At 63.0% G+C, this 449,577-nt stretch carries 420 protein-coding genes, 7 tRNA genes and 1 riboswitch (1 of these 428 only partly in view); of the genes, 198 read left to right on the forward strand and 229 right to left on the reverse strand.

Annotated elements, in window-relative coordinates; translation table 11 throughout:
• The coding region (locus tag AC1DEK_RS08035; protein WP_478124710.1) for an autotransporter family protein at window positions 1–3,130 on the forward strand (3,130 nt) is incomplete at its 5' end.
• A gap of 276 nt (window positions 3,131–3,406) precedes the next feature.
• On the opposite strand, the gene AC1DEK_RS08040 is transcribed toward AC1DEK_RS08035, so the two are convergent.
• Window positions 3,407–4,408, reverse strand: a complete 1,002-nt coding sequence (locus AC1DEK_RS08040; RefSeq protein ID WP_478124711.1) for a helix-hairpin-helix domain-containing protein — start codon at window positions 4,406–4,408, stop codon at window positions 3,407–3,409.
• A gap of 366 nt (window positions 4,409–4,774) precedes the next feature.
• On the opposite strand from AC1DEK_RS08040, the gene AC1DEK_RS08045 reads away from it, so the two are divergent.
• The gene (locus AC1DEK_RS08045) at window positions 4,775–5,782 is read left to right on the forward strand and encodes an AraC family transcriptional regulator (RefSeq protein ID WP_478124712.1); all 1,008 of its coding nucleotides are present in this window, start codon (window positions 4,775–4,777) and stop codon (window positions 5,780–5,782) included.
• Between the two features lie 9 nt (window positions 5,783–5,791).
• Here AC1DEK_RS08045 and AC1DEK_RS08050 read toward each other — a convergent pair whose 3' ends face one another.
• The 9 genes from AC1DEK_RS08050 to AC1DEK_RS08090 all read right to left on the reverse strand — a co-directional run bounded on the left by AC1DEK_RS08050 (window position 5,792) and on the right by AC1DEK_RS08090 (window position 12,953).
• Window positions 5,792–6,067, reverse strand: coding sequence for a hypothetical protein (locus AC1DEK_RS08050; RefSeq protein ID WP_478124713.1), 276 nt, complete (start codon window positions 6,065–6,067; stop codon window positions 5,792–5,794).
• A 19-nt stretch (window positions 6,068–6,086) separates the two neighbouring features.
• Window positions 6,087–6,308: a hypothetical protein gene (locus AC1DEK_RS08055; RefSeq protein ID WP_478124714.1), complete on the reverse strand. Its 222-nt coding sequence runs from the start codon at window positions 6,306–6,308 to the stop codon at window positions 6,087–6,089.
• A 1,299-nt stretch (window positions 6,309–7,607) separates the two neighbouring features.
• A tRNA-Ser gene (locus tag AC1DEK_RS08060) sits at window positions 7,608–7,695 on the reverse strand.
• Window positions 7,696–7,732: 37 nt separating this feature from the next.
• Window positions 7,733–8,404 (reverse strand): TetR/AcrR family transcriptional regulator, encoded by a 672-nt coding sequence (locus AC1DEK_RS08065; RefSeq protein WP_478124715.1) that lies wholly within the window; start codon window positions 8,402–8,404, stop codon window positions 7,733–7,735.
• 14 nt (window positions 8,405–8,418) lie between these two features.
• Window positions 8,419–9,672 (reverse strand): radical SAM family heme chaperone HemW, encoded by a 1,254-nt coding sequence (gene hemW / locus AC1DEK_RS08070; RefSeq protein ID WP_478124716.1) that lies wholly within the window; start codon window positions 9,670–9,672, stop codon window positions 8,419–8,421.
• The gene (gene rdgB / locus AC1DEK_RS08075; RefSeq protein ID WP_478124717.1) at window positions 9,669–10,268 is read right to left on the reverse strand and encodes an RdgB/HAM1 family non-canonical purine NTP pyrophosphatase; all 600 of its coding nucleotides are present in this window, start codon (window positions 10,266–10,268) and stop codon (window positions 9,669–9,671) included. The genes hemW and rdgB overlap by 4 nt, the downstream gene beginning before the upstream one ends.
• A 10-nt stretch (window positions 10,269–10,278) precedes the next feature.
• Window positions 10,279–11,007, reverse strand: coding sequence for a ribonuclease PH (rph, locus tag AC1DEK_RS08080; RefSeq protein WP_478124718.1), 729 nt, complete (start codon window positions 11,005–11,007; stop codon window positions 10,279–10,281).
• A 36-nt stretch (window positions 11,008–11,043) separates the two neighbouring features.
• Entirely contained in the window at window positions 11,044–11,949 is a 906-nt protein-coding gene (locus AC1DEK_RS08085; protein ID WP_478124719.1) for a PP2C family protein-serine/threonine phosphatase, read from the reverse strand.
• On the reverse strand, window positions 11,946–12,953 hold the full coding sequence (locus AC1DEK_RS08090; protein ID WP_028249365.1) for a serine/threonine protein kinase: 1,008 nt from the start codon (window positions 12,951–12,953) through the stop codon (window positions 11,946–11,948). Before AC1DEK_RS08090 ends, AC1DEK_RS08085 begins: the two co-directional genes overlap by 4 nt.
• Window positions 12,954–13,043: 90 nt before the next feature.
• On the opposite strand from AC1DEK_RS08090, the gene AC1DEK_RS08095 reads away from it, so the two are divergent.
• The 4 genes from AC1DEK_RS08095 to AC1DEK_RS08110 all read left to right on the forward strand — a co-directional run bounded on the left by AC1DEK_RS08095 (window position 13,044) and on the right by AC1DEK_RS08110 (window position 17,177).
• Window positions 13,044–13,961, forward strand: coding sequence for a YicC/YloC family endoribonuclease (locus tag AC1DEK_RS08095; protein WP_478124720.1), 918 nt, complete (start codon window positions 13,044–13,046; stop codon window positions 13,959–13,961).
• Window positions 13,962–13,972: 11 nt separating this feature from the next.
• A complete protein-coding gene (gene gmk, locus AC1DEK_RS08100; RefSeq protein ID WP_478124721.1) occupies window positions 13,973–14,593 on the forward strand; it encodes a guanylate kinase in 621 nt (206 codons plus the stop codon).
• A gap of 35 nt (window positions 14,594–14,628) precedes the next feature.
• Entirely contained in the window at window positions 14,629–14,832 is a 204-nt protein-coding gene (gene rpoZ, locus AC1DEK_RS08105; RefSeq protein ID WP_093162973.1) for a DNA-directed RNA polymerase subunit omega, read from the forward strand.
• A gap of 92 nt (window positions 14,833–14,924) precedes the next feature.
• Window positions 14,925–17,177, forward strand: a complete 2,253-nt coding sequence (locus AC1DEK_RS08110; protein WP_478124722.1) for a RelA/SpoT family protein — start codon at window positions 14,925–14,927, stop codon at window positions 17,175–17,177.
• 11 nt (window positions 17,178–17,188) lie between these two features.
• On the opposite strand, the gene greB is transcribed toward AC1DEK_RS08110, so the two are convergent.
• From greB to hrcA, 4 genes are all read right to left on the reverse strand, one after another.
• Complete coding sequence (gene greB / locus AC1DEK_RS08115; protein ID WP_478124723.1) at window positions 17,189–17,764, reverse strand: transcription elongation factor GreB; 576 nt, start codon at window positions 17,762–17,764, stop codon at window positions 17,189–17,191.
• A gap of 689 nt (window positions 17,765–18,453) precedes the next feature.
• A tRNA-Arg gene (locus tag AC1DEK_RS08120) sits at window positions 18,454–18,530 on the reverse strand.
• A gap of 80 nt (window positions 18,531–18,610) precedes the next feature.
• Window positions 18,611–18,687: transfer RNA gene (locus AC1DEK_RS08125), tRNA-Ile, on the reverse strand.
• Window positions 18,688–18,742: 55 nt separating this feature from the next.
• Window positions 18,743–19,747 (reverse strand): heat-inducible transcriptional repressor HrcA, encoded by a 1,005-nt coding sequence (hrcA, locus tag AC1DEK_RS08130; protein WP_478124724.1) that lies wholly within the window; start codon window positions 19,745–19,747, stop codon window positions 18,743–18,745.
• 28 nt (window positions 19,748–19,775) lie between these two features.
• Between hrcA and AC1DEK_RS08135 the strand changes: the two genes are divergently transcribed.
• The 3 genes from AC1DEK_RS08135 to rapZ are packed head-to-tail and all read left to right on the forward strand — an operon-like array spanning window position 19,776 to window position 23,228.
• Window positions 19,776–20,672: an NAD kinase gene (locus tag AC1DEK_RS08135; RefSeq protein WP_478124725.1), complete on the forward strand. Its 897-nt coding sequence runs from the start codon at window positions 19,776–19,778 to the stop codon at window positions 20,670–20,672.
• A gap of 1 nt (window position 20,673) precedes the next feature.
• Window positions 20,674–22,356 carry a DNA repair protein RecN gene (recN, locus tag AC1DEK_RS08140; RefSeq protein ID WP_478124726.1) on the forward strand — a complete coding sequence of 561 codons (1,683 nt, stop codon included), beginning with the start codon at window positions 20,674–20,676 and terminating at the stop codon, window positions 22,354–22,356.
• The gene (gene rapZ / locus AC1DEK_RS08145; RefSeq protein ID WP_478124727.1) at window positions 22,353–23,228 is read left to right on the forward strand and encodes an RNase adapter RapZ; all 876 of its coding nucleotides are present in this window, start codon (window positions 22,353–22,355) and stop codon (window positions 23,226–23,228) included. The genes recN and rapZ overlap by 4 nt, the downstream gene beginning before the upstream one ends.
• A 33-nt stretch (window positions 23,229–23,261) precedes the next feature.
• Here the strand turns inward: rapZ and mutY are convergent, their stop codons facing one another.
• From mutY to mutM, 3 genes are all read right to left on the reverse strand, one after another.
• The gene (gene mutY, locus AC1DEK_RS08150) at window positions 23,262–24,299 is read right to left on the reverse strand and encodes an A/G-specific adenine glycosylase (protein WP_478125267.1); all 1,038 of its coding nucleotides are present in this window, start codon (window positions 24,297–24,299) and stop codon (window positions 23,262–23,264) included.
• A 25-nt stretch (window positions 24,300–24,324) separates the two neighbouring features.
• Window positions 24,325–26,286 carry a dynamin family protein gene (locus AC1DEK_RS08155; RefSeq protein ID WP_478124728.1) on the reverse strand — a complete coding sequence of 654 codons (1,962 nt, stop codon included), beginning with the start codon at window positions 26,284–26,286 and terminating at the stop codon, window positions 24,325–24,327.
• 73 nt (window positions 26,287–26,359) lie between these two features.
• Entirely contained in the window at window positions 26,360–27,175 is an 816-nt protein-coding gene (gene mutM / locus AC1DEK_RS08160) for a bifunctional DNA-formamidopyrimidine glycosylase/DNA-(apurinic or apyrimidinic site) lyase (RefSeq protein WP_478124729.1), read from the reverse strand.
• 90 nt (window positions 27,176–27,265) lie between these two features.
• On the opposite strand from mutM, the gene AC1DEK_RS08165 reads away from it, so the two are divergent.
• The 8 genes from AC1DEK_RS08165 to AC1DEK_RS08200 all read left to right on the forward strand — a co-directional run bounded on the left by AC1DEK_RS08165 (window position 27,266) and on the right by AC1DEK_RS08200 (window position 33,644).
• Complete coding sequence (locus AC1DEK_RS08165; RefSeq protein ID WP_478124730.1) at window positions 27,266–29,089, forward strand: tetratricopeptide repeat protein; 1,824 nt, start codon at window positions 27,266–27,268, stop codon at window positions 29,087–29,089.
• 14 nt (window positions 29,090–29,103) lie between these two features.
• Window positions 29,104–29,580, forward strand: a complete 477-nt coding sequence (locus tag AC1DEK_RS08170) for a lipoprotein insertase outer membrane protein LolB (RefSeq protein WP_478124731.1) — start codon at window positions 29,104–29,106, stop codon at window positions 29,578–29,580.
• Window positions 29,577–30,437, forward strand: coding sequence for a 4-(cytidine 5'-diphospho)-2-C-methyl-D-erythritol kinase (gene ispE, locus AC1DEK_RS08175; protein ID WP_478124732.1), 861 nt, complete (start codon window positions 29,577–29,579; stop codon window positions 30,435–30,437). The genes AC1DEK_RS08170 and ispE overlap by 4 nt, the downstream gene beginning before the upstream one ends.
• Window positions 30,438–30,541: 104 nt before the next feature.
• Window positions 30,542–30,618: transfer RNA gene (locus AC1DEK_RS08180), tRNA-Gln, on the forward strand.
• A gap of 75 nt (window positions 30,619–30,693) precedes the next feature.
• Window positions 30,694–31,668 carry a ribose-phosphate pyrophosphokinase gene (locus AC1DEK_RS08185; RefSeq protein WP_478124733.1) on the forward strand — a complete coding sequence of 325 codons (975 nt, stop codon included), beginning with the start codon at window positions 30,694–30,696 and terminating at the stop codon, window positions 31,666–31,668.
• Between the two features lie 81 nt (window positions 31,669–31,749).
• A complete protein-coding gene (locus AC1DEK_RS08190) occupies window positions 31,750–32,409 on the forward strand; it encodes a 50S ribosomal protein L25/general stress protein Ctc (RefSeq protein WP_478124734.1) in 660 nt (219 codons plus the stop codon).
• Window positions 32,410–32,499: 90 nt separating this feature from the next.
• The gene (gene pth / locus AC1DEK_RS08195) at window positions 32,500–33,138 is read left to right on the forward strand and encodes an aminoacyl-tRNA hydrolase (RefSeq protein WP_478124735.1); all 639 of its coding nucleotides are present in this window, start codon (window positions 32,500–32,502) and stop codon (window positions 33,136–33,138) included.
• Window positions 33,139–33,167: 29 nt separating this feature from the next.
• Complete coding sequence (locus AC1DEK_RS08200; protein WP_478124736.1) at window positions 33,168–33,644, forward strand: hypothetical protein; 477 nt, start codon at window positions 33,168–33,170, stop codon at window positions 33,642–33,644.
• Here the strand turns inward: AC1DEK_RS08200 and AC1DEK_RS08205 are convergent, their stop codons facing one another.
• Entirely contained in the window at window positions 33,645–33,947 is a 303-nt protein-coding gene (locus tag AC1DEK_RS08205; RefSeq protein ID WP_478124737.1) for a YfhL family 4Fe-4S dicluster ferredoxin, read from the reverse strand.
• 135 nt (window positions 33,948–34,082) lie between these two features.
• Between AC1DEK_RS08205 and AC1DEK_RS08210 the strand changes: the two genes are divergently transcribed.
• The 7 genes from AC1DEK_RS08210 (at window position 34,083) to AC1DEK_RS08240 (ending at window position 42,086) form a co-directional block, all read left to right on the forward strand.
• The gene (locus AC1DEK_RS08210; protein WP_478124738.1) at window positions 34,083–35,033 is read left to right on the forward strand and encodes an ABC transporter permease; all 951 of its coding nucleotides are present in this window, start codon (window positions 34,083–34,085) and stop codon (window positions 35,031–35,033) included.
• A complete protein-coding gene (locus AC1DEK_RS08215) occupies window positions 35,030–35,911 on the forward strand; it encodes an ABC transporter permease (RefSeq protein WP_478124739.1) in 882 nt (293 codons plus the stop codon). The genes AC1DEK_RS08210 and AC1DEK_RS08215 overlap by 4 nt, the downstream gene beginning before the upstream one ends.
• 6 nt (window positions 35,912–35,917) lie before the next feature.
• Complete coding sequence (locus AC1DEK_RS08220; protein WP_478124740.1) at window positions 35,918–36,907, forward strand: ABC transporter ATP-binding protein; 990 nt, start codon at window positions 35,918–35,920, stop codon at window positions 36,905–36,907.
• Complete coding sequence (locus AC1DEK_RS08225; RefSeq protein ID WP_478124741.1) at window positions 36,904–37,725, forward strand: ATP-binding cassette domain-containing protein; 822 nt, start codon at window positions 36,904–36,906, stop codon at window positions 37,723–37,725. Before AC1DEK_RS08220 ends, AC1DEK_RS08225 begins: the two co-directional genes overlap by 4 nt.
• A gap of 85 nt (window positions 37,726–37,810) precedes the next feature.
• On the forward strand, window positions 37,811–39,301 hold the full coding sequence (locus AC1DEK_RS08230) for an ABC transporter substrate-binding protein (RefSeq protein WP_478124742.1): 1,491 nt from the start codon (window positions 37,811–37,813) through the stop codon (window positions 39,299–39,301).
• Window positions 39,298–40,701, forward strand: coding sequence for an amidase (locus tag AC1DEK_RS08235; RefSeq protein WP_478124743.1), 1,404 nt, complete (start codon window positions 39,298–39,300; stop codon window positions 40,699–40,701). Before AC1DEK_RS08230 ends, AC1DEK_RS08235 begins: the two co-directional genes overlap by 4 nt.
• Window positions 40,702–40,739: 38 nt before the next feature.
• Complete coding sequence (locus AC1DEK_RS08240) at window positions 40,740–42,086, forward strand: tetratricopeptide repeat protein (protein WP_478125268.1); 1,347 nt, start codon at window positions 40,740–40,742, stop codon at window positions 42,084–42,086.
• A gap of 1 nt (window position 42,087) precedes the next feature.
• Here the strand turns inward: AC1DEK_RS08240 and glxR are convergent, their stop codons facing one another.
• The 7 genes from glxR to AC1DEK_RS08275 all read right to left on the reverse strand — a co-directional run bounded on the left by glxR (window position 42,088) and on the right by AC1DEK_RS08275 (window position 48,882).
• Window positions 42,088–42,969, reverse strand: coding sequence for a 2-hydroxy-3-oxopropionate reductase (glxR, locus tag AC1DEK_RS08245; protein WP_478125269.1), 882 nt, complete (start codon window positions 42,967–42,969; stop codon window positions 42,088–42,090).
• Window positions 42,970–42,983: 14 nt separating this feature from the next.
• Complete coding sequence (locus tag AC1DEK_RS08250) at window positions 42,984–43,781, reverse strand: HpcH/HpaI aldolase family protein (RefSeq protein WP_478124744.1); 798 nt, start codon at window positions 43,779–43,781, stop codon at window positions 42,984–42,986.
• Window positions 43,782–43,795: 14 nt separating this feature from the next.
• The gene (gudD, locus tag AC1DEK_RS08255) at window positions 43,796–45,157 is read right to left on the reverse strand and encodes a glucarate dehydratase (protein WP_478124745.1); all 1,362 of its coding nucleotides are present in this window, start codon (window positions 45,155–45,157) and stop codon (window positions 43,796–43,798) included.
• A 28-nt stretch (window positions 45,158–45,185) separates the two neighbouring features.
• On the reverse strand, window positions 45,186–46,148 hold the full coding sequence (locus AC1DEK_RS08260; protein ID WP_478124746.1) for a Bug family tripartite tricarboxylate transporter substrate binding protein: 963 nt from the start codon (window positions 46,146–46,148) through the stop codon (window positions 45,186–45,188).
• 103 nt (window positions 46,149–46,251) lie between these two features.
• Window positions 46,252–47,283: a LacI family DNA-binding transcriptional regulator gene (locus AC1DEK_RS08265; RefSeq protein ID WP_478124747.1), complete on the reverse strand. Its 1,032-nt coding sequence runs from the start codon at window positions 47,281–47,283 to the stop codon at window positions 46,252–46,254.
• A 27-nt stretch (window positions 47,284–47,310) separates the two neighbouring features.
• Window positions 47,311–48,117, reverse strand: coding sequence for a phytanoyl-CoA dioxygenase family protein (locus AC1DEK_RS08270; protein ID WP_478124748.1), 807 nt, complete (start codon window positions 48,115–48,117; stop codon window positions 47,311–47,313).
• A gap of 72 nt (window positions 48,118–48,189) precedes the next feature.
• A complete protein-coding gene (locus tag AC1DEK_RS08275) occupies window positions 48,190–48,882 on the reverse strand; it encodes a histidine phosphatase family protein (protein ID WP_478124749.1) in 693 nt (230 codons plus the stop codon).
• Window positions 48,883–48,939: 57 nt separating this feature from the next.
• Between AC1DEK_RS08275 and AC1DEK_RS08280 the strand changes: the two genes are divergently transcribed.
• Window positions 48,940–49,650, forward strand: coding sequence for an alpha/beta fold hydrolase (locus AC1DEK_RS08280; RefSeq protein WP_478124750.1), 711 nt, complete (start codon window positions 48,940–48,942; stop codon window positions 49,648–49,650).
• A 25-nt stretch (window positions 49,651–49,675) separates the two neighbouring features.
• Here the strand turns inward: AC1DEK_RS08280 and AC1DEK_RS08285 are convergent, their stop codons facing one another.
• The 6 genes from AC1DEK_RS08285 to AC1DEK_RS08310 form a co-directional block, all read right to left on the reverse strand.
• Window positions 49,676–50,680, reverse strand: coding sequence for a 5-oxoprolinase subunit C family protein (locus tag AC1DEK_RS08285; RefSeq protein WP_478124751.1), 1,005 nt, complete (start codon window positions 50,678–50,680; stop codon window positions 49,676–49,678).
• On the reverse strand, window positions 50,680–51,342 hold the full coding sequence (gene pxpB, locus AC1DEK_RS08290; protein ID WP_478124752.1) for a 5-oxoprolinase subunit PxpB: 663 nt from the start codon (window positions 51,340–51,342) through the stop codon (window positions 50,680–50,682). Before pxpB ends, AC1DEK_RS08285 begins: the two co-directional genes overlap by 1 nt.
• Window positions 51,339–51,842 (reverse strand): pantetheine-phosphate adenylyltransferase, encoded by a 504-nt coding sequence (gene coaD / locus AC1DEK_RS08295; RefSeq protein ID WP_478124753.1) that lies wholly within the window; start codon window positions 51,840–51,842, stop codon window positions 51,339–51,341. Before coaD ends, pxpB begins: the two co-directional genes overlap by 4 nt.
• 45 nt (window positions 51,843–51,887) lie before the next feature.
• Window positions 51,888–52,553: an RsmD family RNA methyltransferase gene (locus tag AC1DEK_RS08300; RefSeq protein WP_478124754.1), complete on the reverse strand. Its 666-nt coding sequence runs from the start codon at window positions 52,551–52,553 to the stop codon at window positions 51,888–51,890.
• Between the two features lie 34 nt (window positions 52,554–52,587).
• Window positions 52,588–53,898: a M16 family metallopeptidase gene (locus AC1DEK_RS08305; protein ID WP_478125270.1), complete on the reverse strand. Its 1,311-nt coding sequence runs from the start codon at window positions 53,896–53,898 to the stop codon at window positions 52,588–52,590.
• Between the two features lie 95 nt (window positions 53,899–53,993).
• Window positions 53,994–55,457 carry a M16 family metallopeptidase gene (locus AC1DEK_RS08310; RefSeq protein WP_478124755.1) on the reverse strand — a complete coding sequence of 488 codons (1,464 nt, stop codon included), beginning with the start codon at window positions 55,455–55,457 and terminating at the stop codon, window positions 53,994–53,996.
• A 29-nt stretch (window positions 55,458–55,486) separates the two neighbouring features.
• On the opposite strand from AC1DEK_RS08310, the gene ftsY reads away from it, so the two are divergent.
• Together ftsY and rpoH are read left to right on the forward strand one after the other, a co-directional pair.
• Window positions 55,487–56,740, forward strand: a complete 1,254-nt coding sequence (ftsY, locus tag AC1DEK_RS08315) for a signal recognition particle-docking protein FtsY (protein WP_478124756.1) — start codon at window positions 55,487–55,489, stop codon at window positions 56,738–56,740.
• Window positions 56,741–57,003: 263 nt separating this feature from the next.
• Complete coding sequence (gene rpoH, locus AC1DEK_RS08320) at window positions 57,004–57,945, forward strand: RNA polymerase sigma factor RpoH (protein ID WP_478124757.1); 942 nt, start codon at window positions 57,004–57,006, stop codon at window positions 57,943–57,945.
• Between the two features lie 110 nt (window positions 57,946–58,055).
• On the opposite strand, the gene AC1DEK_RS08325 is transcribed toward rpoH, so the two are convergent.
• Genes AC1DEK_RS08325 through AC1DEK_RS08345 form a run of 5 tightly spaced genes read right to left on the reverse strand, consistent with a single transcriptional unit; the run spans window position 58,056 to window position 62,240 of the window.
• Entirely contained in the window at window positions 58,056–58,685 is a 630-nt protein-coding gene (locus tag AC1DEK_RS08325) for an SCO family protein (RefSeq protein ID WP_478124758.1), read from the reverse strand.
• Window positions 58,682–59,587: a heme o synthase gene (cyoE, locus tag AC1DEK_RS08330; protein ID WP_478124759.1), complete on the reverse strand. Its 906-nt coding sequence runs from the start codon at window positions 59,585–59,587 to the stop codon at window positions 58,682–58,684. The genes AC1DEK_RS08325 and cyoE overlap by 4 nt, the downstream gene beginning before the upstream one ends.
• Window positions 59,584–60,768: a COX15/CtaA family protein gene (locus AC1DEK_RS08335; protein ID WP_478124760.1), complete on the reverse strand. Its 1,185-nt coding sequence runs from the start codon at window positions 60,766–60,768 to the stop codon at window positions 59,584–59,586. The genes cyoE and AC1DEK_RS08335 overlap by 4 nt, the downstream gene beginning before the upstream one ends.
• Window positions 60,769–60,775: 7 nt before the next feature.
• A complete protein-coding gene (locus AC1DEK_RS08340) occupies window positions 60,776–61,504 on the reverse strand; it encodes an SCO family protein (protein WP_478124761.1) in 729 nt (242 codons plus the stop codon).
• Entirely contained in the window at window positions 61,443–62,240 is a 798-nt protein-coding gene (locus AC1DEK_RS08345; RefSeq protein WP_478124762.1) for an SURF1 family protein, read from the reverse strand. The genes AC1DEK_RS08340 and AC1DEK_RS08345 overlap by 62 nt, the downstream gene beginning before the upstream one ends.
• A 36-nt stretch (window positions 62,241–62,276) precedes the next feature.
• Between AC1DEK_RS08345 and AC1DEK_RS08350 the strand changes: the two genes are divergently transcribed.
• The gene (locus AC1DEK_RS08350; RefSeq protein WP_478124763.1) at window positions 62,277–62,498 is read left to right on the forward strand and encodes a twin transmembrane helix small protein; all 222 of its coding nucleotides are present in this window, start codon (window positions 62,277–62,279) and stop codon (window positions 62,496–62,498) included.
• Window positions 62,499–62,570: 72 nt separating this feature from the next.
• On the opposite strand, the gene AC1DEK_RS08355 is transcribed toward AC1DEK_RS08350, so the two are convergent.
• The 8 genes from AC1DEK_RS08355 to AC1DEK_RS08390 form a co-directional block, all read right to left on the reverse strand.
• The gene (locus AC1DEK_RS08355) at window positions 62,571–63,452 is read right to left on the reverse strand and encodes a cytochrome c oxidase subunit 3 (RefSeq protein WP_478124764.1); all 882 of its coding nucleotides are present in this window, start codon (window positions 63,450–63,452) and stop codon (window positions 62,571–62,573) included.
• A gap of 51 nt (window positions 63,453–63,503) precedes the next feature.
• On the reverse strand, window positions 63,504–63,719 hold the full coding sequence (locus AC1DEK_RS08360; RefSeq protein ID WP_478124765.1) for a DUF2970 domain-containing protein: 216 nt from the start codon (window positions 63,717–63,719) through the stop codon (window positions 63,504–63,506).
• Complete coding sequence (locus AC1DEK_RS08365; RefSeq protein ID WP_478124766.1) at window positions 63,716–64,333, reverse strand: cytochrome c oxidase assembly protein; 618 nt, start codon at window positions 64,331–64,333, stop codon at window positions 63,716–63,718. The genes AC1DEK_RS08360 and AC1DEK_RS08365 overlap by 4 nt, the downstream gene beginning before the upstream one ends.
• Before the next feature lie 8 nt (window positions 64,334–64,341).
• Entirely contained in the window at window positions 64,342–64,452 is a 111-nt protein-coding gene (locus tag AC1DEK_RS08370; RefSeq protein ID WP_478124767.1) for a cytochrome oxidase small assembly protein, read from the reverse strand.
• A gap of 13 nt (window positions 64,453–64,465) precedes the next feature.
• Complete coding sequence (ctaD, locus tag AC1DEK_RS08375; protein WP_478124768.1) at window positions 64,466–66,097, reverse strand: cytochrome c oxidase subunit I; 1,632 nt, start codon at window positions 66,095–66,097, stop codon at window positions 64,466–64,468.
• A gap of 41 nt (window positions 66,098–66,138) precedes the next feature.
• On the reverse strand, window positions 66,139–67,317 hold the full coding sequence (gene coxB, locus AC1DEK_RS08380; protein ID WP_478124769.1) for a cytochrome c oxidase subunit II: 1,179 nt from the start codon (window positions 67,315–67,317) through the stop codon (window positions 66,139–66,141).
• A 67-nt stretch (window positions 67,318–67,384) separates the two neighbouring features.
• Window positions 67,385–67,861 (reverse strand): DUF2244 domain-containing protein, encoded by a 477-nt coding sequence (locus tag AC1DEK_RS08385; RefSeq protein ID WP_286567805.1) that lies wholly within the window; start codon window positions 67,859–67,861, stop codon window positions 67,385–67,387.
• A 121-nt stretch (window positions 67,862–67,982) separates the two neighbouring features.
• Window positions 67,983–68,897 (reverse strand): biotin synthase, encoded by a 915-nt coding sequence (locus AC1DEK_RS08390; RefSeq protein ID WP_478124770.1) that lies wholly within the window; start codon window positions 68,895–68,897, stop codon window positions 67,983–67,985.
• A 22-nt stretch (window positions 68,898–68,919) separates the two neighbouring features.
• Between AC1DEK_RS08390 and AC1DEK_RS08395 the strand changes: the two genes are divergently transcribed.
• Window positions 68,920–69,636: a ComF family protein gene (locus AC1DEK_RS08395; RefSeq protein ID WP_478124771.1), complete on the forward strand. Its 717-nt coding sequence runs from the start codon at window positions 68,920–68,922 to the stop codon at window positions 69,634–69,636.
• Between the two features lie 25 nt (window positions 69,637–69,661).
• Window positions 69,662–70,123, forward strand: coding sequence for a tRNA (uridine(34)/cytosine(34)/5-carboxymethylaminomethyluridine(34)-2'-O)-methyltransferase TrmL (gene trmL, locus AC1DEK_RS08400; RefSeq protein ID WP_478124772.1), 462 nt, complete (start codon window positions 69,662–69,664; stop codon window positions 70,121–70,123).
• A 123-nt stretch (window positions 70,124–70,246) separates the two neighbouring features.
• Here trmL and AC1DEK_RS08405 read toward each other — a convergent pair whose 3' ends face one another.
• Both AC1DEK_RS08405 and AC1DEK_RS08410 read right to left on the reverse strand, forming a co-directional pair.
• Entirely contained in the window at window positions 70,247–70,705 is a 459-nt protein-coding gene (locus AC1DEK_RS08405) for a MaoC family dehydratase (RefSeq protein ID WP_478124773.1), read from the reverse strand.
• Between the two features lie 81 nt (window positions 70,706–70,786).
• Entirely contained in the window at window positions 70,787–71,407 is a 621-nt protein-coding gene (locus AC1DEK_RS08410) for a nucleotide-binding protein (protein ID WP_478125271.1), read from the reverse strand.
• 67 nt (window positions 71,408–71,474) lie between these two features.
• On the opposite strand from AC1DEK_RS08410, the gene kefF reads away from it, so the two are divergent.
• Window positions 71,475–72,113: a glutathione-regulated potassium-efflux system oxidoreductase KefF gene (gene kefF / locus AC1DEK_RS08415; protein WP_478125272.1), complete on the forward strand. Its 639-nt coding sequence runs from the start codon at window positions 71,475–71,477 to the stop codon at window positions 72,111–72,113.
• Between the two features lie 2 nt (window positions 72,114–72,115).
• The gene (gene kefC / locus AC1DEK_RS08420; protein WP_478124774.1) at window positions 72,116–73,963 is read left to right on the forward strand and encodes a glutathione-regulated potassium-efflux system protein KefC; all 1,848 of its coding nucleotides are present in this window, start codon (window positions 72,116–72,118) and stop codon (window positions 73,961–73,963) included.
• 6 nt (window positions 73,964–73,969) lie between these two features.
• On the opposite strand, the gene AC1DEK_RS08425 is transcribed toward kefC, so the two are convergent.
• Window positions 73,970–74,836, reverse strand: a complete 867-nt coding sequence (locus AC1DEK_RS08425; RefSeq protein WP_478097890.1) for an amidohydrolase family protein — start codon at window positions 74,834–74,836, stop codon at window positions 73,970–73,972.
• Between the two features lie 114 nt (window positions 74,837–74,950).
• On the opposite strand from AC1DEK_RS08425, the gene AC1DEK_RS08430 reads away from it, so the two are divergent.
• The 10 genes from AC1DEK_RS08430 (at window position 74,951) to AC1DEK_RS08475 (ending at window position 87,427) form a co-directional block, all read left to right on the forward strand.
• Window positions 74,951–75,724, forward strand: a complete 774-nt coding sequence (locus AC1DEK_RS08430; protein WP_478124775.1) for a crotonase/enoyl-CoA hydratase family protein — start codon at window positions 74,951–74,953, stop codon at window positions 75,722–75,724.
• An 8-nt stretch (window positions 75,725–75,732) separates the two neighbouring features.
• Complete coding sequence (locus tag AC1DEK_RS08435; protein WP_478124776.1) at window positions 75,733–77,643, forward strand: feruloyl-CoA synthase; 1,911 nt, start codon at window positions 75,733–75,735, stop codon at window positions 77,641–77,643.
• Window positions 77,644–77,676: 33 nt separating this feature from the next.
• Entirely contained in the window at window positions 77,677–78,441 is a 765-nt protein-coding gene (locus AC1DEK_RS08440; protein ID WP_478124777.1) for an SDR family NAD(P)-dependent oxidoreductase, read from the forward strand.
• A 43-nt stretch (window positions 78,442–78,484) separates the two neighbouring features.
• Complete coding sequence (locus tag AC1DEK_RS08445) at window positions 78,485–79,627, forward strand: ABC transporter substrate-binding protein (protein WP_478124778.1); 1,143 nt, start codon at window positions 78,485–78,487, stop codon at window positions 79,625–79,627.
• Window positions 79,628–79,657: 30 nt separating this feature from the next.
• The gene (locus tag AC1DEK_RS08450; protein ID WP_478124779.1) at window positions 79,658–80,698 is read left to right on the forward strand and encodes a branched-chain amino acid ABC transporter permease; all 1,041 of its coding nucleotides are present in this window, start codon (window positions 79,658–79,660) and stop codon (window positions 80,696–80,698) included.
• A 155-nt stretch (window positions 80,699–80,853) separates the two neighbouring features.
• On the forward strand, window positions 80,854–82,665 hold the full coding sequence (locus AC1DEK_RS08455; RefSeq protein WP_478124780.1) for a branched-chain amino acid ABC transporter ATP-binding protein/permease: 1,812 nt from the start codon (window positions 80,854–80,856) through the stop codon (window positions 82,663–82,665).
• Between the two features lies 1 nt (window position 82,666).
• A complete protein-coding gene (locus AC1DEK_RS08460) occupies window positions 82,667–83,395 on the forward strand; it encodes an ABC transporter ATP-binding protein (protein WP_478124781.1) in 729 nt (242 codons plus the stop codon).
• Between the two features lie 40 nt (window positions 83,396–83,435).
• On the forward strand, window positions 83,436–85,163 hold the full coding sequence (locus AC1DEK_RS08465; RefSeq protein ID WP_478124782.1) for a tannase/feruloyl esterase family alpha/beta hydrolase: 1,728 nt from the start codon (window positions 83,436–83,438) through the stop codon (window positions 85,161–85,163).
• Window positions 85,164–85,173: 10 nt separating this feature from the next.
• Entirely contained in the window at window positions 85,174–86,898 is a 1,725-nt protein-coding gene (locus AC1DEK_RS08470; protein WP_478124783.1) for an acyl-CoA dehydrogenase family protein, read from the forward strand.
• A 121-nt stretch (window positions 86,899–87,019) separates the two neighbouring features.
• Complete coding sequence (locus AC1DEK_RS08475) at window positions 87,020–87,427, forward strand: MarR family winged helix-turn-helix transcriptional regulator (protein ID WP_478124784.1); 408 nt, start codon at window positions 87,020–87,022, stop codon at window positions 87,425–87,427.
• Between the two features lie 32 nt (window positions 87,428–87,459).
• Here the strand turns inward: AC1DEK_RS08475 and AC1DEK_RS08480 are convergent, their stop codons facing one another.
• The 5 genes from AC1DEK_RS08480 to AC1DEK_RS08500 form a co-directional block, all read right to left on the reverse strand.
• Entirely contained in the window at window positions 87,460–87,837 is a 378-nt protein-coding gene (locus tag AC1DEK_RS08480) for a hypothetical protein (protein ID WP_478124785.1), read from the reverse strand.
• A 33-nt stretch (window positions 87,838–87,870) separates the two neighbouring features.
• Window positions 87,871–88,092, reverse strand: a complete 222-nt coding sequence (locus tag AC1DEK_RS08485; protein WP_478124786.1) for a hypothetical protein — start codon at window positions 88,090–88,092, stop codon at window positions 87,871–87,873.
• Between the two features lie 131 nt (window positions 88,093–88,223).
• Entirely contained in the window at window positions 88,224–89,429 is a 1,206-nt protein-coding gene (gene pcaF / locus AC1DEK_RS08490; protein WP_478124787.1) for a 3-oxoadipyl-CoA thiolase, read from the reverse strand.
• A gap of 22 nt (window positions 89,430–89,451) precedes the next feature.
• Window positions 89,452–90,096: a 3-oxoacid CoA-transferase subunit B gene (locus AC1DEK_RS08495; RefSeq protein WP_478125273.1), complete on the reverse strand. Its 645-nt coding sequence runs from the start codon at window positions 90,094–90,096 to the stop codon at window positions 89,452–89,454.
• Window positions 90,097–90,098: 2 nt separating this feature from the next.
• On the reverse strand, window positions 90,099–90,800 hold the full coding sequence (locus AC1DEK_RS08500) for a 3-oxoacid CoA-transferase subunit A (protein WP_478124788.1): 702 nt from the start codon (window positions 90,798–90,800) through the stop codon (window positions 90,099–90,101).
• Window positions 90,801–90,928: 128 nt separating this feature from the next.
• Between AC1DEK_RS08500 and AC1DEK_RS08505 the strand changes: the two genes are divergently transcribed.
• A complete protein-coding gene (locus AC1DEK_RS08505; RefSeq protein WP_478124789.1) occupies window positions 90,929–91,714 on the forward strand; it encodes an IclR family transcriptional regulator domain-containing protein in 786 nt (261 codons plus the stop codon).
• 18 nt (window positions 91,715–91,732) lie between these two features.
• On the opposite strand, the gene AC1DEK_RS08510 is transcribed toward AC1DEK_RS08505, so the two are convergent.
• Window positions 91,733–92,746, reverse strand: coding sequence for a Bug family tripartite tricarboxylate transporter substrate binding protein (locus AC1DEK_RS08510; RefSeq protein ID WP_478124790.1), 1,014 nt, complete (start codon window positions 92,744–92,746; stop codon window positions 91,733–91,735).
• Between the two features lie 126 nt (window positions 92,747–92,872).
• Here AC1DEK_RS08510 and rbsK point away from each other — a divergent pair, with 126 nt between their 5' ends.
• The gene (rbsK, locus tag AC1DEK_RS08515) at window positions 92,873–93,811 is read left to right on the forward strand and encodes a ribokinase (RefSeq protein ID WP_478124791.1); all 939 of its coding nucleotides are present in this window, start codon (window positions 92,873–92,875) and stop codon (window positions 93,809–93,811) included.
• Here the strand turns inward: rbsK and AC1DEK_RS08520 are convergent.
• The 16 genes from AC1DEK_RS08520 to AC1DEK_RS08595 all read right to left on the reverse strand — a co-directional run bounded on the left by AC1DEK_RS08520 (window position 93,808) and on the right by AC1DEK_RS08595 (window position 109,171).
• Window positions 93,808–94,623, reverse strand: a complete 816-nt coding sequence (locus AC1DEK_RS08520) for a class I SAM-dependent methyltransferase (protein ID WP_478124792.1) — start codon at window positions 94,621–94,623, stop codon at window positions 93,808–93,810. The genes rbsK and AC1DEK_RS08520 overlap by 4 nt on opposite strands.
• A gap of 78 nt (window positions 94,624–94,701) precedes the next feature.
• Window positions 94,702–96,063, reverse strand: a complete 1,362-nt coding sequence (locus tag AC1DEK_RS08525; RefSeq protein ID WP_478124793.1) for a TRAP transporter large permease — start codon at window positions 96,061–96,063, stop codon at window positions 94,702–94,704.
• Window positions 96,063–96,647, reverse strand: a complete 585-nt coding sequence (locus AC1DEK_RS08530) for a TRAP transporter small permease (protein WP_478124794.1) — start codon at window positions 96,645–96,647, stop codon at window positions 96,063–96,065. The genes AC1DEK_RS08525 and AC1DEK_RS08530 overlap by 1 nt, the downstream gene beginning before the upstream one ends.
• Window positions 96,644–97,663, reverse strand: coding sequence for a TRAP transporter substrate-binding protein DctP (gene dctP / locus AC1DEK_RS08535; RefSeq protein WP_478124795.1), 1,020 nt, complete (start codon window positions 97,661–97,663; stop codon window positions 96,644–96,646). Before dctP ends, AC1DEK_RS08530 begins: the two co-directional genes overlap by 4 nt.
• Window positions 97,664–97,793: 130 nt before the next feature.
• Complete coding sequence (locus AC1DEK_RS08540) at window positions 97,794–98,663, reverse strand: intradiol ring-cleavage dioxygenase (RefSeq protein WP_478124796.1); 870 nt, start codon at window positions 98,661–98,663, stop codon at window positions 97,794–97,796.
• Window positions 98,647–99,717, reverse strand: a complete 1,071-nt coding sequence (locus AC1DEK_RS08545) for a branched-chain amino acid ABC transporter permease (protein WP_478124797.1) — start codon at window positions 99,715–99,717, stop codon at window positions 98,647–98,649. The genes AC1DEK_RS08540 and AC1DEK_RS08545 overlap by 17 nt, the downstream gene beginning before the upstream one ends.
• 23 nt (window positions 99,718–99,740) lie before the next feature.
• Window positions 99,741–100,601 carry a branched-chain amino acid ABC transporter permease gene (locus tag AC1DEK_RS08550; RefSeq protein ID WP_478124798.1) on the reverse strand — a complete coding sequence of 287 codons (861 nt, stop codon included), beginning with the start codon at window positions 100,599–100,601 and terminating at the stop codon, window positions 99,741–99,743.
• Between the two features lie 15 nt (window positions 100,602–100,616).
• Complete coding sequence (locus tag AC1DEK_RS08555) at window positions 100,617–101,318, reverse strand: ABC transporter ATP-binding protein (protein WP_478124799.1); 702 nt, start codon at window positions 101,316–101,318, stop codon at window positions 100,617–100,619.
• Between the two features lie 4 nt (window positions 101,319–101,322).
• Entirely contained in the window at window positions 101,323–102,042 is a 720-nt protein-coding gene (locus AC1DEK_RS08560) for an ABC transporter ATP-binding protein (protein WP_478124800.1), read from the reverse strand.
• Between the two features lie 7 nt (window positions 102,043–102,049).
• Window positions 102,050–103,309, reverse strand: a complete 1,260-nt coding sequence (locus tag AC1DEK_RS08565) for an ABC transporter substrate-binding protein (RefSeq protein WP_478124801.1) — start codon at window positions 103,307–103,309, stop codon at window positions 102,050–102,052.
• A gap of 66 nt (window positions 103,310–103,375) precedes the next feature.
• A complete protein-coding gene (locus AC1DEK_RS08570; protein WP_478124802.1) occupies window positions 103,376–104,443 on the reverse strand; it encodes a maleylacetate reductase in 1,068 nt (355 codons plus the stop codon).
• Window positions 104,444–104,448: 5 nt separating this feature from the next.
• Window positions 104,449–105,912 carry an aldehyde dehydrogenase family protein gene (locus AC1DEK_RS08575; RefSeq protein ID WP_478125274.1) on the reverse strand — a complete coding sequence of 488 codons (1,464 nt, stop codon included), beginning with the start codon at window positions 105,910–105,912 and terminating at the stop codon, window positions 104,449–104,451.
• A gap of 68 nt (window positions 105,913–105,980) precedes the next feature.
• The gene (locus AC1DEK_RS08580; protein ID WP_478124803.1) at window positions 105,981–106,451 is read right to left on the reverse strand and encodes a nuclear transport factor 2 family protein; all 471 of its coding nucleotides are present in this window, start codon (window positions 106,449–106,451) and stop codon (window positions 105,981–105,983) included.
• Window positions 106,452–106,489: 38 nt separating this feature from the next.
• Entirely contained in the window at window positions 106,490–107,497 is a 1,008-nt protein-coding gene (locus tag AC1DEK_RS08585) for a hydroxyquinol 1,2-dioxygenase (protein WP_478124804.1), read from the reverse strand.
• A gap of 38 nt (window positions 107,498–107,535) precedes the next feature.
• Window positions 107,536–108,045 (reverse strand): cupin domain-containing protein, encoded by a 510-nt coding sequence (locus AC1DEK_RS08590; RefSeq protein ID WP_478124805.1) that lies wholly within the window; start codon window positions 108,043–108,045, stop codon window positions 107,536–107,538.
• A 175-nt stretch (window positions 108,046–108,220) separates the two neighbouring features.
• On the reverse strand, window positions 108,221–109,171 hold the full coding sequence (locus AC1DEK_RS08595) for a LysR family transcriptional regulator (protein ID WP_478124806.1): 951 nt from the start codon (window positions 109,169–109,171) through the stop codon (window positions 108,221–108,223).
• Between the two features lie 63 nt (window positions 109,172–109,234).
• Here AC1DEK_RS08595 and AC1DEK_RS08600 point away from each other — a divergent pair, with 63 nt between their 5' ends.
• Entirely contained in the window at window positions 109,235–109,669 is a 435-nt protein-coding gene (locus AC1DEK_RS08600; RefSeq protein WP_478124807.1) for a DUF1841 family protein, read from the forward strand.
• On the opposite strand, the gene AC1DEK_RS08605 is transcribed toward AC1DEK_RS08600, so the two are convergent.
• The gene (locus tag AC1DEK_RS08605) at window positions 109,645–110,604 is read right to left on the reverse strand and encodes a LysR substrate-binding domain-containing protein (RefSeq protein ID WP_478124808.1); all 960 of its coding nucleotides are present in this window, start codon (window positions 110,602–110,604) and stop codon (window positions 109,645–109,647) included. The genes AC1DEK_RS08600 and AC1DEK_RS08605 overlap by 25 nt on opposite strands.
• Before the next feature lie 104 nt (window positions 110,605–110,708).
• Between AC1DEK_RS08605 and pcaH the strand changes: the two genes are divergently transcribed.
• Together pcaH and pcaG are read left to right on the forward strand one after the other, a co-directional pair.
• On the forward strand, window positions 110,709–111,446 hold the full coding sequence (gene pcaH / locus AC1DEK_RS08610; RefSeq protein WP_478124809.1) for a protocatechuate 3,4-dioxygenase subunit beta: 738 nt from the start codon (window positions 110,709–110,711) through the stop codon (window positions 111,444–111,446).
• A 13-nt stretch (window positions 111,447–111,459) separates the two neighbouring features.
• Window positions 111,460–112,065, forward strand: coding sequence for a protocatechuate 3,4-dioxygenase subunit alpha (pcaG, locus tag AC1DEK_RS08615; protein WP_478124810.1), 606 nt, complete (start codon window positions 111,460–111,462; stop codon window positions 112,063–112,065).
• A 97-nt stretch (window positions 112,066–112,162) separates the two neighbouring features.
• Here pcaG and AC1DEK_RS08620 read toward each other — a convergent pair whose 3' ends face one another.
• Window positions 112,163–112,843, reverse strand: coding sequence for a c-type cytochrome (locus AC1DEK_RS08620; protein WP_478124811.1), 681 nt, complete (start codon window positions 112,841–112,843; stop codon window positions 112,163–112,165).
• A 150-nt stretch (window positions 112,844–112,993) separates the two neighbouring features.
• Here AC1DEK_RS08620 and AC1DEK_RS08625 point away from each other — a divergent pair, with 150 nt between their 5' ends.
• The 7 genes from AC1DEK_RS08625 (at window position 112,994) to AC1DEK_RS08655 (ending at window position 122,908) form a co-directional block, all read left to right on the forward strand.
• Window positions 112,994–113,848, forward strand: coding sequence for an AAA family ATPase (locus AC1DEK_RS08625; protein ID WP_478124812.1), 855 nt, complete (start codon window positions 112,994–112,996; stop codon window positions 113,846–113,848).
• Between the two features lie 44 nt (window positions 113,849–113,892).
• Complete coding sequence (locus tag AC1DEK_RS08630) at window positions 113,893–114,507, forward strand: GNAT family N-acetyltransferase (protein ID WP_478124813.1); 615 nt, start codon at window positions 113,893–113,895, stop codon at window positions 114,505–114,507.
• Window positions 114,508–114,513: 6 nt separating this feature from the next.
• A complete protein-coding gene (locus AC1DEK_RS08635; protein WP_478124814.1) occupies window positions 114,514–115,701 on the forward strand; it encodes a vWA domain-containing protein in 1,188 nt (395 codons plus the stop codon).
• A 179-nt stretch (window positions 115,702–115,880) separates the two neighbouring features.
• Window positions 115,881–116,798 (forward strand): 2OG-Fe(II) oxygenase, encoded by a 918-nt coding sequence (locus AC1DEK_RS08640; protein ID WP_478124815.1) that lies wholly within the window; start codon window positions 115,881–115,883, stop codon window positions 116,796–116,798.
• A 51-nt stretch (window positions 116,799–116,849) separates the two neighbouring features.
• A complete protein-coding gene (locus AC1DEK_RS08645) occupies window positions 116,850–118,742 on the forward strand; it encodes an autotransporter assembly complex protein TamA (RefSeq protein WP_478124816.1) in 1,893 nt (630 codons plus the stop codon).
• A gap of 35 nt (window positions 118,743–118,777) precedes the next feature.
• Window positions 118,778–122,809, forward strand: a complete 4,032-nt coding sequence (locus AC1DEK_RS08650; protein WP_478124817.1) for a translocation/assembly module TamB domain-containing protein — start codon at window positions 118,778–118,780, stop codon at window positions 122,807–122,809.
• Window positions 122,810–122,833: 24 nt separating this feature from the next.
• A tRNA-Arg gene (locus AC1DEK_RS08655) sits at window positions 122,834–122,908 on the forward strand.
• Between the two features lie 43 nt (window positions 122,909–122,951).
• On the opposite strand, the gene AC1DEK_RS08660 is transcribed toward AC1DEK_RS08655, so the two are convergent.
• Entirely contained in the window at window positions 122,952–123,281 is a 330-nt protein-coding gene (locus tag AC1DEK_RS08660; RefSeq protein WP_478124818.1) for a hypothetical protein, read from the reverse strand.
• A 31-nt stretch (window positions 123,282–123,312) separates the two neighbouring features.
• Between AC1DEK_RS08660 and AC1DEK_RS08665 the strand changes: the two genes are divergently transcribed.
• The 4 genes from AC1DEK_RS08665 to AC1DEK_RS08680 all read left to right on the forward strand — a co-directional run bounded on the left by AC1DEK_RS08665 (window position 123,313) and on the right by AC1DEK_RS08680 (window position 125,831).
• Window positions 123,313–123,624 (forward strand): hypothetical protein, encoded by a 312-nt coding sequence (locus AC1DEK_RS08665; protein ID WP_478124819.1) that lies wholly within the window; start codon window positions 123,313–123,315, stop codon window positions 123,622–123,624.
• A 35-nt stretch (window positions 123,625–123,659) separates the two neighbouring features.
• Window positions 123,660–124,010, forward strand: a complete 351-nt coding sequence (locus tag AC1DEK_RS08670) for a hypothetical protein (RefSeq protein WP_478124820.1) — start codon at window positions 123,660–123,662, stop codon at window positions 124,008–124,010.
• Window positions 124,011–124,134: 124 nt separating this feature from the next.
• Entirely contained in the window at window positions 124,135–124,668 is a 534-nt protein-coding gene (locus tag AC1DEK_RS08675) for an Rrf2 family transcriptional regulator (protein ID WP_478124821.1), read from the forward strand.
• An 83-nt stretch (window positions 124,669–124,751) separates the two neighbouring features.
• Window positions 124,752–125,831 carry an NUDIX domain-containing protein gene (locus AC1DEK_RS08680; protein WP_478124822.1) on the forward strand — a complete coding sequence of 360 codons (1,080 nt, stop codon included), beginning with the start codon at window positions 124,752–124,754 and terminating at the stop codon, window positions 125,829–125,831.
• A 236-nt stretch (window positions 125,832–126,067) separates the two neighbouring features.
• Here AC1DEK_RS08680 and AC1DEK_RS08685 read toward each other — a convergent pair whose 3' ends face one another.
• Genes AC1DEK_RS08685 through AC1DEK_RS08710 form a run of 6 tightly spaced genes read right to left on the reverse strand, consistent with a single transcriptional unit; the run spans window position 126,068 to window position 130,571 of the window.
• Window positions 126,068–126,811 (reverse strand): lysophospholipid acyltransferase family protein, encoded by a 744-nt coding sequence (locus tag AC1DEK_RS08685; protein WP_478124823.1) that lies wholly within the window; start codon window positions 126,809–126,811, stop codon window positions 126,068–126,070.
• An 8-nt stretch (window positions 126,812–126,819) separates the two neighbouring features.
• Window positions 126,820–128,094 carry a dihydroorotase gene (locus AC1DEK_RS08690; RefSeq protein WP_478124824.1) on the reverse strand — a complete coding sequence of 425 codons (1,275 nt, stop codon included), beginning with the start codon at window positions 128,092–128,094 and terminating at the stop codon, window positions 126,820–126,822.
• Window positions 128,091–129,053 (reverse strand): aspartate carbamoyltransferase catalytic subunit, encoded by a 963-nt coding sequence (locus AC1DEK_RS08695; RefSeq protein WP_478124825.1) that lies wholly within the window; start codon window positions 129,051–129,053, stop codon window positions 128,091–128,093. Before AC1DEK_RS08695 ends, AC1DEK_RS08690 begins: the two co-directional genes overlap by 4 nt.
• On the reverse strand, window positions 129,053–129,550 hold the full coding sequence (gene pyrR / locus AC1DEK_RS08700) for a bifunctional pyr operon transcriptional regulator/uracil phosphoribosyltransferase PyrR (RefSeq protein ID WP_478124826.1): 498 nt from the start codon (window positions 129,548–129,550) through the stop codon (window positions 129,053–129,055). The genes AC1DEK_RS08695 and pyrR overlap by 1 nt, the downstream gene beginning before the upstream one ends.
• A complete protein-coding gene (ruvX, locus tag AC1DEK_RS08705; RefSeq protein WP_478124827.1) occupies window positions 129,547–129,960 on the reverse strand; it encodes a Holliday junction resolvase RuvX in 414 nt (137 codons plus the stop codon). The genes pyrR and ruvX overlap by 4 nt, the downstream gene beginning before the upstream one ends.
• Window positions 129,961–129,971: 11 nt before the next feature.
• The gene (locus tag AC1DEK_RS08710; RefSeq protein WP_478124828.1) at window positions 129,972–130,571 is read right to left on the reverse strand and encodes a YqgE/AlgH family protein; all 600 of its coding nucleotides are present in this window, start codon (window positions 130,569–130,571) and stop codon (window positions 129,972–129,974) included.
• Between AC1DEK_RS08710 and AC1DEK_RS08715 the strand changes: the two genes are divergently transcribed.
• Window positions 130,570–132,072: a cryptochrome/photolyase family protein gene (locus AC1DEK_RS08715; protein WP_478124829.1), complete on the forward strand. Its 1,503-nt coding sequence runs from the start codon at window positions 130,570–130,572 to the stop codon at window positions 132,070–132,072. The two genes, AC1DEK_RS08710 and AC1DEK_RS08715, sit on opposite strands and share 2 nt — an antisense overlap.
• Window positions 132,073–132,076: 4 nt before the next feature.
• On the opposite strand, the gene AC1DEK_RS08720 is transcribed toward AC1DEK_RS08715, so the two are convergent.
• The 6 genes from AC1DEK_RS08720 to AC1DEK_RS08745 all read right to left on the reverse strand — a co-directional run bounded on the left by AC1DEK_RS08720 (window position 132,077) and on the right by AC1DEK_RS08745 (window position 142,116).
• On the reverse strand, window positions 132,077–138,136 hold the full coding sequence (locus AC1DEK_RS08720; protein WP_478124830.1) for an Hpt domain-containing protein: 6,060 nt from the start codon (window positions 138,134–138,136) through the stop codon (window positions 132,077–132,079).
• 18 nt (window positions 138,137–138,154) lie between these two features.
• Window positions 138,155–140,323, reverse strand: a complete 2,169-nt coding sequence (locus tag AC1DEK_RS08725; RefSeq protein WP_478125275.1) for a methyl-accepting chemotaxis protein — start codon at window positions 140,321–140,323, stop codon at window positions 138,155–138,157.
• Window positions 140,324–140,528: 205 nt separating this feature from the next.
• Window positions 140,529–141,074 (reverse strand): chemotaxis protein CheW, encoded by a 546-nt coding sequence (locus AC1DEK_RS08730; RefSeq protein ID WP_478124831.1) that lies wholly within the window; start codon window positions 141,072–141,074, stop codon window positions 140,529–140,531.
• 25 nt (window positions 141,075–141,099) lie between these two features.
• On the reverse strand, window positions 141,100–141,465 hold the full coding sequence (locus tag AC1DEK_RS08735) for a response regulator (RefSeq protein WP_478124832.1): 366 nt from the start codon (window positions 141,463–141,465) through the stop codon (window positions 141,100–141,102).
• Window positions 141,466–141,861 carry a response regulator gene (locus tag AC1DEK_RS08740; protein ID WP_478124833.1) on the reverse strand — a complete coding sequence of 132 codons (396 nt, stop codon included), beginning with the start codon at window positions 141,859–141,861 and terminating at the stop codon, window positions 141,466–141,468.
• A gap of 84 nt (window positions 141,862–141,945) precedes the next feature.
• Window positions 141,946–142,116: a rubredoxin gene (locus AC1DEK_RS08745; protein ID WP_007838397.1), complete on the reverse strand. Its 171-nt coding sequence runs from the start codon at window positions 142,114–142,116 to the stop codon at window positions 141,946–141,948.
• A gap of 147 nt (window positions 142,117–142,263) precedes the next feature.
• On the opposite strand from AC1DEK_RS08745, the gene thiD reads away from it, so the two are divergent.
• The 3 genes from thiD (at window position 142,264) to AC1DEK_RS08760 (ending at window position 145,086) form a co-directional block, all read left to right on the forward strand.
• Window positions 142,264–143,184, forward strand: a complete 921-nt coding sequence (gene thiD, locus AC1DEK_RS08750) for a bifunctional hydroxymethylpyrimidine kinase/phosphomethylpyrimidine kinase (RefSeq protein WP_478124834.1) — start codon at window positions 142,264–142,266, stop codon at window positions 143,182–143,184.
• Between the two features lie 137 nt (window positions 143,185–143,321).
• The gene (gene hemL / locus AC1DEK_RS08755) at window positions 143,322–144,608 is read left to right on the forward strand and encodes a glutamate-1-semialdehyde 2,1-aminomutase (RefSeq protein ID WP_478124835.1); all 1,287 of its coding nucleotides are present in this window, start codon (window positions 143,322–143,324) and stop codon (window positions 144,606–144,608) included.
• A gap of 4 nt (window positions 144,609–144,612) precedes the next feature.
• Window positions 144,613–145,086 (forward strand): hypothetical protein, encoded by a 474-nt coding sequence (locus AC1DEK_RS08760; protein WP_478124836.1) that lies wholly within the window; start codon window positions 144,613–144,615, stop codon window positions 145,084–145,086.
• Window position 145,087: 1 nt separating this feature from the next.
• Here AC1DEK_RS08760 and purH read toward each other — a convergent pair whose 3' ends face one another.
• Genes purH through dusB form a run of 3 tightly spaced genes read right to left on the reverse strand, consistent with a single transcriptional unit; the run spans window position 145,088 to window position 147,987 of the window.
• Window positions 145,088–146,659, reverse strand: coding sequence for a bifunctional phosphoribosylaminoimidazolecarboxamide formyltransferase/IMP cyclohydrolase (gene purH, locus AC1DEK_RS08765; protein ID WP_478124837.1), 1,572 nt, complete (start codon window positions 146,657–146,659; stop codon window positions 145,088–145,090).
• A gap of 6 nt (window positions 146,660–146,665) precedes the next feature.
• Window positions 146,666–146,902 (reverse strand): Fis family transcriptional regulator, encoded by a 237-nt coding sequence (locus AC1DEK_RS08770; RefSeq protein WP_093205644.1) that lies wholly within the window; start codon window positions 146,900–146,902, stop codon window positions 146,666–146,668.
• A gap of 35 nt (window positions 146,903–146,937) precedes the next feature.
• On the reverse strand, window positions 146,938–147,987 hold the full coding sequence (gene dusB / locus AC1DEK_RS08775) for a tRNA dihydrouridine synthase DusB (protein ID WP_478124838.1): 1,050 nt from the start codon (window positions 147,985–147,987) through the stop codon (window positions 146,938–146,940).
• A gap of 179 nt (window positions 147,988–148,166) precedes the next feature.
• Here dusB and AC1DEK_RS08780 point away from each other — a divergent pair, with 179 nt between their 5' ends.
• Complete coding sequence (locus AC1DEK_RS08780) at window positions 148,167–148,637, forward strand: YqaA family protein (protein ID WP_478124839.1); 471 nt, start codon at window positions 148,167–148,169, stop codon at window positions 148,635–148,637.
• Between the two features lie 8 nt (window positions 148,638–148,645).
• On the opposite strand, the gene AC1DEK_RS08785 is transcribed toward AC1DEK_RS08780, so the two are convergent.
• From AC1DEK_RS08785 to AC1DEK_RS08795, 3 genes are all read right to left on the reverse strand, one after another.
• Window positions 148,646–149,320, reverse strand: coding sequence for a glutathione S-transferase (locus AC1DEK_RS08785; protein WP_478124840.1), 675 nt, complete (start codon window positions 149,318–149,320; stop codon window positions 148,646–148,648).
• Window positions 149,321–149,344: 24 nt separating this feature from the next.
• A complete protein-coding gene (gene ychF / locus AC1DEK_RS08790; protein ID WP_478124841.1) occupies window positions 149,345–150,436 on the reverse strand; it encodes a redox-regulated ATPase YchF in 1,092 nt (363 codons plus the stop codon).
• A gap of 82 nt (window positions 150,437–150,518) precedes the next feature.
• Window positions 150,519–151,400: an MOSC domain-containing protein gene (locus tag AC1DEK_RS08795; RefSeq protein WP_478124842.1), complete on the reverse strand. Its 882-nt coding sequence runs from the start codon at window positions 151,398–151,400 to the stop codon at window positions 150,519–150,521.
• An 82-nt stretch (window positions 151,401–151,482) separates the two neighbouring features.
• Here AC1DEK_RS08795 and AC1DEK_RS08800 point away from each other — a divergent pair, with 82 nt between their 5' ends.
• The 4 genes from AC1DEK_RS08800 to AC1DEK_RS08815 are packed head-to-tail and all read left to right on the forward strand — an operon-like array spanning window position 151,483 to window position 155,998.
• The gene (locus AC1DEK_RS08800; RefSeq protein WP_478124843.1) at window positions 151,483–152,625 is read left to right on the forward strand and encodes an FAD-dependent monooxygenase; all 1,143 of its coding nucleotides are present in this window, start codon (window positions 151,483–151,485) and stop codon (window positions 152,623–152,625) included.
• Between the two features lie 16 nt (window positions 152,626–152,641).
• Window positions 152,642–153,376, forward strand: coding sequence for a DsbC family protein (locus AC1DEK_RS08805; RefSeq protein WP_478124844.1), 735 nt, complete (start codon window positions 152,642–152,644; stop codon window positions 153,374–153,376).
• On the forward strand, window positions 153,376–155,169 hold the full coding sequence (locus AC1DEK_RS08810; RefSeq protein WP_478124845.1) for a M61 family metallopeptidase: 1,794 nt from the start codon (window positions 153,376–153,378) through the stop codon (window positions 155,167–155,169). The genes AC1DEK_RS08805 and AC1DEK_RS08810 overlap by 1 nt, the downstream gene beginning before the upstream one ends.
• Window positions 155,170–155,218: 49 nt before the next feature.
• Entirely contained in the window at window positions 155,219–155,998 is a 780-nt protein-coding gene (locus tag AC1DEK_RS08815; RefSeq protein ID WP_478124846.1) for an enoyl-CoA hydratase, read from the forward strand.
• A 22-nt stretch (window positions 155,999–156,020) separates the two neighbouring features.
• Here AC1DEK_RS08815 and AC1DEK_RS08820 read toward each other — a convergent pair whose 3' ends face one another.
• Window positions 156,021–157,790 carry a sigma-70 family RNA polymerase sigma factor gene (locus AC1DEK_RS08820; protein WP_478124847.1) on the reverse strand — a complete coding sequence of 590 codons (1,770 nt, stop codon included), beginning with the start codon at window positions 157,788–157,790 and terminating at the stop codon, window positions 156,021–156,023.
• Window positions 157,791–157,904: 114 nt separating this feature from the next.
• Here AC1DEK_RS08820 and AC1DEK_RS08825 point away from each other — a divergent pair.
• Together AC1DEK_RS08825 and AC1DEK_RS08830 are read left to right on the forward strand one after the other, a co-directional pair.
• Window positions 157,905–157,981, forward strand: a tRNA-Met gene (locus AC1DEK_RS08825).
• Between the two features lie 581 nt (window positions 157,982–158,562).
• Window positions 158,563–158,715: a hypothetical protein gene (locus tag AC1DEK_RS08830; protein ID WP_478124848.1), complete on the forward strand. Its 153-nt coding sequence runs from the start codon at window positions 158,563–158,565 to the stop codon at window positions 158,713–158,715.
• Window positions 158,716–159,194: 479 nt separating this feature from the next.
• On the opposite strand, the gene AC1DEK_RS08835 is transcribed toward AC1DEK_RS08830, so the two are convergent.
• The 4 genes from AC1DEK_RS08835 to AC1DEK_RS08850 are packed head-to-tail and all read right to left on the reverse strand — an operon-like array spanning window position 159,195 to window position 164,524.
• Entirely contained in the window at window positions 159,195–160,142 is a 948-nt protein-coding gene (locus tag AC1DEK_RS08835) for a hypothetical protein (RefSeq protein WP_478124849.1), read from the reverse strand.
• Between the two features lie 2 nt (window positions 160,143–160,144).
• The gene (locus AC1DEK_RS08840; RefSeq protein WP_478124850.1) at window positions 160,145–162,163 is read right to left on the reverse strand and encodes an ORC-CDC6 family AAA ATPase; all 2,019 of its coding nucleotides are present in this window, start codon (window positions 162,161–162,163) and stop codon (window positions 160,145–160,147) included.
• On the reverse strand, window positions 162,163–163,122 hold the full coding sequence (locus AC1DEK_RS08845; RefSeq protein ID WP_478124851.1) for a phosphoribosyltransferase-like protein: 960 nt from the start codon (window positions 163,120–163,122) through the stop codon (window positions 162,163–162,165). The genes AC1DEK_RS08840 and AC1DEK_RS08845 overlap by 1 nt, the downstream gene beginning before the upstream one ends.
• Entirely contained in the window at window positions 163,109–164,524 is a 1,416-nt protein-coding gene (locus AC1DEK_RS08850) for a hypothetical protein (protein WP_478124852.1), read from the reverse strand. The genes AC1DEK_RS08845 and AC1DEK_RS08850 overlap by 14 nt, the downstream gene beginning before the upstream one ends.
• A 413-nt stretch (window positions 164,525–164,937) precedes the next feature.
• Here AC1DEK_RS08850 and AC1DEK_RS08855 point away from each other — a divergent pair, with 413 nt between their 5' ends.
• From AC1DEK_RS08855 to AC1DEK_RS08865, 3 genes are all read left to right on the forward strand, one after another.
• Window positions 164,938–165,219, forward strand: a complete 282-nt coding sequence (locus tag AC1DEK_RS08855; RefSeq protein ID WP_478124853.1) for a hypothetical protein — start codon at window positions 164,938–164,940, stop codon at window positions 165,217–165,219.
• A gap of 200 nt (window positions 165,220–165,419) precedes the next feature.
• Entirely contained in the window at window positions 165,420–165,641 is a 222-nt protein-coding gene (locus AC1DEK_RS08860) for a ribbon-helix-helix domain-containing protein (RefSeq protein ID WP_478124854.1), read from the forward strand.
• Complete coding sequence (locus tag AC1DEK_RS08865) at window positions 165,638–166,504, forward strand: hypothetical protein (protein ID WP_478124855.1); 867 nt, start codon at window positions 165,638–165,640, stop codon at window positions 166,502–166,504. Before AC1DEK_RS08860 ends, AC1DEK_RS08865 begins: the two co-directional genes overlap by 4 nt.
• 22 nt (window positions 166,505–166,526) lie before the next feature.
• Here the strand turns inward: AC1DEK_RS08865 and AC1DEK_RS08870 are convergent, their stop codons facing one another.
• The 4 genes from AC1DEK_RS08870 to AC1DEK_RS08885 all read right to left on the reverse strand — a co-directional run bounded on the left by AC1DEK_RS08870 (window position 166,527) and on the right by AC1DEK_RS08885 (window position 170,198).
• On the reverse strand, window positions 166,527–166,817 hold the full coding sequence (locus AC1DEK_RS08870; protein ID WP_478124856.1) for a hypothetical protein: 291 nt from the start codon (window positions 166,815–166,817) through the stop codon (window positions 166,527–166,529).
• Complete coding sequence (locus AC1DEK_RS08875; RefSeq protein WP_478124857.1) at window positions 166,804–167,079, reverse strand: hypothetical protein; 276 nt, start codon at window positions 167,077–167,079, stop codon at window positions 166,804–166,806. The genes AC1DEK_RS08870 and AC1DEK_RS08875 overlap by 14 nt, the downstream gene beginning before the upstream one ends.
• Window positions 167,076–167,906 carry a hypothetical protein gene (locus AC1DEK_RS08880; protein ID WP_478124858.1) on the reverse strand — a complete coding sequence of 277 codons (831 nt, stop codon included), beginning with the start codon at window positions 167,904–167,906 and terminating at the stop codon, window positions 167,076–167,078. Before AC1DEK_RS08880 ends, AC1DEK_RS08875 begins: the two co-directional genes overlap by 4 nt.
• A gap of 393 nt (window positions 167,907–168,299) precedes the next feature.
• Window positions 168,300–170,198: a DUF262 domain-containing protein gene (locus AC1DEK_RS08885; protein WP_478124859.1), complete on the reverse strand. Its 1,899-nt coding sequence runs from the start codon at window positions 170,196–170,198 to the stop codon at window positions 168,300–168,302.
• A gap of 287 nt (window positions 170,199–170,485) precedes the next feature.
• Between AC1DEK_RS08885 and AC1DEK_RS08890 the strand changes: the two genes are divergently transcribed.
• The 9 genes from AC1DEK_RS08890 (at window position 170,486) to AC1DEK_RS08930 (ending at window position 186,533) form a co-directional block, all read left to right on the forward strand.
• Entirely contained in the window at window positions 170,486–170,866 is a 381-nt protein-coding gene (locus AC1DEK_RS08890) for a hypothetical protein (RefSeq protein WP_478124860.1), read from the forward strand.
• 315 nt (window positions 170,867–171,181) lie between these two features.
• A complete protein-coding gene (locus tag AC1DEK_RS08895; RefSeq protein WP_478124861.1) occupies window positions 171,182–171,772 on the forward strand; it encodes a DUF1819 family protein in 591 nt (196 codons plus the stop codon).
• Window positions 171,769–172,347 carry a DUF1788 domain-containing protein gene (locus AC1DEK_RS08900; protein WP_478124862.1) on the forward strand — a complete coding sequence of 193 codons (579 nt, stop codon included), beginning with the start codon at window positions 171,769–171,771 and terminating at the stop codon, window positions 172,345–172,347. The genes AC1DEK_RS08895 and AC1DEK_RS08900 overlap by 4 nt, the downstream gene beginning before the upstream one ends.
• A 13-nt stretch (window positions 172,348–172,360) precedes the next feature.
• Window positions 172,361–175,984 carry a BREX system P-loop protein BrxC gene (gene brxC / locus AC1DEK_RS08905; RefSeq protein ID WP_478124863.1) on the forward strand — a complete coding sequence of 1,208 codons (3,624 nt, stop codon included), beginning with the start codon at window positions 172,361–172,363 and terminating at the stop codon, window positions 175,982–175,984.
• Window positions 175,985–176,014: 30 nt separating this feature from the next.
• Window positions 176,015–179,566 carry a BREX-1 system adenine-specific DNA-methyltransferase PglX gene (pglX, locus tag AC1DEK_RS08910; protein WP_478124864.1) on the forward strand — a complete coding sequence of 1,184 codons (3,552 nt, stop codon included), beginning with the start codon at window positions 176,015–176,017 and terminating at the stop codon, window positions 179,564–179,566.
• On the forward strand, window positions 179,559–182,177 hold the full coding sequence (gene pglZ / locus AC1DEK_RS08915) for a BREX-1 system phosphatase PglZ type A (protein WP_478124865.1): 2,619 nt from the start codon (window positions 179,559–179,561) through the stop codon (window positions 182,175–182,177). Before pglX ends, pglZ begins: the two co-directional genes overlap by 8 nt.
• An 8-nt stretch (window positions 182,178–182,185) precedes the next feature.
• Complete coding sequence (gene brxL / locus AC1DEK_RS08920) at window positions 182,186–184,252, forward strand: protease Lon-related BREX system protein BrxL (protein WP_478124866.1); 2,067 nt, start codon at window positions 182,186–182,188, stop codon at window positions 184,250–184,252.
• Between the two features lie 8 nt (window positions 184,253–184,260).
• Window positions 184,261–185,274 carry a hypothetical protein gene (locus AC1DEK_RS08925; RefSeq protein WP_478124867.1) on the forward strand — a complete coding sequence of 338 codons (1,014 nt, stop codon included), beginning with the start codon at window positions 184,261–184,263 and terminating at the stop codon, window positions 185,272–185,274.
• Window positions 185,275–185,978: 704 nt separating this feature from the next.
• Complete coding sequence (locus AC1DEK_RS08930) at window positions 185,979–186,533, forward strand: hypothetical protein (RefSeq protein ID WP_478124868.1); 555 nt, start codon at window positions 185,979–185,981, stop codon at window positions 186,531–186,533.
• Between the two features lie 59 nt (window positions 186,534–186,592).
• On the opposite strand, the gene AC1DEK_RS08935 is transcribed toward AC1DEK_RS08930, so the two are convergent.
• Window positions 186,593–187,177: a recombinase family protein gene (locus tag AC1DEK_RS08935; RefSeq protein WP_478124869.1), complete on the reverse strand. Its 585-nt coding sequence runs from the start codon at window positions 187,175–187,177 to the stop codon at window positions 186,593–186,595.
• Window positions 187,178–187,346: 169 nt separating this feature from the next.
• Between AC1DEK_RS08935 and AC1DEK_RS08940 the strand changes: the two genes are divergently transcribed.
• Complete coding sequence (locus tag AC1DEK_RS08940; protein WP_478124870.1) at window positions 187,347–187,787, forward strand: hypothetical protein; 441 nt, start codon at window positions 187,347–187,349, stop codon at window positions 187,785–187,787.
• A gap of 86 nt (window positions 187,788–187,873) precedes the next feature.
• Here AC1DEK_RS08940 and AC1DEK_RS08945 read toward each other — a convergent pair whose 3' ends face one another.
• The 8 genes from AC1DEK_RS08945 to AC1DEK_RS08980 form a co-directional block, all read right to left on the reverse strand.
• Window positions 187,874–188,506, reverse strand: coding sequence for an NUDIX domain-containing protein (locus AC1DEK_RS08945; protein ID WP_478124871.1), 633 nt, complete (start codon window positions 188,504–188,506; stop codon window positions 187,874–187,876).
• Entirely contained in the window at window positions 188,503–188,841 is a 339-nt protein-coding gene (locus AC1DEK_RS08950; RefSeq protein ID WP_478124872.1) for a hypothetical protein, read from the reverse strand. The genes AC1DEK_RS08945 and AC1DEK_RS08950 overlap by 4 nt, the downstream gene beginning before the upstream one ends.
• Window positions 188,842–189,221: 380 nt before the next feature.
• A complete protein-coding gene (locus AC1DEK_RS08955; RefSeq protein ID WP_478124873.1) occupies window positions 189,222–191,033 on the reverse strand; it encodes a virulence-associated E family protein in 1,812 nt (603 codons plus the stop codon).
• The gene (locus tag AC1DEK_RS08960) at window positions 191,033–192,520 is read right to left on the reverse strand and encodes a primase/helicase family protein (protein WP_478124874.1); all 1,488 of its coding nucleotides are present in this window, start codon (window positions 192,518–192,520) and stop codon (window positions 191,033–191,035) included. Before AC1DEK_RS08960 ends, AC1DEK_RS08955 begins: the two co-directional genes overlap by 1 nt.
• Window positions 192,520–193,218 carry a hypothetical protein gene (locus AC1DEK_RS08965; protein ID WP_478124875.1) on the reverse strand — a complete coding sequence of 233 codons (699 nt, stop codon included), beginning with the start codon at window positions 193,216–193,218 and terminating at the stop codon, window positions 192,520–192,522. Before AC1DEK_RS08965 ends, AC1DEK_RS08960 begins: the two co-directional genes overlap by 1 nt.
• On the reverse strand, window positions 193,215–193,463 hold the full coding sequence (locus AC1DEK_RS08970; RefSeq protein WP_478124876.1) for a hypothetical protein: 249 nt from the start codon (window positions 193,461–193,463) through the stop codon (window positions 193,215–193,217). Before AC1DEK_RS08970 ends, AC1DEK_RS08965 begins: the two co-directional genes overlap by 4 nt.
• A gap of 161 nt (window positions 193,464–193,624) precedes the next feature.
• Entirely contained in the window at window positions 193,625–194,314 is a 690-nt protein-coding gene (locus AC1DEK_RS08975) for a hypothetical protein (RefSeq protein WP_478124877.1), read from the reverse strand.
• A gap of 96 nt (window positions 194,315–194,410) precedes the next feature.
• A complete protein-coding gene (locus AC1DEK_RS08980) occupies window positions 194,411–195,745 on the reverse strand; it encodes a tyrosine-type recombinase/integrase (RefSeq protein ID WP_478124878.1) in 1,335 nt (444 codons plus the stop codon).
• Between the two features lie 375 nt (window positions 195,746–196,120).
• On the opposite strand from AC1DEK_RS08980, the gene AC1DEK_RS08985 reads away from it, so the two are divergent.
• Window positions 196,121–196,504, forward strand: a complete 384-nt coding sequence (locus AC1DEK_RS08985; protein ID WP_478124879.1) for an FHA domain-containing protein — start codon at window positions 196,121–196,123, stop codon at window positions 196,502–196,504.
• Between the two features lie 114 nt (window positions 196,505–196,618).
• A complete protein-coding gene (locus AC1DEK_RS08990) occupies window positions 196,619–198,355 on the forward strand; it encodes a lysoplasmalogenase family protein (protein WP_478125276.1) in 1,737 nt (578 codons plus the stop codon).
• A 13-nt stretch (window positions 198,356–198,368) separates the two neighbouring features.
• Here the strand turns inward: AC1DEK_RS08990 and ruvB are convergent, their stop codons facing one another.
• On the reverse strand, window positions 198,369–199,424 hold the full coding sequence (gene ruvB, locus AC1DEK_RS08995) for a Holliday junction branch migration DNA helicase RuvB (RefSeq protein ID WP_478124880.1): 1,056 nt from the start codon (window positions 199,422–199,424) through the stop codon (window positions 198,369–198,371).
• Between the two features lie 88 nt (window positions 199,425–199,512).
• On the opposite strand from ruvB, the gene AC1DEK_RS09000 reads away from it, so the two are divergent.
• Window positions 199,513–199,947 carry a hypothetical protein gene (locus tag AC1DEK_RS09000; protein WP_478124881.1) on the forward strand — a complete coding sequence of 145 codons (435 nt, stop codon included), beginning with the start codon at window positions 199,513–199,515 and terminating at the stop codon, window positions 199,945–199,947.
• A 12-nt stretch (window positions 199,948–199,959) separates the two neighbouring features.
• Here AC1DEK_RS09000 and ruvA read toward each other — a convergent pair whose 3' ends face one another.
• The gene (gene ruvA / locus AC1DEK_RS09005; RefSeq protein WP_478124882.1) at window positions 199,960–200,532 is read right to left on the reverse strand and encodes a Holliday junction branch migration protein RuvA; all 573 of its coding nucleotides are present in this window, start codon (window positions 200,530–200,532) and stop codon (window positions 199,960–199,962) included.
• Window positions 200,533–200,565: 33 nt separating this feature from the next.
• Here ruvA and AC1DEK_RS09010 point away from each other — a divergent pair, with 33 nt between their 5' ends.
• Together AC1DEK_RS09010 and ybeY are read left to right on the forward strand one after the other, a co-directional pair.
• Complete coding sequence (locus AC1DEK_RS09010; protein WP_478124883.1) at window positions 200,566–201,513, forward strand: PhoH family protein; 948 nt, start codon at window positions 200,566–200,568, stop codon at window positions 201,511–201,513.
• 1 nt (window position 201,514) lies between these two features.
• Complete coding sequence (ybeY, locus tag AC1DEK_RS09015; RefSeq protein WP_478124884.1) at window positions 201,515–201,967, forward strand: rRNA maturation RNase YbeY; 453 nt, start codon at window positions 201,515–201,517, stop codon at window positions 201,965–201,967.
• Window positions 201,968–201,991: 24 nt separating this feature from the next.
• On the opposite strand, the gene dtd is transcribed toward ybeY, so the two are convergent.
• On the reverse strand, window positions 201,992–202,435 hold the full coding sequence (dtd, locus tag AC1DEK_RS09020) for a D-aminoacyl-tRNA deacylase (RefSeq protein ID WP_478124885.1): 444 nt from the start codon (window positions 202,433–202,435) through the stop codon (window positions 201,992–201,994).
• The gene (locus AC1DEK_RS09025) at window positions 202,432–203,337 is read right to left on the reverse strand and encodes a cation diffusion facilitator family transporter (protein WP_478124886.1); all 906 of its coding nucleotides are present in this window, start codon (window positions 203,335–203,337) and stop codon (window positions 202,432–202,434) included. The genes dtd and AC1DEK_RS09025 overlap by 4 nt, the downstream gene beginning before the upstream one ends.
• Window positions 203,338–203,597: 260 nt before the next feature.
• On the opposite strand from AC1DEK_RS09025, the gene AC1DEK_RS09030 reads away from it, so the two are divergent.
• A complete protein-coding gene (locus AC1DEK_RS09030; RefSeq protein ID WP_478124887.1) occupies window positions 203,598–204,011 on the forward strand; it encodes a FecR family protein in 414 nt (137 codons plus the stop codon).
• Window positions 204,011–204,616 carry an OmpA family protein gene (locus AC1DEK_RS09035; protein WP_478125277.1) on the forward strand — a complete coding sequence of 202 codons (606 nt, stop codon included), beginning with the start codon at window positions 204,011–204,013 and terminating at the stop codon, window positions 204,614–204,616. Before AC1DEK_RS09030 ends, AC1DEK_RS09035 begins: the two co-directional genes overlap by 1 nt.
• On the opposite strand, the gene tyrS is transcribed toward AC1DEK_RS09035, so the two are convergent.
• Window positions 204,617–205,849, reverse strand: a complete 1,233-nt coding sequence (tyrS, locus tag AC1DEK_RS09040; protein WP_478124888.1) for a tyrosine--tRNA ligase — start codon at window positions 205,847–205,849, stop codon at window positions 204,617–204,619. It lies immediately after the preceding gene.
• A gap of 161 nt (window positions 205,850–206,010) precedes the next feature.
• On the opposite strand from tyrS, the gene AC1DEK_RS09045 reads away from it, so the two are divergent.
• Window positions 206,011–207,360, forward strand: coding sequence for a peptidoglycan DD-metalloendopeptidase family protein (locus tag AC1DEK_RS09045; protein ID WP_478124889.1), 1,350 nt, complete (start codon window positions 206,011–206,013; stop codon window positions 207,358–207,360).
• A 31-nt stretch (window positions 207,361–207,391) separates the two neighbouring features.
• Entirely contained in the window at window positions 207,392–208,504 is a 1,113-nt protein-coding gene (locus AC1DEK_RS09050; protein WP_478124890.1) for an anhydro-N-acetylmuramic acid kinase, read from the forward strand.
• Window positions 208,505–208,522: 18 nt separating this feature from the next.
• Here the strand turns inward: AC1DEK_RS09050 and mdtD are convergent, their stop codons facing one another.
• The 4 genes from mdtD to rplM form a co-directional block, all read right to left on the reverse strand.
• Window positions 208,523–209,941: a multidrug transporter subunit MdtD gene (gene mdtD / locus AC1DEK_RS09055; protein WP_478124891.1), complete on the reverse strand. Its 1,419-nt coding sequence runs from the start codon at window positions 209,939–209,941 to the stop codon at window positions 208,523–208,525.
• 89 nt (window positions 209,942–210,030) lie between these two features.
• A complete protein-coding gene (gene erpA / locus AC1DEK_RS09060; protein WP_307699061.1) occupies window positions 210,031–210,396 on the reverse strand; it encodes an iron-sulfur cluster insertion protein ErpA in 366 nt (121 codons plus the stop codon).
• A gap of 122 nt (window positions 210,397–210,518) precedes the next feature.
• Complete coding sequence (gene rpsI / locus AC1DEK_RS09065; RefSeq protein ID WP_478124892.1) at window positions 210,519–210,911, reverse strand: 30S ribosomal protein S9; 393 nt, start codon at window positions 210,909–210,911, stop codon at window positions 210,519–210,521.
• 12 nt (window positions 210,912–210,923) lie between these two features.
• Window positions 210,924–211,355: a 50S ribosomal protein L13 gene (gene rplM / locus AC1DEK_RS09070; protein ID WP_028249522.1), complete on the reverse strand. Its 432-nt coding sequence runs from the start codon at window positions 211,353–211,355 to the stop codon at window positions 210,924–210,926.
• A gap of 191 nt (window positions 211,356–211,546) precedes the next feature.
• Between rplM and AC1DEK_RS09075 the strand changes: the two genes are divergently transcribed.
• Entirely contained in the window at window positions 211,547–212,455 is a 909-nt protein-coding gene (locus AC1DEK_RS09075) for a 23S rRNA (adenine(2030)-N(6))-methyltransferase RlmJ (RefSeq protein ID WP_478124893.1), read from the forward strand.
• 39 nt (window positions 212,456–212,494) lie between these two features.
• On the opposite strand, the gene AC1DEK_RS09080 is transcribed toward AC1DEK_RS09075, so the two are convergent.
• The 4 genes from AC1DEK_RS09080 to ahcY are packed head-to-tail and all read right to left on the reverse strand — an operon-like array spanning window position 212,495 to window position 216,222.
• Entirely contained in the window at window positions 212,495–213,151 is a 657-nt protein-coding gene (locus AC1DEK_RS09080; RefSeq protein ID WP_478124894.1) for a septal ring lytic transglycosylase RlpA family protein, read from the reverse strand.
• Entirely contained in the window at window positions 213,148–213,981 is an 834-nt protein-coding gene (metF, locus tag AC1DEK_RS09085) for a methylenetetrahydrofolate reductase [NAD(P)H] (protein WP_478124895.1), read from the reverse strand. The genes AC1DEK_RS09080 and metF overlap by 4 nt, the downstream gene beginning before the upstream one ends.
• Window positions 213,959–214,768, reverse strand: a complete 810-nt coding sequence (locus tag AC1DEK_RS09090; protein WP_478124896.1) for a TlyA family RNA methyltransferase — start codon at window positions 214,766–214,768, stop codon at window positions 213,959–213,961. Before AC1DEK_RS09090 ends, metF begins: the two co-directional genes overlap by 23 nt.
• A gap of 20 nt (window positions 214,769–214,788) precedes the next feature.
• Window positions 214,789–216,222, reverse strand: a complete 1,434-nt coding sequence (gene ahcY / locus AC1DEK_RS09095; protein ID WP_478124897.1) for an adenosylhomocysteinase — start codon at window positions 216,220–216,222, stop codon at window positions 214,789–214,791.
• Between the two features lie 63 nt (window positions 216,223–216,285).
• A riboswitch (S-adenosyl-L-homocysteine riboswitch) is annotated at window positions 216,286–216,355 on the reverse strand.
• Window positions 216,356–216,472: 117 nt separating this feature from the next.
• Here ahcY and AC1DEK_RS09100 point away from each other — a divergent pair.
• From AC1DEK_RS09100 to AC1DEK_RS09110, 3 genes are all read left to right on the forward strand, one after another.
• Window positions 216,473–217,132 carry a hypothetical protein gene (locus tag AC1DEK_RS09100; protein WP_478124898.1) on the forward strand — a complete coding sequence of 220 codons (660 nt, stop codon included), beginning with the start codon at window positions 216,473–216,475 and terminating at the stop codon, window positions 217,130–217,132.
• A 96-nt stretch (window positions 217,133–217,228) separates the two neighbouring features.
• On the forward strand, window positions 217,229–218,857 hold the full coding sequence (locus tag AC1DEK_RS09105) for a peptide chain release factor 3 (protein ID WP_478124899.1): 1,629 nt from the start codon (window positions 217,229–217,231) through the stop codon (window positions 218,855–218,857).
• Window positions 218,857–219,696, forward strand: a complete 840-nt coding sequence (locus AC1DEK_RS09110; protein ID WP_478124900.1) for an HAD-IIB family hydrolase — start codon at window positions 218,857–218,859, stop codon at window positions 219,694–219,696. The genes AC1DEK_RS09105 and AC1DEK_RS09110 overlap by 1 nt, the downstream gene beginning before the upstream one ends.
• Here AC1DEK_RS09110 and AC1DEK_RS09115 read toward each other — a convergent pair.
• From AC1DEK_RS09115 to AC1DEK_RS09140, 6 genes are all read right to left on the reverse strand, one after another.
• Window positions 219,690–219,911 carry a SlyX family protein gene (locus AC1DEK_RS09115; RefSeq protein WP_478124901.1) on the reverse strand — a complete coding sequence of 74 codons (222 nt, stop codon included), beginning with the start codon at window positions 219,909–219,911 and terminating at the stop codon, window positions 219,690–219,692. The genes AC1DEK_RS09110 and AC1DEK_RS09115 overlap by 7 nt on opposite strands.
• 156 nt (window positions 219,912–220,067) lie before the next feature.
• A complete protein-coding gene (locus AC1DEK_RS09120; RefSeq protein WP_478125278.1) occupies window positions 220,068–220,805 on the reverse strand; it encodes an amino acid ABC transporter ATP-binding protein in 738 nt (245 codons plus the stop codon).
• 24 nt (window positions 220,806–220,829) lie between these two features.
• Entirely contained in the window at window positions 220,830–221,495 is a 666-nt protein-coding gene (locus tag AC1DEK_RS09125) for an amino acid ABC transporter permease (RefSeq protein WP_478124902.1), read from the reverse strand.
• A gap of 1 nt (window position 221,496) precedes the next feature.
• A complete protein-coding gene (locus AC1DEK_RS09130; RefSeq protein WP_478124903.1) occupies window positions 221,497–222,222 on the reverse strand; it encodes an amino acid ABC transporter permease in 726 nt (241 codons plus the stop codon).
• Window positions 222,223–222,311: 89 nt separating this feature from the next.
• Window positions 222,312–223,214, reverse strand: coding sequence for an amino acid ABC transporter substrate-binding protein (locus AC1DEK_RS09135; protein ID WP_478124904.1), 903 nt, complete (start codon window positions 223,212–223,214; stop codon window positions 222,312–222,314).
• A 322-nt stretch (window positions 223,215–223,536) separates the two neighbouring features.
• Window positions 223,537–224,508 carry a LysR substrate-binding domain-containing protein gene (locus tag AC1DEK_RS09140; RefSeq protein ID WP_478124905.1) on the reverse strand — a complete coding sequence of 324 codons (972 nt, stop codon included), beginning with the start codon at window positions 224,506–224,508 and terminating at the stop codon, window positions 223,537–223,539.
• Between the two features lie 58 nt (window positions 224,509–224,566).
• Here AC1DEK_RS09140 and AC1DEK_RS09145 point away from each other — a divergent pair, with 58 nt between their 5' ends.
• Window positions 224,567–226,021, forward strand: coding sequence for an amidase (locus AC1DEK_RS09145; RefSeq protein ID WP_478124906.1), 1,455 nt, complete (start codon window positions 224,567–224,569; stop codon window positions 226,019–226,021).
• Here AC1DEK_RS09145 and AC1DEK_RS09150 read toward each other — a convergent pair.
• Both AC1DEK_RS09150 and AC1DEK_RS09155 read right to left on the reverse strand, forming a co-directional pair.
• A complete protein-coding gene (locus AC1DEK_RS09150) occupies window positions 226,018–226,956 on the reverse strand; it encodes a 2-hydroxyacid dehydrogenase (protein ID WP_478124907.1) in 939 nt (312 codons plus the stop codon). The genes AC1DEK_RS09145 and AC1DEK_RS09150 overlap by 4 nt on opposite strands.
• Window positions 226,957–226,978: 22 nt before the next feature.
• Complete coding sequence (locus AC1DEK_RS09155) at window positions 226,979–228,814, reverse strand: ABCB family ABC transporter ATP-binding protein/permease (protein ID WP_478124908.1); 1,836 nt, start codon at window positions 228,812–228,814, stop codon at window positions 226,979–226,981.
• A 40-nt stretch (window positions 228,815–228,854) separates the two neighbouring features.
• On the opposite strand from AC1DEK_RS09155, the gene AC1DEK_RS09160 reads away from it, so the two are divergent.
• On the forward strand, window positions 228,855–229,277 hold the full coding sequence (locus AC1DEK_RS09160; RefSeq protein ID WP_478124909.1) for an acyl-CoA thioesterase: 423 nt from the start codon (window positions 228,855–228,857) through the stop codon (window positions 229,275–229,277).
• Here AC1DEK_RS09160 and AC1DEK_RS09165 read toward each other — a convergent pair whose 3' ends face one another.
• The 13 genes from AC1DEK_RS09165 to AC1DEK_RS09225 form a co-directional block, all read right to left on the reverse strand.
• On the reverse strand, window positions 229,278–230,042 hold the full coding sequence (locus AC1DEK_RS09165; RefSeq protein WP_478124910.1) for an enoyl-CoA hydratase: 765 nt from the start codon (window positions 230,040–230,042) through the stop codon (window positions 229,278–229,280).
• 24 nt (window positions 230,043–230,066) lie between these two features.
• Window positions 230,067–230,663 carry a DsbA family protein gene (locus tag AC1DEK_RS09170; protein WP_478124911.1) on the reverse strand — a complete coding sequence of 199 codons (597 nt, stop codon included), beginning with the start codon at window positions 230,661–230,663 and terminating at the stop codon, window positions 230,067–230,069.
• Window positions 230,664–230,669: 6 nt separating this feature from the next.
• On the reverse strand, window positions 230,670–231,500 hold the full coding sequence (locus AC1DEK_RS09175; protein WP_478124912.1) for an acyl-CoA thioesterase: 831 nt from the start codon (window positions 231,498–231,500) through the stop codon (window positions 230,670–230,672).
• Window positions 231,501–231,578: 78 nt separating this feature from the next.
• On the reverse strand, window positions 231,579–232,778 hold the full coding sequence (locus tag AC1DEK_RS09180) for an acetyl-CoA C-acyltransferase (protein WP_478124913.1): 1,200 nt from the start codon (window positions 232,776–232,778) through the stop codon (window positions 231,579–231,581).
• 11 nt (window positions 232,779–232,789) lie between these two features.
• Window positions 232,790–235,189 (reverse strand): 3-hydroxyacyl-CoA dehydrogenase/enoyl-CoA hydratase family protein, encoded by a 2,400-nt coding sequence (locus tag AC1DEK_RS09185; protein ID WP_478124914.1) that lies wholly within the window; start codon window positions 235,187–235,189, stop codon window positions 232,790–232,792.
• 129 nt (window positions 235,190–235,318) lie between these two features.
• Window positions 235,319–235,750, reverse strand: coding sequence for a DUF2147 domain-containing protein (locus tag AC1DEK_RS09190; RefSeq protein WP_478124915.1), 432 nt, complete (start codon window positions 235,748–235,750; stop codon window positions 235,319–235,321).
• A 5-nt stretch (window positions 235,751–235,755) separates the two neighbouring features.
• The gene (locus AC1DEK_RS09195) at window positions 235,756–237,552 is read right to left on the reverse strand and encodes an acyl-CoA dehydrogenase C-terminal domain-containing protein (RefSeq protein WP_478124916.1); all 1,797 of its coding nucleotides are present in this window, start codon (window positions 237,550–237,552) and stop codon (window positions 235,756–235,758) included.
• Window positions 237,553–237,636: 84 nt separating this feature from the next.
• On the reverse strand, window positions 237,637–238,326 hold the full coding sequence (locus AC1DEK_RS09200) for a TetR/AcrR family transcriptional regulator (RefSeq protein ID WP_478124917.1): 690 nt from the start codon (window positions 238,324–238,326) through the stop codon (window positions 237,637–237,639).
• 130 nt (window positions 238,327–238,456) lie between these two features.
• Window positions 238,457–238,978 carry a hypothetical protein gene (locus AC1DEK_RS09205; RefSeq protein WP_478124918.1) on the reverse strand — a complete coding sequence of 174 codons (522 nt, stop codon included), beginning with the start codon at window positions 238,976–238,978 and terminating at the stop codon, window positions 238,457–238,459.
• Complete coding sequence (locus AC1DEK_RS09210) at window positions 238,975–239,505, reverse strand: hypothetical protein (protein WP_478124919.1); 531 nt, start codon at window positions 239,503–239,505, stop codon at window positions 238,975–238,977. The genes AC1DEK_RS09205 and AC1DEK_RS09210 overlap by 4 nt, the downstream gene beginning before the upstream one ends.
• 167 nt (window positions 239,506–239,672) lie before the next feature.
• A complete protein-coding gene (locus tag AC1DEK_RS09215; protein WP_478124920.1) occupies window positions 239,673–240,521 on the reverse strand; it encodes a fumarylacetoacetate hydrolase family protein in 849 nt (282 codons plus the stop codon).
• 25 nt (window positions 240,522–240,546) lie between these two features.
• The gene (locus AC1DEK_RS09220) at window positions 240,547–241,293 is read right to left on the reverse strand and encodes an SDR family NAD(P)-dependent oxidoreductase (protein WP_478124921.1); all 747 of its coding nucleotides are present in this window, start codon (window positions 241,291–241,293) and stop codon (window positions 240,547–240,549) included.
• Window positions 241,290–242,024, reverse strand: coding sequence for an SDR family oxidoreductase (locus AC1DEK_RS09225; protein WP_478124922.1), 735 nt, complete (start codon window positions 242,022–242,024; stop codon window positions 241,290–241,292). Before AC1DEK_RS09225 ends, AC1DEK_RS09220 begins: the two co-directional genes overlap by 4 nt.
• A gap of 172 nt (window positions 242,025–242,196) precedes the next feature.
• Between AC1DEK_RS09225 and AC1DEK_RS09230 the strand changes: the two genes are divergently transcribed.
• The 4 genes from AC1DEK_RS09230 to AC1DEK_RS09245 all read left to right on the forward strand — a co-directional run bounded on the left by AC1DEK_RS09230 (window position 242,197) and on the right by AC1DEK_RS09245 (window position 246,080).
• On the forward strand, window positions 242,197–242,904 hold the full coding sequence (locus AC1DEK_RS09230) for a FadR/GntR family transcriptional regulator (RefSeq protein WP_478124923.1): 708 nt from the start codon (window positions 242,197–242,199) through the stop codon (window positions 242,902–242,904).
• Window positions 242,905–242,913: 9 nt separating this feature from the next.
• Window positions 242,914–244,440 (forward strand): UxaA family hydrolase, encoded by a 1,527-nt coding sequence (locus tag AC1DEK_RS09235; protein ID WP_478124924.1) that lies wholly within the window; start codon window positions 242,914–242,916, stop codon window positions 244,438–244,440.
• A gap of 12 nt (window positions 244,441–244,452) precedes the next feature.
• Window positions 244,453–245,511: a malate/lactate/ureidoglycolate dehydrogenase gene (locus AC1DEK_RS09240; protein WP_478124925.1), complete on the forward strand. Its 1,059-nt coding sequence runs from the start codon at window positions 244,453–244,455 to the stop codon at window positions 245,509–245,511.
• A 218-nt stretch (window positions 245,512–245,729) separates the two neighbouring features.
• On the forward strand, window positions 245,730–246,080 hold the full coding sequence (locus AC1DEK_RS09245; RefSeq protein WP_478124926.1) for an alpha/beta hydrolase: 351 nt from the start codon (window positions 245,730–245,732) through the stop codon (window positions 246,078–246,080).
• Between the two features lie 84 nt (window positions 246,081–246,164).
• Here AC1DEK_RS09245 and AC1DEK_RS09250 read toward each other — a convergent pair whose 3' ends face one another.
• Window positions 246,165–247,544 (reverse strand): TAXI family TRAP transporter solute-binding subunit, encoded by a 1,380-nt coding sequence (locus AC1DEK_RS09250; protein WP_478124927.1) that lies wholly within the window; start codon window positions 247,542–247,544, stop codon window positions 246,165–246,167.
• 121 nt (window positions 247,545–247,665) lie between these two features.
• On the opposite strand from AC1DEK_RS09250, the gene AC1DEK_RS09255 reads away from it, so the two are divergent.
• A complete protein-coding gene (locus AC1DEK_RS09255; protein WP_478124928.1) occupies window positions 247,666–248,064 on the forward strand; it encodes a YjjA family protein in 399 nt (132 codons plus the stop codon).
• A gap of 21 nt (window positions 248,065–248,085) precedes the next feature.
• On the opposite strand, the gene slmA is transcribed toward AC1DEK_RS09255, so the two are convergent.
• Complete coding sequence (gene slmA / locus AC1DEK_RS09260) at window positions 248,086–248,730, reverse strand: nucleoid occlusion factor SlmA (RefSeq protein ID WP_478124929.1); 645 nt, start codon at window positions 248,728–248,730, stop codon at window positions 248,086–248,088.
• A 118-nt stretch (window positions 248,731–248,848) separates the two neighbouring features.
• On the opposite strand from slmA, the gene galE reads away from it, so the two are divergent.
• Window positions 248,849–249,868, forward strand: a complete 1,020-nt coding sequence (galE, locus tag AC1DEK_RS09265; RefSeq protein ID WP_478124930.1) for a UDP-glucose 4-epimerase GalE — start codon at window positions 248,849–248,851, stop codon at window positions 249,866–249,868.
• Window positions 249,869–249,995: 127 nt separating this feature from the next.
• On the opposite strand, the gene argB is transcribed toward galE, so the two are convergent.
• Window positions 249,996–250,889, reverse strand: a complete 894-nt coding sequence (gene argB / locus AC1DEK_RS09270) for an acetylglutamate kinase (protein ID WP_478124931.1) — start codon at window positions 250,887–250,889, stop codon at window positions 249,996–249,998.
• A gap of 39 nt (window positions 250,890–250,928) precedes the next feature.
• On the reverse strand, window positions 250,929–252,023 hold the full coding sequence (locus AC1DEK_RS09275) for an MraY family glycosyltransferase (RefSeq protein ID WP_478124932.1): 1,095 nt from the start codon (window positions 252,021–252,023) through the stop codon (window positions 250,929–250,931).
• Between the two features lie 44 nt (window positions 252,024–252,067).
• On the opposite strand from AC1DEK_RS09275, the gene AC1DEK_RS09280 reads away from it, so the two are divergent.
• Complete coding sequence (locus tag AC1DEK_RS09280) at window positions 252,068–252,838, forward strand: glycosyltransferase family 2 protein (RefSeq protein ID WP_478124933.1); 771 nt, start codon at window positions 252,068–252,070, stop codon at window positions 252,836–252,838.
• Here AC1DEK_RS09280 and AC1DEK_RS09285 read toward each other — a convergent pair.
• Genes AC1DEK_RS09285 through AC1DEK_RS09295 form a run of 3 tightly spaced genes read right to left on the reverse strand, consistent with a single transcriptional unit; the run spans window position 252,820 to window position 257,061 of the window.
• Window positions 252,820–253,872 carry a glycosyltransferase family 2 protein gene (locus AC1DEK_RS09285; RefSeq protein WP_478124934.1) on the reverse strand — a complete coding sequence of 351 codons (1,053 nt, stop codon included), beginning with the start codon at window positions 253,870–253,872 and terminating at the stop codon, window positions 252,820–252,822. The two genes, AC1DEK_RS09280 and AC1DEK_RS09285, sit on opposite strands and share 19 nt — an antisense overlap.
• A gap of 19 nt (window positions 253,873–253,891) precedes the next feature.
• Window positions 253,892–254,884, reverse strand: coding sequence for a glycosyltransferase family 2 protein (locus AC1DEK_RS09290; RefSeq protein ID WP_478124935.1), 993 nt, complete (start codon window positions 254,882–254,884; stop codon window positions 253,892–253,894).
• Complete coding sequence (locus tag AC1DEK_RS09295; protein WP_478125279.1) at window positions 254,881–257,061, reverse strand: glycosyltransferase family 2 protein; 2,181 nt, start codon at window positions 257,059–257,061, stop codon at window positions 254,881–254,883. Before AC1DEK_RS09295 ends, AC1DEK_RS09290 begins: the two co-directional genes overlap by 4 nt.
• Between AC1DEK_RS09295 and AC1DEK_RS09300 the strand changes: the two genes are divergently transcribed.
• From AC1DEK_RS09300 to AC1DEK_RS09310, 3 genes are read left to right on the forward strand one after another with little or no spacing between them, the layout of a single operon-like run.
• Complete coding sequence (locus tag AC1DEK_RS09300) at window positions 256,976–258,394, forward strand: mannose-1-phosphate guanylyltransferase/mannose-6-phosphate isomerase (protein WP_478124936.1); 1,419 nt, start codon at window positions 256,976–256,978, stop codon at window positions 258,392–258,394. The genes AC1DEK_RS09295 and AC1DEK_RS09300 overlap by 86 nt on opposite strands.
• Window positions 258,395–258,411: 17 nt before the next feature.
• Complete coding sequence (locus AC1DEK_RS09305; protein ID WP_478124937.1) at window positions 258,412–259,194, forward strand: ABC transporter permease; 783 nt, start codon at window positions 258,412–258,414, stop codon at window positions 259,192–259,194.
• Between the two features lie 10 nt (window positions 259,195–259,204).
• Complete coding sequence (locus tag AC1DEK_RS09310) at window positions 259,205–259,912, forward strand: ABC transporter ATP-binding protein (RefSeq protein WP_478124938.1); 708 nt, start codon at window positions 259,205–259,207, stop codon at window positions 259,910–259,912.
• A 10-nt stretch (window positions 259,913–259,922) separates the two neighbouring features.
• Here AC1DEK_RS09310 and AC1DEK_RS09315 read toward each other — a convergent pair whose 3' ends face one another.
• From AC1DEK_RS09315 to AC1DEK_RS09335, 5 genes are all read right to left on the reverse strand, one after another.
• Window positions 259,923–262,073, reverse strand: a complete 2,151-nt coding sequence (locus AC1DEK_RS09315) for a glycosyltransferase (RefSeq protein ID WP_478124939.1) — start codon at window positions 262,071–262,073, stop codon at window positions 259,923–259,925.
• On the reverse strand, window positions 262,066–263,022 hold the full coding sequence (locus AC1DEK_RS09320; protein WP_478124940.1) for a GDP-L-fucose synthase family protein: 957 nt from the start codon (window positions 263,020–263,022) through the stop codon (window positions 262,066–262,068). The genes AC1DEK_RS09315 and AC1DEK_RS09320 overlap by 8 nt, the downstream gene beginning before the upstream one ends.
• 45 nt (window positions 263,023–263,067) lie before the next feature.
• Window positions 263,068–263,853 (reverse strand): glycosyltransferase, encoded by a 786-nt coding sequence (locus AC1DEK_RS09325; protein WP_478124941.1) that lies wholly within the window; start codon window positions 263,851–263,853, stop codon window positions 263,068–263,070.
• A 359-nt stretch (window positions 263,854–264,212) separates the two neighbouring features.
• Window positions 264,213–266,579: a glycosyltransferase gene (locus AC1DEK_RS09330; RefSeq protein ID WP_478124942.1), complete on the reverse strand. Its 2,367-nt coding sequence runs from the start codon at window positions 266,577–266,579 to the stop codon at window positions 264,213–264,215.
• A gap of 93 nt (window positions 266,580–266,672) precedes the next feature.
• Window positions 266,673–269,717, reverse strand: coding sequence for an FkbM family methyltransferase (locus tag AC1DEK_RS09335; RefSeq protein WP_478124943.1), 3,045 nt, complete (start codon window positions 269,715–269,717; stop codon window positions 266,673–266,675).
• A gap of 230 nt (window positions 269,718–269,947) precedes the next feature.
• Here AC1DEK_RS09335 and gmd point away from each other — a divergent pair, with 230 nt between their 5' ends.
• The 12 genes from gmd (at window position 269,948) to AC1DEK_RS09395 (ending at window position 283,185) form a co-directional block, all read left to right on the forward strand.
• Window positions 269,948–270,985 (forward strand): GDP-mannose 4,6-dehydratase, encoded by a 1,038-nt coding sequence (gene gmd / locus AC1DEK_RS09340; RefSeq protein ID WP_478124944.1) that lies wholly within the window; start codon window positions 269,948–269,950, stop codon window positions 270,983–270,985.
• 420 nt (window positions 270,986–271,405) lie between these two features.
• Window positions 271,406–272,446 carry an FkbM family methyltransferase gene (locus tag AC1DEK_RS09345; protein ID WP_478124945.1) on the forward strand — a complete coding sequence of 347 codons (1,041 nt, stop codon included), beginning with the start codon at window positions 271,406–271,408 and terminating at the stop codon, window positions 272,444–272,446.
• Window positions 272,443–273,084 (forward strand): acetyltransferase, encoded by a 642-nt coding sequence (locus tag AC1DEK_RS09350; protein ID WP_478124946.1) that lies wholly within the window; start codon window positions 272,443–272,445, stop codon window positions 273,082–273,084. The genes AC1DEK_RS09345 and AC1DEK_RS09350 overlap by 4 nt, the downstream gene beginning before the upstream one ends.
• Window positions 273,081–274,184 carry a DegT/DnrJ/EryC1/StrS family aminotransferase gene (locus tag AC1DEK_RS09355; protein ID WP_478124947.1) on the forward strand — a complete coding sequence of 368 codons (1,104 nt, stop codon included), beginning with the start codon at window positions 273,081–273,083 and terminating at the stop codon, window positions 274,182–274,184. The genes AC1DEK_RS09350 and AC1DEK_RS09355 overlap by 4 nt, the downstream gene beginning before the upstream one ends.
• Window positions 274,181–275,215, forward strand: coding sequence for a glycosyltransferase family 4 protein (locus AC1DEK_RS09360; protein WP_478124948.1), 1,035 nt, complete (start codon window positions 274,181–274,183; stop codon window positions 275,213–275,215). Before AC1DEK_RS09355 ends, AC1DEK_RS09360 begins: the two co-directional genes overlap by 4 nt.
• Window positions 275,216–275,217: 2 nt before the next feature.
• The gene (locus AC1DEK_RS09365) at window positions 275,218–276,249 is read left to right on the forward strand and encodes a glycosyltransferase family 4 protein (RefSeq protein WP_478124949.1); all 1,032 of its coding nucleotides are present in this window, start codon (window positions 275,218–275,220) and stop codon (window positions 276,247–276,249) included.
• Window positions 276,246–277,613: a glycosyltransferase gene (locus AC1DEK_RS09370; protein WP_478124950.1), complete on the forward strand. Its 1,368-nt coding sequence runs from the start codon at window positions 276,246–276,248 to the stop codon at window positions 277,611–277,613. The genes AC1DEK_RS09365 and AC1DEK_RS09370 overlap by 4 nt, the downstream gene beginning before the upstream one ends.
• Complete coding sequence (locus AC1DEK_RS09375; RefSeq protein WP_478124951.1) at window positions 277,610–278,701, forward strand: DegT/DnrJ/EryC1/StrS family aminotransferase; 1,092 nt, start codon at window positions 277,610–277,612, stop codon at window positions 278,699–278,701. The genes AC1DEK_RS09370 and AC1DEK_RS09375 overlap by 4 nt, the downstream gene beginning before the upstream one ends.
• 10 nt (window positions 278,702–278,711) lie before the next feature.
• Entirely contained in the window at window positions 278,712–279,647 is a 936-nt protein-coding gene (locus AC1DEK_RS09380) for a glycosyltransferase family 2 protein (RefSeq protein ID WP_478124952.1), read from the forward strand.
• A gap of 4 nt (window positions 279,648–279,651) precedes the next feature.
• Entirely contained in the window at window positions 279,652–280,599 is a 948-nt protein-coding gene (locus AC1DEK_RS09385) for a WxcM-like domain-containing protein (RefSeq protein WP_478124953.1), read from the forward strand.
• 8 nt (window positions 280,600–280,607) lie between these two features.
• A complete protein-coding gene (locus tag AC1DEK_RS09390; RefSeq protein ID WP_478124954.1) occupies window positions 280,608–280,979 on the forward strand; it encodes a GtrA family protein in 372 nt (123 codons plus the stop codon).
• Between the two features lie 580 nt (window positions 280,980–281,559).
• A complete protein-coding gene (locus tag AC1DEK_RS09395) occupies window positions 281,560–283,185 on the forward strand; it encodes a hypothetical protein (protein ID WP_478124955.1) in 1,626 nt (541 codons plus the stop codon).
• A 28-nt stretch (window positions 283,186–283,213) separates the two neighbouring features.
• On the opposite strand, the gene AC1DEK_RS09400 is transcribed toward AC1DEK_RS09395, so the two are convergent.
• The 5 genes from AC1DEK_RS09400 to AC1DEK_RS09420 form a co-directional block, all read right to left on the reverse strand.
• Window positions 283,214–284,407, reverse strand: a complete 1,194-nt coding sequence (locus AC1DEK_RS09400; protein ID WP_478124956.1) for a hypothetical protein — start codon at window positions 284,405–284,407, stop codon at window positions 283,214–283,216.
• Window positions 284,408–284,877: 470 nt separating this feature from the next.
• Complete coding sequence (locus AC1DEK_RS09405; RefSeq protein ID WP_478124957.1) at window positions 284,878–288,501, reverse strand: tetratricopeptide repeat protein; 3,624 nt, start codon at window positions 288,499–288,501, stop codon at window positions 284,878–284,880.
• Window positions 288,502–288,752: 251 nt separating this feature from the next.
• Entirely contained in the window at window positions 288,753–289,889 is a 1,137-nt protein-coding gene (wecB, locus tag AC1DEK_RS09410; protein ID WP_478124958.1) for a non-hydrolyzing UDP-N-acetylglucosamine 2-epimerase, read from the reverse strand.
• A 4-nt stretch (window positions 289,890–289,893) separates the two neighbouring features.
• The gene (gene wbjC, locus AC1DEK_RS09415; RefSeq protein WP_478124959.1) at window positions 289,894–291,021 is read right to left on the reverse strand and encodes a UDP-2-acetamido-2,6-beta-L-arabino-hexul-4-ose reductase; all 1,128 of its coding nucleotides are present in this window, start codon (window positions 291,019–291,021) and stop codon (window positions 289,894–289,896) included.
• 4 nt (window positions 291,022–291,025) lie between these two features.
• A complete protein-coding gene (locus AC1DEK_RS09420; protein ID WP_478124960.1) occupies window positions 291,026–292,078 on the reverse strand; it encodes a polysaccharide biosynthesis protein in 1,053 nt (350 codons plus the stop codon).
• A gap of 318 nt (window positions 292,079–292,396) precedes the next feature.
• Between AC1DEK_RS09420 and AC1DEK_RS09425 the strand changes: the two genes are divergently transcribed.
• Window positions 292,397–294,319, forward strand: a complete 1,923-nt coding sequence (locus AC1DEK_RS09425) for an acyltransferase family protein (RefSeq protein ID WP_478125280.1) — start codon at window positions 292,397–292,399, stop codon at window positions 294,317–294,319.
• Between the two features lie 28 nt (window positions 294,320–294,347).
• On the opposite strand, the gene rffA is transcribed toward AC1DEK_RS09425, so the two are convergent.
• The 12 genes from rffA to rfbB all read right to left on the reverse strand — a co-directional run bounded on the left by rffA (window position 294,348) and on the right by rfbB (window position 304,142).
• Window positions 294,348–295,496 carry a dTDP-4-amino-4,6-dideoxygalactose transaminase gene (gene rffA / locus AC1DEK_RS09430; RefSeq protein WP_478124961.1) on the reverse strand — a complete coding sequence of 383 codons (1,149 nt, stop codon included), beginning with the start codon at window positions 295,494–295,496 and terminating at the stop codon, window positions 294,348–294,350.
• Complete coding sequence (locus AC1DEK_RS09435) at window positions 295,486–296,370, reverse strand: class I SAM-dependent methyltransferase (protein ID WP_478124962.1); 885 nt, start codon at window positions 296,368–296,370, stop codon at window positions 295,486–295,488. Before AC1DEK_RS09435 ends, rffA begins: the two co-directional genes overlap by 11 nt.
• A complete protein-coding gene (locus AC1DEK_RS09440; protein WP_478124963.1) occupies window positions 296,367–296,795 on the reverse strand; it encodes a GtrA family protein in 429 nt (142 codons plus the stop codon). The genes AC1DEK_RS09435 and AC1DEK_RS09440 overlap by 4 nt, the downstream gene beginning before the upstream one ends.
• Window positions 296,788–297,621, reverse strand: coding sequence for a glycoside hydrolase family protein (locus AC1DEK_RS09445; protein WP_478124964.1), 834 nt, complete (start codon window positions 297,619–297,621; stop codon window positions 296,788–296,790). The genes AC1DEK_RS09440 and AC1DEK_RS09445 overlap by 8 nt, the downstream gene beginning before the upstream one ends.
• An 86-nt stretch (window positions 297,622–297,707) precedes the next feature.
• Complete coding sequence (locus AC1DEK_RS09450) at window positions 297,708–298,373, reverse strand: acetyltransferase (protein WP_478124965.1); 666 nt, start codon at window positions 298,371–298,373, stop codon at window positions 297,708–297,710.
• Complete coding sequence (locus tag AC1DEK_RS09455; protein WP_478124966.1) at window positions 298,370–299,008, reverse strand: methyltransferase; 639 nt, start codon at window positions 299,006–299,008, stop codon at window positions 298,370–298,372. Before AC1DEK_RS09455 ends, AC1DEK_RS09450 begins: the two co-directional genes overlap by 4 nt.
• Window positions 299,009–299,071: 63 nt before the next feature.
• On the reverse strand, window positions 299,072–300,016 hold the full coding sequence (locus AC1DEK_RS09460) for a glycosyltransferase family 2 protein (RefSeq protein ID WP_478124967.1): 945 nt from the start codon (window positions 300,014–300,016) through the stop codon (window positions 299,072–299,074).
• Entirely contained in the window at window positions 300,013–300,720 is a 708-nt protein-coding gene (locus tag AC1DEK_RS09465; RefSeq protein WP_478124968.1) for a WbqC family protein, read from the reverse strand. The genes AC1DEK_RS09460 and AC1DEK_RS09465 overlap by 4 nt, the downstream gene beginning before the upstream one ends.
• Window positions 300,717–301,265, reverse strand: a complete 549-nt coding sequence (gene rfbC / locus AC1DEK_RS09470; protein ID WP_478124969.1) for a dTDP-4-dehydrorhamnose 3,5-epimerase — start codon at window positions 301,263–301,265, stop codon at window positions 300,717–300,719. Before rfbC ends, AC1DEK_RS09465 begins: the two co-directional genes overlap by 4 nt.
• Window positions 301,262–302,149, reverse strand: a complete 888-nt coding sequence (rfbA, locus tag AC1DEK_RS09475; protein WP_478124970.1) for a glucose-1-phosphate thymidylyltransferase RfbA — start codon at window positions 302,147–302,149, stop codon at window positions 301,262–301,264. Before rfbA ends, rfbC begins: the two co-directional genes overlap by 4 nt.
• Window positions 302,150–302,175: 26 nt before the next feature.
• Complete coding sequence (rfbD, locus tag AC1DEK_RS09480; protein WP_478124971.1) at window positions 302,176–303,066, reverse strand: dTDP-4-dehydrorhamnose reductase; 891 nt, start codon at window positions 303,064–303,066, stop codon at window positions 302,176–302,178.
• Window positions 303,063–304,142 (reverse strand): dTDP-glucose 4,6-dehydratase, encoded by a 1,080-nt coding sequence (rfbB, locus tag AC1DEK_RS09485; protein WP_478124972.1) that lies wholly within the window; start codon window positions 304,140–304,142, stop codon window positions 303,063–303,065. Before rfbB ends, rfbD begins: the two co-directional genes overlap by 4 nt.
• Before the next feature lie 254 nt (window positions 304,143–304,396).
• On the opposite strand from rfbB, the gene AC1DEK_RS09490 reads away from it, so the two are divergent.
• The 14 genes from AC1DEK_RS09490 (at window position 304,397) to AC1DEK_RS09555 (ending at window position 317,984) form a co-directional block, all read left to right on the forward strand.
• On the forward strand, window positions 304,397–305,350 hold the full coding sequence (locus AC1DEK_RS09490) for a glycosyltransferase (protein ID WP_478124973.1): 954 nt from the start codon (window positions 304,397–304,399) through the stop codon (window positions 305,348–305,350).
• Entirely contained in the window at window positions 305,347–305,757 is a 411-nt protein-coding gene (locus AC1DEK_RS09495) for a GtrA family protein (protein ID WP_478124974.1), read from the forward strand. Before AC1DEK_RS09490 ends, AC1DEK_RS09495 begins: the two co-directional genes overlap by 4 nt.
• A complete protein-coding gene (locus AC1DEK_RS09500; protein ID WP_478124975.1) occupies window positions 305,754–306,350 on the forward strand; it encodes a hypothetical protein in 597 nt (198 codons plus the stop codon). Before AC1DEK_RS09495 ends, AC1DEK_RS09500 begins: the two co-directional genes overlap by 4 nt.
• A 149-nt stretch (window positions 306,351–306,499) precedes the next feature.
• Window positions 306,500–308,425 carry a hypothetical protein gene (locus tag AC1DEK_RS09505; RefSeq protein WP_478124976.1) on the forward strand — a complete coding sequence of 642 codons (1,926 nt, stop codon included), beginning with the start codon at window positions 306,500–306,502 and terminating at the stop codon, window positions 308,423–308,425.
• A gap of 83 nt (window positions 308,426–308,508) precedes the next feature.
• Complete coding sequence (locus tag AC1DEK_RS09510) at window positions 308,509–309,009, forward strand: phasin family protein (RefSeq protein WP_478124977.1); 501 nt, start codon at window positions 308,509–308,511, stop codon at window positions 309,007–309,009.
• 98 nt (window positions 309,010–309,107) lie between these two features.
• A complete protein-coding gene (locus tag AC1DEK_RS09515) occupies window positions 309,108–309,782 on the forward strand; it encodes a TetR/AcrR family transcriptional regulator (RefSeq protein WP_478124978.1) in 675 nt (224 codons plus the stop codon).
• A gap of 32 nt (window positions 309,783–309,814) precedes the next feature.
• Window positions 309,815–310,642: a hypothetical protein gene (locus tag AC1DEK_RS09520; protein WP_478124979.1), complete on the forward strand. Its 828-nt coding sequence runs from the start codon at window positions 309,815–309,817 to the stop codon at window positions 310,640–310,642.
• A gap of 141 nt (window positions 310,643–310,783) precedes the next feature.
• Window positions 310,784–312,511: a glycosyltransferase family 39 protein gene (locus AC1DEK_RS09525; RefSeq protein ID WP_478124980.1), complete on the forward strand. Its 1,728-nt coding sequence runs from the start codon at window positions 310,784–310,786 to the stop codon at window positions 312,509–312,511.
• On the forward strand, window positions 312,512–312,901 hold the full coding sequence (locus AC1DEK_RS09530) for an SMR family transporter (protein WP_478124981.1): 390 nt from the start codon (window positions 312,512–312,514) through the stop codon (window positions 312,899–312,901).
• Entirely contained in the window at window positions 312,898–314,028 is a 1,131-nt protein-coding gene (locus AC1DEK_RS09535; protein WP_478124982.1) for a DegT/DnrJ/EryC1/StrS family aminotransferase, read from the forward strand. Before AC1DEK_RS09530 ends, AC1DEK_RS09535 begins: the two co-directional genes overlap by 4 nt.
• 16 nt (window positions 314,029–314,044) lie before the next feature.
• Window positions 314,045–315,028, forward strand: a complete 984-nt coding sequence (locus AC1DEK_RS09540) for a glycosyltransferase (RefSeq protein ID WP_478125281.1) — start codon at window positions 314,045–314,047, stop codon at window positions 315,026–315,028.
• The gene (locus AC1DEK_RS09545) at window positions 315,025–315,987 is read left to right on the forward strand and encodes a formyltransferase (protein ID WP_478124983.1); all 963 of its coding nucleotides are present in this window, start codon (window positions 315,025–315,027) and stop codon (window positions 315,985–315,987) included. The genes AC1DEK_RS09540 and AC1DEK_RS09545 overlap by 4 nt, the downstream gene beginning before the upstream one ends.
• Window positions 315,988–316,020: 33 nt before the next feature.
• Window positions 316,021–317,067, forward strand: coding sequence for a bifunctional UDP-4-keto-pentose/UDP-xylose synthase (locus AC1DEK_RS09550; protein ID WP_478124984.1), 1,047 nt, complete (start codon window positions 316,021–316,023; stop codon window positions 317,065–317,067).
• Window positions 317,068–317,072: 5 nt separating this feature from the next.
• Window positions 317,073–317,984, forward strand: a complete 912-nt coding sequence (locus tag AC1DEK_RS09555) for a polysaccharide deacetylase family protein (protein WP_478124985.1) — start codon at window positions 317,073–317,075, stop codon at window positions 317,982–317,984.
• 4 nt (window positions 317,985–317,988) lie between these two features.
• Here AC1DEK_RS09555 and AC1DEK_RS09560 read toward each other — a convergent pair whose 3' ends face one another.
• Window positions 317,989–319,284 (reverse strand): O-antigen ligase family protein, encoded by a 1,296-nt coding sequence (locus AC1DEK_RS09560; protein WP_478124986.1) that lies wholly within the window; start codon window positions 319,282–319,284, stop codon window positions 317,989–317,991.
• A gap of 72 nt (window positions 319,285–319,356) precedes the next feature.
• Between AC1DEK_RS09560 and AC1DEK_RS09565 the strand changes: the two genes are divergently transcribed.
• On the forward strand, window positions 319,357–319,611 hold the full coding sequence (locus tag AC1DEK_RS09565; protein ID WP_478124987.1) for an acyl-CoA-binding protein: 255 nt from the start codon (window positions 319,357–319,359) through the stop codon (window positions 319,609–319,611).
• A gap of 10 nt (window positions 319,612–319,621) precedes the next feature.
• On the opposite strand, the gene AC1DEK_RS09570 is transcribed toward AC1DEK_RS09565, so the two are convergent.
• The 3 genes from AC1DEK_RS09570 to AC1DEK_RS09580 are packed head-to-tail and all read right to left on the reverse strand — an operon-like array spanning window position 319,622 to window position 323,170.
• Window positions 319,622–319,954 carry a polyhydroxyalkanoic acid system family protein gene (locus AC1DEK_RS09570; protein ID WP_478124988.1) on the reverse strand — a complete coding sequence of 111 codons (333 nt, stop codon included), beginning with the start codon at window positions 319,952–319,954 and terminating at the stop codon, window positions 319,622–319,624.
• Window positions 319,947–321,101, reverse strand: a complete 1,155-nt coding sequence (locus AC1DEK_RS09575) for an aminopeptidase (protein ID WP_478124989.1) — start codon at window positions 321,099–321,101, stop codon at window positions 319,947–319,949. The genes AC1DEK_RS09570 and AC1DEK_RS09575 overlap by 8 nt, the downstream gene beginning before the upstream one ends.
• A complete protein-coding gene (locus AC1DEK_RS09580) occupies window positions 321,098–323,170 on the reverse strand; it encodes a molybdopterin-containing oxidoreductase family protein (RefSeq protein ID WP_478124990.1) in 2,073 nt (690 codons plus the stop codon). The genes AC1DEK_RS09575 and AC1DEK_RS09580 overlap by 4 nt, the downstream gene beginning before the upstream one ends.
• 71 nt (window positions 323,171–323,241) lie before the next feature.
• Here AC1DEK_RS09580 and AC1DEK_RS09585 point away from each other — a divergent pair, with 71 nt between their 5' ends.
• The gene (locus AC1DEK_RS09585; protein WP_478124991.1) at window positions 323,242–324,363 is read left to right on the forward strand and encodes an ABC transporter substrate-binding protein; all 1,122 of its coding nucleotides are present in this window, start codon (window positions 323,242–323,244) and stop codon (window positions 324,361–324,363) included.
• Between the two features lie 22 nt (window positions 324,364–324,385).
• Here the strand turns inward: AC1DEK_RS09585 and AC1DEK_RS09590 are convergent, their stop codons facing one another.
• On the reverse strand, window positions 324,386–325,609 hold the full coding sequence (locus AC1DEK_RS09590; protein ID WP_478124992.1) for a DUF445 domain-containing protein: 1,224 nt from the start codon (window positions 325,607–325,609) through the stop codon (window positions 324,386–324,388).
• A 79-nt stretch (window positions 325,610–325,688) separates the two neighbouring features.
• Window positions 325,689–326,897 carry an acetylornithine deacetylase gene (gene argE / locus AC1DEK_RS09595; RefSeq protein WP_478125282.1) on the reverse strand — a complete coding sequence of 403 codons (1,209 nt, stop codon included), beginning with the start codon at window positions 326,895–326,897 and terminating at the stop codon, window positions 325,689–325,691.
• 92 nt (window positions 326,898–326,989) lie between these two features.
• On the opposite strand from argE, the gene AC1DEK_RS09600 reads away from it, so the two are divergent.
• Complete coding sequence (locus AC1DEK_RS09600) at window positions 326,990–328,201, forward strand: M20 aminoacylase family protein (protein WP_478124993.1); 1,212 nt, start codon at window positions 326,990–326,992, stop codon at window positions 328,199–328,201.
• Complete coding sequence (locus AC1DEK_RS09605; RefSeq protein WP_478124994.1) at window positions 328,198–329,292, forward strand: M14 family metallopeptidase; 1,095 nt, start codon at window positions 328,198–328,200, stop codon at window positions 329,290–329,292. The genes AC1DEK_RS09600 and AC1DEK_RS09605 overlap by 4 nt, the downstream gene beginning before the upstream one ends.
• Before the next feature lie 32 nt (window positions 329,293–329,324).
• Here the strand turns inward: AC1DEK_RS09605 and AC1DEK_RS09610 are convergent, their stop codons facing one another.
• Window positions 329,325–330,098, reverse strand: coding sequence for a type III pantothenate kinase (locus AC1DEK_RS09610; RefSeq protein WP_478124995.1), 774 nt, complete (start codon window positions 330,096–330,098; stop codon window positions 329,325–329,327).
• Window positions 330,099–330,219: 121 nt separating this feature from the next.
• Between AC1DEK_RS09610 and lysM the strand changes: the two genes are divergently transcribed.
• The gene (gene lysM, locus AC1DEK_RS09615; protein WP_478124996.1) at window positions 330,220–330,708 is read left to right on the forward strand and encodes a peptidoglycan-binding protein LysM; all 489 of its coding nucleotides are present in this window, start codon (window positions 330,220–330,222) and stop codon (window positions 330,706–330,708) included.
• A gap of 363 nt (window positions 330,709–331,071) precedes the next feature.
• Here lysM and AC1DEK_RS09620 read toward each other — a convergent pair whose 3' ends face one another.
• The 4 genes from AC1DEK_RS09620 to AC1DEK_RS09635 all read right to left on the reverse strand — a co-directional run bounded on the left by AC1DEK_RS09620 (window position 331,072) and on the right by AC1DEK_RS09635 (window position 336,178).
• Window positions 331,072–332,142 carry an alpha/beta hydrolase family protein gene (locus tag AC1DEK_RS09620; protein ID WP_478124997.1) on the reverse strand — a complete coding sequence of 357 codons (1,071 nt, stop codon included), beginning with the start codon at window positions 332,140–332,142 and terminating at the stop codon, window positions 331,072–331,074.
• Between the two features lie 88 nt (window positions 332,143–332,230).
• Window positions 332,231–333,871, reverse strand: a complete 1,641-nt coding sequence (locus AC1DEK_RS09625; RefSeq protein WP_478124998.1) for a Mur ligase — start codon at window positions 333,869–333,871, stop codon at window positions 332,231–332,233.
• Between the two features lie 163 nt (window positions 333,872–334,034).
• Complete coding sequence (locus tag AC1DEK_RS09630; RefSeq protein ID WP_478124999.1) at window positions 334,035–335,489, reverse strand: UDP-N-acetylmuramoyl-tripeptide--D-alanyl-D-alanine ligase; 1,455 nt, start codon at window positions 335,487–335,489, stop codon at window positions 334,035–334,037.
• 2 nt (window positions 335,490–335,491) lie between these two features.
• Entirely contained in the window at window positions 335,492–336,178 is a 687-nt protein-coding gene (locus tag AC1DEK_RS09635) for an aspartyl/asparaginyl beta-hydroxylase domain-containing protein (RefSeq protein ID WP_478125000.1), read from the reverse strand.
• 393 nt (window positions 336,179–336,571) lie between these two features.
• On the opposite strand from AC1DEK_RS09635, the gene AC1DEK_RS09640 reads away from it, so the two are divergent.
• Window positions 336,572–337,597, forward strand: a complete 1,026-nt coding sequence (locus AC1DEK_RS09640) for a hypothetical protein (RefSeq protein ID WP_478125001.1) — start codon at window positions 336,572–336,574, stop codon at window positions 337,595–337,597.
• A gap of 382 nt (window positions 337,598–337,979) precedes the next feature.
• Here the strand turns inward: AC1DEK_RS09640 and AC1DEK_RS09645 are convergent, their stop codons facing one another.
• Window positions 337,980–338,441 carry a rhodanese-like domain-containing protein gene (locus AC1DEK_RS09645; protein ID WP_478125002.1) on the reverse strand — a complete coding sequence of 154 codons (462 nt, stop codon included), beginning with the start codon at window positions 338,439–338,441 and terminating at the stop codon, window positions 337,980–337,982.
• A gap of 222 nt (window positions 338,442–338,663) precedes the next feature.
• On the opposite strand from AC1DEK_RS09645, the gene AC1DEK_RS09650 reads away from it, so the two are divergent.
• Window positions 338,664–339,089, forward strand: coding sequence for a CopG family transcriptional regulator (locus AC1DEK_RS09650; protein WP_478125003.1), 426 nt, complete (start codon window positions 338,664–338,666; stop codon window positions 339,087–339,089).
• 8 nt (window positions 339,090–339,097) lie between these two features.
• Window positions 339,098–340,228, forward strand: a complete 1,131-nt coding sequence (locus AC1DEK_RS09655; RefSeq protein ID WP_478125004.1) for an extracellular catalytic domain type 1 short-chain-length polyhydroxyalkanoate depolymerase — start codon at window positions 339,098–339,100, stop codon at window positions 340,226–340,228.
• Window positions 340,229–340,306: 78 nt separating this feature from the next.
• Here the strand turns inward: AC1DEK_RS09655 and AC1DEK_RS09660 are convergent, their stop codons facing one another.
• Window positions 340,307–341,641: a Fic family protein gene (locus tag AC1DEK_RS09660; RefSeq protein ID WP_478125005.1), complete on the reverse strand. Its 1,335-nt coding sequence runs from the start codon at window positions 341,639–341,641 to the stop codon at window positions 340,307–340,309.
• A gap of 139 nt (window positions 341,642–341,780) precedes the next feature.
• On the opposite strand from AC1DEK_RS09660, the gene AC1DEK_RS09665 reads away from it, so the two are divergent.
• The 3 genes from AC1DEK_RS09665 (at window position 341,781) to AC1DEK_RS09675 (ending at window position 346,947) form a co-directional block, all read left to right on the forward strand.
• Window positions 341,781–343,844, forward strand: coding sequence for a DUF6600 domain-containing protein (locus tag AC1DEK_RS09665; protein ID WP_478125006.1), 2,064 nt, complete (start codon window positions 341,781–341,783; stop codon window positions 343,842–343,844).
• Between the two features lie 61 nt (window positions 343,845–343,905).
• A complete protein-coding gene (gene gorA, locus AC1DEK_RS09670) occupies window positions 343,906–345,258 on the forward strand; it encodes a glutathione-disulfide reductase (RefSeq protein WP_478125007.1) in 1,353 nt (450 codons plus the stop codon).
• Between the two features lie 171 nt (window positions 345,259–345,429).
• Window positions 345,430–346,947 carry an AMP nucleosidase gene (locus AC1DEK_RS09675; RefSeq protein ID WP_478125008.1) on the forward strand — a complete coding sequence of 506 codons (1,518 nt, stop codon included), beginning with the start codon at window positions 345,430–345,432 and terminating at the stop codon, window positions 346,945–346,947.
• On the opposite strand, the gene AC1DEK_RS09680 is transcribed toward AC1DEK_RS09675, so the two are convergent.
• On the reverse strand, window positions 346,941–347,657 hold the full coding sequence (locus tag AC1DEK_RS09680; RefSeq protein WP_478125009.1) for an ArsR/SmtB family transcription factor: 717 nt from the start codon (window positions 347,655–347,657) through the stop codon (window positions 346,941–346,943). The genes AC1DEK_RS09675 and AC1DEK_RS09680 overlap by 7 nt on opposite strands.
• Window positions 347,658–347,708: 51 nt before the next feature.
• On the opposite strand from AC1DEK_RS09680, the gene AC1DEK_RS09685 reads away from it, so the two are divergent.
• On the forward strand, window positions 347,709–348,860 hold the full coding sequence (locus AC1DEK_RS09685) for a cytochrome P450 (RefSeq protein ID WP_478125010.1): 1,152 nt from the start codon (window positions 347,709–347,711) through the stop codon (window positions 348,858–348,860).
• A 9-nt stretch (window positions 348,861–348,869) separates the two neighbouring features.
• Here AC1DEK_RS09685 and AC1DEK_RS09690 read toward each other — a convergent pair whose 3' ends face one another.
• Window positions 348,870–349,838, reverse strand: a complete 969-nt coding sequence (locus AC1DEK_RS09690) for a pyridoxamine 5'-phosphate oxidase family protein (RefSeq protein ID WP_478125011.1) — start codon at window positions 349,836–349,838, stop codon at window positions 348,870–348,872.
• Window positions 349,839–350,041: 203 nt separating this feature from the next.
• Between AC1DEK_RS09690 and AC1DEK_RS09695 the strand changes: the two genes are divergently transcribed.
• The 5 genes from AC1DEK_RS09695 to AC1DEK_RS09715 all read left to right on the forward strand — a co-directional run bounded on the left by AC1DEK_RS09695 (window position 350,042) and on the right by AC1DEK_RS09715 (window position 355,697).
• The gene (locus AC1DEK_RS09695) at window positions 350,042–350,932 is read left to right on the forward strand and encodes a LysR family transcriptional regulator (protein ID WP_478125012.1); all 891 of its coding nucleotides are present in this window, start codon (window positions 350,042–350,044) and stop codon (window positions 350,930–350,932) included.
• A 24-nt stretch (window positions 350,933–350,956) separates the two neighbouring features.
• Complete coding sequence (locus AC1DEK_RS09700; protein ID WP_478125013.1) at window positions 350,957–351,910, forward strand: ATP-binding cassette domain-containing protein; 954 nt, start codon at window positions 350,957–350,959, stop codon at window positions 351,908–351,910.
• A 29-nt stretch (window positions 351,911–351,939) separates the two neighbouring features.
• Window positions 351,940–352,773, forward strand: coding sequence for an ABC transporter permease (locus tag AC1DEK_RS09705; protein WP_478125283.1), 834 nt, complete (start codon window positions 351,940–351,942; stop codon window positions 352,771–352,773).
• Between the two features lie 9 nt (window positions 352,774–352,782).
• On the forward strand, window positions 352,783–354,459 hold the full coding sequence (locus AC1DEK_RS09710) for a Vgb family protein (RefSeq protein ID WP_478125014.1): 1,677 nt from the start codon (window positions 352,783–352,785) through the stop codon (window positions 354,457–354,459).
• A gap of 77 nt (window positions 354,460–354,536) precedes the next feature.
• Window positions 354,537–355,697, forward strand: a complete 1,161-nt coding sequence (locus tag AC1DEK_RS09715; protein WP_478125015.1) for an acyl-CoA dehydrogenase family protein — start codon at window positions 354,537–354,539, stop codon at window positions 355,695–355,697.
• A 26-nt stretch (window positions 355,698–355,723) separates the two neighbouring features.
• Here AC1DEK_RS09715 and AC1DEK_RS09720 read toward each other — a convergent pair whose 3' ends face one another.
• Complete coding sequence (locus AC1DEK_RS09720; RefSeq protein WP_478125016.1) at window positions 355,724–356,956, reverse strand: DEAD/DEAH box helicase; 1,233 nt, start codon at window positions 356,954–356,956, stop codon at window positions 355,724–355,726.
• A gap of 35 nt (window positions 356,957–356,991) precedes the next feature.
• On the opposite strand from AC1DEK_RS09720, the gene AC1DEK_RS09725 reads away from it, so the two are divergent.
• From AC1DEK_RS09725 to AC1DEK_RS09735, 3 genes are all read left to right on the forward strand, one after another.
• Entirely contained in the window at window positions 356,992–357,207 is a 216-nt protein-coding gene (locus tag AC1DEK_RS09725) for a DUF3820 family protein (protein WP_478125017.1), read from the forward strand.
• Window positions 357,208–357,310: 103 nt separating this feature from the next.
• A complete protein-coding gene (locus AC1DEK_RS09730) occupies window positions 357,311–357,799 on the forward strand; it encodes a tripartite tricarboxylate transporter TctB family protein (protein WP_478125018.1) in 489 nt (162 codons plus the stop codon).
• Between the two features lie 10 nt (window positions 357,800–357,809).
• Window positions 357,810–359,321 carry a tripartite tricarboxylate transporter permease gene (locus tag AC1DEK_RS09735; RefSeq protein WP_478125019.1) on the forward strand — a complete coding sequence of 504 codons (1,512 nt, stop codon included), beginning with the start codon at window positions 357,810–357,812 and terminating at the stop codon, window positions 359,319–359,321.
• Window positions 359,322–359,355: 34 nt separating this feature from the next.
• Here the strand turns inward: AC1DEK_RS09735 and AC1DEK_RS09740 are convergent, their stop codons facing one another.
• Window positions 359,356–360,477 (reverse strand): adenylate/guanylate cyclase domain-containing protein, encoded by a 1,122-nt coding sequence (locus tag AC1DEK_RS09740; RefSeq protein WP_478125020.1) that lies wholly within the window; start codon window positions 360,475–360,477, stop codon window positions 359,356–359,358.
• Window positions 360,474–362,942 (reverse strand): sensor histidine kinase, encoded by a 2,469-nt coding sequence (locus tag AC1DEK_RS09745; RefSeq protein WP_478125021.1) that lies wholly within the window; start codon window positions 362,940–362,942, stop codon window positions 360,474–360,476. The genes AC1DEK_RS09740 and AC1DEK_RS09745 overlap by 4 nt, the downstream gene beginning before the upstream one ends.
• A 146-nt stretch (window positions 362,943–363,088) precedes the next feature.
• Here AC1DEK_RS09745 and AC1DEK_RS09750 point away from each other — a divergent pair, with 146 nt between their 5' ends.
• Window positions 363,089–364,072 (forward strand): ABC transporter substrate-binding protein, encoded by a 984-nt coding sequence (locus AC1DEK_RS09750; RefSeq protein ID WP_478125022.1) that lies wholly within the window; start codon window positions 363,089–363,091, stop codon window positions 364,070–364,072.
• Here AC1DEK_RS09750 and AC1DEK_RS09755 read toward each other — a convergent pair.
• The 6 genes from AC1DEK_RS09755 to purT form a co-directional block, all read right to left on the reverse strand.
• Window positions 364,066–364,548, reverse strand: a complete 483-nt coding sequence (locus tag AC1DEK_RS09755; RefSeq protein WP_478125023.1) for a VOC family protein — start codon at window positions 364,546–364,548, stop codon at window positions 364,066–364,068. The two genes, AC1DEK_RS09750 and AC1DEK_RS09755, sit on opposite strands and share 7 nt — an antisense overlap.
• A 60-nt stretch (window positions 364,549–364,608) precedes the next feature.
• Window positions 364,609–365,109 carry a hypothetical protein gene (locus AC1DEK_RS09760; RefSeq protein WP_478125024.1) on the reverse strand — a complete coding sequence of 167 codons (501 nt, stop codon included), beginning with the start codon at window positions 365,107–365,109 and terminating at the stop codon, window positions 364,609–364,611.
• A gap of 91 nt (window positions 365,110–365,200) precedes the next feature.
• The gene (locus AC1DEK_RS09765; protein ID WP_478125025.1) at window positions 365,201–366,013 is read right to left on the reverse strand and encodes a class I SAM-dependent methyltransferase; all 813 of its coding nucleotides are present in this window, start codon (window positions 366,011–366,013) and stop codon (window positions 365,201–365,203) included.
• Window positions 366,014–366,055: 42 nt separating this feature from the next.
• Window positions 366,056–366,799 (reverse strand): helix-turn-helix domain-containing protein, encoded by a 744-nt coding sequence (locus AC1DEK_RS09770; RefSeq protein WP_478125284.1) that lies wholly within the window; start codon window positions 366,797–366,799, stop codon window positions 366,056–366,058.
• Between the two features lie 141 nt (window positions 366,800–366,940).
• A complete protein-coding gene (locus AC1DEK_RS09775) occupies window positions 366,941–367,882 on the reverse strand; it encodes an alpha/beta hydrolase (RefSeq protein WP_478125026.1) in 942 nt (313 codons plus the stop codon).
• A 26-nt stretch (window positions 367,883–367,908) separates the two neighbouring features.
• A complete protein-coding gene (purT, locus tag AC1DEK_RS09780) occupies window positions 367,909–369,111 on the reverse strand; it encodes a formate-dependent phosphoribosylglycinamide formyltransferase (RefSeq protein ID WP_478125027.1) in 1,203 nt (400 codons plus the stop codon).
• 187 nt (window positions 369,112–369,298) lie between these two features.
• Between purT and AC1DEK_RS09785 the strand changes: the two genes are divergently transcribed.
• The 6 genes from AC1DEK_RS09785 (at window position 369,299) to AC1DEK_RS09810 (ending at window position 374,414) form a co-directional block, all read left to right on the forward strand.
• Window positions 369,299–370,147, forward strand: a complete 849-nt coding sequence (locus AC1DEK_RS09785; protein WP_478125285.1) for a 3-hydroxybutyryl-CoA dehydrogenase — start codon at window positions 369,299–369,301, stop codon at window positions 370,145–370,147.
• Between the two features lie 136 nt (window positions 370,148–370,283).
• Window positions 370,284–371,099, forward strand: coding sequence for a crotonase/enoyl-CoA hydratase family protein (locus AC1DEK_RS09790; RefSeq protein WP_478125028.1), 816 nt, complete (start codon window positions 370,284–370,286; stop codon window positions 371,097–371,099).
• A 78-nt stretch (window positions 371,100–371,177) separates the two neighbouring features.
• On the forward strand, window positions 371,178–371,639 hold the full coding sequence (locus tag AC1DEK_RS09795; protein ID WP_478125029.1) for a MarR family winged helix-turn-helix transcriptional regulator: 462 nt from the start codon (window positions 371,178–371,180) through the stop codon (window positions 371,637–371,639).
• 42 nt (window positions 371,640–371,681) lie between these two features.
• Window positions 371,682–372,107 carry an organic hydroperoxide resistance protein gene (locus AC1DEK_RS09800; RefSeq protein WP_478125030.1) on the forward strand — a complete coding sequence of 142 codons (426 nt, stop codon included), beginning with the start codon at window positions 371,682–371,684 and terminating at the stop codon, window positions 372,105–372,107.
• A gap of 125 nt (window positions 372,108–372,232) precedes the next feature.
• On the forward strand, window positions 372,233–373,354 hold the full coding sequence (locus tag AC1DEK_RS09805) for a DUF2855 family protein (RefSeq protein WP_478125031.1): 1,122 nt from the start codon (window positions 372,233–372,235) through the stop codon (window positions 373,352–373,354).
• A gap of 13 nt (window positions 373,355–373,367) precedes the next feature.
• A complete protein-coding gene (locus AC1DEK_RS09810; RefSeq protein WP_478125032.1) occupies window positions 373,368–374,414 on the forward strand; it encodes a serine/threonine protein kinase in 1,047 nt (348 codons plus the stop codon).
• 4 nt (window positions 374,415–374,418) lie between these two features.
• Here AC1DEK_RS09810 and AC1DEK_RS09815 read toward each other — a convergent pair whose 3' ends face one another.
• Entirely contained in the window at window positions 374,419–375,309 is an 891-nt protein-coding gene (locus tag AC1DEK_RS09815) for a LysR family transcriptional regulator (protein ID WP_478125033.1), read from the reverse strand.
• A gap of 102 nt (window positions 375,310–375,411) precedes the next feature.
• Here AC1DEK_RS09815 and AC1DEK_RS09820 point away from each other — a divergent pair, with 102 nt between their 5' ends.
• The 3 genes from AC1DEK_RS09820 to AC1DEK_RS09830 are packed head-to-tail and all read left to right on the forward strand — an operon-like array spanning window position 375,412 to window position 379,312.
• Complete coding sequence (locus tag AC1DEK_RS09820) at window positions 375,412–377,142, forward strand: acyl-CoA dehydrogenase family protein (protein WP_478125034.1); 1,731 nt, start codon at window positions 375,412–375,414, stop codon at window positions 377,140–377,142.
• A 57-nt stretch (window positions 377,143–377,199) separates the two neighbouring features.
• Complete coding sequence (locus AC1DEK_RS09825) at window positions 377,200–378,174, forward strand: Bug family tripartite tricarboxylate transporter substrate binding protein (RefSeq protein ID WP_478125035.1); 975 nt, start codon at window positions 377,200–377,202, stop codon at window positions 378,172–378,174.
• A 7-nt stretch (window positions 378,175–378,181) separates the two neighbouring features.
• Window positions 378,182–379,312, forward strand: a complete 1,131-nt coding sequence (locus tag AC1DEK_RS09830) for a CaiB/BaiF CoA transferase family protein (protein ID WP_478125036.1) — start codon at window positions 378,182–378,184, stop codon at window positions 379,310–379,312.
• Here the strand turns inward: AC1DEK_RS09830 and AC1DEK_RS09835 are convergent.
• Together AC1DEK_RS09835 and AC1DEK_RS09840 are read right to left on the reverse strand one after the other, a co-directional pair.
• Window positions 379,309–380,733 carry an XVIPCD domain-containing protein gene (locus AC1DEK_RS09835; protein WP_478125037.1) on the reverse strand — a complete coding sequence of 475 codons (1,425 nt, stop codon included), beginning with the start codon at window positions 380,731–380,733 and terminating at the stop codon, window positions 379,309–379,311. The two genes, AC1DEK_RS09830 and AC1DEK_RS09835, sit on opposite strands and share 4 nt — an antisense overlap.
• Window positions 380,733–381,464 carry a hypothetical protein gene (locus AC1DEK_RS09840; protein WP_478125038.1) on the reverse strand — a complete coding sequence of 244 codons (732 nt, stop codon included), beginning with the start codon at window positions 381,462–381,464 and terminating at the stop codon, window positions 380,733–380,735. The genes AC1DEK_RS09835 and AC1DEK_RS09840 overlap by 1 nt, the downstream gene beginning before the upstream one ends.
• Before the next feature lie 589 nt (window positions 381,465–382,053).
• On the opposite strand from AC1DEK_RS09840, the gene AC1DEK_RS09845 reads away from it, so the two are divergent.
• Window positions 382,054–382,218 (forward strand): hypothetical protein, encoded by a 165-nt coding sequence (locus AC1DEK_RS09845; RefSeq protein ID WP_478125039.1) that lies wholly within the window; start codon window positions 382,054–382,056, stop codon window positions 382,216–382,218.
• 49 nt (window positions 382,219–382,267) lie between these two features.
• Here AC1DEK_RS09845 and htpG read toward each other — a convergent pair whose 3' ends face one another.
• Window positions 382,268–384,301, reverse strand: a complete 2,034-nt coding sequence (htpG, locus tag AC1DEK_RS09850; RefSeq protein WP_478125040.1) for a molecular chaperone HtpG — start codon at window positions 384,299–384,301, stop codon at window positions 382,268–382,270.
• A 274-nt stretch (window positions 384,302–384,575) separates the two neighbouring features.
• Between htpG and AC1DEK_RS09855 the strand changes: the two genes are divergently transcribed.
• Genes AC1DEK_RS09855 through AC1DEK_RS09870 form a run of 4 tightly spaced genes read left to right on the forward strand, consistent with a single transcriptional unit; the run spans window position 384,576 to window position 389,224 of the window.
• Window positions 384,576–385,115: a Csu type fimbrial protein gene (locus AC1DEK_RS09855; protein WP_478125041.1), complete on the forward strand. Its 540-nt coding sequence runs from the start codon at window positions 384,576–384,578 to the stop codon at window positions 385,113–385,115.
• 17 nt (window positions 385,116–385,132) lie between these two features.
• Entirely contained in the window at window positions 385,133–385,867 is a 735-nt protein-coding gene (locus AC1DEK_RS09860; RefSeq protein WP_478125042.1) for a fimbrial biogenesis chaperone, read from the forward strand.
• Between the two features lie 7 nt (window positions 385,868–385,874).
• On the forward strand, window positions 385,875–388,223 hold the full coding sequence (locus tag AC1DEK_RS09865; protein WP_478125043.1) for a fimbria/pilus outer membrane usher protein: 2,349 nt from the start codon (window positions 385,875–385,877) through the stop codon (window positions 388,221–388,223).
• Window positions 388,220–389,224: a Csu type fimbrial protein gene (locus AC1DEK_RS09870; protein ID WP_478125044.1), complete on the forward strand. Its 1,005-nt coding sequence runs from the start codon at window positions 388,220–388,222 to the stop codon at window positions 389,222–389,224. The genes AC1DEK_RS09865 and AC1DEK_RS09870 overlap by 4 nt, the downstream gene beginning before the upstream one ends.
• Before the next feature lie 4 nt (window positions 389,225–389,228).
• Here the strand turns inward: AC1DEK_RS09870 and AC1DEK_RS09875 are convergent, their stop codons facing one another.
• The 5 genes from AC1DEK_RS09875 to AC1DEK_RS09895 all read right to left on the reverse strand — a co-directional run bounded on the left by AC1DEK_RS09875 (window position 389,229) and on the right by AC1DEK_RS09895 (window position 393,596).
• Window positions 389,229–389,636 carry a hypothetical protein gene (locus AC1DEK_RS09875; RefSeq protein ID WP_478125045.1) on the reverse strand — a complete coding sequence of 136 codons (408 nt, stop codon included), beginning with the start codon at window positions 389,634–389,636 and terminating at the stop codon, window positions 389,229–389,231.
• Between the two features lie 144 nt (window positions 389,637–389,780).
• Complete coding sequence (locus tag AC1DEK_RS09880) at window positions 389,781–390,134, reverse strand: hypothetical protein (protein ID WP_478125046.1); 354 nt, start codon at window positions 390,132–390,134, stop codon at window positions 389,781–389,783.
• A gap of 106 nt (window positions 390,135–390,240) precedes the next feature.
• Window positions 390,241–391,620: an ATP-binding protein gene (locus AC1DEK_RS09885; protein WP_478125047.1), complete on the reverse strand. Its 1,380-nt coding sequence runs from the start codon at window positions 391,618–391,620 to the stop codon at window positions 390,241–390,243.
• Window positions 391,617–392,276, reverse strand: coding sequence for a response regulator (locus tag AC1DEK_RS09890; RefSeq protein ID WP_478125048.1), 660 nt, complete (start codon window positions 392,274–392,276; stop codon window positions 391,617–391,619). Before AC1DEK_RS09890 ends, AC1DEK_RS09885 begins: the two co-directional genes overlap by 4 nt.
• Window positions 392,277–392,378: 102 nt before the next feature.
• Window positions 392,379–393,596 (reverse strand): pyridoxal-phosphate-dependent aminotransferase family protein, encoded by a 1,218-nt coding sequence (locus tag AC1DEK_RS09895; RefSeq protein WP_478125049.1) that lies wholly within the window; start codon window positions 393,594–393,596, stop codon window positions 392,379–392,381.
• 217 nt (window positions 393,597–393,813) lie between these two features.
• Between AC1DEK_RS09895 and AC1DEK_RS09900 the strand changes: the two genes are divergently transcribed.
• Window positions 393,814–394,299 (forward strand): DUF3761 domain-containing protein, encoded by a 486-nt coding sequence (locus AC1DEK_RS09900; RefSeq protein ID WP_478125050.1) that lies wholly within the window; start codon window positions 393,814–393,816, stop codon window positions 394,297–394,299.
• Window positions 394,300–394,329: 30 nt separating this feature from the next.
• On the opposite strand, the gene AC1DEK_RS09905 is transcribed toward AC1DEK_RS09900, so the two are convergent.
• The 7 genes from AC1DEK_RS09905 to kdpF form a co-directional block, all read right to left on the reverse strand.
• Window positions 394,330–395,097 carry a pseudouridine synthase gene (locus AC1DEK_RS09905; protein ID WP_478125051.1) on the reverse strand — a complete coding sequence of 256 codons (768 nt, stop codon included), beginning with the start codon at window positions 395,095–395,097 and terminating at the stop codon, window positions 394,330–394,332.
• Between the two features lie 55 nt (window positions 395,098–395,152).
• Window positions 395,153–395,845 carry a two-component system response regulator KdpE gene (gene kdpE, locus AC1DEK_RS09910; protein WP_478125052.1) on the reverse strand — a complete coding sequence of 231 codons (693 nt, stop codon included), beginning with the start codon at window positions 395,843–395,845 and terminating at the stop codon, window positions 395,153–395,155.
• Between the two features lie 7 nt (window positions 395,846–395,852).
• The gene (locus AC1DEK_RS09915; RefSeq protein WP_478125053.1) at window positions 395,853–398,618 is read right to left on the reverse strand and encodes a DUF4118 domain-containing protein; all 2,766 of its coding nucleotides are present in this window, start codon (window positions 398,616–398,618) and stop codon (window positions 395,853–395,855) included.
• Window positions 398,619–398,682: 64 nt separating this feature from the next.
• Entirely contained in the window at window positions 398,683–399,261 is a 579-nt protein-coding gene (kdpC, locus tag AC1DEK_RS09920) for a potassium-transporting ATPase subunit KdpC (RefSeq protein ID WP_478125054.1), read from the reverse strand.
• A gap of 27 nt (window positions 399,262–399,288) precedes the next feature.
• Window positions 399,289–401,382: a potassium-transporting ATPase subunit KdpB gene (gene kdpB, locus AC1DEK_RS09925; protein WP_478125055.1), complete on the reverse strand. Its 2,094-nt coding sequence runs from the start codon at window positions 401,380–401,382 to the stop codon at window positions 399,289–399,291.
• A gap of 5 nt (window positions 401,383–401,387) precedes the next feature.
• Window positions 401,388–403,190: a potassium-transporting ATPase subunit KdpA gene (gene kdpA / locus AC1DEK_RS09930; protein ID WP_478125056.1), complete on the reverse strand. Its 1,803-nt coding sequence runs from the start codon at window positions 403,188–403,190 to the stop codon at window positions 401,388–401,390.
• Window positions 403,190–403,288, reverse strand: a complete 99-nt coding sequence (gene kdpF / locus AC1DEK_RS09935) for a K(+)-transporting ATPase subunit F (RefSeq protein ID WP_478125057.1) — start codon at window positions 403,286–403,288, stop codon at window positions 403,190–403,192. Before kdpF ends, kdpA begins: the two co-directional genes overlap by 1 nt.
• A 344-nt stretch (window positions 403,289–403,632) precedes the next feature.
• On the opposite strand from kdpF, the gene AC1DEK_RS09940 reads away from it, so the two are divergent.
• Both AC1DEK_RS09940 and AC1DEK_RS09945 read left to right on the forward strand, forming a co-directional pair.
• The gene (locus tag AC1DEK_RS09940) at window positions 403,633–403,893 is read left to right on the forward strand and encodes a hypothetical protein (RefSeq protein ID WP_478125058.1); all 261 of its coding nucleotides are present in this window, start codon (window positions 403,633–403,635) and stop codon (window positions 403,891–403,893) included.
• A gap of 141 nt (window positions 403,894–404,034) precedes the next feature.
• A complete protein-coding gene (locus AC1DEK_RS09945; protein WP_478125059.1) occupies window positions 404,035–405,009 on the forward strand; it encodes a Bug family tripartite tricarboxylate transporter substrate binding protein in 975 nt (324 codons plus the stop codon).
• Window positions 405,010–405,316: 307 nt separating this feature from the next.
• Here the strand turns inward: AC1DEK_RS09945 and AC1DEK_RS09950 are convergent, their stop codons facing one another.
• On the reverse strand, window positions 405,317–406,072 hold the full coding sequence (locus AC1DEK_RS09950) for an SDR family NAD(P)-dependent oxidoreductase (protein ID WP_478125060.1): 756 nt from the start codon (window positions 406,070–406,072) through the stop codon (window positions 405,317–405,319).
• Window positions 406,073–406,178: 106 nt separating this feature from the next.
• Here AC1DEK_RS09950 and AC1DEK_RS09955 point away from each other — a divergent pair, with 106 nt between their 5' ends.
• Window positions 406,179–406,808: an SOS response-associated peptidase gene (locus AC1DEK_RS09955; protein ID WP_478125061.1), complete on the forward strand. Its 630-nt coding sequence runs from the start codon at window positions 406,179–406,181 to the stop codon at window positions 406,806–406,808.
• On the opposite strand, the gene AC1DEK_RS09960 is transcribed toward AC1DEK_RS09955, so the two are convergent.
• Window positions 406,805–407,542, reverse strand: coding sequence for a Crp/Fnr family transcriptional regulator (locus tag AC1DEK_RS09960; RefSeq protein WP_478125062.1), 738 nt, complete (start codon window positions 407,540–407,542; stop codon window positions 406,805–406,807). The genes AC1DEK_RS09955 and AC1DEK_RS09960 overlap by 4 nt on opposite strands.
• An 85-nt stretch (window positions 407,543–407,627) precedes the next feature.
• Here AC1DEK_RS09960 and AC1DEK_RS09965 point away from each other — a divergent pair, with 85 nt between their 5' ends.
• The 7 genes from AC1DEK_RS09965 to AC1DEK_RS09995 all read left to right on the forward strand — a co-directional run bounded on the left by AC1DEK_RS09965 (window position 407,628) and on the right by AC1DEK_RS09995 (window position 416,016).
• On the forward strand, window positions 407,628–409,613 hold the full coding sequence (locus AC1DEK_RS09965; RefSeq protein ID WP_478125063.1) for an AMP-dependent synthetase/ligase: 1,986 nt from the start codon (window positions 407,628–407,630) through the stop codon (window positions 409,611–409,613).
• Between the two features lie 22 nt (window positions 409,614–409,635).
• Window positions 409,636–410,418, forward strand: a complete 783-nt coding sequence (locus AC1DEK_RS09970) for an ABC transporter ATP-binding protein (RefSeq protein WP_478125064.1) — start codon at window positions 409,636–409,638, stop codon at window positions 410,416–410,418.
• A 2-nt stretch (window positions 410,419–410,420) separates the two neighbouring features.
• The gene (locus AC1DEK_RS09975; RefSeq protein WP_478125065.1) at window positions 410,421–411,350 is read left to right on the forward strand and encodes a branched-chain amino acid ABC transporter permease; all 930 of its coding nucleotides are present in this window, start codon (window positions 410,421–410,423) and stop codon (window positions 411,348–411,350) included.
• 2 nt (window positions 411,351–411,352) lie between these two features.
• On the forward strand, window positions 411,353–412,417 hold the full coding sequence (locus AC1DEK_RS09980) for a branched-chain amino acid ABC transporter permease (protein WP_478125066.1): 1,065 nt from the start codon (window positions 411,353–411,355) through the stop codon (window positions 412,415–412,417).
• A 44-nt stretch (window positions 412,418–412,461) separates the two neighbouring features.
• Window positions 412,462–413,793 (forward strand): ABC transporter substrate-binding protein, encoded by a 1,332-nt coding sequence (locus tag AC1DEK_RS09985; protein ID WP_478125067.1) that lies wholly within the window; start codon window positions 412,462–412,464, stop codon window positions 413,791–413,793.
• 31 nt (window positions 413,794–413,824) lie between these two features.
• On the forward strand, window positions 413,825–414,637 hold the full coding sequence (locus AC1DEK_RS09990; RefSeq protein WP_478125068.1) for an ABC transporter ATP-binding protein: 813 nt from the start codon (window positions 413,825–413,827) through the stop codon (window positions 414,635–414,637).
• A 131-nt stretch (window positions 414,638–414,768) separates the two neighbouring features.
• Window positions 414,769–416,016: a phenylacetate--CoA ligase family protein gene (locus AC1DEK_RS09995; protein ID WP_478125069.1), complete on the forward strand. Its 1,248-nt coding sequence runs from the start codon at window positions 414,769–414,771 to the stop codon at window positions 416,014–416,016.
• Window positions 416,017–416,040: 24 nt separating this feature from the next.
• Here AC1DEK_RS09995 and AC1DEK_RS10000 read toward each other — a convergent pair whose 3' ends face one another.
• Complete coding sequence (locus AC1DEK_RS10000) at window positions 416,041–417,120, reverse strand: DnaJ C-terminal domain-containing protein (RefSeq protein ID WP_478125070.1); 1,080 nt, start codon at window positions 417,118–417,120, stop codon at window positions 416,041–416,043.
• A gap of 163 nt (window positions 417,121–417,283) precedes the next feature.
• On the opposite strand from AC1DEK_RS10000, the gene AC1DEK_RS10005 reads away from it, so the two are divergent.
• Window positions 417,284–418,627, forward strand: a complete 1,344-nt coding sequence (locus AC1DEK_RS10005) for a cytosine deaminase (protein ID WP_478125071.1) — start codon at window positions 417,284–417,286, stop codon at window positions 418,625–418,627.
• Window positions 418,628–418,779: 152 nt separating this feature from the next.
• A complete protein-coding gene (locus AC1DEK_RS10010; RefSeq protein ID WP_478125072.1) occupies window positions 418,780–419,388 on the forward strand; it encodes a hypothetical protein in 609 nt (202 codons plus the stop codon).
• 21 nt (window positions 419,389–419,409) lie between these two features.
• On the opposite strand, the gene AC1DEK_RS10015 is transcribed toward AC1DEK_RS10010, so the two are convergent.
• Entirely contained in the window at window positions 419,410–420,042 is a 633-nt protein-coding gene (locus AC1DEK_RS10015) for a class I SAM-dependent methyltransferase (RefSeq protein WP_478125073.1), read from the reverse strand.
• Window positions 420,043–420,052: 10 nt separating this feature from the next.
• Window positions 420,053–420,493, reverse strand: a complete 441-nt coding sequence (locus AC1DEK_RS10020) for a CBS domain-containing protein (protein ID WP_478125074.1) — start codon at window positions 420,491–420,493, stop codon at window positions 420,053–420,055.
• A 157-nt stretch (window positions 420,494–420,650) separates the two neighbouring features.
• Here AC1DEK_RS10020 and AC1DEK_RS10025 point away from each other — a divergent pair, with 157 nt between their 5' ends.
• Complete coding sequence (locus AC1DEK_RS10025) at window positions 420,651–421,406, forward strand: SDR family NAD(P)-dependent oxidoreductase (RefSeq protein ID WP_478125075.1); 756 nt, start codon at window positions 420,651–420,653, stop codon at window positions 421,404–421,406.
• An 11-nt stretch (window positions 421,407–421,417) separates the two neighbouring features.
• On the forward strand, window positions 421,418–422,362 hold the full coding sequence (locus AC1DEK_RS10030) for an acetamidase/formamidase family protein (RefSeq protein WP_478125076.1): 945 nt from the start codon (window positions 421,418–421,420) through the stop codon (window positions 422,360–422,362).
• Here AC1DEK_RS10030 and AC1DEK_RS10035 read toward each other — a convergent pair.
• Window positions 422,335–423,132 carry an SIR2 family NAD-dependent protein deacylase gene (locus AC1DEK_RS10035; RefSeq protein ID WP_478125077.1) on the reverse strand — a complete coding sequence of 266 codons (798 nt, stop codon included), beginning with the start codon at window positions 423,130–423,132 and terminating at the stop codon, window positions 422,335–422,337. The two genes, AC1DEK_RS10030 and AC1DEK_RS10035, sit on opposite strands and share 28 nt — an antisense overlap.
• A 77-nt stretch (window positions 423,133–423,209) precedes the next feature.
• On the opposite strand from AC1DEK_RS10035, the gene AC1DEK_RS10040 reads away from it, so the two are divergent.
• Window positions 423,210–424,187 carry a tripartite tricarboxylate transporter substrate-binding protein gene (locus tag AC1DEK_RS10040; RefSeq protein ID WP_478125078.1) on the forward strand — a complete coding sequence of 326 codons (978 nt, stop codon included), beginning with the start codon at window positions 423,210–423,212 and terminating at the stop codon, window positions 424,185–424,187.
• A gap of 133 nt (window positions 424,188–424,320) precedes the next feature.
• On the opposite strand, the gene AC1DEK_RS10045 is transcribed toward AC1DEK_RS10040, so the two are convergent.
• Window positions 424,321–425,037, reverse strand: coding sequence for a response regulator (locus AC1DEK_RS10045; protein WP_478125079.1), 717 nt, complete (start codon window positions 425,035–425,037; stop codon window positions 424,321–424,323).
• 237 nt (window positions 425,038–425,274) lie between these two features.
• Here AC1DEK_RS10045 and AC1DEK_RS10050 point away from each other — a divergent pair, with 237 nt between their 5' ends.
• The 3 genes from AC1DEK_RS10050 (at window position 425,275) to AC1DEK_RS10060 (ending at window position 428,347) form a co-directional block, all read left to right on the forward strand.
• The gene (locus AC1DEK_RS10050; protein WP_478125080.1) at window positions 425,275–425,763 is read left to right on the forward strand and encodes a hypothetical protein; all 489 of its coding nucleotides are present in this window, start codon (window positions 425,275–425,277) and stop codon (window positions 425,761–425,763) included.
• A complete protein-coding gene (locus tag AC1DEK_RS10055) occupies window positions 425,753–425,962 on the forward strand; it encodes a hypothetical protein (protein ID WP_478125081.1) in 210 nt (69 codons plus the stop codon). Before AC1DEK_RS10050 ends, AC1DEK_RS10055 begins: the two co-directional genes overlap by 11 nt.
• Before the next feature lie 84 nt (window positions 425,963–426,046).
• Window positions 426,047–428,347 (forward strand): hybrid sensor histidine kinase/response regulator, encoded by a 2,301-nt coding sequence (locus tag AC1DEK_RS10060; RefSeq protein ID WP_478125082.1) that lies wholly within the window; start codon window positions 426,047–426,049, stop codon window positions 428,345–428,347.
• On the opposite strand, the gene AC1DEK_RS10065 is transcribed toward AC1DEK_RS10060, so the two are convergent.
• From AC1DEK_RS10065 to xylF, 6 genes are all read right to left on the reverse strand, one after another.
• Window positions 428,298–429,275 carry an ABC transporter substrate-binding protein gene (locus AC1DEK_RS10065; protein ID WP_478125083.1) on the reverse strand — a complete coding sequence of 326 codons (978 nt, stop codon included), beginning with the start codon at window positions 429,273–429,275 and terminating at the stop codon, window positions 428,298–428,300. The two genes, AC1DEK_RS10060 and AC1DEK_RS10065, sit on opposite strands and share 50 nt — an antisense overlap.
• A gap of 20 nt (window positions 429,276–429,295) precedes the next feature.
• A complete protein-coding gene (locus AC1DEK_RS10070; RefSeq protein WP_478125084.1) occupies window positions 429,296–431,404 on the reverse strand; it encodes a PQQ-dependent dehydrogenase, methanol/ethanol family in 2,109 nt (702 codons plus the stop codon).
• 116 nt (window positions 431,405–431,520) lie between these two features.
• Complete coding sequence (locus tag AC1DEK_RS10075) at window positions 431,521–432,660, reverse strand: ROK family transcriptional regulator (protein WP_478125085.1); 1,140 nt, start codon at window positions 432,658–432,660, stop codon at window positions 431,521–431,523.
• Between the two features lie 37 nt (window positions 432,661–432,697).
• The gene (locus AC1DEK_RS10080; protein WP_478125086.1) at window positions 432,698–433,465 is read right to left on the reverse strand and encodes an ATP-binding cassette domain-containing protein; all 768 of its coding nucleotides are present in this window, start codon (window positions 433,463–433,465) and stop codon (window positions 432,698–432,700) included.
• Window positions 433,465–434,649 (reverse strand): sugar ABC transporter permease, encoded by a 1,185-nt coding sequence (locus AC1DEK_RS10085; protein ID WP_478125087.1) that lies wholly within the window; start codon window positions 434,647–434,649, stop codon window positions 433,465–433,467. The genes AC1DEK_RS10080 and AC1DEK_RS10085 overlap by 1 nt, the downstream gene beginning before the upstream one ends.
• Window positions 434,650–434,653: 4 nt before the next feature.
• The gene (xylF, locus tag AC1DEK_RS10090) at window positions 434,654–435,676 is read right to left on the reverse strand and encodes a D-xylose ABC transporter substrate-binding protein (RefSeq protein ID WP_478125088.1); all 1,023 of its coding nucleotides are present in this window, start codon (window positions 435,674–435,676) and stop codon (window positions 434,654–434,656) included.
• Between the two features lie 185 nt (window positions 435,677–435,861).
• Here xylF and AC1DEK_RS10095 point away from each other — a divergent pair, with 185 nt between their 5' ends.
• Genes AC1DEK_RS10095 through AC1DEK_RS10110 form a run of 4 tightly spaced genes read left to right on the forward strand, consistent with a single transcriptional unit; the run spans window position 435,862 to window position 439,443 of the window.
• Window positions 435,862–436,881, forward strand: a complete 1,020-nt coding sequence (locus AC1DEK_RS10095; protein ID WP_478125089.1) for a thiamine pyrophosphate-dependent dehydrogenase E1 component subunit alpha — start codon at window positions 435,862–435,864, stop codon at window positions 436,879–436,881.
• Complete coding sequence (locus tag AC1DEK_RS10100; RefSeq protein ID WP_478125286.1) at window positions 436,878–437,879, forward strand: alpha-ketoacid dehydrogenase subunit beta; 1,002 nt, start codon at window positions 436,878–436,880, stop codon at window positions 437,877–437,879. Before AC1DEK_RS10095 ends, AC1DEK_RS10100 begins: the two co-directional genes overlap by 4 nt.
• Entirely contained in the window at window positions 437,876–438,400 is a 525-nt protein-coding gene (locus AC1DEK_RS10105; RefSeq protein ID WP_478125090.1) for a MarR family winged helix-turn-helix transcriptional regulator, read from the forward strand. The genes AC1DEK_RS10100 and AC1DEK_RS10105 overlap by 4 nt, the downstream gene beginning before the upstream one ends.
• Before the next feature lie 29 nt (window positions 438,401–438,429).
• Window positions 438,430–439,443, forward strand: coding sequence for a Bug family tripartite tricarboxylate transporter substrate binding protein (locus tag AC1DEK_RS10110; RefSeq protein ID WP_478125091.1), 1,014 nt, complete (start codon window positions 438,430–438,432; stop codon window positions 439,441–439,443).
• Window positions 439,444–439,564: 121 nt separating this feature from the next.
• On the opposite strand, the gene AC1DEK_RS10115 is transcribed toward AC1DEK_RS10110, so the two are convergent.
• Window positions 439,565–439,888, reverse strand: a complete 324-nt coding sequence (locus tag AC1DEK_RS10115; protein ID WP_478125092.1) for a DUF1840 domain-containing protein — start codon at window positions 439,886–439,888, stop codon at window positions 439,565–439,567.
• Between the two features lie 6 nt (window positions 439,889–439,894).
• Window positions 439,895–441,163, reverse strand: coding sequence for a class I SAM-dependent methyltransferase (locus AC1DEK_RS10120; protein ID WP_478125093.1), 1,269 nt, complete (start codon window positions 441,161–441,163; stop codon window positions 439,895–439,897).
• 107 nt (window positions 441,164–441,270) lie between these two features.
• Here AC1DEK_RS10120 and AC1DEK_RS10125 point away from each other — a divergent pair, with 107 nt between their 5' ends.
• From AC1DEK_RS10125 to AC1DEK_RS10150, 6 genes are read left to right on the forward strand one after another with little or no spacing between them, the layout of a single operon-like run.
• Window positions 441,271–443,628, forward strand: a complete 2,358-nt coding sequence (locus AC1DEK_RS10125) for a bifunctional salicylyl-CoA 5-hydroxylase/oxidoreductase (RefSeq protein WP_478125094.1) — start codon at window positions 441,271–441,273, stop codon at window positions 443,626–443,628.
• On the forward strand, window positions 443,629–444,105 hold the full coding sequence (locus AC1DEK_RS10130; RefSeq protein ID WP_478125095.1) for a MarR family winged helix-turn-helix transcriptional regulator: 477 nt from the start codon (window positions 443,629–443,631) through the stop codon (window positions 444,103–444,105).
• Window positions 444,102–444,956 carry an enoyl-CoA hydratase family protein gene (locus AC1DEK_RS10135; protein ID WP_478125096.1) on the forward strand — a complete coding sequence of 285 codons (855 nt, stop codon included), beginning with the start codon at window positions 444,102–444,104 and terminating at the stop codon, window positions 444,954–444,956. Before AC1DEK_RS10130 ends, AC1DEK_RS10135 begins: the two co-directional genes overlap by 4 nt.
• A gap of 3 nt (window positions 444,957–444,959) precedes the next feature.
• The gene (locus AC1DEK_RS10140) at window positions 444,960–446,153 is read left to right on the forward strand and encodes an acyl-CoA dehydrogenase family protein (protein WP_478125097.1); all 1,194 of its coding nucleotides are present in this window, start codon (window positions 444,960–444,962) and stop codon (window positions 446,151–446,153) included.
• On the forward strand, window positions 446,150–447,769 hold the full coding sequence (locus AC1DEK_RS10145; protein WP_478125098.1) for an AMP-binding protein: 1,620 nt from the start codon (window positions 446,150–446,152) through the stop codon (window positions 447,767–447,769). Before AC1DEK_RS10140 ends, AC1DEK_RS10145 begins: the two co-directional genes overlap by 4 nt.
• Complete coding sequence (locus tag AC1DEK_RS10150; protein ID WP_478125099.1) at window positions 447,766–448,161, forward strand: RidA family protein; 396 nt, start codon at window positions 447,766–447,768, stop codon at window positions 448,159–448,161. The genes AC1DEK_RS10145 and AC1DEK_RS10150 overlap by 4 nt, the downstream gene beginning before the upstream one ends.
• A 189-nt stretch (window positions 448,162–448,350) precedes the next feature.
• On the opposite strand, the gene AC1DEK_RS10155 is transcribed toward AC1DEK_RS10150, so the two are convergent.
• From AC1DEK_RS10155 to AC1DEK_RS10165, 3 genes are all read right to left on the reverse strand, one after another.
• Window positions 448,351–448,427, reverse strand: a tRNA-Met gene (locus tag AC1DEK_RS10155).
• 18 nt (window positions 448,428–448,445) lie between these two features.
• Window positions 448,446–448,847, reverse strand: a complete 402-nt coding sequence (rplQ, locus tag AC1DEK_RS10160; protein WP_478125100.1) for a 50S ribosomal protein L17 — start codon at window positions 448,845–448,847, stop codon at window positions 448,446–448,448.
• An 82-nt stretch (window positions 448,848–448,929) separates the two neighbouring features.
• Window positions 448,930–449,577, reverse strand: the 3' portion of a protein-coding gene (locus AC1DEK_RS10165; RefSeq protein ID WP_158721727.1) for a DNA-directed RNA polymerase subunit alpha. The gene runs 342 nt beyond the window's last position; the window shows 648 of its 990 coding nt (coding positions 343–990); its start codon lies beyond the right edge, outside the window; it ends in the stop codon at window positions 448,930–448,932.

Here is a 449,577-nt window from a genome sequence, read left to right on the forward strand (position 1 = left end):
CTACACCGGCGGCACGACGATCTCGGCGGGCGCACTGCAGCTGGGCAATGGCGGCACCAGCGGTTCAATCGTTGGCGATGTGGTGGACAACGGCACGCTGGCATTTAACCGCAGCGATGCGCTGACCTTTGCGGGCACGATCACCGGCACCGGCTCGCTCAGGCAGGCCGGCACCGGTACGACCACGCTCACCGCGGACAACACCTATGCGGGCGGCACGACCATCTCGGCGGGCACGCTGCAACTGGGTGCCGGCGGCACCACCGGAAGCATCGTCGGCAACGTCACCAACAACGGCACGTTGGCGTTCAACCGCTCGAATGCGATGACCTACGCGGGCACCATCAGCGGCGGAGCCGTGGTGCAAGCGGGTGCCGGAACGACAACGCTCACGGGTACGGGCTCCTCGGTGTCCAGCGTCGATGTCAACGCCGGCACGCTCGACCTCGCTCAGGCGGGCGCCTTCAACGCGAACGCCTTTACGACCGCATCCGGCGCCACCACGCACATCGCCGCAGAATCGACATTGACTGTCGCAGGCGCATTCACGCAGGCTTCCGGAAGCACGCTCGCCGTCGATCTCGGCAGCACCCAACCCATCGTCTCGGCGGCCACGGCCAACCTCGGCGGCACGCTCGACATCACCGGCTTCGGCGCCGCTGTGCCGAACACCGCGAGCGCCCTGACGAGCACGCATTTCAACGTGATCCACACGTCGGGCGGCATCACCAATGACTTCTCGACGGTTGAACTGGGCGGGGCCGGCGGCGATCTCGACTTTCTCACATTGGCCGGCAGCAAGTCGGTCGATTCGCTGGACTACAACGTAGGCTTCGGCCTGGCTTGGATGGCGGGTGCGACGCAAAGCCATGGCGTGTTCACGCTCGTGAGCGCGACGGAAACCTTCGACGTCGATGTGCCATTGGGCAACCAGACGCCTTCCAGTTCCGGGTGGGATGGCACGAGCCTCACCAAGAACGGCGCGGGCACGCTGGTGCTGTCGGCGGCCAATACCTACACAGGGGCGACGACGATCAACGGGGGCACTCTGCGAACCGGCATAGCGGATGCCTTTGCAACCAGCAGCGCCGTGAACGTCGCGGCCGGCGCTACGCTGGCGCTGAATGGGTTCAACCAGCTCGCGCACAACCTCGGTGGTGCTGGCAGCGTCACGCTCGGGAGCGCTGCGCTGACCGTGCAAAGCGACAGCAACACGACGTTCGGAGGCGTGATCAGCGGTGCAGGCAGCGTGACCAAGGAGGGTGCCGCCGCACTGGTGCTCGCCGGCGACAGCACCTACACCGGCGGCACCACGATCAATGCCGGCACATTGCAGATCGGCGATGGTGGCACCGCCGGCGGCATCGTTGGCAACATCACCAACAATGCGGCGCTTGTCATCAACCGTTCGGACAGCGTCCAACTGCCCGGACCCATCAGCGGCAGCGGTTCGTTGACCAAGCTTGGCGCTGGCGTCGCCTCATTGGCTGGCGCGAACACCTACAGCGGTGCGACCAACGTCAACGTGGGCACGCTCAAGGCCGGTGTTGCCAATGCCTTCAGCGCTGCATCGGCTCATACCGTGTCGAGCGGCGCGACACTCGATACCGGCGGCTTCAACCAGACTGTTGCGGCGCTGGACAACGCGGGTACTGTGAGTTTGCTGAGCACCACGCCAGGCAGCACGCTCGCGGTCGCCGGCGCCTATGTCGGCCGGGGCGGCACGCTGCGCCTGGGCACCCGGCTGGGTGACAGCGCAAGTCTCAGCGATCGGTTCGTGCTCGACGGCCCCGGCGCGAGCGCCAGCGGCACCACCCATCTGGAGATCACCAATGTGGCCGGCCTGGGTGCGCTCACCAGCGGCAGCGGCATCGAGGTCGTCAGCGCGCGCAATGGCGCCACTACCACGGCGCAGACCACCAAGGATGCCTTTGTGCTGGCCGGCGGCGCGACTATCGCCGGAGTCGCCAAAGGCAACACCACGCTGCAAGCGCCTCACATCGATGCGGGGGCCTACGAGTACCGCCTTTACGCCGCGGATGCCGGCGGCTCTGGCGAGAACTGGTATCTGCGGTCGACTTCCACGATCGTCCCGACGCCACCCCCGGGGCCTAATCCGGTCATCATTCCTCCGCCGGTCGAGGTACCCACCTACCGAGCCGAGGTGCCCATGGTTGCCGGTCTCCCCGCACAGTTCCGCCAGGGCGATCTGGCCATGCTCGGCAATCTGCACAGGCGGATCGGCGACGAGAACATTACACAGCCGCAGACTGCGTCGGATGCTTCGTCGGCAACGCCGCGCGATCGGCGCGCATGGGGGCGCGCCATCTATACCGATCTCGACATCCAGCAGGAAGGCACCGTCAACCCTCAAAGCAGCGGGTATCTTGGCGGCCTGCAGGCCGGCACCGACCTGTGGTCGGACAGCGCCTGGCGCGCGGGCGTGTATGTGGGCTATCTCGAAGGCGGCTCCGACACCAGCGGCAATGCACGCGCAACGTTTGGCCACGTTGGCCGCAACGACCTGCAGTCTCGCTACCTCGGCGGCTATGCGACGTGGACGCGCGAGGACGGGCTCTATGCCGATACGGTGCTGCAGGGCGGAAGCCACCGGTACACCCTGCGTCCCGACTTCAACCCGAGCGTCTCGGGCAAGGCCAGCAGCCTGACGGCCTCGGTTGAAGCTGGCAAGCCCTTCAAGCTTTCCGACAGCTGGAGCATCGAACCGCAAGCGCAGTTGGTTTATCAGAGGAGCAGCTTCGACGATGTGCAGCTTAGCGACGCAACCGTGCGGCAGGACACCGATGCTGGATGGATCGGCCGGCTCGGCGTTCGCATCAAGGGCGACGTGGCGACATCCGCAGGACGGCTTCAGCCCTACGGCCGCGCCAACTTGTACTACGGCGGATCGGGCACGGATATCGCACGCTTCATCTCGCCCGGCGCGGTGACCGACATTTCGAGCCGGACCGGCTATACGTCTGCCGAGCTGGCTGCCGGCATGACGTTGGCACTGAACGACAAGACCAGTCTTTACGGGGAACTGGGGCGCGTGTTCAGTGTCTCCGGAGATGCGCGAGTGCGTTCCTCCATTCAAGGCAGCGTGGGGCTTCGACTCTCCTGGAAATAAGGCCGCTGGCGATCGCCGATTGGAGCCCAGGGCATTGTCATGTTAGGGATGGACGTAAGCGCCGTCGATCAGCATGGTGGCGAACTCGACATCCATCTTCAGAAGCGCCGCGACAAGGGGCATCGGTCCATACGATGGGGCCTTGGCGTTCCAGCTGTCCGAGCCAGTCGAAGGTTTCCGACTCCAGGATGAGGTCGGCTCCTCGCCGAAACTGACTGTCGTGGTCGATGGGGAGTTTTGCGTAGGCGGTGCTATTGATCGAGATATTCCGATCGATCAAGCCACCGATACGTTCGCCGTCGACATGCCGAGACGATGGGGTTGAGGCGTGATATGGGCGCCGAGAAGGCCGAGAACACGATCAGCGGTGGCGCGCCCTATCCCGCGGAACGAGGCAACATCTCCTCGAGATGCGACTCCACGCAGCGCGTCCAGTGTATGAATGCCGCAAGCGCTCATCGAGTCCACCGACGCACCCAGCCAGGGCCGCAATTCGACGATCGGCGTCTCGGGCGCCGTGGGAATGTGAAGTTCCTTCGTCGAGACCAGACCGTAGCGCCAGAGCTCGAACGGAGGCGCCGAACTGGCGAATGGACGATCGGTCGCCATCAACAAGTCGTAGACCTCGCGTGCCTCGCGTTTTCCGAAACGCTCGCACAACAGAGGCAGGGTGAGCCGTCGCAATTGACCGACCGTCTCCTGATCATTGGCCAACGCCCTAGTCAACGTGCAAGGTCGCAGGCCCAGCGCGGACACAGGGGCGGAATCCGCAAGGCCACGCAGCGCGAGCGTGCGCGCCTCGGACGGCAGCGCAAGCACCGCTTTGCTTTGTTCATGCGCGCGTTCTTCAATGTTCGGATTCGGTAGAAAGTCGAGTCCCACGCGCGCAAGTATTGCGCGCAATCGACCGACCGTCTTTGCACCGATCCCCTCTTCTCTCAGAAGCTCCTGCTCGCTGATCTCCGACAGATCCTCGATGCAGAAGATGCTGAGCTCCCTCAGCGCTTCGCGGGCGCTCGCACGCACGGGAATCTCGTCGATCGGCGTATCCGGTTCGAGCCGGATGGGCGTGTTCAGCAGTTGGGAACCTTTGGGTCGCCAATTGAAGGAGGGATACGCGAACGGCAAGCCCGCAGGAACGACACGCTCTCGAAGTGCGATCGCGTGTTGCCGCTTCGCTTCAACGATGGCAAGCCGAAGGGCGCCGAGACATGCCAGCAATTCTTCGTCAGGAAGTTGCGCCAGGTCGTCAATGGATTGGATGGTTCGAGCGGACATAGCCTGGAATTGGGCCGTTAATCGCCTGCCGCTGCTATCCGAATAGTTCGCCACCTCTATCCGAAAAGTGGGCATCCGGGACAGAGTGACGGTGCGACCGCATGCGGGCGCCAGGTCGCGGTGCATCGAGGTCGATATTCCCTCTGCCATCTCAACAGCCCGCGTCCGCTGCCTGCGCGCACTACCGTGGATCCGCGTGCGCATGTCCTACCTTTTTGGGGGAAGGGCACCTTATCGCAAATAAACGACGACCTCTCGTTTCAATGCTGAGAAACCCTATAGTGCTGACGAGGCTCTCGCCGATACTCGCATTTGTTAGGCGATGGTTCTCGCTCTGACTATTTGCTCGAGGGGGCACGGCTGGTCATGTTGTTCAAGGAAGCATTGCGGCCGGACGGTTCGATCTTGGCCAGGGGCCTGGACTGGAATGCCGCATGTGAATTACACGAGGACCTCTACGGGCCGCACTCAATGCATGTCTCGGCGCCCAGTCGTTTTCGGATGATGTACAGCGGCCACGTCTTGAGTGGTATGTCCACGACCGTCGGTTACTCCGATATGAGCGGCGTCGAGCTGCGGATCGATACGGACCGGAAGCAGCAATCCGCTAGCTACAGCTTCAGTCTGCCGCTTTCAGGCGAGCAGGAATTGCGATCTTTACAGGGCCGTGTGCGCTCCGACTCGAATCGTGGCATTGCCGTGTCGCCCGAGCAGCCATCCGAGTTCAGCCTTGCGGGAAATTGCCGCAACATTGTGGTCGGCATCCCGCGCTCAGCCTTAGAGCAGACTTTGAGCGATGTCCTCGGCAGGCCCGTCGATGGCCTGCTGGTGTTTTCCGAAAGCATGGATGCCGTGGAGGGGGCGACAGCTGCTTGGTGGCGCATGGTCAAGCACTACCTCACCGAGATCGATCGCGCGCGGGAACTCTACGGGTGCGGCTATTTCCGACGATCGATCGAGGAGACCCTGATCAAAGGCCTTCTGATCTCACAGCCGAGCAACTATTCGGGGCAGATCCAACAAGCGCTCGGCGCCAAGATCCCCGCATTTATCGCGCGTGCCAGAAGTTTCATCGAAGCAAACTACCGTGAGGCGATCCACCTCGAAGACATCGAGGCGGCTTCGGGCGTTTCGCGGCTCAAGCTCTTTGAGAGCTTTCGCAAGCACACGGGCTTCACGCCGGCTGCCTACCTCAAGGATTACAGGCTGCGCCAAGCACGTGCTCAGTTGCAGCAGGACCGATCAGACCAAAACGTGTCGTCCATTGCGCTGGGTGTGGGCTTCAATCATCTCGGTCGCTTTGCCATTGACTACAAGCTCGCCTTCTCGGAAACGCCGTCCGAAACCATCCAACGGAATGCTCGGTCCTCGTGAACTGCCCGGCTATCCCCACCACGCGCGAGGCCTGATCCGTTCGCTGGGCCACAAGACACGCAACAGGCTGATGAGCGCGAAGATGGCCAGCGTAACGCCGGTTACCCAAAGCCATTGCTCGTGGTCGGCAATGAATTCAGAGAATTTGGCGCTGCAGCTCGCCAGTCCCGCGACAAGCATCGCGAACAGCACCACGAGCATGCAGTCCAGCGTGAAGATGTCCCAGGCCAAGTCCTCGGGGAACTTCAGCCACAGGTGTTTTGCAGTCTGCACTGGGTTGCGCATGACAGCGGCCTTTGTGGGGTCACGCCACACCAGCAAGCTGGACGGCGGGCACCGAGAACTCGCGTCCGACACCGATACGCGCATAGAGGTAGTTGTTGCGAGCCCTGTCGCTGAGCGAGTCCATGGTCACCTGCCCGTCGGCATCGCACGGGAACGCATATCCGCGCCCCTCGTTGAAGAGCGAGCGAATGCGCAGTTCGTAGAGAGTGCTCGGGCGCAGAGTCACCTGAGACGAGTTCATGATGTGCTCCTTTCCTCTCATGTGGACTCATGCGTCCGAGCGAAGCAAGGTTGGATTTGCGGTGGGCGCGCAGGCGTTCGGATAGCTCCTGTCGCCACGGAAACCCGAGCGCATGGGATGCGACGATGCGCGTGCCACCTATTGAACGAAGGATGGTGTTCATGCTGCTCTCTTCCAAAAGGCAGGTTGCCGAAATCTGCGATTCATGACGAGGGTTGACGAGGGATCGAATAGCGTCGGTCGAGACGTTTGTCGCGATCCGGTTCTTGTTGCTCGCGGTCATTGGACCGTCAATCGCCTGCCGCTGCTATCCGATTAGTTCGCCACCCTTGTCCAAAAAATAGCGTCCCAGGGCGGTGGTGTCAGGCGACACGACAAACTGACCCCCCAGATGGTCAGTTTTCGGTTTACCCAATCCGGCCAGCGGTGCTGCATTCAAGTTACGCCCCTCCTATCACGCATCACGGGGCGGGCGGCGGCTTCAGGTACGGCATCGAATCAACAGCCACGCCGCCGCGGCGCACTTCGAAATGGAGCTTGGTCACGTTCGTGCGCTGCGACACCGCTGTCGCTGACGCAGGCGCAGTTCGATGCGCTGGTGGTGGGACTGCCTTGGAAGCGCCTGCCAGAGATGAGTGTGATCGCACGGCTATAGGCTCGCAGCGGCGAGCGCGCGTTGACAGCGCAACTCCCAATGACGCGAAGCAGGCGAGGGTTGCATGATGGGTGTCCATGCAGGACCTGCGCGACCGAGGCGGTCACGGCGCTCGCCCAACAGATGCTGCGGCACATCCAGCGCCAGGCGCAGGACTTCCGCCTGAAGGACGCAAGCTCGAGAAGCTCACGTTCGAACTGGCACGTCACAAGGCCTGGAAGTTAGGTGCGAAGTCCGAGGCGATGAGCACTGAGCAGCGCCGGCTGTTCGAGGAGACACTGGCCGAGGACGAAGCCGCCCTGCAAGCATTGCTGGATCAGGCGAAGGGCACGTCGGCGGAAGACGACGCCGCTGACACTGACACTGAACGACAAGACCAGTTTTTACGGGGAACTGGGGCGCGTGTTCAGCGTCTCCGGAGATGCGCGAGTGCGTTCCTCCATTCAAGGCAGCGTGGGCCTTCGACTCTCCTGGAAGTAAGACCAGGAGCGTCCTGTCGCAGAAATGGGTTTGGCAGCGTGCAGCGCCAACTTTCGCGAGGCAATCGGCGTCTCATCGGTTACGCTGATAGTCGCACTGCCGACGGATGGGTGAGATGGACAAGGCCTTGAACTGTCCGAGCGCCGATGAGAGACATCAACCTGTGGCGGAGAGTGTGAGATTCGAACTCACGGACGCTTTCACGTCGGCAGTTTTCAAGACTGCTGGTTTAAACCACTCACCCAACTCTCCTGGGATGCCTTCTGTGCAAAGAAGACAGCCGGCGATTTTAGCGGTTGTCTTCCCGCGTTTCGGCCGTCGGCGCCCAACCTCGCATGACCAAATCAACAATCCCTTCAGCCCAGGCGCGGCGCTCCTCAGGCCCGGCCAGAGGCTTCGAGATGAAGAAGCGCACGCCGCCAAACGCCAAGGTCGACAACTGCACCGCGGCCAATTCAGGTGACGGCACATGCAGCGTTCCGGCCCGATGTGCTTCGGCAAGGTATTCGACGACAGGCGCGAGCACGTAGCTGTTCTCCGCATAGAGCGACTTCGCCAGTTCCGGAAAGCGCACGGCCTCGGCAATCACCAGGCGCAACAGCGCCAGGGTCTTCGGCTCGGTCGCGCTCAGGTACATGCGCTCGATCAGGTCGAGCAGGACTTGCCTCTCGTCGGCGCCCCGGCGCACCAAGGTGGCCTGCATGTTTTCGCGGGCACTGCTCACGGCGCGGTGAACCACTTCCCTGAACAAGGCTTCCTTGTTGTCGAACTGGCGGTAGATCGTGATCTTGGCGACGCCCGCCTCGCGAGCAATGGCCTCGATGCTGGTGGCCGCATAGCCCTTTTCGAGGAAGGATTCCAACGCGGCGGCAAGGAAGGATTCGCGCAGCGCGACGGCCTGTTCGGGGCTGGGCCGTCCGCGGGATCGGCGCTTGACTTCGGGAGATTCGAGGTTTTCCATGGCGGTATCTCTCCTCAGGAATCTGGCAGGAAGATCGTCTGAAGATCGCTCAGGAAGTCGAAGCCGCGCGTTGTCGGCCACACGCGCGCCAAGTCGCGCTCGATCAATCCCTTGCGCTCGGCTTCTTCCAGTCCGCGCTGGATGGCCGTCACAGCCAAGCCGGTCCGTTCCGCGAACTGCGCGAGCGTAAAGCCGTCCTTCAAGCGCAAGGCATTGAGCATGAATTCAAAAGGAAGGGCACCGATGCCAACATCCTCACTCTGCGCAACGGCATGGGCGGCGAGTGCGTTGTCCATGTACAGACGCGGCTCCCGGAACCGCACTTGCCGCACGACACGATGCGCAAAGCTCAGCTTGCTGTGGGCACCAGCGCCGATACCCAGATAGTCGCCGAACTGCCAATAGTTCAGATTGTGCGCGCACTGGTGGCCGTTGCGTGCATAGGCCGAGATTTCGTAGCGTTCGAGCCCCACCTCGGCCGTGCGCTCGCAAATGCGGTCGAGCATGGCGTAGGCGGCGTCGTCTTCCGGTACCACCGGAGGAAACTTGGCGAAATAGGTGTTCGGCTCAATGGTCAGGTGATAGACCGACAGGTGCGGCGGCGCCAGCGAAAGCGCCTGATCGAGGTCCGCGTCGAGGTCCTCGGGCGTCTGGCCCGGCAGCGCATACATCAGGTCGAGGTTGAAGGTCTCGAAACTGGCGGCGGCCTCCTCCACTGCCGCAATGGCCTGTGCGCGATCGTGCACACGGCCGAGCGCCTTCAGATGCTCGTCGTTGAAGGACTGCACGCCAACCGACAGGCGCGTGACACCGGCTGCCCGGTAGGCACGGAACCGGTCGCGCTCGAAGGTGCCCGGGTTGGCCTCCAGCGTGATCTCGCAATCGGGTGTCAGCTTGAGTCGAGCGCGCAAGTCCCCAATCAGCCGGTCGATGGATGCCGGAGAAAACAGGCTCGGCGTGCCGCCCCCGATGAAGATCGTGTGAACCGTCCGGCCCCAGATCAGCGGCAGCGCCGCGTCCAAATCGGCAACCAGGGCGTCCAGATAGCGTTGCTCGGGCAATTCGCCGGACGCATTCCGCCACTCATGGGAATTGAAGTCGCAGTAAGGGCACTTGCGCAAGCACCACGGAAGATGAACGTACAGCGACAACGGCGGCAGAGCCGACAACTGCAGCGGCCCCGGCCGCATCAGGTGCAGGGCGTCGTTGGCGTCCGCCGCGCCCGCGGCACTCTCGTCGCCGCTGGAGATCGGAATGATGGCGCTCACGACCAGCGCTCGCGCATCAGGGCCAGCATGGCGCGCGCAGCTTGTCCACGATGGCTGTTGGCGTTCTTCACTTCGGGCGACAGTTGCGCAAAGGTCTTGCCGAACTGAGGCAGGAACATCACCGGGTCGAATCCGAAGCCGTTGTCGCCGACGGGTTCGCTGGCGATCAAGCCGGCGACGCGCCCGACCGCAATCAGCGGTTCAGGGTCGTCGGCGTTGCGCAGCGCCACGAGGGTGCTGACCAGGGCGGCGCGGCGATCGGTCTTGGACGCCAATTGCTCCAGCAGCGCACGCACATTGTTCGCATCGCCTTTTTCGTAGCCGAACTGCGTCGCGTAGTAAGCAGTGTCGACGCCAGGGAGGCCGCCGAAAGCCTGAACGCACAGGCCCGCGTCGTCGGCGATGGCAGGCAGCCCCGTGTGCGCCGACGCATGGCGCGCCTTGGCAAGCGCGTTTTCGACAAAGGTGCGGAATGGCTCCTCGGCCTCGCCGACGCCAAGTTCCGACTGTCGCACCAAGGTGACGTCGAGTGGCGCAAGAAGAGCCTGCAACTCGGCGAGCTTGCCGGCATTGTTGGACGCGAGAACCAGCTTCATCGTCGGTGCTTCAGCTCGAGAGCGCCTTCGTCTGCAGCGCGGTCAGTTCGGAGATGCCTTTTTCGGCCAGCGCCAGGAGCGCGTTCATTTCGCCGCGCGAGAAGGCGGCGCCTTCGGCGGTGCCCTGCACTTCGACGAAATGGCCGGCGCCGGTCATCACGACGTTCATGTCCGTGTCGCAGGCCGAATCCTCGATGTATTCGAGGTCGAGCAGCGGTGTGTTTTGCACGATACCCACCGAGATGGCGGCGACTTGCCCGCGAATCGGCGATGCGGGGATCTTGCCGTCCGCCAGCAGCTTGTTGACGGCGTCCTGGGCAGCAACGAAGGCGCCGGTGATCGCGGCCGTCCGCGTGCCGCCGTCCGCCTGCAGCACGTCGCAGTCGAGGTGGATGGTGCGTTCGCCGAGCGCAGCCAGATCGAAGACGGCGCGCATCGAGCGGCCGATGAGACGCTGGATCTCCTGCGTCCGCCCGCTCTGCTTGCCACGAGCGGCTTCGCGGTCGCTGCGCGTGTGCGTCGCGCGCGGGAGCATGCCGTACTCGGCCGTGACCCAGCCTTCGCCGCTGCCGCGCTTGTGCGGGGGCACCTTTTCCTCAACGGAGGCCGTGCAGAGGACGCGCGTCTGGCCGAATTCGATCAGGACCGATCCCTCGGCATGGATGGTGAAGCCACGGGTGATGCGCACGGGGCGCAACTGATCAGCGGCACGGCCGCCGCTTCGTACGAAAACAGTCATTTTTGATGAACGGAAAAGAAAAAAGAGGGAACAGACTCAGCCCTTGCGCGCGGCGGAGCGGCGGATCGCCTCGTTGATTTCAGCAATCGATCGTTCGATCGCGTCTTCGTCGAGATCGTCGAGTTCGCTGTCCGACGGCATACCCGCCTGGATGGTCGACGCGAACACGCCATCGCTGATGCTGTCGGTGGAAACACCCCGTTTCTGACCCGGCGCGTCGGGGGTTTCCCATTCGAGCGCGATCAGGGTCACGTTGTCGCTGTGGCTGCCGCCGTTGCGCAGTGCCATTTCGGCGAGGTCGGGGGCGGCGTCGGAAACCGGTCTGCCCGAAGACAGCGTGTGAACGATCAGGCTGTCGTCCAAAACGCCCCAGACGCCATCGGAACACAGCATGATCCGGTCACCGCGCAACAGTTGAAGCGGCTCCGAAATGTCGAACAAGGGCGGCGTCGGCGAACCCAGGCAGGTCAGGAGCAGATTGCGATTGACCGGCTCGGGGCCGGCATTGGCACGCGGACGTTCGGCGTGCGAGTGGTCGCGGGTGCGCATGAGGAGTTCGCCGTCGCGCACAACATACAGACGCGAATCGCCGCAGTGAATCCAGGTGGCGGTCGTGCCCTGGATCACCGCCGCCACGACGGTTGTACGAGGTGTGTCGAGCATGCCCTTGTTGCCGGCATACCGCATGATCTGCTGGTGAGCCGCCATCACGGACGACGTCAGGAATGCCTTCACGTCCTTCACGATCGGCCGCGCTTCACGTTGATACAGCGCCGCTATGGTCTGCAGGGCCAATTGCGCCGCGACTTCGCCTTCCGGATGTCCGCCCATGCCGTCTGCCAAAACGAACAATCCTGATTCACGGGTGTAGCAGTAGCCCATGCGGTCTTCATTCTTGAGACGACCGCCCTTGCGGCTGACCTGAAAGACAGAAAATTTCATGCGGGGCGGGTGGTCGGTGCTGCCGCTTTGGGCAACCCCTTCTTTTCAAATGAACGCATGTTGTCTATGGAAAGTCTTACTTTTTCACCGACCGTGAGCTTGGTATAGCGGCGCTCCCCCTCCCGGCTCAACTCCTTCTGCAGGGCGAAAACGGACTGCGGACGCGAAAGCGGATCGAGCGACATGCACCACTCGACCACCTCGATAAGGTTGTCCGAGTAGATGCCGCGCAGCCGGGACAGCGAAAGGCCGAGGCGATCTTTTTCGATGCGCTGCGGCGCGTCGTTCGGCGGATACCCCTGCATGCACGCGTAGATGCACGCGCCGATGGCGTAGATGTCCGTCCAGGGCCCCATGGATGAGTCGCGGCGGTACATCTCAGGCGCCGCGAATCCGGGCGTGTACATCGGCCGGATGAAATTGCCTTCCTTGGACAGCACTTCGCGCGCCGCGCCGAAATCGATCATCACCGCCCGGTCGTCGTCGGTCACGAAGATGTTGGCCGGCTTGATGTCCAGATGCAGCATCTTGTGCTGATGAACGATGCGCAAGCCACGGAGGATTTCGTCGAACAACGAACGAATCGTGGATTCGCGGAAGACCTTTTGCTTTTTGAGGTCGCGCGCGGTGACGATGAAGTCCTGCAGGGTCGCACCCTCCAGATAATTCATGACCATGTAGACCGTCTCGTTCTCGCGGAAGAAATTGAGAACGCTCACGACCGAGGCATGCGAGATCTGCGCGAGCGAACGACCTTCTTCGAAGAAGCTCTTCAGTCCAAGGCGGTAAAGTGAAAGCTTTTCGGGCGGGACTTGCGGCGCCAGCTCGCCAGTGCCTCGAGTCGCTAGGGACGACGGAAGATATTCCTTGATGGCAACCTGCTGGCCACTATGGTCGACGGCGAGGTAGACAACACCAAAACCACCCGCCGAAAGCCGGCGCACGACGCGATAACCGCCAATGACCGTGTCTGGCAGCAAGGGCGAAGGTTTGACCTTTGACATAATCCGGGAGTTTCGCCCGAAGGCGATGGTGCGGCAAGCGAACGCCGTGCCGACGTCACGGTGCAAACAACAGATTCACAGCGAGGCGCAATGCCAGTTTACAGCATGACCGGCTATGCCAGCGGGCAAAACAGCCCTGCAGGCGGCCACCCAGAAGCCGAGGCGCGCCCTCCCGCCGGAGCTCGTCTCGGGGTCGAGATCCGCTCCGTCAACAGCCGTTTTCTCGACCTGACTTTCAAGTTGCCCGAGGAACTGCGCCAGCACGAACCGGCGCTGCGCGAGGTCATTACCAAGCAGCTCAAGCGCGGCAAGGTCGAAGTCCGTGCTGCAATTGAATCGACGGCAGCCGCAGGGGTGGGCGAGCCCTCGGCAAAGTTGCTGCAACGCCTCAATGGCGTGCAGGACCAGATCAAGTCGTGGCTGCCCAGCGCTCGGGATCTCAGCGTCGCGGATGTACTGCGGCTCGCCTCGGGCGACAGCGCGATAAGGGGCGACTGGGGTCCGGAGATCACCGCATTGACAGAGAAGACGTTGAAGGCCCTGATGTCTGCCAGGGAGCGCGAAGGCTCCCGTCTCGCCCGCATGCTGCAAGATCATCTTGAGCAATTGCGCGGGCTCGCGATGCAGGCGTTGCCGTTGGTGCCCATGCTCGTGGAGCAGCAGCGCACACGCTTCCTCGAGCGCTGGCAGGAAGCCATGGGTCTGAGCGGCGGCGCCACGCCCCCAGATGCGGCACAGGATCGTGCATTGACCGAGGCCACTGCTTTCGCGATCCGCATCGACGTCGCGGAAGAACTGACCCGGTTGAACTCCCATCTCGACGAGATCGAGCGCCTTGTCAAGAAAGGCGGAGAAATCGGCAAGCGGCTCGACTTTCTGATTCAGGAATTGCATCGCGAAGCCAATACGCTGGGCTCGAAATCCGCGACCCTCGAACTCACGCGCATCGGCGTGGACATGAAAGTCCTCATCGAGCAAATGCGCGAGCAGGTCCAGAACATCGAATAGAGAACCAGCGAATGGACTACCCCGGCAACATCTTCGTGGTCGCTGCGCCGAGCGGCGCGGGCAAATCGAGTCTGGTCAAGGCGTTGATGGAACTCGATTCGGCTGTGCAACCTTCGGTCTCACACACGACCCGTCCCCCGAGGGGTCAGGAAAAGCACGGCCGGGAATACTTTTTCGCGTCCCACTCAGAGTTTGACGCCATGGTGGCCGCTGAAGCTTTCGTCGAATGGGCGCACGTTCATGGCCAGCGCTACGGCACGTCTAAAAAAGCCATCGAAGAGCGTATTGCGCAAGGCGCAGACGTCATTCTCGAGATCGATTTCCAGGGAGCGCTGCAGATCCGGAAGACATTCTCGAACGCCGTGATGATCTTCATTCTTCCCCCTAGCTGGGAGGAGCTGCGCTCCCGGCTCGAGCGGCGCGGGGAGGACAGCGCCTCGGTCATCGAGCTGCGATTGAAAAACGCAGCAGAAGAAATGGCCAGGGCCAGCGAATTTGATTTCGTTATAATTAACGAGGTTTTTGAGCGCGCACTTTTCGATCTGAAAGCGATCGTCCACGCTCAGCGGCTTCGCTATTCTGCACAGCGCCGCATACGTGCAAGCACCTTTGCCGCACTGAACATTCCCTGATCCGCCAACCGTCAGCCCACCGCCGAAAGACCCTCATGGCCCGCATCACCGTCGAAGATTGCCTGCAACAAATCCCGAATCGTTTTCAACTCGTGCTGGCCGCGACCTACCGCGCCCGCATGCTGAGCCAGGGACACGCCCCGAAGATTGAAAGCAAGAACAAACCAGGCGTGACCGCGCTTCGTGAAATCGCCGAAGGCAAGATCGGTCTGGAAATGCTCAAAAAGGTCCCCGGCTGACCTGATGCAGACAAGCAACAAGGAAGCACCGCATGCGGTGCTTTTTTTATGCCTGAATGCGTCGACCCGGCTGCCACGCTAAAGTGGCAGTTATGAGTGCGGTCGTCAAGCCCCAATCCGAGGCTCCTCGAAGCCCCCAGCCGAGTCCGGCGGCGCTGAATGCGGCCGCCGCGAGCTTCGCCGCGCTGACCGACCGGCTTGACTATCTTGGCGCCGAGGACATCGACCAAGTTCGCCGCGCCTATCGCTTCGCCGACGAAGCGCATCTGGGCCAGCTGCGCAACAGCGGCGAGCCCTACATTACGCATCCGATTGCAGTCGCTGCCCAATGCGCAGAATGGAAGCTCGACGCGCAGGCCTTGATGGCGGCTCTGCTGCATGACGCGATCGAAGACTGCGGGGTGACCAAGTCAGAACTGATTGAACGCTTCGGAGCCCCTGTTGCGGAGCTGGTCGACGGTCTCACCAAGCTCGACAAACTCCGCTTCAATACGCGCGAAGAAAACCAGGCGGAGTCATTCCGCAAGATGCTTCTTGCCATGGCGCGGGATGTGCGGGTCATCCTGGTCAAGCTCGCTGACCGGACGCACAACATGCGTACGCTGGACGACGCGCCGCGCGAAAAATGGGCGCGCATCTCGCGCGAAACGCTCGAAATCTACGCACCTATCGCGCATCGGTTGGGCCTCAACCAAACCTACAGGGAGCTGCAGGACTTGTCCTTTCGGCACCTGCGTCCATGGCGCTACGCCATTCTTGCCAAAGCGGTCGCGAAGGCCCGAGGACGACGTCGAGACCTTATCCAGAAGGTTCAGCAGGAAGTAGAGACAGCCTTTGCCAACGCGTCGATGAGCGTACGCATCGCAGGGCGCGAAAAAACCCTTTATTCGATTTACCGGAAGATGGACGAAAAGCACCTGAGCTTCGCCCAGGTCACCGATATTTATGGTTTCCGGCTGATCGTGCCCAGCGTGATTTCCTGCTACACGGGGCTTGGCATCCTGCACCAGATGTACAAGCCGCTGCCCGGCAAATTCAAGGACCACATCGCGATCGCCAAGCTCAACGGCTATCAGTCGCTCCACACCACCCTGGTGGGGCCAGCCGGCGTGAACGTCGAATTCCAATTGCGGACCGAAGCCATGCACGTGGTCGCCGAATCGGGCGTCGCGGCGCATTGGCTCTACAAGGCCGCGGAGCCAACGGCGCCGACCAGCGAGCGGCTGGGTGCCAAGTGGCTCCAGTCGCTGCTCGACATCCAGGATGAGACGCGCGACGCGGCCGAATTCTGGGATCACGTCAAGGTCGATCTCTTTCCTGATGCGGTCTATGTCTTCACGCCGAAGAGTCAGATCATGGCGCTCCCGCGTGGCGCGACCGTGGTGGACTTTGCCTATGCGATTCACAGCAACATCGGCGACCACACCTCGGCCGCGCGCATCAACGGCGATCAGGTTCCGCTTCGCACCGAACTCAAGAACGGAGACGTCGTGGAGATCATCACGGCGCCCGTTTCGACGCCCAATCCTGCGTGGCTGGGTTTCGTGCGGACCGGGCGGGCCCGCTCCAAGATTCGTCACTATCTCAAGACGCTCGCGCATGCAGAGTCCGAAGGGTTGGGCGAAAAGCTGCTGGCGCAGGCTCTGCGCGCCGAAGGTCTCGGGAATCTGCCGGTCGACGACGCCGAGCATCAACAACTGTGGGAAAAGCTCCTGCGGTTCACCGGCAACCGAACGCGGGCCGAATTGCTGACCGACATCGGACTGGGCAAGCGCATCGCAAGCATTGTGGCAAAGCGGTTGATGGCGCTGATGGCCGAACGTGGCGAAAAGCCCGATGCGCTGATGCTGAGTCGTGAGCGATTCGCGGCGCATGATGCCGTTTCGCAAGGCGCTGTCACGCTGGACGGCAGCGAAAACTCATCCGTGCGCTTCGCACTTTGCTGTCGCCCTATTCCGGGCGACCCGATCGTGGGCTATCTCGGGCACGGCGAAGGCCTGGTCGTGCACACGGAGGAATGCGGTGTCGGCCAGCGTCTGCGCTACAAGGACAGCGAACGATTCTTCGCGGTCGAATGGGCAGATGATCCGGTCCGGGCTTTTGAAACGGGAGTGGTCATTACCGTTCGCAACGACAAGGGCGTATTGGCGCGGGTCGCCGCTACGCTCGCGGATACCGAGGCCGACATCACGCACGTGGAGATGGCGGATGAGACTCCGCAGGACTCCACCGATTTGCGCTTCGTGATCGCGGTGCGCGACCGCACGCACCTCGACGTCGTATTGCGCGCTGTTCGGCGGACCTCCTCAGTCCTTGCCGCTACCCGGACGGTGCCGGTCCCCTGAATCTCAGCGGCTCAATGGGGTCCGTCCGAAGGCGGCGGATAGCTCACCGACAGCACTTCGATCTCATGCACGCCGCCCGGCGTGGCGAGTTTGACGACATCTCCCTCTCTGGTTTTGAGGAGCGCGCGCGCGATCGGCGAAATCCAGCTGACTTGTGACTGAGCGCTATCGGCTTCATCGATGCCAAGAATCGTGACCGAACGTTCGTCGCCGTTCTCGTCCGCATACAGCACGGTCGAACCGAAGAACACCTGGTCGCTGCCGTGATGCACTGACGGATCGGTGACTTCGGCGACCTCGAGCCGTTTGGTGAGAAAACGAATCCTGCGGTCGATCTCGCGCAGGCGCTTCTTGCCGTAAAGGTAGTCGCCGTTCTCCGAGCGATCTCCATTCTTCGCGGCCCAATGGACCGCTTCGACCACCTTCGGACGCTCCGTGTCCATCAAATCGAGCAATTCGGATCGCAGCCGCGCGTAACCAGCCGGCGTGATGTAGTTCTTGCCGCCGGCCGGAAGCGGAGGCAGAGCGCTGCCTTCTCCGCTTTCATCGTCGTCGGCGTCGTTTTCTTTCGTGAATGCCTTGCTCATTGCTCCAGCCTTCGACCCACAGGAAAATCGGGCGCCGGTTGTATCACACCGGGCGATCGTCGGTCGCTGGAAATTGCCCTTGCCAGAGGGCCGCAGGGTCAGCCAGACTGCTGCTCGGGCGCGGACGCGTCTGAGGTGTCCGAGACTGGCAGGGACTGCTCGACTTGCCGAGAGATGTCCGGAACAACCAATCTCTTCCCTTGCTCTCCAAGAGCAATGCCCTTGACGAGATGGCGCGGCAAATGATGTGTTCGCTTCAGGCGAGAAAGTGCCTCGCTGCGAGCAGGCTCGGAGACTGGCAGGAACATTTGCAATGAGCTCATCTTGTTGTCCCCAAAGAAGGCCAGGAAGGAAACGTGGGACCCTCCATCTGATGGATAGAGGGTAGTCACTCCAAGCAGCGCTGGCTTCGCCGTCAACGATTATGGCCGCGGGTAAAAGGCTTGGCGCTTTCGGCCCTGAGCGCGGTAGTGTCAACGGCATAGTCGGCCGGGAGCGCCACTTACATCAGGTGACGTAGTTCTGGACACAAGCGGCCGGAGACGCTCACAATGAACGCTCTCCTCTGGACTCCAAGGTCCTTTCGCCCGCTTCGGCGGGCTTTTTCATGCGCCGGGAAGAACCTGCGAATACGGCCGCACCAAAGAAAAAGGGTTAGCTCGCGTCAACGAGCTAACCCTTTATTGAGATGGTGCGGCTGGCAGGAATTGAACCCACGACCCCTTGGTTCGTAGCCAAGTACTCTATCCAACTGAGCTACAGCCGCACAGCTTGCAAGTATAGCATTCAAAACTGGACACTTTTTCTCGATCCAGAGCTTCACGCAAGGCAAAGAAAAAAACGGGGTGGTAGGCCGTGCTGGGCTTGAACCAGCGACCAACGGATTATGAGTCCGCTGCTCTAACCAACTGAGCTAACGGCCCACGCGATCCGGATTCTAGTGGGACACAGGCGCGCACTCCTGCTTCCTTTACTTCGCTACTTCCGATGGCTCAAAGCGTTCGTGACGAGCTTCGACGTGATGTCGACGATCTGGATCATCCGGTCGTACGGCATTCGAGTCGGGCCGATGACGCCCAAGGTCCCCACTACTTGACCATCGACCTCGTAGTTCGCGCTCACGATCGAGAGGTCGTCGAACGGCACGACCTGGCTTTCGCCGCCGATGAAGATGCGCACACCTTCGGCCTGGCTGGAAACGTCCAGCAGACGCATCAACTGGGCCTTTTGCTCGAACAGTTCGAAAGCACGACGCAAATGGCCCATGTCGCTGGAGAAATCGGTGACCGCAAGTAAATTGCGCTCTCCGGAGATCACTACTTCGTCCTGCGCCTCGGTCAGGACTTCCGAGCTCACTTTGACGGCCGCCTGCATCAGTTCCGCGATTTCGCCGCGCAGTTGCTCGACTTCCGACTGCAGTCGGTCGCGCACCTGCTCGATCGACAGCCCCGCATAGTGGGCGTTGATGTAGTTCGATGCCTCCACTAGCTGCGATTGCGAATAGTCGGCCTCGGGAAAGATGACCCTGTTCTGCACGTCGCCATCCGGCGAGACGATGATCACAAGCAATCGGCGATCGGAAAGCCGGAGAAATTCGATCTGCCTGAAGATGGAGGCGCGCCGCGGGGCCATGACAACCCCGACGAATTGCGAAAGGCTCGACAGCAAGTTCGCGGCATTGGCGATGACCTTCTGCGGCTGGTCCGGGGCAAGGCTTGGCGCGGCGAGGTGTTCACGTTGCGCCGTCAGCATGGTGTCGACAAAAAGCCGATAGCCGCGTGCCGTGGGGATGCGGCCTGCCGACGTATGTGGGCTTGCGATCAACCCGAGGGTCTCGAGGTCGGACATCACGTTGCGGATCGTCGCGGGCGAAAGATCCAGTCCAGAGGCGCGAGACAGAGTGCGGGAGCCGACGGGCTGGCCCTCGGCGATATAGCGCTCGACGAGTGTCTTCAGCAGCAACTTGGCGCGATCGTCCAGCATCGGGCAATTTTAATGTTGTAATTTGTAGATGGGCCCTCGCTTTCGTCACGTCGCACTCATTGGCAAGTACCAGGCTTCTGGTGCTCGGGCGCAATGCGGCGCTCTCGACGAAGTCATGGAGGGCATCGGCGCGTTCCTCGAATCACAAGGCTGCACTGTCTTTGTCGAGCAGTCCCAGGCGGAAATCGTCGAAGTGAGCCGCTACAAGGCGCTCACCGTCGAAGAAATCGGGGAAGAGTGCGACCTCGGCCTGGTGGTCGGAGGCGACGGAACCATGCTCGGCATCGGACGGCAGCTCGCGCCATACGGTGTTCCACTGATCGGCATCAACCGGGGGCGCCTCGGGTTCATCACCGACATCGCACTGGACAACTACCAGGCGACGCTGATTCCAATGCTTGCCGGCGAATACGAAGAGGACCACCGCAGCCTCATGCACGCGCAGGTAATGCGCGAGGGCGTGTCGGTCTTCGACGCCCAAGCCATGAACGACGTGGTCGTGAATCGCGGCGCCACATCCGGAATGGTGGAATTGCGAGTAACGGTCGGCCGTCATTTCGTGGCGAACCAGCGGGCAGACGGAATGATCATTGCGTCGCCGACGGGGTCGACTGCCTATGCGCTGTCGGCGGGCGGGCCTTTGTTGCATCCGGCTGTCCCAGGCTGGATCCTTGTGCCAATCGCACCGCACACCCTTTCCAACCGCCCGATCCTGCTCCCGGATGCAGAAGAAATCTCCATCGAGCTCGTTGGCGGACGGGACGCGAGTGCCAATTTCGATATGCAATCCCTCGCATCGCTGGTCATCGGAGATCGGGTCCTTGTGCGCCGCTCGGACTACCGCGTGCGGTTCCTGCACCCCCGAGGCTGGAGCTACTTCGACACGCTGCGCAAGAAACTGCATTGGAACGAAGGAGGTTCCTGACATGGCATTGCGCCGTATCGCATTGCGCGACTTCGTGATCGTGCGCGCCCTCGAAATCGATCTCTCCAGGGGCTTTACCGTCCTCACCGGTGAAACCGGCGCAGGCAAATCGATCCTGGTCGACGCGCTTCAACTCGCGCTTGGCAATCGCGCAGACGCCGGTGCCGTGCGCGAAGGTGCCGACCGCCTGGACGTCAGCGCAGAATTCGACGCCGACCCGGCGCTGAGTCCCTGGATGGACGAAGGCGGATTCGAGGCTGGCGATTCCCTGCTCCTTCGAAGGACAGTCGATCTACAGGGGCGCAGCCGCGGTTGGATCAACGGCAGTCCCGCCACCGCCACGCAGTTGCGTGAACTCGGCGACCACCTGCTCGACATCCATGGTCAGCATGCGTGGCAAAGCCTGACTCGTCCTGATGCGGTTCGAGGTCTGCTCGATGCCTATGCGGGCGTCACGACCACCACACTGGAAGCTGCATGGCACGCCTGGCGGCAAGCCATTTCCGCACTGGAAACCGCGCGATCGGCGCAGGATTCCCTGCAGCGCGAGCGTGAGCGGCTCCAGTGGCAAGTCGCCGAGGTCATGAAACTCGACCCTGGCACGGACGAGTGGGAAGAGCTTTCGGCGAGCCATGCGCGCATCTCCAATGCCCAGGCCCTCATTGAAGCCGCCGAGGGCGCATGCTCCGCCCTCGAAGACGACGACGGCGGAGCGCTGTCCGCGCTGAGCCGTGCGGTGACGCTGCTGCAGAACTGCGATCACATCGAACCCGAGTTCAAGGTTCTAGGCGAGGTTCTGGCCTCGAGCGTCGCGCAAGCCGCGGATGCCGCTCACTCGCTGCACGGCTATCTCCGGCAGGCTGACACGGACCCCGAGAAGCTCGCCGAACTGGACGAGCGGATGGGTCTCTGGATGTCGCTTGCCAGGCGCTACCGGCGGCAACCTGCCGAGCTTCCGGTCTTGCTGTCCGGGTGGCAGTCCGAGTTGGAAGCGCTCGATGCCCAAAGTGACATCGGTGCGCTCGAACGTGCCGAACTGGCTTCGCAACAAGCGTACATGAAAGAAGCGAAGGCCTTGGGCAAGGCGCGCAAGCAGGCCGCACCGCGGCTCGCGCAGGCGGTCACGCAGGCCATGCAAGAGCTTGGAATGAAAGGCGGCCGGTTCGAAGTGGCACTTCAACCGCTGGCGCAACCCGGCAGGTCGGGCCTCGAAGACATCGCATTCCTGGTCAGCGGGCATGCGGGCAGCACGCCGCGCTCTATCGGCAAAGTGGCCTCCGGCGGCGAGTTGTCGCGCATTGCGTTGGCCATCGCCGTGACCACCAGTGAACTCGGCGAGGCGCAAACCCTCATCTTCGACGAGGTGGATGCCGGCGTCGGCGGCGCGGTCGCTGAAACCGTCGGGCGACTCATGAGGCAGTTGGGTCGTGACCGGCAAGTTCTTGCAGTCACTCACCTGCCGCAAGTCGCTGCCTGTGCCGATCACCATCTGGTGGTTGCGAAGCGACAGACGGCCGCCAAGGGCCAGGACGGTCTTCGCACGGAAAGCGGAGTCTCCGTCCTGGACAACGAAGGCAGGGCGCAGGAAATCGCGCGCATGCTGGGCGGGGAACGCGTGTCGCAGACCTCGCTGGCGCACGCTCGCGAGATGCTGGGCAACAAGACACCGGAGACTTCCGCATGAGTCTCGAACTCGTGCTGATCACAGGAATGTCCGGCTCGGGCAAGTCTGTGGCCCTGCACGCGCTCGAAGATGCCGGCTACTACTGCGTCGACAACCTGCCGCCGGAACTGCTCGCGCCTTTCGTCGCATTGCAGCAGCAACAACAGACAGCGCGGGTGGCGATCGCCATGGACGTGCGCAGCGGCGTTTCGCTGCCGCTCGTCCCGCAGCAACTCGAAGGCTTGCGGCGAGAAGGCGTTTCGCTGCGCTCGCTGTTCCTCGACTCGACGACGGACGCGCTGGTGCGGCGCTACTCGGAAACCCGTCGCCGCCATCCGCTGTCCCGGCAGGAAGGCCACACCTACGCACCCGAGCAACAGCGCGTGCTGACGCAAGCGATCGACCTGGAGCGCGAACTGCTCGCCGACCTGCGCGATGGTGCCGATGTGATCGACACCAGCATCATTCGGCCAGCTCAACTGCAGAGCTACATCAAGTCGCTGATCGCGGCGCCCGAGAGCGCCCTCACTCTGGTGTTCGAGTCATTCGCCTTCAAGCGCGGCGTGCCGCTCGATGCCGACTACGTCTTCGATGTCCGCATGCTTCCCAATCCGCACTATGTGCCCGCGCTGCGTCCGTTGACGGGTCGCGATGCGCCAGTCATCGAGTGGCTGCGCGAGCACGACGACGTCGCGCGCATGTACGACGACATCGCGCAATTTCTCGGAAGATGGCTGGACGCGCTTGCGCGGGACCACCGCAGTTATGTGACAGTAGCCATCGGCTGTACGGGCGGACAGCATCGGTCTGTTTTCCTGGTCGAGCAACTGGCGCGCGGCTTCGGCTCAAAATGGGCCGCACTCAAGCGGCACCGGGAACTCGACGGATCCTGAGCGCGGTTGCGCGATGGCGCGATTGCGGTCGGCTCAACCAGCGTTCAAGAGCAATTTGCGCACCGGCGCGGGCATGCCGAGCGCCGGCCACTGGCGATCGTCGAACCATGCTCCGTCTTCGCTCAGCGTCGAGGGTGCGCGGCAAACGACCGCAACCGGATGCAAATGAAGGTCCTTGTGCGTCAATACATGAACAAACCCGGCTTCGTCACGTGCCTGCTTGCGATCGGCGGCGGAGAGTTTGTCAATCAACGCTTCGCGGGAATCAAAGACGGGCAGGCAATAGAGCCCTGCCCATATCCCTCTGGCGGGACGCTTCTGGAGCCATACGCGCCCCTGATCGTCACGGGCACTCAGCATCCATAGCGACTCGGCACTGCGCCGCAGCTTGCGCGTTTTGACCGGATACCTCTCCGGTGCACCTTCCCGTCTGGCAACGCACGCATCTCCCACCGGGCAGATGATGCAACTCGGGTTGCGCGGAAGACAAACCGTGGCGCCCAGGTCCATCAATCCCTGCGTATAGCGGGCGATGGCTTGCTTCTGCGTGGCCGGCGGCAACAGCTCGGTCGCTTCGTTCCAGAGCGTGCGCTCCTGGGCCGAGGAAGACAGGTCGCCCTCAAACCCCAGCACTCGCGTGAGCACCCTCTTGACGTTCCCGTCGAGGATGGCGACGCGCTCCCCGAAACAGAAAGCCGAGATTGCAGATGCCGTGGAGCGGCCGATGCCAGGAAGTGTCTGCAATTGTGCTGCCGTACTCGGAAACTCCCCGCCAAAGCGCGCGATGACTTCCTTTGCACACAGATGCATGTTGCGGGCGCGGCTGTAGTAACCGAGTCCGCTCCACAGCCCCATCACTTCATCTTCAGGCGCTGCAGCGAGCGCCCCGACAGTCGGAAAGCGCTCGAGGAAACGCGCAAAGTAGCCGAGCACGGTTGAAACCTGTGTCTGCTGCAGCATCACCTCGGAGAGCCAGACGCGATAGGGGTCTTGCGTGTTCTGCCATGGAAGCTCACTGCGCCCATGCGTGTGCTGCCAGGCGACGACAGTTTCTGCGAAGGCGGGCGCGATGAGTTGCGCCGGCGACCGAGAGCCTTCAGACCGCACTGAGCTCACTGCGCGCCGGCACGGCGCTGGGCGTCTCATGGCTCACGAGCAACGTTGTGAGCTCGCCCAAGCGGCGATGCAATTCAGCCAGATTGCTCTCTTGGGCGGCCAGCTCCGCCAAGCGCTCGTCGAGGCTGCCGGCAGCTCCCTGAATGCGTTCGACGGCCTCGATCCGCTTTGTGAAGGTGCGGCGCCGCTCCTTCAGCTGAGCATCCAGTTGTGCGCCAGCGCCTTTGCTCCAGCGCTCGACCTCGGTCATGGCCGCTTCGTTGACGACGCGAAGACGGCTTGCCAGCGCGCGCACCAGCTTGTCGCAGAAATCGGGCTGCGACAACTTGAGCAGATTGCCGACGCCGAGATAGTGCGTGTGGCTGCGCTCGATCTGAGTCAGCTGCTGCTCGAAACCCGTGAGATCCGGCTCGGGCGGAGCCTGGAGCGTGAAGCCGTGCTCTGCATTGAGCTGCCGGAAGGTGGCATGCAGCATCGCCTGGATCTCGGCGGTGGTCGCCTGGACCTCGCGCAAATTATTCCGCAGCGCGTCGAAGGTTTCGCCGTACACCTTGCGCACGTTGAACTTGATGCCGCGCCGCTTCAGGGCCGCAGACAAGCGGCCCATGTCCGCTTTGAGCGCGGTGCTCCCGAGGACTGCATACACCTCCCGCAGCAACTTTCCCTGCACGGATCGCAAGGCAAGGATGCGCGTATTGCTGCCTTCGAACTCGGTTTGCTCCTGTTCGATGCGCACCCGCATGTGACGGATCACCGAGCCATTCTTGCCGCGTAGGCCCTGCAATTCGAGCGCCTGTTCCGACAGGTCTCGCTGGCGCACGTGCAGGATGCGGGCTGCCTCTGTGCGGAGGGCTGCGATGCCGGCATCGACCGCCAGCCGCAGCATTGTTTCTCGCTTGCCGAGCAATCCTTCACCCAGCACGGCTTCCAGCGCGGGAAGGCGGCTCGCCTGAAGCAGGGGCACGTCCCGGCGGATCTTTGCTTGCAAGCCCTTCTGGGCCGAAACCGGGAGTACCTGCGAAAGCGGCACGCCGAGCAGTTCAGCCGCGCCCTTGCGCTGTCTCTGGATCTGGGCGTCGACCTGGGCGGGCGTGCTGAGAATGTCCCACATCGTGTCGATCTTGTTGAGCACTACGATGCGGGTTTCGCTCACATCGCCCTCGGTGACCAGGTGCTCGCGCCAGATCGAAAGATCCGAGCGCGTCACGCCGGTATCGGCGCCGAGGATGAACACAACCGCGTGAGCCTGCGGGATCAGGCTCACCGTCAATTCTGGTTCGGCGCCGATGGCATTGAGCCCCGGGGTATCGAGGATGACCAGCCCTTGCTCCAGCAACGGATGCGGCATGTTCAACAAGGCATGCCGCCAGCGTGGAATCTCCACACGGCCATCAGAATCGGGGACCGGGTTGTCGTCGGGCGCGTCGTCGCTCCAGAAGCCAAGTGCCTGAGCCTCTTGCACTGGAACCCAGCGCACCTCGGCGACCTTGCTCATTGCCTGCGACAGTTGCTCTGCGTTGTCGACATCGATAGCGATTTCGGTCCAGCGCCCCGGTTCGTCCCGCCAATGCGAGAGAGAGTACGCCTCTAGTCGGGTTTCGATCGGTAGCAACCGCAGGCTGGCCGGATGCGTGGCGTCGTAGCCCAGCTCCGTGGGGCACATTGTGGTGCGCCCGGCGCTCGCGGGCATGATGCGGCGCCCGTAGCCTGCAAAGAAGATCGCGTTGATCAACTCGGATTTGCCACGCGAGAACTCTGCGACAAACGCGACCATGACCTTGCTGGTTCGCAGTTGCGACTCGACGTCCCGCAAGCGCTCCGCAACGCTCTGGTTCAGCAGTTCGTTTTCGTTCAGCCAACTGGCAAGCCACTTCAAGCGGTGCGCGAAATTGCGCCGCCACGCACCATGCTGGTCGAATTGCTGATTAAAGGAAGCAGTCAAGGGGACAAATGTAAGGAGGATTTACAAAATATAGCATCGGCAGGGCTTTTGAAGGCCAATCGCCTGTGCTGCTTCAGTACTTTTGGCAGTTCGGGCAGAAATACGTGGACCGCTGCCCCTGCCGCACCTGACGGATTGGTGACGCACAGACTCGGCAAGGTTCACCCGCGCGCCCGTAAACGTTGGCTTCCAACTGAAAGTAGCCACTCTGCCCGTCCGTGTTCGAAAAGTCACGCAGGGTGCTTCCCCCGCGCTCGACGGCTCGCGCCAGAATCTCGCGGATCGCTGCATGCAGGCGCAATGCGCGGGGCCGACTGATCCGCGACGCAGCAAGCGTCGGGCGTATTCCGGCGGCAAACAGCGCTTCGGAGGCATAGATGTTTCCGACGCCGACCACCACTTCGCCCGCCAACAGCACCTGCTTTACTGGCGCCTTTCGACGGCGCATTCCGGCCAGAAATGCATCGAAGTCGAAGGCTTCACCGAGCGGCTCCATCCCCAGTCCGCCCAGCAATTTGCGCGCGAGCGGCGAAGCCTCGTGGTCAACGTACACCACCGCACCGAAGCGGCGCGGGTCGTTGAGGCGCAGGACCCCTTGATTCGTCGCGAGGTCGAAGTGGTCATGTGCGCCCGAAGGCGGCAGAGAGGCATCGAAACGCAGGCTGCCGGACATTCCGAGGTGCATGAGAAGAAGGCCTGAGTCAAGATCGACAAGCAGGTATTTCCCGCGTCTGCGCACGGCCTTTACCGTTCGCCCGACCAGAAAGGCGGGATCGATGCCGAGCTCCCAGCGCAACGGCTTGCCTACGCGCACAGCGTCGATGCGGGCTCCAATAATGCGATCCGCAAAACCGCGGCGAGTGACTTCAACTTCAGGTAGTTCGGGCATGGGAGCAAGCGTGGGACGATCCGCGAGGACATCGGCAGATATCGAAACCCCCGCCCGCCATCGCTCAGGAGCCTGGATTATTATGGTCCGATGACCTTTCCGCTTCGTCGATCCCGCCTTGCGGCGGCTGCGCTCTTTGCTCTGACCACGCTTGCGGCCCAGGCCCAGACAGAACCGCAAAAGCCTCCACTCCCAAGCGACCTCACACCCTTGATCGAGCCTGCGAAGACGCCGCAAACAGCCGCCGCCGCGGCCAGTGCCGACAAGTCGGCGCCGCTGTCCTCTGCCATGACGGCCGAGCTTTTCTACGAGGTACTGGTCGGCGAACTTGACTTGCGGTCCGGAGATCCCGGCGGTGGCTATGCCCAGATACTCAATGCTGCCAAGCAGGCTCGCGACGGCAAGCTCTTCCAACGTGCCGTCGAAATCGCCGCTCAGGCGCGCTCTTGGGACGCGGCGCTTGCAGCGACGCGCGCCTGGAAAGAAGCAATCCCCGAGTCGCGCGATCCGAGGCGCCTTGAATTACAAATCCTGATCGCGCTCAACCGGATCAGCGAGACGGTCGAGCCGCTGCGAGCCGAAGTGGCCGCAACCCCGCAGATCGAGCGCCCTTTGCTGATGGCCGTGATCGCGCGCAACTACGCGAGAGCCACGGACAAGAAACTCGCCGCATCGGTCGTCGAGCAAGCCCTCGCAGACGACCTCAAGAGCCCCGCCACGGGTGGGGCCGCATGGGCGGCTGTCGGGCGCCTGCGCCTTGCCGCGGGCGACACCGCAGGAGCGCTCGATGCGGCCATCAAGGGCCAGGAAATGGATCCGGCTTCGGAAGGTCCGGCACTGCTTGCGCTGGACTTGATCGATCCCTCCCAACCGCTTGCGGAGCCGATCGTTCAGCGCTACCTCGCAAATCCCAAGGCGCAGCCAGAAATGCGCATCGCCTATGCCCGTGTACTGGTCGAAGGACGGCGCTATTCCGACGCAACTGCGGAACTCGCCGCCCTCACCGTGGCACGCCCCGAATTGCCCGAGCCTTGGCTTCTCCTCGGCAGCCTTCAGGCGCAGGCGCGCCAGGACGCGGCGGCCGAGGCGTCGCTGAAGCGCTACATCTCGCTCGTTGGTACACAGGGAGACGACGAGGCACGCGATCGCGGACTGACGCAAGCCTATCTCCTCATGTCGCAACTCGCCGAGCGCCGCAAGGACTTTGCGGGCGCTGACAGTTGGCTTGCGCGCATCGACAACTCCGAAGACCTGGCGGCAGCACAAGTGCGCCGCGCGTCATTGCTGGCCCGGCAAGGCAAGTTGCCCCAGGCCCGCGAACTGATCCGCAGCCTGCCCGAGCGCACGCCCGAGGAGAAGAAGCAAAAGTTCCTGGCCGAAGTCCAGCTGCTGCGCGATGCCAAGCAATACCAAGCTGCACTGGACATGCTCGCGCAGGCCAGCGCAGCGGCGCCCTCGGACACCGACCTCATCTACGACCAGGCGATGGTTGCAGAAAAGCTGAATCGTATGGACGAGATGGAGCGCCTCCTGCGTCGCTTGATCGAACTGAAGCCCGACAACCAGAACGCCTACAACGCGCTGGGCTACTCGTTCGCGGATCGGAAGGTCCGCCTTGAAGAAGCTCGGACACTCATCCAGAAAGCCGTCCAGCTTGCGCCTGACGATCCTTTCATTGCAGACAGCCTCGGTTGGGTCGAATTCCGGCTTGGCAACACGGGCGAAGCCACACGAATCCTGGAAGACGCCTACAAGCGCCGGCCCGACCCCGAAATCGGGGCGCATCTGGGCGAGGTGCTGTGGGCGGCGGGGCAGCGAGACCGTGCGCTTTCCATCTGGAAAGAGGCCTCGCTGGCCGATGCTGACAACGAGACGCTGCAGGAAACGCTCAAACGCCTGCGCGTAAGACTTTGAATCGGCGCTCACTCTTGTCGACCGCCTGCGCTGGCGCGTTGATCATCTCGGGCTGCGCAAGCCCCCGCCGCAACGACGCGCTCGACGCCAGTGCCGAAGCGTGGAGCGGAAGGTTGTCGCTGCGCGTCGACAGCCAGCCTGTGCAGACCTTCTCCGCGCTCTTCGAATTGCGGGGCATGCCCCAGGCCGGCGAACTAACGCTGACCAGCCCCATCGGCAGCACTCTGGCGCAGCTTCACTGGTCGCCCAGAGAGGCCTTGCTCAAAAACGGCGCCAAGACACAGCGTTTCGATTCCGTGGACGCGTTGATCGAGGCAGCGACGGGCGCGGCCATCCCCGTGGGCGCCCTGTTCGCCTGGCTCGCGGGCCGGAACGAACGCGTTCCCGGCTGGCGTCCGGATCTTTCACGCGTCGGCATAGGCCGCTTGCAGGCCACCCGCGAATCGCCAGAGCCGCGAGCCGACCTGCGCATCGTCTTCGAACGCGCATGAAGGCAATCTACGATCTGCCCGCGCCCGCGAAGCTCAACCTCTTCCTGCACATCACGGGGCGAAGGGCAGACGGATACCACCTATTGCAGTCGGTTTTTATGCTCATCGACTGGTCAGATTCGCTGCATGTCGAGCGCCGAAGCGACGGTGCGATCAGCCGGGAAGACCTGACGACGAAGCTTCCTGCCGAGGACCTCGTCGTTCGCGCCGCACGAGCCTTGCAGGACTTCTCGCAGACGAACTACGGCGCTCACATCGCAATCGCCAAGTACGTGCCCGCGCAGGCGGGAATGGGGGGCGGGTCTTCGGACGCGGCCACGTGCCTCATGGCATTGAATCGTCTTTGGGGCTTGAATCTGCCGCTGGCTCGACTGGAGCAGATCGGCCTTACGCTTGGTGCCGACGTGCCCTTTTTTCTTCGCGGGCGAAACGCTTGGGTCGAGGGGGTCGGCGAATCAATCACGCCGATCAACTTGCCTTCCGGTCGCTTCGCGGTCGTCAAGCCAACTGATGGCTTGGACACACCGTTAATTTTTGCAGCACCTGATCTCCAACGCGCAACTCCGGCTGCTATACTCTCGGGCTTTGCTGCACATAGCGAAGCGAGAGCAGATAGTTTCCGCTTTGACTTTGGTCATAACGACCTGCAGCCGGTCGCACAACGGCTTTGCCCCGCGGTCACTGACGCCATCGAATGGCTCGGTCACCAAGGTTTGGAAGCCCGTATGACCGGTTCGGGAAGCTCGGTATTTGCAGCAATGTTGCATGAAGCCGAACTCGCAACGGCCCCGGAGGGCTGGCAGGTTCGAAAGTGCAACAACTTGGCTGTTCACCCACTGATGGGGTGGGCGGTCTAAATGGTTTAAACATCAGGGCGCTATATGCGGTCTGATGTTGGTAGTCAGGCCGCGCGCGGCCTGGTGCGACATATCGGTTGATGGCATTTGCCATTGACCCGTGTAGGGGAGTCGCCAAGCTGGTTAAGGCACTGGATTTTGATTCCAGCATGCAAAGGTTCGAATCCTTTCTCCCCTGCCAAATCCTTTCACGAGATTTTTGGCGGCTCCTTAAAGAGCCATTTCGCATTGCCGGATGCACTTAGCCGGGACGCTCATGCAGGCTCACAACCCTGATTTCATGGTTTTCACCGGCAACGCCAATCCAGGGCTTGCCGCGGAAATTTCGCACCACCTAGGCACCTCGCTGGGCGCAGCTCGCGTCGGTCGTTTCTCTGACGGCGAAGTCACTGTCGAGATCAACCAGAACGTGCGAGCGCGCGATGTTTTTGTGGTCCAGTCGACTTGTGCTCCGACCAACGAAAACCTGATGGAGCTTCTCATCATGGTCGACGCACTCAAGCGCGCGTCGGCCGAGCGCATCAGTGCGGTGATCCCCTACTTTGGATACGCGCGGCAAGACCGTCGCCCGCGCTCCAGCCGCGTGCCCATCTCGGCCAAGGTCGTTGCCAATCTTCTGGAAACCGTTGGCGTTGCCCGCGTGCTCACCATGGACCTGCATGCCGATCAGATCCAGGGTTTCTTCGATATTCCCGTGGACAACATTTACGCATCGCCAGTGCTGCTTGGCGATCTGCGTCAAAAGAACTACGAAGACCTGATCGTGGTTTCGCCGGACGTTGGCGGCGTGGTGCGCGCCCGCGCGCTGGCCAAGCAACTGAATTGCGATCTCGCCATCATCGACAAACGCCGTCCGCGCGCCAACGTGAGCGAAGTGATGCACGTGATCGGCGAAATCGACGGCCGCAACTGCGTCATCATGGACGACATGATCGACACCGCTGGCACATTGGTCAAAGCGGCGGAGGTGCTGAAAGAGCGTGGCGCGAAGAAGGTCTATGCCTATTGCACCCACCCGATCTTTTCGGGTCCCGCGATCGAGCGAATTACCCAAGGATCCGCCCTCGACGAGGTGGTTGTGACCAACACGATTCCCCTCTCCGATGTTGCAATGGGTTGCGGAAAGATTCGCCAGCTCTCGGTCGCGCCGCTCATTGCGGAAACGATCCAGCGCATCGCCAAGGGCGAGTCGGTCATGAGTTTGTTCTCGGATCAGGAAAACCTGTTCTGAGCAAAAAGCCGGGCTTCCTTTCGGAAGCCCTTTTTAAACCGGAGTCGCACTGGTCGCGGTCGACTTCCACAGGAGTGAGTTATGAAATTCGTCGCTTATGAGCGCGCAAAGCAGGGCACGGGTGCGAGCCGCCGTCTCCGCATTTCGGGCAAGACGCCCGGTATCGTCTATGGTGGTGAAGGCCAGCCCCAGCTGATCGAACTCGATCACAACGCGCTGTGGCACGCCCTCAAGAAGGAAGCCTTCCACTCGTCCATCCTCGAAATGGACCTCGGTGGCAACACCAGCAAAGTGCTGCTGCGTGACGTGCAGTACCACCCGTTCCGTCCGCTCGTGCAACACGTCGACTTCCAACGTGTCGACGCGCGTACCCGGATGACCGTCAAGGTGCCGCTGCACTTCAAGGGTGAAGAAGAGTCCACCGCCGTCAAGCTCGACCACAATCTCGTGAATCACGTGATGACCGAACTCGAAGTCAGCTGCTTGCCCGCAGATCTGCCCGAGTTCATCGAAGTCGACCTTTCGAGTCTGACCAAGAATGCCACGATCCATGTCAACGACCTCAAGCTGCCGAAGGGCCTGAAGTACGTGAGCCATGGCAAGGGCAATCCGGTGGTGGTGTCCGCCGTGTCGCCGCTGGTCGCCGAAGAGCCGGCCGCTGGCGCAGAAGGCGCTGCTGGCGCCGAAGGTGCTCCGGCAGCTGCCAAGGCCGACGCCAAGGCACCCGCGAAGAAGAAGTAATTCGCCCCTTCGCTGTTGCGTCCGATGGCCCGCCCTGTGCGGGCCATCTCTTTTTGAGGCCGCACCAAACCCGAACAAGATAATCCACGCATGATCAAGCTATTCGTTGGCCTCGGCAATCCGGGCCCTGAGTACGAAGCCACTCGGCACAACGCCGGGTTCTGGTGGATCGATGCGCTTGCGCGCGATCTGAAAGTCACGCTGTCGCCGGAACGGTCCTATCACGGGCTGGTTGCTCGGACGCAAGTGAGTGGGAGGCCGATCTGGCTGCTCGAGCCCCAAACTTTCATGAACCTCTCCGGCAAGTCAGTCGCGGCATTGGCTCGCTTCTTCAAAATCGAACCAAGCGAGATCCTGGTGGCGCACGACGAACTCGACGTGGTGCCAGGCCAGGCCAAGCTCAAGCTTGGAGGCAGCCATGCCGGGCACAACGGCCTGAGAGATATTCACGCGCAACTCGGCACCGCCGACTATTGGCGCCTGCGCTTGGGCATTGGTCATCCGGGAGTCAAATCGGAAGTCGTCAATTGGGTTCTGAAAAAGCCGCTGAAGGAACAGCGCGAAGCCATCGAAGACGCCATCGTCCGCACGCTGCATGCCTTCCCGGCGCTGGCTGCGGGCGAGATGGACAAGGCGACATTGCTCATTCACACGAGCAAGCCGCCGCGCCCTAAACCGCCGAGGCGCGAGCCGGGGGACGGGGGCGGAGGCGAACCCGCCGCGGGTTAGCGGAGAGAAAGCGAAAGGGAGAAATAAAAATGAAACTGTCACGTCCAAAGATCGCCGCTCGCAGCGCATTGCTGCTGGCGGGAGCGTGCTTCCACTGGGGCGCTCTGGCCGCGGAAAGCATTGGTGCCGGCGGTGCCTGGCGCTGCGGCAACACCTATACCGACCAACCTTGCGCCGGCGGCAAGGAGCTCGACCTGGACGACACGAGAAATTCAGAGCAAAAGCGCGTCGCTGATCAATCGACACGCGATGCGCAGATTGCCGCCGACCGGATGAAGAGCGACCGCCTTCGCCTTGAGGCCAAGCACGCGCAACAGCGGCCCATCCTGATCGGAGACAAGCCCAAGGAGGCGCGGAAGACACAGACCCGGCCGGACAAGGATGCATCCAAGAAGCCGAAGAAAGGAAAGGACACCGTCTACGTGAGCGCACAGGCTGCCAGAGCCGCAGAAGCAGCGCCGCCAAAGAAGTCGAAGAAGTCCGGCGCCAGGAAGCCCAGCGAATAGCTAGGAAGCAGCCACGGGTGGGCCGCTCTCGGTCCCGCCGCCCTGAGCGGCCGCCTTGTCGGCCGTGAGGCGCTCAAACTTCTGCCAGAGAGTCTCGCGTGACTCGGCATGCTCGGGGTTGGTCGGAATGCAGGCGACCGGGCATATCTGCACGCATTGAGGCTCATCGAAGTGCCCCACGCATTCGGTGCACTTGTGCGGATCAATCTCGTAGATCTCGGTGCCCATGTAGATCGCGTCGTTCGGGCACTCAGGCTCGCACACATCGCAGTTGATGCATTCGTCGGTGATCATGAGGGCCATGTGCGGATTATCGATCGCCGCGAATCGGGCCGCCAAAATGGCGCCGATGCCCCCACCAGGGGCGCGCCGATGGGCCGAAAGCCAGCAGCCCCGGCACGCTCGTTGCAAGACTCGGGTTATGCTGCGGCCCGCCCTATGAGTCTGTTTCTTTTCAAGCGCTTCATCACGCTGATTGCCACCCTGATCGGCGCTTCCATCATCGTCTTTCTCGTGCTGGAGATCCTGCCGGGCAATGCCGCGCAGATGCTCATGGGACCGGACGCCGCACCCGACGCCGTGGCGGCGCTCGCCACCAAGCTTGGGCTCGACCAGCCGGCGTGGAGCCGCTACTGGCACTGGATCGGCGGGCTCCTGACCGGCCAACTTGGCGACAGCTACACCTACAGCTCGCCCGTTCTGGACCTGATCCTCGAACGTCTTGCACTCACTGTACCGCTGGCCCTGCTTGCAATGGCTTTCACGACGGCGCTGGCATTGGTCGTCGGCGTGACCGCCGCGGCGCGCCACAACAAGCTGGGCGATGTCGGGTTGATGGGGCTCACGCAGGTCGGCGTCGCCATACCCAACTTCTGGTTCGCGATCCTGCTGATCCTCGTCTTTTCGGTTCAACTCCAGTGGTTCTCGGCGGGTGGCTTCGAAGGCTGGGGCGAAGGCATCTTCGCGGGCCTGAAGGCGCTGCTGCTCCCGGCGTTGTCGCTCGCCGTCGTGCAAGCCGCGATCCTCGCCCGCATCACGCGTTCGGCGGTTCTCGAAGTCATGCGTGAAGATTTCGTGCGCACCGCGCGAGCCAAGGGCGTTTCGCAGCGGGCGGTGCTCTGGCGGCACGTACTGCGCAATGCGCTGATCCCGGTCGTCACAGTGATGGGCATGCAGTTTTCCGAGCTGCTCGCGGGCACGATCGTGGTCGAAAACGTCTTCTACCTGCCGGGGCTCGGCCGCCTTATCTTCCAGGCAATCAGCAATCGCGACCTGATCGTGGTGCGTAACTGCGTGATGTTGCTGGCTGCGATGGTCGTCATCGTCAATTTCGTCGTCGACGTTCTGTATGCCGTCATCGACCCCCGCATCAAGGCGAGCGACATATGAGCGCCATTCCCGCAACGACACCCAGCGCGGCTGCTTTCAAGGTGCCGGGCTTTTGGCGCCGTGCGCTGCACCACCCGAGCTTTGCCGTCGGGGCTGTCCTCACGCTGCTTCTGCTGGTGGCCGCTGCCGTCTCCCTGGTCTGGACCCCTTGGTCGCCGTATGAGATGGACCTTGCCAGCAAGCTCCAGCGGCCAAGCGCAGCGCATTGGCTGGGCACCGATACCTTCGGGCGTGACGTGGCGTCGCTGTTGCTGGTCGGCGCCCGTGCATCGATTCTGGTTGGCGTGATCGCGGTAGGCATCGGCCTCACCGTGGGAACCGCGCTGGGCCTGCTTGCGGCGGCACGGCGCGGGTGGGTCGAGGAAGCGATCATGCGGTTCAGCGACTTCACGATGGCTTTTCCGGCGATCCTGTCGGCCATCATGATGACGGCGGTCTTCGGCGCCGGCATCGTGAACGCCATCATTGCGATCGGCATCTACAACATTCCTACTTTTGCCCGCATCACGCGCGCGTCGGCCAATGCGATCTGGTCGCGCGAATACGTCGCCGCAGCGCGCGCCTGCGGCAAGGGCCCGTTCGCGATCACGATGCAGCATGTACTGCCCAATATCTCGGCGGTGCTGATCGTGCAGATCACGATCCGCTTCGCGATTGCCATCCTGGCCGAGGCCGCGCTGTCGTACCTCGGACTCGGCACGCAGCCGCCGCAGCCTTCGTGGGGGCGCATGTTGAGCGAAGCGCAGACGATGATGTTCCAGGCGCCACTGCTCGCTGTTTTTCCGGGCGTGGCGATTGCGCTGGCCGTGCTCGGCTTGAACCTTCTCGGCGATGGATTGCGCGACCTGCTCGACCCCCGCCTCGCCCGCGCGCGCTGACCGCCTATGCCTCTCCTCGAAGTCGACAATCTTCACGTTGAACTGCAGACCCAGCGCGGCCCGGCCGAAGCGGTGCGCGGCGTGAGCTTCACGCTGGAGCGCGGCGAAACCCTCGGCATCGTCGGCGAATCAGGCTGCGGCAAATCCATCACCGTGCAATCGCTGATGGGGCTGCTCCCGTCGACCGCCAAAGTCTCGGGCAGCATCCGATTCGAGGGCACCGAACTCGTCGGGCTGCCGGAGCGCGAGATGTGCAAGCTTCGTGGCGACCGCATCGGCATGATTTTTCAGGAACCGATGACCGCGCTGAATCCGGTCCACACCATTGCGCGCCAGGTCGGCGAACCCTTGCGCCTGCACCGCGGCCTCTCCGCTGCCGATGCCCGCAAGGAAGCCCTTGCGCTGCTCGAGCGCGTCGGCATTCCTGATGCCTCATCGCGGCTGGATGCCTATCCGCATCAGTTTTCAGGAGGCCAGCGGCAGCGCATCGGCATCGCCATGGCATTGGCGTGCGGACCCGACCTGCTGATCGCCGACGAGCCGACAACCGCGCTCGACGTCACCATCCAGAAGCAGATTCTCGATTTGATCCGAGGTCTCGTCGCCGAGCGCGGCATGGCGCTCATCCTGATCTCGCATGATCTGGGCGTCATTGCTCAAAGCGTGTCGAAGATGCTGGTGATGTATGGCGGCAGCGTGGTCGAAAGCGGCCCCACGGCAGCGGTCTTCGCAGAAAGAGCGCACCCCTACACCAAGGGTCTCTTCGCGGCCCGGCCCGCACTTGGAGCGCCGCGCGGGGTCAAGCTCGCGACCATCAAAGGAAGCGTGCCTGAGCTCGTCGACTTGCCGGCAGGATGCCCGTTCGCCGGCCGCTGCAGCTACACGGTCGATGCCTGTCAGGCAACGCGCCCGGAGCCGGTGCGGCTTCCCCATGACCATCTGGCGCGATGCATCCGGCTCGACGCAGTCGCGGCCACGGAGGGACTGATCGCATGACGGACCCCATTGAACCAGGCGTTCTCCTCGAAGTGACTGACCTGGTCCGGCACTACACGCTGCCGCGTGAACGCCTTTTCGGGCCTCCGCCGATGGTCAAGGCGCTCAACGGCGTCAGCTTCAGCATTTCTGAGGGCCACAGCCTCGGCATCGTCGGCGAATCCGGCTCCGGCAAATCGACCATCGCCCGGCTGGTGATGGCGCTCGATCGGCCGAGCTCAGGAACCGTCAAATTGCTCAACCGCGATCTGCACGCGCTGCCGAGCGATCAACTGCGAAGAGCCCGGCGAGACGTGCAGATGGTGTTCCAGGACCCCTATGGCTCGCTCGACCCCCGCCAGACTGTCGCGCGCATCGTGGCCGAGCCGCTCGAAGCCCTCGGCGAAACAAGCCGCGCCGAACAGCAGGAGCGCGCAGGCGAATCGCTGGCCGCGGTCGGCCTGCGAGCCAATGACCTGCACAAGTACCCCCACGAATTCTCCGGCGGCCAACGGCAGCGGATCGCGATTGCGCGCGCGCTGATCACGCGCCCCAAACTGATCGTCGCGGACGAACCCGTGAGCGCGCTCGACGTGTCGGTGCAGGCGCAGGTGCTCAATCTCATGCAAGACTTGCAGCAACAGTATGGAATCAGCTATCTGCTCATCAGCCACGACCTGGCGGTGGTGAACCACCTGTGCGACCAGGTCTGCGTGCTTCATCGGGGCCTCATCGTCGAGCGCGGTTCGCCGCAGCATCTCTTTGCGCACGCGGAGCATCCCTACACGCGGAGCTTGCTGGCGGCCGTGCCGCGCGCAGAGCCGGTAGCAGCGGCATGAGCAAATACTTGCCCCGCAGGCTGCGTCTCGCGATGATGTAACGTTCTATTTCCTTTCCACAAAGCCTTTCCCTGGAGCCCTGACCATGTTGAATCGCCGCACCCTCATGACCACCGCCGCGCTCGCCACCGTGCCGCTCGCGCTGCCGCAGTTGGCATTGGCCCAGGGCCGCAAGGATGCGATGGTGCTTGGCATTGCGCTCGAGCCGCCGGGCCTGGACCCGACCGCCGGCGCGGCTTCGGCAATTGGCGAAATCGTCCAATACAACATCCTCGAGACGCTGACCAAGATCAATTCCGACGGCAGCGTCACACCGCTCCTGGCCGAGAGCTGGGAGGTCTCGCCGGACCTGCGCACCTACACCTTCAAGCTGCGCCGGGGTGTCAAGTTTCAGAACGGCGAACCGTTCAATGCGCAGGCCGTCAAATTTTCCTTCGACCGCGCCGGAAGCGAAAAAAGCACCAACAAGGACAAGCGCACCTTCGCGAGCCTGAAGACACAGGTGGTCGAGGACTACACGGTCGTCGTCATCAACAGCGAGATCGACCCCGACCTGCCCTTCCTCCTGGGCCAGGCCACAGCCGTCATCGTCGAGCCCAAGAGTGCCGACACGAACGCCACCAAGCCGATCGGCACCGGACCCTACAAGCTCGATAGCTGGAACAAAGGGAGTTCGCTGACGCTGAGCAAGTGGGACGGCTTCCGCAACCCCGGCGCGGCGAAGATCAACAAGGTGACGTTCCGCTTCATCTCGGATCCCGCAGCGCAAGCGGCCGCGGTGCTGGCAGGCGACGTCGATGCCTTCCCGCGCATCGCGACGCGCGTGGTGCCGCAGTTCAAGGCCAACCCGCAGTACCAGGTGATCTTGAGCGGCTCGCGGGCCAAGACGATCGTTTCGATCAACAACAAGCGCAAGCCGCTTGACGATGTCCGCGTCCGCCGCGCCATATCGATGGCCATCGACCGCAAGGCAGTGATCGAGGGCGCCGTCGACGGCTTTGGCGTACCTATCGGCAGCCACTATGTGCCGGGCGCCGCGGGCTATGTCGACACGACTGGCGTCAATCCTTTCAACATCGAGAAGGCGAAGCAACTCCTGGCCGAGGCGGGCGTGAAGACTCCGCTCGATCTCACCATGACGGTGCCCCCACCGCCCTATGCGCGCCAAGGTTCCGAAGTGGTCGCGGCGCAATTGGCCAAGATCGGCATCAACGTGAAGATCCAGAACGTCGAGTGGGCGCAATGGCTGAGCGGCACCTACGGCAACAAGGACTACGACCTCAGCATCGTTTCCCACGTCGAGCCGTTCGACCTCGGCAACTATGCCAAGGCCGACTATTACTGGGGCTACCAATCGAAGGACTTCAACGCGCTGTACGACAAGATCAAGACCACGGGCAACACCGCCGAGCGCAACAAGCTTCTGGGCGACGCCCAGCGCATGCTTGCCAATGATGCGGCCAACGCCTTCCTCTTCCAGCCGCAGTGGCCCACTGTCGCCAAGAAGGGGGTCAAGGGCCTCTGGAAGGACATGCCCATCTTTGTCAACGATCTGTCGGCGTTGTCCTGGTCGTGAACACTCCCTTGAACGAACTGAGCGCGCGCGAACTCATCGTCGCCTATCGCGAAAAAAAGCTCTCGCCGGTCGAGGTCACGCAAGCCGTTCTCGATCATGCGGCGCGCTGGGAGCCGCATTTGCAAGCCACGTGGCTGCTTCGTCCCGATGCCGCCCTCGAACAGGCGCGCTCGTCCGAAGCTCGCTGGCGGCGCGGTGAGCCACAGGGTCCGCTCGACGGCGTGCCAACGACCATCAAGGAAAACATCGCGACGCGCGGCGATCCCCTCCCTGCCGGCACCGCGGCTGTCGAGCTGAAACCTGCCCAGTCGGATGCTCCGCCCGCTGCCCGGCTCAGGGAAGCCGGCGCGGTGATCTTCAGCAAAACCACGATGCCGGACTACGGCATGTTGTCTTCGGGACTGTCGAGCTTCCATACCTTGGCGCGCAATCCCTGGGACCTTTCGAAAACGCCGGGCGGCTCCAGCGCCGGCGCTGGCGCGGCAGCGGCTGCGGGCTATGGTCCGCTGCATATCGGCACCGACATTGGCGGCTCGCTGCGCCTGCCTGCCGGCTGGTGCGGGATCTTCACGCTCAAGCCCAGCCTCGGCCGCGTCCCCATCGACCCGCCCTACATGGGCCGGGCCGCCGGGCCGATGACGCGCACGGTGGGCGACACCGCCCTGATGATGCAGACGCTCGCGCAGCCGGACGCCCGCGACAGCATGAGCCTGCCCGCGCAGGAGATAGATTGGGCATCGTTCGAGGTGGACATCGACCACCTTCGGGGTCTTCGAATCGGTCTCCTGCTGGATGCCGGCTGCGGACTCGCCGTTGAGCCGGAAATCCGGCAGGCCGTCGAACACGCCGCCCGACTCTTCGAGCGCGCGGGCGCGATCGTGGAGACCATGCAACCCTTCATGTCGCAGGCCATGCTCGACGGCATGGACCATTTCTGGCGCATGCGCTCGCTGGTAGACATGAACGCGCTGAAGCCGGAACAACGCGCCAAGGTGCTGCCTTACATCCGCGCATGGGCCGAGAGCGCAGCCGGTTTCAGCGGCGAGCACGTGTTTCGTGGATTCAGCCAGTTTCATGCAACGCGGCTTGCCGCTGTGGCGGCCTGCGCGAAATACGACTATGTGATCTCGCCGACTGCGCCGAACATGCCCGCTCCGGCCGAAGCGCCGTCGCCCACCAACGACCCGCTCCGACCGTTGGAGCACATTGGCTTCACGGTCCCGTACAACATGTCCGAACAGCCGGCCGCGTCGATCAACTGCGGCTACAGCCCGAGCGGCTTGCCGATCGGCCTGCAGATTGCCGGACATCGTTTTGACGACCTGGGTGTTCTGAAGGTCTCGCGCGCTTTCGAACTGATCCGCGAACCTCAAAGGCCCTGGCCCCAGCCGCAGGTCTGAAGCGGCAGTATCGTTCTCTCGATCGATATTCTCCAGGAATAGCCTTGAGTTCAGCGCCCCGATCTTGCGACAGCCTCGGCAATCCGGTCAGCGTTGCCGATCCGGCCGCTTTGCGCGCGATCAACGATTTTGTCGAAGGCTTCATCTCCTGCGAGACGCGCGCAGCCGACGTGCTCGCCGCCGCAGAGGATCCGAGTGCCATCGTGCAGGCGTACTGCGCGACGCTGCACCTGTTCGCGGAGTCGGGCGACGCCGCGGCAAACGCACGTCCCTTCATCGAGCGCGCACAAGCCGCCGCGGCGCAGGCGACATTGCGCGAGCAGCGCTACATTGCGGCCATCGCAGCCTGGGCAGATGGCGCCATCGACCAAGCCATTGCCCTGCATCAGGAGCAGGCCCTGGAGCACCCGCGCGATCTGGCGTCCATCAAGCTGGGGCAGTACCACTGCTTCAACATCGGCGATTGCCCTGGCATGCTGCGGCTAGCGCTTGCTGCGCTGCCTTCGGCTGCCGATGTGCCCTATGTCCATGGCATGGCCGCATTCGCGTACGAGCAATGCCACCTGATGCGGCAGGCCGAATCAAGCGCGCGCCGCGCAATCGGCATGGAACGCAAGGAACCGTGGGCTCACCACGCGCTGGCCCATGTCATGCTGACCGAAGGCCGCCTCGACGAGGGCCTGAAATTCATGCAGGGCGTGAGCGACACATGGGTGGGCCTCAATTCGTTCATGGTCACGCACAACTGGTGGCATGTGGCGCTCTTCCAGATCGACCTCGGGCGGAACGCGGAGGCACTGGACACCTATGACCGCCACGTCTGGGGCGTCGTCAAAGACTACTCGCAGGACCAGATCGGCGCGGTTTCCCTGCTCGCGCGACTCGAGTTGTCGGGTATCGACGTGGGGGATCGTTGGCAGGATGTCGCCACCCATCTTGTCGGGCGGCTCGATGATCACGTGCTGCCCTTTCTCGATCTGCAATATCTCTACGGCCTCGCGCGCGCCGGTCGGCCCGAAGCCGACGCGCTGTTGAGCCGCATCGAGTCTTTCACGCCGACTGCACCGCCTTCGATGCGCGACGCGTGGCAGCGCGTCTGCCTACCGGCCGCACGCGGCTTGCTCTCACATGCGCGCGGCGATGCGGCGTCCGCCATCGAATGGCTGGGGCTGGCACTGCCGAGGCTGGTCGAGATTGGCGGCAGCCATGCGCAGCGCGATCTTTTCGAGCAGGTCTATCTCGATGCCTTGATCCGGCACGGAACCAAGACCACCCTGGCCGGTGCGCAGGGCCTCCTGCAGCAACAGGTCAATGCGCAGCCCGAGTCTGTGCGGCTTCGCAGACAAGCCGGCGCGATCTATGGGCGGCTCGGCCTGACCGCGTAGATCAGCCCTTGGCGACTTCGTGCGCCGCCATCTGCTCCAGCGCCTTCACCAGCGCGGAGTGATCGAGTTGGTCCCAACCATGGGCGGCGCAGGACTGCATCAGTTGTGCGGCCGACGCAGTTTGCGGCAGCGCCACGTCCATCGCTTTCGCGCCGGACAGCGCCAGATTCAAATCCTTCTGGTGCAGCGCGATGCGAAAGCCTGGATCGAAGGTGCGTTTGATCATCCGCTCGCCATGCACTTCGAGAATGCGGCTGGCTGCGAAGCCGCCCATCAGCGCCTGACGAACCTTTGCAGGATCGGCTCCGGCCTTGCTGGCGAACAGCAGCGCCTCGCCGACGGCGGCAATATTGAGCGCGACGATGATCTGGTTCGCCACCTTGGTGGTCTGCCCGTCGCCGTTGCCGCCGACGAGGGTGATGTTCTTGCCCATTGCTTCGAAGAGCGGCTTGGCACGCTCAAACACGGCCTCCTCGCCGCCAACCATGATGGTGAGGCTCGCCGCCTTCGCGCCGACTTCGCCACCAGAGACCGGCGCGTCGAGGTAGTCGCACCCCAGCTCGTTGATCTTCTTGGCGAAACGCTTGGTCTCCATGGGCGCGATCGAGCTCATGTCGATGACAAGCTTGCCTTTGGTGAGGCCGGAGGCAACGCCGTCTTCGCCAAACAGAACCAGCTCGACGTCCGGCGTGTCGGGCAGCATCAGGATCACGACGTCCGCCGCGCGGGCGACGTCGGCATTCGTGCCGCAGGCCGTGGCCGTCTTCAACGCCTCCGGGACCTGGCGACGCGTGCGCACGAACATTTCGTGCCCGGCCTTCAAGAGGTTCTGCGCCATCGGCGCGCCCATGATGCCCAGTCCGATGAATCCGATTTTCATGATGGATGTCCTTTCGTTCAGTAAGAGCTTGAGGCGGACGACGTGCCGGCCGGCTGCGTCGCGCGCATCTTTGCGAGCACCTGTTGCGAGCCTGCGGCAATAAGCCGCGCATCCGAGCTCACGGTGACGAACTGGAACCCCTTGGCGATCCGCGCCAGCGCGCCCTCGGGCGTGCCGTTGTGAATGCCTGCGACCAGCCCGTGCGCCTTGGCGCGAGCGAGGATGTGATCAATGGCCTGTTCAACCGGAGGGTCCACGTCGTCGAAAACCGGCCTGCACCCCAGGGCAAGCGAAAGGTCCGATGGACCGATGTACACCGCGTCCAGTCCTTCCACGGACATGATCGCGTCGAGATTTTCGAGCGCCTGCGCGGTCTCGATCATCGCGAAGGTCACGATGGTGTCGTTCGCATGCTGGGCATAGTCGGCGCCGCCGTACAGCAGGGCCCGAACAGGCCCGAAGCTGCGGGTGCCGCGCGGCGCGTAATGCGTGTAGGCGACCAGCCGCGCCGCTTCATCGGGCGTATTGATCATTGGGCAGATGACGCCGTAGGCACCCGCATCGAGTGATTTCATCAACGCGCCAGGATCGAGCCAGGGCACGCGAACAACGGGCACCGTATCGGTGGTCGAGATGGCCTGCAGCATCGGGATCATCGACTGATAGTCGATGACGCCATGTTGCAGGTCGACGGTGAGCGAATCCCAACCTTGGTGGGCCATGGTTTCGGCCGAGAAGCCGTTGGGAATCGCGAGCCAGCCGTTGACCGCGGCACCTCCCGTCTTCCAAAGCGCCCGCAGGCGGTTTTCTCTCATGGGAACTCCTTGTTCTAGCGGTCGAAAGCAGGTCGCTTCGGGTCGAAAGTCCAGCCCGGAATCAGGCATTGCATCGCGACCGCATCATCGCGCGATCCCAGGCCGTGCTGTTTGTAAAGCTGGTGCGCCTTCTCGACTTCGGCCATGTCGAGTTCGACGCCCAGTCCGGGTTTCGTCGGCACCCGCACCAAGCCGCCTTCGATGCGCAGCGGTTCCTTGGTCAGCCGCTGGCCGTCCTGCCAGATCCAGTGGGTGTCGATGGCGGTCACGCGGCCCGGCGCGGCGGCGCCAACGTGCGTGAACATCGCCAGCGAAACGTCGAAGTGGTTGTTCGAGTGCGAACCCCAGGTCAACCCCCAGTCGCGGCAGGTCTGCGCAACGCGCACGGAACCGGCCATGGTCCAGAAATGCGGGTCCGCCAAGGGTATGTCGACGGACTGGAGCGCGAGCGCGTGGCTCATCTGACGCCAGTCAGTAGCGATCATGTTGGTCGCGGTCGGCAGGCCTGTGGCCCGGCGAAACTCGGCCATCACTTCGCGGCCCGAGAAACCCTCCTCGGCCCCGCAAGGATCCTCCGCGTACGCGACCACGCCGCGCATGTCGCGCATCAGGCGGATCGCGTCTTTCAGCAGCCAGCCACCGTTGGGGTCCAGCGTGACGCGCGCCTGCGGGAAGCGCTCGTGCAACGCAACCACCGCTTCGATTTCCTCGTCTCCGCGCAGCACGCCGCCCTTGAGCTTGAAGTCATTGAAGCCGTACCGCTCTCGGGCAGCCTCCGCCAGCCGCACGATCGCCTCTGGACTCATGGCTTTTTCGTGCCGGAGCCGGAACCAGTCGTTGTCAGCCTGCGGCTCCCGCGCGTACGGAAGGTCGGACTTGTCGCGGTCGCCGACGAAGAAAAGGTAGCCCAGCATTTCGACCGCGTCACGCTGCTGGCCTTCGCCGAGCAGCGCTGCGACAGGCACGTCCAGAAACTGGCCGAGCAAGTCGAGCATTGCAGACTCCACGGCCGTCACCGCATGGATGGTGGTGCGCAGGTCGAAGGTCTGCAAGCCGCGGCCGCCGGCATCACGGTCGGCGAACTTCTGCTGCAGTTGCTGCAACACACGCTGGTGGCCGCCGATGGACTGCCCGACGATGAGATCGCGCGCGTCTTCGAGCGTCTGGCGGATCTTTTCGCCGCCAGGTACTTCGCCGACCCCCGTCCGGCCCGCGCTGTCGGTGAGGATCAGGAGATTGCGCGTAAAGAAAGGGCCGTGGGCGCCGCTCAGGTTCAACAGCATGCTGTCGCGGCCGGCGACGGGGATCACGCGCAAGCCGGAGATGGTGGGCGTTGAATTGCGATCGGGATTGGGATCGCGATGGGGATTGGACATCGAATGGACTCGAGTTGAATCTGGGGCATCAATCGGCGGTGATCTTGCCGGTCTCGATCACTTTCTTCCAGCGCGCCGATTCCTGCTGCTGAAAGGCTGCGAATTCGGCAGGCGTGTTGCCGACGACCTCCAAGCCGATCGCCGTGAACTGCTTCCTGACGGCCGGGTCGTTGAGGGCGGCCACCATTGCATCGTGCGCCTTGTCTCGCACGGCGGGCGGCAAGCCCTTGGGCGCGACGATGGCTTGCCATGAATAGACCTCGACGTTCTTCACCCCGGCCTCTGCCGTGGTCGGAACATCGGGGAGCACGGGCGAGCGCTTGTCGCCCGTGACGGCAAGTGCCTTGAGTTTGCCGGCCTTGATGTTCTGGAACACCGCATTGACATTCTGGAACGAGGCGTCGACCTGGCCGCCGAGCAGGTCGGTGATGGCTGGCGCGCCGCCCTTATAGGGAACGTGGAGTCCGCTCGTGCCGGTCTGCTGCCAGAAAAGCACTGCCGTCAGGTGGTCGCTCGATCCGTTGCCCGAAGAAGCGAAAGTCATCTTGCCGGGATTCGCCTTCAGGTAGCCAATGACATCGGCGACGGACTTGTGCGGCGAATTCGCGGGCACGACGAGGACATTCGGCGCCTGCACAGCGACCGTGATCAGGTCGAAGTCCTTGGAGGCGTCGTACTGCATCCCCTTGATGAGGTGGGGCGCGATGACCAAGGGACCGAGCGAGGTGACCAGGAAAGTGGAACCGTCCGGCGCCGAACGCTTGACCTGGGTCGCCCCGATGGTGCCCGTGGCCCCGGCCTTGTTGTCGACCAGGAAGGTCTGCCCCAATTTGTCGGCGAGCTTCGGCGTGATGGCTCGAGCGACCATGTCAGTCGATCCGCCGGGAGGAAACGGAACGACGAAAGTGACCGGCTTTTGCGGCCACTCTTGTGCATGCGCGATGCTGACGGCGGCCAACGCGACGCCGAGGGAAACCAGTAGTTTTTTCATGATGTTCGTCTGTTCGAAACGATTCCAAATGGTAGCGCTATCGTGCCGCAATGATAGCGCTACCGTCGTAAACAAAACAGACGCTCTCTCTCAGGGTTTGCCCTCAGGCGCTTTCCCGGTCGACGATCGAAAAGCCGACGTCGACGACCCGCTGTTCGACCTCCCGCCCTTCGGCGCGGTCGATGATGAACTGCGCCGCCTGACGACCAATGGCCGCGCCATCGATCCGCACCGTGGTCAGTGCCGGTTCAAAGTCAGCGGCGAACTCCAGGTCTCCGAAGCCCACGACCGCAAGTTGCGCCGGTACGGAGATCCCTTGTGCCCGCGCCTCGACCAAGACACCCAACGCGAGAAGATCTGAGCTGCAGAACACCGCGTCAGTGTCGGGAAACTCGCGGAGCAATTCCGCGAGCGCCGCCCGGCCGCTCTTCAGTGTGGTGGGCGCCGGCACCGGAAAAACCGGCACATCACGCAAGCCCAGTGAGCGTGCCGCTGTGCAAAAAGCCTCGTGGCGCCGCCGGGAGCGCTCATCGTCGCCCGCTACCACCGCCAAGTTACGGCGCCCCCTGCCTCGCAGGAAGTCGACCACAGTCCGGCCAACTTCCACGTGCGAAAAACCCACCAGCATGTCAAGCGGCGTCGGCGTGAGGTCCCATGTTTCGACCACCGGAATTCCGGCGGCCAGCAGGCGCCTGCGGCCTTCGGGCGAATGCATGATGCCGGTGAGCACGATGCCGTCGGGCCGCCGGCCGATGATGGCTTCGAGCAACGCATCCTCACGGGAATCCACATACCCGGTTTGCCCGAGCATCAGCTGGTAGCCGCGCTCCGCCAGCGCCTCGGTCAGCGATTGCACCGTCTGCAGGAAAACAGGCCCGGACATGGTCGGCACCACGGCAGCAACAAGCCGGCTGCGCGTCGAGGCGAGCCCACCAGCGAGCACATTGCGCACGTAACCGGTCCGTCGCACGGCGTCGGTGACTTTTTGCAGAGCCTCCGCCGACACCTGCGACGGGGAACTCAAGGCGCGCGATGCGGTTATGGGTGCGACGCCGGCGAGCTTTGCCACGTCGTGCAACGTTACAGCGCCGCTGCCTCGGCGGGCGCGTCTGGTGGGAACGTCGTCTTTGCTCATCGGCGCATTCTAGGCGCCACGATAGCGCTACCAGCGCTTGTGTCCCACCTGAAAATCGTTGCGGCCGCTGCGGTCGGCACCCTTGAGGAGCCAGAGCGGCCGCTCGGCAAAGTTGACGGCCAAGCCGGTCTTCCCGTCCGACGGCCGCAAGTCACGTTCGAACACCGATGTCGAAGGCATGTACCGCAGCGCCACGCCCGTCCGTCTCTTGGCGGACGTATTCGCCTGGGCGCCATGGATCATGAAAACATCGTGCATGGACATCTGGCCCGGCTGCAGTTCCAGGTCGACCGCCGCCGCTTCGTCGAAGCTGCCGGCCGCCATGCGCTGGTTGAGGGTCAGGTCCGACCGGTCTTCGTGCAGATGATCGTGAAGAACCTGCCCTCGATGTGAGCGCGGGATGACCCGCAGGCACCCGTTTTCGGTCGTCGATTCCTCGAGCGCGACCCAGACCGTGCAAGTGGCCAGCGGCCGTATCGGCCAATAGTGGCCGTCCTGATGCCACGGCGTTTCATAGCCTTCGGCCGGTGGCTTGCAGAAGACGTGGCAGCCCCAGAGGATCACGTCGTCGCCGATGGCACCGGACACGAGTTCGACGATCTCCGGGTCCATGGCCAAATCGAGGAAGTGACGGCTGCCGCGCACGCCTTCGCCGTTGTCGCCCTCGATGTGCGCCGAGACGAGCTTCTCCGGGCGCACGCCCGGGTTGTCGCGGATCAACGCATCGAGCGCCTCACGCATGACCGCGGTGCGCTCCGGAGAAAGCCGAAACTGCGGTATGACCCAGCCCTCAGCCTTGTAGTGGTCGATTTCTTGCGCGGACATTCGGGCCATCGATGCATCTCCTGAGAGACGCACATTATGGGGAAACAGCGCAAACCGAGAGCGATTCGCGCTCGCAGCGGCTTATTTCTCGACGCTCTTCAGATGGCGGCGCTGGTCATAGGTGGGTTGCGCCGGCAGATCGGCCAGATGGCGGGTGTCGGCCCAATCGACGATCTCGAGGTCTTCCGGCGCAGAGGCATCGGCGATGCGGATCCGGTTGAAGCCGGCGTTAGGGATCTCGCTTTGGCGCGGTCCGTTCAGCCCAAGCGCGCGGGCGGTGCGCCAGACCATGTCGAGCACGCCCCCGTGCGTCACCACGAGCACGCGCTGACCCGAATGGACCTCGGCGATGTTTCCGAGCGCCTGCATGATCCGGCTGTGGAACTGCCGCGGCGACTCGCCTTCGGGCATTGCGTGATCTTCGCGAAACTTCAGCCAGTCCTCCCAGGCGCGAGGGTGCAGGCTCTGGATTTCGTCAGCCCGCATGCCTTCGACCACGCCGAAGTTCTGCTCGCGCAATGCAACGGTGGTCACGATCTCCAGCCCGAGTAATTGCGCGGCCGGCGCAGCGGTCTGTTGCGCACGCATCAGGTCGCTGCTGACCAGGTGATCGATCGGCTCGTCAGCCAACCGCAGGCCGAGCCGGCGGGCCTGCTCATGGCCCATGTCATTGAGGGGAACGTCGATGTGGCCCTGAAAGCGGAGTTCGCGGTTCCAGTCGGTTTCACCGTGGCGGATCAGAATGAGTTCGGTAGTGGGCATAGGCAGGGGCATATTGTCCCTGCAGAGAGCGACGGCGATGTGTCCGTGTTCATCGCGGAGAATTCGCCGATGCCAACTCTTATCCTGCTGCCCGGTCTCGCCTGCGACGCACGCCTCTGGGAAGCCCAGATCCCTTCCCTGCCCCGATCGCTCGGCGTCGAGGTGACGGACGTGCACATGCGGCACGATCGCATCGAAACCATGGCTGCGGCGCTGCTCTCGGAACATTCAGGCTCGCTGATCCTCTGCGGCGCATCGATGGGCGGGATGATTGCCATGGAAGCCGCCCGGCAGGCTCCCGAACGCATCGCCGGCCTGGCGCTGCTTGGCACCAATGCGCGTCCGGAGACGCCGGACATGTATGAACTTCGCAAATCGGCGATCGAGTTGTTCGAACGCGGCGAGGCGCGCGACGTGATCGAGCTCAACGCAGGCTTTGCCTTTCACCCGATCCAGGCACGCGATGCGGCACTCGTGCAGCGCTATATCGACCTGATCCTTGACGCAGGTACAGCGCAGTTGATTCGGCAGAACCGCGCGCTGATGGAGCGTCCCGACCAGCGCCCACATCTGGCGCGGCTGCAATGTCCGACGCTGGTGATGTGTGGCGACGGCGACCGTCTCACGCCACCCGAATGTTCACGGGAAATCGCGGCGCTGATGCCCCACGCTGAAGTCGCGTGGATTCCGCAGTGCGGCCACATGCTGACGATGGAAAAGCCGGAGTTCGTCAACGGCACGCTGGGCCGATGGCTGGTACCGCTGAGCGCGGGCAATTGAAGCCCACGCCCCAGGGAGACGCCTTCTAGGAGGGCGCGATCCAGCCCATCGAGACAAGGCCTTGCGCAAGATGCGCAAGATAGCGCCGCTGCCCCGCCCAGGCCGCCAGCGCTTCCGCGGCATCGACCTGCAGGAACCGAAGACGGCCGTCGAGCGGTGCCTGCGCCAGCTTCCACAGATCGGCCCGGATGATCACACCGATCCGCGGATAGCCGCCCGTCGTTTGCGCATCGCCCATCAGCAGGATGGGCTGACCCGAAGGAGGCACCTGAATCGTTCCGGGAATCACGCCTGAAGAAAGAATGTCAATTGGGCGCTTGCGCTTGAGTTCCGCTCCCTCCAGCCGGTTGCCCATGCGGTTGCTTCGGGGCGTGATGCGCCATGGCTCGCGCCACAGCAGCTCGCGCGACGCGACCGTGAATTGCTCATGCTCAGGACCCGGCATGGTGCGCAAGACGATGGCGCCGTCTTCCGCGTTCAAATCCCAAGCAGGCATGCGCACGCCGAAAGCCCGCCTCGACAACTGTTCGGCAGTCAAGGTCGACTTGCCTGAAAACAAGCTGTCGCCGGCTTTCAGGGGCCGTCCTTCATGGCCGCCGAATCCGGCCTTCAAGTCCGTACTGCGTGACCCGAGGATGACCGGCACGTCAAAAGCGCCTGCGACGGCCAACCAGGTGCGCAATCCCTTTTTGCGGCTCGATCGATTGGCGCGCCCGAGCTTGAGCGTCTGCCCTGCACTCACAGGCATGCTCCACCCGGGCCAGATAGGAGTGCCGTCCAAGCGGGCGTCGAAGTCGTCACCGGTGATCGCAATGCGCGTCGGCGCATCGAAGCGGAACTCGCAGCCCCCCATGGTGAGTTCCACCCCGGCAGCACCGTCGGGATTGCCCACGAGACGGTTGGCGAGCATCAACGCGAGGGCGTCCAGCGCGCCGCCGGGGCAGATGCCCAACTGGCGATGGCCGTGCCGGCCCAGATCCTGAACCGAAGCCAGCATTCCCGGCCGCAGCACTGTGATGCCGACGGCCATCAGGTCTCCAGGCTTTCAACGACGAAGCGCACGTGATCACCGGGCCGAAGCAGGGTGGGCTCGGCCGCAGTCGGATCAAATAACTTGAGCGGTGTCCTGCCGATTAACTGCCATCCACCGGGCGAGACCATCGGATAAATGCCTGTTTGCTCGCCGCCAATGCCGATCGCTCCGGCAGGGACTTCCAACCGGGGCGCCGTACGCCGAGGCGTGGCGAGCTCCGGCGCGAGTCCGCCCATGAAGGCAAATCCCGGCAGGAAGCCGAGCAGGTACACCACGTAGTCGCCCTCGCTGTGCCGCCGGACGACCTCCGACGGCGTCAAGCCCGTGTGCGAAGCCACGTCCGCCAGGTCGGGACCGAACTCACCGCCGTAATTGACTGGAATCTCGATGGATCGCCCTTCGATCGATGCGGCGTTCAACTGTGGCCAGGCCGAAAGCACCTGCATCTCGAGTTCCGCGCCATCGATCTGGTCGGGATCGAAGAGCAGGCTCAAATTGTTCATTCCCGGCAGCGCTTCGCGAACGCCGCGCCACCGCATGGCTTCAGCGGCAAGCGCCCAGATCCGCTGCTGTTGTTCGAGCGTCGCCGGCGCAGGCAACTCGCACACCAGCGCGGCCTCGCCCATCGAGTGCAAGCGAAGCGGCACCGACTGCGTCATTCGCGGCCGAGGCTGCGCACCTTGGCCATGAGACTTTCTTGCACCTTGGGCGAAACGAATTTGTCGACCTCGCCGCCGAGCATGGCGATTTCGCGCACGAAGGTACTGGAGATGAACTGATATTTGTCGCTGGGTGTGAGAAACACGGTCTCGACTTCCGGCATCAGCGAGCGATTCATGCCGGCGAGCTGGAACTCATAGTCGAAATCGGTCACGGCACGCAGGCCGCGGACCATGGCCTTGCCACCGCGCGCGACCACAAAGTCGCGCAAGAGCCCCGAGAAACTTTCGACAGTGACCTGATCGCTGTAGGGCGTAACTGCGTCTCGCGCCATGTCGATGCGCTCCTGCAAAGTGAAAAGCGCCTTCTTGTGATGCCCCGCGGCGACTGCCACGATGACCCGCGAAAACAACTGCGTCGCGCGCCGCACGACGTCTTCGTGGCCCAGCGTCATGGGGTCGAAAGTGCCGGGATATACCGCGATCACGTTGCTGGTCATGGTGGCTTCCTCCTGATGCAGCCGATCGCGGCCTGGTTCCGCGGATTATGCAGCCGCGTCCGCCGAGCGTTGAAGAAGGTGCGCGTGCACTGCGCCGGCCTTCAGATGCCTATACAGCGTCAAGCCGAGCGCGGCGATCTCGTCATCCGGCCATCGGCGCGCTGCTTCGAGATAAATCACGCCGCCCGGCCGCAGCGCGCGCTCTGCGGCTCGCAAGGCGGGCACGTACAACGCGGGGTTTTCAAACGGCGGGTCGAGGAACACGGCATGCAGGCTGCCGGCAGCAGTGCGCTCCAGGACAGTGACGCCGTTGCCACGCTCGACGCGAACAGCATCGGCGGAGAGCTTGGTCTTCAGCGCCTGCAACTGGGTGACGAGTGCCGGGTCCTGCTCGCAAAGCAACACGGCGCCCGCGCCGCGCGAAGCGGCTTCCAGCCCCAGAGCACCGGTGCCGGCAAAGGCATCGACGCACTTCCAGCCGGGCAGTTCGCCGCCGCCTGCTCCCGCAAGGCTCGCGAGCCAGTTGAAGAGGGTCTCGCGAACCCTGTCGGGTGTGGGACGCAAACCGGGCTTGTCGGCGACAGCGAGGCGCGTGCGCTTCCATTCGCCGCCGATGATCCGGACGAAATGCGGCGCCTTCGCCAGCTTGGCGGAAGCAGTGGTCTTGGCTGCGGCGGGGAGAGGGGTTCGGGAGGTTGACTTCACGGGCAAAGCTTAACGGCACCACGTCGAACCATGGCGTTCATCAGGGCTTGGCACCGACGATCACCGTCACCATGCGGTCCGGGTGGAGCTTGCGCGCGAAGGCTGCCTTGACGTCGGCCGCAGTGACGGCGTTCATCCGAGCGGTCCATGTGTCGAGATAGTCGAGCGGCAGGTCGTTCCACGCGATGTTCGCGACATTGCCCAGCAGCTTGCGATTGCTGTCCAGCAGAAGGGGAAAGCCGCCGATGACGTTGTCCTTGGCGGCTTTCAGTTCTGCCTCTGTCGGCCCGTCGGCAACGAACTTTGCAAGCACTTCGCGCGAGACCTTCACCGCCTCGTCAGCCTGGTCGGGCCGCGTCTGGAAGGCGATGCGGAAAGCGCCTGCGTGCAAGCCCGGAGAGAAGCTGCTGTAGATGCTGTAGGTGAGGCCCCGCTTTTCGCGCACTTGCTCCGTCAGGCGCGAGACGAATCCGCCTCCACCCAGGACATAGTTGCCGAGGTTGAGCGCGAAGTGATCAGGGTCGGCGCGCCGATATCCAGGCTGCCCGATGATCACGTGTGCCTGCGCCGAATCGAAAGGGATCCGCTCCTCCTTGGCGGCGGTGAGCGGCGCCACTTCCGGAACGGGCGAGAGCGCGCCGCACGACGATGCGGCCGGCAAGCGGGACAGCAAGGTCGTCGCGATGCTCTCCGCTTGCGGACGCGTCACGGCGCCGACGATGCTGATCTTTGCCCGGCACGGAACGATGAGTTGCTCGTAGCGGCGCCGCATCGTGGCGACGTCAATCCGCGCCAGCGTCTCCTCAGTCACATCGAGCCCGTACGGATGAGCGCCGTAGACGGCTTGCGAAAACGCGCGTTCAGTCACTGTTGCCGGCTTTGTGTTTGCCTCCTTGATGGAAGCGTCGAGCCGCTCGCGCTCGCGCTTCCATACATCCTCCGGAAACGCGGGTTCGCCGATCTGGCGGGCCGCCAGCCGCACCGCCTTGTCGAGCAGCGCCGGTTCGGACAATGTGCGCAGAGTGAAGCTGGTGCGCTCACCGCCGCCACTGACGTCGAAATTGGCGCCCAGGTCGGCCCAAGCTTCGCCGAGGGCGTTCTGATCCATCGCCGGGTCGCTTCCGCCCGCGCGAACGCCCTTCTCGACCATCATTGCGGTCACGCCGGCAAGACCCGCCTGAGCGGGCGGATCCCGGCGGGAACCGGCATCGAAGTCCGCCTGGACATCCACGATCGGCAATGCGTTCGTTGCGGCGAGATAGATGTTGGCGCCGTTCGGCAGCGTCCAGTGCTGGATCGGTATGGCCGCAAAAGCATTCGAGGCGACGAGCAAGGCCGCGCCGGCGAGCATGGGGAGAACGGCGCGAACCGGACGGGCGGAAGCGGAGGAACAAGCGGAAAGCAGGGTCATCTTTGGAATCTTGAACATGGGGATGAAACCTTCCTTCAACGCAGATCGCCGGCCGGCGCAGCAACGCTGCGAGGCTTGGCATTTTTCTCGGGCGGTAGGGGCCGCAGAACTGCTGCGGTCATCTGGTCGGCACCAAAATATTTCGCAGCCACAGCCTGCACCTGCGCTGCCGTGACTCCCTGCAGCCGTTCGATGATCTGCGTGCTTGCCTCCAGCGGAAGCCCCTGCACCCAATTGCTGCCGAGTTCACGCGCCTGCGCCATGACGGAATCGAGCTTGTAGGTCTCGCTCGCAACCCACTGCGTCTTCACGCGGGCCAGTTCGGCCTCCCCGATGCCGTCGCGGGCGATCCGCGCGACTTCTGCGCGCAAGGCGGTTTCGACTGCCTCGGCGGTCTTGCCTGCGGCCGGTACACCTTCGAGCACGAACAATTGCGGCCCACGTCCGACGAAGCCGGAATAAGCCCCCGCCTGGTCCGCCACACGATCAGGCCCTTGCGTCAATGCACGGTCGAGCCGCGAACCCTGATAGCCGTCGAGGACGGCGGCCAGCACGACGAGCGCATAAGGATCGATGTCGCCCGCAAACTTGTCTGCAGGATCGATCTGCGGCACGCGAAACGCGAGCGACACGTAGGCCTGCTCCGCAGGCGCCTTGTATTCGATGCGTCTGACCCCACGCTGCGCGGGTTCCACGCGCGGCTTGCGAGCCGGAAGGGCGCGGGACGGGATCGAACCGTAGTACTTCTCGGCCATGGCGCGTACTTGCTCCACGTCAACGTCGCCGGCGACCACGATTGCCGCGTTTTCGGGGGTGTACCACTGCTTGAAAAACGCACGAGCGTCCGCGGGCGTCATGGCGTCCAGATCGCTCATCCACCCGACGACGGGGCGGTGATACGGAGATGCAGTGAAGATCGCCGCGTTCTGCTGCTCGCTGAGCAATGCGCGGGGCTGGTCATCCGTGCGCATGCGTCGCTCTTCCTTGACGACTTCGATCTCACGCTTGAACTCATCGTCGGGCCATTGCATGTTGGCGAAGCGATCCGACTCCAGCTTCATGACCTGTTCGAGCTTTTCGACCGGAATCTGCTGGTAGAAGCCGGTGTAGTCGCGGGTCGTGAAGGCGTTCTCGCGTCCGCCGAGCGCCGCGACGCGCCGGGAGAATTCACCCGGCTTCAGGTCCTTGGTCCCCTTGAACATCATGTGCTCCAGGACGTGAGCGACACCCGATGTGCCGTCGACCTCATCCACGGACCCGACGCGGACCCATACCATCTGGACGGCGGTGGGCGCGCGCCGGTCGGGCTTCACGATCAGCGTCATGCCGTTGGACAGCGTGAACTGCTGTGCCGCGGCCGACGCGGCGACCGGACCTGGAGAGTCGGATTGGGATTGGGGAGGGGAAGTCTGCGCAAACGCGGGCAGGACCCAAGGCGCAATGAGCACCGAGGCCAGCACCGCACCAAACGCTGCGGAGCGTGGCGAGGGGTGTTTCATAGAATGGCTCGGATTGTAAAAACCCGCCAATGTTCAGTTTCTTCAAGAAAAAACCGCCCTCCGAGGCGCCAGCCCCGGCGACCGAGCCCGAGGTTTTGCCAGTCAAGCCGGCCGCCGAGCCTGCGGCCACCAAATCGGTCTTTTCGCCCTCGACTTGGTTTGGGGGTCGGACGGCCCCTCCTGCAACGATCCCAAAGCCGGAAGCGGAGCCGTTGCCCGCGCCTGCGAAGTTGGAGGAACTGCAGGAGAAATCGGAGGCGTCCATCGTCGCCCCTGCTCCTTCTCCCGCTCCTGCGCCGACATTTGCGCTACCTCCCTCCCCTCCGCCCGTGCCGACGCCAGCGTCAATCGTGCTTGCACCGCCAGTCGAGCCCCCTGCACCTGAACGGACTGGATGGCTCGGCAAGCTCAAGAGCGGCCTGCGCAAGACGGGCAACACCATCACGGCGGCCTTCGTCAACGCCCAAATCGACGACGCCCTCTATGAGGAACTCGAAGAAGCGCTGCTCATGGCCGACACAGGCGTCAAAGCGACCGAGCATTTGCTGGACGATCTGCGACGCCGCGTCAAAAGCAATATGGCGACTGATGCCGGCCAGGTAAAGATCCTCTTGGCCGACGCGATCACGGATCTTCTGCGCCCGCTTGAAAAATCGCTCGTGATCGGCGAATACACCCCGACCGTGATCATGGTCGCCGGTGTGAACGGCGCCGGGAAAACCACATCCATCGGAAAGCTGACGAAGCATCTCGCCAATGAGGGCGCGTCAGTGCTGCTGGCCGCAGCCGACACCTTCCGAGCCGCAGCGCGAGAGCAGTTGCTCGTCTGGGCCGATCGAAATACGGTCGAGATCGTCAGCCAGGAGGGTGGGGATCCTGCGGCCGTCAGTTTCGATGCGGTTCAAGCAGGCAAGGCGCGCGGCAAGGATGTCGTGCTGGTCGACACGGCGGGGCGGCTGCCGACTCAAATCCACCTCATGGACGAGTTGAAGAAGATCAAGAGAGTGGTCAATCGCGCTGACGCAACCGCACCGCACGAGGTGCTTCTCGTTATCGACGGAAACACCGGTCAGAACGCACTCGCCCAGGTAAGAGCCTTCGACGAAGCACTCGGCTTGACCGGCTTGGTCGTCACCAAGCTCGACGGGACGGCAAAGGGCGGCGTGCTCTGCGCCATTGCCCGCGAAAGGCCGGTCCCGGTCTATTTCATCGGCGTCGGTGAAAAGCTGGAAGATCTGGAAACCTTCAACGCCCGGGAATTCGCCCAGGCGCTGCTTGGATAGAAGAGCGATAGGGAACCGGCTTTGCTCTTGGCGGTCATACACGCCTTGCGCAGTGTTGCGCAGCCTTGCAATGCCGCCTTGAACTGCCGCTTCCCGCCGCCATATTTAGCGTAAGCCGCCGCCCCTTTGCTTTGATTGACAAAGCACGGAGGGTTTTTGGTTGGCTTTTGGCTATCGACCCCATAGAGAGTAGGTGGGAACCCTGACCTTAGCACTCCGTCTAATCGAGTGCTAATATGGTCATCAACAAAGGAGTTTCCCGAATGACATCACTGTCTGGAGCCTCTGCCAACCAGCTTGCCGTCGCCAATCCCTGGTCGATGGTCCCCTCGCTGGGTAACCTGGACGCCTATATCTCGGCAGCCAACCGGCTGCCTTTGCTGACGCTCGAGGAAGAGCAGGGTTTTGCGCGCAAACTGCGCGATCACAACGACCTGGAAGCCGCCAGCGCGTTGATCCTGTCGCACCTGCGCCTCGTCATTTCGATTTCCCGTCAATACCTGGGCTACGGTCTGCCGCACGGAGATCTGATCCAGGAAGGAAATGTCGGCCTGATGAAGGCCGTGAAGCGCTTCGACCCGGACCAGGGCGTGCGGCTGGTCAGCTATGCCATGCACTGGATCAAGGCCGAGATTCACGAGTACATCCTGAAGAACTGGCGCATGGTCAAGGTCGCCACGACCAAGGCTCAGCGCAAGCTTTTCTTCAATCTGCGATCGATGAAACAGGGCTTTAAGGCAGATGCCGCCGCCTTGGACGGCGACACGCACCGTGACACCCTGAGCGCCGACGAGGTCACGCAAATGGCCACGCGCCTGAACGTGAAGCCGGAAGAAGTGCTGGAAATGGAAACGCGCCTCTCCGGCGGAGACGTGCTGCTGGACCCGAGCCCTTCCGACGACGGCGATGAAGGCTTCGGCCCCATTGCCTACCTGGCGGACGCAAGCCAGGAGCCGACTGCGCAGATCGAATCACGTCAACGTGATCGGTTGTCGACCGACGGTATTTCGACCGCACTGGCGTCGCTGGACGATCGCAGCCGCCGAATTGTCGAAGAGCGCTGGCTCAAGGTGAACGACGACGGATCGGGCGGCATGACGCTTCATGATCTCGCCGCGGTCTACGGCGTAAGCGCCGAACGCATTCGCCAGATCGAAGTGGCGGCCATGAAGAAGATGAAGAAGGCGCTCGCCGAATACGCGTAACGCGTGCTTCGCGTCTTTTGCCCTCCATGAACCCGGCCCGATGGCCGGGTTTTTTCGTTTTGGCGCGGTGCGGCTCAGGCACCCCCTTACAGCTTCCGCGGGGGCGCTGCTCAGGACTTGAGCAGTGCCTTGATGTCGTCCACCATCGCGGGAACGCCCGCGCCATAGCGCATGTAGAGTCTCAGGCGCCCCTGCGGGTCATAGACGAAGCTAGCGGCTGAGTGGTCCATCGAGTAGCTGGTCGGAGTCTTGCCGTCGACCTTCTTGTAGTAGACCTTGTAGTCTTTGGCGAGCGCCGGAAGCTGCTCTGGCGTGGGGATCAGCGCGACGAACGAAGGATCGAAAGCTCCCATGTACGCCTTCATGACTTCCGGCGTATCGCGTTCCGGATCGACCGTGACGAACAGAACCTGCAGCTTGTCGCCATCGCTTCCCAACTGCTGCTTCACCTGTGCCATTTCGCTCATGGTCGTCGGGCAGACGTCCGGACACTGGGCGTAGCCAAAGAACAGCACGACCACCTTACCCTTGAAATCCGCCATCGTTCTCGCACGTCCGCTCGCATCGGTCAGCGAAAAGTCCTTGGCGTAGTCGGCGCCGGTGATGTCAACCGCATTGAACGTCGGCTTTGCTTCAGTGCAGCCTGAGAGGTTGAGGCTCGCAATGGCGACAACACCGACCGTTGCAGTTGCCCGGGCGATTCTGCGGAGAGCCTGACGCTTGTTGATGGATGGAGTCATCGAAGATAGTGGTCGACGAGCAGCGCTGCAAACAGCACGCTCAGGTGAATCAGTGAAAAGCGAAAGGTCTTGCGCGCGAGCGCATCGGAATAATTTCGCCACAGCGCGAATGCATAGCCGGTGAATCCGATGCTGACGCCCAACGCAACGACCAGATAGAGCCATCCGCTCATGCCATAGATGAAGGGCATGAGGCAGGCGGCAAAGAGGATGAAGGTATAGAGCAACACGTGCAGCCGCGTGAACTCGTTTCCGTGCGTCACCGGCAGCATCGGCAAGCCGGCCTTGCGATAGTCCTCGACCCGATAGAGCGCCAGTGCCCAGAAATGCGGTGGCGTCCATAGGAAGATGATGAGGAAGAGGATCAACGCTTCGGGGCTTACTTCTCCCGTCATTGCGGCCCATCCCAATACCGGCGGCATGGCCCCTGAAGCGCCGCCGATCACGATGTTCTGGGGCGTCAGCGGCTTGAGGATGACCGTGTAGATGACCGCATAGCCAACGAACGTGGCGAATGTGAGCCACATCGTGAGCGGATTGACCGCGAACCACAGGAGCGCCGACCCTGCGCTGCACAGCACGGCCGAGAAGATCAATGCCTGTCGATCGCTCAGCTCTCCGCGAGCGGTAGGTCGCCACGCGGTTCGCTTCATCTTTGCGTCGATGCCCTTTTCGACCAGACAGTTGAATGCCGCCGCAGCCCCCGCGACCAGCCAGATGCCGATGCATGCGAGCGCGCCCTGCTGCACTTCGGCGAGACCCGGCACGCCCGGCACCGCGAGCACCATGCCGATCAGCGCGCAGAAGACGATCAACTGGACGACGCGCGGCTTGGTGAGGGCGTAGAACTGGCGCAGCACGCTCGCCGTCGTCGGCCCGTGCAGGGAAACTGGCGCACTCATGCGGCCTCCATTCGTTCGCGGCGCGCACCAGCACCGGCAGGCACCAGCGTTCGCTCGCGCCTGCTTTCGCAGAGGGTCCACGTCACGACGACCGCAAGCGCCGCGGCGCCGCCCGTGTGCAGGATGGCCGCGACGAGCGGCCAGCCGAGAAGCACGTTGCCCAGGCCGGTGGCGAGCTGGAGCAGCGCCAATCCTGCGAGCCAGCGGGCCTGCGGACGCAGCGGCTTCACCTGGTGCAATGACCAGCCAAGCACAGCCAGCGCGATGAAGACAAGGTAGGCCATCAGGCGATGCGCATAGTGGATCGCGGTCAACGCCGTGAAGTCGATCGGCACGCCATCAGCGGTCTCGCCAAGATGTCGCCACAGCTGAAAGCCTTGCGCAAAATTCATGGGCGGCCACCAGCTGTTCTGGCAAGTCGGAAACTGAGTGCAAGCCAAGACTGCATAGTTGGTGCTGACCCAACCGCCGAGCGCGATCTGCAGTGCGAGCAGCGCGGACGTGGCAATCAGCAGATTGCGCAAAATCGCAGGCAGAGGTGTAGGCAAGCGTTGCATGGCGTCTTGCTGATAGCGTACGGCCTGGATGCACAGCAGGGCCAGCAGGACAATCGCCCCCAGGAGGTGAAGCGTGACGATGGCGGGGAAGAGCCTCCAGGTGACGGTGAGCGCGCCGAACGCACCTTGCAGGCAAACCCACAGCAGCGTGGCCGCGGGCCACCAGGCGCTCAAAGGACGCCCACCGGCATGGCCGGGAAGGTGCTGACGGCGTCGCGCTACCAAAGTCGCCACTGCCAGCGCCAAGATGAGAGCGCCGACGCCGGTGGCGAGATAGCGATGAACCATTTCGACCCAAGCCTTGCTATGCGTGACCGGACCCGTGGGCTGCGCCGCCTGCGCCATTGCGATGTCGTGGCGCGCTCCGACCGGACTGGCGTTTCCATAGCAGCCCGGCCAATCGGGACAGCCAAGGCCAGAGTCCGTGAGACGCGTGAAGGCACCGAACAAAGTCAGATCGAAGGTCAGGAAAAGCGTGAGCACGGTCAGCGCGTGCAGCCGACGTGCGGGACCGGCACCGGCATTGCGGCGCCAGACCCAGATCAGCGGTCCGAGCGCGAGCAGCACGCCGACGGCCATCAACCAGGCGATGGGAGTGAGGTCGTAGAGGGAGGTTGGGTCCATGGCCGAATCAGCGCCCCGGCTCGTCCCAGGACGCGGAAGCGCGCAACAGCCTGTCGAGGTCTCGCTTGGCGCGGCTGGCGCCTGCGGTGTCCATGCGAGCAGGGAAACGCATCATCCAGTTGCCCATCGGATCGACGACGTAGAGGTGCTCGCCTACCGCATGGCTTGCGCTGGGAGCCAGCCACTGTTCAAGCTGGTCCGCAGGAACCCGGACAACCGTGGCGCCCCGCAGCGCGGCTTCAAGCCGCGCGGGGATCGGCGCCGCATCGCTGACGAGCCATACGCGGTCCAGGCGATCCTTTTCGCGGCCGAGACTCTCGCGAAGCTGCCGCTGCAAGTAGAGCTGCTGCTCGCAGACTGAATCGCAGGCAGCATTTGCGACGGCGACGAGCAACCATTGTCCCTTGAGCGCCGGAAGCTGAAACTTCGCACCGTCGGGTGAAGTACCCGCGATGTTCGGAACGGGGCGCTGCGGATCGACCAGCTCGCCATAGACACTCCGGCCTTCGGGCCGAATCACGTAATAGGTGAAGTAGGAGGCGACCACTGGCGCAGCGCAGCAGAGCAGCACGATGACCATCTTCCAACGCCCGAGCACGGTCCGGCGCGCTTCGGCACCTGCGAGTGCCTGGCGAGGCGACGGCATGGAATGCACGGTCAGGCCAAGGGGCTCGTCAGCGGCGGCCTGCAAGGCGTGCGCGGCGGCGGAGGGGGGCGATGAGTTGGAACCAGACATAGAGAATTACGACAAGAGCCGACAAGCCGAACCACTGGAACGCATAGCCGTAGTGCTTTTCGACACCGAGTGCGGGAGCCGGCCAATCGCGCTGCAGACCTTCGGATGGCTCACCGGTCTCCTGCAGCGAAATATCGGTCCGCAGGGGCAGTCCTGTCTCGGTCCGATACGCTTCAAGGTCGAGATTCTGCCGGATGGGCGAAGACCCCGCGGCAGTTGGCGTTGCAGCGGCCTGTTCGACCTTCCCAAGATCGAGCAAGCGCGCTGGCGGCGGAGCGATGCTTGCCGTCACGTCCACCAGGCCGGAAGGAGTGGCGACGGGCTCGAGATGGGCTCTTTCCGTGAAATTGCGTTGGATCCAGCCACGCTGGATCATCACGGTCTGGTTGGTTCCCTCGATCGCGAACGGCGTCAGCACATAAAAACCCGGCACGCCATGCATCTGGCGATTGTCCAGATACACGGTGTGGGGTGTCAGCCAGAGCCCCCGCAAGCGGACCGGCCTGTGGAGTGTGGACGCTGGGTTTTCGAGTGCAAGAAAGGCTTGCTGATCGAGCGGAGGAAGGTTCTTCTGCGCATCGATCTCGGCCTGGATGGCTTCCTTCTGCGCAGCGCGCGAGAGCTGCCAGCGACCCAGCGCCGCGGTACCCGCAATGGTGATCAGGGCGACCGCGGTGATCAGCCAGAAACGACCGCCACGGGAGCGCGGTCCCGTGGCCGAAAGATCTGTGTTCAAACCATGATGCGGCCTCTGCGGCCGATAATGTGGGTCATGAAATACTTTGTCGCCCTCGCCTTTGCGGGCATTCTGGCGAGCCTCGGATTTGCGCTCTTTTTCATGCTGAAGGACGGGCGCAATGGACGAGCCAAAAGTGGCGGCATGGCGCGCGCGCTGACCGTTCGGATTGCCCTCTCGGTCGTTTTGTTCCTTTGCATTCTGGTGGCGTGGAAACTCGGCTACATCCAGCCAGGGGGTCTTCCGGTCGGCAAGTAGCTGCTGATCGTTTCCCGAGAACCATGAAAAAAGCGCCTTGCGGCGCTTTTTTTCTTGTGCCGTCGTTCTTACTCAAAGCCAATAGACCGTGATGTACAGACCGAGCCACACGACGTCGACAAAGTGCCAATACCACGCCGCCCCCTCAAAGCCGAAGTGACGCTCCGGCGTGAAGTGCCCCGCACGAATGCGCAAGGTGATGAAGAGCAACATCAGCATACCGATGAACACGTGCAGGCCGTGGAAGCCTGTCAGCATGAAGAAGGTCGAGCCGTACGTGCCGGAACTCAGCTTCAGATTCAGCTCGGTATATAGGTGATGGTATTCGTAGCCCTGCACGAACAGGAATGTCAGGCCCAGCAACACGGTTAGCCACATGAACCGGACGGTCTGCGCACGATGGCCCGCACGCAGCGCGTGGTGGGCGATCGTGAGCGTCACACCCGAACTCAGGAGCAACGCCGTATTGATGGTCGGCAGCCAGAAGGGTCCAACCGTCTGGAAGGGCTCGACGATGTCGGCCGGTGAGCCGGTCGCGCCTGCGGCCATCGTCGGCCAGACGGCCTTGAAGTCGGGCCAAAGAAGTGCGTTGTCCAGGCTGCCGAGGGACGGCAGCGAATGAGTCCGAGCCCACCACAGCGCGGTGAAGAAGGCGCCGAAGAACATCACTTCCGAGAAGATGAACCAGCTCATGCTCCAGCGGAACGAGAGGTCGACCTTGTAGCCGTACTGGCCGCTCTCGCTTTCGCCGATCGCCGTGCGGAACCACACGAAGAGCGTGCCCAGCCAACCGATCATCCCAGCCAGCAGCGACCAGGCGCCCCATTGATGGCCATTGATCCACTGGGCCGCTCCCAAAATGACGAAGAGCAGGCCTGTCGCGGCCATCACCGGGTAGGCAGAAGGCCCGGGCACGAAGTAATAGGGCGTGTTGCCGTGCGTGGTTGAACTCATATCAGGTCTGGCTTTCTTCTCTCTCGGTTCAGATTCTGTAGGTCTTTTTCTTCAGGATGCGGCAACCCAGCGCACGAGCAGGATCAAGGCGCAGACAAAGAGCGCCACCGCAACGAGTGCAACTGCAATGATGTGCAGCGGGTTGAGTTTCGCGAGGTCATCCTGAAACCCGCTGTTCCTGCGCACGCCAAAGAACGACCAGGCAACCGCCCTGGCCGTTCGCAGCAGCGACCCTGACTTCTTTTGCTGTCCGACGGGCGCAGTCATGAGCGAGGCCCCACTGCCGCGTTGCTGGCCACGGGCGCTGCAGGCGTCTTCCCGCCGACCTCGAAGAATGTGTACGACAGCGTAATCGTCTTGACGTCCTTGGAAATCTTCGGGTCGATGACGAACGCCACGGGCCACTCCTTCTTCTCGCCCGGATCCAGCGTGTACTGGTTGAAACAGAAGCATTGGAGCTTATTGAAATACGGCGCTGCCTGCTGCGGGGCATAGCTCGGGATCGCCTGCGCGGACATCCGGCGGTCCTGCACGTTCTGGAACTCGTACATCACGGTGTGGAGTTCGCCCGGATGCACTTGCATCGAGTTCTGCGCGGGCTTGAAGTCCCACAGCCCGCGGACGTTCGTATCAAACTCCACGGTGATCGTGCGACTCATGTCCACCTGCGAGTTGTCAGGCAGGCGAACGCTCTTGCCACCCGACGCCCCGCCTGGAACCTCGAGTTCCGACAGCGCCAGGATATTGATGCCGGTCATTTCGCAAATAGCCCGGTAGACGGGTACCAGCGCATAGCCGAATCCGAACATGCCGGCCGCCACAATGGCCAGTTTGCCGACCATGCGGACGTTTTCGCGACGGATACGTTGACCGATGGCCATGGGTGCGCCTAATGCCCGATCCAGACCATGCGGATGATGAAGCCGATGAAGAACAGCAGCGCAATGGAGGCCAGCGTGAGCCCCATGCGACGATTGTTCCTCTTTTGTTCAGGTGTCATGGCGCGCGGCCCTTCAGCCGATGACCTTGGTAGCGGTTGCGTCCAGCTTGGGCGGAGTTTCGAAGGTGTGGAAAGGTGCGGGCGAAGGCACTTCCCATTCGAGCCCTTCGGCGGCTTCCCAAGGTTTCTGCCCGGCCTTCTCGCCCTTGCCGAGCATGGTGGGTAGCACGATGAAGAAGAAGAAGTAGACCTGGGCCAGTCCGAAGGCGAATGCGCCCACGCTGGCAACAGCGTTGAAGTCCGCAAACTGCATCGGGTAGTCGGCATAGCGACGCGGCATGCCGGCCAAGCCCAGAAAGTGCATCGGGAAGAAGGCCAGGTTGAACGAGATGAGCGACCACCAGAAGTGAATCTTGCCGCGCGTTTCGTTGTACATGACACCGGTCCACTTGGGCGACCAGTAGTAGAAGCCGGCGAACATCGCGTAAAGCGAACCTGCCACCAGAACGTAGTGGAAGTGGGCGACAACGTAGTAGGTGTCCTGCAACTGCGTGTCGATGGGCGCGACCGCGAGGATCAGCCCCGTGAACCCGCCCATGGTGAACACGAAGATGAAGCCGACGGCAAACAGCATCGGCGTCTCGAAGGTCATCGAGCCCTGCCACATGGTCGCAATCCAGTTGAAGATCTTCACGGCCGTGGGCACGGCGATCAGCATCGTCGCGTACATGAAGAACAGCTGGCCCGTGAGCGGCATGCCGGTCGTGAACATGTGGTGCGCCCACACGATGAACGACAGGATGGCAATCGAAGACGTGGCATACACCATCGAGGCATAGCCGAAGAGCCGCTTGCGCGCGAAGGCCGGAACGATCTGGCTGATGATGCCGAACGCCGGCAAGATCATGATGTAGACCTCGGGGTGGCCGAAGAACCAGAAGATGTGCTGGTACATCACCGGATCGCCGCCACCGGCGGGATTGAAGAAGCTGGTGCCGAAGTGCCGGTCGGTCAGCGTCATGGTGATCGCACCTGCGAGCACAGGCATCACCGCGATCAACAGGTAGGCAGTGATGAGCCAGGTCCAGCAGAACATCGGCATCTTCATCAGCGTCATGCCCGGGGCGCGCATGTTGAGGATGGTCACGATGATGTTGATCGAGCCCATGATCGACGAAGCACCCATGATGTGCATCGCGAAGATGCCTGCGTCCATCGAGGGGCCCATTTGCAGGGTCAGCGGCGCGTAGAGCGTCCAGCCGGCTGCGGGTGCGCCGCCAGGCATGAAGAACGAGCCGACCAGCATCAGCGCGGCCGGGATCAGGAGCCAAAAGCTGAAGTTGTTCATGCGCGCGAACGCCATGTCGGATGCGCCGATCTGCATCGGAATCATCCAGTTCGCGAAGCCCACGAACGCCGGCATGATCGCGCCGAACACCATGATCAGGCCGTGCATGGTCGTGAACTGGTTGAAGAGTTCGGGATTGACCAGTTGCAGGCCGGGCTGGAACAGCTCAGCGCGAATCATCAAGGCCAGCACGCCGCCGACCATCAGCATCGTGAAGGAGAACAGCAGGTACAGCGTTCCGATGTCTTTGTGATTGGTCGCGAAAACCCACCGCCGCCAGCCGGTCGGCGCGTGGTGGTGCTCGTCGTGGGAATGGTCGCCGTGGCCGTGGGCGTGGGGATCGAGGACTGCGCTCATCTTGATATTCCTTGCAAACTCGTCTTCGTGGAGCTCGCGGCTTACTTGCCGCGCTCGGCCAGCACTTCAGCCGGCTGCACCAGTTGGCCCGTCTTGTTCGACCAGGCATTCTTCGTGAAAGTCACCACGGCAGCGATGTCGGTGTCGCTAAGTTGTTTCCACGAGGGCATCGCCCCGTTGTTCTGACCATTGAGCACCACGTGAAGTTGCAGCTTGTGGTCCGAGTTGAGCACCGTCGCCGAGCCGTCAAGCGGCTTGACCGGGCCCGCGCCCTTGCCATTGGCCTGGTGGCAGGCGGCGCACGTGGCCGCGTAGACCTTCTCGCCACGCGCCAGCAATTCAGGCAGCGTCCAGACCTTGTTCGGATCGTCCTGCTTGGCAGCGGCTTCCTTGCGCTTGCCATCGACCCAGGCGGTGTAGTCGGCAGCCGCCATCACCTTGACGTGAATCGGCATGAAGGCGTGCTCCTTGCCGCACAGCTCCTGGCACTGCCCGTAGTAGTCACCCACCTTTTCCGCGCGGAACCAGGTGTCCCGGACGAAACCGGGGATTGCATCCTGCTTGATGCCGAATTGCGGAACCGCAAATGCGTGGATCACGTCGTTGGCGGTGGTGATGATGCGAATCTTCGTGTCGACGGGGACCACGAGCGGATTGTCGACCTTGAGAAGGTAATTGTCCGGAATGTCACCACGGGCGCCCGCGTCGGACATGGCGCGGTGGGAGGCGTCCAGCGTGGAGATGAACGAAAGGCCCTCGCCTTCGCCCTTGATGTAGTCGTAGCCCCACTTCCACTGGTAGCCGGTGACCTTGATGGTGAGGTCGGAGTTGGTCGTGTCCTTCTGTGCGACGAGCACCCGGGTGGCCGGCAGCGCCATCAGGATGACGATGACGAAGGGGACGATGGTCCAGATGACTTCGACCACCACGGACTCATGGAAGTTGGCGGCCTTGTGGCCGACGGACCTGCGATGCTTCCAGATCGAATAGAACATGACGGCGAACACCGCCACGAAGATTACGGTGCACAAGGCCAGCATCACCGTGTGCAGGAAATGCTGCTCCTGGGCGATCTTGGTGACGCCCACAGGGAGATTCAGTTGACGCACGGACGGTCCGCCGGGCAGGTCATTGACTGCATGCGCCGCGCCACTGAAAGCCGCGCCGGCCGCCAGCAGCAAATTCGCCGGCAAGATCTTGTTGCGCCAAATGCTCTTCATCGTGTTCACTTCTTCATTTTCCAGTTAACCCCACCGGTCCCCACGGTGAAACACTGCGAATGCCTGCTCAGGCACTTCGCAATGCCATGCGAATCTCACGCGCCAACGCTGCGCGCAACTCCGGGCGCACATACCGCCCCACCCTGACCGAACGACCCTGACCCGAGACCTCGATCAGCGAACGATCGCTGTCCTGAGGCTCGACCCGCACCTGGTGCGGCAAGAATTCCGTACGCTCGTAGTGCCCACCGTTCTCGAGTTCGACCACCAACCGGCCGCCCTGCAAGGCGATCTTTTCGCCGTCGGTCGCATGCCGCGCATACAGGACGAACGCGAAACCCACTGCGGCGAGTTCAAGCCAGGCGAACGGCAACACGAGCCGTGCGCCGTTCAGCCAGAAAACGGTTCCGATGCCAAGTGATACCACGCAGAGCGACGCGTAGAGCCAGCCAAGCTGGCTCGGCGTGACCGAGCAATTGCGCTTCAGGAACCAGTGGATGCTCTGGCCTGAAACAGTGGCAAAACGAAACACGGAATTCGACACGGGCGAGTTCAGCAAATCGGTGCGTCGATCTCTGTCGAACCCATATTCGACAGACCTCGATCACGGGACAATACCCGGGAGTTCACGCAGCGCCGGATTGTAGCGGTGAAGCAGCACCCTCTCATGCGCCTGGGCGACCGCGCTGAAGCATCGATCGCATCTCTCGAAGAGATACCGCGCTTTCGGCCGACAAGGCGACTCGCGGTGCGGGTTTGAATGCATGGCCGTAGATGATTTCGAAGGTCAGTGCGATGCGCCCTCCCCCGTCTGCTGCCGGCGCGAGTTCGGGCAGCGCACGGCCGAGCGCCTGGCGCCAGCCTCTGCCGCGCAATGCTGCAAATCGACTCGGGTGCAGGTTTCGCCCGAGGGTGCGCAACTCAGCCACGGCGGCATCGGCATCGGCCCACGTCAGGACGATCCGCTCCATGTCCATCACGGGTTCTGCGAAGCCGGCGCCGACGAGCATGTCGCCCCAATCGTGCATGTCGGTGAACTCATGGCTTGCGGGCGGCCATCCGAGCCGCTGGTAAAGCGCGCGCAGCTCCATCAAGGTGTCGGGTCCGAAGCAGGAGAACATCAGGAAGCCATCTGTCGCCACCCGACGATGCCATTCGCCGATCAGCGCGCCCGGGTCGGCCGCCATGTGCAGCGCCATGTTCGCCCACAGCAGGTCCACGCCCTCGTCGGGCGGCGCATCGAAGGTTGCTTGCGCCTCCTGCCAACGCCGTGCCGTCCACCAGGGCGCGGCGAGCACCTTCGCGGTCGGCGCCACGAGCGACGGCTCGGGCTCGACGACGTAGGCGGTGGCGTTTCGGTAGCGGCGGGCGACCAATGCGTGCGCCTCAAGGCCCCCGCGAAGCGGCGACCAATCGGCCCAGTGGCGCGGCTGCGCCTTGATCCACTGAAGCCGGTCTTCCATGCGCCGTCCTATTTCCTCGTGCAGCCAAGGAGAAGCGGCGGCTTGCGCGAGGCGGCTCCAGCGGCCAGCCGCCGTGGCATCGATGGTCGGCGGTCGCTGGGGAGAGTCGGGAGGCATGAGCCGCTCAGTATATTGAGGGATGTTCAAAAGCTGGTCCGAAAGGACTTTTTCATCCATTGCGGCTCGCGTGCCGAGCCAGTGCTTCGTGTGTCGCACGTGGCCCGCCCGGCCGGTGTGCGATGCGTGCGTGGCTCGCTTTGCGCCACCCGTGCCGCGATGCGTCACCTGCGCCTTGGCTGTCCCGGCGGGTATCGACCGGTGCGGCGGCTGTCTGCGCGACCCACCTCCGCTCGATGCCTGCCTTGCAGCCTGCGCGTATGTGTGGCCCTGGCCGGAGTGCATTGCTGAATTCAAGTTTCGCGGCGACGCCGGACTGGCCGCACCGCTGGCAACATTGCTCCGAAGTGCACCCTGGGTCGAGCGGGCGATCGAAAACGCCGACCTGCTGTTGCCGATGCCGTTGGCGCCGGCCCGTCTGCGCGAAAGAGGCTTCAATCAGGCCCATGAACTCGCACGCCGGCTGGCGCCGCGAAAGACCGATGCCGGCGTACTCCTGCGAACCCGCGAAACGAGCGCCCAAAGCGGCTTGACCCGAGTCGAGCGCCTGAGCAACCTGCGCGGCGCATTTGCCTTGGAGCCGCTCAAGCCAACGGCTGTTCGGAACCGTCGCGTGGTGCTGGTCGACGACGTCATGACCACCGGCGCTTCGCTCTTCGCCGCAGCGCAGGTGCTGCGGCTGGGCGGCGCGGCGCACATCACCGCCATCGTGCTCGCGCGCACCGAGGCAACGCCCTGAACACGCCCCTCGCGACAATTGCCCCATGTTTCACATCGTTCTCGTCGAACCCGAAATCCCGCCCAACACCGGCAACGTCATCCGCTTGGCGGCCAACACCGGCTGCACCTTGCATCTGGTGGAGCCTCTGGGTTTTTCGATGGACGACAAACTCCTGCGCCGGGCCGGCCTCGACTATCACGAATACGCCGAAGTCCGCCGGCACCCCACGTGGCAGGCGCTGCTCGAAACCGAGCGCCCCCCATCGGATCGAATGTTCGCCCTCACCACCCGCGGAACCCGCCAGGTCCACGACGTAGCCTTCCACCCCGGCGACTGGCTGATCTTCGGCTCAGAAACCCGAGGCCTGGCCCCCGAACTGCGCGAACAATTCCCCGAACCCCAACGCCTGCGCCTCCCCATGCGAGAAGGCCAGCGCAGCCTCAATCTCTCCAACGCCGTCGCAGTCACAGTCTTCGAAGCCTGGCGCCAAAACGGATTTGCATAAAAAGAGCGCCGCACCCCGCTCCCCTCCCAGAACCACCGCGGAACCGGCTCCGCCGGGCCGCTGGTGGTGCCCCCGGTAGAGGGAAGGCGAAGCGACACGAAGTGCGCGCAGCCTGGGGGCGAGCTACTTATACCGTCGGACCACAGACTCAGCCACGCAGGCCGGCTTCGGAGAGCCCTCCAGTTCGATGGTGGTCTCCCAAGTCATCTGCAGCCCATCATTGGCGATCGGCTCCGAAGTCAAGAGCTTCATACGACCACGGACGCGCCCGCCCACCGGCACCGGCGACATGAATCGAACCCGGTTCAATCCGTAATTGACGCCCATGCGCGACTCGACCACGCTGAAGGAAGTCTCATAGATGCGGGGGAGCAAGGACAGCGTGAGGAACCCATGTGCAATGGGCGCGCCGAACGGCCCGGCTTTGGCCCGCTCGACATCCACGTGAATCCACTGGTGATCCCCCGTGGCCTCCGCAAACAGGTTGACCTGCTCTTGCGTGATGGTGATCCAGTCGCTCACGGCGACTTCCTGGCCGACGCATGCGGCGAGATCCTCGAGAGTCTGGAATGTCTGTTTCATGCGGATCACTGTAGCGGTCTGGTTCGGTTGCGGGTGTCGACGCTGCGACATGCATGTTCAGGGAAAACCACGAGCGATGCCTCAAGCGTCCAGCCAGCGGCAGATCGGCGCCCATTGCTCCAGGTCACGCTGCACGCGCCCCGGCGCGATGTCGAACAGCGTCAGCCCGCGCGCGGCAAGTTGCACATAGTTCTGGGTATCCCTCAATTCGCCGAGGACCGGCACTTCAAGACCGGCAACGAATTCGCGCAGGCGATCGGCCGCCAGGGTTCGCGCGTCGACCCGCATGCCGACCAGCGCGACCTGCGTTTTGTCGACCCGGCGATGCGACAGCAGACGGTCCAGGAAATCGCGCGTCGCGTAGATGTCGAAGATGCTCGGCTGCAGCGGCACCAGCACCTTGTCGGCCAAGGCGACGACGTCCTTGAAGCGCGAGCCGTGCAGCCCGGCGGGGGTGTCGATGACGGCATGCGTGGTTCCGCGCGGCGGGCGAACGACGTCGCCGTCCGCTGTCGCGTCCCAAGTCCTGATCCCGCGCGCCACGGGCGGGCGCAGGCCGAGCCACAGTTTGGAGGACTGCTGGCGATCGATGTCGCCCAGCATCACCGGATGGCCACCGCTGGCAAAGTAGCCCGCGACGTTGGTTGCGAGCGTGGATTTGCCGACCCCGCCCTTGGGATTGGCGACCAGGACCACCGGCATCTGAGGCTCCTCGAGGCTGAAGACAGGCGCCATGGTAGCCGCCCGCGGAGTGCGCTATGTTCGCGGCATGCCGACAACAACAAGCACGGAAAGCACGCCCCATATCTACGTGATCGCCGCGCATCCGCGCTGGCGCGATTCCCGGGTCAATCTCCAGTTGCTGAAGGCAGCGCGAGAGATACCCGGCATCGACGTCAACGATCTCTACAACAGCTATCCCGACTACTCCATCGACGTGAAGACCGAGCAGGCGCGCCTGGCCCGCGCCGACGTACTCGTGTTGCTGCACCCTATTCAGTGGTATTCGATGCCGGCGCTCCAGAAGCTCTGGATCGATGAAGTGTTCAGCTATGGCTGGGCCTACGGCAAGGGCGGCAGCAAGCTGGAAGGAAAGGACTTCTGGCTGGTCGCGACCACCGGCGGCCCTGAAGAGAGCTATCACCCGCAAAGCTACAACCGCTATTTCTTCGACGCCTTCCTGCCACCCTACGAGCAGACCGCAGCACTGTGCGGCATGCGCTTCCTGCCGCCGCTGGTGTTTCATGGAGCCCGCAGCGCGCCACCATCCGAGATTGCCGCACACGTGGAAGTCTTCAGTGAAAGACTTCGAACCTATCCGAACTGGCCGGAGATGGACGACATTGCCGCCTGCCCGAGTTGCGTCGTGCCGGAAATCGACCGCCCCCTGAGCCAGGAAGAGGCTTGACGATGGCACACATCCCTGTCTGGCTCATCAATTCACTGATCTACCTCGGCGCCGCGGTGCTGGTGGTGCCACTGTCGAAGGCACTCGGGCTGGGTTCGATCATTGGCTATCTCGCCGCCGGCATTGCCATCGGACCGTGGGGACTGGGGCTGGTGACCAATGTCGAGGACATCCTGCATTTCGCGGAGTTCGGCGTGGTGCTCATGCTTTTCCTCGTTGGCCTTGAACTGGAGCCGAAGCGGCTCTGGAGTCTGCGCGGACCCATCTTCGGCTGGGGCTCGGCACAGGTGCTGGGCTGCGCCGCCGTGCTCTTCCTGGTCGGCTTCCTCGCGGGCGCAAACTGGCGCGTCGCGCTGGTGGCAGCGCTGGGGCTGGCGCTGTCGTCCACGGCGATCGCGCTGCAAGTGTTCGGCGAGCGCAACCTGCTCCTGACGCCGAGCGGGCAGGCCGGCTTCTCGATCCTGCTTTTCCAGGACGTGGCTGCCATTCCGATCCTTGCGCTGCTTCCGCTTCTGGCCGTCGGTCCTGACGCCAGCGACGGCATTTCGGGATTTGAGCGGGCACTGCAGGGGCTGAAGATCATCGGCGTGATCGCCGGCATCGTGATTGGCGGGCGTCTCGCCCTCCGGCCTTTGTTGAGGTGGATCGCACGCAGCAAGACTCCCGAGATCTTCACCGCCGCCTCGCTGCTGCTGGTGGTCGCAATCGCGGCGCTGATGCAATTCATCGGCCTCTCGATGGCGCTCGGTGCTTTCCTGGCCGGCGTGCTGCTCGCCGAAAGCGAATACCGGCGCGAACTGGAAACCGACATCGAACCGTTCAAGGGCCTCCTGCTGGGCCTCTTCTTCATTGCGGTGGGCATGAGCATCGACTTCGGCGTGTTGCTCAGTCACCCCGCGCTCATGGCGGCAGTCGTGATCGGCTTCATGCTGCTGAAGTTCGGCGTGATCTATGGGCTAGCGAAGTTGATGCACGTGCCGCATCAGCAGCGGCCGGTGTTCACGCTGCTGCTTGCGCAGGGCGGCGAATTCGCTTTCGTGGTGTTTCAGGCCGCTGGCCCCGATGTGCTGCCGCGCGGAGTCGCATCGTTCCTGATCGGTGCAGTGGCGCTTTCTATGTTGATCTCGCCCCTGCTGCTGGTGGCGATCGACAAATGGGTGATGCCGCGCTACAGCACCCAAGCGCCGACGACCATGGAGGAGATTTCAGAGCAACAGGACGCCAAGGTGATCATTTGCGGCTTCGGTCGCTATGGGCAGATCGTTGGGCGCATGCTGAGCGCACAGGGCTTGAAGATTACCGTGCTCGACCATGATCCGGACACGATCGAAAGCTTGCGTGAATTCGGCTTTCGTGTCTTTTATGGCGATGCAACGCGGCTCGACCTGCTGCGCACCGCAGGCGCGGGCACGGCGAAGGTGGTAGTGGTGGCGGTCGACGACATGGAGCAGTCGCTGAAAATCGTCGATCTCGTCCGGCAGAATTTCCCGAACGCCAGGATCGTTGCGCGCGCGCGCAATGTGGCGCACGTTTATCAACTGCTCGACCGCAAGATCGAGCACGTCGAACGGGAACTCTTCGAGTCTTCGCTACGGAGCGCCCGCTCGGTGCTCGAAGGCCTCGGCTGGCCCGCGCACGAGGCGCGCGAAACGGCGATGCATTTCAGGCTTCGCAATATCCAGCTCATGCACGAGGTCTATCCGCACTACAAGGACCGCGCCAAGCTGATCGCCGCCCAAAAGGAAGGGCGCCATCAATTCGAAGAGCAGATCGCACGTGAGCGCGAAGAGCACCGCCAACGCACCGCCCATCTTGACTGGGACAAGAACGAGCAGGAGCAGACCTCGTAGCCCGCCTTACTTCGCGAGCTTGAGCAAGCGAACCGCGTTGTCCTTCAGGATGCCGGGCACCACCTCGGGCTTGAACCCCGCATCCTCGAAATCCTTGAGCCAGCGGTCGGGCGTGATGAGCGGATAGTCGCTCGCAAACAGCACGCGATCCTTGAGCAGCGTGTTGGCGTACTGCACGAGCTGCTTGGGAAAGTACTTCGGGCTCCAGCCCGAGAGATCGATCCAGACGTTGGGCTTGTGCGTTGCAACGCTGAGCGCCTCGTCTTGCCATGGGAAGCTCGGATGCGCCATGACGATCTGCATGTCGGGGAAGTCGATGGCGACGTCGTCCAGGTGCATCGGATTGCTGTACTCGAGCCGCAGGCCGCCACCGCAGCGCATGCCCGAGCCGATGCCGCTGTGCCCCGTATGAAAGACCGCCGGCAGCGCGTACTCATTGATCACTTCGTAGATCGGCCAGGCCATCTTGTCGTACGGGTGGAAACCCTGCACCGTCGGATGGAACTTGAAGCCCTTGACGCCGTGCTCCTCGATCAATCGCCGCGCTTCGCGTGCGCCCATCTTTCCTTTGTGCGGATCGATGCTGGCAAACGCAATCATGATGTCGGAGTTCTTCTGGGCCGCTTCGGCGATCTCCTCGTTGGGAATGCGGCGCCGACCCATGTTCGACTCGGCATCGACCATGAACATCACCAAGCCGATCTTGCGCTCGCGGTAGTAGTCGATGCTCTCCTGGATGGTCGGGCGGCGGCTCGACCTGAAATATTTGTCCGCGGCGCGATCGTATTCCTCGCCGTAGTTATCAAAGGGATTCCAGCAACTCACTTCGGCATGCGTATGCGTGTCGATCGCGATGAGGTTCTGATAGTCCATGGCAGTGTCTCCAAGGGTTGGGGGCTTAGGGTAAGTCCTCATGCCGCACACCTTCATGCGGCTTGAATTGATTATTTTCTATAACCATAATCGATCGCACTCCGGAATGCAATCATGATCCACACCGACCTCCAGCTCGACATCCAGGACAACATCGCCATCGTGCGCCTCACCCGCGCCAGCAAACGCAACGCGCTGTCCGACGCATTGATCCTCGCCCTGCGCAACACCTTCGAAAAGCTGCCCAGTTCCGTGCGCGCAGCCGTGATCGACGGCGAAGGGCCGCACTTCTGCGCCGGGCTCGACCTGTCGGAACTCCAGGAGCGCGACGCCGGCCAGGGCCTCGTGCATTCGCGCATGTGGCATGCGGCGCTCGAACTCGTGCAGCACGGCCCTGTGCCCGTGATCGCGGCGCTCCACGGCGCCGTGGTTGGCGGCGGACTCGAACTCGCCAGTGCCTGCCACATCCGCGTTGCCGATGCGACCACCTTTTACGCGCTGCCCGAAGGCTCTCGCGGCATCTTCGTCGGCGGAGGAGGTTCGGTGCGCATTCCCAAGCTGATCGGCACCGCCCGCATGACCGACATGATGATGACGGGCCGCGTCTACAACGCCGAAGAGGGCGAGCGCGCCGGCTTCGCTCAATACCTCGTCCCCGAAGGCACCGCCCTGGACAAGGCGGTCGAACTCGCCAGGCGCGTGGCTTCGAATGCACCGCTGACCAACTACGCGCTGATGCACGCGCTGCCGCGAATCTCCGAGCAACCCGCGGACCACGGATTCTTCACCGAAGCGCTGATGGCAGGCATCGCGCAAAGCGCGCCAGAGGCCAAGGAGCGGGTGCGCGCCTTCCTCGAAGGCAAGGCCGGCAAAGTGCAGAAAAACTGAGGTCATCCATGCAAGCCCCTCGCTCAGCGGCAATCACGCCGCGCTACCGTCCCGTGACCTTCGGCGTGCGTCGTGTGAGCGTGCGCGAAGGCGCCGCGGGCGTCCGCTACATCGAGGCGACGGAGCCGCTCAAGGAATACGCTGAGCGCATCACCGACCGCCTGATGCACTGGGCGCACGTGGCGCCCGATCGCACTTTCGTGGCGCGTCGCGCGCAGCTTCCTGACGGGAGCACCGGGGAATGGCGGCACCTCAGCTATGCGCAGGCGCTGCAGGATGCACGGCGCATCGGGCAGGCTCTGCTGAACCGTGGGCTGAACGCCGAGCGGCCGGTCATGATCCTGAGCGAGAACAGCCTGGAGCATGCCCAGTTGTCGTTGGCATGCATCTACGCCGGAATCCCCTACTGCCCCGTATCGCCTGCCTATTCCATCGTCAGTCAGGACTACGACAAGCTGCGACACATTTTCGAGACGCTCACTCCAGGACTCGTCTTCGCGAGCGATGCCGCGCGCTTCGGCCGGGCAATCGCCGCAGTCGCGCCTGCGGACGTCGAAATCGTGCTGCAGCAGGGCCATGGCGGCGCGGCGGACGTCGGTGCGGCTTCACCCGATCTGGCCGGCCGCAAGATCACCACTTTCGACAGCCTGCTGGCCACACCGGCCACGCACGCGGTGGACAAGGCCATGGAAGCGACCGGGCCGGACACGATCACGAAGTTTCTATTCACCTCGGGCTCGACCAAGATGCCCAAGGCCGTCATCAACACGCAGCGCATGTGGTGCGCCAATCAGGTCCAGATCGCGCAATCGATGCCCTCGCTGGCCGAAGAACCGCCGGTGCTGGTCGACTGGCTGCCGTGGAACCACACCTTCGGCAGCAATCACAACGTCGGCATCACGATCTATCACGGGGGCACGCTCTACATCGATGACGGCAAGCCCACGCCGGCACTGATGGGAGAAACGCTGCGCAACCTGCGCGAGATCGCCCCCACCGTCTATTTCAACGTGCCGACCGGCTTCGAGGCCATCGCCCACGCCATGAAAGAAGATGCGCAGCTTCGCAAGACGCTGCTGTCGCGCGTGCGCATGTTCTTTTATTCCGGCGCCGCGCTGGCGCAGCCCGTCTGGGACCTGCTGCACGAAATCCAGGAAGCGGAGATCGGCGAGCGCATCGTGATGGCAACCGGCCTCGGCATGACCGAATCGGGCCCTTCGGCGATGTTCATCAACAGCCCCGACGTGCGCGCAGGCGATGTCGGCGTGCCGACGCCGGGCATGACGCTCAAGCTGGTCGACGTCGACGGCAAGGTGGAGGTGCGCTATCGCGGACCGAACGTCACGCCCGGCTACTGGCGAGCCCCTGAAGCAACGCGCGAAGCTTTCGATGAAGAAGGTTTCCTGTGCACGGGTGACGCGGTTCAGTGGATCGACGATGCAGACATCCACCGCGGCTTGCGCTTCGATGGCCGCATCGCGGAAGACTTCAAGCTCGCCACCGGCACCTTCGTCAGCGTGGGACCGCTGCGGGCCCGGATCAGCGCGGCCGGGGCGCCCTACGTACAGGACGTGGTGCTGACCGGCATCAACCTGAAGGAAGTCGGCGCGCTCATCTTTCCGACGCAGGCGGTGCGGCAACTCTCGGGCCTTCCGGAGGGCGCTTCCATGAAGGATGTCGTCGAAAGCGCACCCGTGCAGGCGCGGTTCCAGGAACTTCTGGACACGCTCGCCGCCGCGAGTACCGGCAGCGCCAACCGCATCGCGCGCGCGCACATCGTTTCCGAGCCGCCATCGATCGACAAGGGAGAAGTGACCGACAAGGGCTCCATCAACCAGCGCGCCGTGCTGAAGCATCGCGCCGCATTGGCCGAGGCCTTGCACAACGACACCTTGCCCTTCACGCTCAAACCCCGCTAAATCACCCAAGGACCACCCAAGGAGACAACCGCCATGAACATCCAAGGACAAGCAGCACTCGTCACCGGTGGGGCATCCGGCCTCGGTGAAGCCACCGCACGCGAACTCGCGCGGCTGGGCGCGAAGGTGGCTGTGCTCGACGTCAACGCCGCTCTCGCCGAAAAAGTTGCGGCCGAAATCGGCGGCATCGCCTGCGTCTGCGACATCACGCAAGCCGACAGCGTCACGGCGGCCCTCGACAAGGCCGAGGCTGCGCACGGCCCTGCTCGTATCCTCATGAACGTCGCGGGCATCGGCAGCGCCAAGCGCATCGTCGGCAAGGACGGCAATCCCGCACCGCTCGAAGACTTCGTGCGAGTGGTCAACGTCAATCTCATCGGCGCCTACAACATCAGCCGGCTCTACGCAGCGCGCTGCGCCAAGCTCGACCCGGTCGAAGGCGGCGAGCGTGGCGTGATGATGTTCACCGCATCGGTGGCGGCCTTCGACGGCCAGGTGGGCCAGCAGGCCTACAGCGCGTCAAAAGGTGGATTGGTCGGCATGACGCTGCCGATGGCGCGTGATCTTGCGCAGCACGGCATCCGCGTTTGCACCATCGCACCGGGGCTTTTCGCGACCCCGCTGCTCAAGGAACTGCCGGAACCGGTCCAGCAATCGCTCGCGGCTTCGATCCCCTTCCCGCCGCGCCTGGGCAAACCCTCGGAGTTCGCCGAACTGGCATGCCATATCGTGACCAACGGGCACCTGAACGGCGAAGTAATCCGCCTGGACGGCGCGCTTCGCATGGCCCCACGCTGACCAAGTCCCGAGTTTTTGTTAGCTACCCAAGGAGACAGTCCTCATGAACTTCAAGAAAGCAACCCTCGCTGCCGCGCTCGTGCTCGGCCTCTTCGGCGCCGCGCATGCTGACCTCACGGTCGGTGTCGTGCTGCCGCTCACCGGCCCGGCTTCGGGCCTGGGTATTCCGATGAAGAACCAGATCGCGCTGTGGCCGAAGACCATTGCGGGCGAAAACCTCAAGGTCGTCATGCTCGACGATGCGACCGATCCGACCACCGGCGTCAAGGACACCCAGCGCCTGGTGACGGAAGACAAGGTCGACGTCATCATCGGCTCGGCGGCTACGCCGGTGGCGATTCCGATGGCCGACGTGGCTGCGGAATCGGGCACGGTGCAACTCGCCGCATCGCCAGCAGGCCTGCCCCCCGGCAAGGACAAGTGGACTTTCCGCCTGCCGCAGTCGAACGACGTCATGGCCTACGCCGTGGTGCAGCACATGAAGGCACAGAAGATCAAGACGATCGGCTTCCTGGGCTACACCGACGCCTATGGCGAACTGTGGCTCAAGGCGCTGACTGCCGAAGCCGAGAAGAACGGCATGAAGATCGTCGCCGCTGAGCGCTTCGGCCGCGCCGACACCAGCGTCACCGCCCAGGTGCTCAAGCTCACGTCGGCCAACCCCGACGCCATCCTGATCGTCGCCTCGGGCAGCGGCGCCGGCATGCCGCAGAAGGCAGTGATGGAGCGCGGCTACAAGGGCAAGGTCTACCAGACGCACGCCGCCGCCACGCAGGATCTGATGCGCACCGCCGGCAAGGACGCCGAAGGCACCTTCGTTGTCTCGGGCCCCGCCACCGTCGCCGAGCAGCTGCCCGACAACCATCCGTCGAAGCAGGCAGCGGTCGCATTCGTTCAGCAGTACGAGAAGGCCTATGGCCCGGGCTCGCGCAACCAGTTCGCGGGCCACGGCGCCGACGCGCTCACGGTGCTCGAAAAGGCAGTTCCGATCGCGCTCAAGAAGGGCAAGCCCGGCACGCCTGAATTCCGCGCCGCGCTGCGCGATGCCATGGAGACCATGGGTCGCACCGTGCTCGCGCATGGCGTGCTCAACTGGACGCCCGACAACCACTGGGGCTACACGAACGAAACCGGCGTGATGCTCAAGGTGGTGAACGGCCAGTTCAAGGTCGACGCGCAACCCTGATCACGGACGAACTCGAGCGCAAGCCCCGCCATGGATTTCTCAATAGCCAGCATCCTGACGCTGGACGGACTCACGAACGGGGCGGTCTATGCGCTTCTCGGCATGGGCATCGTGCTCGTGTTCACCGTCACACGCGTCATCTTCATCCCACAGGGTGAGTTCGTCGCTTACGGCGCACTCACGCTGGCGATCTTCCAGACGGGCAAGGTGCCTGGCACGGTTTGGCTGCTGCTGATCCTTGCCGGAGTCGCCGCGCTCATGGACCTGGCGAGCACCTGGCGGCACCGCGGGCGGCTCGCGCCCGCTCTGGTGGCGGCTGTGCGCACGTTTGCCGTGCCTGCCGTCATCTGCGCCATCTCCGCATGGGCCGCGCCGCGCCAGCTTCCGCTTGCATTGCAGGCGCTGCTGACGATCTGCATCGTCACGGCGTATGGCCCGCTGGTCTATCGCGTCGCCTACCAGTCTCTCGCAGGCGCGAGTTCGCTCGTGCTGCTCATTGTCTCGGTCGGCGTGCACTTCGCGATGACTGGCCTCGGGCTGCTTTTCTTCGGCGCCGAAGGCTTTCGCAATCCGCCGTTCTGGGACGAGCGCTTTGCCATCGGGCCGCTCAATGTCAATGGCCAGGCGGTGATCATCTTCATCGCGTCTGCTGCCCTCATCGTGATGCTGTGGCTGTACTTCGAGCGCACCCTGTATGGCAAGGCGCTGCGGGCCACGGCCGTGAACCGCCTCGGCGCGCGCCTGATGGGCATTTCCACGCAGACCGCGGGGCAGCTCACCTTCGCGATGGCCGCATTGATCGGTGCGCTCTCTGGCTTGCTGATCGGACCGACGACGACGATCTTCTACGACTCGGGCTTTTTGATCGGGCTCAAGGGCTTCGTGGCTGGCGTCATCGCCGGGCTCGCGAGCTATCCCGGTGCGCTGATCGGCGCATTGGGGGTGGGCGTCATCGAATCCTTCGGCTCGTTCTGGGCCAGCTCGTTCAAGGAAGTGATCGTGTTCACCATCATCCTGCCGGTATTGCTCTGGCGTTCGCTGCGCAGCGGCCACTCGGATGAGGACCACTGATGAAAGCTCTCCCCCAGGCTTGCCCACTTCGTGTGGCCGCCACCCCCCGTCCGGGGGCAACCCCTGCGGCCCGGCAGAGCCGGTTCCGCGGGGTTTTTGGCCTCGGGCGCACCACTTGCGTCGCGGGCCAAGTCATCGCTTAGTGGAAAACTGATATGCAAGCTACGCTCAATCCACCGGCGACCGAGGCACCTCGCAAGAGCGGGCTGCGCACGTGGGGCCCTCTCGCGCTAGTCGTGTTCCTCGCGGTGCTGCCGCTGCTGCCGCTGCCGAATTTCTGGATCATCCAGCTCAATTACATCGGCATCTACACCCTGCCGGTGCTCGGGCTGGTGCTGCTCACCGGTGTAGGCGGGCTCACGTCCTTCGGGCAAGCAGCCTTCGTCGGCATCGGTGCCTACACAACCGCCTACCTGAGCGTGAACTACGGGCTGTCTCCCTGGCTCACGCTGTTCATCGGGCTTGCGCTCACGGGACTAAGCGCCGCGATCATCGGCGGCATCACGCTGCGGATGTCCGGGCATTACCTGCCGCTGGCGACCATTGCGTGGGCGCTCTCGCTGTATTACCTGATGGGCAATCTTGAGGCCCTCGGCAAGTACGACGGCATCCTGGGCGTCAAGGGTCTCACTCTCTTCGGCATCGAAGTTGGTCAGCAGCGGGTTTTCTATGCAGTGACCTGGACCTTTGCCCTGCTCGCGACTTTCGCGGTGATCCGCCTGCTTGATTCGCGCAGCGGCCGCGCCATTCGCGCGCTCGCGGGCGGTTCGCAAATGGCTGAAGCCATGGGCGTGAACACGCTGCGGCACAAGGTCGGCATTTTTGTGCTGGCCGCGATGCTGGCTTCGATCTCCGGCTGGCTCTTTGCGCACTTCCAGCGCACGGTCAACCCGTCGCCCTTCGGCATCAAGATGGGCATCGAGTACCTGTTCATGGTGGTGCTCGGTGGCGCGGCGCATGTCTGGGGCGCGATGGCGGGCGCCGGCGTGGTCAAGCTGCTCGAAGATCAGTTGCAGGTGCTGCTACCCAAGCTCATCGGCACGAGCGGAAGCTACGAGCTCATCGTGTTCGGCATCATGATCGTGCTGGTCCTCAAGTACCTGCCCGATGGGCTCTGGGACTTCGTCGACCGGCGCCTGCCGCGTGCGCCACGCCCCATCGACTGGAACGGCGCTGCGGATCTGCCGGCACGAACGAAGCCGGCCGCTGGCGACGTGGTGCTCGATGTCCAATCGATCCGCAAGACCTTCGGCGGCCTGGTGGCGGTGAACGACATCAGCTTCCAGACCCGCGCGGGCCAGATCGTCGGCCTGATCGGCCCCAATGGTGCTGGCAAGTCCACGACTTTCAACCTGGTGACGGGCGTGCTGAGCCTCACGAGCGGCGCGGTGAAATTTCGCGGCGAGGCCATCGGCGGGCTCTCGTCGCGGGCCATCGCCCAGCGCGGCGTCTCTCGCACTTTCCAGCACGTCAAGATGGTTCCGGACATGACGGTGCTGGAGAACGTCGCACTCGGCGGGCATCTGCGCGGCCACAAGGGCGCGGTTGCGGCGATGCTGCATGCCGATCGCGCCGAAGAACGCCAACTATTTCGTGAAGCCGAACGGCAACTGCAGCGCGTCGGCATGGGCGACTACCTGCAGGAACTCGCCGGCAATCTCGCGATGGGTCAGCAGCGCCTGCTTGAAATCGCCCGCGCGCTGTGCGCCGATCCGGCGTTGCTGCTGCTGGACGAACCCGCTGCCGGCCTGCGCCACAAGGAGAAGCAGGCGCTCGCCGATGTGCTGCGGACCTTGCGTGGCGAGGGCATGAGCATCCTGCTGGTCGAGCACGACATGGATCTCGTGATGGACATCTGCGACCACATCGTGGTGATGGAATTCGGTACTCACCTGATGGAAGGCACGCCGGCGGAAGTGCAGCAGAGCCCCAAGGTGCGCGCGGCCTATCTCGGAACGGAACACTGACATGACGACGCCCCTTCTGAGAATCAAGGACCTGCGCGCCGGCTATGGCCGCGCCGAGGTGCTGCACGGCATCGACCTGCAGGCGGGCGAAGGCAGCGTGGTGACCGTGATCGGCCCGAACGGCGCTGGCAAATCCACCTTGCTCAATGCGCTGATGGGCGTGCTGCCTTCCAAGGGAAGCATCGAGTTTCGTGGCCAGGCCATTGGTGGCCTGTCGCTCGAGGAACGCGTGATGCTCGGCGTCGCGCTGGTGCCCGAGAAGCGCGAACTCTTCGGCACGATGCCGGTGGAAGACAACCTCGTGCTCGGCGGTTTCCGTCAGGTGCGCCTCGGCAATCGCCAGTGGCGTGATCGCATCGACGAGGTCTACACCATCTTCCCGCGCCTGAAGGAGCGTCGCGCTCAACTCGCGGGCACGCTCTCGGGCGGCGAAAGGCAGATGCTGGCGGTGGGCCGCGCGCTGATGTCGCGGCCAGCGCTGCTGATGCTCGACGAACCCAGCCTCGGCCTGGCGCCGCTCGTGGTGCAGGAGATCTTCCGCACCGTGACCGCGCTGCGCCAGACGGGCGTGACGATCCTCCTTGTCGAGCAGAACGCACGCGCAGCCCTCGAAGTCGCGGATCACGGGTACGTGCTCGAGATGGGCAGCGTGAGCGTCGAAGGCGAAGCGCGCCAACTCGCCGGCGATTCGCGTGTGATCGACACCTATCTTGGCGCCAAGCGCGCCTGAGAACCGCGGCGCAAACCAGCGCCATAGCCGGAGACGCATGATGGATGCACGAAAAGGCCTGTCGATCTGCGCGATCGCACTCGCTTGCGCCCTATTGGCAGCCGCCTGCGCGAGCCCGGGGCACCCTGGTCGTGCCTTGCCGCAGCTCACCTCCGCAAAGCCCGGCGCGCTGTTGTCGTGCGCCGACTTGGCGAACAAGGCTGCAATGCAAGGAACGGTCTATACGCAAGTCACGTCGGTCCCAGCCGGCGCGCTCACTGTCGGCAATGCCACGGTACCCGCGCCCGCTCATTGCCTGGTGCAGGGCCGCATGAACGATCGGGTCAGTCCGGTCGACGGCAATCGATATGCAATCGGCTTCGAGATGCGCCTCCCGCTCGAATGGAACGGCCGCTTTTTCTACCAGGCGAACGGCGGGCTCGACGGTGTCGTGATTCCGGCCGTCGGCGGCATTGGTGGCGGTGGGCCCACGAGCACTGCGCTACAGATGGGATTCGCCGTCATCAGCTCGGATGCGGGGCATGCAGGTTCTCTCGGCCCGCGCTTCGGCATCGACCTGCAAGCACGGCTCGACTACGGCTACAACGCGGTCGCACAGCTCACCCCCATGGCCAAGAACCTGATCGCGAAGGCATATGGCCGCGGACCGGATCGCTCGTATTTCGGCGGATGCTCGAACGGCGGCCGGCACGCGATGGTCGCAGCTGCACGGTCGCCAGGCCAATACGACGGCATCATCGCCGGTGACCCGGGCTACAACCTGCCTCGGGCCGCTGTCGCGCAGCTCTATGGCGCACAGCAGTACGCAAAGGTGGCCGCTGCGACGTCCGCAGGCCAGCCCGATCTGCAGACCGCTTTCACGCCTGCGGAACTGAAGCTGGTTGCAGACCGTGTACTGGCGCGCTGCGATGCGCTGGATGGGCTTGCGGATGGAATCGTCGCTGACGTGAAGTCATGCAAATCGCGCTTTCACCTCGAAAACGACGTACCCACGTGCATCGGCGCCCGAGACGGGCAATGTCTCACCAGCGCGCAGAAGACCGTGTTGTCCAGCGTGTTTGCCGGTGCACACAACAGTTTCGGAAAACCGATCTACAACACCTTTCCGTTCGATGCCGGAATCAGCGGGAGCAACTGGCGCGAGTGGAAGTTTGCCAGTCCGGCAACCCGCGACGCCGGCGCGGTCGCCTTCATCTTCGCGTCGCCGCCGATGGCGGATCGCCCGGCCGGACTGCCCTTCGCGCTCGGCTTCGACATGGATACGGACGCACCCACCATCTACGCGAGCAGCGGCATCTACAGCGAATCGGCCATGTCCTTCATGCCGCCGCCAGAGCCGGACAACCTTGCGGTACTGCGCGAGCGCGGCGCCAAACTGATCGTCTATCACGGCACGAGCGACCCGGTGTTTTCGTCCGACGACACGGCCGAGTGGTACGAGCGACTGCAGGTGGCGAACGGCGGAGATGCCTCGGCCTTCGCGCGCTACTTTCCCGTGCCCGGAATGAACCATTGCGCCGGTGGTCCGGCCACCGACCAGTTCGACATGCTGACGGCGCTGGTGGGCTGGGTCGAGCAAGGCCAGGCGCCCGCGCGGGTAGTTGCGAGCGCGCGCGGCCCTGGCGCCGCGACGGCTAATCCCGAAGCGCCAGCCGGATGGTCGCCGCACCGTACGCGTCCACTGTGCCCCTATCCGCAGGTTGCGGCCTACACGGGCGGCGACATCGAAACCGCCGCCAGCTTTGCATGCCGCGCGCCTGCCCATTGAAGACATCGCCATGAACTACCAGCCACGCCCCGACGATGTGGGCTTCGTTTTGAACGCCGTACTGGGTGCCGTTCCGCGGTTGGGCGCCCTGCCGCCCTTTGCAGAATTCGACCTTGCGCTGCAAACGCAAGTGCTCGACGAAGCCGGCAAGTTCGTCGCCGAAGTCATCGCGCCGCTGAACCGTGGTGGCGATGAAATCGGCTGCCGCATGGTCGATGGTCAGGTCGTCACGCCGCCGGGGTTCCGCGACGCCTATCGCGCCTTTGTCGAGGCCGGCTGGCCTGCACTCTCAGCCGCGGCTGAAGACGGCGGACAGGGCTTGCCTGCCGTGCTCGAAGCGGTGCTCTTCGAATGGCTGAGTGCCGCGAACCACGGCCTCACGATGGCGCCAGGGCTATTGCACGGCGCATACGAGTGCCTCAAGCATCACGGCAGCGACGAGTTGAAGCAACGCTATCTCTCGAAGATCGCCACCGGCGAATGGCTGGCCACGATGTGCCTGACCGAAGCCCATGCAGGCAGCGATCTGGGTCAGGTGCGCACGCGCGCAGTGCCCGTTCTGGACGGTAGCTTCCTGGTGTCGGGCAGCAAGATTTTCATTTCCGGCGGCGATCACGATCTCTCGGACAACATCGTTCACCTGGTGCTCTGCCGCCTGCCCGACGCGCCGGCAGGGCCGAAGGGCCTGTCGCTGGTGCTGGTGCCAAAGGTCCTGCCCGACGGATCGCGCAATGGCGTTCATTGCGAGCGCATCGAGGAAAAGATGGGCCTGCACGGCAGCTCGACCTGCGTCATGCGCTTCGATGAAGCCATAGGCTGGATGATCGGAAATGCGAACCGAGGTCTCGCCGCGATGTTCGTCATGATGAACGCGGCGCGCCTGCATGTCGCATTGCAGGGGATCGGCCTGCTTGATGCGGCCTGGCAGAAGGCGGATGCCTATGCACACGAGCGGCGGCAAATGCGCGCGCCTGGCCCCGCGCCGGTCAGCCGCGGCGACGAACCATCGGACCTGGTCGCTGAACATCCGGCCATTCGCCGCATCCTCGACACCCAGCGTGCCTGGATCGACGGGGCGCGCCTGATCGCCTATCGCACCGCCGTGCAACTCGACGTCGCGCGCCACGACGCAGATCCCAAGGCACGCGAACGCGCACAGCGCTGGTGTGCGCTCATCACGCCCGTCCTCAAGGCTGCCTGCACGCAGCAGGCCTTCTACGGCGCAAGCGAATGCCTGCAGGTGTTCGGCGGGCATGGTTATGTGCGCGAATGGGGTATCGAGCAAATCGTGCGTGATTCTCGCGTGACCATGATCTACGAAGGCACCAACGAGATCCAGGCTATCGACCTGCTGGTGCGCAAGGTGCTCGCCGATGGCGGCGCGGGGATGTCGGCGCTGCTGGTCGAATTGCGTGACGAGCTGGAAGCGGCCCGCGAAGTCGATGCCGACGTGCAGCGAAGGCTGGCGCAGCTTCGTTATCTCACGACCACCATCGCCATGGCGGCGCAGGCTGACACCACGTTGTCCTACGAGGTGGCCGATGACTATCTGAGGATCGTCATGCTCACCCTGCTGGCATGGGCATGGGCTCGCATCGAAAGCGCTTCGCCCGACGACGCTCGCTGGTCCGCTTCGGCGGCGGCGTTCCGTCGCTGGGTGTTGCCGGAATTCGAGATGCGCCTCGGGATCGTCAAGCGCGCCTGCGAAGCGGTCACCGCGCGAGTTGTCGCCTGAGAATCGCCACTCGAAGCTCGAAGACAGTTACGCTTGCGCCATGGCAGTTTCCCGAAAGAAGCCCACTTCCGACATCCATGCCCGTGCCCACGCTCAGCGGCCTGACACACTGGATATCCGAATGCTAGAGACACTCGTCGGCTACAACGCTCGGCGCGCATGGCTGGTCGTGAGCCAAGTGTTCGCGGAGCGCATGGCAGCCTATGGACTGAAGCAGGTCGACTTTTCGGTCCTGTCGCTCATCGCGCACAATCCCGGCGCCACTTCGAGGCAGTTGTGTTCGACGCTCGACATCCTGCCGCCCAACCTGGTGAGCCTCATTGCTGCGATGGACAGCCGCGGGCTCATCGAGCGCAGGCCGCATCCGCATGACGGCCGCGCCATCGGCCTTTACCTCACGCCGGCCGGCGAAGACCTGATTCGCGAGGCAGAGCAAACGGTCATGCAACTCGAAGCTGACGCCAGCGCACGGCTCACCCCCCGCGAGCGCGAAACGCTGATCCGGTTGCTCCAGAAGATCTACCACTAGCCGCAGCCGCGAGCCACAGCGCCCGTGCAGGCCTAGAAGCGTTCCGTCAGGCGCAGCACGTCGTAGGCCGCGTCAGCGATCAATGAAGGATTCGGGTAGTAGAGCTCGCCATTGAACTCATGACGCGAAAACGCCGATCGCGCCTGGATATAGCGAGTCCGCGCCGATTGAAATGCCTGTCGCCGCCAACTGGGCTGCAGCGATTCAATGCGTGACCAGTGCGCGGGCGTCAATGTAGGGCTTTGCGGATTCGGCGCCGTGCGCTCCAGCAGCAGAAGTTCGCGCGCCTCGCGCATCAGTGGATCAAGCTCTCGATACCTGTCTCGCCGACGCGCAAGCACGTTGGACAGAAACGTTGCGGCAAACAAGCTGAGCAGGGCCAGACCGATTCCAAAATCGATGGTGATCATTCAGTCAGAGAGGAAGTCGGTGGCAGGAGCTTGTCACCAGAATTTCCACCAGGGCGTGGAAGCGCGACTCGATGGTGCGGGCGGCAGAGTTTGCAGCCCGGTATCGCGGATCCTGCGGCGCTGCTCGGCCTCGAGGGCCTGCGCCATGCGATGGGCGAGCTGGTCGCCCTGCATCGCGCGCAGCCGCCATCCCGATGCGAGGTTATGAAGCTCTTCATCCTCGAGAGATCCGGGCGACTGCGACGGGGCGGACATGCCGAAATTCTGCACATGCCCGAGCCGCGCCGCAATCGTAGAGGTTTGCATTACATCGGCAGCCCGATACCCCCGGCGGACCGCCTACTTCATCGCGCTCCGCACGACGGCGGGAAGCGCTCCCCCCGCCGTCAGACGCGCTCGAGGATGACCGCGATGCCTTGCCCGACGCCGATGCACATCGTGCATAGCGCGTAGCGACCGCCGCCCTTGTGAAGTTGGTTCACAGCCGTCGTTGCGAGCCGCGCGCCGCTGGCGCCGAGCGGGTGGCCCAGCGCGATCGCGCCGCCGTTGATATTCACACGCGCATCGTCGTCCTTGAGGCCCAGGAGCCGCAATACGGCCAGCCCTTGTGCGGCGAAAGCTTCGTTGAGTTCGATCACGTCGATCTGGTCGATCTTGAGGCCCGTCAGCTTGAGCACCTTCTCGGTCGCAGGCGCCGGGCCGATGCCCATGATGCGCGGCGGCACGCCGGCCGTCGCCATGCCGACCACGCGAGCGCGCGGCTTGAGACCGTACTTGGCAGCACTGGCTTCGTCAGCGAGCAGCAACGCGGCCGCGCCATCGTTCACGCCGCTGGCGTTGCCGGCGGTCACGGTGCCGTCAGGGCGCACGACGCCCTTGAGCTTGGCCAAGGCTTCCAGGCTGGTGTCGCGCGGATGCTCGTCCTTCGAGACGATGATCGGATCGCCCTTCTTCTGCGCGACCGTGACCGGCACGATCTCGGCGTCGAAGAAGCCTGACTTCTGCGCGGCAATGGCACGCTGCTGCGAGGCGAGCGCCATCCGGTCCTGCGCTTCGCGCTCGATCTTGTAGTCGGTTGCGACGTTCTCGGCCGTCTCGGGCATGGAATCCACGCCGTACTGCGCCTTCATCAGCTTGTTGACGAAGCGCCAGCCGATGGTGGTGTCATACACCGCGTTCGCGCGGCTGAAGGCACTCTCGGCCTTCGGCATCACGAAAGGCGCTCGGCTCATGCTTTCGACGCCGCCGGCGATCATCAGGCCCGCCTCGCCGGCCTTGATGGCGCGCGCCGCGCTGCCGAGCGCATCGAGGCCCGATCCGCACAGGCGGTTGATCGTGGCGCCGCCGAGTTCGAGCGGCAAGCCCGCCAGCAGCGCCGACATGCGCGCCACGTTGCGGTTGTCCTCGCCGGCCTGGTTGGCGCAGCCATAGAGCACGTCGGTGACGGCTTGCCAATCGACGTTCTTGTTGCGCTCCATGAGCGCCTTGAGCGGCACGGCGCCGAGATCGTCGGCGCGCACGCTGGCGAGCGAACCGCCGTAGCGGCCAAAGGGGGTGCGAACGGCGTCGCAGATGAAGGCTTGGTTGGTCATGATGATGTGTCTCTTCGTCGATTCAGATGGCGATCGGCAGGCCGACCAGTTTTTCGAGTTCGACATGCTCCAGGCCGTCGACCTTGTCGATCAGCTTCAGCCCCGTCGGCGTGCATTCGAGGGTAGCGAGATCGGAATACACCCGCTTGACACAACCGATGCCAGTCAGCGGGTAGGTGCACTTTTCGACGATCTTGCTCTCGCCCTTCTTGGTGAGCAGATCCATCATGACCCATGTCTGCTTGGCGCCGATGGCAAGGTCCATTGCCCCGCCGACCGCCGGGATGGCACCTTGCTCTCCGGTGCTCCAGTTCGCGAGATCGCCGGTCGACGAGACTTGGAATGCGCCCAGCACGCAGATGTCGAGATGGCCGCCGCGCATCATCGCAAAGCTGTCGGCATGGTGAAAGTACGCGCCGCCGGGCAGCAGCGTGACCGGCTGCTTGCCGGCATTGATCAGGTCATAGTCTTCCTGGCCTTCAGCAGGCGCCGGGCCCATGCCCAGGATGCCGTTTTCGCTGTGCAGGATGACTTCACGGCCGGCGGGCAGGTGATTGGCGACCAGCGTGGGCTGACCGATGCCCAGATTGACGACGGCCCCGTCGAAGATGTCCTGCGCGACGCGCGCTGCGAGCTGGTCCTTGGTGCGGCGTTGGTAGTTGCTCATGGTCATGCTGCCTTCTTGAAGCCGCCGGCCTCGGTGGCGACGCGCTCGATCTTGACGATCCGGTTGACGAAGATGCCCGGCGTGACGATGGTCTCGGGGTCCATTTCGCCGAGCTCGGCGATCTCGTGCACGGTGGCGATCGTCCGGTCGGCTGCCATGGCCATCACCGGGCCGAAGTTGCGCGCGGCCTTGCGATACACGAGGTTGCCCCAACGGTCTCCCTTCTCGGCCTTGATCAATGCCACGTCACCGCGAATGGGGTATTCGAGCACGTACTGCTTGCCGTCGATTTCGCGCGTTTCGCGGTCGCCTGCCAGTTGCGTGCCATAACCCGTGGGGCAGAAGAAGGCGCCAACGCCAGCTCCCGCGGCACGGATGCGCTCGGCCAGATTGCCCTGCGGCACGAGTTCCAGTTCGAGCTTGCCGGAGCGATAGAGCTCGTCGAACACGTAGCTGTCGGCCTGGCGGGGGAAGCTGCAGATGATCTTGCGAACGCGTCCGGCCTTCAGGAGAGCCGCAAGGCCGGCTTCGGCGTTGCCAGCGTTGTTGTTGACGACGGTGAGGTCCTTGGCCCCTTGTTCGATCAGGCCGTCGATGAGCTCGTTGGGAATGCCGGCGGTGCCGAAGCCGCCGATCAGCACTGTGGCGCCATCCTGGATGCCGGCCATGGCATCAGCGATCGAAGGCGCGATCTTGTTGATCATGAATTCTGTCTCCGGGGAAGAAAAAGAAGCCGAATGAAAGGTCGAACGCGCCGGCTGCGATTTTTTGCCAATTTGTTCGATACGCGAACAGTTGTTCGTATAATGAATTCTAGAGAAGATCACCACCCATGGCAACCCATCGGAAACACCCCGTTGCACCCGCACCCGGCGACAGCTACGTGCAGTCCTTCGCACGCGGTCTCCAGGTTATTCGTTCGTTCAGCGCCAACACGTCGCGTCAGACGCTCAGCGAAGTTGCCGCCGCGAGCGGACTCACCCGCGCGGGGGCGCGCCGCATCCTGCTCACACTACAGACGCTCGGGTATGTCCACAGCGACGGAAAGCATTTCACACTCACGCCGCGCATCCTGGACCTGGGCTTTGCCTACCTGTCGTCGATGCCGATCTGGAACCGCGCCGAGCCGGTGATGGAAGCGCTCGTGCAGCAGGTGCAGGAGTCCTGCTCGGCGGCCGTGCTCGACGCCACCGATATCGTCTACGTTCTGCGCGTGCCCACGCACAAGATCATGCGCATCAGCCTCGGAGTGGGCTCTCGCCTGCCGGCCTACTGCACCTCGATGGGCCGCCTCCTGCTCGCAGACCTCGAAGACCAGGAAATCCGGGACAGGCTCGCCGCCTCCACGCGCGAGGCTTTCACCAAGCACACGCTGACTGACGTGGACGCACTTTTCGCGAAGGTACTTCAGGCGCGGAAGCAGGGATGGTGCCTCGTCAACCAGGAGCTCGAAGAAGGACTGGTTTCGATCGCAGCGCCCATCGTGGATCGCGCAGGCCGCGCGGTCGCGGCGCTCAACATCAGCGGCCAGGCCAACCGGACGAGCGCAAAGGTGATGCAGGACACCATGCTGCCGGGGCTGCTCGCCTCGGCCGCGGAGATATCGCGGCTTCTCTGAGGCCCTCTGAAGCCCCGGTCAGGCGTCTGACCGAATGCCTCGCATCAGAATCACGCCGCCCAGCTGTGCGGTGTCGCTGCGCATGCGGTAGCCCAGCGCCCGCGGGGTACCGCCTTGCGCCTGCCATCCTGCGGCGAGCAAGCGCGCCTTTACATCCGGCGACCGAACGACCTCCGCCAGCGCCGCGTTCAGCTTGGCGACCGCTGTCTGCGGAAGCGTCGCAGGCGCAGCGAGTGCGGTCCAGATCTCGAGATCCGCGCCCCGGACATTGGCTTCACGCAAGGTCGGCAATTCGGCAAACAGCGGGCTTCGATCGGACGAAGTCACGCCCACGGCCTTCAGCTTGCCTGATTTCACATGCGGCTTGGCCAGCCCCGGCGGCAGAAGCGCCAGTTGAATCTGCCCCGCAAGCATCGCGTTGATGACCTGAGGATTGCCGGTGAAGGGCACGTGCTGCGCGGTGATGTTGGTTCGGCTCTTGAGCAGTTCCATGCCCAGGTGGCCCACCGTCCCGACCCCGGGAGTCCCATACTTTCCCGCGCTGCTGAGGTTGCGCGCCCATAGGAGCAACTCCTCGGCGTTGGTGCCGGCAGCGTCGCCTGAAACGGCGAGTACCAGAGGCGCAGTGCCGATCAGGCTCACCGGCGCGAAGTCCTTCTCCGGATCGAACGGGGTGTTGGGGTTCAGGAGCTTTGCGATCGTGAGATTGCCGTTGATCAGCGCGCCGATGGTGTGGTCGTCACGCGCCTTTGCCACCTGATCGGCTGCGAGGTTGCCGCTCGAACCCGGCCGGTTTTCCACCAGCACAGGTTGCCCGAGAAGCTTCGAGAGCGGTTCCGCCACCGCGCGCGCTGCAAGGTCCGGCGAAGCACCGGCCGGAAATCCGACGAGGATGCGGATGGGCTTCGAGGGCCAAACGGGCGGCGCGGCCAGACTCGGCGCGGTGCGCGTGCGGGAAGCGTCGTCCGCCCATGCGCCGGTCGTACAGAGCGATGCTGCAAAGGTCTGCAGGAGGCGGCGTTTGGTGATCATCGAATGGCGGGTTAATCGAGTTACAGAACGTTACGCGAGCTCGCTCCCGTATGCAAGTCAGCCCAAATGCTTCGTTTCGCCAGGGTCGCCCTGAGAATTCAACCTTTCACTGAAGTCAACACAGCCATGCCCGACATCGCAGTCTTTGGCAGTCTCAATATGGATCTGGTCGTCCGCGTGCCGCGCATTCCGGCGGCAGGAGAAACCCTGCACGCGCATTCATTCATGACCACACCTGGCGGCAAGGGCGCCAATCAGGCAGTCGCCTGCGCGCGACAGGGCGCGAAGGTCGCCATGATCGGCCGGGTGGGCGATGACGACTTCGGCATGGCTTTGAAGGCGTCCATGTCCAGCGACGGCATCGACGTGACCCACGTCGCCACGGCCGCCGCCTCGACGGGGGTGGCGCTGATCATGGTGGACGACAGCGCTCAGAACCGCATCTCCCTGATTTCGGGCGCCAACGCTTGCGTGAATGCCGAAGACGCGCGGCGATGGGCATTGGATTTCGCGCCCGCGAAACTCCTGTTGCTTCAACTCGAGGTCCCCATGGAGGCCGCTTCAGACGCAGCAGCACTCGCGCATGGGGCCGGTGTGACGGTGGTGCTGAACCCTGCACCGGCCCGTCAGTTGCCTGATTCGCTGCTTCAGCAAGTGGGCATCCTCGTGCTGAATGAAACCGAGGCCACCCTCCTGAGCGGCATCGCCGTGAAGGATCTGGGCAGCGCCGCGCGCGCGGCCAAGGTGTTGCTTGAGCGAGGGCCCGTCCACGTGATCCTCACGATGGGCGCCGAGGGCGTCATCGCTTGCGACGCTGCAGGTTGCCGGCACTTCGAGGCACTCGAGGTGAATGCCATCGACACCACGGCCGCCGGCGACACCTTCATCGGCGCGCTGTGCGCCGCACTCGCGAGAGGCGACGCGATCGACGCGGGCATCGCCCTGGGCATCCAGGCGGCGGCCGTGTGCGTGACCCGAGCCGGCGCCCAGGCTTCCATTCCGTACCGGCACGAACTCTCGGGGCTGCCGCCGGTAGGCCGTCCCAGGACGGTCATCCCTTCTTAAATGCCCGGCTTGACCGCCGTGAATTCCGAGAAGATGCCAAGTTCGGCATTGCGCTTCACGTCGACGAAGCCGGCCATGCGCAGTGCGTCCATCACGGATGCCGGTGCGATACAGGCCTCGATCGTGTCCCAGTAATAGCGCCAGAGTTCGGCCGTATCGTGCTGGTGCGCCACGACCTTGGCGATGACGGGTACGACGCCCCGCATGTACGCCTTGAGCACGGCAGTGCCGATGCGACCGCTGGGCTTGCTGATTTCGAGAACCAGCAGCCGGCCACCCGGCCTCAGCACACGAAAGAACTCCGCGAAGGCCGCATTCACGTCCGCAATATGGCGCAGCGCGTACCCCATGCTGATGAAATCGCTGCTCGCATCAGGGCGAGGCAATGCCTCCGCGCGCCCGCGAACGAGTTCCACGCCTGGCAACTTCACTTCTCCCATCATCCCGGGGCTTGGATCGACACCGACCAGCCTGCCTTGGGGACCAATGAGGGTGAGCGCTTCGCGCGCGACCAGCCCGGTGCCGATGCCGACGTCCAGCACCTCCGCGCCTTTGGAAAGGCCTGCCCGCTGGAGCGCCGAACGCCGATACCAAGGGCCCGAGCCCAGCGCCAGCACACGCTCGATCCGGTCGTAGTCGGGCGCCGTGTCATCGAAGATGCGGCGAAGGAACTGCTGATGCTCGGCTTCGTCCCCGTAATAGGCAGGCAGCGGGACGTGAGGCGCGAGCACCTCGGCCGGCAAGTCGGCTTCCTCCTTGCGCCCGCCATGACGACCCTGGTGTTCAGCAGATTGCACGTTCGCGGTTTCCATGACTTCGGGTCCTCCTTCGAATCCCTGGCGGCGATTGTGACCCAGTGATTGACGCGGGGATTGATGCAGGGATCGACCCTAAGATTTACCCGGCACCGGCCCCATCACCAGATCGGGCAACGCAGTGGAGATGCCTGGGAAGACACAGATCAGGAACACCGCCACGAACATCAGCAGCACGAAGGGCAGGACGCCCCAGATAATCTCCGACAGCGCAATGTCCGGCGCGATGTTCTTGATCACGAAGATGTTGAGCCCGACCGGTGGATGAATCAATCCGGCTTCCATCACGATCGTCATCAGGATGCCGAACCAGATGAGATCGAACCCCGCAGCCTTCAAAGGCGGCAGGAAGATTGGCGCCGTCATCAGGATGATGCTCACGGGCGGCAGGAAGAACCCCAGCACGATCACCAGCACCAGGATCGCCGCGAGCAGCAGCCACTTCGACAAGTGAAGCGCGACGATCCAGCTCGCCATCGACTGGCTGATGTGCAGGTAGCTCATCACGTATGAAAAAAGCAGCGACATGCCGATGATGAACATCAACATGGTCGACTCCTTGATCGTGGCCGCGAGGATCGGCGCAAGATCCCTGATGCGCCACACGCCATAGATCACCGCGATGAGCAGCAGCGCCAGAAGCCCGCCAAGGCCGGCGGTTTCGGAGGGCGTGGCAAAGCCGCCGTACAGCGCCACCATCACGCCGATGAGCAGCACCACGAACGGCACCACGCGCGGCAGCATCTCGAACTTCTGCCGCAGGCTGAAGTGCTCGTCGTCGAGCAACGCCGATGTGCTGCCGTCGCGCTCGAATGCACGCCTGGCGCGGCCATACTCCTTCCGGTAGTTGAGCATCGCGTAGCCCGCGAAGAGCGCCACCAGCAGCACGCCCGGCCCGATGCCCGCCAAAAATAGGCGCCCCAGTGATTGCTCGGCCGCAACCGCGTAAAGAATCATCGTGATCGACGGCGGCAGCAGGATTCCGAGCGTGCCTCCGGCCGCGATGATGCCGGCCGCAAAGCCCGGCGAGTAGCCTCGCTTGCGCATCTCCGGAATGCCGGCACTTCCGATGGCCGAACAGGTCGCCGGGCTCGATCCGGCCATGGCGGCAAAGAGCGCGCAGGCGAATACGTTGGCGATGCCCAGGCCGCCGGGCACCTTGTGCATCCACACGTGCATCGCCGCGTACAGATCCTGTCCCGCTCGTGAACGGCCGATGGCCGCCCCTTTCAGAATGAAAAGCGGAATCGACAACAGCGTGATGCTCGACATCTCCTCATAGACGTTCTGCGTCACCGTATCAAGCGACGATCCCGGCATGAAGAAGGCCATGAACAGCACGGCAACCGCGCCGAGGGCAAACGCGATCGGCGTTCCCGAAAACATCAGCAACAGCGTCGCGACGCCGAACAGGAGCCCCAGCGCGAGCATCGACATCAATGCACCTCCGCGCCGCTGACGGTCCGGTTCACAAGCCGGTTGATGCTGGCGCAAAGCTGCACCAGCAGTTGCACCGTGAGCAGGCTCATGCCGAGAGACATCAGCCCGTAGGGAATCCACAAGGGCGGCGCCCAAGAAGACGATGACGTCATGCCATCGACCCATGCCTCGTGCAACAGGGTCCACGATTTCCACGCGAAGAAGCCGCAAAAGGCCAGGCTGACGAAATCGATCACCACCATTCGCACGCGATTCGCGGCCGCCGACAACTGGGAGCTGATGGCCTCGATCCCGATATGCCCACGAATCGACTGCACGAACGCGCCGCACATGAACGTCATGCCGACCAGGCAGAACACCGCGGCCTCGTCCTGCCAGTCGGTGGACGCTTTCATGAAGTAGCGCGACACCACGCTGTAGGTAAGCACCACCGAAGCGGCCAGGAGCGCAAGCATGCCCAGGGCCATCGCGATGCGATTGACCGCTTGCAGTGCGCGCGCCAGCGGCAGCAGCACGCGCGGCGTGGCCGGATCGATCGGTATGCCGAGCCCGAGTGGCGCAGGCTGCAGCGCGCCGCTCACAGAAGCTTCTGCGCGGCCGTCAGCAACGCCTTGCAAGACGCGTTGCGCTCGCCGTAGTCCTTCCAGGCAGTCTCGCGTGCGATGACCTGCCACTTCTTCATCGTCGCATCGTCGATGTCGAAGACCTTCGCGCCAGCCTTGGCATAGACCTCGGCGGCGAGCTTGTCGTCGGCGCGTGCCGAGTCGATGGCGAACTTCTCCTGCTCGGCACCAGCGGCCATGATGATGTCCTGCTGCGGTTTCGGCAGCTTGGCAAAGACATCCTTGGACATCATGAGCGGCTCGAACATGAACCAATAGGCCCTGTTGCGGCCGCTCGTCAAGTTCTTCGCGATCTCCTCGAGCTTGAAAGAGATGAAGCTGGTCGACGAAGTCATCGCGGCATCCATCGCGCCCGTTTGCATCGCGGCGTAGATCTCGTTGGATGGCAGCGTGATCACCGAAGCGCCTGCCGCCTTGAGCATCATGTCCATCTCGCGGCTGCCGCCACGCACCTTCTGGCCCTTGGCATCCTCAGGCGCCACCAGCGGAGCGGTGCGGCTCGCGACGCCGCCGGCCTGCCAGATCCAGCTCAGCACGATCACGCCTTTGTCGTCGAGCATTTTCGAGAGCAGCTTGCCGACTTCGGCGGTCTTCCATGCCGCGCCGACTTCATAGCTCGGGACAAGTGCGGGCATCAGGCCGATGTTGGTTTCGGGCACTTCGCCGCCGGCATACGACAACGGGACCAGCCCGATGTCGAGCGCGCCCTTTCGGAGCGCGGAAAACTGAGAGTTGGTCTTCATCAGCGAAGAGCCGGGGTAGATCTCCGCCTTCAGCGCGCCATTGCTGCGCTTTTCGATGTCAGCGGCGAAGCGACGGCACAGCCGATCACGGAAGTCGCCCTCGGTCAGCGTCCCACCGGGAAACTGATGCGAGATCTTGAGAGTGCTCGACTGCGCACCGGCGCGGCCAGTTATCGCCAAAAGTGACACCGCTGCCGCGGTGGACAGGACGTCGCGTCGTTTGAAGTTCATAGCGTGTGTCTCCAGTTGCCGTCTTTGCGCGGCGCCAGACATACACCTTATTGGCGATGGCGCAGCGGCGCCCTTGGTGTTATCCATGACATTCCGCCGCCCAGACGCGCCGTGGTCGACCGGGCACCCGTCACTTCACCGCGTTCGGCTCCAGCACGAAATCGAACTTCAACGTATGGAAAGGCGTTGCCTGAGCGGTCCCATCCGGCGCGGCGCCCGCGGGATGCGACACGAAATCGCCGATGAGCGAGCTGCGCACCCCAAAGACCGCGTCGCTGTCGAGATAGTCGTCGCCGTCCCTGAACACATGCGTGATGAGGGTTTCGTAGCCCGGCGCCTGGATCATGAAGTGAACGTGGGCCGGCCGCCACGGATGCCGCTTGGTGGCGCGCAGCATGTCGCCCACCGGGCCGTCCGTCGGGATCGGGTACGCCACCGGCATGACGCCGCGGAACCACAGCAATCCCTTGTCGTCCGTGCGGAACACGGCGCGTCCCTGCGGAACGTCCAATCCGGCGCGCTGAACGTCGTAGAAGCCTTCCGCATCCGCCTCCCAGACGTCCACCTGGGCATTGGCGACCGGCTCTCCGTCTCGGCCACACACCGTGGCGTTCACGAACAGGGGCTCACCTTTGGCGCCGCCAGAGATGTCGGCGCCGAGTTCAAGGTGAGGGGCGCCGTGTACATGGAAAGGGCCGAACACCGTCGCCTCGGTCGCCTGCGCGCTCTTCGCATGGTTGAGCGCCACCGTGAGCATCGACAGCCCCAGCGTGTCCGACAGCAGAATGAACTCCTGCCGCTTGTCGCTGCACTTCTGCCCGGTCGCCGTCAGGAACTCGATGCCGGCTGCCCACTCGGCTTCCGTCAGGCGCACTTCGCGCGCGAAGTCATGCATATGGCGCACCAACGCCGACATGATCTCCTTCAGCCGTGCGTCCGGGGTGCCGGCGATGCGTTCGAGCACCGCGGCGGTGATGGTGTTTTCATTGATGTTTCGCATGGGGATGGAACTCCAGGTCAGAGGAACGGGCCAACGATTCGACGCGCTTCGCCCCGATGCGGTCGAGCACCACGAGGCGCCGCTGGGTGGGGAACAGCGACCAGCCCCAGCGCTGCTGCGCGAAGCCCCACAGTCCCTGTTTGAAGAAGATGGTGACGACGATCGCGAGAAGGCCGAGGCCCAGCAAATACCAGGTCCCGTAGTCGCTCAGGAATTTGTTGAGCGCCCAGAAAATCACGGCACCCACGAGGGGCCCCTCGATGCGGCCGATCCCGCCGATCACGACCATGAAAATCGCGAAGGCAGTCCAGTTCACGCTGAAGGCGGCATCAGGGCTGATGCGCAGGTTGCCGACGAAATAGAGCGCGCCCGCCAGTCCGGCGCCGAAGGCAGCGACCACGTATACCGCGAGCTTCATGCGCGCCACCGGAATGCCCTGCGATTCCGCCGCCACCTCGTTGTCGCGGATGGCGAGCAAGGCAAGGCCGCGTTTGCTCCGCAGAAACAGATAGACCAGCGCGATCGCTGCCACCACGCACGCCAACGCCATCCAGTACGTGACACTCTCGCGCGTCGCCTTCTCGATGCCGCGCAGCGCCGTCAGCGTCGTGCCCGACCCACCACCCACCGCTGAAACGTTCGCGAAGCTGAGCCGGAACACTTCGGCGATGACCCAGGTGCCGATGGCAAAGTAGCCGCCCGACAGCCGAAACGCGACAAACGAAACCGGCACTGCGATCAACCCCGCGGCGATCGCGCCCAGCGGAATCGCGATGAAGGGGTTGAGCCCCGCGAAGTTGCCCAGCATCAGCATCACGTAGCCGCCGAAGCCGAAGAACGCTTGCTGCCCGATGCTCACCATGCCTCCGTATCCCGCGAGCAGGTTCCACATCATCGCGAAGATGAAGTAGCAGGCGATCTCGACGAATTCGCGCATCCAGCTCGACTCGCCCCACAGCGGCAGGCTTGCGGCCAGCACCACAAGCGCCACCGCTGCCCAAAGCGCAGAGCGGCTGACGGCCGTGCTGCGAACCACGTTGAAATTGTTGGTCATGACAGGTTCCATGGCGTCCGTACTCAGCCGCGCGTCTTCGGAAAGAGCCCTTGAGGCCGCAACACCAGCACCAGCAGAAACACCAGATGGCCCATCCAGATGCCCCAGCCTGGATCCAGCCTGAAGCCGATCTGCTGCGTAATGCCCAAGATCATCGCGCCCGCGAGCGTGCCCCAGAACGAGCCCATGCCGCCGATGATCACCGCCTCGAAGGCAAAGAGCAGCAGCAGTGGTCCATCCGATGGCGACACTGTGGTCCGCATGCCTTGCAGAGCGCCAGCGATGGCGATCAGCACGAAAGCGATGGCCGTGGCCAGCGCATAGACCTTCTTTGCGTTCAGGCCCATCAGCTCGGCGATTTCCCTGTCGTCCGACACGGCGCGAAAGGAGCGACCGAGCGAGGTATTGGCGAAGAGCCATTGGAGCGCCCCCGTCGCAACCAGCGCGACCGCGAGTACGATCAGCGGCAGGACGCCGACCGACAGCGACTCACCCAGTTGCAAGCCCTGCGTGCTGAGTCCTCCGGTCTCGATCGAGCGCGGATCGGCCGAGAACAACTCGAGCAGCAGGTTCTGGATCACGATCGACAAGCCGAAGGTCACCACCAGCGAGGGCAATGGGTCCTTGCCCAGCGTGCCGTTGAGCACATAGCGCTGCAAGGCATAGCCGAAGCCGAAGGCAATCGGCAGCACCGCCAGCGAGATCAGCAGCGGAGCGTCGCCGAAAAGCGTGACGCCGCCGATGACGGCGAATGCGCCGAGGATGATGAAGTCCCCCTGCGCGGTATTCGTAAGGCGCATGACGCCGAACATCAACGACTGCCCCAGCGCAAACAAGGTATAGAGGCCGCCGAGCAGCACGCCCTGGACAATGGTTTCAAGCACGGGATGTCTCCTCGCTCACATGCCGAAGTAGGCCTGCGAAATCTGCTCGCGCGTGATCGAATCCGAGCGGCCCTGGAGCGACACGCGACCCTCCTGCAGGCAATAGATGCGTTGGGACACGCGCTGCGCCATCGTCACGTCCTGCTCGACGATCACCACGGTCATGCCCTCTCGCGTGATGGCGGGCATCGCAGCGTAGATCTCGCGAATCACGATAGGTGCCAAGCCCAGCGACAGCTCGTCGCACAACAGCACCTCCGGATTGCTCATCAGCGCGCGGCCGAGCGCCACCATCTGCTGCTGGCCGCCCGAGAGTGCCGTGCCCGGGTTATGGCGCTTCTCCGCCAGGATCGGAAACAGCGTGTAGAGACGCTGCAGGTTCCATGGCCCCTTGCGGCCCGTGAGGCCGCCGATTTGCAGGTTCTCCTCGACGCTCAGGCTGGGAAAAAGACGCCTGCCTTCCGGAACCATGGCCAACCCGCGCTTCACGACGTCGCCCGGTGGCAAGCCGCCGATTGCTTCGCCCTTGAATTGCACCGCCTCACGCGGCGCACGCACGAGCCCCGTCAGGCACTTGAGCAAAGTCGACTTCCCTGCGCCGTTCGATCCGATGATCGCCACCAGTTCGCCTTGCGAAAGCGTGAAGTCGACGCCGAACAGCGCCTGGGCATCGCCGTAGAAGGCCTTGAGACCGTGGGCTGCGAGCAGTGCGGTCATGGCTTCATGCCTCCATCCCCATGTACACGCGCCGAACCTCTGGGTCGTTCATCACCGCGCGCGGCTCACCCTCCGCCAGCTTCTGCCCGAAGTTGATGACGAAGAGCCGGTCGGCCAACGACAGAAGCGCGTGCACCACGTGCTCGATCCAGATCATGGTCACGCCGCGCGCCTTGATCTGCTGCAGTTCCTCGACGAGTTGCTTCGCCTCGGGTTCGGTGAGCCCGCCCGCAATCTCATCGAGCAGCAGCAGCTTTGGCCGCGTGGCCAACGCACGCGCGAGTTCGAGGCGCTTGCGGTCGAGCAGCATGAGCCCGCCCGCGGGCTTGTTCGCGTGCGGCATCAGACCCGTCTGCGCCAATACTTCATGCGCCGTCTGCCAGGCATCCTGCTCGCGCTCCTGCGCGCCGAAGCAGGCTGCGGTCACGAGGTTCTCGAACACGCTCATGTTGCCGAAGGGCTGCGGCACCTGATAGCTCCGGCCGATGCCCGCATGGCAACGCTGGTGCGGCTTGAGCGTGGTCACGTCGTGCCCTTCATACTCGACACGCCCGGCATCCACACGAACATCACCCGAGATCAGGTTGAACAGCGTCGTCTTGCCTGCACCGTTTGGCCCAAGGATGCCAAGCGTCTCGCCTTCGGTCACGGAGAGCGTGATGTCGTCCGTCACCTTGAGCGCGCCATACGACTTGCTGACGGCATGAAGGGCAAGCAGGGTCATGGCTTTTTCATGCCGGCATGGGGCGCAGGGTTCCGCCGACGGGGATGTTCGGCGCACCTTCGTTGCTCACGATGGTGAGCTCGTGCTTGTACTTCGTGCCTTTGCCCCACTGGCCGAGCACCAGTGGCGTCTTGCTGACGTTCTTGAACGGACCTTGGCCGCCCCACTTCACCGGGCCGATCACGGTCGTGAGCGTCGTCGCCGCGACAGCGTCGCGCACGTCCGATGCCTTGTCCGACTTGGCCCGTTTGAGGGCATCGGCAGCGACCTCGAACAGCGCATGCGCGAACCCGACGGGCTGCGTCCACTGCTTCTTCGTGCCGGCCTCGTAGGCATCGGCCAGCGCCTTGGCGCTCTGCTTGGTGAGGCTCGACGTGAAGGGATGAGAAGGGCTCCACCACACCTCCGTCGACAGGCCGTCGCCCAGATCGCCAAGCGCGTCGATGGCGCCCGGGAAAAGCAGCGCCTTGCCCAAGGTGATGATCTTCGGACGAAATCCCTGCTGCCTCGCCTGCGTGAGGAAAGTCTTTGCATCGGGCGGGATCACCACGCCCGTGACGATCTCCACATTGCCACCCTTGAAGGCCGCGATCTGCGCACTGAAGTCCTGCGTGCCATTCTGGAAGCGGCCCGGATCGATGAGCGTGAAGCCCATCTGCGACAGCGGCTTCGGAAAACCGAGTTCCTTGTCGCCCCATGCATTGCCGTCGCCATCGTTCGGAAACAGCCCGCCCACCTTCTTGTTGGTCTGCAGCGATTTCCAGCCGGTGGTGTAGTTGGCGATGACGTCCTCCAGGCCCCAGAAGAGGTGATAAGTCCAGTTGAAGCCCTTGGCCGGGTCGCCCTTGCGTCCAAAGAACCAGGGCTGCCAAGGTACGACCGTCGAAATGCAGGGCAGCTCGTTGAGTTCGCAGGCATCGCTGACCGGATTCGCAGTCTCCGGCGTTCCGGCGGTGAGCACCAGCGCGACCTTGTCCTTGAGGATCAGGTCGTTCGCGACCTCGCCCGCGCGATTGGGGTTGGACTGGCTGTCCTTCAGCACGATCTGCACCGCGTACTTCCTGCCGCCAACGCTGATGCCGTCCTTGAAGGCCGTCTTCATCTGGTCGATGACCCACTTGTCCGCCTCACCGAAGGGTGCGAGCGGACCCGTCTGCGGCGACACATAGCCGATCTTGATCGTGTCGGCGGCAAACACCAACGGCGCTGTGCCGCCGGCTGCCAAGGCGGCCGCGGCCTGGGTGAACTGTCTGCGATTCAATGACATGGTTGTCTCCTTCTTTTCGGTTTTCGTTCTCTACCTGCACAAATCGCTGGGTGATCGCTCGCTTGCTCAGCCCGGCGGGTCGCCGTCGAAGGCGCGCTGCAGCAGCGCACGGATCTCATCGCGCTGCGCCGGGCCGAAGGGCCTGGGATTCCAGTAGGGATTGCCCACCGCGAGGTCGGCCGCGCGGTCGAGGTCTTCGGCGCGCATGCCGATGTCCTTGAGGGCTACCGGCGCGCCGTTGTCGCGGGCCAGCGCCTGCAGTCCCAGCGGCGCCGATGTCGAACCGAGGGCCTGCGCAATGCGTTCCATGGCACGTGGAGCGGCCTCGGCATTGAACGCAATGGCATGCGGCAGCACCACGGTGTGCACTTCCGCATGCGGCAGGTTGAAGCTGCCGCCGAGCGTATGACAGAGCTTGTGATGCAACGCCATACCGACGCTGCCGAGGACGCTGCCGCAGAGCCAGGCACCGCAGAGCGCATCGGCGCGCGCTCCGATGTCCTGGGGCGCCCGACGGATGACCGGCAACGATCGCGCGATCGCAGCAATGCCTTCCTGCGCCATCAGGTCCATGACGGGATTGCTGTCCTGCGCATAGAGCCCTTCGGCGGCATGCGCAACGGCATTGATGCCGCTGGTGACGCTGAGCCCCACGGGCAGCGTGCGCGAAAGCTCCGGGTCATAGATGACCGTGCGCGGCAGCACGCGGGGATCCTTGCCCGTCTTCTTGAGCCCCGCCTCCGTCAGTCCGTAGATCGGCGTCATTTCGCTGCCGGCATAGGTGGTCGGGATCGCGACGATCGGCAATCCCGAATCCAGCGCGATGGCTTTGCCAAGCCCGGTGGTCGAGCCCCCGCCGATGGCGACCGCGCAGTCGGCGTCGAGCCGCAATGCAAGCTCACGCGCTTCCCGTGCAGTTTCGATCGGCACATGCATCACCGCGCGGTCGAAGATGCCCGCAGCCTGCGACCCGAGCATTTCCGCCACAAGCTCAGCCTGGCCGCGCTGCTCGGGCGTCGACAGCACGAGCGCCCGTCGCGCGCCCAGCGTGTCTATCTCGCGCGCGAGATGCTGCAGCGAGCCCGCGCCGAAGACGACGCGCTGCGGATGGCTGGTGTAGATGAAGTCGCGCATGGCAGTCAGCGTGCGAAGTGAGGAGGAATCTGCGCGTCGATGTTCACCCACACGCTCTTGACCTGCGTGTATTCGCGCATCGCATCGAATCCCATCTCCCGGCCGTAGCCGCTCTGGCCCACACCGCCGAAAGGTGAACCGGGGTTCACGCGCTTGTAGCTATTGATCCAGACCATGCCGGCATGCAGGTCGCGCGCCACCCGATGCGCTCGCTGCAGGTTGCTGGTCCACAAGCCACTGCCCAGGCCGTAGTCGGTGCCGTTGGCGATCTCCATCGCCTCTTCGTCGGACTTGAAGGTGAGCACCGTGACGAAAGGACCGAAGACCTCTTCCTGCGCCACACGCTCGCGGTAGGACTTCGCTCGCACCACTGTCGGCTCGACGAAGCAGCCGCCCGCCAGCTCGCCGCCCGGTGAACGGCCGCCGGAAAGAACCTCGCCGCCCTCGCCTTTCGCAACATCGACATAGCTCAGGACGCGCTCCTGATGCTGGGCGCTCGTGAGCGGACCCATCTCGGTTTCTTCGTCCAGCGGGTTGCCCAGACGGATCGACTGCGCAAGCGGAATGAACTTGTCGAGAAACGCATCGGCGATCTTCTCGTGCAACATCAGCCGCGAACCTGCGATGCAGGCCTGCCCCTGGTTGTGAAAGATGGCCCACGCACTGCCATTGATCGCAGCCGGCAGAAAGGCATCCTCGAACACGATGTTCGGTCCCTTGCCGCCCAGTTCGAGCTGGACCTTCTTCAGGTTGCCCGCGCTCGCCTGAACAACGCGCCGTCCGGTGGCGGTGCTGCCCGTGAACGCGATCTTCGCGATGTCTGGATGCTCGGCGATGTACTGCCCAACGACGTGTCCCAGTCCCGGAACCATGTTGACCACGCCATCGGGCATCCCGGCTTCCGCCATCAGCTCGACGATCTTCAACGAGCTCAGCGGCGTGATCTCCGCCGGCTTCATCACGATGCAATTGCCGGCCGCAAGTGCGGGCCCCATCTTCCAGCTCGTGAACATGAGCGGGAAATTCCACGGAACGACCTGACCGACGATGCCCACCGGCTCACGCAGCGTGTAGTTCAGAAAGCCCGCCTCGACCGGAATCGTCTCGCCCTGGAACTTGTCCGCCATGCCCCCGAAGTACCGGAAGCAGGCAGCCGTGCGCGGCACGTCGAGCCGCCGCGAATCGCGCACCGGATGCCCGGTATCCAGCGATTCGAGCCGCGCCAGTTCCTCCGTATTGGCCTCGATCAGATCCGCGAGCTTGAGCAATATCCGCCCCCGATCCGCCGCCGCCATGCGGCTCCACAGCGGAAAAGCCCGCTTCGCCGCAGCCACAGCCTTGTCCACGTCGGCCTTCCCGGCGAGCGCGACGTCAGCAATCGTCGAGTTGTCGAAAGGGTTCAGCGTTGCCAAGGTCTCGCCGGACTCTGCGTCAACGAACCGCCCGTCGATGAAAAGCTGGTGCCGAATGGGTGTCTTCAGCCCCGCCGCCCTTTGAATGTCTGCGAGAGTCATGGCTTCCTGCCGTAAAGTTTTGATCATTGAGTCTTGTCGGCCAACCATGGATAGCGGGCGGTGTCCTTGCCGGCATAGTCGGGGTCGAGATAGATGAAGCAACGCTGAATGAGCCAATCGCGGACCTCAAACACATCGCACCAGCGGCCTGCGCCCCATTCAGGTACACCCGCCCGCCAAGGTCCGTCAGCGTGCTCCCCGAAGCTTGTGCCCTCGCAGGCGAAGGTGTCGGTGCCCGTGAAGATCCAGTTGAAGCCCGCGTAGTCATGCCGGATGGACTTTCCACGGCTGCCGACCTCGCCGAACAGTTGGCCGATCTGCGCCTTGCCATTTGCGAGGCCCCACTTCGGAAAGTAGACCTGTGCGTCTTCCGCAAACAGGTCGAGGATCGAGCCGCCGGTGGAAGTGACCCCGCCGTTGTCGTATGCCTTCAGGTATTCGAGGGCGACCGACTTGCGTTGCTCGTCGGTCATCGTCTGACGTGTGAGTGCCATGGTGGGTCTCCTTCTTTCACTTCGACGTCCGCTTGCGACTAGAACTGGACGGGGATTTCGGGGCTCTCGCCCTGCTGGATCTCGTACACCAGACTGGGCGACCCGTTCTCCCAGACCAGCAGCATCGAGCGCTTCGGGCTGAAGCCCTGATGCCTGCAGTAGGCGGGCATGGCCGCCATGTCGCCGGCCTTCATGATCACGCGCGCCATCGGCTTGCCCGTGTTCTTGTCGCCGCAGTCCCAGTGGATTTCGTCCGTCATCTGGAAGAACCACTCGACGCGGTCATTGCCATGGATGATCGGCAGGATGTGCTCCTCCGTCGTCGGGCACATGAAGCTGTGCTTCACGACTGAAGTGAAGCTCGGGTTCCACGTCACCTGCGAACGGCTGAGGAAGCCGAAGAGGTTGAAGGCATGCACTTCGTTCTCGAAGCCCGGCTCAGGATGCAACTCTGGCTGGGCTTGCGGAACATCTGCGAAAGCGCGGTTGATGGGCGCACCCCGCTCGTCGCTGCGCAGATCGAGATCGCCTTTGAGGCCGACGCAGCGCTTGGCCAGTTCGCGCGCTCGGGTGATCTTGGCGGTGTTGTTGCCGTTCTTGCGACCGTAGGGTGAGCCGGTTTCCTGCGGTGCCGAGAACGGATCGAAGCTCTCGTTGGTCCAGTCGTCGAGCATGGCTTCGAAGGTCGCGCGGATCTGGGCGGTCGGGAAGTTCTCCAGCAAGTCGATACCGGCTTCCTTCATCGTGCCGTTGAAGCTGCCGGCATACAGGTCCACCGACTGATAGTGGTTGACCGTGCCGACCACATCGTCGAAGTTGACCCATCCATAAAAGAATCCCCAGGCGACGTCGCGCATGAGCGCGCGCAGGTAATTGCCGATGTCCATCGTGTGGCTCATGGGCCGGCCGTCGCGGGTCTTCCAGGTGACGTGGGCGAAATACTCGTCGCGGCGGAAGCCGAAACTCCCAAGCGAGAAATCCTTGTAGCCAAGCGTGGCGTCGGGTTGCGACGCGATGACGTTGGCGAGTTCAGCGGGTGCGTTCATGGAGGTGCTCCTTTTGAATCAATGCTGGCGGGTGTGGCTCAGTGGGTCTGGCAGATGTCTGCCCACTTTTCGACGGAGAGGTCGCCCTTGCACGTTTGCAGGACGATCACTCCCGGATCGCCTGCGACGCGAAATTGATAGGCGGTGTTCTTCGGCAATAGCCCCTGATGGCCCCGCGTGAGCTTCATCCAGCCCATCTTCTGGCCTTTGGGCTCGCCCTTCACGAGCACTGCGCCGTTCTTGTTTTCGTCCGGGACGGTCTGGCTCGCGTCCAGCTTGACCAGATGCACCTCCACCTCACCATCCATCACCAGCGCGAACTCGTCATGCGCGCTCGTGTACCAGGGCGACGTACCTTCGGCGCGAAGCGCCTCCAGCACGTAGATCTGGTTCTGGCCGAAAACGACCTTCTCGTACGGCTTGCTCTTGTTCGCGATATCGAAGCAGTTCGACATCGCGTAGTGCCGGACGTCATCGTCGATCGGCTCGACATGGCCCTTCTCGAAATGCTTCAGCGACCCGAAGCGGGTCTGGTAGGCAGTGGTCATGGGTTGTCTCCTGAGTGGAAGGGGCAGCGTTTCTGCTGCGGTGAACGCACTGTAGGAAACAGGGACCGTCTGCGGTAGGCATCAAAACCGGGCCGCATTGTTCGCCGATTCCGGTCAATCGGCAGGGTTTACCCGATCGGACGAGTCTTCGACGCGGGCTGCATGGCCAAGCGGTTTACACGTCGGCGATCAAGTCCGCGGGCAGGAGCCCGCGTTCAACCATGGCAGCGTCCCATGGCGGCACCCGTGTGAAAGCCGCCGTGATGTGCTCGATGAACAACTTGAGCTTGAAGGCATTGCGCGAAGTCCCCGCATAAACCGCGCTCAGGGAGAACGACGACAGCTGGTGCTCAGCAAGAACGACCCGCAGGTCGCCGCGGAGGATCGCATCTCCGGCCACCAGCGTCGGCAGGCAGACGATCCCGGCGTGCTCCATGGCGTATTCGCGCAGCAGATGCACGCTGTTCGTCAGCAATGCCGCGCTCATGTAGAGCGTGATCTGTTCGCCTTCATGGTGAAACGTCCAGCGGTCGCGCGTCGGATAGCCCGAATACAGCCCCAGCGTGTGCTTGTGCAGATCGCGCGGACTCTCCGGCGTGCCGTGCATGCGCAGGTATTCCGGCGTGGCGCAGAACACGCGCCTCACCGGAAAGAGCGGCCGCGACACCAGTTCGGTCGAAGCGGCCGGAAAGATCTGCAGCGCGCAATCGACGCCTGCCTTGACTGGATCGACGACCGCGTCGCTGACGATCAGCTCGAGGTGAATATCCGGAAAGCTCACCTGGAACGCCCGCAGCAAGGTCGCGAAATGACCGAGCACGAACCCCGTCAGCGCATGAATTCGCAGCGTGCCCGTCGGCCCGACCCGCGCGCCGCGCATCTGGTCCATGATGTCGTTGGCGCGGCCGACAAGCTCCGTGCAGTCGCGCAAGAAAGCCTGCCCCACGTCGCTGAGCCTCACGACGCGCGTGCTGCGATGAAAGAGCGGCGCGCCAACGTGATCCTCGAGCTGCTTGACGCGGCTCGTCACCACCGACTTCGCGACGCGCATCTGCCGTGCGGCCTCCGCGAAGCTCTGGGTCTGCGCAACGCGGACGAAGGTCTCGATGTTTTCCAGGCGATCCATGGCTTGGCAATGTAGCGGTGAGCGGGGCAATGCGCTCTGAGGGTCGGTGCTAACCTCGGCGGGATGTTCAATCCCTCCCAAGAGGAAGTGCGTCGTTTCTTCTGCGACGTCTTCGCCAAGAGCCGTCGCGGCGAGCCGATGGAAGCGCTCGAAATCATCGCCAGCCGATGGATTGACGAGCACCCTGAATACCACCCCGATCTTGCCGACGCCGAGGCCGCAGTGGCGCGCGTGTACGACGGCAAGGACGGACGCGAGAATCCATTCCTGCATCTGTCGATGCATCTGTCGATCAGCGAGCAGTGCTCGATCGATCAGCCGCGCGGCATCCGGCAGGCTGTCGAACTTCTCGCTGCGCGCCGCGACTCGTTGCTCGACGCGCACCATGAGGCCATGGAGTGCCTCGGCCAGATGATGTGGGAAAGCCAGCGCGCCGGCCGCCCGCCTGACGGCGACGCCTACGTCGCCTGCGTTCAGCGGCGCGCCACGCGCGACTGATTCGCGCCCGCTTCGCGCAGCAGCGCGATCAGAGCCTGCCTCGCGGGTGATGCTTCAGCGTCGGTTCGCAGCAGGAGACCCACTGGCTCTTCGGTGCCGGCCGTGTCGATCGCCAGCCGCGCAAGCCGTCCCGAAGCCAGGTCGTCGGAAGCGGCGCCGATCGGTGTGAACCACAGGGCGTCCGATCGAACCAGCAACGCACGCGCCACCGAGAGGTCCAGCGTCTGGGTCGTATGGGGCGGCAGGCGCAGCCCGAGCCCCGAAAGAAAGCTCTCGGTGTGATGGCGCGGAATGGTGCCCTCCCCGTAGATCACGAGCGGATAGGCCAACACATCCTGGACCGACGGCGTCCCGGCCGCCAAGGGGTGGCCGGCCCTTGCGATGACGGCCAGCGGCTCGGTGTAGAGCAATTCGAAGGTCAGCCCCGTCATCAACTGCGGGTCGCTCATGCGACCTGCGACCAGGTCCAGGTCTCCCGCTCGAAGGGCGTCGAGCAAGGACGCGTTGGCGCCCGTCTGGACTTGCACTTGCAGCGAAGGGACGCGCTCGCGCAGCGCAGCCAATGCTGGCGGCAGCAGTGAGGGCCCGACGCTGGGCAGCGCGCCTATACGAAGCCGCTCTGGACGTTCGCCGGACGCCGGAATCACGGCCTGGGCGCTTGCATCGAGGGCATCGAGCACCCGCAGCGCGTGCGCCAGCAGATGCTCGCCCGCGGCGGTGAACCCCTGGATGCCGCGCCGGCCGGCGGTGCCGCGCTCGACGAGCCGCGCTCCCGACAGTTCCTCGAGCTCAGCCAAGGTCTTCGAAACCGCGGGCTGGCTCAGTGCCAACCGCTCGGCGGCACGCGCCAGATGTCGCTCTTGGGCGACGGCCACCAGACAGCGCAGATGCCGCAGTTGAACGCCTCGGAGAAAGACTTCGGAAGAACTCGGCATCTGATTACTGCTGGTTATGAAAAATCGTTGATCCGTCAATTTACATCAGCAATGCGCATGAATAGAGTGGCGGTCATCCCATTCGAAAACCGGAGACAAACCGAATGTCCGATTCCACTTCGACGTCCAAGGCCACCAAGGCTGCGGGCCTGACGCCGCGCGACTGGCCGAGTCAACCCTCCTACGTCTATCCGGGCTACCGCTCGACGGTCAAGCGCGGCCCGACGCAGTCGCTGATCCCGCTCAAGGCATCCCTTGGCGAATTGCGCCAGCCCGTGTACGGCCACAGCAGCATCGGCGAACTCGACCACGACCTGACGCGCAACGCGCGCAAGAACGGCGAGCCGCTCGGCGAACGAATGATCCTCACCGGCCAGGTGCTCGACGATCACCGCCGCCCCGTGCGCAACACCCTGGTCGAAATCTGGCAAGCGAATGCATCGGGCCGCTACGTGCACAAGGTGGACCAGCACGACGCACCGCTCGACCCGAACTTCCTGGGCGCAGGTCGATGCCTCACGGACAACGAAGGCCGCTATCGTTTCCTGACGATCAAACCCGGCGCCTACCCATGGGGCAACCACCCCAACGCATGGCGGCCGCAGCACATCCACGTGTCGCTCTTCGGCGAGCACTTCGGCAGCCGGCTGGTGACGCAGATGTATTTCCCGGGCGACCCGCTCATGCAATACGACCCGATGATCACCGGCACGCCCGAGAAGGTGCGCAATCGACTGGTCTCGGACTTCAGCCTCGACGTTACCGAGGACGGCTATGCGCTCGGCTACGTGTTCGACATCGTGCTGCGCGGCGCCGACGAGACGCCTTTCGAAACCCGCTGAGGAGACCCGCATCATGATGAGCGCACTCGAAACCAATTTCGGCCAGACCCCATCGCAGACGGTCGGCCCCTACTTCGCCTACGGCCTCGCGGCCACCCAGTACGGCTATGACTTCGACCAACCCTTCGACGCGATCGTTGCACTTGATGGCGCGCGCGGCGAGCGCATCCGCCTTGAAGGCCGTGTCATCGACGGAGACGGCAATCCGATCAACGACGCCCTGATCGAGATCAGCCAACCCGACGGCACCGGCGCTTATCCGCAGTCGGTCGACAACGCAACCGAAATCGGCTTTCGCGCCTTCGGCCGCGCCGGCACGGGGACCGACGCGCAGAACCGCTACGTGTTCCACACGGTCAAGCCCGGCGCGGAATCGCCCGGCGAAGCCCCGCACATCAACATGATCGTGATGATGCGCGGCATGCTGCTGCACGCTTTCACGCGCGTCTACTTCAGCGACGAATCCGCGGCCAACGCCAAGGATGCCGTGCTCAACAGCGTGCCGGCCGAGCGTCGCAATACGCTCGTCGCCAAGCGCACCGAAACAGGCGGCGCGGTGACCTACCGCTTCGACATCCACATGCAGGGTCCGGCAGAGACGGTCTTCTTCGACGTCTGATCGAACGACGCGACCCCAAACGACAAAGCCCGCTCGAGCGGGCTTTGTCGTTGATGGGCGGGAGGCGCTGTATGCGCCTTAGACGCTGTGGACGCTGTCAGTCTTCGTGATGGAAGCGCGATTCCGGCACCGTCTTCAGATCGCCAGGAAGCGAACTGATGTAGGTGGCGAGTTCCTTGAGTTCGTCGTTACTGTACTTCTTGGCCTGGCCGCCCATGACGGCATGCGAACGGCCGACGTTCGGACGATTTGGCACCTTGTACGACTTCAGCGCGACGTAGAGGTAATCGGCATGCTGGCCCGCGAGCTTGGCAACCGAACCGTCGTTGGGTGTATTGAAGTTGGCGCCATGGCACTTGGTACAGGCGTTGTCCTTGTCGCGTGAAATGAGCGCCTGCACGTGTTCGCTCGGCGCCTTGGGCGTCGCGGGCGGCGCGACGCCTTCGTTGAGTCCGAGCTGGCTGTAGTAGGCGGCCAGGTCAGCCATGTCCTGCTCGCTCAGCGTGTCGGCGATGGCGCGCATGGTTGGGTGCTTGCGCTCGCCACCCTTGTATTGGGTGAGCGCCGAAACGATGTACGTAGCGCTTTGGCCCGCGATCATCGGCACCTTGTGAATCTCGGGGAAGCTCGCCTGGTAACCAATGATGCCGTGGCAACCCATGCACATCGCGGTCTTCTTGGCCCCATTTTCGGCATTGCCCGTGATCTTCTGGGCTTGGGCCGAGACCGTCACGCAAGCGACAGCGAAGGCAAACATCGTGGTCAACAACTTGTTCATTTTGCGCGCACAATCTCGTGGAGATACAAGGTTCAAATCAACATTTGATTATATGGGGGCTCTTCGCGAGGCCTCATAAGCGAAGCAGTCGAAGTGCTCGCAGCACAGATCGATGTTGTGTTCTTTCAACCACCCTTCCCAATGCCATCCATGAAATTCAAGGGTTCAGACAATTACGTCGCCACGCAGGATCTGATGCTCGCGGTCAATGCGGCCATCACGCTCAAACGACCGCTGCTCGTCAAGGGCGAGCCCGGTACCGGCAAGACGATGCTTGCCGAAGAGGTCGCGCAGGCGCTCAATCTGCCGCTGCTCCAGTGGCACATCAAATCGACGACGAAGGCCCAGCAGGGCCTGTACGAATACGACGCGGTGAGCCGGCTGCGCGACTCGCAATTGGCGGACGTCGACGGCGGTGAGCGCGTCAAGAACATTCACAACTACATCGTCAAGGGTGTGCTGTGGCAAGCCTTCACCGCCGACGAGCCGGTTGCTTTGCTGATCGACGAAATCGACAAGGCCGATATCGAATTCCCGAACGATCTCTTGCGCGAACTCGACCGCATGGAGTTCTATTGCTATGAAACGCGCGAACTGATTCGCGCCAAGCACCGGCCGGTGGTGTTCATCACCTCCAACAACGAAAAAGAGCTGCCGGACGCATTCCTGCGCCGCTGCTTCTTCCACTACATCAAGTTCCCAGATTCGGAGACGATGAAGAGCATCGTCGCGGTGCACTTCCCGGGCCTCAAGCAGGAACTGCTCACCGCCGCGATGAAGACTTTCTACGACGTGCGCAACTTGCCTGGGCTCAAGAAGAAGCCGTCGACGTCCGAACTGCTCGACTGGCTGAAGCTATTGGTCGCCGAAGACATTCCGCTCGAAGCACTGCAGAGCAAGGACGACAAGGTTGCGGTTCCCCCGCTCGTCGGTGCGTTGCTCAAGAACGAGCAAGACGTCACCTTGTTCGAAAAACTCGTCTTCATGCAGCGGAACAACCGCTGAGGCGCTCCCGCGATGTGCGGATATGAGGATCTGAGGACCTGAAGATGGCTTTCGTTGAACCCATCACGCTCCGGGCGCGCGGCATCGCCCTCGTGCCCTTGTCGCTCGACCATGAGGAAGGGCTGCGCGAAGCGGCCGCCGACGGCGAGTTGTGGAACCTTCGAGTGACTTCGGTGCCGGAGCCCAAGGACACGCGCGCCTACGTCGAAAGCGCACTGCAAATGCGCGAAGCGGGCAACCGTTTCGCGTTTGCTGTGACCGACGAAGCCAGCGGAACTGTGCTTGGCACCACGAGCTTTCATGACATCCTGCCCGCCGTGAAACGCGTCGAAATCGGCTACACGTGGTACGCCAGCCGCTGCCAGCGCACGCACGTCAACACCACCTGCAAACTGCTGATGCTCACGCATGCTTTCGATGCGCTGGGTTGTCATGTGGTGGGCTGGCGCACCGACAACTTCAACCACGCCTCGCAGCGCGCCATCGAGCGTCTGGGTGCAAAGAAAGACGGCGTGATTCGCGGCCATGCGCTGCGCCGCGACGGCACCATTCGCGACACGGTGATGTACAGCCTGCGCTCGGGGGAGTGGCCCGAAGTGCGCGCCCAATTGCTCTACCTGCTGGACAAGCCCCGCTCGAGCCCACCGCCCCAGGAGTGATTCGCCATGCTGATCGACTTCTTCTACACGCTGCGTTCGGCGAAGCTGCCGGTCTCGGTCAAGGAATACCTGACGCTGCTCGAGGCGCTGCAGGCCGACGTCGTCGGCCCCAACTCCGACGGCGCCTTCAGCCTCGACGATTTCTACTACCTGTCGCGCACCTCGCTCGTGAAGGACGAGAAACACTACGACAAGTTTGATCGTGCCTTTGCCGCCTACTTCAAGGGCGTCGAGATGCTGGCGGACTTCACCAAGGAAGTGCCGCTCGATTGGCTGCGCAAGACGCTCGAACGCGAGTTCACGGCTGAAGAAAAAGCCAAGATCGAGAAGATGGGCTGGGACGAGCTCATGGAAACGCTCAAGAAGCGCTTCGAGGAGCAGAAGGAGCGTCACGAAGGCGGCAACAAGTGGATCGGCACCGGCGGCACTTCGCCTTTCGGCCATGGCGGCTACAACCCGCAGGGCGTGCGGATCGGCGGCGCAGGCAAGAACAAGAGCGCGGTCAAGGTATGGGACCAGCGGGCGTACAAAGATTACGACGACAGTCAGGAACTCGGCACACGCAACATCAAGGTCGCATTGCGCCGGCTGCGCAAGTTCGCCCGCGAAGGCCATGAGGAAGAGTTGGATCTGGACGACACCATCCGCTCGACGGCAGCGAATGCCGGCTACCTCGACATCAAGATGGTCCCGGAGCGGCACAACAACGTGAAGGTGCTCCTGCTCATGGACGTGGGCGGCACGATGGACGAGCACATCCAGCGGGTGGAAGAGTTGTTCTCGGCCGTCAAGACGGAGTTCAAGCACCTGGAGTTCTATTACTTCCACAACTGCGTCTATGACTTCATGTGGAAGAACAACCGGCGCCGCTTCTCCGAGAAGTTCGCGACCTGGGACATCATTCGCAAGTACAACAAGGACTACAAGCTCATCTTCGTCGGCGACGCGACCATGAGCCCCTACGAGATCCTGCAGCCTGGCGGCAGTGTCGAATACAACAACGAAGAAGCCGGCGCCGAGTGGATTCAGCGGCTGACGCACGCTTTTCCGAAGTTCGCCTGGATCAACCCGGAGCCGCACGGTGTGTGGCAGTACCGCCAGAGCATCGCGGTGATGCAGCAACTCGTGTCGCACCGCATGTATCCGCTCACGCTGCGGGGGCTTGAAGACGCGATGCGGCTGCTCTCGAAGTAGCCGCGCCACATCGGCACACATCGGCACACATCGGCACCACATCGGCACCACATCGGCACCACATCGCGTGCTTACATTTGGACAAATTCGTAAAAAATTTGTCACGGATAACCCGCTTTGCTCTAAAGTGACGCCTTAAGGATTCAATACGTACAACTCCAGAATCCTAGGAGTCATCGATGTCTGCACGACCTTTGCAAGCGTTCAATAGCGAGCTTCACGAGCAACCCTGGTCGTCGGACTGCATGGATGCCATGCTTCGCTCCTCCATGGACTACGTCTGTATTCGCGGAGTGCAACTCCCACTCGACAATCTGGTCGACCGCTCGTTCTTCGAGCCGGAGCGTTGCAAGCAACTTCGCGATCAACTCGCCGGCGCCCAACCTTTCCCCTACCTCGTGCTCGATGGCCTTTTTCATCCGGCACTGCTCGAACTTGTGGCCGCCGAGTTCGACGAGCTCCCCAGTTCGGAATGGACCGACGTCAGGACCAAGTACGAGTCGACACGGCGATCGGTCCCCGGCGTATCGCTCCACCCAGCTTCCCAGTTGTATTTCGACATCGTGAACTCGGGCTGGTTTACGGAATGGCTGTCGTCGGTCACCGGCGTTTCTTATTTGCTGCCCGACCCCAAACTGGTGGGAGGCGGGCTCCATGAAAGCAGGGAAGGCGCGACGTTCGCGGTGCACCGCGATTTCAGCCGCCACCGCGACATCGGCCTGCGCAATGCAATGGTGTTCATCACCTACCTGAACAAGGGATGGGACCCCGAATGGGGCTCGGCACTGGAGCTCTGGGACAAGAAGGCCGACCGCTGCGTGACTTCGATCCAGCCCGAATTTGGCCGGACGATCGTGATGCCGCACGGCCCCATGAGCTACCACGGGCACACTAAGCCGCTTCGCACCCCCGACAGTCGTCCAAGGCGTTCCGTCGCCGCGTATTTCTATACGAGCCCCGCAGCCGGCAAACGCCTGGGCGATGAATCCGCATCGAAGTTCATGCACACCGAACGGATGGACCAGGCCAAGGCCATCGCGCGAATGATCGTCCCGCCGATCGTCTGGGCACTGGGCCGCAAGCTTTTCGGTCGCTGACGACGGGCATCGCCCCGGGGTGGCCCATGCCCATGCTGTCAGAATGGCCGCATGCGTTGGGCGGTCCGATCTCTCACGCCGGCTTGGATGCCGGCGTTGTTATTTGCAAGCATCCTTCTTCTTCAGGGATGCAGCCTTCTGCCGCAAAAACAAACTGAAGCGACGGACACGTCGGCCCTCCCGGTCGCGGGCGCTTCCAGCGAATCGGGCAGCGGCTCTTTCTCCGTCGAAGTGCAGGCGCCTGATTCAGTCCGCGACTTCCTCGTGCGCAACCTCGAGATCCAGCGCTACAAGAAGCTCGACGACTTGGGCGCTGTCGAACTCTCGCGGCTGATGGTCGCCGCAGAGGGCAACGCGCGTGAGCTGCTCAACACACTGGGCTACTTCACGCCACGTCTCACGCTCGAAATGCAGGAAACGCCCGGCGCCAAGACGCCGCGCAACGTCAAGATCACCGTCGAGCCGGGTGAACTCACGCGCGTCAGCGATGTCCGCATCGATTTCAGCGGGCCGATCGCTGAAGACCCGAAGTCCGAAGCGCGCCGTGAAGCAATCCGCTCCGGCTGGTCGCTGCGCCAGGGCCAGCCTTTCAATCAACAAGCCTGGGACAACGCCAAGGCCGCCGCGCTCCGCAGCCTGACCGCCCGGCGCTATCCCACTGGCAGCATCGTCTCGAGCCGGGCCGAAATCGACGCCGATCGCGGTGAAGCCAAGCTCAGCGCGGCGTATGCGTCGGGGCCAGCCTATCGCTTCGGCCCGCTCGTGCTCCAGGGCAACAAGCGCTACGACGCGGACAGTATCCGGAGGATCGCGCGCGTCCCGACAGGCTCGGACTACGACCAGCAGCAGTTGCTCGATGCGCAGCAGCGCCTGGCGAGCAGCGGGTTCTTCGAATCGGTGTTCCTCACGCTCGACACGCACGAATCCGACCCTCTGCTCGCACCGGTCATTGCGCAGCTGCGTGAGGCACCCTTTCAAAGAGTGGTCGCAGGCGTGGGTTTCACGACCGACAGCGGATTGCGGCTGTCGCTCGACCACATCCACAACAGCATGCCGCTGCTCGGCTGGAGAGCAGTCTCCAAGCTTTCGCTCGACAAGGACGAGAAATCGCTCGGAACCGAATGGAGCGCCATTCCGGGCGACGATGGCTGGCGCTCGTTCACGTCGGCCGGACTGAAGAGCGAAGTCTCGGGCAGCTACACGGTCGACAGCGGGCGCCTGCGCGGCGGGCGCAACCAGAACAGCGACCACATCGACCGCAGCTACTTCCTGCAATACGACTACGCGGTGAATCACGGCTTCAATCCACCGCCATCGGCGTCCGCACTGAGTCTGAACTGGGGCTGGACCGGCCGCTACTTCGACAACGCCGCCGCGCCGACTCGAGGCTACGGAATCTCGTTGGAGCTGGGCGCGGGCTACACGCTCAGTGGCGAACGCGATCCCTTCACGCGGACTTACGCGCGGTGGGTCGGCTTCCTGCCCGCGGGCAGCGTACAGGCTGGCGACAGCGGCACGCCGGCACGCCAGGCGCGCATTCAATTGCGTGCCGAGGCTGGGGCAGTCGTCGCAAAGGACACCGCGCAAATTCCATCGACACTGGGCTTCCTGACCGGTGGTGACACCACCGTGCGCGGCTATGGGTTCCGATCCATCGGCGCAGTCAAGCCGGATGGCCAGATCATCGCCGGACGCTATCTCGGCGTAGGCAGCATCGAGTACCAGCGCCCTTTCGTCTATGACGGCAAATTCACCGATTGGGAAAGCGCGGCCTTCGTCGACGTGGGTGCAGTGGCCGACCAGCCCAGCGAAATGCAGGCCAAGGTGGGGGTGGGCGTCGGGGCTCGATGGCGAAGCCCCATCGGGCCGGTCCAGATCGATGTGGCGTACGGCGTGCAGGTGAAGTCCTTCAGGCTGCATCTGCGCCTGGGTTTCACCTTCTGAGGTCCTCAGAGCCTATGCCGACTGAACCATCCGAGATGCAAGAAGCGCCGGCCTCGCCTGACGGGCGCCCGCGTGGGCGGCGCGTGCTGCGCGTCATTGCGTGGGCGGTGACGGGGCTGGTGACGCTGGTGCTGGCGCTCGCCGCCGGTGCCTGGTGGTGGCTCGGAACTGACGAATCGCTTGCGTTTGCACTGGCGCGAACCGCGCGCTACCTGCCTGCCGGTCAGAGTCTTGAGAGCCGCGACGTGTCGGGCTCCTTGCGAGCCGGAGGACGCATCGGATGGTTGCGCTGGCAAAGCGAGACGCTCGCGGTGGAAGTGAACGGAGCGCGAATCTCCTGGCGGCTCGCGCCGCTGCTGAAGCGCAGGGTGCAATTGGGCGAAGTGCATGCCGACCGCTTGCTGATCGAAAAGCGCGGGCCGACCACGGACCAACCTGTTGAGCCGCTTCAGCAGATCGTGCTGCCGGTCGAAATCGAGGTGCCTTTTTCCGTCGACTTGTTGCAATGGGCCGGTCCGCCGGCTCTGCAAGCCACGAAGCTCGAGGGTAGCTATCGCTACGTCAACGAGCATCACGTGCTCGAAGTCGCCGGCGTCGACGTGGCTGATGGCCATTACGGTGCGCACGTCGATCTTCAGGGACCAGCGCCCATGGCGCTCGATGCCAGTTTGAAGGGACGCGTGCGCGCGCTCCTGCCCGAAGATCGGTCCATCGACATCCTGGCCGAAGCGTCCGTCAAAGGGACATTGGCCGGAGCCGATGCCCGTCTGGCTGTCGATGCGCAGCTCCAGCCCGTGGAGGAAAGCGCGGAGTCGCCGATGCGCGCGCAGTTGCAGGCGAACATCGCGCCGTGGCAGCCGCAGCCCGTGATCGACGCTCACGCGGAGTTCGAGAACATCGACCTTTCCACCCTATGGCCGCAAGCGCCCGCGAGCTTGCTGACGGGTGAGGTCGAGGCCGGACCCGATGCGGCCGCCGGCGAGAAAAACTGGAAAGCCCATGCCAACATTCGCAATGCAATTGCCGGACCCTGGGACACCGGCAAGTTGCCCGTCGAGCAGATCGAGGCGCAAGCCGGCTTCGACGGCAAGAGCTGGACTTTTCCCGACGCAACGGTGCATCTGGGCAGCGGTCGTATTCAGCTCAAAGGCAGTTGGAGCCCCGCGCCGGAGCCCTGGAAGGCGCATGCCAGCGTGATCGGAGTGCAGCTCGGCGAATTGCATACCGAGCTTGCCGGCGCGCCCTTGAATGGCACGGTCACGGCCGATCAGCAAGGCGACGCGATCCGCTTCGACGTCGCGCTGCGCGCCGCGGGCGGTGCCGGCCTGCAGGGCTTGCGCCTGCAACGCGCGATCGCACAAGGACAGTGGCGGAACGAGGTGCTCGATCTGAAGTCGATGCGCATCGAAGCGCAACACGCCAGCATCGATGGCCGCTTGCAAGTGCGGGTCGCGGAGCAAGCCGGCAGCGGCAACCTGAATCTCATCGTTCCTGGCGGCACTGCGCAGTTGCGAGGGCGCATTGCGCGCACCACCGGCGACGGCCAGGTTAGCGCGCAGATCAACGACGCAGCCAGCCTGCAGCACTGGATTGAAGGGCTGCCCGAATTGGAAAGCGTGTTTGCCGGCGCGGCCATGCAGGGCAATGCGCGGCTCGATGCCAGTTGGAAAGGCGGATGGCAGGCGGTGCAGCGCCGGTTGCAGAACGCGAGCGAGCCCGCACCGCGAGGCAGCGTGGAGCCGACGGTGCAGGCCACGTTGACGGTTCCCAAGCTCGACCTCCGGCTTCCGCCACCGCAGACCGGGGACGCGACTTCAGTCGCGCTCAACGGGCTGCGCGCCGACTTGTCCGGCAGCCTCGCACAGGCCACGCTGACGCTCAACGGCGAGGCCACCAGCGGTACTCGCAAGATCACTCTCGACACGCGCGCGAGCGGCGGCATCGAGCGTGCCAACCAGTGGCACGCCGCCATCGCCACATTGCACGCGCAGATCAACGACAGCGAGCGTCCCGGCCCTTGGACGGTGGAACTTCGCCGCGCCGTCAGCGCCACCGTTCGCACCGTCGATGGCAACCCTTCGCGCCTTGAAATCGAAGCGTCGGGCGCTACGGCGGAACTGCACGGGCCGCTGCCCGGCACGGTGACGGTCGATTGGCAGCCGTTGCGCTTCAGCAGCAGCGGATCGGGCGATGCGCGCGCCATCCGCCTTCAATCGAAGGGGACGCTGAAAGGCCTGCCCATGGCCTGGCTCGAGGCGGCTGGCGAAACGGATGCACTCGCCCGGATCGGATTCAGCGGCGACTTGCTTTTCAACGGCGAATGGGACGTCGACGCCGGCGACACCCTGCGCGCGCACGCCCGCGTCACGCGCGAGAGTGGGGACATTCGCGTACAGGCAGGTGAAGCGGCCCTGGTCACTCGAATCACCAGCCATGGAACCGGCGCAGCAAGCGAAATCACGATGGATGCCGCCGGCCCCGGCGTCAGCACGCCCGCAGGGCTGCGGCAAGCCGAACTCAAGCTCGACGCCGAAGGCGACACAGTGCGTGGCAGCCTGGCGTGGGACAGCCAGCGCGCCGGCGAGATCCGCGTCGAGGCCAGCACGCGGCTGCAGAAGCGCCCGGGCGGCTGGCAGTGGGCGTCGGACGCGCCGCTCGCCGGTCGCGTCACCGCGCGAATGCCCAACTTGGGCGTCTGGTCGATGCTGGCGCCGCCGGGATGGCGTATTGCCGGCACGCTCCAGGCCGACGCCACCCTTTCCGGCAACCGGGCAGAGCCACTGTGGAACGGCACGCTCGGCGCCGACGAGCTTGCGTTGCGCGCACTCGTCGAAGGGCTCGACCTGCGCGCCGGACGCCTGCGAGCCACGCTGGCAGGCAACCACGTCGACGTCACCGAGTTCACCCTGAAGGGCGGCCTGGGCAGCCAGACTCGCATTCCCGGCCAGAGCGGCAACATCAGCACCGCAGCAAGCGAAGCGTCGCGCGACGGCGGCACCCTTTCGGCAAGCGGCCAGATCGCATGGGGCTCCGCGCCAACGGCTGGAGCAGGGACGGGAATCCGCATGGCTATGCAGGCGCAAGTTCGGTCGCTGCGCGTGCTGGTGCGCTCGGATCGGCAAGTGACGCTTTCGGGCGATCTGCAGGCCAAGCTCGACAACGGCCAGTTCACCGTCCGCGGCGACCTCAAAACCGACCGCGCCGTCATCATCCTGCCCGAGCAGACCGCGCCGAACCTGGGCAGCGATGTGGTGATCCGCTCGGCGGCGCGCGACCGCGAAGCACAGGAGGAAGCCAAGCGGCAGGCCGAAGCCAACGGGGGCCAAGTTGCCACTGCACGGACCGCCAAGCCGCCGGACATCAGGGTGAGCTTCGACCTCGGCAACGATTTCGCCGTGCAGGGGCATGGCCTCACCACGCGGCTGGCGGGCAAGCTCGACATTCACAGCACCGCACTGGAAGCGCTGCCGCGTGTCACGGGCGAGGTCAGGACCGTCAGCGGTCAATTCCGAGCCTACGGCCAGCAACTCACCGTCGAGACCGGCATCGCGCGCTTCAATGGCCCGGTCGACAATCCGCAACTGGACATTCTCGCCATCCGGCCGAATATCCAGCAGCGCGCCGGCGTTGCCATCACGGGTACAGCGCAATCACCCCGCGTGCGGCTGTATTCCGAACCGCAGCTGTCGGACCAGGAGACGCTCTCATGGCTCATGCTCGGACGCGCGTCAGCCACCAGTGGCGGCGAATCCGTCCTGTTGCAACAGGCTGCGCTGGCCCTTCTCGGGGGTTTGGGCAGCGGCGGAACAGGCGGCGGACTCGCCAGCCGCTTCGGCCTGGACGAGATCGGCTTCAAGGGCCCGGGCAATGGCGGCGACGTGCGCGAATCGGCAGTTACCGTCGGCAAACGCTTTGCGCGCGATTTCTACATCACCTATGAACGCAGCCTTGCCGGCACGTTGGGCACGCTCTTCATCTTCTATGACCTTACCCAGCGCCTTACGCTGCGCGGGCAAGCGGGGCAACCGAGCGGGCTCGACCTGATCTACACGGTGCGGTTCGACTGAACTGGTAAAGTTGCGGCCGCTCTCGTCCTCGTAGTTCAATGGATAGAACGGGGTCCTCCTAAGACTCAGATACAGGTTCGATTCCTGTCGAGGGCACCATGTGCCTCCTCACGTGTCCGCGTCCACCGCGGAGAACCGCCGCTTACCAAGCCGCCAGCACACGCAGCACCACCGCGGCGACAACACTCGCGATCGCGATCAGTGCAATTCGTCCCCAAGGCACCCCCAATCCGATGGCCTTCAGGGGCTCGTGCGTCAAGTCTGCACGGTGCAGGGCCGCAAAGGTACTGAAATTCTGCATGTCGGTTGATGATTTCGCCATGGATCGATTGTCTTGATGGCCTACGCCGACGCCCAAGGAAAAATCGCACACTTTAGTTTTCAGTTTTTCGAGCCAGAATCGACCCGGCCGGCGCCGCTGCCCGTCACCGCATACCCATTTGCGCGACAGGCAGACCGACGCTGGCGCCATACTGCATCCGCCCCAGGAAGGAGGTCACCTCATGGCCCAGCACGCAATTTCTGCTGTCCACTACAAGGACGGGAAAATCGATCTCGTCGCCATCCACCCGGTGGTCCACAAAGAGTTGGGCTCGAGCGGATTGGCTCTCGGCTCTGCGCAGCGCATCAGCCTCGACGAGTGCCTCCAACTTCTTGCGGCCGGCGAAGAAATTTGCCTGGTTCGCCGCACCGAAGATCACACCTGGGAGATCACCTGGGACGTTGAGCTTGGGCCGAGCGGAAAGGAAATCACCAGCGTCGACCTGACCGACCGGCCCAACACCGCGTTGCAAGACCTCCCGAGGTGGGAATAAACCGCCCTTCGGCGCAAAGTTAAAATCCATCGCCCATGCCACGCTGGCTCATTGCCTCCTTCTTTGCGTTTCTGCTGTCTTGCTACGGCTTCGCGACCATCGCGCAAGCCGGAGGGAGCGAGCCGCACGACGGCACCAGCAAGCTCGTGACCGTAGTGCAAGACGCCTCTTCCATGGGCGATCCGCTCAACCCTGACGCGAACGATGAGACGGCGGGCCTGGATGAGGCAAGCCCCGACTTCACCGAATGCCTGACCGGCGGACAACCGCTGGTGGTCGAGGCAATCGCGTCCGCATGGCCGCCCCGATCGGCCGCGAACAGCTCGCCTTCTCCCTGGCTCGAGCGGCCCAAGCGGCCACCTCGCAGCACCGCCCTCCCCGTCTAAGCCTCGCCGCCTCGAGAGCCTTTGGCTCCGCTTTTCTCTCGATGCGAGCGCCTGCATCGCGCATCCGTGCGCCCGATGTGCTTATCCGGCGGCGACAGCCGCTCCCCGTACAGGAAGAATCACCATGCGTCTCACCACCAAGGGCCGATTTGCAGTCACCGCCATGATCGATGTGGCACTGCAAGGCGCCGCGGGCCCCGTCAACCTGGGCTCCATCAGCCGCCGACAGCGGATTTCGCTGTCGCACCTCGAACAACTCTTTGCCAAGTTGCGCCGCCACAACCTGGTCGAGTCCACCCGCGGCCCCGGCGGGGGATATTCGCTCGGCAAGAAGCCAGCGGAGATCACCGTCGCGAGCATCATCATGGCGATCGACGGCATCGCGGACGACACGGCAAGGCCCCTGTCGGGTGATGTGCCAGGCGCGGTGGATCGCCACGCGACAGACGAACTCTGGGCCTCCGTCCGCCATCGCGCGGTGGAATTTCTCGACTCGATCACGCTGCAGAGCCTGGTCGACGAACAGATCGCGCGCGGTGTGGAAGTCGAAAGACCGGGTCGCCGCGTTGTCGTGCCCGCCGCGCGCGTGAAGCCGGCGCCCATCAACGCGCCGAACTCGGTTTTCGCGCTGGGAAGCATGCTGGCAAAGCGCTCTTGATGTGGACTTGAGCGCGTCGCAGGAATCAAATTGCGCGAGCGGGGCGTTCGCAAAGTAGAACGCCCTATGCTCTCGCATTCAATATGACTTCCTCGCATTCTTCGACGCGCGATCTCGCTGTTCTCATCGGCCGCTTCCAGCCATTTCATGAGGGCCATCTTTCCCTTCTGAGGCAGGCGCTCGACGCGGCCACCCATGTGGTCGTGGTGATCGGCTCGGCATTTCAGGCCCGCTCGCCAAAGCACCCATTCACCTGGGAAGAGCGAGCGGAGATGGTGCGCCGGGCCCTGCCTGCACTGGAACAGCAGCGCGTCATGTTCGTGCCGGTGCGGGACTATTTCAACGAGGCGCGATGGTTGGCGGCAGTCCGACGAGGCGTAGCGCAGGCCCTGGCTGAGCACAGCGTTGAAAAACCGTCTTCGACCGTGCTGGTCGGACACATTCGGGACGCGACGCGCGAATACCTCCGCGAATTTCCAGAATGGTCGCTTCAGCTTGGAGAAAGCCTGCCCATTCGCCCCGCGAGCGCTATGCGCGATGCCCTGTTCGCCACGCCCTCCAAGGCCCTCGTCGAGTTGGCAAAGGAGGTTCCCGCAAGCACTGCGGACTTCCTCAGGGATTGGAGCGCACAACGCCTCTTCGAGGCACTTCAGCAAGAGGCTGCGGTGCTTCGCGAATACGACGCATCGTGGGCATCGGCACCCTATCCGCCGGTGCTGGTGACCGTCGACTGTGTGGTGAAGTGTCAGGACAAGGTCTTGCTCATCGAACGTGGGCACGCGCCTGGCAAAGGACTGCTCGCCGTGCCGGGAGGATTCCTGGAACAGCGCGAAACGACGCTGCAGGCCGCCTTGCGCGAGTTGGACGAAGAAACGCACCTCGCGCTCCCGCCTGCCACGCTGCGCGCGGCCCTGAGGGCCAACGACGTGTTCGACCGGCCCGACCGGAGCCAGCGCGGACGCACCATCACCCACGGGCATTTCTTCGATCTCGGAGAGCGCGAGCTCCCATCCTTGCAGGCGGACGACGATGCGGCCGCCGCCGACTGGGTGCCGATCGCGCACCTGCTGGAGCGGGAAGATCGTTTTCTGGATGATCACTTCCAGATGCTCGACCACTACCTCGGCCTGTTGCCCCTTTTGCCGCGCCAGGGATCGCTGTAGGCAGCGGACGACGTCCGCCCGCAGCCTTTTCCGGCAGCGAAACGCCCAAGCGCGGCCTAAGGTGAATACCTAGGCATTAAAAAGAGCCCTTCGCGAAACCTCCGAGACGCGTTGGCCGGTCAGGCACGCCCCCGACGACGATTTCCTCCTCCCGGCGCTCATGGCGCCGTTGCACAGCGCCCTCCCGGGCGCTGTTTTTTGGACGGGCCCGCCATCAGGCCCGGAAGCAAAGAACGCTATTTCAGATCACGGCGAAGCGTCTGGACGTCAGCGTGAAGGCTTCGCGCCCACTCACGCCGCTCGCGTCCATGCGACGGCTGTGGCTCTCCGAATCGGACAATTGCAAGCAGCGGCGGTGCTTTCAGCGTATTCCAGACGGACGTGAGCAGGTTGTCGTCGTCGATGTATCGCGGCGCATAGCTGGTCTCCCCCGAAGCCGCATCGGCAAACCGCAGGGCGGCGGGTTGCACCGGCGCACCGGAGGAGATGGCTGCTTGTAGAAGATTCGCATGAAAAGGAAGCAAGCCATGGCCGTCGCTGGTCGTTCCCTCCGGGAAGACGGCGATCACGTCCCCCTTGCGCAACGCCTCCGTCATGTGATGCACCACGCGCATGGCGTCGCGTCGCCGCTCACGCTCGATGTAGAGCGATCCGGCCCCAGTCGACAACGTGCCGATGACCGGCCAGTGCCGCACGACCGACTTGGAAACGAAGCGCACATGCCTCGCCGCATGAATCGTCAGGATGTCGAGCCACGAGAGGTGATTGCAGACCACCAGCACCGGCCCGTGCGTCGGCGGCGTACCTTGCACCGTCAAGCTGATCCCCATCAGGTTCAGCATTTGCTCTGCCCATTGCTGCACGCGGGCTTCGCGCTCGGCCGCCGATAGATGCGGAAACCGGGTCCGGATGGTCCACCAGCCTCCGAACACATGCGCGAGGGCTCGCAGCAGCCTGAGGCTCGCGGAAAGGGCCTGCATCGTGCGGGTCAGCCGTGAACGACGCGTCCGTCCACCAGCGTGTAGCGGGCACGTGCGTGCATGGCATAGCCGCCGAAGGGCGTGTGCTTGCCTTGGCTCCTGAGCGCGTCGGGCGTGACTTGCCATTCGTAAGCGGGGTCGACCACGCACAAATCAGCGGCACCACCCTCGGCCAGGCGACCCGCACCTGCGAAGCCGATCAGGCGCGCGGGCGCGGCGCTGACGACCTCGATCGCACGCGACAGCCCCGCACCGCTTTGCTCGCCCCACTGCAGCGCGAGCGGCAGCAGCAATTCAAGGCCCGTCGCACCAGCCTCGCTCTCGGCGTAGGGAAGGGTCTTGGCGTCCGCTTCGACGGGCGTGTGATCGGACACCAGCGCGTCGATGGTTCCGTCGGCCAACCCGGCCGACAGCCCGTCGCGGTCCCGCTGCTGGCGCAATGGCGGATTGAGGCGCGCCCGGCTGTCGAAATAGCCGATGTCGGTATCGACCAGATGCAGCGAATTGATGCTCACATCGCAGGTCAGCGCCAGGCCTTCGGCTTTGGCCGCGCGCACCTGCTCCACGCCGGCGGCGCTCGACAGGCGACACAGGTGCACGCGCGCTCCCGTGCTACGCATGAGTTCGATGATGGTGAAGATGGCGATCGTCTCGGCTGCCACGGGCACTCCCGCCAAGCCCAGGCGGGTCGCCAGCGGACCGCTGGCAGCAACGCCCCTGCCCAGATCGCGCTCCTGGGGGCGCAGCCAGACCGTGTATCCGAAGGTGCTGGCGTACTGCAGCGCGCGCTGAAGCACCTGTGTGTTGCCAAAAGGGACTTCGGCTTGGCCGAAGCCGATGCAGCCGGCCTCGGTCAGCTCGGCCATTTCGGTCAACACTTCGCCGGCCAGCCCGCGCGTCAGCGCTCCCTGCGGGAAGAGGCGAGCTCTCTGCAGTTTCTCGGCGCGGAACTTGAGCATCTCGACCAAGCCCGGCTCGTCGAGCACCGGGTCTGTGTCGGGCGGACAGACCAGGCTCGTGACGCCGCCAGCGACTGCGGCGGCCATTTCGCTTTCGAGCATGCCCTCGTGCTCGTAGCCGGGTTCGCGCAACCTCGCAGCCAAGTCGACCAGACCCGGCACCACCCAACACCCTTGGGCATCGAGCGTGCGGTCGGCGCGAAACTCGCTGGAGACGTTGCCGATGGCGAGAATCTTTCCGTCGGCAATTGCGACGTCAGCCATGCGATCAAGCTTGGAGGCAGGGTCGATGACGCGACCGTTGGTGATCAGAAGATTGCTCATGCTTCGTTCCCTGCAACGATGCTCATCACGGCCATCCGGACCGCGATGCCGAAAGTGACCTGCGGCAGGATCACGCTTTGCCGGCCATCGACCACCGCGGAGTCGATCTCCACGCCGCGGTTGATGGGCCCCGGATGCATCACGATCGCATCAGGCTTTGCCAACTGCAATTTCTCGGGGGTGAGGCCGTAGGTCTTGAAGAATTCCTGCGACGAAGGCAGCAGCGCACCGCTCATGCGCTCGTTCTGCAGCCGCAGCATGATGACGACGTCGCAGTCCTTGATGCCTTCTTGGAGCGTGTGGCAGACGCGGACACCCATCTGCGCAAGATCGCCGGGCACCAGCGTCTTTGGGCCGACCACCCGAACTTCAGCGCAGCCCAGCGTGGTGAGCGCATGGATATCGGAGCGCGCCACACGCGAATGCAGGACGTCGCCGACGATCGCTACCGTGAGGTTCGTGAAGTCCTTCTTGTAGTGGCGGATCGTGTACATGTCGAGCAGCCCCTGCGTCGGGTGCGCATGACGACCATCGCCGGCATTCACGACGTGCACATGCGGCGCCACATGCTGCGCGATCAGGTAAGGCGCGCCGGACTCGCTGTGGCGAACGACGAACAGGTCGGCCGCCATTGCGCTCAGGTTGGCGATGGTGTCGAGTAGCGATTCACCCTTGGTCGCCGAGGAGCGGGCAATGTCGAGATTGATGACGTCCGCAGACAAGCGCTTGGCCGCGATCTCGAAAGTGGTCCGCGTGCGGGTCGAGTTCTCGAAGAACAGGTTGAACACGCTCTTGCCGCGCAGCAATGGCACCTTCTTGACCTCCCGGTCGCTCACGCTGGTGAAGTTCGCGGCGGTGTCGAGGATATGGGTGACGATGTCCTTGGGCAAACCCTCGATCGAGAGCAGGTGAATCAGTTCGCCGTTCTTGTTGAGTTGGGGATTTCGTTTGTAGAGCATCAAGCGTTCTCCTCCACCTTGAAACTGAAGGCACCGGTGTTGCCGCGGGCCAGTGCAAGCAACTGCGTGGCAGGCAGTTCGAGTTTCTGGGCGGCGAAATCAGCGGCCACAGGTAGCTCACGGCCGCCGCGATCGATCAGCACCGCCAGCCGTACGCGCGCCGGCCTGCCGAAGTCGAACAATTCATTGAGCACGGCCCGAATCGTCCGTCCGGTGTAGAGCACGTCATCGAGCAGCAGCACATCGGCGCCGTTGACATCGAAAGGGAGCGACGTCTGCGCGCTTGCGGACAAGCCGCGCCGGGCGAAATCGTCGCGGTGCATGGCCGACGAAATCACACCCGGCGCGCCGGGCAGGCCCAGGTCTTTTTGCAGGCGCTCCACGAGCCAGGCGCCGCCCGATGTGATGCCGACGAGGCGAGTGTCCTCGCGCATCAGGGATTTCACGCCGCGCAGCAACCCGAGGTAGAGCGCTTCGGCGTCAGGGATGGAGTTCACGGAAGGCTCCTCAGGAACTGTTCAAGAATGATGCAGGCCGACGCGGCGTCGGCATCGCGCGCACCCGAGGCGAGCGCCTCCGTGGTGCTGTAGCGTTCGTCGACCTCGTACACCGGCAGCTTGAAGCGGCCGTGCAGTTGACGCGCGAAGCGCTGGGCGGCACGGGTGTTTTCATGCGGCGCCCCGTCGGGATGATAGGGAACACCAACCACCAGCGCGTCGGGCTGCCATTCGCCGATGCGCGCCTGCACCTGTGCAAAGCGCGCGTCGCCTTCGGCCTTGATGGTCGGCTGCGGCGTCGCGGTCTTCAGCAAACGATTGCCGCTGGCGACGCCGGTGCGCTTCTGGCCGAAATCGAAAGCCAGGAAGGTTTGGAAATGGGAAGGGACCGAAGGGGCAGCGTCAGGCATCGCCGAAACGCTCATGCATGCCCCGCGTCGGGCGACAGGGTCCAAGCCTGCAGGCCCAGAAGCGACAGGGCCTTGTCGTAGCGCTGCTCGATGGGCGTATCAAAGATCACGGCCGGATCGGCGCCGACCGTCAGCCAGCTGTTCTCAGCCAGTTCGGATTCGAGCTGGCCCTCGCCCCAGGCGGCATAGCCGAGCGACACCAGCACCTTGCGCGGCCCCGCGCCGGTGGCGAGCGCCTCCAGTACATCCTTGGACGTCGTCATTTCCAGGCCGCCAGGGATGGTCATGGTCGATGCATAGACGGACTCGTTCGGTTTGTCCTCGTGGGCAAAGACAGGTTCATGAAGGACGAAGCCGCGCTCAGTCTGCACGGGGCCACCCTGGAACACGGGTGCGTTACCCAGTTCCGGGCTGGAGAGATGCAGTTCGATCTTCTCGAACAGCACGCCGAGATTGATGTCGCTGGGCTTGTTGATCACGAGGCCGAGCGCGCCGCGCTCGCTGTGTTCGCAGAGATAGACAACGCTGCGATTGAAGGCCTTGTCTTCCAGACCCGGCATCGCAATCAGGAAATGATGCGTAAGGTTCATCGGGGCAGAATCGAAAGCCATGCCACCGATTTTACTGGCCGTCGACAAGATCTATCCGAAGGGGTTGATGTGGTTTCGCCGCGATTTGCGTCTGGACGACAACGCCGCGCTCTACCAGGCGCTGCGAACGTGCCGGCAGGTCGTCTGCGTGTTCGTTTTCGACCGCCCGATCCTCGATCCGCTCCCGCGCGTGGATCGCCGCGTCGAGTTCATCCGCGAATCGCTGGTCGAGCTCGAAACGGAGCTTCGCGCCCAGGGCGGATCGCTGATCGTTCGCCATGCAACAGCAGAGGACGAGATCCCGGAGCTGGCGCGTTCGCTCGAAGTCCAGGCCGTCTTCGCGAATCGCGATGATGAGCCGGCGGCGCTTGCACGCGACGCCAAGGTGCTGGGCGGGTTGGCCAACGCCGGAATCGCCTTTCATAGCTACAAGGACCAGGCCATCTTCGACCGTGACGAGGTGCTGACGCATGCCGGGCAGCCGTACACGGTCTTCACGCCTTACAAGCGTGCATGGCTCGCCAAGCTCGACGACTTCTATCTGAAGCCGTATCCGACCCGCAGCCACGCTGACGCGCTGACTGTCGCGCCGGAAAGGTTTCAGTCGCCGGTGCCGACGCTGACTGAGCTCGGCTTCGAGAAAAGCAATCTCGCGGACATCGACATTCCGACCGGCAGCCAGGGCGGCGCTGCGCTGTTCAATGATTTCGTTCAGCGCATGGATCGCTACCGCGCGGCGCGCGACTACCCCGCCGTGCGCGGCCCGAGCTACCTGGGCGTGCACCTGCGCTTCGGCACGGTCTCGATCCGCCAGCTTGCAGGCGTTGCGCACCAGCTTTCGCTCCAAGGCAACGAGGGCGCCGCGACATGGCTCGGCGAACTCATCTGGCGCGATTTTTATTTTCAGATCCTGGCGCACAACCCGCATGTGGCGAGCAATGGAGAATCACGCAGCTTCAGGCCCGAATACGACAAGATCCAGTGGCACCACGGCAAGCACGCCGACGCCCAGTTCGACGCATGGTGCAACGGACAAACCGGCTATCCGCTGATCGACGCGGCAATGGCTCAGATCAACCAGACCGGCTACATGCACAACCGGCTGCGAATGGTGGTTGCCAGCTTTCTCTGCAAGGACCTCGGTATCGACTGGCGGCGCGGCGAACACTACTTCGCGGTGCATCTCAATGACTTCGAGCTGTCATCGAACAATGGCGGGTGGCAGTGGGCGAGTTCGAGCGGGTGCGACGCGCAACCCTATTTCAGGATCTTCAACCCGGTCACCCAGAGCGAGCGCTTCGACCCTGAAGGCAAGTTCATCCGCCGGTACCTGCCGAAACTCGCAAAGCTGTCCAACGCCTCAATCCATGCGCCATGGGAAGCGAAGCCGCTCGAACTGGAGGCCGCAGGGTTGAAGCTTGGGGTTGACTACCCCAAGCCCATCGTCGACCACGCTGAAGCGCGTGAGCGAACGCTGCAGCGCTACGCCGTCGTGCGGCAGACGCCGCACGAGACGCGCTGACGCGTCAGGCGGCCAACGCGACCGGCAAGTCGACGCCGGTGTAGCTGCGCACCAGACGCAACAGCTCCTCTTCGGAGTACGGCTTGCCCAGATAGTGGTTGACGCCCAGCGCGCGCGCATGGTCGTGATGCTTTTCAGCGATGCGCGAAGTGATCATGATGATCGGCAGATCGGCCAGCGAAGCGTCCGCACGGATGTTGCGCGCCAGGTCGAAGCCATCCATGCGCGGCATCTCGATGTCCGACAGCACGACGGCAGGCCGCTCCTGCTGCAGGCGTTCGAGCGCCTGCAGACCGTCGGCCGCGAGCGACACGCGATATCCCTCGCGCTGCAGCAAACGCTGGGTGACGCGCCGCACCGTGATGGAATCGTCCACTACCAGCACCAGCGGGACTTGCGATGGAGCCTTGGCTGCAGGTGCAGCGGGTTCCGCCCCGCGTCCGTCCTGGGACGCCCCATGGCGGCCGGCGGTCGCCTGCAGCGCGCGGGCTCTTTCACCGTGGATCGCGGCGAGTGCGACCGGGTTGTAGATCAACGCGACGGCACCCGAGGTCAGCACCGAAATCGCGGCCATCCCTGGCAGGCGAGAAAGCTGCGGCCCGAGATTCTTGACGACCACTTCCTGGTTGCCCAGAACTTCGTCCACGTGGAGCGCGACGCGTTGTGCGGCGCTTCGGGCGATGACGATGGTGTTGGCCTTGCCCGCAGCGCGGTCGCTGCCCGCCGAGGACTGCAACAGCGCGCCCGCCCAGAAGAACGGCACCTGCTCGCCACCGAAGGCATAGCGCTGATCCAGATACGCCTTTTCGAGATCGGATGCGTTCGCGCGCAGCACCAGTTCGATCAAGTTGGAAGGCACACCGATCGTGACGGTGCCGGCACGCATCATGACCACGTGCGTCACGGCGGTAGTCAGCGGCAGCACCAGCTTGAAGGTGGTGCCCTCGCCCGACTTGCTGTGAGTTTCGATCCGTCCGCCAAGCGCTGCCACCTGCGCCCGCACGACATCCATGCCGATTCCGCGGCCGGCCAGTTCCGACACCTGGGCGGCCGTGGAGAAGCCGGGCTGGAAAATCAACTCAGCCGCTTCGTCATGGCTGAGCTGCTGACCGTCCGCAATGAGCCCCAAGGCGCGAGCCCGAATAGCGATGCGCTCGTAGTTGAGTCCGGCGCCGTCATCCCGGAAGCTCACGGAGACGTCGTTGCCCTCGTGATGCAGTTCGATGGTGATCAGCCCGCTTGCATCCTTGCCGGCGCTTTCGCGAGCCGCGGCATCCTCGATACCGTGCGCGACGCAATTGCGCAGGAGGTGTTCGAAGGCCGGCGTCATGCGGTCGAGAACGCCGCGATCCATTTCGATCGAGCCGCCGGTGATGTCCAGCCGCACTTGCTTGCCGGTGTCCTTGGACGCTTGGCGCACCACGCGGTAGAGGCGCTCCGAGATGCCTTCGAACTCCACCATGCGCGTGCGCAGCAGGCCACGCTGCAGTTCGCGCGTCTGGCGCGCCTGTGCGCTCAAGTCGTCTTCGGTTGCTTGAACCGTCTTCTGGAGCGTGCGCTGAACCGTCGCCACGTCGTTGACCGACTCGGCCATCATGCGAGTCAGTTCTTGCACGCGCGTGAACCGGTCGAATTCGAGTGGATCGAAGCCCTGCTGTGAATCCTTCGCCTGGGCCAGACGCGATTGCATCTGGCTTTCCGCCTGGACCTCGATGTCGCGCAACTGCTGCCGCAGGCGGTCCAGGTTGCCGGTCAGGTCGCTCAGCGAACTGCGCAACTGTCCCAGTTCGGCTTCCAGCCGCGAACGCGTGATGATGACTTCGCCGGCCTGTGCGACCAAGCGGTCGAGCAGGTGGGTGCGGATGCGCACCGCCTGGCTGGACACTGCGCGCAACGGCGTGAGCGCCGAAGGCGAAGGTATGGCAACGCCCGAGCGGTCTGCGGGTACGGCGATCGCCGCGCTTTCCGCTTCAGTCCCTGCTTCTGTCTTTGCGACAGACGGCTGGGCCTCGGCGGCATGCTCCCGCTCGTGTTCGTCGACCTTGTGCTCGGGCGTCGCGACGATGGCGCGCCGGACCAGGTCCGTCTGGATGGCATCGTCCTCAGCCCGCAGGCTGTCGAAGGTTGCTTGCAAAGCATCGAAGCGAGTCAACAGTTGCTCGATCGACCGCTGGTCGGCCCCGTCGAGGGCGATCGCCTCGATCTCGGACTCCATGCGGTGGGCCCGTTCGCCCAGGCGCATTGCACCAGCGAGGCGTGCGCTGCCCTTGAGCGTGTGGAGCGTGCGCAACGCCGAGGAGCGCGACGCCGCATCGTCAGGACGCTGAGACCACTCGCGCAGCGCGCCGCCCAGTTGAGGCAGCAATTCGGCAGCCTCTTCCTCGAAGATCGGGAACAAGTCAGTGTCGACTGCGTCCGCGACGTCCAGGCCTTCGTCGGAATCATCCAGCGCTACATCGGCTGCAGCCTCGCGCACGATGTGCAGCGGCGGCACAGCCTTGACTTCTGGCGGCTCTGCGGCGAGTTGCGAGGCCGCGACGTCGCGCAAGGCCAGCAGCGTTGCTTCGGCTGGATCCTTGAGGAAACCTGCCGCAAATTGGTGGAGCAGGCGCCGGAGTTCTTCGGCCGCAGCCACAAGCACAGCACCCTGTGCCGGCGTTCCCCTGCCTTGCATCTGCAGATGCTGCAGCGCGGCCTCGAAGGAACGCGCCATGCCAGACAGGCTATGGAAGCCGACCGTTGCGGAACTCCCGGCCAGCGAATGCGCAAGACCGATGGTCGAGTCGGACACGCGCTGATGGGACTCGAGCGCCCATTCGCCGACTTCGGTTGCGAGTTGGCGAGACCACTCGTCGGCCTCGTTCAGGTAGACGTTGTAGAGCGCGATGCCGATGCGCAAAGGTCCAATGACCTTGACCTGCTCCTCCGCGCTCGGCGCGGCGGCAATCGAAGGTGCCTCCGGCGGAGCCTCGATCGGCGCCTGGGCGTCCGTCGAAACAGTCTCGACCTCTGCAGGCAACGTCTCGACGGCGGGTTCTATCGATGCTTCCGGCTCCGGTTCGGGCACCGGCGTGGACGCCAGCTCCGGCAGCGCCTCGGCCTCCGGCTCCAGGGTCAGCTCGAAAGACAGCTCCGCCGCAGAGTCGGGCTTCGGAGTTTCCGCGGCAAGTTCCATCGCCGGGGCTTGTGCCGTCTCGGGCACAGCCAGCCATTCGGGTTGGAGCTCGGGTTCGGCTTCGGCTTCGGGCTCAGGTGCTGCACTCTCCGAGCGAGCCACACCGGCGAGCGAAGGCTCGATCGATGTGTGCATGGTCTCGAGAAAGTCGACGTCTTCGATGTCTCCCAGCGGGGTCGCTTCTTCGGACGGCGGCTCTGGCTTCGCATCGAAGTCGAGAAAATCAGTCGAAGCAAAGCCGTTGTCGGAATTCGGCTCTTCAATGCGTTCCGCGTGTTCGGCGCCCTCTGCAGCCGGCGGTTCGCCAAGCTCCTCGGGCGCACCGAAGTCGAGACTGAGGTCCGGCAGATCGGGCATCACCGGCATTGCGGGCAGCGGCAGCGGTTCGGCCGCCGGCGCCGGAACCGGCTCGGATTCAGCAGCGATGTGGCGCGCGGCCGCGACCAATGCGTCCACGTCCGCGACGCGAGCCGGCGGAGCGAGCGGCTCGCCTGTGCGCAGCGCCTCGGCGATGGCGATGAAGGGCGCCGAATGCCATTCGTGAGCTTCGCCCGAGGCAATAGCCTCGACCCACGTCGCGAAATCGCGCAGCACGGTACGGGTGCCCTCGAGCAATTCGGACGTCGCCGGGCGCTCGTCGGCCAGCCAGGTATTCAGCACCTGCTCCAGCGACCAGGCGGCTTCGCCGAAGTCCATCAGCCCGACCATGCGCGAGCTGCCCTTGAGGGTGTGGAATGCACGCCGCAGGACGGTCAGTTCGCCTTCGTCGGTCGGCCGTGCGCCAAGCGCCGAGACTGCCGCCAATCCGTTGTGGAGCACTTCCCGCGCTTCGTCGAGGAAGATGTTCTGGAGATCGTCTTCCTCCAGCTCCGTGACTTCGGTATCGGGCAGCGCTTCCAGTGGCGCGGGGCCGGTAATCTTGGAGGTCCAGCTGGTGGTTGCCCGGCTGAATTCCTCGATGGGCGAAGGCGGCGGCTTGCGCGTGCCGGGTGAGGCAAGCGCGGCGAGCTTGGCCGCGATCTGGGCGTCGACTTCCTCGACACTCAAGACAGCCTCGGTGGGAGCGACTGTGCCCGACGCGGACGCGAACGACACCGGTGCCGCCGCTTCCGTTGCGCCGCCTTCGGCGCCCTGCCGCCCCATGAGCGGCTTGAGCTCGCCGATTTCAGAGTCGAACACGAACAGCCGCTTGGCCAGCGCGGGCTGGTAGCTCAGCATGTCGATCAGGAAACCTAGGGCGCCCAGGTTGTTGCCGAGCGAATCGAAGGCGCGGATCTCGTCGACTGGCGACTCTTCAGCAAGAAGCTGATCGACGTTCTCGCGCATGCGCTGCACCGTTTGCGCCGCTTGATCCAGACCGAGGACCGAAAACACCCCGCGCATTTGCAGGAGCTGCCCGGGCACTGTGCGGAGCAGGCCCTTTTCGGTGGGGCGGCGGAAAAACTGGTCGAGCGATTTTTCAAGTTCGCTCAGGTGGCTGCGAAGCTCGCTGACGACGGTGCCCATCGTCTGGCGGTCGCTCACGCGGCGATACAGCTCCTCCATCCATGGCTCGAGCGGTTCCGAACGGCCGCCATCGCGCGCGCGTTCGATCCGTCCGGCGAGTTGCACGGTGCGTGCGGTCAGCTGCCGATCCTGCGGATCGAGATCCTCGAAAGCTGCTTCCAGGTACAGAACGGACGTGGCGACTTCCATCGCGAGTTCGGTGCTGGGTGCCTGGCCGCTTCTCATGGATGCGTCGACAGCGTTGTTGAGCGCCTGCACCATCGGCATGCTCGGTGGATGCAGCTTCTGCAGCGATTCGCCGAGTTGCGCGAAAGTGTCGACCACCTGCCGCGTCCGGGTCACGTCGCCGCCCGACAGAGCCGACCACATTTCCTTGGCGGCTTCGATGCGCTTGCGCGCTTGCGCCAACATCAGCGGATCGAAGCGGCCGAATTGCTCGATCGTGTAGTCGACCGTCTGTTCGTTGGCGACACCCCAGGCAGCGCGAACGGCGCGCAGGGTGGCGGCTTCGTCCTTCGGCCCAGGAACCGCCTGGGCGCAGAAGAACAACAGGTCCTGTCCGAGGCGATCCGAGACAGTGTTGTCCCCGCGAGCAAGAGTGGCGTATTGCAGAAGCACGCGCGATGCTGCGCGCTTGACGTGACTGTCCGCCGGAATGAGTGCCAGCGCGAGTGCCTCGAAGAAGCCTGCGGCAAGCGTCCAGAAACTGGCGACCCTCGGCATCGAAGCGCCTCGGCCGAGTCCGAGGCACAAGGCCTGAAGTCGGCGCGCGGCATGGTCGTCGCCGCTCTTGACCACCTGCAGCACTTCGCGGTCGAGCTTCGACCGGACGGCGGGGTCATACACCAATGCAGTCTGCGTCGGTGCCGGCTTGATCTCGACCCAGCGCCAGCTCATGCTCCAGAGATCGGCCGGATGCACGCGCTCGTTGCCGACCAGTTCCAGCACTTCGCGGTATTGCGGGAAAAGAGCGACCGAAGAGACGACCTTGCCTGCAATCACCGCGTTCAGGAAGTCCGCGACCGCGAAGCCCGCGCGATCGATCTTGACCACTGCCGCTTCGGTGCAGCGCAAAGGCTCGGTCACAAAGCTCTGGACTGCGAACTCCATCGCACCCAGCACGAGTGCAGGCGCGGTGTGGCCCACCATCTGCAATGCGCCGACGGCCTGATGCAGTTGCTGGCGTGCCAGCCGCACGGGCATCGTGTCGATCTCGGTTCCAGGCGCGGCAGCCGCGGCGTCTCGGGCGAAGCGCCGCAGAGACTTGCCTACACCGTCGAGCGATTTCTGGATTTCTCCAAGGACCCAGGCCAACGGCCCAAGATCCTCTGTCGCCGGTGCGTTGCCGGCGGTGTGGGCGGTTGCAGGGCTTTGAATCGACACGTTGGGGGCTCTGCGTTTTTACGAAATCTTGAAACGAGACACGGACTGGCGCAACTCCTCAGCCATGTGCGAAAGCTCGCGGACCTGCTGTGCAGTGGTGCGAGTGCCTTCACCGGTCTGCTCGGTCACGGCAAAGATGTGCTGGATGTTGGCAGCCACGACATTGGCGGAATCAGCTTCGCGCGAGGCCGATTGCGAAATCTGCTCGATCAGATCCGCAAGGCGGCGCGACACACGGTCGATCTCGGACAACGCGGTACCCGCATTGTCGGAAAGCTTGGCCCCTTCGACCACACCCTGCGTGGAGCGCTCCATGGCGCCGACCGCATCCTGTGTGTCGGTCTGAATCGCCTTCACGAGCGCCGAGATCTGGCGCGTGGCGTCAGCGGAACGTTCAGCCAGTCGCTGCACTTCTTCGGCAACCACCGAGAAGCCGCGGCCCGCTTCGCCGGCGGAAGCCGCCTGGATGGCTGCGTTGAGCGCCAGCACGTTCGTCTGCTCAGTAATGTCTGAGATCAGCTCGGTGATTTCGCCGATCTCTTGCGACGATTCGCCCAGGCGCTTGATCCGCTTGGAGGTTTCCTGGATCTGGTCGCGAATCGAGTTCATGCCGCCAATTGCGTTCTGCACGGCCTGCAAGCCCGACGAAGCGGCTTGCAGCGACTGGCGCGCCACCGTGGCCGATTCCTGCGCTTGTGAAGACACTCCGTTGATCCGCTCGGCCATCGTGAGCACCGACTGGCCCGTTTCGCGAATCTCGCGCAGCTGTTCTGTTGAGGCGGCAAGCAGTTCGGTCGACGTGCTTTCAACCTGCGAGGTCGTTTGCGCCACGCGTGTGGCCGTGTTCTGAACGTTGCCAACGAGCAAGCGAAGTTCTTCCACCGTGTAGTTCACCGAATCGGCGATGGCGCCGGTGATGTCCTCGGTCACCGTGGCTTCCTGCGTGAGGTCGCCCTCGGCAACCGTCTGCAGTTCGTTCATGAGACGCAAGATCGCCGCCTGGTTCGCCGCATTGACGCGGGTGGCATCTTCGCTCGCACGTTCGGCTTCGAGCCGGTCGCGCTCGGCTGCGGCGGCACGTTCGCGGCCTTCGCGAACCTGCACGAAACCGATTGCGCCCGCGAGGGCCAGTGCGGCCAGCGACAGCACGAACAGCATGACGACGGTACCCGCGCCAAGGCCGGTGCGTGCCGAGAGCTTGTCCTGCAGGTCGCCAAGCGAAGTGCGAAGGGGTTCGCTGTCTGCAAGGATGGCCGCTTGCGCTTCGCGAGCGGCGACCAGGCCTTGCAGATTGCCCAGAATCGCGCTGGCTTGCGTGCGAGTCTGTTCGTACGTTTTCAAGATGGCTTCGAGCTGCTGACGCGTCTGCGGGTCGCGCGTACCAGGCAGGCGTTGCTGCGCGCTTCCGTCAAGCAAGCCCCGCGAGATTTCCTGGAAGGAGTTCAGGTCCTTGCCGAGCAGGAACACGGCATCGGGGCTCACGCCTTCGACAGTGAGGAATTCGTTGGCCGACTTGCCGATGCGCTGCGTCAGCATCACAAGCTGGCCTGCAGCGGAAATCTCGGGCAACGTGGCGTTCTGCTGCATCTTGAGCGAGGCCACGGTTTCAGCCATTTCCAGAAGATCCGAAGACTGGCGATTGATGTCACGCAAGGCGTTGCCGACCTGCGTCAGGATCTGCTGCTGAGCCAACACGGCCTTGGCGCTCTTGTCCGCCCGCTCGACCAGCGGCGTGATCTTGCCCAGTTCGGCGTCGTACTGACTGCCGACGCGCTCGAGCTTGATCGCGTCGTCGCCGTTTGCGAGACCTTGTACGCGGCGCGTCAGGTCATCCGAGCTGTCCTTCACTTCGGCGAAGGCAGCCACGTTGCCCACGAGGGCCTGGGAGACGGATTTGGCCAGCCGCTGCGATTGCATGAGCGATTGGCCGGTGGCGGCCACCTGTTGCGCAAGCCGTTCGGCGCGCAGGATGGCGGAGCCGGCAACCAGCAGCAGCAACAGCACCACGGCGGCCAGTGCCAACGCGAGAATCCGCTGCTGCCGGGCGGGATTCGAACGCTGGGTGCGCCTCGAGCGCTCGGTTCGCGTGGGGCTCGCAGCGGCAACGTCCGGCGTCGCTTCGACCGGCGGCGCCGGATCTTCAGCGGGTGTCGCGGTGGTTTCGGCGTCGGATGAGTGCGTGGTCATTTCGGGCGCTGGCGTGTCCCTGTGGATCAGCATCGTTTTTTCGTCCTGGGGCTGCATCGTGTCAATGCCGTCGAGCGCCAGGGTGGCGCCGTTGTCGGCCCCCATGCGGACGTCGCCGCCGGCGACAGGCAGGAATTTCTTGAACTTGTCGGCGATCGAGCTCACGGTCGTTCCTTCAGGTTGTATTCGGTACTGGGCGCAGCGCTCAGGCGCCTATGCTCAAAAATTGAGGTTGCTGGGAGAGCGCTTGCAGGTTGATTTCCTGCCAGCGCGCTCCAGCGGCGTCTGTATATGAATGGCCCAGCCAAGCCGGGCCGTCCGCCTCCGGCGCTTGCGATGCAACAAAAGCATCGACACCGCGCAAGCCAACCAGCCGATCGATAAGCAACGCGCAGTTGACTTCAAGCATTTCATTGAGTGCGACGAGCCGCGACTGGGGGCGCGCGCCATCGTTGGCGACGGGGGCAGCGACCGGGGCAGCGTTTGCGCCCGAAACGAAGGCAGAAAGCTGGATGACACCGAACAGCCCACCACGGAGGTTGGCCACGCCGAGGAACCAGGGCTCGGTATAGGGCACCGGCTCGGGAGACGTCCACGGAAAAATCTCGCCCGCATGCCCGAGCGGAAACAGGTAATTTGCGTCGCCCGCTTCGACCGCAAGCCACGATGCGGAGACGCCTGACGTACGCGCCGCCTGGAGACGGCCGGCGAGCCGGGACTGAAATGCGCGAAGAGCGTCGCGGTTGGCCATGGAATGGTTGAAACGCTTGCGGGAATCAGGCCAGCGCGCTGATCTTCGCGATCAACTCAGCCGGATTGACCGGTTTGACGATGTAGTCCCTTGCACCTTGGCGCATGCCCCAGAGACGGTCGGTTTCCTGGTTCTTGCTGGTGCACATGATGATCGGAACCGACGCGTATTGCGGGTTGCGAGCAATCGCGCGGGTGAGCTGGAAGCCGTTCTGGCCCGGCATGACAACGTCCATCAGGATCAGATCCGGTTGCTCCTCTTCGAGGCGACGCATGGCATCGTCCGCGTTTTCGGCCGTCTTCACCGAGAAGCCATTCTTCTGAAGAAGGTCTGAAAGAAATACCAGCTCGGTCTTCGAATCGTCGACGACGAGCACTTTGCGAATGGGCATTTACTGCGCTTCCTGAACGATACCGAACTGCTGCACGGCGTGAAGCAGTTGGTCTTTTGTGAAGGGTTTGGTGAGATAGTCCTGTGAGCCGACCATCCGACCACGCGCCTTGTCAAAGACGCCATCCTTGGAAGACAGCATCACGACAGGGACATTCGAGAAATGCGAGTTGCGCTTGATGATGGCGCAAGTCTGATAGCCGTCCAGGCGTGGCATCAGGATGTCGCAAAAGATCAGGTGGGGTTTGTGGTCATTCACCTTGGAGAGAGCGTCGAAGCCGTCCTCCGCGAGGAGGACTTCGTGGCCGCCTTGTTTGAGGAAGATCTCGGCGCTGCGCCGAATGGTGTTGCTGTCGTCGATGACAAGCACCTTGTAACCAGATCCAGTCGCGCTCATTGTTGGCACCGCTCCTCTTTGACACCTTTGAAGACCGCTGCGCTCCCACAAGGAACACAGGAAGCGCGGCCCTATGCCATGCTTCTAGATCTCAACCATTTCAAAGTCTTCCTTGCGGGCCCCACACTCGGGGCAGGTCCAGTTCATCGGGACATCTGCCCACGCCGTACCGGCCGCAATACCATCTTCTGGTACTCCGACCGCTTCGTCGTAGATCCACCCACAAATCAGGCACATCCAGGTTTTCGTATTCATCGCAGCTTAAGGTCCCTGTTCATCAAATGCAACGATCGTATCCAAACGTATCGAGAAACTCGTGACAAGCGTCTCAGATATGCCACCATCCCGGTGAGCCCTGCCTGAGTATGAAGACTTCCCCATTACCAACAGAGCACGATCAAAGTGAGCGATCTTACCGACCCCTCGAACGATGAAGCCGCGGAAGAGAGCGATTTGAATCCGCCTTGCGTGCTGGTTTTCAATGCCAGCGACCCAAGCGGTGCCGGCGGCCTTGGCGCGGACGCGGTGGCGATGGCTTCCGTCGGCGCCCACATGCTGCCGGTCGTGACCGGAGCCTACGCGCGCGACACAGCCGAAATATTCGATCACTTCGCTTTCGACGAGGAAGCCGTGGCCGAACAGGCGCGATCGATCCTCGAAGACGTGGAAGTGCAACTGATCAAGATCGGCTTCGTGGGCTCTCCGGAAAACCTGAGCACAGTCGCCGAGACGGCGACGGACTATCCGGAGGTTCCTGTCGTCGCCTACATGCCGAACCTTTCGTGGTGGCAAGACGACCAGATCGACGCCTACCTCGATGCGTTCCGCGAACTGGTGCTGCCGCAGACGACGGTCCTCGTCGGCAATCACAGCACTCTTTGGCGCTGGCTGCTGCCCGAGTGGAGCGGGGAGCGGCCGCCCACGGCCCGCGACGTGGCAAAGGCGGCGGGTGAATTCGGGGTTCCGTACACCTTGGTCACCGGACTGGTCCTGCCCGAACAGTTCATCGACAACGTGCTGGCGTCGCCGCAATCGGTTCTGGCGAGCGAGAAGTACGAGCGACTCGATGCCGTGTTCGCAGGCGCGGGCGATACGCTGTCGGCCGCTCTCTCGGCACTGCTCGCCAGCGGGACGGACCTCGTCGCCGCCGCAAGCGAGGCGCTGAGCTACATGGATCGCTGTCTGGACGCCGGCTTTCGTCCGGGAATGGGCCACGTGCTTCCGGATCGCCTCTTCTGGGCGCAGCCTGAAGATGAAGAAGAGGACGCCGACCCAGCCTCTCCGTCGGACTTTGCGCTGCCGCCGCACGACACTCGGCACTAGCTGTTGCTCGCCCCCAGGCTGCGCGCACTGCGTGTCGCTTCGCCTTCCCCCTGACCGGGGGCAACACCAGCGGCCCGGCGGAGCCGGTTCCGCGGTGTTTCTGGTGCTCGCTGGTTCGCTTGGAAGATACTTGGGGGATGGCACATTCTGATCAGAACGAGATTCTTTTTGAGCGCGCTCGCGCGGTCATTCCGGGGGGCGTGAATTCGCCGGTGCGGGCGTTCAGGGCAGTCGGGGGGACGCCGCGCTTCGTCAAGCGAGCACAGGGCGCTTATTTTTGGGATGCGGACGACAAGCGCTATATCGACTACATCGGCTCTTGGGGGCCGATGATTCTGGGGCACGGGCATCCGACCGTGGTCGACGCTGTACAGCGCGCGGTGACCGAAGGTTTTTCGTTCGGTGCGCCGACGGAGCGCGAGATCGAACTTGCCGAAGCCATCCTTGCGCTGGTGCCGTCCATGGAAATGGTGCGCCTCGTGAGCTCGGGGACCGAAGCGGCGATGAGCGCGCTTCGTCTCGCACGCGGAGCCACGGGCCGCAAATACATCATCAAGTTCGAAGGCTGCTATCACGGCCATGCTGACGCGCTGCTGGTCAAGGCGGGTTCGGGGCTGGCGACTTTCGGCAATCCGACTTCTGCCGGCGTGCCGCCCGAAGTCGTGCAACACACGCTGGTGCTCGAATACAACAATCTCGCTCAGCTCGAGGAAGCCTTTGCGCTGCACGGCCACGAGATCGCCTGCCTGATGATCGAAGCCATCGCAGGCAACATGAACTTTGTTCGCGCAAGCGCCGCTTTCGCGAAACGATGCCGTGAGCTTTGCACTCAGAACGGCGCCCTGCTGGTCTTCGACGAGGTCATGACGGGCTTTCGCGTCGGCCCTCGCGGCGCGCAAGGCGTGCTGGGGATCACGCCCGACCTCACGGTGCTGGGCAAGGTCATCGGCGGCGGCATGCCGCTGGCTGCATTCGGCGGACCTCGCGCGATCATGGAACAGCTCGCGCCGCTCGGGCCGGTGTACCAGGCCGGCACGCTATCGGGCAACCCTGTGGCAACGGCCTGCGGGCTCGCGACGTTGAGAGAAGTGGCCAAGCCCGGTTTCTTCGATGCGTTGTCGCAGAAGACGCGCACGCTTGTCGACGGACTGAAGGCTGCGGCGGCCGCTGAAGGAGTTCCGTTCAGCGCCGACAGCGAAGGCGGGATGTTCGGCTTCTTCCTGCTCGATGCGCTCCCGCAGAACTACACCGCCGTGATGAAGAGCGATGGCGCCAGGTTCAACAGCCTGTTCCACGGCTTGCTCGACCGCGGCGTGTACATCGCGCCAGCGCTCTACGAGGCAGGCTTCGTGAGCGCTGCGCACAGCGACGCCGATATCGCGCAGACCATCGAGTCCGCACGCCAGATTTTTGCGGCGCTGTAGCCGCATGAAGCTGCTGTCGCTGATTGCAGGCGCGAGCTTGCTCATGCCCGGCCTGGCCTGTGCCGAGTTGGATCTTGGCAAAGTCTGGATCAATCCGGGCTTCTACACACTGCACTTCGATCGCAACAAGGATCTGGAGGATGCAAACCCAGGCGTCGGAATCGAATGGCCGATCAACGAAACGTATTCGTTGACCGCGGGCTTGTTCCGCAACAGCGACCGCGAGCGCTCGCACTACGCGGGGCTGTACATCATGCCGTTCGAATTCCACGGCGTGAAGCTCGGTGCCGTGGTGGGCGGCTTTGATGGCTACCCGAAGACCAATAACGGCGGGTGGTTCGCGGCGGTGATTCCCACTGCCGCGATCGAAGGTCGAAACTGGGGTCTGAACGTGGCGATCATCCCCAGCATCAAGGACCGGCTCTACGGCGGAATCAGCTTTCAGCTGAAATACCGCTTCGGCGCCGCCCAGGACTAGCTCAGTGCCTGAAGTGACGCACGCCTGAGAGCACCATCACGACGCCGCGCTCATTGGCGGCATCGATCACTTCCTGATCGCGCATCGAGCCACCGGGCTGGATGACCGAGGTGGCGCCCGCATCGACGACCACGTCGAGTCCGTCGCGGAACGGGAAGAAGGCGTCGCTTGCAACCGCGGTGCCCGACAGCGAAAGACCCGCATGCTGCGCCTTGATGCTCGCGATGCGCGCGGAGTCGAGCCGGCTCATCTGCCCCGCCCCGACACCCATGGTCATGCCCTGTGCACAGAACACGATCGCATTGCTCTTCACGAACTTTGCGACCTTCCATGCGAACAAGAGATCCTGCATCTGCTCCGGCGTAGGCTGCTTCTTGCTCACGATCTTGAGTTCGTCAATGGACAGTTCGCGGTTGTCGGCGGTCTGCATCAAGAGCCCCGAGCCGATGCGCTTCACGTCCACTGCGTTGCGGCCGTTGTCCCAGTCCGTCTTGCCACCAGGCGGCAGCGCGATCTGCAGGATGCGCACATTGACCTTGCTCTTGAACACTTCGAGTGCTTCGGGCGCGTAGCCCGGCGCCATCAACACTTCGACGAACTGCTTGCTGACAGCCTCGGCGGTCGCTCTGTCCAAGGGGCGATTGAAGGCGATGATGCCGCCGAAGGCCGACGTGGGATCGGTCTTGAAGGCCTTGCTGTAGGCCTCCAGGACATCGTTGCCCGTTGCGACCCCGCAAGGATTGGCGTGCTTGACGATCACGCACGCGGGCGTGTCGAAACTCTTCACGCATTCCCAGGCGGCATCGGCGTCGGCGATGTTGTTGTAGCTGAGCTCCTTGCCTCGCAACTGCGTGGCCGTGACCAGCGAACCCGGTGCCGGATACAGGTCACGGTAGAACGCGGCCTGCTGGTGAGGATTCTCTCCATAGCGCAGATCCTGCAGCTTGACGAAGCGGCCATTGCTTTGCGCCGGAAACAACGCGTGATTGCCGTCTTCCTGGATCCGCGAAAGATAGTCGCTGATCGCCCCGTCGTATTGGCTGATGCGATTGAAGGCCGCGACCGAAAACGCGAACTTGGTCTTGTCGCTGAGCTTGCCGTCGGCCTTGAGCTCCGCCAGTGCGCGCGGATACTGCGATGCATCGGTCAACACACCGACGTCCTTCCAATTCTTGGCAGCGCTGCGCACCATTGCCGGGCCGCCGATGTCGATGTTCTCGATCGCGTCTTCCAGCGTGCAACCCGGCTTGGCTACCGTGGCTTCGAACGGATATAGATTGACCACCAGCAGGTCGATGGTGTCGATGCCGTGTTCCTTCAGGGCCGCCATGTGCGCGGGCAGGTCGCGACGCGCGAGCAGGCCGCCATGCACCTTCGGGTGCAGGGTCTTCACGCGACCGTCGAGCATCTCGGGAAAGCCCGTCAGCTCGGCCACTTCCGTGACCGGAAGGCCGGCATCGGCCAGAAGCTTGGCGGTGCCGCCGGTCGACAGCAGCTTGATGCCAAGCGCGTGCAGCGCCTGGGCGAATTCGAGGATGCCGGTCTTGTCGGAAACGGAAATCAGTGCGTTCATCAGGAGTTACTTCAGCAGTTTGTGTTCGACCAGCTTCTTGCGCAGCGTGTTGCGGTTCAGGCCGAGCCATTGCGCGGCCTTTGATTGATTGCCCTCTGCGCGTGTCATCACGACATCGAGCAACGGCTTTTCGACGACACGAACCAGCATGTCGTACATGCCGTCGGGCTCGGTGCCTCGCAGATCTCGGAAATAGCTGTCCAGACTGGTTCGTACACAGTCTTCAATGTGTTTCTTGCTCATGGCCTTCTCTTCTTCTCCTCTTGTTCTTGCCTGCTTCACGCCAGCGCGTCGACCACCTGCTCGTCCGAGGGCTCGAGCGCGGCAAGCGGGATGCGATCCATTCGGGTTGCCAACGTGTCGAAGAATCCGGCCACCGCGCGCAGCTGCGCGTCGCAATCTTCGATGGCGTTCATCGCACCGCGGAATTCCTCGCCGCCCGGAAGCGCACGCACATACCAGCCGATGTGCTTGCGCGCCGTGCGAACGCCGCTGTAGTCGCCGTAGAGGGCGTAGTGCTGTTGGAGATGCTCGAGCATCAGGCGCCTTACCTCCGCGATCAGCGGCGGCGCAAGGTGCGTTCCCGTTTCCAGAAAATGCGCGATCTCGCGAAAGATCCAGGGCCGACCTTGCGCGGCCCTGCCGACCATCACCGCATCGGCGCCGGTGGCGGCAAGCACGTCGCGTGCCTTCTCCGGTGAGGTGATGTCGCCGTTGGCAACGACCGGAATGCACACCGCTGCCTTGACCGCCGCGATCGTGTCGTACTCCGCATGTCCCTTGTAACCCTGCTCGCGCGTGCGCCCATGAACGGTGAGCATCTTCACGCCGGCCTGCTCGAATCGCCGCGCCAGCGTCACCGCGTTGCGACGATCGTCGCTCCATCCGGTGCGCATCTTGAGCGTGACAGGGACGTTGTGCGGTGCAGCAGCCTTGACCACGGCTTCGGCAATCTCGAGCGCCAGCGGCTCGTCGCGCATCAACGCCGAACCGGCCCACTTGTTGCACACCTTCTTGGCAGGGCAACCCATGTTGATGTCGATGATCTGTGCGCCACGGTCAATGTTGTATTGCGCGGCCTCGAACATCATGTCCGCGTCGGTGCCGGCGATCTGCACCGAGATCGGGCCGGGCTCGCCATCGTGATTTGCACGGCGCGAGGTCTTGAGAGTGCCCCACAGTTCCTTGCGCGACGTGACCATCTCGCTGACTGCATAGCCTGCGCCGAGCTCGCGGCACAGCATGCGAAACGGCCGATCGGTGACGCCCGCCATGGGCGCGACGAACAGGCGGTTTTCCAGCGCGATGTTGCCGATGTGCAAGGTCATTGGGAGAAGTCGCGCGCGCTGGGCTGCTGAAAAATGAGGCACGATTGTAGCGGCCGCGCGGTGTGCCGGCTGAAACGATTTGCACCTTGACCGGGGCCAGATGGCGTGTCTGCAACACCTGGCATCCATACTTGCACCTACACGCCGTTGTGTCTGCGGCTTTCTATACTGCAGCGCACATGCAAGACTGGCTCGACTCACTCATGGCGCTCCTGGCGCTTCCTCAATATGGGTTGAGCACGGTATTCATCGCCGCTTTCGTATCAGCGACATTGCTGCCCGTCGGGTCGGAACCGGTGCTGTTCGGGCTACTCAAGCTCAACCCCGAACTGTTCTGGCCGGCGATCTTCATTGCGACGCTCGGCAATACCTTGGGCGGCGGCGTCGACTGGTGGATGGGCTATGGCGCGCACAAGGTTGCCGACAAATATTCGCACTCGAAACACCATCTGCGCGTGCTCGGTTGGCTGGAACGCCTCGGGCCGAAAGCGTGCCTGCTGAGCTGGCTACCGATCGTCGGCGATCCCCTTTGCGCAGTCGCCGGCTGGCTCAAGCTGCCCTTCTGGCCTTGCCTCGGCTACATGGCCATTGGCAAGTTCGCGCGCTACATCACAATGACCGTCGCGCTGCTGCACATGTGGCCGAGCTGAGGCCGTGATCAGCTCAAGAGCCCGTACGGACCACCGCGCTCCAGCGCGCGTTGATAGGCCGGCCGCGCATGAATGCGCTCGAGATAGGACATCAGCCTGGGTCGCGAGCCATTGAGCCCGCCGCGCACGGCGGCGGCTTCCGCCGGAAAACTCATCTGGATATCGGCTCCAGTGAACGCGTCGCCTGCAAACCATTCGCTCCTGCCGAGCTCACCTTCCATGAAGTCCAGATGGCTCTTGATGTTCGGCATGATGAACGCCGTCTTGGCCTTTTGGGCGATGGCCTTTGCGATCGGCTTCGCGAAGAAGGGCATCCTGGATTTCTCGACCCTGTCGAACATCAGCTTGAGCAGAAGCGGCGGCATGGCCGAACCTTCTGCATAGTGAAGCCAATAGCGATAGCGCACGGCTTCAGGCGAGCCAGCGGCCGGAGCGAGCTTGCCGTTGCCATAGCGCTCGATCAAGGTTTCGACGATGGCTCCCGATTCAGCGAGCGTCAACCCATCGTCGGTCGTCACCACCGGCGACTTCCCCAACGGATGCACTGCGCGCAGCGACGGCGGTGCGAGCATCGTCTCAGTGTCGCGCTGGTAATGCACGATGTCGTAAGGAAGCGCCAGCTCTTCCAGCAACCAGAGGACGCGCTGCGAGCGCGAGTTGTTGAGGTGATGGACCGTGATCATGAATGCCTTGATGCTGCGCAGGCTTCAGGAACTGAACAGGAAATTCATCACGTCGCCATCCTTGACCACGTATTCCTTGCCTTCCGCGCGCATCTTGCCCGCGTCCTTGGCGCCCTGTTCACCCTTGCACGCAATAAAGTCGTTGAAGGAAATCGTCTGGGCCCGGATGTATCCCTTCTCGAAATCGGTGTGGATCACGCCGGCCGCCTGTGGGCCCGTGTCGCCGATGTGGATGGTCCAGGCTCGCACTTCCTTCACGCCAGCGGTGAAGTAAGTCTGCAATCCGAGCAACGTATAAGCCGCGCGGATGAGGCGATTCAGGCCCGGCTCTTCTTGGCCGATCTCGGCAAGGAACATCTTGCGATCTTCATCGTCCATGTCCGCGAGTTCGGCCTCGATCTTGGCGCAGATGGCAACGACCGGCGCATTCTGCGCTGCCGCATATTCGCGCAGGCGATCCAGGAACGGGTTGTTCTCGAAGCCATCTTCGGCGACGTTGCCGACAAACATCGCAGGCTTGGCCGTGATCAGCGAGAACTGCTTGATCAGCGGCTTGTCTTCCTTGCTGAATTCGACGGCACGAACCGGCTTGTTCTCGTTCAGCGCGGCCTGGCATTTTTCGAGCAGCGCGACGAGCTTGATCGCCTCCTTGTCGCCCGAGCGCGCGGTCTTGGTGTGGCGGTGCAAGGCTTTCTCGACGGTCGACAGGTCCGCCAGGCACAGTTCGGTCTGGATCACCTCGATATCGGAGATGGGGTCGACCTTGCCGGCGACGTGAATCACGTTGTCGTCTTCAAAGCAGCGCACGACGTTCACGATCGCGTCGGTTTCGCGGATGTGGGCGAGGAACTGGTTGCCAAGTCCTTCGCCCTGGCTTGCGCCCGCGACAAGCCCCGCAATGTCGACGAACTCGACGATGGCCGGCACGATGCGCTCGGGCTTCACGATCTCCGCCAATTCGGCGAGCCGCGGGTCTGGTACCTCGACCACGCCGACGTTCGGCTCGATCGTGCAGAAGGGATAGTTTTCAGCCGCGATGCCTGCCTTGGTCAACGCGTTGAAGAGGGTGGACTTGCCGACGTTGGGCAGGCCGACGATGCCGCACTGGAGACTCATGGCGGGGGCTTTCAGAAATCTTTGGGGGAATCGGCGATTTTAGGCGCGCCGCCTTTAGCGAGCCGAACGCCCGCGCCCGTCCTCATTCGAAGCGGAGATTGGCGCCCACGGGCTGCCCGACCCGCAAGGTGTGCTCAACGCCCTGCAACACGATTGCGTTCATGCCAAAGGTGATGGCGCCGTTCACGCGCGCGTCGGCGCGATACGTCCGCAGCGCGTCGCTCACCTCGGGGCTGCTCACGCCTGTTTCGGTATCGATGTCGGGAATCGAGCAGCGTGTGCACGGCTTGACAGGCCGGAGGTTGACCTCGCCTTCGCCCGTGATGACATGCATTGCATCGACGCGGTCTTCGTCATGCGCCTCGGTACCCGCGAGCACCAGATTGGGCCGGAAGCGCTCGATGCCCACCGGGGCATGGCCCGCGGCCGCGAGTCTTGCGTTCAGTTCGGCAAGCGATCCTTCGCTGATCACGAGCAAGGGATAACCGTCGGCGAACTGGTTGAGGGCCTCGATACCGTCCGTCCAGTCGAGGCTCGACAGCCTCCGTTGCTCCGGATCGAAACGGACCATGCGCAGCTTTCGCGGTTGGCCTGGTTCCGAGAGGAAGTCGCTGAACCATTGCGCAGCGAGATCGCCCATGTCGTAGGCGGCGATCTTGTCCTTCCAGACACGCACGCGCGTCGGCGCTTCGACGCGATCGAAGGCAATGTGCAAGGCCAGCATGCCAGGCGCCCGCAGCACCATTTCGGTGTGCCTGAGTTGCGGCCTGATCAGCGCCATGCGCGGCAATTCGCGCTGCGTCACGAATTCGCCTGCCTCGTCGACAACCATCCAGGCGCGATCGAACTCAAGCCCTGTTTCGATGACGAGCGCTTCCGTGACCTCCACGCCAGCGCACGATTTCACCGGATAGACGAAGAGGCGCGCGATTCTGGCCTGGAGATCAAAGTCGGAGATATTCACGGGCGGTTCCTTGGGTCCATGGTCAAGAGCCGCGATTCTCCCGCACAGCGGCACTGGCAAAGGCTCCTCCTACAATGCCGCGATGGCTCTTCCTCCCGAAGTTTGCATTCGCGGCGCCGGCATCGTCGGCCGCACACTGGCGTTGCTGCTGGCCCGCGAGCGCGTGCGCGTGGCGCTGGTAGCGCCTGCCGCTGCGCCAGCCACGGAAGACGTGCGCGCCTATGCGCTCAACACGGCTTCGAAGACCCTGCTCGAGTCCCTGCGGGCCTGGCCCGACGCGGCGCATTCCATGCCGGTACGCGAGATGCTCGTCTACGGTGACGAAGGCGGCCGCGTTCAGTTCAGCGCGGCGCGCCAGAAGGTCGACGCCCTGGCATGGATCGTCGACGTCCCGGCGCTCGAACAGCAATTGAGCGATGCAGTGCGCTTTCAGCCCCGCATCGAAGTCGTGACGGAGCCGGTGCCGGCGTCCCTCACCGTGGTATGCGAAGGGCGCGCAAGCGCCACTCGCGAAACGCTCGGGGTGAGCTACGAAGTCACGCGCTATCCCCAACACGCGATCGCAGCACGGCTCGAAGCCGACAGGCCGCACGACGGCATTGCACGCCAGTGGTTCAACGACAAGGGCGAAGTGCTGGCGCTGCTGCCGCTCGCGGATGCGAACCGCGCCGCAGACGCGCACGCCTTTGACCGCTCGCTGGCGCTGGTATGGTCGGTCGACCAACTGAGAGCGCCCACTCTACTCGCCCAGGGAGAGGACGAATTCAGCGCGGCCCTGCGCGAAGCCACTCATGACTCGCTCGGTGCGCTCACACTCACCAGCCAACGCGCCGCTTGGCCCTTGCAACGCGCCATCGCCGACCGATGGACGGGGCGGCTCGGCGATGGGTCGGCCTGGGCGCTTGCCGGCGATGCAGCGCACACCGTGCATCCGCTCGCGGGCCAGGGCCTGAATCTCGGCCTTGCCGACGTGGCCGCGCTGGCGGAAGTGATCAAGACGCGCGACTATTGGCGCGGCGTCGGAGACGCACGGCTGTTGCGCCGCTACGAACGTTCGCGCCGCACCGACGTGCTGTCGATGAGCCTCGCCACGGACGGACTTCAACAACTCTTCGCCCACAGCGCCGATCCCTTACCGGCGCTGCGTAACTGGGGCATGCGCGGGTTCGACCGCACACGGCTCGTCAAGAACTGGATCGCACGTCAGGCCATGGGCCTGCAATGAACGTCGGAACACCCTCATGAAACCACTCGCGCGCCCTCTTCTTCGTCCTCTCCTCTCGGCAATGGCCTTCCTTGCCTTGGGCCACGCGTTGACGGCCTCCGCCGGGGAAGCCGAAATCCGCAAGAACCTGGCAGAGCGCATTCCGCAGTTCGCCAAGATCGACGAAGTCACCAAGTCGCCGGTTCCGGGCCTCTATGAAGTGCGCGTCAACGGCTTCGAGATCTTCTATACCGACGAGCAGGGCAATTACCTGCTGCAGGGCAATCTCATCGATGTGAAGCAACGCAGGAACCTCACCGAAGAGCGGGTCGAAAAGCTCAGCGAAGTCGCTTTCGACAAGCTGCCGATGAAGGACGCCATCAAGATCGTGCGCGGCAACGGAAAGCGCAGGCTGGCCGTGTTCGCGGACCCGAATTGCGGCTATTGCAAGCAGTTCGAGCGCGACATGACCAAGGTCGACAACGTCACCATCCAACTCTTCCTGTACCCGGTGCTGGGTCCGGATTCGGTCGTCAAGGCACGCAACATCTGGTGCGCCAAGGACAAGGCCAAGGCCTGGAACGACTGGATGCAACGCGGCGTGACACCTGACGCCGGCGAATGCGACACCGCGGCACTCACGCGCAATCGCGAGTTCGGCCAGAAATACAACATCACCGGCACGCCGACGCTCATCTTCAGCGACGGCACGCGTGCACCGGGTGCCATCCCGGCCGCGCAGGTCGAAAAGCAACTTGCCGCTCTCAATTGATGGCTTCGCCGGCCATCCACTACCGCGTGGAGTGCGCGGATCGGAACGCGCATCTGTTCAGCGTCACATTGACGATCGACAAGCCGGCCGCGCTGCAGCGCGTCGACTTGCCGGTCTGGATTCCGGGCAGCTACCTGGTGCGCGAATTCTCGAAGAACCTGCAGAACCTGCGGGCCACGCAGGGGCGGCGCAAGCTTGCGACGCACCAGATCGACAAATGCAGCTGGCAGATTGAATGCGTGCCCGAAAAGGCTCTGGAGCTGCGCTATGAGGTCTGCGCCTACGACAACTCCGTGCGCACGGCATGGCTCGATGCCGATCGCGGGTTCTTCAACGGCACCAGCCTCTGCCTGAGGGTCGAGGGCCTGACCGAGGTGCCACACGGGATCGACTTGGTTGCGCCCGCGACGCCGAAGGACGGCGCTCGCTGGTCGTGCGCCACGGCGCTGAAGCCCCAGCGGATCGATCGCCATGGCTTCGGCAACTATCTCGCATCCGGCTACGACGAACTGGCCGACAGCCCGGTCGAAATGGGCGCGTTCTGGAGTGCCGAATTCGAAGCCTGCGGCGTACCGCATCGCTTCGTCGTCGCTGGCGCGCCGGCTTCCTTCGACGGCGAGCGGCTGCTGGCCGACGCCCAGGCGATCTGCGAGACGCAGATGCGCTTCTGGCATGGCGACAAGGTCGGCAAACGAAACGGACCGAAGCCGCCGCATAACCGCTACGTATTCATGCTCAACGCGGTGGACGACGGCTATGGAGGCCTTGAGCACCGACACTCGACAGCCCTCATCTGCACGCGCCGCGACTTGCCGCAAGTCGGGGCCCGCAAGCAGCCCGATGGCTACACCACGCTGCTCGGCCTGATCAGCCATGAGTACTTCCACACCTGGAACGTGAAGCGCATGCGGCCGGCCGAGTTCTCGCGCTATGACTACGCGCACGAAAACTACACGCGCCTGCTGTGGCTCTTCGAAGGTTTCACCAGCTACTACGACGACCTGCTGCTGCGCCGCGCCGGTCGCATCGACGACGCGAGCTATCTCAAGCTGCTCAACAAGACGATCAACCAGGTGCTCCAGACGCCGGGGCGGGTCGTTCAGTCGGTGGCGGAGGCGAGCTTCGATGCGTGGGTCAAGTACTACCGACAGGACGAGCAGACAGCCAACACCACCGTGAGCTACTACACGAAGGGCGCGCTGGTCGCGCTGTGCTTCGACCTCACGCTTCGCTCCGAAGGCAAGGGCACGCTCGACCAGGCCATGCGTCTGCTGTGGAAGAACAGCGATGGCGGCCCCATCGATGAAGACGACTTCGCCGCCGCGCTCGAAGCGGTCGGCGGCCGATCATTTGCTACGGAAATCGCAAGCTGGGTCCATTCGACGGACGAATTGCCCTTGTCCGATTTGCTGCGGGCGCACGGCGTGGCCACGCTCGACGACCCGGCCCAACGCGCGCAGGAACTCGGCCTGAGAGTGGCCGAGTCGAACGGCAGCGTGCAAGTCAAGACCGTGCTGCGCGGCGGCGCGGCCGAGCAAGCGGGCTTTTCGGCCAACGACGAATGGATCGGGATCGAATTGCCGGCGAGCAAGGGGCGGCCGGCTCAGGCATGGCGGCTCGCTCGCCTCGACGATCTTGCCCTGTACCTGGGCACGGCCAGGAAGCTGACAGCGCTCGTGGCACGTGATCGCCGCTTGCTGCGCCTGCCGCTCACAATGCCCACGGGCGTGACGACGTGGCGCCTTTTCGCGCAGGATTCCGTCAAGCTTTCCGGCTGGCTGAGTCGCGCCTAGGCTTACGGCCTGTCGCCGCCTGCGGACTGTTCAAACAAAGGAGATACGCATGAACTACGAGAACATCGAAGTGCGGGTCGAAGCCGAAAAGGTCGGCATCATCACGCTCAACCGCCCCAAGGCACTGAACGCGCTCAACGACGCGTTGATGACCGAGCTGGGTCAGGCACTGAAGGACTTCGACGCGAATTCCGCCATAGGCTGCATCATCGTCACCGGCAGTGAGCGCGCATTCGCGGCCGGTGCGGACATCTCCGCCATGGCCAAGTACACCTTCCTGGATGCCTACAAAGGCGACTTCATCACACGCAACTGGGAAATCATCCGGCAGATTCGCAAGCCGGTGATCGCTGCGGTCGCGGGTTTTGCGCTTGGCGGCGGTTGCGAACTGGCAATGATGTGCGACTTCATCATCGCGGCCGATAACGCGAAGTTCGGGCAACCCGAAATCAAGATCGGCGTGATCCCCGGCGCGGGCGGCACGCAGCGGCTGCCACGCGCGGTCGGCAAATCCAAGGCCATGGACATGGCGCTCACGGCCCGAATGATGGATGCGGCCGAAGCGGAGCGCGCCGGGCTGGTGAGCCGCGTCGTTCCCGTCGACAAACTCGCCGAGGAAGCCCTTGGTGCTGCCCTGGTGATCGCAGGCTATTCGCAGATTGCCGTGATGGCCGCCAAGGAGTCGGTCAACCGCGCTTTCGAAAGCGGCTTGTCAGATGGTGTGATGTTTGAACGGCGGTTGTTCCATGCGCTGTTCGCAACGGCGGATCAGAAGGAAGGCATGGATGCGTTCCTGAACAAGCGCGCTCCTGATTTCAAGCATCAGTAGCATCAAGCATCGGTGTGCGCACTCAGGGCGTCTGCGGCGACTCAGGCGCTGCCGATGCCTCTGGCTGCTGAACGGCATGGCTGAGCGCGTCCCGCAACGCGGACAGCGACGGACTGGAAGGCATTCCCGTCGCCGGCGGCGTCTTCCCCTCGCGCCAACGCACCTGCGAGCCCGCGATTTCGAAGACGGCGAGCACTTCGCCCTTGCGCTCCAGCGACACCCGCCACTCGGGCGCTGCTTTCAGTGTCTGAGCGCCGACCGCCGATATGGCGGCGGATCCAAGCAGGGCATTCAGGTCGCGTGCCTCTTCACGCGAGAAACTGTGAGACTCTCCGCCGCGCCGGCTGATCGTGATCCGACTCCATTGTGAGAGGGCCGCGAAGGTAGGAGGATCGGTCGCCTCGGTTCGGACCGATGAAGACGACGGGCGGCTCGCCGCAGGGGCTGCGGGCGGCGGTGGGGCATCGGCGGGCCTTGGCGCGGATGTTTCAGCTCCCTTCGGGGGCGTGCCGGGTGGCGAATCTGGCAAAACCAGCCGCGCGACGGTGTTCGACGGCGGCACCGGCGCAGGCTTGGTCGGAGGGAGCGGGCTTCCGGCTCGCTGATTTTCCGCGGTGGCTGGGCGCGGCGGCTCTGGTCGAGGCGTCGGCTGAGGGGCGATGCTTACTGGCGCTGACGCTGGCTCCGCCGGCTGGGCGAGTTCAGCAAGCGGCGCGGAGTGGTTGACTGATCCGATGTCACCTGAAAGGGGAAGCGTGTTTGACTGCTGCTCGGCCTGCGGCGTCGGTGCAACCACCCGTGCTTCATTGACAGGACGCGGAATCGGAACGGGGTCGCGCTGCAAGAAGAACAATGCGACGACGGCAAGCAGCACCGCAACGACAGCCGCGCTTCGAAGCAGGCGTGAGCCTTTGCCTCTGCCCCTTTGGACGAACACACTTCCCCATCCGGAATGCGCCGCACGTTCGAGCTCAGCCTCGGCCTCTTCAGGATCCAGCGCACCCACGGCATCGTAGGCCCTCCTCAGGATGCCCTTGCGCAGCCGCCAGTCGGGCACGACGCTGTGGTCCGGCGCGTGTTCAAGCGCCCGCCACACCTGACGATCGTGCAGATCGTCTGCTCCCTCGTCGGCATCAGCGTCGACAACCGAGAGGTACCGTTCCATGCAAGCACGAAGCTTCTTCAGGCCGAAGCGCAGCCGGCTTCTGACCGTTTCGATGTCGACGTCGAGCGTGGTCTCCAGCACTTCCAACGTAAAGCCGGCCTCATGGCGCAACAGGAAGGCGGCACGCTGGTCCTCGGGCAGTTCGTTCAGGCAGGCCAGCAGCCGGCGGCCTGCCGCGCGCCAGAACGCAAGCTCTTCCATTGAAGGGGAAGAGGCATCGGCAGACTCGCTGCCGCCTTGCAGCAGTCCACGGCTGAACAGCCGAGCCGCCTCCAGTCCGTCGCCGTCTTCGTCGTGCGCATAGAAGGCGACCTCGTGACCACTGATCCGCAGCCGCTCGATGGCAAGGGTGTGCGCGACGGTGAAGGCCCAGGTGCGCCAAGCGATGCCTTGCGGCGAAAAACTCTCGCGCTCGGAGATGATGCGCGTCCAGGTCTCCTGGAACACCTCGTCCGCCTCAGGCGCGAGCCGAATGCCCAACAGGCGCCGGACGAACCGATACAACGCGCTTTCATGTCGTGCGTAAAGCAAGTCGAAGGCCGACGTGTCGCCGCCCACATAGGCAAGCGTCAGTTGATCGTCTGGCAGGGCTTCAAGGGAAACGGAAATCGCGTCGGGCGCAAGCATCCGCTGATTTTTACCTCACGTTGAACTCGCGAGGCTGTCGTGCGCTCGCCGAAAGAGTCCGCATCCCCATCGAGCGCTATAGGACAGCTCGGAAACAGCTATAATTTTGGGCTCGGCTCTTTAGCTCAGTCGGTTAGAGCGATGGAATCATAATCCACAGGTCCGCGGTTCGAGTCCGTGAAGAGCCACCAAGTACTGCGAGGAAACCCTGCTATCAGTTTGATAGCAGGGTTTTTTCTTTGGTGGGTTATGTAAGGGCGGATGTAAGACGCTCTTGAAGACGCTCAGCCGGCAGCCGCGCAGGCCGCGGCGGGCGTGCTTGGGAGCGCCGCCCGAAAGGGCTGACCGGAGTTGCGTTCGGAGCGCCGCCGCCGACCACGCTGTTTTGCAACTGCAGCAGGCTCGGTGTCAACGGTCGAAATCCGGCGCCGAGTCGGAAACGCATCGACAGGCTGACGAAAGGCGCGTTTTCGTGACGGCAAACTTCTAGGACGACGGGCCCTGATATCGAGCAAGCGTTTTCAAGCCCCGGCCTCGCGTGGGCTTTTTTTGCCTCGCCAGGCTCGGCGATGCGGCGATCGAGGCCAGCGCACATAGCCTTCACGGTTCGACCCAGCGGGCGAACGGGGCCGCATCGTCCTGCGCAGACTGCTGCCTTGGCGGCGGCTTCTTCTTCGGCCGCAGCGCGGGCGCTTCGGCGTCGCCATAAGGCGATCGGCCAGCGCGTCGAGCCATCCCTCGCGCTGCGGTTCGGGAGGATCTAGCGGGCTCAGTGGCGTTCAGGATCGTAACTACGACGAGGGGCCTGCACCTGCCGGCAAAGACGCATGCGCTGCGCCGCTGGAACGACTTCATCGCGGACTTGGCGATCGGCGCTGTTGAAGAAGGCAATGTGTACCAGCTTCCGACGGCGATGGCGGCGTAGCGGCCCACACGATCGCGGATGAGCGTGTCGTGACGCCACACTGCGCCGGTAACTCTCCGGTTACGGCGTCCGCAAGGGCGTTTCAAGCCCGCTTCGTGCGGGCTATTTTTTCCCGGCGCGAGCTGGCTTGAATGAGGCCGGCGCACCAACCGACAAAGTTGGGCCTCACAGTTGTTGGCCGCTCGGGCTCAGCGAAATCAAGCACCTGCGCACCAACTGCGACCGGCATGCTTGCCGAACGGGGGTTCAAAGTTGCTGCGCCTTTCCGGCGCTTTGTTCTTGCTGGCCGATGAAACCGTCCGGTCTAGCGACGGACCCGTACAGCCAGTATGGGCCCGTTACAGACTGTGGCCCTGCGCAGGCCGATGACCGCTGTGCAGCGATTTCTGTCGTTGATTCACAGCAACCTCGATTCACCATCTGACAACGATGCCGACTCTCACGTGTGCGAACAATTTTTTGGCGGTGAATGTGCTGCGTCAGAACTCGACGGTGTAGCTCCACAAACGCTTGAGCCCGGTAGTGGTCTCCCGCGAATAAGTGCTGCATTCAGGAAGGAGTATTGAAACCCCGCCGCGCAGGCGACCTTCTAGCTGCCAGTACAGCGCAAATCCCAAGGTTTGAACTTTGGTTGCCAAGGGTGACAGGTAGATATTCGCCGGCGCGCCTTGCCGATCCACCTCGTCAACAATTGAGCGCAACGCCGCCGCCGTCGAAAAGGGATCGTTGGCCGGAGCAAATCGGCGCTTTGTGATCCATTGTTCAGGCACCGCCACTTCCCCACTGGATGCCGCTCGGATCGCGCTCTGTTGATACATATCTGGACTGAGCGAGGGGAAAGCGAAAAGAGGGTAGACCTCGGCACCGTCCTTATGTGCTGCAACCTCTGAGATCAGCTTAGAGTCATATCCAACCCCAATGACAAGCACATTTCGGGCGCTTGGGTCGGGGCTGCCGCCGGTGCCTCTAACCGGCCGGACCACTCCAGAAGTTCTTGTGCTAAATGCGGTATTCTCCTGCTTCTTATATGCCTGCGGCTCGGAATACAAGACGGTAAATTCGGTTAGCCCTATGCTTGCGAGCTTTGGTACCAAGAACGCTAAGACGTGACGCATGAAGCCGGTCGCGTCAATACATAGCGATTTGTCTTTGAGCTCGCCCAAACGGTCGAGCAGCGCCTTAACTTGGACCACCTCATCGACACCAGGGGGAGTTAGCGTTTCCTGGCCAGCTGGCAGGTCGAGAGGTGTGTATTGATACTCCGGATGGATTAGCCATACCTTACGGTCCGCACGCACATCGTTAAAGACGCCACCGATGCGATCACTCGAGTTAAATGCTGACACGAAGACATCGAATTTTTCGAGCTCTGCGCTAATCTTGTTGACACGAATCGGTCGCCGGTAGTAAATCGAATAGTCGAGCATGTTCAGAACAAAGTGGGCTGAGAATCCGGTTCAGGCTTTTTGAACGGGTTGTTCCAACGTGAGTCCAGCGCCTTTAGCAGTACATCGAACTCGCTCGTGTGACCGGGCCCAAAAATCGCGCAGCTAAGCTCCTTGCCAAGTGACAGGTCTCCCCTGCGGCCGATCGACAAGCCCCATCTCGGGGAGAGTAACGGGTTGAGCTGCGCCTTCTTTAGGACCTTTTGGCTGTTGCGATCAGGGCGTCCACTTGGCACTTCAAACAGCATGGAGTAGTTGAGCGCCGAATTCAAAGTGGCCCGGGCATCGTCGTTCAGTTCCTCAATCGCAAAGCTCACGGCGAGTGGCGAGACTTCCGGGATACTTAGCGCAAATCGGGCCGTTCGCAGCGTCAAAGCCAGTTTCGTAATGGCCTCCCTGGCCTGTTCAGCCATTCCTCCGTAGTTCGTATCACTTTCAAGAAGGAACCGAGCTGCTTCAATCGCTGCCTCGGTTTGTAATCTGACGGATAGCTTCTGCCCTTTGTTAAAGGTCATCTCCCTAAATGCCGCCATCTCATGCATTCGACCTAGAACGATGAGCAGGTTCCGGGGGTTGCCCGATGACATTTTCACAAAGGTCTCAAAACCGGCGTAGATAGGGCCACCGACCTTTGACTCACGACATAGCTGAGCGAACAGGTCCTTTGAGTAGTGCTGATAGGCAGTGGCGTAGGTTCCTCGAGCTCCTTTACCCTGACACGCGACAAGCACTTCAGATGCTTCGCGTAGCTCTTGCGCAGTGTTAAACGCCGTTCCCGCCTTTCGATATTTTTTGCAAAATAAAAGGATGTTCAATCGCTGAAGAAGGACCGGCAGGCCAGAGATGAGGATGTCAGACACTCTGCGAGCGTCGTCTGCGTTCAACTTCACCTTTGGATCTGCATTGGCCAGGATAGCTGTGAGACGGCGCGCGAGATCTTGCGGCGTCGGCTCTATGCCGAGAGCATCGATGGCTTTCTCATAGAAAGCGCTTGAATCGACATCGTCAAGGTGTTCGGTGGGATCGAAGAAGCCTGACCTCTCTGCCCCATCACCAAGCTTTGCCACGCTCAACCTGCGCTTTACGAAAGCCTTCGCAAAATTTCCATAGCCTTGGTAGCCCCTGAGCAAGTCATCAAGGGTCGTCGTCTTGAACTCCGATCCCTCTCTGTTCTCCTCGCCCTTCGCCATAGTTGCCGTTGTCTTGATTGAGTAAAGGCGACCTGTGACACGAAAGGTGATAACACCCTCTGCGTACCGAATCAGCGAATTGAGCACCTCTTGTTGGAATGCCGAAAAATTTTCAATCTCATCGATCATGAAGATGAGTGAGACATCTGCAAGCGCTGGATGCCATTTTCGAAGTGCCAACCCTAACGGAGCACAAAGCCCACCGATCGAGAACGAGACCCGAACATCAAGCACGCCACTGAAGGCAGCGTTGTCGACCGCATGATCAATGTTGCGGCGCTCTCGTTGTAGCCAATCGGCGAACTGCGACAGTGAATTGAATGTTTCGTTCACCGCCCCATGCAAGCTACGAGTAAGCGCCTCGAGCACAGCGTGATCATCGAATTCCGACGTTGGAGACGTGACTTGAATGTCGGTGAGAGCCTCAAGCAGTCGCTGTGCGAGCCAAAGCTCTAGATAGATGCCAAAGAGCCTTTGCCATTTCGCCATATCAGCGGGGTCAGGCTCAAATCGTCCCGGATCCACGTTCGCCGCACGAATGAAAATACCCAGATACTTCTGTCGTGCTACCGTTTCAAGCCCCGACTCATTCGGGTACCTCAATCTTGCGACTTGATACGAGTGATAGCGCAGGAGATGCGTTTTCCCCGTGCCTTTGCCGCCGAGAATGTACTTGGACGTTCTTAGTCGCGGCTCAATGATTTTGTTGATCATGGGCGCGCCCAGCTCGACCCAAAGTTCGTGTATCTGGGCGTCGCTGAAGTCGGACGCTTTTACTAGGGCAAAAGGGTTCTGGCGCTCCGGGTCGTCCATTAGGCGTACTTCTTGTCAAATCGGGGAAAGATGGGATGCCACTGCGTTCGGGTCCCTTGATCCCAGAAGATTGGCAGCGTGTTGTCCGGTGTATTGTGGGCAAATGCAAGGAGGAGTTGGCCATCCTTGTAGCCTACAGGCAAGCGAGGCTGGAGGCTAGCTCCATACTGTCGCGCCATGGCCTGGAAGTCCACAGCATTGAACCATGCGGGCGAGTCTGCGAAATATCGCGCGTCTACGCTGAACGCTCGGAATGAAGAATCTAGTTCAAACAAGCACGTGGCACGGCCATCAAAAAGTTCCGGGACATTGAGTCGCTCAAGGCCTTCCGTAGTGGCAAACAAAGAAAGAAAACTAAGCTCAAAATTTGGATCACCCGCACGAATTCTATTTAGTTCCTCGGAAAGATACTGCCTTGCTTGAGTCCCAGATCCAACGATGTCATCGAAGAAAACGATTCGATTGACTGACGCGTCGCGAATTTTGTACTCAATCTCTCCAGCGCGCGTGCGGCTGGGCTTACTTGCAAAGGCGGACAGGAGATCGGCGAAGTAGTCCTTGGGCAAGCCGTTCACTTGCCGAAAAACGTACAGCAAGTGCGCGCCACTTTCAGCAGGGTTACCCAATCCGACGAACCGGGTGGCGGCCAATTGATCCTGATACTGTTTTCGCAGTAAAGGAACATCCTTAGTGTTTTTGAAGTTACGCCGAATTCGTTGCATGGTCGGCGCCTCGAAATGATCCCGATATAGCGCTTTTAGCATTTCTCTTGTTAACCTACGGCTAAAATACATGAAGCGGCTCAGCCCAAACAAAGCATGCAACTCTTCGGCTCGCTGGGGAGCGGTGGCACCGACGAAATTCTCGGCCCATGCTGTTATGTCCGACCATCGAACTTCGCCATCCCACGCCTGAGCTGCAAGGATCCTTAGTCGACGTTCACATTCAGCTAACGACATTGCGGGTTTTTTTAAAGACCAAAATACTCTCGCGTGCGATCGCCGCGGTGCCTCCGTTTCGTTTTGTCAAAAGGCCTCGTGATTTTATTCTGTCGTGGAGATGCAGCTCTAAAGACATTCCGAATTCATCCATGCATTCGGCGATAAATCTATCTGTAGCCATGGCAAGGCCACACACCGTATTGTTCCCGATCACAATTACGGCATGCCCTCCGATTGCGACAACACGTGAAATCTCCCGCAGCGAGCTCCTCAGCTCGCTTAGATAAGTTCGATTTATTCTCGCGCGGAGCGGGTGTATTTTCGAAACCTTGCGCAGGAATAACTCGAACGATCGACTGAACTTTGGAAGATGTTCAGCAACTGCGACGTGTTGGGGTAGGTGCTCTCGACCGATGGTTGCCTGTTCTATAAGGGACAGCTGCTGTGGCGAAGCGAGCCCGAGCCAGTTCAAAGATAGGCTCATTGAACGAACATACTTCTGCGCACTACCATACGGCGGAGACGTAACCACCAGATCGACAGTGCCTGCTCCTAGAGGGCCACCTTCTTCGTCTAACAGACTTCGCGCGTCGTCTCCAACAGCACGAGCTGCTATCCGATCGGGAAACTCTGCATTTGTTCGCACAATTCGCTGAATATTGGCAAGACAAACGTTTCCAAACTCCTCGAGATGATCTGCCGAATCAACCTTGTTGAGCCGTTGAGCAATTTCATTGTTAGCCGCAAGTGTGCGCCCAGCCTTTGCCTTGAGCCGAACCGGAACAGATATCGCCGGATCGGTATAGCTAAGCTTCCGGCAAGCGACTGAGAAGCACACGAGAAAGAAGTCGCGCATGTCATCGTCATCAACCTCAAAGACTGCTCGGCGCAGGATCTCCAATTCCTTCTTCCGCGATGCCGAGTACCACAGAGCGCTGTTCACAATATCAACTGCCGGTGCCGTTCTGTACCGACGCGCTCGACGGAGTATTTCGATTGCCTCTGTAAGCAGCTCGTCGGGCGAGTATGGAGTCGTCTTTACACGCGTCAGCAACCGTGCCATTGGATTCGCGTCGGCGACCAGCGCTTGGCGTCCGCTCATGCTAGCTTCGAGAGGCACCGTTCCAGAGCCGCAGAAGGGGTCCAGCACTCGAGAACCCACTCCAGACAGAGCGCTTGCTTGAACAAAAAAATGGGCAATGTGCGGCAGGAGCTTCGCCGGGTAGGAATGGATAAGATGAGTTCTTTGATCGCCAAGCTTCACCCAGCTGACCAGAGCGCGAAAGTCCGTGTTTACCGGCCTTCCTGACGCTTGGAACTGTCGCCGAAACTCCTCATATAGCAGTGAGGTGTCTACGCCGCCAGACCGCGGCGCCGTTCGAGCACGTTCCTGCGGCACCTGTTTTTCGTTTCTTTGCATAAGTTTGCTACCACCTCCTAGACCTCATTTTCCTCGAAGGCGAAGCCAATCCGTGAATGCGCTTAGCGCCAAGTCGATCGGCATACTTCGGCGTTCGCTTTCGATGGGAGCAGTCTATCGGGCAGTCGGCCTTGAAAGACTGGCCCCAGCCTAGACCTGCCGCTGGCTGCTTCGCGCCAAAGGACAGCTTTTGGCCGGGTGCAGTCCTAGGGACAGTGGCCCGAGCTAGGCCGACGAAGACGTGCGGGGCTTGGCGCTCCGTTACAGCTGCGCGACGCCAACTGAAACGGCTTCGGCTCCGTGTTCGGAGTCGAGCCAACTCTGGAACATTCCCAACGCTTCCGGCGTGCCATCAAGCACCCAAGTGTCATGCTTACACGCTGCGCAGTGGGCGGCGCCGGCCAGGCGCTTCCTTGAAGTCCGCGCACATCCATCGGATGAATTTCGGTCAGATCCGCCTTGCAGTTGTTGCACGTTACGTGCTCAGGAAGTTTTCTGCGCAAAGCACCGACAGCTTCCTCCTGGCGTTGTTCAAAAGTACCTCTTCGTTTTGCTTCGCCCATGACAGCCGCTCCGGTTTAGTCGGTCGTTTTGACTTCCCATCCTCCTTCGAGGGGGGCCGTGCGAAGCATGCCACTGAGGTCGCGATGCGGAAAAACTCCACGCCTGTGAGCCGGCCCGATCAACAACTTTGACCAAGGCTCAACAACTCTGAACACCAACAGACGACGCGGCAGGGAGCGCCACAGCGGCCCGAACGCGGCCCGGAGGTAGCCCCACCCGGCACCGGCCGCCACGCGCGCCACCGACCCGCTGATCGTGCGCGAGAATCACGGTCACGCGAAAAGTCGTGACTAAACAGTTGTAGGCCTCCCAGTCACAAGAACGGCCTACCGTGAGCACCCCCAAATCCAGCACCGAGCGCACCCGCGCCTATCGCCGACGCCTCGCCGAGCAGGGGTTCGCGAACATCAGCGTCGCGGTCGACCGCGACACTGCCCGCATCCTTCGCGCGATCGCCCGAGAGCACGGGCGATCGATGGCCGACGTCATCAAGGTGGGCGCGGGCTTGACCCAGCGCGCCCTTGCCAGCACCACCGCGACCGCCGCCGAATGATCCCGGTCAAGGTGGTTCCAGCACCGGCTGGAGTGCCGGCCGGCGCGACGTACTTCCGCTGCGAGCGCTTGAGCGCGACGTTGTCGGTTCAAGCCTGCGCCGCCCAATGGAACGCGGCGCCCAGCGCGACGGCCTGCTGCGGATGCGCCATCGGCCGCGCGCACCACGCGCACGTAGCGCCGGGCGCGGCGATGGGCCGGAAAGTCCGCGAGCACTCGCGCGAATGCATGCGCTGCCACCGGACCGACCTGCGCCTGATCAAGCAGTTCGGCGTCTGCGTCAGTTGCTACAACCGCGAGCGGGAATGGCACATCGGCCAAAACTCGAAGGGCGAGCCGCCTGCGCACTTCGAGCCCCTGACCATGTTCGCGGTCGCCACCGAGACGGCGGCCGGCGAGGTCGTGCATCACGCGGTCGAGGCGCGCCACGCGGCCGAGGCGGTCGGCGTCGTAGCGAAGCGGCTCCCGAACGGCGCCCACTTGAGCGACGCGCGGCCCGGCAACACCGCATGGAGCGCGCAGCACGGCCGACTTGTCGTCGCTTGCCCCACGTGCGGCTATGCGGGCCTGCTGGCGCGTGAATCGCGCGGTACGCACCGCCACCATTGCCCCGCCTGCCAGGGCGCGCCCAGCGGCCAGGAATGGGCCTTGGCGCGGCCACGCGCAGGCGTCACGGTATGGCCGGCAGCGACCTTGGTCACATGGCTCCAAGCGACCGGGGAGCGCCCGCCAGCGCGCTGGAGTTCGACGGAGTTCGCTTGCGGCGCCTGCGGCACCGGCGCGCTACAGGCGCGGAGCACCGCAGACGGTCGCGCCGAAGCACGGTGCCCTGCATGCCACGACCACTCGGCGCACGCGCACTGAAAAAGGCCCGCCGCGATGAGCCTCAAGCGCGACCGGAATAGCTCAGGGCGAGCCGTCGCGCGATCAGGATCAGTTCTTCGGTCGTCAAGTTCGAGTACCTCGCGGTCGTGCACCCGGTCTGCTGGATCGACTTGACGAAGATGACCGGCCGAGCGCGCCGGGCTCCCGCCAGGGCCTGGAACTTTTCGCACGTGCGATCCAGAATCAATTGGAAGACCGCGTTCGTGTATTCCTCGGTGCCGTGCCGCGCGTCGAGGCGCTCGGCACCGCGATAGACCTGCCGCAACGTGAGCGGCTTTTTAGAAGAAGTCATTGTTGGACTCCGATGCCTCCGACTCGGCCTGCGCGGCACGCTTGGCCGCATCGACCCGCAGACAGATGACGCCCATCACGATCTTGACGCCCTCCATCGATTTCTCGGCGAACGCGGTCGCCATTGCCGAGATTTCCCGTTCGGTCGCGCCGAGGGCGACCAGAGTCGGGCGGACCTTCCGCATCATCACCTCGGCCCGGGTCGGCCGACCCGCCGGGTTGCGGCTGGGCGCGCCCTTCTTGAATTGACCGGCGGCGCTCACACCCAGGCTCCAATCGCGACCTTGCGCAACGCGTCGCTTGGCACGTAGATCGATGCAAGGTTGGTCATGCCCCGGTCGGCCGCAGCGAGGCGAAGCGCGCGCACCTGGGACGTGAAGTGAGCCTCCAGCAGGCGCACACGTTCGGCCATGCCATCGACGACGGCGCGGCTCTGGGCGACCACCAGGGCGGCCTCTGCGTCGACCACGGCTCGCTGCTGCGCGGCGGGCGCAGCGGCCACCACGGCGGCCTCCAACGGCGCCAGCATGCGGCCCAGGTCCTTGATGTCCATGCTCAACGCGGTCATGGTGGCGGCATCGCCGGGCTGCTCGTCGCCGGCCGAGCGGCGGGCCCGGATGGATTCGAGTTCGCGGGACTTCGGTTCCAGGCGAGCGCGCAGTGCATCGCGTTCGGCGATCGCGACGTCGTGGGGCACATTGGCTTTCTTCAAGCCGGAACGGGCCTGCGCCAAGTGCCGAGCGGCGAGCTTGACGATCGGCGATTCGACCGGCGCGGGCAGCGGCTCGGCATCAGGCGCGGACTCGATGGTTTCGATCGCGTCAGCGACCTGATCCTGCGCCTGCTCGACGGCTTCGGCCTCAGTCTGCTGGGCGGCGGCGTGATCGGCTTCGGTGGCGGCGCGTGCGGCTTGATCGGCGGCAGCGCGCTCGGCGGCTGCAGCGGCGCGTGCGGCTTCGAGCGCGGCTCGGGCGGGGCCGGTATCGGCGCCAGCGATCAGCGCGGCTTCGAGTGCCTGCTCGGCAAGTTGAACGGCCGCGGGTACGGTGGCATCGGAGGGGCTTTGGGGAGCGGCGGTTTGCGTGTTCATGGAATCGAAGTCTTTCGTCACGACGAGCGTTCCGGGAACACCTTCTTCCAAGGCGGCTGCCGGCGCCCGCCCCCACGCCCTCACATGGCTGGCAGACGCGCCAGGAGGTTGCGCACGGCGGTCGGCGTCCACGTCGCCCCGTCCGACGCCTGATCAGTCCGGCTGCGCGCCGTCGACCAGCACCCGGCCGTCCGGCTGTTGATCTGTTGATCTGTTGATCTCGCATAGGCGAATTCGGCCTCGGCATTAGCCGAGCAATTGCAGGCGCGACGACCAGGAGGTGCGCTTCGCTTGAAGCCGATGGCTCAGATCGGTCCAACGGGCGCAAGTGACAACCGATGTGTTGCCTTTCTTGACCAGCAAGAAAGCCGACTTCGGAGTCGCTATCGTCGGCTAGCTTGGGGATGTTGTAGACGGTAGGTAAGGCCATATCTTGGCCATCTGCGAATACAAGTGACGAGTGCGCTTCTCGATCGCGGCTTCGTTCCAGTCTGCGGCGTCGCGATCGTGGAAATACTGGGTGAGATTCAGCTTGCTGAACTTCAGCAACTCGGGGCGCTTCGTGTCCCAATTGCTATTCGACAGTGACGGGTTCAGGCTGCCGGTGATAAGCGTCAAATTGCCGAGAGAATTGACCAGTCTATCGCGCCGCCCGATTGCCTTTTGTTCCGCCACCGGGTCAGTCTTGTCTTCATCTGCGAGCGCCCAATAGGGCTGCCAAGTTTGTGGCATAACATGTTCGATCGTCAGACCAGGAGGCAGTGGAAGCGGTTCGCTTTTGGCAGCGGGCGAGTAGGCGTCGAGCACCTCCAGAATGACCCGTACTTTGTACTGGGCTAGGCGGTTATATAGAGGCAAGCCAAGTGTGGCGGTTTCAAATTCGTCGTCGCTGGGAAACAACGTGCTGTCGGCCGCGCTCTTGGCCATGTATTCAATGACGTTGGCGGCAGTGATTGCGCCCTTTTTGTCGAGCGCCCGGATAAGGTCGATGAAGTAGCGGTTGTAGTTCTTTGTGGTCATGGCGCAAAGCATGCGTCGGACCAGATAGGACTCGATCAGCGCAAGGATGCTGTCGAATTCTTCAGTATGCCTAGGCACAAGTTCAGCATGTGCGTAGAGCATGAAAGGGTATACGGTGGTCGTGTCAATAGCTTCCAGGCGCCGTAGGAAAGACGCCAGCCGTGCATGCTTGCCCGGCTCGTAAAAGGTCTTGAAAACGTCGGCGTAGCGGGCAAGTTGCTCCAGATGTTCAGCGGTCGATTTCGGCGTATTAAGGAGCGAGCCGGCCGCAGATTGTGATTGCTCGGCAAAGGTTTTGAATGCGTTGAACAGGTGAGATGATTTCACCTCGTCACGGGTCATCATCGCCAGGTAGTAGTTGATAAACACGTCGACACGGGGGCGGGTGATGCGGCCTTGCTTGACATCTTCCCGCCACCAGTTTGTCTCGAACCGCTGCCAGTAATCGACATAGAGTTTTTCGACATTCTTTGCGTCGGAGGTTGCGGCGGCACGCCGAAACAAAAAATTCTTGATGAGGTCGGCGGGCAATAGGTCTTCGCCGCGCGCGTTGAGCGTTTCGAAGATGACCTGGGTCTCATCGTCCTTGTCGAGATCGATCACGACCAGCTGCAGGCAATCTTTGACGACGTGCCAGAGCGAATCGAAACGGTCGTCGAGTGTTTTCATCTTCAGCACTTCCGCATCAAGGTCATCATCCAACTCGCCTTTTAGCCAGCCATTGATTTGGTCATGGAAGTAGCGGTAGCCGTCGATGACATTGTTGGTGCTGTCCTTCAGCTCCGGTGTAGTGCTGATGATTTTCTCAAGCGCACTGGGTGAGCCCGCAGTGTGAACCGCCTTGAAGGCGGCTCGGTTGCTGTTGGTTGGCCATACCTTGTAAACCTCATCATCTTGGTCGATGCGGTTGCGCCGATTGGCGACGAGATCGCTAAAACGTTCAGCGTACTTTGTGTTGCCGAGCGCGTTGGCATGGTCGCGAGCGGCCATGAGGAACAGCTGTAGTGTAGTAAAGCGCTGTTGCCCGTCGATGACCTGGCGACTTTCGATAGAGCCTGTTGAATTTGCCAGCTGCTCCAGAACGACCGCCCCCAAGAAATGCGGGTGTACCATGCCGCCCCGGAGGTGTTTATCCAGCAGGGCCTGAATGTCTTCCCATAGTGGTTCCCAGTTGGCTTCCTGCGTCCACACATAGGGGCGCTGGAAGAGTGGCACCTGATAGGTAATAGTCGAATCGAAAATGCGTTCGAGTTTGCGGGTGTTGGCGTCCATGATGAGCGGCTTTGTTGTGTTGATTTAGAGAGGGCCAGCAATCGTCCGAAAGCTATCCAGCCCCGCCTCCAGGTTGTCGATAATCTCACAGGCTTGACGAGCATCGGCTCTGCTCAGTCATCAGTCATAGAACCTCCGAATCGCGTCCCGGCAGCTCTGGCCCCAAACTTGACTTCCGCGCCGTGGGCGAATCGAAGGATTGTGTCGTGGGCGCGAAGCGCCTTCAAAAAAAGCTGCACGCGGATTTTTGAACACGGGCGCAGTCGGCCACCGATGTCGACGTATTGGTGGGCACGAAGCTCGATCGCCTGCGGCGCAATGCGTTGGACGTCCGCGCCACGGTAGAGGCCTTCGCCGGCATGGGCGTTAAAGTGCACTGCCTTGCGCTCGGCGGTGTCGACTTACGAGCGCCGCGGCAAGATGATCATGGGCGTGACCGCGGCCATCGCCGAGTTTCGAGCGCGGCCACGACTTGCAGGTCGAGCGCACCCAGACCGGATTGGCCCGCGCCAAGGCCGAGGCAAGGCGCTGAGCCGCCGGCGCGGCCTCCACCCGGGCACAGGCGCAGGAGGCGCTTCAGCGGCCTGCGGCGGGCGATGGCGGTAGCCGCCGTGGCTCGGGCGTCGAATACCAGCCGCGGACCGTCATGCGACGCCGCCGCAGCATGAGCGAGTCGGCCGAAGATGGCCTCGACCGGTTGCTTCTGCAGTCTGAGGGCTGGACGACGAGGTCGCCAAGCTTTTTCGGCTACTCGGCACATCGACGATTGCACTCAACCAAGGCTTTTAGCTCGGAGCGCCGCCATAAACGGCTTCGACGGCCGATGCGATGTCTCGTTACACTTACGATCACTTTGCCCCTTCGCGCCATCTCCCGGAACAGGATGTTCGCCCCGCAACGTGTTCGGGGGCAACTTGACTACTAAAGATTTACCAAGAATGACCGAGCAGGTATCCCCTGACGCGTCCGCGGAAAGGTCATAAGTGGGACTTTATAACGCCGAGATTTCTGCGGGCTCCCTCATGGTTCCGGAGAGCCGACGCATCGCCAAGCTCCTGTTGAATCGTCCCACCGACGCTCAGTGGGACGCCGCGATCAAAGATGAAAACCTATTGCAAAAGTCGCCGGCAACCGCGCGCCGGCAGGCCCGGCTGATTCGCAACCGGTTGGCAACACTTGACGATGAAGGATTGACTCTTGTTGCCAAGAGCGACAGTGAACTTTGCCGTCAGCTGTTGCTTGCGGCGTCGGCACGACATAGCAGGCTGCTGAGCGACTTCCTGCGCGACGTGTACATCGCTGATCTGCGCCGCTTGGAAAACACGCTGAGTCATCGGCAGTGGGAAGCGTTCCTCACGGAGTGCGAGCACCGCGACAACGCCGTGAGTCAATGGGCAGCGTCCACGCGCGAAAAGCTATTCCAGGTGATCGTGCGCATCCTTGCCGAAGCAAAGTACCTCGACTCCACGCGCCGCATGGGCCTCACGCCGCCGATGCTGCACCCGAAGGCGCGCGCGTATCTCAAACGACTGGGGGACGCCGAGACGCTTACCCGCATGGAGGCCACAGCATGACCGCATCCTTCGACGATCGCTTGAACCAAGTCCTGCCGCGGCTCGCATCGCCTGACGTGCTCGACAACAGAGGTGCCGGCGGCGAAATCGGCTTCTGGATCTTCGACTACCCGCCCGAGAGTGAGATGCAGATGCGCTCGTGGCTGACCGAGGTGATCGAGCCCGGCCTGCGCAAGCAAAAGCCCGATCTCCGCTTCGCCACTATCGACCTCTTCGAATCCGTCATGGGCCTGCTCGAAGAGCGTGGGCTGCTTGAGAAGGCGTTCGATATGCAGAAAAAAAAGGGCGACGAGGCTCTGCTGGCTTCCCTGCGCTCAGTGCTCAAAGAGGATCGCCTCGCCGCGCGGATGGTGGACCTTGTCGGGGCACAGAACCTGGACCTTCTGATCGTGAAGGGCGTTGGCGCGGTCTATCCGATGCTTCGCACTCACACGCTACTGTCAGCGTTGCACCCTCAGATGCGCGACACGCCGCTGTTGATGCTGTACCCGGGTCGATACGACGGCCAATCCCTGCGCCTGTTCAACATGCTCAGCGATGACAACTACTACCGAGCCTTCCGCTTGGTTTCGTGAACGAGTAAGACACATGAAAATCAAAGAATTGTTCGTCAAGCCGATCGACCGGCCCATCAACGGGGTCATCAAGGCGGATCAGCAAGACGACGAAAGCGTCTGGCAGGAGCTCGACGAGTATGTGACCACCAAGCAGACTACCGAGTATCTGCGGAGCTTCTTCGACGCCTACTTGGCGACGATGGACCATCCCAATGACCCGACGATCAACGCGCGCATGGGCGTGTGGGTTTCGGGCTTCTTCGGTTCGGGCAAGTCGCACTTCATCAAGATCCTTTCATACCTGCTATCTAACCTGGAGGCATCGCACCCGGGCGACGGTGAGCGCCGAAGCGCCCTTCAGTTCTTCGAGCCCAAGCTCAAAGACCCGATGCTCCTGGGCGACGTGCGTCGCGCGGTGGCCGGCAAGACCGATGTGATCCTGTTCAACATCGACTCCAAGGCCGATGCCAAAAGCGACCGCGACGCCATCCTGCAGGTCTTCCTGCGCGTCTTCAACGAAATGCAGGGCCTGTCAGGTGACGCGCCGCACGTGGCCCATATGGAGCGCTACCTCATCTCCAAGGGCTGCTTCGAGGTGTTCAAGGAAGCCTTCAAGGCCTCCTACGGCAATGAGTGGGATGCTGAGCGCGACGCAGTCGACTTCCTGCGTGACAACGTGATCGCCGGCCTGAGCAAAGCGCTCAAAATGTCGACCGAGTCGGCCGGCAAATGGTTCGACGAAGCGCGCGATGCCTACCGCATCAACATCGAAGGTTTCGCCGAACTCGTGCGCGCCTACCTCGATGCCAAAGGGCCAGGCCATCGAATCGTGTTCCTGGTTGACGAGGTGGGGGCATTCATCGGCAAGAACACCCAGCTGATGCTGAACCTGCAAACCATCACCGAAGAACTGGGCACGCTATGCAAGGGCCGCGCCTGGGTCATCGTCACCAGCCAGGAAGACATCGACGCCACCTTGGGCGAAGCCAATCAATCTCGCACCAACGACTTTTCCAAGATCACCGCCCGTTTCCATACCCGGTTGTCGCTGTCCAGCTCCAACACCGACGAAGTGATCTCGCGGCGCCTGCTGGAGAAGACGCCCGCAGCCAAGGCAGCGCTCGTGGCTGTATGGAAGGCCAAAGGCGACATCATCAACAACCAGCTCTCGTTCGCCGACCATGCCGTGGCCTTCCCGCGCTTCAAGGATGCCGAGGACTATGCCGCGTACTACCCCTTTGCGCCGTACCAGTTTCAGCTGCTGCAAAAGGTATTCGAGTCCATCCGCAGAGTGGGCGCCACCGGTCGCCACCTTGCGCGCGGTGAACGCTCCATGCTCGATGCGTTCCAGACCGCAGCCGTCAGCAACGGCGACAAGGATATCGACGCCTTCGTTCCCCTGTATGACTTCTACCCATCCATCGAAAGCTTCCTCGATTCAGCCGTCAAGCGCGCCATCGACCAGGCCGGCGAGAACCCGGCGCTGGAGGCGTGGGACATCAAGCTGCTGCGCGCGCTGTTCCTCATACGCTACGCCGACGCCATCAAGGCCACGGTGGACAACCTAGCCACCCTGTGCCTCGACCGTGTTGACGCCGACAAGCTGGCGTTGAAGCGCCAAATCCAGGAAAGCCTTGCGCGCCTGGAGCGGCAGAATCTGGTCAGCCGCAACGGCGACCTCTGGTTTTTCCTGACCAACGAAGAGCGCGATGTCTCGCAGGAGATCAAGTCGGTCGACATTTCCTCGGCCGAGGTCTCGCGCCTGATGTCCGAGCTGGTCTTCGACGAGGTGCTGAGCGGCCAAACCAAGGTGCGCCACCGCGACACCAAGACCGACTACGAGTTCAACCGACTGCTCGACAGCGCGCCGTGGCGCCAGGCCAACCAGCAGCTCACGCTGGAAGTGCTCTCACCCGTCGGCGCCGACTACGAACTGATGACCGAGGCCAAGTGCATCGGCCGAAGTGCCGAAGGCGCAGGCCGCGCCATCCTGCGCATGGCTAGTGACGCCCAAGTGGACGTGGAGCTGCGCACCTACGTGCAGATCGAGAAGTACATTGGCGGGCCCAAAACCGACGCCGCCACACCATCGCTCAAGCGCATCCTGCTGGACCGCAAAGACGAAAACCGCGAGCGCAAGACGCGCATCCTCGCGCAGTTGTCCGAGCTGTTGAGCCGGGGCGACTTCTATGCCTTGGGCCAGAAGCTCACCCTCAAGCCCCAGGGCCCGTCTGTGCTGGTGGACGAGGCGCTGAACTACCTCGTCTCCAATACCTATTCCAAGCTCGGTTACATCAAGGTCCGCCAGGCGGACCCGGCCGCTGAGATCCGTGCTGTGCTGTCGGCCGATACGCACGGGCAATACAAGATCGCACTCGACGGCGAGGACGGCAATGCCTTGGCCATCGGCGAGATGAGGCAGTACCTCACTGCAGCGGCCGGCACCAGCCGCGTGCTGCTCTCCGACGTGGTGGACCGCTTCGCCGGCGCACCCTGGGGCTGGCGGCCTGAGCTGGAAACGGTGCTGCTGATCGCCCGTCTGTTCATGGCCGGCGAGATCAAGTTGGTGATGGAGGGTTCAGACCTCGATCCCAAGTCCGCCGCCGAGCCGCTGACCAAGGGTGCGCGCTTCAAGCAGGTGTCCATCCTCAAGCGCAAGACGGCCGATGCCGGCACCCGCTCCAAGGCACGCGACTTGCACCGCGAAATCTTCTCCCTGCAGCCGCCGGACGACGAAGACGGCCTAGTCGCGGCATACCGCGACAACCTGGGCCAGCGCAAAGTCGAGTTGGAGCGTGCCAAGGTCAAGGCCGAGCAGAAGCACTACCCGGGCGCCGCAGAGATCGCCAAGGCTTTGCAGGCGATTGACCGTCAACTGGCCATCCGCGACCCCTTCGAGTTCTTGAACGCCATGCTGTCGTCGCGCGACGATTGGCTGGACCTGGCCGAAGACACGCACGATGTGCTCGGCTTCTACAAGACGCAGGCCCCGGTATGGGCGCGCATGCTCGATGGTTTGGCGAGCTTTGCCGACAACCGCGAGGCATTGGCCAAAGATGCCGCTTCGTCACAACCGTTGAGTGACCTGGAGGCCATCCGCGCCAACCCGACGCCTTACGCACAGGTCAACCGCATCGAGGCCTTGCTGACGGCGGTCGAGAAGGTCAATGAATCGCTGGCCAGCGAGCGGCGCGAGAAGGCGCTGCTGTCCATCGACGCCAAGATCAAGGAAGCGACCCAGGCCCTGGACGATGCCCACGCAGAGCCCAGCGTGCGCAACGCCGTGCTGCGGCCGCTGCAAGAGCTTAAGGCGCAGCTCGCCGCGCTGGTGAGCATTCCACGCATCATGTTCTTGCAGCAGCGGGCGGGTGAACTGCTGGACGAGGCGATGGACAAGATCGCCGCCGCGGTGGCTGCCGCCGCCAAGGTCAAAGCCGCAGCCAAACCGCCGACCCCGGCCAACCCGGGCGGAACGCCAACACCGCCCCCTCCGCCCGCGCCCCCGGCAGCCAAGCCGATCCGCGTAGTGCGTACCGCAGACCTAGGCGCCAGGACCTATCTGGAAACCGAGCAAGAGGTTGACGACTACGTGGCCAAGCTCCGTGCCGAGCTGATGGCGGCCATCGCCTCGGGCCACCGTGCCCGCATCCAGTAAGCACAACATGACCGATATCCAGGGACAGACGTGAACAAGGCCAACCTCAAGAGCTACGCGCCCAACGCGCGAGTGGACTTCATCAAGGCGGTGACCGAGCGCGCCAATGTGCTGGGCATCTCGGCCGCAGACACCGTGCCCGCCCAGTTGCTTGGCGATGTCGCCATCATCGATGGGCGCGAGTGGCCCGTGAAGGTGGCCGGGCAGCGCGATGAACTCATCGCCCGCATTAAGCGCCATGGCTTCGAGCAGACTATGGACGAAGTGGCCTACACCTGGTTCAACCGCTTCGCCGCGCTGCGCTACATGGAGATCCACGACTACCTGGGCCATGGCTGGCGCGTGCTGTCAAGCCGGGATGGGGGCCTACCGGAGATCTTGAGCCATGCCGGCGAGGTTGCGCTGCCGGGCCTGAACGTCGACCGTGCGCGCGAGATGCAGGTGGCCGGCAACCAGGACAACGAGCTCTACAAACTGCTGCTGGTGGCCCAGTGCAATGATCTGTCGCGGGTGATGCCCTTCCTGTTCGAGCGCATCGACGACGAAACCGAGCTGCTGCTGCCCGAGAACCTGCTACGCACCGACTCCATCGTGGCCAAGCTGGTCGAGTCGGTGCCCGAAGAAGACTGGAAGGAGATCGAGGTCATCGGCTGGCTGTACCAGTTCTATATCAGCGAGAAGAAGGACCAGGTCATCGGCAAGGTGGTCAAGAGCGAGGATATCCCCGCCGCCACCCAGCTGTTCACGCCCAACTGGATCGTGCAGTACCTCGTGCAGAACAGCGTCGGTCGGCTGTGGCTGATGGCCAACCCCACCAGCACGCTGGCCAGCCAATGGCCGTACTACATCCAGCCGGCAGAGCAGACGCCCGAGGTGCAGGCGCAGTTGGATGCGTTGACCCAAGCGCGCGTCCGCGAGGACGGGGAGACGCTGAATCCCGAGACCATCACAGTGTTTGACCCGGCCTGCGGCAGCGGACACATCCTGGTGGTCGCATATGACGTGTTGAAGGCCATCTACCTGGAGCGTGGCTACCAAGCCCGCGCGATTCCGCGCCTAATCCTAGAGAAGAACCTCTACGGTGCGGATATCGACGGCCGTGCCAGCCAGCTCGCCGCCTTCGCGCTGCTGATGAAGGCACGAGCGGACGACCGGCGCCTGTTCAACGAGCCGCCCAAGCTCAACGTACTGGCCCTTCAGGAAAGTAAGGGCCTGGACGTCGACGAGCTCGCGAGCCACTTGGCGCCCTTCAGTCTGCAGCGCGCGCAACTCAAGGCGCTGGTCGACACATTCGAACACGCCAAGACCTTTGGATCACTGATTCAGATTCCAGCGGCGCTGAACGGGCAACTAACAGCGATGACGGACGGTTTGCGGCACGCTTTGCAGGACGGTGATCTATATGCGCGGCAGGCGGCAAAGGATGCACTGCCGCTGGCGTGGCAGGCGTTGGTGTTGGGGATGCATTTTGACGCGGTGGTGGCGAATCCGCCGTATATGGGCACAAAAGGCATGAATCTCGAGCTGAGACACTTTGCAAAAAGCGAATTCGAAGACACTAAGGCCGACCTGTTTTCCATGTTTATCGAACGAGGAATGCAACTGGCGAAGCCGGCAGGTTTAAATGGCCTAGTGACAATGCATAGCTGGATGTTTCTTTCCTCTTATGAGGCGCTCCGGCACAAAATACTAGATGAACACACGATAGTGACATTGGCGCATCTGGGCGCAAGAGCTTTCCCGGAAATATCAGGCGAAGTTGTGCAGGCAGCCGCATTCGTAGTTCAAAAATGCAGCGCTGAACATTACAGGCCAGCATTTTTTCGTTTAGTGGATCTACCTGAAAACGAAAAAGCCGCCGCCTTGCTTGCCAAGAAATCCAGGTTCGACAACACGGAGCAAAAGAACTTGGGGTCTATACCTGGTGCACCAATTGCATATTGGATCCAGCCGGAAGAGTTGGCCGCCTTTTCGAGGTTTGATCGCCTTGATAACCATTACGATCCTCGCCAAGGAATGGCGACAGGAGAAAATGCGAGATTCGTCAGAGAATGGTATGAAGTTTCGAAAGATAAGAGTTTTTTGAATTGCATCGACAAAACGGCCGCGTTTGAGAGCGGGAAAAAGTGGTTTCCATATAACAAGGGCGGCGGCTTTTCAAGATGGTACGGCAATCAGGATCATCTAATAACATTTGACGAGCCATCTTACAGGGTACTAAAAAATCAAGGAAATCATTGTCCGTCTGAGCAACATTATTTTAGAGAGAGCGTCGGATGGTCTAAAGTCTCTTCTGGACTTGCTGCATTTCGATTTTACCCATCGGGTTTTATCTTCGATGTCGCCGGTTGCTCTGTATTCACGAGAACAGCCGACAGTAACCTGCTGACGATAGCCGGATTCCTAAACTCGGCAATTGCAAAGCAGTTGTTCTCCTATCTGTCCCCCACAATGAACTTTGAAGTGGGTGCTGTGAAAATGCTCCCACTGGCAAGCATAGAAAAATCTACTGAAGAGAGCATTAGAAAGATCGTTGAAAAGGCAATTAAGCTCTCAAAGCTTGATTGGGATGCATACGAGGAGAGTTGGGATTTTCAGCAACTTAGAGTTGTAGTCCTCGCGAAAGATATGTCTCCAAAACTTGATTCCCACAAAAATGATCTCGAAGGTTGTTGGGGTTTCTATAGCCAAAGTGCCAACGAATCCATAAAACAGCTTCGCCTTTTGGAAGAGGAGAACAACCGCCTCTTTATCAATGTCTACGGCCTCCAAGACGAAATCTCCCCTGAAGTCTCCGAAGGCCAGATCACCCTCGCGCGCGCCGACCGCGAGAAAGACTGCCAGCGCCTGATTTCATATGCCATCGGCTGCATGATGGGCCGCTACAGTTTGGACGAACCGGGGCTGATCTACGCTCATGCTGGGAACATCGGCTTCGACCCGGGCCGGTACGCGAAGGGATTCCCGGCCGACGCCGACGGTATCGTTCCGCTCACCGATGAACGCTGGTTCGAAGAGGATGCGGCCAGCCGCGTGCGCGAGTTCGTGCGCGCTGTTTGGGGCGTCGATACGCTCGAAGAGAACATGGCCTGGCTGGCCGAGAGCCTAGGCAGCAAGGGCACTGAGACGCCGGATGAGACCGTTCGTCGCTACCTAGCCGACAAGTTCTTCAAGGACCACCTGCAGACCTACAGGAAGCGCCCGATCTACTGGCTCTTCTCCAGCGGAAAACAAGGTGCCTTCCAGGCGTTGGTTTACCTGCACCGCTACACCGAGGGCACCTTGGCCCGAATGCGCGCCGAGTACGTGGTGCCGCTGATCGCCAAAGTGGTGTCCCGGCTGGACATGCTGGACAAAGACGTGGAAGCAGCGTCGTCGTCGGCAGCCCGCACCAAGCTGCAGAAGCAGATCGAGACACTGCGCAAAAAGCAGATCGAACTGCTGGCCTACGACGAGAAGTTGCGCCACTACGCCGACATGCGAATCACGCTGGACCTGGACGACGGCGTAAAGGTCAACTACGCCAAGTTCGGCGACCTGGTCGCTCAGGCCAAGGCTATCACCGGCGGCAGCGATGAGTAGTGCGCCTGCCTTCCTTGCGGCGCTGACGCGCTTGTTTCACGAGGGCCATGCCTTGGTCTTCTGGAACGATGCGGGCGGCGAGTTCGCTACGCAGATCGATGGCATCGACATCGAGGGCGTCAAGGTCTTGCGTCTCGACCGTACGCCCGTGTTGCAGGCCAAGATCTGGATCGAGCGCGAGGTGGGCGTGCGCTGGCTGGTCTACGCGCCGTTCGATGAACCCGAGCCCGCCCAGGATTGGCTGCTGGATGCGCGCTTGCGGTCCAAGCCCTTCAGCGCTGACACGGCCTCCATTCAGCTGGAAGAACTGGGCCTGACCACCAGGGCGCTGCGCGACCACCTGAAGGCCCGGTCCAAGTACCTGCGCGCCCGCGACCGCTTCGACCGCTTCAAGCGCTGGGTTCAGCCGGCAGACAACGCTGACGACCTGGATCGCAAGATGATCGCTGCCGTGGCCCGCGCCGAGACGGCCGACCCCTCGGCCATCCTGCTCAAGGTGTTTGCCGCCGTGGTGGCGGAAGGCGGGGATCTGGGCGCGCGTCCCAAAGTGCTCGACGAACTGGCGGCGTTCGACCTGGAAGCTGCGTTCTGGAGCCTGGTTGAGCGGGAGTTCGGCTATCGGGAAGCTGGCAGTGAGGAGCCCACGCTGCAGGGCCTGCTGTACCGACTGTTCGCCACGGACTTCTGCAACGGCATTCATAGCACAGCCGCGTCGCTGGCGCACTTCGTCATCGAAGCGCGCGCCAAGGCGGCGCAGGCATCGGTGTTCGCCAGCCGCTGGCGCACCGACATGGCCAACTACGGCAGCTACGACGTGCTGTCAGGCCTGGTGGCCGAAGATCTGAAGATCGCCACCCTTCTGGGCCCCATGCAGGCCGAGGAGCTGGCCGATGCGATGACTTTTGAGGCCATCGAAAAGCGCGTGATCGGCGACCTCAAGGCGCGCATCATCGCCGGCAGCGGCGCCAACATGGACTCGGTGCGCGAGCTCATCGCGCGGCGGCGTGATGGCCATTGGGCGAACCCGCTGCTGGCGGGGGCCAATGACGCCACGCGGGCGCTGGCGGCCAGCTACGACGCGCTGGAGGCCGCTGCCGGCTTCTTCGAGCTTCAGGCCAAGCACGGGCAGGGCTTCAGCTTTCCCAACGCTGCGGCGGCGTTTCAGGCGTACCGTACCGAGCTGTTTCGGTTCGATCAGCTGTACCGCTGGTTCATGCGCGCCTCTGAGTCGGTGGAGCCGATGGGTTGGTCGCTGCTGCATGAGTTGCGCGACCGCATGGAAGATGCCTATTCCGGTTGGTTCATCGGCCAGTTGGCTTCGGCTTGGGGTGCCGTCGTCGAAGGGCCCGCGGGCCTGCTGTCATCCTGGAAGCTGGACGAGGTCGTCAACCAGCAGGACTTCTATGGGCGCCACGTCGCGCCGGCCTTCGAAGCGGGGGCCAAGCGCGTGTTCGTCGTCATCTCCGACGCTTTTCGCTACGAGGCAGCGGCCGAATTGGTCAATGACCTCAACGCCCGCAGCCGGGTCAAGGCCCGCCTGGACGCGATGCTGGGCGTTTTGCCCAGCTACACCGCGCTGGGCATGGCCAGCCTGCTGCCGCACCAGCGCTTGGCCTACAAGGGCAATGCGTCGCTGGACGTGACGGTGGACGGCCAGCCCTCGTCAACGCTGGACCAGCGATCGGCGATCTTGGCCGGGCATGGCGGCGTTGCCATCAGTCGTGACGCACTGATGGAAAAGGGCAAGGACAAAGGCCGCGAGTTCGTCAAGCCGCACAAGGTGGTCTACATCTATCACGATCTGATCGACATGATTGGCGACAAGCGCGGCTCGGAGGCCAAGACCTTCGAGGCCACGGCGCAGGCCATCAAGGAGATGTCGGAACTGGTGGGCTTCATCGTCAACAACCTCAACGGTTCGACGATCTTCGTCACCGCCGACCATGGCTTCATGTACCAGGAGTCCGCCCTGGACGAGGCAGACCGGCACACCGTGGAAGAAGGCATGCCGGGCGTGCTGAAGCCCAAGAAGCGCTACATTCTGGGCCGCGGCATGTGGCCGATGCAGAACGCCTGGGCGGGCAGCACGGCCACTACGGCGGGCACCGATCAGGGCGTCGGCAGCGTGGACTTTCTGGTGCCTAAGGGCGCAGGCCGCTTCCACTTTGTGGGCGGAGCCCGCTTCGTGCATGGCAGCGCCATGCCGCAGGAAGTGGTCGTGCCGGTCATCGTCGTGAAGGAAAGCGACACCGAGAAGACCAAGACCAAGCTGGTGGAGGTGAGCCTGCTCGGGTCGAGCAACAAGGTGGTCACCAACAAGCAGCGCTTCGAGTTCATCCAGACCGAGGCTGTGTCCGAGCGCGTTTTGCCGGTGACCTTGCTGTTCACGATTCGCGACGGCGACAAGCCCATCAGCGACGAGCTGGCCATCACCTTCGACAGCACGTCACCGATGCTCGACGAGCGCAAGCGCTCCGCTATGCTCACGCTGGCAGCGGGATCGTACGACCGCGCCAAGGACTATTTCCTGGTGGCCCGAGATGCCAAGACCAAGGCCGAGGCGTGGCGCGCCGCGTTGCGCATCGACCTCGCATTCAGCAATGACTTTTAGGGGCCGCCATGGCTGACGAGAATGCACCGGCTGGTTTGACATCTGCCGCCACCATCGACGCGGGGCTGGACAAGCTGCTGAACGAGCGCTTCGCGGGCCGCGTGGTGCGCAAGGACCTGACCAAGCTCATCAAGGAAGGCGCGAACGTTCCGGTCTACGTGCTGGAGTACCTGCTGGGCATGTACTGCGCGTCTGACGACGCCGAGACCATTCGCGCCGGCCTGGCGACGGTCAAGAACATCCTGGCCGAGAACTATGTGCGGCCGGACGAGGCCGAGAAGGTCAAGAGCAAGATCCGCGAGCGCGGCTCGTTCAAGGTGATCGACAAGGTCACCGTGAAGCTGAACGAGAACCGCGATGCTTACGAGGCGCTGCTGTCCAACCTGGGTATCAAGAATGCCGAGGTGCCCGATTCGTACGTGCGGCAGTTCGAGAAGCTGCTGGTCGGTGGCATCTGGTGCATCGTGACCCTGCAGTACCGCTTTGAGGAGAACCAGCGCACGTCACCGTTCGTGGTGTCGGACCTCAAGCCCATCCAGATGCCGAACTTGGACATGGAGGAACTGTTCGCTGGTCGCAAGGGGTTCACCGAGGAGCAATGGATCGACGCGCTGTTGCGCTCGACGGGCATGGAGCCCACCTGCTTCAAGGAGCGCGTGAAGTGGCATCTGCTGGCGCGGATGATCCCGCTGGTGGAGAACAACTACAACCTTTGCGAACTGGGCCCGCGCGGCACGGGCAAGAGCCACATCTACAAGGAGATCAGCCCAAACTCCATCCTGGTGTCCGGCGGCCAGACCACGGTGGCCAACCTGTTCTACAACATGAGCGCCCGCAAGGTGGGTCTCGTCGGTTTGTGGGACGTTGTGGCGTTCGACGAGGTGGCCGGCATCAACTTCAAGGATCAGGACGGCGTCCAGATCATGAAGGACTACATGGCTTCGGGCTCGTTCAGCCGTGGGCGGGAGTCCATCAATGCCAGTGCGGCGATGGTCTTTGTGGGCAACCTGCCGCAGGGGCAATCGGTCGAGTCGCTGGTGAAGACCAGCCACCTGTTCGCACCGTTCCCAGACGTGATGATCGACTCGGCCTTCTTCGACCGCTTCCATGCCTACGTGCCGGGTTGGGAGATCCCGAAGATGCGGCCCGAGTTCTTCACCGACCAGTACGGCCTGATCGTGGACTATCTCGCGGAATGGGCGCGCGAGATGCGCAAGCGCAGCTTTGCCGACGCGATCGATAAACACTTCAAGCTGGGCAACAACCTCAACCAACGCGACACCATCGCCGTGCGGCGCACCGTGTCGGGCCTGTTGAAGCTGATCTGTCCGGACGGGGCCTACACCAAGGACACGGTGCGCAAGTGCCTGGAGTACGCACTGGAAGTCCGCCGGCGCGTGAAGGAGCAGCTCAAAAAGATCGGCGGCATGGAGTTCTACGACGTGCACTTCTCCTATATCGACCTGGAGGACATGCAGGAGCGCTTCATCTCGGTGCCCGAGCAGGGCGGTGGCGGGCTGATCCCCGAGGGCCGGCTCAGCCCTGGCGTCTTGCACACCATCACAATGGGCGAAGGCGGCATGCCAGGCGTGTACCGCATGGAGATTCAGGCAATGGCCGGCGGCGGCAAGCTGTCGGTTTCAGGACCGATCTCGCGCGAGCCCGTTCGCGTGGCCTTCGACTTCTTCAAGGCCAACGCCGGCCGAGTTAGCGCGTCGATCCATCCGACTGAGCGTGACTTCCATCTTCATCTGGTCGAACTGCAGAGCGCCGGAGCACCCGATGCGTTGACCCTGGCCAGTTTCATCGTGCTGTGCTCGGCCGCGTTGGGCAAGCCGGTGCAAAGCCAGATGGTGGTGATGGGTGACATGTCGCTGGGCGGCACGATCACTCAGGCGCGCAACTTGGCAGAGAGCCTGCAGGTCGCCTTCGATGCGGGTGCCAAGCGGATCTTGCTGCCGATGTCGAGCGTCACCGACATCCCGTCGGTGCCGGGGGAGCTTTTCGCGAAGTTCCAAACCAGCTTCTATTCGGACCCGGTCGATGCTGTTTTCAAAGCGCTAGGCGTGGAGTAGCAAATCCTATGGACTGGTTTGAACGCCTCACCGGATTTCCAGAGGGAACGTACGACGAAACCCGGGATAGGCTGGTAGTCGATGGCCGCCAACTCCGCTCCAGGATCAACGGGCAGACCTATGACACGGGCGAACTCGAACTGGTTGACCTCGAAACCTTGCGCGAGCGAGTGCGCACGGGCGGCGGCATGCCAGGGCGTCTGCAGGTGAGGGTCGTCACCGGCGACGTGCGCAGCATGCACCAGGCGCCGGAATACGCGGGTGCAATTTTTCAAGTTGCCTCGCAGTTCAACCTACTGGAGATGGTCTCGCCGGACGTGACCCCGGAACGCGGCGTCACGCGCTATCAGCACGATCGCACCCAAGGTCCGGCCTGCGCCATGGCCGCAGGGGCTGCGACGATCTACCGCAACTACTTTGCCCCGGTTGCCGGCGAAGTTGGCCAAACGAGCGGGCGGCAACTCGACGGACTGGCAGATCTCGGCGCGGCGCTGGGCGGCGCTGTCGGCCAGCCTGTCGAAGCGTTGTGGGCAATGCGAAACGGGTACGCGTTGTGCACAAGCGTCGGCCTTGACCTTATTACCGACCACCTCGGATCGATCGGGCCCGACGGGGTCGATGCCCTGAGAGGCAAACTTCGCATTGGGGTGCACCGCGATGTGGAAGTCACGGATGCCCCAGGGTTGCGTCGACCGGTCGTATCGCAGGCATTTTGCTCGGCGCTGCCGGTCGCCTACAGCTCGGTTCCGCGAAGCCATTGGGCGGCGTTTGCTTCGCTTGTGCTCGACGCGGCATACGAAGCCACCCTGTGGGCGGCGGTGCTGAATGCGCAACGCGGAGCATCGAACGTGGTCCTGCTCACACGGCTCGGCGGCGGCGCCTTCGGCAATGACGAAAATTGGATTAACGCCGCCATCCGGCGAGCGCTTCAAACGGCATTGACCTTTGGCCTCGACGTACGACTGGTGAGCTACGGAACGCCATCCGCCGAGACTTTGCAGCTGGTGCGGGATTTTCAGTAGCCCTCCGTCGCCGTGCTTCTAATTTAAGGGCATGAAGCTGCACGTCGGCGTGAATACGCTTGAGGCCAATAGCTCAGATCGGCCAAAGCCGGCTGTTCAGCGTCTGGGTGCAGAATTTGAGCCAATCAGCCGTTCATCGAGGCCAACAGGCATGATTTCAGGGTTCGCAACACGCGTCTTCGGCGCCGCACCTCTGATTGAGTGCTTCGTTGCGGGCGCGGTGAACCCGCTAAGGCCGCACCTCACCAATGGATCGCGTCAAGAGATTCCAATGCGCCTGGACGAAGCTGGGTTTCCCCAAGTGGGGCACAACATTGTGCTCATAGGTCTCACCGGCGTCCTCGGCTTTGAGGCTAGAGATAACGACTATTCGTACGACATGCCGTACGAAAGTCGAAGGACGCTCGACCCGACACCGCCTTGCTGTGCAACTGTCGTGTTGATAGCTAGCTATGCTCCCTCGCCAACCCCGATAGGAATCCAGCTCCGAGGGCCATACTGTTTGGGCGGTCCGGTCCAACGGCAAACCAGGGAGCAGACTCTTAGCGGGACCGAAGCCGCGTGCAGTATGCGGCCCGAGGTGCACCGTCCCAAAAAAAGGAAGGTGGTCAAGCCCCCACATGAGTCCTGTGGAGGCGCAACGCCGGTGCAGCAGAATCGCGGCAGAAGCGGGAAGCGTCCCCCGCCGATCTAAGAGGAAGTCCATGCTTGATGATCTTTCCCAAAACAAACTTGTGCTCGCGGCCTTTGCCTCGGTCTTGGGCTTTCTCTTCGGCGTGATCACATCAAGCACAGGGGAACTGGTCAAGCGCATGATCGAGCGAGATCGCTTGATCTCCCTGATCACCTCCGAGATCCGTCGCAACTGGACGCAGGTCAATCGACTCGCAGGCGTGCCAGTGGGACAGTTTTTCGCACGGTCGCTCGTCGAGTTTAAAGGGGTCGGAGGCTTAACGTTTTCGGGAATTCCGGAATACAACTTCGAGGTTTACAACCTCAAACTCTTCGAGAGTGAGGGGGTCAAACTGGCCTTGCATCTTCGTTCGAAGGCGCGCAACCACTTTTGGGAAACGTTCTCACTGATGCGAGACGCCGAAGCTGTTCGACAGGTCCTGGGGACCCTGGATAAAGAGGATCCGGACGTCGCGGAGTACCAGAAGGTCTTTAAGGTCCTCATTGAGCGATTGGATAAAAATCTTCGGCTGCTTGAGACGGAACTGGAGCGCAGACGTTCATTTCTCGCCACGATACTTGACTAGCGCTCCCGGCCCAAACTTGACTTCCGCACGGTGGGCGAAATCCTACTGATCCCGAAGGATTACGCCGCTGCGGAGCGCGTGTAGCGCTTCACCGTCGCAGCAGACAAGCCCCATTGCTCGGCGGTCTGGGCGATGCTGGCGCCGGTCGTGTCGCGCCATGCGGCTACCGCTGCGGCATCGGCACGGGTAGGTCGGCCGAGGCTTGCCTTGCCCTTGTGCGTGAGGCCGGTGGCGGCCAGCGATTCTCGGGCGGCTTGGCGGCCGGCCGCGGTCTTTTCGAGAATGCGCTGGCGCTCCATATCGGCCACCTGGGCCAGTACGGCTAGGATCAGCTCGCCAACGCCCTTGGCGATGCGGCCGAGGCCATGGACCTCGATGGCGACGCCCTTCTTCATCAGTGCCCGCACCGTAGTCTGGATATCGAGCGCATCGCGGCCGAGACGATCGACGGCGTAGACGTGCAAGACGTCGCCTTCGCGCACGTAGGCCATCAGTTCGCCAAAGCCGGGCCGCTGCGCCGCCGGCACAGCGCCGCTGACGCCATGGTCGGTAAACTCTTTGGCGAAGGGGCCGCCCAACGCCGCGCGCTGCGATTCGAGGGACTGACCGGCGGTGGAAACGCGAAGGTAGGCGATGGCAGTCATGATTAGATCAAAAGTTAGGTTGGAGAAATGAGCTTAGCTCACAAGTAAATTGTGTATCTTGTGAGCCTTGGATGTCCAGTCGTTCCCGGGCGTTTCAGGATGGTTCACAAGGTACAACTTGTGGTCCGGACCTCGCATTCGCCTTCCATGGGTGCAGTAGAGTGAGCCCATGAACAAGACACGCCTGCTGATGTTGGCAAATGCGCTAGAGATGCGCGTCCCTCAGGATCGTTTCGACCTTCGCGGGTGGCGCAGAAACGCCAGCGCACCTGAGCCCGACCCCCATGACGACTATCTAGGAGAAGAAATTTCGAACGAGCGCCTTGTGAGCGACTGCGGCACGACGGGCTGCGCTGTAGGCTGGGCCTGTTCAATGCGGGAATTCAATGACGAGGGCTTGATCTGGGATGTTGCTCCCATCTACAGACACCCAAACCCCCGTGCTGTCAAGATCGCTGGCTATGCTGCCGTAGAGATGTTTTTCGGCATCGACGGCATCCAGTCGCAGAAACTTTTCTCGCCGGATTTTTACAGTCCTGCGGAGCGAACCGACCCGCTTGCCGTGTCGAACCGGATTCGCGCCTTCGTCTCCAACGAGGGCGTGCTCTGAGTTGGCAAGTACCAGCCGCGACTTCTTCGACGGCCGGCGCCTCGCCCTCGACTTGCGACCGGGTGTGGCGCTCATCGGATCAGGGATCAGCCGGACACCGCTTGGAAGGCATCGAGCACCGCCTGATCGCCAGGGTGCGTCAGCATGGTGCGCAGCGCCGGCAACGGCGCCAGCGCGACCGATTGACTCTCCCAGCCGCAGTCATCCGGCGAACCGCCGACGCGCTCGGCCAGGAAGAAGCGGGTGAAGGTTTCCTTGCGCGTCACATCGCACAGGAACGCGACCAGGCGAACGCGCAGGCCGCTTTCCTCGAACACCTCGACCAGCGCCGTCGCTGCGAGGCTGCGGCCATCGATGCGACCCTTCGGAAGCGTGAACTCGTGGCCGCCGAAGCCGCCGGTCGGGGCCACGCACCACGCGCGGCCATCGGGCTCCAGCACCAGGGCGCCGGCCGCCGGCTTGAACCCGGCCGGGCAGTCGAACGCCGGCTCGGCGATCGGGGACGCGGCGGCCCGGCGCTCCCAGCCCTCGTCGGCCGCCGGCGCATCCGCCCAGTGCGCCAGGGCGATGCCGTTCAGCACGGCCGGCAAAGGCCCGCCAGGGACCGCGAACGCGACCGCCAGCGGATCGCCCCAGGCGGCCAGCTGCGACGGCGCGTGCGGCTTGTGGATCGGCACCGGCTTGCCGGCGTCGTCGGGGCGCGGGTGCCAGAGGGTCATGGCCGCTGCAGCGCGTAGAGCGCGTGCCAGACGTCGTGCAGCACGGCCTCGCGCGCCGGGCCCTGCGTTTCCCGCACCCGAGCCTTCATGTTCTCGTACTTGATGCCCTCGATCGCAAGCGCCATAGCCGATGCGACCGCTGCGCGCGGCGCCCGCGCCCGGAACCGGTAGTCGGTCGCCTTCGAGGCCTTGATCGGCCCCATGGTCGGCAGGTACCGCCGGCCGAGCGCCTCAAGATCGCCGCGCACCCGAGCGCGTACCGTCAACATGCCTTCTTCAGCATCGCCGGGCTTCTGCACGACGCTGAAGAACCCGAACTCCGTCACCAACCACATACCGCCTCCTGACCGCCACCGCAGCGGGGTCGCGAATGTACCGTCGTTCGACGCCAAGGTGTCGCCGGGTCGCGCGCACGTTTTTTTTTAAGAGGATTGCCGTCCCCACCTCTCCCGTGAGCCATCGCGCGGTCGGCGGAACACAGTGGGGCCGTCAATATCAACGGCAGCCCGAACCACTTGACCACTTGAACCACCTGTTTTTTCAAAGAGTTCTTTCGCTCGTGCCCTTATGCATTTGAGGGTGGAGCCTGCTGTACTTTTCTAGCCGCTCTTGTAGAGGAAAACAAGTTCAGAAAATCAAACGGTTTAAGTGGCTAAGTGGTCAAGGCCAGTATCCATGCGGACTCCGGCCGACCACTTCTCCGCTCTCGACCGCTTCAGAGTGGTTTGCCCTCGCCTTCTTCGGGGACCGCCAGCGTCGGCGCATGCCATGCGCGCCGACCGTCTTCTCGATCCTTTTGAATCCAACCCAGGGACTTGAACACTGCTGCGATCTTTTTTTGATCTATCACGTCGCGCGCCGTCGGCTTCCTGCCCTGGGCGGAATCGAACACCTCCCCCACCGTGAAGCTCTTCCGGTGCTTGTGGTTGTCGATGTAGTCGAGCACCGTATTGCGCCACGGATTCGGCTGTAGCCGTGCAGCCTGTTCCGCCTTCGCGAGTTGCTCGCCAGCTTCGTCGAGCCAGTGCGGCTCGCCTTCCAGATAACGTACGTATGCCTCCGCCCACAGCTGGCCGAGCTCCGCAGTCAACCCCTCGATATCGCACTTCTTCACCGAAATCGGCCAGAACCTTCGGTTGCCCGTGTCGTCACGCAAGTAAGTGCCATCAGCGTCGGGGTTGACGGTCCCTACGAAAATGCAGGCGCGAGGAAAATCTCGCGAGCGGCGCGCATATGGCAGGCGAATCCGGTCCGTCTGCTTGGTCATGAATTCCTTGACCGTATCGATCGCCGAGCTCTTCAACGCAGACAATTCCGGAAGCTCGATCATCATTTTCCCGATCAGGCCCTCGACCGCATCCTTTTGGCCGATCTGAGCGCCTAGACCTTCAGCAAACCACTCGGCCTTTGGCATGAGTGCGCGTAGAAAGGCGCTCTTCGTCGCACCTTGTTCCCCTTCGAGCACAAGCGCGGTGTCCACCTTGCAGCCCGGCCGGAAGGCGCGTGCACAAGCACCGATCAAGGTCTTCGCGAACACAAGGCGCGCAAAAGGCGTGTCGTCGGCGCCGGCGAGCCGGATCAATACATCATCGAGACGCGGCGTTCCGTCCCAGCTCTGGCTTTTCAAGTATTCCTGAACAGGGTGGCGTCGATTGCGCATAGCCATCAGCAAGATGAGTTCTTGGAGTCGGTTTGGGCTTACCAGAACGTGGAATTTTTCTAGATACGCGCAGAGCAACCCATCGTGTTCATCAGTGAGGTGGCCGGCTGGGCCTCCACACGGCAGCGGAATGTCGCACGAGGCCGACTGCGTAAGCTCGTCGAAGTGGAGCGCCAGTTGCCATTCCGGCATCGACAGCAGCATTTCGGCGAGCTTGCCGGGCGTCGCGCCGCCGGGCAAGCGAACACAAGCCTTGACCCAGGCCAACACAACTGCCGCCGGCATGCAATGCGAAGCGGGCACGAGGCCGAGGTCAACATCCCCGATCGACATGCATGCGCCGATGAGCGCGTTGCTGGCCATCGGCAGTTTGAAAAGTTCTTTGCCTCCACACCAGTCTTCCCATGCGTTCGCGTCGGCAAGACGTTGCAATCCTTGGTGCTTTCCGAGTTCATTGGCCCCAAGAATCTCGATTGATTCATGGTCGATTCGCCAGAACGCAAACCGGTCATGGCCATACCTCCCTAGCGGGATGATCCCGACCTGCGACAGCGAGCCCAAATTGGTCTGAACATCCTTCGACTTTGCGGCACCAGCGGGGGCCGGTAGTCGAGCCGACACATGACGCCTGACTTCTGATGCGTCAAGCCTGCGCATCTCGTCGATGAATTCGTCATCGGGTTGCATCGCGTTTTCTTTCGAAGCAACGTAGGCGAACGAGGTCGATGCGACAGCGGTTGCGCAAACCGAATTCCGTGCACCGACCTGGTCCTGCTCGACGGCGTGAACAATGCTCGGTTCTGTCGACGCCGCATCCGCGGTCGGCCCCGATTCTTCGTACGTCAGCTTTTGAGTTGACGTAGTCATCAGCGTCCACCTTGGCAACGATAAGACAAATACCTGCTCGCGGCTGCGCCAACGCTTGAATAGGGCTCGGTCGGCACCAAGGCCGCAGCGACCGCCGCGCGCACCGCATCGTCTCCGCGAACCAGATGCAAGTCGTTCACGTCAGCACCATCCGCCAAGTCGGCCGGCAGCGGCGCATACCCGCAGCCCAGACGCGCCGCAATGCGGGCGGCATCGGCCTCTTTGCCACGATCGGGCACGATCACCGGGATGGCGCCTGCGGCCTGGACGGCAGCGGCGACGACTTCGATGTTGCTCGCGCTGAACGACACCACGGCCGCGCCGCCGGTCACGGTGTTCATGCTCCAGGCGTGCCCAATGCCTTCAACTATGAAGGCCTTCTCGCCTTGCTTCAGCTCGCCCACCGTGAACGTGTAGCCTTTGATCGGCACCGGTGCATTCAGCTTTTGACCATTGTTCGGCCCGATGAACTGAATGGACATCACGTCGCCGGCGTTGCCCACGTCATGGAACGCCGGCACCATGAGCCAGCCTTCGAGGCTGTGATCCTTGAATTTGGACCACCCGCGCAGCGGCCACGACACAACGCGCAGACCATCAGGCTTGCCTTCCTTGCGGATGATGTAGTCGTGGCCGGGTTGAGCTTCATCGCCACTGCGGAAATCGGCGCGAATCTGCGCCAGCTTGCGGGCGGCGCCCTCGGGATTGCTTGCCGGCGTTGGCGCAACCGCCTGCGCGACGAAGCCCTCCTGCTTGAGCCAGCGCGCAGCCCCTTCGCGGTCCAGCGCCTCGCCTTTGTGCACGATCAGATCCAGCACGCCGCCGCCCGCGCCGGTCTCGTGGTCATGCCACACGCCCTTTTCCAGATCGACGGAAAGGCTGCCGTGGCTGCCGAAGCGCAACTCTGCCGCCTTACTCAGTTGAGCATTTGGCTCGCCCAGCAGACGCCGCACAACGGGCTCCATGAGGCTGGGGAAATCGACGTCGCTCGTGTGGCGCGAAGGCGCAGCGACCGGCGCCGCAGGTTGCCAAATAGACACATCAGGCGGGGCTACAGGCGCTTGGAACTTCTCGGTCGGCGTCTTTGTGGCCTCGGCCGGCGCGCCATCCTGTACGGCCGGCTTCGGCACGGAATAAGCCAACTTGGCGTTAGCCCTCAAGCTGAAGCCGTCCGGCGCGCTGGCGAGGTTCCAGTCATCGTCAGCGTCGGCCGGGCGGCTGATTATCTTGATGGATGCCACTATGGGGCAAAGGACCATGACAAGTTGCCCTGTCAGAGTTGGACGCGTCAGAAGACCGACGTCGCGCATCGACAGGGGAGACCAGTCGGCATCCTCGACGTCGTCTTTGCCGCCGGGCCAGGTAGTCGCGACGACACCCTCGCCGAGCCGTTTCTGCGCAGCTTCGACAGCGGCAACCGAATCACACACCAGCACTTGGGTTTTGGGCGATTTCGTGAGTTTCTCGAGGTTGTAGAGCGCGTTCATCACACCCCCTCCCGGCGCAAGGCGCGCTGCTGAAGCGCCCCCCCCGCATGCATGTCGAGGCTCGCGGCCTTAGTCCGCTTCAGTACATCGAACGCGTGGTTCAACGACCAGACGTAAAGCAACTCGCCGGTGGAAGGGATGGCGAAGAAGACTCGAGGTTGATCGGCTCGCTTGCGCCTGGAAGTCCGGCGCTGGTCGAGGCGGAGCATTGCCAACGACGCAGCATCGGCCTCGCCCACGAACGCCAAAGTGCCATCCGTTTGGAAATGCACATCGAAGTCACCAAAACCGCCCGCGATGCTTTCGACCAGATCGTTCAGACATTCGCTGGCATATTTTTCGAAGGATGGCGCGTCGATTTCGGCCGGCTCTCCTGCGTGCTGATCCAGCGCGTCGATGAGGTGTGTAGCTGCGCGCGCGGCACGGTAGTTGACGATGAAACCCCGTCCAAACATCCAGCGCAGTTCACGCCCCACGCGCGTTAATCGCTGACTGCTGAGGTCATTCGGCAGTCGCAGGGTAGCGCGGCGGGCGGCGCGACAGTTAACGTGCCCCACGGCCCGCATTACCGCGCCAGCGAGGTCGTCCGCGGCTGGGATTTCCGCTTGCGGCCCAGCGTCGTGACCTGCAAAATTCTGGTGCCCGGCTTCCAGTCCGGCGGCCCCTTGCGTTTTGGTCGGTGCGGGGGCCTTCTTCATTGGGCGACCCCGAGCACGCGGCGCAGTTCGGACACTGGCCAGCCCAAACGGCCATGCACGCGCACCGGGCGCAGTGGGCCATTCTCCAAGCAGGCCCAGCCGCGCAAAGTCTGCGGGCGTCGGTTGAGGTAGTAGGCAGCGGCGGCGGTATCCACTGCGGGGCGAGTCACAGACTCCAGCGGCGGGAACGCTGGCTCGGTTGTGGCGCGGCGGGTCTCCGCGCTGTGATGCGTTGCGGTCTGCATATCAAACCATCCTTCAGCCTTGCGGCGTAGTTGCGATGGTTCCAGACTGTTATGGCGCACCCCCCGTTGCGGTCAAACCGCAACCCCACTTGAGGCTGCAAAACGTTATTTCACGCGGGTTTAGGGCTGCATCCGCAACCCTACCCGCAACCCCTTGCGGTTTACTTCGTTACCAACGCGTCCCACCTCCCGAGCGGCTTCGGCTTTTTTTTTCCGGTGGGTATGTGCTTCGAAATCGTGGCTTGCGACACCCCGAAATGTTGGGCGGTCTTTTTCAGGCCGTGCTCATCGCGGTACGCTCTGACCTCTGCTTTGAAGTCATCAGTCCAGCGCTTGCCGGCCGGCGACGCGACCGAATCGGCCCCGCCGATCAGGGCAACCTGGGCGGGCTTCGCCTTTGCCGCCGAATCTGCCGGGTGGTCGCCGAACTCCCGCGCTAAAGCAAGAACGTCCTGCGTGCAAACAAGCAGCTTGGCGCACGAGACCATCGCCGAGCCCGGCTCGTCAATGATTGCCAAGAACCCATCGTCAGAGCCCGCCTCGCGCAGCACTAAGCGGTCGCCTTCGCTGGGTACAAACATGGTGACCAAAACCTCATCGGCGTCTTCGAGACTGGAGAGGTCTCGCGGCGAAACGCGCATCAACCAGCGGGCCCGCTCTGCCAACGACTTTCCATCTAGGCCAATCAATGCAGAGAATCGCTGAAGAGAATTGCGCCAGTAAATCGGAATCTGATTCTGCGCTCCGGCCATGATGATCCTGCGGGTGTTGTCGACCGCGAATAGCCCATTCGTTTTTTTGTTTAGGAAACCGGCGGCCTCGGCCAAGCTCAGCGTTTCGTGCGTGTTCATCGTGCGCCCTTCACGCGCAGCCTTCATCGGGGTGCCCCAGCAGGCGGGTGAAGGTGTCCCGCTTTTTTGGCTCTTCGGCCTAGCTGAGACAAAAGGCTATGCAGATACGGCGAGGCTCAACTTCCCCGGCTTTGCCCCGGGCACGAACGCCACGCCGGCCTGCTCCAGAATCCACGCCTCGATGCGCTCGTGATGTACGCGCAGCAGGTCAAGCGGACGCACGGTGTAGTGCTTCTCCACGGTCGCGCTGGGCTTGTGCCCCTGAATCTGCGCCACCACACCAGCCGGGATCTCTAGCCATTCGGTCAGACTCTTGAAAGACCGGCGCAGGCCGTGCATTGTCAAACCCTCGATGCCTGCCGCTTGGCACGCCTTCAGGTGGTGTTTTCTAGGCGCCGTCAGCGCCCCAGCCTCGGCGGTCGCACTTGAAAACACCATGGCATTGCGCCGTGGCAGCCCAGCCAATAGGTTTTCGATATACGGCGTCAACGGGATCGTGCGCGCCCCCTCAACTTTGTCGCGGATGGTCAGCCCCCTCCATTGCGTGTTCACATCGTCCCAGCGCATCGACAGCACTTCGCCTGGCCTTGCGCCGGTCAACAACATGACCTGCAAGGCTCCTGCAATGACAGGATTGTCAATGCGGCGCACCGCGTGGAACCAAGCGGGCAACTGCTCGCGCAACAGTGCATCGGATTTGGCTTGAGGTTTGCCGAGCGCCTCGCGCGCTTTGCGGGTCGCGGCGGCGTTCTTTGGCGGCAGCAGTGCCTCGTATTCCGGTTGCTCGGCACACCAGTTTAGGAATACCTTGAGCAGCCTCCACGCCAGCCGGGCGGATGTCGGGCGGGTCTTCGCCTGTTCGGCGGCCCACGCTTCGATCGTCGGCGCATCCAGGTTGCGGAGTGGCAGCGCCATGAGTGGATGCAGCGGCATGGCAATGGTCACGCCTTTGCCGTCGGTGCCCCGCTTCGCGAGCACACCGCCAGCGCGCGCCAGCTTCATGTGGTCTTTGTAGTGCAGATCGCCCCAGTAAGGGCGCCGGGCTTCCAGATACAGCTGCCACACCTCGCCAAGGGTCACGGCAGCCAGTTTGTCGGCCAGCGCCTTCTCGACCTCTGCTGCCTTTTTAGCGGCCTGCGCTTTCACTGCATTTCGTTTGATTTCGCGAGGATCGCGCCCCTCATCGATGACCCGTTGCAACTCTCGCGCCTTCGCGCGCGCATGCTCAATGCTCCATGAATCTGGGCTCCCGATAGTGATTCGGACATCCCGGCCGGAGTAGGTGCCTTGAAACACATAGGCAGGTTTCCCGGCCGGGGTAGCCCGCAGTCCCAGGCCGGGCGCGCCGGAATCCCAGGCAAAAGCCTGGCCTCTGGCCGCCGGGCACTTGAATCCCGCCACCCGGCCGGCGGTAAATGCGATCTTTGCCATGGTGCACTCCGTCTTACATCGCCACGATGTAAGGGCCGATGTAAGGAGTTTTCTAGAATATAGAAGTACGATGCTCAACATGCATGCATCAAAAATGATGCATAAACTGTTGATTTATATACATTCTAGCAACACCAATCAACGCGGGTAAATGCTTGCTTAAGAGGAATCATAATCCACAGGTCCGCGGTTCGAGTCCGTGAAGAGCCACCAGTCAAACCGAGATCAAGCCGGTAAGCGCCCCTTCCAGGGTCCGCTTACCGGCTTTTTTCAGGTCTGCACGCGGTTCAACGCCCGATTCGTTCAGTTTCCGCTCAGGCACGCGTCGTACTCAATGTAACAATTACGTGTTACAAATCGAGCGCCGGAGGACGCATGCCAAATCTGATCCTGATGAAGGGTTCCGCCGCGACCAAACAGGTCGCCTTGCACCCGACCGAAACCACCATTGGCCGAGGATCAACCAACGACGTTGTGCTCGATTCCATGCACGTCAGCCGCAGACACGCCATCGTGACGATTTCCGGCTCGGTGGTCACGATCAACGATCTCGGAAGCCGCAACGGCCTGTTCGTCAACGGCATTCGTGTGGCATCCCACGCCTTGGCTGCCGGCGATGAAATCTCGATCGGCTCTTTCAAGCTGCGGTTCCTCGCCAGCGAGCATCATTTCTCGACAGACGCTTTACGTCTCATGACAACGCCCGAACTGCTCGCCGAATTCGACCGGACGCACGAGACCTCCCCGGCGCGGGTTTGATCGGCGCATCGATCGCGCCAACAAGCTCACGCTCCTTTCGCGCCGATCGATCTCCGGGCAAACCATGACAGGTCGCGCGCAATGGACGGCGAGGTGCGCCAGACAATCGGCGTCATGCGTCCTGGCCAGATCATCGTTCTTGCAACCCCGATCTTCTTCCTGCTGATCGGGATCGAGTTCTTCGTCGCCAGAAGGCGCGCCAGCCGCGGCACCGGCCCGGACGCCTACCGCCTTTCGGACACGATCAACAGCATCGGTCTAGGCATGCTGAGCCAGATCACTGCCGTGCTGACCGGACTGCTGCGCATCGGCATCTATACGGCGTGCTGGTCCGCCTTCGCGCTATTTCCGAAGGAAGACTTCTGGATGCAGTGGTACGGGTGGCTGCTGGCACTGGTCTTCTACGACTTCTGCTATTACTGGCTGCATCGCTTCGGCCATCGAAGCGCAGTGCTGTGGGCGGCGCACGTGGTGCATCACCAAAGCCAGCACTACAACCTGTCGACCGCCCTGCGCCAGACTTCCAGCGGAGCGCTGCTGGGTTGGATCTTCTATCTGCCGATGGCTGTCGCCGGCGTGCCGCCGCTGGTTTTCGGCGTGGTCGCACTGATTGACCTGCTTTATCAGTTCTGGGTCCACACGGAGCAGGTCGGGAAGTTGGGGTGGTTCGATCGATGGTTCTGCTCCCCATCGAACCATCGGGTGCACCATGCGGTGAATGACCGCTACGTGGATCGCAACTACGGTGGAGTGCTGATCATCTGGGATCGCCTGTTCGGGACCTTTCAGGAGGAAGACGAACGCTGCGTCTATGGCACTCGCAGCCCGCTTCAAAGCTGGGACCCGATCTGGGCCAATGCCGAGGTGTATTGGGCGCTGGCCCGCGACACCTGGCGCACGGGTCGCTGGAGCGACAAGGTGCGGCTCTGGCTCAAGCCACCGGGTTGGCGGCCGGCGGACCTTGCGGTGCTCGATCCCAAACCTGCTTTCGAGATCACCCGGGTACATCGCTACGAGCCGCCGGCGTCGCGTGGCGTGCAGGCTTTCGCCACTGCGCAGTTCGTTGCGCTGCTGGCGGGCACAACCGTTTTCCTTTGGTATTCGGATGGGCTTTCGTTTGGCTCGGCAGTGGTATGGCTCGCGGCGCTGACTGCCGGCCTTTGGGCAACCGGCGCGGTGCTCCAAGGCCGCCTGACCGTGATGGAGGTTCTCTTCGTCGATGCCGCCGCGCTGGCCACCGCAAGCGGCGCGCTGTCGATTGCAAGCCTGCATGTCGTCTTCAAGCCGCTGGCGTTGATGATCCTCGTCGCCTTTGCCTGGACGCGTGTGCGCGCAATGACCGCTCCTCGCGGCTTCTTGCTGCTGCTGGCCGGGCTCGTGGCCTCTTTGGCGGGCGACGTGTTGCTGATGTGGCCGCAGTTGTTCGTGCCAGGGCTCGTCTGCTTCTTGCTGGCACACCTTGCATACATCGCGCTCTTTGCAGTGGGCGTGGGCACGTTTCCGCGGCGCGGCGCCCTCGGGGCGACGCTTTCGGTCGGCGGGCTCATGTACGCGTTCCTGTGGTGGGGCGGGCTGCCGGCGGCCCTGCGCATACCGGTTGGAATGTATGTGCTGGTGATCGCCTGCATGGCGGCCCAGGCTCTGGGGCGTGCGGCCGTGCTGGGCGATACGCCCGCCCGGCAGGTTGCGCTGGGGGCTTGTCTCTTCATGCTGAGCGACGCACTGCTGGCGACCAACCGCTTCGTGCATCCGTTGCCCATCGCATCGCTGTGGGTGCTGGCCAGCTACTACGCGGCGCAGTGGTTGATTGCCGCCAAGGTCCGCCCGATGCGCACCGCAGCAACGCGCTGAGCCGCCGCTCGGCTCAATTGCCGAACATGTCGCCGTCGCGCTGTGGCGGAGCGACCCCCAGGTGCCGATAGGCTGCCAACGTGGCAATGCGCCCGCGCGGCGTGCGCTGCAGATAGCCTTGCTGGATCAGGTAGGGCTCGATCACGTCCTCGATCGTGCCGGACTCCTCGCCGATGCTCGCGGCGATGTTGTCGAGCCCGACCGGGCCGCCATCGAAGCGATGGATCACTGCCTCGAGCAGCTTGCGGTCCATCAGGTCGAAGCCCTGTGGATCGACGTCCAGCATGGCGAGCGCCTTGTGCGCCACGTCTGAAGTGATGCGGCCATCGCTCTTGACCTGCGCGTAGTCACGCACGCGGCGCAGCAGCCGATTGGCAATGCGCGGCGTGCCGCGCGATCGGCGGGCGATCTCGAGCCCGCCGGCATCGTCCATCGGCACCGCCAGGAGCCCCGCGCTTCGCCGCACGATGAGCGCCAGTTCGTCGGCGGTATAGAACTCCAGCCGTGCGACGATGCCGAAGCGATCGCGCAGCGGGTTGGTCAGCATGCCCGCACGTGTGGTCGCACCGACGAGCGTGAAGGGCTGCAGGTCGAGTTTGATGCTTCGCGCCGCCGGGCCCTCGCCGATCATGATGTCGATCTGGTAGTCCTCCAGCGCCGGGTAGAGGATCTCCTCAACGACAGGCGAGAGCCGATGGATCTCGTCGATGAACAGCACGTCGTTGCGCTCGAGGTTCGTCAGCAGCGCGGCGAGGTCCTTGGGCTTTTCAAGCACCGGGCCGGAAGTCTGGCGCAGGTTGACGCCAAGCTCGGCCGCGATGATGTGCGACAGCGTTGTCTTGCCCAGCCCTGGAGGGCCGAACAGCAGCACGTGGTCGAGTGCTTCGGCGCGATGGCGCGCTGCCCCGATGAAGATTTCAAGCTGTTCGCGGACTTTGGCTTGCCCGACGTATTCGTCGAGCAGCTTGGGTCGCAGCGCCCGCTCGATCGCCTCTTCATTGGGTGAGGCGGGTGCGGCGGACACCACGCGCTGTGGGGCCGGGGCGAAGTCGTCGGTCTGGATGGTCATCGGGCGATAGGCTGAGGGCGCAGTTTAGTCGGCCCTGCGGCAGAATACGCCACCGGGAAAGGGGCGATGAGCCTGTCATGTGCAGATCATGAACGACAACGATCGCGCGCTGTGCGCCACCACTGCCGGACTTTTGCGCGCGAGCGGATCGCTTGCCATGTGGGGACTGGCGCTTTCGTTCATTGCTGGCCTGGTGCTCGCGCTGACCGGCCGCTCGCTGCCGTCGGTGGCGTGGGCCGCGTACGCGGTGGTCGCGCTGATCGGAATCCCTGAGCGCTACATGGCGCTTCGCCTTCGACTGGACGCCGAGGTGTTTGCGAGCCTTGCACGAGGCGCAATCAATTCGCTGGCCAATCTCGACGGCGGCCTCGAAAAACTCGGGCTCCGGCGCGCGGCCGACGTGTCGAGACCGCTGGCAGAGCGCATCGTGCTGGCCCGCCAACTGATGCAGCGGCACGGCATTGCGGTGACTGTGCAGACAGTGGCCTTTGCGATGGGCCTGGCTTTGCAGGACTGGCGCTGAGCCTGTCCGAAGCTACTTCGCCAGGGCCCTCAACGCCAGCTTGATCCCTTCGCCGACCGCCACGTCTTTCGGCAATGCCTTGAGCGACGCTGCGGCTTCCTTGTCGCTGTAGCCAAGCGCAATCAGCGCCTGGAGGATGTCGGCCTGCGAATCCGTGGCCGCGTGCGCAGGCAGTGCAATGTCTGCGCCGAGCTTGCCTTTCAACTCGAGCAAAAGACGTTCCGCGGTCTTCTTGCCGATGCCGGGAATCTTGACCAGACGACCGGCTTCCTGCAGCGTGATGGCCTGCGCCAGCTCGCTCACGCTCATGCCGCTCAGCACACCCAACGCGGTCCGCGGCCCCACACCGGAAATCTTGATGAGCTGGCGAAACGCCGCGCGTTCGGGCGCGGTGCCGAAGCCGTACAGGACCTGCGCATCCTCCCGCACCACGAAGTGCGTGAGCAACGACACGCGCTCGCCGGCCGTCGGCAGGTTGTAGAAGGTGCTCATGGGCACATCGACTTCATAGCCGACGCCGTTGCAGTCCACCACCACTTGGGGGGGATTGCGTTCGGCCAGGATGCCGGTGAGTTTGCCTATCATGGATGCCCTTTACGCTTTTGAAATGAAATCCGCGTGATTCTGCGACACACCTTCGCCCCGCCCAACAACACGCGCCTGGGACACCTCTGTGGCCCGCTGGACGCGAACCTGCGGCGCATGGAAGAGGCCCTCAACGTCAAGATCGCTCACCGGCACGAGCAGTTCAAGATCGACGGCCCAAAGGCCAACGCGGAGCGGGCGATGGACGTGCTTCAGGCGCTTTACGAAATCGCGCAGCGTCCGATCGATGCGGCCGTCGTGCAATTGACCCTCGCCGGCGACGGCTCGATGACGGAAGCCGAAGACGGCGCCCTGCTCCTCGCCACGCGGCGCGCGGACCTGCGCGCACGCACGCCCAACCAGAGCGTCTATCTTCAGAACATCGCGGACCACGACATCACGCTCGGCATCGGTCCGGCCGGAACCGGCAAAACCTACTTGGCGGTGGCCAGCGCCGTCGACGCGCTGGAACGCAGCGCCGTGCAGCGTATCGTCCTGACGCGGCCTGCGGTGGAGGCCGGCGAGCGGCTCGGCTTCCTGCCGGGCGACCTGACGCAGAAGGTCGACCCGTACCTGCGCCCTCTGTACGACGCGCTCTATGAGCTGATGGGGTTCGATCGCGTCCAGAAAGCCTTCGAGCGCAATGCGCTGGAAATTGCGCCGCTGGCCTTCATGCGGGGCCGCACGCTCAACAATGCCTTCGTGATCCTCGATGAAGCGCAGAACACCACGCCCGAGCAGATGAAGATGTTCCTCACGCGCATCGGATTTGGCGCCAAGGCGGTGGTGACTGGCGATGTCAGCCAGATCGACCTTCCGAAGGCGCAACTGAGCGGGCTGATCGACGCAGAGCGCGTGCTCAAGCGGGTCAATGGCATCGCCATCACGCACTTCACGAGCGCCGACGTCGTTCGGCATCCGTTGGTGGCGCGCATCGTCGATGCCTATGACAAGTCGCGCAAGACGCGCGCTGCGAGCTGACGTGGCGCTCGCCAGCTTGTCGCTGTCCTTGCAATTCGGGAAATTCAAGGGCGTGGATCGACATCGCACCGCCCTTCCCCGCCACAGCGTAGCGCGCTGGATCCGCCACGCGCTGGACGTGGACGGCGAGATCACCATCCGGATCGTCGACGCGGACGAAGGCCAGCGACTCAACCGCGAGTTTCGGGGCAAGGACTACGCCACGAACGTGCTCACCTTCGATTACACGCAGACGCCGGTCGTGATGGCCGACCTGGTGTTGTGTGCACCCGTGGTCGCACGCGAAGCCAAGGAGCAGCGCAAGACCTTGGCAGCGCACTATGCGCACCTGCTGGTACACGGCACCTTGCACGCGCAAGGTTGGGATCACGAAACGAGCGACGAAGACGCCGAAGCGATGGAGGCCCGCGAAATCGAGATCCTCGCTGGGCTTGGCATCAGGAATCCCTACTGACCGGCGCCCCAGGTTCCCTCAAGGTCAAGGGGACATCTGCAGCGGAATGGTCACCGGGCCATCGTTCAGAAGGTGTACCTTCATGTCGGCGCCGAATTCACCCGTTTGGACGACCGGATGTGCAGCGCGCGCCTGGGCCACGAAGTAGTCGTAGAGACGCCGGCCTTCGTCCGGTGCTGCCGCTTGAGTGAAGCTCGGGCGATTTCCGCCGCTGACGTCGGCCGCAAGCGTGAACTGGCTCACCACGAGCAATCCTCCGCCGATGTTCTGGACGCTGAGATTCATCCTGCCGGCGGGGTCCGAGAAAATGCGCAGCTTGAGAATCTTCGCCAGCATGCGATCGGCCTGTGCGTCGCCATCCCCACGTTCGGCGCACAGCAGGACAAGCAGACCCGCATCGATCGAGCCCGCAATGCGGCCGTCGATTTCGACGCGGGCAGAAGCCACGCGTTGCAGGAGCGCCTTCATGGCGCCTGTTCCTTTCGCGTTGCGCGCGCTTCCATCCCCAGCGGGAGCAATTGGATGGTCACCCTCAAACCGGGTATGGCATCCATGAGTGCCTGCTCGAGTCCGTCGCGCAGGGCTGCGGCGCGTTGGAGCGGCCATGCCCCAGGCACATGCATGTGCAAGTCGGCGAAGCGCCTCTGGCCCGCTCGTCGGGTGACGATGTCGTCGAAGCGAAGCTGTGCGCCTTCGGGCACAGTTGCCGCGAAGTGTTCGAGCGTGGCCTTCAATTGCGCCTGGTCCCCGGGATCGAGCGCCTCGTCCATCAGACCCTGCGACGATCGCCAGACGAGCTTCACACCTTCTCGCGCGATGTTGAGTGCCACGCCGATGGCAAGCAGGGGGTCCAGCCACAACCATCCGGTCAGCGCGACCGCTGCGACGCCCACCAGCACCGCGCCGGAGGTCCACACGTCGCTCAGCAGATGCCTTGCATCCGCTTCCAGTGCGATCGAACGGTGCGTTTGCGCGGCCTTGAACAGCACCCATGCCAAAGCGCCGTTGAATACCGAACTCAGGACCGAGAGCGCCAAGCCCCAGCCGACCTGTTCGAGCGGCTGTGGCGAAAGCAGCCGCACGAGGGCCGCCCAGATGATGGCGACGGCCGCGCCGATGATCAGAATGCCTTCGAAGCCAGACGAAAAATACTCCGCCTTGTGATGCCCGTACGGGTGATCTTCATCGGCGGGCCGTGCCGCGATCGTGACCATGGCCAGCGCAAAGGTCGCGCTCGCAAGATTCACGAAGGACTCCATGGCGTCCGAGATGAGCCCCATGGAATTGGTGATGTACGCCGCCCAACCTTTCAGGAGAATGGTGACGACCGCCACGGCGACCGAGACGCCGAGGAGGGTCCGCGGGCTCAATGCGGCAAGCTTCAGGAGATGCGGGTTCGATGACAAGAACGAGTGCCGGGAAGAGGCTGAAGAGGCTGAAAACCGCGGCCGATCTTGGGGCGCCCTTGCAATCCTGCTCGGGCAAATACTCGCGTAGTATCTGCGCGCGTACACGAATCAAAGCGAAATCATACGTGATCAAAAGTCTCGCCATGGGCCTGTGCGGCCTCACTTTTTCCTGTGCGGGCGTTGGCGTACACGCGCAGTCTTCCCCGACCCAATCTTCCGCCATGACCACGCCGAGCCCGGCCGCGATCGATGCGCACGCGGGCATCATGAAGACGGTGCGCGGCGACGTCCACTTGCTGAGCGCCAATGGATCGTCGCGGACCGCAAGCGCGGGCGACCTCCTGGCCCCCATCGATCGAGTGGTCACCGGAGTCGATTCCGGCGCGAGCGTGGTTTTGCGCGACGGCACCAAGATGGTTGTCGGGCCCTCTTCTCGCCTGGACGTCAAGGAGTTCCATTTTGATGCAACCACGCAGGAGGGCGGCATGCTGGTCTCGCTGTTGCGGGGTTCGCTGCGCATGATCACAGGCCTGATTGGGAAGGCGCATCCGGACGCGGTGCGGGTCGAGACGCCCACTGCCGTGATCGGCATCCGTGGGACGGACTTCATCGTCGAAGCGGACGCTCAACCGTGATGATCAGTCGCTTTTCTTCGATCGTGGCGATCGCGCTGTCAACGCTGATGGCCGCCTGCTCGACGCCCGGCACCCGTGTCGTTCTGCTGCCGCAAGCGGACGGGAAGCCTTCCGCCGTCGTCGTCAGCACCGAGGACGGCGAAGAAACACTTTCCAAGCCGTACCAGCGAGCAACGGCAGCCGCTGGGGCACGAGGCGCGCCGGTGGTCGACGAAGCCGATCCCGCCCAAGTCAAGTCCAGGAACAAGGAACTGTTCGATCTCATGCCGCCGCCGATGCAGCGCTATACGGTCTATTTCGAGCCAGGCGAGACGGTACTTACCGCACAGTCGCAAGCGGTCATGAACGAGGCGCTCACTGCCGCCTTGGCGCGAAGCGGAGGCGAGATCGTCGTGACGGGCCACACCGACACGGTCGGAACCGTAGCGCGCAACGACGAACTGTCTCGCAATCGGGCCGCTCAGATTCGACAGATCCTCCTGGAGCGCGGATTCCCGTCGGCCCGCATCGAAGCCGTCGGACGGGGTGAACGCGAACTCGCGGTCCAGACCCAGGACGAGGTCGATGAATCACGCAACCGCCGCGTGACCATCGAAGTCCGCTAATCAGGTCAGGTTGATGCGCGCGAACTTGCGCTTGCCGACTTGCACGACGTAGCTGCCTGCGTTCAGCTTCAAGGCCTTGTCGCTGACGACACTTGAATTGACACGCACGCCGCCACCATCGATCAGGCGGTTGCCCTCAGACGTCGACGACGCAAGACCGGTCTGCTTCAGCAACTGCGCGATCCCCAGTGGAGCCCCGCTCAAGGCGACTTCTGGGATTTGATCGGGCACGCCGCCCTTGCTGCGGTTGATGAAGTCCTGCTCGGCGGCCTCAGCCAAGGCTGCGCTGTGAAAGCGCGCGGTAATTTCCTTGGCCAGCGCAACCTTGGCGTCCTTCGGATTGCGGCCTGCCTCGACTTCGGTCTTGAGGGCTGCGATCTCGGCCAATGATCTGAAGCTCAGCAGCGTGTACCAGCGCCACATGAGCGTGTCGGAAATGGACAGCACCTTGGCGAACATCGTGTTCGGTTCCTCGCTGATCCCGATGTAGTTATTCTTGCTCTTCGACATCTTCTCGATGCCGTCCAGCCCCTCCAGCAGTGGCATAGTGAGTATGCACTGCGGCTCCTGACCATATTCTTGCTGGAGATGCCGGCCGACCAGGAGGTTGAACTTCTGGTCAGTGCCCCCCAATTCGAGATCGGACTTGAGCGCCACCGAGTCATAGCCCTGCATCAGCGGGTAGAGGAACTCATGGACCGAAATGGACTGGCCGGCCTTGAAGCGCTTGCTGAAATCGTCGCGCTCCATCATTCGCGCCACGGTGTATTTGGCGGCCAGCTGGATCATCCCGCGTGCGCCCAGCGGATCGCTCCACTCGGAGTTGTAGCGAATTTCGGTCCTGGCCGGGTCGAGTACGAGGCTGGCTTGACGATAGTAGGTCTGGGCGTTGGCTTCGATCTGCTCGCGCGTCAGGGGCGGACGCGTACTGTTGCGGCCCGACGGATCGCCAATGGTGGTCGTGAAGTCGCCGATCAGGAAAATCACCGTATGACCGAGATCCTGCAGCTGACGCATCTTGTTCAGCACCACTGTGTGGCCGATGTGTATGTCCGGCGCCGTAGGGTCCAGGCCCAGCTTGATCCGCAACGGCGTGCCCGTCGCCTCCGAGCGCTGGAGCTTTCGCACCCATTCGTCCTGGGGGAGCAGTTCGTCGGTTCCGCGAAGTGAAATCTCGAGGGCTCGTCCTACGCCTTCAGAGAGATTTACGCTTGTAACAGCAGGGGTGTTCATGTGCTAAACGGGCAGTTTTTTCTATAGCCGAAGCTATACTCAGCCCGACTTTCTCAAGCGCCGAATTCTAAGCGGCGCTTTTTTGCCGCACCGTCCTGCCGCCCGTTCGACACGGCCTCCGCAGCACGGATTTGCTGAACCTGAGCTGGAATTTCGAAGTTTTGATCAACGGCATACTTGCCGCCGAGGAGCTGATTGCTTCGCGCGTGGCTTACACATTCCGGACGTATCCAAAGCAGATCACGGCTGCAATTGCCGCGCTGCTCCTGTCCGCGGGTGGCGGTGCCTATGCTGTCGCCTCGTTGGGCCCCGACGCATCCAAGATACCTGTCAAGCAAGTATTCGAGGCGGTGACGCCTCTTTCTTTTGCCGAGCAAACGAAGGCCCTGGACAGCCATAGTTTCACGCTGTTCCGCACAGAGATCACCCGCTCGAGCGATACCGCAGAAGCCCTGCTCCAGCGCCTCGGCATTGCCGACACATCGGCTGCAGCATTCGTCCGCGCCAACCCCGAAGCCCGCGCCGCCTTGTTGAGCCGCCCGGGCCGCACGGTGACCGCGGAAGCCACACAAGAAAATGCGCTCGAGAAACTCAGCGCTCGCTGGATTCCGGGCAGTGACGGTGGCTTCAAAAAGCTCGTCATCGAGAAGACACCTGCGGGATTCACGGCACGCACCGAGTCCGACACCCTGACCCCCGGAACGCGGCTCGCAAGCGGCATGGTGCGCACCTCCCTCTTCGCGGCGACGGACGACGCAGGAATCCCCGATTCCGTGGCAAGCCAGCTGGCCGACATCTTCTCCGGCGACGTCGATTTCCGATCGCTGCGCAAGGGTGACCGCTTCGCCATCGTCTATGAGACTTTCGAAGCCGACGGCCAGACATTGCGCAACGGTCGAGTTCTCTCGGCCGAGTTCGAGAGCAACGGCAAGCTTTACCAGGCTCTCTGGTATCAGGAACCGGGTCAGAAGGGTGGCTATTACCGCCCCAACGGCGACAGCCTCCGGCGCGCGTATCTTTCCTCGCCTGTGGAGTTTTCGAGAGTGTCCAGCGGCTTTGCGATGCGGCTGCACCCCATCCTGAATTCCTGGCGCCAACACCACGGTATCGACTTCGCCGCGCCCAGCGGCACGCCTGTCCGCGCAGTGGGCGACGGCACCGTCGAATTCGCCGGCCAGCAAAGCGGATACGGGAACATCGTGATCCTCAAGCACCGCAGCGACCAGGAAACCGCGTACGCGCACCTGAGCCGCATTGACGTCAAGGTCGGGCAAAGCGTCAGCCAGAGCCAGACCCTGGGCGCCGTGGGCTCCACCGGCTGGGCCACGGGGCCGCATCTTCACTTCGAATTCCGGGTGAACGGCGAGTACCAGGACCCATCCACGATCGCCCAACAAGGCGGCGGCATGCCCATCGCGGCTTCGTCGCGACGCGCGTTCGAGCGTCTTGCCACCGCGACCCAGGCCGAACTCTCGGCCGCCTTCTCGGTGGTCCAGGCCAGCGCCGACTGAACACGGCTCGGCCGCTCGACCGCCCCATCAAATGGCTGAACTCTTCATCGGCCTGATGTCTGGCACTTCGCTGGACGGAGTCGACGGTGTCCTGGCCGATTTCTCCGAAGGCCGAATCACGGTGCACGGGTACGCTGCCGCGCCATTTCCCGTGGGCTTGCGCGCCGAACTGATGGCGCTCAATACGCCCGGCGGAGACAACGAGCTTCATCGCGCCGCACTCGCCGGCAACGGATTGGCCCGCGTCTACGCAGGCGTCGTGCGGCAGTTGCTGACGGATGACGAACTTTCTTCCGATGCCGTGACGGCCATCGGCGCCCATGGACAGACGGTTCGGCACCGGCCCGGGGAGTTCGATGAGGTCGGCTATACCTTGCAGATCAACAACCCGTCTTTGCTGGCTGAGCTGACGGGCATCTCCGTGGTCGCGGACTTCCGCAGCCGGGACCTTGCTGCCGGCGGGCAAGGCGCCCCCTTGGTGCCCGCCTTTCACCGGGCGCTGTTCGCCCGCAGCGACTTGACTGTCGCTGTACTGAATATCGGGGGGATCTCCAATCTCAGTGTCCTCCCGCCGGGCGCTGGCACGGTGCTGGGATTCGACTGCGGTCCAGGCAACGCCCTGATCGATCACTGGTGCCAAACCCATATCGGGCAGCCGTTCGATGCCGCAGGCCAATGGGCGGCGAGCGGGAAGGTGCTGCCGGAACTTCTCGAGCGCCTTTTCGCCGATCCTTACTTCGCCAAGGCACCTCCGAAGAGCACCGGACGGGACCTGTTCAATCCCGATTGGCTGGCGTCCCGACTTGGCACGTCGACGGCGAATCCTGCGGACGTCCAGGCGACGCTGACGGAACTGACCGCACGCGCATGCGTGGAGCATCTGCAACGCCACGGGGCCGACAGCCAGTTGTTGATCGTCTGCGGCGGCGGCGCCCTGAACCATCATCTGCTCGCCCGGCTCAGGACGCTGCTGCCGAAGGTGGAAGTGGTGTCGTCCGCAGAGCGCGGGCTGCCTCCGCAGGAGGTTGAAGCGGCGGCCTTTGCATGGCTGGCACGCAGCACATTACGAGGCGAAGCTGGAAACCTTGCCAGCGTGACTGGTGCGCGCGGCGCGCGCGTCCTTGGCGCGATCTACCCGGCCTGACCGTGACGCGCGACGACTTCAGCCCTGTCCGGAAACTTCGGGCTGCGCCGGCTGAACCGCTCGCGCTTCCGGCGGAAGATTCCAGAAGATCAGTGCCGAAGCCAAAGTGACCATTCCCATGCTGGCGAACGTGGCTTCGAACGCATGCAGTGTTGCGAGCGGCGTCGCACTGCCGAACATGCCGCTGTAGCCCGACAGGACCGCACTGGCGGCGGCCACGCCCATGCTCATCGCCAGCATCTGCACCATGGACAAGAGACTGTTGCCGGCGCTGGCCATGCTTCCGTCCAGATCTTTGAGCGTGATGGTGTTCATGGCCGTGAACTGCAGTGAATTGACTGCTCCGAACGCAATCAATTGAAGGATGTGGAGCGCAACCGGCTGATTCGGCGTCGCAAGGCCGAAGCTCGCCATCGTGAGGCCCACGAGCGACGTGTTGACGACCAGAACGGTCCGGTAGCCATAGCGCGTGATCAGCGGCGTCGCGAACCGCTTCATCGCCATGCCGGCAAGCGCGATTGGCAGCATCATGAGCCCGGCCCCCAAGGGTGAATAGCCCATCGACACCTGGAGCAGCAGCGGGATCAGAAACGGCATGCAGCCACTGCCCAGACGCGAAAAAAGGTTGCCCAGCAAACCGATGCTGAGCGTCGGAATGCCGAACAGAGCCGGCTCGAACAGCGGATATGGACGCCGCACAGCATGCAGCCAATAGGCGGTGATGCTCGCGAATCCGAACACCAGAAGCACCAGCACCCCCACCTGTCGCAATCCGAGGCCGGACACTCCATCGATCGCAAGCGAAATCGCGACCATGCCAAAAGCCAGGAGCGCGTAACCGACCATGTCAAAACGGCGCCGATCGGCCGCGCGGAGGTCCGGCATGACCCGCACCGTCACAAAACACCCGATCAGGCCCACAGGAACGTTGATGAGGAAAATCCAGTGCCATGACGCGTATTGCACGAGCCAGCCGCCCAAGGTTGGCCCCAGGAGCGGGCCGATGAGGCCAGGGATCGCCACGAAGCTCATGGCCGCGAGGAATTGCGCGCGGGGCACGGATCGAAGCAATGCCAATCGCCCCACAGGCAGCAGGAGCGCACCCCCCATCCCCTGAACCACGCGTGAAGCCACCAATTGCGCAATGTCGCGCGAAAAGGCGCATAGCACCGAGCCCGCGACGAACAGCACGATCGCGAAAAAGAAAATCCGCCGCGTTCCAAAGCGATCCGCCAGCCAACCCGAAGCGGGAATCAACATGGCCATCGTGAGCGCGTAGGCCACTACCACGGACTGCATGCGCAACGGACTTTCCCCAAGGCTGGCCGCCATGGCCGGCAGCGCAGTGTTGATGATGGTGGCATCGAGCGTCTGCATGAAAAAGCCGATGGCCACCAGCCAAAGCAGGCTCTTGGGCGGGGATTCCGATGCGGTCATTGGCCTACGGAAGGACAGGCAGCAAAAAGCCGCCTGAAGGCGGCTTTGAGAAAGTTGCTGAAGTTCCGGTCACATGTCCGGTCACTTGGTCAAGCAGTGAAGCTCGATCCGCAGCCGCAAGTGCTGGTGGCATTCGGATTCTTGATGACGAATTGCGCACCCTGGAGATCTTCCTTGTAGTCGATCTCGGCGCCCACGAGGTACTGGTAGCTCATCGCGTCGATCAGCAAGGACACCCCGTTCTTGGTCATCGTGGTGTCGTCTTCGTTCGTGATTTCGTCGAATGTGAAGCCATACTGGAAGCCGGAACAACCCCCGCCTTGCACGAACACGCGCAGCTTGAGATCGGGATTGCCTTCTTCGGCGATCAGGTCGGCAACCTTGGCAGCCGCGCTATCAGTGAAGACGATCGGCTCAGGCATCTGGGTTTGAATATTTTCTGCAACGGCGCTCATTTGAGAGGACTCCTATGGGGCCGAACACGCGGCCGATCGGTGGATGCTACTTCAACCAATAAAAAACCGCCCGAAGGCGGTTTTTTGACTGTTCGGGCAACAAGCCCAAAGGGCGCTGTGGCTTAACGCTTGGAGAACTGCTTGCGGCGGCGTGCGGAATGCAGACCGACCTTCTTGCGTTCCACTTCGCGCGCGTCACGCGTCACGAAGCCAGCTTGGCTCAGCGCCGGCTTGAGCGACGCGTCGTAGTCGATCAGGGCGCGGGTGATGCCATGGCGCGTCGCGCCAGCTTGGCCCGACTCACCGCCGCCAGCCACATTGACCATGATGTCGAAGGTTTCGACATTGTTCGTCAAGAAGAGGGGTTGCTTGGCGATCATGATCGAGGTTTCGCGGCCAAAGAACTCTTGGATGTCCTTGCCGTTGACCGTGATCTTGCCGCTGCCTTTTTTCAGAAACACACGGGCGACGCTCGATTTGCGACGGCCGGTGCCATTGTTCCATTCACCAATCATTCTCAAGGCTCCTTACAGTTCCAGCACTTTGGGCTGTTGGGCGGTATGCGGGTGCTCTGCGCCACCGTACACCTTGAGTTTCTTGATCATCGCGTAGCCGAGGGGGCCCTTGGGCAGCATGCCCTTGACGGCCTTTTCCAGGGCGCGGCCTGGGTGCTTGGCTTGCATGTCGCGGAAGTTGGTGGCCGTGATGCCGCCCGGATAGCCCGAGTGGCGGTAGTACACCTTGTCGAGCGGCTTGGCGCCGGTGACACGCAGCTGGGCTGCATTGATGATGACGATGAAGTCACCGGTATCGACGTGAGGCGTGTAAATGGCCTTGTGTTTGCCGCGCAAACGGAGAGCAACTTCGCTGGCTACTCGTCCGAGGACCTTGTCGGTCGCGTCAATCACAAACCACTCGTGCGTCACGTCAGCGGGCTTTGCGCTGAACGTTTTGGTCATGAGTTTCTCTTTGAAGAGGGTTTGGCAGGCCCTTTTCCACGGTCGGTGTTCCTCTGGTGGGAATCTCTTAGGTGGGAGTTTCGCCTTCGCCGCGGGGCCACAAAACGCTGCGAAGCCCGCGATTATATGAAATATTGCTGTCAAGCAGCAATATTGGCGCAGTTTCAGAGCCGGCCCATTACCATCGGGGGATGTTCAGCTACCGCCACGCCTTTCACGCCGGTAATCACGCGGACGTGCTCAAGCACACGGTGCTGATTGCCACGCTCGACCACCTCCTCGAAAAAGAGGCCGCGCTCACCGTCGTCGACACTCATGCCGGCGCCGGACTTTACCGCCTGGACGGGGACTACGCCGGCACCAGCGGCGAAGCTGTCGACGGGGTCCTTCGACTGCTTTCCGCGCCAGCAACACCAGGCGCTGCGAGCGCCTCTCCCGTCAGCGATGCGCTCGCCCGCTATCTTGAAGTGGTGCGCGATTTCAATCCCAAGGGCGGGGCGCGCATCTACCCAGGTTCTCCGTTCATCACGCACCATCTGCTGCGCGATTACGACAAGCTGAAGCTGTTCGAACTGCATCCGACGGACGCACGCACGCTCGACGCCAACATCGCCCAACTCGAAGCCGGGCGCCAGATCACCGTTCTGCGCGACGATGGTTTCGGCAGCGCGACGAAGTTCCTGCCGCCGCCGTCGCGCCGAGCGCTGGTGCTTTGCGACCCCAGCTATGAAATCAAGAGCGACTACGGGCGCGTTCTCGATTTCGTGGCCGAAGCGCTCAAGCGTTTCGCGACCGGCACCTATGCCGTCTGGTATCCGATCATCCCGCGCCCGGAGGCGCACGACCTGCCGCGGCGGCTGAAGACGCTGGCCACGAAGGCCGGCAAATCGTGGCTGCACGCCACTTTGACCGTCAAGTCGAGCAAGATCTTGACCGACGATTCGGGCGCAAAACATCGTCCGGGGCTGCCCGCCAGCGGAATGTTCCTCATCAACCCGCCGTACACGCTGAAGCCCTTGCTGGCAGCGGCCTTGCCCGAGATGGCGGAGCGCCTTGCGCAAGATCGTCACGCGGGCTCTTCGCTGGACAGCGGCGGCTGACTTCCTCGCGCTCGAGCCACCCCTTCCGCCCTTCCGCCTTTAGCGCCGCTTGCGCGGGGCGACCTTACGTGTTGCCCTGGGTGCCGCGTTCTCCGATGTACTTGGCGGCGGGTCGCTGGCGCCGACTGCCGCGCCGCCGCAGCTGCCGGTTTCCTTGTCCATGATCGACAGGGCGACCTGCTTGATTCCAAGCCCCAGCAAGCCAATCGACTCGGCTGCGGCGCGGCTCAGGTCGATGATTCGTCCGGACGCATACGGGCCGCGATCGTTGATTCGGACCAGCACCTCGCGCCCATTCACAAGACTGCGGACGCACACGCGCGTATTGAACGGCAAGGTCTTGTGCGCTGCCGTCATTGCGGTCATGTCGAAGCGCTCGCCGTTCGCAGTCTTGCGTTGATGAAACTGAATGCCGTACCACGATGCCCCGCCTCGCTCGAAGATCTCGCGGTCGCCCGGAATGCCATCGTCCGGTGCCAGTTCGCCCGCGCCGGACACTGCAAGGTCGTAGCGCACGGACGGCACCTGCGACCGAGGTGGTGCGCCAGCCGGCAGCGCGGGCTGCTTCGCCAGCGGCCGTAGCTTGCTCGGGGCGCCATCGACGTCTGGCGCGGCGCTCTGGGTCGAGCAGGCTGCAAGCAACACTGCCGCGATCACCGCCGCCGCTTGTCTTGCAAAGCGGACGCTGGCCCTCATTCGCTCCAACCGAGACGCTGCAGAACGCCCAGCGTCGCGACCGACTGATTCATTGTGTAGAAGTGCAGCGCGGGAGCGCCACCTACGCGCAGGCGCTCGCACAAGGCCGCAACCACGTCCAGGCCAAAAGATTTGATCGACGCGAGGTCGTCGCCGTAGCTTTGCAGCCGAAGGCGGACCCAGCGTGGGATTTCGGCGCCGCAAGCGTCCGAGAAACGCATCAGTTGCGTCGAACTCGTGATCGGCATGATGCCCGGCACGATCGGCGTGTCCAGGCCCATGGCACGTGCATCGTCGACGAAGCGCCAGTAAGCGTCGGCGCTGAAGAAATACTGCGTGATGGCTGAATCCGCACCAGCATGCACCTTGGCCGCAAAAGCCTGCAGATCCGCCTCGGGCGAACGGGCCTGCGGATGCACTTCGGGATAGCAAGCCACTTCGATGTGGAAATCGCGGCCGGTCTCGGCACGAATGAAGGCGACGAGATCACTCGCGTAGAGAAACTCGCCGCCGATGCCGTAGCCACTGGGCAGGTCGCCCCTCAGAGCGACGAGGCGCTTGACGCCCATCGCCTTCAGTTCCGCCAGTTGCGTGCGAATGGTCGACTTCGTCGCCCCGATGCACGAGAAATGGCAAGCGGCGTCGACGCCTTCGCCCAGGATCTCGCGAACCGTGCCGAACGTGCCCTCGTGCGTGGACCCACCCGCACCGTAGGTGACCGAGCAGAACTGGGGCTCGCGCGCATAGAGCTGCTGCCGAACGGCTCTCAGCTTGATCGCGCCTTCGGGCGTCTTGGGTGGAAAGAATTCAAAACTCAGCGGAAGGCGCACGGCCGGCTCCCTGTTTGCCATTCGCATGAACGGCATGGATGAAAAATTCGCGATTGCCGTCGCCACCCGCAATTGGGCTGTCGAGCCAGCGCTCCACTCGCAGGCCGAGCGCTGCGCAAGCATCGCGAAGCCGCTGCTCGACAACGCCGTACAGCAAGGGATCGCGCACGATCCCGCCCTTGCCAACCTGACCGGGCTGCAGCTCGAACTGTGGCTTTGCCAACATCAGCAAGTCGCCATCGGCCTTGAGCAATGGCGTCAAAGCAGGCAGTACGAGAGTGAGCGAAATGAAAGACAAATCGCCCACGATCAGGTCGAACGCCGAATCTTCGGACGATTCAGCTGATTCAGGCGATTCCCAGTCTTCGGCACAAAGCGCGCGAGCGTTGACGCCTTCGACTGCAGTCACACGCGCATCCTCACGAATGCGTGGATGAAGCTGACCGTGTCCTACGTCGACTCCGACCACGTGTTCGGCGCCTTGCTGCAACAGGCAGTCCGTAAAGCCACCGGTCGATTGCCCGACATCGAGACAGCGCTTGCCGCGAGGCTGGATCCCCGTCGAGACCAGCGCTCCTTCGAGCTTGAGCCCGCCTCGGGAAACGTAGCGTGCCTCGGCCGGATCGAGCAGTTCAAGCTCCGCCGTATCGGGGATTTCGTCCCGGTTCTTGCCGACCACGCGCCAGGTCGTGCCGTCGCGCCACCGCAACCCGCCCGCGATGAGCCGAACTGCTTGCGAGCGCGACGCGGCAAGTCCGCGTTCGACGAGCAACTGATCCGCGCGCAAACCGCTACGTCCGTGCCCGCTCAATAGCGGTAGGTGTCCGGCTTGTAAGGGCCGTTCTTGTCGACGCCGATGTAGGCGGCCTGAGCGTCGGTCAACTCGGTCAGCATGGCGCCGACCTTCTTCAGGTGAAGGCGTGCGACCTTTTCGTCGAGGTGCTTGGGCAGCACATAAACCTTGCCTGCCTTGTAGGCGTCCGGCTTGGTGAAGAGTTCGATCTGCGCGATGGTCTGGTTCGCGAAAGACGAAGACATCACGAAGCTCGGGTGACCCGTGCCGCAGCCCAGGTTCACCAGTCGGCCCTTGGCCAGCAGGATGATCTTCTTGCCATCAGGGAAGGTGATGTGGTCGACCTGCGGCTTGATTTCTTCCCACTCGTACTTGTCCAGCGACGCCACTTCGATCTCGTTGTCGAAGTGCCCAATGTTGCAGACGATCGCCTGATCCTTCATCGCCTGCATGTGCTCGTGGCGGATCACGTCGCGGTTGCCCGTGGTGGTCACGAAAATGTCGGCCTTGTCAGCGGCGTATTCCATGGTGACGACTTTGTACCCTTCCATGGCGGCCTGCAGTGCATTGATGGGGTCGATTTCGGTGACCCACACCTGGGCGCTCAATGCGCGCAGTGCCTGGGCCGAACCCTTGCCCACGTCGCCGTAGCCGGCCACGCACGCCACCTTGCCTGCGATCATCACGTCGGTGGCGCGCTTGATACCGTCCACCAGCGATTCACGGCAACCGTAGAGATTGTCGAACTTGCTCTTGGTGACCGAATCGTTGACGTTGATCGCGCGGAACAGCAGCGTGCCCTTGGCGCTCATCTCGTTCAGGCGATGAACGCCGGTGGTGGTTTCCTCGGTCACGCCGATGATTTCAGCCGACTTGCGGGTGTACCAGGTGGCATCCACCGCCAGCTTCGCCTTGATGGCCGCATAGAGAATGCGCTCTTCGTCGCTGGTCGGGTTGGCCAGGACGCTCTGGTCCTTCTCGGCGCGTTGGCCGAGGTGCATCAGCAGCGTGGCGTCGCCGCCGTCGTCCAGGATCATGTTGGGGCCTTCGCCGGCCGAGCCCTTGGCGCCGAAATCGAAGATGCGGTGGGTGTAATCCCAGTAGTCCTCCAGCGATTCGCCCTTGATCGCGAACACTGGCGTGCCGGCAGCGGCGATGGCGGCAGCGGCATGGTCCTGCGTCGAGAAGATGTTGCACGACGCCCAGCGCACGTCGGCACCCAGCGCCTGCAGGGTTTCGATCAGCACGGCGGTCTGGATCGTCATGTGCAGCGATCCGGTGATGCGGGCGCCCTTCAGCGGTTGGCTCTTGGCGAACTCTTCGCGGATGGCCATCAGGCCGGGCATTTCGGTTTCGGCGATGCGGATTTCCTTGCGGCCCCAGGCGGCAAGGGAAATGTCGGCAATGGCCTGGTCGGAGGAAGACGGGGTCTTGAGAACGGCGCTCATGTTGGCTCCAAAGCGAGTTTGAAAGATGCCACTGCGTTCGGGGAAAAGGACTCACCGCGAGACAGCGGGTGAGCGTGGTTGCGATGGTGGTCCGAGCCTCACGCCTGGCGGCGCTGCAACGCTCCTCGGAACGGCGGATTTTAGCGCTTGCTCGCAAAACCTCGCCAACAGCCTTTTTTGATCCGTCCTAGACTCCAATACCTCCAACACGCCCCTGCAACCATCAACGTCGCCCACAGGCGTCTACAACATGTCCAAAGCTCGAGCTCTTGCCACTTCGTTCGTGATTGCCGCCTCTGCCGCCATTGCCGCGCTGCCGGTGGCCTCCTCGGCGCAGACGTCGGCGCCTTCAGCCAATCAGGCAGTTCGCGTACGAGGCGTCATCGTGCATGTCGATGCAAAGTCGCTGACCGTCAAGGACCGCAGCGGCGAAGTGGTCACCATGGTGCGCCCTGCCAACCTGCGGGTCCTGGAAGTGCTCCCCTTGACCCCGGCCGCGATCAAGGCCAACAGCTTTGTCGGAGCGGGTTCGCTGCCGCAACCCGATGGCACCCAGCGGGCCATTGAAGTCCTGGTGTTCCCCGAATCCATGCGCGGGACCGGCGAAGGTTTCCGTCCCTGGGACTACATGCCCAATGGAACCATGACCAACGCCACTGTCTCGTCGCTGGGCGCCGCACCCTCATCGGGCCGCGGCGGACTCAAGCTGAGCCTCAAATACCCGGAGGGCGAAAAGACCGTGATCGTCCCACCCGGCACGCCGATCGTCACGTTCAAGCCCGCCCAGGATGATCAGTCGGCATTGCTGGTCCAGGGCGCGAAGGTCGTCGTTACCGCCCAGCTTAAGGACGGACAACCGACCGCCTCGAGCCTGTTGGTAGGCCGAAACGGCTTTACGCCACCGATGTAAATGCAAGACCGAGCGGCGCGCAGGCGGGCCGCTCGGTAAAATTGCGGGCTTTGCCTTCTGCCGCCCGCGCCCGTGAGCGCGCATCGCGTTCACTCCATGACATTCGCCTCCGAAACCCGCCGCCGCCGCACTTTTGCGATCATCTCCCACCCCGATGCCGGCAAGACCACGCTGACCGAAAAGCTGCTGCTGTTCTCCGGCGCGATCCAGATCGCCGGTTCGGTCAAGGCGCGGAAGGCGACCCGGCATGCCACCTCCGACTGGATGGAGATCGAGAAGCAACGCGGCATCTCGGTCGCTTCTTCTGTGATGCAGATGGCGTATCGCGAGCACGTCATCAACTTGCTCGACACGCCCGGGCACAAGGACTTTTCCGAAGACACCTACCGCGTGCTTACCGCGGTCGACTCCGCGCTCATGGTGATCGACGCTGCCAACGGCGTCGAAGCGCAGACGCGCCGCCTGATCGAAGTGTGCCGCCAGCGCGACACGCCCATCATCACGTTCGTCAACAAGATGGACCGAGAGGTGCGCGAGCCGCTCGAGCTGCTCGACGAGATCGAACGCGAACTGGGCATGCCTTGCGTGCCGATGACGTGGCCAGTCGGCCAGGGCAAGTCCTTCGGCGGCATCGTCAACCTGCGAACGCACGCAATGACCGTTTTCGAATCCGGCAGTGAGCGCCTTCCCCAGGATTTCGAAACCATTCCATTGACCGACCGCGAGGCGCTGCAGAAGCGCTTCGGCCATGAATTCGACACCGCCATGGAAAGCATGGAACTCGCCACTGGCGCGTCGCCCGCCTGGGACCGCGAGGCCTTCCTCGCCGGCAAGCAGACGCCTGTGTTCTTCGGCTCCGGGGTCAACAACTTCGGCGTGATGGAAGTGCTCGACGCCTTGGTCGACCTCGCGCCGCCGCCGCAACCGCGCATCAGCACGACGATGGTCAACCGCCAACCGGTCACGAAAGAGATCCTGCCGGACGACAAGGATTTCGCCGGCGTGGTCTTCAAGGTCCAGGCCAACATGGATGCCAACCACCGCGATCGCATCGCTTTCGTGCGCATGGCTTCCGGCCGATACACGCCGGGCATGAAGCTCAAGGTGCAGCGCACCGCCAAGGAACTGCGGCCGACCAGCGTGGTGACCTTCATGAGCCAGCGGCGCGAGGCCGTCGAAGAAGCCTATGCAGGCGACATCGTCGGTTTCACGACCCATGGCGGCGTGCAGTTGGGCGACACCATCACTGATGGCGCTTCGCTGCAGTTCACCGGCCTGCCCTTCTTCGCGCCCGAGTTGTTCATGACCGTGATCCTGAAGAACCCGCTTCGCACCAAGCAACTGCAGCAAGGCCTGGCGCAGTTAGGCGAGGAAGGCGCGATCCAGGTGTTCCGGCCAGAAATCGGCGGCCCGATGCTGCTCGGTGCGGTCGGCCAACTGCAGTTCGAGGTCGTGCAGCACCGCCTGAAGACCGAGTACGACGCCGACATTCGCCTCGAAGGCTGCCAGTACACCGGCGCGCGATGGATCACCGCCGATACGCCTGCCGAACTGCGCACCTTCGTCGATGCCTATCCGGCACGCATGGCGCGCGACGCGGCCGACACGCTCGCCTTCCTGTGCACTTCGCCCTATGACGTTCGGCTCGCGCAGGAACGCTTTCCGAAAATTCATTTCCACCCCTTGCGGGAGCATGCCGGCCTCGCGCTGCAGACGGCGGGCTGATGCGCACGCCCACATTGGATGCTGCCCAGCAGCGGATGCAGCCACTGAATCAATGGCCCCGGCAACCGCGGCGACAGTTGGTTGGCGTGTTCACTGACATCGACGACACGCTGACAACGGAAGGCGCGATCACGCAAGACGCCTTGCGGTCCATGGCCGCACTGAAGGCCGCAGGATTGCATGTGGTGGCGGTGACGGGCCGCCCCGTCGGCTGGAGTGAGCCTTTCGCCACTGCATGGCCCATCGATGCGATCGTTGCTGAGAACGGCGCGGTCGCTCTCGTGCCGTCTGCCACTGGCGAACTTGAAAAGCGCTACCAGCAAGACGCGGCCACGCGCGAGCGCAACTTCAAGCGCATGCAGGACGTGCTGGCGCGCATCGAGCGTGAAATTCCGGGCGCGCAACGAGCCACGGACTCCGCCGGACGCGAATGCGACATTGCCATAGACCACAGCGAATTCACAAGTCTCAGCGATTCGCAAATTGCCTCCGTCGTCGCACTGATGCAAAGCGAGGGCATGCACGCGACGGTGAGCAGCATTCACGTCAACGGCTGGTATGGCGACCACAACAAACTGGCCGGCGCCCGCTGGATCGTGCGCGAACTCTGGAACCGCAGCCTGGACCTGGAGATGTCTCGCTGGGCCTATGTCGGCGACTCAACCAACGACGCACTCATGTTCCAACACTTTGAACACAGCATCGGCGTCGCCAACGTCCGACGCTTCGAGGCCGCATTGCCGCATCTCCCCCGCTACGTCGCAACTCACGAGCGAGGCGCCGGCTTCGCAGAAGCCGCGGCCGCAGTGCTCAGCGCGCGCGACACCACCCTTCAGTAGTGCGGCGGTAACTCGTCCCGCAGGTTGCGCGATCCACCCCCTGCGCTCCCCTCCGGAATCTGTTGCCGAAGCTGCGCCACCTGCAGCAATAGCGCATCGATCTGTTGCTGTTGCCGATAAATAGTCAGATTCAGCTGATCCAGCAAATCCTCAGTAAAGCTGGCCTTGATCTCCAACTCGTCCAGCCGGCGGTCCGCATCGCGCAAATTTTCCATTCCGCCATTGGACCTGAAATCTCAAGCGCTCCGCCCCCTCTGGAGGCACAGCCCCATCCCAGAGCCGCCGCGGAACCGGCTCCGCCGGGCCGCCAGCGGCGCCCCCGGTAGGGGGTAGGCGAAGCGACACGAAGTGCGCGCAGCCTGGGGGCGAGCTCAATGCGCCAGGATCTTGTTCAAGAAGTCCTTCGTTCGCGACTGCCTGTTTTCCGGATGCCCGAAGAACTCGTCCTTCGAGCAGTCCTCAAGGATCCTGCCACCCACGTCGATGAAGATCACGCGGCTCGCAACCTTGCGGGCGAATCCCATTTCGTGCGTGACCACCATCATGGTCATGCCTTCCTTGGCGAGCGCGACCATGACGTCGAGCACCTCGCCCACCATCTCCGGGTCGAGCGCGGAGGTCGGCTCGTCGAACAGCATCACGATCGGATCCATGCTCAGCGCGCGGGCGATCGCCACGCGCTGCTGCTGACCGCCGGAAAGCTGACCCGGAAATTTGTCCTTGTGCGCCATCAGGCCCACGCGGTCCAGCATCTTGAGGCCGCGGGTCTTTGCTTCGTCGGCGCTTCGGCCGAGCACCTTGATCTGCGCGATCGTCAGGTTCTCGGTCACCGAAAGGTGGGGAAAGAGTTCGAAGTGCTGGAACACCATGCCGACCTTCGAGCGCAGTTGCGGAAGATTGGTCTTGGGGTCATGAAGCGGAATGCCATTGACCGTGATCTCGCCCTTCTGGAAAGGCTCCAGCGCATTCACGGTTTTGATCAGCGTGGACTTGCCGGAGCCCGAAGGGCCGCACACCACCACCACGTCGCCCTTGGCGATGCTCACGGAGCAGTCGTTGAGCACCTGCACGGGCCCATACCACTTAGAGACGTTCTTGATTTCAATCATTTTGTCGGGCATCTTTTTTCTCCTTCAGCGGATGATGGCGATCTTCTTGTGGAGCATCTTGACCAGACGCGAGAGCGAATAGCAGAGCACGAAATAGACGACCGCGGCCAACAGATAAGACTCCACGGGCCGCCCGAAATTCTTCGCGACGGTGTCGAAGCCCTTGAACAGATCGTAGGCGCCGATGGCATAGACGAGCGAGGTGTCCTGGAACAGGATGATCGTTTGCGTCAGCAGCACCGGCAGCATGTTGCGGAAGGCCTGCGGCAGGATCACCAGCTTCATGTTCTGGCTGTAGGTCATGCCCACGGCCTGGCCTGCGAAGACTTGGCCGCGCGGAATCGACTGTATGCCGGCGCGCATGATTTCGCTGAAGTAAGCAGCCTCGAACGCAATGAACGTGATGATGGCCGAATATTCGGCACCGACCGGTCGTCCGATCATGTTCGGCACCAGCAGGAAGAACCACAGGATCATCATCACCAGCGGAATGCTGCGCATGCCGTTGACGTAGATGGCTGCGGGGACGTCCAGCCATTTCTTGCCCGAAAGCCGCATCAGCGCCAGCAAGGTGCCGAAGACGATGCCCCCGGCAGTCGAAACGACCGTCAGGAACACGCTGAAGTAGAAGCCCTTGAGCAAATAGCTGCTGACGGTGGCCCACGTAAAGAATGAAAGATCGAGATTCATCTCAGTGGCCTCCCGTTCCGCCGGCCACCACGAAGCCAGGCACGCGGACCCTCTTCTCGACCCAGGCCATGATCCGGTTGATGATCATTGCCGAGATGATGTAGAGCACCGTCACCGCCAGGTACATCTCGGACACGCGCGAAGTCTCTTCGCCGGCCTGCATCGCAAACTGGATCATCTCGGGAATCGACACCGCGAAAGCGACCGACGAATTCTTGAAGATGTTCATCGATTCGCTGGTGAGCGGCGGAATGATGATGCGATATGCCATCGGCAGAATCACGTAGCGGTAGTACTGCGGCGTGGTAAAGCCCATCGCCATGCCCGCGTAGCGCTGCCCCTTCGGCAGCGCCTGGATGCCCGAGCGCAACTGCTCGGCGATGCGCGACGACGTGAAGAAGCCAAGCGCGAAGACCACCAGCAGAAATGGCGGTACGCCCGCAAAGACCGGAAAGATCTTCGGCACCACGTGGTACCAGAGAAAGATCTGCACCAGCAGTGGAATATTGCGAAACAGTTCGACCCAGGCGTTGCCGATGCGGACCAGCCAAGGGCTGTTCGGCAGCGTGCGAATCACGCCCACGATGGAGCCGATCACCAAGGCCACGACCAAGGAGCAAAGCGACACTGCGACCGTCCAGCCCCAGGCGGAGACCAGCCATTGCCAATACGTCGGAATCTTGCCGCCCGGGTCTTCCAGGAATACTTGCCAATCCCAATTTCCCATCGGACCTCCTCAGGCCTTTATTGCCAATTTGATTCTTGAAAACAAACGCCCGCCGCAAGGGGCGGGCGTCTGATGTCAGTGCATGCCGATCACTTGGCGACGTACGCTTCCATCGGCTTGTTGTTCGGGTTCGCCCAAGCGTTCTTGGTCGCTTCCGACATCGGGAGGCCGACCTTGGTGTTGGTCGGCGGGATCGGCTGCATGAACCACTTGTCGTACAGCTTGGCCAGCGAGCCGTCGGCGATCTGGCGCTTGATGCTGTCGTCGACCGCCTTCAGGAAGGCCGGATCATCCTTGCGGACCATGCACGCGATCGGCTCGACCGACAGCGCTTCGCCAACGATCTTGAAATCGGCTGGGTTCTTCGACTTGGAAATGTTGCCGGCGAGGATCTGGCCATCCATCACGAAGGCGTCGGCGCGGCCGGATTCGAGCAGCAGGAAGCTGTCCGCGTGGTCCTTGCCCATCACTTCCTTGAAGTCGATGCCCTGTGCGCGTTCGTTCTTGCGCAGCGTCTGCACCGACGTTGTGCCGGTGGTGGTGGCCACGTTCTTGCCGTTCAGGTCCTTGATCGAGTTGATGCCGGAGTTGGCCTTGACGGCGATCCGCACTTCCTCGACGTAGGTGGTCACGGCGAAAGCCACGTCCTTCTGGCGGGTCGCGTTGTTGGTGGTCGAGCCGCATTCGAGATCGACCGTGCCGTTCTGCACCAGGGGGATGCGGTTCTGCGAAGTGACCAGTTGGCGCTTGATGTCCAGCTTGGGCAGGCCCAACTGCTTCTGGATGTCGGCCAGGATGCGTTCGGACATCTCGGTGTGGAAGCCGACGAACTTGCCGTCGCCGATCGTGTAGGCCAGCGCACCGGACGAGTCGCGCACGCCCATGGTGACAGTGCCGGTCGACTTGATCTTCGCGAGGGTGTCATTGGCCTGTGCGAACGCTCCGCTCATGGCGAGCGCCAATGCGGCCAATGCCAATACCTGCTTCTTCATAGAAATACTCCTGAGTGCTTAAAGGTAGGTCGGGATTCTAGACATTCACATTCTGCGGGATACCGGGACCAACCCGGTGCGCGACGCACCGGCGTCGAACGCTTCCAGCGTGCAGGAGTGCCGCGTTGGTGCGCCCAACGCGTCGCGCATCGGCACTCTTGCTTAAGCAGCCTTTGTGCCCAGTTCTGCGCCGGGACTGTAATGGAGCCGGATATCTCGCGCCAATGCCGTATGCGGCTGCCGACATGCCTCGGGCTTATAGATTTGTGCAGCGCACAACAACGCACAGCCGTGCACAACCGACGGGCCCCTGGGGCAGGTCTCAACGCGGCTGCGTACCGACCAGGTAAGCCCAGAGCGCTTCGACCGTGCCCTTGGCCTGCGGCGAAGGCGCGTCATTCTTGCCGTTGCGGCCGACGGCCTTGGCAGGTGCGGCGGGGCGCTCGCGATAGGCACGGATCTCCATGGTGGCTTCGAGCCGATCGATTTCAGGCGGCAGCGCACTCACCAACGTGCGGGCACGGGCTTCTTTCCGGACCGCACTCTGCGGCAGGAAGGCAATGCCGTGACCTTCCAGCGCCATGACCTTGAGCCCTTCGGCCATGTCGGTTTCGTACACCCGATCGAGATGAATGGCCGTGCCGGATTCCTTGAGCAACTGGTCGACCACGCGGCCCAGGTACGCACCCGGCGCATAGCCGAGATACGGCAGCGGCTGCCCGGCACGCCCCGGCAGGCGAAAACGCGGTGCGCCGTCAGCGTCCGGCTTGACCCATGGCGCGACCACCTCCTCACCAAGGCTCACCATTTCATAGCGCGTGGCATCGAGCGGCAGGGGTTGCGAGGGATGGTGATAGGCGATCAGCAGATCGCAGCTGCCCTCCACCAGCCGCAGAACGGCGTCGTGCACATTCAGAGCGATCAGCCGGCTCTTCATCGGCCCGAACTGTTCGCGCAGGCTCGTGACCCAGGACGGAAAAAAAGTGAAGGCCAACGTGTGCGGAACGGCGAACTCGATCACATCCTGGCCCGCCGCCGAATGGCCTCGCAACATGGCGCGCGTGCTCTGCAAAGCCTGCAGCATCTCGATGGCTTGTCCGTACAGCGTCTGCCCTGCGGGCGTCAGGCGCGTCGGGTAGGAACTCCGATCGACGAGGTCGGTGCCGGCCCAACCTTCCAGCGCCTGGATGCGGCGGGAAAAGGCAGGCTGTGTCACGTGGCGCAACTGCGCCGAGCGGCTGAAACTGCGCGTCTCGGCCAGGCTGACGAAGTCTTCAAGCCACTTGGTTTCCATGATTCCATTATGCGAGCGCTGCGACATACTTCGGCGCTCCACTCCTATCACGCTTGCCATGAAACCCAACGAGATCCTCGAAGTCGATGCGACGAGTCTCTCGCGTCGGATAGCAGCGCGAGAGGTGTCGTGCCGCGAGTTGATGGCGGCCTCCCTGGCGCGAATCGACGCTTTGAATCCGCGCTTCAACGCCATCGTTTCGCTGCGCGATCCGGAGCAGTTGCTTGCCGAAGCGAACGAGCGGGATGCCCAACTCGCGCGCGGCGAACGGCTCGGCTGGATGCACGGATTTCCGCTCGCCGTGAAGGACCTGAGCCACGCAGCGGGGCTGCCGACCTCCATGGGCTCGCCGTTGGCGCCGCGTTCGCCATCGCGAGTGGACAGCCTGCACGTGGCACGCGCCCGCAGCGCCGGCGCCATCGTGATCGCCAAGACGAACACGCCGGAATTCGGGTTGGGCTCGCACACCTACAACACAGTTTTCGGAACAACGCTCAACGCCTATCAACCCACGCTGTCCGCCGGCGGCAGCAGCGGCGGCGCGGCCGTGGCGCTGGCGCTGGGCATGCTGCCGGTGGCTGATGGCAGCGACATGGGCGGCTCTCTTCGCAACCCAGCGGCCTTTAACAATGTGATCGGCTTCCGGCCCTCCCGCGGGCGTGTGCCGGGGTCGCCCGACGACGAACTGTTCATGCAGCAACTCGGCTGCGAAGGGCCAATGGCGCGCACTGTGGAAGACGCCGCGCGCCTTCTCGCCGTGCAGGCGGGCTTTGATAATCGCGTTCCGCTGTCATTGCAAGACAAGCTCCCTTCACCAGACACTCTGCAGCTCGAAGGAGAAGTGAAGGGTCTTCGCATCGGCTGGCTAGGCAGCGTCTGGCCCGATCTGCCACTCGCTCCCGGCGTACGCGAACTCTGCGAGCATGCGCTGCAGACCTTCCATGACCTTGGCTGCACCGTCGAGCCGCACCAACTGGATGTGGCGCGCGACCAGAACTGGACCGCATGGCTGCGCCTTCGCCAGTTGCTGGTGGGCGGCAAGCTGGGCGCGGCGTTCGCCGACCCGGCGTTGCGCGAAAAGCTCAAGCCCGAAGCGCAATGGGAAGTCGAGCAGAGCTTTCAGCTCGATGCTGCGGCGCTGTACCAGGCGTCGTTGTATCGATCGAACGTCTACCGCGCGTTCGTCCGCGCCTTCGAGAGTTTCGATTTCGTGGTGGCACCGACAGCACAGGTCTTTCCCTTTGACGCCAAGCTTGCGTGGCCCGCCCAGGTCGGCAACGTGCAGAGCGATACCTACCACCGCTGGATGGAAATCGTCACGCCTTTCACGCTCGCCGGGCTGCCCACGCTCAATGTCCGCGCAGGTTTTGGCGAAGGCGGTCTGCCGATGGGCCTGCAGATTGCCGGGCCGATCCACCGCGACCTTGCGGTGCTGCGGCTGGGCGACGCCTATGACAAGGCATGCGGCTGGGGCGCCATCCGGCCCTCCGCCCTGGACGAGCTGCCGACTTAGATCGGCGAAACGACGCCCCGCCCGGCGAAGTGCCCTTCGGCGTTTTCCATGAAGCGGTTGACCGATGCTTGCGTCGCCTCCGGCGACCAGCCGGCCATGTGCGGCGTCAGCAGGACGTTCTCGAGCCCGACAAGCGGTTCCGGGCGCTGCGGCTCGCTCTCATAGACATCCAGACCGGCGCCGGCTATGCGGTTGTCCCGCAGCGCCGCCGCTAGGGCTTCGGTGTCGACCACGCTCCCACGCGAGACGTTCACCAGGAAGCCTTGCGGGCCGATCGCATCGAGGATCCGGTCATTGACCAGATGCCGCGTACCCGGGCCGCCGGGGGTGGCGACCACCAGCATGTCCGCCCATTCGGCCAAAGCCTGAAGGCTGTCGAAGTAGCGGTGGTCCGCGCCTTCTCTCGGCTTGCGGTTGTGATAGCCGATCTCCATGTCGAAGCCCGCGGCGCGCTTGGCGATCTTCTGGCCGATGGTGCCGAGGCCGAGGATGCCCAGCTTCTTGCCCGACACATTGGGTGGATGCGGAATCACCTCGCGCCAGACGCCTTCGCGGCACAGCCGATCCAGGGTGCGGATGCGGCGCACGATGCCGATGAGCAGCCCGAACGCGTGGTCCGCCACACAGTCGTCGTTGGTGCCGGCGCCGTTGGCGGTTGCGATACCGCGTGCGCGCGTGACTTCGAGTGGGACGCCTTCGTAGCCCGCGCCCATGCAACAGACGAGTTCGAGCTTCGGCATCGCCGCAATTTCCTCGGGCGTGATGCCGATGACGCCGATGGTCAGCAATGCGCGGAACTTGCTGCCGTGCGATGCGATGGCCGCGGCGCGCTGCTCCGGAGTGGGCGCGTAGGTCAGGTCGTAGACGGCTCCAATCTGCGCTTGGTGGGCACTCGAAAGGCTGTTGAGCACCAAAAGAGGAATCTTCCCGGACATTCAAATCACTCCTGAAAACAAATCACAGCACGGGCTCCGCCGCCTCGATTTTTTGCAATCTCCACATCTGCGCGTACTTGCCCTGCTTTGCCAGCAAGTCGGCATGCGTGCCGCGCTCGACGATCACACCGCTTTCGAGCACGAGAATCTCATGCGCATCGACCACTGTCGAAAGCCGGTGCGCAATCACGAGCGTGGTCTTGTTGCGCGCGGTGCTCTTGAGTTCGGACTGGATCGCCCGCTCGTTGGCCGAATCCAGCGCGGAGGTCGCCTCGTCAAAGATCACGATCGGCGGATTCTTCAGCAGCGTGCGCGCGATCGCAACGCGCTGCTTTTCGCCACCCGAGAGCTTGAGCCCGCGTTCGCCCACGGGCGTTTCATAGCCCTTGGGCGTGTGCACGATGAAGTCGTGGATCCGTGCGGCGCGCGCGGCTTCTTCCACCTCCTCGCGACTGGCGCCCGGCCGGCCATAGGCGATGTTGTATTCGACCGTGTCATTGAAGAGCACCGTGTCCTGCGGGACGATGCCGATCGAATGCCGAACGCTCGCCTGGGTCACCTGGCGAATGTCCTCTCCGCCTATCGTGATGCGGCCCTGCTGCACGTCATAGAAGCGATAGAGCAGCCGTGCCATCGTCGACTTGCCCGATCCCGAAGGTCCGACCACCGCCACGGTCTGCCCCGCCGGAATTTCGAAGCTGACGTTCTTGAGGATCGGCCGCGCGGGCTCGTAGGCAAAGCTCACGTTTTCGAAGCGCACGGTCGAATCGAGGCCCGCCAGCGGCTTCGCCCCGGGCGCATCGCGCACTTCGCGCTCTTTTTCAAGCAGCACGAACATCTTGTCGAGATCGGTCAGGCTCTGCTTGATCTCGCGATAGATCACGCCCAAGAAGTTCAGCGGGATGTAGAGCTGGATCATGAAGGCATTGACCATCACCAGGTCGCCCAGCGTCATGCGTCCGTCGACCACGCCCTGCGTCGCACGGTAGAGCATCGCGACGAGGCTGACGGCAATCAGGCACTGCTGCCCTGCATTGAGCATGCTCAGGGTGGTCTGGCTCTTGACCGCCGCCTTGCGGTAGCGCTCCAGACTCTCGTCGTAGCGTCCGGCTTCGAAGTCTTCGTTATTGAAGTACTTGACGGTCTCGTAGTTGAGCAGCGAATCGACCGCATGGCTTTGCGCCTTCGAGTCGAGTTCGTTCATCGTCTTGCGGAACTTGGTCCGCCACTCGGTCACCGTGACGGTGAAGGCGATGTAGACCACCAGTGCAGCCAGCGTGATCCAGACGAAGCCGGAGTCGAATTTCACGCCCAGCACCGACAGCACGAGCGTCAGTTCGATGATGGTCGGCACGATGCTGTAGAGCGACATCGAGATCAGCGAATGCACACCGCGCGTACCTCGCTCGATGTCGCGCGTCATGCCGCCGGTCTGGCGCTCCAGGTGAAAGCGCAGGCTCAGCGCATGAAGATGGCGAAAGACTTCGAGCGAAATGCTGCGCGCCGCGCCCTCGGTGGCCTTGGCGAAGACCAACTCGCGCAGTTCATTGAAGACTGCCGTCGAGAGCCGCAGCAGTCCATACGCCAGGAGGAGCCCCATGGGAACCACCAGCAGCGACGCGGCGCTGCCGGGCTTGATCGACATTGCATCGACCAGGTTCTTGAGCAGCACCGGCACGCCGACATTGGCAACCTTGGCGCCGATCATGAAGGCAAGCGCCGCCATGACCCGCCATTTGTAGTTCCAGAGGTAAGGAAAGAGCCTTCGCAGGGTCGCCCAGTCAGAGCGATCGCTGCGGGCCGGCTGGCTGGCCGAGACGTGGTGGTGTGAAGAAATGGCTTCGCCGCTTCGGCGCATGGGAGACAATCGTGGCTGTTATTTGATCCAGATTGTGCCCATGTCCGCTTCTTCCAGTGCCAATGTGGCTGCCAAGCTCAAAAGCCTTCCGGCCGACATGGAACTCGTGCTCAAGGTCATCCCGATGCCGGCCGACTGCAACGCCAATGGCGACATCTTCGGCGGCTGGGTCATGGCGCAGTGCGACCTTGCGGGTTCGGTCATCCCGGCCCGCTATGCCAAAGGCCGGATGGCGACCGTCGCCGTCAATGAATTCGTCTTCAAGCAGCCGGTGCGGCTGGGCGACATCCTCTCGTTCTATTCGAAGCTGGACCGTATCGGACGCACTTCCGTCACCGTGACAGTCGAAGTCTTTGCCGAGCGCTTCAAGGCGCAGGGCGAATACATCAAGGTGACCGAGGCCACCTTTACCTATGTCGCCATCGACGACAACGGCCGCCCACGGCCCATCGCCACGGACTGATCAAAGGTCCTTGAAATCAGGGCGGCGCTTTTCCATGAAGGCGCTGAACGCCTCGCGCGCCGCGGGTTCGCGCAGCATGCGGCCGAAGCTCTGGGCCTCCTCGCCGATGCGCTCCAGCAGTGCGGCCTGCTGCGACTTCTTCATCAGGCGCTTGGTTTCGATCAACGCGCTCAGAGGCTTCGCCGCCAGTTTGCGCGCCTGTGCCTGGGCAATGCTGTTGGCTTCGGTCGGCGGCACGACGCGATTGACCAAGCCGACCTCGAGCGCCGCTTCGGCCATGAAAGGCTCTCCCAGCAGCAATGCCTCGGCGGCGCGGTGATATCCAAACATCTGCGGCACCAGCAAGCTCGATGCCGCTTCGGGGCACAAGCCGAGGTTGACGAAAGGCATCGAGAACGCCGCGTTGTCGCCGGCATAGACGAGGTCGCAATGGAACAACATCGTCGTACCGATGCCCACTGCCGGACCGCAGACGGCGGCCACGATCGGCTTCGGGAAAGCCACGATCCCGCGCAGGAAGCGGAACACCGGCGAGTCCTGCGTCGAAGGCGGCGCATTGAGAAAGTCGCCGATGTCGTTGCCGGCACTGAAGATGGTGGCATCGCCCTGGATCAGCACGGCACGCACCGCGCTGTCCTGCTCGGCCTTGGCCAGCGCGTCGGCCAGTTCGCCGTACATCGCGCTGGTGATCGAATTCTTCTTGTCGAGGCGATTGAAGGTGAGTGTCATCACACCGGCTTCGGTGTGGACGAGGATGTCGCTCATGATGGGTCCTTGCAAAAAAATGGGTCAGGCGGCGAGCGCCTCGCGCACGAAATCGAGCCTGTCCTGGCCCCAGAACATCTGGTCGCCGACGAACATGGTGGGCGCGCCGAACACGCCGCGCTCCACCGCCTCCTGGGTGACCGCCTTGAGGCGGTCTTTCACGTCCTGCGCGTTGGTCAGCGCGAGCAGTTTCGCAGCGTCGAAGCCCGCCTCCTGCAACACGGCGCCGACGATTGCAGCGTCGTTCAGGTTGCGCGGCTCGACCCACATGGCGCGATAGACCGCATCGACATAGGCCTGGAAGCGTTCCGGCTCATGCATCTGCATGCCCGTGGCGCCCCGCATCAACACGAGCGTGTTGATGGGGAAGTGAGGGTTGAACTTGATCGGCACCTTGTAGCGACGCGCAAAGCGCGCAAAGTCAGTGAAGATGTAGGGCGCCTTGGCCGGGATCGTTGCCGGCGAATGATTGCCCGTGGCCTGGAACACGCCACCCAGCAGCATCGGCTTCCAGACCAGTTCCGCACCTGCATCGGCGCAAATTTTCGGCAACTGCGTGGCCCCGAGGTAAGAGGCCGGGCTGCCGAAGTCGAAATAGAAGTCGACGGATCGCGCGGTCATGTTCGATCACTCCTTGAAGTAGACGATCTGGTTGCTGGTAGCCAGCAAGGCGCCCGTTTCGCTCCAGAGTTGGGCGGCCTGATCGAAGTAGCCATTGCGAAACTGCTGTCCGGTGGCGCGCCCCAGCAGGTAGCCGCTGCCGACCTGGTCGAGCAACGCGGAATCGGTGTGGAAATAGGTCGTGATCGATACCGTGCCGATCGGCACCGGCGTGGCACGCCGAAGCCAGACTCGAGGATAGAACGTATCGCTCAATGCGGCGAGCGATGCGAAATCCAGCGGGCGCGGTGCATCGTCGCGCAGCCACATCAGCGTTTCACTATGGTCACCGGTACCGTCCCATTTCGTGGGGATGACGCCCTTGATGGGGCGCATCTCATACCGCTGGAGCCATTCCACCTTGGCTGGACCGATGGTGAGGCGCGGCACCGCCTCCGGAGAAGGCACGTCGGGCATCGGCAAGTCGTTGGCACCCCAAGTCTCGCGGCGCACTGCCGTGACCACCGTCCCTGTCGTCGTGACGTGCCGCCTGCCGTCCGTGTCGGCCTGGGTCATCTCGACGGTCCAGTGCTGCGTCGAGCGATTGGTGCGCACTGGAATGGCAAGCACCTCGAACTCGCCCGCACCTGACGCGGCGGCATAGTTCACCGTCAGCGCGACGGGCTCGCCTAGCAACTCAGGATGCCGCAACACGGCCTGCAGCATCACCGCTGCGGTCGTGCCGCCGAATGGCCCGACCATGTTCCAGTAGTCCTGGCTGGTCGCGCCGGTGAAGAGCCCCGCGCGGATGTCGCTGTGCGTCAGCGCGAGGGCCTTGTCGAGGGGATGTGTGTTCATGGCGCGAGTTTGCCTCCGTGTCAACGAGTCGTGCAGTCGTGTGGGAGACGCCTGCTACTGCTCACAAACCCTCAGGCATCAGACGCGCTCGAAGATCCCTGCCGCGCCCTGCCCCATGCCCACGCACATCGTGACCATGCCGTACTTCAGCTTGTTGCGCTGCAGCGCGTGCACCACGGTCGCGGAGCGGATAGCGCCGGTCGCGCCCAGCGGATGCCCGAGCGCAATGGCGCCGCCCATCGGGTTGACCTTGGCCGGGTCGAGGCCCAGCGTGTTCATCACGGCAATGGACTGCGCCGCGAAGGCTTCATTGAGTTCGATCCAGTCGATGGCGTCCTGCGTCAGCCCGGCGTAGCGCAATGCCGCAGGGATGGCCTCGATCGGGCCGATGCCCATGATGTGCGGCGGCACGCCCTTGCTCGCAAAGCTTACAAATCGCGCGAGCGGTTTCAGGTCGAACTGCTTGCAAGCCTTCTCGCTGGCCAGGATGAGCGCGCCGGCGCCATCGGAAGTCTGCGAACTGTTGCCAGCCGTCACCGTGCCGCGTGCAGCAAACACGGTTCGCAGCCTGGCGAGGCCTTCGATCGACGTGTCGAGACGCGGACCTTCGTCGAGGCTGACCGTGCGGGCCTTCGAGATGACTTCGCCCGTCTCGAGGTTGGGCATGCGGTCGGTCACTTGGATCGGGGTAATCTCGGCGCTGAAATCGCCAGCCTTCTGCGCAGCCAGCGCGCGCTGGTGCGATTGCAGCGCGAACGCATCCTGCGCTTCGCGGCTGACCTTCCATTGCTGCGCCACTTTTTCTGCCGTGAGGCCCATCCCGTAGGCGATGCCCACGTCGCCGTCGCGCTCGAAGATCGACGGCGACAGCGAGGGCGAGTTGCCCATCATCGGCACCATGCTCATGCTTTCGACGCCGGCCGCGATCATCAGCTCCGCTTCGCCGACGCGGATGCGATCCGCCGCCATCTGCACGGCCGAGAGGCCGGATGCGCAGAAACGGTTGACCGTGATCCCGCCGATGCTGTTGGGCAGGCCCGCGAGCACCGCGCCGATGCGCGCCACGTTCAGGCCTTGCTGCGCCTCGGGAATCGCGCAACCGCAGATGATGTCCTCGATCGCCTTCGGATCGAGCCCCGGCACGGCGGCGAGCGCTGCCTTCAGCGTGGTCGCGAGCAGGTCATCGGGACGGTAGTTGCGAAAGTACCCGCGATGCGATTTACCGATTGGCGTGCGGGTGGCGGAGACGATGTAGGCGTCTTGAATTTGTTTGCTCATGATGTCTGTCCTTAGTTCCGCACGGGCTTGCCGGTGCTGAGCATGCCCATGATTCGCTCTTGCGTCTTGGGATGCACGATGAGCGAGCAGAAAGCCTTGCGCTCGAGCGTCATCAGGTATTCCTCGGTCACGAGCGAGCCGGCGTCGACGTCGCCGCCCGTCACCACTTCGGCGATCAGGCTGGCGATGTGGAAGTCGTGCGCGCTGATGAACCCGCCGTCGCGCATGTTGACCAACTGGCCCTTGATGGTGGCTGCTCCACTGCGGCCCGCTACCTTGAAGGTGCGGCGCAGCGGCGGGCGCCATCCGGCGTCGGCCATGGACCTGGCCTGCTGCAAGGCGACGTAGAGCAGTTCATCCTTGTTCGGCACGATGATGTCGCTGTCCAGCAGATAGCCGAGCTTCTTCGAATCGAGCGCGCCCGTGCCGACCTTCGCCATGGCCGCTGCTGTGAAGCCTTCCGTCAGGAAGGGCAGCAAGTCGGTGCCGGTCGAGGCTGCCGCGTTTTCTGCGGCGCGGCGTGCGATGTAGGTCAGACCGCCCGCGCCCGGGATGAGGCCGACACCCACTTCCACGAGCCCGATGTAGCTTTCCATCGCTGCGACGCGCTTTGCCGAGTGGACCGCGAGTTCGCAGCCGCCGCCCAGTGCCATGCCGCGAACGGCGGAGATCACCGGCACGCTGGCGTAGCGAATCTTGAGCATGACGTTCTGGAGTTCTTGCTCGGCCGATTCGACCGCACCGATGCCTGCGACCACAAAGGCGGGGAGCATGGCTTGCAGATCGGCGCCGACAGAGAAGACCTCGTCGGGCGACCAGATGACCATCGCCTTGTATTCCTTCTCGGCAAGCTCGACGCCCGCGGCCAAAGCTTCGGCGACGTCCGGGCTGATGGCGTGCATCTTCGAATGGATGCTGGCGATGAGCACTTCGCCGTCGAGCGTCCAGAGGCGCACGTCGCCTTCGTCCTGGATCGTGGTGCCGGCCTGGTTCGCGTCCGGAGCATTCGCGCCGAGAACGCTTTCAGGGAACAGCTGCCGCGCGTGCACCGGCAAACGGCGCCGCGCGACGAAGCGGCTCTGCGAGGCACTCCACGAGCCTTCGGGCGTATGCACGCCGCCGGCTTCGGCCACCGGGCCCTCGAAGACCCACTTCGGCAGCGGTGCGGTCGACAGCGCCTTGCCTGCATCGATGTCTTCCTGAATCCAGGTGGCGACCTGCTTCCAGCCCGCTTCCTGCCAGAGCTCGAACGGCCCCTGCTTCATGCCGAAGCCCCAGCGCATGGCGAAGTCGATGTCGCGCGCGCTTTCGGCGATGGTCGCGAGGTGAACCGCCGCATAGTGAAAGCTGTCGCGCAAAATCGCCCACAGGAACTGGCCCTGGGCGCCTTCGCTCTCGCGCAGGAGCTTCAGTCGCTCGGGAGCCGGTTTTTTGAGCATGCGTCCGTAGACTTCGTCCGCCTTGTCGCCCGAAGGCACGTATTCGCCCTTGGCAAGATCGAAGCGCAGGATGTCGCGACCGGCCTTCTTGAAGAAGCCGGCCTTGGTCTTCTGGCCGAGATTGCCGAGTTCGAGCAGCTTGGCAAGCACTGGCGGCGTCGCGAAGTTCGCATAGAACGGATCGCTCTTTTCGTCGAGGTTGTCTTGCAGCGTCTTGACCACGTGCGCCATCGTGTCGAGGCCCACCACGTCCGCCGTGCGGAAGGTACCCGAGCTGGCGCGGCCGAGTTTCTTGCCGGTGAGGTCGTCCACCACGTCGGACGTGAGGCCGAACTTCTCGACTTCCTTCAGCGTGGCCAACATGCCGGCGATGCCGACGCGATTGGCGATGAAGTTGGGCGTGTCGTGCGCGCGCACCACGCCCTTGCCGAGCGTGCTGGTGACAAAGGCTTCGAGCTCATCGAGCACCCTCGGCTCTGTGGTCGGTGTGTTGATCAGCTCGACCAGGAACATGTAGCGCGGCGGATTGAAGAAGTGAATGCCGCAGAAATGCGGCTTGAGCGCTTCCGGCAGCGCTTCGCTGAGCTTCGTGATCGACAGGCCCGATGTGTTCGAAGCAAGGATGGCGTGCTTTGCCACATGCGGCGCGATCTTCTTGTAGAGATCGAGCTTCCAGTCCATGCGCTCGGCAATCGCTTCGATCACGAGGTCGCATTCGCCGAGCTTGGCAAGATCGTCCTCGTAGTTGGCCTGTTCGATCAGGCCAGCATCGGCCACGTCGCCGAGCGGCGCAGGCTTGAGCTTCTTGAGATTGTCGATCGCACGAGAGACGATGCCGTTCTTCGGGCCCTCCTTGGCAGGCAGGTCGAACAGAACGACGGGCACGCGTACGTTGACGAGGTGGGCGGCGATCTGCGCCCCCATGAAACCGGCGCCGAGCACGGCGACCTTTTTCACTTGGAATCTGGACATAGCTGGACCTAAAAAAAGGATCGATTGGTTGGTGGAACACCGTGGAACCGGCTCCGCCGGGCCACCGGTGTTGCCCCCTCGAGGGGGGAGGCGGCTACACGAGGTGAGCAAGCAACGGGGGTGGGCTCCTCACATGCGGTTCCAGGTTTGCGTGCGCCAGAACGGCCCGAGGTAGCCGCGCACTTCCAGTTTCTTCCCGCCGTCGATCGGCGTGAAGCTCGCGCGATATTCCTTGCCGTTTTCGGGGTCGAGGATTTTTCCGCCTTCCCACACGTCCTTGCCCTCGGCTTTCTTGCCGCCCCGGATGATCTCCAGACCAGCGATCGGCTTGCCCTTGCGGTCATCGGTGCACTCCTCGCACACGGCGTCAGGCTTTGCATCCTTCCTAAGCGTCTTTTCGATGCGGCCTTGCAGTGCGCCGCCTGATTCGCTGATGCGGATTTCAGCCTTCGCCTCGCCAGTCTTGTCGTCGACGCTGCGCCAAAGCCCGACCGGGCTGACCTGCGCCAATGCCGACGCACTGCCGGCCACGAGGAAAATCACTGCGAGCAGGGATCTCATGGCGTTCAAGCCAGTGCGGCGTCCGTGTTCATGAGCGATGCGGCGCCGGCGCGCGCGGTACGCATCAGGGACGCTGTCTCGGGGAAGAGCTTGGCGAAGTAGAAGCGCGCCGTCTGCAGCTTGGCCTGGTAGAACGGGTCGGTGTTGCCGGCGGCGATCTCGCGCAGCGCCGTGCGCGCCATCAGCGCGAAGAGGTAGCCGAAGACGAAGTGACCGGCAACGCGCAGGTAGTCGACAGCCGCCGCGCCAACTTCGTCCGGGTTCTGGAAGCCCTTGAAGCCGATCTCGGTCGTGAACTTGGTGAGCTGCTCACCTAGCACCGCCACCGGCGTGATGAACTCGCTCATCTTTTCGTTGACGCCCTCTTCTTCCACCAGCTTGCCCACGAGCTTGCCAAACTTCTTCAAGGTCGCGCCGTTGTTGCCCAGCACCTTGCGGCCGAGCAAGTCGAGCGACTGGATGGTGTTGGTGCCTTCATAGATCATGTTGATGCGGTTGTCGCGCACGAACTGCTCCATGCCCCATTCCTTGATGAAGCCGTGGCCGCCGAAGACCTGCATGCAGGCGTTGGTGGAGATGTGCCCGTTGTCGGTGATGAAGGCCTTCACGATGGGGGTGAGCAACGCGACGATTTCTCCCGAGTCCTTGCGCACCTTCTCGTCTGGATGGTTGTGCTCCTTGTCGAGCAGCAACGTGCAGTAGATGGCCAGCGCGCGGCCGCCTTCGGCATAGGCCTTGGCAGTCATCAGCATCTTGCGCACGTCCGGATGCACGATGATCGGATCGGCTTCCTTGTCCTTGGCCTTGACGCCCGAGAGCGAGCGCATCTGGATGCGGTCCTTGGCATAAGCCAGCGCGTTCTGGAAAGCCACTTCGGTCAGGCCGAGCGACTGGTTACCCACACCCAGGCGCGCTGCGTTCATCATCACGAACATCGCGGCCAACCCTTTGTTGGGTTCGCCGACGAGCGTGCCGCTGGCGGCTTCGAGCACCATCTGCGCCGTCGCATTGCCGTGGATGCCCATCTTGTGTTCGAGGCCGCCGCAGTAGATACCGTTGCGGCTGCCGAGCGAGCCGTCGGCGTTCACGTTGAACTTCGGCACCACGAAAAGGCTGATGCCCTTGCTGCCCTTGGGCGCGTCCGGCAGGCGGGCAAGCACGAGGTGGATGATGTTCTCGGCCATGTCGTGTTCGCCGGCCGAGATGAAAATCTTGTTGCCGGTCAGCTTGTAGGTGCCATCGGCCTGCGGCTCGGCCTTGGTGCGCAGCATGCCGAGGTCGGTGCCGCAATGCGGTTCGGTCAGGCACATGGTGCCGGTCCATTCGCCGGTCGTGAGCTTGGGCAGGTAGGTCTTTTTCTGCGATTCAGTGCCGTGCGCCACGAGGGCTTCGTAAGCGCCGTGCGACAGGCCGGGGTACATCGTCCACGCCTGGTTGGCCGAATTGAGCATTTCGTAGATGCACTGGTTCACCACGAAAGGCAGGCCCTGGCCGCCGTAGGCCGGATCGCAGGACAGTGCCGCCCAGCCGCCTTCGACGTACTTCGCGTAGGCGTCCTTGAATCCCTTGGGCGTCCTCACTTCGTGCGTGGTCTTGTCGAGCACACAACCCTCTTCGTCGCCGCTGATGTTGAGCGGGAAGGTCACTTCGGACGCAAATTTGCCGCCTTCTTCGAGCACTGCGTTGATGGTGTCCGCATCGACTTCCGCATGCTTGGGCATCGCCTTGAATTCCTCGGTGACTTTCAGCACCTCGTGCATGACGAATTGCATGTCGCGAAGAGGTGGGGTGTAGGCGGGCATGTAGAGATCTCCGGATTTGAAAGAAGGATTGAAAGAAGGAATTGAGAGAAACAGGAACTGAAAGAACGATGCCGAGCTTGCGGCTCAGGGAACCGTCTTCAAGCGACGCCGCGCCGGGCGGGCGTTCGCGGCGGCAGTCGGAGCGTCGGACGATGCGCAGCGTGCCAGGATGTTGTCGAAACCGACGTTGGCTCGCGCGAGCGAATCGGGAGAGCGCAGAAAGCGCGCTTCGTAGTGCAGCGCCAGGATCAGTGCGTGGATCTCGAATGCGATCTGCTTCTCGTCAGCGTCCTCGCGCAGGTGGCCTTCGGACTTGGCCTGCACGACCGCTCGGTACATCGCGCCAAGCCACGTGTTGACCGAATCAGCGAGAGCGTCGCGCACCGGTCCGGGCCGATCGTCGAATTCGACCGCGCCGCTGATGTAGATGCAGCCCGAGTCGATCTCGGCAGACGTGCGCTTCATCCAGTTGGCAAAGAGCGCGCGCAGGCGCGGCAGTCCGCGCGGGGCATGCAGTGCTGGGTAGAAAACTTCCTGTTCAAAGCGCGAGTGATATTCGCGGACGACAGAAATCTGGAGTTCCTCGCGCGAGCCGAAGTGGGCGAAAACGCCCGACTTGCTCATCTGCGTCACTTCGGCAAGAGCGCCGATCGAAAGCCCTTCGAGGCCGATCTGGGCGGCGAGATTCAACGCCGCATCGATGATGACGGCCTTGGTCTGCTGTCCCTTCTGGGGCGCACGGGCGGACTTGGCGGAAGCGGAGGACACGGGCATTGCGTGGCTTGCAAAATAAAACGAACGATCGTTCTATTTTGCAGGACTTTTCTGTCCTCCGAAAGTGCAAAGACCCGCAACAGTCGCGGGTCTTTTTCTCATCCTGCCCCATTCCATCCTGCTGCTTGGCCTATTGCAGCGTTCCCCAACGCGAAACCGCCGGCTCGGCAGTTGCCCATTTCCAGCCATTCGCGCCTTGGCAAGCAAAGGTCACGAAGCGGGGCTGCGGGATTCCGGCGCTCTTCGCGTCCGCGTCGTCGACCGAAAACACCGCCTCCTTGCAAGCAGCCAGAGGTGTCTTGAAAGCTCGGGCGACGGTGACCTCGCCTTGCGCATTGCCGTAAGGCACGGAGTGCCGAATCTCCCAAGGGCGGCGCTCTCCGATTTCCATCTGGCCGACCACGGACGCGATCTGCGCCTGCTCTTCCTGGCTCAAGTGGCGCATGAACCTGTTGATGGATTCATTCACGCCCGCCTGCACGCCAATACCGACGGCCACGCCCACAGCCGGATTCGAAGCCGCAGCGCCGGACGCCACGCCTGTGACCGCGCCGGCAATGCCGCCGACAGATTTGCAGGCACTCAAAGCCGCAAGACACGCCATCACGGCGGCCAGCTTCAATCCCCCACGCGCAAGGACATCGATGGTCACTGCAACGATCCCCAGCGCTCTGTCGCGGGCTCGGCTGATGCCCAGGCCCAGCGGCTGCCGTTGCGGCAGATGGACGCCACATAGAACTCACTGGCCGGCAGCGCGTTCCTGCCGCTCTGCTCTACCGAAACGACGATCTCCTTGCAGTCGAGCTCGCCGGTACTGATGACACGGCTGACCGTGACGCGGCCGGCTTCTTCGGGTTCGAGCGGAAGCGAAAGCTTCGTCTTCCAAGGCTTGACCTGGCCGATCTTGAGCGGCCCGGCGATCTGCGCAATCTGGTGCTGCGCCTCTGCGTGGATCTTTCGCTGTCCGTACTGAACGCCGGAGCGCGCGATCGCCTGTACGCCGATGCCAATGCCAGCTGCGACGCCAGCGTTGTCCGTGAGCGCACCGGCGATTGCGCCGCCGGCAATACCGGCTCCGGCCGAAGCGCTTTCGCTCAGCAGCGAACCACACCCGCTCAGCGCCATTGCCGAGCTGAATGCGATGAGGCCCGCCAATGCGAGCCGATGGGAATAGAACATTTGAGCGCTGATCCTGACCGAAGAGACTTGGAATCCCGCAAGCGCGACAGACGCGGTTGGAGCGGAATTTCAAGTCTCGTCGATAGAACCAGCGACCTGTTCTCGACAGGAGCGCGACCTTTCTGATTTATCAGTAGGCCATCGCCATACGTAGCGCGTTCAGACGTTCAGAGCTTGAAGGGGACGACTTCCTGCCGTTGCTCTCCGAGACCCTCGATCCCCAGCGTCATGACGTCGCCCTTCTTCAGGAAGAGCGGCGGCTTCATGCCGAGGCCGACGCCCGGCGGCGTGCCGGTCGTGATCACGTCGCCGGGCATCAGGGTCATGAACTGGCTGAGATAGCTCACGATCTTGGCGACGCTGAAGATCATCGTCTTTGTGCTTCCGGTCTGCATGCGCTTGCCGTTAAGGTCGAGCCACATGCCAAGCTTCTGCGGGTTCGGAACATCGTCGCGCGTCACCAACCACGGACCGATCGGGCCGAAGGTGTCGCAGCCCTTGCCCTTGTCCCAGGTGCCGCCGCGCTCGATCTGGTATTCGCGCTCGCTGACATCGTTGATGGTGCAGTAGCCGGCCACGAAATTCAGCGCGTCCTTTTGCGACACATAGCGTGCGCGTGCGCCGATCACCACGCCCAGTTCGACTTCCCAGTCGCTCTTGACGGAGTTCTTGGGCAGCATGACGGCATCGTCAGGACCCTGGATGCAGCTGATGGCCTTCATGAAGACCACCGGCTCAGCCGGAATCGGGAGGCCCGATTCGGCCGCATGGTCGGCATAGTTGAGACCGATCGCGATGAACTTGCCGACGTTCGCAACCGGACAACCCAAGCGTGGCTTGCCCCTGACCAGCGGCAGCTTGTCGACCTTCGCCCGGCGCAGCTTGGCGATGGCGGCGTCGCCCAACTGCTCCGGGCCGATGTCCTTGACCAAGCCGCTGAGATCGCGCAGTTTGCCGTCTTCATCGATGAGGCCCGGCTTTTCCTTGCCCGGATTGCCATAGCGAACGAGTTTCATCAGTCAGTCCTTTCAGTTGCATGCATCAATAGGTCGAACGGCCACCCGAGAGGTCGAACACCGCGCCCGTGGAAAATGAACAATCCTCGGTGCAAAGCCACGCGACCATCGCCGCGATTTCCTCGACCTTGCCGAAGCGGCCCATCGGGATCTTCGACAACATGAACGCGATGTGCTCCGGCGTCATCTGGTCGAAGATTGCGGTCTTCACCGCTGCCGGCGTCACGCAGTTGACGCGAATACCGGTGTCGGCGAGTTCCTTGCCGAGCGATTTGGTCAGTGCAATCAGGCCTGCCTTGCTCGCGCTGTAGGCGCTGGCATTGGGGTTGCCTTCCTTGCCGGCGACTGAGGCGATGTTGACGATGCGGCCATAGCCCTGTGTCCGCATCTGCGCCACGACTTCACGGCAGCAGATGAAAGGACCGTTGAGGTTCACGTCCACCACTTGCCGCCACGCATCGACGGGATAGTCCCAGAGCTTGGTGTTCGGTCCGGTGATGCCGGCGCTGTTGATGAGCGCATCGATGCGGCGCGCCTGCGCAAGCGTCGCCGCGACTGCCTTTGCCACCGAAGGCTGCTGCGTCACGTCGACCGTGAGCGCGAAGGCCTTGGCTCCAAGCGCCCATGCAGCCTTGGTGGCGGCCTCGCCGTCGCGATCCCAGATGGTCACGCTGCCGCCGGAAGCCAGCAAACGTTGCGCTATGCCGTAGCCGAGTCCGGTGGCCCCGCCGGTCACGACTGCATGCCGGCCGGCGAAGTCGAGTTGATTCATATCGTGATGCCGCCATCGGCCGCGTAGGCCTGCCCGGTGACGAACTGCGATTCATCGCTGGCAAGGAACACGATCAGCGGCGCGATCTCTTCGGGCTGGGCCAGCCGGCCCATGGGCTGGCGCGCGACGAAAGCCTTGCGCGCTTCCACCGGATCGGGATTGGCGTTGATACGGTCGCCCAGGGACGGCGTGTCGACTGTGCCAGGGCACACCGCGTTGCAGCGAATTCCCTGCGCCACGTAGTCGGCCGCCACGCTCTTGGTCAGGCCGAGAACGGCCGCCTTGGTCGTGCCATACACGCAGCGGTTGGGCAGCCCCTTGATGCTGGAGCAAACGCTCGCCATGTTGATGATGCTGCCGCGGCCCTTCGCGAGCATGCCCGGCAGCACGGCCTGGATCAGCCGAAACTGCGCACGCACGTTGAGATGAAAGGCAAAGTCGAGATCGTCTTCGGTTGCCTGCAACGCCGTGCCGTTGTGCACGACGCCGGCGCAGTTGAAGAGCACGTCGAGCGCAGGCAGCGCCTTCACGAATGCGGCGATGGCGGCCTTGTCGAGCACATCGAGCTTCGACGCCTGGATGTTGGCGACGCCTGCGTAGCGTTCGAGCAGTTTCTCGTTGATGTCCGTTGCCCAGACTTGCGCGCCCTCAGCCGCGAGAGCGAGTGCGCTGGCGTAGCCGATGCCTTGTCCGGCTGCCGTCACGAGCACGGTCTTGCCCTGGAGTCTCATGCGATGCCCCTCGTTTTGAATCTGATGGGATGGCTTTGCGCCGCTTGCAATCGTCGCGTCGAGGGTTTCGCCCGATGGCCGCTGCGCGGTGCCAATCGTATTCTGAATTGGCCTGACCACTTGTCCAATTCAGGACAACCCTTAAGCCCGGCGCCAGCGCGCCGCCTGATTCGTGCCGCTACAGACCCTCGAACCGCGCCGTCTCTATCGCCAGATCGCCGACCAACTCCGCGACCTGATCGCGACAGGCGAATTTGCCACCGGCGATCGACTGCCCGCCGAGCGCGACTTGTCTCGCGCCCTTGGCGTGAGCCGGCCGTCGGTGCGCGAGGCGCTGATCGCGCTGGAAGTCGAAGGCTGGGTCGAGGTCAGGACAGGCTCCGGCGTGTACGTGCTCGATCGCTCGAAGCGGGCGGCTGCACCGGTCGAAGCGACCGAATGGGGGCCGCTCGAACTGATCCGCGCTCGGCGCGTGGTTGAAGGCGAAACGGCCGCCCTCGCCGCCACACTGGGCAAACGCAAAGACGTGGCCGCGATGACACGCGCGATCGAACAGATGCGCGAGCATGCCGACCGCAACGTGATGCCGCTCGAAGGGGACCGGGCTTTTCATCTCGCCATCGTGGATGCCTGCGGCAATGCGGTGTTGTCAGAAACCGTGCAGACCTTCTGGGATTCGCGCAATGGGCCCATCTTCACGCGGCTCGGCGGGTATTTTGAGACCGTGAAATCATGGCGCTGCGCCATCGCCGAGCATGAAGCCATCCGCGACGCCATTGCCGAGCGCGACGCGGAAGGCGCGCGCAAGGCGATGCATGCGCACATGGACAAATCGCACCAGAGATTCAGCGCGAGCTGGCGCCGCGCACAGGCTTCCTAGGACCCGACGATGAACCCATTTATTCGACTCCATCCCGCTGACGACGTGGTGATCGCACGCGGCCAACTGGTCGGCGGCACGCCGGTCGAAGGCGTCACCGCCCGCGGGCTGATTCCGCCCGGACACAAGGTTGCCGTGCGTGCCATCGCGCAGGGCGAACCCGTGCGCCGCTACAACCAGATCATCGGCTTCGCGAGCAAGCCGATCGCGCCCGGTGAACACGTACACACGCACAACCTCGACATGGGTCCGGACAAGGGGCATTTCGAGCGCGACTATGCCTTCGGCGCAGATGTGAAGCCCTCGCCCGCGCCGCGCGAAGCCACCTTCATGGGCATTCGCCGCGCAGATGGCCGCGTGGCAACCCGCAACTACATCGGCGTGCTGACCAGCGTGAACTGCTCGGCAACGGCTGCCCGGGCGATCGCCGATCACTTCTCGCGCAAGACGAACCCGGCGGCGCTCGCGGACTATCGGAACATCGACGGCGTGGTCGCGCTCACGCACGGCACGGGCTGTGGCATGGACACCGGCGGCATGGGCATGCAAATCCTGGAGCGCACGCTGACCGGCTACGCAACGCATGCCAACTTCGCCGCGGTTCTGGTGGTCGGCCTCGGCTGCGAGGCGAACCAGATCAACGCGTGGCTCGCCACCGGCAATCTCAGCGAAGGCGAGAACTTCCGCGTCTTCAACATCCAGGACACGGGCGGCACGCGCAAGACGGTCGAGAAAGGCGTGGCACTCATCAACGCGATGCTGCCGCGCGCGAATGCCGTGAAGCGCGAACCCTGCAGCGCTGCGCACATCACGATCGGGCTCCAATGCGGCGGCTCGGATGGCTATTCGGGCATCAGCGCCAATCCGGCGCTCGGCGCGGCGGTGGACCTGCTGGTCGCCCATGGCGGCACGGCGATCCTTTCGGAAACGCCCGAGGTGTACGGCGCCGAGCATCTGCTGACGCGCCGCGCGGTGCGCCGCGAAGTCGGTGAAAAGCTCGTCGAGCGCATCCGCTGGTGGGAGCACTACACCGCCATCAACGAAGGCGAGATGAACAACAACCCCTCTCCGGGCAACAAGGCCGGCGGGCTCACGACCATTCTCGAAAAATCGCTCGGCGCAGTGGCAAAGGGTGGCACCAGCAATCTCGAAGCGGTCTATGAATACGCAGAGCCCGTGCGTGCGCATGGCTTCGTCTACATGGACACGCCGGGTTACGACCCGGTCAGCGCGACAGGGCAAGTGGCCGGCGGCGCAAACATGATCTGCTTCACCACCGGGCGCGGCTCCGCCTATGGCTGCGCGCCCTCGCCTTCGCTCAAGCTGGCGACCAACTCAGCGCTTTGGCAGCGGCAAGAGGAAGACATGGACATCAACTGCGGCGAGATTGTCGAAGGCACGGTGTCCATCCAGGAAATGGGCCAGCGCATCTTCGACCTCGTGTTGGCAACCGCCTCGGGCGAGCATTCAAAGAGCGAAAAGCACGGCTACGGCCAGAACGAATTCGTGCCGTGGCAAGTCGGCGCGGTCATGTGACTGAGAAAAACAATGTCCAGAACACTTCACGCATCCACACTTCGAAAGCAAGTCGCAGCCATCATCCAGGCCGCGGGCAGCAGTCCGGCCGAGGCCGAACAGGTCGCAGGCAATCTCGTCCTCGCCAATCTGAGCGGACACGATTCGCATGGCGTGGGGATGGTGCCGCGCTATGTCGGCGCGGTCGCCGAAGGCGGGCTCAAGCCAAATGCATCCGTCAAGATCAATCTCGACGCAGGCGCGATGCTCTCGCTCGACGGCCAACACGGCTACGGGCAGATCGTCGGCGTGCAAGCCATGGAACTCGGCATCGCGCGCGCGAAGCAGCACGGTAGCTGCATCGTCTCTCTCGCGCATTCGCATCACCTGGGGCGCATCGGGCACTTCGCCGAAATGGCGACGGCGCAGGGGCTGGTGGCCATGCACTTCGTGAACGTGCTTTCGCGCCCTGTGGTGGCGCCGTGGGGCGGCGGGGATGGGCGCTTCGGCACCAACCCGTGCTGCATCGGCGTGCCGCTCGCGGGCGCGCAGCCGTTCATCCTCGACTTCGCCACCAGCCGCGTGGCCCAAGGAAAAATGCGGGTCGCCTACAACAAGGGCGAGCGTGTGGCTCCCGGACACCTGATCGACGAGCATGGGGCACCCACCAATGATCCCGGTGTCGTGGTTGTGCCCCAAAGCAATGGCCTCTTCGGGGCGCTCATGACTTTCGGCGAACACAAGGGTTATGGCATGGCAGTGGCTTGCGAACTGCTCGGCGGCGCACTGACGGGCGGCGGCACTTGGCACCGCCCGGCCGACACCGCCAAGACCGTTCTCAACGGCATGCTCGCGGTGTTGATCGACCCTGCGAAGCTGGGCACGCAAGCCACCTTCGAGCAGGAAGCACGCGCCTTCATCGATTGGCTGCGTCAGAGCCCGCCGGGCGCCGGCTTCGATGCCGTGCAGATCGCGGGCGAACCTGAGCGCAAGGCGCGCGCAGCGCGCGAGCAAGAAGGCATCTGGCTCGACGACGCGACCTGGCGCGAAATCGTCCAAGCAGGCAAACAGGTCGGTGTCGAAATCGACTGACGGGCCAGGGAGCGCGCTTCGATTGTTTCCAAACGAGTGACACCGCGCTTCCTTTTTCGAGGGTTTTTACTTAGTCTTCTAGCGCAAACTTCGTCTCACGGACCGGCAAACAAGCTGATCTGAGTGAACAGGCACAGAGCGCTGTCGCTTCCGGCAACGGATACCGACACACCCCGCGACCGGTTCGAAATCATCCATCGAATTGAAGGAACTGTGAAATGAAGACCTCGAAAATCGTCGCCGCCGCTGCCCTGACCTTGCTCGCAGCCGTGGGCGCACAAGCCGAAACCTATGACGGCGTCCATGCCCTGACCAACGGAAACACCCGCGCCGAAGTGGCTCCGGGCGCAGTGACGGCCGCACGCAGCGGCAACCCGTACAGCGACAGCGCCCAAGCCGGCGTGCAGAGCATTGCTTCGACGACCGACCGCAGCACCGTTCGCGAGGCAGCCGTTGCGGCAGCCCACAACCCGCTGCAAAGCCTTGACCGCCGTGCGTTCTATCGCGACCAAGTGCCTGCCGCTTACAGCAAGCCCAGGGTTTCGTTCACGCGCCAAGCCGCCCTGTAATCCACCGCGATCAGGTCGAAAGAGCCGGACCCGCATGTCGGGTCCGGCTTTTTTTCGTTTGATGGCTGATGCGCAGCCCGCCAATCAACGCGCTGGCTTGTGCCCGGACTCGCCGCTTTCGATCTGGCGCTGCAATTGCGCGCGCACGTAGTCCACGTGCTGGCGCAACGTGTAGACGCGGTCGGTGAAATCCAGCGGGAACTTGGTTTCGATGATTTCTTCCTCGATGTGATCGAGCCGGGCCAGGGCTTCGGCGCGCTCGCCCGCGTCGAGCTTGCGCGACGCCAGATCCTGTTCCAGGAATTTCAGTTCTCCGTAGCGCCGATACAGCCGGCTCTGGCGCCGCCAGGCGATCAGCTCGGGCAACACCCGCGCCAGCGGAATCAGGATGGCGGCCAGCGGCACGAGCAACAGAAGCAGCCGCTGCACGTAATTGGCAGCCCAGAACGGCAGGTAGTTCTGCAGGAACGGGCGGCCATTCTTGAAGTAGCGCTCCGCATCGGTCGACAGCGGAAAGTCCGCGGCACGCAAACTCGGAAAATCCTCCGGCCGATTGATGAGGCTCGGCTGCCTGTGCACCTGCCGGGCCGCTTCGAGCAGGAGATAGACCAGCGCCGGATGCAGTTCATCGCGCGCGACGAGGTTCGCGGTCGTGGCGAGCAGATTGATGTCGCGCGACGGCATGTCGCGCTTGGGGTCCACCGATCCGCGCTTCAGGCTCACCGGCTGGAAGTACGGAAAACGCCGCGCCAAGCCTTCGACATGATCGAGCGAAGCCAGCCGCACCGCGCTGTTCGCGAGAAGCGCCTGCACAGCCGGGGCCTCGGGCGCGGCGATGATGATGGCGGCATCCACCTGCCGGCTGGTGAGCAGGTCCGCTGCCGTCATGCCTCCGGCACTGACAAACGTGGTGCCATCGGCGGCGCTCTGCTGCCCATCGGCAACAGCCACCCCGTAGACCGACAACAGCTGGCTGGCGACCTTGTAGTTGCCGCTGCCCGGAACACCCACTGCAATGCGCTTGCCAGCGAGCGCCCCCAGCCCCTTCGACACATCGAGGCTGTGCGTGAAGATCCACACCGGCTCGAAAGCCACCGTGGCCAGTGAACGCAGCGGCGTCGCGTCGGGTGAAGTGTCTGGGTCGACGGCGAGAACGCCCGTCCCACCCTGGGCGAACGCGACCGACACCGAGCCCTCGTTCAGGCGTTGAAGGTTCTCGACGCCGCCGCTCGAAGTGCGCAGTTGGAGCGTGATGCCGTTGGCCTTCAATATCTCCTGGTAGCGCAGGCCGAATCGGTGATAGGCGCCGTCGATAACGCCGGTGCTCATCACGAGGGTCCGAGGCGGCGTCGGACTCACGTAGCGCACCACGGCCCAAATCAGCAATGTCAGCACTGCCACCAAGGCAAGCCAATACATCAGGCGTCTTGCGGTCGGCAGCGATGTAATGGCCGGAGTCTTCATGGTTGAAAGCGGGCTCGTTTCACGTCGCATTCTGACGACGAACTGTTTCAATGTCGCCGGCGCCACGCTGCGGGCTTGCGCTATGGTCGTCGGGTTTTTTCAAGTTCTCAAGGAGTGGTAGATGCATCAATTCGCACGGCACGGTTTCGCGCTGGTCCTGCTCGGCGCCCTCGGCGGCGCGCACGCACAAGGTCTGGACATGCTCAAAGGCCTCGCCGGAGGCTCGTCAGGCGCTTCGTCGCTGACTTCGGGAAGCGTGGGCAACGCCGCCGGTGTGCTGCAGTACTGCCTGAAGAACAACTATCTGAGCGGGGACGGCGCCTCGTCGCTGAAGGATCAACTGATGAGCAAGATCCCGGGCGGCAAGCCTGCGTCCGACGAGGGATTCGTGAACGGCTCACAAGGGATCTTGACCAGCAGCGACGGCAAGAAAGTCGATTTGACCGGCGGCGGGCTCAAGGCCGAACTGACGAAGCGGGCTTGCGATTTCGTCCTCAATCAAGCGAAGTCGATGATCTGACGCGCTCACCAGAGGCCGCCTTCAGAGCATCAGGGCGACAGCGGCGTCCAGGTGCTCTGACGGTGGCCGCCTGAAGCCCGAGCGCGCAAAGCGCTGGAGCCGCCCCACCACGAACGCGGTGAGCGCCGAAGCCCGCACTTGTGCATCGACCGTGGGAGTGGCGGCGCCGTCTTCGGAGGCCGCGTCACGCAGCGATTGACGCAGCGTCGCCTCGATCTTGTCGAAGAACTGGTTCATGCGACTTTGCAGGCGCTCGTTCTCGAAGACGAGCGCGTCGCCGACCATCACGCGAGTCATTCCCGGATTCTTCTCGGCAAACTGAACGAGCATCGCGATGATGCGCGTCGCCTGTTCGCGGCCTGCCGCATCGCGTTCGACGATCTGATTGATGAGCGTGAAAACGCTCTGCTCGATGAAGTCGATCAGACCCTCGAACATTTGCGCCTTGCTCGCGAAGTGGCGGTAAAGCGCGGCCTCGCTGACTTCAAGCCTCGCAGCCAGTCCAGCCGTGGTCACACGTTCGGCGCCGGGCTGTTCGAGCATGGCGGCGAGCGCCTGAAGAATCTGCACACGCCGTTCACCCGGCTTTGGCCGCTTGCGCGGCGCTACGGGCACCGGTTCTGAACTGCTGGGGGCGCCAAGGGCGCTTGACTCATCGTTCTGCATGGGCGCGTGCAAAATGTAAAAAAATGATTCTCGCACAGGGCAGTGAGTGCGTGCCTACAGGGCAAGTCCCTCTTGTCGCGCAGAATCTACAGGTAATTTCACCGTCCGAAGCAAAGCCATGAGCCCATCCATTCTTGTCACCGGCGGTGCCGGCTTCATCGGAAGCCATACCTGCGTAGCGCTCGCCGCGGCCGGCTACACCCCCGTGATTCTGGACAATCTCGGCAACAGCGATGCCCGGGTTCTGGAGCGGCTGAAGCGAATCATCGGCACTGCGCCGCGCTTCATCGAAGGCGACGTGCGCGAACGGCAACTACTCGACCGCGTCTTCCGCGAGCACGCGATCAGCGGCGTGATTCATTTTGCGGGGCTCAAGGCGGTCGGCGATTCGGTCGCCGATCCGATCACCTATTACGACAACAACGTCCACGGCTCCTTCGTGCTGGCGTCGGCCATGCAGGCTGCGGACGTGCGCACCCTGATCTTCTCGTCCTCCGCCACGGTGTACGGCGACCCCGACAGTTCCCCGATCCCGGAAGACGCGCCTCTGCGCCCGGCCAACCCCTACGGACGCTCCAAGCTCATGGTCGAAGAAGCGCTTTCGGACCTGCAGTACGCCCGACCCACCTGGAGCGTCGCGCTCCTGCGCTATTTCAATCCCGTCGGCGCGCACGACAGCGGCCTCATCGGCGAACATCCCCAAGGCAAGCCGAACAACCTGATGCCCTTCGTCTCCCAGGTCGCCGTCGGCCTGCGCGACAAACTCGCCATCCACGGCGGCGACTACCCCACCCCCGACGGCACCGGCGTCCGCGACTACGTGCACGTCATGGACCTGGCCGAAGGCCACGTCGCGGCATTGCGCCACGCCGAGCAAAAACCAGGATTGCTCAAGCTCAACCTCGGCACCGGCCAAGGCGCCTCAGTCCTCCAGGTCGTCAACGCATTCGAACGCGCCAGCGGCCGCCGCATTCCCTACGAGATCGGCCCAAGACGGCCCGGCGACGTCCCCGCCTACTGGGGCGATCCTTCGCTGGCGGAGTCGACCCTAGGCTGGCGCGCCCAGCGCAACCTGGACCAGATGTGCGCCGACAGCTGGCGCTGGCAACAAGCCAACCCCCGCGGCTACGAAGCCTAAAACACTCGCTCACCCACCGCCCCTTCCAGAAACACCGCGGAACTGGCTTCGCCAGGCCGCCGGTGTTGCCCCCGGTAGGGGGTTGGCGAAGCGACACGAAGTGCGCGCAGCTTGGGGGCGAGCTCAGCTACCTCGCCCTGATCATCGTCCCGAAAGCCTGCTCAGTCAGGATTTCAAGCAGCATTGCATGGGGAACGCGGCCATCGATGATGTGCACCGCGTTCACGCCGCTCTTGGCGGCATCGAGTGCACCTTCGATCTTCGGCAGCATGCCGCCCGAAATCGTGCCATCCGCAAAGAGCTCATCGATCTCGCGCGCGCTCAGGTTGGTCAGCAAATTGCCGCTCTTGTCCAGAACGCCAGGGGTGTTGGTGAGCATCATCAGCTTTTCGGCCTTGAGCACGGTCGCCAGCTTGCCGGCGACAACGTCGGCATTGATGTTGTAGCTTTCGTTTTGCTCTCCGAACCCGATGGGGCTCACGACCGGGATGAAGGCATCGTCCTGCAACGCCTTGACCACGCTCGGGTCGATCGAGACGATGTCGCCGACCTGCCCCACGTCATGCTCGAGGCTGGGATCGTTCCGGTCGGCCATCTTGAGCTTCTGCGCGCGAATGAGCCCGCCGTCACGCCCCGTCAGCCCCACCGCCTTGCCGCCGGCCTGGTTGATGAGCCCGACGATGTCCTGCTGCACTTCGCCGGCCAGCACCCACTCGACAACTTCCATGGTTTCGGAGTCCGTCACCCGCATGCCCTGGATGAAGTGCCCCTTCTTGCCGAGCCGGTTGAGCGCCGCCTCGATCTGCGGACCACCGCCATGCACTACCACCGGGTTCATGCCGACCAGCTTGAGCAGCACCACATCCTCTGCAAAGTCGGCCTGAAGCTCGGGGTCCGTCATGGCGTTGCCGCCGTACTTGATGACGATGGTCTTGCCGTGGAACTTGCGGATGTAGGGCAGCGCCTGGGCCAGGATCTCTGCCTTGTCGCGGGGCGGAATATTGACGATTGGATCGGGCATGTTTGGACGATCAAAAAGACGGGTTGGGACAATTGTGGCTCACGGTCGCAGCCAGCGAGGCACCTTGAATCTCACGATCATGAGATAGGCGGCCACGTAAGTCGCGACGAACAACGCACAGAACGCGATCAGCACCGGAGTGTTGTTCCAGAACAGCACGGCAGGCACCACCGTCAGCGCCGCGAAGATCCAGAGATACGGCGACGTCCTGTTGTTACGCGCCAGCAGTTGCCGCGCTTCGTCGTCGGCAAAGGCTACGCGCACGATGCGCCGGAAGATCAGCTGGTGAAAGTGAAGCGCGTCCGCCATGCCCGGCGACTGGCCGCGAGCGACCTTCCGGTAGATGGAAAAGACCGTCTCCCACACCGGATAGATCAGCAGCAACATCGGGAACCACGGCGAGACGACCCGGTGGCGCTGAACCAGCGTCACCGCGGCCACGGCAATCACCATGCCCCAGACATAGGCACCGCCGTCGCCGGCGAAGATCTTGCCGCGCGGGTAGTTCCAGATGAGAAAGCCGAGCGTGGCGCCGACCAGGCACATCACCATCGCTGCGAGTTGCCGGTCACCGACCTGAAGGGCCACGTGCGAAATCGCGAGGCAGACCAGCACCGCGACCGTACCGGCCAAGCCGTTGTACCCGTCGATGATGTTGAAGGCGTGCGGAAGACCGCCGATGGCAAGCGCCGCGAACACCATCGCCGCGAACGGCGCGGCCTGCAGCCAGCCATCGATCATTGGGAAACCGGTGCGGGCCACCCCCAGGTGCAGCACCCAGCACACCAGAAGCGCCGAGCCGATGGTGAGACCGAGCCGATAGCGCACCGAGACTCTCTGCGTCACATCCTCCACGATGCCGCCGAGGGCAGCCGGAGCGAGGCAAAGCAGCGTCAAGCCGGAGGTCTTGAGTGGCCAGGACACATTGAATGGATCGGAACTGATGCCGGCGACCAACCACGCAATGCCCATCCCGAGGAGGATGCCCGCACCGCCCAGTCGCGGCACATGGCCCCTGTGAAAACGCTGCGGCATGTCGGCCGCGTAGCGCCTCGCATGGCGGCGCGCGCGGCGCATGAAGATCTGAACGCCGATGGCGGAGATGAGGAAGCTGATGACGATCAGTGCAATCATGGGTGTGGAGCGGGAACCCTAGAATCCCCGGGCGAAATTAGACCATGCCCACGCCCTCATCCGGACAGCCCAAACCCGTCACCGTCTCGATCGTGAGCCACGGCCAACTGGCGCTCGTTCGCCCGTTGATCGAGGAGCTCGACCGCTTCAGCAGCGGCATGGTCGCCAAGGTCGTGCTGACGATCAACATCCCCGAAGCCGACCTGCTGGCGGGCGCGACGTGGGGCTTCGAGATCGAGCGCATCGAGAACGCGGCACCGAGGGGCTTCGGCGCGAATCACAACAGCGCCTTTGCGCACTGCGCGACGCCTTGGTTTCTGGTGCTGAATCCGGACATTCGCTTCGACGCCGACGTGCTGGCCCCGCTGCTCGCCCAGGCGAGCCCCCGCAGTGGACTGCTGACACCACGCATCCTCGAGCCCGGCAAGCCGGCGCCTGAACAGCATCGGGCCATCATCACGCCGCACGAAATCGTCGCACGCAAGCGGCCGGGCTATATCCGCCCTGCCGTGCCGCACTGGATTCCCGGGCTTTTCATGCTGTTTCGGAGCGAGGCTTTCCGCACCATCGGCGGCTTCGACGAGCGCTTCTTCATGTACGGCGAAGACTTCGACATCTGCGCCCGCACGCAACTTGCGGGCTGGACGCTGCAGGTCGCCGAAGATCTGCTGGCTCGGCACGACGCCCGACGCGCGAGCCGCACGGATGCAAAGCACCTCTATTGGCACATCACCAGCCTGCTCAAGGTGTGGAGTTCGCCCGCGTTCTGGCGATTTCGCCAAGCACTGCGAAGCGGTCAGCTCTCGGCGCGGTAGAGCCGCCGAAAGCCGCGGATCAGGGGAAACTTGGTCGCGGCGCCCACCGCCCGCACGAACCCGGGCGAACTGTGCGCCAGGAGGAACCGCGTGATCCGCAGCTTGGTCTTGGCGCGCCAGCCGACATACGGATTGGTCGTCACCATCAGGACATAGTCGTCCAGGTGCGCGAACATCTCGCCCCTGTACTCGTTGTCGAGCTTGATCGCCTGGATCGCATGGTCCACGAAAAGCTTGCCGAATCGCGGCATCAGGTAGTCGCGAAGGTAGAAGCGCCCGCGCTTCGGCTCGTCCGGAAAGGTCGCCGCGAGCTTCTTGAAGAAGCGATAGCGGCTTCGAATCATCCGGATGCCGAAAGACGTGCTCTCGGTGTGAATGCACCAGACCGTCACCGCGCGATCCAGAAAATAGTTGCTGTAGCCCTTGCGGAAGATGCGCATGAACAGGTCGTCATCCTCGAATCCCATGAACTGGGAGTCGAATCCGCCAACCGCATCGAAGGCCGCACGGCTCACCAGCGTGGCCGAGGGCAGCACGAACATATCGTTGCGCAGCAGATCGAAGATGCTCGTCTTCGGGTTGGTCTTGGAGTGCTCCTTGACCAGTTCGGTGCTGACGACGTTGCCGTCCACGTCCGCTTCATAAAGGTCGGCATAGACGAAGCCAAAACGAGCGTCATCGTGCGGAATCGCCCGGGCCAGCACCTCGATGTGGTTCGGAAGATAAAAATCGTCCTGGTCCAGGAAGCAGATGAAATCGGCCGTCGAAGCAGCGACGCCCGCATTGCGCGCGGAGCCTTGCCCGCCGTTTTCCTTGTCGACGATCCGGAATGGATAGCGGGCACTCAGGGCGCCGAGTGCCTCGCGTTCTTCAGGGCGCGAGCCGTCATTGACGACGATCACCTCATGGGCGGACACCGTCTGGTTGAAGACGCTCCTGACCGACCGCTCGATGAAATCGGCTCCGTTGTAGAACGGAATGACGACCACCACCGAAGGCTCGGCGGCGTTGTTGAAGGCTTGCGTGTCGTGCATTCGAGGGCCGGATGGTTCTTCAGACGGATTCAAACAGGTCGCGCACCACACCGCGCGCGCCGCGGCCGAACTTGTTATAGCGGCCGGTCAAGGCTTCGCGGAGCACAGGCACACAGCGCGCCACCCGCGACCGCGGAAGCGCTGCCCGGAACCGTTGGTGCTCCAGCTTGTCGCGCAGCTTGCGGATGGTATCCGGTGCGACGAGATCGCCCAACGACAGCAGCCGGTCGAGCAGCAATTCGGCCTTCTTCGCGCGGTTCACATGGGTATCGCCGCGGGATGCCAGCGCCTTTTTGACCTTGCCCATGAAAGTGTCCCGGCGCGCACCGATCTGGTTGTTCTGGTGCTGGCGGTACTCGATCAAGGGGTCCTCCATCACGTCGACGCGCCCGACGGCAGAAGCGACGATCGCCAGCCATTCATCGTGAAGCCATTCCTTGGGGAACGTCAGGGCGTGCGCGAGCAATGAGCGGCGAAACACCGTTGTCGCGCCGGTTGCCAGGTTGCGGCGCAGGAAGACGTCGAAAGCTCGGCCGCTATGCAGCCATTCGAGTTCGAAGCGCTTGACCTCGAGCGCGTGGAAAAGCGACTGGCCGAGATCGTTTCGGTCGTCGTCGACCAGGCGCGCGTCGCTGTGCAGCAGGAGCAGATCGGGGCGCTTCTCGAACTCGGCGACCATTTTTGCGAGCCGATCAGGGACCCAGACGTCGTCCTGATCGCTCAGGGCGATGAGGTCGCCGGTGCAAGCGCTGACGGCTTGCTCGAAGTTCTTGGTGACGCGCAAGGACTTGACGTTGCGGAGGATGCGCAGGCCGATGTCCAGGCCCGGGCGCTCTTTGAGGCAGGCATCCAGCGTGGCCTGCGCTATTGCGATGCAATCGTCAGTCGACGCGTCGTCAGACAGGACAATTTCCATGGGCGGGAAAGTCTGCGTGCAAATGCTGCGGATTTGCTCGGCGATGTAGTGAGAGCCGTTGTAGGTGCAGAGAGCGACGGAAACGGTGAGGATCATGGCTTGGCCGCTCCTGCGACCCAGGGTACCCGTGGAGGCCACGCGAGGCCAAAGTCCTCGGCATAGACCGTCAGGTTGGGGTTGTAGGCGGGGTCATTGGCAATCAACGCGCCCCAACGCGATCTCATATAGGCCTGCTCCCGGTCAAAAAGCTCGCGGCGTTCGGGCGAGAAGTCCGATCCGCGTGTTGCGGACTCGTGATGGAACAGCTGCGCGTGCGGCGTCCACACGTTGCGGTACCCGGCTTCGAGCAGTTTCAGGCAGAAATCGACGTCGTTGTAGGCCACCTTCAGCTCCGCCTCGTTCAGGCCACCGACCTGCTCATAAGCCGATTTGCGAACGACGAGGCAGGCGGCCGTCACGGCCGAGAAGGACTGCAAGGAGATCGAACGGTTCATGTAGCCGGGGTCCCATGCGGACAAGAACTTGTGGGCGTGAGACGCGATGCCGGTCGCACCGCCGACACCCAGAAGCACGCCGCCATGCTGCACCGTTTCGTCCGGATAGAGCAGCTTGGCGCCCACGGCACCGACGCCGGGCTGCAACGCAATGGAAACCATCTCGCTGAGCCATTCGGGAGCAATGACCTCGATGTCATTGTTGATCAGCCCGATCACTTCGCCGCGTGCGCGGCGCACCGCTTGGTTGTTCAAGGCCGAGTAATTGAATGGGCGATCGTCGCGTATCACCGTGATACCCGGCTGCTTTTGCAGTTCGCCGAAGTACCCCAATGCCGCAGGATCATCCGAGCCGTTGTCCACGAGCAGGATTTCGTAGTTCGGGTAGGTTGTCTCAGTGACGATGCTTTCAATGCATTGGCGGACCAGATCCAGCCCATTGCGCGTGGGGATGATCAGCGAAACCAGTGGAGGGGCCAACGGAAGCTCAAAGTGGACGCGGCGGCCATTCTCCGTATCGAGCACGCGCGCTGCGGTTCCGATGCGAAGGAAATGATCGGTGAGCGCCTTCGCCTCGGCCTCTGCAGTTGCTGAAGAAAGCACCCCATCGTCGCCTTGCGGCCTGTGGCACAGGACCCGGGGTATATGGCGGATTTGCATCGGCCTCAACCTCTCGGCGCTACGGAGGACGAGGTCGTACACAGCCGCTGCGCCGGCATCTTCACGAAAGCCATCGACTTCACCGAGCAAGCCTTTCGAGAAAACCGCCAGGTGCGAAGCCAAATTCTGCGAGTAGAACAACTCGACGTTCCAATCGGGCTTGAACAACGGTTCGATGCGCCCGCCTTGGTCATCCAAGGTGTCCTCATCTGAATAGACGATCCTTGCGTCAGCATGGCTGTGGATCTCAGCGGCGACGTGGCATAGCGCGTACCGAGGCAGCACGTCGCCGGGCTCGAGAAGAACAATCCAGTCCCCGGAAGTAGTGCCCAAGGCGCTGTTCAATGCCTCCGCCTTTGAAAAGCCCGGCCGGCACGGGTGCAGCTTGATGCGCCCTTCTTTCAAGGCCTTGCTTGGAAGAATCGCTTCAGCCCGGGGGACATCGCCTCTCTCAAGGGCAATCACCATCTCTCGGTCCTGATAGGCCTGCAACAGGATGGAATTCACTGTTGAGGCCAACCGAGGCAGGCCGTCGGACGAAGCGACCATGACGACCGACAGCACCGGCCGCTCGGCGCGGGTAGCCATCTCCACACAGAATCGATCTGCCTCACCTTCGGCCATCAAGTCGTAGAGCCGAGCCCACTCCGCATAGCTTTCAGATCGCCGAATGCTCGCCGGATCAAGGAGTGACTTCCGGCCGTTCAGCTGTCGGCGGAGCCACCGTATCGGTGCAGACATCCGCCAGCTCGTCGATTCGCGCAATGCGCGGATCTCACCCTCGAGTCCGCTCACCTGCGTCTGCAAGGCACGAATCCGGCTATTCAACTGGGCGCTGTCCGGACCCGCTCTTTGCGTGCGACGGGCTTCGGACCCATGCGTGGTCGGCAGCGTTGGCTTGGTGAACATTGCTCGAGATCTGCGGCTTGTCTGTCGCTTCTGTGTTAAACGGGGCGCTGCCGATTCGTAGCGTACGGTCAGGGAGGCTGGGGCAGCCCGTAAAATTATCGCCCGTCCAGATTCCAGGAAAAAAATGCGCTTGCTATCCGTCGTGCTCTCTGGGGGCGCAGGCTCTCGACTTTGGCCCGCATCGCGCCAGACCTTCCCCAAGCCTTTCATCAAGCTGGGAGGTTCGACCTTGCTCCAGCAGGCGGTGGAACGCGGACAGGCATGCGGAACCGGCGACCTGATGATCGTCACCAACAAGGACCATCAGTTCCTGACGAGCGACGTCCTGAATCAGATGGCCGATCCGCCGGACACCACCTTGCTGCTCGAGCCCAAGGGTCGGAACACTGCCCCCGCCATCGCGCTCGCAGCGCTCCAATGCACCAGGCAGTTCAGCGGCGACACCGTCATGCTGGTCCTTTCGGCCGATCACCTCGTGCCTGACGTGGAGGCTTTCGTCGCCAGCGCAAGCCAGGCCATCCGGCTCGCGACGCAAGGCAATCTCGTCGTCTTCGGCATCAGTCCCACGAGCCCGGATACCGGCTTTGGATATATCGAGGTGGAACACGCATCTCGCGAAAGCCAACGCACCAAGCGCTTCGTCGAGAAACCCGATCTGCAAACCGCGCAGGAGTACCTGGCCACCGGCCGCTACTACTGGAACAGCGGCATGTTCTGCTTTACCGCTGACGCCATCATCGCGGCTTTTGAAAAGTGCGCCCCTGAGGTGCTCGTCGCGGCGCGGCGCGCGCTCGACTCGTCCAAGACAACCGGCAAGGCGATCCAGTTCGACCTGCATGCGTTCGGATTGCAGCCGGACATCAGCATTGACTACGCCGTCATGGAATGCGCGGACAACGTCCACGTCGTGCCGGCAAAATTCGCCTGGAGCGACGTCGGCTCCTGGCCATCGGTCGCCAACGCCCACACGCCGGATGCAAGCGGCAACACCATGCCGCCAGACGCGGTCGCCATCAATACCACAGGCACCCATGTGCAGATCGACAGTCACGGCCCGAAGCTGGTCGCTACGATCGGCGTGCATGACCTCGTCATCGTCGACACACCCGACGCACTGCTGGTCAGTCACAAGGACAGTGCGCAAGACGTCAAGCGCGTCGTCGATACACTGAAGGGCCGGTCGCACGAATCTGTCCACCTGCCGGCCGTTGTTCATCGCCCGTGGGGCACCTACGCCTCGCTGAAGGAAGAAGACGGCTACAAGGTCAAGCGCATCACCGTCAAACCCGGTGAGGCGCTATCGCTTCAGTACCACCATCAGCGCGCGGAGCACTGGGTGGTCGTGCGCGGCACGGCCATGGTCCAGGTCGGCGAACAGGAATACAAGACATTGCCCGGCGAATACCGCTATATCCCCCTGAAAGAGAAGCATCGTTTGACGAACATCGGCGAAGACGAACTGATCCTGGTCGAAGTGCAGTGTGGCGCCTATCTCGGCGAAGACGACATCGTTCGGCTGGCCGACACGTACGGGCGCGTATGAGCCAGGCACATTCGAACTTGCATCGCAGTGCTTGGGGCGATTGGTGGGAAGGCACCCGCCGTACCGACATCTGGTGGACCCTTGCGTGGTTCGACATCGTCCTGCGCTATCGCCGCTCGATGCTGGGCCCGCTGTGGCTCACGCTGAGCATGGGCGCCATGATCGCCGGGATGGGGCCGCTGTACAGCTCCCTGTTCGGGACCGAGCTTTCGAAGTTCTTTCCGCACCTGGCGCTCGGGATCATCTTCTGGGGTTTTTTTGCCAGCATGGTGATGGACTCGTGCAACGCTTTCATCAGCTCGGGCAACTACCTCAAGCAAGGCTATTTTCCGATCAGCCTTTTCGTTTGGCGCAGCATGGCGCGCAACATCATCCAGTTCGCGCACCAGATCGTCCTGTATGTTCCCGTCGCAATCTGGGCCGGCGTCACGCTGTCATGGTCGGCGCTGCTTTTCGTACCGGCGTTCCTGCTTTTGCTCATCAATGCGCAGGGCATAGGCATTGCGCTCGGTCTGGTCTGCACGCGCTTTCGCGACGTGACCCAGATCGTCACCAGCGTCATGCAGATGTTGATGTTCCTGACGCCCGTCTTCTGGTTGCCATCGAGCTTGCCTGGCCGCGCCCAGTACATCTTGTGGAATCCGTTTGCGCAGATGCTCGATCTTTTGCGCACTCCGCTCATGGGCGGGGTGGCCGAAAACCACAACTGGTGGGGCATCCTGGCCTGGACGGCCGCAACCCTGGTGGTGTCGAGCCTTCTCTTTGCAAAGTACCGCCGCCGGGTCGTCTACTGGCTGTAAGAACAAGAACATGGCCCTCATTTCCCTCAAGAACGTCTCGGTCAACTTCCCAATCTATGGCGCCGGCGCTGCTTCCTTCAAGAAGACGCTTGCCGCATCCGTCACCGGCGGCCGCTTCGGCAAGGAGACCGGCGTCAACGTCGTCCAGGCGCTGAGCAACATCAACCTTGAACTGAAGAGCGGCGACCGCCTGGGGCTCATCGGGCACAACGGCGCTGGCAAGTCGACCTTGCTGCGCACGCTCGCGGGCGTCTATGAGCCTTCGTCGGGCGATTTCGTCCGCCAAGGAACGGTCTCCAGCCTCATCGACCCTTCACTGGGCATCGAAGTAGATGCGACCGGTGTCGAGAACATCATGCTTCGCGGCCTGGTGATGGGTATGAGCAAGAAGCAGATCGATGCGCTCACCCCTGAGATCTGCGAGTTCAGCGGGCTGGGCGAATATGTCAACATGCCGGTTCGCACCTATTCGACCGGCATGCTGATGCGCTTGGCTTTCTCCATCTCCACCAGCGTCGAGGCCGACATCCTGCTGATGGATGAATGGCTGTCAGTGGGTGACGCGGAGTTCACGGAGAAGGCCGAGAAGCGCATGAAGGACGTGGTTGCAAAATCCGGCATTCTTGTTCTGGCTTCCCACTCGCCAAGCCTCATTGCCAAGGAATGCAACCGAGTGATCCACATGGAGCACGGGCGGATCGTCGACGTCCAGCAATAGATCCGTCAGCTCACTGGGGTGCGTCGCTCTGTGCCCTGATCTCCGCAAGGCGGCTCGCGATTCTTCGGCCTGCTGCCTCGAGCGACAAATTGGCTTCCGCACTTGCCTTGCCCCGGGCGCCCACTTCGCGCGCCCAGTCCTGATCCTCATAGACACGGCGCATGAGCTGCGCCGCTTGCTCGATCGATGGCTCCGCCCATTCCAGATCGGCTTCGTAGGGCGGAATCGGCTTGCCGAGCTTCACCAGTTCGTACGGCACGAGCAGACTGTTGCCTTCGTCCATGAAGTCCACGTTCCCCGAAAAGTTGGTCGCGATCACGGGCTTGCCCATCAGCATCGCTTCGGCCATGGTCAAGCCGAGACCTTCGCTGCGATGCAGCGAGACATAGGCATTGCAGGCATCCATCAGCGACAGCACTTCGTCCGGGCTGAACACTTGGTCGATCACCGTGATGTTCGCGCCCGCTGCGGCGTCGCGCAGCTCCTGAAGCTGGGTTGGATGGCGATCGCCGAAAGAGGTTTTCAGCACGAGTCGGACCGCATCTTCCGTGCGAAACGCCTGCTTGAAGGCTCGAATCAGGCCCAGCGGGTTCTTGCGCTCCATCACGCTCATCATGTGGAAGGTGAAGAGGAATGTGAATGGAGCTTCATCCAGGCCAAAGTACTTTTTGCCGCGCCGCTCGAAAGGGGCGAGCTTCACCCCCGGAAACAGTGTGCGAACTGGAATGGAGAGCTTTTCGCGCAGCCCCTTGGCCACGAATTCGGTGGCGGCCCATACTTCGTCGACCTTTCGCGCGTGGGCGATCCAGCTGTCGGGGATGGAATCGAACTCCCAATACCAATAAGCCACGCGATAGGTTCGCGGTGTGCGCTCAAACAGACTCGCCCGCTGGTAGGCAGTGTCGAAGAACGGCTCCGGCTGAGTGTGGACGATCGTGATGTCGTGGCATTCCATCCCGCGGAAATCGACGTGGTGAGGGTCATCTTTTGCATCAGTGTGAACATCCCGGAGCGACACCGACACGCCCACTTTGCCCACGGCCTTGACCATCGACTCGGCCGATACCCGAAGCCCTGACGGATAGCAGAAGTGGCCAATCACGTTAACGCCAAGCCGTGCGAGTTCGGCGCCGGCGACTTCGATGTCGACCCCGCGGCACCACTCAGAAACAGCGATCGGAAGCCCGCTTTCAGCGGAGGACAACCACGCAAGCAATGCCCGCGCGCTTCGCTCGTCGTGCAATGCATTCGGATGGGCCGCGCGCCATGCCTCTCGGCAGGAGTAGCTCACTCGAATTTGATCGGCCGCGTCCTCCCACTCGGGCCAACTCGACGGGTCGACCCAGGACCCCAAAGCGCCGTATGCGGAAGAGAACCAGTTGGCGAAGGCGTCTCGTCCGAACACGGTCAAGCCGTCGGGATGCTGTTGCTGCCATGCCGGGGTGAACGCATGAGCCAGCATCAGTTCGCGTGAGGGATTGCGCTCTGCTTCCAGAAGCAGCCACCAGACTTCCTCGGGCCGCAGACGCATTTCGACGAGCCCGCAGCCTGCAAACCAGCGAAACAGCGCGCGCCGGCCAGCGGGCGTGAGGCCGTGCGGAAGCACCGACATCAGCATGCGGCTCGTGACGAAGTTTTGTCTCGCGCGCGCAGCAAGGTCGGCATTCAATGCGGCGCTGACATGCTGCCAACAGCCTGCGTCGAGGCCGAGTTCTCCGATGCCCGACTGCCGGAGCCATGTGCCCAAGCCGCCTTGCGGGCCACCAGCAAGGCCAGCGGGGAGTTGCGCGCGAAGGTCCGGACGACTGCGCCACAGGTCGATGCAAAATCGTGCCGCAGACCAAAGGTCCTTCACATCGGAGGCGCCTGTGCGCGACCACAGCATCGCGTTTGCATTGGCAAGAGGGCCTAGCGCGTCAGTGATCTGCGCGTCGTCGAACAGATCGAGAGCATCGGCAGGGGGCACGGAGACGTTGCGCTGGACCATGGCCGCCCGGGCAGCCTCACGGTCCACGAGCATGGCGGTCTCCCTGTCTCGCGCCTCCGCTGCGGCGCGATCTCGCAGGAATCGCATCCGCTGAGGCATCCGCCAAGGCGTGGCGAGCCACCAGGCGCTCTTGGCGGCCCTTCTCACATACCACGCGATCTCACGATCAGACATACCGCTGCAGGAAATCTGCGTATGCGGCACGAAGACCCGTCTCGAGAGAGGTTTTCGCCTTCCACCCCAAAGCGCCGAGCTTGTTCACGTCCAGTAGCTTCCGCGGCGTTCCGTCGGGCTTCGTGGCGTCCAGTTTCAGCTCCCCTGGGTACCCGACTGTCGTTCGGACGAGTTCTGCAACCTCCCGAATGGTCACATCTTCACCGACACCCACATTGATCAAAGGTGTGACGTCAGGATTGGTGAGCATCCGAAAACGGTCCTCTGGAAGGTCGAGCAAGAACGCGATTGCATCGCCGATGTCCGACGAATACATAAACTCCCGACGCGGCTTGCCCGAACCCCACACTACGACGGAAGACTCGCCCCTCACCTTCGCCTCATGAAAGCGTCGGATGAGAGCCGGAAGCACGTGCGAGTGCTCCGGATGGTAGTTGTCACCAGGGCCGTACATGTTGGTCGGCATCATTGCGAGGTATCGGGTGCCGAATTGTCGATTGAACGCCCAGCACGATTCAACACCCGCGATCTTTGCGAGCGCGTAAGGACGATTCGTCGCTTCGAGCGGCCCTGTAAGAAGGTATTCCTCCTTGATGGGTTGCGGGCAGTCGCGAGGGTAAATACACGAGGAGCCCAGAAAGATCATCCGGTCGATGCCGGCTTCGTGCGCCGCATCGAACACGTTCAGCTGAATGCGCAGGTTGTCGTGCAAGAAGTCAACCGGGAACTTGGAGTTCGCAAGGATGCCTCCAACCTTGGCCGCGCACATGACGACATGGTCCGGCCGTTGTTCGAGAAAGAACGCGCGAGTGGCATCGCGATCTCCGAGGTCCAACTCCGCATGTGTGCGGGTCACGATCCGAACGTCGGCACGGCCGCGCAGGGCCTTAACCGTCGCGGAGCCGACCAGGCCGGCATGACCTGCGACGAATACTTTTTTTGCTTGCATTTGGAATCTCTGTAGTTCGCCGAGTACGACTCGGTTTTGCAGTGCTCAAAGGCGACGAATGTGTCTGACTATTCTGATCAATGGATGCCACACAAGACGCGTCGCCCTGAAGATAGCGTAGCGCTGCGATGCTTCGCGAAGCGACGCTGCGACCGAAGGGTCGGAGGAATCGGGCGGAGCCTCCTCGACCGCGATTTCACGGACGCCGAAGGGGTGCTGATACCTGCCGGCGTAGAGCGCCTCGCTCGGGGTGAGGATAAATCGCTCCAGGTCTTCCTCTGCCTGTTCCCAGGCGAGACGTCCAGCCCGGACGCCTTCGGCGGCGCGTGCACCGAGCTGCGCGATATTGGAGAAATCCAATGGCTGCGGATGTTGGAAATCGTAGAGCAATCCGTTCAATCCGGGGATGATGTATTCGTTCATGGTTCCGAAATCAGGTGCCACGACGCACTGCCCCCGGGCCATTGCCTCGAGAAAGGATTGTCCGATGCCCTCCTCCAGTCGAGGAGCGAAGTAGACGTTGGCGCGCTCCATGATTGCTTTCAGTTCCGCCTTGTCTTCGAACCAGGTGGAGGTCGTGATGTGGTGGCGCTCCAAATCCTCGCTGGAAGGCAGTTCAGCCGGCGGCGTGCCCGGATCCACGGCAAGATGGATATGAAAGCTGTCGAAGGAAGTGTTGGCGATCAATTGGCGAATCAGTCGCCACGGCAGTTGCTCCTCCCGCCGCACCCAAAAGAACCCATGAAGGCCCTGCCTCTGCGATGAATGCAGTTCCACCAGCGGCTGGTAGTAGCGCACGAAGTGGCTCACGATGCCGAAGCCGGTCGTCATGCAATGCGCGGCATTCGAGAAATTCAAGACCTTGGAACCCTGGAATGGCTCCCAAAAATCGGACAAGTTGTAGATGGGTCCTTGCCAGAATCCGAATTGGTCGAGCATCGGGATGTACACGACATTCGGGTGCGCCAGCCTGAAATAGCTCTGGTCGGGCGGGCAGTAGGACTGGAACATGATGACCACGTCATGCGAGCGCACTTGCTCCCATGCAACGGGCGCGCCGCCTTGCCACGCATCGTCCCAGAACCAATCGACTTGGTGACCTCGCCGCCTCAGGATTTCCGGAAGGAACGCCGTCGACTTGGTTGTGCGGTGGTAGGAATGGTCGACGTATGCAATGCGGGCCACTGGGCTTACTTTCTGACCATGGTTGCGTACAGTCGCTTCGCGACCGCAAACGCCCCTGGGTACTTTCGAAGGACTTCCTTGATGCTTTGCTTGACAGTCAGCCCCTTGGCATCCGGCACGTTTGGAACGGCCGCTGGTTCCAGGTCGGCAGGATGGCGGAGTGTCTCCATGCTCGCCCAACTCATCGCCTCGATGAAATCTCGGTTTGACGAATGCCGCGCAAAAACATCCTTGAGGAACTCGGTCCTGTTCAAGGGCATCTCCGGAAGGCCCGCAGCGGCCGCAAAGAGGAAGAACGCGTGGTAGAGACCTGTCACGTCTGTCGGAGATAGGAACGGAAAGCGCTCGCCCACGACCCGCATGCACTCGATACTGTGCTGACGCACGTCGCCGGAGGTTCCCCCGAGCGAATAGTTGACAGTGACCTCCCTCGTATAGACAAAGGCCGCCTCCACTTCCATGCACGTCATGATCCACTTGAAATCGGCGGTGATCTTGTAGGAAGTGTCGTAGGGGCCCGTTCGTTCGTAGGCTTCTCGCGTGGCGTAGATGCCGTTGTGGCAATCATTGGCGCACATGAAGTACGAGCCAGGATGGACGAATGCCGGGTACCACTCCATTCTGACGTCCGCGCCGCGCACGTTAGCGGCCGTCAGGAGAATTGCAGCGCCGGAACAGTCTCCAAGACGATGGACTGCGATCTCGGCTGCTTCAGGCTCAAGCCAATCATCCGAGTTGAGAACACAGATGAGTTGACCGCGCGCCAGCGGGATTGCTTTGTTGATCGCATGGTAGAGCCCCTCGTCCGGCTCGGATGCGAAGTAGTCGATCCGGTCGCCGTATTGGCGAATCAGATCGACTGTTCCATCCGTGGACGCGCCGTCGAGGACCACATGCTCAACGTTGGAGTAGGTCTGGCTTTGCACGCTCTCGATGGTGCGCGCCAGCGTCTTTGTGTTGTTGCGTACAACGGTGACGTAGGTGACCAGGGGGAGTTCGGCGGTGCCCGTTTTGAAAATTCCGCGCGTCCGCAACCCGCCTTCGACGCGAGGAGCTCTCTGGGGAGGCAGGGCATCGACCCACGACGGCCAGTTCAGGCTTGGCTGGCTTGCGCCCGTCTGGCGGACCCGCAGGAAATGAGGGCCGCGGCTGCCGTTCTGGTAGTCGATGAAGTTCGCCTCGATGATGCCGTCGGCTCGGGCAAATCTGGCGGCTTGCGCGCCTGGCAGCAGCGTGCGTGGCTTGCGATTCGAAGGTCGCTCCACATGCCGAACAAACGCGGCACAGAGGGTCTCCGTCACGATTTCCGCGCAACGGTCCCAACTGAACAGCCGAGCCCGCTGCACGCCGGCCTGCGAGAGCTCGTGACGATACGCCTCCGACGATGCAATGCGCCGAATTGCATCTGCCGCACCCTGCAGGTCATCCGCGTCCAGCATGATTCCGGCATTGCCGACCACTTCGGGCAGTGAAGAATTGTCGGAACAGATCACCGGCGTGCCGCAAGCCATCGCCTCCAGCGGCGGCAGGCCAAAACCTTCGTATCGCGACAGGTACACGAAGCACAGTGCATCGCTGTACAAGGCCGAGAGATCGACATCTTCGACAAACCCTGTCAGAACGATGCGAGACCGCCACTTGCCCGCCTTTTCCAGGGCTTCATTGAGGCGTTCGAGCTTCCATCCAGACATTCCCGCGAGGACAAGATGCGCATCACTCGATTCGTCCTGCTCAAGATGGAGAACAAAGGCGCGAACAACCTGATCGAGATTTTTGCGTATCTCGAGTGTCGCCAGGCTGAGAACATACGGAACGCCGGGAGGGATTCCGTACTTTGCCCGGACCGACGCTCGTTTCTCTTCGTCCTCGCAAGGCACGAAGGAAGGTCCGGCCGCCAAGGGAATAACTGTGACCTGCCGCGGGCTCAGGTCAGGCCGCCGTTCCAGAAGGTCCTTTTTCGTGCACTCTGAAATTGCGAATACCACCGTGTGCTCGTCAAGGCTGTCGATGATGTTTCGGACCTCCGTGGCTGCCTCGGCGGAAAAAAAGTCGGGCCGCTTGATGGCAATCAGGTCGTAGATAATGTGGGCCTGCAAGACACCGGGATCGAGCAGCCAGCGCGCAGGGGCTACGCCAAAAGGCGACAGCAGAACGTCTGCATCCAGCGACGGATCCGAGTTGCCTGTTTGGTGGCGCTGAGCAGTCAGGCGCCTCGAAGCGATGTAGTGGGCTGACCTTTCTTCGTCGCCCTCCCTATAGAACAAGCGCGTATCCAGTCTTGGAGATTGCGCAAGACGCGGAAACAACTCGTCGCATACGCGATACACGCCCGTTTTGACTCCCTGCGCCAGTACATACATGTCCAGCGCCAAGCGCGGCTTCGAATTACTCATTGTTCAATTCTTTTACTCAGTCAACACGAATGCAGCCCCCCACATTAGAACAAGTCCGCAGTTCGACCCTTTCTAAGTTGCGATTTGAGTTCTGCCGGCCCGCGCCGCCTTGATCTCCGCCAGCCTTTGGGACGTTCTCTGACCCGCAGCCTGCACAGAAAGCCTGGCCTCCGCGCTCGCCCTGGCCCTCGCGCCGAGCTCACGGGCAAACTCCGGCTCGTCGTAGAGACGCCGCATGAGCGAGGCGGCATGATCGACTGAAGGCTCCGCCCAAATCAGTTCGGGATCGTAAGGCGGCATCGTTCTGCCGAGTTTCACCAGCTCGTACGAGACGAGCAGGCTGTTGCTTTCGTCCATGAAGTCAACATTGCCGGAGAAGCCGGTGGCAACTACCGGCTTGCCCATCAGCATGGCCTCTGCCAACGTCAGGCCAAGCCCTTCGCTTCGATGAAGCGAAACGTATGCATCGCAACTGTCGGTCAACGAAAGTACTTCGTCAGGCGTATACATCTCGTCTATTACCTGAATCCTCGCTCCCGCTGCCGCGTCGCGCAGTTGCGTCATCTGGGCTGGGTGGTGATGACCATACATAGTCTTCAGGACGAGCGACACTGGCTCCTGAGGCCCGAAGGCTGCCTTGAACGCCCGTATCAGCCCCAACGGGTTCTTGCGTTCCATCACGCTGTTCATGTGAAAGTTGAACAGGAACATGAAGGTACCCTCTTCCACCCCGAAGTAGCTGCGGTCGCGACGCTCATAGTTCCCCAGCTGAACGCCAGGGAACATCGTCAGGACAGGTACAGGCAAGCGCTCGCGCAGCCCCTTGGCCACGAACGAAGTCGCGGCCCAGACTTCGTCCACACCTTCGGCACGGCCCACCCAGCCCTCTGGAATTGAATCAAATTCCCAATACCAGTATGCGATGCGGTATGTAGCGGGCGAGCGCTCCTGCAGATCGCTTCGCGCGTAAGCGTCTGTGAAGAATGGATCCGGCTGGGTGTGGATGAGCGTCACATCGAAGTCCTCCAGACCGTCGAAGCAGACATGATTGGGCTCGTCAAGAATGTCTGTTCTCAGATCGCGCAACGAGACTTGGATGCCTTCGCCACGCATGCCGGCCACCAATGACTCGGCCGAAACGCGCACCCCGGACGGGCTGCAAAAGTGTCCGATCACATTGATGCCAAGGCCCGCGAGTTCTTCCGCGGTTTTCTGCGGGTCGAGTGCCGCACACCACGCCCTTGCATCTGCCGGGAGTGAATCTGGGCCGGATCGAAGCCAGTCAACGAAGGATCGTGCCGACGTATCCGTCTCGAACGCACCGGGATGTAGTGCCTGCCAGTCTGGGCGCGCCCAATAGGCCTCGCGCAACCGCCGAGACGCCGACGTTGCGACCGGCCAATTTGACGGCGTCATCCATTCTTCGTCGACAACTTTGTGGGTGCCCGCAAACCATTTTGCGAATGCTTCCCGCCCAAAGACGGTCATGGCATCCGGGTGACGCCTTTGCCAGTCCGGAGTGAACAGGTAGGCCCGAACAAGTTCGAGAGCAGGGTTCTCAGCGGCTTGCATCAACAGCCACATGATTTCTTCCGATCGCAGATCGAGCTCTTGCCTGCCGTGGCGCATGAACCATCTGAACAGGCCGGCTTGGCCTGGCGGCGTGAGCCCATGCGGCAAGCCGGCACGTATATCGGCTCGAAAGAGAAAAAGCTGGCGGGCTCGCGCGGCGAGGTCTTCTTCCAACACCTCTTCTATCGCCCCTCTTCCCGCTTCTTGCAGGCCGAGGGCGCTGGCATTTTCGGCCAGCCATTCTGCAAAACCGCTCGCCTGCGGATCAGACAACGCGGCGGGAAACTGCGCACGGATTTCCGGTCGGGTGCGGAGCAAATCGACGATGAACCTCGCGGCCGACCATGTGTCGACGATTTGCTCTGGCGCTTGCTTGGGCCACAGCATGAGCTCCAGCGGCATGCCAGCTGCGTCGTGAAGCGCAGTGTCATTCAGCAGGTCGAGGCAACTGGCGGACCCCCTTCCCCGTTCACGAATGAACCGCAGTCGCTCCGAGATGCGCCATGGAGTGAGGATCCACCAAGACAGCTTGAGAGCGCGAACACCTTGCTTGCGAAGCGGTGTGGGCACGACGGATGTGACCTTCTGGAGCGCGGTTGTTGCGCGCCATGCCGTCGAAGCTTGAAGTTCCCGATGCTGCTCTGTCAAATCGGCGATGCGCTGACTCGCCCCTGCGATCGATCGATCCCTTTCCTTGATCACCTTGCGCAGTTGCCTCAGTTCGACGTCCGCGCTGGCCCTGACGCGTTGTTCGCGGCGCCGCGCTTCGATGGCACTTGCTTCTGCCACTATCACCCGTTTCTGAGCGGCCGCCATCTCGGCCTCCTGCCGCTCCAGGCGATCTCGGAGATCCTGGACCTCGGCCATGACAAAGCCATCAAACACATTGGGAGGGCTCCTGAAGGCTTCTTTCAGTTGTGCCCGCTCACGGGCTACGTAGAACCGGTTCAGTCCATCGCTGTACACGTGGAAGTAATCGGCCTCCAGCAGCAGATGCTCCCAATCCCCGTGACTCTCGATCTGTGAGTTCGGGAGCGTGGCCTCAACGACGACGATCCAAGGTCGATGTCGGGTCCAGTCGTTGCCGGCCAGCACCTCCTTCTCCAGTCCCTCTACGTCGATTTTGAGGAAGTGGACATCCTGGTCAGGGGGAACGTGTCGCTGCCACACCGACGCCAGGGTGCGCATCTCGACCGTCTGCCGGGTTACGACCCAGCCGGCCTCCAGATGGCCAAGGGCGAACTCCTCGTTGGCAGTGGACAAACCGGAATCCCCGACAAAATTCACCATTACGGTGCCGAACCGGTCGCCCAAGGCCACGCATAAATTTACGTCCAGGGGGCGCCGCTCGACCAAGCCGCTGAAGTGGACCGGATTGGGCTCGACGTTGATGCCACGCCACCCTCTTTCGCTGAATGCCCGTGTCACGGAATCCTGATCCGGCGACCACGCGCCGACGTCAATGTAGAAGCCGGCTGACAGGTGCCCCAATGCACGCCACAACATGACATCTTCAAAATTCTGGGCGTATGAGACGAAGGACATAGGGGAGCATTGGATGAGTTGGCTAACGGCGAGCTCGTGACCAGTGCAGCAAAAAAGCCACAGAAGGTGAAACCGTTCGTGTCGGCGATGCGATGCCTTACCCGGGCAAACGCTGCTTTCCTTTGGAAGCGAGCGTCCAAGAGTACCAAGCCTTTGCGGCAGAATTGGGGCCTCGCGCTGGACGGCCTTGCAAAGGAACGCCGCGACAACCAAATCAAAGAGGGATCTTCATGAAGAAACGCGCCGTAGTCACCGGGATCACAGGCCAGGATGGCGCCTACTTGGCTGAGCTGCTGCTCAGCAAGGGGTATGTGGTGTACGGCACCTACCGCCGCACAAGCTCCGTCAATTTCTGGCGCATCGAAGAGCTTGGCATCCAGGACAACCCTGACCTTCACTTGATCGAGTACGACCTGACGGACTTGGGCAGTTCTTTGACGCTGATGAAGACAGCGGCACCCGACGAGGTCTACAACCTGGCGGCTCAGAGTTTTGTAGGCGTCAGCTTCAACCAGCCTGATGCCACGGCACAAATCACAGGCATGGGCGCGCTCCATCTCCTTGAAGCCATACGCCTTACCAATCCGAAGATCCGCTTCTATCAAGCGTCGACTTCCGAGATGTTCGGCAAGGTACAAGCGATCCCCCAGGTCGAGGAAACCCCTTTCTACCCGCGTAGCCCTTACGGCGTAGCCAAACTCTTCGCGCACTGGATGACGATCAACTATCGGGAGAGCTACGACATCTTTGGTTGCAGCGGCATCCTTTTCAATCACGAGAGCCCCCTTCGCGGCCGCGAATTCGTCACCAGAAAAATCACCGACGGCGTGGCGAAGATCAAGCTGGGGAAGGCCGAGGTCCTTGAGCTCGGCAACCTAGGCGCCAAGCGTGACTGGGGCTTCGCCAAGGAATACGTCGAAGGGATGTGGTTGATGCTCCAGGCCGAGGAGCCTGACAGCTTTGTCCTGGCGACGAACCGGACGGAAACCGTCCGTGAGTTTGTCGACATGGCGTTCAAGGCCGCTGGCTATGAGCTGCGATTCGAAGGCGAGGAACAGCACGAAGTTGGGGTGGACGTGAAATCCGGCAAGACGTTGGTCCGGGTGAATCCCAAGTTTTATCGTCCAGCGGAAGTGGATCTGCTGATCGGCAACCCGGCTCGCGCCAAGGAGAAGTTGGGATGGGAGCCGAAGACGACACTGGAGCAGCTTTGCTCAATGATGGTGGAAGCCGATCTGCGTCGCAATGCTGAAGGGCACTCGTTCTAGCCTTTGCATCCGGGGGCGCGGGCGAATTGACTCCTGATCGGCGCGCCTCACCTGCTTCAGCAACCTAGCCCCTGGCGCCTTGAAAAGGGGGGAGCGGTCACGGGCCGCAGTTGGCTCGCCCTATCTTCGATGCACGCTATAGAAAACACTGAGAGAACGGGAGTAGACATCCGCGTGGCGCTGTCCTCGAAGGCGAGGCTGCGTTTAGCCGAGGTTCAGGATTCACCAGGTCTGGAGGCAGATCGGTTGTCATTCCAATCGCCGTCGCCGGCACCTGCAGCGAGTCTTCGGTCCAGGGTGAAGCGAGCGCTGCGCCACGTGGCACGGCTCTCTTTCAGAGCAGCCGGACCCTTCATACGGCCTGCCGCCTTCCGGTTTCGAGCGTACCTCCTTGGCCCCCTGCAGGCGCAAGCGCAGCAAATGCACCAGAGGCTCGCGCAGGACCTGGAATCTCATCAGCAAGCACAAGCGGCGGCCATGGATCGGATGCTCACGATTCACACCACGCACGTGCTTCAGGAGATTCAGTCGGTCCGTGAATCACTGCAGCGGAATCGGCATCAGGCGAGCCCCGATCCCGAAAAAGAGCGAATGTCGCCGCCCATCTCAGACCGGTTGGACCGGCTGGAGCAACTCGTCCAGGCCACAGCAAGCAGAATTGCCGTTCCTTGCGGGCCTGACGCTCTACTATTGCGCACTGCCGTAGGGTCGGTGCTGTGTCCAGCATCCGATTTCGCTCTTGTGTCTTTCCTCATGGAAACAGGCGAACTCGAGCGTGGCACGCGGCTCTTGATCGATCGCATTCTCAAGCCTGGGGACGTATTCGTCGATGCTGGCGCGAATATCGGTATGCACACCCTTGCAGCCGCACGGGCGGTGGGTGAAAAGGGCCGCATTTTTGCGTTTGAACCCTTTCCTGCGACACACGATCTCCTGCGCAAAACTGTTTGGATGAATGGGTTTTCTTCGATGGTCGAAACCTATCAGGTTGCAGTCTCAAATCGAACCGGCAGCGAAGCGCTGCATCTGGGTTCGACCAGTGGTCATCACTCGCTGTATCCCTTGCCATCTTCCGGCCTGCCCGCTATGGCGCCGGTGGAAGTGCCTTTGATGCGAATCGATGATGTCGTTGGACACGACATCAAGGTGGATCTGATCAAGATAGACGTGGAAGGGGCGGAACTCGAGGTTGTGGAAGGGGCCGCCAGCGCCATTGCACGCAATCCCGAAATCGCCCTCATTGTTGAATTCGGCATTTCTCACTTGCGAAGAACAGAACACATGACGGCCGACTGGCTGCGCCAGTTTCACGATCTTGGGTTGACCTACAACGCCATCGATCCGGAAACTGGAGCTATCAGCGAAATAACCTTGTCGGAGCTCGAAAGCAGTTTTTCAACGAATTTGCTTTTTTCACGTCCCGGCTCGACCGTCTGGACAAGGGCGAAGGGTGGCGCATGAAGCAAGAGGTCATTGTCCTCGGAGCCGGTGGGCACGCGAAGGTCTGCATCGAACTATTGATGGCTTCATCCATGTCGGTCGCCTTCTGTATTGGAGGGCATGACAGCGGCGAGTTTTGTCTCGGCGTTCCGGTCCTAAAGGGAGATGACCACTTGGTGCGCCTTCGCGACGAGGGATACTCATTGGCTTTTATTGCGGTCGGCTCGAACACTCTACGTCAACGTCTTGCGGGTTCCGCGCGGGGGATGGGGTACGAACTGGTCAATGCCATCAGCCCGACAGCAGTCATTTCCCCATCAGTACAGATGGGAAAGGGCATCGCCGTTATGGCCGGAGCCGTCATCAATGCGGACGCTTGCATTTCAGATCTGGCCATTGTCAATACATCTGCAACCATCGACCACGACAGCCTTGTCGGGGAGGCAGCACACCTGGCACCGCAATGCGCTCTGGCCGGAAATGTCACTGTCGGAGCGCGCGCGTTTCTAGGAATCGGAAGTCGGGTGATCCCGAGCGTTTGCATTGGTAGGGACGTTGTGGCCGGCGCCGGTTCCGTCATCATTTCTGACATTGAGTCAGGCTCGCGAGTCGCCGGGGTGCCGGCCAGAAAGATCAATGAAAGGACAAAGCCACAATGAAGCGGATCTCCGTCGCAGAACCGAAACTTGCGGGCAATGAACGAAAGTACGTCCTTGATTGCCTCGACACCAACTGGATTTCGTCCAATGGCAAGTACATAGGCGCTTTCGAGCAAGCCTTTGCCACGTTCTGCGGAACGAAGCACGCGATTGCCGCCAACAATGGCACGACAGCGCTTCACCTAGCGCTGGTCGCTCTGGACCTGCAGCCGGGGGACGAAGTGATCATCCCCACGGTGACGTACATTGCAACGGCCAACGCGGTGCGCTACTGCGGGGCGACGCCAGTGCTGGTGGACGTGTGCGCCGACACCATGAACATCGATCCGAAGGAAGTCGAAAAGAAGATCACCAAGCGCACGCGCGGCATCATTCCTGTTCATCTCTACGGTCATCCGGCTGATATGGATTCCATCAATGCGATCGCGCGCCAGCATGATCTCTGGGTGCTCGAGGATGCAGCCGAGGCTCACGGTGCAGAGGTCAACGGCAAGCGCGTGGGAAATCTTGCGGATTGCGCGACCTTCAGCTTCTTCGGCAACAAGATCATCACTACGGGCGAAGGCGGGATGATCACGACCAACGACGATGAGCTCGCCGCCAGACTGCGGCTCTATCGTGGACAGGGCGTCGACCCGAACAGACGTTACTGGTTTCCTGTCGTCGGCTACAACTACCGCATGACCAACATCCAGGCGGCGATCGGTCTGGCCCAGATGGAGTCGGTCGATCAGGCATTGGAAGATCGCAGGGTGCTGTCCAGGCTGTATGACGAAGCATTGGCCCCCCTCAAGGACGTGCTGGTGCTGCCCGTGACGCACCCAGGGATGAGGCATGTGTATTGGATGTACACCGTCTTCCTGCGCGAAGGGGACGAAAGCCGGCGCAACAACGTGATGGCTGCCTTGGATCAGGCGGACATCGAGACGCGGCCAGTTTTCTATCCCATGCATGTGCTGCCCCCCTATCAAGAGAAGGCGATCTACCCGGTTGCCGACCTGTGGGCGCAACGAGGCATGAATCTTCCAACCCATCAGTACCTGACGAAAGCGGACGTTGACCGCATCGCCGCGACGCTAGCGCAAGCGCTGAATCAATGAAGATTGCGCTCTGCTCATCTTTTGTCCCATTCATCAACGGCGGCTATCGCAATATTGTTGAGTGGCTCGAGACCATGCTGCGTCAAGCAGGACACGAAGTAGAGCGCATCTACCTTCCGGAAGTGGACACCCCGGAGCATCTTTTCACGCAAATGGCCGCGTTTCGGTTCATTGACTTGAGCGCGGCGGATCGTGTGATTTGCTTCCGCCCCCAGTCCCACCTGATTTCCCACCCACACAAGATCGTTTGGTTCATTCACCACCTGCGCGTCTTCTACGATCTTTGGGACAGCGAGTACCGCAATTTTCCGGATGACGTGAAGCATCGAGGCATTCGGGATGCATTGCGAGCCGCCGACACGGCAGCATTGCTCGAGGCAAAGCATGTGTTCTCGAACTCCCAGGTTGTTTCCGATCGGCTCAAGCGCTTCAACGGCATCGACAGCGAACCACTGTTTCCCCCAGTTCTCCATCCGGATCGATTCCAGTATCGCCAATCGAACGACGAGATCGTCTGCATCTGCCGCCTGGAAGACCATAAGCGGCAACATCTTCTGGCCGAAGCTCTTCAGTATTGCCGTACACCAGTTCGCCTTCGGTTTTGCGGGCTCGGCGCGGGCGTCGCTTACGCGAGCTTGCTGACCCAATTGGCCGCGGAGCACGGACTGAGTGACCGAGTGATCGTGGAGAACCGCTGGGTCGACGAAGATGAAAAAGCCGGCTATCTGGCAGACTGTCTGGCGGCGGCCTATCTGCCCGAGGACGAAGACTCTTACGGATATCCCACCATCGAGGCTGCACATTCGGGCAAGCCGACGCTTACAAGCACGGATTCAGGCGGGCCGCTGGAGTTCGTGATCCACGAAGTCAACGGGCTTGTCAGCGAGCCTGAGCCGCGGGCGCTCGCAGCGGCGATGGACCGCCTCTATGAAGACAGAAACGGGGCGCGGCAAATGGGCGCCAACGCGAAGGCTCGAATCGACGAGTTGGGCATCAGTTGGTCTCGGGTATTGGAAAGGCTGTTGGCGTGAAAGTGCTTGTCGTCAACAACATGGCGCCATTTGTCTCTGGTGGTGCGGAAGCCATGGCTACTCATCTGAAGACCAACCTGGAAATTGCAGGGCACGAGGCCGAAATCCTCAGGCTTCCGTTTCAGTGGGAGCCCGCAACGCGCATACCTTCGCAAATGCTGATGGCTCGATCCCTGATGCTGCAGAACGTCGACCATGTCATCGCTCTCAAGTTTCCGGCGTACCTCATTCCCCACCCGAGCAAGACCTTATGGCTGGTACATCAGTACCGCCAAGCCTATGACCTGTTTGACGCAGGACAGACCAATCTTCCGGAAGGCCCCGCCGGCGCTGACATCCGCCGAGTGATCAAGAACGCCGACGACGAATGTTTCCGTGGCGCCCGTCGCATTTTCTCGATTTCAGACGTAACGCAAAAGCGGCTAGCCAAATACAACGGCTTCCCTTCGACCGTGCTGCGTGCACCCATCAACGATCCGGAGATCTTCATCGGCGGGCAGCCACAGGGCTACGTTTTTGCAGGTGGGAGGGTCAACGCGGCCAAACGGCAGCACCTGCTGATAGAGGCCATGGCAACAGCCTCGAAAAGCGTGCGGCTGGTTGTCGCTGGACCGCCCGACTCTCCTGCAGATGCAGCGCGGCTCCATGAAACTGCGGAGCGCCTTGGCGTACTGGACCGGGTTCAACTGGACCTGCGCTTTCTCGATCGCGCCGAATACGGTGCCTACATCAACGGCGCAGCGGCAGTCGCCTCCCTTCCCTTCGATGAGGAATCGTTCAGCTACGTCGCCATGGAAGCCGCAACGGCCGAAAAGGCCTTGATCAGCACGACCGACAGCGGAGGAGTACTCGGCTTGGCGCAACATGGCCGCACGGGTTGGGTTGCATCGCCCGACGCGAAAAGCCTCGCGGAGGCATTGAGCATGGTGTACGCCAATCCAAAGCGTACCCGCGATTTCGGAGCTGCCGCCAAGGCTTGTTGGGTCTCGTACAACGTCACCTGGCCGGCAACTGTCGAGGCATTGCTCTCATGAAGTTCGCGATCTTCAGCCCCCTCGTCACCCACTCGGCCATCGGGCGCGTTACGGCACTCGTCGTGCGAGCGTTGCAGGCACTTGAGCAGCAAGTCGTCATCGTGAGGACGGAACAGAACGTGGCCGCCGACGAGTTGCACCATTCGTGCACGGTCGAGCAGATCTCCTGGACCGATACCGCCGCCGTCATGCGCGTCACACAAGACGCAGACCTGCTGGTCTACCAAGTCGGGAACAACTACGAGCTTCACTGCGGCGCCATGCATTGGCTGGATCGCCTGCCTGGAATCGTCTGCCTGCATGACTTCGTGGTCGCGCATCTTTTCGCGGGTTGGGCTCAGTCTCGCCCGAAGGAGGCGCTGAGGGTCCTCAAGGAATGGTATGGCGAGGAGGTCGCCACCCGGTTCTTCAACGTGCACGATGGTCATCAGTTTATGGAAGATGCGAGCACCATCTATCCGATGACCGAGTGGGTCTGCGCAATGGCGGATGGCGTCATATCCCACAGTCATTGGGGAATGCGCCGCGTGACTCGTGCCTGCGCGGGCCCCGTGCGCGCGGTGCCGCTCCCTTATGACGCACCATTTGCGGTGAAGGCAAGCTCGACGAGTCCCGCGCGCAAAGACATGGTGAATGTCATTACGGTCGGTCACGCGAATTCGAACAAGCGAATCGAGAGCGTCATACAAGCCATTGGGAGCAGCGCGCTCTTGCGCCACACGATTCATTACCGACTTTGCGGCCGTATTGAACCAGCGTACGCTATCAAGTTGATTGCCCTCGCCCGTAGTCTTGGCGTGCAATTGACTGTTGCTGGAGAAACGGACAGTACCGGGCTGCAAATTGCCATCAACGAGGCTGACATTGCCTGCTGCCTTCGGTGGCCGAGCTTCGAAGCGGCATCGGCGACAGCCATAGAAGGATTGCTCTATGGCAAGGCTGTGATCGTGACCGACACAAGTTTCTATAGCGAACTGCCGGACGATTGCGTGCTGAAGATTCCTCACCAGAGCGAGGTGCCAAAGCTCATGGACGCACTCGAATTTCTTTGTATGCACCCGGAGAAACGTCGCGCAATGGCCGTCCGGGGCCAGCAATGGGCGACAGCCACATTCACCGCCAGGAACTATGCTGAGAATCTCGTGCAACTGACACGGCCGATCGCCACCGCAAAGCCTCTCGTCCAGATGGCAGATAGACTGATGACACAAATGCGGGATTGGGGCGCCTCTTCTGAAATGCTCTTGGCGGATGCAATCGTCGAACCGCTTCTGCTGTTCCAGCTCGATGGCACCCTGCCTGAATCGTCTCCGCTGCCGGATCCGTTCTCCATTCCGGGCCCAGAACAAGACCTGCTTCCATGATTCCACTCTTTTCCGCCCAAGCCGCAAATGCCGGACTGAATCTCGAGTCCGGCATTTTTCGCGTTCTTCGAAGCAACAGGTATGTCCTGGGCAGCGAGGTTACGGCGTTTGAAAGCGAGTTTTCGAGCTACATCGGCGCAATCGAATGCGTCACGCTTGCGAATGGTACTGATGCGCTCGAGATGGCATTGCGAGCTGTCGGCGTCTCAGCCGGAGACCGAGTGGTCTGCGTTGCGAATGCGGGCTTTTATGGAAGCACCGCAATCCACGCGATAGGCGCAAAGCCTTTGTACGTGGACGTCGAAGCCACAACGCTGAACATGGCAACAGCCGCCCTCGCAACTGCGCTCGAGCTCAAGCCCAAGGCAGTCATCGTGACTCACCTCTACGGACAGATGGCCGACATCGAAGAAATCGTGACCTTGGCGCATCGCGCCGGCGTCAAGGTGATCGAGGATTGCGCACAGGCACATGGCGCAACTCGACATGGCCGACGGGCGGGAAGCATCGGCGACGTCGGCTGCTTCAGCTTCTACCCAACGAAGAACCTGGGTGCTCTGGGAGATGGCGGTGCTGTCGTCTGCAACGAAGTCGCGGTGGCTGAAGCTGTGCGCACGCTGCGCCAATACGGCTGGTCCGACAAGTACCACGTGTCGACTCCACTGGGCCGCAACAGTCGCCTCGACGAAATCCAGGCTGCCGTACTGCGCGCAAAACTACCCCATCTCGACGCGGCCAATCGCCAGCGTCGAGAAATCGCTGCGAAGTACAACAGTGCCTTTCATGGACTACCGCTCCTGCTGCCTCCTTCAGTGCAAGAGGACTATGTGGGCCACCTCTACGTCGTGCGCGTGGAAGCCCGCGAGGCATTTCGGGAGCACATGCGCTCGCAGGGGATTGCCACCGACGTGCACTATCCCATTCCTGACCATCTACAGAGCGCCTATCCCAAGGCGCAGGTGACAGGGATCCTCGAGCACAGCGTGCACGCCTGTCGAACGGTCGTCTCGCTGCCATGCTTCCCTGGCCTCACCGATGCTGAAAGCTCCCGGGTGATCGACGGGGTGCGATCGTTCTTTGTGCGTTGAGGTCACGACAGTGTTGACGCTCGTTGTTCCCGTCTATCGAAATGAAGCTTCGATCTCCGATTTGCTCGATGCGGTCAGCGGCCTTCACCGCGACCTGGGCGGCGAGATGGAAGCAGTGTTCGTCATCGATGGCAGCCCCGATCGAAGTTTCGAACTGCTGCGCGACGCGCTTCCGGCGCGGCCGTTTGCATCCAAGCTCGCGCTGTTGTCACGGAACTTCGGCTCTTTCTCGGCAATCCGCACCGGTCTGGAACTCTCTGAAAGCGGCCGATACGCGGTCATGGCAGCGGACCTCCAAGAACCGCCAGAGCTTGTGCTCGAGATGGACAAAGCGCTGCGCACCGAATCCGTGGACGTGGTCGTCGGTACACGGCAGGGGCGCGACGATCCTTTCATGACTCGCCTGCCCGCCGAGATCTTCTGGTGGTTTTACCGAAGGTATGTGGTGCCCGAGGTCCCGCCCGGTGGCGTCGACGTCTTCGCTTGCAACAGGGAGTTTCGTGACAACCTTCTTCGGCTTGACGAACGCCACAGTTCGCTGATCGCTCAGCTTTTCTGGCTCGGTTTTCGGCGCAAGCTGATCCACTATTCACGCAGATCGCGCCAACACGGCAAGTCGGCTTGGACCTTGCGCAAGAAGGTCAACTATCTGATGGACAGCGTGTTCTCATTTACGGACCTCCCTATCCGTCTCCTGGTGCGCGGCGGTGGCATCACGGCTGCCCTGGCAGGCCTGCTTGGCCTGGTGGTGACGATCGGCAAGATCATGGGGTTCATCTCGGTGCCAGGCTACGCAATGACGATCCTCACGATCGTCTTCCTCGGAGCCGTGAATCTTTTCGGTCTCGGGATCGTCGGGTCGTACGCATGGCGCATCTACGAGAACACGAAAGGTCGACCGCACACGATCACGATGCGTATCCACCAGTTCAACCAGACGACCTGAAGCCATGGACTACTTCACCCATTCCCAAGCACTTTGCGAAAGCACCCACGTCGGTCCGGGCACTCGGGTCTGGGCCTTTGCACACGTGCTGCCAAAAGCGCGCATCGGTGGCGACTGCAACATTTGCGATCATGTGTTCGTCGAGAACGACGTGGTGATCGGCGATCGCGTCACCATCAAGTGTGGTGTGCAGGTTTGGGACGGCGTGACGATCGAGGATGATGTGTTCATCGGCCCTAACGTTACCTTCACCAACGATCTGTTCCCAAGGAGCAAGCAGTACCCCGAAGCTTTCGCCCGGACCACGGTCCAGTCAGGCGCTTCGGTCGGTGCAAACGCCACAATCCTTGCGGGAATCACGATCGGGCGCAACTCGATGATTGGAGCGGGCGCAGTGGTTACGCGTTCGGTGCCATCCAATGCCATCGTGGTTGGCAACCCGGCGCGGATTACCGGATACGTGGATGCCACTCCGTCCACGCGGCTTGCGCCGGAGTCCAAGGGCGCCAAAGCGCCTGGGGTGATCCAGAGTTCCGTCGCCGGCGTCACGCTGCACACGCTGCGCTCCGTGCCGGACATGCGAGGCAGCCTCTCAGTCGGCGAATTCGAGAGAGACATTCCTTTCAAACCGCTGCGCTACTTTCTCGTCTACGACGTGCCAACTGTCGAAACCCGCGGCGAGCATGCGCACCGCACGTGCCATCAGTTCCTGCTCGCTGTCAAAGGCCAAGTGAGCGTGGTGGCCGACGACGGCGTGAAGCGTGAAGAATTCAAGCTCGACAGCCCCTCGCTTGGGATCTATCTGCCGCCCATGACTTGGGGTATCCAGTACCGTTATTCGCCCGACGCCGTGCTACTCGTCTTCGCTTCGGACCACTACGATGCCTCGGACTACATCCGCAACCATGCCGACTTCCTGCGTGCCAAGCTGGGCAAGGATGTTCGGCCCTGATCGCGCCGATGGCTGCCGCGCGCAATTCGTCCGCCTTCCTCCGGTTTCTTGTCTCGGGAGGGGTGAACACCCTCGGAACCTACCTGCTGTATCTGGCGCTGTTGCAGCTGCTGCCGTACTGGTTGAGCTACGCGTTCGCCTTCATCAGCGGGATCGCGCTCGCGTATGCGCTCAACCGATTCTTCGTCTTCGGCGCACCGCGCAGCGAGAAGAAGGCCGCCATGCTGCCGCTGGTGTATCTGGCTCAGTACCTTGCGGGCGCCGGGATCGTGTACGTGTGGGTTGACCTCCTGCATCTGCACGCCGAGTTCGCGCCACTTGCAAGCATTGCCATCACCATCCCTCTGACTTTCGCGGCAAGCCGCTGGCTGTTTCACTGAGACAGCTCCGAGGTTTGACTTTCCGCTTGATGACTTTCCGCTTGATGATCCCATGAGAAGAACCTGGCTCAGCTTCGCCTTGCCCCCTACCTTGCTAGTCCTGCTTCTCTGGCTGCCGTTCGGCTTCAGCCTCCACGGACTGATCGAGGAATGGGGAGTACTGGGGGTCTTCACCACGCAAGGACCGGTCCTGTTCGTCAAAGCACACTCGCTGCTGGAGGCACACAGGCTCCGACCGCTCACGGTGTTTCCCCACGCCATCGGTTTCCTGCTGGATCGGGACTCGTTCGATGGATGGCATTGGGTGCTGATGGCGACGCTCATCATGAAAGGTGCGGCAGCGTCCTGTCTTGCTGCACTCGCGACGCGCTCGCCACGATGGGGTGTGATCTTCGGGCTGCTCTTTCTCCTCTATCCGGCCGACACGATGCAGCTTTCGTTCCGGAGCCAGCACATCAATCTGTCGCTCGCAGTCCTTCTGCTGGGTGCGGCCCTTCTGGTCCGCGCGCAACAACAGCAGGCCGGATGGGCGCGCTGGATCAACATCACAGCGGGCGGTGCATGCCTGGTTGCAGCGCAAATGATGTACGAAGTTGCATTGATGATGATCATGCTCCCGCTCTTCGTTCTTTGGTGCCGCGACGGTGCCAGGGCGACGCTTCGCAGCATTCGGCAGAACCCGGCACCGACCTTGGCGTGGATCGCGTCAGGGATCGTGTATTTGCTGTACGTTGCCTACGCATCGGCGTCCGGCGGGGAGTCCTATCAGCAGTCCATCACAGACCGCCACTCCCCCTTCAGTGTCCTTTATCACGCGCTTCCCAAGCTATTCCAGATAGCCTTCGTACGCGCGCTTGCCGGCGGGTGGTATGACGCATGGGGCATGGCCCTCGGGGAGTTTCACAGCTTCTTCTACCTGCTGGCTTTCGGCCTGATCTGCTCTGTATCGGCCCTTTTGTTTCCGCGCAACGAAGGCACTGCCCCGCATGAGTTGGTCGAAACCGCCAAGCCTCGCAACGCCAGCATGCGCACCCGGATTGCCATTTCGGGCCTGCTACTGCTGATCCTAGGTTATGTGCCGTATCTGTTTTCGGGCTCGCACGTTCTCATTTCCCAGCGCACCTATCTCTTTGCAAGCTTCGGCGCCGCGTTGGTTGTTCTCGCCCTCACCATGAGCCTTGCGAGGTGGTCCAAGGCATTGGCCTGCGCTGCCGTGCTGCTCCTGATGACGGCAGGGGCGGCGGCTCAACTCTATCAATTTCATCACTACCTGAAGCTCTCCGAGGCACAGCGGAAGCTCCTTCGCACCATCGTCGAGAACTTCGATGCTGGCGCTCAAAGCGACAAGAAGTTGGTCATCCTCGACTATTCCAATCAGCTTTCGCATGTCTGGTTTCTGCGCGACAACCTGGACTCAGCGCTGACCTATCTCTACGACCGTCCGGTCCCCATGCCCACCATCTGCCTCATGCCGGGCAGCGACCTGGCGCGCGTGGACGATCTGCTGCGACAGGGACACTGCGTTGAAGAGAGCGACAGCTGGAGATTCAAGGCGGCCGATCCGGTCCCCGGTTTGTCTGCCGAGCCGCTAAAGGACGTCGTGCTGGCCAAGTCCCAGGCCGTCGAGCTCGTGATCGACCAAGACGGAAACGTTGTACCCGACAGGGCGCTCGATGCTTACCGTCAACAACTTGCTTCGGCCGACACACCGGCCGCAAGGCGTTACCGGAACATACTGAACCGGAAGCCAGGAAGCAGAAATCTAGGCTTGTTTGAATCCGAAGCTGCCCGATCGAGCCACCGCTGGGACTTTGGCAAATGGTGGAGTCTGGAGGTTCCCATTCAGGGGAATGGCTGGCGTCCTGCGGACTGGAAGCCCGGCTATTTCCATCATGACACTGCGACCTGGAAATCTCAGGAGCGCTCGTCTCTGCTTTTCCAACTGATGCCCACCGACAAGCCCTACGAGCTAACCGGAAACTTTGACCTGATCGCCAACCCCGCCATTCAGGGCAGCTTCCGCATTCGAATCAACGGCGTTGAATTGGCCCTCGGCTGGCAGCCGGGGTACAGATTCACCGCGCAGGTTCCTTCAGGGGCATTGAAGCCTGGTACCAACGTCGTCGAGTTCGTTTCGGCCGTCGACAAGAACTACTACGGCCTCTCCGCGAGGCTCGACGAACTGGAGATCCATCCCGTCAAGTAAAGGCCAGCTCGCAACTACCAACAACAAATCACAAATCCGATCTGGAAACGCAGCACATTTTCTCGGATCTGATCGCCTTGTCCGACAGCACCTTCGGCAGATACTCACAGCGCGAAAGCACGCCGCCACTGTCGATCTTCTTCAGGAACTCAGGAAGCTTCTGTCCGATGTCCATCCCGAAGGCATAGTCGGACACATAGAACACATTCATCGGCTGCCGACCGTGCTGGAACAGGAAGTAAGCGGCACCGTCCACAACCAGCCGATCGTCGCCATCGTTGATATTGCAGCGCTTTGCGAGCGCAGACAGCCGCGCACGCTCCTCCTCGCGCACGAATGCTGGGGTCGACAGCGGCTGGGGACCGATCACGTAGTCTCCAATGCGCGCCATCTGCAGCAACCCGGGCGTCTGTATGACCAGCAACAGAACCATGCTGGAGGCTGCAAGCGACATCCAATAGAACGCAACAGCGCCGCAAACCCGTCTCAGCCCGTTCGGCACGTCGAAAGGCGTGTGCAGCACCAGCATCAACAGAACGGCCAACAGCGGCACGATGAGCCCCGGCGTATAGAAGTGCCAGGCGTTGCTGTTGTAGACGATGCCGTGCAACACCAGCCCCGTCAGAAGCGCCGTAGCGAGCAGAACTCCCTTGTCGAGCCGCCTGCGTGACAACTGCATCACGAAGCGAACAATCACAGCGACGAATGAGAGCAATGCGAGAACGTACAGGCTCGCTTTGAGCAACTTTCCGAAAACGCCGAGCCATGGCCCCATCCATTCGCCCTGGACGGACGGCAGCCAATTCGACTGGTAAGCCAGGGTCGCCGGCATGCGATCCAGGATCATGCCGAGCGACGACACCAGATTGCTTGCCGCCGCTTTGAAGAACAAAGGCTTGTCACTGGCGAGTAGCTGAAAGTCCAGCGTTTGCTGCGCGAGAACTTTCGCCATCGCCGGCGCGCCGGGGCAGCTTGATGTGAAAAGGACGTACTGGACCGATTGAAAAACGGCAAAGCCGACCACCAGCATGGTCCCGATCATCCAAGCCTTGCCCGCGTGTCGAAAAACCAGCCAGGCCGAAGCCAGCATGACCGGCGCGAAGAACAACGCCTTCGGATGCGCCAACAGGAATACAGACGTGATCAAGAAGAGCAACGCCGCCTTCAGGCTCTTCAACGGGACACCGTCGGACGATTCCACCTGCCAGAATAATGCCAGCATGCAACATGCAACGAGCGGGAGTACCAACAATTGCTCTGAGCGCGCCAAGACGAGCACGAATGGCAACACGCCAAGCATGTTGAGCGAGAGGATGAGCGATTGAAAACGACGCCTTGGCATCAAGCGCTGCGGATGCAGCCCCGCCCATGCCCACAGCAGAGACAACCAGCCCGCGCATATCGCTATGCCCCTGATCCGCAACCCCAACTCGCTGGTTCCCGAGTACAGGATGGCGTTGAAAACTGCACCCGGGTACCAGGAGACCGGAATGCTTGCCTCCAATGAACGACATTGGGGCAACAGATTCAGTAGCGCACCTCCTTCTATGAAGAAACGCGCATGCGCCATCTGAATGGCCACCTCGTCAGAGTAGATCGGGATCAACAGCCCAACGGCGAGAGTCACAACGGCTAGTGCCGGGATGGCAAGGGCCACCCAGCGGTTCAACCAAGTGCTGCAAGCCCGGCTCGCTACTGCCACCGGTTGTCGATCCAGTTTGCCGTCCCCAGGCCTTGGACCTTTCTATCCCAGGCCTCCAGGAGAAACCTCTCGAATTCCTTGCTGCTGGCCTCGCTCTCGACGTAGACCGATGATTTTTGCCTCAGCTCTGATGCCTTCTCATTTCTCCAGGTCGTGTCTGTCGCCAGTCTGAGTGCAATGTCCACGTAGTCCTGCTTGTCCCTGGCCGTGAGACCCGACACGCCGATGTATTCATAGATCGCCGCCGTCCAGCGACCGAACGGAATTTTCGAAGGAAGGGTCACAAGCGGAACGCCCAGCATCGCGCCATCAAAACTGGATGACATGCCACAGAGCGGGTAAGAATCGAGACAGCAATCCACGGATTGCAGCAGCAGATGCGCATCGTCCTTCTTAAGTGTCGACACAAAGACGACCCTGTCATAGCACGCGCCGAGTTTTTCACGCAGGCGGCTTCTCAGGGTTTTGGCGGGAGGGAACTCCCCGCGAAGAAGAACCAGAATGGCGTCCTTATCGCGCTCCAATATGTCGCGAAAGATTTCATCCATTTCCGGATGGATTTTGGGGGGCGTATTGGCACATAGGTAAATGTGTGCCTCAGGGCTTGCGTTAAGCAGCCTCTTTCTGGTCTGCGCGCGCATCTCCGCGCTGATAGCACCCTTGCTCTCAACATCCGGTTTTTCGATCCAATAAGGGGGATGTTCGAAGAACGAAACCGCAGTCCTGTAATAGGCGGCGGGATCTTCAGGTTCGGCCCGTCCCCAGGAGATGTAGTAATCGGAATTCGTCAGACCATCTGTCCAGTTCGGCTCCAGCAAGATCATGTGCAGCGTCGCAAGCTTGGCCATCATTGGATAGAAGCATGCCCCCATGGAAGGACCGGCCACGATGATGTCCAGTTCCTCGTTCTCAATCGTTTCGATTGCTGCATAGGTGTCGACATCGGAAAACTCGACCGTCTTTCCCGCACGCTCGATCCAGTTCTTCGCCGCTGGTGTCTGGCCGCGCTGGCCTGGGCGCAGGTAGACCGTATCGAAGAGATCCGGGTTCAGTTGCGGGAGCAAACCCGACATCATGGGCATTGAGTCGTGGACATTGAATCCGACACGGATTTTCCTCTGGTTCTTTGCAGCAGGAAGCAGGTTTCGGCCCACATGCGGTGCAACGTGATTCAGTCTCGGCCAAGTCTTAAATGCCAACTCTTCGAACGCAGCCATCGCCTCCCCGAAGAATTCCGGCTCGGCGCGGCAGAAGATCAACTGCCACGGCGTCCAGCCATTCGTCACGTCCACGATCGGATCCTTAAGCTCTACCGGACTCTCCGCCAGCGCCCGGCATGCAGCAATGAATTGCCGCGCCGTTTTACCGTGTTCCGTGGCGTAGCGAGGCACCATTGCAGGAGAGAGGTCATGCAAGATTCTCAGTGAGCGCTCATCGGGCTTGAACTGATCACCATCATTGCGATGTGAGTCAACGATCGCATTCAGCATTTCGCGGGTAAATTCGGAACCCAAATCAAGATAGCTGCTCAGGAATATCACCATCCTTGCCAGTTCCGTAGGCTGCCGATTTTCACGAAAATACGAAACGACGTGCTTCTTCAGACCGTCCACGACTCCCGCGTCGAGTTGTAATTCCAGATCCCTGGAGCAGGCAATGAAATCAAACGGAGCGCGCTTGCTGAAATCCTCGTAGAACTCCACCATCGATAGCGTGGTAGCTCCGATCTTTAAGTTCGAATTCACGTAACGGTCGTACTCCAGGCGGTTTGCGCATACCTGCCTGAATAGGGTCGACAGATTGGTGTCAGTCGGATATCTTTGCCGTCCCTGCTCAAGGGTGTCGGCGCACTCCGACGATTTTTCGAGCCTTAATAACGCCAAGGACGAATAGTAGTAGTCCTCGGCGGTCTCTAGGTTGCGGACCGAGAGCCGCTTGTACATGTCGGCAGCCTCGCTTTTGCGACCCAATTTCGTGAGTAAGTCCGCAACGCCCCAAAGCTCAGCTGCATTCGTTGAGGTTCTCAGAATTTTCGCGAAGTTTCGTTCTGCCAGTCCTACAAAACCATTCTTTGCACAGTACTCGATGAGGTTAATCTGAGACTGCGAGTCTGTGAACCTCTCGAATAGCAGTTCACAGACCTTTTCGTCGCTCTGTGCGTCCGGCGCCAGGAAACGACCCACGCGACTCACCGCGTGGATCTCAAGACATATGCGTGCGAAATGTTCGAGTAGGTGCTCGGCTCCATGAAAATTCCGAAGTCCCGCCTCCAACAGATCGGCCGCTTGTTCAAGATGCCCCAGTCTGTATGCGGCGAGGCCGGAGTACAGCGCACCCTGGACGTTGTCCGGCGAGCGCGCGGCCAGCCGTCGATAGATGATTTTGGCCTCGTCATTGCGCTGATTTAGCAGAAGCAAGTCAGCCAGCTGCCATGCAAATACCTCGTCGCTGCAATGCTCCCGAACGGACTCCAGCCTCGCGTCAGCAATTTCCATCAATCCGTGTTCGAAACAATATTCAATGAGCCGGAGTTGGACATGCGGGTCGGGAAACTGAATGAAGAGTGTTTCGCATACCGACGCCGGGCTCGCCGTCTCCGTGGAAAACCACTGGATCGCGTGATCCATCTGCCGCAGATCAGCACAGAGGCGCACGTAGTGCTCAATCAGACGCGGCAGGTCCGGGAACGTCTTTAAACCAGCTTCGAAGATCGCGATTGCTTCGGTTGGCCGTTGCAACCGCTGCTCGGACAACCCCGCGTAGAGATACGTCTCCGGACTTGAGAGCTTTCTGGTTGCGAGGCGGCGATAGATTGCCGTCGCCTGCAATTTATTTCCCGCAGCCTCGGCAAGATCGGCTTGCGCCCAAAGCTTTTCCGGTTCGACCGATGGCGAAAGCAATAGAAGTTCGGCCAGCTGAGACGGCGGCAGGCCGTGAGTGGAACTTTCCGCGATCGACTTGATTTTCTGTGCGGCAAGCTGTTCGAGACCTGCGGTGAGGCAAAGACCGATCAGCCAGATCTGTATCTGCGGATCCCTAAATCTCTCAAAAAGCGCTTCAAAAGCCTCCGCCTCGGACTTCGCGTTCGGCGCAGCAACTCGCATGACGCGTGCCAACTCGCCGAGTTGTGCGCAAATGAGCGCGAAGTGATCGACCAACTCTGCAGCATGCGGAAATTCGTGGATTCCAGCCTCCAACACGTCGGCAGCTCGATCGAGGTTCCCCAGCCGTTGTTCAGAGAGTCCCGAATGCAGAACGCCAAGAGGATTGGCTGCTGGGCGCGCAGCCAATTGCCGATAGATGGCGTTCGCTTCTTCCCTGCGCTCATGCAGCCACAGAGCATCCGCTAGCCTCCAAAGCAATAAGTTGTCATCGGAGTTCGTTGCGGATCTCCGAATGACGTGATCGATTTGCCCGATTTCGGCGCAGATGCCAACGTAGTGTTCGAGCAAAAGCGGCAGATTCGGAAATTTCTTCAGACCAGCTTCGATCTTGGCTATCGCTTGGCTCGGTCGACGCAGCCGTTGCTCGGAGAGGCCCGCATAGACATAAGCCTCCGGGCTTAAGAGTTCGACCCTCGCAAGACGGCGATATATCGCCTTCGCGTGCCACATATTTCCTCTGGCTTCGGCGCGACCAGCTTGCGTCCAAAGTTCTTGTGGCTCGCTGGAGCGTGAGAGCCACGGGCCCAACAACGCCCTCAATCTTGTAATAGTCATTTTTTATGCGAATTTTCGTCCGCGCGCTGACCCCGCAGCGCGACACCTAGCCCACGGCAACAAGCACCCGGCATCGAACGGTCGTCAAACAGTTCGATACGCAGGCGACTACTCGCCCGCGAAAGCGATTTCTCGTCCTGCCAGTCTCAATACTTCTTCCACACCACACGATTCACGTAGTCTACGTAGCTGTGGATGATCCGAAGCACCTTGTCCGACACGTTGGGCATGCTGTAGTCGGCCACCAAGCGCAAGGCGCGATCGGCGCCGCGCGGTTGCGATTTCAAGATAGCCAGCCCCTGGCGGACGCGCTCAGCGTCCAGCCCGACCATCATGACTGCAGCTTCTTCCATGCCCTCCGGTCGCTCGTGCGCCTCTCGCAAGTTGAGCGCAGGGAAATTGAGAATCGAGGATTCCTCGTTGATAGTGCCGCTGTCCGAAAGCACCGCCCGCGCGGACATCTGCAGCCTTACATAGTCATGGAAGCCAAGTGGCTTCAGAAGGCGAACCTGCGGGTGAAAGCTGGTCGAGGTGGCCTGGATCCGTTTCTGCGTCCGGGGGTGAGTGGAAACGATGACCGGCTCGTCGTGGTCTTCTGCGATTGCATTCAAGGCAGCGACAAGCTTTGCGAAGGATTGGTCAGACTCGATGTTCTCTTCGCGATGCGCGCTGACAACAAAGTACCTGCCTTCGCTCAAGTCGAGGCGCTTCAGTACATCAGACGCCTCGATGTCCGGCATGTAGTGATGCAGGACCTCATACATCGGGCTACCAGTCTTGATCACCTGGTCAGGCGGCAACCCCTCGCGAAGCAGGTAGTCGCGCGCGATCGTGCTGTAGGTGAGATTGATATCGGCCGTGTGGTCGACGATTCGGCGATTGATCTCTTCGGGCACCCTGAGGTCGAAGCATCGATTACCGGCCTCCATGTGGAAGATGGGAATCTTGCGCCGCTTGGCCGGGATCACTGCCAGGCAACTGTTGGTGTCTCCAAGCACCAGCATGGCCTCGGGCTCAACCTGCGCGAGAACTCGATCGACTTCGATGATGAGGTTGCCGATCGTGTGCGCGGCGCCGGTACTGCCGGTCGCACTGTTCAGGAAGTGGTCCGGCTTTCGCAGTTTCAGGTCATCGAAGAAGACCTGATTCAACTCGTAGTCGTAGTTCTGCCCCGTGTGAACCAGCACGTGCTCGCAGTGCTCGTCGAGTGCGGCAAATACGCGTGACAGGCGGATGATCTCGGGCCGCGTGCCGACCACCGACATGACTTTCAGTTTCTTCATTTTTTCAGAGTGGACAGGCGTATGTATCTGGCCGTGCGCGATCGAATATCTCGTTGGCCCACAGCATGACGACCATTTCGTCCTCGCCAATGTTCGTGATGTCGTGCGTCCAGCCTGGCGCAGTCTCGACGATCTCGGCCGCATCGCCGTTTGTGGTCATCTCATAGGTTTCGCCAGTCAACATGTGGCGAAACTTGAACCGGGCATGACCCTTGATGACGAGGAACTTCTCGGTCTTGCTGTGGTGATAGTGCCCCCCGCGGGTGACCCCGGGGTGTGCTGTGAAGTAGGAGAACTGTCCGCTGTCAGGCGTCCTGAGCATCTCCACGAATACGCCACGCGCGTCTCCATGCCGAGCGACGCTGTACTTGAACTCTTCCGTCGGAAGATAGCTGACGTAGGTGGCATAAAGGGCCCTCACTAATCCGGTCCCCACACGTTCCGTCAGCAGCGTCTTCCGACTTTCCTTGAAGCGCACGATCAGGTCCGCAACTTCGCCTACAGTGGTTGAGTATTGCGGTGTCATGACCGCAAAGCCATCGACACCCAAAGCAGCGTCGGCGCCTTCGAGCAGTTCGATAAAACGCGCCACCAAGTCGTCGATGTAGACAAGCGTCAGAGCGGCGGCTGGATCACGGACTTCGATCGGCAGGCCACGAGCAATGTTGTGACAGAAGGTTGCGACCGCAGAGTTGTAATTGGGACGACACCACTTGCCGAACAGGTTGGGCAGGCGGAAGACATGCGCAGGAACGCCATGGCTCCTGGCGACAGCGAAAACGGCCGCCTCTGCACCACGCTTGCTCTGCCCATACGGATTGTCCTGCTCGGCCTGAATCGAAGATGTCAGAACGACTGGAATCTTCTTTCCTGTCGACTCGATCTCCCCAACCAGTGCATTGCACAATGATTGGGTCAGCTCGAGATTGCCCACGGCAAAATCTTTCGGATCCTGAGGCCGATTCACGCCAGCAAGGTGAAACACAAAGTCCACCCCGCGCAGCAGTTCCGGCAACTGCGCCACGGTGTTGCGGGATTCGAAAGCGACGATCTCGACTCCCGCGCGCTCGGAAAGCGCCTGGCAAAGATTCTTGCCGACGAAACCGCCAGCACCGGTGATGAGGACCTTCACCGGCTCACCCTTCCAGCACGGCCGGCTCGCCGCGAGCGATCTTTCCCATGAAGTCAAGCTTCAGAAGCAGCTTCTTCATTCCCTCGACGTCCAGGCGCGTGGTGTTGTGCGAGTTGTATTCCTCACCGTGCAAAGCGCGCGTGATGCGACTCTCGCCTTCCTCGACAAACTTTGCGTAGTTCAGATCGCGTCCATCAGGCGGCACACGAAAATACTCGCCCAAGTCCACGGCGCATGCACGCTCCTCCTTGCTAAGAAGCGACTCGTAAAGCTTCTCGCCATGCCGGGAGCCGATGATGGCAATGGGATGGTCCTTCTTGCCCATCAGATCCAAAATGGCTCGGCTGAGCACTTCCATGGTCGCAGCAGGCGCCTTCTGGACGAAGATATCGCCGTTCTGCCCGTGCTCAAACGCGTAGAGGACCAGATCGACGGCGTCTTCCAGAGTCATCATGAATCGGGTCATCGTTGGATCGGTGATCGTGATCTGGTTGCCCTCGCTGACTTGCTGGACAAACAGCGGGATGACCGAACCTCGCGAGGCCATCACGTTGCCGTAGCGCGTGCCGCAAATGATGGTGCCGGTGCCCTCGAGGTTGCGGCTCGATGCAACCATGACTTTTTCCATCATGGCCTTGCTGATGCCCATGGCATTGATGGGGTAGACCGCCTTGTCGGTGCTCAGGCAGACCACCCGCTTCACGCCAGCAGCCACTGCGGTCTCAAGGACGTTCTCGGCGCCAAGCACGTTTGTACGAACGGCCTGCATCGGATGGAATTCGCAGGACGGCACCTGCTTCAGGGCCGCGGCATGGAACACGTAGTCGACGCCGCGCATGGCGCCGCCCACGCTATGTGCATCGCGAACGTCGCCAATGTAGAACTTGAGCTTCGCGTTGTTGTAACGCTTGCGCATATCGTCCTGCTTCTTCTCGTCGCGGCTGAATACCCGGATTTCCCGGATGTCCGTCTTGAGGAAGCGCTGGATGACGGCGTTTCCAAATGATCCGGTCCCGCCCGTTATTAGGAGTACCTTGTTGCTAAACCGCGTCTGCATTTGAATTTGGGCCCTGAGGGATGTTGAACAGGTCGGCTCGATCAGTAGGGATACGTCGAAGCCATGCTTGAGTCGCACCGCACTCTCCTCGCGCGGCCGACGGTGCACTTTATCTCAATCACTGGCCCTTTCTTTCACAATCGGCTCAGCCAATTGGCGCAGAGTCGACGTGGTCAATCAAGCGGCGCGACGCGCCATGGTCTGAACGACCCGCCGAACCTTCGGAATCCCTCGGCTTTGGCTCGGGGCTTTTTTCAATGGGTGCGGCGGTTAAAGTACGCCGCGCTTGAGCGGCGCGCGCATCCACTAGGACCCGAGATTCTTTCCAGCGAACACAGTCCCAATTACCGGCCCGACATCGACGGTCTGCGGGCGATCGCCATCCTGGCAGTCCTTGCCTTCCATGCGTTTCCGACCGCGCTGCCAGGTGGTTTCATCGGCGTCGACATCTTCTTCGTCATCTCGGGCTTTCTAATCACTTCGATCATCCTCCGGAGCCTTGACAGCGACGGGTTCAGCTACCGAGACTTCTACGCCAGGCGCGTCAAGCGGATTTTCCCGGCGCTCGCGCTGGTGCTGGTCGCGACATTCGCCGTCGGGTGGCATGTTCTGTCGCCAAGCGAGTTGGCGCAACTCGGCAAACACGCCGCGGCCGGTGCCGGCTTCGTGTCCAACTTCGCTTTCTGGAGCGAAGCTGGCTACTTCGATAGCGCAGCCGAGACCAAGCCACTGCTCCATCTATGGTCGCTCGCGATTGAGGAGCAGTTCTATTTGGTCTGGCCGCTCTTGCTGGGGCTTGCGTGGAACCGGAAGCGGCGAATCTTCGGTGTCGTCTTGGCAGTTGCGGCAGTGTCTTTCGCGATCAATGTCGCCATCGTCCAAAGCCACCAGACTGCCGCCTTCTACTCACCGGCTTCGCGCTTCTGGGAACTGATGGTGGGCGGGATGCTTGCCTGCTGGCGCCTGCGCGGGCCGCGCGCCCGATCGGCGGCGCTGTCACATGCGCAGTCCGCGGCCGGCCTCGCGCTCATCGTGCTGGGCCTCATCTTCATCCGCGGTGGTGCCGCGTTCCCGGGCTGGTGGGCGCTACTGCCGACGCTTGGCGCGTTTCTCTGCATCGCGGCCGGGCCGGCCGGCATCATGAATCGCTACCTGCTCGGCGCGCGGCCGATGGTGTGGATCGGGCTCATCAGCTACCCGCTCTACCTATGGCACTGGCCCCTGCTGGCCTACGCCCGAATTATCGATGTCGGAGGCGGCGAATGGACGGTACGCGCTGCTGCGCTCGTCCTGTCGTTCGTTCTTGCCTACATGACATTCAAGTTCCTGGAGTTTCCAATCCGGAAGCGAGCCTGGAACCGCGTCGCCGGCAGTGTGTTGGTGGTGCCGATGGTCGCCGTTTTCGCGTTCGGCCTCGGCACGTACATGGCCAATGGCTTCGGCTTCCGGTTGGAGGGCACGCCCCTCGCATTCGCAAGCCACGACTACGATTTCAAGACCGACAGCCGCTCAGGCGAATGCTGGGCGAGCAGCACCGATACACCCGACTCTTATGCAAAGTCCTGCGTCGATCCCAAGGACGGCTCTGGCAAGCCGCTGGTGATGGTCTGGGGGGACTCGCATGCTGGGCGTTTCGCCCCAGGATTGCGGCGCGAAGTCGCCGGCAAGGCAAGGCTCGCAGTGTTCGCGCGCGACAGTTGCCCTCCGATTGTGGAGTTCGCCTATCCCAGGTGTGTCGAGGCCAACTCGTATGTGCTCAGCCAGGTAATCAAGATAAAGCCTGACACAGTGGTCCTCTTCGGGCATTGGGCTTACTACCTAGCGTCCCCTTCAAAACTGTCCCTCCAGGATCTGCAGTCCACTGCAGCGCAACTCAAATTGGCAGGCGTTTCCCGAATCATTCTGATGGGACCTGCTCCTACCTGGACGGAGCCGCTTCCGAAGGTCCTGGTCAAGCTGCATCGCGACGGCGGCGCCATCCCTGTTCGAGCCACCTTCAAGTTGGCGGAGGCGACCGTGGAAGCAGATGAAACGATGGCTAGATTCGCTGCCAATGCTGGAGTCGAATACTTCTCGACGTTCAAGGCGATGTGCAATGAGGAAGGCTGCTTGACCTACACCGTCAACAGCCCAGAGGGCCTGACCACGTGGGACTACGGCCATCTCACAACATCAGGCGCCCAGTACGTGGCACGCCAGATGGGCAGTCTTGCAGTTTCAGCGCCATCACCCCGGCCTTGAGCTTTCCGTTCCCGGTTTTGATGGGCATTCATGTTTGGGCCGCGATAGCCTCGGCAAGCGCCTCCACGACGCGAACCTGCTTTTCCCGCGTCAGCCCCACCCACATCGGCAGACGGATCAGACACTCGGATTGGCGATTGGTCACATCGAGGCTCCCATGCGTTCTGCCATAGCGCCGTCCTGCGGGCGAAGAATGCAACGGAACGTAGTGAAAGACTGGCGAGATATCGGCTCGCCTGAACACATCGAGAACTTGCCGCCTGTCGATCCGGGGCGATAGGACGACGTAATACATGTGCGCGTTGTGCTGGCAGCTATCAGGAACCGTGGGCCGCCTGAGGGCGCCGTCCGATTCCAGTTTCTCGAGAAGTTCGTGATAGCAGTTCCACAAGCCCAAGCGTGCTTGCGTGATTTGCTCTGCGTGCTCGAACTGTGCCCACAAGAACGCTGCGACCAGCTCGCCGGGAAGAAATGAAGATCCGACTTCCTGCCACGTGTACTTGTCGACTTCGCCTTTGAAGAAGCGACTGCGATCAGTCCCTTTCTCCCGAATGATCTCAGCGCGAGCGCGCAAGGATGGATCGTTGATCAGCAACGCGCCCCCCTCGCCCGAGATCACGTTCTTCGTCTCATGGAAACTGTAGGCGCCAAGCTGCCCGATCCCGCCAAGAGCTCGACCCTTGTAAGTCGACATGACAGCCTGCGCTGCGTCCTCGACGACGAACAGCTGATGCCGTTCGGCAATGGCCATGATGGCGTCCATCTCGCAGGCGACGCCTGCATAGTGAACCACGGCAATACCTCGCGTGCGCGGCGTGATTGCTGCCTCGACCAGGGACTCGTCCAGATTCAGCGTATCCGGGCGAATGTCCACGAACACGGGCACGCCACCCCTGAGCACGAACGCGTTGGCCGTCGATACAAACGTGTAGGACGGCATGATGATCTCGTCCCCCGGTTGAATGTCCATCAGCAATGCGCTCATTTCCAGCGCAGCAGTGCAGGAGTGCGTGAGCAAGGCCTTGTGACTACCTGTTCGCTCTTCGAGCCAGCGATGGCACCTTGCGGTGAAAGGGCCATCGCCCGCCAGGCGTCCGTTGAAGTGTGCTTCGGCAATGTAGAAGAGTTCTTTGCCCGTCATGTGGGGCCAATTGAACGGGATTCGATCACTTTTCATTAGGGAGTCCCTTTCTTGCGACGACGAGCCTCGACCCGCCGACCGGGAAGTTCATGCCGACGCGGATCATGCCCCGTTCAAACGCGAGCATCTTCTCCAACGCGGTGTTTAGCCATGGAGGGATGTTGAATTCCGCCAACGGATCAAATTCTTGCCCCTCCGGCTTTCCGGCAAGTCGCGAAGCCATCAATGCCGGGAGGAGTGCCGTCACGAAAGACGTGCTTCTGAGCAGTTCCAGGCCAGCACCCTTGATCTTGCGATGTAACTCCGCGCTGCGGTACCGGCGCACATGGCAGGCATACGCGTCCGACTCACTCCACAACCAGGGATGCTGCGGAACGGTCAGGAGAAGGCAGCCGCCGGGCTTCAACGCAGCGTGCGCCTGCTCCAGTACGCGTTCGTCTTCCTCGATGTGCTCCAGCACGTCAAATGCGCCGACAACGTCGAACTCGTCTCGAAATGGAATCTCGCGCGCGTCCATCTGCATGAAGTCAGCGGAAGGCAATCGCTTGGCCGCGAAGCCCAAGCCAGCCACGAAGATCTCGCTTCCGCGAAGACTAGCTTGGGGATACGCTCCTGCAACCCCCGACAGCACATATGCTGTACCGCATCCAATTTCGAGGAGCGACTCGAAACCTCCGCAATATTTGCGTATGGCCCAGAGAATCAGCGCGTTCCTGGCACGAAACCAAAAATTCGAGTCCTCCAGCCGCGCCAGTTCGGCGTAGTAGTCGGCCTTGAATCCTCCGCCAGCCCATGCGCTATCGGGTGCGTAAGACGTGAAGCCATCGATCTGCACAGGGCTGTGACCACAGGCCGGACACTCAGCCCCTGAGCTGGCATAACCCGCATCGCACTGCAGACAGCGCTTCAATTTGCAGTCTCCCCAGGGTCTGATTCAGGAAAGACGAAATACTTGAACGACAAGAAAAGAAACCCCGCGACGACAAATATGGCAAAGGCCTGCGCGATCTGATGCGCATAGCCGAACCTGTCCACAAGCAGATACAGCAGGCATAAATTGATCAGATAACCCACACAATGTGCGAACACGTACCGAACGCCCACCGCCATGCCCTTCTCGTCATGTGCAAAGGTCAGCCTGCGGTTGCCCCAGAAGCCGATCGACGCACCAGCAAGGTAGAGCGCCGACATGGTGATCTTGGGTCCGGCGCCAAGATAGGTGATGAGCAAATAGACCAGGTAGCCTGCGAGATTGCTCAGCACACCCACGAACGCATAGCTCAGCAACTGAGCTGCCAAGGTCCGCCGCCGAGCCGGCGCCACTTCTTCAACCATGTGCGAGAACTGCAAGCCCGAAGCCCGTCTTGCCGTATCCGTTTCCGTTGTAGAGCATGTATCTCTCGCCATCATGGTCGAAGACGAATGGGTACTCGATCATTTCCGAATCCCATCCTTCTTCGGACACATCGATACCTGCGTCCCCGAGTTTGAGTTGCCAGTCGCTACCGTCGACGCTGAAGGCGTAGCCGATGCGATAGCTCTGACCCGCACCGCTGCGGTAGGAGAACCACATGTGAAGGCCCACGGAGTCCCGGACTACTGTGGGCCGAGAGAAGGCCTGCGCCGTGCCAACGGCGTAGGGCACCGCCGGGCCAAGTTTTTCCCAACGTTCGCCATCCTGCGATGAAGCACGATTGATCACGTGGATCATCTCCCCATTGCCTGCGTCCCATGTGAGTGTGGATCCGTACCACATGCTGTAGCCAGCGCGCGAGCCATCCTGCAGCACCCAGGGATACGAGAGACTGACGGGGTCAAGGGCATCCAGCGGCATGAACGCCCTGCCACCGTCCAACGAAAGGCCGAGATCGCCGTCAACACGAAGTCGACCGATTTCACCGCGCCAATGCGCATCTGCGGGATTCAGCCAGCCCATGAAGAGCATGTATCGCCCCGAGGGCGCGTCATAACAGTTGCCGATGCTCACGCCGTCCGCATAAAAACTGCCTTCGGGGCCGTGTTCGAAAACCGGCGCGTAATGCTCGTGCACAACTTCGCGCTTCACGATATCGATATCAACTGCCCCTACAGAAGAACGATTGCGCGCGTCTCTGCCGCTGTAGAACACGCGATAAACATTACCTTCGAGCAAGACTGGCAAGGGGTTGGCCGCGTGGGTCAACAACTTGGGATGACGTTGGTCACCGCTCGGACAGAATAGTTGGCCCAGCTTGATCCACGGCCTCGTCATATGCCTCGCACCCTGCTGCTGGGCACTCGCGACCGCTCCGTCGCGGCGCCGATGTACACACCTTCGGGCTCGGCGTCAGCTAGCAACAATGCGCCCGCACCGATCACACATCGGTCGCCGATCTTGATATGGTCCCTGAGCGTCGCGTTTACTCCGATAAAACACTGTTCCCCGATTTCGACGCCACCCGAGACGACCACGTGAGACGCAAGAAAGCTGTGGTCCTTGATTGTCGAGTGATGGCCAATGTGATTGCCGCTCCACAAGGTGACGTTGTTGCCGATCCGAACGAAGGGCTGGATTGTGTTGTCCTCGAAGATGAAGCAGTTCTCTCCGATGTGTCCGTCATTCAGCACAGTCGCCGCCGGGCTGACGAAGGTTGCGAGCCGATAGCCTCGCGCCTTGGCAGCCAGGTACTTCTCCTTGCGCACGGCGTTCAATTTGGAGTAGCTCAGCGCGACGAACATGTCGGTATCGCCAGGGGGAAAATGCTCGACGACATCTTCGAATGCGACGACCGGCGAACCGCAAAAGCTCGATCCTGAAAGGAAAGCCGCATCCACGGTGAAGCCCACCACCTCGTACTCCGACGCCGCGCTGAAATAGTAGTGCGCGAGTTGCGCAATGTCGCCAGCGCCAAAGATGACAAGACGCTTTCTCATGCCTGCTTCCTGACCAGAATCGTGAATTCGTAGAGGCCGTAGTCGTGATTCAGGGCCACGTTCTTCGAATAACGGCGCTTGCAAAGGTCGAAGAGGTGGCAAGGATCGGCGTAATGGAGATCGGGCCGCATGCGATCGACGTCGGAGTACGAAGTCAAGCAATTGAATGCGAAGCCAAGACGGCTGGTCCGATCCATTTGGTCCAGCGTCGCCTCCAGATACGCCTGCCACTCGGCATTCGTCCTGCCTAACCGGACATTGAAGATGCCGCTGGCGACGCCATAGTCGCTGATGCAATCCGGAACGCTCGACTTGATGAAGCGAGCGTTAGACCGTCCCTTGAATCGCTCCCGAGCAGCTTCGATCATGCTCTCGGAGATATCCGCGCCGACGTACGCGATGTCCGGCCGCTCCGAAGCTAGAAAATCGTAGAGCGCACCGTAGCCGCAACCCAGGTCATTGACCGAAATCGCTCCAGGGCGGTCGATGATCTTCGACAACTGCCTGAACCGAAGGATCTGCCCTTCCTCTCCGTTCCAGTCGACTCCACGCGGACTCTGTCCATGCGCAGCAAGCTTGTCAGAGTAGTAGGCTGCAATTTCCGCATGAATTCCCGCGGTGTTTTCTTCAGTCATTGCACCTGTCCATTTCCGGACTTGCTTCGAAGCGATAGCCTGACTGGTTTGAGCACTTCGCGATCATGGATTTCCCTCCAACTCCCGGTCTCCGCCGTAGACCTGCCGCACGATGGTGTATGGCCGCTGCTTGACTTCAGAGAAGATTTTCGCGATGTAGATGCCCTGCACGCCCATGAAAAAGATGATGAGGCCCGAGAAGAGCCAGATCGACGCGACGATCGACGTATAGCCGTCAGGCGGGGACGACGCCGAAAAATACCGCGACACCAGATAGAGGATGTACAGGATCGCCGACATGGAGGTCAGCAGTCCGGCGTAGAAGGTGAACACGAGAGGCAAGCTGCTGAACGACGTCACCGCGTTGACGAGGTGGCTGATCTTGCGCGACAGGGAATAGGTCGTCGGGCTGGTTGCGTGCTTGTTGACGGTCCGTTGCACCTGCTTGAAGCCAGTCACGACCCACAGCCCACCGATGTTGATTTCGCGCTCCTCATGCAGCAGCAGCGCGTCGACATACCGGCGGGTCATCAACCTGGCGGTCACGATGTTGTTGGGCTGAGCGATCCCGGTCAGCATGCGGAATAGCTTGTAGAAAATGCTGCCAGTCAGGCGCTCGAATGCCTGGCCTCTGCGTCTGCCTTGAACGCCATAGACCACATCGCTTGCCTCCTCGTCCATCGCGTGCGCGAAATCAAGAAGCCACTCTGGTTCTTCTTCGAGGTCGCTATCCACGAGAAACACACGTTGCCCCCTGGCGGCATTCAGGCCAGTCATCATGGCCTTGTGGTGCCCGAAATTACGTGAAAGGTCAACTACGACGAAATGTGTGTCCTCCGTTGCGATCTGAATCGCCAGGTCAAGACTTCGATCCGGCGAGCCGTCATTGACCAGGACAATCTCGTAATCGTCCCCCGCGATTTCGCGCGCCGCCTTGCTGGCGCGCTCACAAAATTCGACAACATGACGTTCCGATTGATAGAGCGTCGCGACGATCGAGAGCTTCATTCCTTCACATACCTCATGAAACTCGATGACTGAGCGCCGCAATTGAAAAGAAGATCCAGCACGGTCACTCCATGCGCGAAGTCTCCCCACAACTGCGGATACTCGCGATAGCCGCAATAGTCGAACCATCGAAGCGTAACGCCTCGCTTCGCGAAAACCGCCTCGTCCAAATAGCTCCTTGCGGCGGGGCCAGATACATATTCGTCTGCCCCGGCCTGCATACAAAGGTCCGCAATGCGCTCCGTTTGGCCCTCAGGCAAGACGTAGTCGGACGAACTGGAGATGCGCGTCGAAATACCGAGATAAGCACACACGGCTTCGATCAATTTTCGATTCAAAACTGACAAGTGCGTTGGCACGTTTGAGAGATAGATCGGCGCGAGCCAATCGGACACCTCGTCGAAATATGGCGCGCGGCGGTAATTCTGTTCGAAGGCCTTCCAATGCAATGCAGCCCAATCAACACCATCGATCTGGGTGTCTCTGATCTTCTGCGTGTATTTGCCTTTGACAGCGACTGGCACCGTCAACCACTTCACACCCTGGGGGGTCTTGATCTGATTGCGATTTCGCCAATCCCTGCGCGTGTACTGCATATCGTCGAAAAGCACGAACTCATCAACAGATGCTATAAGGTCGAAATACCCCTTCCAGGGAATGTAGTTGGATTGGACAATAGCAATTTTCTTCACGCGGCTGCTCAATCAAACACTTCGGCGGCTGTGAATGCGACAGCTGCAGCATCCTTTGCCGAGAGTTGAGGTTGGCCGCCGATGTCAGGCCAGTCGATGTTCAGCACGGGATCGTTCCACGCGATTGCGCGCTCGTGGGCCGGTGCGTAGTAGCTCGTCGTCTTGTATAGAAAGTCCGTGGACTCGCTAAGTACAAGAAAGCCGTGTGCGAGTCCCGCCGGCACCCATACCTGCTTCTGATTTTCCTCGCTGAGCTCGACCCCCACCCAGGCCCCGAAAGTAGGCGAGGACTTGCGAATATCCACCGCGACATCGAACACCGCTCCGCGCGCAACCCGCACCAGCTTTCCCTGGGGCTGCTGAATCTGGTAGTGCAGTCCGCGCAACACGCCTTTCGTTGACCGCGAATGGTTGTCCTGCACAAACTCGACGTGCTCTCCAACGGCTTCATCAAAAGCCTTTTGATTGAAGCTTTCAAGGAAGAATCCGCGCGTGTCACCGAAGACCTTCGGCTCGATGATCAGTACATCCGGAATTGACGTTGCGGTCACTTTCATGAACGGACCTCTTCGGCCAGCAGGTGGCTGAGGTACTTGCCATAGCCACTCTTTTCCAGGGGTGCGGCCAACTTGGCAAGTTGATCCCGGTCGATGAACCCATGCCGCCAGGCCACCTCTTCCGGGCACGCAATCTTCAACCCCTGCCGATGCTCCAGTGTCGCAATGAACTGCCCGGCTTCCATCAAGCTGTCGTGAGTTCCCGTATCAAGCCACGCATACCCACGCTGCATGATCTGCACATTCAGAGTTCCACGGTCAAGATACGCCTGGTTCACAGCCGTAATCTCAAGCTCGCCCCGCGCGCTCGGCTTCACCGCCTTGGCGATTTCTACAACGTTGTTGTCGTAGAAATAGAGTCCGGTCACTGCATAGCTGCTCTTCGGCTTGACCGGCTTTTCCTCGATGCTGCTTGCCTTGCCGCTGCCATCGAACGCCACCACACCATAGCGCTCCGGGTCTTGCACGTGATAGGCGAACACGGTCGCACCCTCGTGCTTGGCATCGGCGTCGGCAAGAAGAGTTCCGAAGTCGTGGCCGTAGAAGATGTTGTCGCCCAACACCAGCGCGCTCGGCGAATTGCCGACGAACTTGTCGCCAATGATGAAGGCCTGGGCGAGTCCGTCCGGACTGGGCTGCACCGCGTACTGCAGATTGATGCCCCACTGGCTGCCGTCGCCCAGCAACTGCTGAAAGCGCGGCGTGTCCTGCGGCGTGCTGATGATAAGAATGTCGCGCATGCCGCCGAGCATCAACGTGCTCAGCGGGTAATAGATCATCGGCTTGTCATAGACCGGCAGCAGCTGCTTGCTGATGGCCAGCGTGGCGGGATGCAGCCGGGTGCCCGATCCGCCGGCGAGGATGATGCCTTTGCGTTGCGTCATGTGTGTTCGTTCTTCTCTGTTCGCGGTCAAAGCGTTTCGCGCAGCATGCGCGCAACGCCGGCTTGCCAATCTGGCAGCTTGAGACCAAAGGTCGACTGGAGCTTTCGCGTGTCCAGGCGTGAATTGTGCGGACGCCTCGCCGGTGTCGGAAATGCACTGGTGGGCACTGGGTCGACGGCGTCCGGCGAAGCCTTGAGTTCGACGCCTGCGGCCAATGCCTGCTCGAGCACAAAGCGCGCATAGCCGTGCCATGTCGTCTCGCCGCCAGCCACCAAGTGATAAAGCCCGGCCTTGCCAGGATCACGCAAGGTATCTCGGATCGCGTGGGCGGTCACGTCGGCGAGCAATTCGGCGCCGGTCGGGGCGCCGAACTGGTCGTCGATCAAGGTCAAACGATCGCGCTCCTTGGCCAAGCGCAGCATGGTTTTGGCAAAGTTGCCGCCGCGTGCCGCATAGACCCAGCTTGTCCGAAAGATCAGGTGACGCGCGCAATTGGCGGCCACCAGTTGCTCTCCCTCGAGCTTGGTGCGCCCATACACGCTGAGTGGGCCGGTCGCGTCAGTTTCCTTCCACGGGGTGCTTCCGCTCCCGTCGAAGACGTAGTCGGTGGAGTAGTGGACCATCAGCGCGCCGATCTGCTGCGCTGCTTCGGCGACGATCCCGGGCGAAGTCGCGTTGAGCTTGCGCGCGAATTCGACTTCGGTTTCCGCCTTGTCGACGGCCGTGTGAGCCGCCGCATTGACGATGACGTCCGGCCTCACGGTCAAGACTGTCTCGGCGAGCTCTTCGGGCCTGCTGAAATCCGCGCGCAATTCCGTGCTGTCGAAGTCGAGCGCCACCAGCTCACCGAGGGGCGCAAGGCTGCGCTGCAGCTCCCATCCGACCTGCCCGCCTTTGCCGAGCAGCAGCAGTTTCATGCTGCCGCCTTCGCAGGCGCGCCGGCATATTGCTTTTGCACCCACTCGCGGTATGCCCCGCTTTGCACGTTGCGCACCCACTCGCCGTTGTCCAGGTACCACTCGACGGTCTTGCGGATGCCGGTGTCGAAGGTTTCGGCGGGCTTCCAGCCCAATTCACGTTCGAGCTTGCGCGCATCGATGGCGTAGCGGCGGTCGTGACCCGGACGGTCGGTGACGTAGGTGATCTGCTCCCGATAGCTCCTGCCGTCGGCACGTGGACGCAGTTCGTCGAGTAACGCGCAGATGGTATTGACGATCTCGATGTTCGGCTTCTCGTTCCAGCCGCCGACGTTGTAGGTTTCAGCGAGCCTGCCGGCTTCGAGCACGCGCCGGATCGCGCTGCAATGATCCTTGACGTAAAGCCAGTCGCGCACCTGCATGCCGTCCCCATAGACAGGCAGCGGCTTGCCGGCCAACGCGTTCACGATCATCAGGGGGATGAGCTTCTCGGGGAAATGGAAAGGCCCGTAGTTGTTCGAGCAGTTGGTCGTCAACACCGGCAAGCCGTAAGTGTGATGCCAGGCCCGCACGAGATGATCGCTGGCCGCCTTGCTCGCCGAATAGGGGCTGTTGGGCTCGTACTTGTTCTCTTCGGTGAAGGCCGGGTCTGTCGCCGAAAGCGAGCCGTAGACCTCGTCAGTCGATACGTGCAGAAAGCGGAAAGCCGATTTCTGATCTGTAGGGAGCGCATTCCAATAGCCCCGAACCGATTCGAGCAACCGAAAAGTGCCGAGAACGTTGGTCTGCACGAAGTCTTCGGGGCCGTGGATCGAGCGGTCCACATGCGACTCCGCCGCGAAATTGATCACCGCGCGCGGCTTGTGTTCGGTCAGCAGCCGATCGACCAGCGCGCTATCGCCGATGTCGCCTTGCACGAAAACGTGGTTCGGATTGCCTTTTAGCGACGCCAGCGTCTCGAGATTGCCGGCATAGGTGAGCTTGTCGAGATTCAGGACCGCTTCGTTGCCCTGGGCAATCCAGTCGAGCACGAAATTGGCGCCAATGAAACCGGCGCCGCCGGTAACCAGGATCATGAGGTCCCCCGATAGTGACAAACTTGAAAAAAGGCCGCTGGGGCCGGCAACCGCGGATTATCCCATCGGGAAACGCCCCCGTCGCGGCTCCCTCTCCAGCCAAAGGCGTGTTGCCGTTGCGGCACAATGGCGACCTTCTTTCGCCAGTGTCGGCACGTGCCGATCGGCGGCCTTTCCGAGGGCATCGTCAGCGCCTCCCGAGCATCGGATCACGGGCAGCGGCTTTCGATCGATGTCTCTGTCTTCTAAAAACAATGAGCGCCATTCCTTCCGCATTTGCAGTGGTTACGCCTGTCTTCGAGGACGCCGAGGCTTCAACCCGCTTGTTCCAGGAGCTGTCTTCCATCTTCGGCAACAAGGTGCACGTCGTGGCCGTGGATGACGGATCAGTGCGCCAGCCGGTCGACATTGCTTGGATGAATGCGGCCGGCCTCCAGGGAACAGTGATTCGCCTGCGCCGCAACGTAGGGCACCAGCGCGCCATCGCAGTCGGACTGAGCTACGTCGCGGACCACATGGCCGCGGTCCCAGTGGTCGTCATGGACTCGGACGGTGAGGACGTCCCCGCCTCCATATCCGAACTGCTTCGGAATCTCGACGCATCCGAAGTGGACGTGGTCGTTGCCCAACGCAAGAACCGCGTCGAAAGCCTGCGGTTCAAGGCTTTTTATGTGGTCTACAAGGGGTTGTTCAAGCTGTTGACCGGGCGTCAGATCAGCTTCGGCAACTTCATGGCGCTCAAACCCGCCGCCGTCAAACGGCTCGCGGCAATGCAAGAGCTTTGGACCCATGTGGCGAGCTGCGTGCTGAGTTCACGCCTTCGGGTGGTTACCTGCGCGCTGGATCGCGGCGCGCGATACGCCGGCAAGAGCAAGATGAATTTCGTCGGACTGGCGTTGCATGGCTTTCGAGGCGTCATGGTGTTTGCCGAAGATGTGCTCGTGAGGGTCGGCATCGCTTCCGCGCTGATGGGCACGTTTGCGGTCATCGCCGGCGTGGCCTCGGTCGTGCTGAAACTGTCGGGTTTTGCGACGCCGGGCTGGTTTTCCGTTGCGCTGGGAATTTTGCTGTTGGTTTTTCTGCAGACCGGCTCTCTTGCACTGATCAGTCTGATGCTCACAGGCGTCAGCAAGTCGGGCGCACCAGCGCAAGCCGCGTATGAATTGTTCGTAGAGTCCGTCGAACATACGGATAGCGTGCCGGCATGATCCTGAGGCAAAAGCCCATCGCTCCCCAAGTCGCGGAACTCGGCCGCTTCGTGGTGAACGGCGTGCTCGCCACGGCCATTCACTATGGCGTCCTGACGTTCAATCTCAAGGTGCTCGGCGTTCCGTCGGCGGGCGTGGCGAACTTCATCGCCGCCTGGTTTGGCATCACAGCTTCTTTCATCGGAAGCCGCTTTTTTGTCTTTCGGCGAAAAGAGGCGCCGCTCCTGCAGCAGGCGGCGAAGTTCCTTGCGCTCTATGCGTCCATTGCATGCCTGCATGGATTGCTGCTTTTCGTTTGGACCGACACCTTCCACCTCGACTACACCGCAGGTTTCGCCATTGCGACAGTCCTGCAGACCGCATTGAGTTACCTCGGCAACAAGTTGCTGGTTTTTTCCGCTTCATGAAGACAATCAGATTTCTCGCGGCCTCCACGCTCTTCGTCGTGCTCGCATGCCTCATTTATTGGGCGCATATCGCATTCTTTCGCGTCAATGTGGTTTTCTATAGCGCCATCATGGATGGCGTTCTGGCGGCCTTCATCACGGCCGTTCTGGTCTGGCGGCTTCGCACTTTCGACATCTTCAATGGATTCGAAAAGGGTCAGATGCTGATCATCTGGCTGTTGACGGCGTATGCGCTCGCCATCTCAGTGCCCGCCGTGCTCGACCGTTCTTTGTCTTTCTACATTCTGGAAAAGCTTCAGCAGCGCGGCGGCGGCATTCAGCAAGCTCGGTTCGCAGAGGTGTTCACGCAGGAATACGTCAAGGAGCATCGTCTCGTCGATGTGCGCCTGACGGAGCAGATGGAGTCGGGCACCATCGAAATAGACAATGGATGCGTCCACCTTACGGCCAAAGGAAACCGGCTCGCGACATTCAGCCGGTTCTTCCGGACCCACCTGCTGCCCAAGCAACGGCTATTGATGGGTAAGTACAGCGATGACCTGACGGACCCGTTCCGTCATAGTGCGGCTCAGGTCGACTACCTGTGCAAATGAGTCGGCTGCACAAGGAGGCCCCGGCTGCGAGCACTCATCGGGCCTTCCCCTTTGTCTTGTTGCTTGTCGGCATCTTCTGCTACATCGTCCGCGCAACAGATTGGTTCAGGGCCGTACCGGGAGACTTGGGGGACGCGCGATTCAATAGCGTGATCCTCGAACACCTGTTCCAGTGGATTCGCGGCGACGCTCCATCGCTCTGGACGCCAAGCTTTTTCTTTCCGGCACGAGGCACGCTGGCCTTCAGCGACAACCATTTCGGATCGGGCCCGGTCTACGTTCTATTTCGCAGCATAGGCATGAGCAGAGAACTGGCGTTCGACGCCTGGTTCGCGACCGGATGCTTGCTGAATTTCGCCGCGATGTACGCTGCAATGAGGCGGCTGCAATTCAACGCCTTTGCGGCTTCGGTAGCGGCATTCATCTTCACGTTCTCGTTGCCTGCACTGGCGCAGGAGGGCCATGCGCAACTGACGTACCGCTTTGCGCTGCCGATGGCCTACGTGGCCTTTCTCCAGTTTGCCGAGACGCGGCGTCTGCAAGAACTAGCCCGAGTGGCAGCATGGGGCGCGCTTCAGTTTTTCTGTTCCATTTATCTCGGCGTATTCACGGTTTATCTTATCGCGGCCACTGCCGTGGCGATGACGGTGCCCGGCCTGCGTCCTGTTCGAACCACGACGGCGAACGAAACCACGGGCAAAAGGGGTTGGGTTGTCCCGACGTTCGTCATCCTTGCCTGCGGAGTCGCAACCGCCGCGCTCCTGCTCAAGTACCACTCGATCAGCCGCTCCTATGGATTTGCTCGAGCAGCTTCGGAAATTCTGGTGATGCTGCCGCGGCCGCAGAGCTACCTTCTTGCCGACAGTTCCACCGCATATCCTTGGCTGCGAACGCTGGGATCGCAGATCCCTGTCAGACATGAGCACCAGATGTTTCCGGGCTTGGTTCCTGTCATCCTGAGTCTGTGTGCATTGCTGGCGGCAGGCTTTTCAAGCAATGCGCACAGGCGACAACTTCTCGGTCGCTCGTTGGTGGCCTTGGCTCTCTTGGTTGCAATGACGCTGTACGTGGGCGACAGGTCCATTTACCAGCTATTGATGAACCTGCCCGGCGTCTCTTCGATCCGGGCAGTCAGTCGCGTAATCCTCGTCATGATGCTGCCGGTGGCGATCATGGCCGCCATAGGCGTCGAGAGTTTGCAGCGGGTTCGGCCCGCGAAGTGGATTGCACCCATTGCGATCGTTGTTGCGCTGGCGTTGGAGTTGCTGGCATATCAAACCGGCAGCACCCCTTTCGCGGCCTGGCGAAGCCGTCTTGAACCACTGTCAGCGGCCCTGGAGAGAGCGCCACGATCAGCTGACCCAGTCTTGTATGTCACGGGTCGCGCGCAGGAGCCCTTTTTCCTGACCGAACTGGACGGCATGGTCTTCGCACAGGACCAAAAGCTTCCGACGCTGAACGGCTATTCCGGAAATGCGCCTCCAAACTACATTCCGCCCTTTCCATGCACGCCTCCGGCTGCTCGCATCTATGCATTGGCGGGATCCGTCCTTGCAAGAGCCGGGCACACACATGAGGAAGTCCTTTCGCGTGCGCAATGGATCCAGCTTGAACCATGTCCAAGCCAGCACGTCGCCACTGACGCAGCGCCAGCGCCGCCCGATGAAGTTCAAGCGCAAAACATCAAGCTCAATGCGACCATGACCGGGGCCGGTCCGAATGAACTGCGCGTGTTGCTCCGGATTCGCAATGAAGGGTCGTCGACACTGCACACCCTGTCGCAAGTGGGCCATCCGTTGCGTGTGACCTGGCGGTTCGTGCGTTCGCCCGCCACCCCCGACCTGTCCAACCCACCGTGGGATGGTCGACATGACGCATATCTTTCGATCCCGCCTGGCGGTGAAGAAGAGATTCCGCTCGTGCTCCAGGAGCCCGCCAGTCCAGGTCCATACGAACTCCAGTTTTCACTTGTCGCGGAAGGTCACGAGTGGCTGCACAACCTCAAGATGCCGATCGCGCGCATACCGACTGAATATTTCGGCGCCTCACGAGGCGGCGAAGTGAAGTCGCAGTAATCGTTCCAGCCGATGGGCATGCGGCCCTAAAAACCCGCCGCAGAGTGACCTACAGTCACCCCACCAACCCCGGAGATCAGCCCATGGACAAGCCACCGCCGCACAACGAAGAAGCAGCATCCGCAGCCACCGACCGCATCAAAGACTCCGCCCAGCAAATCTGGCTCGCCGGCCTCGGTGCCTTCGCCAAGATGCAGCAGGAAGGCAGCAAGGCCTTCGAGGCGCTGGTCAAGGACGGCGCCGGCGTGCAGAAGAAAACCCAGCAAGCCGCCGAAGAAACCCTCGCCCAGGCCCAAGCCCGAATGGCAGGTTTCGCCAGTGAGTTCGGCACGCGAGCCGCAGGCGGATGGGGCAAGCTCGAGAACATCTTCGAAGACCGCGTCGCGCGCGCCCTCGAAAAGCTCGGCGTTCCATCGGCCCAGCAAGTACAAGCCCTGCAGGCCCGCATTGAAGCCCTCGAAGCCGAATTGCGCCGCAAGGAAAGCACCAGCGCCCCCGCGCATGCTGCACTGCGGAAAACCGCCGCACGCAAAACACCCGAAGCCATCAAGCCTTTGCATCGACGCAAGCCGAGCGGCGACTGACAAGCTTCCTTCCTGTCGCGCGTCAGACAGCACTCGAAGTCCTCCGCCGCCAAAACTTGCGCTAGAGTGTCCCCAAGAGACAAACCGGGGGCTACGACATGGCCAAGAAGGCGCCACGCCGCACTGCGCAACGCATCCTGGAAGCCGCACTTGACCTGTTCAATCGGTTCGGGGAGCCGAACGTCTCGACAACGCTCGTTGCCGGCGAGCTCAACATCAGCCCGGGCAATCTCTACTACCACTACCCCGCAAAGGATGAGCTGATCAATCGGCTCTACGAGGGCTACGAGACGGAGCTCACTGAGCTGCTGCACGCGAGCCAGGGCGTTCACGACGTCGAAGATGCGTGGTTCTTCATGCACAGCCTGTTCGAACTGATCTGGCGCTATCGCTTTCTCTACCGCGATCTGAACGATCTGCTGAGCAAGAACCGCCACTTGGAAACGCAGTTCCAGCTGGTGCTCAAGAACAAGGCGCGCGCCATTCGCAGCCTTCTCGCCGGGCTCAGCGATGCCGGGCATCTCGACATCGATCCGCGCGAGGTCGACACGCTCGCGCAGAGCATGGTGGTGGTGCTGACCTACTGGCTCAGCTATGAATACGTGCGCAATCCTCGCCAGGCGCTGGAGCCGGCTCATGCGCAGGGCGCGCTTCTGCGCGGCGCGCACCACACGCTGCACCTTCTGGCGCCCTATCTGGCCCCGGAGCAACGGAGGCATTTGCTGACACTTAGCAGTGCCTATTCGGGCGAAGATCAACCTGCAACGGTCTGAACCCCAACGGTCTGAACTCGATTTCTTTCCGAATGACCCAGCCAGACCTCCAACCCCTCCCGCGGCTGTCGACTGGCAACGCGCCGACCATAGGGCCATGGACGCGCATACCGTACGGGGACACGCCTCGCTTCGACGCGTCGAATCTGGCAGAGCACTGGGAGCGTCTGCATATCGGACAGGGTCTGCAGCCACCCACGGGGGCGCTGGCGGAGGCTTGGGCGCTCTATCACAGCGGGGAGTTCGAGCGGGCAGTCGAAGCGGCCCTGAAGCTCGGGCGCGAAGGTTCGTGCCTCGCCAATCAAGCCACGGCGGTCTATGCCAACTACCTGGAGCCGCGCGAAGCCGTTCGCCTGGCCTTGTTCAGGCAGGTTACGGAACGCGCCACCGCACAGGTTTCCACGGAGCCGAACAATTGCCAGGCACTCTTCTGGCAAGCCTATTCGCTGGGCCGCTACAGCCAGGGCATCAGCGTGGCGCGAGCCTTGGCGCAGGGTCTCGGGTCGAAGGTCAAAGGCGCTCTCGAGCGGGTGATCGAGCTGCAGCCGAGCTACCCGGAAGCCTATGTCGCGCTGGCCGCATTCCATGCCGAGGTCATCGACAAGGTCGGCGCGCTTGTCGGCCGGATGACCTATGGGGTGCGTGCGGAAACGGCGATCCAACTGTTCGAGCGCGGATTGCAGATCAACCCGCATTCCGCCAGCGCGCTCATGGAGTACGCGCGCGGACTGCTGATGCTGTACGGCGATACGCGCATGGCCGAAGCGACGCGGCTCTATGAAAAGGCCGCCGGCCTGGAGCCCGCGGACGCCCGCGAAAGGCTTGATATCGAACTCGCGCGGGCGGGCCTTGCAGACTGACGGATAAGGTCAGACTGGGACGGCTGTTCACCTAGAATTCATCCCCCTGAGGCACCTTCGGGGGTTGACTTCGGCCGCCCCGTCGAGGACCGCCGCTACCCACTTGCTCCTGGACTTTTCCGCCCGCCAAGTTTGATGAAGATGACTGCCAATCAGCGTTACGGCGCGCCCGACGCCGACGCTGACGCCCGGCTCGCCCCTTCCGCCAGCACGCCTTCCCGCAGCGCCACGTCATGGACCGTCATGAGCGTGATGTTGTTGCTTGCGGCGCTGTTTCTCATCTGGTTCATCAGCCTCGGAACACGTTCCCTGATCACCCCCGACGAAGGCCGCTACGCCACGCTGGCGCTCGAAATGGCGCGCACCGGCGACTGGGTGACGCCACGGCTGAACGGCCTTCTGTATTTCGAGAAGCCGGTATTTCAATACTGGGTGGGCGCGCTGGCGTTCCTGGCTTTGGGTGTCTCCGATTTCACAGCGCGCCTGTGGCCGGGGGTCGCCGGCTTCCTGACGGTGTTGGCCGTCGGCTTCACGGCCGGCCGGCTGTGGGGCCGCGAAACCGGCATCCGCACGCTCGCCATTGCCGCATCGATGACCTGGATCGCCGGCAACAGCCACTTCCTCACGCTGGACGCCGGACTGACGCTGTTTCTCACGCTGGCGCTCTGCGGCGTGCTGCTGGCCAACGACAGCGCCACTACGGATGCACGCGCACGCCGCGGCTGGATCTGGCTCGCATGGGCGGCGATGGCCGGGGCGGTGTTGAGCAAGGGCCTCGTGGGCATTGCCATCCCTGGGGCCGTGCTGGTCTTCGTCAGCATCTGGCGACGCACCACCCGCTTGTGGCGCGGCATGCATTGGGTGTCAGGGCTGTTGATCCTCTTCGCGCTTGCGGCGCCGTGGTTCGTGCTGGTGTCGGCGCGCAATCCTGTCTTCGCGCAGTTCTTCTTCATCCACGAACACTTGCAGCGCTATCTGTCCAACGTGCACCAACGGGAGGGTGCATGGTGGTATTACGTTCCGATCCTCCTGGGGGGAATGCTTCCCTGGACCGGGGCACTGCCGTGGCTGTTCCGCAAGGGCACTGCGGACGGCGGTCGGCCGCCGATTGCCGCCCGCGACATCCTGCTGGTCTGGTGCGTCTTCATCTTCCTGTTCTTCTCGGCTTCGGGCTCCAAGCTTCCGTCGTACATCCTTCCGATGTTCCCGGCGCTGGCGATGCTGGTCGCTTTGCAACTGCGCAATGCCTCGGCTTCCGTCCTGCGCTGGCATCTGCTCCTGCCGGTTCTTGCCTGGGTGCTGGTGTTCGTCCTTTCGACCCAGGTGGACCGCTTCGCCTCGCTCACCACGCCGGCCGAGATGCTCGCGCCGATCGCCGTGGCCATCCGGGTCGGCGGCGCCGTTTTCCTGGTGGGCGCCGCCTTCGCATGGTGGTTGCTGGGCCGGCGCAAGGTCACGGCGGCCGTGCTGAGCCTCGCGTTCTGCCATCTGATCGGGACCCTGGTGGTCCTGCAATCGCACAACACCTATGGGCAGCTCAAGAGCGCCGCGACATTCGCGCCCATCCTGCAGCGCGAGATCACGGCCGATACGCCGGTCTTCTCCGTTCGCACCTATGACCAGACGCTGCCCTTCTATCTCGGCCGCCCGGTAACCCTGGTCGAATACATTGACGAATTCGCGCTCGGCGAAATCGAAGAACCGAATCGCTGGATCAAGACCCTGGATGAATTCGTGACGCGCTGGCAATCGCTGCCCCAGGCGGCGGCCTACATGGGCCGCGATACGTGGATGGAACTCCAGCAGCGGGGGCTGCCAATGCGCATCGTGTATGAAGACCAGCGACGCGTGGTCGTTACCAGGAAGTAAATGAAAGCACTCGATTTCCTGTGGGTCCTGTCGGGCGTGCTGCTCAACGCTGTCGCGCAGCTTCTGCTCAAGGCCGGCGCCAACAGTGCAGGCGAGATATCGATGTCGGCCGGCGCACCCGCGCTTTTCCGCACGGCGCTCGGCCTGGCCCATCATCCCGGCATCCTCGGCGGTCTGGCCTGCTATGCCGTCAGCGTGGTCGTCTGGATCATCGCGCTGTCGCGCGTCGAGGTGAGCATCGCGTACCCTATGCTTTCCATCGGCTATGTCGTGAATGCCATGCTTGCCTGGTGGCTTTTCGGCGAAGACGTCAATCTGCAGCGCTGGCTGGGCATCGGTGTGATCATCGTTGGCGTGATCCTGGTGGCCCGCAGCGGGAGTACCGCATGAGTTCCCTACCGTTTCTCCCTTTCACGCGTCCGTCGATCGACGAACGCACTATCGCCGAAGTCGGCGACGTGCTGCGCTCGGGCTGGATCACGACCGGCCCCAAGTGCCAGGCGCTCGAAGCAGCGCTGTCGCAGCGCATGGGCGGCCGCCCCGTCCGGCTGGTCAGTTCGGCCACGGCCTCTCTGGAGCTCGGCCTGCGGCTGTGCGACATCGGCCCTGGCGACGAGGTCATCACCACACCGATGAGCTGGGTCGCGACGGCCAACGTGATCCTGGCCGTCGGTGCCACGCCGGTCTTCGTGGATGCCGATGCGAACACCCGCAACATCGATCTCGACCTGATGGAGCGCGCCATCACGCCGCGCACCCGGGCACTGATGCCGGTCGACCTCGCCGGCTTGCCGGTCGACCGCGACCGGCTCAACGCGATCGCGCAAAAGCACAAGCTGCGCGTGGTCGAAGACGCGGCGCAATCCTTCGGCTCGCACTGGGGCGACCGCGAAATCGGCAGCTTCGGCGATCTGGTGTCGTTCAGCTTTCACGCCAACAAGAACCTGACGACCACCGAAGGCGGCTGCCTGGTCGTCAACAACGAAGACGAGGCACGTCGCTTCGAAAAACTCCGCCTTCAGGGCGTGACGCGTCTCCCGGACGGCGGTATGGACGTCGAGGCCTGGGGCAGCAAGGCCAATCTCACTGACGTGGCCGCCGCCATCGGGCTCGGGCAGCTTCGACAGGTGGACGAATTCAACGTCCGCCGGCGGCAACTGGCCGAGCGCTATCTCGCGCGCTGGGACACCACGCTCGGCTTCGAACTGCCCCCCGCCGACCTGACGCGGCAAGGCAACTGGCACATGTTCCAGCCGCTGCTTCCGCGGGAGCTCGCGCCGCGCCGGGGCGATTTCATCGCCGCGATGCGGGAGCAAGGCATTGGTGTCGGCGTGCACTACCCTGCCATGCACCTCTTCACCATGTTCCGCAAGCGCGGCCATGCGCCGGGCGACTTCCCCGTGTCCGAGGACATCGGCGCGCGCACGATCACGCTCCCGTTGTTCCCGGCCATGGCCGACGCCGACGTGGACCGCGTCTGTGATGCCGTCGCCAGGGTGATGGCCAAGTTGCGCTGACATGGACGCCACGCAAATGAACGACGCCGCCACGTCCACCATCACGCAACCGCCGTTTCTGGCTGAGCGGCCGACGGTGAGCGTCGTGATCCCGGTCTACAACGAAGAGGCCGGCCTTGCCGCGCTGTTCGAGCGGCTCTATCCCGCGCTCGACGCACTGGCGATCGCCTATGAGATCGTTTTCATCGACGACGGCAGCCGCGATCGCTCGGCCTCCTTGCTTGCGGCGCAGTTCGAGTTGCGGCCGGACGTCACGCGTGTGATCCTGCTGAACGGCAACTTCGGGCAGCACCGCGCGATCCTCGCGGGCTTCGAGCATTGCCGCGGCGAGCGCATCGTCACGCTCGATGCCGACCTGCAGAACCCGCCCGAGGACATCCGGCTTCTGCTCGATGCGATGGATGAGGGCTCCGACTACGTTGGCTCGATCCGGCAAGACCGTCAGGACGTCGCATGGCGCCGCTGGGCCTCGCGCGCAATGAACCGGCTGCGCCACCGTCTCACCGGCATCGCGATGACCGACCACGGGTCGATGATGCGGTCGTACAGCCGCGACGTCGTCCAACTCATCAACCAGTGCAACGAGATGAACACCTTCATCCCGGCGCTGGCCTACCAGTTCGCCAAGAATCCAACCGAAGTAGTGGTCGGCCACGAAGCGCGGCATGCGGGCGAATCCAAGTATTCGCTGTACAGCCTCATCCGGTTGAACTTCGATCTGGTCACCGGCTTCTCGCTGGTGCCGCTGCAGGCCTTCTCGTTGCTGGGCCTTGCGGTCTCGCTGCTTTCGGGATTGCTGTTCGTGATCCTGGCGGCGCGGCGTCTCATCCTCGGCCCTGAAGTGGGCGGCGTGTTCACGCTGTTTGCGCTGGTGTTCCTCTTGATCGGGCTCGCGCTCTTCGGTATCGGGCTGCTTGGCGAATACATCGGGCGCATCTACCAGGAAGTCCGCGCACGGCCGCGCTACCTGGTCAGCGCAATCCTGGAGCGCAAGGAATGACGGCCGCCCTGCGCGCGCCGCGCGCGATCGTGTTCGCCTATCACGACGTCGGCGTGCGCTGCCTGCAGGTGCTGCTCGATGCAGGGGTCGACGTGGGGCTGGTCGTGACGCACACCGACTCGCCCAGCGAGACGATCTGGTTCGGCAGCGTGGCCTCTGTCGCCGCCGAACACGGCCTGCGAGTCGTCACACCCACCGATCCACACGATCCGGCGCTGCTTGAAAGCGCACGCGCGCTTGAACCCGATTTCCTGTTCTCGTTCTATTACCGGCAGATGCTCAAGCGCGAGTGGCTCGATATGCCGCGCCGCGGCGCCTTCAACATGCATGGTTCGCTGCTGCCGCAATACCGCGGACGCGCGCCTGTGAACTGGGCGGTGCTCCACGGCGCGCGCGAAACAGGCGCGACCTTGCATCGCATGAACGAAAAGCCGGACAACGGCGCCATCGTCGATCAGTTCGCGGTGCCCATCCTTTCAAACGACACGGCCCGCGACGTGTTCGGCAAAGTGACGCTCGCGGCGGAGATCGTGCTGGCGCGAAGCCTGCCGGCACTGCTCGATGGCACGGCAATCGAGCGTCCGCAGGATCTCTCGCAAGGCGGCTATTTCGGAGGGCGCCGTCCCGAAGACGGGCGCATTCCGAACGATGCGAATGCGCGCCAAGCCCATGATCTCGTACGCGCACTCGCCCCGCCTTATCCATGCGCATTCCTGACGGTCAACGGCCAGCGCATCCTCATCGAACGCACCTTGCATGCTGCGCCTGTTGAAACGCCTGTCGAAGCACGCGGCCAAGGCTTGCGTTTGGGCACCGATGGGCAGACGCTTTGGCTGGTCGCCGCCGACGGCAGTGCGCTGCGTGTGCTGTCCGCGCGCCGCGAAGGCGACGCCAAACCGTTCGGCGCGCAAGATTTCGAAACCCTCTTCTCCACCCGCTGGCTCGAAGCCGACGCCTGAGAAGCCCCCTTTCCTCCAGAAAAGCAGAACCACATGCTCAAAGTCCTGATCCTCGGCGTCAACGGTTTCATCGGTCACCACCTGACCCGCCACATCATGGAAACCACCGACTGGGAAGTCCACGGCATGGACATGATGTCCGACCGCGTCGCTCCCTGGCTCGACAACCCGCGCTTCCACTTCTTCGAAGGTGACATCACCATCAACAAGGAGTGGATCGAATACCACGTGAAGAAGTGCGACGTGGTGCTGCCGCTGGTGGCAATCGCCACGCCGGCGACCTACGTGCGCGAGCCGCTGCGCGTGTTCGAGCTCGACTTCGAGGCCAATCTGCCCATCATCCGGCAATGCGTGCGCTACGGAAAACGCGTGGTCTTCCCCTCGACCAGCGAGGTCTACGGCATGTCCACCGACGCAGCCTTCGATCCCGAAGCATCGAACCTCGTGTACGGCCCAATCAACAAGCCGCGCTGGATCTACGCCTGCGCCAAGCAGTTGATGGACCGGGTGATTCATGCCTACGGCCAGGAACAGGGCCTGCGCTACACCCTCTTCCGTCCGTTCAACTGGATCGGCCCCGGGCTCGACAGCCTGCATGCGCCGAAGGAAGGTTCGAGCCGCGTCATCACCCAGTTCCTTGGTCACATCGTGCGCGGCGAACCGATCCGCCTGGTCGATGGGGGCAGCCAGCAACGCGCGTTCACCTATGTGGACGACGGCATTTCAGCGCTCGTGAAGATCATCGCCAATGAAGGCGGCGTGGCCGACAGCAAGATCTACAACATCGGCAACCCGAACAACAACCACTCGATCCGCGCACTTGCCAACATGATGTTGAGCCTGGCGGCCACCTTGCCCGAGTACCGCGACGCCGCGGCGAAGGTCAAGCTGATCGACGTTGCCGCCGAAGACTATTACGGCAGCGGCTATCAGGACGTGCTGCAGCGCGTGCCCGACATCCGCCGGACCATTTCGGACCTCGACTGGAAGCCCACCGTCGGCATGGAAGACGCGCTGCGCGCCCTTTTCGCGTATTACAGCGACCACGCCGCTGCTGCCGCCGCCGATCTGGAAGCCTGAGCGCGATGGCGCGCATCGCACTCAAGATCGACGTCGATACCCTGCGAGGCACGCGCGAAGGGGTTCCGCCCCTGGTCAAGGTCCTGACGGATGCGGGCGCGGGCGCGAGCTTTCTTTTCAGTCTCGGCCCCGATCACACGGGCCGCGCGATTCTTCGAGTGTTTCGGCCCGGGTTTCTCAGCAAGGTATCTCGCACGTCGGTGGTCGAGCACTACGGTGTGAAGACCTTGCTCTACGGCGTCTTGCTGCCGGGCCCTGACATTGGCCGGAAAGAGGCGGCCACCTTGCGTGCCGTTCGCGATGCCGGATTCGAGGTCGGCGTGCATTGCTGGGACCACGTGCGCTGGCAGGACGGGCTCATGACGCACGACGCGGCCTGGGCAGAGCACCAGATGCGCCTCGCGACCGATCGCCACACTGAAGTGTTCGGCTCGCCGCCGGTGCTGCACGGCGCAGCGGGTTGGCAATTCAACCCGGCTGCGGCCAAGGCCGAGACCATGCTCGGCATCACCTTTGCCTCCGATTCGCGTGGCACCCATCCTTTTGTGCCCGTTGGCCAGGACGGCGCGGTGCTTGGGCCGCCGCAGTACCCGACCACGCTGCCGACGCTCGATGAACTCATCGGCGTGGGCGACATCACCGTCGACAACGTGCATGAGCAACTGCTCGCACTGACCGAGGGCACCACGCAAGACCAGGTCTACACGCTGCACGCCGAACTCGAAGGCATGAAGCTGCGGCCCGTGTTCGAGCGGCTGCTCGCCGGGTGGCGTGCGCAAGGTCACTCGCTGGTCGCGATGCGGGATCTGCACGACGAATCCGCCAGCGCCGCACTGCCCCGGCATCTGCTGGAACAGGGCACCGTGCAGGGCCGATCCGGCCTGCTTGCCGTGCAGGGCGCGGCCTGGGCGAATTGAAGATCTAGCCGCGCAGCACCGCGCCCCAGCGCCCCGGCACCACGCCGACCCATGGGTTGCCGGGCGCGCGAACGAGGTGCAGGTACAAGAAGGCGATCCACGGCAGGCTCAGTCCGATCGCGGCGTCGCGCATGGCCGAGTTGACGCAGGTCGCCACCAACAGGATCAGCATCGCCACAAAGGCCAGCCTTCCGGTGATGTCGCGGCGACGCCATGCGACGACGAGCCCCGTCACGAATATCGCGGCGAGCGCGAGCAGGCCCGGCACACCTGTTTCGGCACCCATCCAAAGAAAGTCGTTGTGCGGCATGCTGTAGTCGTACAGCAGCTTGGGGCCGCGCCGATGCCATTCCGGCGTCCAGCTGCCGAGCCCCAGGCCGGCCAGCGGGGCGTCGAGCATCATGCGCGTGGTCTCGCGGTACATGTGATAGCGCACGACCCAGCTTCCCTCCGAAACCGCACCGGCCTTGGCGGCTTCGAGTTCCTGGATGCCCAACGTGAACTTCTCCTGCACCGACGGCGCCTGCGAGACGAGACAGCCCGCCACCACGACGCCCACGGCCAACGACACGGCCAGCACGCGCAACCGGCCGCGCCATTGATGTACGCACGCGGCGAAGACGCCCAGGAGAAGTCCTAGCAGTGAGGTGCGCGAGGGCAGCGTCACAGTCACGATCACGGCCATCCCGATGGTCACTGCAAAGGCCGGACCGGCCCAATGCCAACGGTCGCGCGTGTCGTTGAGATGCGCCAGCCCCCACACCGCAGCCGACGCGCCAATCACCGTGAACAGCAGCGCATCGTTGATGGACTTGTTGCCCTTCATCACGACGACGTTGTGCCAGATCGGCAGCAAGGGCACGCCGACCGTGTGCGCGAGGATGATCACGATCAACGCGAATGCGGCCGCGGCGAGGAAGCCACGCAATGCCCACACCGTTTCCTCGACCGACAAGACGAGGGTGATTGCCAGCGTGGCCGCAATGCGCCCGTCGTGCCACAGGCTCAAGCCTGTCTCGGGATGATGCGGCCGGAACGCCAGCACGACCAGCGTCCAGACGACGAACGCCAGGATGGGCCAGCGCAGCGGGTCGCTGCGCAGTCGCGCAGCGCGCTCGCGCAGTCCGCCCGAAACCAGAACGGCGAGGATCAGCAGACCCGCACCAACGTAGTTGAGCCCGACCGGCATGAAAACCACGAAACCCCAAAGTAGCGCGGCCGCGCATACCAGTCGCGGGCTTCGGGCGACAGGAGCGAAAGTTGCGGCGATGTCGGGCGAGTCGGTGCTCAGCTTCGTCATGTCTTGGCGTTTGAAGTTATTGATGCGAAACCGTCACTTAAGATCGCGGGTCATTATTTGCCGAGTGCCGCAATGTCTGATCTCAACGCCCTGTTCGAAGCCGCCCAGGCCAACTCCAAACTGCTCGCCGAGCGCCCGGACAATCCGACGCTGCTCAAGATCTACGGCCTCTTCAAGCAGGCGACGGGGGGCGACAACACGGAGAAAAAGCCGAGCTTCAGCGAGATCGTCGCGCGCGCCAAATGGGACGCCTGGACGTCGCGCAAGGGTTTGAGCGCAGACGAGGCCAAGCAGCAATACATCGACCTGATCGAATCATTGCGCTGAGCCGTTCGGCTCACAGCCAATCCTTTTCGTTGCGGGCACTGTCCCCCGCCGAAGGGGCGCCGAGCAACTCGTCGAGGTTCTCCCGCAGGCGCTGTTCGATCTGTTCGCTCAAGCTGTTGAACGGAAAAGCCAGCGTCGCGCGCAACTTGATGTTGTCGGCGCTGACCTCGACATTGCCATCGACGCCCGCGCGCCCGAACTGGGCCACGTCGCACGCTTCGCCTTCGGCATAGCTGCACTCCATGCCGTAGTCCTGTTCGGCGCGCTGCATCCACTGGCGGGCGACGGCGCGGGCGGCCGGCAGGCCCAGCGTGTGATTGCGTTCGATGTCGATGTCAGGCACCGTGGCCTCCGTTGTGTTCGGGCTTGCAGCAAGGGGAACGAGTCTGCATGAGCTGGTCGGGTGAAGCGGGGGCGGTTTTCAGGGCCAGGTCGCGTGCTGCCTTGGGCATCGCGGCGAGTTGCTTGACGGCTGCGTAGAAGCGCGGCCAATCTTCTCCCTCGCGCTCGAACAACGCCTCGAAGCCGGGCACGAGTTCGTCGTAGGCAGCCTGCGCGCCGAAAGCCGCATTGTTCGCGCGGGCCACCCAGGCGTCATAGGCGCCCTGCCGAGGGCCGGTCCATGTGGCCCGAAGTGCTGCGTAGCGCCTGCGGAAATCTTCCATGGCCGCCTGCTTTTTGGCGTCGACCGCGGCCCAGTCGTGGGCCTCGGCTTCTTTGGACGAATAGATGCCCTGCAGCACAAGGCGGGTTTCGGCGGTGAGCGCGCGAAACTCCTGGCGGCGTGCATCGAACTCGGCATATTCGATCCGAGCCGCTTCGCTCGCCTGTGTCTTGAGCCAGCGCGTGCTGCCGATGCGCTCCACCGCGGTCGCGAAGGATTCATTGAAGGTGGTGTCGCCCGACACGTACAGCACCTGGTGCGCCAGTTCGTGAAACACGATCCGGGCCAGTTCGCCTTCGGGATAGCCGATGAAAGTCGAGAGCAGTGGGTCACCGCCCGCCCAGTTCATCCAGCCGAGCGTCGAGTAGGCAGGCACGGGGTAGACCGCCGTCTCGAGGCCCTGCGAACGCAGCACTGCGGCCTCGGCGTTGGCTGCGGCTTCGTCGTAATAGCCGCGATACCCGACGCAACCGGCGACCGGGAAGCACCAGGTCTTCAGTTGAAGCGAATGTGCCGGCGCCGCGACGACGTTCCAGAGCGCAGCGGTGCGATGAAGGTCGGCGTAGGCCTTGTAGCTCGCGTTGTCGGGCAAATCGAGCTCGGTCACCGCATAGCGGCGAATGCGCTGCGCGAGTTCGAGCTTCGACTTGAGGGCTTTGGATGCGGACGGGTCCTCGATCCATTCGGGCACTGGGCGCGCTGCGCGCATCAGATCGATATGGCCGCTGGCCGATTGCCAGTAGTAGCCGACGTCGGCACATCCCGCCAGCGCTGCCGCGCCGATGATCGCGGCACCTCCAAGCAGTGCCCACCGAGTCCGCTTCATGGCGCGACCGCGGGTTCCGCAACCGACTCCACCTCGACGAGGCAGTCGTAGAAAGTCGGGCCGCGGCCGATGTCCGTGAGGCGCTGGCTGGTGAGCTGGTTGACGTTGGTGCCGTCCATGCCGAGCTTGCGCCACCAGATGCCCAGGCCGTGCACCACCCCCGGACGAGCCCTGCGCGAAACCTCGGCTTTGCAGCGGTACTCGCCCCGTTGGTTGAAGACACGCACGATGGCGCCATCGCTGATACCGCGCGGGCGGGCATCGGCCTCGTTGATTTCGAGCACAGGCTCGACTTCGATCGCACGCAGGCTGCGGACGTTGACGAAGCTTGAATTGAGGAAGTTGCGCGCCGGCGGCGAGATCATCGCGAGCGGGAATTCCTTGGAGCTTCCGGCTGGCTCGTAATTGGGAATGTGATCGGGCAAGCCGTCCTGCCCCATCGCGGCCAGCCGTTGGCTGAAGAATTCGCAGCGGCCCGATGGCGTTGGGAAGTTGCCTTCGGCGTAGGGCGCATCGGGCAGCTTCAGCGTTGCGAATCCGCGCGCCTGCAATTCGTCGAAATCCACCGCGTCAGCTGCGAATGCCGCACGGCAAAGCGTCTCGTCTTCATCGGAGAAACAGGGCTCGTCGAAGCCCATTCGCCGGGCGAGTTCACGAAACACCCAAGTGTTGCTACGCGCCAGTCCCCGTGGCGCAACAGCGGGGCGATTCAGCATCACGTCCGTGTGGCCATAGCTGTAATGGATGTCCCAGTGCTCGAGCTGCGTCGTGGCCGGCAGCACATAGTCGGCATAGTCGGCCGTGTCGGTCTGGAATTGTTCGAGCACGACGGTGAAGAGGTCTTCGCGCGCAAAACCCGCAACCACCTTGCCGGAGTCGGGGGCGACTGCGACCGGGTTGCTGTTGTAGACGATCAACGCCTCGATCGGATGCGCATCGTCCCGCAACGCGTCGCCGATGGCGGTCATGTTGATGGTGCGCGGCTGCCGTCCGGCGAGCAGGTCCGGTCGCTGCAGCGCTGCGCGGTCTACGGGAAAGAGCCCCGAACTGCTGAGCAGAAGACCTCCTGCGCGTTCGCGCCATGCGCCCACCAATGCGGGCAGGCAAGCCACGGCACGCGCCGCATTGCCACCGCCACGTACGCGCTGCATGCCGTAGTTCAAGCGGATGGCCGCCGGGCGGGTGGTTCCATAGGCGCGAGCCAATTCGACGATCTGCGCTTCGGGCACGCCGCACACTTCGGCTGCCCGGGCCGGAGGCCACTGCAATGCCCTCTCGCGAAGCTGCGACCAACCCACGGTGTAGCGTTCGATGTAGTCGTGATCGATCCAGTCGTTCACGATCAGCTCGTGCATCAGCGCAAATGCCAGGGCGGCATCGGTGCCCGGCAGCAGGGCCACGTGCTCGTCGCACTTGTCCGCGGTCTCTGTCTTGCGGGGATCGATGCACACCAGTCGCGCCCCTGCCCGCTTGGCAGCTTGCGCATGGCGCCAGAAATGCAGGTTGCTGGCGATCGAGTTGCTGCCCCAGATAAGGATCAGCTTCGCTTCGGCGAAAAATTCGACCCGCATGCCGACCTTGCCCCCCAAAGTAAAACCTAAGGCTTCACCACCGGCGGTGGAGCAGATCGTGCGGTCCAGAAGCGATGCGCCCAGCTTGTTAAAAAAACGACGATCCATCGATTCGCCCTGCACCAGACCCATGGTTCCGGCGTAACTGTAGGGCACAATCTTTTCCGGATTGTTACTTCTAATTGCATTCAGACGCAGGGCAATGTCGTCCAGCGCAGCGTCCCAGCTCACGGGCTCGAAGCGGCCGCTGCCCTTGGGCCCCGATCGCTTCAGCGGCTGGACCAGCCGTTCCGGGTGGTCATTGCGTTCGATGTAGCGCGAGACCTTGGTGCAAAGGACGCCTGCCGTGTGCCGGTGTTCAGGATTGCCCTGCAGCTTGACGGCGACACCGTCCTGCACGGTGGTGACGAGCGCGCAAGTGTCCGGGCAGTCATGTGGGCATGCGCCGAGCACTTGATGCACCGGGTGCGCCTCGCGCACTGGAGAGTGGGAAGTCATGAATCAGTGGGGGAAAGCAACCGGCCGAGTCTAAGTTGTGCGCCTGACAAAGCGGGCGTGGGGGTTATCAGATGTTGAATCGCAGACAGTTTTCCGTGGCCACTGGCGCAGCAGCGCTCGCCGGCTTCCAGTTCGCCAGGGCTCAGGGCGATGTTCCGATCGTTCTCGGCCAGTCCGCGCCCTTCACCGGGCCGGCTGCGCAGCTCGGCATTCAGTTCTATGAAGGCGCGAAGCTCTTCCTTGACCAGTACAACGCGCAGTCGAGCCGCAGCGTGCAGATCAAGTTCCTGGACGACGGCTATGAGCCGGACCGTTGCGCGGAAAACACCAAGAAGCTGATCGACGACGATGTCTTCGCGCTGTTCGGCTACATCGGGACCCCCACCAGCCTCGCCGCCCTGCCGCTGGCGGTGGACGCCAAGGTGCCTTTCATCGCGCCCTTCACGGGCGCCATGGCGCTGCGGGAGCCGTTCCGCAAGAACGTCTTTCACCTGCGCGCTTCCTACAACGACGAGACCGCGCTGATCGTCAAGCAGCTGACCAACCTGGGCCTGAAGAAGATCGCGGTCTTCTATCAGAACGACGCCTATGGCAAGGCAGGTCTCGACGGCGTCACCCTGGCGCTGTCGCAACTCGACCTCAAGCCGGCCGCGCTCGCGACGGTCGAGCGCAACTCGGTCAATGTCTCCGCGGCGGTCAAGACGATCATCGCGGCCCGGCCAGACGCCGTGGTCCAGGTCAGCGCCTACAAATCTTGCGCGGCCTTCATTCGGGAGGCGCGCAAATCGGGTTACGGCGGCACCTTCTTCAACGTCTCTTTCGTGGGCACGCAGGCGCTGGCGGACGAACTCGGCAAGGAAGGCGCAGGCGTCGTGGTCACACAGGTCGTGCCCTCGCCTTACAACGCAGCCAATGGCATCACGCGGGAATTCAGCGAAGCGGTGCGCAAGAGCAATTCGAAGGCGCAGGCGAACTTCTCGAGCCAGGAGGGCTTCCTGGCCGCCAAGGTGCTGGTCGAAGGGCTGCGTCGTGCGCCGGGCAAGCCCAGCCGAGAAGGACTGATCGCGGGTCTGGAAGGCATCGATCGCCAGCAGTTCGGCGGGTTCGAGGTGTCGTTCTCGCCGCGCAATCATGTGGCGTCGAAGTTCGTCGAGCTATCGATGATCACTGCCGACGGAAAAATACGGACTTAATACGGGCTAACCTGTTTCACCATCAACTCTTCCAGACTTGGGTAGCGGTGTGGATAGCCAGGCCTACCAGGCCGCCGACGAGGGTTCCGTTGACGCGGATGAACTGCAGGTCGCGGCCGATGTGGCGCTCGAGTTCATTGGTCATCTCGTCGACGTTCCAGTCGGCGACACGTTCGACGATGTAGCGGCGGATGTCCTCCCGATAGCGCTCGATGGCACGTGGGGCGGCATCCACAATCTGCTCGTTGATCCATACGCGCATTGCCTCGTCCGCCTTCAGGCGCGCGCCGAGCGTTCCGGCCATGGCGACGATGCGCAGGCGAATGCTTGAGTCGCTCTTGCCGAGATCCTCGTGCAGCCATGCGAGCAGTTCGCTCCACAGGCCGTGCAGGTAGTCGCCCAGCGCGGGGTGTGCCAGCAAGTCGGCACGCATGACTTCGCCGCGGCGCCGGAATTCAGGGTCTGATTTGAGCCGCTCGACGAAGCCGGCCATGAACTCATCGAAACGCACGCGCAGCGGATGCGCAGGGTCCGCCGCCATTTCGCCGATGGTGCGGGCGACGGCATTCACGATCTTGCGGGTGGCGAGCTTGGCGGCGACCTGGTCCAGGCCCACATAACGCAGCGCCTTGATTTCGCGAGCGATGGCTTCGGTGATGTGCTCCTGGACTTCATCGCCTTCGACCATGCCGGCAACTTGCACCAGCACATCGTCGAGCAGCGTCTGGTGCCGGCCGTCCGCAGTGAGTGCGTCGAGCGCCTGCCCGGCAAGGCGCGACAAATCTACCTGGGCGAGCCCCGCCGAAGCCATGCGCCCGAGGAAGTCGCGCACACGCGCATCATCGAAGGCGCTCAATCCATACCTGACGGCAGCGATCAGATGCTCCGCCAGCTTCTCCGCGCGGTCCGTGCGCGAAAGCCAATCGGCCAGCCGTGAGGCCGGATCGAACTGCGCCAGCTTGGTCAGCACCTGCTGCGTGCTCAGGAAGTTGTTGCAGATGAAGCCGGCCAGTTTGGCGCCGATGCGGTCCTTGTTGGCCGGGATGATCGCGGTGTGCGGAATGAGCAGGCCCATCGGGTGCCTGAACAGTGCAACCACGGCAAACCAGTCGGCAATGGCGCCGACCATCGCGGCTTCAGCGAAAGCGGCGACGTAGCTCCAGGCCACATGTCGCGATTCGAGCGCCGTCGCCGCCACGTACAGCAGCGCGGCCGCGCAGAGCAAGCCCAGCGCGATTCTTTTCATGACCCCCACGCTCCGCACTGCGTGTCATCGCTGCCCCGCCGCGGGGTGCAGTCCGCCTTGGGGCGGCCCGGCGGCGGACTCAGCGGATCTCCTTCGTCGCGGCGAGTCCCCGCAGGAAGTCTTCGCAGCGCGCGAGCTGCTCGAGCGTGACGTATTCGTCGGGCTGGTGCGCCTGGGTGATGCTCCCGGGGCCGCACACCACGGTGGGAATACCGGCATTCCTGAAGATGCCGGCCTCGGTGCCGAATGCGACCAGCGTCGTGCGCTGCTCCTTGGCAAGCCGTTGCGCGAGCCGTGTCACGGGCTCGCTCGCCGAGCTCAGGAAGCTCGGGATTTCGCAGATGGTCTCGAAGCTGAAGCCGGCTTCGGGCGCAACCTTCTTCATCGCCGTTTCGGTGCGGCTCGCGAAGGCGGTGATTTCCTTCTGCATCTGCACCACGTCGCTCGTGGGCAGGTTGCGGAATTCATAGCGAAACTCCGCATCGCGCGGCACCACGTTGTCGGCGATGCCGCCATGAAACTGCCCCACGCTGGCGGTGCTGAAGGGCACATCGAAGCCCTCGTAGCGCCGCTCTTCGCGCTCGAATCCCTCGGCCATGTCGCGCAACTTGCCGACCACGCGCGCGGCCATCTCGATCGCATTGACCGAGTGCGGCGTGAGGGACGAATGCGCCTCCTTGCCGCGCACGCAGCACTTGTAGCGGTAGACGCCCTTGTGCGCGATGGCCGGCACCATCAACGTCGGCTCTCCGATGATGCAGGCCAGCGGCTTGATCCCCTGGTCCTTCATGTCGGCGATCAGTTCCTTCACGCCGAAACAGCCGACTTCTTCGTCATAGCTGAAAGCAAAGTGGACCGCAAAGGGCGACTCGCTTTCGATGAAGCGCTCGGCGTTGGCAAGCGCCACCGCGATGAAGCTCTTCATGTCGGCCGAACCGCGTCCGTACAAACGCGGCTCGACCATGGCTGTCTCGGAATGCGCGTCGACACGGGGCCAGTCCTGTACGGTCCCCGAAAGCGGATCGACGGTCCATTCCTGGCCGTCCCAAGGCACGGTGTCGGTGTGGCCGGAGAGGATCACGCCGGCCTGCTTGCCGGCGCCCAACGTGGCGAACAGGTTTGCCTTGGTCTTGTCGGCGTTGTAGGTGAGGCGGCTGCGCACGCCCAGGCCGGCAAGATGGTCGCGCACGAAGTCGATCAACTCGAGGTTGCTGTTGGCGCTCACGGTGTTCATGCGCACGAGCGTCTGCGCGAGTTCGAGGCTGCGGGTGGAAAGCACATGGGGCATGCCGGCCATTGTCCCGGAAGTCCGGCCCGGCGCGCTGATCAGGGCAGGCACGGGCTTTGCGGGCATTCCCGCAAAGCCTAGACTGTTGCCCTATGAAACTCATCGATTCCCTCGTCACCCAGGCGGCCGGTATCGCCGCGGTCCGACGTGACCTGCACGCCCACCCAGAACTCTGCTACCAGGAAGTCCGCACCGCCGACGTGGTAGCGGCCAAGCTCACCGAATGGGGCATTCCCATCCACCGCGGCCTCGGCACCACGGGGGTCGTGGGCATCGTGAAGAACGGCACCAGCACCCGGGCCGTCGGCTTGCGCGCGGACATGGACGCCCTCCCCGTGACCGAACTCAACACCTTCGAACACGCCAGCAAATACCACGGCAAGATGCATGCTTGCGGCCACGACGGCCACACGGCGATGCTGCTGGCGGCCGCCCAGCATCTGGCCAGGAACCGGAACTTCGACGGCACCGTCTACCTCATCTTCCAGCCCGCCGAAGAAGGCGGCGGCGGCGCGCGAGAGATGATCAAGGACGGCCTCTTCGAGCAATTCCCCATGGATGCCGTTTTTGGCATGCACAACTGGCCGGGCATGAAGGCGGGGCAATTCGCCGTGAGCCCCGGGCCGGTGATGGCTTCGAGCAACCAGTTTCACATCGTCGTGCGCGGCAAGGGCGGCCATGCGGCGCTGCCGCACACGAGCATCGATCCAGTGCCGATCGCCTGCGAAATGGTTCAGGCTTTCCAGACGATCCTCACGCGCAACATGAAGCCGATCGATGCCGGCGTCATCTCGGTGACGATGTTCCATGCCGGCGAAGCGCCCACCGTGACGCCCAACGACGCAGAACTCCGCGGCACCGTTCGCACCTTCACGCACGAAGTGCTCGACCTGATCGAGTCGCGCATGAAGCAGATTGCCGAGCACATCTGCGCGGCGCATGGCGCAAGCTGCGACTTCGAATTCATCCGCACCTATCCGCCGACCATCAACACGCCGGCCGAAGCCGACTTCGCGCGCCGCGTGATGGGCGGCATCGTCGGCGCCGACAACGTGCTCCTGCAGGAGCCCGCCATGACGGCCGAGGATTTCTCCTTCATGCTGCAGGCCAAGCCGGGCGCCTATGCCTTCATCGGCAACGGCGACGGCACGCATCGCGACATGCACCACGGCGCCGGCCCCTGCACGCTGCACAACGCAAGCTACGACTTCAATGACAGCCTGATCCCCCTGGGCGCAACCTGCTGGGTGCAATTGGCGGAACAGTTTCTGAATGCGCCAACCACGCCGGGGGCCGCAGCATGATCGCTGTCGGCGAAGCCTTCGCGTCCCGCTACTTCATCGCGCGACAGAAATTCCTCCAGGCCTGTGCGAACGCAGGGCTTGCCGTGCGTTCGCATGTGCATCCGCTCAAGGGGCGCGACGGCGAAGAACTCGCGATGGACGTCGCGCTCGACGGCGATCCCGATGCCGAGCGCATGCTGCTCGTGACCAGCGCCTGCCATGGCGTCGAAGGCCATAGCGGCAGCGGCGTGCAGGTCTTTGCGCTGCACGACGACGAGTGGCGCGAAAAGGCTCGCGCGCAAGGCGTGGCGGTGCTTTATGTGCATGCGCTCAATCCGCATGGCTTTTCGTATGGCCGGCGCGTGACGCAGGAAAACGTCGACCTGAACCGCAACTTCTTCGATTTCGAGCAGCCGCTGCCGGTGAACGAGCCGTATGCGAGCCTGCATCCGCTGCTTCTGCCGGAGACATGGCCGCCGACCGAGGAAAACGTGGCCGCGATCGCTGCCTGGGTTTCGAAGAACGGCGCCAGTGCATTTCAGGCCGCGGTCACACGCGGGCAATATCAGTTCGAGGACGGCCTCTTCTTCGGCGGCCACGCGCCGACGTGGAGCAACAAGACCTTTCGGGATGTGCTGCGCACGCACGGCCAGCGCGCACGCCGGCTGGCGTGGGTCGATCTGCACACGGGCCTGGGGCCCAACGGCATTGGCGAGCGCATCTTTGCCTGCAGGGACGACCAGCAGGCCTACGACCGAGCGAATGCCTGGTGGGGCTCGCCGGCAACGCCGGTCACATCGATCTACGACGGCTCATCCGCTTCCGCGTTCTTGACCGGGCTCAACTGGAGTGCGATCTACGAAGAATGCCCAAAAGCCGAGTACACCGGCATGGCGCTCGAATACGGCACGCTGCCGCTGATCGAAGTGATGGCGGCGCTGCGCGCGGATCATTGGCTGCACAAGCATCCGGAGGCGCCGGCCGAGCTGGCCGATTCCATCCATGCGGGCATGCTCGAAGCCTTCTACACGGACTCCGATGCGTGGCGGGGGCAGGTCATCAGCCAGGCCCGGCAGGTCATGTTCCAGGCGGTGGATGGGTTGACTGCCTGACTGCTTGAGGGCTTGACCGTTTGACGGCTGGGTCAGTTCGGTAGCAGTCGCTCTTCGGCGATCACCAGCAGCCCGTCCATGATGAGGCTGTCGACCAGTTCGAACTCGCCGTTCATGCTTGGCGCCATCTTCCACCCTGCGCCGCCCGTCATGTAGCAGACGGGTTCCGCGCCGCAGTGCGCCCGCACGTGCTGGACCATGCGTTCGACCGCGCCTGCGATGGCGTAGGTGCCGCCGCTGGTCAGCGCGTCGCTGGTGTTGGTTGGAAACTCTCGCACTTCGCCGGTGGGCACGTGCAGGCCGGCGGTGCCGGATTCGAGCGCGCGCAGCATGATGCCGTGCCCTGGAAGAATCAGGCCGCCGAGAAAGCGGCCGTTGGCATCGACCGCCTCGACCGTCACTGCGGTGCCGATCATCACGACCACCATCGGGCGTGCCGGGCCTTGCGACAGCATGCGGTGGCGCGCGCCGATCATCGCAACCCAGCGATCGGCACCCAGGCGTGTCGGGTGGTCGTAGCCGTTCACGATACCCGCCTCGGCGACGCTGGAGACCACCCACCGCGGCGAGCAATCGAAGCGCTCGACGAGTTGCTCCTCCGCGCGGCGCCGGACCGCATCGCCGGCCACGACGCATCCCAGCATCGACGCTGGCGCCTGAAGCTCGGCCCAGGCCCCCTCTGCGAGGCGCTCGATGTGATCGAGAAACTCGGCGCCGTGCGCGAGCAGCGCTGCTCCGGGTCGCGCGGCATCGTAGAGGGACCACTTGAGGCGGGTGTTGCCGATGTCGATCGCGAGGAAGGCCATGCGCGGGATTATTTACGACTTTGCAACCGGCAAGGCTGCAGATGGGGTGGCGGACTACGCTTGCGGGCCATCTTCCGCACTTAAATCATTCCTTCGATCAACCAGCCGCAAGGAGAAGACGATGGGTTTGCTCAGTTTCATCAAGGAAGCGGGAGAAAAGCTGTTCGGTGGGTCCACCGCACATGCCGCGCCAGCCGGACAGCCCGCGCAGGCGCCGGAACCGGATGCCGAGAAGAAGGCCGCCGACGCGATCAAGACGTACATCGAGACGCAAAACCTCGGCCTGACCGGCCTTCAGGTGACTTACGCGGCGGCGAGCGGCACCGTGACGCTCTCGGGCAACGCGCCGTCGCAGGAAGCGAGTGAAAAAGCATCGCTGGCTGCCGGCAACGTGGCCAATGTGACGCAGGTCGACAACAAGCTCTCCGCGCCTGCAGCGGACCCGGCCCAGTACCACGACGTGGTTCGAGGCGACACGCTGTCTGCGATTTCGAAGAAGTACTACGGCGATCCCAACAAGTACAACGCCATCTTCGAGGCGAACAAGCCGATGCTGAGCAGTCCGGACAAGATTTATCCGGGGCAGAAGCTCAGGATCCCGAAACTTTAGCTCGCAAGCTTTAGCTCGCCCCCGGGCTTGCTCACTTCGCGTAGCCGCCTGCCCCCTGCCCGGGGCTGAGAACGGCCTAAGTTGCGTTTCGCTGAGAACGGATTTTCAGATTTCCCCAATGCAAAGAAAACCCAAACTTTCGTTCTCAACGAGGCGCAGCCGATTCCACATTTTTATTCTGCTTTACGGATACTGTTACGGATACCGGTCATTGAATTGATAGTTCACTGATTCACAAACGTCTAGGCTGGCGCGTTCCGACGGTGATCGTTCGAGAGCTTCGTGACGGTGGCGTGGTGCGGGACCGACAGCCTCAACGATTAGCCATGGTTTCGCCGTGTCCCTGGTCTGCCTGGCCGTGGCCTACGGCTTGACCTGCAGCAAGTCAAGTTCCTGAAGCGCTCGGCGCACCTCCTTCTCCGACTGCCCCCGGGCGAGCAGTGCGGCCGCGCGCTTGGCGTGATCGCCCAGCACATGTCGCTGAGGCGGCGCAGCATAGGCATAGACGTGGTGCGGATTGAACCCAATGGAGCGCAAGCGACGCACGTAGTACAGCTGACTGTAAAAAGGAACACTGCGATCCTCCGGATCGGAAATCACGTAGATGACCGGCATGGGGTCGCGGCGGATATGGTCGATTTCGTCGACCGGGTCATAAAAGGTCGTAGCATCGTCCAGAAGCTTGCCGGGAATCTCGCGCCGGTACTCCCAAAAAGCGGTGACCTGTTTCACCGAAAGGAGACCGGAAGAGAATACGGCCGCCTCGATGTCCGATCGCTGGTTGAGCAAGGCGGCCGCGATCTGTCCGCCTCCGGACTGGCCAGCCAAGATGAGCGAGGAGATCTTGAAGCGCGCCTTGAGGATGTCCAGCGCACGGCTCATGAGCTCGATCTCGCGCGGCCTGCGCCTGAGATTGTGATCGCCCGAAGAGCCGTAGATGCCCGGACGGGCCAGGAAGATTGTGGGACGCTGCGCCTCGGCTGACCACTCAGCCATGTCTTTTTCTATCTTCATCGGCGAGGCCTTCGCGTAGCTCTTGCTGATGTGCCTGGCACCGCGCGCGGTCCTGAGGATCACGTCACCACTGAAATAGACCAGCGCGACGGGATTTTCGCCGTCGCCGAATCCGTGAGCGTAGTACCTGATGCACTCGCCGCCGTCCTTCACGTCGATCCATATCCCATTGGGCACGTGGGCACATTGTTCCGGGGAGCTTAAGGCACCGTTGAGGGCTTGCGCGACATCAAAGAGATCGCTGCCACGGGAGATGAGCAATTCCTTGGGACGAGGCTTCTCGAAGGGGCCGAGCAGCTTGTCATCGCCGTGACTGCCTGCAGAAAGTGACCCGATGCCAAAGGCAACGAAGACGAACTTCGAAAATTTCCAGCGCGCGACGCGCCACGAGCGTTGCATGTGGATTTTGATTGAATGCATGTTGTTGATTCTGGCCCGACGCGCTTGCCTGCTCGCCCTCACTTGGCGCGCCGTTTCTTCTTGGCTACCCCCTGGGGGGCTCGCATCTTCAAGCTTCGACAGGCACCACTGGGGTCTCGCGAGTGCCTTGCCTCGCCTTCAGAACTTCACCCGTGTGCTGCTCGTTGAGATACTTCAGGTAGGCGACGAATCCCGACAGGTAGTGCTCGACATCGTCGATTCGCACCCTGAAGGCGTGGTGGCGGATGAAGAAGCTGCCCACAATGCGGGCGGGGTTCTTGAAGAACATGGCCAGCTCGGGGAAGAAATGACCGGTCATCAGGTACCTGGCGCGTTGCTCCAGTGCCCGGTAGAACTTGTCAAGGTCAAACCCCTCCAGGAGCTGCGAGAGCTCCGGTATGGAGTGCGAGGACGTGTCCTGCAAGCGCCCAATCATCCTCTCGGCCGCCATCATTAACTCCAGCAAGGTCGGAAACGTGGTGATGCGATCGAGCACGAAGTCAAGGTGGTCTCGCACGTTGTCCAGCCCGAAGCGGAAGTAGCGGGCCTCAGGCTTGTAGCGGGTGAGCTCATTCACGCAATAGCTCAGCCAATGGTCATGCGCCTGCCAGTGCTTGGCTTCAATGAAATAGTCAAAGGCCCGCTCCACCGCTTCGAGCCACCTAGCATCCTTGGTCAGACCGTACAGCCGCATTAGACCGAAGGCGGCCTCGCCGTCATAGTAGATTATCCGGTTCTCTTGCTTGACGCTCAGATCGGGAAAGCGAAGCACATGCACGAATCGGCCTGTGGTCGAATCTTGCATGTGAAGGATGCCGAGCGCGAGTTGCTCGAGCAATGGCAGGTACTGAGTGTCGCCGGTGAGCTCGGTGTACTTCGAGAATGCGAGCAGGCACACCGCGTTGCCGCCGAGCTTGATTTCGTCGCCAGTATCCACAAGGAACGCGGCCGGCGCACCCGAAGCGAGCGTCACATGGTGGATCAGGTGCTCGGAGAGGCGAGCCAGCGCCTTGTCGATTGCCACCTTGTGTTGCGGCTCGCGCGTTACCTCCCATCCTTCGAGCAGGGCATAGGTGGAGCTGGCATGCCGCAGGGTGTTATACGAGGGAACGGGGCGATCGAAACAAGGAAACCACCCGTAGTGGTATTTGCCCGATGCGGTGACCTGTCGTGCAAGGTAGGCCGTGCTGGCGGTGATCGCCTCTTGCACGCACGTGGCATCCAACGCGGGCAACAGGCGGTGACCGCGGTTGCGCCCCTGGTGCTCCACGCGATGCAGCGCCTTGCCATCGGTAAAGACGGCGCGGGTTTCAAACAGCCAAACGCGATCACATGGCTGGCTGGGCCACTTCAGTTCCTGTCCGAATCGACGCTGACCGTAGAGCTTGAGGAGGGCCTCATTGGGCGTTGCTTCCTTCTTGGACTTGTCGTAGAGCACCGCATTTGCACCGATCTCCGGCTCAAGCATGGCCACCCGGAATTCCTCGTCGAAGGCGATCCCGAAGCGAAAATAGTTGCGCTTAGTGCTGGCAAGGCCTTTGGTCAAGGTCTCCCAGTCCATCGGGTACACCGTGTGCACCACATCGATGCGCAGCCAGAGAATTGGCATCGTTGCGGTGTGACGTTGCCATTTGCTCAACAGTTGCGCGCCGCGCTGCCAGGCATAGTCGAACTGCTTGCTGCGCGCGACAACGACATGGGCGCGCTCATGGGCAGTGCAGGCGGACATGAAGAGCACGCCGGAGTCGCTTTCGCCATTCGAAGACGCGGGGCGACATTCTTCCCAGATCCTGGCGGTCGTCGGACGCGCCGTGATCAACAATTCACTCAGGTTCATGAGCCTTGCCTCCCTGCTACCCTGCCGCCCGCGCGGCGGACGTTCGAGAGCGCGCTCATGCCTTTTCCTCGACTATTGGCTCTGCGGCTGCGATCGGGGACGGTCGTAGCAGGCGAGTGACGACGCGCGTGAGACCCACGCCGTTGGAACTCTTCACCAGCACCACGTCTGCGTCCTTGATCCATGCGTCCAATGCCGCAAGTAGGGCGTCCACATTCTCGAACCACTGCCCCTTGATGTCCCCATGCAGCCGCTTGGACAGAGCATGCATCAGCTCTCCGCACAGCAAGACTCGGTCAGGGCGCGCCGCGCGCACGTCAGCCTCCAGCGCCAGATGATGCGCCCGCGCATCGTCGCCCAGTTCCAGCATGTCGCCCAGCACCAGAACGCGCGAACCGAAAGGCACGGTCTTGGGATCGGTGTCAACGACCACTTGCAGCGCTGCGCGCATCGACGCAGGATTGGCGTTGTAAGCCTCGTCCCAAACCTCTATTTTTCGATTCGCGTAGACCGCCTGGCTGCGTCGTCCGCGTCCACGCAGCGGCTCGAAACTCGCGAGCTCTTGCGCTGCCGACGACATTGGTCGGCCCAAGGCGGCGACGGCAGCCAGCACGGCGGTTGCATTCATCGCCATGTGGCGGCCTGCTGCGCCGAGCTCGAATACTTGCGTTACGCCGAAGACTTCCACATGAACGGTTGCTCCCACCATTTTGATCAGCCGCGCATGGCAGTCCGTTGCACTGCCGAAACGCACTACCTGCAACTGCGCTTCCAAGGCGGCCGACTCAAAAATCGGAAATTCCGGCATGTCAGCGTTGATGATGGCAATGCCTCCGGGCGCCATGCCCTTATAGATCAAGGCCTTCTGTCGTGCGATCTGTTCGTTGCTGCCAAAGCGGGCGGCATGGGCGGGCGCTATGGCCGTGACGATCGCGGCATGGGGCTTGGTCAATCTGCTGCAGGTATCCATGCGCGTTGCTGCCACCTCCTGTACCCAGAACTTCGCGTGCTGGTCCATTGAGGCGAGGTTCCACCCGATCCCATAGGGAGAGTTCGCACTGGTGCGGCTGCGATCGCTGGCTCCCGCGCTGGACAGCGCGTGGGCTGCCATCGCGACAGTGGAGGTCTTTCCCACGCTGCCTGTCACCGCAAGGACCGTTCCTTCGAAACGATTCCGGGCGTCGGTGCCGAGCGCCGCTACAGCATCTTGCAAGTCTGCCACCTCGAGCAGAGGCTGATCCCCATGCGCGTTCGCTTCGCCGACTTGGGCAATGATGCCGGCCGCTCTGGGCGCGAGGCGCTTTATCGCCGGGAGCCGCAAGCCCGCAGCGCCGGCTGGTGCGAGGAGCATCTGCTCTTCGCGGAACTGGCTCGGTTCCGCGCATATGCCCTCGCATCGCCAGTCGTTCTTACGCGGAGGATTTAACCAGCTTCCGCCCGTCACTTGTGCGAGTTCGGCCGCCGACCAACCGGTCATGGTCCCCCGGGCAGAATTGTCATGCAGCCCCATGGTTAGCCCTCCATCGAATGGGTGAAAAGACTCATGTCTACTGCACGCGCCTCTTCGGCGCTCGAAGGAGATTGGTGCACAGGCAGCCAAGGCTTGGTGAGCATTTCGAATTCTGGATTGACGCCCAAGCCCGTCAGAAGATGCACTCGGTGCGAAGGCTCATTGCTGCGATTGACCGCACGGTGGTTCACGTCGACGCGCACCAGCCAAGCCGAGCCATCGGCTGGCAGATGCACGCTCTCGATGCTGCCGTCGGCGCGCTGCCATTCGAAGAAACAGTTGACGTTGGTGATGATGGGAATGTGCAGGCGCCATGTCTCCTTGTTGGCATCGGTATGCAAGGGCATCTCAGCGCCTTCACTTTCCAGTTGCATGATCCGGGCTCGATAGGGCTTGAGACCACTTCGGCTTAACGCATCCATGGTCCGCTCCAAGTAGCCGCTGCAGGCCCGAGTGGACTTGACGCCGCGCGCGCCGGAGCCGCCTGCCGACGGCGCGAGACGTCGAACGCCGTCGTCCAGGGTCCCGTCGCGGCTGGTCACCGCCCAACCGACGTAGTCGACTCGATTGTCGCGATACGGCGTCGAAGGCATGTTCTGGATGTGCTCCAGAAAGTGTGAGCGCAGCGCTTCGGCATCGACATCAAAGTTCTTGAGTCGTGCGAACAGTACATCTTGTGATTGCTTCACCAAGGGAATTCCTTTGAGCAGCAGGCGTACGGCCTCGATACGAGATCAGCCTGCAGTTGGTTTCTAAAAAACTTGGGTGGATTTTTATGAGAGACGCATTATCACCATTTTGGTTTTGGTTGAAACGCATACCCGCATCACCCAAAAATCAAATGAAAACCCTCATTTTTTCGGAATATCAATGAGACTAGTCTGATAATACAAACGCCAATGTTTTTACAACAAAGCGCTATCCAACGGACGATGAGCCTGAAGCGGCGTCTCAGAAACCAGCTTCAATTGCCTATCGCTTGTTACACTTTGCGCGCCAAGCGGAAGTCACGCATCGGCTGGCTGGCTACTTGGCCACATCACAAACCGCGCCAATACTCAAGAAAAAGAGAGAATCGTTTAATGATATTTAGAAGAATATCCAAGGTCGTTTTTTCGTTACTTGTTGGAAGCTTGGCTTGCGTTCAAGGCGCGAATGCACAACCTGTCATCACATGCCCAGTCAATCAAAATACTGTTGGCCTCATTCCATCCCTCACAGAAAAATACGAGGTGCCGGGAAGGAATATCAGAGTGTTTTATGCGCTCCACGGCGAGCACGCGGTGCCCGATAAAACCGACGTAAATTCCAACGGGGTCCCGGACTACGTCGAAAACGTGGCAAGACAGGCGGACGCGGCGCGAAGAGCGTATAACCTTCTTGGGTTTCGCGATCCGCTTCAGAGCGCACGCTATAGGGGCGCCACGTACATCGATCTGAACGTCGGGGCGCTTGCCACCTACGGGCGAGCATATAGTGAACCATCAAGCTATTCAGCCCTACCGCAAAGGGACGGGGCGTGTTCGCTCAGAATCGACGTAGCCAACAATCTCGATAGGTTCCCCGGAACATGGAGCACTCTTGGTCACGAACTATTCCACCTCTACCAGTACGGAACCATGATGTTCAGGCGACCATGGCTTATCGAGCCGACCGCCAATTGGGCAGAGCGGGTCATTCGAACGGGCTCTTTAAACCCGGCCATACCAACAACGCCGCTTCCCAGTTCCATGGCAGAGATGCAGTCGATAGTGTTTTCGCAGAGCTTTCCCTACGGTTTTTGGGGTCGACTCGCAAGCCTCATGGATCCAGGCGACGAGGTCATGCGGCTACCAAACGAGCTCCAATACGCGGTCTACACCGATGGCAGCCCAATTTTCAAAGATGACCGAATTCGGGGATTTGCTTTTTTAAGCACACTTCTCCAGTACCTTGACGCAGAAAGCCAAGTCGTTGCATACGAAAATGGCTGGCCCGCGTACACTTGGAGTGGCACCGATCAGAATAGCGCATCGCACGACACTCGGATACTCAAATCGATCCAAAAGGCAGTGAGGCGAACCGGCGTGAGGAACTATGAAATCGATGCGTTTCTAGCCATTGAGTAAGCAATAAAAGACGAAGCCCCGAATTGCTCTACGCATCGGGCCCTTCGTCCTTCGTGACCTACAACCCTGACCTCAGTCGACGCACGATAGGTTCGGGCACTCGATACCATTCGCAGCTTCCGTAAATAGCGCATTGGCATCGATATAGCGCTTGGCATTCGAGATGCGCCTATTTCGACATAGTAGTAACGGTTGCCGTTTGGGGCTTCTACCTCGCAAAGTAAGCTGCATCCCGAAGCGAGAGTGGTGCCGGTTTTCCGCCACACTGCAGTGCAATTTCCAGTTCTTATAAGAATTGCGGAATGCGTGATAGCAGTCCTTCTTGGCGACACCGGCAGCCTCAGCGGTGTCCAGCGACCGGGTTGCGCAACGCTGGGGAGGGCTAGTTTTGCTTCCAGGGGAGGCCGCGGAGGCGCCAGCCGCCTTTTTGGCCGCGGTGGCCCTCTGGGTCGGGGTCGCCTTCGAAGCCTTCGAGGATGTTGTATGCCTCGATGCCGAGTTCGGTGGCACGCTTGGCGGCGGCGATGGAGCGGACGCCGCTTCGGCATAGCAGGACCGCTTTTTTGCCGGGGGGGACGGCGGCGCGCACAGCTTCGTCGTAGGCGCCGTTCAGGGCCATGCCGGGCCACTGCTTCCAGGCGATGCCGACTGCGCCAGGGACGTAACCGACCCACTCGCGTTCGGCGTCGGTGCGCACGTCGACAAGCACCGCGGTGCCGTCGGCCATCCATTGCGCAGCCTGTTCGGGGGTGACGTCGCCGGCATAGCCTGTGGCCGGCGAGACGCCAGTTCGCCCGGGGGGAATGGCGGCTGATGTTGGCGGGGTCGCATCCGGCTTGGTCATTGCTTGCTGTCCTTCGTGATCCAACTTGGGGAAACACACATTCTTCACCAGTTCGAGAAGCGGTGCCCCCGGGGCCTGTTCAACATACTGCCGACGAGATTTCTATTCAAGAACGATCCAAGACCCATCTGCGGGACCATCCGGGGGCCATCCGGGGGCCATCCGGGGGCCATCCGGGGGCCATCCTAACACCATCCGGCTGGATGGTGTTAGGATGGCGCCATGCAAAATCAACTCGTTCCCTTGGCACCGCGCACCAAGCTGCCCGACGCCGAGAAGATCACGATCAACCTGGGCTATGTGGACCTCGGGCACATCGACCTGATGGTGGCCGAAGGCTTCTATTCCAACCGGACGGACTTCATACGAACGGCGATCCGCAACCAGCTTTCCGCCCATGGCGACGCGCTCAAGCAGGTGGTTGCGCGAAAGATGCTGGTGCTGGGGCTGCAACAGTTCGGCGCGGCCGATCTGCAAGCCGTCCGCGACGCCGGCGAAAAGCTCGAAATCCGGGTGCTCGGCCTCGCGAGCATTTCGGCCGATGTGACGCCCGAACTCGCGCGGGACGCCATCGGCTCCATCACCGTTCTTGGCGCACTGCATGCGCCGCCCGCCGTCAAGGCTGCATTGGCCGATCGCATTCGCTGAGGTATTCGATGAATCAACTTTTTGAACGCCTGATGCATCAGGCCGCGCGTCTGACACAGGGCGGCAATCTTCAGGAGGCGACCCGCGCCATCCAGCGCGCATTGAAGGGCGACTCTCCGCCGGAAGCGCCAGGCGCACGCCCTGCCGAGGCCGAGCACACCCCTGCTCACCCTACCCATGCTGCGAACGATGACAGGCTGGTGGTCGACGTCGAGGCGCGATTTGTCGAAGCGCCTCCCGTGGCACGCGATGCACCGAGCGAGCCTGAGGTCGTACCGGAGCTCGGCGAAGACCAGTGGACGGACGGCCTCTTTGCCCATCGCAACCGCAGCATCGCCTACAAGCTCTTCGTTCCCGCGAAAGGCACCGGAACGGCCCGCCCGTTGGTGCTGATGCTGCATGGCTGCACGCAGCATCCGGACGACTTCGCCGCCGGCACGCAGATGAATCGACTGGCGCAGGAGCACGGCTTTCTGGTGCTCTATCCGGCGCAGACGCAGCACGCCAATTCATCGAAATGCTGGAACTGGTTCAAGCCGCAGCACCAGCAGCGCGATCGCGGCGAACCGGCGCTGCTCGCAGCGCTCACGCGGTCGGTGATGTCGGAGCAAGCGGTCGACCCGGGGCGCGTGTATGTGGCCGGCCTGTCGGCGGGCGGCGCAATGGCGGACATCCTCGGCCGGACGCATCCCGATCTGTTCGCCGCCGTCGGGGTGCATTCGGGGATCCCTGCTGGCGCCGCGCATGACCTGATGTCGGCGCTTTCGGTGATGAAGAATGGACAGGCGGCCGCACCGACCCTTCGGCCATCGATACCGATCATCGTCTTCCACGGCGACGCCGATGGCACGGTGCACGCACGAAACGGCGAGCAATTGGTGGCCGCAGCGCTCGCGAGCCAGAACGCCGCAGCGCCCACGGACGAGTCCAGAGGCCAGGCCAGCAAGGGCCGCAGGTACACCCGCCGCGTCTATGAGCAAGGCGGCGAGACCATCGAACACTGGCTGCTGCATGGCGCCGGGCACGCCTGGGCGGGCGGCAGCCCGAGGGGCTCTTTCACCGATCCGACCGGGCCTGACGCCAGCGCTGAAATGCTGCGTTTCTTCCTGGCCCATCCGAGGCCAAGGCCGGCGGGCTAGCTAGTAACAGACAGAAGGCGAACCGCTCATTCAGCGGGGGAGCCCGCGTGCCTGTCCAGTCCGCTCGTGGGTGTGCAGCTACTCGAGCGCTGCCGCGGACGCTTCTGGGTACAGGTTGGGAAACAGGATGTTGAGCGACGCCATGGGGAACCCAATGCATAGGTCTGAGCGGTGACCATCGCTTTTGAGCAGCCCGTCGGCCAGGAAACGCGACACGACCTTCCGGCCCGTGCGCTCTTCCAGGCCCGTCATCCTGATGAAGTCGCCCCGCGAGATCGAACCCGCCGTGGCGACCGTCTGAAGCGGAAAGATGGCCTCCTCACGGTACTCGGAGATTCCATCCGTGATCCCGCGCACGAGAACATAGGCGCGAATGCGGTCCTTGAGCTTGCGAAGATCGAGCATCGTGGTCATGAACGTGACCTGATCCTCGCACAGCTCGATGAAGTAGCGGCACCACGCCAAGAGCATCTTCTGGCTGAGGTTTCCGCGACCATCGAGGTCGCCTTGCCGCGCACTGTCCGCGTTGTCGAGCATCTCGTAGTAGACCTTGCGCTGGCGCGCGAGCGCGCGATTTGGCGACCAGAGGCCTCCGCTCACAGGGAACAGTGAGCAGTGGGTCTGCAGGCGAACAGCTCGCCCGTTTCCGTCCTCGAACGGGTGAGTCCACGCCACGCGATGGTGGGCAGACGCGATGGTGTAGAGCACAGCATCGACGCCTTTGAGGCGACCATATCTCTCATCCATCCTTGCCAAGAACTGGGGCACCGACTGCCAGGTCGGAGGTTGATGCCGGCCTACCGCAACGTCGTGCTTGCGAATCTCTCCTGGCACAACGATGCGCCCGTCTTCCGTTCGCCGGTCGCCTTCTGAAAGCCTGCCGTAAAGAGCCGCGTGCGCCTTCAAAAGAAATTCGCTGCTGAGGGCGGCCGCCTCTGTCGTCACGAGGCGTTCAAGTTCCAGTTCCGCTTCGATGTGAGCGACGGCTATCCGCTGTCGCATGGCCACGTCCGGCTTCTCGGAAAAGTCGTGTCTGAGCGCGCGCTCGATGTTCGCCGGATGCGTGCCCTGGCCCTCGATGCTGTTCGAGTAGTAGGAGTTCATCGACCGCACAATCGCACGCAGGGCCTCCCTTGCTTCGGGACTTGCCGAGGCTCGCAACTGCGCAGACTTTTCGAAGATCCGACGCGTGGCTTCAACCAGCCCATCGAGGTCCTGAGCCGGAAGAAGGGGCTCAAACTGATGGGGTTGATCATAGACGGCGATTGCCTTGGGTTTTACCGACATGAATTCCGGTTCCTTTTCCTTAAGAATACGTGAATAACGTTTATTTATCAACGGGTTAGGTCGGACGACAGATCCTGCAGTTTCCGGTTCTATTGCCGATTGGATTTCCACGGCCGCCAAGCGCATGGTGGTGCGCCCATAGCGACAGGGGCGCTCGGCTTACACCTGGTTTCCTCCCGTGCGGGATATTCGTATTGCTTTGCAATGCGGATGCCAGCGCCAAGGCGCCGTCGCGCGTTGAGTGGTCAGTACCGAGGACCCTTTCATGAACCAACGCACCACCCCGTTTCCGCGCCGCGCGACCGGCTGGCTGCTGGGACTGGCGCTGCTCCTGACCAGCGTGCTTGCGGCAGCGCAGCAAGACCCCCCGGCTCGCGTCGGACGACTCAATTTCCAGCAAGGTTCGGTGAGCTTCTCGCCGGCCGGCGATGACAACTGGTACGAGGCGGTCCCCAATCGGCCGCTCACCACCGGCGACCGCCTTTGGGCGGATCGAAGCGCACGCGCAGAGGTCTACGTCGGCTCGACCGCGGTGCGGCTCGACGAGCAGACCGGCATCACGATGTCCGAGGTCGACGACAACACGGCCCGCATCACAGCCACTCAGGGAAGCCTTCAGGTTCGTGTGCGCGACGATCTCGCCGGCGGACGTTTCGAGGTCGACACCGCCAACATGGCCATGATCGTGGACACCCCCGGGGACTTCCGCATCAACGTCGACCCGGGCTCGGGCACGACCCAGGTCTCGGTCGCGGCGGGCAACGTCACGCTCTTCGGCGAGAACGGCGAAAGCACGCCGCTGGGGCCGCATCAGCAACTGACGGTCTCCGGCAGGAACCTCGCAGCCGCGAACGGCGCACCGGTCCGCGCGGCGAGCGACTTCGACCGCTGGGTGGCGGAACGCGATCGCATCGACGACCAGTCGGTCTCCGCGCGTTATGTGTCGCGCGACACCGTCGGCTACCAGCAACTCGACGCCTATGGCGATTGGCAGAACGATCCGAACTATGGCGAGGTCTGGTATCCGCGCAATGTCGACGCCGACTGGGCGCCCTATCAGAACGGCCAATGGGCCGAGGTAGCGCCTTGGGGATGGACGTGGATCGACGCCGCGCCTTGGGGCTTTGCACCGACACACTACGGCCGATGGGCGCGCGTCGGGTCGCGCTGGTGCTGGGTTCCGGGACGTCAGCACGCGCGCCCTGTCTATGCGCCTGCGCTTGTGGGCTTCGTGGGCGGCACGGCCGCCGGCGCGAGTGCCAACCTGGCGATCGGCGGAGGGCGCCACGGTGTGGGGTGGTTCCCATTGGCTCCCGGCGAGGCATGGCGGCCCGGCTACCGAGCCAGCCAGCGCTATATCGACGAAGCCAATCGCGCTGCGCTTGGCCGCCAAATCGCCGCGCAGAACGCCGCACGCAATGCCGAGTTTGCCAATCGGCTGATGCCCGGGGCGGTCACGGTCGTGCCGGCGGATCATTTCGCTCGCGGGCCGATCGGGCGGCGAGAGGTCGTCCGTGTGCCCACCGAGCGGCTTGCCAGCGTGCCTGTGGGGATGGGCGCGCCGATCCCGTTGCACGGTGGGCCGTCACCCGCGGCCTTCAGCAGGGCCGCGGCGGTGCCTCCGCCCGGTGCGGTGCAGCCGAGACAGCAGCAACGACAGATGCAGCAGTTCCAGCAGGCCCAGCAAGTTCAACAGGCTCAGCAAGCGCTCCAGGCACAGCAGATCCAGCGCCAGCAGCAAGAAATCCAGCAACGCGCGGCAGGGCAAGCCGTTCAGGCACAGCAGGCTCAGCAGGCACAACAACTGCAGCAGCGAGCGGCCGCTCAAGCCATGCAGGCGCAACAGGCACAGCAACTCCAACAAGCGCAGCGGCAGCAGCAAGAAGTGCAGCAACGCGCCGCAGCGCAAGCCATGCAGGCGCAGCAAGCGCAGCAACTGCAGCAGGCCCAAAGGCAGCAGCAGGAAGCACAGCAACGTGCCGCGACGCAGCAGGCTTTGCAGGCCCAACAAGCGCAACAACTGCAACACGCCCAGCGCCAGCAGCAGGAAATCCAGCAACGCGCAGCGGCCCAAGCCATGCAGGCGCAACAAGCACAACAGGCGCAGCAATTGCAGCAGATGCAGCGACAGCAGGCCGAGGCCCAGCAACGTGCAGCGCAGGCGCAAGCCATGCAGATGCAGCAACAACAGGCCATGCGGGCGCAACAGCAGCAAGCGCAGCAGATGATCCAGCAACGGCAACAGGCGGCGCGCCAGGCGCAGGAACTTCGGCCCCGCGCCCCGGGCCGCCCGGATCAACCGCAACAGGGCCTGGTCGACCGGCCGTAATCCGCCACAGTGCGCAGCGGCTTCTCCTTGCGCCGGCTACAGTCGGCGCCAAGGAGCTTCCATGCGCACATTCGACTTCGACTTCTTTGTGATCGGCGGCGGCAGCGGTGGCGTGCGCGCTGCCCGTATGGCGGCGCAGCGCGGCGCGCGAGTGGCCCTGGCCGAATGCGCGGAACTCGGCGGCACCTGCGTCAACGTCGGCTGCATCCCCAAGAAGCTCTACAGCTATGCGGCCGGCTATGCAGACGCTTTCGAGGAAGCGGCAGGCTACGGCTGGCATGTCGGCGAAACGCGTTTTGACTGGGCGCGCCTCAAGGCGAATCGGGCACGTGAAATCACGCGGCTCAATGGTGTCTATCGCAACCTGCTCGAAGGCGCGGGCGTGACGCTCATCCAGGGCTGGGCGCAGTTCGCGGACGCCCAAACGGTGCAGGTCGGTGAACGCCGGTTCACGGCCCAGCATGTGTTGATCGCCACCGGCGGCATGCCCTTCGTGCCCGACGTAACGGGCCGTGAGCACATCGTCGTGTCCGACGCGATGTTCGATCTGGACCCGTTTCCGAAGCGGTTGCTGGTGGTGGGCGGCGGCTACATCGCCTGCGAATTCGCCTCGATCTTCAACGGCCTGGGCGCCAAGGTCACGCAGGTGCAGCGCAATGCGCATCTGCTCAATGATTTTGACGAGGATCTTCGGCAGTTCCTTGCCAAGGAGATGACCCGGACCGGCATCGACATCCGGCTGAACAACGAAATCAACATGATCACGCGACTGGAGAGCGGCCTGTGCGCCATGCTCTCTCGCGGCCAGCGGGTGGAGGCCGACGTCATCCTTTTTGCGACAGGCCGGGTGCCCAACACCGAGGGCATGGGGCTCGACGCGGCGGGTGTGGCACTCGACGAGCGCGGGGGCGTGATCGTCGACGCGCACTATCGCAGCTCCGTGCCTTCGATCTATGCGGTCGGCGACGTGTCGACTCGCCAGCAGCTGACGCCGGTCGCTCTGGCGGAGGCAATGGTGGTGGTGGACTCGCTTTTTGGCAAAGGCAAGCGGCAGCTCGACTACGAATACACGCCGACCGCCGTGTTCACGCACCCCAATGTCGGCACCTGCGGCTACACCGAAGCCGCGGCGCGGATGAAGTTCGGCAAGGTCACGATTTTTTCGAGCGAGTTCCGGGCGCTGCGCCACACGCTGTCGGGGAGCGAGGAGCGTACGTTCATGAAGCTGGTCGTCGAGACGGCCAGCGACAAGGTGGTTGGCTTGCACATGGTCGGGCCGGATGCCGGGGAGATCGTTCAGGGGTTTGCGGTGGCGATGCGGGCCGGTGCGACGAAGGCGCTGTTCGACAGCACGATCGGGATTCATCCCACGGTGGCCGAGGAGTTCGTGACCATGCGCGAACCTATGCCCTGACTGTTGCTCGCCCCCAGGCTGCGCGCACTTCGTGTCGCTTCGCCAACCCCCTACCGGGGGCAACACCAGCGGCCTGGCGAAGCCAGTTCCGCGGTGTTCGCGAATTTGGCCGGGCTGCGCCGGCCATTTTTGCTGGTGGCTGCGTGACTTGATGGTGGGCCACAATGTTGCATGCCTTATATGCCTGCGTTTATTGCTCCTGCGCGTTTTACCGATGCTGATGCTGCCCTGGAGCAGGTTCGGCTGATTTATGACGGGGGGTTGCAGCACCTTCGGGATGCGATGCAGCGGTTTGTGGCTGGGGAAAGCCTGCCGGGGCGGGTTCGTGCTTGTTATCCGTTTGTGCGGATCCATACGCACACGGTGTCGCGGCGCACGCCGGTCGCCAATGCGGGGTTGAGCTACGGGTTTGTGTCGGGGCCGGGGCGCTACGAGACGACGCTGACGCGGCCGGATCTGTTTTTGCGGTATTACCGGGAGCAGTTCAGGCTGCTGCTGGAGAACCATCAGGTGGAGCTCGAGATCGGCACGAGCACGCAGCCGATTCCGATTCACTTTTCGTTTGCTGAGAACGATCACATCGAAGGCACGATGAGCGCGGAGCGTCGTGCGCTGATGCGCGATGTCTTCGACCTGCCGGACCTGGGCGCAATGGACGACGGCATCGCGAACGGCACCTTCGAGGCCAAGCCTGGAGAGGCTCAGCCGCTGTCGCTCTTCACGGCGGCGCGGGTCGACTATTCGCTGCATCGCCTGCGCCACTACAGCGGCACGGCGCCGGAATGGTTCCAGAACTTCGTGCTGTTCACCAACTACCAGTTCTACATCGACGAATTCGTGCGGCTCGGACATGAGGCGATGACTGATGAGAAGAGCGAGTACGTCGCCTTCATCGAGCCGGGCAACGTGGTCACGCGCCGCCGCGGGATGGCGGCTGGGTCAAGCCGTGTGTACGGCGAACTGCTCGACGGGACGCAGGGCACGTCGCCGGCCCGCCTGCCGCAGATGCCTGCCTACCACTTGGTGCGTGAGGACTGCACCGGCATCACGATGGTCAACATCGGCGTCGGGCCGGCCAACGCCAAGACCATCACCGATCACGTCGCGGTGCTGCGTCCGCACGCATGGGTGATGCTCGGCCACTGCGCGGGGCTGCGTCAGGGGCAGCGGCTTGGCGACTACGTGCTCGCGCATGCGTACGTTCGCGAAGACCATGTGCTGGACGAGGAGCTTCCACTGTGGGTGCCCATCCCGGCGCTGTCGGAAATCCAGCTCGCTCTCGAAAAGGCGGTGGCCGAGGTCACAGGCACGCAAGGCACCGAGCTCAAGAAGATCATGCGCACGGGGACCGTCGCAAGCACCGACAACCGAAACTGGGAGTTGCTGCCGGGCAACCAGCCCCAGCGCCGCTTCAGCCAGAGCCGCGCGGTCGCGCTCGACATGGAAAGCGCAACCATCGCGGCCAACGGCTTCCGCTTTCGTGTGCCCTACGGCACGCTGCTGTGCGTGAGCGACAAGCCCCTGCATGGCGAGATCAAGCTGCCTGGAATGGCAAACCAGTTCTATCGCGAGCGCGTGGAGCAACACCTGCGCATCGGCATGGCGGCCATCGACGTCCTGCGCAAGGAAGGATCGAGCCGGCTGCACAGCCGCAAGCTGCGCAGCTTTGCGGAAGTGGCGTTTCAGTAGCCGGCCGGCGCGGCGCCCGCTTGGCCGAACAGTGCCGGCGCTTCCCGGCGCGCACGCGGCGTGACCGCCAGCGCGCGGCTGTCCAGATCCTGGCGGACCCAGCCGCGCTCCAATGAAAGCTGCAGCAAGGACGCTGCCAACGCGCCACCAAGATGCGGGCGGCGTTCGCTCCAGTCGAGGCACGCGCAAGCAAACCGCCTGCGCCTGGCGCGCGCCGCTTCGACGTCGACCCCGAGCGCCTCGAGTGCGGCCATGCCTTTCTGCGTGAGGTCATACGACCGGCCCGCACCGTCCGACGAAGCCTTCAGCCAGCCTTGGCTGTGCAAGTGATCGTGCAGTGCCACGCCCACGGCACCGGCCATGTGGTCGTAGCAAGTGCGCGCCGAGCGAAGCCGGCTCGGCGTTGTCGGCCTGAACTCGCTGCGCGTGACGCCGGCAACCACCAGCAGGCTTTCGAGCACGGCAGCCACCTCGCTGCCGGCCAGCCGGAAATACCGGTGCTTGCCTTGCGCAACCGATTCGACAAGCCGCTGCTCCTTGAGGCGCGCCAGATGGGCGCTGGCGGTCGATGCCGCAACTTCGGCGACGGCGGCGAGTTCGGTCGCGGTGCGCGCGTGGCCATCCATCAGGCAGCACAGCATGCGGGAGCGGGCCGGCTCGGCGATGGCGCCTGCGAGCCGGGCGAGATGGGAGTCGGCGGTTGCGTCCATACTTCGATCGTAAGCGAAGTGTGATCGCTTGAAAAGCACCACACTTGCCGCATGAACCATCTCGCCTCACCCACAGACGCCATCGCGGCCGTCACGCACCCCAATCCGTATCCGTGGTACGCCACGCTTCGCAGCGGCCCCGCGCTGGTCCGCGACGAAGGCCTGCGACTGTGGGTTGCGAGCCGTGCCGACGTCGTGCGCGAACTGCTGTCGAGCGATGCCTTGCGTGTGCGGCCCATCGGTGAACCCGTGCCCAATGCGATCGCCGGAACGCCGGCGGGCGAGGTGTTCGGCCAGCTCGTCCGTATGAATGACGGCGAGTTGCACGCGGCTCACAAGCCGGTGCTGCAACGTGCGTTGGCTCGGCTCGATCTCGCCGCGGCGCATGCCGATGCATTGCGGGTCGCTGAAAAGCTGGCGGATGAAACGCTCGGCGATTTCTGCTTCGCGTTCCCGGTCAGCGCCGTGGCGCATCTTCTGGGTTTCGCTGACGAAGCTTTGCCGGCAATATCGCGTTGGATGCGGGACTTCGTAGCCTGCCTGTCGCCGCTGTCGACGCAGGCTCGACTCGACGCCGCCAGCGATGCGGCGGTGGCTTTGATGGCGCGATTCGAGCAGCACGCTGCGGCCGCCCCGGCGCGCGGCGGCAGCCTGCTCGCGGCTGTGCAGACCGAGGCACCGGAGCGCTGCACGAAAGTGCTTCGCGCCAATCTCATCGGCCTGCTGTCGCAAACCTGCGAAGCGACGGCGGGCTTGCTGGGCAACAGCCTGGCCGCGCTGGCACGCGAGCCGAACCTGCGCCGCACGCTCGGTTCACGCTGGGAATTGCTGCCTGCGTTGGTCGAAGAAGTTGCGCGCCACGATCCGTCCGTTCAGAACACGCGCCGCTTCGTCGCGCAAGACGCCGTGATTGCAGGCACCGAACTCGCAGCGGGCGATGCGGTTCTGCTGGTGCTGGGGGCGGCGAATCGGGATCCCGCGCTCAATCCCGCGCCAGCGACTTTCGAACTGATGCGGGCCCGTCGGCAGACGCTGGGCTTTGGTTATGGCAAGCACGCGTGTCCCGGCCAATCGCTCGCCTGCACTGCCGCAGCGGCGGGCCTTCAGGCGCTGCTGTCACGTGGCCTCGCGACCAATGGGCTGCACGAGCGCGGCTGGGACTACCAGCCCTCCGTGAACGCGCGCATTCCTTGCTTCCACTGACCGGACGGCTCACGACGCCTGCGGCCAATTTCCGGTGCCGGCGAGAAAGGGCGACAACTGCGCCGGCCCCCAACGCAGCGGCAAGGCGGCCGGCCGATGGATCGCAGCGACCACTCGCATGCGCAAAAGGCGTTCGGCACCTTCGAAAGCGGCAAGCTCAGGACCGTCCCAGATCACCTCGGCCGTCACCGCCAGCTGAAGCAGATCGCCAGTGTCGAAGTCGATGAACAACAAGCCCGCGCGCGGGTTCACCGCGATATTGCCGAGCGTGTTGAAGAACGAATTGCCGATGAAGTCCGGCACCGTCAGCGCGCCATCGTCAGACACGCGCACGAACCCCGGCCGTCCGCCGCGATGCGATACATCGACGCCGTGCGATGTCGCGCCGTCACCGGCTGAGGGATGCGCTGTCGCGATGAAGAACGTGTCGGCATTCGCCATCATGCGGCGGGCGGCGGCGTCCAGGACATCGATGCGCCGTACAGGCAACCCCGTGCGCGACTCACCGACGAGCAAAGGCTCGCGCGCCTGGATGTACTTCGGGCAGTTGCCGAAGCTCTGCAGCACGGCAACAGTGAAGCCACTTGCATCCATCTCCTCCACCACCCCATTCATCCGATTGCGTCGCCCGGTGTGCGGCTCAATGCCCAAGAGCGCAATCTGAGCGCCACGCACCAGCCCATCCGAGAACGGATCGCCCGCATCCGCATGCGCGTCGATTCGCAAGTGATGCTCATCCGGCGAATGCGCAAACCCCGCTGGCGCAGCCAGCACGCTGGCCCACGGCTGCTTGGTGCCGTCGAGGCTGCCTGCAATCAGGAAGGGCAGTTGCGCAAAGAAAGTCCGATGCTGGTCGGGCATGTAGTCGCGAAGAACGCGCGTGCCGAACATGGCCATGCGCTCCAGCGCGCCCGCGCGCGCCTGCATCGCCTGTTCGCCTTCATGCCAAGCCGACGCAGCAGCCGATGCGGCGGTCATGACGCGAGTCCTCTCCGATGGCTTTAGAGCTTGATCTGCTGGGCGGGTCGGGGTTGAAGACATGCGCTTTCTCCTTGCGAATCCTTGCGGACCTGTTGCAACGCCTTCATTCTGATTTGCTCCTGGCGCAGGAGTAATGGCGCGCAACGCAGTTAACTGCTGCGAATTTCGGATCAATCGAACCCATGGGATCTAATCGCCCCATGGACCGACTCAAAGCCATGCAGACCTTCGTGCAGATCGCCGACCAGGGCAGTCTCACGAAGGCCGCCGAATCGCTGGGCACTTCGCTGCCGGCGGTGGTGCGTTCGCTTGCAGCGCTGGAAGCTCATCTTGGCGTACGGCTCTTCCACCGCACCACGCGACGCATCTCGCTCACCGAAGAAGGCCGCAGCTATCTGCAAAGCGTCCGAGAGGTGCTCGCCGCAGCCGATGCGGCCGATCGTTCACTCACGCTGGATGCGACGGAGCCGGCAGGGCTGCTCACGATCACCGCGCCCGTGATGTTCGGGCACATGTACGTTTCGCCGGCCGTGGTGCGCTTTCTCCAGCGCTACGACAAGATGCGCTGCAGCGTACTGCTCCAGGATCGGTCCGTGAACCTGCTCGAAGAAGGCGTCGACGTCGGCATACGCATCAGCAAGCTCGAGGATTCGTCGCTCGTGGCGCAGCAACTCGGCAGCATTCGCCGCGTGGTGGTTGCAAGCCCGGACTTCTTGCGTCGTCACGGCACACCGATGCATCCGCGCGAACTGCGAGATGCGAATTGCGTGCGCATCCATCCGTCCACGGTCGGCCCATGGATGTTTCGCGAAGACGGGCGGCCGCTGTCGATCGCGACCCGTGGAAACCTGGAGTTCAATCACATCGCGCCGGCTGTGGAAGCCTGCGCAGCAGGGGTGGGCTTCGGCAACTTTTTCTCCTATCAGGTGCTGCCGATGGTGGCGCAGGGCCGCCTGGAGTTGGTCTTGACGGCGTTCGAGCCGCCGCCCCGGCCAGTGAGCGTGATCTATCCGAATGCGCGGCTGCTGCCCGCCCGGACGCGCGCCTTCATCGACTGGATGAAGGCCGAGTTCGACGGTCTTCGCCTCTGAAGCCGGGCGCCATGCCAGCCTCCGATGCGCCACAATGCCCCGGTGCCGACCCCGCCCGCCCCCCTCTTTCAGGCCCGCAACCTCCATAAACGCTACGGAACGACGACCGTGGTGGACGACCTCTCCTTCGAGATCGCGCCCGGAGAGTGCCTCGGCGTGATCGGCCCGAACGGCGCGGGCAAGACGACCACGATCCGCATGTGCCTCGGTCTCACCGCGCCGGACCACGGAACGATCGAAGGGTTGGGCGGGCTTTCGATGCCGCGCGACGGGCGGGCCATCAAGGCTCAGTTGGGCGTGGTGAGCCAGTTCGATACGCTCGACCCCGATTTCAGCTGCGCCGAAAACCTGATGGTCTACGCGCGCTATTTCGGCATGCGGCGCGCGGAGATCACGCCGCGCATCCCGCAGCTGCTGGAGTTCGCGGCGCTCTCGCACAAGGCAGACGCCAAGCCCGGCGAACTGTCCGGCGGGATGCGGCGCCGCCTCTCCCTGGCCCGTGCGCTGGTCAACGATCCGAAGCTGTTGATGCTCGACGAGCCGACGACGGGGCTCGATCCGCAGGCGCGCCACCTGATGTGGGAAAGGCTCCAGGTCCTGCTTCAGCAGGGCAAGTCGATCCTGCTGACCACGCACTTCATGGATGAGGCCGAGCGGCTGTGTTCGCGCTTGCTCGTGCTGGACCATGGCCGCAAGATCGCGGAAGGCCGTCCGCGCGACCTGATCGCTCAATACCTCGAGCCGGACGTTGTCGAGTTGTACGGCAACGGCGCGCTCGAACTGGCGCGGTCGCCGCTCAAGGACTATGCCGCGCGCGTGGAAGTCAGCGGCGAGACGGTGTTCTTCTATACGCAGGATGCGCGCGGGCTGATGGCTGCGCTCGGCGATCGCAGCGGCTTGCGAACCTTTCATCGGCCTGCCAATCTGGAAGACTTGTTCCTCAAACTGACCGGCCGCCAAATACGCGAAGACGGCTGAAGAGCCTGCAAGAAGGGGCAACGATGAGCATGCAGATGGATACGACTTCGCCAATCGCCGAGGCGCCGGCGGTGTCGGTGTGGCGCCCGCCCGAACTCTCGATGCGCTGGTGGCCAGTGTTTCTGCGCAACCTGCTGGTGTGGCGCAAGCTCGCGATCCCGAGCCTGATCGGCAACATCGCCGAACCGCTGATCTGGCTGGTGGCTTTCGGGTACGGCATGGGGGCGCTGGTCGGCAAGGTCGAGGTCGACGGCACGCGCATCCCCTACATCCTGTTTCTGGCGAGCGGCTCCATCTGCATGAGTGCGATGAACGCGGCCTCGTTCGAGGCGCTCTACTCCGCGTTTTCGCGCATGCACGTCCAGAAGACGTGGGACGGCATCATGAACGCGCCGGTGGGGCTCGATGACGTGGTGCTGGCCGAGATGCTCTGGGCTGCCTTCAAGGCGATCTTCACGACCACGGCGATCATGTTTGTGATGCTGGCCCTGGGCATCAGCCACAGCCCCAAGCTGATCATCGCGTGGTTCGTGCTGGCGGGTGCGGGCATCACCTTTTCGTGCATTGCGCTGATCTTCAATGCGCTGGCGAAGGGGTACGACTTCTTCACCTACTACTTCACGCTCTTCATGACGCCGATGATGTTCCTGTCGGGCGTGTTCTTTCCGCTGGACCAACTGCCCGATGCCGTGCGCGCGGTTGCCGCGTGGCTGCCCCTGACGAATGCGGTGATGCTGGTGCGGCCGCTTTTCATGGACCAGTGGCCGCCGGACTGGTGGCGGCACGCGCTCGTGCTGATGGCGTACACCGTGGCCGCCTTCTGGATCGCACTGGGTTTGACACGCAAGCGGTTCCAAGCCTGAGGAGACGACATGAAACAAGACATCGGCAGCGCGGTCCTGGCGTCGGCCTTCCTTCTCGTTCTCAGTGCCTGCACCACGGCACCGCCTGCATCGCCGCCCGCCAATGCCTCCGCCGCATTGACAACGAAGCCCGCCGCGTGGGCCGCGCCCGAGGCGATCGTGGCGCCTTCAGCGTTTTCGGGCGTGCACGGGCTCGCCATCGACAAGCAGGGCCGCTTGCTTGCCGGCTCCGTCGTCGGCAACACGATGTGGGAAGTCGACCGGAAGACCGGCACCGCGAGCGTCTTCATCAAGAGCGTCGAAGGGCAGGCCGACGACATCGCGGTCGGCCCCAACGGCGAACTCGCCTGGACCAACTACCTGATGGGCATGTTGCGCATGCGCGAGAACGACAACGCGCCGATGCGGGTGGTCGCGAAGGACCTGCCCGGACTCAACTCGCTCGACTTCGACCGGCGTAACGGCAAGCTCTATGCCTCGCAGGTCTTCCTGGGCGACGCCCTATGGGAGATCGACCGGACGGGTCAGAAGCCGCCCCGCCTCATCAAGAAGGACATGGGCGGCTTCAACGGCTTCGAGGTGGGGCCGGACGGCATGCTCTACGGCCCGCTGTGGTTCAAGGGCCAGGTCGTGAGGATCGATCCGGCCAATGGCGCGATGACGGTGATCGCCGACGGATTCAAGATCCCCGCCGCCGCCAATCTCGACGGCAAGGGCAACCTGTGGGTGGTCGATGCGCGCAGCGGCGAACTGGTGCGCGTGGATCTGGCCACTGGACGCAAGACCGTCGCCAAGCAGCTCAAGCCGTCGCTTGACAACTTGGCGATCGCGCCGGACGGGACCATCTATGTCTCGAACATGGCGGACAACTCGGTCCAGGCTTTCAATCCCGACACGGGCGAACTGCGGCTGCTGACTGGCGGCAGGCTCGCGGTGCCGGCCGGCATGAAGATCGACGGCAACGATCTCTGGGTGGCCGATGTCTTCGGTTTCCGCCAAGTGGATGCCAGCACCGGCGCTGTGCGCGACGTCTTCCGCATGCAGCGCGATCCGGATCTGGAGTATCCGTTTGCGGTGGGCCTTTCGGCGACGCACTTCGCACTCGCGTCATGGTTCACGGGCACGGTGCAGTTGGTGGATCGGAAGACACTGAAGACCACCGCCGTCGTGCACGCACTGAAAGCACCTTACGACGCCATACCGATGCCCGACGGCAGCGTGATCTACGCCGAACTTGCCACCGGCAGCGTGACGCGCGCGAGCGGCCCGAAGTTCGAGAACAAGGAAGTCATCGCCAGCGGCCTTGGCGGGCCGGTCCAGATGATCGTCGGCAAGGACGGTGCGCTCTACGTCACGGAGGCCGCGGGCAAGCTGACGCGCATTCCCCTGGACGCGAGCGCGCCGCTGCGCACCATCGCCGAAGGCTTGGCCATGCCCGAAGGCGTGGCGCAGACGCCGTGGGGCAGCTTCATCGTGGCGGAAAGCGCGGCGCGGCGGCTCGTCGAGATCGACCCTGTGAGCGGCACGCGCCGCACGGTCGCCGAAGGACTGCCGATCGGCCTCGAAGGCGGCCCGGGCATGCCGCCGCCCTATGTGCCGACCGGCGTCGCAGTCGGCAGCGACGGCACCATCTACGTGAGCGCGGACCGCAACAACGCGCTCTACCGGATCCGGCCGCAGCGCTGAGCCTGCCGCGGCCCCGGGCTCATCCGGTAGCCACTTCCCGCAAGCAGCCTTTCCGGTCGCCGCCTACAGTCTGCGCCATGCAATACACGCACGAGCATCTCGAAATCCAGAGGACGATGCGCCGTTTCATTGACGAGGAGATCAATCCGCACGTCGATGAATGGGAAGAGGCCGAGAGCTTTCCGGCGCACGAGATCTTCAGGAAGCTGGCGGCGCTCGGGCTGCTCGGCCTCAACAAGCCGGAGGCGTACGGCGGCTCGGGACTCGACTATTCGTACGCGATGGCAATGGCCGAGGCCTTGGGCCACGTGAGCTGCGGCGGCGTGCCGATGGCCATCGGCGTGCAGACCGACATGTGCACGCCCGCGCTCGCCCGCTTCGGCAGCGACGCACTGCGGCGCGAATTCCTGGCGCCGGCCATCGCAGGCGAAACGGTGGGCTGCATCGGCGTCAGCGAGCCCGGGGCCGGCAGCGACGTCGCCGGCCTGAAGACGCATGCACGCAAGGACGGCGGCGACTACCTGATCACCGGCCAGAAGATGTGGATCACCAACAGCCTGCAAGCCGACTGGATGTGCATGCTGGTCAACACCGGCGATGGGCCGGTGCATCGGAACAAATCGCTCGTGATGGTTCCGATGGACAGCCCCGGCATCGAGAAAGCCCGGAAGATCCGCAAGATCGGCATGCATTCGAGCGACACCGGGCTCATCTATTTCGACAACGTGCGCGTGCCGCAAAGCAATCGCATCGGCGAGGAAGGCCAGGGCTTCGTCTACCAGATGCAGCAGTTCCAGGAAGAGCGCCTGTGGTGCGCCGCCAGCTCGCTGGAACCGCTGGACGATTGCATCGCCCAGACCATCGAATGGGCGCAGCAGCGAAAGCTGTTCGGGGGCACGCTGGCCGACCAGCAGTGGGTGCAGTTCAAGCTGGCCGAACTCAAGACCGAGGTCGAGGCGCTGCGGGCGCTCACCTATCGCGCCTGCGATCTGCACGTGCAGGGCCAGGACGTGACCGAACTCGCGTCGATGGCCAAGCTCAAATGCGGCCGGCTCACCCGAGAGGTGGCGGACACCTGCCTGCAGTTCTGGGGCGGCATGGGCTTCACCTGGGAAAACCGGGTGTCGCGCCTGTATCGCGACGGTCGACTGGCCTCGATCGGTGGTGGTGCGGACGAGGTCATGCTCGGCATCCTCGCCAAGACGATGGGCATCGCGAAGAAGCCGCCGCAGGGTTGAGCGAAACGGCGACGCGCGAGTGGAATTCAGCGCGCGGCGGCGCGCAGCTTGTCCTTTTTGCTCGGCCGCTTTCCCTTGATGCCGCCCGAATTCGAAGCGGGTGCGGCCGGCGTCGCCGTCTCCACGGGCTCGAAGCCTGCGACCCGCTCGCGCGGCACGTTCAGGCCCTGGCGCTTTTCGATGAGCCGGAAGTGCGCCTCAGTGTCGGCGCTGACGAAGCTCACGGCCAGCCCGCTCGCCCCGGCGCGGCCCGTGCGTCCGATGCGGTGGACGTAGTCGACAGCCGAGCGCGGCAGGTCGTAGTTCACGACGACCGGCAACTGGACCACGTCGATGCCACGGGCCGCGAGATCGGTGGCAATGACCGCCTTCACCTTCGAAGCCTTGAAGTCGGTCAGCACCTGCGTGCGCTTGCCCTGGCTCAGCAAGCCATGAAAAGGCTCGGCGTCGACGCCCGCCTTGCGCAGCTTGTCGGCGACGATCTCCGAAGCATGCTTGGTGGCAACGAAGACCAGCACGCGCGGCCATCCACTCTTTTCGATCAGTTGCCGCAACAACTGCGTGCGCCGGCTGGCGTCGACTTCGATCGCGCGCTGCTGGATCGTGGGTTCCTCCGCCGCTTCGGAGGCGACCTCCACGCGGACCGGATTGCGCAGCAACGCTTCAGCCAGCGACTGGATCGCCTGCGGAAAGGTCGCCGAGAAAAGCAGGTTCTGGCGCCGTTCGGGCAACAGCGCGAGGATGCGATTCAGCTCTTCGGCGAAGCCAAGATCGAACAGGCGATCGGCTTCGTCGAGCACCAGCGTCGACACCGTCGACAGCCTGAGCGCGCGATGATCGATGAGATCGAGCAAGCGCCCCGGCGTGGCGATCATGATGTCGGCGCCGCCGCGCAGCGCCATCATCTGCGGGTTGATCGACACGCCGCCGAAGGCGACCGCAATCTTCAGCGGCACGGGCAGGTGCTGCGCGAGGCCGCGCATGGATTCGCCCACCTGTGCAGCCAGCTCGCGCGTGGGCACCAGAATCAACGCGCGCAGCCGCCGGGGCGTCTGGCGCGGCTCGGCGGCGAGCCGCTGGAGCAGGGGCAGCGAGAATGCCGCGGTCTTGCCGGAGCCGGTGCGAGCCGCGCCCAGCAGGTCGCGCCCCTGCAGGATGGGCGGAATGGCTTCGAGTTGAATGGCCGTGGGCGCCGCATAGCCCTTGTCGGTGGCGGCACGCACCAGGGCGGGATCGAGTCCCAGGGAATTGAAAGACATGGTGAATTGGAACAGCATCGGCACGAGGCGCAAAGATGAGCCCTGAAGACCTCGAACGACTCGTCACGCTGGAGATGCCCTTCGGCAAGTACAAGGGCCGGGTGATCGCGGACCTGCCCGGCAACTATCTCACCTGGTTCGCCCGCGAGGGCTTTCCCAAGGGCGAGATCGGCAGGCTCCTGGCGCTGATGCACGAGATCGATCACAACGGCCTCAAGGGTCTGCTGAAGCCGCTCCGCCGAGGCGGCTGAGCGCCTGGGTGGCCGGCTGGTACGTGGAAGTCCGTACAGCCCTGGTCAGCCAGGAGTCAGGCACGCGGGACGACCCTCGCTCCACAAAACCGAGGAGCGAGACATGCGCGTCAAGAGTCAGGCAGACTTCTTTTCAGGAGTCATGTTCACAGCCATAGGAGCGGCCTTCGCCATTGGCGCGACCTCCTACACCGTCGGCAACGGCGCCCGGATGGGGCCCGGCTACTTTCCCCTCATGCTCGGAATCCTGCTGGCAGTCCTCGGCGCGGCGGTGATGTTCCAGTCGCTGGTGGTCGAGACGGTCGACGGCGACCCCATCGGCAAGTGGGCGTGGAAGCCGCTCTTCTTCGTGCTGGCGGCCAATCTCGCGTTCGGCGTGCTGCTCGGCGGACTGCCCAGCATCGGCGTACCCGCCATGGGAATGATCCTCGCGATCTACGCGCTGACCATCATCTCCAGCCTCGCAGGCGCGCATTTCAAGTTGCGCGACGTGCTCGTTCTTTCGACCATCCTTGCCGTGGGCAGCTACATCGCCTTCATTTGGGCGCTCAAGCTGCAGATCCAGGTCTGGCCCACCTTCGTTTCGGGCTGAGGAGACCACCATGGATCTGATTCAAAACCTTGCAACCGGCTTCGGCGTTGCGTTCACCCTCACCAACCTGCTCTATTGCCTCGTCGGCTGCATCCTGGGCACGCTGATTGGCGTGCTGCCGGGGATCGGGCCGGTCGCGACCATCGCGATGCTGTTGCCGGCGACCTACGCGCTGCCGCCCGTGTCGGCGCTGATCATGCTGGCCGGCATCTACTACGGCGCGCAATACGGCGGATCGACCACCGCGATCCTGGTCAACCTGCCGGGCGAATCATCTTCAGTAGTGACCTGTATCGACGGCTACCAGATGGCGCGGCAAGGTCGCGCGGGTCCGGCACTTGCCGCCGCGGGACTGGGCTCGTTCTTTGCAGGCTGTGTCGGCACGCTGATCCTGGCGGCCTTCGCGCCGCCGCTGACCGAGCTGGCCTTCAAGTTCGGCCCGGCCGAGTACTTCTCGCTGATGGTGCTGGGCCTGATCGGCGCCGTGGTGCTGGCTTCGGGTTCGCTGCTCAAGGCAGTCGCGATGATCGTGCTGGGGCTGCTGCTCGGCATCGTCGGCACCGACGTGAACTCGGGCGTCGCACGCTTCAGCTTCGACATCCCCGAACTGACCGACGGCATCGGCTTCGTGGTGATTGCCATGGGTGTCTTCGGCTATGGCGAAATCATCGGCAATCTTTCGCAGCCTGATGACGAACGCGAAGTGTTCACGTCCGAGGTCAAGGGCCTGTGGCCCACCAAGCAGGACTTCAAGGACATGGCGCCCGCTGTATTGCGCGGCACCGCCCTGGGTTCGGCGCTTGGCATCCTGCCCGGCGGCGGTGCGTTGCTGGCGTCATTCGCTTCGTATGCGCTCGAAAAAAAGATGCGCGGCAAACCCGGCGAAGTGCCTTTTGGCAAGGGCAACATCCGCGGTGTGGCCGCGCCGGAGTCGGCCAACAACGCCGGCGCGCAGACTTCCTTCATTCCGCTGCTCACGCTGGGCATTCCGCCCAACGCCGTGATGGCGCTGATGGTCGGCGCCATGACCATCCACAACATCCAGCCCGGCCCGCAGGTGATGACCAGCAACCCCGAGCTCTTCTGGGGCCTGATCGCCTCGATGTGGATCGGAAATGCGATGCTGATCATCCTGAATCTGCCGCTCATCGGCATGTGGATCAAGCTGCTGACGGTGCCTTACAAGTTCCTGTTCCCGGCGATCGTGCTGTTCTGCGCGATTGGCGTTTACTCGACCAACAACAACACCTTCGACGTGTGGATGGTGGCGGCCTTCGGGTTCATCGGCTATCTCTTCCTCAAGCTGCGCACCGAGCCGGCCCCACTGCTGCTGGGCTTCATCCTGGGGCCGATGATGGAAGAGAACCTGCGGCGCGCGCTGCTGCTGTCGCGCGGCGACTGGAGCGTGTTCATCACGCGGCCCTTGTCCGCCGGGCTGCTGGCGGCAGCCTGCCTGCTGCTGGGGATCGTCCTGCTGCCATCGATCAAGGCCAAGCGGGAAGAAGCCTTCGTGGAAGAGTGACGAGGCGCGAGACGACGAGGCCCCGGCGCAGTGATCACGCGCCGGGCAGCACCCGCCAAGCGGGCACCTTGCGCTGAAAGCCCTTGAGTTCGAGTTCGCCCGCCTGCTCGGTCGACCAGTCGGGGTTCGGGGACATCTCGTGCAACACGCCTTGCACGCGTTGCGAGATGAGGATTTCCCCGGCCGCGGCCTCCGAGCACAGCCGCGCCGCAAGATTGGTCACCGTGCCGATCGCGCCGTAGTCGATTCGCCCATCGAAGCCGATGCCGCCGAGCGTCGCGAAGCCCTGTGCAATGCCGATGCCCATGTGCAGGTCGTACCCGCGCCGGCGCCACTGCACGCTCAGCACGGCCAGTTCCTGCTGCATCTGCAACGCCATGCGCAATGCGCGCACGGGTGCATCGGCAACCGGCTGAGGATCGTTGAAGAAGATCATCATCCCGTCGCCGGAGAAGCGCTCCAGAGTGCCCTCGTGCGCAAGCACCAGGCGCCCCATCGCGGCGTGGTACTGCGCAAGGACCGCCATCACTTCTTCAGGGTCCGCAGTCTCGGTGAAAGCGGTGAAACCGCGCAAATCAAGAAACACCACCGTGATCTCGCGCCGATGGCTCTTCAGCGGATCGTCGGCACCGCCGGCAAGAATGGCCTCCGCCAACTGCGGCGAGAAGAAGCGCTTGAGTTGCCCCACGCGGTCGAGCTGCCGCACGCTTTCGGCGACGCGCTGCTCCAGCGTGGTGTTCCATGCCTGCAGTTCGGCCCTCTGCCGCTGCACCTCGTCGTACAGGGTCTTCACGCGCAAGAGCGATCGCACGCGAGCCAGCAGCTCCGCCTGGTTGATGGGCTTGCCGAGGAAATCGTCAGCGCCGGCGTTCAGGCCGTTCATGCGCTCCTGCTCCGGATTCAGCGCCGTCACCAACACCACGGGCAGGACGCCAAGCGCCGGATCGGCGCGAATGGCGCGACAGACGTCGTAGCCGTTCATGCCCGGCATCATCACGTCGAGCAGCACGAGGTCCGGCGCGTCGGCGGCGATGCGGGCCAGCGCTTCTTCGCCCGATGCGGCGGTGCTGGTGCGATAGCCGCGGGCGGTGAGGATGTCCGAGAGCAGCCTGACGTTGGTCGCCAGGTCGTCGACGACGAGGATGTGCGCGCTCATTCCACAGTCTCCAGTAGCTGCAGCGGCAGAACCAGCGTGAAGGTCGAACCTTCTCCGATGCGGCTTTGGACCGTGAGGGTCCCGCCGTGCAATTCCGCGAACCGACGGGCGAGCGACAAGCCCAGGCCGGTGCCCTCCGCCTTGCGCAGATAGTCGGCGCCGACCTGCCTGAACTCATCGAACACCACAGCCTGGTCTTCGGGTGCGATGCCCACGCCGGTGTCCGCCACGCTCAGCTCGACCACTGCGCCGTCGAAGCCTTCCATGCGCCGCGCCGTCAGGCTCACGTGTCCACCGGCTGGCGTGAACTTCACCGCGTTCGACAACAGATTGACCACGATCTGCTTGACCTTGCGCGCATCGGCGATCCACTCGCTCAGGCCCTCCCCGACGTCCAGTGCAATCGAAAGGCCATTGCGCTGGGCGTGCTCGCGCACGAGCGTCAACGCGTTTTCGAGCAGCGAGCCGAAGTCGAAGCAACTGAGGTCGAGCTCCATGCGGCCCGCTTCGACCTTCGAGAGATCCAGCACGTCATTGATCAAGGTCAGCAGGTGCTGGCCCGACGAGTGGATGTCCCTCAAATACTCCATCTGCTTGTCGTTGAGTTCGCCGCACATCCGCTCGGTCAGCACTTCGGAGAAACCGATGATCGCGTTCAAGGGCGTGCGCAACTCGTGCGACATGTTGGCGAGGAATTCCGACTTGTGCTGGTTGGCAATCTGCAGTTGGCGGCTCTTGTCCTCGATCTCCTGGAAGAGGCGCGCATTCTGGATGGCGATCACCGCCTGGTCGGCAAAGGTTTCCACGAGCCGAATCTCCGCATCCGAAAACGGCCGTACCTCTCGTCGCACCACCGCGATGATGCCGAAGGAGGCACCCTCTCGCACCATCGGAACACCGAGCACGGTGCGAAATTGGTGGCGCGATTGAGGATCTCGCGACTCCGGGTATTCGGAATGCACGAGCTTCGAAACGTCGTCGACATGCACTGTGCGCCGTTCGACAAATGCGCGCCCCACCACGGACCCGCGGGTCTGCGGCAGGATTTCGTCGCGGCCGGTGGCAGTGCCATCGTTGACGCCCTGGTAGCCCGTCATCGACCGCAGGTGGTCGCCTTCGGGCAGCCACACCCTGCAGCCATGCGCCCTGCAGAGCACCGCCGAGCGCTCGGCAACCGCCCACAGCACGGGTTGCAGATCCGTCGGCGATCGGCTGATGACCCTGAGGATCTCCGCCGTGGCGGTCTGGTATTCGAGCGACGCGGTCAGTTCGGCAGTGCGCTGCTCGACTTTGCGTTCGAGTTCGCCGTACGACTCGCGCAGCTGCGCCGACATGCGATTGAACTGCTGCGCGAGCCCTTCGAGTTCGTCGCCTGTGTCCACGACGATCTTCTGGTTCAAGTCCCCCTGGCCGATGCGGCGCGCGCCCCTTGCGAGCGTGCGAATCGGCTGCACCATGCTTCGAGCCAACGCCGATGCGGCCAGCGCGGAAATCGCCAGGCCGGCCAGCAGCAGCAAGGCAGTGCGCAGGATCGATGCGTTCAGCTTGGCGTACACCTCGCCAATCGGTTGTTCGACGAAGACCTTCCAGCCCAATGACGGGATTGGCGCCACCGAAGTCAACACCGTCGCGCCTTGAAGATCGCGCGAGACCATCGCTTCTTCTTTCTGTGCAACATCGGCCGCGGCCGCCTGCACGTGCGGCAAGGACGAAAGACGGGTCTTGCGCAGCACCAGGCCGATGTCAGGGTCGGCCACGAGCAGACCATTGCTGTCGACGACGTAGGCCTTGCCTTTCTGGCCGATCTGGATGCGCGAGACCACTTCCCAGATGAACTTGAGGTTCAGCTCGGCCACGGTGACCGGCCCCTTCTGGCCACCGGCGCGTATGGCGACCGCCATGTAGGGCTCGGTGTCGCGGTTGAAGTACACGGGCCCGAACCAGGTCGCGTCCGCCAGGGCATCGCGGAAGGGCGCCTCCGGCGACCGATCCTTGCCTGAACCCAGGACGTCCATGCCCAGCCGCGATACAGAGATCTGCTCGCGGCCCGTTGGATCGAGCTGCGCAATGTCGGTCACCTCGGGTGCCTGCCGCATCAGACGCCAGAACTCCGTGCGCCGCGATTCCAGGTCCGACGCATCGAGCTGCGCCAACGACGCGTACGCCAGTTGCTGCGAAATCTGGTCCACATACTGCGCGATCCGCGAAGCCGCACCCAGGGCCTTTTCGTGCTGCACGCTGGCCAGGGCCGCCTTGCTCTCCTGATACGAAAAGTAAAGACCGATCGCGCTCGACGCCAGCAGCACACTGCTGACCAGCGAAAAAATCAGCAGCAGGTACTTGCGAAACAGACGCCCGCGATGAATGTCGCGCGACGCCGGCGAAAACATCGTGAAGCGCCGGCCCGGGGTCGCCGGCGCGAGTTCGCCCGAGAGCGAAGCGGGGGACGAATCCGGGATGGGCATGGCCATTCCATTGGACATCGCCCATCCAACAGTGGGAAGACGGCAGGACGGGTAGGCCTATTGGCCGACCCCGCCACCGCGCGCGCGGCACAGTCGGTGGCGCAGAATCATTTCCCGGCGGGGGCCGGTCGATGAGGAGACTTCTGATGCGCAGTAAGTTGGGCTCACTTCTTCTCTGCGCTGCGCTGGCGCTCGCTGGTTCTTTCGCGCAAGCGCAGCAGACGAAGAAGATGCCGCACATTGGCTATCTGGCGGCCGTTTCGGCGACGGCGGACGCGCCGCGCCTGGAGGCATTTCGCCAGGGTCTCCGCAATCTCGGCTATGTCGAAGGACAGAACATCCTGATCGACTACCGGCACGAGAGTCAGGACCTGCAGCGCCTTCCCGCCCTCGCCGCCGACCTGGTGCGCATGAAGGTCGACGTGCTGGTCACGGTGACGACGAACGCCGCGCAGGCGGCGAAGCGGACGACTTCGACCGTGCCGATCGTTTTCATGGGCGTGACCGACCCCGTCGCCACCGGACTGGCCGAGAGCCTGGCACGCCCCGGCGGCAACAGCACCGGCGTCACGAACGTGGCGGCCATCCTCACGGGCAAGCGGCTGGAGCTTCTCAAGGAGTCCGATCCGCGCATCGTGCGGGTGGCGGTGCTCTGGGACCCGGACGCGCCGGGCTCCGTTCCTCAGTGGGAAGCAAGCCAGGTGCCTGCGGAGAAGCTGGGCCTGCAGCTCTATTCGATGCAAACCAGCAGCCCCGAAAGCTACGTGGCAGCGTTCAAGCAAGCGGTGGCGGCGCGTGCCGATGCGGTATGGGTCACGCTGAACCCAGTGGCCAACTCCAACCAGAAGCTGATTGCGGAACTGGCCATCGAGAACGGACTGCCCTCGATCTGCGCGCGTGGAGACTACGCCGAGAACGGCTGCCTCATGGCCTACGGGCCCGGCTACGGCAATGAAGGCAAGGACGGGGCTCGGTACGTCGATCGAATACTCAAGGGCGCCAAGCCCGCCGACTTGCCGATCGAGCAGCCGACGAAGTTCGAGCTGATCGTGAACCTGAAGACGGCGAACCGCATCGGCTTCAAGGTGCCGCAGGCCGTGCTGAATCGGGCGGACAAGGTGATTCAGTGACCACGCCAAGCCGCCTCGATCGCGGCGACGTCGATCTTTTGCATCTTCATCATCGCGTCGAAAGCGCGCTTGGCCGCCGCGCGATCAGGGTCGGCCATTGCCGCCATGAGGACGCGCGGCGTGATCTGCCATGACAGTCCCCAGCGGTCCTTGCACCAGCCGCAGTCGCTCTCCTGGCCGCCATTGCTGACGATCGCGTTCCACAGGCGATCGGTCTCAGCCTGGTCGTCCGTCGCGATCTGGAAAGAGAACGCCTCGTTGTGCTTGAACATCGGGCCGCCGTTCAAGCCGATGCAGGGAATGCCGGCGACAGTGAACTCGACCATCAGCACATTGCCTTCCTTGCCGTCCGGGTAGTCGCCCGGCGCGCGATAGATGGCGCCCACGGAACTGTCAGGAAATGTTTGCGCGTAGAAATTCGCGGCGTCGACGGCGTCCCGGTCGTACCACAGACAAATGGTGTTTTTGCTGGTCATCCATGTCTCCTCGAGAGTGGGCCGCAAATTGTGCATGCATTGTGCAAAGCGCAAAAGCCGCTACTTCAGCTTCTCGTCTTCCTTTTTCGCTTCGGCCATGGCCTCGGGCTCCAGCTCTTCCGCCGAGCGGTTGAGCCGGATGAAAACGCCCCAACCGATCAGGATCACCCCGACCGAGCACAGTGTCGCGGCCGCGTAGAGAAGGAGTTCCGGCGCCTCCCGAGCCTTGAAGGTCCCCACCAGCCCTTCAACCGCCACTGCGACCACGATCACGACCATGAAGCGCGAAAGGAACCTTCGCACGCGGGTCGGGGCGCTGATGTGGGCGTCGCGGACGACCTCTTCCTCGGCGATGGTCTGGGAGATCTGCAACGCGACCACCGCCGCCGCCAGCAGGCCCATGGCCTCGATGATGGTCTCGGCCGCCGAGGGATCCAGTCCTTCGGCAAACGCCGTCCAGGTCACCCGCGTGGCGATCGCGATCAGCATCAAGGCTGTCGTGGCAAACAGGACAGCCATGAATGCATGGATCGCCGAGTAGACGCGAAGGAGCAGTTTCATGGGAGGCAATGAAGATGCGCAGGAGCATGGTTCACCTTTGCGCATCCATCTGTAGTCCGCCGCCGCCTGCGCACCGAAATGCGTGACCTCGCTACAGCGCCGCCACGATCACATGCGCCTGGATCTTGCCGACCACTTCCCCTTCTCCATGCCGGCTGGCGATCATCTCGGCCGCGCGATCTGTCACCAGCTGAAGCAGGCTGGCATCGCGCGCCTCGATCTCATTGCGCAACGGCGTTCCCTGGCAGTAGGCGGAGGCGGCGTCGCGTGCCGACGGCGCGTGACTCACCTTCTCGTGCGTCTCGATATCGATGTGCGCGAACCCTGCGCGGGCCAGTTCGTCGCGGATGAGTGCGACGTCGTGGTAGCCATGCGGCGTGCGGGCGAGGAAACGCGGAGGGTCGTGAGGGAACACCGCAGCGGCTGCCTGGGTGACCTCATCGGCAAAGGCGTTCTCTTCGATGCGGTCCCAGACGCTGAAGACGAAGCGCCCGCCGGACTTCAGTACGCGACGCGCCTCGGCATAGCCGGCCACGCGGTCGGGAAAGAACATCGCACCGAACTGGCAGCAAACGACGTCGAACGCGGCATCCTCGAAAGGCAGGTGGAGCGCATCGGCCTGTCGCCATTCGATTCGGCCGTCCGACCCCTGCCGAGTCGCGGCGTAGTCCAGCATCGGGTGGTTGAGGTCGGTCACCACGTAACGTGCATCGGCGCCGAGTCTCGGCGCAAGCGCCCGCGTGACCACGCCACTGCCGGCTGCGGTCTCGAGCACCGCCGCGGGCGAAAAGCCGGCGACAAGCTCCGCCGTGTCCGACGCGTAAGCCTGGAAGATCAGCGGCACCATCAGCGTGTCGTAGAACATCGGGATGGAACCCGCGAACACCTTGTCGCTGTCAGCCATGAGACCCCCTTTTGCCCTTGGGCGTAGTGGTTAGTCAAGCCCTCACTGGTACACCGCGAGCCGCCGTGACCCGGCGAGGATGTCGCTCGGTCGAAGACCATACACCTGCCGTATCGAATGGCTGAAGTGGGTCGAATCCGGATAGCCCGTATCGAGGGCGATATCGGTCAGCGTGCCTTCCTGGCGCACATGGCGAAGCAGGCTGCGCGCTCGCTTCCAGGCACGGAAAGCGCGAAAGGTCACGCCGGTTTCTTGCTTGAACAGATGCAGGAAGCGCGAGAACGACAGCTTCACGCCCGCCGCGCATTGCTCTGCCGAAGTCTGCGCTGCAGGGTCGGCGTTGATGCGATCGATGACGGTGCGAATGCGCGCATCCATGGTTCGCGGCACCAGCAGCTGATCGAAGAAGAGTTCGTCGAACTCGAATTCGTCGAAGCAGCCGCTGCCCGAAGCGGCGAGCAACCGGGCGTGCGCTTCGCGCACCCGCAGCACGAAGGCCGGCGCATCGACCGGGCCGCAATGCTGCAAAAAAGCAGGCAAGCGCGAAGGGTCGACGGATTCGGCTTCGATCAGCAGATTGAGGACCAGGCGTTGGTCGGTCGTGACCTGGTGCGGCACCTGGGGCGGGACCACGAGCAGTTCACCGCTCTGCCAGGCGCCGCCGCCAATGCGGATCCGCAGTGGCGCATGGGCGGGTGCGACGTAGATTCCGTGACCGCCGAGGCTTCGCTCAGCGGCCGCGCCCAGCAGGCCGGCATAGAACACGCGATGCGTCGTGAGCCACATGAGACGCTCGCCGCCGCTGTGGCCGTTGGGTGCGCCCGGTGTCGATTGCCCGCTGGTCAAATGGCATCTCCTTTGATCCTTCGAGACGGATCGTAGCGGCGGCACGAATCCCGGCGCGCTCACCGGCGCGGGGACTTTCCCTTACGGCCGGAGCACTCGGCGCAACTCGGCCGCACAGAGCGCGACCGCTGTGTTCGCTTCATCGAGGATCTTTCCCATGAGGACAAAGCCGTGGATCTGCCGCTCAAAGCAGACGTAGACGGCGGAATTGCCTGCTTCAGTCAACGCTTCGGCATACGCCGCGCCCTCGTCGCGCAACGGGTCGTAGCCCGCCGTGAGCACCAGCGCTGGCGGCAGTCCTCGAAGATCCTTGTGCAGCAGCGGAGAGGCACGCCAATCGGCATCGTCTTTCGCGTCGGTGATGTAGTGGTCATGAAAGTACGCAATCGTGTCGCTGGTCAGCACGTACCCCTGGCCATTGGTGGTGTGCGAGGGATGGACGCACCGCATGTCGGTGGCCGGGTAGATCAGCAACTGAAATGCGATGGGCAGGTCGCCCGCGTCGCGTGCAGCGATGGCAACCACCGCTGCCAGGTTGCCGCCGGCACTGTCGCCGCCGACTGCAAGACGGCTGGCGTCCACGCCGAGTGCCGCCGCTTCCTTGCGCACCCATCGCGTGGCGGCGAGCACGTCGTCCACGGCGGCCGGAAAGCGATGCTCCGGCCCCATCCGGTAATCCACCGCGACGACTGCGCAGTGCGACTGATTGGCCAACTCGCGGCACAGCGTGTCGTGCGTTTCGAGGTCACCGATCGTCCATCCACCGCCATGGTAGTAGACGAGCACCGGCAACATGCGGTCGGCCTTTGAGCCCAGCGGCCTGTAGAGGCGCATCGGAATCGGCCCGCCCGGGCCTTCACCGCTGAAATCCCGTACTTCGGCAAGCTCGGGCGGCGCAGGCTGTGTGATGGCACGGCGCTCACGGTAGAACTTGCGCGCGTCCGCGACCGTCAGCGTGTGCGTCGGCGGCACGCCCTTGCTCGCCAGCAGATCGATGAAAGCCTTGGCTTGAGGATGCAGCATGACGGTCTCCGATGAGGTGAAGTGAATCAGGCTTGGCGAGGCTTGACGCGCGAGGCGGCTTCCTTGGCATTGCGGCGCGCCGTGTCGATGTCTGCCGCATGTGCGAGCGCAACGCCCATGCGGCGCTTGACGAAACTCTCGGGCTTGCCGAAGAGGCGGACGTCGACGCCCGGCACCGCCAGCGCATGGGCGACACCGTCGAACGCGATTCCCGTGGCATCGACACCGCCGTAGATCACCGCGCTGGCACCCGGGCTCTTGAGCGTGGTGTCGACCGGCAGCCCGAGAATCGCACGGGCGTGCAGTTCGAACTCGTTCTGCCACTGGGTCGCCATGGTGACCATGCCGGTGTCGTGCGGGCGGGGGCTGACTTCGCTGAACCAGACCTGCTCGCCCTTGACGAACAGCTCGACACCGAAGAGCCCCTGTCCGCCGAGATCGGACGTGACGGCCCGGGCGATGTCCTGCGCCTTCTTCAGCGCTGCGGGAGCCATCGGATGCGGCTGCCAGCTCTCGACGTAGTCACCACTCACCTGCACATGGCCGATCGCGTCGCAGAAATGCGTCTGCACGGCGCCTGCGGCGTCGATGGCCCGCACGGTGAGCAGCGTGATCTCGTAGTCGAAGTCGATGAAGCCCTCGACGATCACGCGGCCGTGGCTCACGCGACCGCCGGCCATGGCGTAGTCCCAGGCTTTCTGCACGTCCGCGGGACCCTCGATCTTGCTCTGGCCCTTGCCGGAGCTGCTCATCACGGGTTTGACAATGCAGGGGTAACCGATGCCTTCATCGATGGCCGCCTGCAGTTCGGCCAGCGAATCGCAGAACTTGTAGGGACTGGTCGGCACGCCGAGCGTCTCGGCGGCCAGGCGCCGGATGCCTTCGCGGTCCATGGTGAGGCGTGCTGCGCGCGCGGTGGGGATCACGCGCACCACGCCTGCGTCTTCCAGCTCCTGCAGCATCGGGGTGGCAATGGCCTCGATTTCTGGCACGACGAGCTGCGGCTTCTCAGCCTCGATCAGCGCCTTGAGTTGCGCCGGGTCGCTCATGGTGATGGTGCGCGCGTGGTGCGCAACCTGCTGGCCCGGCGCGTTCTCATAGCGGTCGACGGCGATGGTTTCGACGCCCAGGCGCTGGAGTGCGATCAGGACCTCCTTGCCGAGCTCACCGGAGCCGAGAAGCATCACGCGGGTGGCGGTGGGAGAAAGAGGTGTGCCGAGGGTGGTCATGGTGCGGATTCGTGGCTGTGGGACTGAACGCGGCACTTTAAATCACCCTGCTGTCACACGCGGCAACGGTGCCGCCTGCGCGGCTGTTTCACAATCTCGGCCAGTTCCTCAATTCATTCCCCCCGTTTTTTTCGGTTTCATCCTCGTTTTTGTTTTTATCCCTGAAGGAGCATTTCTCGTGACTCTCATGACTATCCAGACAGTCGGCATCATCGGTGCAGGCACGATGGGCAACGGTATCGCGCAGGCTTGCGCGGTCGCGGGCGTCAACGTCGTGATGATCGACGTCGCCCAGGCCGCAGTGGACAAGGGCCTTGCCACTGTGACGGGCAGCCTCGACCGCCTGATCAAGAAGGACAAGCTCAGCGCCGCGCAGAAGGATGCGGCGCTCGCGCTGATCAAGGGATCGACCGACTACGAAGACCTCAAGGCCGCGCAGCTCGTGATCGAGGCCGCCACCGAGAACCACGCGCTCAAGCTGAAGATCCTCAAGCAGGTCGATGCGCTGGTGGCGCCCGAAGTGATCATCGCGTCGAACACGTCGTCGATCTCGATCACGCAACTGGCCGCAGCCACCTCGCGCGCGGACCGCTTCATCGGCATGCACTTCTTCAACCCGGTTCCGATGATGGCGCTGGTGGAAATCATCCGGGGCTATCTGACCAGCGATGCAACGCATGACGCGGTGAAGGCGCTGGCAGAGCGGCTGGGCAAGTCGCCCATCACCGTCAAGAATGCGCCGGGCTTCGTGGTCAATCGCATTCTCGTGCCGATGATCAATGAGGCATTCTTCGTGCTAGCCGAAGGTCTCGCGACGGCGGAAGACATCGACGCAGGCATGAAGCTCGGCTGCAACCAGCCGATCGGCCCCCTGGCGCTGGCGGACATGATCGGACTGGACGTCTGCCTGGCCGTGATGGAGGTGTACCTCGAACAGTTCGGCGACTCCAAGTACCGCCCCTGCCCGCTGCTGAAGGAAATGGTCGCGGCCGGCCAACTCGGTCGCAAGACCGGCCGCGGTGTGTACAAGTACTGACCCCCAGCCTCGCCCACTTCGTGTGGCTCTGCACCCCCTTTCAGGGGGCAATACCAGCGGCCCGGCTGAGCCGGTTCCGCGGTATTTCTGGGATTGCGCTGCACCTTTTCTTTTTAACAACCTGGAGACAAGCTGAATGACCGCCACGCCCACTACGCCGCCGCCCGAAGGGTGCATTGACACGCAGGTGCTCGACCATGTGCTGCTGATCGGCATCAACCGGCCGGCCAAGCGCAATGGATGGACGCCCGCGATGTTCCGGCAGCTTGCCGAGGCCTACACGCGGCTCGATGACGATCCCTCGCTGCGGGTCGGTGTGCTGCATGCCTTCGGCGATCACTTCACGGCAGGGCTCGACCTTCCGGCGGTGACCGAATTCATGAAGCGCGGCGAGAAGGCCGTGCCGGCCGGCCTTGTCGAACCCCACGACTTCGGCTTGCCGGGCTACCGTCGCCGCACCAAGCCGATGGTGGTGGCAGTCAAGGGCATCTGCTTCACCGTGGGCATCGAGCTGATGCTCGGTGCTGACATCGTGGTCGCGGCGGACAACTGCCGCTTCTCGCAGATGGAAGTGCAGCGCGGCATCATGGCCACGGGCGGCGCCACGCTGCGGATGGCCGAGCGCGCAGGCGTGGGCAATGCAATGCTGCATCTGCTGACGGCCGACGAGTTCGACAGCGCCGAGGCCCTTCGCCTCAATTTCGTCCAGCGGGTGGTCCCTGCCGGACAGGAGCTGGAAGAAGCTCTGCGCATCGCCCAGCACATTGCGGCACAGGCGCCACTGGCCGTGGTCGCGACGCGGCTCAATGTCATCAAGGCCATCGAGCAAGGCCCCCTCGCCGCGGTCGAAGATTTCATTCCGGTGCAGAAGACGCTCTCGAACAGCGAGGACGCGGCCGAAGGCGTGCGTTCCTTCATCGAACGCCGGCCGGCGCGCTTCTCCGGTCGCTGACCCAAGGATTCATGACGCCGGATCATCCGGCGACAAATTAAATTGCACGCAATTTAATTGCTGGCTATACTTCAGGCCATGCGCACTCCAGCACCTTCCGCACCCTCCGCCGACGAGATGCTGCGCCTGGACAACCAGCTCTGCTTTGCGGTGTATTCCGCGTCGCTGGCCATGACCAAGCTGTACAAGCCGCTGCTTGAAAAGCTCGGGCTCACCTACCCTCAATACCTCGTCATGCTCGCACTGTGGGAGCGCGATCGGCTCATGGTGTCGGAACTCGGCGAAAAGCTCTCGCTCGACTCCGGCACGCTGACGCCCCTCCTGAAGCGGCTCGAGGCCAACGGTCTGGTGGCGCGCATCCGCGACGCCGAAGACGAGCGCCGCGTGCGCATCAGCCTCACTGCCGCGGGGCGCAAGCTCAAGGCGCGCGCCGCCAGCGTGCCGGCCTGTCTTCTGGCCGCTTCGAGCTGCTCGATCGATGAACTGGTCTCGCTCACGCAGCAAATGCAGCGATTGCGTGACCGCATCAAGGTCGCCTAGCTTTCCCGGAATTTTTTTCAACCCCCAACCCAAGGAATCACCATGGTCAAGAAACTCGACAAGGTCCTCTACACCGCTCAGGCGCACACCATCGGCGGCCGCGACGGCTCCGGCAAGACCAGCGACGACGCGCTGGACGTGAAGCTCAGCTCGCCCGGTTCAGGCAAGCCCGGCACCAATCCCGAGCAGCTCTTCGCCATCGGTTATTCGGCCTGCTTCATCGGCGCAATGAAGGCCGTCTCGCCGAAGATCAACGTCAAGGTGCCGGACGACGTGGCGATCGACGCCAGCGTTTCGCTGGGCCCGATCGACGGCGGCGCGGCCTACGGCATCGCGGTCAAGCTGGCAATCACCTTGCCTGGCCTCGACGACGCACAGAAGAAGCTGCTGGTCGAGACCGCGCACCAGGTCTGCCCGTATTCGAATGCCACGCGCGGCAACGTCGAAGTCGAGCTGTCCATCGCCTGATCGACGTCAGTCCTCAGGGCCCGTCCGGGCGTCGCCTAAGCGACGACAGGGCGGGCCTTTTTCATGCAACTGAAGCAGGTCTGCGCTAAGGTCTGCGCCCGCACACGGCAAAGAGAGGCTGCCTCATGAGCACGACCAAATTCCTGGTCCGAAAGGACGATCTCGCTTCCACACGCGTGCGTGCCGCCGAAGACACCCGGCTTGCCAACGGGCAGGTTCGCGTGCGCATCGACAGCTTTGCCCTCACGTCCAACAACATCACCTATGCCGCTTTCGGCGACGCGATGAGCTATTGGCAGTTCTATTCGACGGGCGAGGAAGGCTGGGGCAGCATTCCGGTGTGGGGTTTCGCGTCGGTCGTCCATTCGTTGCATCCGGGCGTTGCCGTGGGTGAACGGCTGTACGGCTACTTTCCGATGTCTTCCGCCGCCGTGCTGACGCCGGAGCGTCTCTCGCCAGAGCGCTTCACCGACGGAGCACCCCATCGCGCGGCGCTGCCGGCGGTCTACAACCAGTACTTCCGCTGCAAGTCCGATCCACTCTATTCGGCGGACACCGAGGATGTGCAGGCACTGCTGCGGCCCCTCTTCATCACCTCCTGGCTGATCGACGACTTTCTCGACGACAACGACTTCTTCGGCGCGCGGCCCGGCGCGGTGCTGCTGTCGAGCGCATCCAGCAAGACAGCCTACGGCACCGCCTTCCAGTTGGCGCAACGCGAAGGCATCGAGGTGATTGGGCTGACGTCCGCCGCCAACAAGGCCTTTTGCGAAAGCCTCGGCTGCTATCACCGCGTGCTGGCCTATGAAGAACTCGACCAGATCGCCGCGGACAAGCCCTGCGTCTACGTCGACTTCGCGGGCAACGGCGCGCTGCGCCAAGCGATCCACACGCGCTTCGGCCAGCTCAAGCACAGCGCCTCGATTGGCAGTACCCACCTCGACCAGCGGGCCACGCCAGGCAGCGGAAAGGACCTTCCGGGCCCGCGCGCCACCTTCTTCTTTGCGCCGGCCCAGATCAAGAAGCGCACCACCGAATGGGGCGCAGAGGCCTTCGGCCAGCGGATGAAGCAAGCGTGGCATGCCTTCATCGGACGGGTGACCGACCCAAAGGCGCCATGGCTGCGGACCGAGCACCATGCAGGCATCGCCGAAGTGCAGGCCGCCTATGCGGAAGTCCTCGCGGCCAAAAGCGATCCGCGCGTCGGGCACATTCTTTCGCTGGCGAGAAGCGAAGCCGCCACATAGCGACAATCGCCGCATGACCCAGTCTGCGGCGAAAGCCTCCGCCCACCCTTACGAGAACCTCACGCCCGATGTGGTGCTCGACGCGCTGGCAACGCTCGGCCTGCACGGAGATGGCCGGCTCACCGCGCTCAACTCCTACGAGAACCGCGTCTATCAGGTGTATCTGGAAGATCGCAGCGCCGTGGTGGTCAAGTTCTACCGGCCGGGCCGCTGGAGCGAGGCCGACATTCTTGAAGAGCACGGCTTCTCGCTCGAACTCGCGGCGGCCGAAGTGCCCGCGGTGCCCCCCATCGCGGTCAACGGGCAGACCTTGCACCGCCATGGCGGCTTCGCTTTCAGCGTGAGCCCCTACCGCGGCGGGCGGTCGCCGGAGCTTGACGATTTCGAAGTGCTGGAATGGGTGGGCCGCTTCCTCGCGCGCATTCATTCCGTCGGCGCGCGGAAGCCCTTCGAATCGCGCCCCACATTGGACTTGCAAACCTTCGGCATCGCATCGCGAGACTGGCTGATCGGCAATCACATGGTGCCGCTCGATGTGCAGCGCGAATGGGAAACCGCCTGCAACGAGGCTTTCGAAATGATCGCCGCCACGGCGCTCCGCCCGGCCGGACAAGGCGGCGCCGATGGACCGGGCGAATCCGCGCTGAAGAAGCTGCGGCTGCACGGGGACGTGCACCCGGGCAACATTCTTTGGACGCCCACCGATCGGCCCGAAGGCGGCCCGCACTTCGTCGACCTCGACGACGCGCGCACCGGCTTCGCGGTGCAAGACCTGTGGATGCTGCTTTCCGGTGATCGTGCCCAGCGCACCGGCCAGTTGAGTGGGCTGCTCGACGGCTACGAGCAGTTCCGCAGTTTCGATCGCCGCGAACTCGCGCTCATCGAACCGCTGCGCACGCTGCGGCTCATTCACTACAGCGCATGGCTCGCGCGCCGCTGGGAAGATCCAATCTTTCCGATCAACTTTCCGTGGTTCGGATCGAGCGACTACTGGAAGGGGCAGATCCAGATGCTGCAGGATCAGTGCGAAGCGATGGCGGAAGAGCCGCTGTACGCCTGAAGGCTCAGTCCGCGGCCGGCCGGTCGGCCTGCAAGGCGCGCAGGAAGCCCTGCACCACCGCATTCGGAGGTCCGTCCCTCCAGACGCAGAAGGCCTCCGAGCGCGCCACCTCTTCGTCTAGCGGCCGGAATGCCGCGCCTCGGAGCGCCGCGTGATGCAGCGCACTGGGCACGAGCGCGACACCCATTCCCTGAGAAACCAGCGAGACCACCGAAAGCCAGTGACGCACCTCGTGCCTTACCTCGGGCCGGAATCCCGCATCGGCGCAAATCGCCAGGATGCGCTCGTGATAGTCAGGCGACGCGCTGCGCGAAAACAGCACGAAGGGTTCGTCGCGCAGGCTCGCCATCGGGACCGTGCGCCGCCGCGCCAACCTATGGCCGACCGGCACGCACGCCACGAAGGATTCGGACACCAGCAGCGCGTGCCGCAGTTCGGCCGGCATCCGGCTCGTGTGCACGAAGCCGAAGTCGAGCCTGTCATGCAGCAGTTCGGCGATCTGCTCGCCTGAGTTGAGTTCGGCCAATGTCACCCGGACCGCGGGATGCTTTGCCTGGAACTTGCGCAAGGCCTGCGGCAGCCCGCGATAGAGCATTGCGCCGACGAAGCCGATGCGCAGCCGGCCGGCCGAGCCTTGCGACACGTCGCGCGCTTCGAGCGCGGCCTCTTCGGCCTGGCGCAGCAATGCGCGCGCCGATGCCTGCAACGCCTCGCCGGCGGGGGTGAGGTGCACTTCCTTGCTGTTGCGCTCGAAGAGGCGCGCGCCGACGGATTCCTCCAGCTGCCGGATGGCAACGCTCAGGGGCGGCTGCGAAATCGCGAGCCGCCGCGCAGCCCGCCCAAAATGCAGTTCCTCGGCGAGCACGACGAAGTAGCGCAGATGTCGAAGTTCCATGCGGCAGTCTCGCACGATAGGTGAATCGGATCAAACAAGTGGTATTTGATATTGGACAAGAATCGTGCAGGCTCAAAAAATGCGGCCCAAAGGAGACAAGACATGTCCAGCACAGAAGCCGCGCACCCCGTGCCTGACCGCCACGGGCAGAACCTTTTCACCACCGATACCGAGCTGCACAAGCTACTCGCGCTGTACCTGCCGCCGGATCTACTGGAACACATGCAGCCGCATTTCGAGCGCCTCGGCGCCTTGGCCGGTGGCCCGCTCGACGAGCTGGCGCAGACCGCGGACCGCAATCCGCCGACGCTCAAGCTGCGCACCCGCACCGGAATCGACGACCAGAAGGTGATCAAGCATCCGGCCTACGTCGAGATGGAGCGCCTTGCGCTCAGCGAATTCGGTCTGGCTGCGATGTCTCACCGCGAAGAAACGCTGGGCTGGAAGGGCAAGATGCCGCCGCTGGTCAAGTACGTGCTGACCTACCTCTTCGTGCAGGCCGAGTTCGGCCTGTGCTGCCCGGTTTCGATGACCGATTCGCTGACGCGAACACTGAAGAAGTTCGGCAGCCCCGAACTGGTCGAGCGCTTCATCGGCCGCCTCACTTCGCTGGATTTCGACATGCTGGCGCAGGGCGCCATGTTCATGACCGAGCAGGCGGCCGGCTCCGACATTGCCGCCACCGTCACCCGTGCGTGGCAGGACGAGGCCGGTCAATGGCGCCTCAGCGGTGACAAGTGGTTCTGCTCCAACCCCGACGCTGATTTCGCGATGGTGCTGGCGCGCGTCGACGGCGGACTTGCCGGCATGAAGGGCGTGTCGCTGTTCCTGCTGCCGCGCCAACTCGACGACGGCAGCGCCAACCACTACCGGATCATTCGGCTCAAGGACAAATTGGGCACGCGGTCGATGGCGAGCGGAGAGATCCGTCTCGAAGGCGCCGTGGCTTACCTCGTCGGCGAACAGGGGCGCGGCTTCGTGCAGATGGCCGACATGGTCAACAACTCGCGCCTGTCGAACGGCGTGCGCGCGGCCGGGCTGATGCGCCGCGCGGTTGCGGAAGCCGAATACATCGCGAGCGAACGCCGCGCCTTCGGCAAGCGGCTCGCCGACATGCCCCTGATGCAGCGCCAATTGCTGAAGCTGCGCCTGCCGGCCGAACAGGCGCGCACGATGGTGTTCCAGACCGCGCTCGCGCTGGCCCGTTCGGACCAGGGCGACCAGACTGCCTATCCGCTGCTGCGCATCCTCACGCCGCTCATCAAGTTCCGCGCCTGCCGCGACGCACGCAAAGTGACGGGCGACGCCATGGAAGTGCGCGGCGGCTGCGGCTACATCGAGGAATGGGCCGACCCTCGCCTGGTGCGCGACGCACACCTGGGTTCGATCTGGGAAGGCACCAGCAACATCGTCGCGCTCGACGTGCTTCGCGCGATCAAGCGGGAAGATTCGCTGAGCGCGCTGCACAAGCACTTCTCGGCACTGCTGGACGAAGCAGCGACGCCGGCTTCTTCGGCTTCTGCTTCAACTGCTTTCTCACCTGCTTTCGCATCGGCCTTGCGGGATGCACTCTCGCGCGCTGCCGCGCTCGCCACCACCGCAACACAGGAAGGCGGCGACGTGATCGCGCGCCAGGCCGCATCGGCGCTTTATCACACGTGCAGCGCCATCGCGATGGCGTGGGAAGGCGCCCGGACGGGCTCGGCGCAGCGCGTGCAATGGGCGCAACTGGTGCTGCTGCATCGCGTGCTCCCGCGCGATCCGCTGACACCCGATGCTGTCCCTGCCAATTGGGCGGGCAGCAGCGCAATGCCGGCACTCGCGGCCGCCTGAGCGCCAGCACTCGATCGACTTCAAACAGACAACACCGACCCAACCGGAGACACACACATGCGAATTCTTGCGACTTTCCTGATGGCCGCCGCGGCGGCATTGCCCCTGCTGCCCGCAGCTCACGCCGACACCTTTCCCGACAAGCCGATCACGCTCGTCATACCGTTCCCGCCCGGGGGACCAACGGATGCCATGGCGCGCACCCTCGCCGCCGAAATGAAAGACCGCCTGGGCCAGCCCATGATCGTGGAGAACCGCGCCGGTGCGGGCGGCAACATCGGCGCCGAGTTCGTGGCGCGTGCCGCACCCGATGGCCAGACGCTGCTGTTCGGGACGTCCGGGCCGCTCGCCATCAATTCGAGCCTCTACCGCAAGATCAATTACGACCCGGTGAAGAGTTTCGCGCCAGTGATCCAGGTCGGCGACCTGCCGAACATCCTGGTCGTGAACCCGTCCGTGCCGGCGAAGAACGTGAAGGAGCTCGTGGCCTACGCCAAGACCAATCCGGGCAAGTTGAGCTATGCGTCCTCCGGCAATGGCGCTTCGTCGCACCTGGCGGGCGTGATGTTCAACGCGATGGCCGGCGTCGATCTGCAGCACATCCCGTACAAAGGCACCGGCCCGGCGCTGAACGATCTGCTCGGCGGTCAGGTGAGCATGAGCTTCACCGACGTGCTCACCGCGCTGCCGTACGTCAAGGCCGGCAAGCTGCGCGCGCTCGGCGTCACCACGGCCGCCCGTTCGCAGGCGCTCCCCAATGTTCCGACGGTGGCCGAGCAAGGCGTGCCGGGCTTCGACGTGAGTGTGTTCTTCGGCATCGTCGCACCAGCCGGAACGCCGCCCGATCGCATCGCCAAGCTCAACAAGGCGTTCGTCGAAGTGCTGGCCACCCCCAAGGTCAAGCAGTTGTTCGCTTCGCAAGGGCTGGAACCGGCACCCTCGAACACGCCAGAGCAACTGGGCAAGTTCATCGGCGCGCAGATGGCCAAGTGGTCCGGCGTCGTCAAGCAATCCGGCGCGCAACTGGATTGAAGACGCCATGACCACTACCGGCACTACCGGCACAACGGGCGCCCTTGCGGGCATCCGCGTGCTCGACATCTCGCGCATCCTCGGCGGTCCTTACTGCGGCCAAATCCTGGGCGACCATGGCGCCGACGTGCTCAAGGTCGAACCGCCCCAAGGCGATGACACGCGCACCTGGGGCCCGCCCTTCAAGGACGGCGTGGCTTCGTACTATCACGGGCTCAATCGCAACAAGCGCATCCAGCATCTCGACTTGGGTACGCCCGAGGGACGCGAGGCGCTGCTCGCGCTGGTTGCCGAAGCCGACGTGCTGATCGAGAACTTCAAGACCGGCACGATGGAGCGCTGGGGGATCGGCTATGACACCCTGTCGCAGCGCTTTCCGCGTCTCGTGTGGTGCCGCGTCTCGGGCTTCGGCTCGGACGGGCCGCTGGGCGCCCTGCCCGGCTATGACGCGGCCGTGCAAGCGATGACCGGCATCATGAGCGTCAACGGGGAAGCAGGTGGCGGTCCGCTGCGCGTCGGCTTGCCGGTCGTCGACATGGTGACCGGGCTCAATGCTGTCATCGGCGTACTGCTAGCGCTGAATGAACGCCAACGCAGTGGACGTGGACAGTTCGTCGAAGCGGCGCTCTATGACAGCGGGTTGTCGCTGCTGCATCCGCATGCGGCCAACTGGTTCATGGATGGCACGGCACCACGACGCACCGGCAACGCGCATCCGAACATCTACCCCTACGACGCATTGGCGACCAAGACCGACCCGATCTTCGTGGCGGTCGGCAACGACCGGCAGTTCGCAAGCTTCTGCGCGTGCATCGGACAGCCTGGGCTTGCCGAAGACCCGTTGTACAAAACCGCTGGACAGCGCTCGGTGCATCGCGAAGGGCTCAAGCAGCAGCTCGAAGCGGCGCTGGCGGAATTCGACGGTCGCACGTTGGTGGACACGCTGATGGCCGCAGGGGTGCCCGCCGCCCCGGTACTTCCCGTGGATGCAGCGCTCACGCATCCGCATACGAAGCATCGCGGCATGGTGGTCGAACTCGAAGGCGGCTATCGCGGCATCGCATCTCCCGTCAAGCTCAGCCGCACCCCGGCGACGTATCGGCATGAGCCGCTGACGCCCGGCAGCGAGTTCGTCTAGAGGCTCATCACCGGGCCGTGGCGCTGGACGGCGGTGTGCTGCCGTTCAAGTACGCGCTCCTGGGCCTGTTGCTGCACGCGTTCGATCGCCTGCTCCCAGCTTTGTGTGCTTTGCGCGACGGACGTATTGAGCGCTTCTACTGTCGGCACCGCGGCGATGCGCTTGAGCGCCGAATCCAGCGCGCCTTCGACCGCGAAAACCTTTGATGCATCGGTGCTCAACACCGCGTGGTCGATGTGGCTCATTCCATTCGCCTTGGCCGCAACCACGAGCGCCGCAGCGAGTTGATCGCTGCGCTGATCGGGCGTGCGGCCTACCTCCGCATCGAGTCGATGCACACCGGCTCGCGCCTGCTCGAACATCGTGTGGTCGGGGTGCCCGGGATGGTCGAGTTGCACGACCGGAGTGTCTCGATCCGGCACGGTCGACAGTTTGCTCGGCGTCGGTAGGCCATTGATCGGCACATGGCTGTGGCTGTCGGCGGTATGGTCGAAATGCGCGACGGTCCCTGGAGCATGCACGTCGTGATAAGGGCAGCGTGCAGCCGGCCTGGGCAGGGAAATGCCGTTTTGCTCAAGCAACAACTCTTGCAGCCCGAGTCCGCGCATGTCCAACTGCAGCTTGCCGGCCAGCGTTGGATTGAGCATTTCATATTGGCAAACGGAACTCACCAAAGAAGCGCCGTAGTAGTTGGCGTAGTCGGAGTTGCCATGGTGGCCCAGCTGTGTGCTCTGCGGCGCTTTGTCGAAGTAGTGCTTTCCGGCGGCTTCGACGTTGCGAGAATCCGGCGTGATGGAAAGATCGGCGTTGAGGGTGAAGCCGTCTTTCGCTACGAATTGCACGCGTCCGGCGATTTCCTTGGTTTCGATGAAGTCGTTGACGTAGCCGACTTCCCTCGCCAGTTTTCCAAGGTCGGACAGCTGGGCTTCTGGATTGCCGTGCTTCATCCGGCTGACCAAGGCATTCCAACCAGCAATATGTGCGCTGGCTTCGTCGCTGCGGTTGATCGCCAGCATCTGGTCCAACGCCGGGCTGTAGTCGTGGACCGCCTTCCCGCTCTCCAACACGCGCCGAACGTTCTCGTCGAATCCCTCAAGTCCTTTCCTGGTGTGCTCACGATTGATGCCATGACGGATCTCATGCCCCAAAATGAAGGTGAGCACATTGCCTCCCTTGGGATCCAGGACGTTGCTCTGCTTGAGATTGATCGTCTGTGAATGAGGGCTGTAGTTGGCCCCAGCGTTCTCACTCGCGAGCATCGTCGCCAAATGCTTCAGATGGCCTCCTGCGACTGCATCGTTCATCTGCCGCATCAATACAGGCGATTCCTCGATGACAGCGCGCAGGTTCAGATAAGCGGCTGATGTTGGGTCGCCAACCTCGCGGATCACCCGCTCAAGCTCGGGACTGATGGAACTCACTACATGGCCCCCAAGTCCATGTATTCCCCAAGAAAGTTGATGAAGACTCTATTGACGCATCGGTGCGAAATCTTCTCGATACTTTCGCCGCTCTCGCCCACGATGCCGACGTCTATTTTGACCAATCCCCGTTGGTATTGCTTGCCGGCACTTCGTTGGCGGGTGTTGCCGACATGCCGGTAGTCCATCTTGAGCAATGCGTCGTGAAACTGTGCGAGATCGAGTTGGCAAATACCCGTCATCGGTGGATTTTTGCCGCTATATTTTTCGGCCTCTACGAAGAGCAAGCCGAGATCCGGAGAGTGAGTGGCCCTTTCCAAGTCCCAAATGTAGAGATAGAACCACATCTCGGTCACCCGCTGGAATATCTGGTACGCATCATCGCTGGGTTTGTCAGAAAACGGCGTCATGGCAACTCCGCTAAATTGCTCCACCCGCTCGACAGTCAAATCCTGCGGCTGATGCAAGGTGTCGATCAACGCCAACAGCCGGCGCAGCACTTCAGGCGCATCGGGGGGCGCTGTCTCTGTAGTAGCTCGACTCGGCATGTTGGTTTCCTCTGGCTTCATTGGGGATGTGTTGGTCGGCGATGCGCAGGCGCCGAGCGTCAGGCTGAACAGGCAAAGAAGCCCATGCGCGGCCAATCTCTTTATTGATTTTTTTGAATTGTCAGAATTGATGAATCCGGCAGGAGCCGCAAAGTGTGCAGTTCGCGGACCGTGTCCGATCATTGATTGAAGCTTCGAAGAAAGCTTCCCGCCAGCCATGCGGCGGCCAATCGCAATACGACGAGTTATTTTCTTCTCCCTGTGCGCTCGAATTCTTGAATTCTAGGCACAGCTCTTTCCGTGCCTTTCAAGAACATGCACTTTTCTTTAGAAGAAAGAAGTAACGAGGATTCTGGTTGCGACGCAATTGCGCATGCCTTACTCACCACGTCGATAAACTGCATCACTACGCCGCATACAACTCAATTGGCGTCTCAGGGAGAATATGAGCATTCGAAATTCAATCGTTGCCGCCGCAACGGCCACTGCGTTGCTGGGCTGCGCCGCGCCTTCTTCGGCGCCTTCTTCGGCGCCTTCTCCGCCGTCTTCTTCGCCAATTGGCGCTCCGACATCGCGCTCTCCGGGCCCGGGCGAAAGCAAGGCAACTGCGATAGAAGTCTGCGGACCATTCGGCGAGCGCGCATACCTGGAGCGCCTTCAATGTCCTGATGGTTCCGCGCTCGCCTACCGGCGAGTCGGCAACTTCGGCACGAGAAGCGACCTTCCGAGCGATTTCACCCGCGAAGAGGCGTCGGGATTGCTGGAGCGCAACATGAGTGGCGCGCCCCTCAAGTCCGGCGAGTCGGACTATCACGTCATCGACGGATACGAGCTTTCATGCGGCCCGGCAAAGCGCATGGTGTACATGGACATGTACCACTGCCACCAAGCGCCGCCCAACGAAGTGCCCGAGGGCTTCCAAGTCAAGCCCAACTGACTTGAGCGCCGCGCGCGTCGCTCGCGCGCAAAGCGCTCAGCGCATCCGCCTACGCGAGCAAGGCGTTCACGCGCCGCACGTAGGCCGCCGGATCTGCAGGCAGACCGCCCTCAGCCAACAGCGCCTGGTCGAACAGGATGTTCGCCAGATCATCGAAGTGATCGGAGCCTTCCAGCTTCTTGACCAGCGGATGCTCGGCGTTCACTTCCAGCACCGGCTTCACTTCGGGCGCAGGCTGGCCCGCCTGCTTGAGCATGCGCGCGAGCTGGGTGCTCATGCCGCCGTCCTGCACTACCAGGCAAGCCGGCGAATCGACCAGACGCGTCGTCACGCGGACATCCTCGGCCTTGTCCTTCAGCGCCTCCTTCAGACGCTCGAGCATGGGCTTGAACGACTCGGCGGCTTCCTCGGCGGCTTTCTTCTCCGCCTCGTCCTGGAGCTTGCCCAGGTCGACCGCGCCCTTCGCCACGCTTTGCAGCGGCGTGCCGTCGAACTCGGTGAGGTAGTTGAGCGCCCATTCGTCCACGCGATCGGTCATCAGCAGAACCTCGATGCCCTTCTTCTTGAAGATTTCCAGCTGTGGACTGTTCTTGGCGGCGGCCAGCGTATCGGCGGTGATGTAGTAGATCGCGTCCTGGCCTTCCTTCATGCGCGACTTGTAGTCGGCAAAGCTCACGCTGACGGTGTCGCTCGTGCTCGAAGCGAAGCGCAGCAGCTTGGCAATGCGCTCGCGGTTGGCAAAATCTTCGCCCAAGCCTTCCTTGAGCACCGCGCCGAATTCCGCATAGAACTTGGCGTACTTGCCCGAATCGTCCGCGTAGTTCGCAGCGGCCTCGGCGGCGGGCGTGGCGTTCTTGTCGACGGCGTCCGTCACACCTTCGGTCGGCTCGGGCGAAGGTACTGATTCGCCCGAGCCCACGTCGATCTTGCCCTCGTTGCTGTCACCGGCGGTCTTCTGCTTCTTGGCAAGGTCTTCCAGCATGCCCAGCACGCGCTTGGTGCTGCCTTCGCGGATCGCCTTCACGTCACGGCTTTCTTGCAGCAGCTCACGGCTCACGTTGAGCGGCAGGTCGGCGGAGTCGATCACGCCCTTCACGAAGCGCAGGTAGCTCGGCAGCAAGGCCTCGGCGTCGTCCATGATGAAGACGCGCTTCACATAGAGCTTGACGCCGGCGCCCTTGTCGCGATTCCAGAGATCCATCGGCGCCTTGGCGGGGATGTACAGGAGTTGCGTGTACTCGGTGTTGCCTTCGACGCGGTTGTGGCTCCAGGCCAAAGGCGCCTCGAAGTCGTGGCTGATGTTCTTGTAGAACTCCACGTACTGTTCTTCGGTGATGTCCTTCTTGGGGCGGCTCCAGAGTGCGTTCGCCTGGTTGACCGTCTCCCATTCGCCGGTCTTGACCATCTGGCCGCCCTTGTTCTCCTCGCCCTCTTTCCACTCCTCTTTTTCCATGAGGATCGGCAAGGAGATGTGGTCGGAATATTTCCCAATGATCGACTTGAGCTTCCACGCATTGAGGTACTCGTCGGCGTCATCGCGCAGATGCAGCGTGACGCTGGTGCCGCGTTGGGGCCGGGTGATCGTGTCGACCTCGAAATCGCCGGCGCCGCCGCTGACCCAGCGCACGCCCTCTTCGGCCGGCAGGCCGGCGCGGCGCGATTCGACGGTGATCTTGTCGGCCACGATGAAGCCCGAATAGAAGCCCACGCCGAATTGCCCAATGAGCTGTGCATCGGCCTTCTGGTCGCCGGAGAGCTTGCTCATGAACTCCTTGGTCCCGCTCTTCGCGATGGTGCCGAGGTTGTCGATCGCTTCCTGCTGGCTCAGGCCAATCCCGTTGTCGGCGATGGTGAGCGTCTTGGCGTCCTTGTCGAAGGAAACGCGCACGTCCAGATTGGGCTGATCTTCATACAGCGCGGGTTGGTCGATGGCCTCGAAGCGCAGCTTGTCGCAGGCATCGGACGCATTCGAAATCAGCTCCCGTAGGAAGATTTCCTTGTTGGAGTAAAGCGAATGGGTGACGAGGTAAAGCAGCTGGGCGACTTCGGCCTGGAATGGAAGTTTGGTCTTGGAGATGGTCATGACGCGGTAACTATCAAAGAGAAGAAGACGCCTTTCGGCGAACAGGGAACTTTACAAGAGCTGCAAGTGAGCGGCCAACGTGGAGAAATTCACGGACGGAAGCGCCCGGGAAAAGATCGACCCAGTAGTTGCAAAGACTTACAACACGCTAAGGCCCCAAAAAGTACTCAATGAGACTTTTCTGAGGAATATGTCCAACAGTCTCCGTAGGAGTGCACCTACATTTCTTCCGTCCCCTTCGCAAAAACCAAATTCAAACTTCTTGGAACTAACGATGAAAAAGCTGCTTCCCTTTGCCGCCCTGACTCTCGTCGCGGCCGCCTTCACGAGCGCCGCCCTTGCGGCAACAGGTCCGGCGACGGCCACGTTCCAGGTCCTGCTCACGGTCACCAAGGCCTGCTCGGTCACAGCGGGCGCAGCGTCCAATCTCAATTTCGGCTCCCAGGACCCGACAACGGCAGGCTTGGCCGCCACCAACACCTTCAGCGTGACCTGCTCGAAGAGCACGCCCTACACCGTCGGATTGCTTCCCTCGAACACCAACACCTCGGGCGCAGGCGTCATGAAAGCCCAGAACGTCGCACCGGTGACCGGCAATACGGATACCGTTCCCTATCAGCTGCGTTCCACCGCGGGTGCGACCGGAACCATCTGGGGCAATACCGCTACCAGTGCCGCGAAAGGAAACGGCGTGGGCGCGACCGGCACCGGCGCGGCGGTATCGCATACGGTTTATGCAACGATTGCAGGCGCGGCTACCAACGTGACACCGGACAGCTACGCCGACACCGTCACCGTCCAAGTCAACTACTGAGACTGAACTGCGACACCATGCGCTTGCGACACGTTGTCCCCGTCCTGCTCGGCCTTGCCTGCGGAATTGCCGCGGCAAGCGGCCTGCAGGTCTCGCCTGTCACGTTGACCCTCCGCGCCTCCCAGAACGCGGATGGCCTCTGGCTCAGCAACACGGGCGACAACGTGGTGCATGCGCAGGTACGCGTCTATCACTGGACCCAGGAAAACGGCGAGGACAAACTCACGCCGTCGCGCAACCTTCTGGTGAGCCCCCCGATATTGCAACTGGCGGCGACAGACCGGCAACTGATTCGCGTTATCCGGACAGGCGCACCGCCCAGCGGAGCCGGTGCCGTCGAGGACGCATACCGCGTGGTCATCGACGAGTTGCCGGTCGAGAACCAGGAGGCCAGGAAGGGCCTGCAGTTCGTGCTGCGCTACTCGCTGCCGATCTTCATCGAACCGGCTGGTCCCGCACCCAGCCCGCCGCAATTGACGTGGTCACTGAGCCGCCAGGGCGATCAGGCGGTCCTCGAAGTGGCCAATGCCGGGGGCACACACGCGCAACTGGCTGAACTCAATTTCGTCGATGCGTCCGGACGCCGAACAGCCGTCCATGGAGGTCTGCTCGGTTACGTATTGCCTGGCGCAAAAATGCGCTGGCCGTTGACGCCGCCGGTCGCCACCTTTGCTGCCGGTGGCTCCATGGAAACGATGGTCAATGGCAACACGGCGCAGCAAAGTCTCCCGGCCATCGAACGCGCGCGCTGAAAGTCTGTTGCTCCTCTGTAGCCTGCTGGCATGTGCCGCGCAGGCAGGGGAGCCTGCAGCCGCGGCCACGCTCGCGCCCCCGCCGGGCCTCGCCACCGCGGCTGACAGCGATCTCGCCGGTCCGAGTGGCACCGATCTTTATCTGGACCTCAGCCTCAACGGCAATCCGCAGGGTCTCATCCACTTCGGCCTACGGGGTGCAGAGCTGTGGGCCAGCGCAACCACGCTGCGCGAGCTTGGCTTTCAACTGCCTCCAGACCTCGCCGGCCCGGTGCGCCTGAAGAGCCTGCGCGGCCTGCAGATTGACTACGACCCGGCGGGCCAAAGCGTGGCCATCGCAGGTGGCGCGGAAATGCTTCGCCTGCCGACCACCGTGATCAACCCTGCGGACGTTAAGACGCAGAAGGCCAGCGCTTCGCCGGGGTTGCTGCTGAACTATGACCTCTTTGGCACGCAAGGACGGGGCGGTACGGCCAGCCTGAATGGATTCGCCGAACTGCGCGCCTTTGCCGCAGCGTATGTGCTCAGCAACACGATGCTTTCGCAGGCGACCCGGCTGGCGGGCGAGCGTTGGGATCGCCAATCGGTTCGACTGGACACCACCGTCAGCACCTCCTTCCAGGACGACATGCTGACACTGCGCCTGGGCGACACGGTCACGGCCGCTCTGCCCTGGTCACGGTCCACACGCATCGGCGGCATTCAGTTGGCGCGCAATTTTTCGCTGCAACCCTATCGGATCACTGCGCCGCTGCCGGCCTTCATGGGTTCGGCCGTGCTGCCGTCGCAGGTCGACCTGTTCATCAACGGATTGCGCCAGTCCACGAGCCAGGTGCCCGCAGGTCCCTTCCAACTCAATACAGCGCCCGGCATCAGCGGCGCCGGCAACGCGCAGGTGGTGCTCACGGATGCCCTCGGCCGGGCAACAACGATCAACTTCTCGCTCTACGACACGCAGCGGTTGCTCCAGGAAGGCTTGTCCGACTGGTCGGTGGACCTCGGCGCGGTGCGAAAGAACTACGGGCTCAGCTCGTTCGACTATGGCAATGACCCCGCCACCACGGGCGTATGGCGGTACGGCGTCAGCAACGATTTCACCATCGAAACCCACGCCGAAGCTACTCGCGGGCTGGTGGCGGGCGGTGTCGGCGGGTCCTGGCTGCTGGGGCAGGCCGGCGTGCTGTCGAGCGCTGCTGGCGCCAGCAGCAACCAGGGACGCAAGGGTTCGCTGCTCAACCTGGGATACAGCTGGCGCAACGACCGCTTCAACTTCGGCTTCGACGAGACCGTCACGCGCGGCGAGTACCGCGACGTCGCGTCGCTCTACGGAAGTCCGACGCCACGCGGCGTGGGTCGCGCAACCATCGGCTACAACACGGACAATTTCGGCAGCTTCGGCGTCAGCTACCTTTATCAGCAATACCCCCTGCAGGAGGCCACGCGCTATGCCAATGCCTATTGGTACAAATCGCTCGGACGCAGCGCGTCGCTGAATGTGAGCCTCAACCAGAACCTGAGCATACGGAGCGACCGCAGCCTATTCGTCGGCTTCACATGGGCGCTCGATGGCAACGTCACCGCCAGCGCCGGCGTTCAGCGCGAACGCGACCGCAACATCTACACCGCCGATGCGCAGAGCTCCACGCCCAGTGACGGCGGCTTCGGCTGGCGTGCCGGTGCGAGCCAGGGTGACGGCCAGACGGGCGGCCGAGGCGAGATCGACTACCTGGGCCGCTATGGCCGGGCTGTCGCCGGTGTGAGTGTGCTTGGCAACAGCAGTTATGCGTACGCGGGCAACTCCGGGTCGATCGTCTTCATGGGCGGCCAGACCTTCGCTGCTCAGCGCATCGACGATGCCTTCGCAGTGGTCTCGACCGACGGCGTGGCGGGCGTTCCCGTGAGGCTCGAGAACCGCCCGATCGGCACCACCGACAGCAAAGGCATGCTTCTGGTGTCGCCACTGAACGCCTACCAGAACAACCAGCTCGCGATCGATCCGATGCAGCTGCCGGCCGACGTGCGCATCGAGCGCGTCAAGACGCTCGCGACCCCCAGCGACCGGGCAGGCACATTGGTGCGCTTCGGCATCACGCCCGTGCGCGCAGCCGCCCTGACGCTCGTCGACGAAGCCGGCAAACCGCTGCCTGTGGGCAGCCTGGTCCGCGTCAATGGACAGAAGGGCACTGCGATAGTCGGCTTTGATGGCGCGGCCTACCTCGACACCCTGGACGCACAAAACAAGCTCGAGGTTCAGACGCCCGGCGGCTACTGTCGCGCGAGCTTCGACTACCGCAAGGAAGGCGACGGCATCCCGCAGATCGGACCGCTGCGCTGCGTCAAGGAGACTCACTCATGAATTTGTCGACCCGCCTCCGGCAGGGCCTCTTGCTGCCGCTGCTGTGTGGGGTGCTTTGGGGCCTGCCAGCGGAAAACACACAGGCCGCCGTCACGTGCACGGCGTCGATGACAAACGTCGACTTCGGCAGCGTGGACCTCGTCAGCGGCACTGGCCTGACGACCACGGCCATGCTGACCTACGCCTGCACCAATGGCAACAACGCGCGGACTTTCGCGCGGGTCTGCTTCGACGTGGGCGATGGCATCGAAGGCTCCGGCAATTTCAACCCGCGCGTCATGAAGGACACCTCCGGCAACGCGCTGCAGTTCCAGATCTACCAGCCGCCGGGCTTCAGCATCGTGCTGGGCTCGGAGTTCAACACGATCACGCCCAATCCCTATGTGTTGAATCTGGATCTCGCCAAGGGCGCCTCGAGCAGCGGCAGTGCATCCATGCAAGGGCGCCTGGCAACACCCCAGACGACGGTCCCGCCAGGAAGCTACCAAGGTCAATTCACCGGGATCCACACAGCAGTGACCGTCAGCGAAAGCACCGTGGCCGCACCGAGCAACTGCGGCGGCAACAGCACAGGGACCTTTCCGTTTACCGCCAAGGCCACCGTCATCAAGAGCTGCGTGGTTTCGGCGAACCCGCTTGATTTCGGGAGAGTGGACGGCTTGCCGGGCGCTGCCAATGTCGACAAGTCGACCACCATCGGCGTGATGTGCTCCAAGCCCACTGCATACACAGTGGCGCTGACACCTTCCAACAACAGCACCACCGGCGCCGGCGTCATGTCGCCGGCGACCACAGGCAATGCGGACACCGTCGCGTATCGGCTCTACAGTGATGCCAGCCGCGCCATTCCATGGGGCGACCAAGTGGGAACCAATGCGCTCCAGCGCACCGGCGACGGGACGACGCAGTCACTGACCGTGTATGGGCGCGTTGTGGGCACCAGCGTGAACGTCAGGCCCGACGATTACAAGGACATCGTTACCGTCACTGTCAGGTATTGAACGGCTAGTAGGTCACGGAGACGGTGTGGAGATCGCGGGGATTTGCCGCGAGGCCCTGGCGCCTGTCGAGGTTCAGTTGCCTGTCGAGGTCGCTTTCGCGCCCGTCGACCTTCAGCGTTGTCTCTCCGACACTCGTGAAGCGATATTCGCGGCCTCCGATGACGATCGACCGGGTGTTGGTCCACACGCGACAGATGTAGCCGTCGTTCACGGGTGTCACCTCCAGGACCTTGAAGACGGGGCGGACCACGAGGCTGATCTTCAGCTGAGTGGTAGCGGTGGTGCCCTCCCCCCGCAGCGGCTGCGCCCCGCTGGGCGGCGGGAATTGGGGCAACATGCAAAACGCGATCAGCGCCGCCACCCGCGACAGGCTCGAGCCCGGCGGGAGGGCGCGGAGAGTGCTTCTGGACATCTGGCTCACGTTGGCGGCAAGGACTTTGGACGTCGCGTGACGCCCTATAGCCCTATATCGGCACGTTCACCAGAAAATTCAGTCCCTAAAAGCTATTCGCCCCTATTCCCGACTTTCGCGACTTCGGGCTTCGGGCTTCGGCAATCAGTGCGGCGTGCCGGACGTAATGCCGGCCATGCCGGTCGATTGACCCAACGCTTCGGTCTGCATCGGGTGAGACGCTTCGACCGCGCCCTTGTAGACCTCCTCGCGCGTGAGGCGGGAGTTCCCCATGGGAGCGGATGTCGACTGGCCGACCGGTTCAGTTCCGGTCGGACGCGCCGCATCCATGGCGCCCTGGCTCACTTCAGGCCTGGGGGCCGTACTGTTGGACTGCATTGGACGATAGTCCGACCCATCCGAACCTTGGGTGGTCTGCTGCGCACTGGCAGTCATCGACGCCAAGGCGGCGAGAGTTGCAAAGGTACCTACGGCTAGAACTTTGACGGAAGCGTGCATGAAAGTCTCCTCGGGTTTGATCGGCCGCGCGCCGCGGCGCGAAAGGCGCCGCGAAGGACCTGCTACCACTCTAGGGAGCCCCTCTGAGCCCGGAGTGAGCGAAAAATTAGCTCACGATGAGAGCTCGGGATGAGCCTGACAAATACACCCGCGCGATGAGCCCGGCGCCATCCGATCTGTTCGCGAGCACGATGCGCAGCCCATTGCGCAGCGCCGCCGACCGCGCAATGGCAAGCCCAAGACCGCTGCCGCCAACCGGCCCTCCCGCAACGCGGAAGAACCGGTCAAAAACGCGATCCAGCTGATCGGGCGGAATGCCCGGACCGTTGTCGAGCACGTCCACCACCGCATCGCCGTCGACCATGTGCAGCCGCACGTCCACCACCCCGCCCTGCGGCGCATAACGTACGGCGTTGTCGATGAGGTTGTCGAAGACGCTGCGCAGCTCGGCCGCCGGCGCGGCGACCATCGGCGCAATGCGGCCCTCGAAGCCCACGTCGATCTGGCGCTGGTCCGCCAGCACCATCAATTGCCCCACACTGTCGCGCAACAGCGCGGCCACGTCGACCGGCCCGCTGGCCGCCGCGGCCGTTGTGCTCGGCGTGTCCTGCCGGGACAGGCGCAACAACTGCTCGATGAGGTGCTGCGCGCGCTTCACGCCGCTTTCGAGCTGGGCGAAGCGCTCGGCGGCATCGCCGGCCGGCACGTGGGCGCGCAGGTTCTCGATCTGCAAGCCGATCGCCGCCATCGGCGTGCGCAGCTCATGCGCCGCATCCTGCATGAAGCGGCGCTGGGTCGAAAGCGTGTTTCGCAACCGCCGCAGCAAACTGTTGAACGCGGCGACCAGCGGCGCAATCTCTTCCGGCACGCGAGCGATCGCCACCTCGCGAAGATCGCCCTCTTCCTGGGCGGCCACGTCGCGCGCGACGACCCGCAGCGAGCGCGAAGCCGCCGACACGATGAAAAGCAAGATCAACAGCGTCACCGGCAGCATCAACAGGATCGGCAGGCTTTCGAGCAGGGCACGGCGAACGATGCGGTTGCGACGGAAGCCATCGTTCTGCACCACCTGCACGCGCGGCATGCCGTCAATCTGCCCCGGCGCCGCGGTGTAGATGCGCCACACGTCCTCGGCCTTTCTGCCCATGGTGAGGTCGCTGAAGCCGGGCTCCGATTGCAACGGCACCTCCAGCGCCGGTGACGAAGTGGCAATCAGCGTTGCGCCGTCGGCACTCCAGACCTGGACCACGAACGCGCCGCGCCGAACGGCATCGTCACGGCTCACCGCTTGCAAAGGCGGAGGTCGGTGGTGGATTGCATGCGACTCGGCCAGGAGGCGCATCTGGTCGTCCATGAAGTTGTTGACCAGGCGACCATAGGCACCGTAGGAGAACCAGACGGTGGCAGCGATCGCCACCACATACAGCGCCACGAGCCACAGCAGGAGCCGTCCGCGCAGCGAGCGAAGTCGAAAAACTGGCTTCACGCCGGGACGACTCGCCAGCCGAGCCCGCGCACGTTGCGTATGGCCTCGGCGCCGAGCTTTCGCCGCATGCCATGGATCAGCACGTCGATCGCATTGCTGGTGACTTCATCGCCCCAGCCATAGATGCGTTCCTCCAACTGCTCGCGCGACAAAATCGCGCCGGGCCGCTCCAGCAGTGCGTGCAGCAATGCGAACTCGCGCGCGGTCAGCACCTCGCGCACGCCATTGACGACGACGTCGCGGGTGGTGAGGTCGAGTTGGAGCGCCGCCGTCCCGATCACCGAATGGGCCGCGCCATCACGGCGACGCACCACGGCCCGCATCCGCGCCAGCAGCTCGCGCAGCTCGAAAGGCTTCAGGAGATAGTCGTCGGCGCCGAGGTCGAGCGTCTGGATCCGGTCGTCCAGCCCGTCGCGGGCGGTCAGCACGAGCACCGGCGTTGCGTCCCCGCGCTTGCGGGCGCGTCGAAGGACTTCAGTGCCGTCTTCCTTGGGCAGGCCGAGGTCGAGCAGCACGCAGGTGTAGCCACCATCCGCCATGGCGCTGTGCGCCAGTGCGCCGTCACGCACCCAGTCGACCGACCAGCCGGCGTTGTCGAGCGCATGCATCAGGCTGCGACCGATCATTTCATCGTCTTCCACGAGCAAGGCGCGCACGGGGTCTCCTTGGGTCCGACACACAATTCCAAGGGAGGCTACGCCTGATTTGTTAGGCATGCATGAGGGCGCAGTCAGCCCTCTGCATGCCGCACCGGCAACTTAGTAGTCGGCGCTCGCCCGTTCGCGCTCGGAGAGTGTCCGCTCGAGAGCCGCCATTCCGACCGGAACGTTCAGGCTGGCGCCATTGGCCTCCATGCTGAGGCCCAGTGCATGCAGGGTCCTGAACAGGTTGTGCTCGCGGCACTGCTCGCCCATCTGGCCGATCCGCAAGATGTTCAACCCAAAAGACCCGGCGATTTCCACCTTGTGGATGCTCGACATGTACGCCCGAACCCCGTCAGCGGAAACGGCTTCCGGGACATTGATGCCGATGACTGAATTCAACCTCGACGCCCTATCGACCAGCAGTGTCAGCCCCATGGCCTCGATGCCCGCTTGCAGCGCCTCGGAGCAAACCAGATGGCGATGGAACCTCGCCTCCAGGGTCTCTTCGCACACGAGGCGCAGCGCTTCATGCAGGGCGAGGATGCCGGATACAGGCGCTGTGTAGTGGTAGGAATTCTGATTCCAGAACTTGTCCGCGAGCTTGGCGTCCAGGCACCAATGCGGCAAGACACTCTTGCGCCCTTCGATGGCTTGCCAGGCGCTCCGTGAGAACGCCAGCAGCGAGACGCCAGGGATCGACGACAGCCCCTTCTGCCCGCCTGTGATGACCGCGTCTATTTGCCACGCATCCATGTCCAAGCGCATCGTGCTCAGAGTGCAAACCGCGTCGACGATCACGAGGCAACCATGAGCCTTGGCGAGGGCAGCGATGGCTTGGAGCTCTGCATTCCAGACGGTATTGGAAGTCTCGCCCTGGACAATGGTGAGGACATCGTAGGACTTGCTCTGCAGACAGGCTTCAACGGCGTCAGGGCTCACTCTGCGATCTCCCGAGACCTCGAGAACGTCAACGTCTCCGCCGACTCGCCGCGCCATTTCGGCCATTCGTTGACTGAAGTACCCGTTCGCAACACTCAGGACTTTGGAGCCGGGAGCCACGAGGTTCGTGATCGCCATTTCCATTGCTGCCGAGCCGGGGCCGGCAACGCCGAGAACGTGCGGCGACTCGGTCTGGAACACGTAGCGCCCCATCGCTTTCACTTGATCGATGACCGCGCCCATCGTCTCGCCCAGATGATTGATGACGATGGAATTTGCATAGGCGACCCGGTGAGGAATGGGAACGGGGCCGGCGCCCATCATCAATAGGGGCTCGTCAGGAAGGATGCCGTCGAGGGATCTGATGCGCGGCGGCGAAAAAAAGGGAGTCATGGGGCGGAGTGAATGTTCGGCGTGTTGATGGGTTGCGAGCGCGCTATCTTGCACATTTCGCTCACAGCGAGCCCCACCGCCTCCTGATTTCTGGCCGAAATTTGCTGCTTCTTGACCATCTCCGCCGATCTGGATGATTGCGCTTGGTCAGCTTCTGCTGGGAACGCCCCCGCAACATGACCCTGTCTCGTCACACATCGTTTCAGGAGCATTCCGGATGAAGTTTTCTCTCAGGGCGGCGCTGGTGGTAGCCGGCATGCTGGGCGCTTGGGCCGCTCAGGCGCAGCAACTTCCGGCAGACGCGCCGGCCGGCACCACGGTCCAGTGCAAGGACGGCAGCTATGCATCGCCCGACAGCAAGTCCGGCGCCTGCCGTGGCCACAAGGGAATCAAGACATGGTACGGCAAGGCGGACGGCAAGGGCGCCGCAGCGGCATCGGCACCCGCTGCGCCCGCAGCAAACACCGCTGCAACACCTGCTGCCACCACCGCAAAGGCCAAGACGACGATGCCGCCCGATCCCTCGAAGATGACGGCCGCAGCCGGAGGCGGCGCGGGGAAGGTCTGGGCCAACGACGAGACGCAGGTCTACCACTGCGTGGGCGATCGCTACTACGGGAAGACGAAGAAGGGCGAATACATGACGGAAGCCGAGGCCAAGGCCAAGGGAATGCACCCCTCGCACAACAAGGCCTGCTCGTAGTCTCGCGGCGGCTCTCGAGTCGCCGGCCCGTCAGAAGCGTTCGTTCGGACCCAGGTAGCGCCACTGCCCGCCGGGCAGGTTGCCAAGCACCACATTGCCGATGCGGATGCGCTTCAGGCCCACGACCTTGAGGCCGACGAGTTCGCACATGCGGCGGATCTGGCGCTTCTTGCCTTCCGTGAGCACAAAGCGCAATTGCTCGGGGTTCTGCCAATCGACGCGAGCCGGCTTGAGCGGCTGCCCGTCCAGGCTCAGGCCATGGCGCAGCTTGGCCAGTTGCTCGCGGGGAAATGCCGCTTGCGAGTTCTGCGCGACGGGCCCGTACGACACGCGCACGAGGTATTCCTTTTCGATGCCGGAGTCTTCGCCGATCAGTTGACGGGCCACGCGGCCGTCCTGCGTGAGCACCAGCAATCCCACCGAGTCAATGTCGAGTCGGCCGGCAGGGGCCAGGCCGCGCAACTGAGGCGGCGAGAAGCGATGGCGGCTGGGGTCTTCGCGCCAGTGCGTGCGGGGATTGATCAGCACGATCGCGGGCTCATGCCCGTCTTCGGCCTGTCCGCTCACGTAACCCATCGGCTTGTGAAGCAGGATCGTGACTTGCTGCTGCTGTTGGTGCTGCGCCTTCTTGTCGACTTCGATGCGATCGGCCGGCGTCACCTTGACGCCCATCTCGGCGACCTGTCCGTTCACCTTGACCCAGCCCTGCGAGATCCAGTCATCGGCCTCGCGGCGCGAGCACAGGCCCAACTCGGCCATGCGTTTGTTGAGACGGGAAGCTTCGGGGATATCGGACATGGGTCGGCTGCGGTCGGGTAGCCGAAGATTCTCGGTGATTCGCGGGGGAACAGGCTCAAGGCACCAGCCGATAGCCCACTGCCGTCTCGGTGAGCAGATGCCTAGGCTGGGCCGGATCGGCTTCCAGCTTCTGCCGGAGATGGCCCATGTAGATGCGCAAGTAATGGCTCTGCTCGCCATGCGACGGGCCCCACACCTCGTGCAGCAATTGGCGTTGAGTCAGCACGCGGCCGGCATCGGCGATGAGGACCGACAGCAGGCGGTACTCGGTCGGCGTCAGATGCACCTCTGCATCCGCACGCCGCACCAACCGGGCGGTGCGGTCGACTTCCACATCGCCGAAGCGAAACACCGGCTCGGGCTCCTCGCCCCCGGTCGCCGCGCGCGGCCGGCGAAGGTTCGCGCGAACGCGGGCCAGCAGTTCGCCCGTGCCGAAAGGCTTGGTCAGGTAGTCGTCCGCGCCAGCGTCGAGCGCCGCAATCTTGTCGGCCTCGTCCGTGCGCGCCGAGAGCACGATGATCGGCACGCCCGACCATCCCCGGACGTCGCGAATGAGCGAAACACCGTCGCCGTCCGGCAGCCCGAGATCGAGCACCAGCAGATCGGGCTGGCGCGTGCCAGCGGCTGCGAGGCCATCGCGAAGCGTGCCGGCCTCGTGCACCTGCCAGCCTTCGGCTTCCAGCGCACCCCGCACGAAGCGGCGAATCTGGGGCTCGTCCTCGATCACGACGGCGGTAGGGCTGGGCATGGTGGCGTCAGATGGGAAGAAGGGTTGATTCCGGTGCCTCCGACGGCACCGGCGGTGCGCGACGCGGCAGCGTAACGACGAATTCTGCCCCGCCACCGACCGCGTTGGCCGCGGTGATCTCGCCGCCATGCGCACTCACCACCGCCTTGCAGATCGCCAAGCCCAGCCCCACGCCCGGCGTCACGGATTCGGCCTGGCCGCGCGTGAACTTGTCGAACAGTGTCTGCTCACGCCCCTGCAGCGCCAGCGGCAGGCCCGGGCCGTGATCGCGCACGCTCAGAACCAGCGCACGGTCGGTCACGCGCGCGCCCACGACGACCGGCGCTGCGCCGTACTTGCCGGCGTTCTCCAGCAGGTTGACCAGCACACGTTCGATCAGCACCGCATCGAACTCCACCAGGGGCAGGTCCGCAGGCAGCGCGGTCTGTATGGTCATGTCGCCGAGCGCGGGCCGCGCGGCCCGGATGGCCGAGCCCACCACCTCCTCCACCGACTGCCAGTCCCGCCGCAAGTTGACGGCACCGCCCGAGATGCCGCTTTCCAGGCGCGCCATGTCGAGCAGGTTGCTGACGAGCGCATGCAGTTGATGGGCCTGCGCGACGATTGCGCGCGCAGCGGCGCGGTGTTCACCGCCCGCATCCGGCAGCGCCTGGAGCGACTCCGCCAATGCGATGAGCGCAGTCAGAGGCGTGCGGACGTCGTGCGATATGGCGCCGAGCAGGGCATTGCGCAGCCGCTCGGATTCCATCTCGACGACGGCCCGTTGCGCTACTTCGACGTAGTGCACGCGCTCCAGCGCGATCGCGATCTGCCGCGCGAGCGTATCGAGCTGCCGCGCTTGCTCAGGGATCAGCAGCCAACGCGGCTGTGCGGGTTCGAGCGCGAGCACGCCGCGCACACGCATGGGCGCTTTCAAGGGAACGTAGTGCCAGGATTGCGCCGCCAGCGTGCTCGTCGCGAGCCCAGCCGGCTGGCCTTGGCGAAGCGTCCACTCGGCAACGCTCGCATCGAAGCCGAGCGGGCGCTGATCCGGCACGGCGAGGCGATCGCTCGCGTCGGTCACCAGCACCAATGCGTGGCCGCCGAAATGTTGCTCGACCGCCGCCCTGCCGAGCGCCGCGACCTGGGCGCTTTCCAGCGCGGCCGACAGATCGCGGGCCAGCTCGAACAACGACTGCGCCCGCCGTTCGCGGCTCGCCGACACACCGGCCGCGAAACGCAGGCCCGCCGTCAGTTGGCCGACGAGCAGGCCCACAGCCAGCATCACTCCGAAGGTCACGACGTATTGCACATCACTGACAGCGAACGAAAACCGAGGCGAAACGAAGAAGAAGTCGAAGGCCGCGACATTGAGCGTCGCAGCCAGCGCGGCCGGTCCGCGACCGAATCGCATCGCCACCCCAACCACCCCCAGCAGGTACAGCATCACGATGTTGACCAGCTCGAGCACACCCACCAGCGGCATCGCGACCAAGGTGATCGCAATGCTGGTGGCTGCTGCCCATGCATAGCCATGCCATCGGGCACGCGAGCGGTCGGCATCTTCGACGTCCAATTCGGCACGGTGGGGGCCCGATCGGACCTGCACGAGCCTGCGCGAGCTCTCGGCGCGCGCGACTTCGACGATGTCGACGCCCGCTGCGAGGCGCGCCAGTTCATGCGTCAGTCCGGGCGCCCACCATCGCCAGCGTGCCCAGCCCGCAGCGCGTTCCGGCCGCCCCACCACCAGCGTCGCGCAATTGAGCCGCTGAGCCTGGGCGGCCAGTTCTTCGGCGATGCCGACGCCGGTCAGCACCGCCGTTTCCGCGCCCAGTTCTTCGGCCAGTTTGAGCACGGCGAGGATGCTGTCACGCTCTTTCGCATCCAGCCGTTGCAGGCGCGGCGTCTCGACATAGGCTGCATGCCAACGCACGTTGAGCTGGCCTGCAAGGCGCGCCGCTGCGCGCACCGTTTGTCCCGCGCCTTCATGCGGACCGACGCAAGCGAGGATCGCACCCGAAGTGTTCCATGCCGGCGGCCCCGCATCGCCCTGCGGACCGGACTGTTCGACACGCCATCCGCGCACGTCGTCTTCGACATGCTCCGCAGTTCGGCGCAGTGCGATCTCGCGCAGCGCGATGAGGTTTCCCTTGCGAAAGAAGTTCTGCGCCGCGCGTTCGGCCTGCTGCGGCAGATAGACCTTACCCGCCGCCAGACGCGCGGTGAGCTCGTCGGGCGTGACATCGACCAGCACCACCTCGTCGGCTTCATCGAGCACCGTGTCCGGCACGGTCTCGTGCACGCGCACGCCAGTGATGGCCCCGACCGTGCCGTTGAGGCTTTCCAGATGCTGGACATTCAGCGCGGACCACACTTCGATGCCAGCGGCGAGCAGTTCCTGCACGTCCTGCCAGCGCTTGGCGTGACGCGAACCCGGCGCATTGGTGTGGGCCAGTTCGTCGACGAGCAGGATGGCCGGCCTGCGCGCGAGCGCGGCGTCGAGATCGAACTCCGCCAGCTTGTGACCACGGTAGGCGACTTCGCGCAAGGGCAGCGTGCCGAGCCCCGCGAGCAGCGCTGCGGTCTCGCTGCGCCCGTGCGTTTCCACGACACCGATCAGTACGTCGCGGCCGGCGGTGCGTTCGCGCTGCGCGGCGCTCAGCATCGCCCACGTCTTGCCGACGCCCGCGCTGGCGCCGAAATAGATGCGCAGCTTGCCTCGCCGCGAGCGCTCGTCCTCGGCGCGCAACTGCGCGAGCAGCGTGTCCGGGTCAGGGCGAAGATCGTCGTTCATGAGGCGATGCGCCGCAGGTTAGCTCAACAGTGACGCTGCCGATCGCACTAGCGTTCCTCCGGCATCACGGCGAGGGTTGCGCATCCAGCGCGAGATTGATCGCCAGCACGTTGACACGCGCCTCGCCGAACAGGCCCCAGAGCCGCGATTCGGTATGGGCATCGATCAGTTGATCGATCTGGTCGACCGGCAGGTTGCGAAGCCGCGCGACGCGAGCCGCTTGATAGCGCGCAGCGGCCGGGCTGATGTCCGGATCGAGCCCGCTCGCGGATGCCGTGACCAGATCGACCGGCACGGCCACCCTGTTGCCCGGATCGGCTGCGCGCAGTGCTTCGATACGACCCTTGACTGCATCGGCCAGCGCAGGATTGAGCGGTCCGAGATTGGACCCACCGGAGGCGCCGCCGTTGTAGGGCATCGGCAAAGTCGCAGACGGACGACCCCAGAAATGCTTCGGATCGCTGAAGTTCTGCCCGACCAAGGCGGAGCCGACCGGCACGCCGTCGCGCGTCACCAGGCTGCCGGCAGCCTGCGATGGAAAGACGGCCTGCGCAGCACCCGTGACTGCGAGCGGATAGAGGATGCCGGTGAGCGCACTCAGCAGCACGAAGAGCACGAGGGCGGGGCGAAGAATGTTTTTCATGGGAAGCGCCTTGGAGCCTGGTCAGGCTTAAATCAGATGCACTGCAAGCAGCAGCCAGTCAATCAGCTTGATGCCGATGAAAGGGACGATCAATCCGCCGAGTCCATAGACCGCCAGGTTTCGCCGCAGCAACGCGGCAGCGCCGACGGGCCTGTATTGCACGCCCTTCAGCGCCAGCGGGATCAGGAACACGATCACCAGCGCATTGAAGATCACCGCCGACAGGATCGCCGAGGAAGGGCTCGCGAGCCGCATCACGTTAAGCGCGGCCAACTGCGGGTAGGTCGAAACGAAGATCGCCGGAATGATGGCGAAGTACTTCGCGACGTCATTCGCGATCGAGAAGGTGGTGAGCGAGCCCCGCGTCATCAGCAGCGCCTTGCCCGTTTCGACCACTTCGAGCAGCTTGGTCGGATTCGAGTCGAGGTCGACCATGTTGCCCGCCTCCTTCGCGGCCTGCGTGCCGCTGCCCATTGCGACTGCGACGTCGGCCTGCGCGAGCGCGGGAGCGTCGTTGGTGCCGTCGCCGGTCATCGCGACGAGTCGGCCTTCGGACTGATAGCGGCGGATCAGTGCGAGCTTGTCCTCCGGCGTGGCTTCGGCGAGGAAATCGTCGACGCCGGCCTCGGCGGCGATGGCTGCCGCCGTGAGCTTGTTGTCGCCAGTGATCATCACGGTCTTAATGCCCATGCGGCGCAATTCAGCGAAGCGGTCCTTGATGCCGGTTTTGACAATGTCCTTGAGCTCGACGATGCCCAGCACCCGATGGCCTTCAGCCACGGCGAGCGGCGTGCTGCCACGGCGCGCGACTGCATCGGCGGCGCGCAGCACCTCGGCTGGCATGGCTCCGCCGATGCCTTCCACATACCTGCGCACCGCGTCGACCGCGCCCTTGCGCAGGTTGATGCAATCGGCGTCCAGGCTGTTCGGCAAGGACGGCAGGTCGACGCCACTCATGCGAGTCTGCGCGGTGAAGGGCACGAAGTGCGCTCCTTCGACGGCCCGGTCGTCGGCCCCACCGCGGCGCGCCAATTCGACGATGCTGCGGCCCTCGGGTGTTTCGTCGGCCAGAGATGCCAACAGTGCGGCGCGCGACAGCTTCTCCTGCGAGATGCTCGGCGCGGCGAGAAAGGCGCTGGCCTGTCGATTGCCGTGCGTGATGGTGCCCGTCTTGTCCAGCAACAGCACATCCACGTCGCCCGCGGCTTCGACTGCGCGGCCTGAAGTCGCAATGACGTTGGCCTGCATCATGCGGCTCATACCGGCCACGCCCACTGCGGACAGCAGGCCGCCGATGGTCGTGGGGATCAGGCACACGAGCAGTGCGACCAGTGCCGTCATCGACACCACCGTGCCCGCACCGGCGGCGGCGACGCTGAACACTGAATAGGGCAGCAGCGTGGCGGTCACCACGAGGAACACGATGGTCAGCGCAACCAGCAGGATCGTGAGGGCGATTTCGTTCGGCGTCTTCTGGCGCTTGGCCGCTTCGACCATGCCGATCATCCGATCGAGAAAAGACTCGCCCGGATTCACCGCAATGCGTACGACGAGCCAGTCCGACAGCACTCGCGTGCCGCCCGTCACCGCGGAGAAGTCACCGCCCGACTCGCGCACCACAGGCGCGGACTCGCCGGTGATCGCGCTTTCGTCGACGGAGGCAACGCCTTCGATCACTTCGCCATCGAGCGGGATCACGTCATGCGTTTCGACCAGAACGACGTCGCCACGCCGCAATTCGGGCGCCTGCACCGGCAGCCACTTGCCACCGTGAAAAGGCTCGACCATCTTCTTGGCCCAGGTGTCCTTGCGCAGCCCGCGAAGAGACGCTGCCTGCGCCTTGCTCCGTCCTTCCGCCAGGGCCTCGGCAAAGTTGGCGAACAAGACGGTGAACCAAAGCCAGAGCGAGACGGCCAGCGCGAAGCCGGCCGACATGCCGGCCTCACCCGGATAGCTCAGCGAATGCACCCAGAGCAGCGTCGTGAGGATGCTGCCGATGTAGACGATGAACATCACCGGGTTGCGCCATTGCACGCGCGGACTCAGCTTGGTGACCGATGCCCAAAGCGCAGGACGCAGCAGAGTGGGGTTGACCAGCGAGAGCGAAGTTTTCGTTTTCATGTTCTTCACTTCCAGAGCACGAGGTGCTCGACGACCGGGCCAAGCGCCAACGCCGGCACGTAATTGAGCAAGCCCACCAGCAGCACGGTGCCAATCAGCAGCGTGACGAACAGCGGACCGTGCGTGGGCATGGTTCCGGAGGTCACCGGCAAGCGCTTCTTGGCGGCCAGCGCGCCAGCGATCGCCAGCACCGGCACGATGACGCCGAAGCGGCCGAACCACATGGCGACGGCCAGCAGCGCGTTGTAGAACGGCGAGTTGGCCGAAAGACCCGCGAAGGCGCTGCCGTTGTTGTTGCCGGCCGAGGTCAGTGCATAGAGGATCTCCGAGAACCCATGCGCAGCTGGATTCGCAATGCCGGCTTTGCCCGCGTCAGCGATGACCGCGATCGCAGTGCCAGCCAGCACGAGGATCGGCGTCACAAGGATCGCGATGGAGGTCAGCTTCATCTCGTAGACCTCGATCTTCTTGCCGAGGTACTCCGGAGTGCGTCCGATCATCAGCCCCGCGATGAAGACGGCGAGGATCGCGAAGATCAGCATGCTGTAGAGACCCGTGCCTACACCGCCGAAGACGACCTCGCCAAGCTGCATCAGCACCATCGGCACCATGCCGCCCAGCGGCGTGAACGAGTCGTGCATCGCATTGACCGCGCCGCAGGAAGCGGCGGTAGTGATGGCGGCGAACAGCCCTGATGCAGCAATGCCGAAGCGCACTTCCTTGCCTTCCATGTTGCCGCCCGCCTGCAACGCGGTAGAGGTCTGGTCGACTCCCAATGCACCTATCAGCGGATTGCCCGCCTGTTCCGCGGGAATGATCACGATCACAGCCAGGACGAAAAGCACCGTCATTGCCGCGAGCACGGCCCAACCCTGGCGCAGATCGCCGACGACACGGCCGAACGCGAAGCACAGCGCAGCCGGGATCAGGAAGATCGCCAGCATCTGGACGAAGTTCGCCAGCGCCGTCGGGTTCTCGTACGGGTGCGCCGAATTGGCATTGAAGAATCCGCCGCCATTGGTTCCCAGCAGCTTGATGGCCTCCTGGGAGGCGACGGGGCCCATGGCGAGTGTCTGCGTGGCGGTGCTCGCGTCTTCGGTGACAGGATTGCCCTGCGCGTCCTTGAGCGGTTGACCTGCCGCATCGACCTTCGGGTTTTGGTACGCCGTGGCCTCGACCGTGGTCACCGTCTTGTAGGCGTCGAAATTCTGGATCACTCCCTGGCCAACGAAGAACATGGCGATCACAAACGAGATCGGCAGCAGGAGCCACACCGTGACGCGCGTCACGTCGACCCAGAAGTTGCCGACCGAGCCTCTGCCGTCGGTGTTGCGCGCCGCAAAGCCGCGTGCCAGCGCGAAGGCCACCACGATGCCAGTCGCGCCAGAGAGGAAGTTCTGCACCGTGAGTCCGAGCATCTGCGTGAGATAGCTCATCGTCGATTCACCGGCGTAGCCTTGCCAGTTGGTGTTGCTCACGAAGCTGACGGCGGTGTTGAACGCCGAATCGGACGACACGGCGCTCATTCCCGAGGGATTCAAAGGCAGCCATGCCTGCAGGCGTTGCAAGCCATAGACTGCCACCGCGCCGATCGTGTTGAAGGCCAGCAGCGCGACCGCGTAGGTGCGCCAGTGCATCGATTGCGCGGGCGACGCGCCGGCAAGCTTGTAGAGCGGAGCTTCGATGCGCTGCATCCAGCGCGGCAGGCGCCCGTCGCACAGCATGGCCAGATAGCGCCCGAGTGGCCACGCGAGCACGCCCAGCACGGCGAGAAAGAGAGCCGGCAAGGCCCAGCCTGCGGTGTCCATCAGAACTCCTCGGCGCAGATGAGCGCGAAGACGAGGTACGCGAACAGCACCACGGCGATGAGGCCGCCGAATCCATAGATGACTTCGAGGCCAATCACGAGCGCTCTCCCTTCGGCGCTTCGAGCCTGGAGAGCCCGGCGACCATGCCGACCATCACGATCCACAGTGCCGCCAGAGCGGCAATCCACACGATGTCCATCTGAACACTCCTGCATGCGAGACAAGGGCTTCAGTCTCGGCAGGAGCGCATAAAAACGGGGAACAGACTCAGCCAGTGGCCGTAAAGAAAGCGTAAATGCGGGCGGCGGGCAAGCCCGTGCGTGCGCGATTTCACGCAAGCTGCGGCTATTGCAATAGCGAGAGCGCAGTCGTGAAATCGTTGCTATCTGCCGCTCGGCGTGGTGCGTACAAACCTTCCTACGTGATTTCGAAAGGGCACACCATGAACTCCGAAGCCATTGCACTGGTCGTCGACGAGCCGATCGCCGGACACTTCTACTGGGTTCTCCAGAAGCAGGACGGCCCCGACTGCCGACCCATCGACGCAGCCGAAGGCCCGATGCCGACCTATGGCGCGGCCATGATGGCCGGCATCGCAGCACTGCAACGCCGGGCCGACGCACACGGACCGGGCGCCGACATTCCCATCGTCACGGCCTTCGTGGACCCGTTCGAGGACCTCGGTCCGCCAACCGTCCACTGAAGGGCTCGCCGCCATGGCGGCACTCGCGATTCGATACGGCGGCCATCTCGAATCGCGTGTTCTCGGGCAGTCTCGTTCCGGCAAACTGACGGCGCACATGCGCCGCTCCCTGCCGGCGCCTCGAACGACGAGACACCCACCATGATCCGAAAACTCCTCACCGCCGTCAGCGCCATGACCCTGGCGCTGGCCTTTGCCGCCGCTGCGCAGGCCCAGTCCTATCCGTCCAAGCCGATTCACATGATCGTGCCGTTCCCGCCCGGTGGCGGCACCGACATCCTCTCGCGCCTGGTCGCGAACAAGCTCACCGAAGTCAGCCACTGGACCGTCGTGCCTGACAACCGCGCGGGCGCGGGGGGCACCATCGGCATCGCCGAAGCAGTGCGTGCCGCGCCCAGCGGCTATGAGATGGTGATGGGCCAGAAAGACAACATGGTCGTCGCGCCATGGCTCTACAAGAATCTTAGCTACGACCCCACCAAGGACCTCACCGCCGTCGCCCACGTGGCCTACACCCCCGTGGTGATCGTCACCCGCAGCGACTCCAAGTTCAAGACGCTGGCCGATGTCGTCAATGCCGCACGCGCAGCGCCCGACACCGTCACCTTCGGCTCGCCCGGGAACGGCACGACCATTCATCTTGCGGGCGAGATCTTCAACTCGGCCGCCAAGATCAAGATGCGCCACGTGCCTTACAAGGGCTCCAACGCCGCGATGATGGACGTGCTGGCCGGCAACGTCGACTTGATGGTGTCGTCGCTGCCCTCCGCGATGGGCCAGATCAAGTCGGGCAAGCTGCGTCCTCTGGCGGTGACCTCGTTGCGCCGCAGCAGTTCGTTGCCCGACGTGCCGACCGTGGCGGAACTGGGCTACAAGGACTTCGACGTGAGCACGTGGTATGGCCTCTTCATGCCCGCCGGCACGCCGAAAGACATCGTCGAGAAGGTCAACGCCGAAGTGAACAAGCTGCTCGCGACGCCCGACATGAAGGCCGCGATCATTGCCCAGGGTGCGGAGCCGCAGAGCATGACGCCCGAACAGCTGAGCACGTTGCTCAAGAGCGACTATCAGAAATGGCGCGGCATCGTGCAGGCATCCGGAGCGAGTATTGAGTAACACCCCCAGGCTTGCCCACTTCGTGTGGCCGCCCACCCCCTGCCGGGGCAACACCGGCGGCCCGGCGAAGCCGGTTCCGCGGTGTTTCTGTTGCTCGCCCCCAGGCTTGCCCACTTCGTGTGGCCGCCCACCCCCTACCGGGGGCAACACCGGCGGCCCGGCGAAGCCGGTTCCGCGGTGTTCCTGTTGCTCGCCCCCAGGCTTGCCCACTTCGTGTGGCCGCCCACCCCCTGCCGGGGCAACACCGGCGGCCCGGCGAAGCCGGTTCCGCGGTGTTTCATCGACGGGCCGGGCTTCGCCGGCCTGTTTATTGGTCGCGGACGTCGGCTACGGGGTTGGCGCCGAAGTCGGGGCGGGCCAGGTAGGCCAGTACCTTGGCGGCGGCTGTTTGGGGGGAGTCGAGCTTGCCCTCTGACTTTAGGTTTTCGAAGCGGGTGCGGTCGGGGAAGAGGGCTGCATCGGTTTCGCGCAGTTGCACCTGCATGTCGGTGTCGATGACGCCGGGCGCCAGGGACACGATTTTTGCGCCGCCGCCTTTTTCCTCCAGGGCGACCGCGCGCGAGAAGTGGTCCATGCCTGCTTTGGCCGCGCAGTACGGCGCCTGGCTGCCCATCGCATTGCGGCCGAGGCCGGAGGAAATGTTCAGCACCTTGCGCTCTGCACGCCAGCCCTTGGTGGCACTGAGGAATGCGGCGGTGAGGAGCATGGGGGCCTCCAGGCCCACGCGCAGGGCTTGCGCCAAATCGGCAGGCTCGGCTTCGGACAACGGGCGCGGGCGGCCGATGGTGCCGGCGTTGTTGATGAGGGTGGCGCTTTCGAACGCTTTGCCGTCGAGCTGCCCGATCCATGCCGAAAGACGGGCCGCGGCGGCCACCGGGTCTGCGAGATCCTGCTGCCATTGCTCCAGTTCGGCGCCTGCCTTGCGGGCCAGCGCGGCGAATGCATCGTCGCTGTGGCGCGAAATGCACAGGAGCCGGCGACCGGGCTGAAGGAGTTGCTCGGCCATGGCGCGGCCCAGCCCGCGGGAAGCGCCGGTGATGACGGTGAGATGAGATGAAGTCATGAGTTTTGTGAGAAAGGTCTTATGAACAAGGCATGAACAAGCATGCCGCGCCAAAGATCGTATCCCTGCCCTGACTAGAATTGGCCACGTTTTCTTCCACACAGTCATGCCCACCCACTACCAAGCAGCGAGCGAGCCAAGCCACTTCGCCAAGCGCTTCGGTATCGCATTTCGTCCCGAAGAAGCAATCGTCCGCCCCGGCCAGAAGGGCATGTTCGTGCGGCGCCCGCGCGCCGACCGCACAGGCGATCCATCCCAGGTGAGGTTCGAGATCGCCCTCGGCCGCTGGGGGCTCATCCCCCTGTTTTCCAAAGACGGCCTTGACGCCGACACCTTCGAAGCGCGCAGCGAGACCGCATCCGCCGAGCGAAATTTCTACCAGCCCTGGAAGCGCGGCCACCGCTGCGTGATTCTTGCGGACTCGATCTTCCAGGCCGGTGACGCCGCAGATGCGGTGGTTCGGGTGTCCCGCGCAGACGGCGAGCCGCTCGCGCTGGCAGGCCTGTGGAACGGCTGGCGTTCGCCCGCCGGGGAATGCGTCGAAAGCTTTGCCTTCTTGACTTTCGGTGCGCCCGGGCAAACCGAACGCCGCCGAGTAGTCATCCTGCGTGATGCCTGGGTGGATGACTGGCTGCATTGCCCCGTCGAGGAAACCGCAGCCTACCTCCGGCCGTACGCCGACGACAAGCTCGTGCGCCAGACGCTGCCGGCGGCTTCTTTGGCAATGGCCCGCTAGGCGCCCTTCCCCGTTGTTCCGCTGCTTCGCAGCGCCGCCAGATCGAGCACCCGAAGGCCGCCATATTCGACACGGATGGCGCCCTGCGCCTGCAGCGCGCGCAAGGCTTCATTGACCCGCTGGCGCGACAGCCCGATCAGGTAAGCCAGCTCTTGCTGCGTGATGCGCAGCAATTCACCCACCCCCGGAAAGAGGACCGGATTGAACAGCGCGGCCAGGTTGCGGGCCACGCGCACGTCCGGGTTGTTCAGGCGATCGGCTTCCCGCGCGGCGATGAATTGCCCGAGGCGCTCGTTCAGCTGGTTCATGACGAAGCGATTGAAGCCGATTGAATGGTCGAGCAGCCAGTGGAAATCGTCCACCGGCAAGCCGGCGACCACGCTCTTTCTCAGCGCCTGGATGTTGTATCGATAGGGCTCCTGCTTGAGCGCCGTTCCCTCGCCGAACCAGCCACCGGGTGGCAGTCCGCTGTAGGTCATGGAAGTGCCGTCGGCGTTGTCGTTGCTCATCTTGAGCAGGCCCTCGACGACGCCGAACCAATAGGTCGGCGAGCGTCCGATACGGCACACGAGATCGCCCGCCTCGGCGTCGCCGACGACCACCGCCGCTTCGGCGCGGCGCCGTTCCACGGACGTGAGCGTATGCAGCCAGGGGATGTTGTCCAGCTCGTCTTCGCGCGCGGGGCGCACGCGGTCTCGGATCGACGACGTGCCGCTGTCGTTGCCAATAGGCATCGGGAAACTCCGGGGAGTAGTGTCCCTAGGATTGTCGTCGTAACGACAAGTTGGCGTCAAAGTTGGTTCTACAGTCCGCCCCATCGTGCAGACCAAAGCCCTCACTTTTCCTCGCCTCTTGCAAGGCCACGCCGAGCGCCAGCCCGACGCGCCGGCGGTGCGCGAAAAAGACCTCGGCATCTGGCAGACCTGGAGCTGGGCAGCGACGGCGCGCGAGGTGCGCGACATGGCCTGCGGGCTGGCGAGCCTGGGCTTCAAGGCCGGCGACAACCTCGCGATCGTCGGCGCGAACCGCCCACACCTCTACATGGCGATGGTCGCCGCCCAGAGCCTGCGCGGCGTGCCCGTGCCGCTCTACCAGGACGCGGTCGCTGCCGAGATGGTTTTCATGCTGGACGACGCCGCCGTCGAATTCGTGATCGCTGAAGACCAGGAGCAGGTCGACAAGCTGCTCGAATGCCGGGACATCCAGAAAGGGAAAGACAAAGGCACACGGCCGACGATTCGCCACATCATCTATGACGACCCGCGCGGCCTGCGGCACTATGACCAGCCGGGTCTGATGAGCCAAGAGCAGCTTCGCGAACTCGGCCGCCGTTGGGGCGCAGCGAACCCCGGCGTCTTCGACCGGAGCGTGGCGTCCGGCGATCCATCCGACGTCGCAGTGATCCTGTACACGTCCGGCACCACCGGACGGCCGAAGGGCGTGTGCCAGACACATGCGAGCTTCATCGCGGCGGGCCGCGGCGGCGTAGAGACCGACAAACTCGGCCCGGGCGACAACATCATGAGCTACCTGCCGATGGCGTGGGTCGGCGATCATCTTTTTTCCGTCGCGCAATGGCTCGTCGGAGGCTTCACGCTCAACTGCCCCGAATCGGCCGAGACGGTGATGAACGACATGCGCGAGATCGGGCCGAGCTACTACTTCGGCCCGCCGCGCACCTTCGAAGGCTTGCTGACGGCGGTCTCCATACGCATGGAGGATGCGGCCGCACCCAAGCGCTGGCTGTATGCAAAATTCATGGAGCTGGCACGGCGCGTGGGCGCCGACATCCTCAATGGCGCTCCGGTGGGCTTCGGCGATCGGCTGCTGTATGCGATCGGCAATCTCGTGATCTACGGTCCTCTGCGCAACGTGCTCGGCATGAGCCGCATCCGCGTGGCCTACACGGCCGGCGCGGCGATCGGGCCGGACCTGTTCCGCTTCTATCGCTCCATCGGCGTCAACCTGAAGCAGTTCTATGGGCAGACCGAAACTTGCGCCTATGTGTGCCTCCAGCAGGACGGCAAGGTCAAGCTGCAAACGGTGGGCAGCGCAGCACCGGGCATCGAACTCAAGATCGCGCCCGATGGCGAAGTGCTGGTGCGCGGCGTGTCGGTGCTCAAGGAGTACTACAAGCGCCCCGACGCGACGGCCGAAGTGCTCGACGCCGATGGCTACTTCCACACCGGCGACGCCGGCGTTCTCGATGCGGAAGGCCATCTGCGCATCATCGACCGGGCAAAGGACGTGGGCCGCATGGCCGGCCCCGGCGGCAGTTGTGCCGGCGCGATGTTCGCGCCCAACTACATCGAAAACAAGCTCAAGTTCTTTCCGCAGATCAAGGAAGCCGTGTGCTTCGGGCACGAGCGCGATGAAGTCTGCGCCTTCATCAACATCGACTACGAAGCCGTCGGCAACTGGGCCGAGCGCCGGGGGCTGCCGTACGGCGGCTACGTGGACCTTGCCGGCAAGCCCGAAGTGCTGGCGCTGGTGGCTGAATGCCTCGCCAAGGTCAACGCCGATCTCGCCGCCGAAGACGGCATGGCCGATACCCAGATCGCGCGCTTCATGGTGCTGCACAAGGAACTGGACCCGGACGACGACGAGCTCACCCGCACGCGAAAGGTGCGGCGCGGCTTCATCGCGGAGAAGTACGCGGTGCTGGTCGATGCGCTCTATGGCGCCAAGGCCGAGCAGTTCATCGAAACGCAGGTCAAGTTCGAGGATGGCCGCACCGGCACCGTGAGCGCGACCCTCAAGATCGTCGAAGCAAAGCGGTTCGCGCCGCTGAAGGCGGCCGCATGACGAGCGCGGCGCGAGGGCTGCAATGAACCGGAAAATCGGCGACATCATTCTCGATGTGCAGAACATCAGCCTGAGCTTTGGCGGCGTCAAGGCGCTGACGGACATCAGCTTCAACGTGCGCGAGCACGAGGTTCGCGCCATCATCGGCCCCAACGGTGCGGGCAAGAGTTCGATGCTCAACTGCATCAACGGCGTCTACCAACCGCAGCAAGGTTCCATCACCTTTCGCGGAAAACAGTTCAAGCACATGAACTCGCGCCAGGTCGCCGAGATGGGTGTGGCGCGCACCTTCCAGAACCTGGCGCTGTTCAAGGGCATGAGCGTGCTCGACAACATCATGACGGGCCGCAATCTCAAGATGAAAAGCGGCTTGCTCGCGCAGGCGCTGCGCTGGGGCCCGGCCGAGCGTGAAGAGCTTGCGCACCGGGAGTTCGTCGAACGCATCATCGACTTTCTCGAAATCCAGTTGCATCGCAAGACGCCGGTCGGTCGCCTGCCCTATGGCCTCCAGAAGCGGGTCGACCTCGGCCGCGCACTGGCGATGGAGCCGCAGGTGCTGCTGCTCGATGAGCCGATGGCCGGCATGAACGTGGAAGAGAAGCAGGACATGAGCCGCTTCATCCTCGACGTCAATGACGAATTCGGCACGACCATCGTGCTGATCGAACACGACATGGGCGTGGTGATGGACATCTCCGATCGCGTGGTGGTGCTCGATTACGGCAAGAAGATCGGCGACGGAACGCCGCATGACGTGCGAAACAACGAAGACGTGATCCGGGCTTACCTGGGCGTGGAGCATTGACGATGGGCTTCCTACTCGAAACGCTGTTCGGCGGCCTGATGGTCGGCATGCTCTATTCGCTGATCGCGATCGGGTTCGTGCTGATCTACAAGGCCTCGGGCGTCTTCAACTTCGCGCAGGGCGCGATGGTGCTGTTCGCGGCCTTGGCGATGGCGCGCTTCTCCGAATGGATTCCGCAGTGGCTGGGTTTCGAGAGCCAGGTGCTGGCCAACGTGCTCGCTTTCTTCGCGGCGATGGCGGTGATGATCGTGGTGGCATGGCTGATCGAACGCCTGGTGCTCAGCAAGCTGGTCAACCAGGAAGGCATCACGCTGCTGATGGCGACGCTGGGCATCGCGTATTTCCTCGACGGACTCGGGCAGTCGATCTTCGGCAACGACATCTACAAGATCGACATCGGCATGCCGAAGGAACCGCTGATGGTGCTGGAGAACATCTTCCAGGGCGGGCTGCTGCTCAGCCAGGAAGACCTGATCGCCGCACTCGTTGCCGCCGCTCTGGTCGTGGTGCTGGCGCTGTTCTTCCAGAAGACCTCGACCGGTCGCGCGCTGCGCGCGGTCGCCGATGACCATCAGGCCGCGCAATCGATCGGCATTCCGCTGAATCGCATCTGGGTGATCGTGTGGTCGGTCGCGGGCTTTGCGGCACTGGTGGCCGGGATCATCTGGGGCTCCAAGCTGGGCGTGCAGTTCTCGCTGTCGCTGGTGGCGTTGAAGGCACTGCCGGTGGTGATCCTCGGCGGCCTGACCTCCATACCGGGCGCGATCGTCGGTGGCTTGCTCATCGGCGTCGGCGAGAAGCTCTCGGAGATCTACCTCGGCCCAATGCTCGGCGGCGGCATCGAGATCTGGTTCGCGTATGTGCTGGCGCTTGTCTTCCTGCTGGTGCGGCCACAGGGTCTCTTCGGCGAAAAAATCATCGATCGGGTCTAGACATGTTCTACCGCGAGAACGGCCAATTCAAGTCGACCTACCGCGCCGATCAGCAGATCTTTCCGATCCGGCAGGACCGCGTGCTCATCCTCGCGCTGCTGGTGTTTGCCTTTGCCGTCGTGCCGGTGATCGCGCCGGAGTACTGGTTCCGCGCGATCCTGATTCCATTCCTCATCCTTGCGCTTGCCGCGTTGGGGCTCAACATCCTTGTTGGCTACTGCGGACAGATCTCTCTCGGCACCGGTGCCTTCATGGCCGTCGGTGCCTATGCGGCCTACAACTTTCATGTCCGCATCGACGGGATGCCGCTCATCCTTTCGCTGCTGCTCGGCGGGTTGTGCTCGACGGCGGTCGGCGTGCTCTTCGGCATACCCAGCCTGCGCATCAAGGGGCTGTATCTCGCAGTCGCGACGCTTGCCGCGCAATTCTTCATCGACTGGGCGTTCCTGCGGATCAACTGGCTGACGAACAACTCATCGTCGGGCTCGGTGTCTGTGTCGGGGCTGAGCCTGTTCGGGCTTCCCATCGAGACGGCCGTGCAGAAATACCTGCTGTGCCTGACGCTGCTTGCAGTCTTCGCGCTGCTCGCAAAGAACCTCGTGCGCAGCGCCATCGGGCGCGAGTGGATGGCGATCCGCGACATGGATGTGGCGGCGGCGGTGATCGGCATCCGCCCGGTATACGCCAAGCTCTCGGCGTTTGCGGTGAGTTCGTTCATCGTCGGCGTGGCAGGCGCGCTCTGGGGCTTCGTGCATCTGGGCACCTGGGAGCCGGCGGCCTTCAACATCGACCGCTCGTTCCAGTTGCTCTTCATGGTGATCATTGGTGGGCTGGGCTCGGTCATGGGCAGCTTCTTCGGAGCGGCCTTCATCGTGCTGCTGCCGATCCTGCTCAATCAGCTTCCGCGCTGGTTCGGAGTCTCGATGTCGACCGCATTTGCCTCGCACCTCGAATTCATGATCTTCGGCGCGCTGATCGTGTTCTTCCTCATCGTCGAACCGCATGGCCTTGCGCGGCTGTGGTCCACGGCGAAAGAGAAATTACGCCTCTGGCCCTTCCCGCATTGATTTCGTCAGCAAACCGGCACTTTGGTGCCCATAAGGAGACAGGCATGAAACTGAAATCGCTCGCCGTAACCGCCGCCCTGGTGGCCAGCACCTTCGGCGCGGTGCTCGCACCTTCGCTCGCGCAGGCTCAGGCCAAGGAGCAGTTCTTTCCGCTCCTGGTCTACCGCACAGGGCCCTATGCGCCCAACGGCACTCCCTGGGCCAATGGCAAGCAGGACTACATCAAGCTCATCAACGCGACCGGCGGCATCAACGGCGTGAAGATCAGCTACGAGGAATGCGAGACGGGCTACGCCACCGACAAGGGCGTCGAATGCTATGAACGCCTGAAGGACAAAGGCGCCACGCTGATCGATCCGCAGGCGACCGGCATCACCTTTGCGCTAACGGACAAGGCACCTGCCGACAAGATCCCCCTGCTGACGCTCGGCTACGGCCTCTCGGCCTCGCAGGATGGCAACGTGTTCAAGTGGAACTTCCCCCTGATGGGCAGCTACTGGACCGCGGCCGACATCCTGATCCAGCACATCGCGAAGAAAGAAGGCGGTGCCGACAAGCTCAAGGGCAAGAAGATCGCACTGGTCTATCACGACTCGCCTTTTGGCAAGGAGCCGATTCCGCTGCTGCAGGAGCGCGCCAAGATGAACGGATTCGAGCTGACGCTGATTCCGGTTACGGCACCAGGCATCGAGCAGAAGTCGGCATGGCTGCAGGTGCGCCAGCAGCGGCCTGACTACGTGCTGCTCTGGGGCTGGGGCGTGATGAACTCGACGGCACTCAAGGAAGCAGTCGCTACCGGCTATCCGCGCGAGAAGATGTATGGCGTGTGGTGGGCCGGCGCGGAGCCGGACGTGAAGGACGTCGGCGCCAACGCCAAGGGCTACAACGCACTCGCGCTCAATTCCTCCGGCACGCAACCCAAGGTCATCCAGGATATCCTGAAGAACGTGCATGACAAGGGCCAGGGCACGGGTCCGAAGGAGGAAGTCGGTTCGGTGCTCTACACGCGCGGCGTCATCATCCAGATGCTCGGTGTCGAAGCGGTGCGGCGCGCACAGGAGCGCTTCGGCAAGGGCAAGGTCATGACCGGCGAACAGGTTCGCTGGGGCCTGGAGAACCTTGCGCTCGACCAGAAGAAGCTCGATGCACTGGGCTTTGCCGGCGTGATGCGGCCGATCAGCACTTCGTGCCAGGACCACATGGGATCGAGCTGGGCGCGCATCGAGACGTGGGACGGCAGCAAGTGGAATATCGCGCCCGAGTGGTATGAGGCCGACGAACAGATCATCAAGCCGATGGTCAAGGCGGCGGGCGAGAAGTACGCGAGCGAGAAGAAGCTGAATCGGCGCGACGCCGCTGACTGCAGCGCTTCCTGAACCGCACACTGCGCGATCACTTCGAGGCACCATGAGCGAACGCAAGGTCCTTCTCGACGTCAATGGCATCGAGGTTATCTACAACCATGTGATCCTCGTGCTGAAGGGCGTTTCGCTCACGGTGCTTGAAGGCGGCATCGTCGCGCTGCTGGGGGGCAACGGCGCGGGCAAGACGACCACGCTGCGCGCCGTCTCGAACCTGCTCGCCGGTGAACGCGGGGCGGTGACGAAGGGAACGATCGAACTGCGGGGTGAGCGCATCGAGGCGCTCTCGCCCGCGGAGCTCGTCAAGCGGGGGCTGATTCAGGTGATGGAAGGACGGCATTGCTTTGCGCACCTGTCGATCGAAGACAACCTGATGACGGGCGCCTACACGCGCACGGACGGCAAGGCCGCCGTTGCCGAGACGCTGGAGAAGGTCTATGCCTATTTCCCTCGCCTGAAGACGCGGCGCACCTCGCAGGCGGCCTATACCTCCGGCGGTGAGCAACAGATGTGCGCCATCGGACGCGCGCTGATGGCCAATCCGAACATGGTGCTGCTGGACGAACCCTCGATGGGGCTCGCGCCGCAGATCGTCGAAGAAGTCTTCGGCATCGTGAAGGACCTGAACGAAAAGGAAGGCGTGACCTTCCTGCTGGCCGAGCAGAACACCAGCATGGCGCTGCGGTTCGCGGATTACGGCTACATCCTCGAGAACGGCCGGATCGTGATGGATGGCGAGGCCAGGAGCCTGCGCGAGAACGAGGACGTGAAGGAGTTCTATCTCGGCGTGGGCGGGGCGGACCGCAAGAGTTTCAAGGACGTCAAAAGCTACAAGCGCAGAAAGCGATGGCTGGCTTGATTCACCCCCAGGCTTCGCGCACTTCGTGTTGCTGCGCCACCCCCCTCGCTGGGGGCAACACCAGCGGCCCGGCGGAGCCGGTTCCGCGGTGTTTCCCGTATGCACGATGAACTTGAAGGATGGGCACGCTGATGATCGACTGTTATGACGCGCTCGAAGTGCGCGACCCCGAAGAGCGGGAGCGCGACCTGCTTGCCGCTTTGCCGCGCCAGATCATGCAGGCGCAAACGGGGGCGTCCGCGCTGGCGAAGATCCTCGACGGCATCGCGCCTGCGGACATCACGAGCCGCGAAGCGCTCGCGAAGCTGCCGGTCACACGCAAATCCGAGCTGCTGGCGTTGCAGACCGAAAGGCGTGCGAGCGACCCGTTCGGCGGCTTCTCCGCGATCCGGTTCGGTTCGCGCATGACGCGCGTCTTCGCGAGCCCGGGGCCGATCTACGAGCCCGAAGGCGAAGCCACCGACTATTGGCGTACCGCGCGCGCACTGCATGCCGCAGGCTTTCGCAATGGAGAGTTGGTACACAACAGCTTCAGCTATCACATGACGCCCGCCGGATCGATCATGGAAAGCGGCGCGCGCGCGCTGGGCTGTACGGTATTTGCCGGCGGCACCGGACAGACCGAACAACAAGTGGAAGCCATGGCCCATCTGCGCCCCGCAGGCTACGTGGGCACGCCGAGCTTCCTGAAGATCATCATCGAGAAGGCCGCTGAAAAAGGCGTCGCGCTGTCCTCGCTCACCAAGGCGCTGGTTTCCGGCGAAGCCTTTCCGCCGAGCTTGCGCGACTGGATCGCCGAACGCGGCGTGACGGGGATGCAGTGCTATGCAACCGCCGACCTGGGGCTCATTGCTTACGAGACGAGCAGCCGCGAAGGGCTGGTGCTCGACGAGAGCGTGATTGTGGAAATCGTGCGGCCCGGCACTGGCGATCCCCTGCCCGAGGGCGAGGTCGGCGAGATCGTGGTCACCACGCTCAACCCTGATTACCCTTTGATCCGCTTCGGCACGGGGGATCTTTCCGCTGTGCTGCCGGGACGCTGCCCCACGGGGCGCACCAACACGCGCATCAAGGGATGGCTCGGCCGCGCGGACCAGACGACCAAGGTGCGCGGCATGTTCGTCCATCCCGGTCAGGTCGCGGAGATTGCGCGGCGCTTTCCCGAAGTGCTGCGCGCGCGCCTGGTGGTTGAAGGCGAGATGGCTGATGACCGCATGACGCTCCGGCTCGAATGCGCCTCCGCGCCGGACAACCTCGCCGAGCGCGTCGGAGAAGCGGTTCGCGATGTCACCAAGCTGCGCGGCGCGGTGGAGTTCGTCGGGCCCGGGAGCCTGCCGAACGACGGCAAGGTGATCGAGGACCTGCGCAGCTATCGCTAGACGTCCACGTCGGCGCTGTCGAACTCAGCCGCGCGCCTTCTGGCTGCGCTCCCAGGTGCGCAAGCTGCGGTTCCACGCGCGCAGGCGCTCATCGGCGCCCAGACTTCCTGATGACGTCGCGATGATTTGATCGAGCAGGATCTCCTGGTCGGGACTGAGTTGTTCCGGGAACACCGGCTTCACCGCGATCATCTGGTCTCCCCGGAGACCGCGCCGCGTGACAGGAAAGCCGTGACCTGTCAGGCGATACATCAATCGATCGCGGCGCAAGGCGATCGACTGGAATCCTGCAACCGTCGGAACCTGGATCTGGCGATTGGCGATCCATGCAAACCCGTCCACCGGAATCTCGCAGCGGACCGTCCCGTCATCGTCGAGCGTGAAGAACGCATGGTCCAGCAGTTCGACCTTGATTTCGAGATCGACACCCGGCGGATTCGAACTTGCGCGTCGTCCGTCGACATGCAGGAGATCGCCCCCGCGCACACCTGCGGGGATGCGTACTTTCAATTGATAAGCGCGGATTTGCGTGCCGGCACCGTTGCAGTCGGGGCACGTGCGCTGCGCGATGCCGCCGCCATGGCAGGCGGCGCATTCGCTTTTGCCGCCGGGCCAGCCAAAGAAGGAGCGCTTTGCCACCGCCCCAGAGCCGCCGCAATGGCTGCAGTTGCCGCCGAGCACCTGGTGGCCGGCACCATCGCATGTGGCGCAGACATGAGTCGCTTTGCCGCGCACGGTCTTGATGCAGCCCAGCGCAGCCTCTTCGAGCGTGAGCTTGATCTTGCGGTTGATCGGGCGCCGGCGGGGCTCGGTGTCCTTGGATTGAGCCTCTGCAGACGCGAAAGCGGAAGCGGACGCGGGCTCTGGGCGAGGCTGGGCATCGCTGCTCCCGGCGCTCCCGGCGCTCCCGACGGTATCGACGAATCCGGCATTGCGGATCTGCTCGAATGCGCGATTGATGCGCTGCATCCTCGCGACGGCATCGGCGCTGCTGTTGCGGTCCGGGTGCCACTGCGACACCAGCCGCCGCCATGCAGCCTTCACCTCGCGCTCGGTGGCGCCGGAGGCAAGGCCCAGTTCAGCGAAAGCGTTGTCGGTGCCCAAGTTCAAATCCTTGTTTCTTCAAACTGCCAAGCGGTTCGGCACGAGACGCGAACCGCCGGAGCGAATTATCGGCGAGCAATTCCGCGCGATCACAGGCATGCTCCTTGCGACCGGCCTTTGCGCAAGAATCATTCCTCTTTCCTCGATGAGACAGATGCGCCACATGAGCCAGATGAGTCACTCGTTTTTTCAGCCCCCCGCCACCACGCGCTATGCCCTGCGCAACCTTCGCGCGCCTCGCTGCCTCGTGCAGGCCGAACTGCCGGGCGACGCGGATCACGAACTCGTCGGCGTCGACCTGCTGGTGGATGACGGCCGCATCGCTGCCATCGATGCAGCGGGCGCGATGCCCATCGAACTGGGACCCGACCTGGACGCCTCCATGGTGCTGCCCGGCATGGTCGACTGCCACACGCATCTCGACAAGGGCCACATCTGGCCGCGCCAACCCAATCCGACCGGCGACGGCGCCGGCGCATCGATGGCCACCCTGCGCGACCGCACCGCGCGCTGGAACGCAGAAGACGTTCGCCGGCGCATGGAGTTCGGGCTCAATACCGCCTATGCCAAGGGCGTCGTTGCCATCAGCACCCACCTCGACTCGCTCGCCCCGCAGCCGTCGATCTCGTTTCCCGTGTTTCGGGAGATGCGCGAGCGCTGGGCCGGGCGGATCGACCTGCAGGTGTCGTCGATCGCACCCCTCAATGTCTTCCTGACGGACGAAGGCCGCCAACTGGCCGACACCGTGGCTGAAAGCGGCGGCAAGCTGGGTTGCGTGACGCGCTCGGCCAAGCACCCGAACGAAACCATGCCACCGGATCTGGACGAGGCGCTCGTGCGGGTGTTCCAACTCGCGGCCGAGCGCGGGCTGAACCTGGACCTGCACGTGGACGAATCGACCGATCCGCACGCGCGAGCGCTCATCCGGGTGGCGCGCACCGCTGTGGCACAGCACTTCAAGGGGCGCATCCTGTGCGGCCACGTCACTTCGCTGGCCCTGCAGACTGACGAGTTCATCGAAGAGACGATCGCTGCGTGCAAGGACGCCAACATCGACATCGTCAGCTTGCCGACGGTCAACATGTACCTGCAGGACCGCAGCCAGCAAGCCCGCACACCCAGATGGCGCGGCGTGACCGTGCTGCACGAAATGAAGGCGCGCGGGCTGCGCGTGGCGGTGGCGGGCGACAACTGCCGCGATCCCTTCTACGCCTACGGCGATCACGACATGCTCGACACCTTCACGCAAGCCGTGAAGATCCTGCACCTCGACCATCCGTTGGGCGACTGGATCCGCGCCGCGACTGAAACGCCGGCGGCGATCATGGGCATCGACCGGGGTGTGCTGAAGGCCGGCACGCCAGCGGACTTTCTCGTGCTGAAGGCCCGCAACTATTCGGAGATGCTGGCCCGCACGCAATTCGATCGCACGATCGTTCGTGCCGGGCGCGCCATCGACACGACACTGCCGGACTACCGCCTGCTCGACGATCTGATGGTCGGCTGAGCATCCGCAGCGTCCAAGTTTTCGCGTCTTTTCGTGCGGTCTTGCCGCGGGCCGAATCCGGCGTGTTCAGCGGCGGGCGCAGGGCCGGAGCCACTCATGGCATCCTCCTCATGCCTTCAAGCAGAGGCGCAGCTCGATGACACGATGACACGATGACCTTTGAGAGACTTCGAATTACCGGATACTGCGGAAAAGACTACGAGCTCGGCGAAGCCATGGAGGTGCACGACGCAGCCGTCCACCTCGGCACGCTCGATCCCGTGAGCGTCAGCCGCGACGGAACCGAAGTGTCGATCGGGCGTTTTCTGCCATCGCAATTCGTGAAAGTCCAGAAGCGAAATTTCGGTCCACTGGTGCTGCTCGAAACCACCGCATTTCTCACAGAGAACTTCCAGGGTCTGCAGGCGGTGCGCTATGCGCTGAATCGTGAGATCGAGATGCATGGCGACGGAATGCAAGTGGCCGGCGCGCGCTCTGCGCTCCTGCAGGCGATGGGCGCCGAGGCGGTGACGATCTCGCCGATGCCGGATTCGGAAACGCCCGGCAACTTCGTGGTTCGGGGCATCTGGGCTTACAACGAGCGCAATCTTGAGGCACTCGGCCAATGCCTGAAGCAGGAAAGGGAGGTGTACCGGCAATGGGATGCGGCCCATGCCTCGAACGCCGCCCAGCCGATTCCGGCGCTGCGAAAGCGACTGCGCCAATTGCTGGCGCGCGGACCTGCCGACCGGGGCTTCAGGGGCGGCGAAACGGCCGACTGAAGCAGCCCGCCCTCAGCAGGATCAGGACGCTGGCTTTCGCCAGACGCTTGCCAGCCACGGCTGCTCCTCGAGCGGCAAGCCGGCGGGCCGAAAGTAGTGAGCCAGTTCAATAAAGCCCGCGGCCGTCATGAGATGGCGCCAACCCGCGAGGTCATGATAGGCCCCGTAGCGGTCCCCGCGCCAGCCTTCCTGCCCTTCGCCCCGAGGGTTCGAACTGAACAGCACACCCCCAGGCTTGAGTGTCTCGCGCAATTCGCCCAGCACGCGCGGCAACTCTTGTGCAGGCACGTGAAACAGCGATGCGTTCGCGAACACGCCATCGAACCGGGCGGGCGGGAGGTCCAAAGACAGAAAGCTCTGGTGCCATACCTCGCAACCGCTATAGGAACGCGCCATCTCGACGAACTGCGCAGCGCCATCGAGCCCGGTGGCGATGTGGCCGATCTGGCGGAAGGTCCGGAGGTCGCGACCGGGGCCGCAGCCGAAATCCAGGATCTCGAACGGCGGCGTTGCCTGGATGTGCTCGAGCAGCGCCGCGATGTTCTGGCTCACGTCGTGGCCGCGCGTGCCGGCCCAGAAATCTTCCGCCTGCCCGTCGTAATGGGCGAGCGTGAGTGCTTCGATGTGTTCGAGCTCTTCGGAGGTCAGGGGCATGGGCCTCCCGTCAGCGGGTCTCCCCGGCGATGTAGTGCTGCAACTGCTCGATGATGAAGTTCTGCTCCGAGATGATCCCCTTCACGATGTCCCCGATGGAGATCAGGCCCACCAGCTTGCCGTCGTCCATCACCGGCAGGTGGCGCACGCGGTTCTCGGTCATGAGCGCCATGCATTCCTCGCTCGTCTGGTTGGGCCGAACGTAGATCACCGCCGAAGTCATCACCTCGCGCAGCGGCGTGTCTTTCGATGAACGCGACAGCAGGACGACTTTGCGCGCGTAGTCGCGCTCGGTCACCACGCCCAGGATGCGGTCACCCTCCATGACGAGGAGTGCGCCCACGTTCTTCTCTGCCATGCGTTTGACGGCGTCGAAGACCGAGGCCGAAGGCTCGATCGAAAAGACGCTCGAATCGCCTTTGGCCTTGAGGATTTCAGCCACTGTTTTCATGAGTCGTTTTCTCCGGATGGGGCAATCGTTTCCAGTTTCCATTCTGCGCGGCCTGCAGGGTCGTCACAAGCCAATGCACCCCACGCCCGCCCCGACATTTACAGGTCTGCGGTGGACGCTCAGAATGCAAGCCCCCATCCTTCAAAGGAGAGTGGCCATGGATCTCGGACTCAAGGGCAAGCGCGCCCTCGTCACCGGCGGCAGCCGGGGAATCGGCAGGGCCATCGCAGAGTGCTTCGCGGTCGAAGGCGCGGATGTCGCCATCTGCGCGCGCAAGGAAGACGAGGTGGGCGAAGCCGCTGCGGCCTTGCAGGCCAAGGGCGTGAAATCCTTCGGACGCGCGCTGGACGTGGCCGACGGCCCTGCGCTTTCGGCGTGGATCGCCGCGAGCGCCGGCGTACTGGGCGGCATCGACGCCCTGGTCTGCAACGTGAGCGCGCTGGCGGTCGGGGACAGCGCCGAGTCCTGGGAGAAGTCGTTCCGCACCGACATGATGCATAGCGTCAATGCGGTCGCGGCGGCAGTGCCGTTCCTGGAGAAATCCGACTGCGGCTCCATCGTGCTGATCTCGAGCGTTTCGGGGTTCGAGGTCGACTTCGCAGCCGGCTCCTACGGAGCGATCAAGGCGGCGCTCATTCACTACGCCAAGGGGCTGAGCCGGCAGCTTGTCGGCAAAGGGATCCGCGTGAACAGCGTCTCGCCGGGCAACACCTATTTCGAAGGAGGGATCTGGCAGAACATCGAGAAGAACCTGCCGGACCTGTACGCGTCCACCCTCAAGGTCAACCCGACGGGCAAGTTCGGCACGCCCGATGAGGTCGCTCGCGGCGTGGTGTTCATTTCGAGCCCTGCCGCCAGCCGGATCTCCGGGACCAACCTGGTGATCGACGGCGCGCTGACGGTGGCGGTCTAGGAGTGCCGGCCATGAGCGAACCGGTGACGCACCATACGATCCACAGCAAGCACATCCATCACGGCTGGAACAATGCCTTTCCGCCCCGCCTGACGATCGCGCCGGGAGAGACGGTGCAGTTCGAAACGCTCGACGCATCTTCCGGCCAACTCACGCGCACGTCTACCGCGGCCGACGTCGGGAAGCTCGATCTTGCGCACGTGAATCCGGTGACCGGGCCGGTGTATATCGACGGCGCAAGGCCCGGTGACGCGCTCAAGGTGACCGTGCTGTCACTGCGGCCGTCGGGCTGGGGCTGGACCGCGAACATTCCCGGCTTCGGATTGCTCACGGACCAGTTCCCGGACGCGAGACTTCATCATTGGAACTACGATCCGGGCCTCACGCCGGCAATGTACGGACCGGGCGGCCGCGTGCCATTGAAGCCGTTCACCGGGACCATCGGCGTCGCACCTGCCGAACCGGGCTTGCACAGCATCATTCCGCCGCGCAATGTCGGCGGCAACATGGATGCGCGCGACATTGCGGAGGGGACCGAGCTCTACCTCCCGATCGAGGTCGAAGGCGCGCTCTTTTCCGTGGGCGATACGCATGCTGCGCAGGGCGACGGCGAGGTCTGCGGCACCGCCATCGAAAGTCCCATCGACGTGGCGCTCAAATTCGAACTCGTGAAGGATGCCCGGCTGCGCTCGCCGCGCTACGTGACACCGGGCCCGGTCAGCCGCCATTTCGACACGCACGGCTACGAGGTCACCACAGGCATCGGTCCCGACCTCATGACAGGCGCCCGGATGGCCGTTTCGGAAATGATCGAGCTCCTGAGCAGCCGCTATGGCTATGAGCCGATCGACGCCTACATGCTCTGCAGCGTGTGCGCGGACCTTCGCATCAGTTCGATCGTCGACGTGCCCAACTGGGTGGTGTCGTTCTATTTTCCGAGAGTGGTGCTCGTGTAGTCGATGCCCGCGATGAGCTTCGGCAACAGGTCTTCGGCGGGACCGCGCAAAACCGCGCTGGCCGAGGCGTCGAGATGCAGCGGCTCCATGTTGAGCGTGATGAGCTTGCTGCCGTGCCCCACCGCTTCCAGCGGCAAGGCGGCAGCCGGATAGACGACCGCGGTGCTCCCGACGACGATGAATGCGTTGCTCTCCTGCGCGGCCGTTTGAGCATCGAGCAGCACGCCCTCGTTCAGCATCTCGCCGAACATCACGATGTCCGGCCGTGCGCGCGACCCGCAACGCTTGCACCGGTGCAGCAGCCAGGGGCCGCGGCGATTGCCGCAGTGATCGCAACGCCAGCGGCGCAGCGATCCGTGCAGCTCCAGCACGTCGACGCAGCCAGCCAGCGTCAGCAAGCCGTCGACGTTCTGCGTGATGAGCCGCGTCGCGGGACGAAGCCGCTGCAATCGAGCCAGGGCCACGTGCGCCGGGTTGGGCTTGGCGCCCTCGACCGCCGCGAGCCGCTGCGCCCAGAACCGCGTGAAGCCCGCTGGGTCGCGCTGCAAGTCATCGGCATGCGAGAACTGCACCGCGTTCTGGTTCATCCAGAGCCCATCGGCGTCGCGGTAGGTCGGAATACCCGACGCCTTGGACAGCCCCGCACCCGAGAAGACGACGATGCGGTTTGCCTCGCGCAGCAGCTCGATGGCGGTCTGCAAGGGCTGCTGGCTTTCTGTCATCGAATCGGCGGGAACAGGGTTTTCGGGCGGCGCCAGGGATTCTTGCACTAAGGGCAATCCGGGATAAGTCAGCTTCTGGTCAGATCTTAAGATCACCACCATTTCGTTTTCGATCTGGAGTGACCATGAAGAAATTGCTCGCTTTCACGGCGCTTGCCGCGGCTGTCGCGTGCGTCCACGCACAGGATTTCCCTGCCGGCAAGCCCATCAGCATCGTGGTGCCGTTCGCCGCGGGCGGCCCGACCGACCGAGTCGCGCGAGACCTTGCCGAAGCCCTGCGCAAGCCGCTCGGAGGCGTGAGCATCGTGATCGACAACGTGCCCGGTGCCGGCAGTTCGATCGGTGCGGCCAAGGTGGCGCGGGCGGCGCCGGACGGCTATACGCTGCTGCTCAACCACATCGCCATGTCCACCATCCCCACGCTGGTGCGCAACGTGCCCTTCAAGGTCGACACGGACTTCGAGTACCTCGGCATCGTCAACGACGTTCCGATGACGCTGATCTCCAAGCCAAGCTTGCCGGCCAGCAACTACAAGGAACTCACCGCCTGGATTGGGGCCAACAAGGGCAAGATCAACCTCGGCAATGCGGGCGTCGGCTCGGCCTCGCACCTGTGCGGCCTGCTCTACCAGACCGCGATGAAGACCGAAATGACGCCGGTCCCTTACAAGGGCACGGCGCCCGCCATCACTGACTTGATCGGCGGGCAGATCGACTTGCTGTGCGATCAGACGACAAACACCTCTCCGCACATCGAAGGCAAGAAAGTAAAGGCCTTTGCCGTGACCACGGACAAGCGCTTGACCACGCCCTTGCTCAAGGACCTGCCGACGCTGCAAGAGGCCGGCCTGAAGGACTTCCAGGTCACGATCTGGCATGGCCTCTATGCGCCCAAGGGCACGCCGGCTGCCGTCACCAAGAAGCTGAACGATGCGTTGAAGGTCGCCCTGAAGGACCCTGAATTCGTCAAGAAGCAGGAAGGACTCGGCGCGGTCGTGGCCAATGACGGCCGCATCGAACCCGAGGGTCACAAGAAGTTCGTGATGGCCGAGATCGCGAAGTGGAGCCCGATCATCAAGGCGGCGGGCGTTTATGCAGACTAGAAGATAGGGCTCGCCTCCAGGCTCGCGCACTTCGTGTCGCTCTCCACCCCCTGCCGGGGGCAACACCAGCGGCCCGGCAAAGCCGGTTCCGCGGTGTTTCGCGAATTCCCTGCCGAACGGGGGCGCTCGATGGTCATGTCGAATTGGGTTGACCTCTTGGCGACCGTGGGTCCGCGGCGGGGTGGGGGTCGATTTGGCCTCGCGTGGGCAAGCCTAGAGCGGCCGCGGCGATGGCGGCCTGGGTTCGGCTGGTGACGTTGAGGGCTCGGAAGACGGCTGTGATGTGCGCCTTCACGGTGCGCTCTGCCAACCCAAGGTCGCGGCAAATGATCTTGTTGGGGGCGCCGTTGGCGATGTGCTGCAGCACGGCGAGTTGACGGCCGGTAAGGCCCAATGTTTCGAGTGACAACTTGGCTGTGCGCACCCGAGTTGCCGGCGGGTTGCGGCGATCGGTGGACGACAGCAACTCTGGCGGGAGGTATTTGCCGCCGTCGAGCACGAGGCGCACAGCGTCGAGGGTGACTTCGTTGCTGGAGGACTTCGGGACGAACCCCGCCGCGCCAGCTGCGAAGGCGCCAAGCACCGTCTGCTGATCATCGGTTGCAGACAGCACGACCACCGGCACAGCGGGAAATCGCGCGCGCCATGTCTTCAGCGCCGCAATTCCGGAGAGCCCCGGCAGATTCAGATCGAGCAGCACAAGATCAGGCTCGACACCTTGCGACGCCATGTCGAGGCCGCGCCCGCAGTCGCTCGCCACAGCAATGTCGACTTGCGCATGGAGGCGCCGCAGCACATTGCTCATCGCTTCCTGAATGAGCGGATGGTCATCGACGACAAGCACTCTCATGCCGGCCCTTTGGGGTAGGCCCGAAAGGGCCGGATGCCCTGCAGTGAAAAGCCCGGATCGTCATTCGGCATGTCGCTCCTTTGGCGCGATTGTCTGGCGCGGGACTCCATGGAGATTGGGCAGGCGCCGGCCCTTTGGTCCGATTCATTTGCCAGCCGCGTCTGCCCAGAATGGGGCCACGCAACGGTGCAATCCCGGGCCGTGCGGACCACCCAATCACCCTACTGGAGCCTGAACATGACAAATCGATCGAATCATGCATGGACCGCGGCCGCATTGGCAATATGTGCAATGGCGTGGTCCGCGCCAGGCTCGGCGCACGACGCGAACGGACCGCAGCAGTGCAGCCTGCATACGCTGAGCGGCTCGTACGTCCTTGCGGCGAGCGGCTTCACCATTCCGCCGGGCACCACCACGGCCCTTCCGAAGGCGATCATCGAGCAACTTCGCTTCGATGGCGAAGGCGCCGTTACGTCGCCGAACGCCACGGTGAGCATGAATGGCACCTTGAGAGTGACCACTGGCAGTGTCGGGACCTACAGCCTGCTCGCGGACTGTACCGGGACGCTCAATTTCTCCGACGGTTTGAGCCACACAATCTACATGGGGCCGGACGGCGACGAAGGATGGTTCATTCAGAACACAGCGCCCAACAACTCAGCCAATATCTTCCAGGGCACGCTGGCCCGAGTCTCGCCGTCCAGGAGTCGGCGCGATGGTCATTGAGGCCGCCATGAATGCGATGCGCTTTCAGGCAAGAGGCGCGATCCGGCTTGCGGTCGTCGCCTCAACATTGCTTGTCCACGCTTGCGGTGGTGGTGGCGGCGGCAACATGCCGACTGCATTGACTGACAGTGCATCAACCGGCACGAACACGCCAGCTGTCTGCCCGGACCGTTCAGCGCCCTGTCAGGGCGAACGGTGACACCAGCTCGGAAGCCGGGTACGCTGCGCTCCCGCGAACGCGCAGCCTGCGATGTCGCGATGCTGTCATCCGAGGGCAAGGCTCATGCAGCTTTTCGCGCGCCGGACACTGTTGTGGAAGTACGCCGCGTATTTCGCCGGGCTGGTGAGCGTCCTGCTCGCCGCGAGCGGCGCAATCAGCGGCTACTTCGCGTATCGGGGGTCAGTTGCCGCGCTGGCGGAAGTCCAAGGCGCCACGGCGCACTATGCCGCCAAGGAAATCGCGAACTTCATCCGCGGTGTGCAGGACGCGATGCACATCAGCGTGGGCAAATTCGGCACTTCGGCAAACATCGACACCGGCGACCTGCAACTCGAACTGGTGGCCCTGTTTCGACATCACCCGGAGATCAGCGAGCTGCGTTGGATCACGGCGGCGGGAAAAGAGCAACTCTTTCTCTCCCGCTTCGGCTTCAATGTGCCGGACAGCGGCCGCGACTGGTCCGCCGATCCAAGCTTCGAGAAGGAACATCAATCGACGGACTACGTCGGGCGGGTCCACTTCCTTCAGGGAACCGAGCCGTACGTGGTCGTTGCCGTGACGCGTGAGGCGATGGGCAGCGTGCTCGAAGCAGAGGTCAATCTCAAGTACGTGTGGGATGTGATTGCGCAGGCGCACCTGAAGTCCGGTGGCGTTGCCTACGTGGTGGATCGCGAAGGGCAACTCATCTCCCATCCCGACATTTCACTGGTTCTGTCCAAGTCGAACCTGTCTGCCCTCGCCCACGTGCGCCGAGTACTCGACGGCGGAACACAAACCAGCGCCTTCATCGGCGAAGCTTTCGACGTCCATGGCACGCCGGTGGTTTCGATCGCCGCGCCGGTGCCCGAAATGGGGTGGACTGTGTTTGCCGAACAGTCGCTCGCGGAGGCTTTCCGCCCTGTCTACGCGTCCGTCGGCCGATCGGTCGCGCTGGTCTTGCTGGGCATCGTCGCTGCCATTGCCACCAGCGTGCTGCTCGCTCGGCGCATGGTGCGGCCCATCCGCGAGATCGAGACGCGCGCCAGACAACTGGGTAGTGGTCAACTCGATCAGCGAATTGCGCTGCGCACCGGTGACGAGCTCGATGGCCTTGCCACCCAGTTCAACCGCATGGCCGAGCGCTTGCAGGAAACGCACTCGAACCAGGAAACACGAATCGCCGAGCGGACTCATGACCTGGCGGTGGCGAACGAGGCAAAGACTCGTTTCCTTGCCGCGGCCAGTCACGACCTGCGCCAGCCAATCCACGCCCTGTCGTTGTTCGTCGGCGAGTTGCGCACGGTCGCATTGCCGCCAGAGGCGAGCGTGCTCGTAGAGCGGATCGAACAGTCGGCCGGCGCGCTCGCGGATTTGCTCGATGGCTTGCTGGATCTTTCCAAGCTCGATGTTGGCGCCATTCACGCGGATCCCCAGCCGCTGGCGCTGCAACCGCTCCTGTCGCGCCTTGCCTCCCAATTCGCGCTAGCTGCGCAAGCGAAAGGGCTGGCGTTGACGCAGGTGCGAACTTCGGCGTGGGTTCGCTCCGATCCATTGCTGCTGGAGCGAATTCTGCTCAACCTGATCGCCAATGCCGTGCGCTACACGCGTAAGGGCCGGATCGTGATCGGCTGCCGCCGGCGCGACGGCGAAGTCGCGGTAGTGGTGGCAGACACTGGTGTCGGCATTGAGGCAGAGCACCTGCCTCGCGTTTTCCAGGAGTTCTATCGGGCGGGCGCGACAGATCGCGGCACCGGCGAAGGCATGACCGGCGGCCTCGGACTTGGCCTTGCCATCGTCAAGCGGCTTGCGCTGCTGCTTGGGCATCGCATAGAGATCGAATCCCTGCCGGGCAAGGGAACGCTCGTGCGCGTATGGATGCCGTGTGTCGACGCACCGGCGAACGTCGAGGCTGAGACCGATGACAAGGCACCGCGCGCGTCGATCGTTGACAGTCTGCGCGGCAAGTGCGTTTTGGTCATCGACGATGAAGAGCCCGTTCGCGAAGCTATGCGCGGCCTGCTCACACGATGGCACTGCGACGTCATGGCCGCCGCCAATGGCGACGTCGCCTTGGCGCACGCGAGGCTGCGTCGGCCCGACATCGTCCTGTGCGACCTGGATTTGCAGCAAGGCGAAACCGGTGTGCAAATCGTGGAAAAGCTTCAAAGCGAGCTAGGCCCCCGCCTGGCGTGCGCATTCGTCACCGGTGAAGCTTCACCTGCACTCATGGCAGCAGCGCGCGCAACGGGATGCCCGGTCATGCTCAAGCCGGCGCCGGCGGGCAAGCTGCGGGCACTGCTGGAGCATCTCGCCCAGTCTGACAGCGGAGCCCCTGTCATCGAATCAATCTGTCAGCCTGCAGCAGCAGCGTCTGCGAGATTTTGAGCCCGAGGCTGAGGGCGGTTGTCTGGTTGATTGCCAGATACAGCTTGCGCGGCCGCTCGATCGGCATGTCTGCAGGGTTGGCCCCATGAAGAATCCTGTCCACGTATCCTGCAGCGCGGGAGGAAAGATCGACGATGTCGGGACCGTACGATGCAAGCCCGCCGATCTCCACGAAATTGGAGAAGCTGTAGACGGCAGGCAATCGATAGCGCGCCGAGAGCGACACGAGTTGCTGTCGCTGCTGCGTGAATTCAGGGCCGGAAAGAACAACCAATGAGCGGGTATCGGCATCGACGATGCGAGCGAACGCCGGTGGGTAGTCCGCGGCCTCGGTCACTTCGACCACCTGCAAGCGAATGCCACGGGCTTGCGCCGGAACACGCAGTGCATCGATCTGCGCCGTATGGTCCACCCCTCGCGGCGACCTCATCACGGCGACGGATTTCAGCCCCGGAACAAGCGCCAGAAGCAACTCCAGCTTCTTCGCAACGATGTCGGCCGCAATGGCTGTCAGCCCTGTCGTGTTGCCGCCAGGATGCGAGAGCGACGCTGCAATGCCGGTCTTGACCGGATCGTCGCCGCTGAAAGCCATGACGATCGGAATGTTTCGCGTGGCGACACGGGCGGCATGAATCGCCGCGGGCGACGAAGCAACGATGACGTCGACGTGCTGATCGACCATGTCGGCGGCCATCGCGTCCAGCCGCTCCGGCTTGCCGTCGGCGAACCTCGCTTCAACAAGCAGGTCTTGGCCCACGGTATAGCCAAGCTCCTTCAGCCCCCGCAAAAAGGCTGGATAGGCGACATCCTGCGGATCCGTCGGGTGCAAGTAGCCGATTCGAAAAGCGCGGGGCTTCGGCTGCGCATCCACGTCCGGCAGCGCGGCACACCCACAAAGCACAGCGACGAGGGTGCGGCGCCTTTCCATTCATGCGCGCCTCTGGCGCCCTACTTCGGCCGTATCGCGTCCGCAGTCCCCTGGATGAACGCCTTGATCTTCTCGACGTCCTCGGTCGTCAGCTTGCCGGTGAAGTCGGGCATGCCGCGTGTCGTCGCCGGTCCGTTGAACACGAACTTGTCGAGGTTCTCGATGAAGGCCGAGTTCATGTAGCCCAGGTTCGGGATGTTGCCGCCCCGATCCACGCCAGGCACGCCGTGGCAGAAGACGCAGTTGCTCACGTAGAGCATGGTGCCCGCTTCGACTTTGGCAGGGTCGTACTTGACGCCCTGCAGCAGCGCGTCCATGCGGTATTGCACGAACGCGGGCTTGGGCGCGGTGCCGCCAATGGCGAAGGTGTAGACGGTGCCCGGGCCCTGCCGCTCGGTCGCACGGGCGGCCAGGCCATAAACGCCGCCCCATCCGACCGCCACCGACACGTACTGCTTGCCGTCGACCATGTAGGTGTTCGGCGCCGCCACCACGCCGGTGCCGGTGGGTGTTTCCCAGAGCTTGTCGCCGGTCTTGGCGTTGTAGGCGACCAGGCGCCCGTCGGCCGTTCCCTGGAACACGAGGTTGCCTGCGGTCGTGAGCGTGCCGCCGTTCCATGGCGAGACGTAGTCGACGCTCCACGCCGCCTTTTGCGCGATCGGGTCCCAGGCGACGAGCCTGCCCATGGGCTTGCTGACGGGCGGCTGGACGTTCGCGAACTTGGCGGTGTTCCAGCCCAGCGCGGCATGCGGGCGCCCGGGCACGTTCTCGTTGAACTTCCAGTCCTTGTCGTCCATGAGATTGATCGGCACGTGCTGAGCGGGCAGATAGGCGTAACCGGTCTGCGGATTGAAGGACATCGGATGCCAGTTGTGCGCTCCGAAGGGCCCTGGAATGGTGTCGTTGGGTTTGGTGCCCTCGCGCGCCGAGGCGATTTCGATCGGCCGGCCGTTCTTGTCATAGCCGCTCGCCCAGTTCACGTCGACGAAGTTCTTGGCGGAAATGAATTTGCCGTTGGTTCGATCCACCACAAAAAAGAAGCCGTTCTTCGGCGCATGCAGGATCACCTTGCGCGGCTTGCCGTCCAGCTTGATGTCGGCCAGGATCATCGACTGCGTCGAGGTGTAGTCCCAGTTGTCGCCGGGCGTCTCCTGGTAGTGCCACACGTACTTGCCGGTGTCTGGATTGAGCGCGACGATCGACGCGAGATAGAGGTTGTCGCCGCCCTTGGGGCTGCGCTGGCTGCGTGCCCATGGCGAACCGTTGCCCGTGCCGATGTACAGCAGGTTGAGTTCGGGATCGAAGGCGATCGAATCCCATGGCGTTCCCCCACCGCCCGATTCCCAGTACTTGTTGCTCGGGTCCCACGTCTTCGCGGCCTTGGCCATTGACGCGTCCTCGTAGGGCTTCGACGGATCGCCGGGCACCGCGAACCAGCGCCATTTCTGCTGGCCGGACGCGGCGTCATAGGCCGTGATGTAGCCGCGCACGCCATACTCCGCGCCGCCATTGCCGATCAGCACCTTGCCCTTGACCACGCGCGGCGCGCCGGTGATCGTGTAGGACTTCGAGTGGTCGATGACAGTGTCTTTTTCCCAGACGACTTTTCCGGTCGATGCATCCAGAGCGATCAAGCGCCCGTCGTATGCGCCCACGTACACCTTGCCCTGGTAGATGGCGACCCCGCGGTTGACCACGTCGCAGCAGCCTCTGTAGCCCTTGGACCGATCGACGCCCGGGTCGTAGGTCCAGATCTGCTTGCCTGTTCGCGCATCGATCGCATGCACGACGCTCCACGAAGCGGTGACATACATGATGCCGTCGACCACAAGCGGCGTCGCCTCGACGCCGCGCGTGGATTGAAGATCGTACGACCACACGAGCCCGAGATCCTTCACGTTGGCGGCATCGACCTGGTCAAGCTTGCTGAAGCGCGTCTCGGCATAGTCCAGCCCGTAGCTGGGCCAGTCGGGCGTCTTCGCAGCGTTGGCTCGGATGAATGCGCCGTCAACGTGTTGCGTCGCCGACTTGATGAATTCGGGAGAACCTTTCGCGGGCTCGGCGCCCGCAACCACGGCAGCCATGCAAAGCAACGCGCCCAACGCCAGCCTGGCGTGTGTCTTGGTCATCGTGTGTCTCCTTCGTTGTGGGACGAAGGATCGTCTTCTTGGCAGCTTTGTACATCCTCGGGATTTCCCTAGACCCCCAATACCCGAGTACCGAGTAGCCGCTCCGCGTGAAGCCGTCAGCCCGCCGCCGCGCGTTCGCGCCGGGCTTCGGTGTTCGGATGCAGCGGCCGCAGGTGTTCGTGCAGTGCGAGCGCTGCGGCGCCGATGGCGGGCGTCCATTCGCCATAGCGCACTCCGCGCACGACCGGCGGAGGGATGCCGGCGCTTTCGGCGTAGCGCTTCACGGTGTCGATCGCGCCGCGCAGGAAGTCCGGATGCGCCTGGCACGACTTGCCACCGACAACGATCGCACGCGGCTCGAAGGTGACCCACAGGTTCTGGAGCAGCACACCGAGGAAACCCGCCGCACGTTCGCGATCGGCAGCACTGCGCTCCAGCACGCGCGAACCGAGGAAGACTTCGGCACAGCCCCTCCGGCCGCACGAACAGCGCGGTCCATCGATCTGCAGCACCGTATGCCCGATCTCACCGGCCATGCCTTGCGCGCCGATGAACAGCCGGTCGTTCAACACGATGCCGGCACCTACGCCGACATCGCAACTCACGTAGACCAGGGGATCTTCGCCCTCACCCGGCGAAAACTCATACTCGCCCAGCACCGCTGCGTCGGCGTCGTTCTGCAGTTGCACGGCGATCCCGGAGACGCCTTCGATGGTGAGCGCGCTGGTGAGCCCCGGCAACAGGTCGACATTGCGCCAACCCAGATTGGGCGCAAAGCGCACCACGCCCGTCGGGTCGTGCACAGCACCCGGAACACCCACGCCGATGCCCGAAGGCCTCAGGCCCGATGCCAGCAGATGCCGGTGCGCAGCGGCAACCATGCGCGCCACCTGCGCACAGACTGCCGGCGGTGAGTGGTCGTCGAGCGACTGCGCATCGGCATGGAGAACGTCGCCCTGCAACGAGACGCACACCACGCGCACGATTTCGACGGCGATCTCGACGCCGATCAACGCTCGCACGCCGACGTTGATGCGCAGCGGTGTCGACGGGCGCCCGAGGCCATCGACAACGGGCGCGCCAGCCTCTTCGAGCCAGCCATCGTCGAGCAGTTCGCGCACCAGCAGGCTCACGGTCGACTTGGTGAGGCCACTCTCTGCCGCCAGCCTGGCGCGCGACAGACCCGGCTGCGCCCGCACCAGGCGCAGCAGCACGCTGCGATTGATGCGTTTGACCAGTTGCTGATCGCCGATCATGAACTCACCCCCAAGGTTCGCCCACTCGTGTGGCAAATCACCGGTGCGCCTGCTCCTTTCCTTCGGGGCGCTTGCCCGCGATGATCATCCCGAGCACTTCGTCCTCGGTCACGTCGGCCGTGCGGTAGGTGCCCACCAGCCGGCCGTTCTTCATCACGGCGACCCGGTCGCTGAGCCCGAACACGTCGGGCATGTCGTGCGTGATGAGAAAGATCCCCACGCCGTCAGCCTTGAGTTGCTTCACCAGCGCGCCGACCATGGCCGTTTCCTCCGGCCCGAGGGCCGCGCAGGGCTCGTCCATGATCAGGATGCGAGCGTTGAAATACAGCGCCCGGGATATCGCCACCACCTGCCGTTGACCGCCCGAAAGGCGCCGCACCGGCACGCGGATGTTGGTGAAGTTCTTGTTCAGGCGCTGGAAGACCTTGCGCGCCTGCCCTTCCATGAAGTGATCGTCGAGCGTGCGCCATGGCGTGAGCTTCTCGCGGCCAAGGAAGAGATTGGCGACCGAATCGAGGTTGTCCGCCAGCGCGAGCGTCTGGTAGATGGACTCGATGCCCTGTGCCTGCGCTTCGGAAGGCGTGCGGATGGTGACCTTCTCGCCTGCGATCAGTGTGTCGCCCGAATCGATTGGGTAGGCGCCCGCCAGCATCTTCATGAGCGTCGACTTGCCTGCGCCGTTGTGGCCAAGCAGCGCGACGACTTCGCCGGGATGCAGGTTGACGCTCACGCCGTCGACGGCCTTCACGCCGCCAAAGGCCTTGTGGATGTCGCGCAGTTCGACCAAGGGTGGGTTCGTGGTCATCAGCTCTCTCCGAAGCGTTTGCGGTAGAGCACGTCGAATACGACAGCGACGATCAGCACCTGACCGATGATCACCATGCGCTTGCCGATGGGCACATCCAGCAGCAGCATGCCGCTGTCCAGCGATTGCATGATCAGTGCGCCAAGAACCGATCCGAAGATCGAGCCGCTGCCGCCTGCCAGCGCAGTGCCGCCGATGACTGCCGCGGCGATGACGTAGAGCTCCATGCCTGTGCCGAGCGAATTCGTGCCGGCGTTGAGGCGCGCGATGGAAACGATCGCCGCAATGGTGACCAGCACCGCAAGCAGCGCGAAGAGCATCAGCGTCACACGCTTAACCGGAATGCCCACCAACGCCGCCGCATCCGGGTTGCCGCCCATGGCGAACACATAGCGGCCGAAGCGCGTTCGATGCACGATGAATGACAGCACCACCGCGACCGCAGCCCAGATCAGCACCGGAATGGGCATGCCTTGCGGCTCCGTCTTCGACGAGATCTGGTAGCTGTTCATCGTGGCCGAAAAGGCGAAGACGACGGCGACGGGCACGGCGGTCAGCAGCAGGTCCATCCAGAGCGGTTCCACCGGCATCTCGTGACGCTGCCGCGCACGACGCTTTTGCCACATGCGTGCAAAAAAGATGACGCCGACGACCACGGCCAGCACCCACGTTGCCGTCGTGCCGATGCCGCCGTCGTAGCCGCCGCCCAACCGCTGGAAGAACTCGTCGTTGACCGGCTGCGTCTTGCCGTCCGCGACCAGGAACGCCGCGCCGCGGAATGACATGAGTCCGCCAAGCGTCACTACGAAAGAAGGCACGCCCAGCACCGCAGTGAGTCCGCCCTGGTACAGCGACACCAGCAACGCGACGGCAAGTCCCGCAAGACTCGCCGCCGGCCAGGACCAACCGGCCGTGTATTGCAGGTAAGCCACCAGCACGCCGACGAAGCCCATCACGGAGCCCACCGACAGATCGATGTGGCGCGCCACGATGATCAGCACCATCACGGTGGACACGATGCCCACCACTGCCGTCTGCTGCGCAATGTTGTAGAGATTCTCGGGCGAGAGAAACACCCCGCCCGAGAGCATGTTGAACACGATCGCCATGACCACCAGCAGCAAGCACATCAGCAGCAGCCGGAGGTCGACGCCCGTGCGGCGCCAGAACCCGGGAGAACTCATCGCGTTACTTGCATGCGGCAGGAGCCTTGTCGGCGGGGACGCCCTTGCAGAGCTCGTCCTTCTTGATCCAGCCCTCCTTCACGACGACATCCAGGTTGTCACGCGTGATGGGCACCGGGGTCAGAAAGCGCGAGGAAATCGCGACCTTCTTCTCGCCGCCGCTCCAGTTGGACGCCTTTTCCGCGGGCTTGCCCTGCGCCAGCGCAACCGCGGCGGAGGCGGCTTCGCGGCCGAGCTCGCGCGAATCCTTCCAGACCGTGACGGTCTGCGTGCCGAGTGCAATGCGGTTGAGCGCTGCGAAATCCGCGTCCTGCCCCGACACAGGAATACCGCGGATGCCCTTGGCCGAGAGCGCGGCCACGGCACCACCCGCGGTGCCGTCGTTCGATGCCACCACCGCATCGACCTTGTTGCCGACCTTGGTCAGGATCTGCTCCATGTTCTTCTGGGCGACCTCGGGCTTCCAGCCGTCGGTGTATTCGTCGCCGACGATCTTGATGTCGCCTTTTTTGACGGCATCGGCGATGACCTCTTGCTGGCCCGCGCGCAGGAAGTTGGCGTTCGGGTCGGTGGGCGACCCCTTGATCATCACGTAATTGCCCTTGGGCTGCACCTTGTAGACCGCGCGCGCCTGCATGCGGCCGACCTCGGTGTTGTCGAAGGTGATGTAGAAGACGCCCGGCGTTTCGATCAGGCGGTCATAGGCGACGACGGGCACTTTCTGCTTCAGCGCCTTGTTGACCGCCGGAAGGATGGCGTCCTTGTCCATGGCCAGCACGATCAACGCCTTCGCGCCTTTGGACATCAGACCTTCGATGTCGCCGAGCTGCTTTTCCGGAGAGCCACCTGCATCGGCACTGACGTACTTCGCGCCCAGCTTTTCCAGTTGCGCCTTGATGGCCGCCTCGTCCGTCTTCCAACGCTCTTCCTGAAAGTTGGACCAGCTGACACCCACCACGGTCTGGGCGCAAGCGCCGATGGCAGTCAGGCCGAAGGCCAGGGTGGTCAAGGTACGGGCGAGCTTCATGGGCATGTCTCCAGGCTTTGGTGGTTCGTTGGCTTCGAGTTAGTTCGAGTGCCGAACTAACTATCGCAGCCGTGGAGCCGCGCAGCCATCGGGACTATCCCTGCGGGTAAATGCGCTATATCTCTAATCGTCACGTTCGATACGATTTCCGGCGAAACGCACGCGGTTCGTGCGCTGGGGAACACATGGAGACCGGGAATGGGGGCGCCTCGCGCACAGCGCTCTATCGAACGATGGTGCGCATCCGCGCATTCGAGAACGCGGCCGAGGCTGCGAGCCAGGGCGGCGTCAGCGCCTATGGTCAGGAAGCGGCCGGCGCGGCGAAGGTGCGCGGGCCGCTGCATCTCTCGACCGGGCAAGAAGCCGTCCCCGCAGGCGTCTGCGCGCATCTCACTGCTGCCGACTATCTGACTTCCACGCATCGCGGCCATGGCCATACGCTGGCCAAAGGCGCGGACCTCGGCCGCATGATGGCCGAGCTTTTCGGCAAGGCGACAGGCTTCAATGGCGGCAGGGGCGGCTCCATGCACATTGCCGACTTCTCGGTCGGCATGCTGGGCGCGAACGGCGTCGTGGCGGCGGGCCTGCCGATTGCTGTGGGCGCAGCGCACGCGCAGAAGCTGCTGAAGAAGGACGCGATCACCGTCTGCTTCTTCGGCGACGGTGCGATCAATCGCGGTCCCTTTCTCGAAGCGCTCAACTGGGCGCGCGTCTACGAACTGCCGGTGCTGTTCGTCTGCGAAGACAACCGATGGAGCGCCACCACTGCGAGCGGGCCGATGACGGCCGGCGAAGGCGCCTCGGCGCGCGCCGAGGCCATGGACATCGCGGCGACGCAGGTCGATGGCAACGACGTGTTTGCCGTCGACGCTGCGGCTGGAAGCTTGATCGCGGAAATTCGAAGCGGAAGCGGCCCTCGGCTTTTGCATGCGCTGACCTATCGGGTCAAAGGCCATGTATCGGTCGATCCTGCCGCCTACCGCGATCCAGCCGAGTTGGCTGCCGCGCTGGAGACCGATCCGATCGCACATGCACGGGGCCGACTGATTGGCGAGGGCATCGAGCATGCCGCGCTCGACACGATCGAGAACGAAGCGCACGCCGAGGTCGAGGCCGCCCTTGCCGCAGCCGACGCCGCGCCCTGGCCCAAGGCCGACGCTGCATTCACGGACGTGCAGACCACCGGAGCGGGCCAATGGATATGAGCAACGACATTGCCCGAGACCGCTTGCCCGCATCGACGGCGATTCAAGACCTCAGCTACGCCGAGGCCGCCGTGCTCGCAGTGCGCCGCGAAATGGAGGCAGACCCTCGCGTCGTCGTGCTCGGCGAAGACGTCGGACGCGGCGGCATCTTCGGCCAGTACAAGGGCTTGCAGCATGACTTTGGCCGCGAGCGCGTGATCGACACCCCGATCTCCGAAGCGGCCATCATGGGTGCCGGGGTCGGCATGGCGCTCGCGGGTCTGCGTCCGGTGGTCGAAATGCGCGTGGTCGACTTCGCGCTCTGCGGCATGGACGAGTTGGTGAACCAGGCCGCCAAGAACCGCTTCATGTTCGGCGGCCAGGGCCGCGTGCCGCTGGTGGCGCGGATGCCGGGCGGCATCTGGGACGCATCGGCGGCACAGCATTCGCAATCGCTGGAGGCCTGGTTTGCGCACTTGCCCGGCGTGGTGGTGGTGACTCCGTCGACACCCCAGGACAACTATGCGCTCCTGCGCGCGGCATTGCAGTGCGGCGACCCAGTGGTCTACATCGAACACAAGACCTTGTGGGGCACACGTGGGCCTGTGGACGAGGCGCAAGAAGTGCCACTTGGCAAGGCTGCGCACGTGCGCCAGGGGAATGCATTGACGCTGGTCAGCTGGAGTCGCCAGATGCAAGCCTGTATCGCCGCCTGTGACCGGCTCGCAGCCGACGGCATCGAAGTCGACCTGATCGATCTGCGCACGCTCTGGCCCTGGGACCGCGAAACGGTGCTCGCATCGTGCGGACGCACCGGTCGCCTGCTGGTGGTCCACGAAGCTGTGCAGGCGGCGGGATTTGGCGCGGAGATCGCCGCGACGGCGGCCGAAGCGACGGGTTGCCGCGTCGCGCGGATGGGTGCGCCGCGTATTCCTGTGGGCTACGCACCGGTGCTGGAGGCGCAATCGCGAGTGAGCGTCGACCAGATCGTGAACGCGGCCAGGAAGTTGCAGCGATGAACGCCGCGGTGGACACCAGCATGCCAGCGCCGCAGATCGCTGCCACCGGAGACTCGGTCTTCTTCAAGCTGGTCCGCGTGGTGAACCTGACGGCGAGGCCCTTTCAGCAGCGCGTCGGCCGGCAACATCAACTCACGCTGAACGAATGGCGCACGATGGCGGTGCTGGGCGCACGGCCCGGCCTCACGGCGACGCAGGTCGCCGACTTGACGGGGCTCGACAAGATGGCGGTCAGCCGAGCCCTGGCCGGGCTGCAGCGCAACAAGCGCCTTCACCGCCATGAAGATCCGACCGACCTGCGGCGCAGCCGGCTCCATCTGAGCAGTATCGGCAAGGCGCTGTATGCCGAGGTACTCGTCCAGGCACACGAACGCGAGGCCGAACTGTTCGCAGGGCTCGCCGCCGATGAGTTGCAGCAACTCGACGCTACGCTCGACAGGTTGATCGCCTCTGTCGCCGGAAGCTGCAGCGCCGGACGCACGGGGTTTCCAGTCGCGACGGTGGGCGCTCTTCACGTGTAAAACCAGAATCGAATCAAAGGAACACTCGAATGGCTCTCTTTTCACTTCCGCGCCGCGGCGCCCTGACGGTGCTTGCAAGCGCCACGCTCATGGTTGTCGCCACCCCCGCTGCCGCCGACAACACCTGGCCCACCAAACCCGTGCGCATCGTCGTGCCGTTCGCGCCTGGCGGCACCACCGACATCCTTGCGCGCGCGGTCGCACCCGAGCTTTCAAAGGCTTTCGGCCAGCAGTTCATCGTCGACAACCGTGCGGGCGCGGGCGGCAACGTCGGCGCCGAAATCGTCGCGAAATCGGCAAATGACGGCTACACGCTGCTGATGGGCACCGTCGGCACCCACGGCATCAACCGTGCGCTGTACCCGAAGATGCCCTTCGACCCGATCAAGGACTTTGCTCCCATCACCCTCGTCGCAGCAGTGCCGAACGTCATGGAGATGAACGTCGACAAGGCCAAGGCACTGAACATCAACAACGTGGCCGACTTCGTCAAATATGCCAAGGCCAACCCGGGCAAGCTCAACATGGCGTCGAGCGGCAGCGGCACTTCGATCCATCTGGCTGGCGAGCTTTTCAAGAGCATGACGGGCAGCTACATGATCCACATTCCCTATCGTGGATCGGGCCCCGCGCTGATGGACCTCGTGGGCGGCAATGCCGATGTGATGTTCGACAACCTGCCCTCGTCGATGCAGCAGATCAAGGGCGGCAAGCTCAAGGCGCTTGCAGTGACGAGCTCGCAGCGTTCTCCAGCATTGCCCGATGTGCCCACCATCGAGGAAGTCGGCGGCCCTGCGCTCAAAGGCTACGAAGCCAGTTCATGGTTCGGCCTGCTGGCGCCCGCTGGCACCTCTCCGGACATCATCAACCGCATCCAGCAGGAAGTCGCCAAGGCTTTGGCCACCCCCGCCCTCAAGGAAAAGATGGTCGCCCAAGGCGCCATCCCCAGCGGCAACACCCCCGCCGAATTCGCCAAGCTCATCCAGAGCGAACACGTCAAGTGGGCCGCGGTCGTCAAAACCTCCGGCGCAAAAGTCGACTAGAAAATCCGCCGAGGCCAGGCCTCTTCCAGAAACACCGCGGAACCGGCTTCGCCGGGCCGCCGGTGTTGCCCCCGGTCAGGGGGTGGAGAGCGACACGAAGTGCGCGAGCCTGGGGGCGAGCTCAAACGGTCCAGGTCACATCCTTGCCATCGGCAAGGGACTCTTTGAGCATGTGCAGCAACGGCTGCCCGCGCTGGCGCAGCCCGACGTGCTGCTTCTCGGCATCTTCATCGTGCCCTTCGACGGCATAGTCGTCGGCGTTATGGGCGTTTCGTCCCTCGCGCGCCATGGCCGCTTCCAGGGCCGAAATGGCGGCAGGCATCTGCTCGATGGTCACCACACCCTGCGGCGCTGGCGCCTTCCCGATGATGTCGAACAGCTGTCGGGCATGGACTTCGAGCATCACGAAAGGGGGCGTAGCGCGAGAGTTGAAACGATAGAGCATGGATCCTCACTTGTAGATGTAATCGCGGACAAAAGGGTACTCCGATTGTGCGCCGCGGAGCGCTCTGGCCTCCACGTTCCCGTCCCGCTTGGTGGACAGCATCTGGTGCAACGCGATCCAGCCCTGCTCGAAGCTCATGGCCGATCCCGCAAGGTAGAGCCGATAGGCGCGCAGGATGCGTTCGGCGTTTTCTCCTTGCCGTCCTCCGGCGCGCTTGAGCACTTCGCGGGCCGCGTCGAGCTGGGCTTCGAGCGAATCCGACCACGCCCAGAGCGTGCGCGCATAGTGCGGGCGCAGGTTCTCGGTGTCGACCATCTCGAGCCCCGCGGCGGCAGTCTCGCGCAGCACGTGCGTCACGTGCAGGAGCTCGCCGCCCGGAAAGATGTACTTCTCGATGAAGTCCCCCATGCCGGCGCCGAGTTGCTGATAGTCGAGTTGGCCTGACGTGATGCCATGGTTCAGTACCAGCCCGCCCGGCATGAGCAGCGCGTTGATCTTCCGGAAGTACGTCGGCATGTTGGCGCTGCCGACGTGCTCGAACATGCCCACGGACGAGATCTTGTCGAAAGGCTTGCCCTCGTCGAGCTTGCGATAGTCGAGCAGCTCGACGCGCACGCGGCCCTCCAGGCCCTTCTCCTTGATCAGCCGCTGCACGTGCGCATGCTGGTTCTTGGACAGCGTGATGCCGGTGGCATCCACGCCGTAGTGCTCGGCCGCCCACATCAGAAGCCCACCCCAGCCAGAGCCGATGTCCAGAAAGCGCTCGCCCGGCTTGAGCATGAGCTTGCGGCAGATGTGATCGAGCTTGGCCTCCTGCGCCTGGGCCAGCGTCATGTCGGCGTCGCGGAAGTAGCCACACGAATACACGCGGCGCGGATCGAGCCACAACGCGTAGAAGTCGTCCGACACGTCGTAGTGGAACTGGATCTGCGCGGCGTCTTTCCCGAGTGAGTGCGCGCCGCGTGACTTGGCTCGCCTTTGCAGGCGGCTCCACCAGCTCGTGTTGGTCTCGGCGGGGTTTCCAGGCAGAAGGCCGACCGCCGCATCGATCAGGTCGCGCATCGCGCCTTCGATCTGGACGCGTCCCTCGACGTACGCCTCGCCAATGGCACCGATCTGGCGCCCCGCCAGCTTGGCGAGGGCGGACCATTCGTTGAAGGCCAGCGTGACACGTGAGCCGGGCTTGGCGACTTGCCGGCCATCCGGCAGTTGCAGCGTGACCGGAACTGACAAGGTGGAAAGCTGGGACTCGATCTTCGGTATCAGGCTTTGCATGTATCTGATTCTTGCGAGCGCGCAGAGGCTCGTCAACTGGGGTCCCCCGACGCCCCCTGGGCCAGCCCGGGTTGACACCAGATCGTTTATGTCTAAACTATTTATCCATGAATAGCTTCACCCCGAACCTTCAGCGCGTCTTGTGCATCGGCGGCGGCCCTGCCGGCCTGTACTTCGCGCTGCTGATGAAAGCCCGGCAGCCAAGCCTCGACGTCACGGTGGTCGAGCGAAACCGCCCGTTCGACACCTTCGGCTGGGGTGTCGTGCTGAGCGACCAGACGCTTGCCAACCTGGCGGCGGCCGACCCCGACACCGCATCGCTGATCGGCAGCGAGTTCCATCATTGGGACGACATCCAGGTCTTCTTCAAGGGACGACAGGTCCGGTCGGGGGGGCACGGCTTCTGCGGCATCGGCCGCAAGCGGCTCCTGAACATCCTGCAGGAACGCTGCCTGGCGCTCGGCGTCAAGCTGGTGTTCGAAACCGATGTCGCGGATGACCAAGCGCTGGCGGCGCAGTACAACGCGGATCTCGTGATCGCGAGCGACGGGCTCAACAGCCGCATCCGCCAGCGCTATGCGGAGGTGTACGAGCCCGACGTCGATCTGCGCCAATGCCGGTTTGTATGGCTCGGCACTCATCAGACCTTCGATGCCTTCACTTTTGCGTTCGAACAGACGGAGCATGGCTGGTTCCAGGCTCACGCATACCAGTTCGACGACAAGACGTCGACCTTCATCGTCGAGACGCCCGAGGCCGTCTGGCAGGCCCACGGTCTGGACAAGATGGAGCAGCCCGAAGCGATCGCGTTCTGCGAAAGGCTCTTCTCCAAATACCTGGGCGGCCACGCACTCATCAGCAATGCCACGCACCTGCGCGGCTCGGCGAACTGGATCCGCTTCCCGCGCGTGGTCTGCAAGCATTGGACGCATCGCATCGAAGTCAACGGCAAGCCCGTTCCCGTGGTGCTGATGGGCGACGCCGCCCACACCGCGCACTTCTCCATTGGCTCTGGCACCAAGCTTGCGCTGGAGGACGCCATCGATCTCGCCAATGAGTTCGCCACCGGCGGCGGCATCGACGATGTGTTGGAAGCCTACGAGTCCCGCCGCAGCGTGGAGGTGCTCAAGATCCAGAACGCAGCGCGCAACTCGACCGAGTGGTTCGAGAACGTGCCGCGCTATACGGGCATGGAGATCGAGCAATTTGCCTACTCGCTGCTCACCCGATCGCAGCGCATCAGCCACGAAAACCTGCGCGTGCGCGATACCAAATGGCTCGGCGGCTACGAGCAATGGCTATCGGGCGGCAAATCGCTGCCGCCGATGTTGATGCCGCTCACGGTCCGGGGGTTGACGCTCAAGAACCGGATCGTCGTCTCGCCGATGGCGACGTATAGCGCCGTTGATGGCGTACCGCAGGATTTCCTGCTCGTTCATCTCGGGGCTCGCGCGCTCGGCGGAGCCGCCATGGTGTTCGTGGAAATGACGAGCCCGACACCCGAAGGCCGCATCACGCCGGGTTGCACCGGGCTCTACAACGATGCGCAGTCGGCGGCATTCAAGCGCATCGTCGATTTCGTCCACACGCAGTCGAGCGCAAAAATCGGCATGCAACTGGGCCACAGCGGCCCGAAGGGTTCGACGCAAGTCGGCTGGGAAGGCACCGACGAGCCGCTGCCCGCTGGCAACTGGCCCCTGCTGGCAGCCAGCGCGCTCGCCTACGGCGAACAAAACCAGCTGCCGGCCCAGATGACGCGCGCGGACATGGATCTGTTGAGGGATCAGTTCGTCGCATCGACGAAGCGTGCGGCCGAAGCAGGCTTTGACTGGCTCGAGCTGCACTGCGCGCATGGTTATCTGCTCGCGTCTTTTCTCAGTCCATTGACCAACCTGCGCACGGATGAGTACGGCGGCGATATCGACAACCGCCTGCGCTATCCGCTCGAAGTGTTTCGCGCGATGCGCGCCGCATGGCCGGCCGACCGGCCGATGAGCGTCCGAATTTCCGCGCACGACTGGGCCCCTGGCGGAAATACCGACGCCGACGCCATCGTGATTGCACGTGCCTTCAAGGAAGCGGGCAGCGATTTCATCGATGTTTCTTCGGGCCAGACCACCCGCGCCGCGAAGCCGGTGTACGGGCGCATGTACCAGACGCCGTTTGCCGATCGAATTCGCAATGAGGTTGGCATTTCGACGATCGCCGTCGGCGCCATCACAGACGCCGACCAAGCCAACAGCATCATTGCGGCGGGACGCGCGGACTTGTGTGCGATCGCGCGCCCCCACTTGGCAGACCCAGCGTGGACATTGCACGAGACCGCCAAGCTGCAGACCCGCGACATCGAATGGCCTAAGCAATACCTGAGCGGCCGCGATCAGTTGTATCGCGAGATTGCGAAGCAGCAGCAACTCGCGGCTGCGATGGCCGCGGCGCCGCGCATACCTGAAGAGGAGCAATAGATGGATCTCGAAGCCAGAGCCCACAGCGAGCACCCCGAGGAGCTTCGCCTGTGGTTGCGTCTGTTGACTTGCACTCAACTCATCGAGAAGCAGGTGCGCAATGAACTGCGCGAGCAGTTCGCGACCACGCTGCCTCGCTTTGATCTCATGTCGCAACTGGAGCGCTCCCCCGAAGGGCTCAAGATGAACGAGCTGTCGCGCCGCATGATGGTGACGGGCGGGAACGTCACTGGCATCACCGACCAGCTCGTCACGGAAGGGCTCGTGGAGCGCGTCGACGTCGCGGGCGATCGCCGCGCCTGGCGCGTTCGACTGACGGCGCGGGGGCGCAAGCTCTTCAATGAAATGGCACAGCAACACGAGGCATGGATCTGCGATGCCTTCGCCGCACTGAACGGCAAGGAGATCGCCCAACTGCACAAGCTGCTGGGCAAGGTCAAGCAACATTCACATCATCAATTGGCGGAGGCTCTATGAAGCATTACATCGGCGCGGACAGTCCCCTGCGCGCGCAGTTCGAATCCAAGGCCGGGTATGTCGCCACGCATTTTTCGTGGTCTTTCGAGGCTGGCGTCGGCACCATCACACTTAACCGCCCGGAGCGCAAGAACCCGCTGACCTTCGACTCATACGCCGAATTGCGCGACCTGTTCCGCGCTTTGAGCTTCGCCACGGACGTGAAAGCGATCGTCGTGACGGGCGCAGGCGGCAATTTCTGCTCGGGCGGCGACGTGCACGAAATCATCGGGCCGCTCACGCGAATGCGCATGCCCGAGCTCCTGGAGTTCACGCGCATGACGGGCGATCTGGTGAAGGCGATCCGACACTGCCCTCAACCGATCGTCGGAGCAATCGACGGCGTCTGCGCCGGGGCTGGCGCCATGATCGCGTTGGCTTGCGACCTGCGGTACGGAACGCCCGGCACGCGCACCGCCTTCCTCTTCACGCGGGTCGGCCTCGCGGGCGCTGACATGGGTGCCTGCGCACTCTTGCCTCGCGTCATCGGCCAGGGACGCGCGTCGGAACTTCTTTTTACGGGCCGGGCCATGACTGCGCAAGAAGGCCACGCATGGGGCTTCTTCAACGCGCTGCACGAAAGCGATGCTCTCGTCGGCGCCGCAACTGCCATGGCTCGCGAACTCGCCGACGGCCCGAGCTTTGCGCATGGCATGACCAAGACCATGCTGTCGCAGGAATGGTCCATGACGATCGACCAGGCCATCGAGTCAGAAGCGCAGGCACAGGCGATCTGCATGCAGACCGAAGACTTCAAGCGCGCCTACGAAGCCTTCTCGGCAAAACGCAAACCTGTGTTCGGAGGAGATTGATTCATGGCCGCTTCTGCTGTCGATCCCTCCACAGCGCACCTGGCGCTGCCTTTTTTCGAGGAGGCGCACCGCGCACTCGCGCGCGGACTTCTGCCTTGGGCCGCCGCGCAGTCCGTGGACGAGCGCGACGACCGCGCAGCATGCCGCGATTGGGTCCGCCGGCTGGGCAGCGCCGGCTGGCTGCGCTTCTGCGTGCCCGCTGCGTCGGGCGGCGCGCTCGACAAGCTCGATTCACGCGCACTGGTGTTGCTGCGCGAGACGCTGGCATTCCACTCGCCATTGGCCGACTTCGCCTTCGCGATGCAGGGCCTGGGCAGCGGGGCCATCACCCTGGCGGGGTCGGCCGCACAGCATGCGGACTATCTCGCACCCGTGGGGCGGGGCGACAAGATCGCCGCCTTCGCGCTCAGCGAACCTGAAGCAGGGTCTGACGTCGGTGCGATGGCGATGCGCGCAGAAGAAACGGCTGATGGCTGGCGGCTGACCGGTGAAAAGACCTGGATCAGCAACGGCGGCATCGCCGACTTCTACTGCGTGTTCGCGAAGACAGATCCGACAGCTGGCGCTCGCGGAATCACTGCCTTCATCGTCGACGCAAAGACTCCCGGGCTCGACACGTCCGCGCACATCGACGTGATGGCGCCGCATCCTCTCGCGACCCTGCGCTTCGACGGCTGCGTGGTGCCGCGCAGCGCGCAACTGGGCGAACTGAATGGCGGCTTCAAGCTCGCGATGCGCACGCTCGACATCTTTCGCGCGTCGGTTGCCGGCGCTGCACTCGGAATGGCTCGCCGCGCGCTCTCCGAAGCCGTACAGCACGCACAGAAGCGAAAGATGTTCGGCCACACGCTCGCGGACTTTCAGCTCACGCAGGCGAAGCTCGGCGAGATGGCCGCCTTGATCGACGCAGGCGCACTGCTGACCTATCGAGCCGCCTGGATGCGTGACGACTGCGAACGCCGGGGCGAGCCTCCAGTGGGCGATCTGACCGCCGCGGCAGCAATGGCCAAGATGACGGCGACAGAGAACGCAAGCCGCGTGATCGACATGGCGCTACAGATGCACGGCGGCCTTGGCGTCAAGGTAGGGACGAAAGTCGAGAGCCTCTATCGCGACATCCGATCGCTGCGCATCTATGAAGGCGCGACGGAAGTGCAACAACTGATCATCGGCAAATCCGTATTGAGGGCCAAATGACTCCAAGCGCGCAGATCGACCGCTTCGTACATGACCGGCTCCCGCCGGCGCACCTGCTACCGATCTTCAGGTATGACCTGCCCGAGCTTCAGTTGCCCGACCAGTTGAATCTGGTGGAAGAGCTGCTGGACAAGGCGGCTTCCAAGGGCTTTGCCGACAATCCGATGCTGCGTTCGCCGAGCCGGACGTTGACCTATGCGGAGGCTGCTGTCGAAGTCAACCGCATCGCCCAAGTGCTGACCGAAGACCTCGGCCTTGTGCCCGGCAACCGCGTGCTGCTGCGGGGCGGAAACTCAATTGCGATGGCCTTGTCGTGGCTGGCTGTCGTCAAGGCCGGGATGATTGCCGTTGCGACGATGCCCTTGTTGCGTGCCAAGGAACTCGGAGACATCCTGGAGAAGTCTCAGCCGACAGTCGCGCTTTGCGATGGAAAGCTGCTGGACGAACTCAAAGCCGCGCAGTTGCAGCATCCTGTGCTGAAGACGATCGTCGCTTTCAACCAGCCGGACGCACCTGATTCGCTGTCGGCGCGCAGCGGCGCAAAGAGTGGCATCTTCGACGCCTGTCCGACTTCTGCGGACGACATCGCCCTTCTGGCCTTCACCTCAGGCACGACCGGCAAGCCCAAGGCGCCCGTCACCACGCATCGCGACGTGCTCGCGATGTGCGAGACCTGGCCGCGCCATGTATTGCGGGCTCGCACCGACGACATCGTCATCGGCTCTCCACCTTTGGCCTTTACCTTCGGGCTCGGCGGGCTGTTGATCTTCCCCATGTACGCGGGCGCCTCTGTGTACTTTCACGATGCGCCGTACACGCCGGAATCGATGGTCCAGGTGATCCGCACAGTCGGCGCGACCATCAGCTACACCGCCCCGACCTTCTACCGGCAAATGGCCGCGTTCGCCAAGGCTGCCGGCGTGCCCACCCTTCGCATCAGCGTCAGCGCCGGCGAAGCCCTTCCCGACGCCACACGTCAATTGTGGAAGCGGGCCACGGGCATCGAGATGCTCGACGGCATTGGGGGGACAGAGGTGTTTCACATCTACATATCCGCTGCGGGCGATCAGGTCCGCCGAGGTGCGGTTGGCAAAGCTGTCGCAGGCTTTACCGCAAAGATCGTCGATGACCACGGCAATGAAGTTCCTCGAGGAACGGTCGGCAAGCTGGCCATCATCGGTCCTGTTGGTTGTCGCTACCTGGACGACGCGCGGCAAGCGGACTATGTGCGAAACGGATGGAATTACCCTGGAGATGCATTCATCCAGGACGACGACGGCTACTTCTTCTATCAGTCTCGCGCTGACGACATGATTGTCACGGCTGGGTACAACGTCGGTGGCCCGGAGGTTGAGGACGCACTTCTGAAGCACCCGGCCATCGCCGAATGCGGCGTCATCGGCAAACCAGACGAGGAGCGCGGCATGATCGTCAAGGCTTTCTGCGTGCTCAAGCCCGGGAATGCCGCCGATGCTGCCATGGTCAAGGCACTGCAAGACCACGTAAAGGCGACCATTGCGCCCTTCAAATACCCCCGAGAGATCGAGTTCGTGGCAAGTCTGCCCCGTACAGAGACCGGGAAACTCCAACGATTCAAATTGAGGCAATTCGCATGATCAAGTTTCTCCAACCTCCCGGCTGGGTTCCTCCCAGGGGTTATGCCAATGGCGTCGCCGCCCGTGGAACCACGGTCTTCGTCGGCGGGCAAATCGGCTGGAATGCTCAACAGCAGTTCGAATCGGACGACTTCATTCAACAGACAGGTCTGGCGCTCCGAAACATCGTGGAAGTGCTGCGAGAAGCCGGGGCCGGACCGGAGCACATGGTGCGCATGACTTGGTATGTCACTGATCGGGACGAATACAACCGACGTCTGGGCGAGCTCGGCCCCGTCTACCGCGAGGCCATGGGGAGAAACTTCCCGGCGATGACATGCGTGCAGGTTGCGGCGCTCGTCGAATTACGGGCAAAGGTTGAGATCGAAGTGACGGCGGTAGTGCCTGACTGAGCACCAGCACTTGGGGACGTCGCGAGTCGCGGGGCTCGAGTGCTCTGTCCATGTGCGGTCTGCAAACTGCGCAATATGGTCTCGCAACTAACCCCAGAACGTTGGCAGAGATCAAACGCAAACGCCAAGGGACAAAAACAAAAAAGCCCACCGAAGTGGGCTTTTTGATCGGCGTTTACACGCCCATGTTGGTTGCGCGAGCAAGATTTGAACTTGCGACCTTTGGGTTATGAGCCCAACGAGCTACCAGGCTGCTCCATCGCGCGGCAAGACTGAATTATAGCTTATTCCGCAGCGTTCTGCTCGTCCGCAGCAGCTTCATTTACTACGGGACGATCCACCAACTCGACCAGCGCCATGGGTGCGTTGTCGCCAACGCGGAAACCCATTTTCAGAATGCGCGTATAGCCGCCTGGGCGAGCCTGGAAGCGGGGACCGAGTTCGCCGAACAGCTTCACGACGCTGTCGCGATCACGGAGGCGGTCGAATGCCAAACGCTTATTGGCGACCGTAGGTTTCTTTGCCAACGTGATCATCGGCTCAATGACACGACGCAGTTCCTTGGCCTTTGGTACCGTCGTCTTGATGACTTCGTGCTCGATGAGCGAATTCATCATGTTCTGCAGCATCGCTAGACGGTGCGAGCTGGTGCGGTTGAGTTTGCGGAGTCCGTGTCCGTGACGCATGGTGCTTTCCTTTACTTTATAAAAACAGGCAGCCGTGTCAGGTACTGCCCGGTGCACAGGCCTATGAGGCCTATCTTGAAAATCAGCGCTTGTCGAGACCGGCCGGCGGCCAGCTTTCGAGCTTCATACCCAAGGTTAGCCCACGGGAGGCAAGCACTTCCTTGATCTCGTTGAGCGACTTGCGGCCCAGATTCGGCGTTTTGAGCAATTCATTCTCGGTACGCTGGATCAGGTCGCCAATGTAGTAAATGTTTTCCGCCTTGAGGCAGTTGGCCGAGCGAACCGTTAGCTCAAGCTCATCGACCGGACGCAGCAGGATCGGGTCAAACTGCTGGGCACTGCGCGGCGCCGGTGCATCGAATGCAGCCAATTCGCCGCCTTCGAGCTGAGCGAAGACTGCCAATTGCTCGACCAGGATCTTGGCCGAAGCACGCACGGCGTCTTCAGCGGTGATCGCGCCGTTGGTTTCGATTTCAACTAGCAGCTTATCAAGGTCCGTGCGCTGCTCCACCCGAGCGCTTTCAACGGTATAGCTTACGCGCTTGACTGGAGAGAACGAGGCGTCGAGGACGATGCGACCAATCGACTTCGTCGGCTCATCCGCGTAACGGCGCATCGTACCCGGCACATATCCACGGCCCTTTTCGACCTTGATCTGCATGTCGAGCTTACCGCCCTGCGACAAGTGCGCGATCACGTGATCAGGATTGATGATTTCCACGTCGTGCGG

The sequence above is a fragment of the Variovorax sp. 10N420 genome, from assembly GCF_056394705.1.

Excerpts from the sequence above, each read along its gene's own strand:
- AC1DEK_RS08040 (WP_478124711.1), bottom strand. The coding sequence starts at position 4,408 with ATGTCCGCTCGAACCATCCAATCCATTGACGACCTGGCGCAACTTCCT.
- AC1DEK_RS08045 (WP_478124712.1), top strand. The coding sequence starts at position 4,775 with ATGTTGTTCAAGGAAGCATTGCGGCCGGACGGTTCGATCTTGGCCAGG.
- AC1DEK_RS08050 (WP_478124713.1), bottom strand. The coding sequence starts at position 6,067 with ATGCGCAACCCAGTGCAGACTGCAAAACACCTGTGGCTGAAGTTCCCC.
- AC1DEK_RS08055 (WP_478124714.1), bottom strand. The coding sequence starts at position 6,308 with ATGAACTCGTCTCAGGTGACTCTGCGCCCGAGCACTCTCTACGAACTG.
- AC1DEK_RS08065 (WP_478124715.1), bottom strand. The coding sequence starts at position 8,404 with ATGGAAAACCTCGAATCTCCCGAAGTCAAGCGCCGATCCCGCGGACGG.
- rdgB (WP_478124717.1), bottom strand. The coding sequence starts at position 10,268 with ATGAAGCTGGTTCTCGCGTCCAACAATGCCGGCAAGCTCGCCGAGTTG.
- rph (WP_478124718.1), bottom strand. The coding sequence starts at position 11,007 with ATGACTGTTTTCGTACGAAGCGGCGGCCGTGCCGCTGATCAGTTGCGC.
- AC1DEK_RS08085 (WP_478124719.1), bottom strand. The coding sequence starts at position 11,949 with ATGAAATTTTCTGTCTTTCAGGTCAGCCGCAAGGGCGGTCGTCTCAAG.
- AC1DEK_RS08090 (WP_028249365.1), bottom strand. The coding sequence starts at position 12,953 with ATGTCAAAGGTCAAACCTTCGCCCTTGCTGCCAGACACGGTCATTGGC.
- AC1DEK_RS08095 (WP_478124720.1), top strand. The coding sequence starts at position 13,044 with ATGCCAGTTTACAGCATGACCGGCTATGCCAGCGGGCAAAACAGCCCT.
- gmk (WP_478124721.1), top strand. The coding sequence starts at position 13,973 with ATGGACTACCCCGGCAACATCTTCGTGGTCGCTGCGCCGAGCGGCGCG.
- rpoZ (WP_093162973.1), top strand. The coding sequence starts at position 14,629 with ATGGCCCGCATCACCGTCGAAGATTGCCTGCAACAAATCCCGAATCGT.
- AC1DEK_RS08110 (WP_478124722.1), top strand. The coding sequence starts at position 14,925 with ATGAGTGCGGTCGTCAAGCCCCAATCCGAGGCTCCTCGAAGCCCCCAG.
- greB (WP_478124723.1), bottom strand. The coding sequence starts at position 17,764 with ATGAGCAAGGCATTCACGAAAGAAAACGACGCCGACGACGATGAAAGC.
- hrcA (WP_478124724.1), bottom strand. The coding sequence starts at position 19,747 with ATGCTGGACGATCGCGCCAAGTTGCTGCTGAAGACACTCGTCGAGCGC.
- AC1DEK_RS08135 (WP_478124725.1), top strand. The coding sequence starts at position 19,776 with ATGGGCCCTCGCTTTCGTCACGTCGCACTCATTGGCAAGTACCAGGCT.
- recN (WP_478124726.1), top strand. The coding sequence starts at position 20,674 with ATGGCATTGCGCCGTATCGCATTGCGCGACTTCGTGATCGTGCGCGCC.
- rapZ (WP_478124727.1), top strand. The coding sequence starts at position 22,353 with ATGAGTCTCGAACTCGTGCTGATCACAGGAATGTCCGGCTCGGGCAAG.
- mutM (WP_478124729.1), bottom strand. The coding sequence starts at position 27,175 with ATGCCCGAACTACCTGAAGTTGAAGTCACTCGCCGCGGTTTTGCGGAT.
- AC1DEK_RS08165 (WP_478124730.1), top strand. The coding sequence starts at position 27,266 with ATGACCTTTCCGCTTCGTCGATCCCGCCTTGCGGCGGCTGCGCTCTTT.
- ispE (WP_478124732.1), top strand. The coding sequence starts at position 29,577 with ATGAAGGCAATCTACGATCTGCCCGCGCCCGCGAAGCTCAACCTCTTC.
- AC1DEK_RS08185 (WP_478124733.1), top strand. The coding sequence starts at position 30,694 with ATGCAGGCTCACAACCCTGATTTCATGGTTTTCACCGGCAACGCCAAT.
- AC1DEK_RS08190 (WP_478124734.1), top strand. The coding sequence starts at position 31,750 with ATGAAATTCGTCGCTTATGAGCGCGCAAAGCAGGGCACGGGTGCGAGC.
- pth (WP_478124735.1), top strand. The coding sequence starts at position 32,500 with ATGATCAAGCTATTCGTTGGCCTCGGCAATCCGGGCCCTGAGTACGAA.
- AC1DEK_RS08200 (WP_478124736.1), top strand. The coding sequence starts at position 33,168 with ATGAAACTGTCACGTCCAAAGATCGCCGCTCGCAGCGCATTGCTGCTG.
- AC1DEK_RS08205 (WP_478124737.1), bottom strand. The coding sequence starts at position 33,947 with ATGGCCCTCATGATCACCGACGAATGCATCAACTGCGATGTGTGCGAG.
- AC1DEK_RS08210 (WP_478124738.1), top strand. The coding sequence starts at position 34,083 with ATGAGTCTGTTTCTTTTCAAGCGCTTCATCACGCTGATTGCCACCCTG.
- AC1DEK_RS08215 (WP_478124739.1), top strand. The coding sequence starts at position 35,030 with ATGAGCGCCATTCCCGCAACGACACCCAGCGCGGCTGCTTTCAAGGTG.
- AC1DEK_RS08220 (WP_478124740.1), top strand. The coding sequence starts at position 35,918 with ATGCCTCTCCTCGAAGTCGACAATCTTCACGTTGAACTGCAGACCCAG.
- AC1DEK_RS08225 (WP_478124741.1), top strand. The coding sequence starts at position 36,904 with ATGACGGACCCCATTGAACCAGGCGTTCTCCTCGAAGTGACTGACCTG.
- AC1DEK_RS08230 (WP_478124742.1), top strand. The coding sequence starts at position 37,811 with ATGTTGAATCGCCGCACCCTCATGACCACCGCCGCGCTCGCCACCGTG.
- AC1DEK_RS08250 (WP_478124744.1), bottom strand. The coding sequence starts at position 43,781 with ATGAGAGAAAACCGCCTGCGGGCGCTTTGGAAGACGGGAGGTGCCGCG.
- gudD (WP_478124745.1), bottom strand. The coding sequence starts at position 45,157 with ATGTCCAATCCCCATCGCGATCCCAATCCCGATCGCAATTCAACGCCC.
- AC1DEK_RS08260 (WP_478124746.1), bottom strand. The coding sequence starts at position 46,148 with ATGAAAAAACTACTGGTTTCCCTCGGCGTCGCGTTGGCCGCCGTCAGC.
- AC1DEK_RS08265 (WP_478124747.1), bottom strand. The coding sequence starts at position 47,283 with ATGAGCAAAGACGACGTTCCCACCAGACGCGCCCGCCGAGGCAGCGGC.
- AC1DEK_RS08270 (WP_478124748.1), bottom strand. The coding sequence starts at position 48,117 with ATGGCCCGAATGTCCGCGCAAGAAATCGACCACTACAAGGCTGAGGGC.
- AC1DEK_RS08275 (WP_478124749.1), bottom strand. The coding sequence starts at position 48,882 with ATGCCCCTGCCTATGCCCACTACCGAACTCATTCTGATCCGCCACGGT.
- AC1DEK_RS08280 (WP_478124750.1), top strand. The coding sequence starts at position 48,940 with ATGCCAACTCTTATCCTGCTGCCCGGTCTCGCCTGCGACGCACGCCTC.
- AC1DEK_RS08285 (WP_478124751.1), bottom strand. The coding sequence starts at position 50,680 with ATGGCCGTCGGCATCACAGTGCTGCGGCCGGGAATGCTGGCTTCGGTT.
- pxpB (WP_478124752.1), bottom strand. The coding sequence starts at position 51,342 with ATGACGCAGTCGGTGCCGCTTCGCTTGCACTCGATGGGCGAGGCCGCG.
- coaD (WP_478124753.1), bottom strand. The coding sequence starts at position 51,842 with ATGACCAGCAACGTGATCGCGGTATATCCCGGCACTTTCGACCCCATG.
- AC1DEK_RS08305 (WP_478125270.1), bottom strand. The coding sequence starts at position 53,898 with ATGCTCGCCGGCGCGGCCTTGCTCGTCGCCTCGAATGCTTTTGCGGCC.
- AC1DEK_RS08310 (WP_478124755.1), bottom strand. The coding sequence starts at position 55,457 with ATGAAACACCCCTCGCCACGCTCCGCAGCGTTTGGTGCGGTGCTGGCC.
- ftsY (WP_478124756.1), top strand. The coding sequence starts at position 55,487 with ATGTTCAGTTTCTTCAAGAAAAAACCGCCCTCCGAGGCGCCAGCCCCG.
- rpoH (WP_478124757.1), top strand. The coding sequence starts at position 57,004 with ATGACATCACTGTCTGGAGCCTCTGCCAACCAGCTTGCCGTCGCCAAT.
- AC1DEK_RS08325 (WP_478124758.1), bottom strand. The coding sequence starts at position 58,685 with ATGACTCCATCCATCAACAAGCGTCAGGCTCTCCGCAGAATCGCCCGG.
- cyoE (WP_478124759.1), bottom strand. The coding sequence starts at position 59,587 with ATGAGTGCGCCAGTTTCCCTGCACGGGCCGACGACGGCGAGCGTGCTG.
- AC1DEK_RS08335 (WP_478124760.1), bottom strand. The coding sequence starts at position 60,768 with ATGGACCCAACCTCCCTCTACGACCTCACTCCCATCGCCTGGTTGATG.
- AC1DEK_RS08340 (WP_478124761.1), bottom strand. The coding sequence starts at position 61,504 with ATGTCTGGTTCCAACTCATCGCCCCCCTCCGCCGCCGCGCACGCCTTG.
- AC1DEK_RS08350 (WP_478124763.1), top strand. The coding sequence starts at position 62,277 with ATGAAATACTTTGTCGCCCTCGCCTTTGCGGGCATTCTGGCGAGCCTC.
- AC1DEK_RS08355 (WP_478124764.1), bottom strand. The coding sequence starts at position 63,452 with ATGAGTTCAACCACGCACGGCAACACGCCCTATTACTTCGTGCCCGGG.
- AC1DEK_RS08360 (WP_478124765.1), bottom strand. The coding sequence starts at position 63,719 with ATGACTGCGCCCGTCGGACAGCAAAAGAAGTCAGGGTCGCTGCTGCGA.
- AC1DEK_RS08365 (WP_478124766.1), bottom strand. The coding sequence starts at position 64,333 with ATGGCCATCGGTCAACGTATCCGTCGCGAAAACGTCCGCATGGTCGGC.
- AC1DEK_RS08370 (WP_478124767.1), bottom strand. The coding sequence starts at position 64,452 with ATGACACCTGAACAAAAGAGGAACAATCGTCGCATGGGGCTCACGCTG.
- ctaD (WP_478124768.1), bottom strand. The coding sequence starts at position 66,097 with ATGAGCGCAGTCCTCGATCCCCACGCCCACGGCCACGGCGACCATTCC.
- coxB (WP_478124769.1), bottom strand. The coding sequence starts at position 67,317 with ATGAAGAGCATTTGGCGCAACAAGATCTTGCCGGCGAATTTGCTGCTG.
- AC1DEK_RS08390 (WP_478124770.1), bottom strand. The coding sequence starts at position 68,897 with ATGCCTCCCGACTCTCCCCAGCGACCGCCGACCATCGATGCCACGGCG.
- AC1DEK_RS08395 (WP_478124771.1), top strand. The coding sequence starts at position 68,920 with ATGTTCAAAAGCTGGTCCGAAAGGACTTTTTCATCCATTGCGGCTCGC.
- trmL (WP_478124772.1), top strand. The coding sequence starts at position 69,662 with ATGTTTCACATCGTTCTCGTCGAACCCGAAATCCCGCCCAACACCGGC.
- AC1DEK_RS08405 (WP_478124773.1), bottom strand. The coding sequence starts at position 70,705 with ATGAAACAGACATTCCAGACTCTCGAGGATCTCGCCGCATGCGTCGGC.
- AC1DEK_RS08410 (WP_478125271.1), bottom strand. The coding sequence starts at position 71,407 with ATGCCGGTGGTCCTGGTCGCCAATCCCAAGGGCGGGGTCGGCAAATCC.
- kefF (WP_478125272.1), top strand. The coding sequence starts at position 71,475 with ATGCCGACAACAACAAGCACGGAAAGCACGCCCCATATCTACGTGATC.
- kefC (WP_478124774.1), top strand. The coding sequence starts at position 72,116 with ATGGCACACATCCCTGTCTGGCTCATCAATTCACTGATCTACCTCGGC.
- AC1DEK_RS08425 (WP_478097890.1), bottom strand. The coding sequence starts at position 74,836 with ATGGACTATCAGAACCTCATCGCGATCGACACGCATACGCATGCCGAA.
- AC1DEK_RS08430 (WP_478124775.1), top strand. The coding sequence starts at position 74,951 with ATGATCCACACCGACCTCCAGCTCGACATCCAGGACAACATCGCCATC.
- AC1DEK_RS08435 (WP_478124776.1), top strand. The coding sequence starts at position 75,733 with ATGCAAGCCCCTCGCTCAGCGGCAATCACGCCGCGCTACCGTCCCGTG.
- AC1DEK_RS08440 (WP_478124777.1), top strand. The coding sequence starts at position 77,677 with ATGAACATCCAAGGACAAGCAGCACTCGTCACCGGTGGGGCATCCGGC.
- AC1DEK_RS08445 (WP_478124778.1), top strand. The coding sequence starts at position 78,485 with ATGAACTTCAAGAAAGCAACCCTCGCTGCCGCGCTCGTGCTCGGCCTC.
- AC1DEK_RS08450 (WP_478124779.1), top strand. The coding sequence starts at position 79,658 with ATGGATTTCTCAATAGCCAGCATCCTGACGCTGGACGGACTCACGAAC.
- AC1DEK_RS08455 (WP_478124780.1), top strand. The coding sequence starts at position 80,854 with ATGCAAGCTACGCTCAATCCACCGGCGACCGAGGCACCTCGCAAGAGC.
- AC1DEK_RS08460 (WP_478124781.1), top strand. The coding sequence starts at position 82,667 with ATGACGACGCCCCTTCTGAGAATCAAGGACCTGCGCGCCGGCTATGGC.
- AC1DEK_RS08465 (WP_478124782.1), top strand. The coding sequence starts at position 83,436 with ATGGATGCACGAAAAGGCCTGTCGATCTGCGCGATCGCACTCGCTTGC.
- AC1DEK_RS08470 (WP_478124783.1), top strand. The coding sequence starts at position 85,174 with ATGAACTACCAGCCACGCCCCGACGATGTGGGCTTCGTTTTGAACGCC.
- AC1DEK_RS08475 (WP_478124784.1), top strand. The coding sequence starts at position 87,020 with ATGCTAGAGACACTCGTCGGCTACAACGCTCGGCGCGCATGGCTGGTC.
- AC1DEK_RS08480 (WP_478124785.1), bottom strand. The coding sequence starts at position 87,837 with ATGATCACCATCGATTTTGGAATCGGTCTGGCCCTGCTCAGCTTGTTT.
- AC1DEK_RS08485 (WP_478124786.1), bottom strand. The coding sequence starts at position 88,092 with ATGTCCGCCCCGTCGCAGTCGCCCGGATCTCTCGAGGATGAAGAGCTT.
- pcaF (WP_478124787.1), bottom strand. The coding sequence starts at position 89,429 with ATGACCAACCAAGCCTTCATCTGCGACGCCGTTCGCACCCCCTTTGGC.
- AC1DEK_RS08495 (WP_478125273.1), bottom strand. The coding sequence starts at position 90,096 with ATGAGCAACTACCAACGCCGCACCAAGGACCAGCTCGCAGCGCGCGTC.
- AC1DEK_RS08500 (WP_478124788.1), bottom strand. The coding sequence starts at position 90,800 with ATGATCAACAAGATCGCGCCTTCGATCGCTGATGCCATGGCCGGCATC.
- AC1DEK_RS08505 (WP_478124789.1), top strand. The coding sequence starts at position 90,929 with ATGGCAACCCATCGGAAACACCCCGTTGCACCCGCACCCGGCGACAGC.
- AC1DEK_RS08510 (WP_478124790.1), bottom strand. The coding sequence starts at position 92,746 with ATGATCACCAAACGCCGCCTCCTGCAGACCTTTGCAGCATCGCTCTGT.
- rbsK (WP_478124791.1), top strand. The coding sequence starts at position 92,873 with ATGCCCGACATCGCAGTCTTTGGCAGTCTCAATATGGATCTGGTCGTC.
- AC1DEK_RS08520 (WP_478124792.1), bottom strand. The coding sequence starts at position 94,623 with ATGGAAACCGCGAACGTGCAATCTGCTGAACACCAGGGTCGTCATGGC.
- AC1DEK_RS08525 (WP_478124793.1), bottom strand. The coding sequence starts at position 96,063 with ATGTCGATGCTCGCGCTGGGGCTCCTGTTCGGCGTCGCGACGCTGTTG.
- dctP (WP_478124795.1), bottom strand. The coding sequence starts at position 97,663 with ATGAACTTCAAACGACGCGACGTCCTGTCCACCGCGGCAGCGGTGTCA.
- AC1DEK_RS08540 (WP_478124796.1), bottom strand. The coding sequence starts at position 98,663 with ATGCGAAACATCAATGAAAACACCATCACCGCCGCGGTGCTCGAACGC.
- AC1DEK_RS08545 (WP_478124797.1), bottom strand. The coding sequence starts at position 99,717 with ATGACCAACAATTTCAACGTGGTTCGCAGCACGGCCGTCAGCCGCTCT.
- AC1DEK_RS08555 (WP_478124799.1), bottom strand. The coding sequence starts at position 101,318 with ATGACCGCACTGCTCGCAGCCCACGGTCTCAAGGCCTTCTACGGCGAT.
- AC1DEK_RS08560 (WP_478124800.1), bottom strand. The coding sequence starts at position 102,042 with ATGACCCTGCTTGCCCTTCATGCCGTCAGCAAGTCGTATGGCGCGCTC.
- AC1DEK_RS08565 (WP_478124801.1), bottom strand. The coding sequence starts at position 103,309 with ATGTCATTGAATCGCAGACAGTTCACCCAGGCCGCGGCCGCCTTGGCA.
- AC1DEK_RS08570 (WP_478124802.1), bottom strand. The coding sequence starts at position 104,443 with ATGCGCGACTTCATCTACACCAGCCATCCGCAGCGCGTCGTCTTCGGC.
- AC1DEK_RS08580 (WP_478124803.1), bottom strand. The coding sequence starts at position 106,451 with ATGGCACTCACACGTCAGACGATGACCGACGAGCAACGCAAGTCGGTC.
- AC1DEK_RS08585 (WP_478124804.1), bottom strand. The coding sequence starts at position 107,497 with ATGAACGCACCCGCTGAACTCGCCAACGTCATCGCGTCGCAACCCGAC.
- AC1DEK_RS08590 (WP_478124805.1), bottom strand. The coding sequence starts at position 108,045 with ATGACCACTGCCTACCAGACCCGCTTCGGGTCGCTGAAGCATTTCGAG.
- AC1DEK_RS08595 (WP_478124806.1), bottom strand. The coding sequence starts at position 109,171 with ATGGATCGCCTGGAAAACATCGAGACCTTCGTCCGCGTTGCGCAGACC.
- AC1DEK_RS08600 (WP_478124807.1), top strand. The coding sequence starts at position 109,235 with ATGTTCAATCCCTCCCAAGAGGAAGTGCGTCGTTTCTTCTGCGACGTC.
- AC1DEK_RS08605 (WP_478124808.1), bottom strand. The coding sequence starts at position 110,604 with ATGCCGAGTTCTTCCGAAGTCTTTCTCCGAGGCGTTCAACTGCGGCAT.
- pcaH (WP_478124809.1), top strand. The coding sequence starts at position 110,709 with ATGTCCGATTCCACTTCGACGTCCAAGGCCACCAAGGCTGCGGGCCTG.
- pcaG (WP_478124810.1), top strand. The coding sequence starts at position 111,460 with ATGATGAGCGCACTCGAAACCAATTTCGGCCAGACCCCATCGCAGACG.
- AC1DEK_RS08620 (WP_478124811.1), bottom strand. The coding sequence starts at position 112,843 with ATGAACAAGTTGTTGACCACGATGTTTGCCTTCGCTGTCGCTTGCGTG.
- AC1DEK_RS08625 (WP_478124812.1), top strand. The coding sequence starts at position 112,994 with ATGAAATTCAAGGGTTCAGACAATTACGTCGCCACGCAGGATCTGATG.
- AC1DEK_RS08630 (WP_478124813.1), top strand. The coding sequence starts at position 113,893 with ATGGCTTTCGTTGAACCCATCACGCTCCGGGCGCGCGGCATCGCCCTC.
- AC1DEK_RS08635 (WP_478124814.1), top strand. The coding sequence starts at position 114,514 with ATGCTGATCGACTTCTTCTACACGCTGCGTTCGGCGAAGCTGCCGGTC.
- AC1DEK_RS08640 (WP_478124815.1), top strand. The coding sequence starts at position 115,881 with ATGTCTGCACGACCTTTGCAAGCGTTCAATAGCGAGCTTCACGAGCAA.
- AC1DEK_RS08645 (WP_478124816.1), top strand. The coding sequence starts at position 116,850 with ATGCGTTGGGCGGTCCGATCTCTCACGCCGGCTTGGATGCCGGCGTTG.
- AC1DEK_RS08650 (WP_478124817.1), top strand. The coding sequence starts at position 118,778 with ATGCAAGAAGCGCCGGCCTCGCCTGACGGGCGCCCGCGTGGGCGGCGC.
- AC1DEK_RS08660 (WP_478124818.1), bottom strand. The coding sequence starts at position 123,281 with ATGGCGCCAGCGTCGGTCTGCCTGTCGCGCAAATGGGTATGCGGTGAC.
- AC1DEK_RS08665 (WP_478124819.1), top strand. The coding sequence starts at position 123,313 with ATGGCCCAGCACGCAATTTCTGCTGTCCACTACAAGGACGGGAAAATC.
- AC1DEK_RS08670 (WP_478124820.1), top strand. The coding sequence starts at position 123,660 with ATGCCACGCTGGCTCATTGCCTCCTTCTTTGCGTTTCTGCTGTCTTGC.
- AC1DEK_RS08675 (WP_478124821.1), top strand. The coding sequence starts at position 124,135 with ATGCGTCTCACCACCAAGGGCCGATTTGCAGTCACCGCCATGATCGAT.
- AC1DEK_RS08680 (WP_478124822.1), top strand. The coding sequence starts at position 124,752 with ATGACTTCCTCGCATTCTTCGACGCGCGATCTCGCTGTTCTCATCGGC.
- AC1DEK_RS08685 (WP_478124823.1), bottom strand. The coding sequence starts at position 126,811 with ATGCAGGCCCTTTCCGCGAGCCTCAGGCTGCTGCGAGCCCTCGCGCAT.
- AC1DEK_RS08690 (WP_478124824.1), bottom strand. The coding sequence starts at position 128,094 with ATGAGCAATCTTCTGATCACCAACGGTCGCGTCATCGACCCTGCCTCC.
- AC1DEK_RS08695 (WP_478124825.1), bottom strand. The coding sequence starts at position 129,053 with ATGCTCTACAAACGAAATCCCCAACTCAACAAGAACGGCGAACTGATT.
- ruvX (WP_478124827.1), bottom strand. The coding sequence starts at position 129,960 with ATGCCTGACGCTGCCCCTTCGGTCCCTTCCCATTTCCAAACCTTCCTG.
- AC1DEK_RS08715 (WP_478124829.1), top strand. The coding sequence starts at position 130,570 with ATGCCACCGATTTTACTGGCCGTCGACAAGATCTATCCGAAGGGGTTG.
- AC1DEK_RS08710 (WP_478124828.1), bottom strand. The coding sequence starts at position 130,571 with ATGGCTTTCGATTCTGCCCCGATGAACCTTACGCATCATTTCCTGATT.
- AC1DEK_RS08725 (WP_478125275.1), bottom strand. The coding sequence starts at position 140,323 with ATGACCACGCACTCATCCGACGCCGAAACCACCGCGACACCCGCTGAA.
- AC1DEK_RS08730 (WP_478124831.1), bottom strand. The coding sequence starts at position 141,074 with ATGGCCAACCGCGACGCTCTTCGCGCATTTCAGTCCCGGCTCGCCGGC.
- AC1DEK_RS08735 (WP_478124832.1), bottom strand. The coding sequence starts at position 141,465 with ATGCCCATTCGCAAAGTGCTCGTCGTCGACGATTCGAAGACCGAGCTG.
- AC1DEK_RS08740 (WP_478124833.1), bottom strand. The coding sequence starts at position 141,861 with ATGAGCGCGACTGGATCTGGTTACAAGGTGCTTGTCATCGACGACAGC.
- AC1DEK_RS08745 (WP_007838397.1), bottom strand. The coding sequence starts at position 142,116 with ATGAATACGAAAACCTGGATGTGCCTGATTTGTGGGTGGATCTACGAC.
- hemL (WP_478124835.1), top strand. The coding sequence starts at position 143,322 with ATGGCACATTCTGATCAGAACGAGATTCTTTTTGAGCGCGCTCGCGCG.
- AC1DEK_RS08760 (WP_478124836.1), top strand. The coding sequence starts at position 144,613 with ATGAAGCTGCTGTCGCTGATTGCAGGCGCGAGCTTGCTCATGCCCGGC.
- purH (WP_478124837.1), bottom strand. The coding sequence starts at position 146,659 with ATGAACGCACTGATTTCCGTTTCCGACAAGACCGGCATCCTCGAATTC.
- AC1DEK_RS08770 (WP_093205644.1), bottom strand. The coding sequence starts at position 146,902 with ATGAGCAAGAAACACATTGAAGACTGTGTACGAACCAGTCTGGACAGC.
- dusB (WP_478124838.1), bottom strand. The coding sequence starts at position 147,987 with ATGACCTTGCACATCGGCAACATCGCGCTGGAAAACCGCCTGTTCGTC.
- AC1DEK_RS08780 (WP_478124839.1), top strand. The coding sequence starts at position 148,167 with ATGCAAGACTGGCTCGACTCACTCATGGCGCTCCTGGCGCTTCCTCAA.
- AC1DEK_RS08785 (WP_478124840.1), bottom strand. The coding sequence starts at position 149,320 with ATGATCACGGTCCATCACCTCAACAACTCGCGCTCGCAGCGCGTCCTC.
- ychF (WP_478124841.1), bottom strand. The coding sequence starts at position 150,436 with ATGAGTCTCCAGTGCGGCATCGTCGGCCTGCCCAACGTCGGCAAGTCC.
- AC1DEK_RS08800 (WP_478124843.1), top strand. The coding sequence starts at position 151,483 with ATGGCTCTTCCTCCCGAAGTTTGCATTCGCGGCGCCGGCATCGTCGGC.
- AC1DEK_RS08805 (WP_478124844.1), top strand. The coding sequence starts at position 152,642 with ATGAAACCACTCGCGCGCCCTCTTCTTCGTCCTCTCCTCTCGGCAATG.
- AC1DEK_RS08810 (WP_478124845.1), top strand. The coding sequence starts at position 153,376 with ATGGCTTCGCCGGCCATCCACTACCGCGTGGAGTGCGCGGATCGGAAC.
- AC1DEK_RS08815 (WP_478124846.1), top strand. The coding sequence starts at position 155,219 with ATGAACTACGAGAACATCGAAGTGCGGGTCGAAGCCGAAAAGGTCGGC.
- AC1DEK_RS08820 (WP_478124847.1), bottom strand. The coding sequence starts at position 157,790 with ATGCTTGCGCCCGACGCGATTTCCGTTTCCCTTGAAGCCCTGCCAGAC.
- AC1DEK_RS08835 (WP_478124849.1), bottom strand. The coding sequence starts at position 160,142 with ATGCTCGACTATTCGATTTACTACCGGCGACCGATTCGTGTCAACAAG.
- AC1DEK_RS08840 (WP_478124850.1), bottom strand. The coding sequence starts at position 162,163 with ATGGACGACCCGGAGCGCCAGAACCCTTTTGCCCTAGTAAAAGCGTCC.
- AC1DEK_RS08845 (WP_478124851.1), bottom strand. The coding sequence starts at position 163,122 with ATGTCGTTAGCTGAATGTGAACGTCGACTAAGGATCCTTGCAGCTCAG.
- AC1DEK_RS08850 (WP_478124852.1), bottom strand. The coding sequence starts at position 164,524 with ATGCAAAGAAACGAAAAACAGGTGCCGCAGGAACGTGCTCGAACGGCG.
- AC1DEK_RS08865 (WP_478124855.1), top strand. The coding sequence starts at position 165,638 with ATGATCCCGGTCAAGGTGGTTCCAGCACCGGCTGGAGTGCCGGCCGGC.
- AC1DEK_RS08870 (WP_478124856.1), bottom strand. The coding sequence starts at position 166,817 with ATGACTTCTTCTAAAAAGCCGCTCACGTTGCGGCAGGTCTATCGCGGT.
- AC1DEK_RS08880 (WP_478124858.1), bottom strand. The coding sequence starts at position 167,906 with ATGAACACGCAAACCGCCGCTCCCCAAAGCCCCTCCGATGCCACCGTA.
- AC1DEK_RS08885 (WP_478124859.1), bottom strand. The coding sequence starts at position 170,198 with ATGGACGCCAACACCCGCAAACTCGAACGCATTTTCGATTCGACTATT.
- AC1DEK_RS08900 (WP_478124862.1), top strand. The coding sequence starts at position 171,769 with ATGACCGCATCCTTCGACGATCGCTTGAACCAAGTCCTGCCGCGGCTC.
- brxC (WP_478124863.1), top strand. The coding sequence starts at position 172,361 with ATGAAAATCAAAGAATTGTTCGTCAAGCCGATCGACCGGCCCATCAAC.
- pglZ (WP_478124865.1), top strand. The coding sequence starts at position 179,559 with ATGAGTAGTGCGCCTGCCTTCCTTGCGGCGCTGACGCGCTTGTTTCAC.
- brxL (WP_478124866.1), top strand. The coding sequence starts at position 182,186 with ATGGCTGACGAGAATGCACCGGCTGGTTTGACATCTGCCGCCACCATC.
- AC1DEK_RS08925 (WP_478124867.1), top strand. The coding sequence starts at position 184,261 with ATGGACTGGTTTGAACGCCTCACCGGATTTCCAGAGGGAACGTACGAC.
- AC1DEK_RS08930 (WP_478124868.1), top strand. The coding sequence starts at position 185,979 with ATGCTTGATGATCTTTCCCAAAACAAACTTGTGCTCGCGGCCTTTGCC.
- AC1DEK_RS08935 (WP_478124869.1), bottom strand. The coding sequence starts at position 187,177 with ATGACTGCCATCGCCTACCTTCGCGTTTCCACCGCCGGTCAGTCCCTC.
- AC1DEK_RS08940 (WP_478124870.1), top strand. The coding sequence starts at position 187,347 with ATGAACAAGACACGCCTGCTGATGTTGGCAAATGCGCTAGAGATGCGC.
- AC1DEK_RS08945 (WP_478124871.1), bottom strand. The coding sequence starts at position 188,506 with ATGACCCTCTGGCACCCGCGCCCCGACGACGCCGGCAAGCCGGTGCCG.
- AC1DEK_RS08950 (WP_478124872.1), bottom strand. The coding sequence starts at position 188,841 with ATGTGGTTGGTGACGGAGTTCGGGTTCTTCAGCGTCGTGCAGAAGCCC.
- AC1DEK_RS08955 (WP_478124873.1), bottom strand. The coding sequence starts at position 191,033 with ATGACTACGTCAACTCAAAAGCTGACGTACGAAGAATCGGGGCCGACC.
- AC1DEK_RS08960 (WP_478124874.1), bottom strand. The coding sequence starts at position 192,520 with ATGAACGCGCTCTACAACCTCGAGAAACTCACGAAATCGCCCAAAACC.
- AC1DEK_RS08965 (WP_478124875.1), bottom strand. The coding sequence starts at position 193,218 with ATGAAGAAGGCCCCCGCACCGACCAAAACGCAAGGGGCCGCCGGACTG.
- AC1DEK_RS08970 (WP_478124876.1), bottom strand. The coding sequence starts at position 193,463 with ATGCAGACCGCAACGCATCACAGCGCGGAGACCCGCCGCGCCACAACC.
- AC1DEK_RS08975 (WP_478124877.1), bottom strand. The coding sequence starts at position 194,314 with ATGAACACGCACGAAACGCTGAGCTTGGCCGAGGCCGCCGGTTTCCTA.
- AC1DEK_RS08980 (WP_478124878.1), bottom strand. The coding sequence starts at position 195,745 with ATGGCAAAGATCGCATTTACCGCCGGCCGGGTGGCGGGATTCAAGTGC.
- AC1DEK_RS08985 (WP_478124879.1), top strand. The coding sequence starts at position 196,121 with ATGCCAAATCTGATCCTGATGAAGGGTTCCGCCGCGACCAAACAGGTC.
- AC1DEK_RS08990 (WP_478125276.1), top strand. The coding sequence starts at position 196,619 with ATGCGTCCTGGCCAGATCATCGTTCTTGCAACCCCGATCTTCTTCCTG.
- ruvB (WP_478124880.1), bottom strand. The coding sequence starts at position 199,424 with ATGACCATCCAGACCGACGACTTCGCCCCGGCCCCACAGCGCGTGGTG.
- AC1DEK_RS09000 (WP_478124881.1), top strand. The coding sequence starts at position 199,513 with ATGAACGACAACGATCGCGCGCTGTGCGCCACCACTGCCGGACTTTTG.
- ruvA (WP_478124882.1), bottom strand. The coding sequence starts at position 200,532 with ATGATAGGCAAACTCACCGGCATCCTGGCCGAACGCAATCCCCCCCAA.
- dtd (WP_478124885.1), bottom strand. The coding sequence starts at position 202,435 with ATGAAGGCGCTCCTGCAACGCGTGGCTTCTGCCCGCGTCGAAATCGAC.
- AC1DEK_RS09030 (WP_478124887.1), top strand. The coding sequence starts at position 203,598 with ATGACCACGCCGAGCCCGGCCGCGATCGATGCGCACGCGGGCATCATG.
- AC1DEK_RS09035 (WP_478125277.1), top strand. The coding sequence starts at position 204,011 with ATGATCAGTCGCTTTTCTTCGATCGTGGCGATCGCGCTGTCAACGCTG.
- tyrS (WP_478124888.1), bottom strand. The coding sequence starts at position 205,849 with ATGAACACCCCTGCTGTTACAAGCGTAAATCTCTCTGAAGGCGTAGGA.
- AC1DEK_RS09050 (WP_478124890.1), top strand. The coding sequence starts at position 207,392 with ATGGCTGAACTCTTCATCGGCCTGATGTCTGGCACTTCGCTGGACGGA.
- mdtD (WP_478124891.1), bottom strand. The coding sequence starts at position 209,941 with ATGACCGCATCGGAATCCCCGCCCAAGAGCCTGCTTTGGCTGGTGGCC.
- erpA (WP_307699061.1), bottom strand. The coding sequence starts at position 210,396 with ATGAGCGCCGTTGCAGAAAATATTCAAACCCAGATGCCTGAGCCGATC.
- rpsI (WP_478124892.1), bottom strand. The coding sequence starts at position 210,911 with ATGATTGGTGAATGGAACAATGGCACCGGCCGTCGCAAATCGAGCGTC.
- rplM (WP_028249522.1), bottom strand. The coding sequence starts at position 211,355 with ATGACCAAAACGTTCAGCGCAAAGCCCGCTGACGTGACGCACGAGTGG.
- AC1DEK_RS09075 (WP_478124893.1), top strand. The coding sequence starts at position 211,547 with ATGTTCAGCTACCGCCACGCCTTTCACGCCGGTAATCACGCGGACGTG.
- AC1DEK_RS09080 (WP_478124894.1), bottom strand. The coding sequence starts at position 213,151 with ATGAGGGCCAGCGTCCGCTTTGCAAGACAAGCGGCGGCGGTGATCGCG.
- ahcY (WP_478124897.1), bottom strand. The coding sequence starts at position 216,222 with ATGAGCGCCGTTCTCAAGACCCCGTCTTCCTCCGACCAGGCCATTGCC.
- AC1DEK_RS09100 (WP_478124898.1), top strand. The coding sequence starts at position 216,473 with ATGTCCAAAGCTCGAGCTCTTGCCACTTCGTTCGTGATTGCCGCCTCT.
- AC1DEK_RS09105 (WP_478124899.1), top strand. The coding sequence starts at position 217,229 with ATGACATTCGCCTCCGAAACCCGCCGCCGCCGCACTTTTGCGATCATC.
- AC1DEK_RS09110 (WP_478124900.1), top strand. The coding sequence starts at position 218,857 with ATGCGCACGCCCACATTGGATGCTGCCCAGCAGCGGATGCAGCCACTG.
- AC1DEK_RS09115 (WP_478124901.1), bottom strand. The coding sequence starts at position 219,911 with ATGGAAAATTTGCGCGATGCGGACCGCCGGCTGGACGAGTTGGAGATC.
- AC1DEK_RS09120 (WP_478125278.1), bottom strand. The coding sequence starts at position 220,805 with ATGATTGAAATCAAGAACGTCTCTAAGTGGTATGGGCCCGTGCAGGTG.
- AC1DEK_RS09125 (WP_478124902.1), bottom strand. The coding sequence starts at position 221,495 with ATGAATCTCGATCTTTCATTCTTTACGTGGGCCACCGTCAGCAGCTAT.
- AC1DEK_RS09130 (WP_478124903.1), bottom strand. The coding sequence starts at position 222,222 with ATGGGAAATTGGGATTGGCAAGTATTCCTGGAAGACCCGGGCGGCAAG.
- AC1DEK_RS09135 (WP_478124904.1), bottom strand. The coding sequence starts at position 223,214 with ATGAAGAAGCAGGTATTGGCATTGGCCGCATTGGCGCTCGCCATGAGC.
- AC1DEK_RS09140 (WP_478124905.1), bottom strand. The coding sequence starts at position 224,508 with ATGGAAACCAAGTGGCTTGAAGACTTCGTCAGCCTGGCCGAGACGCGC.
- AC1DEK_RS09145 (WP_478124906.1), top strand. The coding sequence starts at position 224,567 with ATGAAACCCAACGAGATCCTCGAAGTCGATGCGACGAGTCTCTCGCGT.
- AC1DEK_RS09150 (WP_478124907.1), bottom strand. The coding sequence starts at position 226,956 with ATGTCCGGGAAGATTCCTCTTTTGGTGCTCAACAGCCTTTCGAGTGCC.
- AC1DEK_RS09155 (WP_478124908.1), bottom strand. The coding sequence starts at position 228,814 with ATGCGCCGAAGCGGCGAAGCCATTTCTTCACACCACCACGTCTCGGCC.
- AC1DEK_RS09160 (WP_478124909.1), top strand. The coding sequence starts at position 228,855 with ATGTCCGCTTCTTCCAGTGCCAATGTGGCTGCCAAGCTCAAAAGCCTT.
- AC1DEK_RS09165 (WP_478124910.1), bottom strand. The coding sequence starts at position 230,042 with ATGAGCGACATCCTCGTCCACACCGAAGCCGGTGTGATGACACTCACC.
- AC1DEK_RS09170 (WP_478124911.1), bottom strand. The coding sequence starts at position 230,663 with ATGACCGCGCGATCCGTCGACTTCTATTTCGACTTCGGCAGCCCGGCC.
- AC1DEK_RS09175 (WP_478124912.1), bottom strand. The coding sequence starts at position 231,500 with ATGAACACACATCCCCTCGACAAGGCCCTCGCGCTGACGCACAGCGAC.
- AC1DEK_RS09180 (WP_478124913.1), bottom strand. The coding sequence starts at position 232,778 with ATGAGCAAACAAATTCAAGACGCCTACATCGTCTCCGCCACCCGCACG.
- AC1DEK_RS09185 (WP_478124914.1), bottom strand. The coding sequence starts at position 235,189 with ATGTCCAGATTCCAAGTGAAAAAGGTCGCCGTGCTCGGCGCCGGTTTC.
- AC1DEK_RS09190 (WP_478124915.1), bottom strand. The coding sequence starts at position 235,750 with ATGAGATCCCTGCTCGCAGTGATTTTCCTCGTGGCCGGCAGTGCGTCG.
- AC1DEK_RS09195 (WP_478124916.1), bottom strand. The coding sequence starts at position 237,552 with ATGCCCGCCTACACCCCACCTCTTCGCGACATGCAATTCGTCATGCAC.
- AC1DEK_RS09200 (WP_478124917.1), bottom strand. The coding sequence starts at position 238,326 with ATGCCCGTGTCCTCCGCTTCCGCCAAGTCCGCCCGTGCGCCCCAGAAG.
- AC1DEK_RS09210 (WP_478124919.1), bottom strand. The coding sequence starts at position 239,505 with ATGTTCTATTCCCATCGGCTCGCATTGGCGGGCCTCATCGCATTCAGC.
- AC1DEK_RS09215 (WP_478124920.1), bottom strand. The coding sequence starts at position 240,521 with ATGAAACTCGTTCGCTATGGCAATCCGGGCAAGGAAAAGCCGGGCCTC.
- AC1DEK_RS09220 (WP_478124921.1), bottom strand. The coding sequence starts at position 241,293 with ATGAATCAACTCGACTTCGCCGGCCGGCATGCAGTCGTGACCGGCGGG.
- AC1DEK_RS09225 (WP_478124922.1), bottom strand. The coding sequence starts at position 242,024 with ATGAGACTCCAGGGCAAGACCGTGCTCGTGACGGCAGCCGGACAAGGC.
- AC1DEK_RS09235 (WP_478124924.1), top strand. The coding sequence starts at position 242,914 with ATGAACCCATTTATTCGACTCCATCCCGCTGACGACGTGGTGATCGCA.
- AC1DEK_RS09240 (WP_478124925.1), top strand. The coding sequence starts at position 244,453 with ATGTCCAGAACACTTCACGCATCCACACTTCGAAAGCAAGTCGCAGCC.
- AC1DEK_RS09245 (WP_478124926.1), top strand. The coding sequence starts at position 245,730 with ATGAAGACCTCGAAAATCGTCGCCGCCGCTGCCCTGACCTTGCTCGCA.
- AC1DEK_RS09250 (WP_478124927.1), bottom strand. The coding sequence starts at position 247,544 with ATGAAGACTCCGGCCATTACATCGCTGCCGACCGCAAGACGCCTGATG.
- AC1DEK_RS09255 (WP_478124928.1), top strand. The coding sequence starts at position 247,666 with ATGCATCAATTCGCACGGCACGGTTTCGCGCTGGTCCTGCTCGGCGCC.
- slmA (WP_478124929.1), bottom strand. The coding sequence starts at position 248,730 with ATGCAGAACGATGAGTCAAGCGCCCTTGGCGCCCCCAGCAGTTCAGAA.
- galE (WP_478124930.1), top strand. The coding sequence starts at position 248,849 with ATGAGCCCATCCATTCTTGTCACCGGCGGTGCCGGCTTCATCGGAAGC.
- argB (WP_478124931.1), bottom strand. The coding sequence starts at position 250,889 with ATGCCCGATCCAATCGTCAATATTCCGCCCCGCGACAAGGCAGAGATC.
- AC1DEK_RS09275 (WP_478124932.1), bottom strand. The coding sequence starts at position 252,023 with ATGATTGCACTGATCGTCATCAGCTTCCTCATCTCCGCCATCGGCGTT.
- AC1DEK_RS09280 (WP_478124933.1), top strand. The coding sequence starts at position 252,068 with ATGCCCACGCCCTCATCCGGACAGCCCAAACCCGTCACCGTCTCGATC.
- AC1DEK_RS09285 (WP_478124934.1), bottom strand. The coding sequence starts at position 253,872 with ATGCACGACACGCAAGCCTTCAACAACGCCGCCGAGCCTTCGGTGGTG.
- AC1DEK_RS09290 (WP_478124935.1), bottom strand. The coding sequence starts at position 254,884 with ATGATCCTCACCGTTTCCGTCGCTCTCTGCACCTACAACGGCTCTCAC.
- AC1DEK_RS09300 (WP_478124936.1), top strand. The coding sequence starts at position 256,976 with ATGCGCTTGCTATCCGTCGTGCTCTCTGGGGGCGCAGGCTCTCGACTT.
- AC1DEK_RS09295 (WP_478125279.1), bottom strand. The coding sequence starts at position 257,061 with ATGAAAGGCTTGGGGAAGGTCTGGCGCGATGCGGGCCAAAGTCGAGAG.
- AC1DEK_RS09310 (WP_478124938.1), top strand. The coding sequence starts at position 259,205 with ATGGCCCTCATTTCCCTCAAGAACGTCTCGGTCAACTTCCCAATCTAT.
- AC1DEK_RS09315 (WP_478124939.1), bottom strand. The coding sequence starts at position 262,073 with ATGTCTGATCGTGAGATCGCGTGGTATGTGAGAAGGGCCGCCAAGAGC.
- AC1DEK_RS09320 (WP_478124940.1), bottom strand. The coding sequence starts at position 263,022 with ATGCAAGCAAAAAAAGTATTCGTCGCAGGTCATGCCGGCCTGGTCGGC.
- AC1DEK_RS09325 (WP_478124941.1), bottom strand. The coding sequence starts at position 263,853 with ATGACGACCGGCTTCGGCATCGTGAGCCACTTCGTGCGCTACTACCAG.
- AC1DEK_RS09335 (WP_478124943.1), bottom strand. The coding sequence starts at position 269,717 with ATGTCCTTCGTCTCATACGCCCAGAATTTTGAAGATGTCATGTTGTGG.
- gmd (WP_478124944.1), top strand. The coding sequence starts at position 269,948 with ATGAAGAAACGCGCCGTAGTCACCGGGATCACAGGCCAGGATGGCGCC.
- AC1DEK_RS09345 (WP_478124945.1), top strand. The coding sequence starts at position 271,406 with ATGCACCAGAGGCTCGCGCAGGACCTGGAATCTCATCAGCAAGCACAA.
- AC1DEK_RS09350 (WP_478124946.1), top strand. The coding sequence starts at position 272,443 with ATGAAGCAAGAGGTCATTGTCCTCGGAGCCGGTGGGCACGCGAAGGTC.
- AC1DEK_RS09355 (WP_478124947.1), top strand. The coding sequence starts at position 273,081 with ATGAAGCGGATCTCCGTCGCAGAACCGAAACTTGCGGGCAATGAACGA.
- AC1DEK_RS09360 (WP_478124948.1), top strand. The coding sequence starts at position 274,181 with ATGAAGATTGCGCTCTGCTCATCTTTTGTCCCATTCATCAACGGCGGC.
- AC1DEK_RS09370 (WP_478124950.1), top strand. The coding sequence starts at position 276,246 with ATGAAGTTCGCGATCTTCAGCCCCCTCGTCACCCACTCGGCCATCGGG.
- AC1DEK_RS09375 (WP_478124951.1), top strand. The coding sequence starts at position 277,610 with ATGATTCCACTCTTTTCCGCCCAAGCCGCAAATGCCGGACTGAATCTC.
- AC1DEK_RS09385 (WP_478124953.1), top strand. The coding sequence starts at position 279,652 with ATGGACTACTTCACCCATTCCCAAGCACTTTGCGAAAGCACCCACGTC.
- AC1DEK_RS09390 (WP_478124954.1), top strand. The coding sequence starts at position 280,608 with ATGGCTGCCGCGCGCAATTCGTCCGCCTTCCTCCGGTTTCTTGTCTCG.
- AC1DEK_RS09395 (WP_478124955.1), top strand. The coding sequence starts at position 281,560 with ATGATGTACGAAGTTGCATTGATGATGATCATGCTCCCGCTCTTCGTT.
- AC1DEK_RS09400 (WP_478124956.1), bottom strand. The coding sequence starts at position 284,407 with ATGCTGGCATTATTCTGGCAGGTGGAATCGTCCGACGGTGTCCCGTTG.
- AC1DEK_RS09405 (WP_478124957.1), bottom strand. The coding sequence starts at position 288,501 with ATGTGGCACGCGAAGGCGATATATCGCCGTCTTGCGAGGGTCGAACTC.
- wecB (WP_478124958.1), bottom strand. The coding sequence starts at position 289,889 with ATGAAGAAACTGAAAGTCATGTCGGTGGTCGGCACGCGGCCCGAGATC.
- AC1DEK_RS09420 (WP_478124960.1), bottom strand. The coding sequence starts at position 292,078 with ATGCAGACGCGGTTTAGCAACAAGGTACTCCTAATAACGGGCGGGACC.
- rffA (WP_478124961.1), bottom strand. The coding sequence starts at position 295,496 with ATGAAAAGTGATCGAATCCCGTTCAATTGGCCCCACATGACGGGCAAA.
- AC1DEK_RS09440 (WP_478124963.1), bottom strand. The coding sequence starts at position 296,795 with ATGGTTGAAGAAGTGGCGCCGGCTCGGCGGCGGACCTTGGCAGCTCAG.
- AC1DEK_RS09450 (WP_478124965.1), bottom strand. The coding sequence starts at position 298,373 with ATGAGAAAGCGTCTTGTCATCTTTGGCGCTGGCGACATTGCGCAACTC.
- AC1DEK_RS09455 (WP_478124966.1), bottom strand. The coding sequence starts at position 299,008 with ATGACTGAAGAAAACACCGCGGGAATTCATGCGGAAATTGCAGCCTAC.
- AC1DEK_RS09460 (WP_478124967.1), bottom strand. The coding sequence starts at position 300,016 with ATGAAGCTCTCGATCGTCGCGACGCTCTATCAATCGGAACGTCATGTT.
- rfbC (WP_478124969.1), bottom strand. The coding sequence starts at position 301,265 with ATGAAAGTGACCGCAACGTCAATTCCGGATGTACTGATCATCGAGCCG.
- rfbA (WP_478124970.1), bottom strand. The coding sequence starts at position 302,149 with ATGACGCAACGCAAAGGCATCATCCTCGCCGGCGGATCGGGCACCCGG.
- rfbD (WP_478124971.1), bottom strand. The coding sequence starts at position 303,066 with ATGAAACTGCTGCTGCTCGGCAAAGGCGGGCAGGTCGGATGGGAGCTG.
- rfbB (WP_478124972.1), bottom strand. The coding sequence starts at position 304,142 with ATGATCCTGGTTACCGGCGGCGCCGGTTTCATTGGCGCCAATTTCGTG.
- AC1DEK_RS09490 (WP_478124973.1), top strand. The coding sequence starts at position 304,397 with ATGAGCGCCATTCCTTCCGCATTTGCAGTGGTTACGCCTGTCTTCGAG.
- AC1DEK_RS09495 (WP_478124974.1), top strand. The coding sequence starts at position 305,347 with ATGATCCTGAGGCAAAAGCCCATCGCTCCCCAAGTCGCGGAACTCGGC.
- AC1DEK_RS09500 (WP_478124975.1), top strand. The coding sequence starts at position 305,754 with ATGAAGACAATCAGATTTCTCGCGGCCTCCACGCTCTTCGTCGTGCTC.
- AC1DEK_RS09510 (WP_478124977.1), top strand. The coding sequence starts at position 308,509 with ATGGACAAGCCACCGCCGCACAACGAAGAAGCAGCATCCGCAGCCACC.
- AC1DEK_RS09515 (WP_478124978.1), top strand. The coding sequence starts at position 309,108 with ATGGCCAAGAAGGCGCCACGCCGCACTGCGCAACGCATCCTGGAAGCC.
- AC1DEK_RS09520 (WP_478124979.1), top strand. The coding sequence starts at position 309,815 with ATGACCCAGCCAGACCTCCAACCCCTCCCGCGGCTGTCGACTGGCAAC.
- AC1DEK_RS09525 (WP_478124980.1), top strand. The coding sequence starts at position 310,784 with ATGACTGCCAATCAGCGTTACGGCGCGCCCGACGCCGACGCTGACGCC.
- AC1DEK_RS09530 (WP_478124981.1), top strand. The coding sequence starts at position 312,512 with ATGAAAGCACTCGATTTCCTGTGGGTCCTGTCGGGCGTGCTGCTCAAC.
- AC1DEK_RS09535 (WP_478124982.1), top strand. The coding sequence starts at position 312,898 with ATGAGTTCCCTACCGTTTCTCCCTTTCACGCGTCCGTCGATCGACGAA.
- AC1DEK_RS09540 (WP_478125281.1), top strand. The coding sequence starts at position 314,045 with ATGAACGACGCCGCCACGTCCACCATCACGCAACCGCCGTTTCTGGCT.
- AC1DEK_RS09545 (WP_478124983.1), top strand. The coding sequence starts at position 315,025 with ATGACGGCCGCCCTGCGCGCGCCGCGCGCGATCGTGTTCGCCTATCAC.
- AC1DEK_RS09550 (WP_478124984.1), top strand. The coding sequence starts at position 316,021 with ATGCTCAAAGTCCTGATCCTCGGCGTCAACGGTTTCATCGGTCACCAC.
- AC1DEK_RS09555 (WP_478124985.1), top strand. The coding sequence starts at position 317,073 with ATGGCGCGCATCGCACTCAAGATCGACGTCGATACCCTGCGAGGCACG.
- AC1DEK_RS09560 (WP_478124986.1), bottom strand. The coding sequence starts at position 319,284 with ATGACGAAGCTGAGCACCGACTCGCCCGACATCGCCGCAACTTTCGCT.
- AC1DEK_RS09565 (WP_478124987.1), top strand. The coding sequence starts at position 319,357 with ATGTCTGATCTCAACGCCCTGTTCGAAGCCGCCCAGGCCAACTCCAAA.
- AC1DEK_RS09575 (WP_478124989.1), bottom strand. The coding sequence starts at position 321,101 with ATGAAGCGGACTCGGTGGGCACTGCTTGGAGGTGCCGCGATCATCGGC.
- AC1DEK_RS09580 (WP_478124990.1), bottom strand. The coding sequence starts at position 323,170 with ATGACTTCCCACTCTCCAGTGCGCGAGGCGCACCCGGTGCATCAAGTG.
- AC1DEK_RS09585 (WP_478124991.1), top strand. The coding sequence starts at position 323,242 with ATGTTGAATCGCAGACAGTTTTCCGTGGCCACTGGCGCAGCAGCGCTC.
- AC1DEK_RS09590 (WP_478124992.1), bottom strand. The coding sequence starts at position 325,609 with ATGAAAAGAATCGCGCTGGGCTTGCTCTGCGCGGCCGCGCTGCTGTAC.
- argE (WP_478125282.1), bottom strand. The coding sequence starts at position 326,897 with ATGCCCCATGTGCTTTCCACCCGCAGCCTCGAACTCGCGCAGACGCTC.
- AC1DEK_RS09600 (WP_478124993.1), top strand. The coding sequence starts at position 326,990 with ATGAAACTCATCGATTCCCTCGTCACCCAGGCGGCCGGTATCGCCGCG.
- AC1DEK_RS09605 (WP_478124994.1), top strand. The coding sequence starts at position 328,198 with ATGATCGCTGTCGGCGAAGCCTTCGCGTCCCGCTACTTCATCGCGCGA.
- AC1DEK_RS09610 (WP_478124995.1), bottom strand. The coding sequence starts at position 330,098 with ATGGCCTTCCTCGCGATCGACATCGGCAACACCCGCCTCAAGTGGTCC.
- lysM (WP_478124996.1), top strand. The coding sequence starts at position 330,220 with ATGGGTTTGCTCAGTTTCATCAAGGAAGCGGGAGAAAAGCTGTTCGGT.
- AC1DEK_RS09620 (WP_478124997.1), bottom strand. The coding sequence starts at position 332,142 with ATGCATTCAATCAAAATCCACATGCAACGCTCGTGGCGCGTCGCGCGC.
- AC1DEK_RS09625 (WP_478124998.1), bottom strand. The coding sequence starts at position 333,871 with ATGTCCGCCTGCACTGCCCATGAGCGCGCCCATGTCGTTGTCGCGCGC.
- AC1DEK_RS09630 (WP_478124999.1), bottom strand. The coding sequence starts at position 335,489 with ATGGGGCTGCATGACAATTCTGCCCGGGGGACCATGACCGGTTGGTCG.
- AC1DEK_RS09640 (WP_478125001.1), top strand. The coding sequence starts at position 336,572 with ATGATATTTAGAAGAATATCCAAGGTCGTTTTTTCGTTACTTGTTGGA.
- AC1DEK_RS09645 (WP_478125002.1), bottom strand. The coding sequence starts at position 338,441 with ATGACCAAGCCGGATGCGACCCCGCCAACATCAGCCGCCATTCCCCCC.
- AC1DEK_RS09650 (WP_478125003.1), top strand. The coding sequence starts at position 338,664 with ATGCAAAATCAACTCGTTCCCTTGGCACCGCGCACCAAGCTGCCCGAC.
- AC1DEK_RS09655 (WP_478125004.1), top strand. The coding sequence starts at position 339,098 with ATGAATCAACTTTTTGAACGCCTGATGCATCAGGCCGCGCGTCTGACA.
- AC1DEK_RS09660 (WP_478125005.1), bottom strand. The coding sequence starts at position 341,641 with ATGCGCTTGGCGGCCGTGGAAATCCAATCGGCAATAGAACCGGAAACT.
- AC1DEK_RS09665 (WP_478125006.1), top strand. The coding sequence starts at position 341,781 with ATGAACCAACGCACCACCCCGTTTCCGCGCCGCGCGACCGGCTGGCTG.
- gorA (WP_478125007.1), top strand. The coding sequence starts at position 343,906 with ATGCGCACATTCGACTTCGACTTCTTTGTGATCGGCGGCGGCAGCGGT.
- AC1DEK_RS09675 (WP_478125008.1), top strand. The coding sequence starts at position 345,430 with ATGCCTTATATGCCTGCGTTTATTGCTCCTGCGCGTTTTACCGATGCT.
- AC1DEK_RS09680 (WP_478125009.1), bottom strand. The coding sequence starts at position 347,657 with ATGGACGCAACCGCCGACTCCCATCTCGCCCGGCTCGCAGGCGCCATC.
- AC1DEK_RS09685 (WP_478125010.1), top strand. The coding sequence starts at position 347,709 with ATGAACCATCTCGCCTCACCCACAGACGCCATCGCGGCCGTCACGCAC.
- AC1DEK_RS09690 (WP_478125011.1), bottom strand. The coding sequence starts at position 349,838 with ATGACCGCCGCATCGGCTGCTGCGTCGGCTTGGCATGAAGGCGAACAG.
- AC1DEK_RS09695 (WP_478125012.1), top strand. The coding sequence starts at position 350,042 with ATGGACCGACTCAAAGCCATGCAGACCTTCGTGCAGATCGCCGACCAG.
- AC1DEK_RS09700 (WP_478125013.1), top strand. The coding sequence starts at position 350,957 with ATGCGCCACAATGCCCCGGTGCCGACCCCGCCCGCCCCCCTCTTTCAG.
- AC1DEK_RS09705 (WP_478125283.1), top strand. The coding sequence starts at position 351,940 with ATGCAGATGGATACGACTTCGCCAATCGCCGAGGCGCCGGCGGTGTCG.
- AC1DEK_RS09710 (WP_478125014.1), top strand. The coding sequence starts at position 352,783 with ATGAAACAAGACATCGGCAGCGCGGTCCTGGCGTCGGCCTTCCTTCTC.
- AC1DEK_RS09715 (WP_478125015.1), top strand. The coding sequence starts at position 354,537 with ATGCAATACACGCACGAGCATCTCGAAATCCAGAGGACGATGCGCCGT.
- AC1DEK_RS09720 (WP_478125016.1), bottom strand. The coding sequence starts at position 356,956 with ATGTCTTTCAATTCCCTGGGACTCGATCCCGCCCTGGTGCGTGCCGCC.
- AC1DEK_RS09725 (WP_478125017.1), top strand. The coding sequence starts at position 356,992 with ATGAGCCCTGAAGACCTCGAACGACTCGTCACGCTGGAGATGCCCTTC.
- AC1DEK_RS09730 (WP_478125018.1), top strand. The coding sequence starts at position 357,311 with ATGCGCGTCAAGAGTCAGGCAGACTTCTTTTCAGGAGTCATGTTCACA.
- AC1DEK_RS09735 (WP_478125019.1), top strand. The coding sequence starts at position 357,810 with ATGGATCTGATTCAAAACCTTGCAACCGGCTTCGGCGTTGCGTTCACC.
- AC1DEK_RS09740 (WP_478125020.1), bottom strand. The coding sequence starts at position 360,477 with ATGAGCGCGCACATCCTCGTCGTCGACGACCTGGCGACCAACGTCAGG.
- AC1DEK_RS09745 (WP_478125021.1), bottom strand. The coding sequence starts at position 362,942 with ATGCCCATCCCGGATTCGTCCCCCGCTTCGCTCTCGGGCGAACTCGCG.
- AC1DEK_RS09750 (WP_478125022.1), top strand. The coding sequence starts at position 363,089 with ATGCGCAGTAAGTTGGGCTCACTTCTTCTCTGCGCTGCGCTGGCGCTC.
- AC1DEK_RS09755 (WP_478125023.1), bottom strand. The coding sequence starts at position 364,548 with ATGACCAGCAAAAACACCATTTGTCTGTGGTACGACCGGGACGCCGTC.
- AC1DEK_RS09760 (WP_478125024.1), bottom strand. The coding sequence starts at position 365,109 with ATGAAACTGCTCCTTCGCGTCTACTCGGCGATCCATGCATTCATGGCT.
- AC1DEK_RS09765 (WP_478125025.1), bottom strand. The coding sequence starts at position 366,013 with ATGGCTGACAGCGACAAGGTGTTCGCGGGTTCCATCCCGATGTTCTAC.
- AC1DEK_RS09770 (WP_478125284.1), bottom strand. The coding sequence starts at position 366,799 with ATGTGGCTCACGACGCATCGCGTGTTCTATGCCGGCCTGCTGGGCGCG.
- AC1DEK_RS09775 (WP_478125026.1), bottom strand. The coding sequence starts at position 367,882 with ATGCTGCATCCTCAAGCCAAGGCTTTCATCGATCTGCTGGCGAGCAAG.
- purT (WP_478125027.1), bottom strand. The coding sequence starts at position 369,111 with ATGACCACCCTCGGCACACCTCTTTCTCCCACCGCCACCCGCGTGATG.
- AC1DEK_RS09785 (WP_478125285.1), top strand. The coding sequence starts at position 369,299 with ATGACTATCCAGACAGTCGGCATCATCGGTGCAGGCACGATGGGCAAC.
- AC1DEK_RS09790 (WP_478125028.1), top strand. The coding sequence starts at position 370,284 with ATGACCGCCACGCCCACTACGCCGCCGCCCGAAGGGTGCATTGACACG.
- AC1DEK_RS09795 (WP_478125029.1), top strand. The coding sequence starts at position 371,178 with ATGCGCACTCCAGCACCTTCCGCACCCTCCGCCGACGAGATGCTGCGC.
- AC1DEK_RS09800 (WP_478125030.1), top strand. The coding sequence starts at position 371,682 with ATGGTCAAGAAACTCGACAAGGTCCTCTACACCGCTCAGGCGCACACC.
- AC1DEK_RS09805 (WP_478125031.1), top strand. The coding sequence starts at position 372,233 with ATGAGCACGACCAAATTCCTGGTCCGAAAGGACGATCTCGCTTCCACA.
- AC1DEK_RS09810 (WP_478125032.1), top strand. The coding sequence starts at position 373,368 with ATGACCCAGTCTGCGGCGAAAGCCTCCGCCCACCCTTACGAGAACCTC.
- AC1DEK_RS09815 (WP_478125033.1), bottom strand. The coding sequence starts at position 375,309 with ATGGAACTTCGACATCTGCGCTACTTCGTCGTGCTCGCCGAGGAACTG.
- AC1DEK_RS09820 (WP_478125034.1), top strand. The coding sequence starts at position 375,412 with ATGTCCAGCACAGAAGCCGCGCACCCCGTGCCTGACCGCCACGGGCAG.
- AC1DEK_RS09825 (WP_478125035.1), top strand. The coding sequence starts at position 377,200 with ATGCGAATTCTTGCGACTTTCCTGATGGCCGCCGCGGCGGCATTGCCC.
- AC1DEK_RS09830 (WP_478125036.1), top strand. The coding sequence starts at position 378,182 with ATGACCACTACCGGCACTACCGGCACAACGGGCGCCCTTGCGGGCATC.
- AC1DEK_RS09840 (WP_478125038.1), bottom strand. The coding sequence starts at position 381,464 with ATGATCGGACACGGTCCGCGAACTGCACACTTTGCGGCTCCTGCCGGA.
- AC1DEK_RS09845 (WP_478125039.1), top strand. The coding sequence starts at position 382,054 with ATGAGTGGCGCGCCCCTCAAGTCCGGCGAGTCGGACTATCACGTCATC.
- htpG (WP_478125040.1), bottom strand. The coding sequence starts at position 384,301 with ATGACCATCTCCAAGACCAAACTTCCATTCCAGGCCGAAGTCGCCCAG.
- AC1DEK_RS09855 (WP_478125041.1), top strand. The coding sequence starts at position 384,576 with ATGAAAAAGCTGCTTCCCTTTGCCGCCCTGACTCTCGTCGCGGCCGCC.
- AC1DEK_RS09860 (WP_478125042.1), top strand. The coding sequence starts at position 385,133 with ATGCGCTTGCGACACGTTGTCCCCGTCCTGCTCGGCCTTGCCTGCGGA.
- AC1DEK_RS09870 (WP_478125044.1), top strand. The coding sequence starts at position 388,220 with ATGAATTTGTCGACCCGCCTCCGGCAGGGCCTCTTGCTGCCGCTGCTG.
- AC1DEK_RS09875 (WP_478125045.1), bottom strand. The coding sequence starts at position 389,636 with ATGTCCAGAAGCACTCTCCGCGCCCTCCCGCCGGGCTCGAGCCTGTCG.
- AC1DEK_RS09880 (WP_478125046.1), bottom strand. The coding sequence starts at position 390,134 with ATGCACGCTTCCGTCAAAGTTCTAGCCGTAGGTACCTTTGCAACTCTC.
- AC1DEK_RS09895 (WP_478125049.1), bottom strand. The coding sequence starts at position 393,596 with ATGACTCCCTTTTTTTCGCCGCCGCGCATCAGATCCCTCGACGGCATC.
- AC1DEK_RS09900 (WP_478125050.1), top strand. The coding sequence starts at position 393,814 with ATGAAGTTTTCTCTCAGGGCGGCGCTGGTGGTAGCCGGCATGCTGGGC.
- AC1DEK_RS09905 (WP_478125051.1), bottom strand. The coding sequence starts at position 395,097 with ATGTCCGATATCCCCGAAGCTTCCCGTCTCAACAAACGCATGGCCGAG.
- kdpE (WP_478125052.1), bottom strand. The coding sequence starts at position 395,845 with ATGCCCAGCCCTACCGCCGTCGTGATCGAGGACGAGCCCCAGATTCGC.
- AC1DEK_RS09915 (WP_478125053.1), bottom strand. The coding sequence starts at position 398,618 with ATGAACGACGATCTTCGCCCTGACCCGGACACGCTGCTCGCGCAGTTG.
- kdpC (WP_478125054.1), bottom strand. The coding sequence starts at position 399,261 with ATGAAAAACATTCTTCGCCCCGCCCTCGTGCTCTTCGTGCTGCTGAGT.
- kdpB (WP_478125055.1), bottom strand. The coding sequence starts at position 401,382 with ATGAAAACGAAAACTTCGCTCTCGCTGGTCAACCCCACTCTGCTGCGT.
- kdpA (WP_478125056.1), bottom strand. The coding sequence starts at position 403,190 with ATGGACACCGCAGGCTGGGCCTTGCCGGCTCTCTTTCTCGCCGTGCTG.
- AC1DEK_RS09940 (WP_478125058.1), top strand. The coding sequence starts at position 403,633 with ATGAACTCCGAAGCCATTGCACTGGTCGTCGACGAGCCGATCGCCGGA.
- AC1DEK_RS09945 (WP_478125059.1), top strand. The coding sequence starts at position 404,035 with ATGATCCGAAAACTCCTCACCGCCGTCAGCGCCATGACCCTGGCGCTG.
- AC1DEK_RS09950 (WP_478125060.1), bottom strand. The coding sequence starts at position 406,072 with ATGACTTCATCTCATCTCACCGTCATCACCGGCGCTTCCCGCGGGCTG.
- AC1DEK_RS09955 (WP_478125061.1), top strand. The coding sequence starts at position 406,179 with ATGCCCACCCACTACCAAGCAGCGAGCGAGCCAAGCCACTTCGCCAAG.
- AC1DEK_RS09960 (WP_478125062.1), bottom strand. The coding sequence starts at position 407,542 with ATGCCTATTGGCAACGACAGCGGCACGTCGTCGATCCGAGACCGCGTG.
- AC1DEK_RS09970 (WP_478125064.1), top strand. The coding sequence starts at position 409,636 with ATGAACCGGAAAATCGGCGACATCATTCTCGATGTGCAGAACATCAGC.
- AC1DEK_RS09975 (WP_478125065.1), top strand. The coding sequence starts at position 410,421 with ATGGGCTTCCTACTCGAAACGCTGTTCGGCGGCCTGATGGTCGGCATG.
- AC1DEK_RS09980 (WP_478125066.1), top strand. The coding sequence starts at position 411,353 with ATGTTCTACCGCGAGAACGGCCAATTCAAGTCGACCTACCGCGCCGAT.
- AC1DEK_RS09985 (WP_478125067.1), top strand. The coding sequence starts at position 412,462 with ATGAAACTGAAATCGCTCGCCGTAACCGCCGCCCTGGTGGCCAGCACC.
- AC1DEK_RS09990 (WP_478125068.1), top strand. The coding sequence starts at position 413,825 with ATGAGCGAACGCAAGGTCCTTCTCGACGTCAATGGCATCGAGGTTATC.
- AC1DEK_RS09995 (WP_478125069.1), top strand. The coding sequence starts at position 414,769 with ATGATCGACTGTTATGACGCGCTCGAAGTGCGCGACCCCGAAGAGCGG.
- AC1DEK_RS10005 (WP_478125071.1), top strand. The coding sequence starts at position 417,284 with ATGAGCCAGATGAGTCACTCGTTTTTTCAGCCCCCCGCCACCACGCGC.
- AC1DEK_RS10010 (WP_478125072.1), top strand. The coding sequence starts at position 418,780 with ATGACCTTTGAGAGACTTCGAATTACCGGATACTGCGGAAAAGACTAC.
- AC1DEK_RS10015 (WP_478125073.1), bottom strand. The coding sequence starts at position 420,042 with ATGCCCCTGACCTCCGAAGAGCTCGAACACATCGAAGCACTCACGCTC.
- AC1DEK_RS10020 (WP_478125074.1), bottom strand. The coding sequence starts at position 420,493 with ATGAAAACAGTGGCTGAAATCCTCAAGGCCAAAGGCGATTCGAGCGTC.
- AC1DEK_RS10025 (WP_478125075.1), top strand. The coding sequence starts at position 420,651 with ATGGATCTCGGACTCAAGGGCAAGCGCGCCCTCGTCACCGGCGGCAGC.
- AC1DEK_RS10030 (WP_478125076.1), top strand. The coding sequence starts at position 421,418 with ATGAGCGAACCGGTGACGCACCATACGATCCACAGCAAGCACATCCAT.
- AC1DEK_RS10040 (WP_478125078.1), top strand. The coding sequence starts at position 423,210 with ATGAAGAAATTGCTCGCTTTCACGGCGCTTGCCGCGGCTGTCGCGTGC.
- AC1DEK_RS10045 (WP_478125079.1), bottom strand. The coding sequence starts at position 425,037 with ATGAGAGTGCTTGTCGTCGATGACCATCCGCTCATTCAGGAAGCGATG.
- AC1DEK_RS10050 (WP_478125080.1), top strand. The coding sequence starts at position 425,275 with ATGACAAATCGATCGAATCATGCATGGACCGCGGCCGCATTGGCAATA.
- AC1DEK_RS10055 (WP_478125081.1), top strand. The coding sequence starts at position 425,753 with ATGGTCATTGAGGCCGCCATGAATGCGATGCGCTTTCAGGCAAGAGGC.
- AC1DEK_RS10060 (WP_478125082.1), top strand. The coding sequence starts at position 426,047 with ATGCAGCTTTTCGCGCGCCGGACACTGTTGTGGAAGTACGCCGCGTAT.
- AC1DEK_RS10065 (WP_478125083.1), bottom strand. The coding sequence starts at position 429,275 with ATGGAAAGGCGCCGCACCCTCGTCGCTGTGCTTTGTGGGTGTGCCGCG.
- AC1DEK_RS10070 (WP_478125084.1), bottom strand. The coding sequence starts at position 431,404 with ATGACCAAGACACACGCCAGGCTGGCGTTGGGCGCGTTGCTTTGCATG.
- AC1DEK_RS10075 (WP_478125085.1), bottom strand. The coding sequence starts at position 432,660 with ATGATCGGCGATCAGCAACTGGTCAAACGCATCAATCGCAGCGTGCTG.
- AC1DEK_RS10080 (WP_478125086.1), bottom strand. The coding sequence starts at position 433,465 with ATGACCACGAACCCACCCTTGGTCGAACTGCGCGACATCCACAAGGCC.
- AC1DEK_RS10085 (WP_478125087.1), bottom strand. The coding sequence starts at position 434,649 with ATGAGTTCTCCCGGGTTCTGGCGCCGCACGGGCGTCGACCTCCGGCTG.
- xylF (WP_478125088.1), bottom strand. The coding sequence starts at position 435,676 with ATGAAGCTCGCCCGTACCTTGACCACCCTGGCCTTCGGCCTGACTGCC.
- AC1DEK_RS10095 (WP_478125089.1), top strand. The coding sequence starts at position 435,862 with ATGGAGACCGGGAATGGGGGCGCCTCGCGCACAGCGCTCTATCGAACG.
- AC1DEK_RS10100 (WP_478125286.1), top strand. The coding sequence starts at position 436,878 with ATGAGCAACGACATTGCCCGAGACCGCTTGCCCGCATCGACGGCGATT.
- AC1DEK_RS10105 (WP_478125090.1), top strand. The coding sequence starts at position 437,876 with ATGAACGCCGCGGTGGACACCAGCATGCCAGCGCCGCAGATCGCTGCC.
- AC1DEK_RS10110 (WP_478125091.1), top strand. The coding sequence starts at position 438,430 with ATGGCTCTCTTTTCACTTCCGCGCCGCGGCGCCCTGACGGTGCTTGCA.
- AC1DEK_RS10115 (WP_478125092.1), bottom strand. The coding sequence starts at position 439,888 with ATGCTCTATCGTTTCAACTCTCGCGCTACGCCCCCTTTCGTGATGCTC.
- AC1DEK_RS10120 (WP_478125093.1), bottom strand. The coding sequence starts at position 441,163 with ATGCAAAGCCTGATACCGAAGATCGAGTCCCAGCTTTCCACCTTGTCA.
- AC1DEK_RS10125 (WP_478125094.1), top strand. The coding sequence starts at position 441,271 with ATGAATAGCTTCACCCCGAACCTTCAGCGCGTCTTGTGCATCGGCGGC.
- AC1DEK_RS10130 (WP_478125095.1), top strand. The coding sequence starts at position 443,629 with ATGGATCTCGAAGCCAGAGCCCACAGCGAGCACCCCGAGGAGCTTCGC.
- AC1DEK_RS10135 (WP_478125096.1), top strand. The coding sequence starts at position 444,102 with ATGAAGCATTACATCGGCGCGGACAGTCCCCTGCGCGCGCAGTTCGAA.
- AC1DEK_RS10140 (WP_478125097.1), top strand. The coding sequence starts at position 444,960 with ATGGCCGCTTCTGCTGTCGATCCCTCCACAGCGCACCTGGCGCTGCCT.
- AC1DEK_RS10145 (WP_478125098.1), top strand. The coding sequence starts at position 446,150 with ATGACTCCAAGCGCGCAGATCGACCGCTTCGTACATGACCGGCTCCCG.
- AC1DEK_RS10150 (WP_478125099.1), top strand. The coding sequence starts at position 447,766 with ATGATCAAGTTTCTCCAACCTCCCGGCTGGGTTCCTCCCAGGGGTTAT.
- rplQ (WP_478125100.1), bottom strand. The coding sequence starts at position 448,847 with ATGCGTCACGGACACGGACTCCGCAAACTCAACCGCACCAGCTCGCAC.